Source organism: Sodalis sp. RH14, from assembly GCF_047324285.1.
Lineage (GTDB): Bacteria > Pseudomonadota > Gammaproteobacteria > Enterobacterales > Enterobacteriaceae > Acerihabitans.
The window spans coordinates 4427098-4888470 of the sequence record NZ_CP178739.1; the positions used below are offsets into that span (position 1 = coordinate 4427098).

Here is a 461373-nt window from a genome sequence, read left to right on the forward strand (position 1 = left end):
CCGCCTGGGCACCGGCGTCATCACCCTGCCGATGGAGCTGGCGCTGCGGGTGGCGGAAGATACCGCGGTGCTGGATCTCCTGGCGGACGGACGCCTGGAGATCGGCCTGGGCTCCGGCGGCACGCCGTCTTCTTTTCCGCCGTTCGGCCTGCAAAGCAGCGAGCGCGGCGCCGCTTTCGGCGCCAACCTGGCCATCCTGCTGGCGGCCTGGCGCGGGGAGGAGATCGGCGCCGGCGGCAACCGGCTGTATCCGGCCGCCCCGCACCTGGCGGGAAGGGTATGGCAGGCGACGTTTTCGGTTGACGGCGGCGCCCGCGCCGGCGCCGCCGGCGACGGCCTGATGCTCTCGCGCACCCAGCCCCGTCCCGAACATACGCCCGACATGCCGCTGGATGCCATCCAGAATCCCATTATCGACGCTTATCTGGACGCCTTGCCCGACGGCGTCGCGCCGCGCATCCTTGGTTCCCGCACCGCGTTTGCCGCCGACGACGGCGACCTGGCGCGCCGGTTGGCGGAAAAAGGGCTGCGCCGCCAGGCGGAAAACGCCCGCGCCGCCGGACAGTCCCCTCGGGGCGATCGCCTGGATGATCTTATCGCCGCCTTTGACGTCCATCTCGGCACCCCCGATCGGGTATTGGCGACGCTGCGGCAGGATACCGCCCTGGCGCGGGTGACCGATTTGGCTTTCCAGGTCCACTCCATCGACCCGCCCCATGCTGACATTTTGCGCTCGCTGGAGCTTATCGCCCAGGAGGTGGCGCCCGGACTGGGCTGGACACCCTCGGCGCAACGCAGCGCCGAGGCGCCGGATTACCGCACCCCCACATGTTCTTCACAGGAGAGGCTATGACCGATACCCTGGCAAACGAGGATATACTCGACCACCTGGCGGAGATTGCGCCGGATTCCCCCCTGGCGGCGGCGCGTATTACCCGCGACGCGGCGACCCGTCATATTCAGGGCAGTTACCAGGCGCTGTTCACCGCCGGCGACGGCATTGATTTTTCCCTGCCGGAGCGGCTGGAGGTCGCGCGGCAGGTCGCGTTATGGCATGGCGACAGCCGCCTGGCCGACTTTTATGCGCTCCGGCAGGCCGCGCCGGCCGCCGGCAGCGCCAGGCTTGAGGCGGCGCTGGTCCATGCCCAGTTGCTCAGCCATCGTCCCGCCGCCGCCGCCGCGGAACATCTGGCGGATTTGCGGCGGGCGGGGTGGTCCCTTGACGCCATCGTGACCTTGTCGCAGCTGGTCGCGTTTGTCAGTTTCCAAAGCCGTCTGCTGCGCGGCTACCGGCTGATAAACCAGCGGCCGGTGGATACGCCGTCGGATCAGGCGGCGCCGGCGGGACGCTGGCGTACCGGGGGCACCACCCGCGGCGGGCGTACCGCTCCCCTGGCGTTTACCCAGCGGGAGCTGGGCTGGGAGCCCTGGCTCGCCGCCAAAAAATTAACCGAATTCACCCCGCAGCAGCAAAGTGTGCTGGTGAACAACGGCCATGCCGACTCCGACTATTTCCGGCTGCTGGGGCGCAACCTGCCGGTGCTTGAACAGCGAACGCTGACCGACAAAGGTATTTTTTATACTTCCGGCGGCCTGGCGCGTAAAGAGCGGGAGCTGGCCGCGGCGGTGGCCAGCAAAGTCAATGGCTGCATCTATTGCGCCTCGGTACACGCCCGCAAGGCCGGGCAGCTGTCCAAGCAGCCGGACGACATACAGCGGCTGCTGGACACGCCGCCGGGTTCGGTGCTCAGCAGCGGCCAGTCGCCGCGCTGGCAGGCAATAATTGATTTCGCCGCCGCCCTGTCCGCCACCCCGGCCGTGGCGGGGGAGCAACAGCTGGCGCGGCTGCGCGAATTGGGATTAAGCGATTTGGCGCTGCTGGATCTGGTGCAGGCCACCGCGTTTTTCGCCTGGGCCAACCGGCTGATGCTGACGCTGGGGGAACCCTTCGACGAATAACCGCGGTAAGCACAACCGCCCGAGCACTGGGGCGCGGGCGGTCCGGAGAGCCGCCGGTGCGGCGCAGGCCGCGCTGCCGGCTAGAGCTGCAGCGCTTGGCGCACCGCGGCGAGCCCCGGCTGACCCTGGCGTGTGGTAACGCCGTCCAGCCAGCGTTCCAGCAGTTCCGGATGTTGCTTAAGCTCCGCCGCGGCCGCCTCATTGGCGGTCTGCTTATCATCCAGCACCCGTTTGATTATCCGGTTTTCTAAGTCGACGTTAAACGTCAATTGAGTAAACAGCCGGCCGGTATTGGGGCATTGGGCGGCAAAATCCTTACGCGTGACGGTATTCACGGTGGCGCTGCCGTAATTCGGCCCGAAATAACGATCGCCCCCGCTCAGATAGGTCAGCTTATAGTGGGTATTCATGGCATGCGGCTCCCAGCCGAGGAACACTATCCACTGCTGCTTGCCCACCGCGCGCCCGACCTGGGCCAGCATGCCGCTTTCGCTTGATTCCACCAGCGTCCAGCCGGTCAGGTTGAAATCATGCTTATCCAGCATGTTCTTAATGTTCTGGTTGGCGGGCGCGCCGGGGGCAATACCATAAATTTTATGATCGAACCGGTCGGCATATTTTTCCAGGTCGGCAAAATCCTTTACCCCGGCCTGCGCCACATAGTCCGGTACCGCCAGGGTAAATTTAGCGCTGCCCAGGTTGGCGCCCACCACCTTGACCGCGCCGTCGCGGGTGTATTTTTCAATCACCGGCTGCTGCGCCGGCATCCAGTTGCCGAGGAACACGTCCAGTTGCCCGGTCTTCAAGCCCTGGTAAGCCAGGGCCACCGAGAGATTCTGCACCTGCTGGCGATAGCCCAGGCCCTGCAGCAGGACCCCGGCGACCGCGTTGGTGGCGGCGATATCGGACCAGCCGGGATCGGACATATTCACCGTTTGACAATCGGCCTCCCCGGCGGCGCGGGTTGGGATCGGCAGGCCCATCGCAAGCGATAGCCCCAAGGCAACAACAGCGGCGTGCACGCGCATAATCTTCCTCACAGGTAACAGTATCAGAGCGTTGAAGGCGGGCGCGGATAGCGCGCCAGCGCCTCCTGCTCGTCCAGGGATTGGTGGTTACGGATAAACCGGTGGCTGGCGTCCTGCCAGGGCTGATAATCCCAGTCGGGCGCGCCGTCCCGCCCCAGCGCCCCGGTCAGGAACAGCCTGGCGCGCTGGCTGCTTAAGATCCGCTGGTTCAAATCGGGAAGGTTCCAGCGCGCCTGCGCTTCCTGCTGAAACTGCCGCAGCTGCGGCGCAAACGCCGGCGATAACGCCAGATTGGCCAGTTCCAGGGGATCCTGGCGCAAATTGTAGAGCTGATCGGGTTCCCCCAGGGCGGCGATGAATTTCCACGGTCCGCGCCGGATCATCACCATCGGTGCCAGCGCGCCCTCCGCCAGATATTCGCCGTAAACCCCGTCCGGTCCCGCTTCGCCGCGCAGATGCGGCGCCAGGCTGCGGCCGTCCAGGGGCGCGGCCTGCTCCTCTTCCGTCAGCGGCCGGCCATGGGCCAGCTCGCGCAATGTCGGAAGCAGGTCGGCCAGCGACACGTTCTGCTCAACGCGCCGGGGCGCAAAGCGGCCGGGGGCGTGGATGATCATCGGCACGCGCGACGCGCCTTCAAAAAAACTCATTTTGTACCACAGGCCGCGCTCGCCGAGCATTTCGCCATGATCGGAGATAAGGATGATAATGGTGTCGTCGGCCAGGCCGGTGGCATCCAGGGTGTCGCGCACCTCGCCGAAGCGATCGTCGACATAGGCCAGGGCGCCGTAATAGGCATGGCGCGCCCGGCGGATGTGGTCATCATCCAGCAGCCCGTCGGTCAGCTGGTACATGGCGCGCAGCCGCTGCGAATGCGCGTCCGGCGGCGCGTCCCCCGCCGCCACCCTGGGCAGGTCGATATCCTGGGGGCGATAGCGATCCAGATAACGGCGCGGGATGGCGAAGGGATCGTGGGGATGCGTGAGTGACATCATCAGCAGGAAGGGCCGGCCGTCGTCCCGCCTGGCCAGATCAAACAGCTTTTGCCGGGTGTGGAACAGGGCCTCGTCGTCAAAATCCAGCTGGTTGGTGCGGATACATTCTCCCGCGTCCAGTACCGAACTCATATTGTGATACCAGTCCAGCCGGCGTTCAGGATGACGCCAGTCCGGCGTCCAGCCGAAATCCGCTGGGTAGATATCGGTGGTCAGCCGTTCGTCAAACCCGTGCAACTGATCCGGCCCGCAAAAATGCATTTTGCCGGCCAGGTAGGTGCGATAGCCTTCCTGCCGCAGATAATGGCAGAATGTCGGACTCTCGGCGCGAAATTCCGCCGCATTATCGTATACGCCGTTACGGGAAATTAACTGGCCGGTCATCAGCGACGCGCGCGATGGCGCGCATAATGGACTATTGCAATACGCGGAGGTAAATACCACGCCTTCGCGCGCCAGTCTGTCTATATTCGGGGTTTTGCTGACATTATTTCCATAAGCGGAAAGCGCGCCGGCGGCAAGCTGATCGGCCATAAGAATAACAATATTCGGTTTTTTGCTAAGCATAGTTAAATTTCGCTTTAAATAAATTTACAGCTCAATGTTATTTTTATCGCACAAATATATTTTGCTGTGAACCGGTTAATTTCTTATCGGTCTATAAGGGGACGTTATGGCAAACAATTTCCGGCTGCCGCCGTTACAGGCGCTGACTGTTTTTGAAGCGGCGGCGCGTCATCTTAATTTTACCGCCGCCTCGAAGGAATTAGGTTCGTCACAGCCGGCGGTGAGCCAGCGCATCAATTTATTGGAAAATCAATTAGGCGCCACGCTGTTCGAACGGCGCCACCGCGGCGTGGCCCTGACCGACACCGGGGAGCAGCTTTACCAGATCGTACGCGCCAGCCTGCAGGAGATCAGTCAGCAAATAGAAAAAATACAGCTGAAAAAACAACGGGATGTGCTGCGCATCGATACGGATATGGGTTTTGCCAGCTACTGGCTGCTGCCGCGCCTGGACCAGTTGCAACAGCTGATCCCCAATGTCGATGTGCAGATATCCACCTCGCCCAACGAGTTCTCCCTGCGCGACAGCAGCGCCCATCTGGGCATCTCGTTTGGCGACGGCCAGATCCCCGGCTGCCACAGCGATATGCTGTTTCCCGAACTGGTGGTGCCGGTATGCAGCCCACTGTTTTTCCAGCAGTTCGGCAGGCCGGCTGCGGCCCGGGACCTGCTGGCGCTGGCGCTGCTCAACCTGCCCGATACCCTGCCCCGGCGCTGGCTGAGCTGGCAGGATTGGTTTCGCGGCCAGGGCGTGGAGCCGGACGACGGCGTGACCTCCCTGACCTTCAACGCCTATTCGCTGGTCATCCAGGCGGCGCTGAAAAGCCAGGGCGTGGCGCTGGGCTGGAAGCCGCTGGTGGATCAATTCCTGGATAGCGGCGAACTGATCGTCTGCGGGCCGCAATTAAAAACCGGGCGCGGTTATTATTTAATTCAGCCGGAGCGGGGAAATAATCGCCTGCTTTACCAGAAAGTTAAAAAATGGTTAATCCGTGAATCGTTCAGTTTTAAACAGCATGAGGAAAATAACGCCCATTACGGTCAATTGGTTTAAACCATTTAGTTATAACTCAGACGATAATATTTTATTGCGCCGTTCTTTTTTCTTATAGCCTGTGCTTATGGTTGGGACATGGCAAAAAATAAAATCTGATGAATGAAACGCTGATAAAAATTGACGGGCTGTATAAAATATTCGGCGACGGCGACCGGCATGCCCTGTCGCGTTTGCAACAGGGCATGGACCCTGCCGACATATTTACCCAATTTGGCTGCTCGGTGGCGTTAAACAATATTTCGCTGGATATTTATCGCGGCGAGATCTTTGTCATCGTCGGCTTATCCGGCTCCGGCAAATCCACCCTTCTGCGTACCCTCAATCGCCTGATAACACCCAGCGCCGGCGAGGTGTTTTTCAGCGGACAACCGCTATCGGGGCTATCGGCAACCGCGCTTATCCAGCTGCGCCGGCATGAAATGGGCATGGTGTTCCAGTCTTTCGCCCTGCTGCCGAGACGCAGCGTATTGGATAACGCCGCCTTCGGGCTGGAGCTGGCCGGTGTCGGCACGGCGCAGCGCCATAAGCAGGCGCTGGCGGTATTGGCGCAGGTGGGGCTGGCGCAGGTGGCGGGACAACTGCCGCATCAGCTGTCCGGCGGCATGCAGCAGCGGGTCGGCCTGGCGCGCGCGCTGGTGGTCAATCCCACGCTGCTGTTGATGGACGAGGCGTTTTCCGCGCTCGATCCCATCAACCGCCGCGAAATGCAGGAACTGCTGCTGCGCCTGCAGGCCGGCCAGCGGCGAACGGTCATTTTTGTCACTCACGATATCGAGGAGGCGCTGCGTATCGGCAGCCGCATTGCCATTATGCAGCAGGGCCGGGTCATCCAGATCGGCACCGCCGAGCAAATCGTCAATGCGCCGGCAAACGCCTACGTGCGCCGTTTTTTCTCCGGCGTCGATACATCGCGTTTCGTCCTGGCCGAAGATTATGCCGGCGCGTTCAGCGGCCAGTCACCCGCGCACCGGGAGTCCCGCCCATGACCGGAACGGTTGATTTCAGCGCGCAGATCGACGCGGGCGTGCGTTACCTGCTGGAACACTGCGGCGGATTTTTTGACGCGGTGGCCAAGGTGATCGACACGGTTGCCGGCGCCCTTGAGCTGGGCCTGGGCTGGCTTTCGCCCTGGGGGTTGGCCGTGATTGCGGTGGGATTGAGCCTGTGGCGCGTCGGCAAGGGGTTCGCCGTGTTCAGCGCCCTGGCGATGCTGTATATCATTTATAGCGGCTACAGCGAACATGCCGTGGTCACGCTTGCGCTCACCCTGGCGTCAACGTTATTCAGCCTGCTCGCCGGCATTCCCCTGGGGATTATGATAGCCCGGCGGCACCGGGCGGGCCAGCTTGTCAGGCCGATGCTGGACTTTATGCAAACCATGCCCGCCTTCGTCTACCTGATCCCCGCCACGATCCTGTTTGGCCTCGGCCGTCCGCCGGGCATTTTCGCCACCGTACTGTTCGCCATGCCGCCGGTGGTCCGCTTAACCGATTTGGGCATCCGTCAGGTGGACAAAAGCCTGGTGGAAGCCGGCCTGGCGTTTGGCTGCACCCGCCGGCAGCTATTATGGAAGGTACAGTTGCCCAATGCGCTGCCGGCCATTATGGCCGGGGTAAACCAAACCATCATGATGGCGATGTCGATGGTGATTATCGCCTCCATGGTCGGCGCCGGCGGTCTTGGCAACGATATATTGACCAGCATCCAGCAGCTGGACATCGGCCAGGGGCTGCAAAGCGGCATGGCGGTGGTGCTGATGGCCATGCTGTTGGACCGGCTCTCGGCGAGCCTGGTGCGGGAGCCTGGAGTTAAATAATAAGCATATTATTAATCATGGTTACTATTAGCTAAATAACGATATGCTTTTTTTACTTAATCAACGTTGGGCAAATTGACAATGTTTTATGGTGGTTATGCCCAGGCTGTGCGGCGAGTAAAGGGTTATTATGCTGTGATAGGTAATATCTATATCAAAAAAAACACTTTGTTTATTTTGTCATGATAATGCAAAGTAAGCGGCGTACGGGCACAGGCAAAAACGGATTGTCCGGTTAATTTAAGATAAGTTAACTTTAAGGCGGCTGTATTCGGATAAGTTTTGCTACTGCCGTATTGTCGCGACAATTGTTATACAAATGATAAATATTATCTTGACAAGTGTTATTTACAGCGAGGCAATAACGGCACGGACAATGACTCCTTGCCGCGCGCGGTGCTGGCCCGGGTAAAATGTATTATACCAATTTCGATCTGGCTGGCTGCCACGCGGGGCATCAGAGACGAGCAGTACTGATGCTGGCCAGGCTCTTTTTGACCGCGGATTTGACTTAAGCAGCGCTCATCACCGGCCGGAAGGTAGCTTGATACGGCCATTGGTTTAAACCCTTAAATAAAAAAAGGGTTTTGTGATGGCTCTCAACTTTTAAATCTGTATGACAAGTTAAGGTAGCGTACCGCGCGGCATAGCGCTCTATGATAGGTAGATTCCTACTTTAATGAAAAGTTCACAATCTTCGTGACGATTTTGCTGCTACTATCCTGCAAAATCGGTCCACAGGGTGATATTTAAATTAGCATTGCGCGTTCTCTTAGCTTTTATTTTTAAATTATAAATGCTGGTTAGCTCAGGACATCAGCCATCAAAAGGTTGAGTCCTTTTTATAAACTCGAGAGTATTTGGTAAGGAAAAACAGGAATGAAGAAGATAGCATTGGCCGTTTTAGCGACATTGATTGCCCCAGCTCTGCACGCCGCGGAAATTTATAACAAAGACGGCAACAAGCTGGATCTGTACGGCAGCGTGCGCGCCCGCCACTATTTTAGTGACAATAAGACCATTGACGGCGACCAAAGTTACATGCGTTTTGGCTTCAAAGGCCAGACCCAGATTAACGACACCTTGACCGGTTACGGCCAATGGGAATACAATGTTCAGGCCAACCATACTGAAGGCGGCACCGACGCGCTGACCGGCACCAAAACCCGTTTGGGCTTTGCCGGCTTGAAACTGAAAGACTACGGCTCAATCGACTACGGCCGCAACTGGGGCATCGCTTATGATGTCGCGGCGATAACCGATACCGCGCCAATCTTCGATGACCTGACCTACAGCGCCGCCGACGTGTTTATGGGCGGCCGTACCACCGGCGTGGCCACTTATCGCAACAACAACTTCTTCGGCCTGGTCGACGGTCTGAAATTTGGCTTGCAATACCAGGGCGCCAACGACGAAAATTCCGGTAACGCCCGTGCCGCCAACAAATCCAACGGCGACGGTTACGGCGCATCGGCGTCTTATACCTTTGATTTCGGCCTGTCGGTACTCGGCACTTATGCCTCGTCCAACCGCACCCAGCCGCAAAACAGCCTGGCTCTCGGTAACGGCGACAAAGCCGACGTCTGGGCGGGCGGCTTGAAATATGACAATTCCGGCGTCTATGCCGCCGCGTTGTACGGCGAAACGCATAACTACACCCCGATCACCGGCGGCTACGCCAATAAAACCAAGAACTTCGAAGCCATCGCTTCTTATCTGTTCGATTTTGGCCTGAAACCGATGTTCGGTTACTTCCAGTCCAAGGCCAGCGATGTTGAAGGCATCGGCGATGTCGATCTGGTGAAATACTATGACGCGTCCCTGACCTATTTCTTCAACAAGAATATCAATGCGTATGTTGATTATAAAATCAACCGTCTCAGCGAAGACAATAAGCTGGGCATCGCCGACGATGACCAGGTCGGCCTGGGCTTGACCTATCAGTTCTAAGGTTTATCAAACGCAAAAAAAAGCGGCCCTGCGGCCGCTTTTTTTATGCTGTTTTTTTACGTTGAGCTTATTTATACAGCTCGGCGCTGCCGCGCAGGGTGTCATTACCGCCGGCGCCGATAATACGATACGAGGTGGCGTTGGCGGCATCGGCCTTGGCGGCCAGCTGGGATTCCAGATCGGACAGGTTACTGGTGGTGGATGACGATACCACGCCGATGGAATGTTCGCCGGCGGGACGGCTGGTGACTTCCTGGGCGGCGAAGGCGCCGGCGGAAACGGTGCTGAATACGATGGCTGCGATGGCAAGTGTCAGGTTTTTCATAATGTCTGTTCTCATGGTATGAAGCATTAATGGACTGGACGTTAATTTGTTAACGTTCGATAAGTAAATAATAGACATCTTGGCGCTGCAGATCAAGTAATATTTTATCAATCATTAACTAATTACCTAAAGTACTGTAAAGACCGGTGAATATGTTGGCATCGCCGTGTCTGTTTGTTTCCCCGGTCAGGAAACGTCATCCTTGACGCGGCCAGCCGCCTAAATAAATCACGGCGGTCCTTTACAGCGAACCGGGCGGGGGTTAAAGTTAATCAAACGTTTGACTTATTTTATTGGAGCCACCATGCCCCCTTCTCCGGCCCCCACCGCGCGCGGCGAACAGGCGAAAGCCCAGCTGATCGCCGCCGGCATTACCTTATTTGGCGAAAAAGGCCCGCAAACCGCCACCACGCGCGAAATCGCCCAGTTGTCCGGGCAAAATATCGCGGCGATTTTTTATTATTTCGGCTCCAAGGAAGGGCTGTACCTGGCGGTCGCGCAATGGATTGCGGATTTTATCGCCCAGTCCCTGCATTCACAGGCGCAACAAATTGATGCGCTGCTGGCGCAGCCGGAGGTGGATGCCGGGCAGTGCCGGCGTTATCTGCATGAGTCCCTGCTGACCATGACCGGGCTGCTGGCCCGCAGCGAAACGCTGAATCTGAGTAAAATCATCTCGCGGGAGCAGCTCTCCCCCACTGGGGCCTACGCCATTATCCACCAGCAGGCGATTGCGCCGATGCATCAGCGCATCACCCGGCTGGTGGCGGGTTTTACCGGCTGCGATCCGCTGTCGGTCGCCACCATCGTCCACACGCATGCCCTGCTGGGCGAAGTGCTGGCGTTCCGGCTGGCGCGGGAAACCATCCTGCTGCGCACCGGATGGAGCGACCTGGGCCCGGCGCAGGTTACCCAGATCAACCAGGTGCTGACACAGCATATCGATTGGTTCCTTCATGGATTGCGGGCCGAACAGGCCGGCCACACAGGCAAAAAATCATGAATAAAAAAAGTATCACCGCGGCCGTCATCGTTATCGCGCTGCTGGGCGCGGCGATCTATGGCGTCATGTACTACCACCGCCAGCAAAACCGGCCGTTGACCCTTTACGGCAATGTGGATATCCGCACCGTTAACCTTGGTTTCCGCGTCGGCGGCCGTCTGGCTCAGTTGGCGGTGGATGAAGGCGATGTGGTGCATCCCGGCCAGGTGCTGGCGAAACTGGACGATGCGCCGTATCGCAACGCCCTCGCGCAGGCCCAGGCCAATGTGGACAGCGCCAGGGCCAAACTGGATTTATCCCGCTCCGGGTATCGCAACGAAGAAATCGCCCAAGTGCGCTCGCAGATGGCGCAGTTGCAGGCCGCCTTCAATTATGCCGACAGTTTTTACCATCGCCAGCAGGGCGCCTGGGCCAAACGGGCCATTTCCGCCGACCAGCTGGAGGACGCGCTGACCGCCAGCAACCAGGCCAAGGCCAACCTGCAGGCGGCCAGGGATAAGCTGCAACAGTACCTGGCCGGCAACCGGCCGCAGGAGATCGCCTCCGCCGAAGCGGATCTCGCCCAGGCGCAGGCGGCGCGTGACCAGGCCGCCCTGGATGCAACCGATACCATGCTGGCGGCGCCCTCGGGCGGCACTATCCTGACCCGGGCGCAGGAGGTCGGCAGCATGCTTGGCGCCGGCGACACCGTATTTACCCTTTCCCTGACGCGGCCGGTGTGGGTGCGCGCCTATATCGATGAACGCAACCTCAACCAGGCGGTGCCCGGCACCCGGATTATCATTCGCGCCGACGGCCTGCCGGACAAGGCCTATCACGGTAAAATCGGCTTTGTCTCGCCGACGGCGGAGTTCACGCCTAAAAACGTGGAAACGCCGGAACTGCGCACCGATTTGGTGTATCGCCTGCGGATTATCGTCACCGATGCCGACGACCGGCTGCGCCAGGGCATGCCGGTGACCCTGGATTTCGCCGACGGCCAGGAGCCAACCGCGGCACAGCCCGCCGGCGGGAATGTTTATGCCCGCTAACCAGATTGTGCTGGATGCGCTGGAGAAACGCTTTGCGTCCCTGGCGAAACCGGCGGTGGCCAGCCTTACCATCACCCTGCAAAGCGGCGGGGTCACCGGGCTGGTCGGCCCGGACGGCGCGGGCAAGACCACGCTGCTGCGCATGCTGGCCGGCCTGCTGACGCCAAGCCAGGGCACCCTGCGCGTGGCCGGATTGGATCCGGTGGGCGACGACGCCGGCCTGCACGCCATCCTTGGCTATATGCCGCAGAAGTTCGGGCTGTATGAAGACCTGACGGTGATGGAAAACCTGACGCTGTACGCCAGCCTGCGCGGCATTACCGGCGAACAGCGCCGGCACACCTTCGAGCGCCTGCTGGCTTTTACCGCGCTGGCGCCCTTTACCACCCGGCTGGCGGGCAAGCTGTCGGGGGGAATGAAACAAAAACTCGGCCTGGCATGCACGCTGATAGGCCAGCCCAAGGTGCTGTTGCTCGACGAGCCGGGGGTCGGGGTGGATCCCATTTCCCGCCGCGAGCTGTGGCGCATGGTGCATGAACTGGCCGACGACGGCATGCTGATCCTGTGGAGCACCTCATACCTGGACGAAGCGGAACAGTGCCGCGAGGTGCTGCTGATGAACCAAGGGGAACTGATCTATAGCGGCGCGCCCAAAGCGTTGACGGCGACCATGGCGGGCCGCACGTGGCTGGCCCATGACGCCGCCGGCACCAACCGCCAGCTGCTGCGGCGCGCGCTGCGGCTGGAACAAATAGGCGACGGCGTCATCCAGGGCAAAGCCGTGCGCCTGATCCTGAAAAAAGACGCCGACCGGTCGGGCCTGGGCCGGGCGCTCGGCTTGTCCGATGCGGATATCGAGGAAACGGCGCCGCGTTTCGAGGATGCCTTTATCGATCTGCTGGGCGGCGGCCCGGCCACCCAACAGGCGCTGGCGGATATTATGCCGCAGGTAACCGGCGACCGGCATGAAACGGTGATCGAGGCCCGGGGGCTAACCAAGAGGTTCGGTGATTTTGCCGCGACCGATAACGTGGATTTCACGGTGACCCGGGGGGAAATTTTCGGCCTGCTGGGCCCGAACGGCGCCGGTAAATCCACCACTTTTAAAATGATGTGCGGCCTGCTGATCCCCACCGCGGGCCAGGCGCTGGTGCTGGGAATGGACTTGAAGACCAGCTCCGGCAAAGCCCGCCAGCGCCTGGGATATATGGCGCAAAAATTTTCGCTCTACGGTAATCTGACGGTGGCGCAGAACCTGCGGTTTTTCTCGGGCGTCTATGGATTGCACGGTAAGCGCCAGCGCCAGAAAATCGCGCAGATGAGCGAGGCGTTCGATTTCGGCCCCATTTTCAACCAGACGCCCGACGCGCTGCCGCTGGGATTTAAGCAACGCCTCGCCCTGGCATGCTCGCTGATGCACGAGCCGGATATCCTGTTCCTTGATGAGCCCACCTCCGGCGTCGACCCCCTCACCCGGCGTGAGTTCTGGCTGCATATCAACGGCATGGTGGAAAAAGGCGTCACCGTGATGGTGACCACCCATTTTATGGACGAGGCGGAATATTGCGACAGGATCGGCCTGGTGTATCACGGCAAGCTGATTGCCAGCGGCACCCCGGACGAGCTGAAACTGCAAACGGCAGACCAGGAGACGCCGAATCCCACCATGGAACAGGCGTTTATCACGCTGGTGCAGAACGTTGACAAGGACGGCGGCAATGACGCGGCATAACGCTACGCGGTTCTCCTGGCGGCGGCTGCTCGCCCTGTGCGACAAGGAAACGCGCCAGATCCTGCGCGATCCCAGCAGCGGCCTGATCGCCTTTGTCATTCCCCTGATGCTGCTGTTTATCTTCGGCTACGGCATCAACCTGGATTCCAGCCGCCTGCACGTGGGCATCCTGATGGAACAGCAGAGCGAGGATGCCCGCGACCTGGCCATGGCTTTTGCCGGCTCCCCCTATATCGCCCCGACCATCAGCGATAACCGCCGCGCGCTGGTGGCGCTGATGCAGGCGGGAAAAATCCGCGGGCTGATCGTGATCCCGGTTGATTTCGACATCAATATGGACCGGACCGGCAACAGCGCGCCCATCCAGGTGATTACCGACGGCAGCGAACCCAATACCGCCAATTTCGTGCAGGGGTATGCCCAGGGCATCTGGCAAATATGGCAGCAGCAGCGCGCCGAGGATCGGGGCCGCGCCTTTCATCAGCTGATCGACGCCAAGGTGCGCTATTGGTTCAATCCGGCGGCGGTCAGCCGGCATTTTATCATTCCCGGCGCCATCACCATTATCATGACGGTGATCGGGGCCATCCTGACCTCCCTGGTGATAGCGCGCGAGTGGGAGCGCGGCACCATGGAGGCGCTGCTCTCCACCCAGGTGACGCGAAGCGAACTGCTGCTGTCCAAGCTGCTGCCCTATTACGTGCTGGGAATGGTGGCGATGGCGCTGTGCATGGCGGTGGCGGTGTTTGTCATGGACGTGCCGTTCCGCGGTTCGCTGGCGGTGCTGTTCGGCATCAGCAGCCTGTTTCTTGCCAGCACCCTGGGGATGGGGCTGCTGATTTCCACCCTGACGCGCAACCAGTTCAACGCCGCGATGGTGGCGCTAAACGCGGCGTTCCTGCCCGCCGTGATGTTGTCGGGTTTTATTTTCCAGATAGACAGCATGCCCGCCGTGGTGCGCGCGGTGACCTATATCATCCCGGCGCGCTATTTTGTCAGCACGCTGCAAAGCCTGTTCCTGGCGGGTAATGTCGCCGGGATTTTAGTCGTGAATACCTTGTTCCTGGTGGCGTCCGCCGTGGGATTTATCGGCCTGACGGCCTGGAAAACCAAACGCAGGCTGGATTGAGGAAGGGTTATGTTCTATCGCTTATGGACGCTTATCGTCAAAGAACTGCAGTCGCTGCTGCGCGAGCCGCAAACGCGGGCGATCCTGATCATGCCGGTTATTCTGCAGGTGCTGCTGTTCCCGTTTGCCGCCACGCTTGAGGTGACCCATGCCACCATCGCCGTTTACAGCGAGGACAGCGGCCAGGCCTCGGTGGAGCTGACCCAGCGCTTCGCCAAGGCCAAAGCCTTTACCGCGGTGGTATGGCTGCGCAGCCCGCAGCAGATCCAAAGCACCCTGGATAACCAGCGCGCCCTGCTGGTGGTGCGTTTCCCGGCGCAATTCTCACGCGACCTGGCCGCCGGCATTCCAGCGCCGCTGCAGTTGCTGCTGGACGGGCGCAACTCCAACAGCGCGCAGATAGCGGCCAACTATATCCAGCAGATTATCCGCGATTACCAACTGGAGCTGACGGCGCGGCAGGTTAAACCCAATAACAGCGAACTGGTGATACGCAACTGGTATAACCCCAACCTGGATTATAAATGGTTTGTGGTGCCGTCATTGATTGCCCTGATCACCACCATCGGCGTACTGATCGTCACCTCGCTGTCGGTGGCGCGCGAGCGGGAGCAAGGGACCCTGGATCAACTGCTGGTTTCGCCGCTGACCACCTGGCAGATTTTTGTCGGCAAAGCGGTGCCGGCGCTGGTGGTGGCCAGTATCCAGGCGTCCATCGTGCTGATTATCGGCATTTTGGGGTACCGCATTCCCTTTGCCGGCTCGCTGCTGCTGTTTTACGGCACCATGCTGATCTACGGCCTGTCGCTGGTGGGGTTCGGCCTGCTGATCTCCTCGCTTTGCTCGACGCAGCAGCAGGCGTTTATCGGCGTGTTTGTGTTTATCATGCCGGCCATCCTGCTGTCGGGTTATGTCGCGCCGGTGGAGAATATGCCGTCGTGGCTGCAAACGCTGACCTGGGTAAACCCGGTGCGGCATTTTACCGATATCATTAAAGAGATTTACCTCAAGGATGCGGATTTCGCCATTATCTGGCACAGCCTGTGGCCGTTGCTGGCGATCACCGCCACCACCGGCAGCGCGGCCTACTGGATGTTCCGCCGCAAGATTGCCTGAGCGGAGCGGTAACCGGCGGCCGACGTCACCTGCGTCAGTCCTCTTCCCCAAGCAGCACAATCTTGCCGGCAAAATGGCGGTCTTCCAGACGCCGGTGCGCCCCGGCCCCGGCGCTTAAAGGGAAGGTCTCCACGGCCGGCGGCGCGATCCATCCCCGCCGCCAGGCGGAAAACAGGGCGCGGGCGCGGCTTGCGCGCTGCGCGCCGTCGCCAAGATAGGTCCAGAGATCGCCGCCGATCACCCCTTTCGACGCCATCATCAGGCTGGAAGGCGCTAAGGCGGGCGCCGCGCCGCCCGACATGCCGAATAACACCACCCTGCCGCCGGGATGCAACGCCGCAAGACTGTTCGGGAGCGTACTGCCCACGGAATCAAACACATACTTCACGCCGCCCCCCGTCGCCTCACGAACACGCTCCGCCCAGTTATCGTCATAACCGTAAGCGGCGAGGGCGCCGTTAGCCAGGCAGATACGCTGTTTATCCCGCGTCGAGGCCACGGCGTAGACCCTGGCGCCGCGCGCCTTCATCAATCGCGTCAAATGTTGCCCCACCCCGCCGGCGGCCGCCAGCACCAGCACCCGATCGTTTTCCGCCACCCTGACGCTGTCATTGATAAGGTATTGCGCCGTAAGGCCCTGCAACAATATGGCCGCCGCCGCCACATCACCGATGTCGTCGGGCAGTTTCAAGGCGCGGTCGACCGGCACGTTTACCCGGGTGGCATGGGCAAACGGCACGTCGGCAAAACCCACCCGCTGCCCGAGATGCCAGCCGGTCACCTCCGCGCCGACCGCCGTCACATAACCGACGCCCTCATACCCGCCGATATGAGGTGCGCGATCCGCCAGGGGATAGTCCCCGCGCCGGCGATAAATATCGGCAAAATTAAGTCCGGCCGCCGCCATCTTGACCTGCACGGCGCCCGCGGGCACCGCGGGGGTGGGGTGATCACCGTAAAACAACACTTCCGGCCCGCCAAACCGATTAAACATTAATGCCCGCATTCGCTTTCCTCCATGCAACACCCAGGGTAATGACCAGGAGTATTCCATGGCGGTTATATGCTATAAATAGCGATAAAATAGTTTAATAAAACACCGTGGGTTTTTAATGGACCGTTTAACCAGCATGGCGGTATTTATCCAGGTCGTGGAAAAAGGCAGCTTTGTCTTGGCCGCCGCCGAGATGAACATCTCCCCCACCATGGTCGGCAAACATATACGTTTCCTGGAAAGCCGATTGCAGGCCAGGCTGCTGGCCAGGACTACCCGTCAGCAGGGCGTAACGGAAATCGGCAGGCTGTTTTATGAACGCTGCCGCCGCCTGCTGGCGGACGCGGAGCAGGCCGAGGCGCTGACGCATCATTTATTAACCGAACCCGCCGGGAAACTGCGCATCAGCGCGCCGGTCGTCTTTGGCAATCATGTCTTGACCCCGCTGCTGACCGGGTTCATGCAGTCACACCAGGAAATAACGATTGAAGTGGTATTATCGGACCGTAAAGTGGATTTGATAGACGAGCATTTCGACGCCGTTTTCCGTATCGGCGATATCGGCAGTGATGGCGTGATTGCCCGTCGGCTGCCGGATTATACCCTGGTGCTGGCGGCCTCCCCGGATTATCTGGCCCGTTATGGCGCCCCAGCGCGTCCCGCCGACCTGAGCGGACATAACTGTTTTGGCTTCAGCCAATGGCAGGGCAATAGCCGCTGGCGGCTGACCGGCCCTGGCGGGGAGGACAGCGTGGAGGTTCACCCAAGGTTGCGCATCGACTCAGGTGAAAGCGTGCGGCAGGCGGCCCTGGCAGGCTTTGGCATCGCGATGCACGCCGAGATATTGTTGGGCAACGATATCGCCGCCGGCCGGCTGGTCCAGGTGCTGCCGGACTGGCGGGCCATCCCGCGGCCCATGCATGTGATTTCCTTGCCGGACCGCCAGCAACCACTGAAACTCGAACTGTTTATTGCCTCCCTGGTGGCCGCGCTCTGGGGGCGCACGCCGGCGAATCCGGCGGCTGCCGGCATGGAGAGCCGGCCCGGCTATCCCTAGAGCCGCCATCGGCGGCCCCTGGCCCTTATTTGCCCGTGCCGGCGGCGGATTCCACCTTCGGGCGGCCGCTGCCGCCGCCGTTATCATAGCCGGAAATGGTTTTGCCCTGCGTTTCGCGCCCGAAGCTGACCAGAATACTGATCAGAATAGCCACGGTGCCCGCCACCATGGCCATGGCCAGGCCGTAGTTATTGCCGTGCGCTTCGGCGATACGGGACTGCAGCGTGGCGTTCACCGAGGCAATCAGGTTGCCCAGCTGGTACACAAAGCCCGGCAGCACCGCCCGCGAATTGGCGGGCACCAGCTCCGTCAGGTAGGTAGGCACCACGCCCCAGGCGCCCTGCACCATAAACTGCATCAGAAACGCGCCCAGGCCTATCAGCACCGACCCGCTGGCGAACGCCCACAGCGGCAGCACCGGCAGGGCCAGCAGGGAGGCGATGATCATCGCTTTTTTACGCCCTATTTTTTCCGACAGGGAGCCGAAACAGATGCCGCCCAGCATGGCGGCGATATTGTAGCCGATGGCGATGATGCTGACGGTATGGGGAGCAAAGCCGTGCTGCACTTTCAGAAAGGTGGGATAAAGATCCTGGGTGCCGTGGCTGAAAAAGTTAAAGCAGGCCATCAGCACCACCATATAGAGGCAGAGCTTCCAATGGGCGCGGATAATGGGCAGCAGCGCCACGCTCTCCTTGCGTTCCCTGGCCGCCAGCCATACCGGCGATTCCGGCACCTTGAAGTAAATATAGGGCAGCAACAGCACCGGCAGCGCCCCGATCAGGAACATGCCGCGCCAGCCGACGCTCTCGAAAAACAGGCCGAAAATAATCGCCGCCAGCAGGTAACCGGCGGGATATCCCGCCTGGAAGATGCCCGACATCAGGCCGCGGGACCTGTCGGGGATGGTTTCCATCGCCAGTGACGAGGCCACGCCCCAGATGCCCCCCATCGCCACGCCGTATACCACCCGGAAGGCAATAAAAAGCGCCAGCGTCGGCGACCAGGCCGACAGCAATTCAAACAGCGAGAACATCAGCACGTTGATCATGAGAATCGGCCGGCGGCCATACTTCTCGGCCAGGCGGCCAAACAGCAACGCCCCCAACGGACGCACCGCCAGGGTCAGCATAATCGAGATGGAAACGCTGGCGATATCGGTTTTAAACCACGCGGCCAGATCGCTTAGCACAAATACCAGGATAAAAAAGTCGAAGGCGTCCAGCATCCAGCAGGCAAAACAGGCGAATGCCACGTTGCGCTGTGTAGGGGTCCAGTTAAACATAAGTTAGTGTCCTATCTTTGAATCGGTCACCTTTACGGTGGCACCGGAAAAAATAAGCCAGGCCTGGGTATGCCGCCGGGGGGTTCCCCGCTACCCGGATGAGAACAGAGCGGAATAATATGTTTTTAAATTGTTAACTATTTGTTTATAGCACGTAATACTCTTACTTTTATTGTGGATTTGTATCATTTATCAAGATTATGTAAACAGTCATTGCCTCGGGCGCCCCGCGCCATTCTCCATTGGCGCCTGCCCGCCGGCGGCCGCATTTTGTCCACCGTCCCGCCCCTTATTCAGCGTTATACTGCCGGTATGGCTTATTTCCGGCGCACGCTTGGCATGGCGCGGCCGGCCCGGTGATGGTAAAGAAACATGGTAAGGATTGACGATTTGGCGTTGTTTGTCCGCTCGGCGGCGCTCGGCAGCTTTTCGAACGCGGCGCGGGAGGCGGATCTGTTGCCGGCCCAGGTCAGCGCGGCGATCAAGCGCCTGGAGCGGGAGCTGAACATCCGTTTGTTTGCCCGTTCCACCCGCAGCCTGCGCCTGACGGCCGAAGGGGAGCAGTATCTGCCTTATGCCCGCGCAGCGCTGCGCAGCCTGCGCGAGGGGCAGGACCTGCTGCATCAGGAGCCGGCCGGCCTGCACGGTATGCTGCAAATCGCCGCCCCGTCCGATTTGGGACGTAACGTGCTGCTGCCCTGGATCACCCAATTTCGTCATGATCATCCCAACCTGCAGGTGCGGCTTTATTTATCCGATCAGGTGACCGATATCTTCAAGGATCCGGTGGATGTGGCCTTCCGCTACGGCATTATGGATGACGCCAGCTACGTCGCCCTGCCGCTCGCGGCGGAAAACCGGCGGGTGGTGGTGGCGTCGCCGGCGTATCTGGCGCGCCGCGGCCGGCCTTCGACCCCGGCCGATCTGGCCGGACATGATTGCCTGACGTTTGTGCTGCACGGCCGTGTGTATGATAAGTGGCGTTTTTATCCGCACGGCCAGCCGCAGGCGGTGGGCGTAAGCGGCACCCTGACCAGCGACGACGCGGAAGTGGTGCGCCGCCTGGCCATTGCCGGCGAGGGGATCGCCTATAAGTCCTGGCTGGAGGTATGCCATGACGTGCGCGCGGGCAGGCTTGAGGTGGTGCTGAAAGGCTATGGCGGCGATCGCGTGCCGTTGCATCTTATCTGCCCGCACCGTCGGCAATTTTCGCCGGCGGTACGCCAGCTGTACGAGCGGCTGAAGCTCGGATGCGGGGAACTGCAGCGGGAGTACGCCGCCCTGCTTGACGGCGCGGCGCCGGAAAATCCGGCCGCGGCCGATCCCAAAGGCCGGGAAGACGCAGCGGACGTAGCCCCGTGCCGGGACAGCTCAGCCTAGCAGGCGCGCGGCGGCGATCAGCGCCTGTCCCAGCGCCAGTCCGCCGTCGCCGGCCGGCAGCCGGGAGGGAACCAGTACCCGCAGGCCCTGCAGTTCCCGCACCAGCAGTTCGCGAAACAGCCGGTTATGCAGCACGCCGCCGGACAGGACCACCGTGTCGATGCCATGGCGCGCCGCCGCCTGCCGGGCCAGCGCGGCGAATCCCCGCGCCAGGGCCAGGTGGAAGCCATAGGCCCGTTCGGCCGGGCCGGCGCGCCAGGCCAGCCATTGACGCCAGAAGGTCGCCATATCCAGCCGGTTATCCAGCAAGGGTAGCGATACGGGCAAAGTCACCGCCGGCTCCCCTCCCTGCCCGGCGCCGCGCCACGCCAGCGCCTCCAGCCGGCAGGCCGCCTCCCCTTCCCAGCTGGTTTCGCCGGCACACACCCCGAGAGCCGCGGCCACCGCGTCAAATAACCGGCCGGTGGAAGACGCCGGCGGCGCGTTGATCCCGCGCGCCACCGCCCTGGCCAGCAGCTCGCCCGCGCCCGCGGGAATATGCCCGGCTTCCGGCAGGCCGCGCCAGTCGGGCACAAAGCGCAGCCACTGCGCCAGCAGGTTGCGCCAGGGCTGGCGCGCCGCCAGATCGCCGCCGGGCAGGGCGACGGCGGGCAGGCCGCCCAGCCACCGGGATTCGCGGTAGTCCACGAGAAGGCATTCTCCCCCCCACAGGGCGCCGCCCTCATGCCCGCTGTCCGCCAGGCCGTCCCCGCGCCTGTCGTCATCCGGCGGTATGTCTTGCGCCGGGTTGCCGTGCCGCCGCGCGCCGCCGTAGCCCAGCCCGTCCATGGCCAGGCCGATTACCGGCCCGCCGTCGAGCGGCCAGCCGTGTTCACCCAGGCAGGCCGCCAGATGGGCGTGATGATGCAGGATGGTTAGGCAGGGTAAGCCGCGTTCGGTCGCCAGCGCCGCGCCCCAGCGCCGGCTGAGGTAGCCGGGATGGGCGTCCACCGCCACCGCCCGCGGCGTAAAATCCCAGATGGCGTGAAACAGCGCCAGCGCCTGCTGCCGCTGGCGCTGGATGCCTTCATCCGCCAGATCGCCCAGATGCTGGCTGAGCACCGCCTGTCCGTCGCGCAGCAGGCAGAAGGTGTTTTTTAAATCCGCCCCCATGGCCAGTATGGCCGGCGCCCGGGAAAATCCGGGAGGCAGCGCGATGGCGTCGGGCACATAGCCGCGGGAACGGCGCAGCATCTCCACCCCCCCGGCGCTGAGGCGCACCAGGGAATCATCGGCGCGCTGGACGATATCGCGATCGTGTAATAGCCAGGCGTCGGCGATGGCGGCCAGCTCATCCAGCGCCTGGCGGTTATCCAGCGCCGGCGGCCGGCCGTTAAGATTGCCGGAGGTCATGACCAGCGGCCGTCCGGCGCGACGCAGCAACAGATGTTGCAGCGGACTGGCCGGCAGCATCACGCCGATTTCATGCAAGCCGGGCGCAATATCGGCGCACAGCGCCAGCGGCGCCTGCGCGTCTATCGCACCGGGCGCCGGGGCGCCGCCGTCACCGGACGCCCGATCGGCCGGCGCGCCGGCAGCGGAGGCGGCAAGCCCGGGGGCAACGTCCGCGCCGTAGGCGACCGCCGTCGCACAGGGCGGCAACGGCACCAGCACAATGGGCGCGGCGGCGGATTGCAGCAACGCCACCAGCGCCGGGTCGGCATGCCCGAGGCAGCGGCGCAGCCAGTCGCTGTCCGGCATCATTACCGCCAGCGGTTTGGACGGCCGCCGTTTACGCGCGCGCAGCCGCGCCACCGCCGCCGGGTTGGTGGCGTCGCAGGCCAGGTGAAAACCGCCCAAGCCTTTCACCGCCACGATTTCCCCGGCCAGCAGCCTGCGCGCCGCCTCGGTAATGGCGTCATCGGCAGCCGCCAGCCGCCCGCCGTGGCGGTCCGCCAGCCAGGCCTGCGGCCCGCAGGCGGGACAGGCGTTCGGCTGGGCATGAAAACGCCGGTCGGCGGGGTTGTGGTATTCAGCCAGGCAATCAGGGCATTGGGGAAACGCAGCCATGGCGGTATTGGGCCGATCGTAGGGCATGCGGCGGATCAGGGTAAAACGCGGCCCGCAGTGGGTGCAGTTGATAAAAGGATAGCCGAAACGGCGATTGGCGGGATCAAACAGCTCGGCCAGGCAGTCGCCGCAGGTGGCCGCGTCCGGCACTACCTGGGTTTTCATCGCGCCGCCGCGGCTTTCGATAATGGTAAACGACGACGGCGGGCGCGCCCACTGCCAGGGCAGGATATCGATTTCGTCGATGGTCGCAAGCGTAGGGCAGTCCCGGCGCAGCTGGGCGATAAACCGCCCGGCATCGTGGCCCCACAGGCGCACCTCGACGCCGTCGGCGTTATTGCCGACGTCGCCGGTCAATCCCAGGCGGTGGGCCACCTGCCAGACCGTGGGCCGAAACCCCACCCCCTGGACCTTGCCGGTGATGCGTAACAATACGCCGTTGTGCGCCATCGTCTTCTCCGCTAGCAAATCCTCGGCAGGGGTTCGTCATGGGGCAGATCGAGCAAACGGCTAACGCCGTACAGCCCGCGCAGCCGGACCTGTTTATCCCCGGTCACCTCGCCGATGACCGCGGCGTCGCGTCCCAGCGGGTGCGCGCGCAGCGCCCGCAGCACCTGCTGCTCCGCCGCCGCGTCCACTATCAGCACCAGCTTGCCTTCATTGGCGAAATTCAGCGGCTCCAGCCCCAGCAGTTCGCATAGTCCGCGCACCGTGGTTTTTACCGGCAGCGCCGCCTCGTTAATGCTCATGCCGCACAGGCTGCCGCGGGCGAACTCATGCAGGATGGCGGTCACGCCGCCGCGCGTGGCGTCGCGCAGGGTACGCACGCCGCCGATATCGCGCAGGGCGGCGATAAGCGGCGCCAGCACCGCGCAGTCGCTGACCAGATCCGCCTCCATGCCGAGGTGCTCGCGCAGGTTAAGGATCGTGGCGCCGTGATCCCCCAGCGTACCGCTGACCAGGATGCGATCGCCGGCGCGGATACGGGACGCGCCCCAGTCGATGCCGGTCGGGATCACGCCCAGCCCGGCGGTATTGATAAACAATTTATCCACCGCGCCGCGCGGCACCACTTTGGTGTCGCCGGTCACAATCTGGATGCCGGCGTCGCGGGCGGTGGCGGCCATCGACCGCACCACCCGTTCCAGGATCTCCAGCGGCAGTCCTTCCTCAAGGATAAAACCGCAGGAAAGCCAGCGCGGGGTGGCGCCGCTGACCGCCAGATCGTTGGCGGTGCCGCACACCGCCAGCTTGCCGATATCGCCGCCGGGGAAAAACAGCGGGTCGACCACATAGCTGTCGGTGGTAAAGGCCAGCCGGTCGCCCAGGGCGGTCATTTCGCTCAGCTGCAAGCGGGCCTGGTCTTCCCCGGTGCACAGCAGCGGGTTGTCGAAGGCGCTGAGGAATACTCCGCTTATCAGCGCCTGCATGGCGCCGCCGCCGTTGCCGTGCGCCAGCGTAATCTGTTTGTTCATGCCTCACTCCGACGATATTGATACCAGGCGGCGCAAGCCCCCTCCGATGAAACCATCAGCGCGCCGAAGGCGTTTTCCGGCGTGCAGACGCCGCCGAACAGCGGGCAGTCCGCCGGCTTGCAGCGCCCGGTCAGCACCGCGCCGCAGCGGGCGCGCGGGTCATCCGCCACGGGTTGCTGGGCGGGATGGAACCGCAGCTCCGCGTCAAACGCCATCCAGTCCGGACGCAGGCTGACGCGGGAATCGTCGATAACCCCCAGGCCGCGCCATTCGCTGGCGCCCGCGGTGATGAACACCTCGTCCATGGCGCGCTGCGCCAGGCCGTTACCCTGCCCCGGCACCACGCGCCGGTATTGGTTTTCCACCGTGCAGCGCCCCGCGGCGTACTGTTCGATCAGCATCAGCAGGCCCTGCAGGATGTCCCCCGGTTCGAAGCCGGTGACCACCACCGGCTTATGGCAAACATCGCTGATATAAGCAAAAGGCTGTTCGCCTATCACCATGCTGACATGGCCGGGGGCGATAAAACCGTCGATGCGCACATCCGGCTGCGCCAGCAGGCTTTTCAGCGTCGGCATCAGGGTGATGTGCTGGCAGAACAGGAAAAAGTTCTCCACGCCGTCGGCGCGCGCCTGCTGCAGGGTGACGGCGCTGGCGGGCATGGTGGTTTCAAACCCGATGCCGAAAAACACCACCTGCCGGTCGGGGTTCGCCCGGGCAATGGCCAGCGCGTCAAGAGGCGACCAGACCATACGCACGTCGGCGCCCCGCTGGCGGGCGGTCAGCAGCGACCCGTTGCGGCCGGGCACGCGCATGGCGTCGCCGAAGGTGCAAAAAATCACCCCGGGCCGCTGGGCGATTTCCAGGCAGGCGTCGATGCGCCCCGCCGGCAGCACACAAACCGGACAGCCCGGACCGTGAATAAATTCCAGCGACGGCGGCAGTAATTTATCGAGACCAAATTTAAAAATGGCATGGGTATGGCCGCCGCACACTTCCATGATCTGCAGGGGGCGCGCCGGCGTATAGCCGGTAAAAGGCATGCGCTCGGCGATGCGGGTGACCAGGCCGCGCACCAGCTCCGGCTGGCGGTATTCGTCAACGAACCGCATCGGGCTCACCTCCGCGCAGGAAATAACCGACGTCGGGCTCCACCTCGCCCATGGCCTGAAGCGCCTCCAGGGTTTCCCGCGCCTCATGCTCGTCGAGCAGGCTCATGGCAAACCCGACATGCACCAGGATCCATTGACCCGGCAACGCGGCCATGGCGGCCTCGTCGGCGCAAACCAGCCGCACGTTAACCCGGCGTCTAACACCGCACACATCGACCCAGGCGTTGCCCGGGCTGTCGTTATCCAGCGCCATCACCTGGCCGGGAATGCCTATGCACATGACTGTGCCTCCGCGTCCGCCGCTGTCCGGCCGCCGGCCAGCTGATCCGTCAGCCAGCCCAGCCAGGCGTCCATGCCCGCGCCGGTGGTGGCCGACACCATCAGCACCGCAATCGCCGGATTCACCCGGCGGGCATTGGCGATACAGATATCGACGTCAAACGTCACCCAGGGCAGCAAATCGGTTTTATTGAGGATCATTAGCCCGGCGGCGGCGAACATATGGGGATATTTCAGCGGCTTGTCCTCTCCTTCGGTGACCGACAGCACCACCACTTTCAACCGCTCGCCCAGATCAAAACCGGCCGGGCACACCAGGTTGCCGACGTTTTCGATAAACAGCAGGCTGCTCTCCGGCGGCGCCAGCCGTTGGGCGGCGTCATGGATCATTTGCGCGTCGAGATGACAGCCTTTGCCGGTATTGACCTGAATGGCCGGGACGCCGGTGGCGCGGATGCGGTCGGCGTCATTGGTGGTTTGCTGATCGCCTTCGATCACCGCGCAGCTGACCCGGTCCCGCAGCCGCAGCAGCGTTTCGGTCAGCAGGGTGGTCTTACCCGATCCGGGGCTGGAAACCAGGTTCAGCGCCAGGATATTCATCGCCTGGAAATGCGCCCGGTTGCGTGCCGCCAGCCGGTTGTTTTTATCCAGCACGTCAATCTCGATTTCCACCATGCGGCGCTGGCTAAGGCCTGTCGCATGGGTACCCGCCGGGCCCTGGCCGTAATCAAGATCCCCCTGGGGGCCTGACTGCGGAATAAACGCCGAACCGCCGGTATCCCCGGCGGGATAAGCGGCACGTCCGGCGCCGCTGCCGGCATTTCCGTCGCGATCCATAACGCGCCCGGCGGCCGGCGGCGGCATGTGCCCCGGCGCCACGCTGTAGTAATGATTATGCACGTCGCCGTGATAGTGATGATGGATTATCGTCGCAGGCGCGGCGGCGGTCAGGCTGATGCGGCGCGGCGAAGCGGCGTGGGCGGCGTCATGATGGCTGTGGCCATGGTCATGGTCATGATGAGGGTGATCGTGATCGGCATGGCTATGGTCATGATGAGCGTGGTCGTGATCGGCATGGCTGTGGTGATGATGAGAGTGGCGATCATCATCACCCTCGATATGACGTTCGCCTTCGGCACAACCGCAGGTACTGCACATGGCAAGTCTCCTAACATCGTGAATAGGCCCAGTATAACGTTACGCCACTTCCAGTCGTTTGATCTGGATGTGGTCATGGGCGTCTGTTTGCAGCTGATGCCCGCCGCACAGCGGACAGACCAGCAGCGGCGCGTCGGGCAGCATGACGTGGCGCAGGCAGCGCCCGCACCAGGCCTCGGCCGGCTGCTGCTCGAGATGCAGCACGCATCCCTCGGCCGCGGTGCCCCGGCACACCATATCGAAACAAAAATGCAGGGATTCCGCCTCCACGCAGGAGAAGGCGCCGATGGACAGCCAAACGCCGGTTACGCGCCGCGCGCCGTTTAACCGCGCCTGCTGCTCCAGGATTTCCAGCGTGTTCTGCGCCAGTGTTAATTCATGCATTAATGGCTCCGCTTAAGGTCGGGTGAGCGCCCGGTCAAGACTTCGCGCGCGACGCTGGCCGCGGCCAGGCCGGGGCGGCGGTCCCGCGGGCGTTTCCGGACGCGGGGACCGTGGCAGTGCTTATCATGCGCATGCAAGGGGGATGCCAGGTCTGGCGCGCCGGCACGAATAATTTAAACTTAAAAATCAAAGGACTGACGCCAGCCCCGGCGGCGCTGTTCCCTTCACGGCCCCCGGCGCCGGCACGTCGTCACTTATGACGACACTCCCGCGGCCGCCGGGGTCGACACTTATGACGATATTACCCTCGCCCGCGCCTTTTTTCCTTGATCACCCTCCCACCGATGCCCGCGCCACGGGCCTTGCCGGCTATAACCCTACTGCTGGCATGGAATATGCTTTAGTCGCGGGCATCGATTAAGCATGCAGCCTGACTGTCATCCGTTTCTCCTGGAGGAGAGGGTTATGAACCGCTTTGTTATCGCGGAACCACAGCTTTGCATTGGCTGTAACACCTGTATGGCCGCTTGTACCCAGGTGCATAAGGCCGTGGGGTTGCAGTCGCACCCCCGGCTTTACGTAACCCGTACCGGCGAGCATACCGCGCCGTTGCTGTGCCGCCATTGTGAAGACGCGCCCTGCGCCCGCGTCTGCCCCGTCAACGCCATAACCCATGGTCCTGACGCCATCGAGCTCAATGAAAGCCTGTGCATCGGCTGCAAACTGTGCGGACTGGCCTGTCCCTTCGGCGCCATCACGCCCTCAGGCAGTACGCCGGTGAATATCCCCACGTTGTTCGAGAATTTTATTCCCTCGCGGCAACTGGCCGATGTGCCGGAAAGCCCGCAGAACATGAATCCGTTCCTGGCCTGGAACGCCGGTGTCCGGAGCGTGGCGGTGAAATGCGACCTGTGTGACTTCCATCCCGACGGCCCGCAGTGCGTCAAGGTCTGCCCGACCGACGCACTGGTGCTGGTGGATGACGGCGCGGTGGAACAGGCCAGCCGGCGCAGGCGCAACTATGCGGCGCGCTGGCTGTCGTCGGATCTGGATTTTCTTTCCCCCCCTACACCGGAGCAGGAATAAACATGGGCCCCTTTCAATTACTCAGCGGTTCGCTCGGGTTGTACGTTATCGGCGGCATCCTGTCGCTGTTGCTGGCGCGCCGGGAAGCGCTGGCGATATGGGTCGCCGGTCTGACGGCAATGGCCGGCGGGGTGCTGGGCGGACTTGCCGCCGTCCCGGTATTGCTGAGCGGCGAGACGCTGACCTGGGCCGCCGCCGGCCCCTTTCCCTTTGCCGCCTTCAGCGTGCGCCTGGACGGGCTGGCGGCCTTTATGCTGCTGGTGATTTCGCTGCTGGTGACGGTGTGCGCCCTCTACTCCATCGCTTATGTGCGCGAATATATCGGCCGCGGCGCGGCGGCGATGGGCTTCTTTATGAACCTGTTTATCGCCTCGATGGCCACGCTTGTGGTGATGGACAACGCCTTCTGGTTCATCATCTTCTTCGAAATGATGTCGCTGGCGTCCTGGTTCCTGGTGATTGCCGATCAGGACGAAGAATCCGTTAACGCCGGGCTGCTGTACTTCTTTATCGCCCACGCCGGGTCGGTACTGATCATGGTGTCGTTCTTCCTGATGTGGCGCCAGAGCGGCAGCCTGGAGTTTGCGTCGTTCCGCGGGCTGTCGCTGTCGCCCGCCGGCGCCTCGGCGGTGTTCCTGCTGGCGTTTTTCGGTTTCGGCGCCAAGGCCGGCATGCTGCCGCTGCACAGCTGGCTGCCGCGCGCGCATCCCGCCGCGCCGTCGCACGCCTCGGCGCTGATGTCCGGCGTCATGGTGAAAATCGGCATTTTCGGCATTATCAAGGTCGGCATCGACCTGCTGGGCGCCAGCCAGCTGTGGTGGGGCATCCTGGTATTGGCCTTCGGCGCGGTGTCCTCGGTGCTCGGGGTGCTGTACGCGCTGGCGGAGCATGATATCAAGCGCCTGCTGGCGTGGCATACGGTGGAAAACATCGGCATCATCCTGATGGGGGTGGGCGTCGGCATGGTGGGCATTGCCGCCCATCATCCGGTGCTGGCCGCGCTCGGGCTGCTCGGCGCGCTGTATCATTTGCTTAACCACGCGGTCTTCAAAGGACTGCTGTTCCTCGGCGCCGGCGCCATTATCTGGCGCGTGCACAGCCGCGATATGGAAAAAATGGGGGGCCTTGGCCGCCTGATGCCCCTTACCGCGATGGCGTTTCTTATCGGCTGTATGGCCATCTCCGCGCTGCCGCCGCTCAACGGTTTTGTCAGCGAGTGGTACACCTATCAATCCCTGTTCACCATGAGCCATGACGGCGGTTTTATCATGCGCCTGAGCGGTCCCGTGGCGATGGTGATGCTGGCCATTACCGGCGCGCTGGCGGCGATGTGCTTTGTCAAGGTCTACGGCATCAGCTTTTGCGGCGCGGCCAGGAGCGATAAAGCCGCCCAGGCCCGCGAGGTACCCTGGCAGATGACCACGGCCATGCTGCTGCTGGCGCTGTCGTGCGTACTGCTTGGCGCCGGCGCGTCCCTGGTGGCCCCGGTGCTGGCGAACGTCGCCGCCGGGCTGAGCCATACCCATGATTTTACCGTGGTCCAGGGGACGCTGCTGGTGCCGCAGCAGGCCGGCCAGGCCATGATGTCGCCGCTGATGATGTTTATCCTGCTGCTGGCCCTGCCGCTGATCCCGCTGGCGATTTACCTGCTGCGCAAAGGCGCCCAGCCGGGCTATCGCCGCGGCGGCGATCCCTGGGCCTGCGGTTATGCCTGGGAACCGCTGATGGCCATGTCGGCCGGCAGCTTTACCCAGCCGCTGCGCGTGATGTTCGCCACCCTTTACGGGCTCAGGCGCCGGCTCGACCCGTCGCCCCGGCTTAAACAGGCGCTGGAGTACGCCACGCTCGGCGCGGGCCGTGTCGAACCCTTCTGGGATGAGGATATCATCAACCCCTTGGTACGTATCACCCAGCGCCTGGGCGCGCGGGTCCAGGTCTTGCAGGGCGGGGATTTCCGCATTTACTGCCTGTACGTGGTCGCCGCGCTGGTCATCCTGCTGCTTGTCACCGCCCTCTGAGGAGAGAGACCATGTTGATACAACCGTTGCCGTCGCTGACCATGGGGCTGTTCGCCCTGGTCCAGGCGCTGCTGCTGCTGGCGTTGACGCCGCTGCTGACCGGCCTGTCACGGCAAATCCGCGCCCGTATGCATTCCCGGCGCGGACCCGGGCTGTGGCAGGATTACCGCGATATCGCCAAGCTGCTCAAACGCCAGGACGTGGCGCCGGAGCAGGCGGGGCCGGTATTTCGCGTCATGCCCTATGTGCTGCTGGGCAGTATGCTGCTGGTGTCCATGACCCTGCCGGTGCTGACCCGCTTTTCACCGTTCGGCGCGGCGGGGGATCTGATCGCCCTGCTGTATCTGTTCGCGCTGTTCCGGTTCTTCTTTTCGCTGTCGGGGCTGGATACCGGCAGCACCTTCGCCGGCATCGGCGCCAGCCGCGAGCTGACGCTGGGCGTGCTGGTGGAGCCTACCCTGATCCTGGCGCTGCTGGTGGTGGCGCTGATTACCGGCTCCACCAATATCGGCGCCATCAGCGCCACGCTTTCCGCCGGCTGGATTTCCCCCACCGCCACTTTCCTGGCCCTGCTGGCCTGCGGCTTCGCCACCTTTATCGAGATGGGCAAGATTCCGTTCGACGTGGCGGAGGCGGAACAGGAACTGCAGGAAGGGCCGCTGACCGAGTATAGCGGTTCCGGCCTGGCGCTGGTGAAGTGGGGCATCGGCCTGAAACAGGTGGTGATGGCCGAACTGTTCCTGGCGGTATTTATTCCCCTCGGCAAGGTCACGGAACTGACCGCGCCGTCGCTGCTCTGGGCGCTGGTCGCCACGGTTATCAAGCTTGTCGTGGTGTTTACCCTCGCTTCCCTATTGGAAAACAGCCTGGCGCGCGGGCGCTTTTTATTGATTCCGCGCGTGACCTGGCTGGGGTTCGGCGTCGCCGCGCTGTCCTTTGTTTTTTACCTCACCGGACTTTAAGGAGCCAGGAAATTTATTATGGAGAATATAGCCCTTGCGACTGTTCTGGTCCCATTTGCCGGCGCGCTGCTGACCGCCTGCCTGCCCCAACGCCTGGCGAAATGGCTCTGCACCCTGTTTGCGCTGCTGGCGACGCTCGGCACGCTTTGGCTGGCGCAGGCGTTTTTCAGCGGCGGCAAGCTCGACGCCACCTATACCCTGCTGTCGTATGGCGACACGGCGCTGATAGGCGTCACCGTTGATCGCATCAGCACCCTGATCCTGTTCGCGGTGGTGTTTCTCGGCCTGCTGGTGAGTCTGTATTCCACCGGTTACCTTACCAACGGCAACCGTGAGCATCCCCATGAGGGCACCAATCGTTATTATGCCTTCCTGCTGGTGTTTATCGGCGCCATGGCGGGGCTGGTGCTGTCGTCCACCCTACTCGGCCAGCTGCTGTTTTTTGAAATCACCGGCGGCTGCTCCTGGGGATTGATCGGCTACTACCAGACGCCGAAAGCCCAGCGTTCCGCCATGAAAGCCCTGCTGATAACCCACTTCGCCTCCATCGGCCTGTACCTGGCGGCGGCGACGCTGTTTATCACCACCGGCACCTTCGCCCTCAGCGCCCTGGGCCAGCTGCACGGCACCCCCGCGCTGGTGGTGTTCGGCGGCATCCTGTTCGCCGCCTGGGGCAAGTCCGCCCAGTTGCCGCTGCAAGCCTGGCTGCCGGACGCCATGGAGGCGCCGACCCCGGTCAGCGCCTATCTGCACGCCGCGTCCATGGTCAAGGTCGGGGTGTATATCTTCGCCCGCGCCATCCTGTCCGCCGGCGACGTACCGCATATCATCGGCTGGGTCGGCATGGTAATGGCGGTGGCGACCATGATCTACGGCTTTATGATGTACCTGCCGCAAAAGGATATGAAACGGCTGCTGGCCTGGTCCACCATCACCCAGCTGGCGTATATCTTTTTCGCCCTGTCGCTGGCGATCTTCGGGTCGAAGGAGGCCTTCAACGGCGGCATCGCCTACATCTTTAACCACGCCTTCGCCAAGAGCCTGTTCTTCCTGGTGGCCGGCGCCTTCAGCTACAGCTGCGGCACCCGCATGCTGCCCAGGCTTAAGGGCGTCATCGGCAAGATGCCGCTGCTGGGCATCGGTTTTTGCGTGGCGGCGCTGGCCATTACCGGCGTGCCGCCGTTCAACGGCTTTTTCAGCAAGTTCCCGATTTTCGCCGCCGGCTTCGCCCTGTCAAGCCAGTACTGGGTGCTGACGCCTCTGATGATCCTGGTGTTGATTGAGTCTGTCGCCAGCTTCGCCTGGCTGCTTTTTTGGTTCGGACGGGTGGTTCCCGGCAAGCCCAGCGAGGCGGTGGCGCAGGCCGCGCCGCTGCCGCTGGCCATGCGCGCGGTGCTGGTGGTTCTGATCGTGATGTCGCTGTGCTCCAGCTTTATTGCCGTCGCCTGGCTTGGATAAGGAACAAATTTATGACCGGATCTCTGATAGTCAATAACCTCGCGGGCCTGATGATGCTCACCTCGCTGTTGGTCATCGGCGCCAAACGCCCCATGGTCTCCTGCTGTTTGTATGCCCTGCAATCGCTGGTGCTGGTGCTGATTTTCTTCACCCTGGCGCAAACGCTCCAGGCCCACCAGCTGATGCTCTGGTCCCTGAGCGCGCTGATCACCAAGGTGGTGCTGGTGCCGCTGATCATGGCCAGGGCATTTAGCAAACTGTCCGATCCCGGGGCGGATGGCGGCATTATCAGCCCGACCCTGCTGATGCTGGCGGCGGCGATTATCGTGCTGCTGTGCTGGTTTGTCGTCGCGCCGGTAAACCTGCCGATGGTGGCAGCGCTGAAACCGGCGCTGGCGGTGTCGCTGGGCCATTTCCTGCTCGGGCTGCTGTGTATCGTCACCCAGCGCAATATCCTCAAGCAGGTATTCGGATACTGCCTGATGGAAAACGGCTCGCACCTGACGCTGGCGCTGCTGGCCAACCGGGCGCCGGAGCTGGTGGAAATCGGTATTGCCACCGACGCTATCTTCGCCGTGCTTATCATGGCGTTCATGGCACGCAAAATCTACCGTACGCTCAACACGCTGAACGTTAATCAACTGACGGCGCTGAAGGGGTAATGAGATGAGCAATACCGCTATGTTATTGATATTACTGGTTACACCACTGGCGATATCGCTGCTGGCCTTTGCCTGCCGGTTCGCCGGCGGCGCGGCGCGCGGCCTGGTCACCGCCCTGCACACCCTGGGCATCATCGCCTTGCTGGCGGAAGCGCTGTGGGTGGTAGGCCAGGTCATGGCGCAAGGAGCGCTGCTGGCCGCGCACCGCTGGCTGTATATCGACAGCCTGGGCGCGCTGTTCCTGGCCATCCTCGGCATTATCGGTTTCATCACCGGCCTGTACTCCATGGGTTACATGCGCCATGAAGTCGACACCGGTGAAATTTCCGTCACCACCTTGTGTCACTACTACGGCTTTTTTCATCTGTTTTTATTCACCATGCTGCTGGTGGTGAGCAGCAACAACCTGATCCTGATGTGGGCGGCGGTGGAAGCCACCACCCTCAGTTCGGCGTTCCTGGTGGGCCTTTACGGCCAGCGCTCCTCGCTGGAGGCGGCCTGGAAATACATCATTATCTGTACCGTCGGCGTCGCATTCGGCCTGTACGGCACCATTCTGGTCTACGCCAACGCCGCCAGCGTCCTGCCCGATCCGGGCCAGGCGATTTTCTGGACCGAAGTGCTCAAACACACCAGCCTGCTGGATCCGACGCTGATGCACCTGGCGTTTGTGTTCGTGCTGATTGGTTTCGGCACCAAGACCGGCCTGTTTCCGATGCACGCCTGGCTGCCCGACGCCCACAGCGAAGCGCCCAGCCCCACCAGCGCCCTGCTGTCGGCGGTGCTGCTCAACTGCGCCCTGCTGGTTATCCTGCGCTATTACATCATTATCAGCGCCGCCATCGGCCCGGTGTTCCCCAGCCGCCTGTTGATCGTATTCGGCATGCTGTCTGTGGCGGTAGCCGCGTTTTTCATTCTGGTGCAGCGCGATATCAAACGGCTGCTGGCCTATTCCAGCGTGGAGAACATGGGACTTATCGTGGTGGCGATTGGCATCGGCGGCCCCCTGGGCGTGCTGGCGGCGCTGCTGCATACCCTCAACCACAGCCTGACGAAGACCTTATTATTCTGCGGGTCCGGCAATGTGCTGCTGAAATACGGCACCCGCGATATGGGCGCGGTAAAAGGCATGATGCGCGTCGCGCCCTTTACCGCCGTTATGATGGCGGCGGGCGCGCTGGCGCTGGGCGGCATGCCGCCGTTTAACATTTTCCTCAGCGAATTTATGACGGTGGCGGCGGGACTTGCCGGCGGCCATCTTATTCTTACCCTGGTGCTGTTGCTGCTGCTGACCGTGGTGCTCGGCGGGCTGGTGCGCATGATTGCCATGACCGTGTTCGGCGACCGGCCGGAGGCGACGAGCAAAGGCGAACTGGGCTGGCTGACCACGCTGCCGATGGCCGTGCTGCTGGTGCTGATGCTGGTGATGGGCACCTGTATTCCCCGGCCGGTGATCGGGCTGTTGGAAAACGCCGCCACCATCGTGCTTAACCACGATGTGGCATCGTTCAGCTGGCCCTGGGCCGCGCTGGATACCGGGACGGCAACGCCCATTCATTCCCCGTCAGGAGAAGTAAAGTGACAGACATCATTTCCGACAAACTCGGCCTGGGTTACCTGGCGCAGGTAAACGAAAAATTCCCCGCGGCGGTCCTGGCCCACGAATGGCAAACGGCCAATCAGTTAACCATCACGGTGAAGGTTAACGCCCTGCCGGAGGTGGTGGAGTTTCTCTACTACAACCAGGGCGGCTGGCTGTCGGTGCTGTTCGGCAACGATGAGCGTACCCTGTGCGGCGATTTTGCCGTCTATTATGTGCTGTCGATGGAACAGGGCGAGAAGTGCTGGATCATCGTCAAGGCGCTGGTGAGCGCCACGACCCTTGAATTCCCGTCGGTGACGCCGCGCGTCCCGGCGGCGGTGTGGGGCGAACGCGAAATCCGCGATATGTACGGCCTGATCCCGGTGGGCCTGCCGGACGAACGGCGCCTGGTGCTGCCCGACGATTGGCCGGAGGATCTCTATCCGCTGCGCAAGGACAGCATGGACTATCGCCAGCGCCCGACGCCGACCACTGAGACCGAAACCTATCCCTTCGAGAACGACGCCGCCGGCGAGACCCGGGTGGTGCCCATCGGCCCGCTGCATATCACCTCCGACGAACCGGGCCACTTCCGGCTGTTTGTCGACGGCGAGCAGATTGTCGACGCCGACTACCGGCTATTCTACGTCCATCGCGGCATGGAAAAGCTGGCGGAAACCCGCATGGGGTATAATGAGGTCACCTTCCTGTCGGACCGGGTGTGCGGCATCTGCGGTTTTACCCACAGCGTGGCCTATACCAACTCGGTGGAAAACGCGCTGGGCATCGTGGTGCCGCCGCGCGCCCACGCCATCCGCAGCATCCTGCTGGAAGTGGAACGCCTGCACAGCCATCTGCTGAATATCGGCCTGTCCAGCCACTTTGTCGGTTTTGACACCGGCTTTATGCAGTTCTTCCGCGTGCGCGAAAAAGCCATGACCATGGCGGAACTGCTGACCGGCGCCCGCAAGACCTACGGCATGAACCTGATCGGCGGCATCCGGCGCGATATCCTCAAGGAGCAGCGGCTGAAAACGCTGCTGCTGGTGGCCGAAATGCGCGCCGACTTCGTCCAGTTGGTGGATATGCTGCTCAGCACGCCGAACATGGCGCAGCGCACCCAGGGCATCGGCCGGCTGGACCCGAAAATCGCCCGCGATTTCAGCCCGGTGGGGCCGATGATCCGCGCCAGCGGCTTTAAGCGCGACCTGCGCTTCGATCACCCCTACGCCAACTACGCCAACCTGCCGAAAACGCTGTTTACCCTTGACGGCTGCGACGTCTATTCCCGCGTCATGGTACGGGTAAAAGAGGTGCTGGACTCGCTGGCGATGATTGAATACGGACTGGACAACCTGCCCGGCGGCCCGCTGCTCACCGAGGGCTTTACGTATCAGCCGCATAAATTCGCGCTCGGCTTTTCCGAGGCGCCGCGCGGCGAAGATGTGCACTGGAGCATGCTCGGCGATAACCAGAAGCTGTTCCGCTGGCGCTGCCGCGCCGCCACCTACGCCAACTGGCCGGTGCTGCGGTATATGCTGCGCGGCAACAATATCTCCGATGCGCCGCTGATCATCGGCAGCCTCGATCCCTGCTATTCCTGCACCGATCGCGTGACGCTGGTGGATATCAACAAGCGCAGGGCGAAAACCGTGCCTTATCAGGAGCTGGAACGCTATGGCATTGAACGCACCCATTCGCCGCTTAAGTAGAGGGTTGAACGATGTTCAAACTGTTTAAAACCATCCTGAAAGCCGGCGAGCCAACGGTAAAATACCCGTTCAAGCCCCTTGAGGTGATGCCGGGATTTCGCGGCAAGCCGCAGTATGACCCCACGCAGTGTATTGCCTGCGCCGCCTGTACCAGCGTCTGCCCGGCCAACGCCCTGACCATGGAAACGGACCTGGCGTCGGGCGAGCGGCGCTGGCAGCTGTTTCTCGGCCGCTGCATTTTCTGCGGCCGCTGCGAGGAAGTCTGTCCGACACGCGCCATCGTGCTGTCGGAGGAGTTTGAAATGGCGGTGACGCAAAAGGCGGATTTGTATGTGAACGCCACCTTTACCCTGCAGAAATGCCGGGTATGCCATCAACCCTTTACCGCCAAAAAATCCATCGATTATACCCTGGCGCTGCTGGCGCATTCCGGCCTGGACGCAGCCGCGCTGGACGCGCTGCGCCCGCAGTTCGAAACCTGCCCGGACTGTAAGCGTCACCAGAACCTGCAAAGCAACCGCGATCTGCGCCTGCCGCACGACGCGGGGAGAGAAAGCCAATGAGCCAGCAAGACATCCCGCTGCAACACCATGTCAGCATCCCCGTGGCGCCCGACCCGCATACCCTGGCGCTCAAAAAAACGCTGCTGCAGAATATCAAGCGCTCGGCCTATGTCTACCGGGTGGACTGCGGCGGCTGCAACGGGTGTGAAATCGAGATCTTCGCCGCCATTACCCCGTTGTTCGACGCCGAACGCTTCGGCATCAAGGTGGTGGCCTCGCCACGCCACGCGGATATCCTGCTGTTTACCGGCGCGGTAACCCGGGCGATGCGGGTGCCGGCGCTGCGCGCCTATGCCGCGGCGCCGGATCCGAAAATCTGCATTTCCTACGGCGCCTGCGGCTGCGGCGGCGGCATTTTCCACGATCTTTACTGCGTCTGGAGCGGCAGCGAAAGCATCGTGCCCATCGATGTCTGGATCCCCGGCTGCCCGCCCACGCCCGCCGCCACCATCTACGGTTTTGCCGTGGCGCTCGGCCTGCTGGAACAAAAGCTGAAAGGCGAATCGCACCTGGAGCAGCCGGACGAAAAAGCGGCGCTGCTGCTGCCGGATGTGCCGCTGCATACCCGGGTGCTGGTCGAGCGCGATGCGCGGCGCATGGCGGGCTATCGCGCGGGACGCGAAATCAGCGACACCCTGCTGTCGCTGCTGCCCGGCGCCACGCCCGCGGTCTTGGCGCAGCGGGTGGACGACTGGCTGCGGCAAGCCGACGATCCGCGTTTGCAGGATATCGTCGCGCAGCTGATGCTGACCCTGAACAGCGAGGCCCATCATGGCTGAGGTCTATTTCTGGTCGCTGCGCCAAAAGTTTCTGGACAGCGACGACGACATGCCCGCCCAGGCCAAACAGGTGATGTATTACTCTCTGGCCATCGGCCACCATGTGGGGGTCATTGACTGCCTGAACAAGGAATTCATCTGCCCGCTGGAACAATACGAGCAGTGGATCGCCCTGCTGCCGGAAGGCGAGGCGCGGCGCAAAATGCACGGCCTGCTGACCTTTGGCGAAATCGTCATCGACAGCACCCATACCGACCTGCTGGCCAATGCCTTTGCGCCGCTGCGCGCAAACCAGCCCGCGCCCTTCGGGACATGGAGCGCCCGGTTGATCGGCCTGCTGGCTGAAATCGCCGCCGAGCCGGCCATTTACCTGATTGTGCGGAGAGTATTATGACCGTTGACGACCACGCTGGCGACGGCAAGATGGTGCCGGCCGGCCGCGGCCACGCCGATGACGTGTCCGACAGCGTCGTGCTGACCGTCGGCAACAGCATGATGGGCGACGACGGCGCCGGGCCGTGGCTTGCGGAGCTGATGGCGCGCGCGCCGGTGGCCGGCTGGACCGTGGTCAACGGCGGATCCGCGCCGGAAAACGTGGTCCACCGGGTGCGCGCCCTGCGCCCCAAACGGGTAGTGGTGGTGGATGCCGCCGATATGTCGCTGAAGCCCGGGGAGCTGCGGCTGGTGGACCCCGCCATCATCGCCGACATGTTTATCATGAGTACCCATAATCTTCCGCTGAGCTTTGTGATCGATCAATTAAAGGAAGATGTGGAAGAGGTATGGTTTATCGGTATCCAGCCCGATGTGGTGGCATTTTATTTCCCCATGACCGCGCCGGTCAGGGAGGCGGTCGAAACCCTGTATGCGCAATTGGCGCACTGGCGGGGCGACGGCGGTTTCACCTGGCTGGCGCCCGCCGGGCAGGATGACTGAGGACGGCGCATGCCGCCCCGTCACGTGTTATCGACACCTGGTCCGGTCGACACTTTTGTCGACCGGTTCGCCAGCGGATCTGACGATATGGGCGCCGGCCGGCCCATCATCAGCCGGCGGTCAAAAAATGCCGGATTTTATTCTTTGTTTTTCATAGCCTTAAAAAAACAGCACGGCGCGTGCAAACTGGCATAAACCATGCTTTATATAGGGATATAATCTCGCCCATGCCACCGGGCCGAGAACCACGACAGATGGAACCGCGAGGAGAAATGAATGAACCGGTTCGTTATTGCCGATCCACAAAAATGCATTGGCTGCTTCACTTGTGAAGTCGCCTGCGTCATGGCGCACAACGGCGACCACCCCGGCGCGCTCAATCACGACAATTTTTTGCCGCGCCTGAAAGTGATGAAAGAGTGGAATATCAGCACTCCGGTGCTGTGCCGGCAGTGCGAGGACGCCCCGTGCGCCAATGCCTGCCCGAACGGCGCCATTATCCACGCCGAGGATTCCATCCAGGTATTGCAGGAAAAATGCATCGGCTGCAAAACCTGCGCCGTCGCCTGTCCCTATGGCGCCATGGACATCGTCACGCGCCATGTGTATGACGATCGTAATCCATTAGCCGGCCATAGCATCAAGGCGGAAGCGCAGAAATGCGATCTGTGCATAGGCCATGCCGGGGGCCAGGCCTGCGTGAATGTGTGTCCCACCGACGCGCTGGTGTTGATGACCCACGAAACCGTCGAAATGATGAAACTGAAAAAACGGCAGCGGGCCGCGTTGGAAGGCTTCAGCGCCGTCCTGTCATGACCGCTTCTTTTATTAACCGCTGGAAGATAGGTAAAAAATCCTCCACAAGGGGTATGGCATAATGCATAAAGCACTCACCGTATGTCCGTACTGCGGCTCCGGCTGCAAGATCAACCTGTTGGTTGAAAACGGTAATGTCGTCGGCGCGGAAGCGGCGGACGGCGTCACCAACCAGGGCCAGTTATGCCTTAAGGGGTATTATGGCTGGGATTTCCTCAATGACACCCGCTTGCTGACCCCCCGCTTGCGCAGCCCGATGATCCGCCGCGAAAAAGGCGGCAACCTGGAGGAGGTGTCCTGGGACGAGGCGATCGAATATACCAGTTCCCGCCTGCGCGACATCAAGCAGAAATATGGCGCCAAGGCCATTATGCAGACCGGCTCCTCACGCGGCACCGGCAATGAAACCAATTACGTGATGCAAAAATTCGCCCGCGCGGTCATCGGCAACAACAACGTCGACTGCTGCGCCCGTGTCTGCCACGGCCCCTCGGTTTCCGGCCTGCAGGTGACGCTGGGCAACGGCGCCATGAGCAACTCCATTTGCGAAATCGAAGACACCAAGTGCCTGCTGGTATTCGGCTATAACGCGGCTGACTCGCACCCTATCGTGGCGCGGCGCATCCTGAAGGCCAAGCAGAAAGGCGCCAAGGTGATCGTCTGCGATCCCCGGCGTATCGAAACCGCGCGTCTGGCCGACCTGTGGCTGCCGCTGAAAAACGGCTCCAATATGGCGCTGGTGAACGCATTCGCCCACGTATTGATCAACGAAGGGCTGTATGACGCCGATTACGTCGCGCGCCATACCGAAGGGTTCGACGAATACCGCGCTATCGTGGCCAAATATACGCCGGAATATGCCGAGGAAATTACCGGCCTGCCGGCGCAGCAAATCAGGGAAGCCATGCGCATGTACGCCGCCGCGCCCACCGCCACCATTTTATGGGGCATGGGCGTGACCCAATGGGGCCAGGCGGTGGATGTGGTGAAAGGGCTTTCCGGCCTGGCGCTGCTGACCGGCAATCTGGGCAAGCCGAACGTCGGCGTCGGCCCGGTGCGCGGGCAGAATAATGTGCAGGGCGCCTGCGATATGGGCGCGCTGCCGAATATGTTCCCCGGCTACCAGCCGGTGACCGATCCGGCGGCGCGGGAAAAATTCGCCCGCGCCTGGGGTGTGGAAACGCTTGATCCGGAGCCGGGTTTTACCCTGACCGACGTGCCGCATAAGATCCTAAGCGGCGAAATCAGGGCCAACTATGTGATGGGTGAGGATCCGTTGCAGACCGAGCCGGATCTGTCGGTGATGCGTCAGGCGTTCAAACAGCTGGACCTGCTGATCGTGCAGGATATCTTTATGACCAAGACGGCGTCGGAAGCCGACGTGATTCTGCCCGCCACGTCCTGGGGCGAGCATGAGGGGGTCTATACCGCGGCGGATCGGGGTTTCCAGCATTTTGAAAAAGCCATCGAGCCGAAGTTTAACGTTAAGCCGGACTGGGAAATCATCAGCCTGCTGGCCACCGCGTTGGGCTATCCGATGCATTACAACAACACCAAGGAAATCTGGGACGAGCTGCGCGGCCTGTGTCCGCTGTATGTGGGCGCCACCTATGAGAAGCTGGCCGGGTACGGGTATATTCCCTGGCCGTGCACCGAGGAAAGCAGTCCGGGCACGCCGTGGCTGTATGCGGGCAATAAGTTTGACCGTCCGGGCGGCAAGGGACTGTTGTTCGCCGCCGAGTGGCGCGCGCCGATGGATCTGGTGGACGGCGATTTCCCGCTGGTGCTCTGTACCGTGCGCGAAGTGGGGCATTATTCCTGCCGTTCGATGACCGGCAACTGTACCGCGCTGGCCACCCTGGCCGACGAACCGGGTTATGTGCAGATTAACCCGCAGGACGCCGAACGGCTGGGTATCCGCGATCAGCAGCTGGTGTGGGTGACCTCGCGCCGCGGCAAGGTGATTACCCGGGCCTCGGTAAGCGAGCGCATCAACCTCGGGGCGGTGTACATGACCTATCAGTGGTGGATTGGCGCCTGTAACGAGCTGACGATCGATCATCTCGATCCTATCTCGAAAACGCCGGAATATAAGTACTGCGCGGTGAAACTGGAGGCCATCGCCGATCAGCGCTGGGCGGAAAGTTACGTACAGACGGAATATAGCCAGCTGAAGGCGCGGCTGCGCAATGCGGTGGATGACGCGATTATTCCCGCCTGATAGCAGTGTTAAACCGGTGTCGGCTTAGCCTGTATGCTAGGCTGGCACCGGTTTTTTTATGTTGGGTCGGTGACGATTTCGCGTTTATGTTGGGTCGGTGACGGGTTCGCGTTTATGTTGGATCGGTGACGGGTTCGCGTTTATGTGGGATCGGTGACGGGTTCGCGTTTATGTGGGATCGGAGACGGTTTCGCTTGCCGTGCGTTCGGTGGTTATATGGAATGCCGGGCGCCGGCAAGCGACAAAGAGGCCGTACCGCGACGGCCTCCTTGACCTCCGCGCGCCCGGCAGGTCGCGCGTCGCTGCGCGATGCCTTCCGCCGCCCATGCCCCCGTTATGCACCGGCCCGGTTAGCGCTCCCGGCGCCACCGGGCCTTTCGCCGCTCCCGGCGGCTCATGCCGGGGTCACAGGCAACGTCAGCGCGCTCTATGCCGGGACCTATGTCGCGGTCAGTGAGGTTTTATTGGGAACAATATAGTCGCTGTTGTTTATTGGGCGCCGGCATGCAATTGAGATGCGGCTAATTACAATGGCAGGCAATGGCACAGCGAAGTATCAGGTCATACCGGAAAGTATCAATCTTCAATCCTCAATCTTCAGCATCCAACATCCAACACCATCAGCATCAGCATTCGACATTAGCATTTAGCATTTAGCATTTAGCATTTAGCCAGTAGAATTCGGCCATAGACCGTAAGTCCCCGATCATTTGCCCGGAAAGTGCATGCGCCTGAAATCTGGCAAAAACGCATCATCCAACAGACGTTGGTGTTGACCTTGTTGCCGGCATAGAGTGCGCCGGCGGCGCGTAGCACGGCTGGATGAGCCGCCGGGAGCGGCGAAAGCTAAGGGCCGCGCCGGGAGCGCGTCCCGTGCGGTCCAAAAGCCGGGATGCGTGATGCCGGGCACCGCGCAGCGGCGCACGATCTGCCGGGTGCCGGCAAGCGACAAGGAGGTTCGGGCGCAGCGAACCTCCTTGTCGCTTGCCGGCACCCGGCATTCCATATAACCACCGAACGCAAGGCAAGCGAAACCGTCTCCGATCCCACATAAACGCGAAACCGTCTCCAACCTAACCCTCACCGGCTTCCCCTAAAACCAACCTGTGCCGGCAGATATTCACCCGATAGCCAATAATCGCATTATCAACAACAGCCAGGCGCAAACCAGCTTTTTACCCTCCCGGCATGGCGAATCCGGCAACGAGGCGGGCTACCATTCCTGAGGTGAAATCCCGAGGCGCTGCATGCGCGACAGCAGCGTGGTGCGCTTAACGCCCAGCTTGAAGGCCGCGCCGCGCGGCCCGGCCACGATGCCGTTGGCCTCGCGCAGCGCCTGGATAATCCGCACCCGCTCCGCCTCGTCGTTTTCCGGCGGGGCGGTATCGGGCCTTGGCCTGGGCGCCGCATGGGTCGCGGGCGCGTCGGCCACCGGCGCGGCGCGCTGCAGTTCATCGAGGCGCAGGTTCAACGTATTGCCGCGCGTGAGGATCACCGCCCGCTCAATCACATTCTCCAGCTCGCGCACGTTGCCCGGCCACGGATACTGACTGAGCTGGCGCAGGGTCTCGCCGGGAATGCTGTCGATGGCGCGGTTCATGCGCCGGGAGATTTTCTGGGTGAAAAACTTGGCCAGCAGCGGAATATCCTCCGGCCTGTCGCGCAGCGGCGGGATGGTGATGGGAAAGACGTTCAGCCGGTAGTACAGGTCGCTGCGGTATTCCCGATCCGCCACCATTTGCTTCAGATCGCGGTTAGTGGCGGCAATCAGCCGCGCGTTCACCGGAATCACTTTACTGCCGCCGAGCCGTTCGATTTCACGCTCCTGCAATACCCGCAGCAGCTTGGGCTGCAGTTCCAGCGGCATGTCCCCCACTTCGTCGAGAAACAGCGTACCGCCTTCAGCCAGCTCAAAACGCCCCTGGCGGGTCGTAATGGCGCCGGTAAAGGCGCCCTTTTCGTGACCGAACAAATCGCTTTCCATCAGGCCGGACGGCACGGCGGCGCAGTTCATTTTCACCATGCGTTTGCCGCTGCGCGCGCTGTGGTTGTGAATGGCGCGGGCAATCAGCTCCTTGCCGGTGCCGGTTTCGCCTAAAATCAGCACCGTGCTGTCGCTGTCCGCCACCATTTCCACCTGCTCCAGCAGCGCGCTCATCGCCGCGCTTTGCCAGATAATTTCACCGAAGCTGCCGCTGTCGTGCATCTGCTCGTTGAGCCAGATGTTTTCATGTTCCAGGTTATCCTTTAACCGGGAAATCTCATCATAGGAACGGGCATTGTCCACCGCGATGGCGATACGGGCGCTGACCTGACTGAGCAGGCGCAGGTTGTCCTCGCTAAACGTGTCGCTGCTGCACAGCGCCAGTTTCAGGATGCCCAGCGGCTTGTGCCCGAACACCAGCGGCAGCAGGCATAAGGTCTGCAGCCCGTCATCCAGCATGGCCGCCAAATGGGGATCTTCGTCGCCAAGCTGCGGCGCGTCGCGCAAATCCACCAGCAGCGGCCGGCACTCCGTCAACACCCGCGCCGCCAGGCGGCTGCCCGCCATGGGCACGCGCTTTTGCTCGCGGCGCATCGGCGTGCCCGCCGTATAGCGGGTCAGGTAAACATTAAGCGAGGCGTTGTCGCCGCCGCCCTCGCACAGCGCCAGGCTGATATAGTCGATGCCGAAAAACCGGTGTATCTCCTTTGATACTTCCGCGGCCAGCGCATCCATATCCAGGCAGGAAAGGACCGAATTGGTGACATCCACCAGGATGCGGTGATGATCGCGCTCATGGCGCAACTGGTCGTTTTCCTGGCGCAGGGTTTCATGGACGCCAAGATTTTCCAGCGCCAGCGCCAGCAGCTGCGCCAGGCGGCGCAAAAAAGCCCGTTCGTCCCGGCTGTAATGGTAGCCGTCGGCGCGGGTAAATATCACCTCGCCAAACTGCCTGCGGGGAGAGGCGACCGGCAACGCGCACCGGCTAAGGGGTTCCGCCAGTTCGTCGTCGGGAAGCGGCGCCGGCGCGGCGCGCGCGCCGTTCTTATCGCAAATCAGATGGCGTTTGGGCAGCGAAAGCATCAGGTCAATACACTGACAGGGGATCGGCAGCGGCAACAGCGCGGCCAGCAGGGATTCGGCGTCGCGCTGGAAAAAAAGCCGTTGCGAGAGCTCGATGATCGCATCCTGCCATAACCCGCTATGTTCAGTATCATTCGACGTCTTGAGCATCAGGATAGTTTCGCAATATTCACATTTATTCCTTCGCTGTATTTTAAAGGAGAGTGGAGGGAAAAAATATTCACGCGGGTCATTAATTTGATCTGATGCGGCATTTCATTTTGCGGCCGCGCCGTAACGGGCAAAAACGGCGCAATCGATATATATTTAATTATATTACGATTTATATTTCTCACGGCGGATAATTATTTTGCACCGTGATGAAAATAATTCTCTTTTACATTTTTCCTTGCCGCTCAATGCCCTAGATTTACCCTACCCCGCCCCCGGCATCTTATCATTAATCAACACTGGTATGGGAAATGCATTAATCCTCGCGTCTCACGCTTTTTATCTCTGTAAGCACATGTTCTGAAGGTAAATAACAAGCAGTTATTGCAAAAATAACCGGGAGTCATTATGAATAGCGAAAATTATTTTGATCTGCGCCTGCCTGCGGAAATGGCCAAAATGGCCGAGCAGGCGGGGGTATACAAGACCATGAAAAAACCGGAGATGACCTTTTTCCTGGCCATGACCGCCGGCATGTTCATCTCCATTGCCTTTGCTTTTTATATTACCGTGACCGCCGGTCCCGGCCCCGCCGGCGGCCTGACCAAACTGGTGGGCGGGCTGTGTTTTTCGCTGGGCCTGATCCTGGTGGTGGTGTGCGGCGCCGATCTGTTTACCTCAACGGTACTGACGGTGGTGGCCAAGGCCAGCGGCAAAATCACCTGGCGGCAATTGACCCTGAACTGGATAAACGTTTATATCGGCAACCCGGCGGGGGCGCTGTTTTTCGTGGCGCTGATCTGGTTTGCCGGCCAGTATATGGCGGGCAACGGCGGCTGGGGCCTGAACGTGCTGCAAACCGCCGATCACAAGATGCACCATACCTTTATCGAGGCGGTCTGCCTGGGGATCCTGGCCAACCTGATGGTCTGCCTGGCGGTGTGGCTGAGCTATTCGGGCCATTCGCTCAGCGATAAAATCTTCGCCATGCTGCTGCCCATCGGTATGTTTGTCGCCAGCGGTTTTGAGCACAGCATCGCCAATATGTTCCTGATTCCCCTGGCTATTCTTATCCGTGATTTTGCCCCGCCCGACTTCTGGCAGGCCATCCACGCCTCGCCGGATCAGTACGCCTCGCTGACGGTGGGCCAGTTTATCGTCGATAATCTGATACCGGTGACCCTCGGCAATATTATCGGCGGCGGCCTGCTGGTGGGATTAACCTATTGGGTGATTTACCTGCGCCCGGGCAATGCCCACAGCTAAGCTGCCGGCGCAACCTAACCGGCGGCGGGAAGACGCACAACCCGCGTCGGTTTCTCACCGTCACGGGTGACGAATCGCCGCCGCCGACGGCACTTTTGACGAACAAAAAATCGACAGCCGCCGCCCGTGCCGGCCACCATCAAGCAGCCCCCGCGATCAGGCCAGGTCTTTGGAGATGGCGTACATGCCTTTGATGCCGTTGCCGAAGCGCGCCAGCGCTGCGCGATGATTCGCCAATTCGCTGTAGGGCAGGTAACGCACTTTCATATCGGCCACGCGGCTGAAGGCCGGACGGCGCAGCTGGGCCTGCACCTCCGTCTCACGGTTGTCCGGCGCCACCAGGAACAGCCCTTCGCTGGCCTGGGTATCGCCGCTCAGGGCCAGATCCAGCATGCGCACGATGCCGGAGTAGATCGAGGTGGTATGCTCCACCTCAAACGCCGCCATCACCCGATCGCGCTGCGCGTTCAGCCATAGCACGTCAATCAGCCGGATGGCGTCGGCGGCGGGCGAGGCGACAATATCCGCCGGCAACTGCTCCAGGCAGCCGGACCCGAGCACGCCGTTGCCATAAGGACGCCGGCGATCGTTGGACGCAATCCACACGCTGTAGCCCAGGGCCAGGCCCAGATCGCGCAGCCAGCCCTGGATCTCGGTATGGGTGCGCTCGTTTTCGCCCGCCAGCTGCTGCGCCTTGGCCGCGCCGGCGCCGTCGGCACGCACCTGCGCCAGATCCGCTTCCCAGATCCGGCGCCCCTCGCGGTCATCGGCGCGGGGCGGAACCGGGTAACGCCCGCTGCCCAGATCGAACAATAATCCCGCTATCGCGCCAAAATCGTTCGACAGCAACGGGCGCCAGGTCTCGTTCAGCGCGATAATGCCGCGCCGCATGGCCAGGTACTCCTGCCATTTGCCCAGTTTAACGTTGGCGCCGGTGAGGGCATTGTAGCCTTTGACGATAGCGGTATTGCACGGCGGCATCAGCGTTGGATGGAGAAAATAAAGCAAATTGGCCACCGCCGGCCCCAATCCCTTAATCGCCAGGCGATCGATGTGGTGGATGGCGCTGATAATCGGGTCGGCGCCGGTGCAGCCGGCACAGGTAAACAGCAAATGGCCGAAGGCGCGCTGATGGTCCGCGTTTTCATAAATATCGGGAATACGCAGCTTGGGTTTCCATAAAAAGGCGTGATCGGCGCCCTTGAATATCTGCCGCTGTTCCGCAATCGAATGGACGATGGTTTCCAATGACGAGCCGCGATACTGATTGCCGAAGACCCCGCGCTCGATTTCATCCACCACCTGCGTGATGCCCCGGCGGATCGACCGGAAATTCTTGATGCGCTGATCCCATAAAAACCAGCTTTGATAGGTGCCGGCCGGATCGTTGCGCCACCGCTCGATTAACAGACCCACCGCGTCTTCATTCATCGCTTTCCCACCCTGACATACCCGCCGGCATCATTACCGGAAAACGAAAGCGCAACCGGCCTCTTTTTCAGCGCCGCGCCGCTTTCTGGTTATCGTCATGGCAAAGCGGGGCGCGCGATTTATTTTAGCCGCCGGGCGCCGGGGGTTATTGTCGTGGATCATCAATTGAGGGACGAAAACCGGCGCGGCGGTAAACGGCGGGCAAGGAGGCGCTCCTTTTTGGCATCGCCTATCGCCGCCTGGCGGCTTAGCAATGGCCCGCGCGCGACGGCCAGGCATGGCATCGCGCGCGTAAGGGGAGTGAAGCCTAAGCGGCCTGCAGGCGAAGGCTATCCACCTTGCGCTGGCGCACAAACAGCAGCATCACCACGATACCGGCCACCGCCAGGATACTGGCGAGGATAAACGCCGAATGGTAGCCGCCGCCGTACTGGATCAAAAAGCCGGTGATGCCGGGGGACAGGATACCGGCCAAATTGGCCAGCAGGTGGACAAACCCGCCGGCGGAACCGATGCGCTGCGCCGGCACGATATCCTGCAACAGCGACCAGCACGCCTGCGGCGTCATATAGGCGAAAACGCTGGCGACGGTTATCAGGGTGACCGCCGCCCCTAAGCTGGACGCATAGGCGGTCATCAGCACGCACAGCGCGGCGATGGCCAGGCCGCATACGATAACCAGCTTGCGCGACAGCAGGAAGTTGCCGGTTTTGCGGAACAAGGCGTCGCAGACGAGCCCGCCGCCGATAAAGCCGACCGTCGCGCCGAGCCAGGGCAGGATGCCGACAATACTCATGCTCTTGATATCCAGATGCTGGAAATCCGTCAGGTAGCTGGGCAGCCATGACAGGAAAAAGAACTGGATATAGTTAAAACAAAAGAACGCCGCCGCCACGCCCAAAACCGGCATCGACAGCACAAAAAAGAACACGCCGTGTTTCTGCGCGCCGGCGGCCGCAGCCGCGGGTTTGGCCGGGCGATCGGCGGTGATCAGCGCCACCTCCTGCGGGGAGACGCGGCGGTGCTGCTCCGGACGGTCGCGAAAAAACACCAGCCACAGCGCCAGCCAGACAAAGCCCAGGCAGGCAATCACCACAAAAGAGACGCGCCAGCCGAAGTTAAGCCCCACCAGGCCGACAATCGGCGCGGCGACGGCCGCGCCCAGCGGCTGGCCGGCGTTGGTAAAGCCCACCGCCCTACCCACTTCCCGGCGCGGAAACCAATTGGAAATGGATTTATTGGTGGTGGTGCCCATCGGTCCTTCGCCGATGCCGAACAGGATGCGCACGATAAGCAGATGGCCAAAACCGGTGGCCAGGGCTGTGGCGCCGCAAAAGAACGACCAGAAGCCGGCGGCCCAGGCATACACTCTGCGCGGGCCGAACCTGTCCGCCCCCCAGCCGCCGATAAAGCAGAACAGGCAATAGCCGACAAAAAAGAAGCTGAATAAAATGCCCATCTGCGCATCGCCGATATGCAAATCCTGTTTAATCAGCGGCGCCATCACCGAGAGCGCCGCGCGATCGAGATAGTTGAGCATGCCGGCGGCGAACAGCAGCAACGCCACGATAAAACGATAGTTATGCTTAAACATCAGGCTTTCTCCCGGGTCAGGCTGCTATGGGCAACGCGGTAGCGTGCGAGAAGGTCTTCATCCGGGGCGAATCCCAGCCCCGGGGTGGTGGGCAGCCGCAGGCGCGGCTGGAAATCCAGTTCGGCATATAAGGGTTCGGGCCACTGCAAATAGGGCACCTCGAGCGCGATATCCTCCGGCAACGTGGCCACCAGATGCGCCGTGGCCAATAGCGCCGCGCCATAATAGAAGCAATGCGGCACCACTTTTACCCCGTAATGGCGCGCCAGCCGGTAAACGTCAAGGGCGGCGCTGATGCCGCCGATTTTGGCCACGCTCGGCTGGGCGACGCTGACGGCCCCCGCCGCGAAATGCTGTAGAAATCCCTGCACGCCCTGGGCATTTTCGCCGGCGGCGATGGGCGTGCCGCAGGCCCGCACCCGGGCCAGTCCGGCCAGATCGTCCGGCGGCCAGACCGGTTCCTCCAGCCAGGCCAGGCCCAGTTCATTGAGGGCCTGCGCCCGCCGGCAGGCTTCGTCCACCGGCCACGGGCAGTTTACGTCCACCATCAGCTGCGCGTCGTCCGGCAAGGCGTCGCGCGCCGCCGCGATGGCGGCATACTCGGTTTCATGCAGCTTGATGGCGCGAAAGCCGGCGCGGTAGGCGCGCAGGGCATGGGCGGCCACCTGCGACGGGTCGTTGTCATAGCTTACCAGGCTGGCGTACACGCCAATTTCCCCGCGTGCGGCGCCCAATAGCTGCCACAACGGTTTACCGGCCTGTTTGGCGCACAGATCCCATAAGGCGATATCCATCGCCGACAGCGCGAACTGGACCGGCCCGCTGCGGCCAAAGGCATGAAAAGCCCGCTGCGCGTGATCCATCAGTTGTCCTAAGCCCGCGGTCGTGCCGTCGAAGGACCGGCCGAGGAAAAATCGTCCCACCGGGCCGTCCAGCGCGGCGTAGGTCACGGGATTGGACAAATGACCAAACCCCTCGCCCCATCCCTGCAGACCGTCGTCCGTGGTCACACGCACCAATAATGTTTCCATGCGGGTCAGCTCGCGCGAGGCGGCATTATAGGCGTCATCCCCGCCGCCGCCCGTCTGGTCGCTGCTTCTGCCGGACGTGAACGGCATCGCCACGCGCATCACTTCAATCGCGGTAATCTTCATAACCTGTGCCTCTACGCGGTCGGTTTATTTGCCGGATATCGGCGTTAAGTTATTGGGATATAAGTCATTATAGTTAGCGGTTTTTGCGCCAACATTGGAAAACGGCACAGTGTTGCGCGTGGGGAAATGAAATTATTTGTGCAAATGAATAAGATGGTGAGAGGCCGGTCACGAAATTTCAGTGCGGGATGCGCGGCGTGCCGGCGCGGGCGCGCCGGCGGCAATAAGCCCCGGGGGGGCGATTATTTATCGTTGCCCGAGGCTATCTGGGCGTTCTTGTTATCGCGTTCGGCCCGGCTGTCTTTGGCCGCCGCCCGGGCCTTTTCGGCCATGGCGTCCGTCTGCTCATCGGTCAATTCTTCTTCCGCCTCGAAAAGCTTACCCAGCCCCTGGCTGATGGTCACATCCTCGGGTTTCTGTCCTTCGCCGGCATTGGATTCGCCGGTTTTTACCGCATCGGTTTTAGGGTCGGTCATGGCGTTGTGCTCCATTCAAGAGATAAAAAGGTCTATACCGCTAAGCATAGACCTTTAATGGCATTACCGACCCATTCTATTACGCCGATAGACAGACACGGCGTGCTAATCGATGCGCGGCAGCCAGGCCGCGCCGCGAACCCCGCTGGAATCACCATGACGGGCTTTGCGCACCGGCGTATCGCACTCGCCGCCGAATACCCATTGCGGCAATAGCGCCGGCAGCGTGGTATACAGCCGATCCACGTTGCTCATGCCGCCCCCCAGCACAATCACCCGCGGGTCCAGGGTATTAATCACGCCGGCCAGCGCCTTGGCCAGGCGGCGCTCATACTGCTGCAGCGCCAGTTCGGCGTCGCCGTCGCCGTCCCCGGCGCGCCGGGCGATTTCCGCGCCGCTCAGGGTCGCCCCGGCGGCGCGCCGGTAGGCGGTGGCAAAACCGGTGCCGGAGATAAAGGTTTCATTACAGCCGGTTTTGCCGCAGTAACAGGGCACCTCGCGCTGGTATACCAATTCGGTCGCGTCGGGCCAGGGCAGCGGATTATGGCCCCACTCGCCGGCGATGCCGTTATGGCCGGCATATACCCGGCCGTTGACCGCCAGGCCCCCGCCGCAGCCGGTGCCGATGATCACCGCGAACACCATTTCCTCGCCGGCGCCGGCGCCGTCGGTGGCCTCGGATATCGCCAGGCAGTTGGCGTCGTTGGCAACCGTAATGGGACGCCCCAGCAGCGCGCCCAAATCCTCCTTGAACGGCCGGCCGTTAAGCCATACCGAATTGGCGTTCTTGACCTTGCCGGTCAGCCGGGACAGGCTGCCGGGAATGCCGATGCCGATGGAGCCCTGTTCGCCCACCGCCCGCTCCGCCCCCAGGATCAGATCGCGGATGGTGGCAAGCGTCGCCGCATAATCGTCGCGCGGCGTCGGCACCCGGTAACGGTACAGTTCGCCGCCCGCCGGATCCAGCGCGATAACCTCGGTCTTGGTGCCGCCTAAATCAATGCCAATATACATACGGATACCTTTGTTATGCCGATGTCTGTCACGGGTTGCGCTGCTTTAGCCGCTTGCCGAGCCAGGCAAACAGGCCGCGGCACACCACGATGACGATGATAATGCCGCCCCAGGTGGCGGTGATCATAAACGGATCCAGCCGCAGCAGGTTCAGGCCGCTGGAGATAAGCTGCAGGATAATCACCGCCAGCACCACGCCGGATACCCGGCCGAAACCGCCGAACGGACTGACTTTGCCCAGGAACGCCGCCAGCACCGCCACCAGCAGGTACGAATCCGCATAGCTGGCCTTGACCGAGTTCAGCTGGCCTATCATCACCAGCGCGGTCAGGGCGGCGAAACACGACGACAGCACATACTGGATCACCGTCACCTTGACGGTATTGACGTTGGAAAAGCGCGCGGCCACCGGATTGGAACCCATCATGTACAGGTTAAAACCAAACCGGGTCTTATTGAGGATCACCGAGGCGACGATGGCGGCGGCGGCAAACAGATACAGCGAGTTGGGCACGCCGAAACTCTGGCCATTGCCGATATTCACCAGCGCCGGCGGAAATCCGGTAATGGTATACCCCTTGGTAAAGACCACATTCAGGCCGGAAATCAAGGTCATGGTGCCCAGGGTCACCAGGATGTCCGGAATTTTCAGCAGGGCTATCAGCAAACCATTGACTACGCCCACCAGAATGCAGGCCAGCAGCCCCAGGAAAATGGCCAGCGCCACCATCTCGCCCGAGGCCAGCTTCATGCCGTTAACCGACACGGATTGCAAAAACAGGGCGATGACGATGCCGTTCAGGTTGGTGGTGGCGATAATCGACAGGTTAATGCCGCCGGACAACATGGAAATCATCATGCCCAGCGACAGGAAACCGACGATGGGCAGTTGATACGCCATGGAGCTGAAGTTCTGCAGGCTGAGGAATTTGTCGCCGTTCAAGGCATACATCACCATAAAGACCGCCGCCAGCACCACATACAGCGAGGCGTTTTCTTTCAGCGCCGGCGGCAGGCCCGCCGCCGCGCCCGGTAGTGTATTACTGTTGCCGACCGCTTTCATGATGGCTCCTTAAGTTCAACCAAAACCCGCACCCGCGAACGCCGTTGCTTGATGACCTGCAGCGCGTTAGCCGCTACGCTTACCAGGATCACCAGGCCGGTGAATACGTTGTAATAATAGGGAGAGACTTTCAGCAGGGTCAGGCTATTGCTGAGAATGGCGAACAACAGTACCCCGAGCAGCGTGCCCGGCACGGTGCCGCGCCCGCCGGTGACCGATGCCCCGCCCAATACCACGGCGGCGATGACCTGCAGTTCCGACCCGACGATGGAATTGGGGATCACCGTTTGCACAATCGACACCTGGACGATACTGGCAAAACCGGAAATGGCCCCCACCAGGGTATAGATAAACAAGGTGGTTTTTTTCAGGTTGAATCCCACCCGTTCGGCGGAGAGCGCATTGCCGCCCACCGCGTACAGGCTGCGCCCCAGGATGGTATGGCGCAGGAAAAAATGCAGGACAATCGCCAGCAAGAACCACAGGCAGGTGACAAAGCTGATGCCGTAAAGCGAGCCGTTGGCGGCATGCAGCGGGAAAATCTTTAATTCCGCCAGCCCAAGGAACGACGGCGGAATATCGTAAATCAGGTCGCCCTGGGTCACGACATACAATAAGCCGTAGAACAGGCTGTTGGTGGCGATGGTGACGATAATGGCGGTAATCTTGAAATAATAAATTATGACGCCGTTTAATAAGCCCATGGCCGCGCCGATTATCATGCTGCACAAAATCGCCAGGTAAATATTGTCCAGATTGGCCTGCAAAAACCAATACACCACGGCGTACTGCGCCACCTGGGCGATGGCGGTAAACGACACGTCGAAACCGCCGGAGAGCAGTACCAGCAGCACCCCGAGGGCGAAGATCCCCAGCACCGTATAGGATTTAAGCAGGCTGGCGATATTGTCCAATGACAGGAAGGCCGGATTGTTCAGGGCGATGGCGATGGAAAATACGATAATCAGTATTAACAGCACTGCTTCACGCGCTTTAAAAAGTTTAACAAAAGCCATAATAAGACCACCTCTTGATATCAGGCACTTTCCATCTCCTGCTGCAACGCCTCGTTGTCGACGGCATCGGTCGCGTATTCCTTACCGAAACGCCCCCGGGTCATCATGATGATGCGATCGCAATTCGCCAGCAGCTCCGGCAGTTCGTCGGAAATAAACACGATGCCCATACCCGCCGCCGCTTTTTCTTTCACCGTCTGGTAGATATAACTTTTAGCGCCGACGTCGATGCCCACCGTCGGGCTGTCGAGGATAAAGATGCGCGGATTGGTCGCCAGCCATTTGGCCAGCACCACTTTTTGCTGATTGCCGCCCGACAGCATGCGGATCTCTTTATCCATGCCGCCGTATTTCACCTGCATGCCCTGGAGCAATCCCCTTACCGCGGCGCGCATTTTGCGGCTGTTAATCAGTTTCAGCGGATTAAGGTAATCCTTCAGCGAGCAGATGGCGGTATTGGCAGCAATGCTTTGCTCCATGATAAGCCCCTGCGCGAGCCGGTCCTCCGGCACATAGGCAATGCCGTTGGCCACGGCGGCGCTGATGCCGCCGATGCGCACCGGACGGTTATCAATCAGTATTTGCCCCTCCTGGGCCGGCTCCACGCCGAACAGCGCCAGCGCCAGCTCGGTGCGCCCCGCGCCCAGCAGGCCGGCGATACCCAGCACCTCGCCCTGGTGTAAATCGAAACTGATATCCTGGAAACTGTTTTTCTTGCTGAGCCCGCGCACGCTCAGCAGCACGTTCTGCGTGGCATGGGAGACGCGCGGCGGATAGGTCAGTTCATACCCCAGCATCAGCTCTTCAATCCGCGCGGTGGTCAGCGCGTGGGCGGCGACGGTATCGATCAGCCGCCCGTCGCGCATGACGGTAATGCGATCGCAGATTTCCAGCAGTTCGTTCAGCTTATGGCTGATAAAAATAAACGAGATGCCCCGGGAACGCAGGCGGTTAAGAAGGGTAAACAGATGTTTGATTTCGGTGCGCGTCAGGGCGGTGGTCGGCTCATCAAGGATAATCAGCCGCGAGTCGTTGATCAGCGCCCGGGCGATGGCCACCAATTGCTGTTTGGCAATGGGCAAATCCTCCACCAGGGCATCCAGGTCCAGGCTGACGCCCAACTGCCCGATAATGGCCTTCACCTGCTCCTGATAGGCGCTGGAAAACACCCAGGGTTTCTGGTCGTTGATCATCTGGCTGATGTAGATATTTTCCATTACCGTCAGGTTGGGAAATAACGACAGATCCTGGTAGATAATGCCGATACCCTGTTTTACCGCCTCGATGGCGGAATATTTTTCGATGCGCCGGCCGTTGATGCGCAGCAAACCGCGATCGTAGGCCAGGACCCCGGCGACAATCTTCATCAGGGTCGACTTACCGCAGCCGTTCTCCCCCACTAAACCGTGAATTTCCCCGACGTTAATGTCAAAACTGACATCATTGAGGGCGGTGACCCCGTCAAATGTCTTGGTAACATGTTCAACGGCAAGAAATTCCATGTCGTATTCCTCAGGCGTAACGGCGTGGTTCCCGGTCAGGGGCGCCACGCCTGGAGTGGTTATGATTAGAAATCGTACTGGCTGTAGTTTTCCTTGGTGACCGTCAGCGGCTTATCAAAAATGATATTTTTGCCGTCGACAACCGGCTTGCCGATGCCGGGGATTTCCAGGCCGTTCTTGATTTGATCGCGTTTGCCGTCAAGGATCATCTTGGCGATATAGGTCATGGAATAGGCGGCATCGCCCGGGCTCCAGAGCACGGAGGTGGTAATGGAACCGTCCTTGAGGAACGAGGCGCTTTCCTTGGGCGAAGTGGTGCCCATCACGGTCAGCTTGCCTACCAGCCCCTTTTCGCGCAGCGCCTGGGCGGCACCCGGCGCGCCCTGGCTGCCGAAGGAGATCACGCCTTTTAAATCCGGATAGGTCGACAGCAGTTCCAGCGTTTTCTGGCGCGAGGCGTTACGGTCCTCGCTGACCGGGAAACGGTCGGCAATAAGCTTCAGGTTCGGGTATTTTTCCTTGGCCTCCTTGATGGCGGCGTCCGCCCAGATATTATGGGCCGGCACGGTAAGCGAGCCGACAAAAATGGCATATTCCCCGCCGTCTTTAGCGTGCTGGGCAAATTGATCCATCATATATTTGCCGAATTTTTCATTTTCAATCATTTCCACATCGTAATCGGCATTGGGCTGATTCACCGATTCATGGGTAATCACCACGATGCCCTTTTCATGGGCGCGGGCAAATACCGGCTCGCAGGAGCTGGCGTTGTTCGGCACCACCAGCAGCGCATTAACGCCCTGGCTTATCGAATCCTCGATAATACGCACCTGCTGCGCCTCATCCGGCGACGCGGGCGCCTGCTGATAGACCTTGACATCAAAATCCTTACCGGCTTTTTTCAGCCCTTTTTCATAATCGTTAAACCAGGCGGAGCGTAATTTCGGGATGCCCACCATGGTTAATTCCTTGTCGGCGGCGCCGCTGATGCTGGGCAACAGGCTGACGGACGCGCCCAACAGCATGCAGAGCGCCATTGCATTGATCTTTTTCATGGTTTTTCCTTATCGCTGACTAAGCTTTATCAGGCGGGATAACGGCTTTCGGGTTGCGGGATAGCGCCGGCATTGCCTAATTCGATCACCGCGCCCTGAAACCGTTCTTCGGTATCAAGATAATAAAAAACATCGTCACCTATATTGCCGCTTTGCACCACCTGGTAGCCGCGCGCCGCATAACGCGCAATCGCCTGGTCGCAATCCTGGAAATACAGCTTCATGTGGTGCAGGCCGTAGCCGTGCTTTTCAATATATTCGTCATAGATGCTATAACCGCTGACCGGCTGCATTAATTCCATTTGAATTCCATTAACCCAGCACACGGCTATTTTATAAATATGCTCCGCCGGTTTGCCGCGATAGAGGGAATGGCGAATATTGTGCGGACCATAGGTATACACATCCCAGGGGCCGATATCGCATACTTGATAATAATGCGCCATGGCGTCATCCAGGTTTTCCACCAGATGCGCTATTTGAATAATGTCACCGTCTTTCATCGTGGAACCTTTTTGAATAAGGGTAAGGGTCTCAGGCAAATTTTTGCGGCAAGCCTTCCAGATTGGTATGGCGTGTTTTCATCTCGTCGAGGGAAATACCGGTTTTTTCAATCAACAGCATGGTAATGATATCGACAAACAGAAACAGCGATTGCTCCAGCAGCGAGGACATCGGCTGGATTGACGGCACTTCCTGGTCGCCGCCGAAAATCTGTCCCGGCACGCGCACGGTCAGATCGGCATAGCCGCCGTGTTCGTTTTCCGGATGGGCGGTAAGCAGCGCCACCCGGGCGCCGGCCTCCTTGGCCAGCTTTATCACGTTCAGCTCGACATTGGTGACCGCGCAATGGCCGATCAGCAAGTCGCCCGCGCCAAGACAGGGCGTGGTGGTGTCGTAGACCACATAGCTGTCGAACCCCATGTGTTTCAGGCGCATGGCGAACGCGCGCACCGAGAGTTGCATTCGCCCCATGGCATAGAGTTGAATGGTCTTTGCTTTACAAATTTCATCCATCAATTGGCTTATTTCAGCTTCATCCACGGCCAGCAGGGTGGCTTTGTTTTCCGCTATCACCTGTTCTACCAGGCCTTTGTAGGTATACATCGGCAATTCCTCACTTTTATCATCGTCGGCGGGAGGCACAATATAATTTACATGTTAGCTGATATGTAAAATTAATTAGCCAACATATGCATACAACATACGATAAATTTTTGGCATATCTATCGATATTGATCACATTTTTTACGCCGAAATGTTAAATATTATGATGAAATGTGCAGTTAAGTGATAAGGATCACATTACTATTGCGCGATATTCCGTTACCTGCCTGTTGACATCCTGTCCCCCAGCAGGAGCGCTATGACGCCGGCAGCAAACCGCGACCTGGCGCGGCGCGCTTCGCATCCGCGCCGGCTACGGCATTGGCGGCGACATAAAGATTGAACAAAAATGCCGCCCGGCCGGGGCGGCGAAAAAAACCGGAAAAAAATCTCGATTTAGCGCGCTGCTCGTGGGTTTATTTATCGCTGAAACAGGATAATCGGCCGCTAAACATAGGCGCTATCGCCGTATTTATCAGCCGAATAACCCGCTTGATTTTACAACTTTTATCATTTATGGTGTTTTGCAACATTACGCGACGCATGTTGTACAGTAGCTGTAATAATCCAGCGGTCCTCACTCATTTCTTTTGGATAATTAATTTCAGCATGGGCAAAAGAATCATCATGGCGAAAAGAGGTAAACTGGATAGCGTTTTTTTGAATATCGAACAGCGCATTCGCGACAATATTTACCAGGAAGGCCAGCGTCTGCCGTCGGAATCGGTATTATGCGATGAATTCTCGGTATCGCGCCCCACCGTCTCCAAGGCGCTGTCCAAACTGCGGGAACTGGGGCTTATCAGCAGCACCCAGGGGTCCGGCCATTATGTCTGCGCGCGGCAGCAGCCGGCGGCGGCGGCGCAGGGAGAACTGACCCTCGGCATCCTCTCGCCGCGCATGGAAGCCAATGAAAGCGGCTTCCTGTTCGAGCAGATCTTTAAGTCCATTGCATCGCTCTCCCAGCAGTTCAATTTCTCCCTGGTCTGGAACGGCATCGTCACCATGGGCATCGACGCCAGTAAGCAGAAAATAATCCAGACCATTGAAAACATCATCGATCGCTACATTAAAAATAATGTTCACGGGATATTTTTTATACCGATAGAGTTCCATCCCTTCGCCGATGAAATTAACCAGATGATCCTGCAAAAACTTTCTTTGTTCAATATCAGAGTCATCCTGGTTGACAGCGATTTCAAAGCCTATCCTAATAAGTGCGCCTACGATCTGGTGGGCATTGATAATATTGCCGCCGGTTTTGAAGTCACCCGCCATTTATTAAAAAACGCGACCCGTCGCGTTGATTTTTTATGTGAAAACTATTCGGCGCATACCGTTTCAATGCGCATCATGGGCTATAAGCTGGCGCTGCTGGACGCCGGCATCCAAGCGCAGGAAGGCTGGGTGCACAAGGGTCTGGCGGGGGATAAGGACTTTATTAACGGCGTTCTCGACGGCGGCGCCACGAATATTGTCTGCGCCAATGATTTTACCGCCATGAAATTATTATCCACCTGCGGCCAGATAGGCCGCCAGGTTAATGTCGTCGGCTTTGACGATAATGAATACTCCGCCCTGCTCGGTATTCCGCTGACCACCTATAAACAGCCCTTTGGCGATATTGCCAGGAACGCCATATTCCTAATGCTTAACCGGCTGCAGTTTCCCCAGGACGCGCCGCGCCATCTGCAGCTGCGCGGCGAGATGATCATCCGCTCGTCCTGCGGCACGCGCCGCGACCCCGCTTGAGATACATTTCTTCATAGTTCCACGGGCCGTGCGCCGGGCATGGCCGCCATCCCACGCTAGACTTGAGATAGAGCCATTCCGTAGAACCTACTCCGAAGGAGCAATGACATGGAAAATACGACCTCGCAGGTTTCCGCCCCCGACGCCGCCGAACTGGCGCTGATCGACCGCTACTGGCGGGCGGCGAATTACCTGTCGGTGGGCCAGATCTACCTGATGGATAACCCCCTGCTGCGCCGGCCGCTGTTGCCGGACCATATCAAGCCGCGCCTGCTCGGCCACTGGGGCACCACTCCCGGCCTTAATTTCATCTATGCACACCTGAACCGGGTTATCCGCGCCCGCGACCTGGATATGATTTATATCTGCGGGCCGGGGCACGGCGGCCCCGGCATGGTGGCCAATACCTGGCTGGAAGGCACCTACAGCGAGATTTATCCGGATATTTCCGACGATGCCGAAGGCATGCGCAAACTGTTTCGCCAGTTTTCCTTTCCCGGCGGCATTCCGAGCCATGCGGCGGCGGAAACGCCGGGTTCCATTAACGAAGGCGGCGAGCTGGGCTATGCCCTGGTCCATGCCTACGGCGCCGTGTTCGATAATCCCGATCTGATCGCCGCCTGCGTTATCGGCGACGGCGAGGCCGAAACCGGGCCGATGGCCGCCAGCTGGCATTCCAATAAATTTATCAACCCCGCCCGCGACGGCGCGGTGCTGCCTATCCTGCATCTTAATGGCTATAAAATCGCCAATCCTACCCTGCTCGGGCGCAGCAGCGATGACGATTTGCGTCAGCTGTTCCAGGGCTACGGCTACCGGCCGATTTTCGTCGCAGGCCATGAGCCGGCCAAAATGCATCCGCTGATGGCCGCCGCGTTCGACCAGGCGTTCGATGAGATCCGCGCCATCCAAAACGACGCGCTCACCGGCAACGCCGCGCCGCAATCGCTCCCCCGCTGGCCGATGATTATCCTGCGCAGCCCCAAGGGCTGGACCGGGCCGAGAGAGGTGGACGGCAAAAAGGTCGAGGGCTTCTGGCGCGCCCATCAGGTGCCGGTGGCGGGCTGTCGCGAGGACGAGGGCCACCGGCAGATCCTGGAACACTGGCTGCGCAGCTATAACCCGGACGATTTGTTCGACGGCAACGGCCGTTTGCTGCCGGAACTGCGCAAACTGGCGCCGGAGGGCGGCAGGCGCATGGGCGCCAATCCCAATGCCAACGGCGGTCTGCTGCGTAAGGCGCTGAAGGCGCCGGCAATCCAGGATTATGCGGTGGCCAGCAAGAAACGGGGGGATATCCAGGCCGAAGCCACCAAAATATTCGGCGAGTACCTGCGCGATATCTTCCGGCTCAATGCGGATAATGCCAACTTTCGCCTGTTCGGCCCCGACGAAACCGCCTCCAATCGTTTAAGCAGCGTGTTCGAGGCCACTAACCGGGTCTGGATGGAGGAAACCAAAGCTTACGACGAGCAGCTGTCCCAGGACGGTCGGGTGATGGAGGTGCTGAGCGAGCATCTGTGCCAGGGCTGGCTGGAAGGCTACCTGCTCACCGGCCGCCACGGGCTGTTTTCCTGTTATGAAGCCTTTATCCATATTGTCGATTCCATGTTCAATCAGCATGCCAAATGGCTCAAGGTGTCGCGCGCCCTGCCCTGGCGCAAGCCCGTTTCCTCGCTCAATTACCTGCTGTCCTCGCACGTCTGGCGCCAGGATCATAACGGCTATAGCCATCAGGATCCGGGTTTTGTCGATCTGGTCGCCAATAAAAAGGCTGATATCGTGCGCATCTATTTCCCGCCGGACGCCAATACGCTGCTGTGGGTCGGCGATCATTGCCTGAAAACCTACGATCGCATTAATGTGATCGTGGCCGGCAAGCAGCCCGCGCCGCAGTGGCTGTCTATGGACGAGGCGGTGACACACTGCGAGGCCGGTCTGGGCATCTGGGACTGGGCCGGCAACGAGGACGGCACCACCGCCCCCGATGTGGTGATGGCCTGCGCCGGCGACGTGCCCACCATGGAAACGCTGGCCGCCGTCGAGCTGTTGCGCCGGCACGTGCCGGAGCTGCGCATCCGGGTCGTCAACGTGGTGGATCTGCTGGCGCTGGAGTCCGAGACACAGCATCCGCACGGCCACAGCGATGAATTTTTCGATAGGCTTTTTACCCCCGACCGGCCGGTGATTTTTGCCTATCACGGTTATCCGTTCCTGATCCACCGCCTCACCTATAAGCGGAAAAATCACGCCAATATCCACGTGCACGGCTTTATGGAGGAAGGCACCACCACCACGCCGTTCGATATGACCGTGCTGAATAAACTTGATCGTTTCCATCTGGCCATGGCGGCGATCAAACGCATTCCCGGACTGAAGGATTCCGCCAAGGCCGCCGCCGCCATCGATTTTTTCAAGGCCAGGCTGGATGAACATTATCATTATGTGCGCGAGCACGGCGACGATCTGCCCGACGTCAAGGAGTGGAAGTGGCAAAAAATCAGCTAAGGCTCCCGTCGGGAGGATGCTGGGCGCGAGACGCGGTTAAAAGGAGTCATATCTTTTAGCGAACAATCACCCTACATCAAGGTGATATGAGATTTCCCACACAGACATATTCGGTGACATGGACGTTGACCGCCAGGTGTCGGCAGATACCCACCCAGGCGCCTGAATAAAGGTCGATTGTCTGTTTTAATTATCCTTTTACCCCCTTATTTATTATTGCCGCAATTGTATGGGTCGCCGTCATACAGGGTACAAGAAAATAATTTAAAAAAATCCACAGCCGCTCAAAGCAGACACTCTCCGCTGAGGAGAAAAAATATTTTCTCCGTATCCCGGCGAGATTACGAACGTATTTTCCCCTCTATAGATGCGGATATCGCCTTAATAGCAATAGAAATCAGAATAATAATAGCCACCCTGCGCCGTCCGGCAAGCCAGCGCCTCCAAAACTGTTTTTGGAGGCGCAATGACCACCTTAACCCTGTCATCATTTAACCCGCACTATTACGACACAACGGTCATTACAGGGAATCAGCAGTTTTTACCAAGGTGCTTTCTCTTTCTGTCTGTGCCGGTAACACGTTTTCCCTGATGCCCACTAAGAACTGCGGCCGCCGCCATGGCTGTGTTGACCGCCTTTCTTGCCTGCTTCCGAGGCTTTTTCAGGATCGTTCTTAAAGTTGCCGCCACTCTGCTGACCGCCTTTTTTACCCGCGTCGGACGCTTTCTGTTTATCTTCGGCGAAGTTGCCGGAACCGCCACGATGTTCAGCCATGTTAACCTCCAATTGCAGATGATATCATCAAGCCGTTAGATATTACCCATCTTATTAATACTACTCATTTAACGGGCTTGAACTGTTTATTGATGACTATTTATTACACGTGACTCATCATCAATGGAATTAATGTTAGGCAAGGTTCTCTAAAAGAGCAAATACGGCATTTAGGTGAAAATGACCCTCATAATGAATTTCAACATACTGAAAAAGATGTATTTTTTGCATTTATGTTTTATGGGATTATTTATTAACATAATAGAAATGGTGATTTTTATTAATTAAATCAACAACAAATTACCACTCAAAAATTTATAAAAATATTTATACACACCTGATAAAAATAATAAACGAGGCGGTATAACATATTGATTTTTTGGTCGGTATATCCGTTCTACGCCGTAATAAGCATTATTACCGGAAATATAACAAGGTACGCAAAGGAACATTCCCGCCGCTAAGGGACAATCCCATGCGCAATTAACCGCAGCCGCCGTCCCGCCCGCCATGGTATGCGCGGCCGACCCGCGCGGCTCAGGCCGACGGTCCCTGCCCCACCGAATGGCGGATGCGCAGCTCGGTGGAGAATTCACTTGGGCAGGGCGCGTCCGGGAGGGCACCGATGCGCTGCAACAGCAGGGTGGCGGCGGCGCGGCCCATGGCATTTCCCGGCTGGCGTACCGTGGTAAGTGCGGGACTGAGCAGCCGCGCCGCGGGGATATCATCAAAGCCGGTGACGCTGATGTGTTCCGGCACGGCGATACCACGCTCACGGCAACGGCGTATAAAGCCTATGGCTATCAGATCGTTGGCGCACAGCACCGCCGTAGGGCGCTCCGTCGCCGGCAGATTGATAATCGTATCCGCCGCCCGGCTGCCGGACGCCTCGGTATAGTCGCCGCTTAATACCGGCACCGAGTCCGGCATAATATCGGCGGCGGCAAATGCCTCGCGAAATCCGGCCAGGCGCTGTTCGCTGGTCCACAATCCGCGCGGCCCGCCGAGGACGGCCAGCCGCCGATGCCCGCGCCCCAGGACATATTGCGCCATGGCGCGCGCGCCCAGCAGGTTTTGCGCACTGATAAAAGGCGCGTCGATCCCCGGCAGGCATTCATCGACAAATACCACCGCGCCTTGCTGCGCCAGCCTCATCAGCGAGGGGCTGGGCAGACCGGTGCCGGACAGGTAGATCACCCCGTTCAGGCGCTGGGTACGCAACACCTGTGCGTAATACTCCTCGCGCTGCGTATCAGCCCAGGTCATGCACAGCACCAGCAGGCAATCAAGGTGGTCAAGCACGCCCTGGATGCCTTCGGCCACGTCGGCGAAAAACGCATTGCCCAGATCCGGCACGATAAAACCAATGGAGGAAATACGCTGGTGTTTCAGGCTGCGCGCGGCGTTGTTGGGTTCAAAATTCAGCTCGGCAATGCAGCGCAGCACGTGCGCGCGCGTATCCGCGGCCACCGGCCGCGCGCTGTTGTTAAGCACCGCGCTGACGGTACCGATGGAAACATTGGCTAAACGCGCCACGTCGCGAATCGTAGGCCGTACCGGCCTGCCAGGCTTTACGCTATCATCGGTCATCAGGCGTCCTGTGCGGGATTAAACTAACGGCGCCAGTAGCGCCGCGACCAGCGCCTGGCGGTCGACGAGGAGCGCCACGGCGTAACCAGATATTCCAGCAGGATAACCAGCAGAAAGCTCAAGACCCCCAGCAAGGCCAGAAAACCGATGGCGGAAAACGTGCCGGCGGTATTAAGCCTTGAGTTAGCCTGCAGCAGATAAGCGCCCAGGCCGCCGCTGGTGGACGCGGTCCACTCGCCGATAACCGCCCCGGTGACGCTGAAGGTGGCGGACAGCTTCAGGGCGGAAAACAGCGGCGTATAGGTGGCCGGCAGCTTAACGTAGCGGAAGATGCTCAGGCGGGAACCGCCCATGGACCGTACCAGATTAAGCATATCCTTATCCACGGAGTTCAGCCCGTCGAGCACGTTGACCACCACCGGAAAAAATACCACCAGCGCCACAATCACCAGTTTCGGCGCCAGGCCGAAGCCCAGCCAGATCGTCAGCGCGGCGGAAATCGCGATAACCGGCACCGCCTGGCTGGCGATCAAAATTGGATACAGCACGCTTTTCACGCCGGGGATCGCATCCATCAGCACGGCAAAGACGAATCCGGCGCCGGCGCCCAGGACAAACCCCAGCAAAAAGGTGGTGAAGGTGGCCTGGAACCCGATCCAGAGCACCGACCAGTCCGATAAGGCGTGCTGCCAGGTGAGCTGCGGCGAGGGCAGGACATACGCGGGAATCTGATAATAACGCACCGCCGTGTCCCAGACCGCCAGCACCAGCAGCAGTGCCACGAGCGGGCCGCCCAGCGGCAATAACAGCTTACGGATGTTGATCATGGATAAGCGCTTCCTGTGCCGGTTGTTCAGTGTAAATCAGATCCAGGATGTGTCGTTTCAACTGGGTGAATGCGGGGCTGGTAAGGCAGGACAGCGGACGCGGACGCGGGATATCCACGCTGAAAATCTGCTGGACACGGCCGGGACGGGGCGTCATCACCACGACCCGGTCCGCCATAAAAATCGCCTCGTCGATATCATGGGTAACAAACACCACGGTGCGGTGCTGCTCCGCCCAGACCGTCAGCAGCCATTGCTGCATCGCCAGGCGGGTCTGGGAATCCAGCGCGCCGAACGGCTCGTCGAGCAGCATCACGTCATGCCGCATCGCCAGGGTGCGCATCAGCGCCACCCGCTGGCGCATGCCGCCGGACAACGCCGCCGGATAGTGATTGATGAATTCGCCCAGGCCATAGCGCTCCGCCAGGGCCACCCCCGCCGCGCGCTGGTCCCGCGTCGCGCCTCCTTTAAGGATGGCGCCCAAGACGATATTGTCGATAACCGTCATCCAGGGCAGCAGCAGGTCTTTTTGCAGCATATAGCCGACATGGCCGCTGCGGCCGGTAACATCGTCGCCGTCTATCAGGATCTTACCGCTGTCAGGTGTCAGTACGCCGGACACCAGATTGAACAACGTGCTTTTACCGCAGCCGGACGGGCCGACCACGCAGACAAACTCGCCCGCGCGTACGTCCAGATCGGTGGGCGCCAGGGCGGTCATCGCGCCGAAGCGCCGCGTAACCTGTTGAATCGATAACTTGGGAACTGTCATGACGTTGCCTCTGGGCTATCCCTTCGCGGATAGCGCACTATAGAATCTGTTCGGTTTCCGTTACAAAACCTCGCATCGCTCACGGCCGAACCAGACCACGTCCTCGACCTTGACCGCTACGTCGCCGCGCCGGGCAAAGGGTTCCACAGCCCAGGCTCCCCACATGGGCGTGTCGTTGCCGGCATCGATAAAACCCAGGGTATAGGCGGCGCCGGCCGTCAGGGAATGGCCAATATTACCCAGCAAATCCAGCAGGATAAATCCTTCCCGCGTCAGGCGTTGGTGACTCAGGCCGAACAGCTCTGCGGCCGGCATGCCGGGCCGGCATAACGCCAGGGTATCGCGGTGGATATGTTCCAGCGCCCGCAGCGCGTCCACCGCCTCGGGATAATCGCCCACGACGCGACAGCGGGTGCAGTCGCCCCAGAAGCCCTCGGCGGTAATGGGATGCACATCCACCATCAGTACGTCGCGCGCTGCCGCGGCCTGCGCGCCCGGTCCCTGGGTCGGGAAACAGACCTTGGCGTTCTCGCCCAGGCCGACGTTGGTAATGGTCCAGATGCCCGCCGCGCCCTGATCGCGCAGATAGGCATGTATGGTTTCCTCCACGGCGGACTCCGATACGCCCGGCCGGACCGCGGCCAGGCCCGCCTGGGCGGCCGCTTTCGCCAAAAGTTGCGCCTGGCGCAGCCCGGCCGGGGCCTCAAGGGCGATATCCGGCCCGGGACGATAGGTCCAGAGGGGTTTCATCGGCGGTGGCGATAAAGGCATGATAGCGGCATCCTGTTAGCAAACATGACCGGCATGGAAATATGGCGGCGTCGGGGGAACATGGCAATATCCGGGCGTGGATCCCCGGTGCACTGATTATAGCCTCCCGTGTTCATCATCAATACACCGGCGGGAGAATGATCAATGTTTAGCGATTCAATCCATATTGAAACGGTTCAATCTTTATATGTCAATATCGTTTTATAAATAAATTTATGCTTGATATAACATGATAAAAATGACAATTTTATTAATTGAAACGGTTCAACTTCTCTTAAATGCTGCGCTAAAAAGGGGCGAGCCGCACAAAAATGATCCATGCCTGTGGAGGGTAATAACATGAGTCGGAAACAGATATTATTAGTGGGAGAGACATGGGTGTCGTCAGCGACCCATTTCAAGGGATTTGATCAGTTCGGCAGCGTCACCTTTCATTCGGGCGCCAAGGCGATCATCGCGGCGCTGGCCGGTACGGAATTTGCCCTGACCCATATGCCGGCGCACGTGGCGGTGGAGGAATTCCCTTTTACCGGGCAAGAGCTTAGCCGTTATGACGCCATCCTGCTGTCGGATATCGGCGCCAACTCGCTGCTGCTGCATCCGGATGTCTGGCTGCACGGTAAAACGGTGGCCAATCGTCTTGACGTACTGCGCGACTGGACTGCCGCCGGCGGTGCCCTGGCCATGTTCGGCGGCTACCTGAGCTTCCAGGGCATCGACGGCAAGGCGCGCTGGCACCGCACCGCCGTGGAGCAGGCGCTGCCGGTGGAATGCCTGCCTTATGACGACCGCATCGAGGTGCCGCAGGGGTTCCGTCCGGTTATCGACCCGCGAAAGCAGGGACATGCGCTATTTAACAATATTACCGGCGATTGGCCGCTGCTGCTGGGCGCCAACGAGGTGGTGCCCAAGGACGGCAGCGATGTGTTGGCGCGCCTGCCGGATGAGCTGGGCGGACACCCGCTGCTGGTGACCGGTGCCCACGGGCGCGGGCGCACGCTGGTCTGGACCTCGGATATCAGCCCCCATTGGCTGCCGCAGAATTTTATCGACTGGCCCGGTTATAAACAGCTGTTGCTCAACATGCTGGGCTGGCTGACCACCCGTTAATCCGCCGATTAGCAGGGATCCTCGTTACCGACATTATCCTCCGGAGGCCGCCATGGCGCCTAAACCGAATGAAGCCTTAGTCACCGTAGCCTGCTTGCAAATGGAGCCGGTTTTTGGCGAGACCGTGCGCAACGTCAACACCTCCATCGCCATGATCGAACAGGCGGCGGCGCGGGGGGCGAATCTGATGGTGTTGCCCGAGCTGTGCAATACCGGCTATGTGTTCGCCACCCGCGACGAAGCCTTCGCGCTGGGAGAAGCGCTGCCAGACGGCCCTTCCTGCCGCGCCTGGATCGACTGCGCCCGCAGGCTGGGGGTGTATATTGTCGCCGGCATCACCGAGCGCGAGGGCGAACTGCTGTATAACGCCGCCGCTATCATCGGGCCGGAAGGGTTTATTGGCCGCTATCGCAAAGTGCATCTGTGGGGGGATGAAGCTATTTATTTCGCGCCGGGCAACCTGGGTTTCCCGGTATTCAAAACCCGCATCGGCACCTTGGGGTGCCATATCTGTTATGACTGCTGGTTTCCGGAAAGCTTCCGCCTGGCGGCATTGCAGGGTGCCGAGATTGTCTGCGTCCCCACCAATTGGGTGCCGATCCCGGGCCAGGATCCCAACCGCGAGGCCATGGCCAATATCATCTGCATGGCGGCGGCGCATACCAATTCGGTATTTGTAGCGGCGGCGGATCGGGTAGGCGTGGAACGCCATCAGCCTTTTATCGGCCAGAGCCTGATTGTCGGCTATACCGGCTGGCCGGTGGCGGGACCGGCCAGTGCCACGGATACCGATATCATCATGGCGACCATTAACCTGGCCGATGCCAAACGTCATCGCAACTGGAACGCCTTTAACCAGGTGCTGCGCGACCGCCGCACCGATGTGTATGATCAGATGCTCGGAACGTCCCATCAACCGGGCAATTTTTAGCCGCGGCGGCGGGTCATATCAAAGTCCTATGGCCCGCCTCCTGCGCCGGCAGATAAATGTGATATAACTCTCTTTCGGGCTTCTCAAGCTATGCTAACGTCAATTAGTCATTATTTAGGATTAATCTAGCTATCAATGAGAAGATTCCAAATAAAAATTTAATCAATTAGTCCTAATTAAGGATTATATGTCGCGCTGGGCGGTCACGCTGCCTCGTTGCGCTAACCCCACCCGCTACCGGAGTGAGCTATGAACGGAACAGATTATGTGGTCATGGCGCTGTATGCGCTGATGATTGTGGCGATCACGCTTTGGGCCATGCGCAAAGTGGGCAGCACCAAGGACTTTTTTGCCGCCGGCGGTAAAATGCCCTGGTGGCTTTCCGGCATTTCACATCATATGTCGGGTTATAGCGCGGCGGTGTTCGTGGCTTACGCCGCGGTGGCCTACAGCTATGGCATCACCATTTATTTCTGGTGGGCGCTGCCCATTTCCATTGCGGTGTTTATCGGCTCGTTTATTTTCGCCCCGCGCTGGGCGCGGCTGCGCATCCATATGCATATCGAATCGCCGATGGAATATCTCGCCACGCGCTACAATGTGCCGACGCAACAGCTGCTGGCCTGGAGCGGCGTGCTGCTGAAAACCTTTGATGTCGGCGCCAAGTGGGCGGCCATCGCCATTATCATTAATGTCTTCACCGGGCTCGCGCCGGTATACGGCATCGCGATATCCGGCGCATTATGCCTGTTTTATACCGTGATGGGCGGGTTATGGGCCGATGCCTGCAACGACTTCGGCCAGTTTATCGTGCAGTTTATCGCGGCCATCGTGATGGTGGTGGCGGTGGCGGCCCATCTGGGCGGCGCGCACGAACTGCTCACCGTCTGGAACCAATTGCCGCCGGCCCATACCGATATTATCCGCGAGCCCTACACGCTCGGCTTTATGCTGGCCTATTTTGTCATCTATACCCTCAGCTACAACGGCGGCACCTGGAACCTGGCGCAGCGGTTTATCGCCTCGCCCCGCGGGCGGGACGCGCACAAGGCCGCCCTGCTGTCCTCGGTGTTGTACCTGGTATGGCCGCTGGTGCTGTTTTATCCCATGTGGGCGGCGCCGGTACTGTTCCCCCATATCGCCGATCCGACGCAATCCTACTCCATCATGGCGATGCAGCTCTTACCCAACGGCCTGATAGGTCTGGTGCTGGTGGCGATGTTTACCCATACCCTGTCGATGACCTCATCGGACTCCAACGCCATTACCGCCGTGGTCACGCGCGATATCCTGCCGGTTTTGTTTCCGCGCCGGTTCGGCAACGGCCAATCTTCCCTGGTGGTGGCGCGGGTAACCGTGGTGCTGTTTATCCTGACCACCCTGCTTATCGCGGTTAACGCCAGCCGGTTCGGCGGCGTGCTGACCCTGCTTATCGTCTGGTTCGGCGGCCTGGTCGGCCCCATCTCGATCCCCATGCTGCTCGGCCTGCTGCCCTGGTTCAGAAAATGCGGCCCGACGGCGGCCATTGCCTCATGGGCGGCCGGGGTGGCGGCATTTTTCGCGGTAAAATTCGTCGTGCCGGGCATGAGCACCACGCAAATCGTCGCCATCCCGGTCTTCACCTCGTTGATTGTCTATACGCTGGCGGGGATGTTGCGGCGTAGTCCGGTCAGCCCGCAGGTGGACATTCTGCTGGCCGCGTTAAACCAGGATCAGGGCACGGCGCAGGCTGCCGAACCCATCCACAACCTGCGTAAACCCGAATCCGGCCAAAACTAAGGAGCTTGGTATGTCATTGCCGCTACTGAACCGTCGGTGCGAGAATTTATCCGTCCAGGTGTTTGCCGATCGCCGGCAAATGGGACGCCACGCCGGCGAGGCCGCCGCCGCCTGCCTGCGTAACCGCCTGAGCGCCCAGGATAACGTCAGGATTATTTTTGCCGCCGCCCCTTCGCAAAATGAGTTCCTGGCCACCCTGGCGGCGGCCGGGGATATAGACTGGTCGCGGGTGACGGCGTTTCATATGGATGAATATATCGGCCTGCCCGCCGATTCACCGCAGCGCTTTAGCCACTATCTTAAGCGGCATCTGTTCGATATCGTCCGCCCCGGGCAAGTCCATCTGATCCCGACGGGCGACGCAGGCCGTGTGTGCCGCGAATATGCCGCGCTGATTAGCCGCGCGCCGGTGGATATGGTTTGCCTGGGGGTGGGAGAAAACGGCCATCTGGCGTTTAACGATCCGCCGGTGGCGGATTTTCACGATCCCGCCATCATGAAAGTGGTGGCGCTGGACCCGGTCTGCCGCCAGCAGCAGGTCAACGACGGCTGCTTCGGCGAGATAAACGCGGTTCCCACCCACGCGCTGACCCTGACCATTCCCACCCTGATGGCGGCATCGCGCCTGTTTTGCATGGTGCCGGGCAGCAGCAAACGCGCGGCGGTGCGCGCCATGCTGGCGTTGCCGGTAACCACCGCCTGCCCCGCCACCGTTCTGCGTACCCACCCCGCTTGTTCACTGTTTACCGACGTAGACGCGTATGGAGAGCTAACGCATGGATAAGGTTTGTATCCGCGGCAGGGATTACCGGGAGTTAACCAGCATCGAGATCCACGCCGCCGGCGGACTGATCCGTGAAATACGGCCGCTGCCGCAGGATGATAGCCTGCCCATCCTGGCGCCCGGTTTGGTGGATTTGCAGGTCAACGGTTATGCGGGGGTTGATTTTAACCGTTGCCCGATTGATGAACAGGCGGTACTGGAGGTCACCCGTGAATTATGGCGACAGGGCGTCACCACCTTCCTGCCCACGGTCATCACCAACGGCGATGAACAGATCGCCGGGATGGCGGCGGCGATTGCCAATGCCCGCCGGCGCTTTGCCCCGGTCGGGCAAAGCGTGGCCGGAATCCATCTGGAAGGGCCGTTTCTTTCTCCCGAGGACGGACCACGCGGCGCGCATGACAAACGTTTTGTCAAAGCACCGGACTGGACGCTGTTTCAACGCTTCCAGCGCGCGGCGCAGGGCGATATACGCCTGCTGACCCTGTCGCCCGAATGGCCGCAGGCCCCGGCATTTATCCGCCGCTGCGCGCAAGCCGGGGTGGTGGTCGCCTTAGGTCATACCGCCGCCGACGCGTTACAGATAGACGCGGCGGTCGAGGCCGGCGCCACGCTGTCCACCCATTTGGGCAACGGGGCGCATTTGCTGCTGCCGCGCCACCCCAACTATATCTGGGAGCAACTGGCGCAGGACCGGCTGTGGTGCGCCATGATTGGCGACGGCGAACATTTGCCGGCGTCGGTCATGAAGGTTTTTATGCGCGTCAAAGGTGAACGCGGCATCCTGGTGAGCGACGCCACCAGCCTGGCCGGCATGCCGCCCGGACGCTACCGGCTGCATATCGGCGGCGAGGTGATCCTGAGCGACACGGGGCGCCTGGCGATGGCCGATAACCCGCGGTTGCTGGCGGGATCGGCGCGCTCATTACTGTACGGGGTGAATAATCTGCTCCGCCTGGGCCTGGCCACGCGCCGCGAGGCGTGGGAGATGGCGTCGGTACGTCCCTCGGCGCTGCTTAACCTGCCGACGCGGCATGGTCTGGCGGTTGGCGCCCCGCTGGACGCAGTGGCGCTTGACGAAGACCGGCGCGGCGGATTGTCCGTGCTGGCCGTTTATCAGCGGGGAGAATGCGTCTGGCGGGATGAATAGGTTTTTCCGGGCATCAATGGTTATGCCATAATGCCCGCTGATATTCAGCCGGAGGTTAGGGTAAGCCAGCCTATGAAAGAGCCAGGAAAAGGACCCGCGCTGCTGCGCCAGTACAATGAAAAGCATGTCCTGTCTTTCTTGCGGCAACAGCGCGTCAGTTCGCGCCTGGATATTGCCCGCGCGCTGTCGTTAAGCAAAAATACCATTTCGCTGATCGTGGATGATTTTATCGCCCGGGGCTACGTTGCCGAACTGGGCGTGGCCCAATCCAACACCATCGGCCGCCCCAAAATCCATATTGCGCTGCTGCCGGATAAAATGAAGGCGGCGGGCATTATGGTCGAGCGCCAGCAATTGCACTGGGCGGTCTATGACTATTTTTCCGAGGTCATCGAGCAGCAAACGCTGGCTATCGATACCGTCGCCCCCGGCCCGGTATTGGCGGAAATCACGCGCGTCGTCCAATGGATGCACCGGCGTTATCCCGAACTTATCGGCATCGGCGTGGGCTTTCCCGGTATTATCGATCCGCTTGCCGGCGTGATGCACGTATCGTCGCATCTGGGCTGGCAACAGGTCGACCTCCTGGCGACCCTGGGCGAAACCGTGCCGATACCGGTCGGCGTGATGAATATCGTCAAGGCGGCGGCGCTGGTATCGCGCCAGCAAGGCACCCGGCAGCCGGGAGCCGAACCCGGTTTTTACCTGCGGATCGCCGAGGGCATCGGCGGCGCGCTGCTGACCGAACAGGGCGTTTATTATGGCGGCAGCTGGACCGCGGGCGAAGTCGGGCACCTGAACGTCGCCGCCGACGGGCCGCTTTGCACCTGCGGACAACGCGGCTGCCTGGAATCGTTAATCGCACTCAGGGCCATCAATGCGCAGCTGGATCAGCTGCAGCCGGGGCTGCAGTGGGCCAATCGCGCGGCGGCGCCGCAGATAGTGGAACAGGTTATCGGCCGGGCGGGCGAATTGCTCGGCAAGGCGCTCAGCCAGATCATCCATCTGGTCAACCCGCGCACCCTGCTTATCGACTGCGCCTATAATGCCTCGTCGCTGTTTACCGAACAGGTATTGGCCACGGCGCGCCGTACCACCCTCTCTTTTGCCTACGGCCATACGCAAATCCGCTTTCTCTCCCATAGCTATGACCCGGCCCAGGGACTGGCGCTGGCCATGATCCAACGCTTCGAGCGCATTAATTTGTAGCGGCGGTACGCGCCGCCGCAAAGCAACACCGGATTAACCGCCGGTGCGGCAAGGCAACGGGTTTAATGTTCATTGTTAATTGGTATAGCTTCAGTTATTTAAGATGCGGCAGTCAATATAATGGGGATGTATCAATTTTGTGATAGACCGGTACTTTAATAATCCCCAAAAATAATTAGCATATACTATTTATCAAATAAATAGCTGATGCGTTTTTACCGCTACGAAAAGGTAGAATTTTCGATGAGAGGAATATCCTCGTCCCTTGGTTTTATTTCCGGTGTCGTTAAACATCGGGATATCGAAGAATATAATAAAACCATCGCCGGACGGTCATTACTTGCCAAGGGGCCATTATTTGAAAATACGATGCCGTGGAAAATACACAATCCACGAAGAGAGCTGCCAGCCCTTATCCCTATCCGTAAAAACGGCAGGCCGGCCACAGCCAGAGCGGAAAACGATTCTCAAGTCAATCGCCCCCCCGTCAAAAGGCATAGGATTGAAGGCAATACCTTCTCTGGCGGACTGGTGGCGATTAACAATCGCCAACCGCCAGATTCAGGCGCTCCGCCTCGCTATTGTCCTGCCGATAGCGCTCTGCCCGCAGGGCGTACCCTCCCTATAAATCCGCTGCAAACAAAAAACCAGGAGGATATCTGGCCGGTTAAGCAGGAATTAGGAACGATAAAAGAAAAATTAGCCAAGGAGATTTTACGCAATGGCCAATTACGCAGACTGATTCAGCTAGCAGATGAGGCGCAGGCACACAGACAAGAACATCATCTGCACGCCAGTGAGATTACGTCAGCACATTCCGCCACGCCTCATCAATGCCAGATATGCGCGCTTTGGGCTACCTACCATCAATTACTGACCGCAATGGAAACCGCAAAGGCGCAATCGGGCGTGCTTAACCTAGATCAGGACGGCCAACGCCAAAATAGCGACACCGTTCTTTTAACACTCGCATCCGTACTGCATCACCTCATCAGAGAAGACAGCGATAAACTGCTCGACGTTATCCGTTCCCTTGCCGGGGTTCGCATTGCGGGCCTACCTGACTCGCAGGAAACGGCAAACAAAACTGCAACCCGCCCCAGTCCGGATGTTGCAGCGCATCTCTATGAGGTCCTCACCATTAGCCCGTCATATCTGGAAAAAACATGGCAGATAAAAGACCATATCATTAAGCTGCTCGAAGAATTAAATAAGACGCTGGCGCAAAATACCGGTCTTCGCCGGCTAATGGGGAAGTCCCCGTTGACCGCCCACGCTGATGGCCACGTGCATACATTCACTCTCCAGGATGCCGATATGCAACATCCCGACAAATGCAATATTTGCGTGTTCTGGACGCATTACAATAATTTTTTCCAAGGATTGAAGCGCAATCCACAGCCTTGCACTTCCGCGACAGAATATCATGACCGCCATCGCGATTTAAACTCTGGGGTTTTTAAATTAACCCATACCCTGTTATCAATGCTGAAAAAGGATAATGATACCCTGCTCGACAGTCTGGCGCATCATGCGATAACCGCCGACAACCCAGGTGACCCGCCCATGAAAAACATTTCATGGGAGGACATTACAGCAGCCTTAACTATCGACCCGAAAGTGGTGATGGCCGGAAGCGACATGCCGCGCATTAACCCTGCTTTAGGCAAAATGCTGAATATAGAATCACAGATAAACCGTATAAAATCCGAATTCGCCGATATGCTGTCGCTCGATTTCCGGCTGCGCCAGCAGTTGGCGCAACATTCAGGTCCTGGAACACCCGCCATGCATTTTCATGTCAACGCATCAGAGACAATAGACTACAACACCGCTCATCAATGCTATTTTTGCCGGCTTTGCACGCTTTACAACCGTGAACTGTACCCTCCATCCCGGCCGGACACGCGGTTACATGCGCATAGCAGCGGAAATCCCCCCACCGGTCTCGACAATCATTGGCGGATTTTCAGCTTAACGCACTTACTGCTGACGCATCTGAAAAACGATACCCAGACCCTGCAAGACAGCCTGCCTTATTATCGAGATATAAAGGCTTAACGTCCTTATGCCCTGCGCCAGCAAACACGCGCGCTTTTGACGTCACCTCAGCGCACCAGTCCCAGGCGTTCGGCGAAATCATCGACCGGCATCGGTTTGCCGAACAGAAAACCCTGCGCTTCCAGGCAGCCTTTTTTCTTCAGGCGTTCGCATTGTTCAAGCGTTTCCACGCCCTCGGCGATCACCTCCAGCTTAAAGCTGCTGCCCAGGTACAGGATAGCGCGGACGATGGCGGCGTCGGGGGGAGAATCCACCATGGCGCGCACAAAGGTTTGGTCCACCTTCAGGCGGGTCACCGGGTAATGTTTCAGCATGCTCAGAGAAGCATAGCCGGTGCCGTAGTCGTCAAAAGCGATGCCGACGCCGTACGCGCGCAGTTCCCTTAGCGGCTTCAGCATATGTTCATCGTGGCGCAGGATGATATTTTCCGTAATTTCCAATTCCAGCGCCTGCGGGGGTAAGCCGGTTTCCTGCAGGATGGCGCGTACCTGTTGCGCCAGCGTGCCGGTCCTGAACTGGGCGCTGAACAGATTCACGCCCATGCGAAACTCGGTTACGCCCCGATCGCGCCAGGCCGCCGCCTGGCGGCAGGCGGTCCTGATCACCCATTCTCCGACGCGCTCGGCCCAGGGACCGGACTCCAGCGCCGGAATAAATACCGCCGGACCCAGCAACCCCTTCTCCGGATGGCGCCAGCGCAGCAGGGCTTCCGCGCCGACGATGGCGTTATCGGCCAGCCTCACCTGCGGCTGGTAAAACAGTTCGAATTCATCCCGATCGTATGCCCTGCCCAGTTCCCCCTGGTAAGAGCGCTTGGCCTGTGATAATTCACGCAGCTCCCGGGTAAAAAAACGGCGGCAGTGGCGGCCGTCGGCCTTGGCCTGGTAAAGCGCCAAATCGGCGCTGGTCAGCAGTTCCTGGATGGTCAGACCGTGGACGGGATACAGCACAATGCCGACGCTGGCGCCGATATTGACCGGCTGGCCGTCGATGGTGACAATCTTGTTGATTTCATCAATGATATGATCGGCGATTTCCGCCGCCCTCTTGGCATCGGACAGTCCGGGAAGCAACAGGGCGAATTCGTCGCCGCCCATACGCGCGACCACGTCGCCCGAGCGCACGCAGTTTTGCAGCTTGAAACCCACGTCCACCAGCACCGCGTCCCCGCCCGCATGGCCCAGGTTATCGTTAACGTCCTTAAAGCCGTCCAGGTCCACCAGCATGATGATGGCGGCGTCCTCGTCCCTAAGGGTTTGCTCAAGACATAAGCCCAGCAGGGTACGGTTGGCCAGCCCGGTAAGGTGATCCATATGCGCCAGTTGGAACAAGCGCTCTTCGTTGCGGCGCCGTTCGGTGATATCGCGCAGGATGGCGCCAAAGGTGATGCGATCGTGGTCCACCCACGAAGACGCGGACAGTTCCACCGGGATCCAGACGCCGTCGGCGGAGCGCACTTTCAGTTCCAGGGTGCTGCCGCGCTGTGTGCCGTCGCCGGCGCCGGCCAGGCGCTGCAGACGGCCGACCAGGCCGTCCGGCACCAGCACGCTGACGTTGCATCCGATAATCTGTTCGCTGCTATACCCCAACAGTTTGCCCGCCGCCGCGTTCCAAAAGGTGATGATGCCTTTATCGTCGGCGCAGACAATGGCGTCGGGGGACGTATGGGCAATATTTTCGAAACGAAACTGGCTGGCGTTGCGCGCGCGTTCCAGACGGCGCATTTCCAGCCGGTCCATAACCAGCGCGGCCAGGTCGTGCATATTTTGCCTATCGCCCGCGCTCAGCCCCGGCCGGGGCACGCGGTCGATAATACACAGCGTGCCGAGGGCGACCCCATCCTGATTGCGTAACGGAATACCGGCGTAAAAACGGATAAAAGGCTCCCCGGTCACCAGAGGATTATCCCGGAACTGCGGATCCTTATGGGTATCCGGAATCACCATGATATCGTGCCGGCGAATGACGTGGGCGCAAAACGAGATATCGCGCGGCGTTTCGCAGGAGGCGATGCCGATACTGGCGGCAAACAGCTGGCGTTCGGCTTCGATCAGCGAAATGAGCACAACAGGCACTTTAAAAATATTGGCGGTAAGGTGTACTAACCGGTTAAAGCCTATTTCCGATAATGTGGAATGGATGCCATATTCTTCCAGCACGGCAAGACGCTTTTCCTCTTCCCTATCCGACGGCGAATCATTCATGTGTGCCTCTGCGAATCACGTCAAAAATAATAATTAAAAAATAAATTATTTCATGCATCAGGGTTATATCGGCATGATGAAGGCAACGCTTGAGTCATTGTCGCGTAAGCGTTGTGACGGCTCGCTCCGATTCGTCAGATACCACACCATTTCGCGCCTGTTTTTCTTGTTAAGTATAGACAGCGCCGGCGGAATGCGGCGCAAATGACTCAATGCCGCGGTATTAGACGGCTTCACGAAAAACACCCCGAAATGAAGAAAATCATGCCAGCCCGCTAGGAACCGCCAATATGTCATGCTAGGTTTAATTTGCTATCTAATGATAAGAAATTTTGTTGTTTACTCTCAATCATTCACAACGCGGCCGGAGGACCATGGCAAAAAAAGATCCCTACGCCCCGCGCGAATGGCTGCCGCATGAGAAGCCCGCGCTTCCCGGTTCGCCCTCGACCCCGCTGCACCCCGTGCCAAAACGCATTGCGTACGGCATCGTCGGCGTGCTGGTTTCAATTACCGGCGGGCTGGGCAATGCGTTGGTGACGGCCAACCTGAGCAACCTGCAAGGCACTTTTGGCGCTTACTCCAACGAGATTGCCTGGCTGCCGGCGGTTTATCTGATGACCAATGTGTCGATAAACCTGCTCTTGGTGAAATTTCGCCAGCAGTATGGCCTGCGGGTATTTACCGAAGCCTTTTTGGTGCTGTATGTCTTAGTGGCGTTTTTTCACCTGTTTGTGAACGATCTTAATTCCGCCATCATGGTGCGCGCCGCGCACGGCATGGTGGGCGCGGCGCTGAGTTCGCTGTCGATTTACTACCAAATTCAGGCTTTTCCGGCCAGGCACCGCCTGAAGGGCCTGACCATCGGCATCGGGGCGTCGCAGGTGGCGATTCCGCTGGCGCGGCTGTTCTCCTCGGAACTGCTGGCCCTTAATGAATGGCGTGGCCTTTATCTGTTCGAGCTGGGGCTGGCCCTGCTGTCGCTCGGCGGCGTGCTGTTGCTTAAGCTGCCGCCCAGCGATCGCATCAAGGTGTTTGAGAAAAAAGACTTTCTGACGTTTATACTGCTGGCGCCCGGCATGGGGCTTATCTGCGCGGTGCTTTCCCTTGGCCGCATCGACTGGTGGTTATCCGCGCCCTGGATTGGCGTTTCGCTGGCGCTGGCCGTAGCGCTGATTACCGGCGCCATCCTGGTGGAACGCAACCGCCGCAATCCGTTGCTGAATATCCGCTGGCTCAGCAGCGGCAGTATCGTGCGCCTTGGGCTTATCATGTTGCTGATCCGTATCGTGCTGGCCGAGCAAAACACCGGCGCCATCGGCTACCTGCAGCAAATCGGCCTGCTCAACGATCAGATGCGCGGTTTGTCCCTGGCGATCCTGGCGGGTATTGTGGCCGGCATCGTCATCAGCGCCCTGACGATTAATCCCAAAAATCTCAGCCGCCCTATTATTATCGCTCTCGTGTTGATGACCTTCGCCTCGCTGATGGACGCGCAGTCCAACAGCCTGACGCGACCGGATAATCTGTATATCAGCCAGTTTTTGCTCGGTTTCAGCAGCGCCTTTTTCCTGGCCCCGGCGCTGCTGGCCGGCATCGGCGGCGTGGTGGCCGAGCCGCGCAACCTGGTGAGCTTTTCAGTGCTGTTCGGCATGAGCCAGAACCTGGGCGGGCTGCTGGGATCAGCACTGCTCGGCACATTCCAGGTCATACGCGAAAAGTTTCATTCCAGCCAGATAGCAGAGCAGCTAAGCCTGCAAAATCCCCTGGTGGCCGAGCGGGTCGGCAGCTATAGCGCCGCCTATGGCGGCGTGCTTAACGACAGCGATTTGTTAAGCGCGCAGGGACTGGCGCAATTACAGGCCGTCGCCACCCGGGAAGCCAATACGCTGGCCTATAACGATGTGTATATGCTGACCGCGGCCATTGCGCTGGCAACGCTGGTCTGGATTTTATGGCGACTGTTCCGGCTGCGGATGCAGGCCCGGCGCCAGGTTAACCATTAATGGAGCAACAATGAGTCAGCAACCCGACGGCCCGGCCACGGCGCCGGAAAAGGAAAAAAGCAGCTATGCCCGTATCCTGACCACCCTGGTGGCGGTGGCGATCGCCATTGTCGGCGTGCTGGTCATCCTCTACGCCTGGCAGTTGCCGCCGTTTACCCGCCAGGTGCAGACCACGGACAATGCGTATGTTCGCGGCCAGGTTACCGTCATCAGCCCGCAGCTCAGCGGCTATATCACCCAGGTCGCGGTACAGGATTTTGCCTGGGTGCGCAAAGGCGATCTCCTGATGACCATTGACGAGCGCATTTACCGGCAACGGGTGCATCAGGCCATGGCGCAGCGGGATATGAAACGGGCCGCGCTGGCCAATAATATTCAGCAACGGCGCAGCAGCGAGGCGGCGATTGCGCGCAACCAGGCGGCGGTGGTCAACGCCCAGGCGCAGGCGGAAAAAGCGCGCCTGGATTTAAAGCGCGTCGAGGACCTGATGTCCGACGGCTCGTTATCCGTGCGCGAGCGCGACGCCTCGCGCGCCAGCTACAGCCAGGCCAGGGCGGATATCGCCCAGGCCACGGCGGCGCTGGAGATGTCCCGGCAGGATTTGCAGACGGTCATCGTCAACCGCGCGTCGCTGGAGGCCGATGTCGCCAGCTCGCAGGCGGCGCTGGAACTGGCGCAGATTGATTTGGCCAATACCCGCATTGTCGCGCCGCGCGATGGGCAATTGGGCCAGATCTCGGTCAGGCAGGGCGCGTATGTCAGCGCCGGCACCCACCTGACGTCGCTGGTGCCCGAGCAGATGTGGGTGATCGCCAATATGAAGGAAACGCAAATGGCCGCCATCCGGCTGGGACAACCGGTCAGTATCCGGGTGGATGCGCTGGACTACGCCAGCCTTAGCGGCGAGGTGGAAAATATTTCGCCCGCCGCCGGGTCGGAATTCAGCGCCATTACGGCGGATAACGCCACCGGCAACTTTGTCAAAATCGCCCAGCGCATCCCGGTGCGGATAAAAATCCACGATGATGGCCCTCTTTACCGGCGGTTGCGTCCCGGCATGTCGGTGGAAGTCAGCATCAATACCCTGAATGCCGAAAACCAGCAAGGCGAGGTACGCTGATGCCGGCGAAGCCCCTCCTGCTGCGTTTATCCGCGCCCGGCCTGCTCCTGCTGCTGTGCGCCTGCCACCCTGGGCGCGAGCCGGCGGCGCAGTCCAGCCTGCTTATCCCGGCGCAGTGGCGCGAAAAGGTGGGCCCGGCGGCGCCGGTGGAGGCGCGCTGGTGGCGGGAATTTAACGATCCGGTATTAAGCCGGCTGGTTGAACAGGCTCTGCGCAATAATACCGATATCCTCACCGCCCGCGCCCGGGTTGACGAATATCGCGCCCGGCTGCGCGCGGCCAACGGAGATCGCCTGCCGTCGCTGGACGCCGGCGTCGACGGCACCCGCGCCCGGGTGCTGTCGTCAGCCACCGGCCTGCCGGTCTATAGCACGGTCTACCAGGGCACGCTGCAGGCGGGTTATGACGTGGATCTCTGGGGACGGCGGTCCGCTACCGCCGCCGCCGCGCGCGCAAGCCTGGAAGCGCAGCAGGCCGCGGCGGCGGCGGCCATGCTGACGGTGGCCTCGTCCGTCGCCTCGGGATATCTGACGCTGTACGCGCTGGACCGGCAATTGGCGTTAACCCGCGCCACTCTGGAGTCACGGCGCAATTCGCTGAAACTGGCGCGCAGGCAGTTTGAAACCGGCTATTCATCGCGGCTGGAATACGTGCAGGCGCAGGCGGAATACCAGGCCGCCAGCGCCCAGATACCGCAGCTGTCGCATCAGATAACGGAACAGGAAAACGCGCTAAGCATTCTCTTGGGCGCTAATCCCGGCGCCATCCCGCGCGGCGACGATGCCGGCCGGCTGCGCCCCCTGCCCTTGCCCACCCTGCTGCCCTCGGAGCTGATGCGACGGCGTCCCGATATCATCCAGGCCGAACGGCAGCTGATTGCCGCCGACGCGACGCTAAGCTCCGCCCGCGCCGCTTTGCTGCCCTCGCTTAACCTGACCGCCTCCGGCACCCTGCAGGACAATGCCCTGGAAAAGCTTATCGATAATCCTTTCCGGCTGTGGAGCATCGGCGGCAGCGTACTGGCGCCGCTGCTCAACCGCGAGGCCCTGAACGCCCAGGTGGATATCAGCGCCGCCACCCGCAACCAGGCCCTCTACAATTACGAAAAAGTGGTGCGATCGGCGTTCAGCGAAGTGAACAATAGTCTGGACGCCATCACGCGGCTAGAGGAACAGCTGACGGAAACCCGGCGGCAGGAGGACGTGGTAAGCGAGGCGTTGCGCATCGCCCATAATCGCTACCGCAACGGCTACGCGTCTTACCTGGAAGAACTGGATGCCCAGCGTACCCTGTTCGCTACCCAGGTCAGCGTAATACAGTTGCGCAACAACGTGCTGCTGGCGCAAATTGATCTTTACCGTTCCCTTGGGGGCGGCTGGCGGGTGGACGGCGATAACCTGGAGCCGCGCTAGGGCAGAAGTGAATGCGGTTCGCCGCCTGAGGGAAGACTCGCGGCGCGCGCGGCGTTGGCCCATCGCTTTGGGCCAACGCCTAACTGATTAATCAGAAATAATAAATCAGCGCCACCGCCAGCACATCGTCGGTATTGATACCGCTGTTTTTGGTGAAGTCGTTATTTTTCAGTAAATTGACTTTGTAGATAACGTCCGTGGACATGCGTTTATTGAAGAAATAAGCGCCGCCGACGGCCAGGTATTTCAGCGTATCCTGATTACCATAGCCTTCGATATCCTTACTGCGGGTTTGCAAATAACTGACGATCGGCGCCAGGCCGTTGGTGAATTGATATTGCGCCAACAGTTCCACCACCTGGGCCCGGTTGGCAAAACCATACACGCTGTGGCTGCTGCTGCCGAACGGCGTCGCGTTATAGGTTTCGGTATAGGTGGCCGCCAGGTAGATCTGGTGGGCGTCATATTTCAGGGCACCGCGATAGGCGTCGGCTTTATCGCCATGGCCGTAGGCCAGGTTATTTTGTCCCTCGGTTCGATCGGACGTGGCAAACGTAGCGCCGGCGCTGATACCCGCGCCAAAGTCATAAATCAGCGCCGCGCCGTAGCCTTCGCCGTTCTGGCGCAGGGCATCGCGGCCGTTATTGGTTTCGGTGGCGCTGCCGTTCTTGCCCTGGTACTGGGCGGTGAGCTTCAGGCCGTCGATCAGGACGTTATTGCGATAGGTCAGCAGGTTGCTGGTACGTTTAAACATAAAATTGTCAATGCCGTAAGCGTCGCCGCCAAATTCGGGGATCACATCGGTCCAGGCGCCCAGATCGTACAGTACCCCGAAGTTACGCCCGTAATCCACCGACCCGTACTGCTGGGTGCGCAGGCCGGCGAACCCGAGGCGGGTGACGCTGGTGCTGGTGCTGCTTTCCGCCTGGTTGGCGTTGACCTGGTATTCCCACTGGCCGTAACCCGTCAGGGACGAATTAATCTCGGTCTGGCCGCGAAAACCAAAACGGAAATAGGTTTGATCGCCATCGATGCCCGGATTATCGCTAAACATATGCAGCGTATCGACCTTGCCATACAGATCGAGCTTGTTGCCGTCTTTATTGACAATCTCGGCCGCGTTGCCGTTGCCGGCAATAAAAACCAACGGTAAAACCCACCACAGAACAGAAGATTTCATTTTATTCCAACCCTCAATTAATTAATTTAAAATAAAATTCAAATAGTGAATTGCTGTGTTACGTCCATATTTATCCCTTGGCCGGTGCGGCCAATTATTGTTTATGGCTTTTCTTTTTCAGCGTTTAAACGGCATGCTCCTGCGGTACGGCTTTTTCCGGCGCACCTTTATGGCGGTTAAGGTAGCCGATGTTGTTATTGCCCCACAGCGATTCGTATTTCATGCCGGTCAGCGTCTCCACGGTGGCCCGTGCCTCCGGCGTGATCTGCTGCGGCAGCGGATGATTGGCCGCGCGCATTTTCTGCGTTTCCAGCTGCAGGATGCGGTGGGTTTTCAGGTTCAGCTTAAAGCGCAGGGAAATAATGAAACCCGCGGTCAGCACCAGCACCGTGCCGATGCACAGGATGGCCAGGATGGCGTGGCTTACCTGCGGCAACTGCACTTTCTGCCCGGAAACGAACCCCGACAGCTGCAGGAACACCCCCACCAGCATTACCGCCCCGGCCTGGGACGCCTTGCGCGTCAGCGTCATGATGCCGGCGAAGATGCCCTCGCGCCGCTGGGCGGTGATCGCCTCGTCCACATCGGCGATATAGGTGTAGATATTCCAGGGCACATAGTTGATGCCGCCCCGGCCAAGGCCGGCCACGGCCGATACCAGCAGCAGCAGCGAGAACGTGTCGCTCAGGCCGGCGTAGTACAGCACGCCGTAGGAGAGCGCGCTCAGGCCGAACAGGGTGACCACCAGCCGGTAGGACGGCGCCGGTCCGAAGCGGATGCACAGCGGGATCATGCCGATCACCGCCACGAACTGCAGGATCGCCATCACCCCCATCAGGTTGGAGGCCACGGTGGCGCTTTGCATCAGCACGAACACCACATAATAGGTAAACACCGCGTTGAACACGTCCTGGGCGATGTAGCCGCCGAGGTACAGGCCCAGATGCTGGCGAAAGATGCGCACGCGCAGCGTGGAGGACAGTTCGATATGCAGGCGCCGCAGGCTTTGTCCCAGGGTCAGCTGCTGTTTTTCACGCTCAAGCTTTAATACCGCCTCCGATTTCAGCGCCGCCGGCCGCTCCCAGGTAAACAGGTAGACCAGGGTCAGCACCAGCGCGCAGATCACCGCGAACACCACGCTGGCGTAGAAAAAGGAAATGGCGTTGTCCTTGCCGAAATGCGACAGCAGGATGCCGGGCAAAAAGGCGGCCAGGATGGCGGACAGCTGCGCCAGGGCGATACGCGCGCCGGAGAACTTGGATTTTTGTTTAAAATCGTCGGTCATTTCCGGCACCAGGGTTTCGTAGGGCACCAGGATCATGGTGTAGACCACGTCGAACAACAGATAGGTCAGCAGGTAATAACCGTAGCCCATGCCGCCGACCCACATCAGGCAATAGCTGAACACGCAGGGAATGCCGAGCAGGATAAAGAACTTGCGGCGGCCGAAGCGCTTGCCCAGCCAGGTGCCGCCGAAATTATCGGTCAGGTAGCCCATCAGCGGGCTGACCACGGCGTCCAGCACCCGGGCGCAGGCAAAGATAAAGGTGGCCTCGATGGGCGAGAGGCCGCAAAACGTGGTGTAGAAATAAAGCAGCCAGGCGGCGGTCAGGGCGGTGGTGCCCGCGCCCAGGAAATCGCCGGAGCCATAAGCCAGGTATTGCGGTAAACCTATGGAACGTATTTTCATTGCTGTGATGTCCAGGGTTGTATCTGGTTAGACAAAGGTTGAAGAACACTTGAATCTGCCGGTTATAACGCGGTTCAAGATAGAACCAACCAACAATGAAAACCTTTCTGCGGTTGCCAGAACGTTGCGTCCAGTGGCAGAAAAACGAAGAGAATAACGATCGAGGTCAAAGATATAAAAAAATAGTTTATTTTTAATAAAACATCATTTTATTTAACGGCAATGGAAATAACGGCGGCGCGGCGCCCTTTATTCCGCGGGCATCCAGGCCGCCGGGTTCCTGCCCGCCGCCTGGATGTGGCGGCGAACCGCCGCCGCCCTGCCCGTCAGTTCCCCGTGGACTTAACGTCGTCCCGCCAGCGGTCCAGATAGGCCATGACCGCCCGCAGGGCTTCGTTTCGCACCGCGTTATTGATGCGGCCGTCTTGGACATAGCCGAACTTCAGGCAAGCGAAGCCAATTTCAACGGCGAGGGTCGCAACGTCGGGCGACGCCGGCAATGCCGGCAGTTCGCCCAAGCGCGCGGCCGTGTCGCGCAACAAGCGTCCGATTGATGCGTTCTTGACGGCATGGGCGGCACGGTCGGTATCGCTAAAAGAACCATTCAGCAACAGCACACTCGCCACCGGATGGGCGTTGTAATACTCCACGCAAATATCTATCACTCTGCGCACCCACGCGCTAAGCGTACGGGCGCGGGCGGCGTCCGAATCCGCGATGGCGTCGGCAAGGCGGCGCATATGGATCTGCGAGATATGCGCGAACAGTGCGTACTTATCAGGAAAGAAGGGATAGATGCTGGCCCTAGGTACTTCCGCCAGGGCAGCAAGGGCGGGGATCGAGGTTTTTTCCGGGCCCAGTTGCTCGAGCATGCGCTCCGCCGCCTCGATGACCCGGGTCATGCGTTCCAGCGACCGTTCCTGCACGGGACGGCGCGTTCGTTTTTCCTTGGGGGGACTTGCATCAAAATCAGACATATGTTAGATTTACAAAAAGTGACAGATGTTGGATATTAGCAGATTTCACTAAGGATGACCACGCCCTACGTCAAACCGGTACGTATGCGGGCAAAACGCTTTCTTGAACATCCAGACGGGAGAGGCCATGACAGCCGTAAACGGGGAGATCTATATCCATGTCGAGGAACAGGGCAAAAGCGACCCGACGCTTATCTTCCTGCATTATTGGGGCGGGTCGTCCCGAACCTGGCGCCACGTCATCGCCGCCCTGGCAAACGCCTGGCGCACCCTCGCCGTCGATTTGCGCGGTTGGGGTTTGTCGGATGCGCCGCGGGAGGATTATGCGCTGGCCGATTTCGCCGATGACGTTGAACGGGTGATCAGGGCGCGTGGTTTGTCGGATTTCGTGCTGGTTGGGCACTCCATGGGCGGTAAGATCGCTCAATTGATCGCGTCGCGCCAGCCGGAGGGACTGGCCGGGCTGGTGCTGGTCGCTCCTTCGCCGCCCACGCCGCTCGGGTTGCCGCCCGAGATGCTCGTCGGCATGGAGGCGGCGTACGCGTCCGCGGCCTCGGTTGCCGCCACCATCAACCAGGTGCTTACGGCAAAGCCTCTCACCGAAGGCCAGCGGCGGCAGGTTATCGAAGACAGTCTGCGCGGCGGCGCGGCGGCAAAAATCGCCTGGCCGCGCCACTCCAGCCAAGAGGACATTTCGGCCGCGGTAAGCGCGATTACGGTGCCGGTCCTGGTCATTGCGGGTGAATGCGATCGGGTCGACAGCGTCTCCACGCTCGAGACGGAACTGCTACCGCGTATCCCCCAGGCCAGGATGCGCGTGCTGGCGGGCACCGGACATCTATCCCCCCTGGAATCGCCCGGGGAAATCGCCGCATTGATCAGAACCTTTATTTCAGCATTGCCCAAAAACGCCATCTCGGCGCGCGTCAGACAAGCGTCACAACCCTAACCACCTGCAAAGTAAGGACCTCATAATATGTACAAGACCATTCTTATTACCGGCGCCGGCTCCGGTTTCGGCGAAGCGGCCGCCATCGGCTTGGCGCGCAACGGCCACCAGGTTATCGCCACCGTGCAATGCTCGCCGCAGGTAACGCCGTTGCGCGAAAAAGCCAAGGCTCTGGGCCTAGCCAATCTGCGGGTGGAAAAGCTTGATCTCCTCGACGCGCATGACATGGCCTACGCCCAAAGCTTCGACATCGACGTGCTTTGGAATAATGCAGGCATGGGCGAGGGCGGTCCGGTTTTCGAAATTCCGCTCGATCTCGTTCGCCATAACTACGAGGTCAACGTTTTTCTTCCGCTCGCGCTGACGCAAAGCTTCGTCAAAAAGTGGATCAGGCAGAATAAGCACGCAAAGGTTGTCTTCACCTCATCGATGAGCGGGCTGTTCTCACCCGCCAATTGGGGCGTTTACGCTTCGACCAAGCATGCGCTGGAATCCATTGCCGAGGCGATGCAGCAGGAATTGGCCGCGCACGGCATCAAAGTCCAGACCATCAATCCAGGCGCCTATTATACCGGTTTTAACGAGACCATGGCCGATACGGCCTTCCGCTGGCTCGACGACACGAACAATATTACCCGGCGAGCCGACCTGCGCGCGCAGTTCGACGAGGCGCTGGCATCGCCATTTGGCCATCTCGATGCGCGGGAAATGATTGATCGCATGATTGAAATCGTCCCCGCCGACAACGGAAAATTCCGTAACGTGGTGCCCCAGGCGGTGGAGGATATGCTGAAAGCTCAACAACTGGCGGCCTGGGACAATCAGATCTGAAAAAACCCCAAGGCGGCGCTTCGGTCGCGCCACCTTCCCCGCCGGCTTGCAGGGAACCGGGCGTTATCAGGCGCCGACGGCGGCGGCCGGTTCCAGCGTGGCCTCAGCCTGGCTGGCGGTATCCGTATAGTCCGGCATCTTGTCGTTATACATATCCAGCAGCTTAAGGGTGACGCCGTTGGTCCAGCCAAAACCGTCCTGCAGCGGATACTCGCCGCCCCCGCCTCCGCCGAGGCCGCTGCCTTCCACCACGTATTTCTCCACCAGCTTATGCTGATTGTTGAACAGCCGCTGCACGTTGCCCAGGAAACGGGTGGCAATATCTTCCGCCAGCTCGTCCAGACCATAATTGCGCAACCCCTCCACCGCGACCCATTGCAGCGGCGCCCAGCCGTTCGGCGCGTCCCATTGCTGGCCGGAAACATTGGTGGTGGTAATCAGCCCGCCCTGTTTGAGCAACTGATCGCGTATCGTCTGGGCGGTGCGGGTGGCGCGCTCCAGCGGCGCTACCTTGTTATACAAGGGGAAAACCATGGCGGCGGTCAGCTGATCGCGCAGCTTATCCTGGCGCCAGTCGAAGTCGGCGTAATACCCGCCCTCCTCGTTCCACAGGTGCAGGTTAATCGCCTGCTTACGGCGCTCCGCCCGCTGGCTGTAATAGCTGGCGGCATCATGGTTGCCGCTCAGCAGGCTGGCCTTGGCGAGCGTCTGCTCCAGATGGAAGAGCAGCGCGTTCAGATCCACCGGCAGGATGGACGTCGTGCGGATAGACGACAGCGCCAGCGGATCATCGAACCAGCGCGAGCTGAAATCCCACCCCGATGCCGCCCCAGCCCGCAGGTCCCGGTATACCTCCCCCGCCGGGCGATCCGTCGCCTCGCTGGCGGTCACGATATCGTCCATATAGGACTCGGTGCGCGGCGTATCCAGATCATCCCAATAACGGTTAAGCAGCGCGCCGTCTTTCATGCGCACCACCCGTTCGGCGGCGGCGCCGTTCTCCAGCGCGTCGCCTCCCTCCATCCAGTACTGGTATTCTTTTTTCAGCTGCGGCAAATAGTTTTGATAGATGCCGTCCCCTTCCCTGCTCGCCAGCAAATCCACCATCAGGGCAAAAAACGGCGGCTGCGAGCGGCTCAGGTAATAACTGCGGTTACCGTTGGGAATGCGCCCATAGGTATCGATTTCATGGGAGAAATTATCGGTCATATCCACCACCAGCTCCCACTTATCGCATTCGGCCAGGCCGAGCATGGTAAAATAACTGTCCCAATAATAGACTTCGCGAAAGCGTCCGCCCGGCACGACGTAGTCCTTCGGCAGCGGCAGCAGAGAATCATAGGGCCTCACGGTGGAGGTATTGCGGGTCAGCACCGGCCACAGGGTGGTGATATGCTCGCGCAGGGTTTGCCCGTTAGGCGGCACATATTTCACCCGGTCGGTGGGGAATATAAAATTTTTCTCGACAAACGTCCGCAACTTGAAGTTCTTGCGCCGCTTTTTCGCCTGATAATCGGACAATATGGCCGCCGGGGTACGGCGCGGCACCGCATCGGCAAAGGTCTTCTGATCGGAAAATAATTTTGCCGTCTGCACATCGATGTACAACTGCCCCAATAAGGCATCCGGTCCCTGGCGTACGTTGATATTATATTTATTTTTTTTTGCCAGCGCCGTTGAAAAAACCCGGCCTGACGCGGTACCCAGCGACATGCCCATGGTTAGAAATCTTCTCCAGGCCCACCTGAAAGAGCGTGTAATCATAGGTTAACTCTCCATTTTTATACGCCATCCGGCTAAACTGGCCACGGTCAGCCTTAGCATAACCCGTAGCTGATTTATAACTATAGCCACTCACGCCATAAGCTGGGGCCGGGGAGGCAAATTAGCCGGTGAAATTAGCTGGTTAGCCCGTTTCACGGCCATATTCGGAATTATCGTAACGCCCAGGCGTCCACCGCCGCGTGAACCGGCCGCCGCGCGCGCGCGGGAACACCCCCTCCCCGCCAATAACAGGATAATTACATTCGCTCCCGGCATTTAGCATTAATAACAAAGCCAATATATTTCCAGGTAAAAAATATTTCATTATTCCTGATGCTTTTTTTAACTCATCATTAATGTGAAGTGAAGCATTTAATAATACTTGTCGTCCACGACCACAGGTGAAAATATTAACTTACCCTCCGCTATAACAAAGGTTATTTATTATGGCTAATAGAATGATCCTTAATCAAACCTCTTATTTCGGTAAAGGCGCCATCACCCATATCATTGACGAAGCGCGCACCCGCGGCTACCACAAAGCCCTGGTGGTTACCGACAAAGATCTCATCCGCTTTGAAGTGGCCACCCGCGTAACCGATCTCCTTAAACATGCCGGACTGCCCTTCCAGATTTATGATGAGGTGGTGGCGAACCCCACCATAGAGATAGTCCATAAAGGCGTTGCCGCTTTTAAGGCCGCCGGGGCGGATTATCTGATAGCCATTGGCGGCGGGTCGCCGCAGGATACCTGCAAGGCCATCGGCATTATCATCAATAATCCCGAATTTGCCGATGTCCGCAGCCTGGAAGGCGTCGCGGCCACCAAAAAACCCTGTGTGCCGATCCTGGCGGTGCCCACCACCGCCGGCACCGCTGCCGAGGTCACCATCAATTATGTTATCACCGATCGGGAAAACCGGCGCAAATTTGTCTGTGTTGATCCGCATGATATTCCGCTGGTGGCGATTATCGACCCCGATATGATGGCCAGCATGCCCGCCAGCCTGAAAGCCGCCACCGGCATTGACGCCCTGACCCATGCCATAGAAGGCTATACCACCCTCGCGGCGTGGGAACTCACCGATATGTTCCATCTCAAGGCCATAGAAATCATTGCGCGGTCCCTGCGTGATTCCGTACAAGGCAACGCGCGTGGCGTAGAGGATATGGCGCTGGGTCAATATGTCGCCGGCATGGGATTTTCCAATGTCGGCCTTGGGCTGGTGCATGGCATGGCACATCCGCTGGGCGCGTTTTATGATACGCCGCATGGGGTGGCGAACGCGGTACTGCTGCCCACCATCATGGCCTATAACGCGGCGCACACCGGGGAAAAATTCCGCCATATCGCCGTGGCGATGGGCGTTGAAGCAGCGAAGACCATGGATATCGCCCAGGCGCGCGCCGCCGCCATCAATGCGGTCAAACAGCTGTGTCATGATGTGGGCATTCCCGCGTCGCTGCGGGATCTGGGCGTGAAAAAAGAAGATATCGCGCAACTGGCCAAAGCGGCCTTCGCGGATGTTTGCACCGGCGGCAATCCCCGCGCCGCCTCGATTGCCGATATTGAACAACTGTATCAAGCGATTTTCTAACCGCGCCTGAAACCGCCGCCCACCAACACCGGGCTCAATGCAGACGTGTTCAAGGGAGACCGTGCCGATGGGGTCGAATCGGGCGTGCTTTTCCGCCCGACCGAGGCCCCATGGCACGGTATGCCCGCCAACGCCGAACTCAACGCAGACGTGTTCAAGGGAGAGCGTGCCGATGGGGTCGAATCGGGCGTGCTTTTCCCGCCCGACCGAGGCCCCATGGCACGGTATGCCCGCCAACACTCATCTCAAAGCAGCCGTGTTCAAGGGAGAGCGTGCCAATGGGGTCGAATCGGGCGTGCTTTTCCCGCCCGACCGAGCGCCCCATGGCGCGGTATGCCCGCCAACACCCATCTCAAAGCAAACATGTTCAAGGGAGAGCGTGCCGATGGGGTCGAATCGGGCGTGCTTTTCCGCCCGACCGAGGCCCCATGGCGCGGTATGCCCGCCAACGCCGAACTCAACGCAGACGTGTTCAAGGGAGAGCGTGCCGATGGGGTCGAATCGGGCGTGCTTTTCCCGCCCGACCGAGCGCCCCATGGCACGGTATGCCCGCCAACACCGAACTCAATGCAGACGTGTTAAAGGGAGACCGTGCCAATGGGGTTGAATCGGGCGTGCTTTTCCCGCCCGACCGAGGCCCCATGGCGCGGTATGCCCGCCAACGCCGAACTCAACGCAGACGTGTTCAAGGGAGAGCGTGCCGATGGGGTCGAATCGGGCGTGCTTTTCCCGCCCGACCGAGCGCCCCATGGCACGGTATGCCCGCCAACGCCGAACTCAACGCAGACGTGTTCAAGGGAGAGCGTGCCGATGGGGTCGAATCGGGCGTGCTTTTCCCGCCCGACCGAGCGCCCCATGGCGCGGTAGGCCCGCCAACACCGAACTCAATGCAGACGTGTTAAAGGGAGACCGTGCCAATGGGGTCGAATCGGGCGTGGTTTTCCCGCCCGACCGAGGCCCCATGGCGCGGTATGCCCGCCAACACTGAATTCAACGCAGACGTGTTAAAGGGAGACCGTGCCAATGGGGTCGAATCGGGCGTGGTTTTCCCGCCCGACCGAGGCCCCATGGCACGGTATACCCGCCAACACCCATCTAAAAGCAGACGTGTGCAAGGGAAAATACGGCAGGCTAGATCCGCTGCGCGTGATCAGAATGGATCCGGTATTCCATATCGCTCACCCGCTGCCAAACGTCGGCCGGGATATACACCGGCATATTCTCGCAGCCCATGGCGCTAAACAGGGCATCCGTCTCGGATCCGGTAAACATATCGCTGACCGGCTCTTCAGGCTGGGTGACAAACAGACGCTTTAAACGATCGACAATCATCTCGATTCTCCTGGCTGTGGACAAGAAGCCTGACCTTCCTGGGCCGGTTAACCCTGAAACGCTACCCTACCGACTGTATATGACACTTGTACTGTTATAACCATAAATCACCACCGCGTGAAAGCACTTTTTCACCTAATCTTATACCCCATAAGGCAATACCGCTCCCCCAGACGCCGCCGCTCGCGCCTCTGCGGATAAACCCGCTCGCCGCGCGCGAATGTAACACATCCCATTTGATGAAGGAGGATATAGGAAAAGTGATCAAAGCATAATAAATAATCGTCAAAAAAAAACCATACTCCTATTACATCCACGCCCTTAACAATGTATTATAACGATAATTATTTTATAGTGATTTAATTACCCATCACCCTGATGTGATTCGGTATCCTTCCCCGCCAGAAATAGAGTTACTTCACCTGTAAAATAGAAGCACCATATCAATTATTAAGCAAATTTAATTATTTATATCAATATATATTGCAACAGGATTAATTATGATAAAACACCCCATTCTGCTATTAGCGGCGTTATTTTTATTGACCGGCTGCTCGTACGGAAAATATAGCTTTGATAAAGACACCCGCGCTAAAGCCGATATGCGTTTTATCGGCATCCCGGCGCTGGCCGGAGCGGTCGGCACCAGCTTTCCCATCGGCGACGGCTACAGCCTCACCGCCAGGCATGTGGCCAAAATCATGATGATGGACGTGGTGGCCTACCATGAGGTCTGTGACATCGCCCTGATCCGCGCCGGCAAGGGCCGGGTGGATTTTCGCCCGGCGGTGGCCGGTGAAAATGTACGCATGTACGGTTATTCGGCGCTGAGCACGCTGCCGGTATCATCGCGCGGCATTGCCTCCTACCAGGATCATTACGACGGCTGTCCCGCCTTCGCCTCCACCTCCGGCGTGGTCCAGGGCATGAGCGGCGGGCCGGTATACGGCGATGACGACGCGGTGGTGGGCGTGGTGATAGCCTATAATAAACGCCTGGGCGTATCGGTGTTTATCCCCTGGCAGTCCATCGACACCTGGGTGGAAGAAAAGCGCGCGACACACCGCACGGCATAATCGCCCCGGCGTGGCGCGTTTGATTTGCTCGTATCCCCGCGCCGTTGTAGCATTGTCGGCGTTCTCCTTGCCGAGCCATATCATGCCCAAGCCTAAAAACCCCCGCCCCGTCACCGCGCGCTCCACCCACGGCGTAACCCTCTTTGATGTGGCTAAACTCGCCGGCGTGGCGCCAATTACCGTCTCCCGCGTGATGAACCAGCCCAATCAGGTCAAGGACGCCACCCGGCTCAAGGTACTGCGGGTGATCGAAGAAACCGGCTACGTACGCAACCAGATCGCTGGTTCGCTGGCGTCCAATCGCACGCGCCTGGTGGCGGTGGTCGTGCCCATGCTCACCAACCCGATATTCGCCGACACCTTCCAGGCCATCGCCGCCAGGCTGGCGCAGGCAAATTACCAGGTATTGCTGGGCATTTCCGGCTATCAGGCCGCCCAGGAGCAGGAACTGCTGGAAGTGGTGCTCAGCCGCCGCCCCGACGGCATTATCCTCACCGGCACCATCCATACCGAGGTCAGCCGCAAACGCCTGCGCGCCACCGGCATCCCGGTGGTGGAAACCTGGGACATGACCGACGATCCCATTGATATGCTGGTGGGGTTTTCCCATGAGACCATAGGCCAGCGTGAAGCGCAGCACCTGCTGGCGCAGGGCTACCGCGATTTTGCCCTGATTGAGGTAGACGACCCGCGCGGCATGCGGCGCAGCAACAGTTTTATCCGCCAGCTGGCCCAGCAGGGCATCGCCCCGCTCGACCGCCAGACGTTCCACGGTTTGCCCACTCTGGAACAGGGGCGGCAAGGCCTGGTAAACCTACTGCATCTGCTGCAACGCCCGGCGGCGGCCCAGGCCGCATCCGCCGGGATACGACGGCCGCTTATCCTGGTGTGCACCTCGGATACCCTGGCGCACGGCGTCTTGACCGAGGCCGCCAGCCGGGGGATCGCCATACCCGGCCACATCGCGGTCATGGGGTTCGGCGATATGAATTTTGCCGCCCATACCTTTCCGGCGCTGTCGACGGTTAAAATCGACGGCGCGTATATCGGCCAGCGCGCGGCGGCGGCCTTGCTCGAGCGGTTAAAAGACCCCAACGGCGCACCGCCCGTGGCCATGGATGTCGGTTTTACGCTGGTGGATCGGGATAGCACCGGTCCGCTGATTGACGCGCGATAACGCGGCCCGCGCCGTCAGTCGACGATAAACAGGGTGGCGCCCCGGTCGGTATAGGACCGGTGCGCTTCCGCATTATCCGCCACCTGGTAACTGCTGCCCGGCGTCAGCGTAAAAATACGCCCGTCCGCCAGTTCGGTATGCAACTCGCCGGTGAGGCATAACAGGATATGCCCTTTGACACACCAGTGATCGGCCAGGTAACCGGCGGAATATTCCACCATACGCACGCGGATATCGCCGAAATGACAGGTACGCCAGAGGGCTTCCCCGCGCGCGCCGGCATGGCGCGTGGGGTCCACGCGCGACCAATCCGTGGTGCCGAAGGGAATCTCTTTTATCTGCATGTCGTCAAGCCCCGGGCCTGGATAAGCGTTTTCAGGCGGATTTCGCCCGCGGCCCGCCCCGGATGGGCGGGCTGTCGTTACGCTACCAGTGTTTCGATATAGCCGGCAATGGCTTTATCCCGGCAGTTGGCAAAGAAATATTCCTTGAATTTGGCCCCGGCGACGGCGCCCTTCAGCAAATCCTGATCGAGATCGGCCAGGATGGACAGCAAATCGCGATAGCTCACCGCTTTCACCGCATCCAGGATCTTTTTATTCCGCTGTTCCGGCACCACGCGCTCCTTGGGATACCCCTGGCCGCCGGCGGTTTCAAACAGCTTTTCGAAAATATACTGCAGGTTCAGCTCCGCGCCCCAGCCGAATCCCTTGGCAAACGGCAGGGAGATGGCATTGCCGTCGTTTATCTGGGCAAACATATAGCCGTCGGCGGGATCGATGGCCAGGCCGCAAATCACGCCCGGGAAGGAATTGCAGGCCAGCATGGCGCCGGCGCCGGTTCCGCAGCCCGTCACGACATAATCCGCCGCGCCGGAGTTCAGCAATATCGCGGCCAGGATGCCGTTCTGAACGTAGGTCAGCGTCGCCTTATCGTCGGCGGAATACATGCCGTAGTTAAACACCTGGTGACCCAACGGCTCGACCACCTTGGTCAGGGTGGCGGCGATAAGCTCATTTTTAGCAGCCTGGCTGTTTTCGTTAATCAGTGCGATTTTCATAAAAGCGTTATCCGTAGTCAGTGAAAAGGATGAGGCGAGAATGCGTTGATGTCCTGCGGTCTTCGCTTGGCGGCCAGCCTGGCGACCTGACCGCCTGGCGTTATGATAAAGAAACCGGCATCACTATTCAATAAAATGAAATGCCGTTTTATTTTAGATTATGCCATCCCGGCGCTGGCAAAAACCGCGTTGCCGTCACGTAAAGCGCCGGTTACCGCGCGGCGCCCGGCCCGGCACAAATTAGCTTATGAGGTAATTATAATTTAATTAATGAAAATAATTACAATACCCTCCCATTGGCAACAACCGCGACCGCCGATTTTGGGTTCTTTATCCCCTTTAATGACAATACTTCCCCAGCGCTCACTGAATTTAAAAAATTATTTTTATATCATCCCTTTTCTATTAAATGCCATGTATCAATGAATTATCCGGGTATTGCCAAGAGAACTATCTTTGTTTATAAGTCATAAGTAACCAGGATGCTCTATTACAAGGAAAATTTATGTTTCGATATATAGATTGTGGACTATCAAATGTCTGGCTAACTAACGGTTATAAGCATAAAGATACTGGAACAAGAACATCTACCGCCATTCAGGATGGGGCGGATTTGCATCGTTTAATCGCCCTGGAGTTAATTAACCGCCGCGGTCCCCTGGTGTCGTCTGAAATGCGTTTCCTGCGTCATGAGATGAATTTATCCCGCCAGTCGCTCGGCCATGAACTGGGCGTGGAAATAGCCTTTATTACCCAGTGGGAACGCAACGATCGCCGCCTGCCCCGCGACGCCGATGTCAATCTGCGCATCCTGTATGCCACCAACCGGTTAACGGATCGCGACACGACGCTCTCGGTCCATTTGCTTGCCGATGACGACTACCCGCCTTCGCCGGTGCCGATGGTATTTACCTGGGCGGATAGCGGCTGGCGGCTTGATCCCCCTGCGGCGCGGCCCTGAGGACGCGCGACCTTTCTTGCCGCCGCCGGCGCGGCGCGCAACGACGGGGAGCTACCGCCTCTGCCGGCACGGGCCGGGTTTTCCGCGCCTTTAGCGTGGTTGTGATCCAGCGCACGCTTTATCCCCTGTTAACGGGCCGACATCACCTTGCTGCCGCCGCCGCGCGTGATTATCGTCACATTTACGCACAACACTTTATGAACTCCCTCACATTTTTCCCATTTATCCTGGCGCACGGGCCGGCAGCGACATTATGCCGGTAGGTTTTATCCCGCCAGGCGTTTAGCCTCTTCACGTCGGGGCAATATCAACGCCCCGGATGCGCCAGGGCATACAGCCGGGCCGGATTCATCATCATGCGGAGGCAAAAGGGATGGGCATCGGCGCTCTCGTCAAGCCAGCGATCGGTTTTTTCCGCGCAGCGCTCCGCGGCGGCGACGGCATCATCCAGCTCGGCGCGCAGCGCGCGGCTGCAGCCGTATTGATGGATAAACCAGTGCAGCTCGATCAGTTGCCGGACGTGGCCGAACAGGCGCGAATACCAGTCCGCCCGTTCCCAGGCCGCCGCCAGGTCACGTGTCCAGGCGGCCGGCAAAGCGGCTTCCTGCAAAAGCGCCTGTGCCATATGCCGCAGATGACGGGCCAGGAACTCCGCCTGCTGCCGTTCAAGACGGCTAAGCTCCCGCTGCGCCAGGCCCGCGGCGTTATCGTCAGCCGGAAACAGCGGCTGGAAAGACTGGCTCCAGTTGGCGCCGCGGGCGTCGGAGTGGATCAGCCGCAGCGCGTCATCCATATCCTGCGGGATCTGGCTGTGGCGATGCATTATCCGCCCCAGCAGATAAGGCGCCTTGCACATCCAGTCATAGCTGGTAAAAAACAGCTGCCGCAGTTTCTGGCGCTGGAGGCTGTCCGGCGGGCGCACCCCGCGGGTCTCGAGCCAGTCGTCGAACAACGTGGCCGCGGCGACCGGCGGCGCGCCGCTTATCATGCGCGCCAGGCCATAAAGATTGCTTTCATTGACCGAGTCCAGGAGCGAGCCGTTGTTGACCCATTCCCAGCTGATACGCACGCTAACGGCCTCCAGCCGCTCGCCAACCACCGCTTGCACCCACCCCAGCCGGCCCTGGATTTCATCAATCAGCAGGCAGGGCAGCAGGGTCCAGCCGTAATCAATGCCCCACAAATCAATATCAAGCCATATTTTGCGCTGTTCAAAAGCGCCGATGGCCGGATTATTGGCAAAGCCGGGGCGATAGTCCACCGCCGTGGCCTTCAGCGAAGCGCGCACATCGGGCGGCAGCCGCGCCAGCGTTTGCTGCAACTGCCGGCGGGGCCAGCTGTCATCGGTGTAATCACGCAGCACCAGTTTTTTATTTTGCCGCCGCAGCTGCAGGTGAAGGGATTGCAGCGGCGCGTGCCACTGCGTTTCATTAAACGCCGGCGTTTGCAGGCTGAGGATCAGTCCGTCAAACAGCGGCAGTTGCGCAAGCGACGCGCTGACCACGTCGGTATAAAAATAATACAGGAATTTTTCCCCCTGGCCGGCGTCGTCCGCCAGGGACAGTTCGGGAAATTTATGCTCGATGCGGCCGTCCTGCGGAAAGGCCTCGCCCTGCAGCCACACCGTCAGCCGCCTCGCCCGGCAATAGGCGCTCACGCGCCGCAGGTAGAGCAACGCGCCTTCCCATTCATGCTGCAGATTGGCTTTATCCGCGCCCTGGTAATGGGCCGGGGGCGGGGCCAGCAGCGCCAGGATATTTTGCTGGTGAATCACCAGGCCGGTGAAGCGGTATTTTTCCATCACCGCCGCCATTTCCAGGAAATGCGGCCAGTGCCAGATAAGCGGGGAGTTAATTTCCAGCAGACGTTGCGGCACGGTATTTTCCCTAATCAAGCGGCGCGAAGACAGCAAGGCCGGTCCAGCGGGTATAAAGCATCCGCTTTAGCCTGTCAACAGGCCGGACTTCCAGCGTTGAATCACCAGAAGACAAGACCTCATGTACTGTAATACCAGGAATACGGGAGAACGATAACATGAAAAAATATGCATTGGTCGGCACCGGCGGCCGGGCTGGGCTTTATCTGCAGGCTATCGCCGGGGAATACCGCACCCGGGGCGCGTTTGTCGCCTTTTGCGATACCAACCGCACGCGAATGGAATACGCCAACCGGTTAATCGGCGCGGCGGGCCACGACGGCGTGCCGATGTATACCGCGCTGGAGTTTGATCGCATGATAACCGAAACCCGGCCGGATACCGTCATCGTCACCTCTATCGATCGCACCCACCATCGTTATATCGTGCGCGCCATGGAATTGGGGTGCGATGTTATCAGCGAAAAACCGATGACCATCGACGAGGAAAAATGCCAGGCGATTATCGACGCCATTAACCGTACCGGCAAGAGCCTGCGCGTGACCTTTAACTACCGCTATGCCCCGCATCACAGCAAAATCCGCGAACTGCTTGCCGGCGGCGCTATCGGCGAGGTGTTTTCGGTGCATTTCGAGTGGCTGCTGAATACCCGGCACGGCGCCGATTATTTCCGCCGCTGGCACCGTGATAAGCGCAACAGCGGCGGCTTGCTGGTGCATAAATCCACCCACCATTTCGACCTGGTCAACTTTTGGCTGAACAGCGAGCCGGAAACGGTGTATGCCCAGGGAGACCTGCGTTTTTACGGCAAGGATAACGCCGAAAGCCGGGGGGTGGCGCAATTTTATTCCCGCGCCTTCGGCAGCGAGGCGGCGGCCGAAGATCCCTTCGCCCTGCACATGGATCAAAGCGAACCGCTGCGCGAGCTTTACCTCAACGCCGAACATGAGGACGGTTATTATCGCGACAAAAGCGTTTTCGACGACGGCATCAGTATCGAGGATGTCATGGGCGTGATGGTGCGCTATAAAAACAAGGCCATCATGACCTATTCCCTGAACGCCTACCTGCCGTGGGAAGGACTGAACGTGGTGTTCAACGGCAGCCGGGGCCGGCTGGAGATGAAACTGGTGGAAACGTCTTATGTGAACAGCGGCGGCGAAAAAGAGCTGGAAGGCGCTATCGAGAGCTGCTCTATACGGGTATTTCCCTTGTTCGCCGCGCCCTATGACGCTACGGTGGATTTCCTGGCCGGCGGCCACGGCGGCGGCGATAAGGTTATGCTGGCGGATGTGTTCGGCGCGCCGGCGCCGGACCCGCTGAAACGCGCGGCCAGCTACCGCGACGGCGCCATGTCCATCCTGACCGGCATTGCCGCCAACCGCTCGCTGCGCACTGAACTGCCGGTACACATTCGCGATCTGGCGGTAAAACTGTAGCCCGGCCGGACCCTGCCGTTTATCGGCCGCAACGATAAAGCCTGAATGGCGTTTTTACCGTTGCGGCAATAAAACCGTCATATTCCCTCTCTATACTCCAGCGAAGATAAAGTCCCAAAGAGGATAATACTATGTACGCCCGCCTGTCCTTAGCGCAGGGGCGAACTTCCGGTCGACGGTCAGCGCCGGAAGGTTTGTCCCGCGCCCTATTTTCCCCCAAGCGCCATTGCCGTAGCATCCCCGCCGCCAGCCGCCGCGCGCCGGCCGTTTGCCTGACGTTTCGCCCGGGGGCCCGACATGCGCAACCTCGGCGCTAACGACGGCACGCCAATCGTCATCAGCGGACTCAGCCATCAGTTTGGCGGCAAGCGCGTATTAGAGGATATCCATCTGCATGTGCCCGCGGGCACGACCCTGGCCCTGCTCGGACCCTCGGGATGCGGTAAAAGCACTCTGCTGAAATTACTGGCCGGCCTGCTGCAGCCCGCGCGCGGCGAGATCCATTTCGGCCCGCGGCTGATGGCGAGCCATAGCGTCTGTATTCTTCCCGAACAACGCGATATCGGCATGGTGTTTCAGGACTATGCCCTGTGGCCGCATATGAGCGTGGCGCAAAATGTCGCTTTCCCGCTGCGCATGCGCCGGGTGGCCCGCGCCGAACGCCGGCTGCGGGTCGACAACGCGCTGGAGCGGGTCGGCCTGGCCGCCTTCGCCGGACGCAAGCCGTCGGAGCTGTCCGGCGGCCAGCAGCAGCGGGTGGCCCTGGCCCGGGCCATCGTGGCCGAGCCCCGGGTCCTGCTGTTCGACGAACCGCTATCGAATCTCGACCGCGAACTGCGCGAAACGTTATGCGGCGAAATGGCCCGCCTGCTCCGGCAGCTCAGCATTACCGCCGTTTACGTCACCCACGATCGCGGTGAAGCGCAACAGCTTGCCCAGCATATCGCGCATATGGCGCAGGGGCGCATCGTCAATTATCACGCCACTTGAACCGGGGAAAACACATGCAGCAGACCACCCACCGTTTATTAAGCCGTATCAGCACAGGAGCTTTATCCATCATGATTGCCGCCGCCACCCTTATGGCCGCCGACGCCCGGGCGCTGACCCTCTATACCGCCGGTCCCGGCTCCCTGGCCAAAAAGCTGGCGGCCGGCTATGAGCGGCAATCGGGGACCAAGGTCGATGTTTTTCAGGCCACCACCGGTAAAGTCATGGCCCGCCTGGAGGCCGAACAGGCCAACCCGCGCGCCGATGTCCTGATTTCCGCTTCATGGGATACCGCGGAAGAACTGCAACAACGGGGATGGCTGCTGGCCTACGGCAGCCCGAACGCCGCCAGCGTGCCGGCGCAGTTTAAAACCGGCTATTATGTGGCGCAGGGCATCTCCGCCCTCGGTATCGTCTGGAACAGCGCCAGCGGTACGCCGGAGCCGCATGACTGGCAGGACCTGGCGCAGCCGGCATTCAGGGATAAGGTGACCACCCCCGATCCGGCGCTGTCCGGCGCCTCGCTGGATTTGCTGATGGGCCTGCAAAATGCCCTGGGCGAGAAAGCCTGGACATTGTTCGGACAGTTAAAGGACAACGGAATGATTATCGCCGGGCCCAATGCCCAGGCGCTGACGCCGGTACTGCAGGGCGCCAGGGCGGCGGTGTTCGGCGCGGTGGACTATGTCGCCTATAACAGCGTGCAGGAAGGCGAGTCGGTGAAAGTGATTTTCCCCTCCAGCGGCACGGTGATCGCCCCGCGTCCGATGATGATCCTGAAAACCAGCACGCAGCCCGATCAGGCCAGGGCTTTTATCGATTATGCGCTCTCCCCGGAGGGGCAACAGCTGGTGGCAGAAGCCTGGCTGATGCCCGCGCGCAGCGATATCAGCGCCAAACGCCCGCTGTTCAGCGATTTGCGGCTGCTGCCGGCGCAGGGCGCCCAGCCCGCCACGCGTGACAAGGTGCTCGACCGGTTCGCCAAACTGTTCGGCCAGCGCTAGGCTTTGCGATGCGCGCTTTTTTCCTGCCGCTGCTGACCCTGGCGGCATTACTGGTGCTGGTGGCGCTGCCGGCGCTGTTTGTGCTGCTGCAGGCCATTTTTCCCCAGCTGGCCGCCGGCTCGCTGGCGCATGCGTTTGGCGCGGTCCCGGCCCTGTGGCGGGACCCGCAGGTGCCCGCGCTGCTCGGCGGCACGCTGCAAACCGGCCTGGGCGTGGCGCTGGCCTGCGCCCTGCTGGGCATTCCCCTGGGCGCGCTGCGCGGGTTGTTTGCCGTGCCGCTGGCGCGGGTCTGGGATGTGCTGATCCTGGTGCCGTTCCTGACGCCGCCCTATATCGCCGGCTTATCCTGGATGCTGGCGTTGCAGCGGCGCGGTTACCTTGAGCAACTGACCGGCCTGCAATTAGATCGGCTCCTGTTCAGCCGCGCCGGCATGGTGCTGGTCATGACGCTGACGATTTTCCCGGTGGTCTATTTTGCGGTGTCGCGCGCCATGGCCGCGGGCGGCCACCGTCTGGCGGACGTGGCGCGGGTACACGGCGCGGGGCCGTGGCGGGCGTTTTGCCTGGTCACCCTGCCGCTGGCGCTGCCGGCCATTTTCGCCGGCCTGCTGCTGGCGTTTACCCTGGCCATCGAGGAATACGGCGTGCCCGCCGCCCTGGGCATGCGCGCCGGTGCGCCGGTGCTGACCGTCGGCATCGAGCGGCGCCTGGCGGACTGGCCCATTGATTTAACCTCGGCATCGCTGCTTTCGTTATTACTGGTGGCGCTGGCGCTGGCGGCGTACAGCATCCAGCGCACCCTGTCCGGCGGCCGTGACGTGGCCATCACCGGCGGAAAACCGGCGGCTATCGCCTCGCGGCCGCTCGGCGTATGGCGCTGGCCGGTGGTGGTGCTGTTCGGCCTGATCGCCGGCCTGGCGGTGGCGGCCCCGGTGGCCGCCATGCTGGCCACCGCGTTTTCCGCCACGGTATCCGGCGGACTGACGCCGGCCAACCTGACGCTGCGCCATTTCGGCAATCTCTTCGCGCAGCACGGCGAGGCGGCCGACGCACTGGCCACCAGCCTGGGCCTGGCGCTCGGCACCGCGCTGTTTACCGGTCTGGTGGGATTGATGGTGGCCTGGCTTATCAACAGCACCCGAGGCCGCGCCACGGCCTGTATCGACGCGCTGTCGCTGCTGCCGGCCGCGCTGCCGGGCGTGGTGGTGGGCGTCGGCCTGATCCTGGCCTGGAACCGGCGTTTCTGGCCGGTAACGCCTTATGATAGTTGGGTTATCCTGCTGCTGGCCTACAGTTGCCTGCTGTTGCCTTACCCGGTGCGCTATACGGGAGCCGCGCTGCGCCAGCTCGGATCCAGCCTGGAGCCGGCGGCCAGGGTGCACGGCGCCAGCGCCGCGCGGGCATTGCGCTATATCGTGCTGCCGCTGGTATTTCCCGCGCTGCTGGCCGCGATGCTGATGGTATTTGCCGTCGCGTCCAGGGAACTGGTGACCTCGTTGTTGCTGGCGCCGCCCGGGGTGCAAACGGTATCGGTATTTATCTGGCGCCAGTTCGAGCAAGGTTCGGTAGGCGACGGCATGGCCATGGCCAGTATCGCCATGCTGTTAAGCATGGTGGTCATGCTGACGGCGCTGGCGCTGTTACAGCGTCCGCGCCGCTAGGCCTGCGTGGGGCAACGTCCCGCCCGCCGCCGCGCGGGAACATGCAGGGGTGAAAGCGGGGCTTACTTTTCCTGGCTGCTTTCCAGGCCGAAGCGTTCCGCCAGCTCACGGCGCAGGTTATCGGACTGGCGGCCGAAGATAGCCTGCACCTCCTGGCCGATAACCACGACGCCGAGCGCGCCCAGATGCTGGATCTGGCCGGTATTGACCTTGCCCAGATCCTTGACCTTAACCCGCAGCCGAGTAATACAGGCATCGACATCCACAATGTTTTCCTGCTCGCCCAAGGCGCTAATCAAAGAGGCAATATCCGGATCACGCGGGGCAACGTTATGCTGGTGCGTCAATTTTTCTTTAAAAACACGCATAAACTCTTTGATATTGACCATTCTGGTATCCTTATAAAAGATATCGACAGGCACAAGGCGGACGTGAATCCGTAACCCGCCGCACATACCCGGAAAAACCACTGCTGCACCGGCATATCCTACCGCGATGCCGGGTTGGCGCAAAGCGTGATTCATATCCCATTCCTCTTTTATCGCCACCGGCTTGGAAAAATGTGATCCCCATACGTTTTCCGCCGTCTGGCGCCGGCTGCCGGGCCCTGCCGCGCCGCGCGCATCTCGCCCGCAGGCGTTATTTTCAGCCGCCGTTATTTTTTTACGCCTATACTTTTCAGAAGGTTAAACGAGCAGGTAACCTGGCTATCTTCTTTATCTATCGGCTTTCGAGGTAACGGAAATGGATAACGACCACTTACCCGACGACTATCGCAGCAGGCATTATCCGGTCAAGGAAAATATGCGCTTCCAGCTTTTCGCCTGGAGAATGCAGAATCTCGGCTTTGTGCTGCTGTTTATTTTTATTGCCGCGGCCTGCCTGGGACTGTTTTCCCAAGGCGTACTCAGCAATGCATCCGCGCAATCAGCCGGGGGCAATATGATCCTTGAATATGACCGCTTCGCCCGTAACAGCACGGAGACTCATTTTATAATCCGCATAAAAATCAATAAAGAAAACCAGCTTACCGCCGTCCTGCGCGGCGATATCCTCGATAATTACGATATCGAGTTTATCCAACCCACCCCCGATGTGTCGATTATCAACGATAACGCCCTGACATTAACCCAGCCGATCGCCAAAAAAGACGGCTGGCACAGTATTTACGTCACCCTAAAACCAAATAAAATGGGCTACTTCACCAATACCATCGCACTTTCCGATAATGAAAAAATAACGTTTAACCAATTAGTTTATCCTTAGGGAGAACATCATGGATATGGTATTAAGAGCGGCCTTTATTTACCTGATCCTGATCGTGGTCTTTCGCATATCGGGCAGACGCACGTTGCTTGAAATGAACAGTTTCGATTTTATTTTGCTGCTGATTATCAGCGAAGCCTGCCAACAGGCGATCCTGGGCGAGGATTTTTCGGTGATCGGCGCCACGATTTCCATCGTTACCCTGATAAGCCTTGATTTGGTGCTTTCCTGGCTGAAGGATAAATACCATATTGTCTGGCTGGCCGCCGACGGGCCGCCGCTGCTGCTGGTGGATGACGGCAAGGTGCTGGAGCTGCGCCTCAAGCGGACCAAGATTTCCCATGACGATCTGCTGACCAGCGCGCGCAAATCGGACGGCATCCTGGACCTGGACCAGATTCGTTATGCCATTTTGGAGCAAAACGGCAAAATCACCATTATTCCGAAAAAAGAGTCATAAATCCGTGGCCGCCGGCTAATATCCCTCTCCCGCCGCGTTTATCTCACCCCGCCGTGACTCACGGCGGCATAGCCACGTATAAATATTATTTTTATAATTTTATTATATTTAAATAAAATTAACTTTTTATCAATCAGTCATGCTAAATCATTTTCATCATAGCGTATTGACAGCCGGCGAATATATATTGTTATATAACTTCTGGCAACCGTATTCTCGTCCTCATATCGCTGCCTGTTTAATATTTTAAATTATTTCTGATGTTATTTTGTCATTTAATAACATCCGTGATCGCCGGGGGAAACGTTTTATGGATAAAAACGCAATATCGCATGCAATATTAAGAGAGTATAAAAGCAAGCCTATTAAATGGTTTGTTATTTATTCAGCGAAGTTTTCATTATGGGCCTGCTGGTTAGGCTTATGCGTTTACGGCATTGTGTCCGTGGACCGCTGGCCCATCCGGCTGCTCCTGCAATTGCTGCTGGGGATGGGATTTGCCCATGGCGTGGAATTGCAGCATCAGGCGCTGCACCATACCGGTTTCCGCTCCAGAAAAGCCAATCATGGCGCCGGATTTCTGCTGGGATTGCCGATGCTGGTCTCATATTCAGCCTATCGCGACAGTCATCTGTTTCATCACCGGGCGCTCGGCCGGGCGGATGACGAGGAATTTTTTAAACACGATCTACGCTCCCCGCCGCGGCTGTGGGATAGGATTAGCATTTTTTTTATGTTAAATCATTTTTATTCACAATTAATGAAGTTTATCCACGCCGTAAAAAGACGTCCCTTTCCGGTAAAAATCGCGACCAGTAACCCCCACATCCTGCGCAACGAATATCTTCTGATGGGCGGGATTTTTTTTACCGCCGCCGGCGCATCGCTGGCGGCCGGCAGTGATATTTTTATCCAGTGCTGGCTGCTTCCTCTGCTGTTTTTCGCCGCCCCCATCCATAGCTTAATAGAATTACCCGAACATTACGGCTGCGATAAGTCCAGCGTGCGGGTTTGCGACAATACCCGCACCATCCAGGCCCATCCGCTGATCAGCTGGTATACCAACGGCAATAATTATCACGTTGAACACCACCGCTTCCCCTCATTACCCATGGAACAACTGGCGCGGGTGCACCGGCAAATTAAGGGGGACCTGCGTTATTACAGCGATTCCTACCCGGCGTTTTACCGGCATATCATCAGGCAGGCCTGGCCACGCCCGCGTCGCCGATAAGCCGTATACGCGCGGCGATGTCGCCGGCGCCCATAAAGCCCAGTCGTAAATAAATAGGAATTTATATTGCTGCATATTTTGAACCAAATTCCTATAGTTTGGCGTGGGTTCATCTCATCCGCTAATAAAGACGACTTTCCATCGTTAAAAAAACACGTTAATCTAAAAGAAAATTAAGATGGCCGGCCATGACTTATCCCCACGCTGAAAAACGCGGTCACCGCCGTAGTGGCCGGGCCATCTTGAACCGTTATGGCGCGGTGATATAACCCATGCGGGGATTTTTTTCGCGGCCATCCGTTAATTAACCCAATTCATTAATTACAATAACTAATAAATCGTTAGCTTACATATAAAGAAAAAACAGTGAATAGACCTTTTAAGGCCATATCTTCCGCGGACGACTGGCAAAAACAATTATCCGAGGTTATTTCGGATCCTGATGAATTATTATCATTACTGGGGCTAAGCGATAATCCCCGTCTGCGGCAAGGCCGGCCGGCGCGCCGTCTTTTCCCGCTGCGGGTGCCACGCGGTTTTGTCAACCGCATGGAAAAGGGTAATGAACACGACCCCTTGCTGCGGCAGGTTATCACCGCGGCGGACGAATTTATCGTCACGCCGGGCTATGTCGCCGACCCGCTCGGCGAGCATGACTGCGTGATGCCGGGGCTGTTGCATAAATACCGCAACCGGGCGCTGTTGCTGGTGAAAGGCGGCTGCGCCATCAACTGCCGGTATTGCTTTCGCCGCCATTTCCCCTACCCGGAAAACAGCGGTAACAAGGCTAACTGGCGTAACGCCTTAGCCTATATCCGGGCGCATCCGCAGATCGATGAAATTATCTTTTCCGGCGGCGATCCGCTGATGGCCAGGGATCATGAACTGGCCTGGCTGGCCGACGAACTCCAGGCCATTCCCCATATCCGGCGCCTGCGCATCCACAGCAGGCTGGCGGTGGTGATACCGGCGCGCATTACGGAGCAATTATGCCGGATGCTGGCCGCTTCGCGGCTGCAGGCGATTATGGTGACGCATATCAACCATGCCAATGAGATCGACGCCGACGTTGACGGCGCCATGGGCAGGCTGCGCAACGCCGGGGTGACACTGCTTAACCAGAGCGTCCTGCTGCGCGGCGTCAATGACAGCGCCGATATCCTGGCGGCGTTAAGCAACCGGCTGTTTAACGCCGGTATCCTGCCCTACTATCTTTTTGCGCTGGATAAGGTCGCGGGCGCGGCGCATTTTATGGTGGGCGACGACGAAGCCAGGCGCATTGTCAGTACGCTATCCACCAAGGTTTCCGGCTATCTGGTGCCCCGGCTGACGCGCGAAATCAGCGGAATGCCCAGCAAGATACCGCTGTCTCTCACGCCGCCGTCCTGAACAGACGCGCGCATGGGGATGTTATCAATCCGCCCTGCGGCGGCGCGTATTAGCTATTGTGGTCGAACGTGGCCCGCGCGCGCTCCACTTCGGGCAGGTACTCCACCGTCCATTGGTGCAGCGCCTGGAAAGGCTGTTTTAGCGTATGACCCAGGGGCGTGATTTGATACTCCACCGCGATGGGCGAGGCGGTAATAACGCGCCGCGCCACGATGCCGTTGCGCTCCAGACGCCGCAAACTCTGGGTCAGCGCCTTTTGCGTAATACCATCAAGACGGCGTTTGATAACGTTGAAACGCAACGGCCCGGCGCACAGGGCGGCCAGAATCAGCACCGACCACTTATCCGCAATCTGGTCGAGCAGCATGCGGCTTGGGCAATGCGCCGCGGAAAAAACCGGACAGTGCTCTCCCGGCACGGCGCTGTCGCCGGCATAGCGGATGGCGGTGTCTTCAACTTCCGACATGGTGGTTTCCTTTTGGCTACCTGGTAGCGTCAAAGTGCCTGATTGACTCGCAGTATACATAATATACCATCAAAAGCTTCACGTTAACCGGAGATGATCTGTATGCGCGCACCGCAAGTCGATATCCTGTTCCAGCCTTTGCGAATAAAATCGCTGGTATTGAAAAACCGTATCGTCATGGCCCCCATGACCCGCTCGTTTTCACCTGACGGAGTGCCGGGGGATAACGTAGCCGCCTACTACCGCCGCCGCGCCGAAGCCGAAGTGGGGCTGATCCTGTCGGAAGGTACGGCAATCGACCGGCCGGCGGCCAGGAACGATCCGAACGTGCCGTTTTTCCATGGCCAGGACGCGCTGGCCGGCTGGCAACGGGTAATCGATGAAGTCCACGCCGCCGGCGGTAAAATGGGACCGCAGCTGTGGCATGTGGGCGCGGTGGCCAGTTTCCAGACCGAATGGGTGCCCGATGTGCCGGTGGAGAGTCCTTCAGGCCTGGCGGCGCCGGATATGCCCCGCGGCGAGATCATGAGCGACGAGGCCATTGCCGATACCCTTGCCGCCTATGCCCGGGCGGCTGCCGATGCCAAGCGGCTGGGTTTCGATACTTTTGAGATCCACGGCGCCCATGGCTATCTCATCGATCAGTTCTTCTGGTCCGGCACCAACCGGCGTACGGATCGTTTCGGCGGTGCCACCATTAAAGAGCGCGCCCGTTTTGCCGCCGAGGTATTAAAGGAAATGCGCGCGGCGGTCGGGCCTGAATATCCGATTATCCTGCGCGTCAGCCAGTGGAAACAGCAGGATTATGCCGCCAGGCTGGCGACCACCCCGGACGCGATGGCCGATTGGCTGGTACCGCTGGTGGAAGCGGGCGCCGACGTGCTGCACTGCTCGCAACGGCGTTTCTGGCAACCTGAATTCCCGGAGCAGGATGGGGAAAACGGGCTTAACTTCGCCGGCTGGGCGAAAAAATTGACCGGCGCCGCCACCATCAGCGTGGGTTCCGTGGGTTTGTCCGGGGATTTTATCGGCAGCTTTAGCGGGGAAAACGCCAGCCCGGTCGGATTGGATAATCTCATCGGGCGGCTGGAGCGCAATGAGTTTGACCTGATAGCGGTCGGGCGTGCGTTGATAAGCGACCCGCACTGGGCGGCCAAGGTGCGCGCCGGCGATACGGGGAATATGGCGGATTTCACCCCCGCGGCGTTGGGCGAATTATTTTAGCGGGCGGCCCCGCGGTTGCGCGGGGACCGACCAGTTGTTTCCGGTCCCCGCCCGGCAAAGATGCCTGCGCTATGCCTTTATTGTTGTCGTTTATAACACCCGCGCCGCATTAATACCCCGGCATATCGGGTAGAACATTTCTGTATTTTATCCAGGGAATTTAATCTGATAAATGCCGCCCATTTTTACCGCCGCACAAGCCCTATAATATGCGGCTGTTCCCGCCAACCTTTTGATATTAATCGCAACAATAAACTTTTATATAAAATATCGCCATGGCCGCCGCTCATGGTTTGTCTAATTCGCAACGGTATACTAGGCTTATTATTATCAGCCGACTAAGTTAACATCGCTGATTATACCTATAATCCTAACAACGTGATGGTGAGCCCGATGAATATCAAGACTCTTGAAGACCTCTTTATCCATGCCCTTTCAGATGTATACAGCGCTGAAAAGCAAATCACCCGCGCTTTGCCGAAAATGGCCCGGGCCGCTACCGATCCTCAGCTGATTGATGGCTTTAAGCTTCATCTGGAACAAACGCATGGGCAAATCGAGCGTATTGATAAACTGGTGGAAGTCACACCGAATATCAAGATTAAGCGTATGAAATGCATGGCAATGGAAGGATTAGTGGAAGAAGGCCAGGAAATTATCGACGAGGTTGAAAAAGGCCCGGTACGTGATGCAGGTCTTATTGCCGCGGCGCAAAAAGTTGAACATTATGAAATCGCCACCTACGGCACGTTAGCCACCCTGGCGGGGCTGCTGGGGTATACCGAGGCTAAAACCCTGCTGGCCGAAACGCTGCAGGAAGAAAAAGATACCGACATCAAATTATCCAAGCTGGCCAGTGTTAAAGTAAATACGGATGCCGGTAAAAAATAACCCATATCAGCATGTTAACAAGGTAAGTATTTTTATAATACATTTCACCCTGTATGGTCATAGCATTAATAGGCTCGTTTAAGGTTGAGTAAATATCATCAGCGCAAAAACCCGGTATTTATTGCCGGGTTTTTTGCATTTTAACCAACATAAAGAGCGTATTTTACGGCGCGACGCCTGGAATATTCCGGCCCGGTTGTCCCGATGAGTGGCGAAAACAATTCTTCGGGACCCGATGCGCCGCGCCGTAAGCGCAGTATGGGTTACGCCGGCAATAATTGCCCGTGCCTAAGGCCGTTATCGTGCCGGATAAGCCATTATTTTTTAGCTTCCGTATGCGGCGCCTGCGAACGCGCCAGGAATTGCCGGGTGGTTTCCGGCAGATGTTCCAGCAGCCAGGCGGCCATCGCTTTCTCCTGTTCCAGGATCTGCGTGAAAATACGTTGCCCTTCGGTATCGCCCACCGCCTGTGCCGCGGCGATAAGCGCGGTATAGGAGGCAATTTCAAAATTTTCGAAGGTATAGCCGCTAATGCCGCCTTTGATCACTTCATCGCTGGCAAACATGCCGCCCATCGCCTGGCCCATGGCCGCCACTTTGCCCGCCATATCCTTAAATGTCGAACTGGATGAATCATAACGTTTAATAACGCTTTCCACCAGACGCTGCTGCTCGATGGTTTCATCAATATGCTGTTTAATGCGGGCCTCCAGCGCCGGGTAGTGCTCAAGACGCCCCGCCATGCGTTTCAGCATGCTTTCGGCCTGTTCTTCCATGGCATGGGCATCACGCAGCCAGTCCAGATAATTGTCATGTAAATCGGCCATTTTTCACCTCTCAATCAATAACGGCATTGCGGAAATAAGAAAATTATCGGTTATCGAATAGCCTTTTCAGTTTAGCTTCCCTTATGAAACGCGCCAGTGACATGGCTATAAATTGAGCGAAGCGCGCAAACCCCGCGCACGTCTTGCCTTCGCTCCGCGGCATGCGCGCGCAAGGTCGCTAAGAAAGGACTCTGCACGGTTTTGGCGATCCCTGCCGCCCTGAAATAATCCTGAACGTGCGTGATCAGCCTGAAAAGGCGCCAGGCGCCCCGCCATGCCGCACGCGCGCCCGTATTTGGTGCAAGGCGCCGCCGCCGGCGCGGGAAAAGCCGGGCAAACGCCGCCGGGCCGCGACGCCGCAACTGGCACGGGGATTGCTTTGAACCATTCTGTCCCGCCGGCCATTGTTAATCCTCATAAATTCAGGAGTGAATTGCATGCAACGACGTAAATTACTGAAAGCCTTCGCCCTCTCCGCCACGGTTATCGGCATGGGGATCAGCTGGGGGGCGCTGGCTGCCGACACGATTAAAGTCGGCGTGATGCATTCCTTATCCGGCACCATGGCTATCTCGGAAACGCCGTTAAAAGACGTGGCGCTGATGACCATTGACGAAATCAATGCCCAGGGTGGGGTGCTGGGTAAAAAGCTGGAGCCGGTCGTGGTTGATCCGGCGTCGAACTGGCCCTTGTTCGCGGAAAAGGCCCGGCAGTTGCTGACCCAGGACAAGGTGGCGGTGGTGTTCGGCTGCTGGACCTCGGTCTCGCGCAAATCGGTGTTGCCGGTATTTGAGGAGCTGAACGGCTTGCTGTTTTACCCGGTGCAATATGAAGGCGAGGAAATGTCGCCCAACGTGTTTTATACCGGCGCGGCCCCCAACCAACAGGCTATCCCGGCGGTGGAATACCTGATGAGCGATGACGGCGGCGGCGCCAAGCGCTTCTTCCTGCTCGGCACCGATTATGTTTATCCGCGTACGACCAATAAAATTCTGCGGGCCTTCCTGCATTCTAAGGGCGTGGCGGATAAAGATATCGAGGAAGTCTATACCCCGTTCGGATATAGCGATTACCAGACCATCGTGGCCAATATCAAGAAATTCTCCGCCGGCGGTAAAACCGCGGTGATTTCCACCATCAACGGCGATTCCAACGTTCCTTTTTATAAAGAGCTGGCCAACCAGGGCATCAAGGCGACCGATGTGCCGGTAATAGCCTTTTCGGTGGGCGAGGAGGAACTGCGCGGCATCGACACCAAACCGCTGGTCGGCAACCTGGCGGCCTGGAACTATTTCCAGTCGGTGGATAATCCCACCAATAAGAAATTCGTCGCGCAATGGAAAGCCTACGCCAAGTCCCACCATCTGCCCAACGCCGATACCGTGGTCACCAACGACCCGATGGAAGCCACCTATGTCGGCATCCATATGTGGGCGCAGGCGGTGGAGAAGGCCAAGTCCACCGATGTGGATAAGGTGCGCGCGGCGATGGCCGGGCAAACCTTCGCCGCCCCGTCCGGCTTTACCCTGACCATGGATCAGACCAATCACCATCTGCATAAACCGGTGATGATTGGCGAGATCGAGTCCGACGGCCAGTTTAACGTGGTATGGCAAACCGAAGGGCCGGTGCGCGCGCAGCCCTGGAGTCCCTTTATCGCCGGCAACGATAAAAAACCCGATCATCCGGTCAAAAGCACCCAGTAAAAGGGCTTACGGATAGGGCGGGCCAGGTGTAAACACGGAAACCGGGGCCGGGCCGCGCTCTACTCTTCGCGCCCGCCCTACCCGCTTCAAACGCCTGAGGCGGCAGAGGCGCCCTCTGTTTTTGACGCAGCACGGGACGAAAAATATGCGCTATCTATCATTATTATTGCGAAGGTTCGGCCTCGGCGTGGCCTTATGCCTATGTCTGCCGGCCTTGGCTCTGGCCGGCCCCGCCGCCGATTTTGCGGCGGCCAGCCGCGCCGATCAGGCGAAATTACTCCAGGCGTGGTCAAGCGCGCCGGATGCCGCCCGTCTGCCGCTGCTGCAGGCATTGCGCCAGGAGACCATGGTGATCGACGCCGCCGGCAAACCCTTTATCCAGCAGGGCACCACGCTGACGCCGATGGAAGGCGACGCCGCGCCCACCGGCGGCGTCAAGAAAGTCTGGCTGAATAACCGCCTGCGCAACCTTATCGCCACCGCCTTGTCCGTTCACCAGTTGGTCAGCGACGATGCCCGCATACGGCTACAGGCCGCCACTGCGCTCCAGCGCGAAGCGCAGGCCGACCAGTTGCCGCTGCTGCAGGCCCGTTTACCGCTGGAAAAAGACCCGCGGGTGCATGACGCGCTGCAGATTGCCCTGGCCAATCTGCAACTGGCCGATCCCCGGCCCGAGGTGCGGCTGCAGGCGGTCACGCTGCTCGGCGAATCGGGCGATCCCGATGTCCAGGTACGTCTGCAGGCGCTGACGCAGGAGAGCGCCGAACCCGAGGCCCAAGTACGCGCGGCGGCGCTGAAAAGCCTCAAGCAGGTTCAGCGCCGGCTGATGATAGGCGACCTGCTCGGACAGGCTTTTACCGGCTTGTCCCTGGGCTCGATACTGCTGCTGGCGGCGCTGGGCCTGGCCATTACCTACGGCCTGCTGGGGGTGATTAACATGGCGCACGGCGAGATGCTGATGCTGGGCGCCTACGCCACTTATCTGGTGCAGCAGCTTATGGAGCACTACGCGCCGGGACTGCTGCCGCTCTACCCGCTGGCGGCCCTGCCGGCGGCCTTCGCCGTTACCGGCGTTATCGGCATGCTGCTTGAACGCACCGTAATCCGTCATTTATACGGTCGCCCGCTGGAAACGCTGCTGGCGACCTGGGGCATCAGCCTGGTGCTGATCCAGGGGGTGCGCATGCTGTTCGGCGCGCAAAACGTCAGCGTCGCCAACCCCGGCTGGCTCTCCGGCGGCATCCAGCTGCTGCCTAACCTGGTGCTGCCCTACAACCGCCTGGCGGTCATCTTGTTCGTGCTGTGCGTGCTGGCGCTGTGCTGGCTGCTGCTGAATACAACCCGGCTGGGCATGCATATCCGCGCGGTAACCCAGAACCGGGCCATGGCCGCCTGCTGCGGCGTGCCGACCGGCCGGGTGGATATGCTGGCCTTCGGCCTGGGTTCCGGCATTGCCGGCCTGGGCGGCGTGGCGTTGTCCCAGCTTGGCAACGTCGGCCCCGAGCTGGGCCAGGGATATATTATCGATTCGTTCCTGGTGGTGGTGCTGGGCGGGGTCGGCCAGTTGGCGGGCACCGTGGCGGCGGCGTTCGGGCTGGGCATCGTCAACAAAATCCTCGAACCCGAAATCGGCGCCGTGCTGGGCAAGATCCTGATCCTGGCGCTTATCGTGCTGTTTATCCAAAAACGTCCCCAGGGACTGTTCGCCGTCAAAGGCAGGGTCATTGACTGATGAGCCAACCCTTAACCCTCACCGGCCTGCAAAAGGCGCCCCGCACCGCCATGATCCTGGGCGCGCTGGTTTTTATCGCGCTGGTTATCCTGCCGCTGCTGGCCCTGCTGCCCGCGGCGCATCCGCTGAATATCTCCACCTATACCCTGACCCTGGTGGGCAAAATCCTGTGCTACGCCGTGGTGGCCATCGCGCTGGATCTGGTCTGGGGTTATGCCGGGCTGCTGTCCCTCGGGCATGGGCTGTTTTTTGCCCTCGGCGGTTACGCCATGGGCATGTACCTGATGCGCCAGGCCGCGGGAGACGGCCTGCCGGCGTTTATGTCCTTTTTATCGTGGAGCGAGCTGCCCTGGTTCTGGGCCGGCACCCAGCACTTTGCCTGGGCGTTGTGCCTGATTATGCTGGCCCCCGGCCTGCTGGCGTTGGTGTTCGGCTACTTTTCCTTTCGCTCCAAAATCAAAGGGGTCTATTTTTCCATTATGACCCAGGCGCTGACCTATGCCGCGATGCTGCTGTTTTTTCGCAACGAAACCGGCTTCGGCGGCAATAACGGTTTTACCGGTTTTACCACCTTATTGGGATTCCAGGTAACCGCCACCACCACCCGGGTGGGCCTGTTCCTGGTCACCGTGCTGCTACTGGCGGCGAGCCTGCTGCTGGGATTCGCCCTGGCGCGCAGTAAATTCGGCCGGGTGCTGACGGCGGTGCGCGATGCGGAAAACCGGCTGATATTCTGCGGCTACGACCCGAAGGGGTTCAAGCTGTTCGTCTGGACGCTGTCGGCGGTGCTGTGCGGCCTGGCGGGCGCCCTGTACGTGCCGCAGGTGGGTATCATCAACCCGGGTGAAATGTCGCCAACCAACTCCATCGAGGCGGCCATATGGGTGGCGCTGGGCGGCCGCGGCACGCTGGTGGGGCCGCTGCTCGGCGCCGGCATCGTCAACGGCGCCAAGAGCTGGTTTACCATGGCCATGCCGGAGTACTGGCAATTGTTCCTGGGGCTGATGTTTATCCTGGTGACGCTGCTGTTGCCGCAGGGCGTTATCGGCCTGCTGCGCAAAAGGCGGCCCGAATGAACGCGCCGGACGACCTGCTGACGCAGGCCTATCCCGCCGATATCCATCGCCTGCGGCGCGATCCGGTGTTGACGCTGGACAATATCAACGTCAGCTTCGACGGTTTCCGCGCCCTTACCGACCTGTCGCTGCAGATAGGCGTGGGCGAATTGCGCTGCATTATCGGCCCCAACGGCGCGGGCAAAACCACCCTGATGGATGTGATTACCGGTAAAACCCGTCCGCAGAGCGGCAGCGCCATTTACGATCAGCATATCGACCTGGCGCGGCTTAGCCCGGTGCAAATCGCCCAGGCCGGCATCGGCCGTAAATTCCAGAAGCCGACGGTATTCGAGGCGCTGACGGTATTTGAAAACCTGGAGCTGGCGCTGAAAACCGATAAATCGGTTTGGGCCTGCCTGCGCCATAAGCTGAGCGATGAACAGCGCGATCGCATCGACGCCATGCTCGCCACGCTGCGTCTCGCACCGCTGCGCCGGCGCCCGGCGGGCCTGCTGTCCCACGGCCAAAAACAGTTTCTTGAAATCGGCATGCTCTTGGTGCAAGACCCGCACCTGCTGCTGCTTGACGAGCCGGCCGCCGGCATGACCGATGCTGAAACCGCCTATACCGCCGAGCTGTTCCGCTCGCTTGCCGGTAAACATTCGCTCATGGTGGTGGAGCATGATATGGGTTTTGTGGAAACCATCGCCGATCATGTCACCGTGCTGCACCAGGGGCAGGTGCTGGCCGAGGGGTCGCTGCGCGAAGTGCAGGCCAACGAGCAGGTGATTGAAGTCTACCTGGGGCGGTGAGCTGATGAGCGTGATGATGCGCGGGAGGATATCGCGCATCGGCGCCGGTTATCAGGCCAGGGTTACTCATACGCAGGGGAACATAATGCTACAGGTGGAAGAGTTAAATCAGTTTTACGGCGGCAGCCATATCCTGCGCGGCCTGTCGTTCGAGGCGCAAATCGGTCAGGTAACCTGCCTGCTCGGGCGCAACGGCGTCGGCAAGACGACCCTGCTCAAATGCCTGATGGGCCTGCTGCCGGCCAAAACCGGCCGCATTCGCTGGCAGGGAGAGCTTATCAACCAGCGCCGCCCCCACCAGCGTGTGCAGGCCGGTATTGCCTATGTGCCGCAGGGACGGGAAATATTTCCGCGCATGACGGTGGAGGAAAATATCCTGCTCGGCCTGTCGCGTTTTTCCGGCGCGCGCGCCAAAGCGCCGCCGGCCTCGGTCTACGAGCTGTTCCCGGTGCTGGCGCAGATGAAAAACCGGCGCGGCGGCGATTTGTCCGGCGGCCAGCAGCAGCAGTTGGCGATTGCGCGCGCGCTGGCCTGCCAGCCGCAGTTGCTGATCCTCGACGAACCTACCGAAGGCATCCAGCCGTCGGTGATCAAGGAGATCGGCGTGGTGATCAAAACCCTTGCGGCGCGCGGCGATATGGCGATCCTGCTGGTGGAGCAGTTTTATGATTTCGCCGCCGCCCTGGCGGACAGCTACCTGGTGATGTCGCGTGGGCAGATCGTGCAGCGTGGCCTGGGCGCGGATATGGAAACCGACGGGGTGCGCGGTCTGGTGACTATCTGAGGCTAAACCTGCCGATATCCTTTGCCTGGCGGTAAAAATGTTCCACACTGTGGTTTTCCCCGATACCCGGAATGCCCTATGCAGCGATTAACCATTTCCCTCGACGACCGGCTGGCGGCCGAGCTGGACGAACTGATGCGGCTGCGCGGCTACAGCAGCCGCTCGGAGGCGTTCCGCGATATGCTGCGGCGCGACCTGGGCCAGCAGGCGGCCACCGCCAACCCCGGGGCGGCCTTTATCGCGGTGCTCAGTTACGTTTACGATCACCATGAGCGGCAACTGGCCACCCGCCTGACCGAACTGCAGCACGATCATCACGAACTGACCGTATCCACCATGCATGCCCATCTCAGCCACGACGAGTGCGTGGAGACCGCCATCCTGCGCGGGCCGCTGGGGGTATTAACCGATTTTGCCCAATCGGTGATCGCCCAGACCGGGGTGCGCCACGGCAGCATTAACCTGATCCCGCTGGACGCCGCCGCCACGCAAAACGCCGCAATGATCCCGGCCGATGCCGTGACAACCGCCGATCACCGTCATGCAAGCGGCCATGATCATGATAAAGATCACCGGCATCCCCATAAACACGTTTAGGACAGCCTTCCGGTTTAGGGTAGGGAACCGTGGCGGGCGCTTAGCGGCCGGCGGGAAAGTTGACGGTTAATTGTGCTCGATCAATGAACCCGGTATGATTTTTTATGGAAAAGTATGAACGGCGGAGGCATACTGATTTCCACGAAAGTTTTGCCCCCCGGCCGCCCTGTTCGCTATGCGCGCGGCCTGAACACAGGGTTATCCGATGCATATTCCCGATGGTTATCTCAGCCCGTCCACCTGCGCCGTTGCCTTCCTGATCGCCGCCCCTTTCTGGTGGGTGGCGCAAAAACGCGTGCAACGCCTGCTGCATACCCGCCTGGTGCCATTGCTGGCGGTGGTATCGGCGTTTTGTTTTGTCATCATGATGTTTAACCTGCCGCTGCCGGGCGGCACCACCGGGCACGCGGTGGGCATGGCGGTGGCGGCCATCGTGCTGGGTCCGTGGGCGGCGGTACTGGCCGTCTCGATGGCGTTGTTTATCCAGGCGGTATTTTTCGGCGACGGCGGTATTACCGCGCTCGGCGCCAATTGCCTGAATATGGCCATCGTCGGTCCGCTGGCGGCCTACGGCCTTTACCGCCTGATTGCCGCCGGGTCGGCCATTACCGCCCGGCGGCGGGTGGTGGCGGCCACGGTGGCCGGCTACTGCGCCATTAATATCGCCGCGCTGCTGGCGGCGGTGGAGTTCGGCATCCAGCCCCTTCTGTTTACCGACGCCGCCGGAGCGCCGCTGTATGCGCCCTATCCGCTGTCGGTGGCGGTGCCGGCCATGCTGCTGGGTCACCTGACCTTTGCCGGTCTGGCGGAGGCCGTGGTGACCGGCGGTATTGTCGCTTATCTGCAAAAAGCCAACCCCGACCTGCTGCGCGCCACCGCCGGCGGCGCGTGCGTGCCCGCGCGCCTTTCCGGCTGGCGGCCGGTGCGCGCGCTGTGGCTGGGCATGGCGGTGGTGATGATCATCAGCCCGCTCGGCCTGCTGGCCGCCGGCACCGCCTGGGGGGAATGGGGCGCCGCCGACTTCCAGGATGCCGGCGCCAGGGCCGAAATCACCCGCGCCTCGGGCAATATCGCCCCGCCGCAGGGCGCGCCGGCCGGCATGCAGCGCCTGGAGGCGCTCTGGTCAGCGCCGATGCCGGACTATGCCCCGGCATTTATGCAAAACGCCCGCGTCGGGTATGTGCTGTCGGCCATTATGGGCAGCGGGCTTATCCTGCTGGCGTTTTATCTGCTGGCGCGCCTGACGCGCGCCGCGGCCTGGCGGCCGTCCTCGGGTCACCGTTAAACGGTGCGCGAACCCTCCTTCAGCCACCGGCGCGCGCCGGGAAGCCGGCATTTTATCGCGCGCCTGCTGGCGGGCCTGCTGGCGGCCATGGCGCATGCCGATGACGCCCAGACAATGGCCGACCGGCCGGGCTGGCTGCAAAGGCTGGACCCGCGCGTGAAGCTGATGGGCCTTGGCGCGCTGATTATCACCGCCGTCGCCGTGCATTCGCTGCTGGCCCTGGCCGGCCTGCTGCTGGCGGCGACGATCATGGCGCGGCTTTCGGCGCTATCGCTGGCCAGGCTGCTGCGCCAGGTATGGCTCGGCGTTTTGCTGTTTACCGGCGTGCTGGCGCTGCCGGCGCTGTTTATGGTACCCGGCGCGCCGCTCTTCGCCCTGCCCTTCACGTCGCTTACCGTCACCGCGCAAGGGCTGCGCGTGGCCCTGCTGCTGATCGGCAGGGCCGAAACGTCGGCCACCCTGGCGCTGCTGCTGGTATTGACCACCCCCTGGCCCCGCCTGCTCAAGGCCTTGCGATCGCTGCGGGTGCCAAAAGTGGCGGTGATGATCCTCGGCATGACCCATCGCTATATTTTTGTGCTGCTCAGCGGCGCGGTCGCCCTGTTTGAAGCGCGCGCCAGCCGGATGGTCGGCCCCCTGCCCGCCGGCGAGCGCCGCCGGCTGGCGGTCAATGCGGCCGGCAGCCTGCTGGAGCGCTCGTTGTATCTCAGCCAGGAGGTTCATCTGGCCATGCTGTCGCGCGGCTTTCGCGGTGAAATCAGGCTAATGGACGATTTGTGTCTGCAAAAACAGGACTGGCGCGCGGTGCCGGTGTTTATGCTGCTGGCGCTGGCCGGATTTAGCTGCCAGTGGCTGCGGCTACCCTGAATGACGCCCCGGGAACAGGAGCAATACGCATGAACCAGGCCCCATCGTTAACCACGCCGCCGGTCTATGATTTACAGCAGGTCAGCTATGCCTACCAGTCGCTGCCCGCGCTACGGGAGATCACGCTTCAGGTCCGGGCGGGCCAGCGTATCGCCCTGCTCGGCGCCAACGGCTCGGGCAAGTCCACCCTGCTGCGCCTGCTGGACGGGCTTTATTTCCCCAACGCGGGCAGCGTGCGCGCGTTCGGCCGGGCGCTCGATGAACCCGCCCTGCGCGGGGACGAGGAGGCTTACGCCTTCAGGCGCCGGGTGGGACTGGTGTTCCAGAATTCCGATGTGCAATTGTTTAACCCGACGGTCTATGACGAGCTGGCCTTCGGCCCGTTGCAACTGGGGTGGGATAAACCGCGCATCGCCGGGCGTATCGACGCCATGCTGGAGCAATTCGGCATCACGCATCTGCGCCACCGTTCGCCCCATCGGTTGTCCGGCGGCGAAAAAAAACGCGTCGCCCTGGCGTCGGTATTGATTATCGAACCCGAGGTGTTATTGCTCGACGAACCCTGCAGCGGCCTGGACCCGGCAAGCCAGGGCAATATGGTGCAATTCCTGCGCGAGAGCCGCGGGCGTACGCTTATCACCGCCACCCACGATCTGGCCATTGTCCCGGACATCGCCGATCGGTGTTTTGTGCTGCGCGAAGGGCGTCTTGCGGCCCAGGGGCCGACCGCGGACATTTTAGCCGACCGGCAACTGCTGCGGGAATGTCATTTGCTCCGTCACCGCCAGGAGGATGATCACCTTCACCGGTTATAACCCGCATAATGCCGCATAAAATAACGATCAGACGTTATTTTGCGCTGTCGTGTTAAAAAATAACCTGTTATGCTGTATAAAACAACAGTAATAAGAGTTCAGTCAGTGTATAAGCGTCTGTCCGCCACCCGCAGGGAGTTCGACCCCGCCGAGGCCTATCAGTATCCCGAACATTTGCGTCAGTATATCGACGGCCTGCCCGCCGCGCCCGGCGTGTATGTCTTTCATAGCGACAGCGACGTGATGCCGCTGTATATCGGCAAAAGCGTCAATATCCGCAGCCGGGTCATGTCGCATCTGCGCACCGCCGAAGAAGCGCGCATGCTGCGGCAATCGCGGCGCATCAGCTACCACCTCACCGCCGGGGAAATCGGCGCCCTGCTGCTTGAGGCCCAGATGATCAAGGCGCTCCAGCCGCTGCACAATAAACGGCTGCGGCGCAGTCGCCAGCTGTGCTCGATTCACCTGGCGCGCGGCATGCCCGTCATCGTCTCGGCCAAAGAGATCGATTTTGCCCGCACGCCGGATTTGTACGGCCTGTTTTCCAGCCGCCGCGCCGCCCAGCAAACCCTGCTGGATATCGGCGACAGCGAATTATTATGTTACAGCCTGCTCGGCCTGGAAAAACTCAGCCACGGACGCGCCTGCTTCCGGTTCCATCTCGGGCGCTGCGCGGGCGCCTGCTGCGGTAAAGAAAGCCCGGAGGAACACCAGCTGCGCCTGATGGACGCGCTGCAGCAGATGCGCATCGTGGCATGGCCTTACGCCGGCGCTATCGGCCTGGTGGAACACAGCGGCGATCGGCGGCAAATCCACGTGGTCAACAATTGGTTCTATCTCGGTTCGGTGGCAAGCCTTGGCGAAGCGGCGAGCCTGAGCACCGTGGCGCAGGGGTTCGACCGCGACGGCTATAAAATTCTCAGCGGGCCGATATTAAGCGGCCGCCATGAGATTATCGAACTGGGCTAAGGGATAAACCAGGCCGTGTTCCAACGCCGGTGCAGCGCCTGGCAAGCCCAACCGGCGAACCCGCCGATGGCGGATGCGCCGCACAGATCCCTAAACATGCCGGGCGCCGGTTCCAGCCCGGAGGCATAGAACGTGACCATGCCGAGGAACCAGGCCAGCGTGTTATCGACGATACGGGTCGCGCGCAGGCTTACGATAAGTATGGCCACCCAAAATACCACCAGCGGCAACGCCAGCGGCTCCAGAGCCGGCGACAACGCCGGCAGTATTATCTGGGTAACGGCCCCCAGCCCAATTCCCAGCCACAGGCAGATCATGGCGCACAGCCCGGCGCGCCAGGACGTCGGGCGCGTGAACCAGGTGATAAGGCCCGCGAACATCACCCAGACCTCCAGCGCAAGCGTCGCGCTGCCCCAGGCGGCCAGGGACGCGCTCGAGGCGGCGATGACGGTGTAAAGAATAAACTGCCCGGGGGTTTGACGTTGGACAGGTTGCGTGCGGCGGGTGTTCACGGCCGGTCTCCTTACGCGCGATGACTCTTGCTTTCAAGATAGGCGCTGGGGGAGAGGCGGTCGATGTCGTAAAATCTATAGTATCTTTGCCTGCGTCGCCGGGCCGGTATGGCGGCAGGCGAAAGCGGCTATCTCAGGCGGGCGCTTGTCTGCCTGCAACGGCAGACGGCCCTGAAAAGGGCCGTCTGGGATAAAGAGGGCGGGCGGCGCATCGGCAACACCGGATGAGGCCCCCGGGGCATGCGTCACGCTTAATACAGGCTATATTTAGCCGCCTGTGCGTGGATATTGCCTTGTTCTTTCAAAAATTTGTTAATTTTACGTATAATTTTCATTGCTGATTCCTCACATTGATCCGACATTAATGTGATGTTCATCACACTTTTCGCAGTTTAGCAAAATGAGCCGCCGTGTCAATTTTTTGTGAAGCTTATCACGCTTTTTTTAACGTCTCCGCAACCATCAGCGCCGGCGGCGCGATACGCTCCACCGGCGCCGAGAGAATGATCGACGTTTTGGTGGCGCCGAATTGGCTTACCCGCTCGATAAAGGCTTCCATCGCCGCCATATCCCCGACCGCGCCGCGGACAATCACACAGGCTTCGCCGGTTACCCGGTAGCATTGCAGGATTTCGGGGATCTGCGTCAGCATTTTCAGCGTATTTTGCCAGTGGTTATGGTTAAGGCGCAGCTCGACGATAAAGGTGATCGGCAAGCCGAGTTTTTCCAGGTTGACGTGGGCGTGGTAGCCGGTAATGACTTTTTTGGTCTCGAGCTTCGCCACCCGCTCCGCCACCGCCGGCGGCGAGAGATTAACCCGGCGCGCCAGTTCGGCATAGGTTAGCCTGCCGTTTTCCACCAGCGCCTGCAGTATCAGTTCATCATATTTATCCATAGCTTTCCCCGTTGCGCCCGCTGTTGAATCGAAGGTGTTATACGGCTATTTTCGTTGTTTAACTGGAGGATTACGACAAAAAGAATATATTAACAGCCATAAAAAAAGGTTTACTAATCATCCGAACGTTTAGGCTTAAAAGGCAGCTACATGCAATTACGCGATTCAAACGGACTGAAGCTGGTCCTGGCGCTGTTTACACTCTACATCATATGGGGTTCGACCTATTTTGTTATCCGCGTCGGGGTGGACAGCTGGCCGCCGCTGTTGATGGCCGGCGTACGGTTTTTAACGGCCGGCATTATCCTGTTCACCGTGCTGCGCCTGAAAGGCGAGTCCCTGCCCTCGCCGCGCCAGGCGCTGAACGCGGGCATGATCGGCATCCTGCTGCTGGCGATTGGCAATGGCCTGGTGACGGTGGCCGAACATAGGCAGGTGCCGTCCGGCATTACCGCGGTGATTGTCGCCACGGTACCGCTGTTCGCCGCCTGTTTCGGCAGTATCTGGGGACTGCGCGCCACGCGCCTGGAGTGGTTCGGCATTGTTCTCGGCCTGGCCGGCATTATTTTACTCAATACCGGCGGTAACCTGACCGGCAACCCGCTCGGCGCCCTGCTGGTGATCGTGGCCTCCGTCAGTTGGGCGTTCGGCTCCATCTGGAGCTCAAGGCTTGATCTGCCCAAGGGCATGATGGTCGGGGCGGTGGAAATGATCGTGGCGGGTGCGGTGCTGCTTGTCGCCAGCCTGCTTACCGGCGAGCGCCTGACGCGGATGCCGGATACCGCGGGGCTGCTGGCCATCGGCTATCTGATCGTGTTTGGCTCGATTATCGCCATCAACGCCTATATGTTCCTGCTCTCCCACGCCCGTCCGGCACTGGCCACCAGCTATGCCTATGTCAATCCGGTGGTGGCGGTGCTGCTCGGCATGGGGTTTGCCGGCGAGCGCCTTAATCCCATCGAGTGGCTGGCATTGGGCATCATTATCCTGGCGGTGGTGATCGTCATGGTCGGCAAAACCTTCAGCGGTTCCGGCAAAGCCGGCGCGGCCGGCGCCGTTAAATCGCCCGCCGGAGCGGCCCGCTCCTCCGATGGATAAAGACGGGCGGTTTTATCCCATGACGATGTCTTACGCCAAAGCCGGCGAAAATAGGGAAAGCATGCCCAAGCGCCATAAAAAAACTCCCGCCGGCTAAAACCCTCTCCAGGTCTTAGCCGCGGGAGCGTGTTACGCCGACGGCATCAGGCGGTTTGGAAGAAACTCACCGCCCGGCGCAGCTCCTGGCCCTGTTCGGTCAGCGAACGGGCGGCGGCGGCGGCCTCCTCCACCAGCGCCGCATTTTGCTGCGTAACCTGGTCCATCTGGGCCACCGCCTGTCCCACTTCCTGGATGCCCATATGCTGTTCGTTACTGGCGGTGGCGATTTCGTGGATGATGGCGGCCACCTTGTCCACCGAGTCGACGATTTCGGTCATCGCCTTGCTGGCGTTATCCGCCCGTTCAGATCCGGCGCTGATTTTGTCCACAGTGCCCTCGATCAACGATTTGATTTCCTTGGCCGCGTCGGCGCTCTTCTGCGCCAGCGTGCGTACTTCGCTTGCCACCACGGCGAAGCCCTTGCCCTGGGTGCCGGCCCGCGCCGCCTCGACGGCGGCGTTAAGCGCCAGCAGGTTGGTCTGGAAAGCAATGCCCTCGATAACGGCAATGATATTGACGATTTTTTTCGAGCTTTGGGAAATATCGCGCATATGCGTCAGCATTTCCGCCACGATTTTACCGCCCTGGGTGGCGGTGCGCGAGGTAGCGACCGCCAGTTCGCTGGCTTCCTTGGCGTTATCGGCGTTGTGGTGTACGGTCTGCGTGAGTTGCTGCATATTGGCCGAGGTCTGGATTAACGACGCCGCCTGCTCTTCGGTGCGCTGCGACAGGTCGGTATTGCCCTGGGCGATTTGACCGGAGGCCACCGAAATGGATTCGCTGCCGCTGATGATGCCGCTGATGGTATCGCGCAACTGTTGGCTCATGGCGTTGAGCGCGGCCAGCAGGCTGCTGCTGTCCTTGGCGCTCAGCTTGATGCCGGTGGTCAGGTTGCCGGCGGCGATTTTACGCATAATCGACGTGGCATAGGCCGGCTCGCCGCCCAGCTGGCGCCACAGATTACGGGAAATCACCGTGGCCAGCAGTCCGGAGATCAGCAGGGCGAACAGCGACAGGCCCATCAGGCTGTATTTGGCGATATCATAGCCCCGGGCCGCCTGTCTCGCCGCCTCCTGGCTACCGCCCACTTCCCGGTCGACCATGGTGGCCAGGTCGGCCATCAGCTGGGTGCGGTATTTGCGCGAGGTATCGCCGCTGATGCGGATGGCTCCGGTGACATCATTTTCCGACATGGCCGCGATCATCTTATCGTTCGCCAGGCTGAACTGATTGAAGTTGGCCATGATCTGACTGAATAACGGCGTGGAGCTTAAGGGCGTATTCAGCGCCAGGTAGGCATTCTGGGCGCGGAGGAAGTTCGCCACCGCCTGCATCAGTTCCAGCCGGTGTGACTCCCGATCCTGGTCCGTCGGAGAAGAAATATATTGTACCTGCTGCAAACGCAGTTCGGCTAGCGTACCGCGCATCTCCAGGGTATAGCGCACCCCGGGCAGCCAGTTATTGCGATAGGCGTCGATATGGTCATTATTGGCGCTGAGCTGGTAGAGGGACACGCCGCCCAGGCAAAGCATCAACGCGATAATAATAGCGAAGCCGCTGAATAGCTGCACCATAAAGGGTAAATGGAGTAATTTTTTCATGACCTTAGCCATCTAAAAAGAGAAGTAAGGGTTTATCGGCACGCAGAGGACGATAATGAGACTGCGCAGCGGGTTTAGTTGCGTTTCGTGATCAACCTGTCATTTTTGAACGCAAAGCTATCGTACCAATTCGCCCCGGCCTTTCACCCCAGGGGATATTCGCCGGACAGGACAATGCGGGGTAAGGGTATGCGCCCGCGGCGGCTTCGATTACAATCAGTGAACATCGTTAAACACGCACCAGCGGCCCGCCCTTATGGATGATAAGTTAATCGAGTTACTGAAGACCTATTGCAACGAGCGCAACCAGAGCGGCGGAGCCTTGTACCAGCGGCTGGAAAAAGGTTTCAGGGAACTGGTGGCCGGCGGCCTGATCAAAGGCGGCTATACCATCCCCAGCGAACGCGAGCTGTCGGAATACCTGGCGGTATCCAGGGTGACGGTGCGGCGGGCGTTAAGCCAGCTGGCCCAAGACGGGGTGATTATCCAGCGGCGCGGCGCCCGCAGCCAGGTTGCCGGCCGGCTGGAAAAACCCTTATCGTCGTTAACCAGCTTCAGCGAGGACATGCTGTCGCGCGGCCATCAGCCGGGAGCCATCTGGCTGGAGCGCGAGTTGATCCAGTCCTCGCCGTCGGAAACCATTGCGCTGAATCTCTCTCCCGGCGCGCTGGTCTACCGCCTTAAACGGCTGCGCACCGTGGACGGACGGCCGATGGCGGTGGAAATCGCCGTCATCCCCCAGGGTTTCCTGCCGTCGCTCGACGGGCTTGGCGACTCGCTGTACGCGGTGTTGCAACGCAGCGGCCATATGCCGAAACGGGCGTTGCAACGAATGCGCGCGGAACCGTTATCGGCCGAAAATGCGCTGCTGTTGGAGCTGCCGCCGCAAAGCGCGGCGCTGCATGTGGAACGCCACTGTTATCTTGAGGACGGACGCCCGATTGAATATACCCATACCTGGTATCGGGGCGACAGTTATGATTTTGTGGTGGAACTGCAGCGCGACGGCCTGTACTGACGGGCGGCAGATGCCGGGAACAGCCGGCGGGCATTAACCGGCGCCGCGCCGCGCCCAGCCGGCGGCGCCCATAAGCCCCGCGTCCGCGCCCAGCGCGGCGCCTGATACCGCGACCCGTCCCAGCGGCGGCAACGCGTCCTGCGCCTGGCGGATCCTGTCCAGCATGCCCGCCGCCAGCCCGACGCTGCCGCCAATCACCACCTCATCAATATCCAGCAGCATATGCGTATTGGCGATGGCCTCGGCCACCGCCGCCGCCGCGTTGTCGATGATATCGTTTGCCCGCGCGCTCGTGGCAGCCAGCGCAAACAGCGCGCGACTGTCGATGGCCCGCCCGAACAGCGCCCCGGCCTGGCGCGCCAGCGCGGTGCCCGAGGCAACGGATTCCAGGCAACCGTAACGGCCGCATCCGCACGGCCCCCCGCGGCCGGGCATCACATCGGCCGGCGGGCGGCTCACCGTGGCATGGCCGAGATGTCCGGCCAATCCGTGCCCGCCGGTGCGCAGTTCGCCGTCAAGCACCAGGCCGCCGCCGACGCCGGTGGACAACGTCATAAACAGCAGGTTGCGCACCCGTCCCTGCCGGACGCTATACTCGCCCCAGGCGGCGGCCTGGGCATCGTTCATCAACACTACCGGACAGGAATACAGTTGGCGCAGCGCCGCTTCCAGCGGGAATCCGCGCCAAAAGGGGATGGTGTCCAGATTGACCGAATAAACCCGCCCGGCGCGCACGAAACCGGTGGCGGCTACCGCGATCATGCCGGGCGTGACGCCAAACGCGGTCACCTCGCGCAGGGCGGTGATAAACCCGGCCTCGTCAAAACGCATCGGCGTTTGCCGCCGTTCCACGCAGCGCCCCTGCTCCACCCTGGCGGCGGAGATTTTGGTGCCGCCGATATCCAGCGCGATAGTCGCCATAATCAGCTCCGGGTTGCGGCCTGTGCCAGCGCCTCGATAAACCATTGGGTAATATGCTCAACGCGCGTAACGGCCGAGCCGACGGTTACGGCGAACGCGCCCTGCGCCAGGGCGGCGGCGGCATGATCCTGCGTGCGGATGCGCCCTTCCGCCATCACGTTATAACCCCGCGCCGCCAGGGCGGCAATCAGTGCCAAATCGGGGCGCGCCATCGGCTGATCGGCGGTGCCGGCCGTATAGCCGGACAGCGTGGTGCCAATCAGATCGCAGCCCAGACCTGCCGCCGCCACGCCGTCCGCCAGGCAGGCGCAATCCGCCATGATAAGGCGTTGACACGCCCGCGCCGCCCGGTAGAGTTCCGCCACCGGCACGGGCCTGACCCGGTCGGTGGCGTCAAAGGCGATAATCGACGCGCCCGCCCGCGCCAGATCCTCCACATCCGCTATAAAAGGTGTGATACGCACCGGTGAATCGATTAAATCACGTTTTACGATGCCTATCACCGGGATGGTCAACGCGGCGGCCACCCGACGCACATTCTCCACGCCCTCGATCCTTACCGCGGCCGCGCCGGCCGACTGCGCGCTTTGCGCCATGGCGACGATAATCTCCGGCCGGTCCATCGGTCCGCCGGTCACCGGCTGGCAGGATACCACCAGGCGGTGCTTAAGTTCATTCAGGGTCATCTGCGTCGTTTTCCTTAAAAAATAACCTCGGCACCGCCAGCTAACCACAACAATACCAAATATGTAAACTGGTATTTTATTTTATCGAGCAACGCACAAAAAAGGTGCTTAAAGCTATTCAAATGCACAATAATTGTGCTAATAGTTATGCGTAGCGTGAGATTAACAGCCTGATACTCAGGAATAAAATCGCAACAGTTTCGTTAAGTTAATAATATAGAACCCTTTTAAGCATCTGGCTCTAATCTGGACTTAAACTGGCATGCTTATTGTATTGCTTATCCTATAAAAACCAATAGCGACAGCGGCGGACCGCGGCCCCGAAGCCACCCGGCCGGGCCGCCGCCCAACAAAAAACCAAGAGGCCAGTCAATGAAAGACGGAACACTGAAAGTCGCCGTGGTGGGCGCGGGATTTATGGGCACCATGCATGCCAGGGTGTTCAGCCAGCTCTACGGCGTGGAAGTGATCGCCATCGCCGATCCGGATCCGGCGCGCTGCGAGGCGGTAAAGGCGTTTATTCCCGGCATCCAATGTTTTAGCGATTATCAGGACATGCTGACGCTTGAGGGATTGGATATCGTCAGCATCTGCACCAAGGATGATTTCCATCTGGCGCCGGCCCTGGCCGCCGCCCGGGCCGGCAAGCATATCTTCCTGGAAAAACCCATCGCCGCCGCCCTGGCCGACGGCGAGGCGATTGTCGGCGCGGCCCATGCCGCCGGCGTCAAGCTCGGCATCGGCTTTTTGCTGCGTTTCGACCCGCGCTATTCACGGGCGCGGGACATCATTGAAGCCGGCGAGGCGGGAGAGATCAGCCATATCGCGGCGCGGCGCAATAGCCCGGCCATTGAGGGACCGGCGCGCTACGGCGGCAGCCTGCCGCTGCCGCTGCATGTCACCGTGCACGACGTGGATATGGTCCTCTGGCTGTTGCACCGCACCAAACCGGTGAGCGTTTACGCCCAGACCACCAATAAGCGCCTCGGGCATTTGGGGACCGAGGACGCGGTTTTCGCCATTATCCGCTTTGCCGACGGCGCGGTGGTCAATCTGGAAAGCGCCTGGGCGCTGCCGGCGGGTTCACGGACCCTGCTGGACGCCAAGATGGAAATATTGACCACCGCCGGCCTGTTTGAAATCGAGTGCGGCGAGTCCGGCCTTTATCATGCATCCGAAACCGCCAACCGCTATATCGATACCCAGCACTGGCCGCTGAGCCAGGGCGAAATCAAAGGCGACCTGCGCGAGGAACTGATGGCCTTTATCAGCGATATCCGCAGCAACCGTACCACGGTCGCCACGGGAGAAGAGGCTAACGAGGCGTTACGGATTACGCTTGCGATCATGGCATCCGCCCGTACCGGTCAGGTCGTCGCCGTCTGATCGCCTCATTTATCCACTGAATAAGGATTTACGCATGAAAACGACGCTCTCCCGGTTTACCGCGCTCGTCTGCGCCTGGCTGTTCTGCGCCGGCGGCGCCCACGCGCAGGATACCCTGCGCGTATTGCTGGAAGGCCATAGCACCAGCGACTCCATCAAGGCCATGCTGCCGGAATTTGAAAAGGCGACCGGCATCAAGGTACAGGCGGAAATCGTCCCCTACGCCGATCTGACGTCCAAGGCGCTGCTGGCCTTTTCCTCCAAAAGCGGCCGCTATGACGTCGTCATGGACGACTGGGTGCATGGGGTGGGCTACGCCTCGGCGGGTTACATCGCCCCGCTCGACCCGCTGATGAAAGCCGACGCGGGTTTTGATCGCGCGGACTTCGTCAAAAGCTATGCCGATACGCTGCGCTATAAAGACCGTTATTACGGCGTGCCGGTGTACGGCGAAAGCACGTTTCTGATGTACCGCAAGGACCTGTTCGCCCAATACGGCATCGCGGTGCCCACCACCTTTGACCAGCTGCTGGCGGCGGCCAAAACCCTCAAGGAAAAAAGCGGCGGCCACATGGCCGGCATCACGCTGCGCGGCGGCCAGGGCATCCATAACACCTTCTCCTGGGCGGCATTCCTGTGGGGCTATGGCGGGCAATGGATCAAGGACGGCAAATCCGCCGTCGACAGTCCCGAAGCCATCGAGGCCACCAAGGCCTACGTTAATATCCTGAAGAATTACGGCCCCATCGGCGCGGCCAATTTCGGCTGGCAGGAAAACCGCCTGGTGTTCCAGCAGGGCAAAGCGGGCATGATTATCGATTCCACGGTCAACGGCGGCTATAACGAGGACGCCCGGGAATCGACGGTGGTCGGCAAGGTCGGCTACGCCCCGGTTCCGGCGCAGCCGGGCAGTCATCCCGGCGGCAGCTCGGCGCTGCAGGTGCATGGCCTGTACCTGGCCAGCGCCAGCAAGCACCAGCAGGCGGCATGGCAATTCATCAGTTGGGCCACCAACAAGCAAACGCAGATGAAATCGGTGGAGCTTAATCCCAACGCGGGCGTCAGCTCCCTGAGCGCCATTAACAGCGAGGCCTTCGTGCGTAAGTACGGCGCGTTTAAGGACGGCATGCTGGCGGCGCTGAAAAACGGCAATCCCAACTACCTGCCCACGGTGCCGCAGGCCACCATTCTGATCAATAACACCGGCATCGCGCTGTCCCAGGCCCTGGCCGGCACCCTGTCCGCCGAGGACGCCATGGCGGCGGCAAACCGCCAGAACGATAAAGCCCTCGCGCGGTGAAACCGGGACCGGAGTCAACATGAAAGCAACGTTTACACGTTGGGCGTTTACGGTGCCGCTGCTGGCGGCACTGATGGCGGTGTCGGTCTACACGCTGGGCTATTCGCTGTACCTGGCGCTGCACGATATCGACATGATGGCGCCGCCGCCGTTTGGGTTTGTCGGGCTGGCCAATTTTATCGACGTGCTGCAGCAGCCGCGCCTGTGGTTTTCGCTGTGGCATACGCTGGTGTACGTGGCGGCGGCAACGCTTATCGAGCTGGCGCTGGGATGCGCCGTCGCCCTGTTTATCAGCCGCGATTTTCCCGGCCGCAAACTGACGCGGGCGCTGCTGCTGCTGCCGATGATCGTCACGCCCATCGTCGGCGGCCTTATCTGGCGCATTTTTTACGATCCCAACGCCGGCTTGTTTAATTACCTGGCCGGCCTGCTGGGCATCGCCCCCGTCGACTGGCTCGGCAATCCGTCCTATGCCATGGCGTCGCTTATCGTCGCCGACGTCTGGCAATGGACGCCGTTTATCATCCTGCTGGTATCGGCCGGCCTGGACTCGTTGCCGCAAGAGCCGCTGGAGGCGGCGGAACTGGACGGCGCGCGCGGCTGGCGCCTGCTGGCCTATATCAAACTGCCGATGCTCAAGCCGATTATCCTCATCGCCCTGTTCCTGCGCATGATTGACGCCTTTAAGTCGTTCGATCTGATTTATGTCATGACGCGCGGCGGGCCGGCGCTGGCCACCGAAACCACCAACATGTTCGCCTACCTGACCGGCTTTCAGGATTTTCGCATCAGCGAAGCGGTGGTGATCGCCATCATCAACACGCTGCTGGTTATCCTGGTGCTCTCCATGGCAAGCAACCGGATTATGAAAGATGCCTGATTCTCTGAAACGCACCGGCCGCTGGGCGGGGTTTTATGCCCTGTTACTGCTTATCCTGGCATTTTTCCTGCTGCCGATTTTCTGGCTGGTGTCGATGTCGTTCAAAACCTATATCGACGCGTTCGCCATGCCGCCCAGGCTGTTTTTTACGCCCATCCTGGACAACTACGCCACCGTACTCGGTAACAGCGATTTTATCCGCGCCTTCTTTAACAGCGTGGTGATCTCCCTGGCCGCCACCCTGCTGTGCCTGCTGCTGGGGGCCTTGTTCTCCTACGGGCTGGTGTTTTTTGTCATCAAGAAGGCGCGCGCCAAGCAATTTATCATGAGCCTGCGTTTTGCCCCGGTGATCATGCTGGTGCTGCCGGCCTACTACCTGGTGACGTCCCTCGGCCTGACCGACAGCTACCTGGTGCTGATTGCGGTCTATACCCTCGCCAACGTGCCCTTCACCATCCTGATGATCACCACGTTTTTCGAGGATATTCCGCCGGAATTACGCGAGGCGGCGCTGGTGGACGGGGCCAGCGAATGGCAGGTCTTCGCCCGGATCATTCTTCCCCTGGCCCGTACCGGGCTGGCCGCGTCCGGGGTGCTGACGCTGTTTTTTATCTGGAATGAGTTCCAGATCGTGCTCACCCTGTCCGGCGAATCCACCCAGACCCTGCCGGTGGCCATCACCTCGTTCCTCACCTTCCAGGGCACCGAATGGGGGCCGCTCACCGCCGCCGGCACGCTGGTTATGCTGCCGATGCTGGTGCTGGGACTGCTGGTGCAAAAACATCTGGTCCGGGGTTTAACCATGGGCGGCGTGAAATAACGCCCGACCACCCTACAACAGGAGAGCCGGACGATGGCTGCCATACGCTTACGCAATGTCTTTAAAAGTTATCACAACACCCAGGTCATCAACGGGGTCAACCTGGATATCGAGCATGGGGAGTTCTGTGTGTTTGTCGGCCCCTCGGGCTGCGGCAAATCCACCTTGCTGCGCATGATAGCCGGGCTGGAAACCATCAGTTCGGGAGATATTATTATCGGCGACCGGGTAGTCAACCGCCTGCCGGCTTCGGAGCGCGGCGTGGCCATGGTGTTCCAGAGCTATGCCCTGTACCCCCATATGTCCATTTTCGACAATATGGCCTTCAGCCTGAAGCTGGCCAAGGTCGACAAGCGGGAGATAGCGCGGCGGGTGCACGACGCCGCCGGCATCCTTCAGCTTGACCCGCTGCTCGACCGCCTGCCGAAGGCCCTGTCCGGCGGCCAGCGCCAGCGCGTGGCCATTGGCCGCGCCATCGTGCGCGACCCGGAGGTCTTTTTATTCGACGAGCCGTTATCCAACCTGGACGCGTCGCTGCGCGTCGCCACCCGGGTCCAGATTGCCAAACTGCATCATGAGCTGGGCAACAGCATGATTTATGTCACCCATGATCAGGTGGAGGCCATGACGCTGGCTGATAAAATCGTGTTGCTCAACAGCGGCGCCGCCATGCTCAGCCAGGGTTCCATTGCCCAGGTCGGCCATCCGCTGGCGCTGTATCACCACCCGGTCAATCGCTTTGTCGCCGGTTTTATCGGGTCGCCCCAAATGAATTTCCTGGCGGCGAGGTTAACCGGCGCCGGTGCCGACCGGGCGACGGTCACCCTGGACGGAACCGACGCCGTCGAGCTTTGCGTCGACGCCAGGCTCGCCGACGGCGACGACGTCTGTGTGGGCATCCGTCCCGAGCACCTGCGGCTGTGCGCGCCGCAGGACCGGCAGCTGTCGGGGCGTATCCAGCACATTGAACATCTGGGCGAAGCGGCTTATTTATACATTGCACTGCCGGACCGCGAGCCGGTGATACTCCGGCACGGGGAAGACCGGCGCCTGGCATTGGGCGATACGGTGGATCTCGCCATCCCCGCCGACAAGGCGCACCTGTTTGACGGCGCGGGCAACGCTTTCCGGCGCACCGTGGATATTTAGCCTGCGGCGGCGTGGGCGGCGGCGCGGCGGCGGCGACCCCCGCGCCCATCCGTTACCGTTGCCCGTAACACGTCCACGTTAGAGCAATGATTACAGAGATTATTCACTGAATTTGTCATAATATTGCCAATTTTCTTCTGCAGGCGGGCTATGATAATATCAGTAGCCATTTAGAAACCGAAAGAATAATCTTATGACCTATCTGTACCTGTTAATAGCAATAATTTCTGAAGTCATAGCCACAAGTTCGTTAAAAGCCTCCGCGGGTTTTACCAAAATGTACCCTTCCATTATCGTTATTGTCGGGTATTGTATTTCTTTTATATTGCTTTCCCAAGTACTCAAAACCATGCCCGTGGGCGTCGCTTATGCGGCATGGGCAAGCTTAGGCATTGTATTTGTTGCCGTTTCAGGTTATTTCTTTTTTGACCAAAAGCTCGATATCTATGCCATACTCGGTATGTTCATGATCATTGGTGGTGTTTTGGTCATGAATGTTATTTCTAAAACCACTAATCATTAATTAGCTTATAATATCATTCTTTTTATTATGGGGAATATAATCAAGCATGCCTGGCAGCCATCATGATTGTGGAAAATGAAATATCGCATAGTTATAATATTAAGCTTCGTCCATTAGAACGGGAAGATCTGCATTTCGTTCATCAGCTGGATAATAATGAAACTGTCATGCGTTATTGGTTCGAGGAACCTTACGAGGCTTTTGTCGAACTTAACGACCTTTATGACAAGCATATCCATGACCAAAGCGAACGGCGGTTTATCATCGATAAGGAAGGTGTGGGCATCGGCCTGGTGGAACTGGTTGAAATCAATCATATCCATCGCCGCGCCGAGTTCCAGATCCTGGTCGACCCGGCCCATCAGGGGCACGGCTATGCCAGCATTGCCGCGCAGCTGGCCATGAACTATGGATTTATGGTGCTTAACCTGCATAAGCTGTATCTGATTGTCGATCAGGAAAACGAGAAGGCCATCCATATCTACGGCAAGCTGGGTTTCAAGGTCGAAGGCGTATTGCTGAAAGAATATTTTGTCAACGGCGAATACCGCAACACCATCCGGATGTGTATTTTCCAGAACGAATATCTGGCGAGTAAGAAAAGATAACAGGATGCTACCCGGCTGGCGCCGCCCGCGCCATGGGGAGCCGCCTGTCGCGGCAAGCGAACCCAAAATGCGGCGCCTGGCGCGAAGGGCGCTTAAAAGACATTATCCGCAATGGGCTTATGCATATAGAGGCTCAGGGGATCATCCGGGTAAGCGCCAAAACGGCCGACGCGGCTGAAGCCCTGTTTTTCATACAGCGCCACGGCATCCATCTGGTAAATGCCCGTTTCCAGATACAGGTCGCGAAATCCCTGGCCGCGCGCCCAACCCTCCAGCCGCGTCAGTAATGCCGAGGCAATACCGCAGCCGCGAAAAGCCGGATCGACATACAGGCGTTTGATCTCCGGCAGCTTATCCTCGCCCACAAACAGGCAGACGCAGCCGGCGGCCCGCATGCCCGCCCGCGCCAGCCAAACCCGCACCCCGGCTGCGCGCAGCGCGCCGATCGGCAGGCCATGATTGCTTTGCGCCGGGTACAGCGGTATTAAATACGCGTCGAGCGCGGCGACCAGGCGGGCAAACTCCGGGTCGCTGGCCTCAACCGGCATGATGCGCACGTCCATACCCTTCCTTGCGGTGACTTTTATATATTTATATTATAAAATTCCCTGGTATTGAACACCTCAGAACTGCAGTTAACGTAAAAATCATCCACCAAAGACATCGCGTTATCCAGATAAACTGAAATATCGCAACCGTAGTTAATTTTGCTTTTTTGCAGGGTATTGGTCGGCAGGGTCTTATTGATACAGGTGATCGCCGCCTTACAGCCGCATTTATCGGCGATAATCACCCGTTCCGGCGTAATAAGGTTTACATTCCAGCCCGCCTTGATCACCGTGGTCCGGATATCAACATCCTGGCCGGACACCGCCGCCACATCGCGCATGATGTCGACCTGCTCAAGAATAAAGGCCTTGACTGAATCGGCATCTAAAATAACCTTCTGATAAGGTTCAAGAATTTTACTCAGCACCCCTTTAACCATCAACGTGATTTCAGTATCTTTATTGAACTGGAAATAGGACCCGTAACCGTCGGTAAAGACCAGTTCCTGCCGCTTATCAAAAAAAATCGGCGCCAGGTCAATTAATTTATCATGGATCTGCGCATCAAGCTTCAACGCCGCGCCCTGATCCGAGCGGTGATGGTTAGACCAAAGCTTAACGGCATCAGCGATTCTGTTATTGGCTACATAAGACATGGCATAATAATTAGTCTTTAGGAATTTATTAACTTCAATCAACTTTTTGAATAACACATCCGATTGGATAAAACTCAGATTGAATTCGCGCGCTAATGTCGCCTGCGTCAGAAAAGGATTGCGCAGCATCAAATAGACCGCGTCCAGCAGCAGATCGTCGCCAAAGTCAAACTGGCGGATAAATCTTAAGGCGCTGTGGGGGAACGTATTCATCTCATCTCAAGTCCCATGGCATGTTGCCGTTGTTCGGTAGCCACAACAGGGCAACGGTTATCCTTCCGATTAACTCGTTCCAAAGGGTTTGCGTTTAAGGAGTATCGGCAGCGGGGCGTGAATATTTAGCAAAAAAACGTGAAAAGAGTGCGCAGGGTTGACAGCAGAGGTCGTAATGGGGAAACGTGGCCAGGGGGGCGGGCGGGTTTCCCCCGCCCGACCGGGGCCCCGCGACGTGGCAGGCCCGCTAACACCTTACTTGCTTAAGGCCGGCTTAAGCCACCACCATCGTGGTCTTGGTATTCACCAGTTCAAACAGCACCACCGTCCGCGACGGACAGGTATAGGCATGGCCGAAACCAAAGCTATGCTCATTGATATCATCCGGCTGAAAGGTATCAAATATATGCCGCCAGCCGTACCCGTGCGCCACCTCCGGCAGGGTAAAGACCAGATTCTCGTGGGAGGCGCTGAACAACAACAGCACGGTACTCTGCGATCCCACCCGCAGCAGCCCGGTAGGCTGCGCGCGACCGTCCAGCAGCATGCCGATGCTCTTCAGATTGGCGTCGCCCCAGGCCTCCTCCGACATTTCCTCGCCGTTGGGCTGCACCCAGGTCACATCCTTAATATTGAGCTTCTCATTGAGCTTGCCGCTGAGAAAACGCCCGCGATGCAAAATCGGAAAACGGTTGCGCAGGGCAATCAGCCGGTAAGTAAATAAAATCAGCGATTCGCCCTTATCGTTGATCTCCCAGTTTACCCAGCTGATATCGCTATCCTGGCAATAGCCATTGTTATTACCCTGTTGGGTACGGGCAAACTCATCTCCCGCCAGCAGCATCGGCGTACCCTGCGAGAACATCAGCGTCGCCAGCATATTGCGCATCTGGCGCAGCCGCAGCTCGTTAATCGCCGGGTCGTCGGTGGGGCCTTCGACGCCATAGTTGGCTGAAATATTATCACTGTGGCCGTCGCGGTTATCCTCGCCGTTGGCGTCGTTATGCTTATGCTCGTAGGACACCAAATCGTTAAGCGTAAAACCATCGTGGGCGGTGATAAAGTTCACCGACGCATGGGGTTTACGGCCGCGATGATTGAAGATATCGGCGGATCCGGCCAAACGGGTGGTAAAGTCCGCCAGTTGCCCTTCGTCGCCGCGCCAGAATTTACGTACCGAATCGCGATATCTGTCGTTCCATTCCGACCAGCCCGGCGGAAAACCACCCACCTGGTAGCCGCCCGGGCCGCAGTCCCAGGGTTCGGCAATCAGCTTGCACTGGCTCAGGATGGGGTCCTGGCGGCAGGTGTCCAGAAAGCCGCAACCTTCGTCAAAGCCGTACGCCTCGCGCCCAAGGATAGTCGCCAAATCGAAACGGAAGCCATCCACCTGCATCTCGGTGGCCCAGTAGCGCAAGGAATCCGTCACCATCTGCAGTACCCGCGGGTGGCTCAGGTTAATGGTGTTGCCGGTGCCGGTATCGTTAATGTAATAACGTTTCTCCTCGGGGAACAGGCGATAGTAGCTGGCATTATCGATACCTTTGAGCGACAGCGTGGGCCCAAGCTCGTTGCCTTCGGCGGTGTGGTTGTACACCACATCCAGGATCACCTCGATACCCGCGGCGTGCAGCGTGGCGATCATCTGTTTAAATTCATTGACCGTCGAGGTGGCCATATATTGCGGATGGGGCGCAAAAAAGCATAGGGTATTGTAGCCCCAGAAATTATGCAGCCCGTTTTCCTGCAAATGACGATCGTCGGCGAAGGCGTGGATCGGCATCAGTTCAATGGCGGTCACGCCGAGTGATTTAATGTAATCGACAATCTGCGGCGTGCTCAGGCCGGAGAAGGTGCCGCGCTGATGCTCCGGCACCGCCGGGTGGCGCATGGTATAGCCGCGCACATGGGTTTCATAAATGAGCGTTTTTTCCCAGGGGATGAAACTTTTGCCGTTGGCCGGCCAGGAAAACGCCGGGTCGATCACCCGGCATTTCGGCATAAAAGGCGCGCTGTCGCGCTCATCCAGGCTCAGATCCTTATCTTCCGCCTCGAAGTCGTAGGAAAACAGCGCGTCATCCCACTTCAGCTCGCCCCAGATCTGTTTGGCATAGGGATCGAGCAGCAGTTTGGCGGGGTTGAAACGATGTCCTTCCTCGGGGGCATAAGGACCGTGCACCCTATAGCCATACAGCAGGCCGGGACGCGCGTCGGGCAGGTAGCCATGCCAGACCTCGTCGGTATATTCCGGCAGCTCTATCCGGTCATACTCCTCCCCCTCCTCGGTGAACAGGCACAGCTCCACCTTGGTGGCGTGGGCGGAGAAAATGGCGAAATTGACGCCCAGTCCGTCCCAGGTTGCTCCCAGCGGTACCGGCATGCCTTCCCTGACGCGCGTTTTGCGATCCGCGTCCAGGCGGCTGATAATGTCATGATCGCTATTGGGATGGGCAATGCGCACCCCTTTATTATCAATGGTCACCACCACCTGATTATCCACTTTGCTCGCCATGGTGGTGGTAGTGGTCGGAATAACAATTTCGTTAACCTTCTTCGACGATCCCTTAGCCATCAAACTCGTCTCCTGCGCATAATTTTTAGTATATCCAGTCACAATGCCGACCGCCGCCCGCAAGGTCTGCCAGCATGCGATGGACAGTCAGATAATCAATATAGTTCCTGCCGGTGAAGGCATGAGGTAAACGGCACGACGGCCGGGGAAATTGGAGTGGTAAGACACGCCTTATTGGAGTGTAGTACCGGTTCGCGGTTATGCCAGAAGCGCACGGCAATGTTTCAGCCCGGCCATCCGCGCCGGTAACCACCGGATGACGGCGCCATGATGTGATATCCTTTTATCCACAGCGTAACGGCATTTGTTTACGACTCAGGCAATAGGACCCTATGATGAATATCAATAAAGATACCCTGTTATGCATGTCTCTGGCCGCCCGCCCCGGCAATTTCGGCACGCGTTTTCATAATTATCTCTATGAAAAGCTCGGTCTGAACTATATCTATAAAGCCTTTACCACCCGCGATCTTGCCGCCGCCATCGGCGGCGTCAGGGCGCTGGGCATCCGCGGCTGCGCGGTGTCGATGCCGTTTAAAGAGGACTGCATCCCCTACCTGGACGAGCTTGACTCCTCGGCGCGCGCCATCGAGTCGGTGAATACTATCGTTAACACCGACGGCTATCTGAAAGCCTATAACACCGACTTCATCGCCATTGAGCGCCTGCTGGCAAAGCATCAGGTCAGCCCGGACAGCGCCTTTGCCCTGCGCGGCAGCGGCGGCATGGCGAAAGCCGTGGCCGGCGCGCTGCATAATGCCGGGTTCCGCCAGGGGGTGATTATCGCCCGCAATGAAAAAACCGGCCGTCATCTGGCGGAACTCTACGGCTACCGCTGGCAGGCCGATGAAACCGGGCTGGACGCCGCGCTGCTGATCAACGTCACGCCGGTGGGCATGGCGGGCGGCGCCGGGGCCGAAGAGCTGTCCTTCAGCGAGCCGTATATCGCCCGGGCCGGGCGGGTGTTCGACGTGGTGGCGCTGCCGGCGGAAACTCCGCTGATTCAATATGCGCGCCTGCATGACAAAGCCGTGATTACCGGCGCCGAGGTGATTGCCATCCAGGCGCTGGAACAGTTTGTGCTGTATACCGGCGTGCGTCCCGACGACGCGTTGGTGGAACGCGCGGCCGCCTACGCCCGCGGCTAACGTGGTGCAACCCATGCACCACTATCGTTCGCGCTGAACGGCGGGGAAAGACGGTCAGCGCGGATCCTTTGCAACACATTGATTATTCAAGAGCTCATCGCTGTTTCTCTGTTGGCATATTACTTGCTTATTAATTAGTTAATTAATTAATAAGCTTTATCAAGCCAACCGGAGAGTATCAGAATGACCGTCGACGAAGTAATAGCGCGTTTCGAGCAGGAGCGCGAAAAAATATGGTTCGAGCAGCCGGACGAAGTGCGGGATCTGGGCAAGGGTATTGTGCCGCGCGGTACCGGCGCGCGCGGGCAATACCTGAGCACCATTATTTTCGCCGAGGGGGAAGCGCGCACCATGGCCGACGAAATGCTGTGGGGCCTGATCCGCGTGGCGGAGGATACCGACGCCGATTTGGCGACGCTGCAAGCCATCATTAAGGAAATCATCGGCTATAAAGCTGACTTTTTTGATTTTGTCAGCCTGCCCCACGCGGCCGCCATGATCCATCTGTATGTGGATACCGCCTGCCAATGCACCACCCTGCATGACCTGTGCCGGTTGTCGCATGCGGCGCTGTCCTACGCCAACCGCCTGCATATGTGGGTTGATTTTATTCTGCCATGGGGCCTTGGCGACGGCTTCCGCCGGGTTAAACCGGCCTGATCCCCCTTATCTTATTTCCTTTTACGCTATCATCAGGTGCCAGAATGAAACTCAGAATGAACGTTGCGGACGAACCTATTTGCATTATCGAGGTATGGGAAGATAAAGTGCCCAACCTTGTTAAAGAACTGCGGGCCAAATTGCCGATGAAAAGCGTCTTGCAGCACGGCAAGCTTATCGGCGATATGGTGTTTTTCACCATGCCCATCGTCGCCCCGTGGGAAAATAAATTCAAAACCGAAGAAGTGGGCAAAATGCGCCGGGAAAAATACGGCAAGGTTACCGGGTCGGTGTGTTTTTACAGCCCGCGCCAGCAATTTTGCGTCGTGTACGGCGATGATACCGCCGAAGAGCCTTTGCCTATTTCGTATATCGGCGAAGTTATCGAAGGCGACCTGCAGTTGCGCGTCACCGGCCTGGAAACCTGGTTTGACCAGGGCCGGGTGGTGGAACTGGAGATTATTGAGTAAGCAGTTCGCGTATCGCTTGCTCGATAACGGCGGTTTCCGCGGCAAAACGTCCGGGCGCGCCGGCGCAGTGGCCGTAGTCGGACGTAAGCGGCCGCCATTTCCCCTGTTTAAGCCATGAAAACTCCTTAAACGCCTCCTCCTGGGTGAAATACTGGTCGGTATTGCACGGCATCACAATGGTCCTGGCGGTAACCGCCGCCAGCGCCGCCTGAAGGCTGCCGCCATATCCCGGCGCCCGTCCCGCGTCGGCATCCTGCCAGGTGCGCAGCATGCACAGCAAGTCGTTGGCATCCCACGCCTGATGATCGCGCTCCCAGTCCCGCAACAAATCCTCGCGCGTGGCGAAGTGGAGCCGCTGATACAGCGCGTCGCGGTAAAAGGCCGCGCTATAGGCCCACCCGGCATAGACCCGGCCGAACGCCGCCAGCCCGGCCAGCGGCGGGGAGGCATAATGGCCGTCATTGAACGCCGGGTCCGCGCGCAGCGCCGCCTTCACCCCTTCCAGAAACACATGATTCAGCGGCCAGCAGCGCGCGCTGCCGCAAATGGGCAGTAGCGCCCGAACCGCCGCCGGATAGGCCGCGGCCCAGTGCCAGGCCTGCATCGCCCCCATCGACCAGCCGCATACCAGCGCCAGTTGCTCAATACCCAGATACTCGGTAATCAGCCGGTGCTGCGCCCGCACGTTATCCCCTACCGTCACCGCCGGAAACAGCGGTCCGCCCTGGCGCGGGGAGTTGCTGGGCGAGGTGGAAATGCCGTTGCCGAACATATTGACGGCGATAATGCAATGGCGCGCCGGGTCCAATGCCCGCCCCGCGCCGATAATCGCGCGGTAGGATCGGTGCGTGCCGGTGTACCACGACGGCAACAGCACGGCATTGTCGCGCCGCCGGTTAAGCCGGCCGTGGATTTCATAGGTCAATGTGGCGTCATAAAGCGTTGCGCCGCCTTCCAGCGCAAACGCGCCCAGGTCGCAGACGTGGTAATCCGGCATGATGCCTCCCTCCGGCGTAGCCGGTATGATAGATGTTAATTAATCAGCTAGTTAACTTGTTGCTGATTTCCCGCCTGTGGTAGTATTCACCTAATAAAACTGATTATCCCCATGCTGCAATAACGCCATTCAAAGAATTGGGCTGCCCGGACGCAATGTATGAAAACCAATGACATAAAAGAAAAAGTCGCGGCTAAAAATGGTAAGAATTTGCAAAACGATGTCGCTCATGCCCTGCAGGACTCCGCGCTGGAATTGTTTGCCAAACAAAATTACTCCTCGGTCCGCATCAAGGATATCGCCGAAGCGACCGGGCTTAATTCCGCATTGATTTATTATTATTTTGGCTCCAAGGAAAACCTATTTCTTAAGGTCATCGAATCCACGGTGGAAAAGGCCTTCGAGCAATTTGATTCCATCAAAATGAATGCGGATAATCCCAAGGACGTACTGTTCCTGTGGATCCAAATCCACATTTTGCAATTCTACCTGCTGCAGAAATTAGCCAAGATTAGCCTTGATTACGCCGGCACCAACGGTCGTACGCCCGATATCGACAAAGCCGTGAAGAAATTTTATGAAAAAGAGTCGGTGATCCTGAAAAACACCATTAAGGACGGCATCGCCGCCGGCGTTTTCCGCGAGGTCAATCCGGTGGATATGGCGATGTTTATCTCCACCTTTCTCGATGGGGTGTTATTTCGCACCGTCATGTTTCCTACATTCAAATATAAACACGCCATTAACTGTATGCGGGACTTTGTCTTCGAGCATCTGGACGTCAAGACGAAATAAATCCGGCGCGCCGCCGGCCACGCGGCGGCGCGGGGATAATCGGGTTATTAAAGAACGCCGGCGGCGCCGGACCTCAGTGCGCGAACAGCTGGCCGATATCCTTGAACGCCTTGAACTCCAGGGCGTTCTGGCAGGGGTCTAGCAAAAACATCGTCGCCTGCTCGCCGATTTGCCCTTTGAAACGAATATAGGGTTCAATCACAAAGGCGGTGCCGTGGGCGGTCAGCCTGGCCGCCAGCGCTTCCCAGTCGTCCCAGGCCAGTACCACGCCAAAATGCGGCACCGGCACATCGTGGCCGTCCACCGGATTGGTATGCGCGTGCTCCTGGCTCGGGGTTTTCGGGTGCTCGTGGATAACCAGTTGGTGGCCGAAAAAGTTAAAATCCACCCACTGCTCGCTGCTGCGTCCTTCTGCAAGGCCAAAAATTTCACCATAAAAATGGCGCGCGGCGTTCAGGTCGTAAACAGGAATTGCCAGGTGAAAAGGTGCAACGGACATAGCTTGACTCCTCTGATGGTATTAAAGATCGATCACTAAACGTGTAGAGCGCGCCCGTGAGCAGCACAGCATGATTTTGTTGTTCGCGTCCTTCTGCGCGGCGCTGAGGTACTCATCCCGGTGATCCGGTATGCCCGCCTTGACCCCGGCCAGACAGGTGCCGCAAACCCCCAGTCCGCACGATACTTCCACCGCCACCCCCGCCTGGTTAAGCGCCTCGGCAATACTCAGATCGGCGGGTATCGGGATAACCGCGCCGGTGCTGAAAATCTCGACGTCAAACGTGGTCTCTCCGCGCACCTCCGGCGGGGTAAAAGACTCATAAAAACACGCCTCGGCGGGAATTTCCGCCGCGGCGCATTGATCGCGCACGCTTTGCATAAACGGCAGCGAGCCGCAGAAGTACAGACTGAACCGGCCGTGCCGCCGTTGCCAGTCGCGGATCACCACCGCCAGGGACTGCTGATAATCCGCGTCGGCAGGGGCTGCGCCGTCCCGGCAATGGGGGACGATATGCCGCGCAAGCCGCGTATAATCCGGCTGTTCCATAAAGGCGCCGAGGGTGTCGGGCCTGCCGTAATAGTGCAACCCGAACTCCCGCCCCTGCGCCCTAAGCGTCAGCGCCATCGCCAGCAGCGGTGTAATGCCGATACCGCCCGCCAGCAGCAGCGCCGGCTCCCGCCGCTCCGCCAGCGGGAAATCATTGCGCGGCGCGGATATCCAAAGGCTATCCCCCCGCTGCAGGCTATCGCGGATATAGCTGCCGCCGCCACGGGAGCGGCGGGCGGCCAGGATCGCCAGCCGGTAGCTATCGCGCCGCGCCGGATCGCCGCATAACGAGTACTGCCGCAGCAGTCCGTCCGCCAGGCGCAGCTGGATATGCGCCCCGGCGGAAAACGGCGGCAGCGGCGCGCCGTCGGAACGGGCCAGGGTGAGAAACACCACCCCGTCGCCCCGGTGGCTTTTCGCCACCACCATGACCTCAAAAAAATGCTGTGATACGTTCATAAATCGCCGCCCTGCCGGCATCGCGACGGTGGAACGCATCCGCCGCCGCGTGGTTTAACGGTATCGCGTAACGGGCAATACAGGCCCCGCCTCAGAATATCGTGCTGTATTGATCGATTTCCCACTGGCTGACGTGCAGATGGTAGTTGTTCCATTCCTGGGTTTTATATTTCACGAACTCATCGCGCAGCGCGGTGCCGAGCGTGGCTTCGATAAAGGGATCGGCGGCGAACGCCTCCACCGCTTCCTGCAGGTTTTGCGGCAGGAAATCGATGCCGCGGGCGCGGCGCTCCTGTTCGCTGATGGCATACAGGTTGTCCTCGTTCGGCTCGCGCGGGTCGATTTTTTCGCGGATGCCTTCCAGGCCCGCCGCCAGCGCCAGGGTGGCCGCCAGATAAGGATTGACCGCGCCGTCCGCGTTGCGCGATTCGCAGCGGCCGCCGCCGGCGGGCACCCGTACCGAGTTGGTGCGGTTGTTGGATCCATAGGAGTTAAACACCGGCGCCCAGGAGAAATAGTTCATCGCGCCCTGGCGCACCAGGCGTTTATAGCTGTTGACGGTGGGGGCGAACGCCGCGCACAACGCCCGGCCGTGCTTGAGCAGGCCGCCGATAAAATAATAGCCGGTATCGGACAGGCCCAGGCCGCGCGGGTCGTCTTTGCTGGCAAAGATATTGGCGCCGCTGCCGATATCGTATAACGACATATTGAAATGGGCGCCGGTGCCGGTTTTATTGGCAAAGGGCTTGGGCATCATGGTCGCCACCAGGCCCAATTCCTTGGCGTAATGTTTGGCCATAAAGCGGAAAAAGATAAACCGGTCGCAGCTGGTCAGCGCATCGGCATAGTTGAAATCAAATTCGTATTGCGAATTTCCGTCCTCGTGATCCAGGGAATAGAGGTCCCAGCCCAGATCGTTGATGGTGGTGGAGACCTTATCCAGCCAGGCGAACTGATCGACAAAGCCGCGCAGGTCGTAACAGGGCTTATTCAGCTTATTGTCTTTTTCCGGCACCGACAGTCCGCCGTCCTCGCCGCGTTTGAGCAGATAGATTTCGCATTCGATGCCCAGGTTAAAACCAAATCCCATTTCTTTCGCCTGCGCCAGCACGTTTTTCAGCGCCACGCGGGTATTAAGGGCGTAGGGTTCGCCCTTAAAGGCGTTGTCCGCCGGCATCCAGGCGATTTTCGGCTCCCAGGGCAGCTGGATGATATGATCCAAATCCGGTATCGAGGTCAGCTCATCCTCATTGGGCAATTGGCCCAGTCCGTCCAGCGCATAGCCGGTGTAGCGCTCCGATCCGGCCGCCATCTGGCTGAAATGGCCGATGGGCACCACCTTGCCTTTGGGCACGCCGTGGATATCCACATAGGCGCCCATGCAATATTCCACCCCTTTCTGCTTTAACTGCTGGGCAATTTCCGCTATCTGCTGCTGACTTTTTTTCATAATAGGCTCTGCTCTGTAGGTAAATATCGCGTATCGGATCAGGTGTGCTCGACGATCGCATGGGGAATATAAGGGGCCTCGAGCGCCGCGATTTCATCAGGCGTCAGGGTCATTTCCGTGGCGCCGGCCGCGTCCTCAAGGTGGTGGAAAGACGTGGCGCCGATAATGGGCGCCGCCACCTCGGGTTTGGTAAACAGCCATGCCAGCGCCACCTGGGCCTGGGGTACGCCGCGCGCGGCGGCCACCTGGGTGACCGCTTCAATCACCGCCCGGTCGGCCTGTTCGGTGGCCGAGTATAAAAAGCCGGCATACGCATCGTTGGCGCCGCGTCCGGTGGCGGCCGCCTGCTGCCATGGCCGGGTCAGGCGTCCGCGCGCCAGCGGGCTCCACGGCGTTACCCCGATGCCCTGCGCCCGGCACAGCCCCATCATTTCCCGCTCTTCCTCGCGATAGAGCAGGTTGAGATGGTTCTGCATGGCGATAAACGGCGTCCAGCCGTTTTCCCGCGCCACGTGCAGCGCCGTGCAAAATTGCCAGGCATACATGGAGGACGCGCCCAGATAACGCACCTTGCCCATCTTCACCAGGTCGTGCAGCGCCTCCAGCGTCTCCTCCAGCGGGGTGTCATAATCCCAACGGTGGATCTGGTAGAGATCGATATAATCCGTTCCCAGGCGTTTCAGGCTGGCATCGATTTCGGTCATGATGCATTTGCGCGACAGTCCTTTACTGTTCGGTCCCTGGCGCATGGGGTTGAACACCTTGCTGGTGATCACCACATCCTCGCGCCGGGCGAGATCCCGCAGCGCGCGGCCGAGGATTTCCTCGCTGTCTCCTTTGGCATAGGCGTTGGCGGTGTCGAAAAAATTAATCCCCAGCTCCAGCGCCTTTTGGATAAACGGCCTGCTTTGCCGCTCATCCAGCGTCCAGGCGTAACCGCTTTTTTCCGGGCGGGCATAGGTCATGCAGCCCAGGCACAGTGCGGAGACCTCAAGCCCCGACCGGCCGAGTTTTACCATTTTCATGCAACGTCCTTTCGTTATCGTGCGGCGCCACGCGCCGTCCGCCCTAGATGCGGGTGCGGATATAATTGGCCAGATGCCAGACCGTGGTTTCCAAATGTCCCAGTCGTCCCGGCCGCGCCAGCGAAGACAGGCTGCCGCGCTGCTGGGCGGCGTTGATGGCCAGATCCTCATCGATAATCGACAGGCTGGACGCCTTCATGGCGGCGGCGGTGTCGGCAAAACCGGGTTGGCTGCTTGACGCTTTCGACACCAGCACCAGGCGGTGCCAAACGGTCATATGCTTATTGATGGGCAGCAGCTGGCTGATGCTCAGCCGGTCGGGATTGAGGCCGATAAGGCAGCTGGGGTAGATCAGCATCAGGTCGATTTGCCGCATATCCTGCTCGCTGAACCCCGGCAGCGGGATCAGTCCCTCGGTCAGCACCTCCGAGAGTTCGCCATTCTTGCGCAGCGGCTGGTGGCACAAGGTCCAGCCGGGACCGTCCTCACCGATATAACTCAGGCGTCCGGGAAAGCTGTCTTCCAGGGTGGTGCGGTGAACAGCGGAATGGTGGTAGCACTCCATAAAAGTTTCCACCGCCATTTTCCAGTTGAACGGACAGTCGTAATCCAGGGTATAAGCGGTATCCAGCTCCGCCACCTGGTACTTGTCGAACATGGCGTTGAGCGGCTTGAGCCGTTGCGCTATCGATTCCACCTGATCCGAGAAGGTGATAAAAATCAGGCCGTGGAAAATCTCGTGCCTGATCCGCGGCAGCTTGCATTGCTTACGGTCGAATTCCGCCGCCTGGTTCATATAAGGCGCGCCGATCAGGTTGCCGGTCAGATCATAAGTCCAGTTATGGAACGGGCACACCAGGGCCTTGGCGTTGCCGCTGCCCGAGACGATAGGCGCCCAGCGGTGCAGGCAGACGGCGGACATCACGTTTATCCCTTCCGCGTCGCGCGTCACCACCAGCGGTTCGTTAACGATATCCAGGGTAAAATAATCTCCGGCATGGGGTATTTGCGATATATGGCCGGCAAAAATCCAATCCCCCCGATATATTTTTTCCATTTCATGGGAAAAGAACGCATCGCTATTATAGGCTTCCGGCGGCAGCGTCGATGATAAGGCGGCATCATCGGAACGCTGCTGTTTAATTTTTTCCACGATAGTGGCGCTGTCGTCAATTGCGCAGTCAATCCGCCGTGAATAGTCAGGCATGATTTATCCCCTCGATTAACAAATATTGTGGGTAAGAGGTTATACGGGATAGTCTTTAATGAATATCCACCGTGACCTTACCCAGCGCTTTTTCCAATAGCGGAATCACCTCACGCCCGAATTTCTCCAAAGATTGCCTGGCGGCCTCGATCGGCATATCGCCAAATTGGAAAAAACAGTTATAGTGCGAAGGATTAATATCCGTTACTTCGTTAATAATCCGCTCGGCGACATAATGCGCGTCGCCAATAATCAAATTATCACGCACCACCGATGCGTCCGGTTCATCGGGGAATTTAGGCGCGGTGATAAACGCGCCCTGGGTCTCCAGCGTCTTACCGTGCAGGGCGCTTATCATCCTGGCGACGAATAATGCGCGTTCCGCCGCGTCCAGCGCCGCTTTTTTACTGTCGGTGACGTGGATATACTGCTGCACCGCCAGCGGCGTGGACGCCATCAGGCCGGCCTCGCGCCATTGCCGCCTGGCGTCCAGGGCCATCTCCTTCAGGCGCGGCGAACCGCGCCAGCCGGCGGTGATAAACGCGGTGGCGCCCCAGCGTGTAAACCGCTGCAACAACGCCGGATTGGTGGTGGTGATAAACAGCGGCGGCAGCGGCTGCTGGAGAGGCGTCAGTAAAAAGTCCGTTTCCACCCGCTCGCCGTTATGGGATAAGGATGCCGCCTTGCCGCCGGTCAGCGCCGTCTCGATAAATTGCCAGTTATCCAGCAGGACGCGATTGCGCTGTTCAACATCAATATTGTAGCGTTCGAATTCATAGGCCTGGTAGCCGCTGCCGATGCCCAGCACCAGCCGCCCTTCGGTCAGGCGATCCACCAGGGCGATTTCCTGCGCCAGGCGCATCGGCTGGTATAACGGCAGGACGATAACCGCGGTGCCGAGCTTGATGCGCCGGCTATATCCCGCCATATGGGCCGCCATTAATAACGGCGAGACGCTGATGGAATAATTGGTAAAATGATGTTCGGCAAACCAGGCGGTTTCAAAACCCATTTCTTCGGCCAGCGCCACCATCACGCGCGTATCTTTAATCACCCCTTGTATTCCCTGGGGATTATCCTGGTAAGACATTAAATTAAACAGGCCTAATTTCATCACAATCCCCTGAAGATAATATCAACCGATGTCAACGCTATTTATGATCATGCCGGCGCACCCTGGCCCTTGCGGAAATATTTTTCAATCCGCCCCTGGAGCCAGCTCAGCACGGTGGTGGCGATCAGGTACCAAATACAGGCCACGATCAATAGCGGAATATTTTCAAACGTCCGCGAATAAATCGACTGCGCTGAATACAATAAATCCGATAATGAAATCACGCTCACCAGCGACGTGGTTTTCAGCATGCCGATCACCTGGTTGCCGGTGGGCGGAATAATAAAAGGTATCGCCTGGGGCAGAATAACCCGCCGCAGCCATTGCGCTTTATTCATGCCCAGGGCGCGGGCCGCTTCCTGCTGGCCGTTATCCACCGAGGACATGCCCGCGCGGATAATCTCCGCCATATACGCCGCTTCATTCAGCCCCAGCCCCAGGATGGCGGCGGTATAGGGGGTAATGATATCGTTCATGCTGCCCTGGTAGAGGGTAAACACATGAGGTATCCCGATATAGGCCTCTGGATACAGCGCCGCCAGGTTGTACCAGAAAATCAACTGCACCAGCACCGGCGTGCCGCGGAAAAACCAGATATAACCGGAGCTGAAGTGCGCCAGCAATGGGTTGGCGGACAGGCGCAGGGTAGCTATCACCACGCTCAGCACAATCGCCAGCAGCATAATCGTCAACGTCAGCCACAGGGTGACCCCTAAGCCTGTCAGGATGGTCGGCGAAAACAGATAATGTCCGACGGTCGGCCAGCCGAAGTTCTCATTCATTACCATCGAATGCACCAGCATGATCAGCAGCAGCGTGCAGACGGCCACTGAAATCCAGCGCCCCGGATAGCGGGTCGGCACCACGGTCAGGGCGTCGTGGGGAAAGGCCGGCGCGTCATGGCCCTTATCGCGCGGGTGTTGCCCCACGGCCTGATATTGCTGGTTATCTGTCATGTTATCTCTCATTCATGCTCGCTGACTTCTGTTAACACAGGCAGGATACGGCGCCGGCAACGGTATTAATTAATCAGTTAATTAATAATATGCACCTGCATTCTGATACTGTCAATAAAAAAACCGACGCAATTTAATTTTTTAATTAAAATTAAATCAATATAAAACAATTCGTTAGTGAAAATCATTTGCCGGCAAGATGTTTAGCCAGGAAAGCACGCGTCCGGGAGTGCTGTGGGCGCTGAAACATTTCCGCCGGCGGGCTTTTTTCGATGATCGCCCCGTTATCCATAAACGCCACGCTATCCCCGACTTCGCGGGCAAAGGCCATTTCGTGGGTCACCACCACCATGGTCATGCCCTCCTCGGCCAGGCCGCGCATGACATCCAGCACTTCGCCGACCAGCTCCGGATCCAGGGCGCTGGTCGGTTCGTCGAACAACATCAGCGCGGGTTTCATCGCCAATGCCCGTGCGATGGCGACGCGCTGCTGCTGGCCGCCGGAAAGCTGCGCGGGATAAGCATTCAGCCGATGCGACAATCCCACCCGCGCAAGCAGGCTCCTGCCCTGCTCCAGCGCCTCGGCGCGCGGCACTTTACGCACCCGCATCGGCGCTTCGATCACATTTTCCAGCGCGGTCATATGGCCGAACAGGTTAAAGCGCTGGAACACCATGCCGATGCCGGCGCGCTTGCGGGCGATTTCCGCCTCTTTCAGTTCATAGAGCTTATCGCCCACCCGGCGATAGCCCATCAATTCCCCGCCGACGTACAGCGCGCCGCCGTCAATTTTTTCCAGGTGATTGATACAGCGCAGAAAGGTCGATTTGCCGGAACCGGAAGGTCCGATCAGGCAGACCACTTCCCCCTGCCGTATTTGCAGATCCACGCCCTTGAGGATCTCCTGGCCGTGAAATCGTTTTACCACCTGATAAGCGGCCACCGCCGGCGTATCGTGTTCTGACATCGTTACCGCCTCTCTATCTCGTCATATACCAGGTACACAGCCCGCCGCCGTCCACCACCAGCATCTGGCCGGTGGTATAGGCGGCGCCGGGGGACAGCAGGTACCCCACCGCCGCGGCCACCTCCTCCGGCAAGCCGGCGCGCCGCAGCGGCAGGCGCGCCACCTCGGCGGCCAGCTGCGGTTCACGCCGTTGCCAGTCGCCGGCCGCGGATCGTATCGGCCCGGGACTGACGCCATTGACCCGGATGCCATAGTCCGCCCATTCCACGGCCATCTGCCGGGTCAGATTGACCACCGCCGCCTTGCTCGGGCCGAAGGCCCCGGCGCCGGGATAGCAGCGATGGGCCGACGCCCCGGCAATATTCACGATGCCGCCCCCGCCCCGGGCGCGCATGATCTTCGCCACTTCGGTGCCCACCACAAAACACCCGGTCAGGTTGATATTCACCACCTGCAGCCAGGCGTCATCGTCCAGGCTGAGCAACTCGCCGGCGGCGGTGGCGCCGGCGTTATTCACCAGCATATCGATCCCGCCGAACTCGGCGGCGATCGCGGCCACCTGAGAACCAACCGCGCCGCGATCGGTGATGTCGCCATAATAGGCGCGCGCCTGGCGCCCGGTTTGGCGGATCTCCGCCACCAGCCGATCGGCTGAATCCCGATCCCGCCTGAGCAGCAATGCAATATTGGCGCCAGATCGGGCGAGCGCCAGGGAAACGGCGCGGCCGATGCCTTTGGATCCGCCGGTTACCAGGGCGGTTGGCGCGGGTTTGATATCAGGTATCATGACAACTCCGTGGTGATGGCCGGGGAAGCGACGCCCGCGGCCGGTAAAACATCATCCCCGCCTCCCGACGCCGGACCGGCGGCCAGGGTCCGCCCGCAGATATAGCCCCAGGTCAGGTTAGGTCCAAGCGTGGTGCCGGCGCCGACGCCGCGGGTGCCGATGGGATTGGCCATGGCCACGCCGGCGCAGAACAGCCCGGGGATCACATGGCCGTCAAGGTGGATCACGCGGCCGAACTCATCGGTGCGCGGGCCGCCTTTGGTGGCGGTGAAGCTGCGGTTAAACGGCACGGCGATAAACGGCGCCCGCTGGATAGGCAGCAGGCCGCCGTGAAAACGCCGATCGCCCCGCCCATGGCCCGCGGCCAGATGCCGCTGGAAATCCTCATCCACGCCGCGGGCGCAAAAATCGTTAAAACGCGCAACGGTTTCCTCCAGGGATGCCCGCGGCAAACCAAGCTGGTCCGCCAGGGCGCCGATGCTGCCGGCCCTGCGCATCCATCCCCGGCTGCGCAGGGCGCAGGCCAGCAAAAACGGCGCGCGCCACAGCAGGCGGGCATCGGCAATCAGCCAGGCGGGAAGATGCCGCGGTAATCCACCCTGCCCATTGCGCGCATCCAGCGCTTCGCCGAGGTTAAAGGCAAACTCGTTGGTAAAACGCCGGCCCTCCCGGTTAACCAGGATGGCGTTGGGTTCGTATTGAAAAAACACCGACAGGCCATAGGGACGCCCTTCGTAGCGGGTCGGCAGCGATCCGCTCATATTCGCCTGATCCATGTGCGCCAGCCGCGCGCCCACGGCCTGGGCCATGCGGTGGCCGTCGCCCTCGTTGGTGCGCGGGCTGGAAATGGCGTCAAACGGCCCGGGAAAATGCGCCGCGCGCCGCAGCGCATCCCATTCAAAACCGCCGCTGGCCAGCACCACGCCGCGCCGGGCCGTAATCCGGGTCAGACGGCCGTCGCGGCTGAACCAGGCGCCCGTGACCGCCCCCGCGGCGTCGGTGATGAGATCAACGACCCTGGCCGACATTTCGATCCGGCAGCCATGGGCCAGGCAGCCGGCCAGCAGCCCGGTAATCAGCGCCGCGCCCTTGGTGCGGGTGCGGGTGATGGCGCGCCATAGCAGCCGTGGCGCCAGCTTGAGCGCTACCCTGACCGGATGATGATAGATATCCTCGCCGATGACTTCCTGGTAGGTATAGACCTGAGGCAGGGGGGAACGCCTGACCGGACAGCGTCTTTTGCCCAGCACCCCGGCCCGCAGCGGATCGGGCGTCAGCATACGGCCGAAGGCCTTGGCGCCGGCGCAGTCCATCAGCGGATCGGCCTCCGGCGTCAGGCTGAAACGCAATGGCGTATGGGTTTCCAGAAAACGCAGCATCTCGGGCGCGGAACGCGCAAATTGTGCCCACAGCCGGTCTTCGCCGGCGCGCCAACCCGCGGGCGCGGCGGCGCGCAGGTATTCCAGCGCCTGCGCGGGGCTATCCTCGACCCCGCGGGCCAGGGCGTGATGATTGGCGGGCACCCATACCGCGCCGCCCGACATGGCCGAGGTGCCGCCCAGGACAGCGGCTTTTTCCACGATCAGCACCGCCAGTCCCGCCGCCGCCGCGCTCAGCGCCGCGCTTAACGCGGCGCTGCCCGACCCCACCACCAGCACATCGCACCGCAGCTGGCTGTCGGCAATCGGGACAGGGGCTGTCCCGGTCTGTTTATCCGCCCGCATCATCGGTTGCGCGCTTATTGCATCGGGCGGGTGGTGAACAGATTAATACCCGGCTGTTCCAGCATCACGGGTTCCAAATCCCATTTTTTCATGATGCGGGCGTATTCGCCGTTGGACCACAGTACCTTCAGCGCGCCAAGCAGGGCCTGGGCCAGTTGCTGGTTATCGGGCTTGACCACGATGCCAAGATAATATTTCGGCATCAGCGGCATGGTCACGGTGCGAATCGGCCGGGGCGCCACTTTTTTGATTTCGGCGGCGGCGGCGGCGTCGTTGAGCACAAAATCGATACGTCCCGCGTACAGCGCCAGCAGCACGGCGTCCGCCGACGGCAGGGTGGTCACCTTAATGGCCGGTTTATTATTCTTCGTGCAGTTAGGTGAAAAAATTTCGCTGATGGCATGTTCAAAATCGGTGCCTGACTGCACGCCGACCTTCAGGCCGCACAGCGATAACGGATCGTTGACGATGCTTTTATTACTGGCCAGGGTATAAACTTCATTGGTGGCATAGGCATAGTTCACGAACGTCACCTGCTTTTCACGCTCCAGGCTGTCGGAAATGCATTCCATCGCCATATCGTAACGTCCGCTTTTCACGCCGGGGATCAGGCCGGCGAAATCGATGGAGACCGGATTGATGCCCACCCCCAGCACTTTGCCGATGGCGTTCCACAGATCCGGCTCAAACCCCACCATGGTTTTATTATCATCGGCGAACACCTCGCACGGCGGGTAATGGGCATCGGTCACCAGATTGATAACGCCCTGGGTTTTGATCTTGTCCGGCAATAGCGCGTGCAGGGCGTTGTCCATGGCGATCGGCGCCGGGTCCTCGGCGCTCGCCGCGCCGCACAGAGTCAGGCCGGCGCACAACAACACAGCGTGGAGCAGGGATGGTGTCATTCTCATGCTTGCAATACTCCCGAAAGGTCTTTATCTGGTTTACCCGATGATCTGGGCGTAAACACCGGCAGACACGTCATGACGCCTGCGGCGATGGCCGGCCGTGGTAGCGTACCGATAAAGGGGAAGTAGCAACTAGCGTGCCATCAGTTAACTAATCAATTAATTAACTGATTAATGACTCAATCCCGCCGTGCGAATCGATCCGCCCGCCGGGATCATGCTGGAAAAATGACCTATGAAAGTGCAGATGTTGCAATTTTTCATCATAGTAGTGCGCGTCCACCGGCGATTGATGGCATGACCAAACGCCGGTATAGCATGATGAATCCACCGTGGAGGGGATCGGGTTAATTGAACATTTTCTGCAAATAGCGGGTTAACGAGGCGCGGGAAGAAAAACCATGGGGGATGCCGTAATGGCTGTCGGGCTTGCCGTCCGGATCGGAAGGAAAGACTTGATAGTTGTCGCTGGAGCGTACCGGCGACGTCGGGGCGGCAAACAGGCTGCTTTTATCGCGCAGCGAAGGATGAACGACCAGGGCGGTTCGGCCCAGTTTAGCCTCCCGATTCACATAGACATAGTGGTGACCTTTACGGTAACCGTAACATTGTCGGGTGATATAATCTCTTTCGAATCCGGAGTTTTCCAGTTCGCGAGCGACTTCATCGGGTCTTAAATACATTATTTGTCCTCTCTTCAGTCACAGTGAAGTGATCCCAGCTAATGTAATCAGTTAAGCGTCCGGTCAGTAGACGCAGCGCGTGATTTCGGATTAATCCAAAAACCGGCTCCGGCCGGGTTCCGGCAACGCGCCAGACCGCGCCAAGCCGCCCGTCGCGCTTGTTCCGGCCCCGCCGACGCCTGTCCCGACGACGGCAGGCGGCCTTACCGCCGCGGCAGGAATGGCGTGGATAGTCTACAGTTAAACTATCATTAGCCAAAAGGGAGAAACAAATGTTTACGAAAGCTGAAAAAAATGATCTGCAAAGAGATATTAAAGACGATGTTTCTCTGTTAGCCGATACACTGGATGAATTGCTTAGTACGTCTGAAAAAACCACCAAAGAACAGCTGGACGCGCTGCGCAGTAAAGCTAAAGACGTCTTGAAAGACGCGCGCGCGCGCGCCGGCGGCACCAGCCGTATCGGACAGTACGCCCGCGACACCGCGGTCCAGACCAAAAATTACGTGGTCGAGAAACCGTGGCAGAGCCTTGGCATCACTACCGCGGTCGGTATCGTGCTCGGCGTGTTGCTCTCGCGCCGTTAAGGCCGATGGGCAATAAGAGACGCGGGGGTGATGCAGGACCTCCTACCTGGTAACCGTGCCGGGTGATTTTCAAGACATCACTATTTTCTTGCACCGCCAGCCGTATCCTTTGCAGTACCGCAGCCCGCGCTCCCCAAGGAGCGCGGGCTTTTTTGTCGCCTGTTCCCCCGACCTCAGTGAAAAATTGTCGCATCATCCCATATATTGTGTGGTTGATAAAAATAATATCTACATATAGTATTAGTTTCAGGCAAGCCACCCTACCGGCTAGCACCGCCTGGGCGATATTACCACTATAATGTTAACGCGTAAGGGGAATGCGAATCATGACTATTACTATTTACACTAAACCGGATTGCGTCCAATGTCACGCCACCTGCCGCGCGCTGGACAGAAAAGGCATCAGCTATCGGTTAGTGGATCTGGTGGCAGACGGCCAGGCGCTGGCCCATGTGAAATCGTTGGGGTATCAGCAGGTTCCGGTGGTGCAGACGCCCAGCGAGCACTGGAGCGGCTTCAGGCCGGATAAAATCAACCTGCTTGCCGCCACCGCCCTGGCGTCGTGAGCCATCATGTTATCTGCGCAACCGCTGCTGGTGTACTTTTCCAGCAGCTCGGAAAATACGCATCGGTTTGTCGGCAAGTTAACGCTGCCGGCGCTGCGCATTCCCCTGGCGACCAGCCAGAAACTGCAGGTGGACCGGCCCTATATTCTGATAGTGCCGAGCTATGGCGGCGGCAGCCAGCACGGCGCCGTGCCGCCCCAGGCCGTCCGCTTTCTTAACGATGCAACTAACCGTTCCTGGCTCCGCGGCGTCATCGGTGCCGGTAACCGTAACTTTGGCGCAGCCTTCTGTCTGGCGGGCGATATTATCGCCAGGAAATGCCAGGTGCCGTTCCTTGATCGCATTGAGCTATTGGGTACGGCGGAAGACGTGGCGCGGGTACGTATGGGAGTAACCACATTTTGGCAACAGCAGAACTGAACATCACTCAACCCGGTCCGGCGCTGGCGGATTATCATGCCCTGAACGCCATGCTCAATCTCTATGACGAGCACGGCAATATTCAGTTCGATAAGGACCGGCAGGCCGTCGAGCGCTATTTCGAGCAGCACGTGGTGCCCAACACCCGGCGGTTTCCCTCCCTGGCCGCCCGGCTGCGCTATCTGGTGGATGAGGGTTACTACGAGGCGCAGGTACTGGCCCCCTACTCCCAGGACACCCTGGAGGCCTTGTTCCGGCAGGCCGACGCGCGCCAGTTCCGTTTCCAGACGTTTATGGGCGCGCTGAAATTCTATACCAGCTATACCCTGAAATCATTTGACGGCAAACAGTATCTGGAGCGCTTCGAGGACCGGGTATGCATGGTGGCGCTGACGCTTGCCGCCGGCGACGGCGCCCTGGCGTCCAGGCTGGTGGATGAAATGCTGTCGGGACGTTTCCAGCCCGCGACCCCCACCTTTCTCAACTGCGGCAAACAGCAACGCGGGGAGTATGTCTCCTGTTTCCTGCTGCGCATCGAGGATAATATGGAATCCATCGGCCGCTCGGTCAACGCGGCGCTGCAGTTGTCCAAACGCGGCGGCGGCGTAGCCTTTATGCTCACCAACCTGCGCGAGGCCGGGGCGCCGATCAAGCGTATCGAAAACCAGTCGTCCGGCGTTATTCCGGTGATGAAAATGCTGGAGGACGCCTTTTCCTACGCCAACCAGCTTGGCGCGCGCCAGGGCGCCGGCGCCGTCTACCTGCATGCCCATCATCCGGACATCATGCGTTTCCTCGACACCAAACGGGAAAACGCCGATGAAAAAATCCGTATCAAAACCCTGTCGCTGGGCGTGGTCATTCCGGATGTCACCTTCGAGCTGGCGCGCGACAATAAGCCGATGTACCTGTTCTCGCCCTACGACGTCGAGCGGATTTACGGCCAGCCTTTTTCGCAACTCAGCATCAGTGAAAAATACCATGAGATGGCGGCCGACCCCCGCATCCGCAAGACCAGCATCGACGCCCGGCAGTTTTTCCAGACGCTGGCGGAAATCCAGTTTGAGTCGGGTTATCCCTATATGGTGTTCGAGGATACGGTAAACCGCGCCAATCCCATCAAAGGCCGCATCAATATGAGCAATCTGTGCTCGGAGATCCTGCAGGTCAACAGCGCGACTGAATATAACGAGGATCTCAGCTACCGGCAGGTCGGCCATGATATCTCCTGCAACCTGGGCTCGCTGAATATCGCCCGCGCCATGGACGAACCGGATCTGGGCAATACGGTGGAAACCGCCGTGCGAGCCCTGACCGCCGTATCCGACATGAGCCGGATAAATTCTGTGCCCTCCATCGTCAAAGGCAACGACGCCTCCCATGCCATCGGCCTTGGGCAAATGAACCTGCACGGCTTTCTGGCGCGCGAGCATATTTACTACGGCTCGGAGGAAGGCGTGGATTTTACCGATATGTACTTTTACGCCGTCACCTACCATGCGGTGCGGGCGTCAAACCGCCTGGCCATCGAACGGGGTGTGACCTTCGCGGGTTTTGCCGACTCCCGTTATGCCAGCGGAGACTACTTTACGCCCTATGTCGAACGGCAATGGCGGCCTAAAACCGAACGGGTGCGGGCGCTGTTCGCCCGGGCCGGCATCGCCCTGCCCACCCGCGAGGATTGGCTGGCGCTGCGCGCGTCGGTGATGGCGCATGGACTCTACAACCAGAACCTGCAGGCGGTGCCGCCGACCGGCTCCATTTCCTATATCAATCATTCCACATCCAGCATCCATCCGATTGTCTCGCGCATCGAGATCCGCAAAGAGGGTAAAACCGGCCGGGTCTATTATCCGGCGCCCTTTATGGACAACGATAACCTGCACTATTACCAGGACGCATATGAAATCGGGCCGGAAAAAATCATCGATACCTACGCCGCCGCCACGCGCCATGTCGATCAGGGCCTGTCGCTGACGCTGTTTTTCCGGGATACCGCCACTACCCGCGATATCAACAAGGCGCAAATCTACGCCTGGAAAAAAGGCATCAAGACGCTGTACTACATCCGTATCCGCCAGTTGGCGCTGGAAGGCACTGAAGTCGCCGGCTGCGTCTCGTGCGCGCTGTAACGGTAAAGGAGACTATCACCATGACCACCGCTCAACCGATCTCCCGCGTCCAGGCGGTAAACTGGAACCGGATTGAAGACGATAAGGATCTGGAGGTGTGGAACCGCCTGACCGCGAATTTCTGGCTGCCGGAAAAATTACCGCTGTCCAATGATATCCCCTCGTGGTCGACATTATCCGCGCAGGAACAGGAACTGACCATCCGGGTATTTACCGGGCTGACATTGCTGGATACAGTGCAAAATACCGTCGGCGCGCCGGCATTAATGGCCGATGCGGTAACGCCGCACGAGGAAGCGGTATTCTCCAATATCAGCTTTATGGAGGCGGTGCATGCGCGCTCCTACAGTTCGATATTTTCCACGCTGTGCGCCATGCCGGAGGTGGATGCGGCATACCGCTGGAGCGAGCAGAACGAAGCCTTGCAAAATAAAGCGGCCATTATTCTGCGTCATTACCGCCATGACGATCCGCTGACGAAAAAAGTCGCCAGCGTCTTTCTGGAGTCCTTTCTATTTTATTCCGGTTTTTACCTGCCGATGTATTATTCCAGCCGGGCAAAACTCACTAATACCGCCGACCTGATCCGGTTAATTATCCGTGATGAAGCGGTGCACGGTTATTATATCGGCTATAAATTCCAGCGTGCGCTGGAACGGGCCACGCCCGAGCGGCGCGAGCAGATCAAGACCTTTACCTACGACCTGCTGCAGGACCTGTATGAGAACGAACTGCTTTACAGCGCGCAGCTGTATGACGGGGTCGGCTGGACAGCGGACGTTACGGCATTTTTGCATTACAATGCCAATAAAGCCTTGATGAACCTGGGTTATGAAGCATTATTCCCGGCATCGATGACCAACGTCAATCCGGAAATCCTATCCGCGCTGTCGCCCAACGCCGACGAAAACCACGATTTTTTCTCCGGTTCCGGGTCGTCTTATGTGATGGGCCGCGCGGTCAATACCGAGGACGAGGACTGGGCCTTTTAATCTCCCCGGCGCGCAGGAGCTATTTTTCCGCGCCCGGTAAGAGACTATTTCCGCTGATAACGGCTTACCCATGCCGTTATTTATTATAAATTCCGCCATCCCGATTTAATTGTTTCCCTCCCATGGGAGGGAATTATATATCCAGGGTTCATCCCCGCGGTTCCCTGCGTATCACCTGCCCCACACGACCTATCGTCTTTTCTGCCGTAAAATTATTCACTCTTAGCCCTTGACGCATGAAATTCACGCCAAAACCGTGCCTGTGCATTAAAAAAATTCGCAAGACTGTTTATTTCCCTAAGCCCTTGTCACGTTTAGCCGAAATGGCTGAAACGATAGCGGCTCAAGGACGGGATATTCAACTGGATAAGGCCTTGGGGGTTGTCTCAAATGCTCAGTATGTTAGGGTATACAGCGTTTTTATATTGGCAGGACCCTTAAATATATTAGAAAACCATACGGGAACTTGATAATTGCATGGCTGTTAAACTTGAAGTAAAAAACCTCTATAAAATATTCGGCGAACATCCCGAACGGGCATTTAAGCTGATTCAGGCAGGGCACGATAAGGATACCCTATTCGCCAAGACCGGTCTGACGGTGGGCGTAAAAGATGCCAGTCTGGCCATTGAAGAAGGCGAGATATTCGTCATCATGGGATTATCCGGTTCCGGTAAATCCACCATGGTACGCCTTCTCAATCGTCTGATAGAACCGACCCGCGGCGAGGTGCTGATCGACGGCGTCGATATCGCCCGGATATCCGACAACGCCCTGCGCGAGGTGCGGCGTAAAAAAATCAGCATGGTGTTCCAGTCCTTTGCGCTGATGCCGCATCTGAACGTGCTGGACAATACCGCGTTCGGCATGATGCTGGCCGGCATACCGGCGCAGGAACGCCACGCCAAGGCGCTGGAAGCCTTGACGCAGGTGGGGCTGGATAAGCATGCGTTGTCCTGGCCCGACGAGCTGTCGGGCGGCATGCGCCAACGCGTCGGCCTGGCGCGGGCGCTGGCGAACGACCCCGATATCCTGCTGATGGATGAGGCTTTTTCGGCGCTCGACCCGTTAATCCGCGCCGAAATGCAGGACGAATTGGTGAAGCTGCAATCCCGCCATCAGCGCACCATCGTATTTATCTCCCATGATCTCGACGAAGCGATGCGCATCGGCGACCGCATCGCCATCATGCAGGGCGGCGTGGTGGTGCAGGTGGGCACGCCGGATGAAATTCTCAACAATCCGGCCAACGACTATGTGCGCACGTTCTTTCGCGGCGTAGACGTCAGCCATGTTTTCAGCGCCAAGGATATCGCGCGCCGTCGTCCGGTAACGCTTATCCGCAAGACGCCGGGGTTCGGCCCCCGCTCCGCCCTTAAGCTGCTGCAGGATGAAGACCGCGATTTCGGTTATGTCCTGGAGCGCGGCCAGAAATTTATCGGCGTGGTGTCCATCGATTCGCTGAAAGCCGCCCTTGCGGCCAATCTTCCCCTGGAACAGGCGCTGCTCGAGAGCCCCGTGCCCGTGCCGGGAGATATGCCGCTCAGCGAGCTCATCTCCACCGTCGCCCAGGCGCCTTGCGCCGTACCGGTGGTCGGCGAGGAGAATCAATATATCGGCATTATTTCCAAGGGCATGTTGCTACAGGCATTAGACAAAGAAGGGGCGACCAATGAGTAAGCCAACCACCGATCCATGGGGCGGCGCGCAGGCCGCGCCCGCAGCCGACGCCAGCCAGGCCCAGTCCGCCGCGCCGCAGTCCGCCGATCCCTGGGGCGGGGCCGCCGCGCAGCAGCATGACGCCGTCGCGCAGACCGCCCCCGCCAACGGAGCGGGCAGCGCCGCCGACGCCTGGGGCAATACCGCCACGCCTCCCGCCGACGGCGCCGGGGCGCACACCGCCCAGCAGGGCGCCGACTGGCTCAACAGCGGGCCGGCTCCCGCGCCTGAGCATTTTAATCTGCTGGATCCGTTTCACACTACCCTGATCCCGCTCGATACCTGGGTCACCCACGGCATCGATTGGGTGGTGCTGCATTTCCGGCCGTTGTTCCAGGGTATCCGCGTGCCGGTGGATATCATCCTCGGCGGCTTCCAGCATCTGCTGCTGGGCATGCCCGCCCCGGTGGCCATCCTGGTGTTCGCCCTGCTGGCCTGGCAGATGTCGAGCCTGGGCATGGGCATCGCCACCCTGGTCTCGCTGGCGATTATCGGCGCCATCGGCGCCTGGGCGCAGGCCATGGTCACGCTGGCGCTGGTGCTCACCTCGCTGTTTTTCTGCGTGGTGATAGGCCTGCCGCTGGGCATTTGGCTGGCGCGCAGCGATGGCGCGGCCAAAATCATCCGCCCATTGCTGGACGCCATGCAGACCACGCCGGCGTTCGTCTACCTGGTGCCCATCGTCATGCTGTTCGGCATCGGCAATGTGCCGGGGGTGGTGGTGACCATTATCTTCGCCCTGCCGCCGGTGGTGCGCCTGACCATCCTGGGTATCAAACAGGTGCCGGAAGACCTGATAGAAGCCGCCGAATCGTTCGGCGCCAGCCCCGGCCAGTTGCTGTTCAAAGTGCAGTTGCCGCTGGCGATGCCGACCATCATGGCCGGGATTAACCAGACGCTGATGCTGGCGCTCTCGATGGTGGTCATCGCCTCGATGATTGCCGTCGGCGGCCTGGGCCAGATGGTCCTGCGCGGCATCGGTCGCCTGGATATGGGGCTTGCCACCATCGGCGGGGTCGGCATCGTGATACTGGCCATAATCCTCGATCGTCTGACGCAATCCCTGGGACGCGACAGCCGCAGCCGCGGCAACCGCCGCTGGTACGCCGCCGGTCCCCTGGGCCTGTTCACCCGCCCGTTTGCCAAAAAAGCCTGACCCTTTGCCGGGCGCGGGCTCCCCGCCCCCGGCGTCTGAAAGTTAAAATACATGATGAAAATCAACGAGAAGGATATTCCATGCATCACACCGGAATCTGGGCGCTAGCGCTCACCGCGGCGCTTGTCGCGCCACTCTCTTTTGCCGCCGATCTGCCGGGCAAGGGCGTGCAGGTGCAGCCCCTGCAAAGCACGATATCCGAAGAGACGTTCCAAACGCTGCTGGTCAACAAAGCGCTGGAAAAGCTGGGCTACGATGTCAAATCGAGCCGTGAGGTGGATTATAACGTCGCCTATACTTCCATCGCCTCCGGCGACGCTACCTTTATGGCGGTTAACTGGGATCCCCTGCACGCGGACCAGTATCAGGCGGCCGGCGGCGACGCCAGGTTCTATCGCCAGGGCAACTATGTCGAGGGCGCGGCCCAGGGCTACCTGATCGACAAAAAGACCGCCGATCAATACCATATCAAAACCATCGATCAGCTTAAGGATCCCAAGCTGGCTAAACTGTTCGACGCCAACGGCGACGGCAAGGCCGATTTGACCGGCTGCACCCCAGGCTGGGGCTGCGAGGCGGTGATCAACCACCAGATCCAGGCCTACGGCCTGGCCGATACCGTGGAGCACAACCAGGGCAACTACGCGGCCATCATTGCCGACACCATGGCGCGCTTCAAGGAAGGCAAGCCGATCCTGTATTATACCTGGACGCCCTATTGGGTCAGCGACGTGCTGGTTCCGGGCCGGGACGTGGTATGGCTACAGGTGCCGTTCTCTTCCCTGCCCGGCAAGCAGAAGGACATCAGTACCAAACTGCCTAACGGCGCCGACTATGGCTTCCCGGTAAACACCATGCGTATCGTCGCCAATAAAGAGTGGGCCAAGGCCAATCCCGCGGCGGCGAAACTGTTCGCCATCATGCGTCTGCCCATTAGCGATGTGAACGCGCAGAACCTGCGTATGCATGAGGGCCAGGCCTCGGAGGCGGATATCGAACGCCACGCCAACGGCTGGATTGCCGCGCACCAGGCGCTATTCGACGGCTGGATAAGCGCCGCCACGGCCGCCGCCGCTAAATGATACGGCGTCTTCGCGCCCGTTTATGGCGCGAAAACAGGTCACGTTAACCGACGGGGGGCATTCGCCCCTCGTTTTTTTGGCGCTTATGGGGAATAATAGCCCCCCGATTGGTAAACAGACTCACCAATGAAAACAAAAACAGATCACCCAAGTTTAAGTCCGGCGCTGATTATTATCATGGCTATCGCCACCGGATTGTCGGTCGCGAGTAATTATTACGCGCAACCCCTGCTGGACACCATTGCCCAGTCGTATCACCTGTCGGTGAACCAGGCCGGGTTTATCGTCACCGCCGCCCAGCTGGGTTATGCCTGCGGCCTGATGTTTATCGTGCCGCTGGGGGATAAGTTCGAACGGCGCGGCATGATAGTGGTCATGACGCTGCTGGCCGCCGCCGGTATGCTGGTCACCGCCTCGGCCGGCAGCCTGTGGCTGATGATAGCCGGCACGGCGCTGACCGGTCTATTCTCGGTGGTGGCGCAGATCCTGGTGCCGCTGGCGGCGACGCTTGCCGATCCGGCGAAGCGGGGCAAAGTGGTCGGTATGATCATGACCGGTCTGCTGCTGGGTATCCTGCTGGCGCGTACCGTCGCCGGCGCCCTGGCAAGCTTCGGCGGCTGGCGCACCGTGTACTGGTTCGCCAGCGCCCTGATGGTGGTCATGGCGCTGATACTGTGGTTCGCCCTGCCGCGTTATAAACAGTATTCCGATCTGAATTACCCGCAGCTGCTGGCCTCCATCCTGCGCATGTATGTCACCACGCCGGTGCTGCGCACCCGCGCGCTGATCGGCTGCGTGACCTTTGCCAGCTTCAGCAACCTGTGGACTTCCATGGCGTTCCTGCTGGCCGCGCCGCCGTTTTTTTACTCCGAGGCTAAAATCGGCCTGTTCGGCCTGGCGGGCGCCGCCGGCGCCCTGGCCGCATCCAGGGCCGGGCATCTGGCCGACCGGGGCAAGGCAAAAATCACCACCCGCTATGGCCTGCTGCTGCTCCTGGTCTCCTGGGCCTTTATCTGGTACGGCCAGCATCAGGTGATGGCGCTTATCGCCGGCATCGTCGTGCTGGATCTGGCGGTGCAGGGCGTGCATATCACCAACCAGAGCGTCATTTACCGCCGCATGCCGCAAGCGCGTAACCGTCTCACCTCCGGCTATATGACCAGCTATTTTATCGGCGGCGCCCTGGGCTCGCTGATTTCCGCCTCGGCCTACCAGATGGCCGGCTGGACCGGCGTATGCGTCGCCGGCGGGGCGCTGGGCGTGCTCAACCTGCTGTTATGGTGGCGTGGCCAGCATCATGAGGATAGCGGCGTAGCGGCCGCCTGAGGGCGTCGCACGGCGGGATGACTGTCGCGGCGTTCCGGCGGGCGATAGTCGCCGGAAGTGTCGCCATGGGAGATACGCACATGGACGCAAGCCAGGATCACCTGCCGGCGGCCCCAGGGACGCCGGCCACCTTTCGCGAGGGCATCAAGGACAGCCTGCCCATCGTCATCGGCTACCTGCCGGTGGCGTTCGCTTTTGGCCTGAACGCGGTGAAGCTGGGCTTTACGCCGCTCGAAAGCCTCTTCATTTCCTGCGTTATCTATGCCGGCGCCAGCCAGTTCGTGATAACCACCCTGCTCAGCGCCGGGATATCGCTGTGGGTCGCGGCGTTGACCGTCATGGCCATGGATGTGCGCCATCTGCTGTACGGCCCGGCGCTGCGTCACCGTATTCCCGGCGCCCTGTCGCGGCGCGCCACGGCGCTATGGGCCTTCGGCCTGACCGATGAGGTGTTTGCCGCGGCCATCGCCAAACTGATTAAGGATAACCGCCGCTGGTCGGAACGCTGGATGATAAGCGTCGCGGTCTGTTCGTGGCTATCCTGGGTCGTCGGCACCGCCGTCGGCGCGCTGTCGGGCAACGGCCCGCTGAACGACTATCCGGCGGTTGAGGCCGCGCTGTCCTTCATGCTGCCGGCGCTGTTCCTCAGTTTCCTGTTGGCGTCATTTCAGCGCCGGCAAAGCCTGGTATTGGCCGCGGCGCTGGCCGGCGCGCTGGCCGGGCTGCTGCTGCTGTCGATTCCGATGGCGATCCTGGCCGGCATCGGCGGCGGGTGCCTGGGTGCCTTGCTGGGCCCGGCGCGCGCCGCCAGGGAGGAATAATAAATGCATACCAGCGTGATTATCATCGGTTTGGTGGTCGGCGCGGCGAATTATCTGTTCCGTTACCTGCCCCTGCGTTTTGGCGGCGGGCGTAAATCAGCCGGCCCCGCCGGCGCCTGGGCCGGACGTCTTTTGGACGGCATAGGTTTGGCCTCCATATGCGCGCTACTGGTGGTCTCCAGTGTGCCGGAGGTGCTGCGCGCGCCGGCGAAACTACTGCCTACCCTGGCGGGTTTCGCGGTATTGGCGGCCTGTTTTTACCGCACCCGCAGCATCGTCATCGCCACCCTGGCCGGGGCGCTGTGCTTTGGCTTGGTATATAAATTAGTCATGCCCTAATCTATAGCTCTCTAAACTTTTCAGGACGACAATATTTACTTGAGTGATTACATTAGTTATTATATCCATAGAAACTAATGAGGCATAAATCATCATGGACAGTTCCTTCACCCCCATTGAGCAAATGTTGGCGCAACGCGCTAAGCAGCGTCCCGAGTTTCCCTACCAGGAAATCCTGCTGACCCGGCTATGCATGCATATGCAGAGTAAATTGCTGGAAAACAGAAACCGCATGCTGAAAGCCCAGGGCATCAATGAAACGTTGTTTATGGCCCTGCTGACCCTGGAGTCCCAGGAAAATCACAGTATCCAGCCCTCTGAACTCAGTTCCGCCCTGGGATCGTCGCGCACCAACGCCACCCGCATCGCGGATGAGCTGGAAAAACGGGGCTGGATTGTGCGTAAAGAGAGTGAGAACGATCGCCGCTGCCTGCATTTGCAACTGACCGACGCCGGCGAAAACTTTCTTAATAATCTCTTGCCGCCGCAGCATAAGTGCCTGGTAACGCTCTGGTCTACCCTCAATACCGACGAGCAGAAGCAGCTTGAAACGCTCACGCGCAAGCTGCTGACCAAACTGGACGAATTAATTGTCGAAGACGAAAAAGCCTGACCTGCGCGCGCGATTATGGCTCACTTCCCTGTGAGCCTCCCTGCGCGTCAATGAGTGCGGCGTTTTTGTCCCTGCGCGCTACGCGTTATTCTGTTTGCCCGGCAAACCCGCCGCACACTCAAGCGTGGTTTTGCCGCCACCACTCCGCCAGCAGTATGCCGGTAGCCACCGACACGTTCAGGCTTTCCACCCGCCCGGTACCGCCGATGGAAATCGCCAGATCCGCCTGTTCCACGATGGCGTCGGACAACCCTGCCCGCTCCTGGCCTATCACCAGCACCATCTTCGCCGGCATATTGACCCGGCCAAGCGACGCGCCTTTGTGGCTCGAGGTGGTGACGATGGTATAACCCGCCTGGCGGAAACGGTCCAAATCGCCGAATAAATCATCGGTATGTATGGCGCTGATATGCTCCGCGCCACCTTCGGCGGTACGTACCGCGGCGCCGGACTCCAGCGCCGCGCTGTCGCAGGTCATGACGCCTTTCACGCCAAAATGCGCGCAGCTGCGCAACATTGCGCCGAGGTTATGGGGATTGGAGACATCCTCAAGCGCCAGCACGCAATCTTTGTCCAGGGCTTTATCAAGATAGGTAACGGCATCCAGGCCGATGCGCTTTTTAATCAGGAAACAGACGCCGCCGTGATGATCGGTGCCGGATGCCAGCGCCAGCTCGTCCTCTTCCACCACATGGTAGGCTTTGCGATTGGCGGCCATCCAGCGCAGGGCGTCGCGAAAGCGCGGCGTAACGGATTGCACGAACCAGGCGCGCACGATGGAATCGGGACGGCTTTTGAATAAGGCCTGGCAGGCATTTTCGCCGTAAACCCGGGTTTCTTCCGCCCGCTGGCGCCGCAGCTGTTCGGGGTCGATCAGGCTTTTACCGCTGATGCCGCCGTGATCGGCCACCGCGGGGGTCTCATCGTTTTGGTACAGGGTCTTCCAGGGGGAGTCCGGCGCGGTGGACGGTCTGTCCCTGCGGGGCGCGTCGCCGCGACGGGCATCACCGCGGGGCGCGTCACCACGACGGGCGTCACCCCGGGGCGCGTCGCCGCGACGGGCATCACCGCGGGGCGCGTCGCCGCGGCGGGCATCACCGCGGGGCGCGTCACCACGGCGGGCATCACCGCGGGGTGCGTCGCCGCGGCGGGCATCGCCCCGGGGCGCATCGCGGCCCGGCTGGGGTGGACGAGAAGGACGACGAGGCTGCTCTTCTTCTTCTTTGCGCACGTACATAACACGGACCTTGCCGTTTTTACCCTTTAATGAATCGCTCATTTGTCTCTCCACCCATATGCTGGGCGCGAAGATTACCTGATCTTGTCTTTTTTAGCTACCGGGTAGAGGTAAAAGCCAGCAACTATCGAAGCCATCGGATAAATCATTTTGTACCTTCACATTTCTTTCACCATACTTCAGAACATCATTTCGATAAAGCGTGGATCTCATCGCCCGGCCGCCCTGTCGCCGGTTTAACCTCCACCCATAAGAGGCAATTGTATGAATACAGTATGTGCATCCTGTCTGGCCACCAACCGGCTGCCGGAACAGAAGGTCAACGACGGCGCGAAATGCGGCCGTTGCGGCGAGGCGCTGCTGGACGGCAAAGTGGTGCATGCCACCACCGACTCCCTCGATAAGCTGCTGCAAGACGATCTGCCGGTGGTGGTCGACTTCTGGGCGCCCTGGTGCGGCCCCTGCGTCGGCTTCGCGCCGATTTTCGAGGCGGTTGCCGCGGAGCGCCGCGGCTCGGTACGTTTCCTGAAGGTGAATACCGAAGCGGAGCCCCAGTTAAGCACCCGTTTCGGCATCCGCAGCATTCCCACCATCATGGTGTTCAGGCACGGTAAAATGGTGGATTCGCTGCACGGCGCTATGCCCAAAGGGCCGTTTGAAGAGTGGCTGGACGAAGGCCTGTCCATTCCGAGCCCGTCTTAAGCGGCCGCCGCCGGGCCACCCGCACATGCTGTGGCGGCGGGTGGCCCGGCGCGCCGCGACACTGCGTTTCCCGACAGCTCCGTCGGTAAATAGTTGTCCGCTTTCCCCGCCCGCTCCGGTAAACTCTCTCTTTTCTTGCGGGCTTCCCATGACAAACAACGCCGTGCTGGCGCTACGCCAATATCGTCTCGATCGCGCCACCCGGCCGTACCGCGCGCGCGGTTGCCGGGTCGTGCGCTGCGAACACTGCCTGCTGCCGCAGCCCGTTTGCCTGTGCGATCGCATTATCCCCATGACGTCGGTCAGCCGTTTCTGCCTGATCATGTTTGACTCCGAGCCCCTGAAACCCAGCAATACCGGACGCCTGATCGCCGATATCTTGCCGGATACCCAGGCTTTTCTCTGGTCGCGCACCGAGCCGGATACGGCACTGCTATCGGCTATTGCCGACCCCGCCCGCCAGCCTTATGTGGTATTCCCGGCGCACAACGTCGCCCCGGACCGGCGCGTGGTGCCGCAAATCGATGCCTGCGGCAAGCCGCCGTTGTTTATTCTGCTTGACGGCACCTGGTCCGAGGCCGGCAAGATGTTTCGCAAAAGCCCCTATTTGGCGGATTTTCCGATATTATCCCTTAACCTGGCTACCGTCTCCGCCTATCGTCTGCGGGAAGCGCACGGCGAAGGCCACCACTGCACCGCCGAGGTGGCCGCCACCCTGCTGCGCCAGACGGGGGACGCGGCGGCGGCGGATCGCCTGGGCGCGCATTTTGCGCTGTTTCGCAGCCGCTACCTATTGGGTAAATCGCACCATAACACCGCGCAAATATCTTCCGCCATCACAACACCCCGGCCTTAATGCGCTTACACTTGTCGGATGCGGCTGGATAGGAGACCACCGATGAGTCAACGAGGTTTGGAAGCGCTGCTAAGACCAAAATCCATCGCCGTGCTGGGGGCGTCCGACAAACCGGGCCGGGCCGGGAACCTGATGATGCGTAATCTGCTGAACGGCGGGTTCGGCGGCCCGATATTGCCGGTAACGCCGCGATATCCCGCGGTTTGCGGCGTTTTAAGCTATCCGGACGTGGCGAGCCTGCCCCTGGCGCCGGACCTGGCGATCCTGTGCACCCGCGCCAGCCGCAATCCCGGTTTGCTCGACGACCTCGGCAGGCTGGGTTGCAAAACGGCGATTATTCTCTCCGCGCCACCGGCCCAGTTTACCGAGCTGAAAGCCTGCGCCGCCCGTCACGGCATGCGTCTGCTCGGGCCGAACAGCCTGGGGGTACTGGCGCCGTGGCAAGGATTGAACGCCAGTTTTTCCCCGGTGCCCATCCATAAAGGCAAGCTGGCGTTTATCTCCCAGTCCGCCGCGGTATCCAATACCGTGCTGGACTGGGCGCAGCAGCGCGAAATCGGGTTTTCCTATTTTATCGCGCTCGGCGACAGTATCGATATCGATGTGGACGATGTGCTTGATTTCCTGGCGCGCGACGGCAAAACCAGCGCCATTTTACTGCACCTGGAGCACCTCAGCGACGCCAGGCGTTTTCTGTCGGCCGCCCGGGGCGCCGCGCGCAACAAGCCTATACTGGTCATCAAAAGCGGGCGCAGCCCGCAGGCGCAGCGCCTGTTGAACTATCCCCAGGGAAGGGATGCCGCCTACGACGCCGCAATCCAGCGTGCCGGGCTGCTGCGGGTGCGCGATACCCACGAATTATTTTCAGCGGTGGAAACCCTAAGCCATATGCGCCCGTTGCGCGGTGAACGGCTGATGATCGTCAGCAACGGCATTGCCCCGGCCGCCCTGGCGCTGGATGAGCTGCTCAGCCGTCATGGCAAGCTGGCGACGTTGAGCACCGCGACCCGTCAGGCCCTGCAGGCGGTATTGCCGGAGGGCCTGCCCGCCGCCAACCCGCTTGATTTGGCGGACGACGCCACTCCGGCCCGCTATCGCGCCGCCCTGACGGCGCTGCTTGACAGCACCGACTACGACGCGCTGCTGATTATCCACGCGCCCAGCGCCGCCGCCCCCAGCAGCGAGACGGCGCAGCAGGTTATCGAGCTGGCCAAGCTTCACCCCCGCGGCCGGCAGGTCACCCTGCTGACCAACTGGAGCGGCGAATTTTCCTCCCGGGAGGCCAGACGCCTGTTCACGGAGGCGGGGCTACCCACCTATCGCACCCCTGAAGGCGTGGTCACCGCTTTTATGCATATGGCGGAATACCGGCGCAATCAAAAGCAATTGATGGAAACACCGGCCCTGCCGGTCGGCCTGACGGTGGATACCGCCCAGGCGCACGCCCTGATCCGCCAGGCGCTGGAACAGGGCATTACCCGGCTGGCGACCCACGAGGTGCGCCCCATTATCGAGGCTTATGGCTTAACCACCCTGCCCACCTGGATCGCCGGCGACACCGCCGAGGCCGTCGCCGTTGCCGACCGTATTGGTTACCCTGTGGCGCTGAAGCTGCGCTCGCCGGACATCCCCCATAAATCCGAGGTCCAGGGCGTGATGCTGTCGCTGCGCAATGCGCAGGAAGTGGCCCAGGCGGCCAACGCCATGGCGGAACGCGTGGCGCAAACCTTTCCTCAGGCGCGCATCGAGGGCATGTTGGTACAAAGCATGGCCAGCCGGGCCGGCACCCAGGAACTGCGCATCCTGGTCGAACAGGATCCGGTGTTCGGCCCGCTAATCCTGCTGGGTGAAAGCGGGCATGAATGGCGACAGGCCGACCAAACGGCGGTAGCCCTGCCGCCGCTTAATATGACGCTGGCGCAGAATATGGTGCGCCAGGGCCTGAAAAAAGGCGCTATCCGCACCCATAGTCCGCTCTATTCGCTGGATATTGTCGCGTTAAGCCGCCTGTTGGTGCAGGTCTCCAACCTGCTGCTCGACTGCCCGGAAATCGTCCATCTGGATATCCATCCGCTGCTGGCCTGCGGCGGCGATATGACGGTGCTGGATGTCAGCCTTGAACTGGCCGAACGCCCGGGCGACCCCGAGGCACGCCTGGCGATCCGTCCTTATCCGCAGGCGCTGGAATCGGTGGTCACGCTGAAAAACGGCGAGCAATGCCTGTTCAGGCCCATCCTGCCCGAAGACGAACCGCTGCTAAAGCAGTTTATCGGCGCGGTCACGCCGGAAGATCTTTATTATCGTTACTTCAGTGAGATCACAGAATTTACCCATGAAGATTTGGCTTATATGACCCAAATCGACTACGATCGAGAAATGGCGTTTGTCGCGATCAGACAAAACGACGCGGGAAACACCATTATCGGCGTCACGCGCGTTTTTTCCGACCCGGACAATACCGAGGCCGAGTTTTCGGTACTGGTCAGGTCCGATCTCAAAAAAATGGGCTTAGGCCGCCTGCTGCTGCAAAAAATGATTGCCTACGCCCGCGATCACGGGCTCAGACGCTTGAACGCCATCACCATGCCCAGCAACCACGGCATGATTTCACTGGCAAAAAAACTGGGATTTACCGTCGATCTGCAGTTGGAAGACGGCATTGTCGCGCTATCGCTGTCGCTTGCGGGCGAAACCCGGCAACCACCCCCGGTCTAACATCAAGCGCGCATCAACCTGCGGCGAAACATAGCCACAATGGAGAAAAGTAATGTTATTATGGCCGATTCCACACATTTGTGTTTTTGCATATGGTCATTCCACCATACGATGACAAGAGAAGAAGCGCACTGTGATGTTGTCAAACTTTAGACGTACCAAACACCAACAACACCTTGCACAACTGCCCAAAATTCCCCAGACGGTTGCTGACGTACAAACGCTGTACAGTCCTGAAGATTTCCGTATCGCCTTGCTTAACGCCATTGCGGGTGCCAAGAAGCGTATTTATCTGGTGGCGCTGTATCTTGAGCAGGATGAAGGTGGCGAGGCTGTGCTCTCGGCCCTCTACCAGGCCCGCGAGCTGCGGCCGGAGCTTGAGATCTGTGTGCTGGTCGACTGGCATCGCGCGCAGCGTGGGCGCATAGGCGCGGCGGCGGTAAACACCAACGCCGACTGGTATTGCCGCATGGCGCAGGATCATCCCGGCACGTCGGTACCGGTGTACGGCGTACCGGTCAATACCCGCGAAGCCCTGGGCGTATTGCATCTCAAAGGCTTCATTATCGACGATACCGTTATTTACAGCGGCGCCAGCCTGAACGATGTCTACCTGCATCAGTTGGATAAATACCGCTACGATCGTTATCAACTGATCCACAACCCTCAGCTTGCCGAGTGCATGCTGGGTTATATTAAGCGGCACCTGCTGACGGCGCCCGCGGTCAACCGGCTGGATAATCCCGCTCGTCCCAAAAGTATTGAAATCAAAAACGATACGCGCATGTTCCGCCAGTCTTTGCGCGATGCCGATTATGCCTGCAACGGCTCGGCCGGCGATGGCGAACTGACCATCACGCCCCTGGTGGGATTAGGCAAGCAAAGTCCGCTGAATAAAACCATTCATCACCTGATGTCGTGCGCCGACAGTAAACTGACCCTGTGCACCCCCTATTTTAATATGCCGGCGCTGCTGGTGCGCAATATCATTTCTCTGCTGCGCCAGAACAGGCAGGTGGAAATCATCGTCGGCGATAAAACGGCCAATGATTTTTATATTCCCGAAGATCAGCCGTTTAAGATTATCGGCGCCTTGCCTTATTTATATGAAATCAACCTGCGCCGTTTTCTCGGAAGGTTGCAGCGTTATGTGGACAATGGGCAACTGGTGGTCAGGTTATGGAAAGACGGCGATAATACCTATCACCTCAAAGGCATGTGGGTTGACGACGAATGGCAGTTATTGACCGGCAATAACCTTAATCCCCGCGCCTGGCGCCTGGATCTGGAAAACGCGCTGTTAATCCACGACCCGAAGGGCGAACTGCGTGCGCAGCGCGAGCATGAACTCGAACTTATCCGTACCCATACCATAGTGGTCACGCACTATACCGAGTTGCAAGGTATCGGCGACTATCCGGTCAAAGTACGCAAGCTGATCCGCCGGCTGCGGCGTATCCGTATCGATCGCCTTATCAGCCGTATTTTATAGATTCGCCCTTGGGCACACAGGAATGTCATTCCGGCATCATCGCGGTTTTCCACCGGCGGCCTCCTTGAAAGGACCCGCCGGAGACAAACCGGCGCCGTCGGTTCAGGGATGCCGTAGTGTCCGCCAGGCCCACGGTTTGAACCAGCGGAACGCAACCATGTCAAAAAGCCCCAGGCAGCCATTTCATCACGTCAGTCATCTCGCTTGTCGCACGGTTATTATTCTTCCGCTGATTTTTTGCAGCGCCTGCGCCCATATGGCGCAGGACAACTGGACAGGGCGCGATAAAACAGCGCATTTTATCTCTTCCGCCACACTGGCCTATGCGGGTAGCGCGGTGGCGGAACACCAAAATGCCTCCCCGGCCCGCAGCCGCAATATCGGGTTTGCCTTCGCCCTTTCGCTGGGCGCGCTGAAGGAAACGTTCGACAGCCGCGCCGCCGGCAGCGGCTGGAGCTGGAAGGACTTCGCCTGGGATGTGGCGGGGGCTTCGGCGGGTTATAGTCTGTATTATCTCAATAAATGATTAACTAAAATAACTGTATACTCAATAACCGAGGATATTGCCGTATGCTAACAGGCCAAGACGTTGCATCTGGACCTGTTCCCAGCAATTTTCGTCTGCGCGGAGCGCAAATTAAGACTTCTATTATGATAAGTTCATATTTGGATTAATCCGCAGGGAGGCATAGATGTCGCGACATGAAACGCCAGACAATTTACCTGGCGAAAATCATGATAAAATACGTGTCCGGTTGGCCAAGATCACGGATATCGATACTATTTTTGCTATTCGCTTAAGCGTAAGAGAGAACCAGATCTCACGCGCTCGGCTTACGGAAATGGGAATTACTGCTGTTGCCATCAGGGACGCGATTCTTGCCTCCCCCTGCGTCTGGATTGCCGAGATAGGGCAAATTCCTGCTGGTTTTTCTATGGCCTGCACCGCTGAAGCAAGCGTATTTGCCCTGTTCATACGCCCTGAATTTGAAGGGCTTGGACTAGGCCGCGTTCTGCTGGCCAACGCCGAATCCTATCTTTTCAAGCACCATCAAAAAATATGGCTGGTAACAGACGGCAACAGCCGCGCCAGCGGTTTTTATCGCCAGCTCGGGTGGCACCCTAAGGAATACTTAGCGGATGGTGATATTCGATTTGAGAAGTCAGTTTAATGTCTATTATACATTCAAATTACCTCGCCACGGTAAACTAAGCGCTTTCCAGATCATCGTGGGCCGTCGCCTGCGGCTCCGTTCCACCGGCGTTGCCGGGGGTCCTACTCTCTTACTCCAGTAGCGAACCGCCAGGGTCACGCACATGAAAAAGCCCTCTGTTTTCACAGAGGGCTTCGTCAATTGGATGCCTGGCAGTTGATGCCTGACTGCGTCAGGCACCCTGCGGGCCGTCGCCTGCGGCTCCGTTCCACCGGCGTTGCCGGGGGTCCTACTCTCTTACTCGAGTAGCGAACCGCCAGGGTTACGCATATGAAAAAGCCCTCTGTTTTCACAGAGGGCTTCGTCAATTGGATGCCTGGCAGTTCCCTACTCTCGCATGGGGAGACCCCACACTACCATCGGCGCTACGGCGTTTCACTGCTGAGTTCGGCATGGGGTCAGGTGGGACCACCGCGCTAGTGCCGCCAGGCAAATTCGTTACCGTCCGCCGCATATCCTTCTATGCCACGTCCGTTTATCCGGAACAATCGCTGAAAATTCTCTCGCCACCCCTGGGGGCAACGCTCTCTTCGCGTCAAACACTTTAGGTGTTGTAAGGTTAAGCCTCACGGGTCATTAGTATCGGTTAGCTCAACGCATCGCTGCGCTTACACACCCGACCTATCAACGTCATCGTCTTTAACGTCCCTTCAGGTGGCTTAAAGCCACAGGGAAGACTCATCTCGAGGCAAGTTTCCCGCTTAGATGCTTTCAGCGGTTATCTCTTCCGCACGTAGCTACCGGGCAATGCCATTGGCATGACAACCCGAACACCAGTGGTGCGTCCACTCCGGTCCTCTCGTACTAGGAGCAGCCCCTCTCAATCTTCCAACGCCCACGGCAGATAGGGACCGAACTGTCTCACGACGTTCTAAACCCAGCTCGCGTACCACTTTAAATGGCGAACAGCCATACCCTTGGGACCTACTTCAGCCCCAGGATGTGATGAGCCGACATCGAGGTGCCAAACACCGCCGTCGATATGAACTCTTGGGCGGTATCAGCCTGTTATCCCCGGAGTACCTTTTATCCGTTGAGCGATGGCCCTTCCATTCAGAACCACCGGATCACTAAGACCTGCTTTCGCACCTGCTCGAGCCGTCACTCTCGCAGTCAAGCTAGCTTATGCCTTTGCACTAACCTCACGATGTCCGACCGTGATTAGCTAACCTTCGTGCTCCTCCGTTACTCTTTAGGAGGAGACCGCCCCAGTCAAACTACCCACCAGACACTGTCCTCGACCCAGATTATGGGCCGGAGTTAGAACATCAAACATTAAAGGGTGGTATTTCAAGGTTGGCTCCATGCAGACTGGCGTCCACACTTCAAAGCCTCCCACCTATCCTACACATCAAGGCTCAATGTTCAGTGTCAAGCTATAGTAAAGGTTCACGGGGTCTTTCCGTCTTGCCGCGGGTACACTGCATCTTCACAGCGAGTTCAATTTCACTGAGTCTCGGGTGGAGACAGCCTGGCCATCATTACGCCATTCGTGCAGGTCGGAACTTACCCGACAAGGAATTTCGCTACCTTAGGACCGTTATAGTTACGGCCGCCGTTTACCGGGGCTTCGATCAAGAGCTTCTCCTTGCGGATAACCCCATCAATTAACCTTCCGGCACCGGGCAGGCGTCACACCGTATACGTCCACTTTCGTGTTTGCACAGTGCTGTGTTTTTAATAAACAGTTGCAGCCAGCTGGTATCTGCGACTGGCTTCAGCTCGGGGAGCAAGTCCCTCCACCTAATGCCAGCGTGCCTTCTCCCGAAGTTACGGCACCATTTTGCCTAGTTCCTTCACCCGAGTTCTCTCAAGCGCCTTGGTATTCTCTACCTGACCACCTGTGTCGGTTTGGGGTACGATTCGATGTGACCTGGAGCTTAGAGGCTTTTCCTGGAAGCGTAGCATCAATTCCTTCACCACCGTAGTGGCTCGTTATCACGCCTCAGTGTTGAATAAAAAAGCGGATTTACCTGCCTTTTCCACCTTCACGCTTAAACCGGGACAACCGTCGCCCGGCGAACCTAGCTTTCTCCGTCCCCCCTTCGCAGTCACACCCAGTACAGGAATATTAACCTGTTTCCCATCGACTACGCCTTTCGGCCTCGCCTTAGGGGTCGACTCACCCTGCCCCGATTAACGTTGGACAGGAACCCTTGGTCTTCCGGCGAGCGGGCTTTTCACCCGCTTTATCGTTACTTATGTCAGCATTCGCACTTCTGATACCTCCAGCAGCCCTCACAGGCCACCTTCGCAGGCTTACAGAACGCTCCCCTACCCAACAATACCCGAAGGTATCGCTGCCGCAGCTTCGGTGCATGGTTTAGCCCCGTTACATCTTCCGCGCAGGCCGACTCGACCAGTGAGCTATTACGCTTTCTTTAAATGATGGCTGCTTCTAAGCCAACATCCTGGCTGTCTATGCCTTCCCACATCGTTTCCCACTTAACCATGACTTTGGGACCTTAGCTGGCGGTCTGGGTTGTTTCCCTCTTCACGACGGACGTTAGCACCCGCCGTGTGTCTCCCGTGGTAACATTCTTCGGTATTCGCAGTTTGCATCGGGTTGGTAATCCGGGGTGGACCCCTAGCCGAAACAGTGCTCTACCCCCGAAGATGAATTCACGAGGCGCTACCTAAATAGCTTTCGGGGAGAACCAGCTATCTCCCGGTTTGATTGGCCTTTCACCCCCAGCCACAAGTCATCCGCTAATTTTTCAACATTAGTCGGTTCGGTCCTCCAGTTAGTGTTACCCAACCTTCAACCTGCCCATGGCTAGATCACCGGGTTTCGGGTCTATACCCTGCAACTTAACGCCCAGTTAAGACTCGGTTTCCCTACGGCTCCCCTATTCGGTTAACCTTGCTACAGAATATAAGTCGCTGACCCATTATACAAAAGGTACGCAGTCACCCTGATAAATCAAGGCTCCCACTGCTTGTACGTACACGGTTTCAGGTTCTATTTCACTCCCCTCGCCGGGGTTCTTTTCGCCTTTCCCTCACGGTACTGGTTCACTATCGGTCAGTCAGGAGTATTTAGCCTTGGAGGATGGTCCCCCCATCTTCAGACAGGATATCACGTGTCCCGCCCTACTCATCGAGCTCACAGCACTTGCACCTTCGGATACGGGGCTATCACCCTGTGTTGCCGGACTTTCCAGACCGTTCTCCTGATGCAAACGCTGATGGTGACTCTGGGCTGTTCCCCGTTCGCTCGCCGCTACTAGGGGAATCTCGGTTGATTTCTTTTCCTCGGGGTACTGAGATGTTTCAGTTCCCCCGGTTCGCCTCAATACGCTATGGATTCACGTAATGATAGTGCAACGAATTGCACTGGGTTTCCCCATTCGGACATCGCCGGCTGATAGCGCTTCATATCAGCTCACCGGCGCATTTCGCGGATTAGCACGTCCTTCATCGCCTCTGACTGCCTAGGCATCCACCGTGTACGCTTATTCACTTAACCTCACAACCCTAAAGTGTCTGTGTTGCGACTGGCTGCACACTGCCATGGCATCGTTGCGCGGTGCTCGCCATGCTCATGGACATTGAGTCCACTCCGCTGGCTGCGCGCCGTGCGCCTTGCCCTGACACTGTTCGCACAGTCTCACCCTGGTGAGAGTAAACCCTCTCCTGGGCTACAGAGATTGCCATCGACACGGCAATCATTAGGTTTGCTTGCTTTGAGAGAATCGCATACTGATTTTGCTCAGCATGTTTTTTTCAAATTTTCAGCTTGTTCCGGATTGTTAAAGAGCATGTATTTCGCAGCATACTCATAAGAGTGTGCTCTGAAATAGACAGCGGGATATGGCGTCCCCTAGGGGGTTCGAACCCCTGTTACCGCCGTGAAAGGGCAGTGTCCTAGGCCACTAGACGAAGGGGACACGGAAAATGCTTGCAACGCGCCGCGTTGCTTTTCCGTGTAAGGCGAAACTTTCATTAATGAAAGTAAGCGACCTCTTTCTAGTCGAACAACGCATCGCGTTGCTCTCCTATCATCGGACGATGCCTTGCACGTGCGAAGCCGAGCTTCACGTGTAAACCATACGAGCTGTTTGCTCATTACAGTTATCAGACAATCTGTGTGGACACTTCACATTACGTATCTTTCGGTAAGGAGGTGATCCAACCGCAGGTTCCCCTACGGTTACCTTGTTACGACTTCACCCCAGTCATGAATCACAAAGTGGTAAGCGCCCTCCCGAAGGTTAAGCTACCTACTTCTTTTGCAACCCACTCCCATGGTGTGACGGGCGGTGTGTACAAGGCCCGGGAACGTATTCACCGTGGCATTCTGATCCACGATTACTAGCGATTCCGACTTCATGGAGTCGAGTTGCAGACTCCAATCCGGACTACGACGCACTTTGTGAGGTCCGCTTACTCTCGCGAGTTCGCTTCTCTTTGTATGCGCCATTGTAGCACGTGTGTAGCCCTACTCGTAAGGGCCATGATGACTTGACGTCATCCCCACCTTCCTCCGGTTTGTCACCGGCAGTCTCCTTTGAGTTCCCACCATTACGTGCTGGCAACAAAGGATAAGGGTTGCGCTCGTTGCGGGACTTAACCCAACATTTCACAACACGAGCTGACGACAGCCATGCAGCACCTGTCTCAGAGTTCCCGAAGGCACAACCTCATCTCTGAAGTCTTCTCTGGATGTCAAGAGTAGGTAAGGTTCTTCGCGTTGCATCGAATTAAACCACATGCTCCACCGCTTGTGCGGGCCCCCGTCAATTCATTTGAGTTTTAACCTTGCGGCCGTACTCCCCAGGCGGTCGATTTAACGCGTTAGCTCCGAAAGCCACGGCTCAAGGCCACAACCTTCAAATCGACATCGTTTACAGCGTGGACTACCAGGGTATCTAATCCTGTTTGCTCCCCACGCTTTCGTACCTGAGCGTCAGTCTTCGTCCAGGGGGCCGCCTTCGCCACCGGTATTCCTCCAGATCTCTACGCATTTCACCGCTACACCTGGAATTCTACCCCCCTCTACGAGACTCTAGCCTGCCAGTTTCAAATGCAGTTCCCGGGTTAAGCCCGGGGATTTCACATCTGACTTAACAGACCGCCTGCGTACGCTTTACGCCCAGTAATTCCGATTAACGCTCGCACCCTCCGTATTACCGCGGCTGCTGGCACGGAGTTAGCCGGTGCTTCTTCTGCGGGTAACGTCAATCGACAAGGTTATTAACCTTATCGCCTTCCTCCCCGCTGAAAGTGCTTTACAACCCGAAGGCCTTCTTCACACACGCGGCATGGCTGCATCAGGCTTGCGCCCATTGTGCAATATTCCCCACTGCTGCCTCCCGTAGGAGTCTGGACCGTGTCTCAGTTCCAGTGTGGCTGGTCATCCTCTCAGACCAGCTAGGGATCGTCGCCTAGGTGAGCCATTACCTCACCTACTAGCTAATCCCATCTGGGTTCATCCGATGGCGTGAGGCCCGAAGGTCCCCCACTTTGGTCTTGCGACGTTATGCGGTATTAGCTACCGTTTCCAGTAGTTATCCCCCACCATCAGGCAGATCCCCAGACATTACTCACCCGTCCGCCGCTCGCCGGCAAAGTAGCAAGCTACTTCCCGCTGCCGCTCGACTTGCATGTGTTAGGCCTGCCGCCAGCGTTCAATCTGAGCCATGATCAAACTCTTCAATTAAAAGCTTGATGCTCAAAGATTGTCATACTGTTAATCTTATGAATTAACTGTTTGTTCACTCTTCAAGACTTGGTATTTTTGTGTTTCGATACGGTCTTGTGAGTGCCCACACAGATTGTCTGATAAATTGTTAAAGAGCAGTGCGCCGCTGTAATCAGTCTGGCGCGAGGTGGCGTATATTACGCTTTCCTCTTTCAGTGTCAAGCCCGTTCGGCCTGTCTTCTGACTCGTTTCCGGTAGACTGTGATACTGCTCACGTTACCGGTCGATGGAGGCGCATTATAGGGGGGTACGGAAAAATGGCAAGTAAAAAAAACGTCATTTTAACCGACCGGTTAAAATCTAACCGTTATGCACCTTTTGCATGCTGTTTAATGGCAGCCGGTAGTTGCGCAAGACTGTCTATCACCCAATCCGCCAGGGCCTGGGCCTTTTCGTCCAGCGGCTTGCCGCTGCGCACCAGCACTTTGGCGCCGACGCCCGCGGCTTGCCCCGCCAGCATGTCTTCGGCCTTATCACCTACTATATAGGAGGCCGCCATATCGATATTCAGGAACTGCTGCGCATCGAGCAGCATGCCGGGTTTGGGTTTGCGGCAGTCGCAATCCTGGCGGTATTCCCCTTCCACGCCGTCGGGATGATGCGGGCAGAAATAGATGCCGTCCAATTCCACGTCGCGATCGGCCAGCGACCAATCCATCCACTCGGTTAGGCGCATAAACTGATCTTCGGTAAATTTACCCCGTGCAATACCGGACTGGTTCGTCACCACCACCAGGGCGAATCCCATGGTTTTCAATTCCCGCATGGCATCGATAACACCGTCGATAAATTGAAATTCATCGATCTCATGTACATAACCGTGATCGACATTAATGGTACCATCGCGGTCTAAAAATATAGCTGGGACAGGCTGTGTCACTGATTGGCTCCTGACAACATAAACGGCGCCCAGTATCGCATGTTTTATCGGGCGAAGAGAAACGGAGAAAATGAAACCCAGTTGACTTAGCCGTCTAGACGCCCTAACATCCACGCACGCTGATATCTGCGGATATCGTAAAGGTGCCATTTATTCTCGCAACAGGTAACCAGTAACCCTAAAAAAGCATGATCACACTCTCTCATATTACCAAGCAATATTCGCAGGGCGCCCTGACTATTAATGCCCTGTCGGATGTTTCCCTGCACGTTGCGCCAGGTCAGATTTATGGCGTTATCGGCGCTTCCGGCGCCGGTAAAAGCACGCTTATCCGTTGCGTAAATTTATTGGAACGTCCCACCAGGGGTACGGTGCTGGTCGATGGTAAAGATCTTACCAACCTGCCTGAGCGTCAGCTTATTGCCGCCCGCCGGCAAATCGGCATGATATTTCAGCATTTTAATTTGCTGTCCTCGCGCACCGTGTCCGGCAATATCGCCCTGCCGCTGGAATTGGATAAATTATCCAGGCGCGATATCACCGCGCGGGTCAATGAGCTGCTGACCCTGGTCGGGCTTGAGGATAAGGCCGACGCCTATCCGGCCAACCTGTCCGGCGGCCAGAAACAGCGGGTCGCCATTGCCCGGGCGCTGGCCAGCAACCCCAAGGTGCTGCTGTGCGATGAAGCCACCAGCGCCCTGGATCCGGCCACCACCCGTTCTATTTTGGCTTTGCTGAAGGATATCAATCGCCGCCTCGGCCTGACCATTTTGTTAATTACGCATGAAATGGACGTGGTGAAGCGCATCTGCGATCAGGTGGCGGTAATAAGCCAGGGTGAATTGATCGAACAGGACACCGTGAGCGAAATGTTTTCGCATCCCAAAACGCCGCTGGCCCAGCAATTCATCAAGTCCACCCTGCATCTGGATATACCGGACGACTATCGCGAGCGCATGACCGACGCGCCGTCGGCGGGTAAAATCCCCATTCTGCAGCTGGAGTTTACCGGCCAGTCGGTGGATGCGCCGTTATTATCCGAGGCCGCCCGGCGTTTTAACGTCAACAATAATATAATCAGCGCGCAGATGGATTATGCCGGTGGGGTTAAGTTCGGCATTATGCTGACGGAAATGGCCGGGGATGAACAAAATTCCCGTGACGCCATCGCCTTTTTGCAGCAGCAGCACGTTAAAGTAGAGGTACTGGGTTATGTCTGAAGCCATGGTGGCGTTATTCGCCAAGGGAATCTGGGAAACACTGATGATGACATTTGTCTCCGGTTTCCTGGGGTTCGTCGTGGGACTGCCCATCGGCGTATTGCTGTATATCAGCCGGCCCGGGCAGATTATCGAAAACGGCAAGGTCTATCGCACAACCTCGGCGCTGGTGAATATCTTTCGCTCCATTCCTTTTATTATCCTGCTGGTGTGGATGATCCCCTTTACCCGCATGATTGTCGGCACGTCAATCGGCCTGCAGGCGGCGATTGTCCCATTGACCGTCGGCGCCGCTCCGTTTATCGCCCGCATGGTGGAGAACGCCCTGCTGGAGATCCCGGCCGGCCTGATTGAAGCCTCGCGCGCCATGGGCGCCACGCCGCTGCAGATTATCCGCAAGGTTCTGTTGCCGGAAGCGCTGCCTGGCCTGGTGAACGCCGCCACCATCACGCTTATCACCCTGGTGGGCTATTCCGCCATGGGGGGGGCGGTGGGCGCCGGCGGCCTGGGTCAAATCGGTATCCAGTACGGGTATATCGGTTATAACGCGACCATCATGAATATTGTCTTGGCGTTATTAGTTATCCTGGTGTTTTTAATACAAATCGGCGGCGATAGAATCGTCAAAGCCGTTACCCATAAATAGTCAATAATGAAACTGCCATTCCGGCGTTTCATTGCGGCAACTTTATCCACAAGAGGAAAGGGATATGTTTTCTAAAATAAAAACTCTGGCTACCGTCAGCGCGTTGATCGGTTCCCTGGCATTGGCAGGCTGCGGGCAGGAAGAAAAAGATCCAAACCATATCAAGGTCGGCGTGATTGTCGGCGCGGAACAGCAGGTTGCCGAAGTGGCGCAAAAAGTGGCGAAGGAAAAATATGGTCTGGATGTCGAGCTGGTCACCTTCAACGATTACGTGCTGCCTAACGAAGCGCTGAGCAAAGGCGATATCGACGCCAATGCCTTCCAGCACAAACCTTATCTTGATCAGCAAATCAAGGATCGCGGTTATAAGCTAACGCCCGTGGGCAATACCTTTGTGTATCCGATTGCCGGTTATTCAAAACAAATCAAATCCCTGGATGAACTGAAGCCAGGCTCACAGGTAGCCCTGCCCAATGACCCGACCAATCTGGGCCGTTCCTTGCTGCTGCTGCAGAAAGTGGGCCTGATCACCCTTAAGGACGGCGTCGGCCTGCAGCCAACCGCGCTGGATGTGGTCGGCAACCCGAAAAACCTGAAACTGGTTGAACTGGAAGCGCCGCAATTGCCGCGCTCCCTGGACGATCAGCAAATTGCCCTGGCGATTATCAACACCACCTATGCCAGCCAGATTGGCTTGACCCCGGCGAAAGACGGCCTGTTCGTGGAAGATAAGGAATCTCCCTACGTCAATCTGATCGTGGCCCGCGAAGATAATAAAAATGCCGAAAATGTAAAAAAATTCGTGCAGGCATATGAATCCGATGAAGTTAACGATGCCGCCAATAAAGTCTTCAATGGCGGCGCCGTTAAGGGCTGGTAATCTTTATACATTAATAACGTGCGTTTTTGACCAGACGGGCTACGGCCCGTCTTGTTATTTATGCCGTAGATTGATTCAATAGCGCCGTTGAAATAAAAATAATCAGAGGAAAATGTATGCGTGCTTTACCTGGATGTATTTTGGTGCTCTCGTTGACGGGGTGTGCATGGGTCCATACGCCCCCATCGTCCACGACGACCCAGGCCGCACCCGTCTCTCCGTTCAAGAGCGCGCCGCCCGCCCACAAGGCCCCCGCGCGCCCGCAGCCGGCCAAACTGTATAAATCCGCCGAAGAGCTGGTCGGTAAACCGTTCCGCGATCTGGGCGAAGTGTATGGCTCCACCTGCCAGGTGAGCTTGCAGGATCCACCGCCAAGCCTGCCCGCGGCGCGCAAGGAAATGCAGATGCGCGCGGCGTATATGAAGGGCAACGCGGTATTGCTGCACCAGTGTGAAACGGTGCGGGCGGTGGCGGGATGCTATCAGCAGGCCGTTTGCCAGGGCACGGCGTTGAAAGTTTCGCAATGAGCGCATACGCCCTGCGGCAAATCGGCGTAATCCATTCGCCCTATAAAGAAAAATTTGCCGTTCCCCGCCAGCCGGGACTGGTGCCGGACGGTACCGGCGAACTGCGGCTGCTGGCGCCCTATAACCAGCCGGACGCCGTGCGCGGGCTGGAGGCGTTCAGCCATATCTGGCTGCTGTTTATCTTTCACCAAACGATGGAACAGGGCTGGCATCCTACGGTGCGCCCCCCGCGCTTGGGCGGCAATAGCCGTATCGGCGTGTTTGCCACTCGTTCAACGTTTCGCCCCAACCCCATAGGTATGTCCCTGGTGGCGCTGCGCGGTATCCGCCTTCAGGGCGCGGAAGTGATACTGGAACTGGGCAGCCTGGATTTGGTGGACGGCACGCCGGTGGTGGACATCAAACCCTATCTGCCCTATGCCGAAAGCATCCCCGGGGCGCGGGCCGGTTTCGCCCTGCATCCTCCCGCGGCTTCGATGGCGGTAACCTTTACCACAGCGGCGGAGCATCGTCTGGCCGCGCTGGCGGGCCGTTATCCCCACTTGCGCCGGTTCCTCACCGATGTGCTGGCGCAGGATCCGCGCCCAGCCTATCGCCGGGATCGCGACGGCGAGCGCACCTACGCGGCGCTGTTGCTGACCTTTAATGTCAGCTGGCGTGTCTTGGGCGAGGTGACCGAAGTGCTGTCGATCGAGGATTATCCCGGCGCCGCGGCAGGCGAGAGCCGGTAATCAGCGGCCGTCGCCGGCGAACGCATACCGGCCGCGGACAGGTTTTTGCGATTTTTCCATTTGCTCTCTTTTGGCCGCCCGCCTGCACTGGTAAACTGATTCACTTTTGATACTTTGCTGCCGATAAGCAGCCTGTGGCATTAAGCCGTTCTTGTGGAACCCAACTATCATGCGTACTACTCAATATCTGCTCTCCACCCTTAAGGAGACCCCCGCCGACGCCGAGGTTATCAGCCATCAGCTGATGCTACGCGCCGGGATGATCCGCAAGCTGGCATCCGGCCTGTATACCTGGCTGCCCACCGGCCTGCGGGTACTGCGAAAAGTCGAAGCCATCGTGCGTGAAGAGATGAACAACGCCGGCGCCATTGAGGTTTCCATGCCGGTGGTGCAACCGGCGGATCTATGGCAGGAGAGCGGACGCTGGGAACAGTACGGGCCGGAATTGCTGCGTTTTGTCGATCGCGGGGATCGTCCGTTCGTGCTCGGCCCCACCCATGAGGAAGTGATTACCGATCTGGTGCGCAATGAAATCAGTTCGTACAAACAGCTGCCGCTGAATTTTTTCCAGATCCAGACCAAATTCCGCGACGAAGTACGCCCGCGTTTTGGCGTGATGCGCGCGCGCGAATTTTTGATGAAGGACGCCTACTCGTTCCATACCAGCCAGGAATCCCTGCAGGCGACTTACGACGCCATGTACCAAGCCTACAGCGCCATTTTCAATCGTATCGGCCTGAACTTCCGCGCCGTACAGGCGGATACCGGTTCCATCGGCGGCAACGCCTCCCATGAGTTCCAGGTGCTGGCCGACAGCGGCGAGGACGATATTGTTTTCGCCAGCGGTTCGGACTACGCCGCCAATATCGAACTGGCCGAAGCGGTTGCCCCGTCCCATCCGCGCGCGCAGCCGGCTGAAGAGCTGCGCCTGGTGGACACGCCCAACGCCAAGACCATTAATGAACTGGTGGAACAATTCAACCTGCCGGTGAGCAAAACCGTCAAGACGCTGATCGTTCACGGCGATAACGAGGCGGGCCACGCGCTGGTCGCACTGCTGATACGCGGCGATCATCAGCTTAATGAAATCAAGGCGGAGAAACTGCCGCAGGTGGCAAGCCCTCTTGAGTTCGCCAGCGAAGAAGAAATTCGCGCGGCCGTCGGCGCCGGCCCCGGTTCTCTCGGGCCGGTCAACCTGCCGATTCCGCTGGTGATTGACCGCAGCGTGGCGGCGATGAGCGATTTCAGCGCCGGCGCCAATACCGACGGCAAGCATTATTTCGGCATTAACTGGGAACGGGATCTGCCGCTGGCGGAAACCGCCGATCTGCGCAAAGTCGTGGAAGGCGATGCCAGCCCGGACGGCAAGGGCACGCTGCAGATTAAGCGCGGCATTGAAGTCGGCCATATTTTTCAACTGGGCGCCAAATATTCCCAGGCGATGAATGCCACCGTTCAGGGCGAGGACGGCCGTAACCAAACCTTGACCATGGGCTGCTACGGTATCGGCATTTCCCGGGTGGTCGCGGCGGCGATTGAGCAAAACCACGATGAGCGCGGCATCCTCTGGCCAGAAGCCATTGCTCCGTTCCAGGTCGCCATCCTGCCGATGAACATGCATAAATCCTTCCGGGTCAAGGATGCGGCGGAAGGCATCTATAACGCGTTGCGCGCCAAAGGCATCGACGTATTGCTCGACGATCGCAAGGAGCGCCCGGGCGTCATGTTCGCCGATATGGAGCTGATTGGCATACCGCACACCATTGTTATCGGCGACCGCAATCTCGACAGCGAAGAGATTGAATATAAACACCGCCGGATTGGCGAAAAGCAGATGATGAAAATCAGCGCTATCGTCGACTATCTGGTGGCTGAAATCAGCAACGCCGGCCGTTAAGCCGGTAATCCGCCCACTATCCGGCCGGCAATATGCCGGCCGTTTTTTCCGATCGCCGGATTAAACCCGCCATCTGTTAATCATTGTGAATGAGATTGATCAATATCCAGCTTTTTTGCAGGATGCCCGGGTCACCATAGATAAAGTTGCGGCTGTTCGATTTTACCGGTCTAATATCCAGATGATCCTTGGCGCCAAGCTTAATGGTTTCGGTATATTTATTAACTTCGGTGGCAATAAAAAAAGCGATCTCTCCCTGGTCGGAAAATATTTCGCTTGGAATATTCCTTTGCAACATCACCAGCCTTTCCCTGTTTTCCAGCAGTGTGATGACCACCCTTGGCGTTGACGGCAAAGGGGACATTGTCGAACCGTTATTTTCACCATCATCGGGCCCGCCGGGGCGGTCAACGATTAACGTCTCATTCATTTGCAAAGCGAGCCGCCCTACTTGTTCCACCAACAGGGAATGCCCTAATCCGATATCATCGCGCGTATCGGTACGCCTTCCGCCTGTTTCGCTAAAATGAACATAGTGCGCGGGCTGAATGGGATCAAGCCTGGGTTCGTCGGTGGTCATATCGATTTGCAGGCTGAAATCAGACCTTAACCAGGAATTTAGATAAAAATGAAAATGCGAGAAATCAAATCCCATGCTTAAAATATCCTGATCTCTGACGCCCGCCATAATGGGAAAGAAAGCAGATTTTTCCTTGAAAAAATTAGCCAGTAAAAGTGGCCATAATGTCTTGCGATGGCATTCACTACCCAGGCGGATGAGATATTCTCTCAAATGATCTTTATCGTCCGTTAAAGAGATATAAATATTGCTCTTGCTCAGCAGATTCCTGGAAACAACGATCGAGGGGAGCTGCCGGAAGGTGTCCAGCGACGGCAGGACATCCCGCCAATGCAGCGGATGGCGTAAATCTTGTCCGTCCACGACGAGAGTCCCCGCCGGCATCTCCTTATATTCCCGCGACAAAATATAGGCATCCAGGGCGTTGCTCATAGTCCGGCTGCCATAAAAAATGGTCAGCATGGCGGCGATAAGCGTTTCCTCATCCCCGGTGGGGTTTGCCAGCAAGCTGGCCTGATAAAGGGATTCCGCCGTCATCAGGCCGGGATAATAAGCCATCAGCGTTTGCGCGCCGATTTCTTTCCTGAGAAAATGCAGCACATCAATTACCACCATGCCGAAGGGAATGTTTTCACTAACCGCCCTGCTGTGGCGCTGGAATGGCAAATTTCCAATGAGGCTAAGAGCGTCCTCGATGAAATCATGGATACGCCGGTGCCAGCGCTCGTTATCCCGCCGCCGTTCAATACCGCAGCCACGCTGCGGCTTAAACATAACTCCCGTCCCCCGATTACGCGATTTACTGTCGGTAATCACCCCGCGATAACTTTCTACCGTGGCACCCAGCCTGTCGGCCATAATCTGCGCGGAAGAGCGCCGTCCCCCTAACGCGCCAAAGCACGAGATCAGCTCGATATGGCTAATAGGCTGATCCGGGTGCAGCGAGCGATGTAACCCAAGAATAATATTTGATAGTTCAACGGCGTCGTAATGATTGATGGAAGCCAGGGCGCCATGGGCCTTTATTTCCATTTGCAGGCTATTTAGCCCGTTGCGAACGTAGTCAATACGACCATCAGGCCCTAATAATGCTGAAATCCGGTTTTTTTCTAAATTACCCTCTCCGACCACAACCTTAAAGGATTTTTGATCATTAATCCTTCTGCCGTTAGTGATATCCCCTATCTCTTGCGAAGAAACTATCCTCTGATCACTCCTCAGCATATTATTGATATAATCATTGTTAAGTCCCGCAAAACGATCGTCCCCCAAGCTGACCATCATATGAAAATCTTTATCATCGGTATAAAAAACCAACAACTTTCCGGCAGCCACATTGGCAAGCTGAGCGTTATTGTCAATATACTTATCTATAACCATAAATTTATTGAGCTTTATTATTGATATCCTATTACCATCCATTTTTCCGATCATTAGCCTTGCCAAACGTTCCAGCGCATCGGCTTGCTGAGGTACGAGATGTTTAGCGGCAATTAAAATTTCCAGTGCAAAACGGATGCTGGTTTTTTCGTTGGAACTTTTAGCGCTAAGTTCTTTGGCAATATCCATGATACTTTTGCTTGTCGGGCTTGAGTGCGGAAAATCCCCTTTTTCAACCATAAAGCTTTTACATTGGTTATAAGTAACTAACACATCGTCCTTGAAATGTCCCAATTGCTCAGTAATCAAAATGCATTTTTCATCACTGAGTTCCGCATCCAGCAGGCTATTATTCATCCCGGTAAACCTGCCGTTACCCACGCTGAGCATCAGATGTGAGATTGAACTGTCTTGAAGATTAGTAAAACGAACCAGTTTTCCCGGTTCAATACGCAGCATGTCGCTATAAGTCCTGATCTGAAAGGGATGTGGTATAATCTCAAGCATCGCTTCTGGGGAGTTTTTTTTATATGCTGCCAATAAATTATCCTTCTGATTAAGCGTGAGCTGTCCGGCTTTTTGCATAACCGATATAATAAATTCATAACTGTTTTTAGACGTTTGATCTTTGATAATGGATTTACGTATTTTTTTTTGCAGCAATAACTGTTGTTCCACGCCATCATAATGCGATAAAAAAGTTGAAAACGTTATCGGCGTAGCCGGCTGCAGCAATTCACTGAAACCCGGCGGCGACAATAATAATTGTTCATTGTCGCGGCTAATCATAAAACTTTCCTGATAATCTTGAGCCAGTTGTTCCGTAGCGAAGTCTTTATAAGTGATCAAAGCGGCGGAACCGGAATTTTTAAAGCTCAGGGTCCATTTATCCTCAGTTAAAATCGCTACATCTTCGATGTTAGGCAGTTTTATAAACCGTAAATTTTCAGCATTAGGCTCAAGTAGATAATCTATATTTTTATATTTAGCGGCCAACAAGTAATGGCGAATAACTTCACTATTTATAATTGGGTCGAAAATAAATAGTGCGCGATAACGGACATTATAAAATCCATGATTAATGGCAAAGCGTTCCACTCCTTTTAATGCTTGTTTTAAATTCCCTTCAAATTTGAATCGATTGCAATAACGACGAAACTTTAAGGCTAAATTATCATCATAACTGAAAATTTCCTTGTCTAACGTCGATGTTGATACCACATTATAATCCTCAACATACAAGGTGGCGGACCTGCCATTCTTTAATATCAGTTGCTGGTTATTCATTATGAAGGCGTCGCCGCCAACTTCTTGCCACTGCGAGGCGGAAAGAGAGTGATCCAATTTTTGCAGTCCAAAGCCGGCAAATCTGTCGTTACCTAGACTAAGCAATAATAGCGTCAATTTATTGGTTAAATTATCCACTACCGCAACTTTATAGCCAGGGGGAATGAAACGCAATGACTCCCTTTCGCGTAAAATTATTTTTGGACTAGAACTCTCATCCCAAAAATAAAGTTCATTGGCAAATTGATAGGTTTCATCATCTATCCGGCGACATAGCTGAAACACTTGCAGCATCGCCTTAATGTTGTTATTTCCCAGGATATTTGAACGACCTTTTTCCTCATTTACCAGCGCTTTAACCAACATGACCATACGATCGCGTGTTTCCCCTTTGGTAAAAGTCTCGGCCACCTGTGTGGCGGTGGTGGCGGACTTTAACAATTCACCGATCCTGCCCGCCTGCTCGTGCAGTAATGCGTATCCCTGGCTACCATAGGATTTTATCACGCCATAGATATCCGCCGCGCCGGTTATGCCGGTAACCACTATGCTTAACAAGGCTGATTCCCAGCCCTTCTGGCGCCTTTGCGCGTCCTGTTCGCGGGCGGCGCTTTGCAGTTGCAGAACACTACCGGCACCCGCCAGCATATCGCCCAGTATCATGGCGGCGCAGCCCGCAGGTGAACCGCCGCTGAAAAACAGCGCCAGCAGAGAAATGGCATTGCTTGCAGCCAGTAAACGCCGTTGTGTCACGTCATCAGGGCCGGCGTCGTTTGGATTGGTTGAAACCAGAGCATTATAACCAATATGCTCGTCCAGTTTTTCCATATCCAAATGTCTTAAACGTTCCCAAATATTGACCTGATTGATCAACACGATAGTGGATTCTAAAATACAGGCAGGCTTATTCAACCTTGGTGTCAGACTGGTTGATTCTAGCCATGCTTTATGTTGAATCGAGAGGTGCCCGGCGATAAAGTGCTTTAATGCGGTGGATGCGTCGTCAGGAGTCCAAAGATAAATTCTGCCCGTTGCCAGGGAGATAAATAACCCGCCTGTTGGCTCGGCGATAGCGACAATGCCCGGAACAGTGAACCGGCCTTCAGGGGTAGCCACACTGATCAGCCGCTCGGCTATCAGTCCATCCATCCAGCGATCAATCATATTTCGTAAATCACGATCCGCGTCGCTGGCCATAAATGGGAACAACGCCGCGACCAACCGGTTTTTAGCCATAGTAATATAAGCGGCGCTGATATCCGTACTAGCACCAAAGTATTCAAGCAACCGTTCTAGCTCAGCCGTCAGGGTGATGGCGTCACCATTAATAATAAATTCCAGATAGGAAAGAAAATTTTCCTTATCAGATCCCAAAATGGTAGTTTTAATAATGATATAATCATTATCTTCTTTTGCATGATTACCTATATTTAATATGGCGTTAGAGAATTCCTTCAGCAACAGCTGCCGGACACTATAGATCCCTTCTTTTATATGCGTTGTCGGCTGCATGCCTTTGCGGTCGTGTTTCATAAAAAGAATAAGCAGGGAGGTTTTTCTGGAAAGTTGATGCGCCGTCAGGGACATGCCATATTTTCTCTGTACCAGGTCACTTAACATCATATCAACAAAATTCAGGGTCACGTTATCACGTGCCGCCGGAAACTCTTGGGAAACACCGAATGTATGCAGCCATTGATTACGTTCCAGCATCATGTGGTGTCGGGACATGTTATTTCGGTTGGGATTCGGGTTAACAGGCGCCAAATCGGGTAGATAAGGATAATGTCCATCTGCTGTCGGTTTATCCATGGCCGCGTTCATCTGAGAATATGTATTTATTTTTTCACGCAACGTCCGCCAATACGCCATGTGCTCTTCCTGGCTTGCACAAGCGGGTGATTGAGCTTCATCAGTTATTTGCCTTCTGCCACGTAAGATTTTATCGCTTATCTGCTCTGCTTTTTTTTTATTTTGCCTTGCGATATTCTTTCCGCGGGAACCACGGAGCGGGTAATAATGGCGGGGTATGGCGATCCATCCCGGGCTGGCTGCGCCTTTAGCGGGACGATAGCCGCGCTATCGTCCCATCCTGAATATATTTTTGATGGCATAAGAGAGAAACCGGGCAGTCTGATCGAGGCGAACGCCTCAAGCAGCGCCGCGGTAAATCGAATCTTTTGCCGGGATAGCGGATGAACGCGTTCAGCGGCATCTCTGACTGCGCAAAGTACTCCTCTCGCCTCCCGTTGTTCCTCAGGCGGTAATTCCTCCAGCCATTTATTGCCGGAGATAGCCTCACTGCCATAGCGCAAATAGTACAGCAACGTATCATTGATTACTGGATGCGAAGCCTTTAATATATCTTTATTGCCATAAAATTTATTTTCATCATTCTTAAACTGACGTATTGTGACGCCCTCCCCATGTTGTTCTCTATTTGAAACGTTGGTTAGACTATGCGCTCCCCAGGTGACTTGCGGCGAATTATTTATTTTCGTTTTATTATTAAAGAAAGAAATAATAGAAAAAAGTTGAGTTGCATTCGCTATTAGCATAGATATTATATCCTTTTTTATTCACGGTGATCAGGTTGATGATTGGAAGAGGCTATAATCAATGGCGAACATTATCTTTTGCGGCGGCTAAGCGTCAACCGCGGATCAGGTTAATCAATATTTAATCATTACGCTGCGCCGGTGCCGGGGGGATATTAAATAGCGTTTATTACGCGGGCCATTCGCCATGAACCGCGCAACTTCTTCTGGGGATGCATCGTCGACGCCGCTGTGCGGCTCGGGCTTATCGGCGCAGCCAAAGTCCTTAGCCAGCCGCGTTTTTCCAGGTCGCCAGGGTAATTTCCAGCTGAGTTTGCTGATCCGACAGCCACATCAATCCGTCCTGCAGTGTTGCCTGCAAAGACATATTACGCGCCGCCAGCGCGGCCAGCTGCGCCATTTGCGCATCGTCGACAAAATAAACGCTCAGGTTGTCGTGCTGGGATAACATTGGCTCGACCTGTCGCCACCAAATCCGCGCCGCGCGCTCGTTATAGGCATAGAGCACCACATTGCGCGCCAGGTGGCAGGCTTTACGCAGCCGTTTTTCCTCCGGCAGCCCCAGCTCAATCCACCACTCCGGTTCACCGTGATCGTTGCGCAGCCATAATGCAGGCTCATCTTCGGCGCTGAGGCCGCGGGTAAACTCCAGGCGATCGTCGGCATGATAAATCCATGCCAGCAGCCGCAGCATCATGCGCTGCGGTGTTTCCGAGGGATGCTGGGCCAGTACCAGATTAACATCGGAAAAATAATTCCGGTCCATATCGGCGATGTTGACCGCCGCTTTATGTACAGTCGCTTTTAACGCCATGGTGATTCCGTAAGATATGCTTTGCCCGGCAGTGTACCTGACATCGCCCGTCGGCCGCCAGAAAAGCGGTAAATGCATAGTGTCGGCTCTATTAATTCCTAAACCATTTATTCCAGGGATAGGGGCGCTCTGTGCTATAGTCTGATAAGGAAATACTGTTGAAAGATGTAGGCGGGATGAGCGGCGGATGAAAATCGCACTTCATCCTCCCTCAGGGAACAGGCGGTATTTACCGCCGTAACAAGTAGGTGAGCTATTATGTCAACGAATGAAGAATATCAACCCATTAATTGTGATGATTACGATAATCTTGAGCTCGCCTGTCAGCGCCACTGGGTCCTCACTCTGACGCTTAAGAATGGAGATACCGTTGCCGGCACGGCGCGCGATATGATCTCAAGAAAACATGTCGAGTATCTGGTTATCGATGACGCTGGCGGCAGCCATGAAATACGGCTGGACCATATTGCCAGTTTCACCCATCCTGAACTCGGTACAGTGGTGGTTAGCGAATAACCCCCTCGCCCCTTCCTTCCTGACGGGCAGTAGGATTGCTACCCGTTAGCGTAACTCTATCGTATCCATTCCACATTCAGGCCTGTTTCCTCCTCCCCGGCCTGTCCTTCGTGAGTAATAAAGATGCCGGGTGCGGTTATCAGCTGCTCATTGTAATACACCAGAGGTGTGCGCTCGCGCTGCCAGGGCGCGATACCCAGCTCCTGCCATAATTTTTTTACCGATCGTCCATGGCGCCGGCCCAGGATATGCAGGGTACCGGTCGCCGAAAACCGCACGCTTACCCGCTCGTCCATCCGCGGCCGGCGCACCGCCCCGCCGCCGGAACCCAGGCGCAGCAGACCGAGATCCTCCGGCAGCGGCAGCGGTTGTCCGGTGTCCTCCCATAATAGCACCCGCCCCCTGAGCGGGGGCCACAGCGGCAGGATAAACAAGCGTTGGCGAAACCGCCTGATCTGCCGGTCACCCAGCCGCATCATGGGCTCGGCGTCCTGGCGGCTTAACGCAACCTCCTGCCAGATCCTGGCCAGTTGTTCCTGCGCGGGCATGGCCATGCCAAACGACGCCAGCCAGCGGCGCAATACGGCCGCGCGCCGGATAGCGCTCATGCCCATCATCGGCGCCAGTTCGAGTGAGCCGTCATCGCGGGTTAATTGTTGCAGCGTCTCGGCGAGCAGCTCGTCGAGCAGGGTTTCCTGTTCGGCGCAAAGCGTAGCGCTGCGCGCCGCCGCCCGGCTGAAATGGGGCCAGCGCTTCTTAAGCAGAGGGAGAATGCGCAGGCGCAGAAAATTACGATCGAAGCGTTGATCCTGGTTACTCTCATCCTCAATCCAGCGTAAGCGCCGGCTTTCGGCATAGTCGCGCAGCTGCGCCCGGCTGATATCGAGTAAAGGACGCAGCAGCTCGTGCCCGTGGAAAGGCGACGCGGCGGCCATGGCCGACAATCCGGCCGGTCCGCTGCCGCGTTTTAGCGCCAGCAGCAGCGTTTCGCTTTGGTCGTCCTGATGCTGGGCGGTCAGCAATGTCTCTCCAGGCAGCAGCGCCTGGGCCAGCGCCTGGTAACGCGCGGAGCGCGCCGCCGCTTCAATACCGCCGTCGGCGGGATCCACGCTCACCCTGACCTGCTGGAACGGAATCGCCAGATGGCGGCACAGCGCCTGGCAATGCTGCGCCCAATCATCGGCATGGGCGCTCAAGCCATGATGAACATAGACCGCGCGCGGGGCGAGATCGGGCAGTTGCCGCCCGCGCAGGCATGCCAGCGCATCCAACAGCACCGTGGAGTCCAGTCCGCCGCTCAGGGCCACCAGCACCGTTCTGCGCCGCTCAAGCCTGGCGGCGATATGGCGGCGAAGCACCTCCCCGTCATCAGGCTTCATAGAGTTCCAGGGGCAGATCGTCGGGATCGGCGAAAAAGGTAAAGCGCCTGCCGGTCAGGGGATCGATGCGGATCGGCTCGCAGTCGACGCCGTCGATATGAAGCGCGCTGACGGCCGCGGCGACGTCCGCCACGCTGAACGCCAGGTGGCGCAAACCGCGGGCCTCCGGGCGGCTGACCCTGGCCGGCGCGTTGGGAAAACTGAACAGCTCGATAATATAGTCGCCATTGAGCGCCAAATCGCCTTTCCAGGAATCGCGTTCGGCGCGATATACCTCGCTTAACAACGTGAACCCCAGGATGTCGCAATAAAATTGCTTACTGCGCGGGTAATCCGACGCGATGATGGCGATATGGTGCACCTGCTGTAGTTTTAGCATCGGCATAGTCCTTTTTATTCCGTTAATGCGCGTTGCCCGGGTTTGCCGCCCGGCGTTCAAAGGCAATTTACCACACTCTCTCCGCCCTCGCCCGCCTGTCATGCGCGCGGCAAGATGCATAAAACGCTCACGCCCGGAGTAATGCCTGGAATTATCCATTTCATTGATTTAGCATCTGATTAAATTATATACACCTTCCATTAAATTGATGCATAGCAACAGGTAACGCCATGAGCAGTTCCTCCCACATCCTTATTAATCGTCCAGCCGACCCCAGCCGGTTCGCTACCGGTCAAGTGGCGGGTATTAGCCCTTGCGAGGCGGTTACCGGAACATTTGCGCATTTGAAAGCGCCGCGTATCAGTCATCCGGTCAATATCATGGGCAGGCCCTCAGCCGCCGGTTTCCCACGCTCCCCGATTGCGGCGCGGCGCAGGCTGGCGCTGGCGACAGGGCTCGGCGCCGCGGAGAAATTGGGCGACGACGAAGGCGTAAATTATTTTGCCGTCATGCTGGATAATGAAAAAGACGATGATGATACGCCCAGGGAAAATAAGGATTACAAGGCCGTACTGGCGCTGGAAAAAGGGATTATAAAATTGTTAGCCAATTTTATAAAGAAACACAGCGGATGCAGTTCCCGCAAAGCCAGCAGCGAGGCCAAAGCGCTTTTTAATACGTCCAGTAAAGATGTATTGAACAATCTGGATTGGAATACCGTTGAAGACAGTTTTCGTTTTCGCGGTACTCACTTTAACAGTACATTAATACCCGCGGGGCAAATAAAACTGGGTGATCAGGATATTTTTGCCGCGGGCTATGCTAACAAGGGGATCAGCAGTAAATCCAATGAGGAAACCACCCATGCAACGAATATGTGGATCTCGACGTTTTACGCGGGAGATGATAACCGGGATCCGCTTTTTTCCGGCATCCGCCACGGCGTACTGAGCCCCTTCGGCCTGAAAGCGGGCAGCGCGGAACGTCAACAAGGCGCGTTGAATCGGGCCAGGGAAGTGGCCGCCGCCGCGTTGTTCCTGCATCCGGAAAAACTGGCCGCGGCGTTGGCGGGCCAGACGGTAGTATTGCCGCTTACGTCGACGAGCCTGCTGACACCGGTGGATATCGGGCCGTCAACGGAGGAATCACAATTCAGGGATCAGATGGAAGCCTGGGAGAAACTGGGCGCCGGCCCGGTAGAAATACCTATCAGGAACGAGAAAGGCGAAATGGTGCGGGTCACCCTGCGCCTTAACATCGCCGCCTTTAATTTCGGGGTCAATGAGCTGGCGTTGAAACGGTTGCATCTGGGACATCGCACAGCCGACGCCTATAATCGCTCCGCCCTGGTCAAGCTGCTCGGCAAGGATCTTTCCCCCGGCTCGGCGCACGGAGGCTGGGTGGGGGAATATCTCGCTTCCCGGCCGGATAATGCCGACAGGGTTTCTTCGCTTGCCAGCGAACTGAAACAAATTTGGGCCAAGAAGACGTACCGTGCCGATAAAGGCGAGCCGTACAAGGCGGCCGTGCGGGTGGCGTTATTATCCCATGAAATAGGCATTACCCCCTGCTGGAACTGCAAGAGCGGAAAAGACCGCACCGGTATAATGGATGCGGTCATTAAGCATCAGGCCGTAAGTCAATACCTGCGTAAAACCGGTGCAGACAATGTATTGCCTGATGCAGAGAACAAAGCGCTGATGCAGAAAGTGATGCTCAACAGCGGAAATTTGCAAATCCAGCAGCATAACACCGGCGTTCCCGGCAACAAATGTATGAAGAACAATAAAATACTTAATTTTTTATTCGGCAAATTATCATTGCGCCGCAGCATTGGCGACAAAAAAATAGCCGACCAGGCAGAAGGCTTTTCTAAATACGTATAGGAGAGAGTATGGAAACCTTTTTGCAGGGTATATACGACCGTTATAATATTATCCCCCATGAAGAAAACACATTATATATTAATGAAGATGTGGTTATTTATTTTGATGAAACAGATAAGGATATCTTCTTGCTTTGTCCTTGTTTTCCCGTGCCGGCGCAGCAGACGCAATTGCTAGAGCTGTTAGCGCTAAATGGCAAAAGCGATATGAGCTTCTGCGCCGCCGATAATCTGATCCTGGCCAGATTAACCCTAAGGCAGCACGATGATTTCGACGACATGATGGAGAGATTCAGTGTATATATTGCGGAAATCGCGTGCGCCATTGAACGCGTTGATCAGGGCCCATGGTATCAGGCCGCCGGCCGCTTTGCCTGAAAATGGGCTGACACGACCGCCGCCTTTGCCGGCCCGGGGAATGGCCGCACCGGTTCGCCGCCGGCCGGCCCGGATGCCGCATGCTTATCACCGCGGCCTCAGGCCGGGCTATCGGTTTTCAGCACCCGCACCAGGTAACGACCGTCCTCGGTCAACTGGGCGCCGTGGATATCGGTTTCAAATCCCGGATAATGTATCCCGATGGTGCACAGCATAATCAGGAAATCCAGCACGCCGCGGCTTTGCTCGGTGATCATTTCACCCGGCATCACCACCGGCACTCCCGGCGGATACGGCAACAGCATATTGGCGGAAATACGTCCCAGCAGGTCAGGCAACTCCACCGTCTCCACATTGCCCCGCACCTGTTGCTGGAAAGCGGCATGGGGCGTCATTTTCATCTCGGGCAGCACGTCGAAGGCGCTTAACATCAGATGCGGCAGCCGGTGTTGCCGGATCAAGCGGTGAATGCCCTGGGCCAGATCCTGGATACGCATATTGCGATAGAAATCGGGATCCTCGGCGAACAGATCCGGCAGCATATTCCTCACCCGCAAATTCAGATCATAGGACCGTTTAAATTCCGTCAGCCCGCGCAGCAGGCTCATGGCCTTGGTTTTATCAATGCCGATGCTGAACAGGAACAGCAGGTTGTAGGGGCCGGTTTTTTCCACCACCACGCCGCGCTCGTCGAGGAATTTGGCCACCAGCGCCGCCGGTATGCCTTCCTCGGCCATGTTGCCGAACTCATCCATGCCTGGCGTCAGAATGGTGACCTTGATCGGGTCGAGATACATATGGTCGGCGTCGGCATGGTTAAAACCGTGCCAGGGCGCGCCCGGCTCGATGGGCCAGCACACCGCCTCCTCGATAATCTCCGGTTGCCAGATATCGAAAAACCAGCCCTCGGACTCCTCACGCAGACGCTGCACCTCTTTGCGAAAATGCAGCGCCCGCTCGATGGAGCGCAGGATCAGCCGCCGCCCGGGCTTGCCGCGCACCATGGCCGCCGCGGTCTCAATCGACGCCACGATGCCGTAATTCGGCGACGTCGTGGTATGCATCATATAGGCTTCGTTAAAGGTGCGTTCGTCATAATCACCTTTAATATGAATCAACGAGGCCTGGGAAAACGCTGCCAGCAGTTTATGAGTGGACTGGGTTTCAAAAATCACCTTGCCGGGAATACGGTCGCCGCTCATGCCGCTTTTGCCGCGGTAAATCGGATGGAAATTGGTATAAGGCACCCAGGCGGAGTCAAAATGGATCGAGGCCACCTCCAGGGTTTCTTTAATATACTGTGTATTATACAGCAAGCCGTCATAGGTTGAATTGGTGATCACCGCATGCACGGGCCAGGAGGCGTGGGGGGTTTGCGCTACTTTCAGCGCAATGCTTTCCCGGCTGAACTCACGTTTGGGAATGCCGCCCAGGATCCCGTAGGCATTGCGGATAGGACACAGGTAGATCGGCACAATGTCGCTCATCATCAGCAAATGCGTCAGCGACTTGTGGCAGTTGCGATCGATAAGCACCGTGCTGCCCGACGGCGCGGCATACATCCCCACCATTTTATTGGCGGTGGATGTACCGTTGGTCACCATATAGCTTTGCTCCGCGCCGAAGATGCGGGCGATAAACTCTTCCGCCTCCAGGTGCGGGCCGGAGTGATCGAGCAGCGATCCCAGTTCGGTTACCGAGATCGAGACATCCGCCTTCAGGGTGTTGGCGCCGAAAAAATCATAAAACAGGCTGCCCACCGGGCTTTTTTGATAGGCGGTGCCGGCCATGTGTCCGGGGGTGCAAAAAGTATATTTACCCTCCTTCACGTAGTTGAACAGCGCCTTGGTAAAGGGGGGAATAATGGCGTCGATATATTCGTCGGTATACTGACGGATGCGCACGCTGATATCGTCGGCCACGCCCAGGCCGTACTCAAAAAAGTACAGCACCATACGCATTTCGTTCAGGCTGACGTCCAGTGACGAATGGGTGTTGATAAACGCGTAGAGCGGCAGGTATTCGTTCAGTTCATTGATCTCGATGCAGAGATCCATACTGTACTGATCCCAGTCGAAAATCACGCCGCAGATGCGCGGATTCTGCTCGATAAGCTTGACCAGATCGCCGCTCGAGGTGGGATAGACTAATTGAAAACCCTGCGTTTTCAACGCCTCGTCCAGCTCACGGATGGGTTCATTTTTATAAAATACCCGCTCCGGACTTAGTATTGCAATGATGTTCATTCAGCCGGTCCTTTTAGCCTGGGTCTATTTTACCTGAAGATGTCGCTTAAAAAGTTCCCTTGAAAACTTCCCTGGCAATACTACGCCGCCCAATAAGCATAGATGACTTCGTCACGGCCATGGCCGCAAACGCCGGCGGTTGCGCGCGGCCCATGAAAAAACACCCCGCGAGCGCACGCTGGCGGGGTGTTTGGCCGTGATCGACCGCGCGGTGCCGGCAGCGCATGCCGGCGCGGCCGGGTGGGTATCAGCAGTAGCCGTAATTCATCAGCCGCTGATAACGGCGGTTCAGCAGCTCTTCTTCGCTCATTCTGTCCAGCTCGTCCAGGTCGGAGAGCAACTGCGCTTTTAATGACGCCGCAATAGCCAGCACATCGCGATGCGCGCCGCCCAGCGGCTCGGGAACTATGCTGTCGATAAGCTCCAGTTCCTTCAGACGCGGCGCGACGATGCCCATCGCCTCGGCGGCAATCGGCGCCTTGTCGGCGCTTTTCCACAGGATGGACGCGCAGCCTTCCGGTGAAATCACCGAGTAGGTGCTGTACTGCAGCATATTGACCTTATCGCCCACGCCGATGGCGAGTGCGCCGCCGGAGCCGCCCTCGCCGATAACGGTGCAGACCACCGGTACCCGCAGCCCCGGCATTTCGCGCAGGTTGTGGGCAATGGCCTCGGACTGGCCACGCTCCTCGGCGCCGACGCCCGGATAGGCGCCTGGGGTATCGATAAAGGTCAGCAGCGGCAGGTTAAAACGATCGGCCATTTCCATCAGCCGCAGGGCCTTGCGATAGCCTTCCGGCGCGGGCATGCCGAAGTTGCGGCGGATTTTTTCTTTGGTTTCCCGGCCCTTTTGATGGCCGATGATCATCACCGGCCGGCCGTCGAGGCGGGCCATGCCGCCGACAATCGCTTTATCGTCGGCATAGGCGCGATCGCCCGCCAGCTCATCAAAGTCGGTGAAAATATGCTGGACGTAATCCAGCGTATAAGGCCTGCGGGGATGACGGGCCAGCTGGGCTATTTGCCAGGCCCCCAGATCGGAGAAAATTTTACGGGTCAGCTCTACGCTTTTTTCACGCAGCCGCTGCACCTCTTCATCCAGATTAATATCTAATTTTTCGTCTTGACGGCTGACTGCGGTCAGCGAGTCAATTTTCGCTTCCAGCTCTGCAATCGGCTGTTCAAAATCAAGAAAATTCAGACTCATAGTATTCCTATATTAGTCAAATTCCAGTTCTACCTGTTCGTTGCCTACCAGGGTACGCAAATCATTCAGCAACCGGTCGGTCGGCGTGACACGCCATGTCGCGCCAAATCGCAACCTGGCGCGAGCATCTTCGCGTTGATAATAAAGATGCACTGGAATCGTCCCGGATCGGTGTGGTTCCAACGATTGGCGGAGACGGTTTAAAAGCTGGTCATCAATTTGCCTGTCAGTCAGCGAGATAGCAAGACCCCGGGCATATTTTTCACGTGCTTCGCTGATATCCATCAGTTCACGGGCGGTCATTTTAAGACCCCCGTTGAAGTCATCAAAGCTGACCTGTCCAGATGCGATCAGGATACGGTCTTTTTCCAGCAAATGCTGGTATTTTTCCAACGCATCCGTGAACAACATCACGTCGAGGCGACCGGACCTGTCGTCGAGGGTCAAGACCCCGATGCGATTACCCCGTTTGGTCACCATAATGCGGGCGGAAAGCACCAGGCCCACCGCGGTAATCATCTTGCCGCGATCGGTGGGATGCATGTCCTTCAGGCGCAGGCCGCCGGCATAACGCTCGATTTCGCGCAGATAACGCGTAATGGGATGGCCGGTCAGGTACAGCCCCAGGGTTTCGCGCTCGCCGTCCAGCACCACATGTTCCGGCCAGGGCGGCACGGTGCTATAGGATGCCTCCACCGCCTCTGGCGCGTCGGCCAGCACGCCGAACATATCGCCCTGGCCGATGGCTTCCGCCTTGGCGTGCTGGTCCGCCGCCTTAAGCGCATCGTTAAGGGAATTCATTAACGCGGCGCGGTGCGGCCCAAGGCGGTCGAACGCCCCGGACATAATCAGTTTTTCCAGCATGCGGCGATTAAGCTTTTTGATATCGGTGCGGGCGCAAAGATCAAACAGCTCTTTAAAATGGCCGTCCTGGTTGCGGGCATCGATAATCGCTTCGATCGGGCCCTCGCCCACGCCTTTGATAGCCCCGATGCCGTAAACGATTTCGCCTTCGTCATTGACATGGAAATGATACTGCCCGCTGTTGATATCCGGCGGCAAGACCTTCAGGCCCATGCGCCAGCACTCGTCCACCAGGCCGACCACTTTTTCGGTATTGTCCATATCGGCGGTCATCACCGCCGCCATGAACTCGGCCGGATAGTGCGCCTTCAGCCACAGGGTCTGATACGAGACCAGGGCATACGCGGCGGAGTGGGATTTATTAAACCCATAACCGGCGAATTTCTCCACAAGATCGAAGATTTTCATCGACAGTTCGCCGTCGATACCGTTTTTTTCCGCCCCTTCCTTGAAGATGGAACGCTGCTTTTCCATCTCCTCGAGTTTCTTTTTGCCCATGGCGCGGCGCAACATATCCGCGCCGCCCAGGGTATAGCCCGAAAGCACCTGGGCTATCTGCATCACCTGTTCCTGGTAGAGGATAATGCCGTAGGTCGGCTCCAGTACCGTGCTCAGGGATTCATGCTGCCATTGGATATCCGGATATGAAATAGCCTCGCGCCCGTGTTTACGGTCGATAAAGTTATCCACCATGCCGGATTGCAGCGGACCGGGACGGAACAGCGCCACCAGGGCGATCATATCTTCGAAGCAGTCGGGCTGCAGGCGCTTGATCAGATCCTTCATGCCGCGGGATTCCAGCTGGAATACCGCGGTGGTTTCCGAACGCTGCAGCATATCGAAGCTTTTTTTATCCTCGAGCGGGATCGCCGCGATATCCACCGGCGCCAGGCCGTGCCTGGCGCGGCGGGCGTTAATCATCTCCAGCGCCCAGTTGATGATGGTCAGGGTACGCAGCCCCAGGAAGTCGAACTTCACCAGCCCGGTATATTCCACATCGTTTTTATCAAATTGCGTGACCGGGTGATTGCCCTCGGCGTCGCAATAGAGCGGGGCGAAGTCGGTTATCCGGGTGGGGGCGATAACCACCCCGCCCGCATGTTTGCCGGCGTTGCGGGTGACGCCTTCGAGCTTGCGCGCCATGTCGATAAGCGCCCGGACTTCTTCATCGGCGTCGTAGATCGCCTGCAGCTGCGGCTCGGCGGCAAAGGCCTTTTCCAGCGTCATGCCCGGGTCGGGCGGCACCAGCTTGGAGATGCGATCGACAAAACCATAAGGATGGCCCAGTACCCGGCCGACGTCACGGATCACCGCCTTCGCCGCCATGGTACCAAAGGTGATGATCTGCGATACCGCCTCGCGGCCGTAGGTCTCGGCCACGTGGTCGATAACCAGGTCGCGCTTCTCCATGCAGAAATCCACGTCGAAGTCGGGCATCGAGACGCGTTCCGGGTTGAGGAACCGTTCAAACAGCAGATCGAACGCCAGCGGATCGAGATCGGTGATTTTTAATGAGTAGGCCACCAGCGAACCCGCGCCCGACCCGCGCCCAGGCCCCACCGGCACGCCGTTATCCTTCGACCACTGAATAAATTCCATCACGATCAGAAAGTAGCCGGGAAATCCCATCTGGTTGATCACCTTCAGCTCGATTTCCAGGCGTTCGTCATAAGGCGCACGCTTGACGCTGCGTTCCTGCTCGTCCGGGAACAGGAAGGCCAGCCGTTCCTCCAGCCCCTCGCGGGAGCGGGCCACCAGGAAATCCTCGGTGGTCATGTCGCCGGTGGGGAACTGCGGCAGGAAATATTCCCCCAGCCGGATGGTGACGTTGCAGCGCTTGGCAATCTCAACGCTGTTTTGCAGCGCTTCCGGCAAATCGGCGAACAGCTCGCACATTTGTTCTTCGCTGCGCATAAACTGCTGCGGGCTGTAATTGCGCGGCCGTTTCGGATCGTCCAGGGTAAAGCCGTCATGGATCGCCACGCGGATTTCGTGGGCGTCAAAATCGCCTTCGCCGATAAAACGCACATCGTTGGTGGCCACCACCGGCAGCCCGCGCTCGATGGCGATGGCGACCGCGGCATGCAGGTAGCTTTCTTCATCCGCGCGGCCGGTACGGGTCAGTTCAAGATAATAACGATCGGGAAAATACCGTTGATAAAATGCCAGGCATTGGTCAACCTGCGGCATATTGCCGCGCATCAGGAACTTGCCGACGTCGCCTTTGCGACCGCCGGAGAGCAGCAGCAGCCCTTCGTTATGCTTTATCAGCCAGTCCCGATCGATTATCGGACCCGCCGCGCCGTAGCCGCGCTGGTAGGCCTCGGAAATCAGCAGCGTGAGGTGTTGATAACCGACGTTATCGGCCGCCAGAATGGTCAGTTCCGCCATTTCCTCGCCGAGCATATCGCTCTGCACCAGGACATCCGCCCCGACGATAGGCTTGATCCCGGCCCCGTGCGCGCTGCCGTAGAATTTCACCAGGCCGCACAGGTTCATGAAATCGGTAATGGCCAGGGCGGGCATATTCAGCGCCGCCGTTTTTTTAACCAGCGGGCCGATTTTAGCCAACCCGTCGATCATCGAGTAGTCGCTATGAACGCGAAGGTGAATAAAACGTGGTTCGGCCATTATCCTGCTACCAAAAGTTGATTTTTTGTGGTGAAGACCCGAAATCCACCGGGATACCGGCCTTTTAGACCAGCCCCAGTACCCGTTTTACCGGCGCGAAGCTGCGGCGATGATGCACCGTGGCGCCCAGCAGCGCCAGTTTTTCCAAATGGAACGCCGTCGGATAGCCTTTATGCTGCGCAAAACCATATTCGGGAAACTCCAGATCCAGCACCGCCATCTCCCGGTCCCGCGACACTTTTGCCACGATGGAGGCCGCGCTGATTTCCGCCACCCGGCTATCGCCTTTGACCACCGCCAGCGACGGCATGGACAACAGCGGGCAGCGATTGCCGTCTATTAAAACAAAGTCCGGCGGGATATGCAGCCCCTGGACCGCGCGCTGCATCGCCAGCAAGGTGGCATGGAAGATATTCAACCGGTCGATTTCCTCGGCTTCGGCGCGTCCCAGGCACCAGGCCAGGGCCTTATCGGTGATTTCGTCATACAGCGATTCGCGGCGTTTGGCGCTGAGTTTTTTGGAATCCGCCAGGCCGGCTATCGGCCGCCGGGGATCGAGGATCACCGCCGCGGTCACCACCGCGCCGACCAGCGGCCCGCGGCCGACTTCGTCAACGCCTGCGATACAGGCGGCCTGCGGATAAACAAACAATTCCATCATGATAGCTACCGTGAACGCGCAGGCTGCGCGATGAGTTGCAGCACCGCCTGGGCGGCCTGCTCGTCGGCGTTACAGCGAATTTGCTGGTGCAAATCGCGAAAAGTCTCTTTAAGCACCTGGCTATCGACACTCTTTTTTAACAAGGGCGCCAGCGCCGAGGCCAATTTTTCCGGCACGCAGTCTTCCTGCAGCAGTTCCTGCACCAGCTCGCGCCCGGCCAGCAGGTTGGGCAGCGAGACATAGGGCGTCTTCACCAGGCGCCGCGCCAGCCAGTAGGTGAAAGGTTTCATGCGGTAGCCCACCACCATGGGGCATTTGGCCAGCATGCATTCAAGGGCGGCGGTGCCGGAGGCCAGCAGGGCCGCGTCGCTGGCCACCATCGCCTCGCGCGCCTGCCCGTCGAGCAGGCGCACCTGAAGATCCGGCGCTACCCGCGCTTTAATGGCGTCGAACTGCGCGCGGCGGCGGGCATTGACCAGCGGCACCAGGATATCGAGTCCGGGATATTGGGTGCTAAGCAACTGGGCGGCATGGAGGAAATCGGCGCTGAGCATCTCGACTTCCGCGCCGCGGCTGCCGGGCAGCAGGGCCAGGCAGCGGGCATCCTGGGCAATGCCCAAATGTTGCCGGGCGGCCGCTTTATCCGGATCGAGGGGCATGGCGTCGGCCAGGGTGTGGCCGATAAACTGGCAGGGAACGTTATACCGGTCGTAAAAGGCTTTCTCAAACGGCAGGAATGCCAGTACGTTGTCGGTGGCCCTGCCGATTTTAAATACGCGCTTCTGGCGCCAGGCCCATACCGACGGACTCACGTAATGAATGGTGCGGATACCGCGCCGCTTGAGCCGGCCTTCGAGGGTGATATTAAAATCCGGCGCGTCGATGCCGACAAACACCGCCGGGCGCAGCGCGGTGAAACGCCGGGTCAGGTCGCGACGGATGTGCAGCAGCCGCGGCAGCCGCCCTATCACCTCGACGATGCCCATCACCGCCAGCTCTTCCATCTCGTACCACGCTTCGCAGCCTTCGGCCTGCATACGCGGGCCGGCGACGCCGACAAAACGGGCGTCGGGCAGATGCCGGCGCAGCGCGCGGATCAAGCCGGCGCCAAGGACATCCCCCGATGCTTCGCCGGCTACCAAGCCGATTACCACCGCGCAAGCCTGCATGTTCAGCGGATAATACCCCGTTGCGAACGGGCCAGGAAATCGGTAAAGGCGGAAATCACCGGATGCTGGACCGCCATGGCGTCGAGTTCGGGTTTTACTTCATCCAGGGTCTTGCCGCTGCGATAGATAAGCTTATACGCGGCGCGAATGGCGTGTTGGGCTTCCTTATCGAAACCGCGGCGCTTAAGCCCTTCGATATTAATGCCGAACGGCGTGGCGTGATTGCCCTGGGCGATGACAAACGGCGGCACGTCCTGGGCCACGCCCGAGCAGCCGCCGACCATAACATGGGCGCCGATGCTGCAAAACTGATGCACAGCGGTCAGGCCGCCGATAATGGCGTAATCGCCCACCGAGACATGGCCGCCCAGGGTGGCGTTATTGGCCAGGATACAGCGATCGCCGATAACGCAATCGTGAGCGATATGGGTATTGATCATCAGTAGATTATCGCTGCCGATGCGGGTCACTTCCCCGCCCTGGGCGGTGCCGCGATGCACGGTCACGCTTTCGCGGATGCTGTTGCGATCGCCGATTTCAACACGGGTGGGTTCGCCGGCGTACTTCAGATCCTGGTTCACTTCGCCGATGGAGGCGAACTGGTAGATCAGGTTATCTTCACCGATCTTGGTAATGCCGTTGATGACGATATGGGATTTCAGCACCGTGCGCGCGCCAATCTCGACCTGCGGGCCGATAAAGCAAAACGGCCCGATCTGTACACCGGCATGAATGATGGCGCCGTCTTCAACTATGGCACTGGGATGGATAAAGGCGGATTGATCAATCACGTTTTCAGGACTCCCGACGACGGGCGCACATCATTGACGCTTCGCAAGCGATCTCGCCGTCCACCTTGGCAACCCCCTGGAAACGAGCAACTCCGCGGCGCTCTTTAATGAATTCGACTTCAAGGATCATTTGGTCGCCTGGTTGCACCGGGCGTTTAAAGCGCGCGTGATCCACCGCTGCAAAATAGTATAGCTCACCCGGCTCCAGCTTACCGACGCTCTTAAAAGCCAGGATACCCGTTGCCTGCGCCATCGCTTCCAGGATTAGCACACCGGGGAAGATGGGTTTGCCGGGGAAATGTCCCTGAAAAAACGGCTCGTTAAAAGAAACATTTTTCACCGCACGCAGGAATTTCCCTTTTTCAAAATCCAGCACCCGGTCCACCAGCAAAAAAGGGAAACGGTGCGGCAATAGTTCTAATATCTCTTCTATCTGCAGAGTATGAGCATGAGTGTCATTAGTCAAAATACTCTTCCTGTCTGAAAAAACGATGGCATTAACAACACGGCCTGCAACAATCCCACACAGGACAATTTAGCAGGCCGCAAATAAAAAATGTCTTGCCAGGCTTTAAGTGCCTGAACGCGCATAATTATCACTATCTGGCGAAGGCGATTAGTTTTTTGCCAGGTTTCGCTCGATAGCTTTCAACCGCTTGCTGATCTCGTTGATATTCATTACTAACGCTGCGGTCTTGCGCCACACTTTATTGGGTTGCAGCGGAATACCCGAGGAGTATACGCCAGGTTCAGTGATAGGTCTCATCACCATTCCCATGCCGGTGATGGTCACTTTGTCGCATATTTCCATATGGCCGTTGATGACGCTGGCGCCGCCAATCATGCAATAGCGGCCTATTCGCAGGCTGCCGGCCATAATAACGCCGCCCGCAACCGCGGTATTGTCGCCAATTATGACGTTATGTGCAATCTGGCACTGGTTATCAATGATGACGCCATTGCCGATAATAGTGTTATCCAGCGCGCCGCGATCGATGGTGGTGCAGGCGCCAATTTCAACCCGATCGCCAATTTCAACCGTGCCCAGTTGGGGAATCTTAATCCAGTTGCCGCGATCGTTGGCATAACCGAAACCATCGGCGCCGATAACGGTGCCCGACTGGATCAGGCATTTTTCGCCGATGCGCACTTCATGATAAACGGTGACGTTGGCCCACAGCTGGGTGCCCGCGCCGATGACCGTATTTTTACCGATAAAGCAGCCCGGACCGATAACCACGTTATCGCCCAGGATCACGCCGGATTCAATGACCGCGTTGGCCCCGACGGCCACCTGGCTGCCAAGCTGCGCGTCGGCTGCAATGACCGCGCTGGGGGCGATATCCTGTGCGGCGGCGGGCGTGGTATTTAGCAATTGCGCCATATGCGCATAGGTCAGGTAGGGATTTTTAACCACCAGCGCGGCGCTGTGGCAAAAGGGCAGGTCGGCTTCGGTAAGAACGATCGCGCCGGCCTGGCAGGAAGCAAGTTTTTCACGAAAACGGCTATCAGCCAGAAACGTAATCTGGTCCGCCTTGGCGGAGCCCATGGAAGCAATGCCGGTGATGACAAGAGAGCCATCACCGTGCAATTGTGCATCCAACTGCTGCGCTAAATCAGCAAGTCGAATTGATGGCATGACTTATTTAACCTGTTTTAACACATCAGCCGTAATGTCATTGGCAGAACCGGCATACGCCACGGCGTTGGCATCGATAACGATGTCATAACCTTGTTTGCTGGCGACGGCTTTCACCGCATCCTGAATACGGCTCAGGATTTTATTGCGTTCTTCACCCTGACGGCGACGATTGTCCTGTTCAAAGGCCTGCGCCTTGCCGGAGAAGTCTTCACGTTGCGCCATGACTTCCTTCTCCAGACGGCTGCGATCGGCGGCTTTCATGGTAGAGCCGTCACGTTGCAGGCGCTGCATTTTGGTCTGCAGATCACGTTCCTGCGCTTGCAGGTCGGTTGCCCGGCCCTTGAACTCATTTTCGAGTTGTTTAGCGACAACAGCGCGCTGAGGAGACTGCTGAAAGATATTGGCAATATTGACAACAGCAATTTTATCAGCAGCTTGCACGCTGGCTGAGGCAGCCAATGCTAATCCGAGGCCCGCGGCATACAACCACTTTTTCACTATAAACTCCTTAACACTACATTTAAGTTTGAAAACATTTCAACGCGGCAGGAACAAACACCCAAACCGGCGGCATGGCCGCCGGTCATGTCATTCAGGCTCCGTTCGCTGCCTTGCATGGTGCCTGCGCTGTGAATCGACGCAATGTTACCACGTTTTACCGATATTAAACTGGAACTGCTCCGCCTTATCGCCATCGTACTTCTTGACCGGCTGGGCATAAGAGAATACCAACGGCCCGAGCGGAGACATCCACTGCAGGGCAAAACCGCTGGAAATGCGGATATTACCCGGATTACTGTAGTCAGGTACGTTGTACTGCCGGGTCTGCGCGGTGTTTTCCCACGCGGTGTCCCAGACGGTGCCGCTGTCCACGAACAGCGAGGTACGTACCGAGTTGGCGTATTTCGGGCTGATAAACGGCGTCGGCACGATAAGCTCGGCGCTCAACAGCGCCATGGCGTTGCCGCCCACCGCATCGCTGGATTTATCCAGCGGGCAATCGCCAAGCGACGACTCGCCGCCGCCGCACTTATAATACGCCGCTTTCGGCCCGATGGTATTGGACCGGAAACCACGCACGGTGCTGGAACCGCCGGCGTAGAAGTTATCGTAGAACGGCATTTCCTTGCTGCCGATGCCATCGGCGTAACCCGCGCGCCCACGGCCCATCAGCACCCAGCTGCCGGAGTCGGTCAGCGGCACATAGCTGGTGGTATCGAAAGTCACCTTGTAGTATTCGTTATCCGAACCCGGCACGGTGACCTTGCCGGTCAGGCTGGCGCTGGTACCCGATGTAGGGAAATAGCCCCGATCCAGGTTGCTGTAATTCCAGCCGGTGGTCAGGAAGAAATCATTGGCGCTGAAATCAGCGTCGTTGTCTTTCTTCTCGCCCGCCACGACCTTGGGTTGGAAACCGGTGGATTCCAGGTAACGCCACATGGCAATCTGCGGATACATATTCGACAGATCGTTATGGACATAATCCACGCCCAGGCGCAGCGCACTGGTTTCACTGATCGGGAAACCGAGCGTGGTGCCTAAGCCATAGCTCCTGTTGGTGTAATCCGACAGGTCGGCGTTATCGGCGTCGAAGTTATTGTAGAAAATGCGCCCGCCGAGGCTGACGCCGTCCACCGTAAAGTACGGGTCGGTCAGCGAAAGTTCGGCATAGGTCTGGTAATCGTTCTTGGTGCCGCTGAAACCAACGGAATTACCGGTGCCCAGCCAGTTGTCCTGCTGGATGCCGAACTGGAAGCTGACGCCGCTCTCGGTGCCGAAGCCCACGCCGAAGTTGATGCTGCCGGTGTTGCGCTCCTTCACCTTGTACGTCACGTCCACCATATCATCGGTGCCGGGAACACGCTGCGTGTCCACGTCAACCGTTTCAAAGTAGCCCAGGCGGTTCAGGCGCTCCTTGCCCTGATCCACCAGGTTGCTGCCAAGCCAGGCGCCTTCCATCTGGCGCATTTCGCGCCGCAACACCACGTCTTTGGTGATATCGTTGCCTTCGAACTTCACGTGCCTGACGTAAAAACGGTTGCCCGCGTCCACATTGACATGGAGTTTGACGGTTTTGTCGGCGTCGTTGATTTCCGGTTGCGTCACCACGCGCGGATAGGCATAACCATAACGGCCCAGCAGCTGCTTGATGTCGTTTTCCATCTTGGTGACTTTCGCGCCGCTGTACAGCTCGCCCGGCTTAACGCGCGACAGGGCGTCGATCTCGGCGGAGTGGCCGGCCAGGTTGCCGTTGACCACGGTGCCCGACAGGGTGTACTGCGCGCCTTCGGTGATATTCAGGGTGATATAGATACCCTTTTTGTCCGGCGTCAGGCTCACCTGGGTCGAGTCGATATTAAAGCGGGCATAGCCCCGGTCAAGGTAGAAGCTGCGCAGGGTCTCGAGATCGCCCGCCAGTTTCTGCTTCTGGTATTTACGATCGCCGACCACGTTCCACCACGGCACTTCATCGCGCAGCTGGAAGCGCGAAACCAGTTCGTCGGTGGTGAAGGCATGATTGCCGACAATGTTGATTTGCTGGATCTTGGCGGAAACGCCCTCGGTAAAGACCAGTTTTAAATCTACCCGGTTACGCGGCAGCGGCGTGACCACGGCTTTCACCGACGCGCTGTATTTACCGACGCTGTAGTAGAAATCCTCCAGCCCTTTCTCGATGTTGGAAATCGTGGTGCGGTCCAACGCCTCGCCGACGCGCACGCCGGAAGCCTCGAGATTCTGCTTGAGCATATCCTCCTTCACCGCCTTGTTGCCGGAGAAGGTGATACTGGCAATAGTGGGACGTTCCTTGACCTGAACGAGCAGTGTGTCTCCATCACGCAGCACCCGGACATCCTCGAAGTTCCCGGTGGCAAATAAGGCGCGGATAGTATTGCCGATATCTTCATCACTGGCCGTGTCTCCGACACGTACCGGCATACTGAGTAACGCCGCACCGACGGCGACCCGTTGCAGTCCTTCGAAATGAATGTCCTTCACTACGAACCCGTCTGCACCGTATACGGTGGCGCTGCTAAGAAGCAGCGACGCTATGAGCAACTTTTTCATCGCCATCGTGGTTATGCGTTCTTCCTAACATAATCCCCGGCGCTAGAGCCGGGAGAAATCATTGAAAAGAGCAAGGCCCATTAACAGCACCAGCAAAATCGAGCCGATACGATAACTGAAATCCTGCACTCGTTCGGAAACCGGCCCCCCCTTAAGCTTTTCTATCGCCAGGAAGAGCAAGTGACCACCATCTAACACCGGTAACGGGAACAGGTTGATGATACCCAGGTTGACGCTGATAAGCGCCAGGAACATCAGGTAGTAGATCAAACCATATTCCGCTGACATCCCCGCGCCTTGGGCTATTGATATCGGCCCGCTCAGGTTGTTCAGCTTAACATCTCCCGTGACCAGTTTGCCTAGCATACTGACCGTCAATTTCATCAGTTGCCAGGTTTTTTCGCCAGCCTGATAAAACGCGGGAAACAGGCCGTACTGGCGTATCGTTTTGTATTCCTCGGGCAGGGGCGTCACTTTCGGCACCACGCCCGCGAAGCCTTCCACTTCGCCTTTACCTACCGACTTCTCGTCGGGCACCAACGTCACCGGCAGGCTTTCACCCTGTCGGTCGATTTCCAGGGCCAGCGGCTTGCCGGGATTATCCCGCACCCGCATGACGAAATTCTGCCAGCGGCCGATAGGCTGACCATCGACTTTAACGATCCTGTCGCCCGCTTGCAAACCGGCTTTTGCCGCCGCCGATGCATTTTGCACCTCGGCGAGCACCGGTTCTATCTGCGGACCCCGGGGAATAATCCCCAACGCGATGATAGGATCCTGCTTATCCGGTTCAAAATCCCACCCGCGCAGATCGAGTATCTTCCGTTCGATATGGGAAGACCCGAAAGGCGCCACCCCGACGCTGGTCTGGCCGTCGCCAATCTTGCCGATAAGCTCCAGCCGCACCGAATCCCAGTCAGGCGTTTCGATACCGTCAACCGACTTTAGTTCCATGCCGGGCGAAATATCGGCCTGCGCGACGATAGAATTGGGGGTAACCTCACCGATTACCGGACGAAAACTCGGCACGCCGATCAAAAATACCAGCCAGTAGGCAAACACCGCAAAAATAAAGTTGGCGATGGGGCCGGCGCTGATAATGGCGGCGCGCTGCCAAACCTTCTTGTGGTTAAACGCTTCATGCCGGCGTTCGGGGGCGACGGTATCCACCCGTTCGTCCAGCATTTTCACATAGCCCCCCAAGGGGATGGCCGCGATAACATACTCGGTGCCGCGCTTATCCCGATGACGCCACAGCGCGCGGCCGAATCCGATGGAGAATCGCTCCACCGTAACACCGCACCGGCGGGCCACCCAGAAGTGACCGAACTCGTGCACGGTGATCAATATACCCAACGCAACGATAAATGCGGCGAGACTCCAGAGAAAGTGCAACATGATAACTCCTGGCCCCTCGATTAAATAGCTCTAAAAATCAGCAGCATTAAACAGGCGAAAACCGGCACCGCGGCGGTCAGGCTATCGATGCGGTCCAAGATGCCGCCGTGCCCCGGAATCAGGTGCCCGCTGTCCTTGATACCGGCCTCGCGTTTAAACATGCTTTCCGTTAAATCGCCCAGCACCGACGCCAGGGCGGCAATCACCGAGCACAGCAGCAGGCTGAGCGGCAGCGCGTCCAGCGGGGCGTATTTGCCGAACAGCCAGGAAATGACGGCCGAGGTCACCAGCCCGCCCGCCAGGCCTTCCCAGGTCTTGCCGGGAGAGACCTTCGGCGCCAGCTTATGCTTGCCCAGCGCGCGCCCGAAAATATAGGCGCCCGAGTCGGCCCCCCACACCAGCAGCATCACATACAGCAGCCACCAGGCGCCGGTAAAATGATTCACCGCGTAGTGGTACTGGCGCAGGGTGAGCATGCCCCAAAAAAAAGGCATGATGGTCAGGACGCCGAACACGAGCCGCAGCGCGCATGAATGGCGCCAGAACGCGGCGGAGCGCGGATAGAACAGCACCAGCACCAAGGCCGCGGCCCACCACGCCAGAGAGGCTCCCAGCGCGTATTTCACCATGGTGGCGGTGACGAACGGATGGTAATCCGGAATAGTGAACATCATTAACGCCAGCAGCAGCCCGCACAGAATAGCCAGCCAGATGCGCTGGCTTCGGGTCGCCAGGCCGGCAAGCTGCCCCCATTCCCACGCCGCCAGCATGCAGACAACGAGCGTAACCAGCGCAAACCCCAGCGGGGGCAGTAAAAAGATCGCGGCGATAACAACAGGTATCAGAATAAAGGCAGTGATCAAGCGAGACTTCAGCAAAAATCCCCCCTAGGACGCGTTGGCATCATTAGGCGTAGTTCCTCCGAAGCGCCGCTCACGTTGAGCAAAAGCATTCAGCGCACCTTCAAAAACGTCTTCGTCAAAATCCGGCCACAGCACATCGGTAAAATAGAGTTCGGCATAGGCTATCTGCCATAATAAAAAATTACTGATGCGATGTTCTCCGCCGGTGCGAATTACCAAATCCACCGGCGCGAGTTCATTGAGGCAGACATGCCGGCACAGGGCGTCCTCATCTATCTGGTCGGGACGCAATATCCCTTCCTGCACTTCTTCGGCCAGTCGCTTCACGCCCTGAATAATATCCCAACGGCCGCCATAATTCGCGGCAATATTGAGGGTTAAGCCAGTGTTATTTTGCGTCAGGGCCTCTGAGCGGCGGATTCGCTCCTGCAAACGCAGGCCGAAACGGCTAGTATCGCCGATAATACGTAAACGAACGTTATGTTTATGCAGGCTTTTTACTTCGCTGTCCAATGCCCTGACGAATAATTCCATCAATGCGGACACCTCCTGCGTCGGCCGGTTCCAATTTTCGCTGCTGAAGGCATAGAGCGTCAGAGCATCAAAATGATGGCTGACGGCAAAACTGACCGCGCGACGGACTGACTTCACCCCCGCTTTATGCCCGAAGATGCGTAATCTTCCCCGGCTTTTCGCCCAACGTCCGTTGCCATCCATGATGATGGCCACGTGACGGGGAGTGGATGATGACAGAATAGTAGCCTCGTGCTGATTTTCGGACGACATAACGCTTACGTATTTCCTCAATAAGAATACAACCGTCTTTCCGGAACAGTAGGCCCCGAATGCGCAAAAAAGCCGTGTACTCACACGGCTCACTCCGGATTTCTTATGGCCAGCCATCATCCTGGAGACAATTGGCGCTGACTATATCATTTCAGCAGCGGCGGAACAAATCAGGCCGCGACCGACGCAACGACCCGCGCCGGCTGATTTTACTGCATAAAAGCGGCCATTTCGCGCTCCGCCACGCTTCTGGCCTCGGCGTCAATCGCCACGACGTCGTCCACGCTCTCCGGTTCCGGCAATACCATCCGTTCAAGCGTAGCGCGCACCAGGGGGGCGATGGCGGTAAAGCGCACCCGCCCCTGCAAAAACGCCGCCACGGCTATTTCGTTGGCGGCATTCAGCGTCGTGGTGGCCGCCTGGCCGCGTTCGCAGGCGTCTATCGCCAATTGCAGGCACGGGTAGCGCGCTTCATCGGCCCGCTCGAAGGTCAGCCCGCCGATGCGGTAGAAATCGAGCGCCTCGACCCCGGCCGCCACCCGCTCGGGATAGGCCATCGCGTGGGCGATGGGGGTGCGCATATCCGGCGAACCCAACTGCGCCAGCACGCTGCCGTCGCGATAACGCACCATGGAATGAATCACCGACTGCGGATGCACAATCACTTCCATTTGCGCCGCCGAGGCGTTGAATAACCACCGCGCCTCGATATACTCCAGTCCTTTGTTCATCATCGTCGCCGAATCAACGGAGATTTTGCGCCCCATCGACCAATTGGGGTGGGCGCAGGCCTGATCCGGCGTCATGGCGTCCAGTTCAGACAGGGCCGTGGTGCGAAACGGGCCGCCGGAACCGGTGAGGATGATGCTCGACACGCCATGCGCCTCCAGGGAAGCGTACCCTAACTGACGCTGAAATGGTTCGGGTAAACTCTGAAAAATCGCATTATGTTCGCTGTCCACCGGTAATAGTTGCGCTTTGCTCTGGCGAACCTCGTTTATAAACAGCCTGCCGCAGGTCACCAGCGCCTCTTTATTGGCCAGCAGCACGGATTTACCGGCGCGGATTGCCGCCAGGGTCGACGGCAGCCCCGCGGCGCCCACGATGGCGGCCATCACCAGATCGACCCCGTCGAGAGCCGCCAGTTCGCAGGCGGCCCGCGGCCCCGCCATGACCTCGGTGGCGCTCCCCGCCTCATGCAGGAGGCGTTTGAGCTCACGCGCCGACGCCTCGTCGGCCATACAGGCATACGCGGGACGAAAAGCCAGGCATTGTCGGGCCATGACGGCGCTGTTTCGTCCGGCCACCAGGGCGCGCACGGCGAACTTTTCCGGATTTTGCTGAACAACGGCCAGTGTGCTGGTTCCAACCGAACCAGTGGAGCCGAGAATCGTCAAATTTCTCATGAGGTACTCTGGACAACCGCGTGTTAAAAATAAAGAAGGCACAGTAGTCTGGAACGTTGCGCAACATTTGTCTATGACGTTGCCGACAAAAAAAACCGCGGCGGACAAACAATATAATTGATTGGCCGCCGCGGCGTGTTTGACGGGCCGGCGCGCTGCCGGCCCCTGCAGGCCGGCATGACGTCAGCGTAGCGCCGTTAGCTTAGATTTCCATTAACTCGGCTTCTTTGTCGGCCAGGGCGCTGTCGACCTTCTTGATAAAGGCATCGGTCAGCTTCTGGATATCATCCTGCGAACGGCGATCCTCGTCTTCGCTGATTTCTTTATCCTTGAGCATGGCTTTGACTTTATCGTTGGCGTCGCGGCGCACGTTGCGCACCGATACCCTGCCCTGCTCGGCCTCGGCGCGCACGATCTTGATCAGATCACGGCGGCGTTCCTCGGTCAGCGGCGGCAGCGGAACGCGGATCACGGTGCCGGCGGACGAGGGATTCAGGCCCAGGTCGGAGGCCATGATGGCTTTTTCCACCGCGGCGCTCAGGGAGCGATCGAATACGGTAATGGCCAAAGTGCGTGAATCTTCGGCCACCACGTTCGCCAGCTGGCGCAGCGGCGTGGACGTACCGTAATATTCGATCTGAATACCATCAAGCAGGCTCGGAGACGCTCGGCCGGTACGGATTTTGCCGATGTGGTTTTTGAATGCTTCTACGCATTTTTCCATGCGTTGTTCTGCATCTTTGCGGATTTCATTAATCACGTTGCGAACCCTTGGAAACTGGTTATCCGGGCGGGCTTAAGCTTACGTCAAGCCCGTGATAGTCTGACCAGCCGCAGCCAGTCGTGTCTATTATTGCCGTAAGATCGGCATGATACTGTAACCTGGCGAACAAATGCTACTTGGTAATGAGCGTGCCTTCCTTCTCGCCCATCACCACCCGCCGCAGCGCGCCGGGTTTGTTCATATTGAATACCCTGATGGGAATATTATGATCCCGCGCCAGGGTAAACGCCGCCAAATCCATTACTTTCAGCTCCTGCTCCAGGACGTCCTGGTAGCTGAGCTGTTCATACAGTGTAGCATCAGGGTTTTTCACCGGATCGGCGGAAAATACGCCGTCCACCTTGGTGGCTTTCAGCACCACGTCGGCTTCGATCTCAATGCCGCGCAGGCAGGCGGCGGAGTCGGTGGTGAAGAAAGGATTGCCGGTACCGGCGGAGAAGATGACCACGCGGTTGTTGCGCAGCAGGCTGATGGCCTCGGCCCAGCTGTAGTTATCGCACACGCCGTTAAGCGGAATGGCCGACATCAGCCTGGCGTTGACATAGGCGCGATGCAGCGCGTCGCGCATCGCCAGCCCGTTCATTACCGTCGCCAGCATGCCCATATGATCGCCGACCACGCGATTCATCCCCGCCTGGGCCAGTCCCGCGCCGCGAAACAGATTGCCGCCGCCTATCACCACGCCGACCTGGATGCCCAGCTCGACCAGCTCCTTCACTTCCTGGGCCATGCGATCCAGGACGCTAGCGTCGATACCAAAACCTTCTGCGCCTTGCAGGGCTTCACCGCTCAATTTAAGCAGGATACGCTGGTATACGGGTTTTGCATTGGTTGCCATTTGTTCTGTTCCTAAGCAGCGATAACGAGATGGGCGGATCCGACTGCTGGACCGCGCGTTGCAGTTTTTATGCGGCAAAAGTCCCCTGACTTTATTTCAGCTCATAAAAAGGAACCGCCTGATGGCGGTTCCGGAGTTCTAATTTAAGACTGTTTGCTCATGGCGGCAACTTCGGCGGCGAAGTCGACTTCCGCTTTTTCGATGCCTTCACCCACTTCAAAACGGATGAAGTCGGCAACAGTGGCTTTATGCTCTTCGAGCAACTGGCCCACGGTCTTGCTCGGATCCATCACGAAATGCTGGCCGGTCAGGGAGATTTCGCCGGTAAACTTACGCATACGGCCTTCAACCATTTTCTCGGCGATTTCACGCGGCTTGCCGGACTGCATGGCGATATCCAGCTGGATCTGGTGCTCACGGGCCACCACGTCCGCCGGTACGTCTTCGGCATGGACATATTCAGGCTTGCTGGCGGCGATATGCATGGCAATATGCTTGACCAGTTCTTCGTCGGCGCCGGTAGCGGCCACCATAACGCCGATACGCGCGCCGTGCAGGTAAGAACCCAGCACGTCGCCCGCCAATGCGGCTACGCGGCGGATATTGATGTTTTCGCCGATCTTGGCAACCATCGCGGCGCGCTGATCTTCAAATTTGGCTTTCAGCGTCTCGATATCCGTGATGCGTTCGGCCAGGGCCGCGCTGATCACTTCGTCGCCGAAGGCTTTGAATCCGCCGTCTTTGGCCACGAAATCGGTTTCACAGTTCAGCTCGACGATAACGCCGTATTTGCCGTCGGCGGCGATTTTAGTCAGGATGATGCCTTCGGCGGCAACGCGGCCCGCTTTCTTGGCGGCCTTGGCCTGACCGGATTTACGCATATTGTCGATAGCCAGCTCGATATCGCCTTGAGCTTCAACCAGCGCTTTTTTACATTCCATCATGCCTGCGCCAGTGCGTTCACGCAGTTCTTTCACCAGGGCGGCGGTAATATCAGCCATTATTTTTTCCTCGTTATCCCATGAGGGGGATAGGTAAAAAAGAGGGCCTGAAGCCAGGCCCTCTAACCAACATAGTTAAAACTTGGTTAATAAGGGCTCAATGAAGAGCATGCCTTATTACTCAGTTTCTACAAAGCTTTCTTCGGCCTGTTCAACCAGGTCCTGAGAGCGGCCTTCGCGAACGGCGGTGGCAACGGCGGTCAGGTACAGGTTGATGGCGCGGATGGCGTCATCGTTACCCGGAATGATGAAGTCCACGCCGTCCGGATCGGAGTTGGTATCAACGATAGAGAACACCGGGATGCCCAGGTTGTTCGCTTCTTTGATAGCGATGTGCTCGTGCTCGGCATCGATAACAAACAGCGCGTCAGGCAGGCCGCCCATATCCTTGATCCCGCCCAGGCTGTTTTCCAGCTTGGCCAGTTCGCGAGTGCGCATCAGCGCCTCTTTTTTGGTCAGCTTTTCGAACGTGCCGTCCTGGGACTGGGTTTCCAGATCCTTCAAACGCTTGATGGACTGACGAACCGTTTTCCAGTTGGTCAACATCCCGCCTAACCAGCGATGATTCACGAAGAACTGATCGCAGCTGTTGGCAGCTTCTTTTACCGCTTCACTTGCCGCGCGCTTGGTGCCGACAAACAGAATTTTACCCTTGCGGGAGGCAATTTTGTTCAATTCGGCCAGGGCGTCGTTGAACATCGGTACCGTCTGCTCAAGGTTGATGATGTGTACTTTATTACGCGCACCGAAGATGAAAGGCTTCATTTTCGGATTCCAGTAACGGGTCTGGTGACCGAAATGTACACCCGCTTTGAGCATGTCACGCATGGAAACAGTAGCCATGATTAAACCTCTTGTTAAAGTTTGGGGTTATGCCTCCACGTGTCCCATACGACCGACCCCGCCTTACTGGCCAAGGCACCCCGGCGCATGTGCCGACACGTGTGTGTAATTACACAATTGAGTTTAGTTGATCTGAACGGCGCATAGGACCAAAATACTCTACGCCGATCGTCGGCGCGCTTTATACCATAATCCGCGCCCGGACTCCACTCTTTGTTCAGTCACGGCACCGGCACCAAATGATAATTTGGCAGTCTTATGGCTGGACTGGTAACATTATCCTCTACTTAAGCTTAATCATAATTTGTCGACTTTCACGCCGACTGTGGATCTATTCATGGCCATTCCAATTAAAAATTCCGATGATATCGCCAAAATGCGCGTTGCCGGCCGGCTTGCCGCTGAAGTGCTGGAAATAATCGAGCCCTATGTTGTCCCGGGCGTCAGCACCGGCGAGCTCGATCGCCTGTGCCATGAGCATATCACCGTTCATCAGCACGCCATTTCCGCCAGCCTCGGCTATCACGGTTACCCGAAGTCCGTCTGCATTTCGGTTAACGAAGTCGTGTGCCACGGCATTCCCTCGGATGAAAAAATACTTAAGGACGGCGATATCATCAATATCGACGTGACGGTCATTAAAGATGGCTTCCACGGCGACACATCGAAAATGTTTATCGTCGGCAAGCCGACCATCCTCGGCGAGCGCCTGTGCCGCATCACCAAGGAGAGCCTGTACCTGGCCATCAATATGGTGAAGCCCGGCATTCGCCTGCGCACGCTGGGCAAGGCCATCCAGCAGTTTGTCGAGGCGGAAAATTTTTCCGTGGTGCGCGAATATTGCGGGCACGGCATCGGCGAGGGTTTTCACGAAGAGCCGCAGGTCCTGCACTACGATGCCGATGACGGCGGCGTGATACTGCAGCCGGGCATGGCGTTTACCATCGAACCCATGGTCAACGCCGGCGACTACCGCATCCGCACCATGAAGGACGGCTGGACGGTAAAGACCAAGGATCGCAGCTTGTCGGCGCAATACGAACATACTATTGTGGTCACCGACAGCGGTTGTGAAATCATGACCCTGCGCAGCGACGATACGCTGCCGACGGTCATTACGCACGCGGCCTGATTGTTAACCGCGCGGCGCCCGCCCGCCGGCGGCGTCCCGCGCGCCATGTCTTCTCCTCCCGCGGGTAGTCCGGGGCCGATGTGCCCCGCCCCGGACCTACCGGCTTTACCATGGGTCTCCTATGCCGGATAAAATCCTGCTGTACGCCGACAAGCCCGCCGCCACCGCCGTCCTGCCGGCCAAGCCCGCCTCGCCGCTGACCTGGCCGGACGACGCCTTGAACCGCACTTTTCTCAAAAGCCGGCTGGATGATTTCCAGACCTGGCTGGCCGAGGCGTTTAACGCCGGGGTGTCGGCGGAGACGCTGATCGACGCGCGGGCGCTGTATATCGATCAGCTGCTGCGCCAGCTGTGGCGGTTGTACGGCTTCGGCGCGGCGCCGGAAACGGCGCTGGTGGCGGTAGGCGGCTATGGCCGCGCGGAGCTGCATCCCTTATCGGATATCGACGTGCTGGTGCTGAGCCAGGATCCGCTTTCGGCCACGCAGGCCCATGCCGTCAGCGAGTTGCTGACGCTGCTATGGGATTTAAAACTGGAAGTCGGCCATAGCGTGCGCACCCTGGAGCAATGCCTGCAGGAAGGGCTGGCGGACCTGACCGTCGCCACCAATTTGATCGAGTCGCGGCTGATCTGCGGCGATGTGGCGTTATTCCTGAAATTGCAAAAGAGCATCTTCAGCGAGGAATTCTGGCCTTCCCGTGAATTTTTCCCGGCCAAGCTGGCGGAGCAGGAAGAGCGGCACCAGCGCTACCACGGCACCAGCTATAACCTGGAGCCGGATATCAAAAGCAGCCCGGGCGGCCTGCGGGATATCCATACCCTGCTTTGGGTGGCCCATCGCCATTTCGGCGCCACGTCGCTGGATGAAATGGTCGGCTTCGGTTTTCTTACCCAGGCCGAGCGCGATGAACTTATCGAATGCCAGAGTTTTCTCTGGCGCATCCGTTTCGCGCTGCACCTGGTGCTGAACCGGTACGATAACCGGCTGCTGTTCGACCGCCAGCAAAGCGTGGCGCAAATCCTGCACTACGGCGGCGAGGGCAATCTGCCGGTCGAACGGATGATGAAGGATTTTTTCCGCGTCACCCGCCGCATCGGCGAGCTGAACCAGATGCTGCTGCAGCTGTTCGACGAGGCCATCCTGGCCCTGGGGCCGGACGATAAACCCCAGCCGCTGGACGCCGACTTCCAGCTGCGCGGCAGCCTTATCGACCTGCGCGACGAAACGCTGTTCGCGCGCGAGCCGGAAGCCATACTGCGCATGTTCTACCAGATGGTGGTGCACCAGAAGATCACCGGCATCTATTCCGCCACGCTGCGCCAGCTGCGCTACGCCCGCCGTCATCTGGCCGAACCCTTGTGCAACAACCCCAAGGCGCGGCAGTTGTTCCTGGCCATCCTGCGCCATCCCGGCGCGGTGCGGCACGCCTTGCTGCCCATGCACCGTCATAGCGTGCTTTGGGCTTATATGCCGCAGTGGAGCAATATCGTCGGGCAGATGCAGTTCGACCTGTTCCATGCCTATACGGTGGATGAGCACACCATCCGCGTCTTGATGAAGCTTGAAAGTTTCGCCGACGAAAAAGTGCGTCCGCAGCATCCGTTATGCGTCGAGCTGTTCCCGCGCCTGGCGCACCAGCATCTGCTGCTGCTGGCGGCGCTGTTCCATGATATCGCCAAGGGGCGCGGCGGCGATCATTCCCAGTTGGGGGCGAAAGACGCGCTGGAATTTGCCGAGCTGCACGGCCTGCACGCCCGCGAAGCCCAACTGGTCTCCTGGCTGGTGCGTTATCATCTGGTCATGTCGGTCACGGCGCAACGGCGGGATATCCAGGATCCGGACGTACTGCGGGAATTCGCCGCCGAGGTGCAAACCGAAAACCGGCTGCATTACCTGCTGTGCCTGACGGTGGCGGATATCTGCGCCACCAATGAAACCCTCTGGAACAGCTGGAAGCAGAGCCTGCTGCGCGAGCTGTTTTTCGCCACCGAAAAACTCCTGCGCCGCGGTATGCAAAGCGCGCCGGATATGCGCGCCCGGATCCGCCACCACCGGATGCAGGCGCTGTCGCTGCTGCGGATGGAGAACATCGACGAAGAAGCGTTGCACGCCATTTGGAGCCGTTGCCGCGCGGATTATTTTCTGCGCCACTCGCCGAATCAGCTGGCGTGGCACGCCCGCCATCTGCTGCGCCACCGGTCCAATGAGCCGCTGGTGCTGATAAGCCCGCAGGCCACCCGCGGCGGCACCGAAATTTTCATCTGGAACCAGGACCGTCCCTATTTGTTCGCCGCCGTGACCGGCGAGCTGGACCGGCGCAACCTGAGCGTGCATGACGCGCAGATCTTTACCAACCGCGACGGCATGGCCATGGATACCTTTGTGGTATTGGAGCCGGACGGCAGCCCCCTGGCGCCGGATCGCCATCAGGTTATCGGCCAGGCGCTGCTGCAAACGCTGCAGCCGGGCAAGTATCAGCATCCGCGCGTGCGCCGTCCCTCGCCGAAGCTGCGGCATTTTAATGTCGCCACCTCGGTGGTGTTCCTGCCGACCCATTCCGACAGGCGCAGCTATCTGGAACTGACGGCATTGGATCAGCCGGGCCTGCTGGCCCGCGTCAGCGAGGTGTTCGTCGATATGGGCGTGTCGCTGCACGGCGCCAGGATTTCCACCATCGGCGAACGGGTTGAGGACTTATTTATCCTGGCGGGCAGCGATCGGCGCGCATTAAGTCCGGAAATACAGCAGGAACTGGAACGGCGCTTGACAGAGGCGCTCAATCCAAACGATAAAATATGATACAACGGGTGCGTGCGCGGACGGCAGGTCCGCTGCGCCCATTTATCCATTTGACAAGAGACGGGACTGAGACAGGATGCAGCAATTACAACAGATCATTGAAAACGCCTTCGAGCGCCGCGCGGACATTACGCCGGCCACGGCCGACAGCGTCACCATCGACGCCGTCCAGCGCGTTATCAGCCAATTGGACAGCGGCGCGCTGCGCGTGGCGGAAAAAATCAACGGCGAATGGATCACTCATCAATGGCTGAAAAAAGCGGTATTGCTGTCTTTTCGCATCAGCGATAACCAGGTTATGGAAGGGGCGGAAACGCGCTACTTCGATAAAGTGCCGATGAAATTCGCCCAATACGACGCCGCCCGTTTCCAGCGCGAAGGTTTTCGCGTCGTGCCCCCCGCCAGCGTGCGCCAGGGCGCGTTTATCGCCCGCAATACCGTGCTGATGCCTTCGTATGTGAATATCGGCGCCTACGTGGATGAAGGCACCATGGTGGATACCTGGGCGACGGTGGGGTCGTGCGCGCAGATTGGCAAGAACGTTCATCTCTCGGGTGGCGTCGGTATCGGCGGCGTGCTGGAGCCGCTACAGGCCAATCCCACTATTATCGAGGATAACTGTTTTATCGGCGCCCGTTCGGAAGTGGTGGAAGGCGTGATAGTCGAGGAGGGTTCGGTGATCTCCATGGGCGTGTTTATCGGCCAAAGCACCAAGATTTATGACCGTGAGACCGGCGAGGTGCACTATGGTCGCGTGCCGGCCGGTTCGGTGGTGGTTTCCGGCAATTTGCCCTCAAAGGACGGGAGTTATAGTTTGTATTGCGCGGTTATCGTCAAGAAAGTCGACGCCAAGACCCGCGGCAAGGTCGGTATCAATGAGCTGTTGCGTACGATAGACTAATATCTTTAGTGGCGAAAGCGTTAACCGCCCGGATATCTGGCTGCAATCTTAGCCGTTAATCACATTTTATGGCGCCCGCGGGCGTCATAATCATCCCGGAACCCCGGCATTACATACCAGAGGTAGCGCTATGTACGATAATCTTAAAAGCCTTGGCGTTAATCATCCGGACGATATCGACAGATACAGCCTGCGTCAGGAAGCCAATAACGATATTTTGAAAATTTATTTTCGGCGGGATAAAGGCGAATTTTTTGCCAAGAGCGTTAAATTTAAATATCCGCGCCAGCGTAAAACCGTGGTTTCCGATAACGTCGCCGAGGGCTATCGCGAAATTAACGAAATCAGCCCTAACCTGCGTTATGTGATTGACGAGCTGGATCAGCTTTGTCTGCGCGATCAGACCGAGGTGGATTTGAAACATAAGATTTTGGAAGATCTGCGCCATCTGGACAGCGTGGTGTCCAATAAGATCGCCGAGATCGAGGCCGATCTGGAAAAGCTGACCCGCAATAAGCCATAATCCCGCCGGCACGTCCGCCCTTCAACACGTTTGTGTTGAGTTCGGCGTTGGCGGGCCTAGCATGCCATGGGGCGCTCGGTCGGGCGGGAAAACCACGCCCGATTCGACCCCATTGGCACGCTCTCCCTTGAACACGACTGCGTTGAGATCGGCGTTGGCGGACATACCGCGCCATGGGGCCTCGGTCGGGCGGGAACACCACGCCCGATTCGACCCCATTGGCACGCTCTCCCTTGAACATGTCTGCTTTGAGATGGGCGTTGGCGGGCATACCGTGCCATGGGGCGCTCGGTCGGGCGGGAAAAGCACGCCCGATTCGACCCCATTGGCACGCTCTCCCTTGAACACGACTGCGTTGAGATCGGCGTTGGCGGACATACCGCGCCATGGGGCCTCGGTCGGGCGGGAACACCACGCCCGATTCGACCCCATTGGCACGCTCTCCCTTGAACACGACTGCGTTGAGTTCGGCGTTGGGGGGGATATCGCGCCGGGGCTTGTCGTTAACTTTTGATCAGTTCGGCCCATTTTTTGACCCAGGGGCCGGAGATCACCTCCGGTTCAGGGTGCGCCAGCGCATCGATTTCCAACAGCTCACCCACCCTGACCGCGCCCTGCTCCTGCAACAGCGCGTCAAAGGTATGCCCGGCGCCGCAGAAATTGTCATAGCTGCTGTCGCCCAGGGCAATCAGGCCATACCGCAGCTCCGGCTGGTAGCCGACATGATCCTTTACCGCCTGGAACAGCGGCGCGATGGAGTCCGGGAAATTGCCCTGCCCGGTGGTGGAGGTCACGATCAGCACATGATGTTGCCGATAATATTGCCAGGACTCCAGCGTGCCCTCGTCAAATAATTTTACCTCGTGGCCCGCCTCGGCCAGGAGGGTTTCCGCTTCTTCGGCGACCAATAAGGCATTACCGTAGACTGTCCCGACAAAAATACCCACTTGGGCCATGCTTTGACTCCCTTTCATTCCGTCAGCGTAGAAGATGCCATATCCTGACCCGATGCCCGGGGAAACTCAACCCTTTCATAGTCAGGGATAATACCGGTCCAGCCGAACCGTACCATCAGATCCTGCCAGGTCTGGTCCCAGCCGGCGTTGATTTTTAACGGTTTCCCGGTGACAGGATGGGTTAACTCCAGGCAACTGGCGTGCAGCATTAACCGCGCGCAGTCAAAGGTGCGGGCAAATCCGCGATTCTGGCGTAAATCACCGTGGGTGGAATCGCCGATCAAGGGATGGTGCAAATGGGACATATGGCGGCGCAGCTGATGTTTGCGCCCGGTTTGCGGTAGCAGTTCCATCAGGCTGTAGCGGGACGTGGGGTAGCGGCCGATAGCCACCGGCATTTCCACCTGCGCCAGCGTCCGGTAATGGCTTATCGCCTGCTGCGGCGCCTTGCCCGGCTGGGCGAATTTGTCGGCTATCTTGTCCAGTTCCTGGGTCAGGGCATAATCGATCACGCCTTCGCCTTCCATATAACCGCGCGCCACCGCATGGTAGGTTTTTCTGATCCCGTGCTGTTCGAACTGTTCGGATAAGCTGCGCGCCACGTCACTGGACAGCGCCAGCAACAGCACGCCGGACGTGGGGCGGTCCAGGCGATGGACGGTAAAGACATGCTGTCCCAGCATGTCGCGCACCGTTTGCATCACCACTATTTTTTCCTTGCGGTCCAGCCAGCTGCGGTGTACCAACCACCCTGCCGGCTTATTGACCGCCACGATATATTCGTCCTGGTAACAGATCTCAATCATGCTGAATTTTCGGCGCCTGCGTAGGGGGATCCTGGGGGGAATCGATATTAAGTAAGTCGTCCAGCCGCTGTAACTGGGTAAGCAATCCGGCGGCGTGCGCAAACGCTTCCTCAAAATAGGGCGTGATGGCGAAGCGCCGCGGTAGTGCCGCCTGCTGATCGAGCAAGGCGTGCATACGCGGCAGCAGGATCCACTGCAGCCACTCTTCGGGGCGCATGGTATCGATACAAAACGGCTCCCGGCTTTCAAACGCCTCGCGCGCCGGCGGCTGCGGCTGCCACATTGACAATGAACGCATCGCCTGCTCAACGGCAAACAGCCGCTGGCGAACCTGTTGGTGGAAATCCATCGTATGCTCCCCGTAAAGGACTGCTGCGCCTGATCTGACAAAGCGGCAAAGCATAGCACTTAACTTTGTCCGGTACTAATTATGACATATAAAGTTAGCCTGATAATTACAGCTGCTGGCACCGGCGACCGCGACCGTCTGTAACAATGCGTGGAATAGCCCGAACGCTAAGCGAGGAGATAATCCTGAAAGGCGATACCAGGCGCCATTCAGGATTTTTAAGCATCTTACCCCTCTTAACTTGCGCCCAGCGGGCACGGTTTGATTACCTGCATCCGCTTTTAACCGTCTCGGCTTTGCCCGTATCGCAACCCTATCCTTCTCTATCGGGCTACATATTCATTTGGCAATATTATTGTCAAAATCCAGCTTCATTACATTTTTTGTGCAAAAAATCAATCATTTGCGTATCACCCGTCAGACTGGCGATATACAGAGCCGTTTTCCCGGTTAATTGTGTCGAATCAATTAAAGAGTGATCTTGTTTAACGTAGTTTTCAACCTGATCGAACCGTCCACTTTCCACTGCCAGGAAAAAAGCCGTTTTCAAAGGTAAAGCAGTTTCATCGGTATTGGACTTAATCTTCTCGAACAATTTAACAACGATACTACCCAAATCATTACTAGCAGCCATCATTAACGCATTTACGCCTGATGCATCTTCTAAATTGAAATTGATTTTTTTCTCATTTAACAAAAGTTCTATTATCTCGGTTGCTCCCACTTCAATTGCATATAATAACGATGTTTTGCCGGTATCTGTTTGCATATTCAAATTTAGCTTACCGCTATCAATAAACATCTTGAAAATTTTAATGTCATTCGCTTCGATCGCTATGAATTGAGCTGGAAATGAAGGTCTTTCGGCGCCCAAACTTATCATTTCATTCACATCAAAATTGTTTTTTAAAAGAAATTCAATTATATCGTAACGTTTTTGGGTTAGAGCCATCAAAATACCCATTGGAACTCCATCTTGATCTTTTGAATAAAAATCCGGTTTGTAATCAACAATCAACTTCACTAAATCTAAATCGTCCATATAAATTGAATTTACCAAAGCATCCCACCCATCTCTATCCTTAAAATGAACAGAGGCATTATTCTCAAGTAAAATTTTAGCCATGTCATAATATTTAGCTGCAATGGCAATTAATAAAGCGGTTTTTCCATTTAGATCGGCATGATTGATATTAGCGCCATGGCTGAGTAATAATTTAACCATTTCTAAATTATTGCTGGCGACCGCGAAGGTCAACGGAGCATTTCCCTTCATGTTGACATGCTCGACGTCCGCGCTCGCGCTATGTTCCAGTAAAAGTTTAGCCATGTTTATATCTTCGTTCTTTATAGCTATAAACAGCGCAGTTTCCCCATTATGCTTCTGAGGCATGAGTTTGGCGCCATATTTCAGTAAAACCTGCGCCACTTCGAGGCGCTTCTTATTAACGGACGCAATTAAGGCTTGATCGAGGGCAAGAACTTCATTACCTTGATCGAGATTATTTGCCAATAAAAATTCAATTATCTCAACAGAGATATTATTTTCCAGAGCGTAAAACAAGGTTGTCTTACCATGAAGATCTTTGTAATTTATGTTATAAGTTTTCTTATTATTAGTTATTAATTTCTTAACCATCTCGGTATCATTATATGTCAAGGCATACATCACGAATTTGTTCATTGACTCGGCATAATCTTTTTCATTAAAAAAATTATTATTTATACAAAATAATAAAGCCTTGTAACGTTTTTCGTTATCAATATTATTGGAAAAATCCTTAATATCTATTAACCATTCGGTGTCAAAAAAATAAGAAACTTTTTCCGTTAATGTATTATCAATAGCGAAATACAAAAGTTCAGAACTTTGCTTGCCACTTATTTTATTTTGTTGTAATAATTCAAGAGTAACAAGGCTACGAATATCTGAATTTTTATCTAAAAACCAAAATATATTGGCCGCTGACATTAAACTGAAGTCGGGAGTGCTAATTTCATTTTTTAATGTAGCTTGTCCAGAATCCACAAGCGCCGTGGCCAAGGCAATATAAATACCTTCAGCATTCGGCAACAAGTGATATTGGCCGGCTATATCACCTTCCTCTACAATCGCCCAATCATTTATTTTAAGGGAAATAACCTCTGGGCTGCCAAAGATGGCGCGATATCCTTCTACAGTCAAATAACATTGAGTACCGTCGATAACATGGTTAGCTTTTTTATTACTAATATTTACAAGCTGCTCATAAATACAATCACCATATTTTTTTATTAGCGCGGGCATCTGACAGTTATTATTAATCTCTATCAATAAACGTGGAAATAGTTCACTGATTTCTTCTTTCATATGCACGCCATGGAAAGGATCGCTGTCAGAGCTTGCCAAATTCCAGTTATGTTCTTTGTTTAGCATCAATTTATAAGCATTGACATAATGTATTTCCATAGCTACGGATATAGATTGGTGATTATTACTCACAAACCAGGAAATCACATCATTCGCTATCGTGTTTTTTTCATTTTCAAGTTTTTCAACCAACCCTGCACTTTTGATTAGATTAATTTTATGGCACGTCTGTTGGATTCTAATCAGTGAACCGGAAACACAATATTCAAGATCGCTGAGCGTATTTCTAACTTCATCTACTATCGTCTCGCATATTGGTTTCTTAAGGGATTTTAATTGCAGAAGCCAATTACTAAGCTCATGATATATATTATATTTAATCGAGGGATGCATCTCACTTGGGTCTGCCAATTTTTGAATGAATATATTTATAGACTTGCTTAAATGCTTATCAAATCCCATTATATCAATTATATCATCGAAATCATTCTTCACTTGAAGAATATATTTTGTTAAAAACATTTTTTCAAAAGACTCAATTTCCCCATGGACCTCTTTTGTATAAATAATTCTTATTTCTTTCTTGAGCAAATGATTATTATTTTTACCTTCTTCCATCAGTGAAGAAAGGGTATGATTTAAATTTTGTTGTACATTATTTATGGGCATAATCAGTTCTCATTATTATAAGATGAGCGAATCAGGTTGCCAGCGTACTGTTTTTTCTAGAAAAAACACAATTATAATAGCGGGCTTTATAAACAAAACATTCACTTGTTGATGTTTGGTTGATGCCGGCGGGTAAATTCAAATAAATAGATATCTAATAGATTTAATTATATTTAATTTCTTTTAACCGGCAGGAAAATCCAGGGGGCAACGCACGGCAAAATACTTTGCGTAATAGGCGGCGCGCCATCGAGTAGGCGGCGGGATTGCTCCTACCGTCCTCTCACGGCACCGTACTCACGGTTCCGTATACGGCGCTTCATTTACAGCGCTGGAACTCACTATACAACTCCAGCAGTGTTCACAGTCCTAAGCGCTCGAACACTTTCTTCGCTAACGCGTGGTTCATATGACTGGCCCCCGCGTTCTACCAGAGACCCCGTCGGATCGTCGCCGATATTCACGCCCTTTCTTCACCTAGGCCTATTTTCATCAGCATCCTTGCCCGCTTGCTCGTCCTTTTCAAGTGCCGCCACAGCAGTAACGCAGTTTACGGCGAACCCAGCCATCCATTTCGTCCAGTATCCCTTTGACTTTGGTCAGCCGGCAGTAACTTATCCACCTTCGTAGCACCGGCGCAAGCCCGCCGATCACCGTTTTCAGCGCTTTTGAACAGTCGCCTGTCGTCAGGCTGCGGATTTTACCCTTCAGCCTTGCCACGCTGCTCGCGGCTATCTTCAGTTTTACCCGTTTGTGCCACGTCAGGCTATATCCCTGGAACTTGCGCTCTCAGGGCCCGGCCATCGCGCTTTTGTTTGGAATTACCGACAGATGGAGATGCTTTTACAGGTACCGGCTTATCGAGTTCATCGCCTTTTCCCCGCTTTGCGACTGCTCACGTATTATTACAGTCATCTGCGTAACGGCGGAACCGGTGCCCCTGCGCTCCAGCTCAAGGTCAAGGCCGGTCAATCGCAGGTTGCAGAGTAACGGCGATAACGGACTGCGCTGCGACATTCCCTCCCGTCGCTTTGTCGCCACCTTACCATTGACCAGGTCCGCTTCCAGGTACCGCCTGATGGGCTTGAGCAATCTGGCATCTTTGATTTTGCGGCTTCGTCTCGACATCATGATATTGTGGTTAACCCGGTCAAAGAATTTTTCCAGATCCCTATCCACCACGCAGCGCCGACCACTTCGCACTTAGGCCTGTGCTTGACGCACTGCCTGCCATGCGTTGAGTCCCGGCCTAAAGCCGTAGCTAAACTCGGAAAACGTAGGCTCATAGTAAGGGGTAAGGTGCTATTGGATGGCCTGCTGGATCAATCGGTCCACGGCCGTGGGGATACCCAGGACTCTGACTACGCCATTAGGTTTGGGGAGCTCGACCCGACGTATCGCCCGCGGTATAAAGCTACCGTCCAGCGGGGCCGCTTTGACCGTCGGCCAAAGCCGTTTCAGCCAGTCTTTGAGTTCCCCGAGGCCCAGGGTATTTACACCCGGCGCGCATTTGTTCTCAATCACCCGCTGACGGGCCAGCACCCGGTTGCTGCGGGTTATCACCGCTTCGATTGACAACGGTTGTTCCGCTTTCGTTTGCTCAGGTTGCGCCGTGCGCATTTCAGCATCCGCGTCAGGCTCTTGCAAATACTATGCGCTTCCTCCTGTCCGGGCCGCGGCATTCTGCGCTTGTGCCTCATCAATACGCATCGAAATAACCTGTCCTGATCACGGTTGTAAATGTTCAGCCCTTCACCATGCCGGTTTTGCACCGCTACTACGGGCCTCGGCTGACTTCTGTACGTTCATTCCGTCGCCTCTCAGCGCTCGGTAGTACCATGGCAAACGTATAGCTCTCCCCGGATGATGCGCGTGACCGCCCTGCTTATACCTCTCCACTGTATGTCACAGCGTTCTGTGCAAGTATTGGGGCTTTGATGATATTTGCCTCCTTATCCCGCTGTCTCGCCTAAACCGATCCCTGTTCGTTAGGCCAGCATGTTGCCTTCAGCTGCCTTCAGATCCCACCTCGCGGTGGGCACCCTTGCCGTTCAGCTAGCACGTCCCCCTCGCCGGGTGTGCAGAGGGCTTTCACCGCCAAGTCGCCCCTTAACCACCACGGTCAAGGGACAGCGCCTGTCAAGACGCTACGCGCCATGCCCGGCGCGCCAAAGAAAAGGGGGTACTGTATCGCTACAGTACCCCCGGTTCGTTTATAGCAATCCCGCTATTGTTGTGCTCCCTGCCTTCATCCATGATAAGCGTTATATTCACGATAACTTGGCAACACTCCTTGTCGGCAATCTCCATCCGTGAAAGCCGCCTACGTTCTCCAACGTATTTCCTGCAGGCATTCCCGCCCCGCCGGTACTCCCTGACCCGCGCACATTCTCCATCCTGGAGGTGTCCCGCTCATCATCCTGAATCGTCCGGGCCTCTTCATGAAGCCATCCCTGTTGCAGCCCGTCCTGGGCCCTTCCCTAATAGGCTGGCCCAATACCAACGGCGTTTGCCGCGTCCTGAACCGAATGGTAAGATCGCTTAATCGAACCGCTTATACAAGACGATCACTGTTAATAGCGAACATTGTTTACCACCGCACTGTTAATTCTGCTAATTAATTTATTGATTAATAGCGCTTAATTCCGCTTTCCCGTGATTGAAAAAACCTGAATTAATAGCTTTATCTTACATGAAATGTAAGAGATCTCTCACATGCATTGTTGCAAAACCCGCTCGGTTTTTCATGTAACACAGGGATCGAGGCGGGATAAAAAGTCCTGCAGCGTCGGCGCCAGCACCGTATTTTTTTTCCGGCCGACTTCTTCGAGCAGGACTTCGCCGGTCAGGTTGGATAAAGACACCAGGCTGAGCTCGGAGTCGGTGGTGGCGATAAATACGCTGGGAGGGAGCTTAAGCCGCTTTTGCATCAGCAGGTGGCCGATGAGGTTTTCCTGGATGCGCACCCCGTCCGCCGCGCTCCAGACTTGCAGCAGCTCCAGGGGTTGGCCCTGGAAAGAGGCGGCCATATCGCCGGCAAGCTGGGTGCAATAAAAATCCCAGGCCGCCGGACGCAGCTGCATGTCCATCGCCCGCTCGACGCCGGCGAGGGTCAACGCCTCTTCCGGCTGGCGCGGTTGCCAGACTACCCGGCCGTCGTCCTCGCTTACCACGCAGGGAGAAGGAACGCCATACAGCGCCTGGCTGGCGGGCCCATGGCCGGTGAGAGACTGCCAGTGGCGCAGATAACGGCGGGTGAAATCCTGTAATGACTGTGACACTTGGTAATCCATATTCTCTCTCATCTTACGACTCTCTACGTTACACTAAGCGCATTGCACTACGGAACATGCCGGATACTCTATTATGTCCTTGAATGAAGAACGCCACACCCTGGATCATTTGACGCTGGGTAAACCCACCGCCTATCGCGACCGGTACGACGCCACGCTGCTGCAGGCGGTGCCGCGCGCGCTCAATCGCGAGCCGCTGGGCATCGACGCGCGGGCGCTGCCGTTTCACGGCGCCGATATCTGGACGCTTTATGAACTGTCATGGCTCAACGATAAGGGCCTGCCCCAGGTCGCAATGGGTGAAGTCATCCTGAACGCGCAAAGCCTTAACCTGATTGAATCCAAAAGCTTTAAGCTCTATCTTAACAGTTTCAATCAAACCCGGTTTGCCGACTGGGCCACGGTGCGGGAAATATTAACCCGCGATCTCGCCCGGTGCGCCGTGGGCGAAGTGGGCGTTACGCTGTTCAGGCTCGGCGAGCTGACAAATCAGCCGGTTGCCGATTTTACCGGCGAGTGCATCGACGAGCAGGACATCGCCATCGATGACTACGCCTTCAACGCCGATTGGCTGAAGAATGCCGCCGCGGGCGCCCAGCCGGTCAGCGAAACCCTGGTCAGCCACGTGCTGAAATCCAACTGCCTGATTACCCACCAGCCCGACTGGGGGTCCGTCCAAATCAGCTACCGGGGCCCGCGTATCGATCGCGAAGCCCTGCTGCGTTATCTGGTATCGTTTCGCCAGCATAATGAATTTCACGAGCAATGCGTGGAGCGGATTTATACCGATCTGATGCGTTTTTGCCGGCCGGAGCGCTTAGCGGTGTACGCGCGCTATACCCGGCGCGGCGGCCTGGACATCAATCCCTGGCGGAGCAATACGGATTTTGTCCCGTCAAAAAGCCGCCTGGCGCGGCAATAATGCGCGCAAGCGCGCAACTCAGAGGCATTTTGGCGCGGACCGTTGGTAAAACCGCGCCGATATTATTATGGTTAACCTGACTAGAAAACAGCGAACGCGCCGCCATCGTGCGCTCCGGCGGCCGCGTCTACTGTCTGTTTGCATTTTGTGCCGAGTCGCACACAAGGAGTTATATTGATTACGCATATCAGCCCCCTTGGCTCAATGGATTTACTGTCACAACTCGAAGTCGATATGCTCAAGCGTACCGCCAGCAGCGATCTTTACCGCTTATTCCGCAACTGTTCGCTGGCGGTGCTCAATTCCGGCAGCCAGACCGACAGCAGCAAGGAATTGCTGGCCCGCTATCAGGATTTCGATATCAACGTGCTGCGCCGCGAGCGCGGCGTCAAGCTCGAGCTGGTCAACCCGCCCGAGGAAGCCTTTGTCGACGGCCGGATTATCCGCTCGCTGCAGGCGAACCTGTTCGCGGTGCTGCGCGATATCCTGTTCGTCAACGGCCAGATTGTCAGCGCCGGCCATCATCAGCACCTGGACATGGCCAACTCCGTCCATATCACCAACCTGGTGTTTTCCATCATGCGCAACGCCCGCGGCCTGCACGTGGGCGAGGCGCCGAACATGATCGTCTGCTGGGGCGGGCATTCCATCAATGAAACCGAATATCTTTATGCGCGCAATGTCGGCAGCCAACTGGGCCTGCGCGAGCTGAATATCTGCACCGGCTGCGGTCCGGGCGCCATGGAGGCGCCCATGAAAGGCGCGGCCGTGGGCCATGCCCAGCAGCGCTACAAGGAAGGGCGGTTTATCGGCATGACCGAACCCTCTATTATCGCCGCCGAGCCGCCTAACCCGCTGGTCAACGAGCTGATTATCATGCCGGATATCGAAAAACGCCTCGAAGCCTTCGTGCGTATCGGCCATGGGATCATTATCTTCCCCGGCGGCGTGGGCACTGCCGAAGAGCTGCTTTACCTGCTCGGCATCATGATGAACCCGGAGAATAAACACCAGGTGCTGCCGCTGATCCTGACCGGTCCCGGCATCAGCGCCGATTATTTCCGGGTCCTGGACGAGTTTATTGTCAGCACCCTGGGCGAGCAGGCCCGCCGGTATTACACCATCATTATCGACGATGCCGCCGAAGTGGCCCGGCGCATGAAAAAAGCGATGCCGGAAGTGAAGGAAAACCGTCGCAACACCGGCGACGCCTACAGCTTTAACTGGTCGCTGCGCATCGCGCCGGACCTGCAGCATCCGTTCGACCCGACCCATGAAAATATGGCCAACCTGAACCTGCATCGCGACCAGCCGGCCGAACAGCTGGCCTCCGCGCTGCGCCGGGCCTTTTCGGGCATCGTGTCCGGCAACGTCAAGGAAACCGGCATCCGCCTGATTGAGCAGTACGGTCCCTATAAGCTGCATGGCGACCCGGCCATCATGAAACGCATGGACGCCCTGTTGCAGGGTTTTGTCGCCCAGCACCGGATGAAGCTGCCCGGCAGCGCTTATATCCCCTGCTACGAGATTTGTATTTAATCCCGCGCCTCGCGGCCCGGCAGGGCGGCACCACGGCTTACCGGCCCGGCTTGCCGCCGCGCCGGTAAATGATCAGGACGGTATGCCATGTCGGTTCACTTATTGATTGTCGATGCGTTAAACCTGATACGCCGCATCCACGCGGTGCAGGGAGAGTCCTGCGCGGCCTCCTGCCTGCATGCGCTGCAGCAGTTAATCCTGCACAGCGCGCCGACTCACGCGGTGGCGGTATTCGACGATGAGGAACGTCATGAGAGCTGGCGGCACCAGCGGTTGCCAGGCTATAAGGGCGGCCGCTCGCCGATGCCTGAGGATTTGCGGCTCCTGCTGCCGGACATCAAACTGTCTTTTGCCCGAACGGGCGTATCCAGCTGGCAGGCGGCGGGCTATGAAGCGGATGATATTGCCGCGACGCTGGCATGCAAAGTGGCCGCGGCGGGCCACCGCGTGACGCTGGTTTCCACCGACAAGGGATATTGCCAACTGCTGTCGCCGTCGATTCAAATCCGTGATTATTTCCAGAAACGCTGGCTGGATATGCCGTTCGTCACCCATACCTTTGGCGTACAGCCGCGGCAGCTGACCGATTACTGGGGCCTGGCCGGCATCAGCGGCAGCAAAATCCCGGGCGTCACCGGCATCGGTCCCAAAACCGCCGCCCTGCTAATCGGCCAGGCCGGATCCTTAGCCGCGCTGTATCAGCAATTGGATCAACTGGGCGGCAAGTGGCGCGCCAGGCTCGAACAGCAGCGGGAAATAGCCTTTACCTGCCAACAGGTGGCGACGCTTGATACCGGCATCCATCTGGATGGCAATCTGCAGCAATTAAGATTGGGTACAAGGCCGTTATAACCGACGCCGCCTGGGTTTAATCCACCACCCTCGCCTGCGTTGGGAAGACCGGGGCCGGCCTGACGACGCCATGGTGAGCGAGAATAATGATTAACTTGACCCCGGGCTTCAGCGTTCGTCCCGCCGTCCCGGCACCGCGCTCCAGAACCGGCGGATATGCACCGTCACCTCTTCGCGATCGTGGTAAAGCTGCTTGGCGTGGACCTCGGAATGAATATCATTTTCCTTCAGGGCCGCGCGCAGCAGCGCCAGGTTCTGGCTCACTTCCTCGTAGCGCTTTTTCATCGGCAGCTTAAGATTGATGATAGCCTCGCGGCACCACCCCTTGACCAGCCAATCGGCGGCCAACTGCGCCACCCGCGCCGGTTTTTCCACCATATCGCAGACCAGCCAGTACACATTATTGCGCGGCGGCTCGAACCTGAATCCATCCTCGCGGTGGTGGATGACCTGCCCGGTCGCCATCAGGCTCTCCGCCATGTCGCCGTTATCCACCGCATGCACCATCATGCTGCGCTGGACCAGCTGATAGGTCCAGCCGCCGGGGCAGGCGCCCAGATCCACCGCGTACATGCCGCTGCCCAGCCGTTCATCCCATTCATCACGTGGAATAAAAACATGAAATGCCTCTTCCAGCTTCAGCGTGGAACGGCTCGGCGCCTCGGACGGGAATTTCAGGCGCGGGATGCCCATATAAAACGGCGAGTTGTTATTGCTATAGGAATACCCGACATAACAGCAGCCCGGGGCAATAAAAAACACGTGGATCACCGGACGGAACGGCTCTTCCCGCACGGCCAGTATTTTCTGCGCGCGCAGGACCCCGCGCAGCGGCACGGTAAATTTGCGGCAGAACTTCATCAGTTCCTTGCTTTCATTGGTATCCGGCACTTCCACCCGCAAATCGCCGGCGCCCTTCACCGCGCCGGTCAGCATGCCGACTATCGGCGTGATGCGGTCGTCCACCGGCAAATCGCGCAGCAGTTCCCCGGTGAGCAGCATTTGCCGGGCAAAGATCAACTCGCGAAACGGCAGCTCGCGGATCAGCCGGTCTGCTTCTTCATGCTGATAGCATTCAAAGATCACGTAGCCGCTGTTGTCCTTAACCCGCGCAAAACCATAGATTTCCAGGGCGCCGGCTTTTTCGGTAATCTCCGAGGCGCACTCTTTTTCAAATCCGGGTCGGCAATATAAAATAACTTTATTCACGGCGATCGGCCTTTTTCTTCAGACGCAGCGCGCCAATTAACATTAACGTCCAACCCGCCACAAAGCAGGCCCCGCCTATCGGCGTAACATAAACCCACAGACGCAGATGCGACAGCGACAGGCAATAGAGGCTGCCGCTAAACAGGACAATACCGATGGCCAGCAGCGCACCGCTCCAGTAAAACCACACACTGGCGTTACGCTGCATGGCAACCCCCAGCGCCATCACGGCCAGGGTGTGAAATCCTTGATACTCCAGGCCGGTTTTCAGCCAGGCCAATTCCAGCTCGCCCAGCGTCTGGCTAAGGATATGGGCGCCGAAAGCGCCAAGGGCGACATAGATTAGACCACTGACGGCGGCAAATACCAACATAGCGCGACTACGCATCGTATTAATCCTGATTAGGGTGTTATTTTTGTGATATTTATTCGGATTCAACCGTATGACCGTTATTATAACGGAAACGGAATTTTTCCTGTTCGCTCGCCGCGCGCCCGATGATCCATTGGCGAAAGGCGGCTATTTTACCCACTTCCGCCTGGCTGTCATGACAAACCAGATAAAAAGCGTTTTTACTGACCAATACGTCGTTAAACGGACAGGTCAGCCTGCCCGCCTCGATTTCCGTCTGCGCCATGACATTATTGGCCAGCGCCACCCCCTGACCATGGATGGCGGCCTGCAGTACCATGGCGCTGTGACTGAAAATCGGCCCCTGCTGCACGTTAAGATGAGTGAGCCCCAACTGACGGGTATAGGCCTGCCAGTCCCGGCGCGACGCATCATGCAGCAGGGTATGATAGGCTAAATCCCCGGGCGTTTTCAGCGGGTGCGCCCCACTCAGCAGGGCGGGCGCACAGACCGGCAGCAAATATTCGGCATACAGTTTTTCCACCCGCAGCCCGGGCCAGTTGCCGCGGCCGTAAAAGATGCCGACGTCTACGTCATCGGCCAGTTTGTCCTCTTCGCGATCCACCGCCTGGATCAGGACATCAATCCCCGGCCAGGCGCTATTGAAGCTGGATAAACGCGGCACCAGCCACTGAATGGCGAAACTGGGCAACAGGCTGACCGTTAACGCGCCTTTGGCGCTGCGCGATTGCAGCCGGCGCGTGGCGTCGATGAGCGCCGAGAAAATTTCCTTGATATCCAGGTAGTAGCTTTGTCCTTCCTCGGTGAGCAACAGCGATCGGTTACGGCGGCGAAACAGCTTCAACCCAAGGAAATCTTCCAGGGACTTGATCTGGTGACTGACGGCCGCCTGGGTGACGAACAGCTCCTCGGCCGCTTTGGTAAAGCTTAAATGACGGGCGGCGGCATCAAATACCCGCAAGGCATTTAGCGGCGGTAAGCGTTTAGACATGGGCGAGACGCTTTTCTGCGCCGGTGGCAAGTAAGATGGGCACGAAGAATTGACCTATTAGTTTTTTTTATCCGAGACATTATAATTTGTCCGTTGTGGATGCACCAGCAAATACCTATAGTATCGCTCTACCACGCGGGCCGGAACGAAAGGTAAGTCTGGATTTTGCCATTCAGGCGAGCTTTTGGCCTGCGGTGTGGTGTTGTGTTTGCCCTTTTTGGTCTGTCTTTCGGGCCTGTGGTATTTACGGTAACCGGTCTTATCGTGCCAGGTGACTATTTTTTATTCTTTTCAGCCTTACTGAACATTTTTCTGTCTGTCCAATACGTGAAATATGTAGCACCGCCTGAGGCGGTGCTTTTTTATGCCTGATAACCGGCAATCATGAAGTGCGGCAGGGTTTGGTATTGTCCGGCTTGGCAAAAACGGGCGCTTATTGCGCCTTCATCATTTCTTTGACATCGGAACTGTTGATTTGCTGCTCGGTGCCGTTGGCGTCTTGATAACCGATCATGCCGGTTTCATCATCAACCTTTGGTTTGCCGGACGTCACGATGGTGCGCCCGTCGTTGGTGTGCATAACATAGTTGCTTGAACATGCGCTTAGCGTCAGGGCAAACAAAAAAGCGGATAGCATTGCGGCTGTTTTCTTCATCGTTATCTCCTTGCAATCTCATTTTAAAAATAAAAAATCACCACTTAATTCTGTTATTAAGCTTCCAGGCAGGCAGGTATTTTGCTTACCTGATAATAATCAGCATAACAAGCATTGTTCATTTTTCCATAAAACCGGATTAAATCCTGTCACTTATCCCCTCCAGACGGCGATAATAGGATAAGTCTGTAGTTCTGCTTTGCCGAAACAAGGTGTATGAGGTAACCATGACCGAATTTGATTTTGCCGCCTTCCGCCGTCATTTCCCCGCGCTGGATAATGACGCGGTGTATCTGGACAGCGCCGCCACCGCCCTGAAGCCCGACGCGGTCATTGATGCCACCGACGCCTTTTATCGCCATGGCACCGGCAATGTCCATCGCAGCCAGTATCCCGGCGCCGTTTCGCTTACCGCCCGTTATGAGCAGGCGCGCCTCAAGGCCGCCGCCTGGATCGGCGCTCCGGCCGCCGGCATTATCTGGACCCGGGGCGCCACCGAGGCGATTAACCTGGTGGCGCAAAGTTATGCCCGGCCGCGCCTGCGGGCGGGTGACGAAATCCTGGTCAGCGAGGCCGAGCATCACGCCAATCTCATCCCCTGGCTGATGGTGGCGCAGCAGACCGGCGCGCGGGTGGTTCGATGGCCCCTGGGACGCGATTGGCTGCCGGACCCGGCGCAACTCGCCGGGCTGCTGAACGGCAAAACCCGTATCCTGGCCGTGACACAGATGTCGAACGTCACCGGCGCCTGCCCGGATCTGGCGGGCATCACCGCCCTGGTCCGCCGCTACCCGCAGGCGGCGATCGTGCTTGACGGCGCGCAGGGTGCGGTGCACCGTCCCCCCGACGTGCGGGACGCCGATATCGATTTCTACGTTTTTTCCGGCCATAAACTGTATGGCCCGACCGGCATCGGCGTGCTGTATGGCAAAACGGCGCTGCTGGAGGACATGCCGCCCTGGCAAGGGGGCGGCAAGATGCTGACCGCGGCGGGTTTTGACGGTTTTATTCCGCAGGCGGCGCCGCTGCGTTTTGAAGCGGGCACGCCCAATATCGCCGGCGTGCTTGGACTGGGCGCCGCGCTCGACTGGCTGCGCACGCAGGATCTGGCGGCCGCGGAGGAATACAGCGCCGGGCTGGCCGGCCTCGCCGCGCAACGTCTGTCCGCCCTGCCGGGTTTTCGCGCGTTCCGCGCACCGGGTTCCAGTGTGTTATCCTTTGTGTTGGCCGGTCTTCACCATCAGGATATCGCCATGATCCTGGCGCAGGACGGCATTGCCTTGCGCGCCGGGCAGCATTGCGCCCAGCCGCTGATGGCGGCGCTGGGCGTATCCGGCACCCTGCGCGCCTCTTTTGCGCCCTATAATACCCGCCATGACGTCGACCGGCTGGTCGCGTCGGTGGAAAAAGCCGTCTCCCTGCTGAGGGATTGATTCTGATGGGGATAACGTCATGACAGAACATCAAGCGGGCAGCCATCCTTTCGGCGGCGAGATCGCTATGCGGGAATTGACGCAACGCTTTGCCGGCTGCCGGACCTGGGAAGATCGCCTGCGGCAGATTATCCTGCTGGCCAAGGCGCTGCCGCCGCTGCCGGATACGCTGAAAACGCCGGCAACGATACTGACGGGCTGCGAAAACCGCGTCTGGCTCGGCCATCAGCGGCTGCGCGACGGTACGCTGCATTTTTATGCCGACAGCGACGGGCGCATCGTCAAGGGTCTGCTGGCCGTGGTGCTGGCCGGCAGCGAAGGCCAAACGCCGGAACAACTGTCCCACCGGGATCCCCTGGCGCCGTTTGACGACCTGGGGCTGCGCGCCGAGCTGAGCGTCAGCCGCGCCGGCGGGCTGGCGGCTATCGCCGGGCGGATCAACGCCATTGCCGAGAGCTATATTAAACGCTGACGCCCCGCGCCGCCCGGGCCAGCATTTTTTTTAGCGCATGGGATACGGCGATAAACCCGAAGCTGGCGGTGACCATGGTCGCCGCGCCAAAGCCGGAGGCGCAATCCATGCGCTTGGGCCCAACGGCGGTGGCAGGCGACGCGCACACCGAGCCGTCCGGCTGCGGATAGACCAGATGCTCGGTGGAGTAAACGCAGTCTATGCCCAATTTGCCTTTACTGTTTTTTACCACGTTGAAATCATGCTTGAGCCGCTCGCGCAGTTTTGCCGCCAGCGGATCCTGGATGGTTTTCGCCAGATCGGCCACCGCGATGCGGGTGGGATCGATTTGCCCGCCCGCCCCGCCCACGGTGACCACCGGGATTTTATAACGACGGCAGTATGAGAGCAGCGCCGCTTTCGGCCGCACGCTGTCAATAGCATCGATAACATAGTCGAAGCCGCGATCGAGCAGGGCCGCGACGTTGTCGGCGGTAATAAAATCATCCACGCAGGTCACCACGCATTCCGGATTGATCGAGGCGATGCGCGCGGCCATGACCTCGGTTTTCGGCTGTCCCACCTGCTCGCGCAGCGCATGGATCTGGCGGTTGGTATTGGTGACGCACACATCATCCATATCGATAAGCGTAATGGCGCCGACGCCGGTGCGCGCCAACGCCTCCGCCGCCCATGAGCCCACGCCGCCGATGCCTATCACGCAGACATGGGCGCGGAAAAACACGTCCAGCGCCTGCCGGCCATACAGGCGGGCGGTGCCGCCGAACCGCTGCAGATACGCGTCTGACTGGTACGCGTGTGAAGGGTGCCCGTTCATCTTGCTAACCTTATTGGCGGTGCCAATAGCATCTAATTATCGTAGGTAACCTGTACCTGGCCGGTGCTGGCCTGGGTTGTCAGGCCCTGGCTCTCGCCCGTGAATAACGGGGCGCTGTCCTGCGACCCTTTCAATACCCATACCCGGCCGTAGTGGTTGTAATAACCCGCCGCGTGGCCGGCCTCGGCGCCGATGCCCTGGTAGATATCAAAATGCTGTCCTTTTATGGCGCCGCCCACATCCAGGGCCACCATCAGGCGCATCTCATATTTACCGGTAAATTTGCCGGCGTTGTCCAGCAGGGGTACCTCCGCCAGCAGCGTGGTGCCGGCCGGGATCAGCGAGCGATCCGACGCCACCGAGGCCTTGGCCACCAGCGGCACGGCGCTGGCGCCTTTTACCGGCGCGAAGGGAACCGGCCTGAAGAACACATAGGACGGATTCTCTTCCAGCAGTTGCCGCACCTCGGTCTCGCTGTGGCGCGAGGCCCACTGGCGAATCGCCTGCATCGACATATCCTCGCGCGCCACTTCGCCGCGATCGATCAATATCTTACCGATGCTGCGGTAGGCGTGTCCGTTTTTACCGCCATAGCCAAAAAAGGTGAGCGGCCGGCCGTCGCCGTAATCCACATAGCCGCTGCCCTGCACTTCCATCATAAAATTATCCATCAGCGAATTACTGTAGGCGATGGCCAGATTACGGCCGTCAAGCGCGCCCGCGTAGATGGCGGCGCGGTCGGGCAGGCGGTTCCTGCCCTTGGGCGGCATGCGGTACAGCGGATACTGAAATTCGCCCTGGGGCGTATAGCGGGCCTGAATCACCGGCGTGTAATAGCCGGTGAACTGTACATTGCCGTAATTATCCACCCCTTCCATCTGGTAGGCCTTGACGCCGAACTGGCTGAGCTGGCGGGTATCCGCGCCCGCCATGGCCCAGCGCTTGACGGCGTCGAAATTGGCGCTGTTGCGGCTATACAGGCCCGCGGCGGCGTATTGCGTTTCAGCCACCTGATCGGCGTAGTCCTTGGCATTAACCGGTCGCCCCTTGGCATTGGGTTCATTGACCAGCCCGAACGGCTGGGTAAGAAGACCATCTTTATACTGTTGTCCACGATCGGTGGGGCGCGACGAACAGCCGGCCAGAATGGCGAAAATCAGGCCAATGAAAAGATAGTGTGCCCATTGTTTGTTCATAACGTTCTCATGCCGGTTCCATTTGCCTATGTATCAACGGCGAACGATAGCAAAGGCGGTTCAATAGATAAATGCATTATTGCAAAAACAACCGTCTGTTTTGCTTATAAAACAGGCAAAAAAGCGCCTCTTTAAACAAAAATCATTATAGCAGGCGATTAATCGCAAAAAGGGGTTGCATCAAAGGCTGTCCGGAGTATAGTGCGCTTCCACGGACGCGGGGTGGAGCAGCCTGGTAGCTCGTCGGGCTCATAACCCGAAGGTCGTCGGTTCAAATCCGGCCCCCGCAACCAATTAAGCAGTAAAAGTCATACGTTAAGAAAAGAATTAAAAAAAAGAGTAAAAGAAGCAAGCATCTGACTGCTCACAGATGTAGTATATCGGACGCGGGGTGGAGCAGCCTGGTAGCTCGTCGGGCTCATAACCCGAAGGTCGTCGGTTCAAATCCGGCCCCCGCAACCACTTCTTGAAAAATGACAGGCTAAAGCGCTTAACCCACTCTAAGGTGGGTTTTTTGTTGTCTGCATTACGCAAAACGCGCCGCCTCACCGGCCCGAGATCACCCCACCCGCCGCAAAATACGCCTTGATGCCCGCCAGGATGGCGTGCGCCACCTGCTGCTGGAAATGCGTGGTGCGCAGGCGCCGCTCCTCTTCCACATTGCTGATAAACGCGGTCTCCACCAGGATGGAGGGAATATCTGGCGCCTTGAGCACCGCAAAACCTGCCTGATCCACGCTGCGTTTATGCAGGTGCGCGATTTTCCCCAGATGATGCAACACCGCCTTGCCGAATTTCAGGCTGTCGTTGATGGTGGCGGTCTGCACCAAATCAAACAAGGTATGATCCAGATAGCGGTCGCCGCTTTTGCCTACCCCGCCGATATCGTCCGCGGCGTTCTGGGTTTGCGCCAGGAAACGCGCGGCGGCGCTGGTGGCCCCTTTGGTGGACAGCGCAAACACCGACGCGCCGCGTGCCGCGCGGTTGGTAAACGCGTCGGCATGAATGGAGACGAACAGATCCGCGCGCTGTTTGCGCGCTTTCGCCACCCTGACCTTCAGCGGAATAAAGACATCCTCATTGCGCGTCATATAGACTTTCATATTGGGCTCACGGTCAATCAAGGCGCGCAGGTGGCGGGCAATCTTGAGCACCACATCCTTTTCGCGGGTGCGGAACTTGCCGATGGCGCCAGGATCCTCACCGCCATGGCCGGGGTCGAGCATGATGACAACCGGCCGGTCGCGCCCGGCTTTGCCGGCGCGCGGCGCCTGGGATTCGGGCGGCAGGCTGCGCGCCAGATCGCCCTGATTGTAGTCCTCCAGCAGCGCCAGCAGCGGATCGTCTTGCAGCGCGGAACGGCTGCCGGCCCGGGGATAGAGATCCATGATGAGACGATGTTTGAACCCGGCCACCGGCGGCAGGGCCAGGAAGCGCGCCTGGACCGGCTGCTTCAGTTCGATCACCATCCTGGCGGTGCGATCGTCAAACTGGCCGGCCCGTATCCGGCTGATGTAGGGGTCCGCTTCCCTGACCAATTGACCGGCGCCCTTCAGCACCGAATTAAGCTGGGCATCCTGGATATCCACCACCAGCCGATCGGGATTGCCAAGGACAAACTGGCGATAGCGCAAGGGGGACTGGGATTCAAGCGTAATGCGGGTATAACTGGCCGCGGGCCAGATGCGCACGGCCACCACCAGCGGCGCCGCCATTCCGATGCGACTGAGCGTTAACAGCCAGGTGGCGGCGGTTGCCTGCAGCAGCCGCCTGCGCCCCTTATTATGATGTGAATCCGGCATATCGCCCCAGGATAAAAGCTAATATAATGAAAAAGCAGTCATTTTTTCGAATGGCAAAAACTTTAGCGAATCCGCCGGTATCTGTCATCCTTAAAAGGCTCTATGCTTAGTGCTTCGGGGTTTATTTTCGATTCTTTACAAACAAGAATGGGGAAAAATGCTGCTTGCCAATACCCTATTTATAGAATAAAAATACACAAAATCAGAATAATCATTCACAGAGGATTTGCCGTGAAGGAACGTAGTACTGAACTGGTCCAAGGCTTTCGTCACTCAGTTCCCTATATCAATGCCCATCGGGGCAAGACGTTTGTCGTCATGTTAGGCGGCGAAGCCATCGAACATGAAAACTTCGCCAACATCGTTAATGATATCGGCCTCCTTCACAGCCTGGGCATCCGCCTGGTGCTGGTCTATGGCGCACGGCCGCAAATCGACGCCAATCTGTCGGTGCACCACCTGGAACCTATTTACCACAAGCATACCCGCGTCACCGACGCGCCGACCCTTGAACTGGTCAAGCAGGCGGCCGGCCTGCTGCAGCTGGATATTACCGCGCGGCTGTCCATGAGCCTGAACAATACGCCGCTGCAGGGGGCGCATATTAATGTGGTCAGCGGCAATTTTATCATTGCCCAGCCGCTCGGGGTGGACGACGGGGTGGACTACTGCCACAGCGGCCGCATCCGCCGTATCGACGACGAGGCGATACATCGCCAGCTGGACAGCGGCGCTATCGTGCTGCTCGGGCCGGTGGCGGTATCGGTAACCGGCGAGAGCTTTAACCTGACCTCGGAAGAAGTGGCCACCCAGCTGGCTATCAAACTGAAAGCGGAAAAGATTATCGGCTTTTGTTCTTCGCAAGGGGTGTGTGACGATAAGGGCGAGATAATATCCGAACTGTTTCCCAATGAGGCCCAGCTGCGTATCGACGCGCTGGAAAAAAAAGGCGATTACCATTCCGGCACGGTGCGCTTTTTGCGCGGCGCGGTGAAAGCCTGCCGCAGCGGCGTGCGCCGTTGCCATCTGATCAGCTATCAGGATGACGGCGCGCTGGTGCAGGAACTGTTCTCCCGCGAAGGCATAGGCACCCAGATCGTGATGGAAAGCGCGGAACAGGTGCGGCGCGCGACCATTAACGATATCGGCGGCATCCTGGAATTGATACGCCCGCTGGAGCAGCAGGGCATCCTGGTGCGCCGGTCCCGCGAACAGCTGGAAATGGAAATCGATAAATTCACTATTATCGAACGGGACAACCTGACCATTGCCTGCGCCGCCCTTTACCCCTTTCCGGAAGAACAGCTGGGGGAGATGGCCTGCGTGGCCGTGCATCCCGATTACCGCAGTTCGTCGCGCGGCGAAATGCTGTTGCAGCGCATTACGCAGCAGGCGCGCCAGATGGGGCTGAAAAAGCTGTTTGTGCTGACGACGCGCAGCATTCACTGGTTCCAGGAGCGCGGTTTTACCCCGGCGGAAGTGGAAGTGCTGCCGCAGCAGAAGCAGGCGCTGTATAACTACCATCGCCGTTCAAAAATCCTGGTGGCGGACCTCACCGGCCAGTAACCGGGCTGCGCCGGCGAGCATTCCCGGGACGCCCGCCGGCTACCGCGTGCGCCGGCAAGCCTGCCGGCGGCCTACCCCTTTAACAGCAATTCCCGCAGGCCGCTGCGCCGCTCGGTCGGCGTGGCGATGGCCTGGCTTATCACCTCGTCGTTGGCATAGACCGACAGCCGCTCGCGGGCGCGGGTAATGGCCGTATAGACCAGCTCGCGGGTTAGCACCGGCAGAAACTGGTTGGGCAGCACCAGCGCCGTATGGATAAACTCCGACCCCTGGGATTTATGCACCGTCATGGCAAAAGCGGTTTCATGATCGGGCAGACGGCTTAGCGGCACCGCCTTGATGGTGCCGTCAGGCAGCGGGAAGCAGACCCGCAGCGCCGACTGCGCATCCGGCAGCATAATACCGATATCGCCGTTATACAGTCCAAGGGACGGCGCATTGCGGGTGATCATCAGCGGCCGTCCCGCATACCCCCTGCCGGCGGCATCCGCCTGGCGCTTAATCAACCCCGCCTGGGCCAGCGCCTGTTCAATCCGCGCGTTAAGGCCGGCGACGCCGAAGGGCCCTTCGCGCAGCGCGCACAGCAGGCGGTAGCGGTCAAATGCCGCTAACACCGCGCCCGCCCCGGCGCCGTCCCGCACCAGCCGCAGGTAATCACGATAGCCCGCCACGCACCCGTCGAGCAGGCGCAGATAGTCTTCGCCGTCGCGCACCGGCGCGTAGGCCACGTCCTCATCACGCCCGGCTTTCAGCAACGCCAGCGCCCCCCGGCCATCGCCGTTGTTAACGGTATTGGCCAGACGGCCGATGCCGGATCCCGCGTCAAAGCGGTAGCTTTTACGCAGCAGGCACAGGCTGTCCCCCGTCTGGTGTCCCGCCACGGGCGTGCCCGCCGGCACCTCGCAGCCGGTAAGCCGCCGCAGCTGCGCATTACGCCCGGGACTATAGCCGTTCTCCGCCAGAAAGCAGATGTCGCCCAGCACCGCCCCCGCTTCCACCGACGCCAGTTGGCAACGATCGCCTAAAAAAACCACCCGCGCCTGCGGCGGCAGCGCGGCGATCAGGCTGGCCATCATCGGCAGATCGACCATCGAGGCTTCGTCGACAATCAGGATATCCACATGCAGCGGATTATCCTGATGGTAACGCATGCGCTGGCTGTTGGGCTGCGCGCCCAGCAGCCGGTGCAGCGTCACGGCTTCCGCGGGGAACAGCCGCCGCTGCCGTTCGTCAAGGCCGAGCGCCGCCAGCGCCGCGCCAAGGGACTCGCTCAGGCGCGCCGCCGCTTTCCCGGTGGGCGCCGCCAGCTGGATACGCAGACGGGCATCGCCGCCCAGCACCACCATGGCGGCCAGCATTTTCGCCACCGTCGAGGTTTTACCGGTGCCCGGGCCGCCGGAAATCAGCGCCACCGGATGGGTGATAGCCACCGCCGCCGCCACTTTTTGCCAGTCCACCGCATCGGCGCCGGCCGGGAAAAACCGGTCCAGCACCCGCCTGATAAGCGCTTCATCCCCAGCGGGCATGGGCCGGATGGCGTTAAAAAAATGCGCGACCCGCCGTTCATTTTGCCACATGCGCTGCAAATACAACCGGCCCTGATCTAATACCAGGGGGGTGGGCCTGGAACCGTCGCTGACCGCCGGCGACGCGTTCAGCAAACGCGGCCACTCGTCCGGCGAGGGCTTGCCGGCAAGGCGCCAGGCATGCTCGGCCAGCTGCGGATGCCGGCCGTTGAACAGGCCGCCGGGCTGCAATAGCGTCAACGGCAGGCAAACATGTCCGGCGCCGGCGTCGGCGCTCAGGCAGGCGCAAGCCAGCAGCAGCGCCGGCTCATCCGCGCTCGCCAGCATGCGGGCAAACTGGATATCCAGCGGCCGCCAAAGCCGCAGTAATTGCGCCTGCTCGATCACAATGTCCATTAAATCGCCTTATCCTCGCTGGTGACCGCCGCGCCCTGGCTGAATAATGTATCCAGGCCGTCAATCAGGGCCGGTTCAGGGCGGCAGTAAAATATGCCGTTGCCGGGATTATCGGCCGCGACGCCGCGCAGGAACAGATAAAAGACTCCGCCAAAATGGCGGCGATAATCATAATCCGCCAGGCGATGGCGCAGGTAACGGTGCAACGCCAGGGTATACAGCTGGTATTGCAGATCGTAGCGATGCTCCGCCATGGCCTGCGCCATCGCCTCGGGCGTATAGGCGGCATCGTCTTCGCCCAGCCAGTTGGATTTGTAGTCCAGCAGGTAATAACGGTCCTGCCAGCAGAACACCAGGTCGATAAACCCCTTCAGCATTCCCCGCACCTGGGGAAAATCCAGCGGCGGGCAGCGCGCAGACAACGGATCGTAGCGTTTGCACAGCGTATCCAGCGCGCCGGCGGTCACCGTGGCGTCTATCGGCAGATAGAACTGCAGCTCCGCCTGTTTCCGCCCCGGCGCCAGCCGGGAGAGCGTAATGCCGGAGGCGCCGAGCGGCGCGTTTAATACCCGGTCCATCCACTGCCCGATAACCGGCCGCCAGATGTCGCTGATGCCGTTTTGCGCCAGTTGCCCACTGAGCCAATCCTTATCAAGCGGCCGGGTAAAATCGAGCGATTCAAACAGGGCGTGCAGGAAGGTGCCGGGGGAGGCGCCGCGCGCAAAGGTATGGGGCGACAGCTCGGGTTCGGCATCCTGACGGCGTTCGCCCACCGCGTCGACGTCCAGCCGGGGCAGCAGTTCCATCAGCCCCGGTCCGCCGCCGTGCTGTTGCAGGCCGGAATAACTGGTGACGCGCCAATTGTCCTGCGCGCGCGGCTGAAAGCGCCGGGCGGCGAGGCTATGCCGCGCCGTCACGGCCGGTTGCCAGGGGCGCCCCTGCGGCTGGGTAATCACGTCCAGGACGATATCCGCTGCGCACAGCTGCTCAAGCCGCGCCCGCAGGACGGCGCCGTCGCCGGGCTCGCCCTGCTGTATCAGGTAGCCCAACGCGCTTTGATGCACATCGGTATCGCCGTTTTTGGCACGGGAGCCGCGAAACAGCGGCGCGATACCGATGCAACATTGATAAATGGAACGGGTCAGCGCCACGTACAGCAGGCGCAGGTCTTCCGCCAACCGCTCTTCCTCCGCGAGCGCGAGGCTCTCCTCGGAGGCCGCCAGATCCAGCCAGGCCTGGAAATCACTGCGGTCATGGAACAAGGGGCGCTTTTGCAGACGAAAATCGGCGACAAACGGCAGGAATACCAGGGGAAATTCCAATCCCTTGGACTTATGCACCGTGGTGATCCGCACCAGATGGCGGTCGCTTTCCAGCCTCAGCTGCTGGTTATCGGCCTGGGTGTTGGGCTGTTCAATCTGCAACGCCAGCCAGCGCACCAGCGCGTGTTCGTTATCCAGCTGCGCCGAGGCTTCCTGCAGCAGTTCGGCCAGATGCAGCAGATCGGTCAGCCTGCGTTCGCCATTGACGCTGGCCAGCAGGTTCTCCGCTATCTGATGGGCGATCATCACCTGGCGCAGCATCGGCAGCACGCCGCGTTGCCGCCACAGCTGGCGATACCCGGCGAACTCATCCACCAGCGCGTCCCAGGCCTGGCCGTTGTGGTTGACGGCATCGATATCCTGGGCGTCTAGCCCCATCAGGCTGGTGGCCAGGGCGCAGCGCAGGGCGTTATCCTGGCCCGGGATCAGGATTGCCTGCAACAACCACAGCAGCTCGCGCGCCTCCGGCGTTTCATAAACGCTGTCACGATTGGACAGGTAAACCGCGGGGATCGACAATGCGCTTAACGCGTCGCGCACCAGGGCGGCTTCATTACGGTTACGCACCAGCACCGTCATATCCGAGGCCTGCAGCGCCTCGCGTCCCTTGCGGCCGTTAAGCCAGGCGCGCCCGTCCCGGCCGGCGGTCAGCAGGTCGCTGATGGCGGCGGCGCACTGGCGCGCCATTAAATGTTGGTACTCACTTACACCGGTTCCGTCCCCCGCCAGCAGCCAGACCCGCAGCGCCGGCTGCGGCGCCTGGTCGACCATCAGCGACAGCGCGTCGTTTTCCGGGGCGGCGGCGACCGGCAAAAAGGGAATTTGCTGAAAAATAAAGGGGTTTGCGAGCGATTGGAACAGGCGGTTCACCGCGCCGATCATGGGCGGCGAGGAGCGCCAGTTGGTGCCGAGAGTATAGTGGGCGCTAACTTCGCTGCGGGCGCGCATATAGGTAAAAATATCCGCGCCGCGAAAAGCATAAATCGCCTGTTTGGGATCGCCAATCAATACCAGCCCACAGGCCGGCTGCCCGCCATAGATGCGGCGGAAAATCCGGTATTGCTGGGGGTCGGTATCCTGGAATTCGTCAATCATCGCCACCGGATAGCGCGCGCGCACCGACTGCGCCAGGGCGTCGCCACCCTCGCCCCGCAGCGCCTCGTCAAAACGGCTGAGCAAATCGTCAAAGCCCAGTTCACCGCGCCGGCGCTTTTCGAGTTGCAGCGCGAGGCGCATTTCATCCAGCGCCAGCACAAAAATCAGCTCGCGCAGCGTCAACGCCTCCTGGAAAAACCGGTCGATTTCGTCGAACAGGGCATGCTCGGGCGGGCTGCCCTTGGTGGTTTTGGCGCGCAGTACCGATTGGCGGAAGCGTTCAAGCTCTTTTGGCACCGCATAATCATCGGTTGGCGCGGCGGCCCAGGCTGACATTTTATCCAGCCATACAGGCAGGTTCTTGCTGCTGTATGAGCGCTTATCGACGCCTGAGTCGCCCACCAGGGCCGGCAACAGCCCGGCGGATTGGCGCCATGACCGCTTAAGGGCGTCGATGCGGGCGATAATGCGCTCATGCCGCGCCAGGATGGACTCGGTTTTATCCGGCGGATTGCGCACCACCGGCGCCTCGCCCTGCATATAAGGCAGCAATTCAGCCAACAGTTTTTCCGGACCGTCCCATTCCTGGTGTATGGCCTGGGCGATGGCGTAAGGCAGCGGGTAGCAATGGCGGCGCCAAAAGTCGGCGCAGACCTGGCGTCTGAGCGCCGATTCGTCTTCCACCAGGGTTTGCTGGAACAACATACCCGACTCAACGGTATTCTGGCCGAGCATGCGCTGGCAAAAGCCATGAATGGTATAAATCGCCGCTTCATCCATCTGCCGTTCGGCCGCCAGCAGTAAACGGGCGGCATGCTCCGTATCGGCGACCTGGGCCAGCAGTTCCTGAAACAGGTCGTCCTTGCCGGGTTCACTCAGGGAATGACCCCGCACGCAGGCCAGCCGCAGGCGGTGGATATTCTCCCGGATGCGTCCCCGCAGTTCCTCGGTGGCCGCCTCGGTAAAGGTCACCACCAGGATTTCTTCCACGCTGAGCGGGCGCTGATAAGCCGCCTGCTGGCCCAGCCCCAGCAGCAGGCGGAGATAAAGTGCCGCCAGCGTGTAGGTTTTCCCGGTACCCGCCGACGCCTCGATAAGGCTTGCGCCCTGCAACGGCAACGTCAGCGGATTAAGTATCTGCGCGGTCAAGGATGCTGTTTTCCTCTATTGATGAGCAAGCACGGGTAACGTCCTTTGCAGCGCCGAGGCGTTGGGATAAAGCTGCCAGCCCGCGGGCGCGGCATATTCCGCCGGAGCGTGGCCGTCGCCGCTGCCGCCAATCTGGGATAATAGCGCCAGCCCGGTCGGCGCAATCACCGCCTGATGGAAAAAATCAGCCAGCTGCGCGAGCGTCATCTGCCGCAGCGCCGCCACTACTTTAGCACGGGTATCGAAAGACAGGTTATCGCGCTCGATATCATCGGTATATTGTCCCACTTCTTCGGCCAGCGTCTGCGGCTGCTGTAGCAATTGGCTGATAATGCCTTGCTTATACTGCTCGAAATCCGCGGGCGCCATAGCGCGCAGCCGCCGTTCCGCCTCGGGGAAAAACGCCTGGTAACGCTGGTAAAGGTATGCGGGCTGGCGGGTGCCGCTTTGCAGCACAAAACCGATCCCGCCCTGGTCGCCGACAAATACTGGCACCATAAAAATCGCATATCCCAACTGTTCCTGGGTGCGCAGCTGCTGGTAGAACCAGGACTCCACGATTTGCGCCAGCATATAGCTATTAGCCATGCCCTGTATCCGGTCATAGCCGGCGGGGACATACGCCGCGGACAGCGCCGCATCAGAACTGCCGCCCTGTTTTTGCATCACGGCCAGCTGCGGCCGGGTAATCTGCACTTTGTCGGCGCGCCGCCACTGCGTGCCCGTCCAACCTATCTGTTTCTTCAGCTGTGCCGACAGTTCGGTGGCCTGCTGCGGCGTCATATTGCCCACCACCAGCATATCCAGCGCGGTGGGCTTGAACAGGGTTTCGCGGTAATCAATCACATCCTGTACCGTCATGCCGTCAATCAGGGCGCGCCGCTCATCCCGTTCCACATACGGCAGGGCCGACAACACTTTGACCGGGATCATCGCCTGCGCGTACGGCTTCTCTTTTTCCGTGCCGTCCAGCTGCTGGCGATACCAGCTTTTGGCCTGTAACAGCTGATCAACCGTCGGCGTAAAGGTGGCGTAACGCTCCACCAGGCTTAATACCAGTTGCGACAGGCGCTGGGTATACCCCGAGGCTTTAATGGTCAACCCGTCGTTTTCATAGGTGGAAAAGCTGATGCCGCCCACATAGGCCTGATTGCTGAGCTCGGCCAGATCCTGGCTGGCGATATAGTCGTTCAGGGAATAAAGCACCTGATTGCGGGCGGAAGCCATGACGGCGGGATTACGGAAATTGAGGGTGATATCCGCCCGCGGCACGTCGGCGAAATACCGGCTGGGCATATAACGCAGCCGCAGTCCCGGTTCGTCGATCAGCAGTTGCGGATAGGCCGGCGCCGCGGTGGCTTTGATTAATGAAAAATCGCTGGCGATATAGGGATTGAGCGCCGGCAGCGACAGCTGGATATGAGGCTGGGTCTGGCGCCATAACGTCAGCCGTTGCGCCGGGATTTTATCTACCTGGTAAGGCGCGTTGACAAAATAAGCGCTTTTGTTATGCGGCTCGTCCGGACTGATAAACCAGATGCGGGCCTTGTCCGGCGTCATGCCGTCCAGGCGCGCGGCGATGGCCTTGGGATCGTAGCGGTCCGCCACATAGGCGGAATCGAGCACGTGCTGTACCGGCACCCGCAGCATGGAGTCCACCAGCCATTCGATATAATCCATATTGCGGGTAATCACCGGGTAGCGGAAATCCTGTTCCAGCACATGGGCGATCTCATCGAAATATTGCCTCTGTATCCCTTGTTCGCGCAGGGTCTTCAGGTAACTGAAGATTGCCGCCACCACTTCATCCCGTTGCCTGAGCCCTTTATCGCTCAGGGACGTGGCGATGGCGAACACCCCGCCGTTGCGATCGACCATGGGATCGGCGCCCGCGTCTATGGCATCCGCCAGTCCCTGTTTCTGCAACCAGTCAGCCAGGGTGTTCGGACTGCGGTTGCCAATCAGGTAACTGATATAAGTATCGGTTTTACTGCGAAAAGCCTGGCTGTTATTGGTGATGGGAAACTCGATGCGCAGCATTTTCTGCGGCTGCACCGGCTGGTAGTGGATCAGGACGCCGGTTTGCTTTTTTGTCACCGCCGGTGCGGTAATCTTGGGCACCGTGGCGTGGCGGTTGGCCACGCGTCCGTAGGTGGCGGCCGCGATCCGCGCCAATTCGGGCAACGGCTGGTTGCCGTAGATCACCGCCACCATCAGGTTGGCGGAGTAATAACGATGATAAAACGCCTTCAGCGCCTGGTGCAGGTTGCTGCCCGGCTTATCGCGCAGGGTGTCGAGGTTGCCGCCGGAAAAACGCGAGCCGGGATGGGCGGGATTCATGGTTTCGGCGCGGATTTGCGCCATGCGTAAGCCGTCATTGGCGCGGGCCATGGTGAGTTCGGCATCGACCGCATGACGTTCTTTGTCGGCGTTGCCGGGATCGAGCAACGGCTCGGCGATGGCGTCCGCCAGGCGATCGATGGCTGGCTCCAGGGCGTTATTTTCCACCTCGAGGTAAAATGCGGTGCGGTAGGAGGCGGTGCTGGCGTTATGATCGCCGCCGTGCTTTTTCAGGAATTCCGCCAGGTTTTCCGGCTGTGGGTATTTTTTCGACCCCATCAGGATCATATGTTCAAGATAGTGGGCCAGGCCCAACTGGTCATCCGGGTTCTCAAGCGATCCCACCGGCACCGCGATGGCGGACAGCGACTTCACCGCCTGCTTATCGCTGACCAGCAATACCGTCATGCCGTTGGCCAGCCTGACGGCCTGGTACTGGCGTATGTCCTTGCTGCTCTTGCGGATGGTCTCCTTTATCGGCTGCCAGCCGGCGACATCCGCTACGGCAGGCGCAATGCCCAAACAACACAACACAGCACAACTGAACAATCCCACAACCAATCTACGCATTCCACTCTCCAACAACCCTGAAGGGCCGGCCATGGCCTCTTCGCTTATTTCGCGATGTATTTACCGGCTATCGCCGGTGTTGTTAGCTTAACGTGCTTTTTTTCCCCCGTCGTGCCTTTTCGGCTTCCGCCAGATTGAGGCTGAACGGCGCCAGCAGGTAAGTTTGCGCCGCCTGGATAATCGCCTCGACATGCGGCGCGTTGAGTTGCCGCATCAGCCGCTGCAGGTAGGGGTCTTGTCCCTCGCCGGGCGTGTAGCCGTCCCCTTGCCAGGCCTGCATCAGCTTATCGCGCGCCTGGAGCTGGCAGGATTCCCCCCAATCAATGGCGCCCGTACCGTGGTCGTAGCTTTGTGCCAGCCATGCGCCGCCGGCGCGGTGTAATAATAGCAGCGGCGTGCTCATGCCCTGGCCATACCCCGTCACCAGCGTCAGTAAAAACGCTTTCGCCTGCTCCGGCGCCAACGCGGCAAAACGCCACTGGCCCTTAGTGCCGTACATGCGGCTCTCCCCGCCGCCGCCCATGGCGCACCATGCCAGATGCTCCAGCCACAGCGCCATGCCGTCTTTCATCGATAAAACGCCCGGACGCCAGCGCAGCAAGCCGTCGCTCTGCGTCTGGGGCAGCCAGCCGCTCAGTTCGGCGTCGCCCAGCATCAGGCTTATCTCGATGCTTTGCGCCCCATCACGGCGTTGTTCGCGCACCGTTTCAGCCAGCAGGGCCATTTCATCGCGCTGTTTGGCCCAATACAGTTCGCCGAATGCGCCGTAGGGCAGGTATCCGGCCGCCCTGAAGGTACGGTAAAGCCGGTCGGGATCTTCCCCGGCGATAAGCGTATTAAGCAGTTGGTCGTTAAGCTGGTAGCGGTCCAGGCCTTCGACGACAAACGGCTCGTCGGCGGACAGCTCGGTTTCTTCCAGGCGGAAATAGACGCCCAGGCGCTGCTGGAAATAGGCGCGCACCGGGTGGCCGTAAAACCGTTTCAGCACATCAAACGCCAGCAGGGTAACCGGCTGCGGGTCCAGCGGACGGGTAAACTCGGGATGGGGCTTGCCGCCCGCGCTGGCGGCGGGCAGCCACTCCGCGGCAAAACTTTGCTGTTCGGTATCCTTGATAAAATTCTCGGCGGCAAACGGCATGCGGCTGTGCCACTGGCACAGATGCGCGCTGACCCGGGCGGCGCTGGTGTCCACATCCACCGCCTCATCCCCCGGCAGGTAAAAACTCTGCGCGACATACTCGATCAATTCGCTGACCAGCACCGACGGATAGCGTTGACTGTTATCCTGGATCGAACGGCCGATAAAACTGATGTAAAAACGCTGCTGGGCCGACAGCAATGCTTCCAGGAACAGGTAGCGGTCATCGTCGCGGCGGCTGCGGTCGCCCCGTCTCGCCTGGCCGGCCATTAAATCGAACCCCAGCGGCGGCAGCGAACGCGGATAGACGCCGTCGTTCATGCCCAGCAGGCACACAACCTTGAAAGGGATGGATCGCATGGGCATCAGCGTGCAAAAATTAATCGTGCCCGCCAGGAAGCGCTGGCTGACGCGCTGCTGATCCAGCCGGGCGGATAATTCGTCGCGCAGCAGCGTGATCGACAAGGGTTCGTCATAGGCAGCCTGCAGGCCGAATTGCAGGATCTCCTGCCATTGGGTTTCCAGCAGGGCCAGCGCGGCTTCGGTCTCGCTGTCCGGCAGGAAAAAGTCCGCCGCCAGTTCCCGGCAACAGGGCAGCCATCCGGCCAGGTCGCGCGGTTCCCGCAGGATGTCCCGCCAGCGCCTGAGCTGCGCCAGCAATTCCGCCAGATGGCCCACCAGTTCCGCAATCAGCCCGCTTGATTCGTCGTAAGGCAGAATACCTCGCCAGTCCCCGCTATGGCTGTCCATGGCGTACCCCAGCAGCATGCGCGTCAGCCCGAATTGCCAGGTATGCTGGCCGGTGGCGGGCAGCATCAGCTCGCGGATATTATCGTCGTCCAGGCCCCAGCGGATGCCCGACTCGGCGACCCATTGCCGCAGCAACTTCTGCCCGTCCTCGTTAATCGAAAAACGCGCCGCCACCGCCGGCACCTCAAGCAGCGCCAGCACCTGTTCGGCGGCGAAGCGGCTTTGCGGCAGCTCCAGCAAGGACAAAAACGCCGGCAGCGCCGGATGGATATGGCGCGCGCGCCGGTCGGAAATGGCAAACGGCAGATAGCGCCCGCTGCCGGCATGACCGAATACCGCCTGGATCGCGGGCGTATAACGATCGATATCCGCCACCATGACGATAATGTCGCGGGGCGACAGGCTGGGATCGTCGCCGATCATCGCCAGCAGCCGATCGTGCAGCACTTCCACCTCGCGCTGCGGACTGTGGCAGACATGCAGGCTGAGGGAACGATCGGAGGGCTGCAGCAGCCGTTTTGTCCGGCTGTTCTCCAGCGTCTCGCGGGTCATGCCGACCACGGCATGATCTTCCAGTTCCAGTATGTCGCGCTGCAGGGTGGATAGCAGGCCGTCGTCCGGCGGGTCGACAAAGGCGTCCACTTCCTGGACGCCCTCCAGCTGGGCCAGCAGATACAGGTTATCGCGGCCCAGTTTACCCCAGGAAGCCAGCAGAGGATTGCCGACCTGCTGTTCTCCCGCGTCGTTGAACAGCGCCCCGGCTTCCGCCGGCCGGCGGAAAAGGCCCTGTTCCCGTGGCTCCTGGTAATGGGTGCGTTTGCGGTTTTGCAACTTGGCCAGGAAGGCGTAATCGCGGATATCGCCCCAATAATAGCGGCAAGGGTTGGTGAAAAGCAGATGAATGTCGATATGGCGCCCCAACGCCTGCAACGCCTGTAAATAGGTGGGGGGCAAGGCGGAAATGCCGCAGATAAATACGCGTTCGGGCAGGCCCGGCGGACATTCGGCCGCCTCTTCCAGCGTCTGGATAAACCGCGCGTAGAGGTTGGCGCGATGCCAGGGAGATTGCCCGGCCCGGTCGGTGAACGCCACCAGTTCCCGCCACAGGGGGGCTTGCCAGGACTGGGCATCGCCCAGGTCCGGCACCGGCTCTGCGCGCTGCCAGCGCTCCAGCCAGTCCGGCCTGAAGACCAGGTATTGATCGAAAAGATCCGCGATACGGGCGGCAAACTGGAAACATTTACGCCGGTCGCCGTCATCCTTAAGGTACTGGCAGATCACCTCGAACCCGGGCTGCTGGCACAGCTTTGGCAGCAATGCCATCAGTTTCCAGGTCATGGCATCCTTGGAGAACGCGCTCTCCTGCGGGATATCCGGCAATACGCGGGTGAACATTTGCCAGATAAAGCTTGCCGGCAAGGGAAATTCGATATTGGCGGCAATGCCGAACCGCGCCGCCAGCGCCATCTGCATCCATTGGGCCATGCCGGAGCTTTGCACCAGGATCACCTCCGGCTGGAACGGATCGCGCAGCGGACGCCCCTCGATCAGCGCGGCGGCCAGCGCTTTAAGCAAATCCAGCTGGTTTGAATGGTACACCGTAAACATGCCGCCCCCTTTCGCCTGAACCAACGGGTGTTACTCATGCCGACACTCTAGCGGTATTCGCGCTGAAAACAAGCGTTGATCACCCGCCATCGACGGTATCACCCCCACGTCGCTTCGCATCCACGGGCAAACAAAACCATTCGCACAGCGTTGCCCGTTGCCCGCGCGCGGTTGCGACCCCGGCACTGACCCGCGTACAGCCGCCGGCCAGCGGCTGTACGACGATATCGAGCCGCCAACCGGCGGGCAGGTCCATGCTGTCAGCCAGCCTGTCCCGCAGGCTTGGCAGGCGATATCCTTCCAACGCCTGGTGGCTGAGCGTCAACGCCTGGCGGTACTGGCGCACATCTTCCTGCCGGTTCGCCAGCCGCTGCAGATAGTGCAGCATAAACAGCGCCACCAGCGAAAACAACAGTACCGCCATTAATGCTTCCGGCATGCCGTGCCCCCGCTGATGATAGCTTTTCATTACACCTCGCAAAGGATTCAGCCCGGGTGGTAGTCCAGCCAGCCCGCGGGCAGCGGCGTCAGACGCCATGATGTTGCGCCGTCCCCCAACTGCCCCACAGGGCGCATCGCCACCACGCGGTACAGATACACCGGTTCGGCTACACCATCGCCGTGGCCGCGCAGTATCCATCTGCCGCGCGCCCCCGCCAGCAGGCAGGCCTGGAAATTTCCGCCCGGCGGCCGCAGGCATTGCCCGTCCTCCCCCCGCCAGCACTGGCCGGTTCCCCACGACAGCGCGGATTCGGCCTGATGAAAAGCGCTCAGGTAATGCTGTTCATCGGCAATTAACGCCAGGGAAGCATCCATAAAACGCTGCCACGCCGCCAGAGCCGCCATGCCGGTAAACAATACGGCCAGCAGCGCCGCCAGGGAACCGCCGCCCCGCTGCGATTGAGTATTCATCCATTACGCCCGACAACGATCCGGCTGGTCCGATACCCGCCGCCGGGACGATCGCTTTGCACGCCATGCAGCGTGATCCGCCATGCATGGGCCGCCACCGGTTCAAACCTGAGCCTTGTTATCCGCACCTGCCGGGGATCGTGCATATTGGCCCAGCCCGCCTCGTCGCAATGCCTGACGCCCCGCTGGGTTTCCAAAGCGCCGCGATGCAAACGGTAGCCGAAGGTATCGTTGACGACGCGGCCTCCCGCCGTTCTGGCCCCGGTCGGATAAAAGGCGTAACTGACGATCAGGCAGGAATTTTTACGCTCGCCGCGTCGCTGCCCCAGCACGACGCCGGACCGTGCGCAGGGCGGCCGGCAATGACCGGCGCGGCGCAAATCTTTTTCCATGGCCAGCAGGCTGTAATCAATCTGCCGAACCAGCCTGGCCTGTTGCATGCCGCCGTGGCTGAGGCGATGCAATAGCGGCAACAGCCGCAGGCCGGCCAGCAGCAGCAGGGACACCACCGCCAGGGCGCCCAGGGTTTCCGCCAGGCCCGCCCCCCGCTGCGCCCGGTTTAGCACGGCCCGATCCCCGCCCAGCGGCCGTGCTCGCTGCACACCCTGACCCGCCCCTTGCCAGACAGGATAACCCTGATCCTGCCCGCCGGGTTGCTGAGCGTCAGGTGGGCCGGCGTGGCGGTATTGCGCAGTCCCGCCAGGGTAAGGTAGCCGGGCGTGGAAATTTCCAGCCGGATACTCCCGGCGGACGCCTGCCGCCGCAAGGTCATTGCCGGCGCCGGCATAGGGCGCGCCTGCGCGTCCCCACGCGCCTCCAGCGACCAGTCCAGGCCGGTTCGCACCCTGATGCGATAATGATGATTGCCCCAGGCGGCCCGGCACTGTAAACGCTGCATGAAATCCACTATCTGGCGCGCCGCGTGTTCGAGCTGGGATTTATGCTGGTAATGCCGCCAGACAAACGTGCCCGACAGCGCCAGCATCGCCGTCAAGGCCAGCACCAGCATCATTTCAATCAGGGTATAGCCCCGCTGTGACAGGTTGGGAATTTTCATGCACCGCAGGATAGCGGCTATCCATCCCGCCGCGCTACCGGGTAAGACGCAAAGTGCGACGGGCTGTCGCATGGATTTAGGGGAGAGGTGCAAACAGACAAAATATTGCGGGGAGCATAACAAAACTATGGCGCCCCACGGCGCGGCAGGCCCGTTAACCTCCCTTGCAAAGCAGACGTGTTAACGGGCGCGCAATATCAGATTGCCACAGGCGCCTTGATTGGCGGATACGGGTCGTAACCCTGGATATCAAAATCCTCAAAACGGTAGTCGAACAGCGACGCGGGCTTACGCTTGATCACCAGGCGCGGCAGTTCACGCGGCGCGCGCGTCAGCTGCAGGTCGGCCTGCTCCAGATGATTGCTGTACAGATGGGTATCGCCGCCGGTCCAGACAAAATCCCCCACCCGCAGGTCGCACTGCTGCGCCACCATATGCACCAGCAGCGCGTAGCTGGCGATATTAAACGGCAGGCCGAGGAAAATATCGCATGAGCGCTGGTAAAGCTGGCAGGACAGCGTACCGTCCGCGACATAAAACTGGAACAAGGCATGGCAAGGCGCCAGCGCCATCTGATCCAGCTCGCCCACATTCCAGGCGGAAACGATAATGCGCCGTGAGTCGGGGTCCTGGCGCAACTGCTCGATCACCCGGCTCAGCTGATCGATCCGGCGGCCGTCCGCCGCGCCCCAGGCGCGCCATTGCTTACCGTACACCGGGCCGAGATTGCCGTCCTTATCCGCCCACTCGTCCCAAATGGACACATTGTGCTCGTGCAGATAATCCACCTGGGTATCGCCGTTGAGAAACCACAGCAGCTCATAAATGATCGAGCGCAGGTGGCAGCGTTTGGTGGTGACCAGCGGAAAACCCTGCTGCAGGTTAAAGCGCATCTGATGGCCGAAAATCGATAAGGTGCCGGTGCCGGTGCGATCGGCTTTCGGCGTGCCTTGATGCCGAACCAGGCGCATCAGTTCCAAATACTGTTTCATGTGACCTCAGGACAGTTGTTGCTGGGGGCGGCGGCGGTAGGCCCAGATAAACATAATCAGACCGGCGATAATCATCGGCAACGACAGGATTTGCCCCATGCTGATGGCATCGTCGAATAATCCGAGCTGCGCGTCGGGCTGGCGGAAAAACTCCACGATAATGCGAAACGCGCCGTACCCCATCAGAAACAGGCCGGAGACGCTGCCCAGCGGGCGCGGCTTGCGGATAAACACATTCAGGATGATAAACAGCACCACGCCTTCAAGCAGCAGCTCATAAATTTGCGAGGGATGGCGGGGCAATACGCCATACTGGTTAAACAGCGCCTGCCATTGCGGATGCGAAGGCAGCAGGGCCAGATCCTCGGCGCGCGAGCTGGGAAACAGCATCGCCCACGGGGTATCCGTCGTTACGCGCCCCCAAAGTTCGCCGTTGATAAAATTGCCCAGCCGGCCGGCGCCCAGGCCGAAGGGGATCATCGGGGCGATAAAATCCGCCACCTGGAAGAAATGGCGTTTGGTGCGGTGGGCAAACCACAGCATCACGATAATAACGCCCATCAGGCCGCCATGGAACGACATGCCGCCGTCCCATACCTTAAACAGATAAAGCGGATTCTCGAGGAACTGCGGCAGGTTATAGAACAGCACATAGCCGATGCGTCCGCCCAGGAACACGCCCAGGAACCCGGCATACAGCAGGTTCTCCACTTCATCCTTGGTCCAGCCGCTGCCGGGCCGGTTGGCGCGGCGCACCGCCAGCCACATGGCAAAGACGAAACCGACCAGGTACATCAGGCCGTACCAATGGAGCGACACCGGTCCCACGGAAAAAATCACCGGGTCAAACTGCGGGAAGGCCAGATAATTCATTGTCATTCATCACCACGATTTAAGTCATTTTCACCGCGTCGGTGCGACGGGGCGGCAGGCCGTTCGGTCACGAAAAAGCGTCGCGTCGCCGTGCGCCTGGTTCGTCCGATGGCGGCATATCATAGCATAGCGGCCTAATGTTCGCGGCGGGGCGACGGAAAATTTACGCGTTTTTAATATCGGGTTGCGCCGCCGGCCGTCCTACCTGCCGCCGCGGATAAGACCGCCCAGCCCGCGGCGCTCCAGAAACGCCGCCACCTGATGACGCACATCGATGGCATTTTGCGCGGTGAGCACCCGTTCCACCAGGGTAACGGCGTCGCCGAGCTCCACATTACGCAGCAGGTATTTGATGCGGGCGACGCTGCGTCCATTCATGCTGAGGGTACGATAACCCATGCCGGCCAGCAGCAGCGCGCCCATGGGGTCGCCGGCCATTTCGCCGCACAGGCTGCAATCGAGCCCCAGCAGGCGGCACTCGGCGACGATTTTCACCAATACCTGCAGCATGGCCGGATGCAGGCTGTCGTACATGGCCGCCACCCGGGTATTGTTGCGATCCACCGCCAGCAGGTACTGGGTCAGGTCATTACTGCCCACCGAGACAAAATCCACCCGGTTGATCAACAGCGGCAGCATAAACACCATGGCGGGCACTTCAATCATCACCCCGATGCGCAGCGGCGGCAGCGCGTACCCCAGCATGTCCTCCACCTCGCGCCCGGCGCGGTCGATGAGGCGCCGCGCCTCGTCGATTTCGTCGACGCTTGTGATCATCGGCAGCAGGATACTGAGATTACCGGTAGCCGCGTTGGCCCGCAGCATGGCGCGCACCTGGATGAGGAAAATTTCCGGTTGATCGAGCGTGATGCGGATACCGCGCCAGCCCAGGCAGGGATTTTCCTCATTAAGCGGCGCCATATAGGGCAGTTGCTTATCCGAGCCGACATCCAGCGTGCGCAGCGTCACCGGCTTGGCCGGGAACAGCTGCAACATGCCCTGGTATTGCGCGACCTGTTCATCCTCGGACGGAAATCCGCTTTGCAGCATAAACGGAATTTCGGTGCGGTAGAGGCCGACGCCGTCCACGCGATTGCCCAGACGCTGTTCATGTCCGGCGCTCAGGCCGGCGTTAAGCATCACCTGGATGCGCTCGCCGCTTTTCATGGTCGCCGGCTGTTCCACATCGTCTTCCGCCAGGCGGCTGAGCTGTTTTTCCTCGCTGATTAAACGCTGGTACTCTTGCACCAGCACCGGTTCGGGATCCACCAGCAGCTCGCCGCGATAACCGTCCACCACCAACAGCCGCTGGTTTAGCAGCGCCGGCTGGATATCGGCGCCCATAACGGTTGGGATGCCCATGGCCCGCACCAGGATGGCGGCATGAGAATTGGCGGCGCCGTCCCTGACCACCACGCCCACCATTTTGTCCTGCGGCATCTCGGCCAGCAGTGTGGCGCTCAGCTCATCGGCCACCAGGATAAAACGCGACGGCCAGGGCGTCTCGCCCTGGATGTTATCGCCCAGATGAAACAGCAGGCGTTGCCCGAGGGCGCGTAAATCGCCGGCGCGCTCGCGCATATAGCTGTCGTTCAACTGCGCGAACTGCTCGGCGAACAGCTCGATAACTTGTTTTACCGCCCATTCGGCCATGGCGCCGGCATCGATTCGCGCAAACAGCTCACGCTTTAAGCGCGCGTCGTTAAGCAAATGGGAGTAAAGATCGAAAATCGCCGCGCTGTCTTTTTGCGCATTGGCGGTGAAACGCTTGCTAAAACGGCGGAACTCCGCCGCCGCTTCGCCGAGGGCGAGCGTCAGGCGCTCGCGCTCGCGCGCGCTGTCCAGCGACGAGGCTTGAAAAACCTGATCGAGCGAAGGCTGGCTGTTGTCCACCCACCCCTGGGCTATCGCCACGCCGGGGGCGGCGGCCAGCGCGCGGATGCGCGTCTGGCGGTATTGGCCGAACAGCGCGTTGAGCTGGGATTGCGACAAAATACCGGCCATTTGCGTGGCCAGCGTCACCATAAAGGATTCTTCGCTTTCGTCGAACTGCCGATGTTCGCGCTGCTGCACCACCAATACGCCCAGCAGTTGGCGGCGGTGGATAATCGGCACGCCGAGGAAGGAGCGGAAACGCTCTTCTTTTACCGCCGGAATGTACTGGAAGCTGGGATGGTTATGGGCATCGGCCAGGTTGATGGGCTCCGCCAGGCGGCCCACCAGCCCGACGATCCCCTGGTCGAAAGCCAGCGTGATGGTGCGCCCGCGCGGTTTTTGCAAACCACGCGTGGCCATCAGGTAGTAGCAGCGGCGATCGTTATCGGCCAGATAAACCGAACAGACTTCGGTATCCATCGCCAGACAGGTCTCATTGACCAGAATTTCCAGCGTATCCGACAGGCGCGGCGCGGCGGCGACCTTTTCAACGATTTCCCGCAAGCGCGTGAGCATATTCTGCGTGGCTTAACCCCTCTTCCGTCTGTAGCCTGGGAGAGTCCGTTGCACAGCGCTTTCCTGCAACGGCATGACAATAGTAGAAAACTCTTTCATTACCCGGCGGTAAACGTCCCGCTTAAAAGAAACCACCTGGCGCACCGGGTACCAGAAACTGACCCAGCGCCAGCCGTCGAACTCAGGGGTGCCCCCGCGCTGCATATTGATATCGGCGTCCGGGCACATGAGCTGCAGCAGGAACCATTTTTGCTTCTGGCCGATACAAACCGGCTTGGTGTCCCAGCGTACCAGACGCTTCGGCAGCTTGTAACGCAACCAGTTACGGGTGGAGGCCAGTATGCGCACATCCTTACGGCTCAGCCCGACCTCTTCGTACAGTTCACGGTACATGGCCTGTTCCGCGGTTTCGCCGGGATTAATGCCGCCCTGGGGAAACTGCCATGAGTGCTGCCCATATCTCCTGGCCCATACCACCTGCCCATCACGATTACAGATCACAATACCAACATTCGGGCGGTAGCCATCATCATCGATCACCGGACTACCTCGATTACATAAAATGCAAGATAGCCTGATTGTTTCACACTCGCTCAATACGGTAAACCACTGCTTTTAAGGAATGTCCGACTTCCTGGACGTCGAATGGCGTCCGGATGCGGCATGGTTATCAACAGCCGGGGATAACTGCCGGTGCTTTTATTCACTTTTTCTGTGGATAGGTATGTGCAGAACACTGGGTTAAAGAGGGAAAACTTTTCGCCGCGCGCCGGCTTTGCAAAACGCGCCGCGGGAAAACACAATGATTTTCAATCGCCTGTTGCCGGATCCCGCCGTGGGAACGATCGTGCGGGATCCCCCTGTCCACCGGTTGCGCGCGATGAGGTTAAAAAACAGACGATGATGATTTTATCCACAAATTATGCTGTAAAGCGCGGCGATATATGTACAAACCTGTAAAAAACAGGGGCGTCAAGGCTGTAAATAGTGACAGTAGTGCCAGTTTATTAGGTTTATCCCATACTTCTGTGGATAACATGGTGTAAGATCCTGTTCATTGTCGCCCGCTTCAGGTGTACAACCTCGGGCGCGCCGGCGGCAAAACGCGATCGGCGCTTAAAAAAGAGTGTGAAATCATGCTATTATTTATGGCTGATGATTAAATGCCGATCCTGGGTCGGACGGCCCCGGCGGCCGATTAGTTTTTATACAGCACGCGGATAACTGTTTATGACCCTTCCCCTCATCGCCACACCGATCCTCCCGCCGGGGGACGAAATAGAGCTATTGGCGCGCGCCAGCGCCCTGGCGGGCTATAATCTGGGTGAACTGGCGGCGCACGCGGGCCTGGTGCTGCCGGCCAACCTGAAACGTGATAAAGGCTGGATCGGCGTCTTGCTGGAACGTTACCTGGGCGCCAGCGCGGGCAGTAAACCCGAGCAGGATTTTGCCGCCATCGGGGTGGAACTGAAAACCATACCGGTCGACAGCCGCGGCCGCCCCCTGGAAACCACCTTTGTCTGTGTCGCGCCGCTGACCGGCAACAGCGGCGTCACCTGGGCGTCCAGCCATGTCAGGTATAAGCTGGCCAGGGTACTGTGGATACCGGTGGAAGGCGAACGCGCGATCCCGCTCACCCGGCGCCGTATCGGCACGCCGCTGCTGTGGAGTCCCAGCGCCGAGGAAGAATCGCTGTTGCAAAATGACTGGGAGGAATTAATGGATTTAATCGTACTCGGGCGCGTGGAACATATCACCGCGCGCCACGGCGAGGTGCTGCAGTTGAGGCCCAAGGCCGCCAATAGCCGGGCGCTGACCAGGGCCATCGGCGAATTCGGCCAGCCGATCATGACGTTACCGCGCGGGTTTTACCTGAAAAAGACCTTCACCGGGCCAATGCTGGCACGGCATTTCCTGATGTAAATGCATTTTACCTTGCCTGCTGCCCTTTGGACCTGTTTATAATATTCGTTTAAGCTTCGTTTACATTTAGGTAATGGATCACAATGTTTGATTGGATCGTGGATCCCGATGCGTGGCTGGCGCTGGGAACACTGACTGTTCTGGAAATCGTCCTTGGTATTGATAATATCATTTTTCTCTCCCTGGTCGTCGCCAAGCTGCCCGCGAGGCAGCAAGCCAAAGCCCGCCGTCTGGGCCTGTTCGGCGCCATGGTCATGCGGCTTTGCCTGCTGGCGTCCATTTCGTGGGTGATTCGCCTTACCTACCCGTTGTTTACCGTTTTCGCGACCGAGGTATCGATCCGCGACCTGATATTACTGCTGGGAGGATTGTTCCTTATCTGGAAATCCTGCCGGGAGATCCACCAGGCGCTGGAAGGGGGCGAAGCCGATCAAAGCACCAATGTCAGTTCGTTTCTCGGCGCCATCACGCAAATCATGCTGCTGGATATTATCTTCAGCCTGGATTCGGTGATCACCGCCGTCGGCCTGTCCAATCACCTGTTTATCATGATGGCGGCGGTGGTGATCGCGGTGGGCGTGATGATGTTCGCCGCGCGGCCGATAGGAGAGTTCGTCGCCCGCCATCCCTCGGTCAAGATGCTGGCGCTGGCGTTCCTGATTTTAATCGGCTTTACCCTGATCCTCGAAAGCGTTGATATTCATGTACCTAAAGGCTACATTTATTTTGCGATGTTTTTCTCTATGGGCGTCGAGGCGCTGAACCTTCTCAGGAATAAGAAAGTCAGCCACGCCCGTCGTAATTGATCCAATGCTTAACATGGACATAACATGAATAAAAAAGTGGCAATCGTATCGGCGGTGTTATTCACCGTCATGCTATCGGGCTGCGCCAGTGATTATGTGATGGCGACCAAGGACGGCCGGATGATTTTGACCCAGGGCAAACCTAAACTGGATAAGTCCACCGGCCTGATTCGCTATACCGACGAGCAGGGCAATGATATGCAGATTAACGGTAATGAGGTATCGCAGATGATCGCGCGCTGAGCGTTCGGCGCCCTTGTCGGTTAAACATCCCCGCCCGCCCATTTTGCGCTTTTCCCCGCGCCCTGGCTTGGTTATAGTCTGATCGGGCGGCGCCTGTTGACGCCTGATCTTTTCAGACATTAAGGAACAAGCCTCAATGCATTATCACCGTATTCCCCATAGTTCACTAGAAGTCAGCGTTCTGGGATTGGGCACCATGACCTTTGGCGAGCAAAATACGCAGGCCGATGCCCATGCGCAGCTGGATCATGCCGTTGCCGCCGGGGTGAATCTGATCGACACGGCTGAAATGTATCCGGTGCCGCCGCGCCCCGAAACCCAGGGACTGACCGAAACCTATATCGGCAATTGGCTTAAGCAACGGGGCGGACGGGAAAAAATCATCCTGGCCAGCAAGGTCGCCGGCCCCACGCGCGGCAATGACGCCGGCATCCGGCCCCAGCAGATACTGGATCGCAAGAATATCCGCATGGCGCTGGACGCCAGCCTGCAGCGGCTGGGCACCGATTATCTCGATCTCTACCAGGTGCACTGGCCGCAGCGCGCCACTAACTGCTTCGGCAAACTGAATTACCAGTACACCGACGAAAAACTGGCGGTAACCATACTCGAAACGCTGGAAGCGCTGGCCGAGCAGGTACGGGCGGGGAAAATCCGCTATCTCGGCATCTCCAACGAGACACCCTGGGGCGCCATGCGTTATCTGCAGTTGGCGGAAAAGCACGATCTGCCGCGCATCGTCACGGTGCAGAATCCCTACAGCCTGTTGAACCGCAGTTTTGAAGTGGGCATGGCGGAAATCAGCCAGTTTGAAGGGCTGGAGCTGCTGGCCTATTCCAGCCTGGCCTTCGGCACGCTGACCGGTAAATACCTCAATGGCGCCAAACCGGCGGGCGCGCGCAATACGCTGTTCAGCCGCTTTACCCGCTACAGCGCGCCCCATACCCAGCAGGCGATTGCCGAATATGTGGCGCTGGCGCAGCGCTACGGCATTGACCCCGCGCAGATGGCGCTGGCGTTTGTGCGCCGGCAACCGTTTGTGGCGTCTACCCTGCTGGGCGCCACTTCCCTGGAACAGTTACAGACCAATCTCGATAGCCTGGAACTGACGTTAAACGACGAGATTATCGCCGAACTGGAATACATCCATCAGCGCTTTACCATCCCGGCGCCTTAACCCGCACGGAGCGGCGCTATCGGTCGCTCCGCGTGTCGCCACGGCTTCAGCCGGCGGTTTTGCCGGCGCGGGTGGTCAGCCACAGCAAGGCAATCGCCAGCGCGAATACGACGCCGAAGCCCACCCCGATAATCACGGCCGGCACGCCAAGCCTGACCACCAGCGAATACAGCCCCAGCATCAGCAGCATGGCGATATTCTCGCCGAAATTCTGCACCGCGATGGCATTGCCCGCGCCTACGCTCTCCTTGCCGCGCTGTTGCAGCAGCGCATTTAACGGCACGATAAAAAAGCCGCCCAGGATACCGATCAGCGCCAGCAGCAGATACGACGGCAACAAATGATGTTGCAGGCAAAGCGCCACCACCACCACGCCCATCAGGATGCCCGCCGGCATGCAGCGCCGTACCGTCTCAAGCGTGACCAGCCTGGCCGCGGCGCCGGCGCCGAACACGATGCCCACCGCCACCATGGCGTTGAGGGTGGTCGGCGTGGCGTTATCGTTAATGCCCAGCGCCACCGGCACCCAGAGCACCAGCAGGAAACGCAGGGTCACCCCGGCGCCCCAGAACAGGCTGGTGCCGATCAGGGAAAAGCGGGTGTAGCCGTCGCGCCAGAGCAGGCGGCAGGCGGTGCCGAAATGGCCCGCCATGCGCGCCGGATGCCAGGAGCTGTCCTTGCGCGCCGCGGGCAGGCGCGGGATAAACAGATTGGCCGCCACCGCCACGCCATAGGTCAGGGAGCAGACCGCCAGCGCCGTGATCAGATGCCAGTCGGCCAGTACCCCGCCGGCCACGGAACCGGTCAGGATGGCGGCAATGGTCGAGGCTTCGATCAGGCCGTTGGCCTTGACCAATTGCCCGCCCTGGGTCAATTCGCCCAGAATGCCGTATTTGGCCGGCGAGTAAGCCGCCGCGCCAATCCCCACCAGGCAATAACCGATAAACGGATTAAAACCGAAACAGATAAGCAGCGCGCCGGCAAGCTTCAGGGAATTAGCCGCCATCATCACCCGGCCCTTGGCGAAATTGTCGGCGAACTGGCCGACAAAGGGTGCCAGCACGATATAGGCGGCGACAAACAACATTTGCAGCACCGGCTGGCTCCACGCCGGATATTGCTGTTCCTTGATCAATGCAATGGTGGCGAACAGCAGCGCATTATCGCCAAACGCGGAAAAAAACTGCGCGGACATGACCGCCAGCATCGGTCGGGATAATACGCCCGCCGGAGTGGTTACAGATGGGTTCATCCCTGTGGCTCCGTGGCTTCCGCCATTTTTTTCAAGGCTACATAATCGGGCTTGCCGCTGCCGAGCAACGGCAGCGCGTCGAGGTGGCGGATATCCCGCGGCACGTAGATTTCGGCAATACCGTCCTGCCGGGCCTGCTGGAACAGCTTCTCCCGCGTCAGCGCGGCATCGGTGGTAAACAGCACCAGGCCCTCGCCCTTGGCTTTATCGTTTTTGGCGGATGCGCCGTGCCGTGCGTCCGGCGATACCTTCAGGGCCAGTTGCTCGACGCTTTCCAGGGACACCATTTCGCCGGCCAGCTTGGCAAAGCGTTTTACCCGGCCCTGGATGGCGCAAAATCCCTGGGCGTCCAGGGTGACGATATCGCCGGTGTCGTACCAGCCCTCTTCGCGCACCCCCTGTTCGTTGTCGGCCGCCGGCGTTTCCAGGATGCCGGGATGTTCCACCCGCAGGTAGCCGCGCATGATATTGGGCCCGCGCAGCTGCAGCCGCCCGCCTTGTTCAATGCCCGGCACCGCGATGATCCGCGCCTGCATGCCCGGCAGGATCTGGCCGACGGTATGAGGCTTCGCCGCCAGCGGAACATTGATCGCCACCACCGGCGCGCATTCCGTGACGCCATACCCCTCCAGAATGCGGATGCCGAACTTTTCCTGCCACAGCAAGCGGGTGTTTTCGGACAATTTTTCCGCCCCGGCGACCACATAACGCACCCGGGCGAAATCATACTGGTGTGCCAGACGGCCGTACTGCGCCAGGAAGGTGGAGGTGCCGAACAGCACGGTACAGTTCTGGTCGTAAACCAGCTCGGGAATAATGCGATAATGCAGCGGGCTCGGATAAAGCAGCACCCGCGCCCCGGTGAGCAGCGGGGTCAGCAAACCGACGGTGAGGCCGAACGCATGGAACAGCGGCAGCGCCGACATAAATTTGTCACGCGGGGTAAAATCGGCCACCGTGCGGATTTGCTCGATATTGGCCAGGATGCCGTCATGGGAATGGACCACGCCTTTCGGCGTGCCTTCCGAACCGGAGGTAAACAGCACCAGCGCGCTGTCGCCGGGCTGTTGCGCCACCTCGGCCCGGTCCGGGAACAGTAAATGCCCAAGGATCCACAGCTTATCCCGCAGCGTCACCTGATCTTTCAGATCCTCCAGATAGACCCAGCGCGCCCCGGTTACCTGTTCCGGCAGGCCGGCCAGCTTGGCTTTGTCCAGGAACTGGCGGGAAGTGACGATAGTATTGATGGTGGCGGCTTTAAGCGCGTTGTTGATGCCGCTGGCGCCGGAGGTATAGTTCAGCAACGCGGGAATGCGTCCGCGCAGACCGGCGCCGAGGATAACGGCGGCGGTAATGGTGGCGTTGGGCAGCAGCAGGCCGACATGCTCGCCGCGGGCGGTAAAACGTTCGAGAATCCGGCTGACGCCGAAGATTTTTTTCAATAATCCGCGATAACTGTCCGGACTGAAGGCGATATCCTCGATGCAGGGCTTGCCGACGCCATAGCGCCGGGCCGCCGCCAGCAGCGCCTGATACAACGTCTGCCGGGGCCGGGAGGCCATGCGCGCCTCCATCATGATGCGATGCAGGTTCTCGCCGGCCAGCCGGCGGCGATCGCGCGCCCTGGGCGCCGCGGGCATCGGCAGTGACACCGGGGCCTGCAGATGAAGGGTGATTTTGGGAAACCAGTGGCGCTTGATGATGCCGCCCATGCGGCTGAACGGCGTCAGTTCCGGCCCATCCAGCCAGACCGGCACCACCGTTGCGCCCGAACGGGACGCAACGAACGCCGCCCCATCGTAGATTTTCATCAGCGACCCGGTGACCGAAATGCGCCCCTCGGGGAAGACCACGATCGGCCGGCCGCTGCCGACATACTTGATAAGCTGCTTAATGCTGAGCGGCTTGGTGGGGTCGAGCGGCAGGATATCCACATAACGTTTTACCACGCGCATATACCATACGTCGGTAATCGTGGAATAAATGGCGAATACCGGTTTTACCGGCAAAAACAGCGCCAGCAGAATACCGTCCATAAACGAGACATGATTTGGGGTAATCATGATCTTCGGCTGCTGCAATACCCGCGTATCGCCAACCAGTTCCACCCGATAAAGCAGCCGGAACAGCCGGCGCAACACAGAAAAAAGCATACCATCTCCTTATTGGTTTGCGGACCTGAAATCCGCCAGCGGCCGCTTTTGCCTGCCTTCGGCGCTAAAATTATCGCTATCCAGCCAGGCCCGCAACGCCCGGCCGACGGCCGGCCATTCGCTGTCGATAATGGAATACCAACAGGTATCGCGATTGTGTCCTTTGGCCACCACCGCCTGGCGGAAGGTGCCCTCGTATTGAAACCCCAGCCGGCGGGCCGCCTGGTTGGAAGGCTGGTTCAGGCTATGGCATTTCCATTCGCAGCGCCGGTAACCCAGGGTGTCAAAGCTATAGCTTAGCAGCAGGCTGATGGCTTCGGTGCCGCAGGGCGATCGTTTCATCAGCGGCGACCAGTTAACCCAGCCGATTTCCAGCACGCCGTTGGCCGGGTCGATGCGCATCAGCGCCACCGAGCCCGCCGCCAGCCCGGTAGCCTGGTCGATGACCGCGTAAAACAGCGGATCGCCGCTGGCCGCATTGGCGGCGATCAGGGCATCGCACGCGGCGAGGGTCGCCGGCCGGCGGCGGGAAAAGTAGGTCCAGTCGCGTTCGTCGGCGATACTGTGCCAGGCGCTGAACAGCGCCGGGCTATGGGTTAACGCCAGCGGCTCCAGGCGGCAAAAACGCCCGGCCAGGGTAATTTTTTGCGGCAGCGGACGGGACTGCCAGTCCGCAAGCCGGGCGCCGATAGGCTGGCCGTATTCATTTACCAACGTTGCCTGTTGCATAATGTGGTCCTTTTGCCTGGTAACCGGTGAAGAGAAAAAAAAGCGGCGCACAAAAGGTATTACAACCTAAAAGCGGTCATACATAAAGTCCGGGATAACAATAGCGTGCGGCGGGAACTGAAAAGCGCGGGCAAAAAAAAACCTACGCATCCGCGTAGGTTGGTGCAACTGAAATGGTTTCAACATACAGAGTATGCTGATTTCTCACCAATCAATACCTCTGGGAGTACCTACTCTATAGTCCGTCACCCGATTACACTACCGCATAATCGCAAGATTACCGCTCGAAATGAAACCAACTGTAAAATTTACCCCATCATTGATTCCATTCGGCCAGGTTATCGCCCGGACCGTCTAAAACAATGCGGTCGCGGCTGGTCACGGCCGGCGGCGGCGACGGCGTTCAGCCTTACCGCCTGCGCACTTCCACCAAGCAACCCATGGCGTTGGGGCCCTGGGTCAGCGGCGAGGTGCCGATATCCAGCGTCAGCGCATTGGGATTGCCGGACTGTTCAATACCGGCCTCATCGCCCTGCCGCCCCGGCGAAAACCAGGAGCCGGTGGCCATGAGGATAACGCCGGGCGCCACCCCGTCATTATGCCTGGCGCCCGCCAGGATCCGGCCGCGCTGGTTATACACCTCCACTATTTCGCCGTCCTGGATGCCGCGGCGGCGGGCATCGTCGGGATGAATATGGAGCGTCTCCTTGCCGGCGGTTTTATTTCCCTGGGCCAGGGGCGCGGGATCAAGCTGGCTATGCAGCCGATCTTTAGGCTGCAGGCTAATCAAATGCAGCGGATAGGTTGCGGCCAGCGCGCTGCCCAGCCATTCCGCCGGCGGCTGCCATTGCGGATGCGGGGCGAAATCGGCATAACCAAAACCGGCGATGGCGGCGCTGAACAGCTCGATGCGCCCGCTCGGCGTTTTCAGCGGATGCGCGAGCGGGTCGCGGCGAAAATCCCCCAGCAGGATAAAATCCTGCGCGGGCGCGGGCACCTTGATATGGCCTTCCCGCCAGAACTGCGCGAACGCCGGCCACGCATGGCCGGCGCGGGCGTGGGATTCGGCGCTTTGGCGGTAGAGATGCTCTATCCAGTCCTGTTCGTCCCGTCCGCCGGTAAATGCCGCGCGATAGCCCAGGCGATCGGCCAGATCGGCGAAGATATCCATATCGTTACGCGCCTGGTGCCGCGGCTCCACGGCCTTATGCATCGCCAGCACGTAACTGTCGCGCGAAGACCCGCCGATATCGTTGCGCTCAAGGGAGGTGGTCGCCGGCAGGACGATATCGGCAAGCTTCGCCGCCGGCGTCCACCAGATATCCTGCACCACCACGGTATCGGGTTTGCTCCAGCCCGCCAGCAGGCGGTTAAGCTGCTGGTGGTGATGGAAGGGATTGCCGCCCGCCCAGTGGATCATATGGATATCCGGATAGCGCCGGTCCTCGCCCTGAAAGGTGTAATGTCCGCCGGGATTGAGCAGCATATCGGCGATGCGCGCCACGGGAATGGTCAGGCCGGCGGCGGCGTTCGGCCCCAGCGGCAGGGTCGGCGCCTGGGCGTCCAGGCGCGGATTGCCCACGCCGTTCATCGAACCGTGGCCGAAGGCAAAACCGCCCCCCGGCAGGCCAACCTGCCCCAGCATGGCGGACAGGGCAATCACCATCCAATAGGGTTGTTCGCCCCGGTGCGCCCGCTGGACGGCGTAAGAACAGGTCATAAAACTGCGCACGCCGATAAGCTGGCGCGCCAGGCGTGCAATGCGCGCCTCGGGTATGCCGGTAATGGCGCTGGCCCAGGCCGGCGTTTTGCCGATGCCGTCATCCTGCCCGCGCAGATAGCCGGCCAGCTGTTGATATCCGACGCAATAGCGGGCCAGAAAGGCGTCATCCTGCGCGCCGAGGCGCTGGATTTCATAGGCCAGCGCCAGCATCAGCGCCACGTCGGTGTTCGGCCGGATGGGGATCCACTCCGCCTGGAGGAACGCCGGGCAATCATCACGAGTCGGACTGATATTGATAACCGGCGTGCCTTTAGCCGCCAGTTGCTTAAGCCAGGGTTTCAGCGTGTGCTCGGCCGCGCCGCCCGACGAAACCTGGGCATTCTTCAGCGCCAGGCCGCCAAAGGCGATAAACAGCTGGCAGTGCGCAATCACGCTGGGCCAGGCGGTGACGCGCCCGGTTAACGGACTGAAGGTGCCGATGACATGCGGCAGGAAAAACTGCGCGGCGCCCCAGCTGTAGTTGCCCGCCTGGTCTACCGCCCCGCCGCCGGCAAAATAAAAGCGCCTGACCAGCGAGCGGGCATGATGGACCCGGCCGGCGGAAGACCAGCCGTAGGAGCCGGTAAAAATGCCGGACGCGCCGTAGCGATCGCGCACCCGCCGGTTCTCATCGGCAATCAGGTCCAGCGCCACATCCCAGCTGACATTGACAAAGGCTTCCCGGCCGCGCAGCGCGCCGTCGCTGCGCTCCCTTTTTTGCAGCCAGGAGCGGCGCACCGCCGGCTGGCGGATCCGCTGGTCCGAGTATAGCATCGGCGCAATGGAGTCCAGCAGCGGCGACGGGTCCGGATCGCCGGCGAAGGGCTCGCAGCCGATTAACCTGCCGTCCTCAACCACTGCGGTAAACGCCCCCCAATGGGCCAGATGGGGGAAACGTGAAATAGCCATGCTATTGGTGTCTTGTTCAGGAATTGAAACATAAAACTAACATTAATCGCCCCCCCGCCACAAAGCAGAAAATCAGTCGCGGCGATAATTTTCATTTATCCCGCAGCGATCACCAAAGCTGTGCGCCAACGCCTTGCATCGGCGGGCTTTTTCCGTAAAACTTAATAATGTAAACGATTACCCTATTGAGAGCTTGTAAGCGATATGGCCACCATAAAGGATGTAGCTAAACTGGCGGGTGTATCAGTCGCCACAGTCTCGCGCGTTATCAATAATTCACCGAAGGCCAGCGACAATTCCCGCCAGGCGGTGCTTGGCGCCATGGAAGAGCTGCAATATCATCCCAACGCCAATGCCCGGGCGCTGGCGCAGCAATCCACCGAAACGGTGGGGCTTATCGTCTCGGACGTATCCGATCCGTTTTTCGGCGCCATGGTCAAGGCGGTGGAGCAGGTAGCCTATCGCACCGGTAACTTTCTGCTGATTGGCAACGGCTACCATATCCTGGAGCAGGAACGGCAGGCCATCGAGCAGTTGATCCGCCACCGCTGCGCCGCGCTGGTGGTTCATGCGCAGATGATCCCCGAAGAGGAGCTTAACGCCCTGATGGCGCATATTCCGGGCATGGTGCTGATTAACCGTATTCTGCCGGCCTATGCCAGCCGCTGCGTGGCCCTCGACGACCGTTATGGCGCCTGGCTGGCCACCCGCCACCTGATTCAGCAGGGCCACCGGCGCATTGCGTTTATCTGTTCAAGCCATCCCATTTCCGACAGCACCGATCGATTGCAGGGCTATCTGGATGCGCTGAGGGATCATGATATCGAGGTGGATGAGAAGCTTATCGCCTACGGCGAACCCGACGAGGTGGGCGGCGAGCAGGCCATTACCAGCCTGCTGGGGCGCGGGCGTAATTTTACCGCCATCGCCTGTTACAACGATTCCATGGCCGCCGGCGCGCTGGCGGTCCTCAGCGATAACGGTATCGACGTGCCGGAGCAAATCTCGCTGGTCGGCTTCGACGATGTGCTGATTTCGCGTTACCTGCGACCGCGCCTGACCACTATCCGCTATCCGGTGGTGGCGATGGCCACCCAGGCGGCGCAGCTGGCGCTGGCGCTGGCGAATGGGGATCCGCTGCCGGAGGTGACCAATACCTTCAGCCCGACCCTGGTAAGGCGTCACTCGGTCGCGCCGCCGCCTTAAGCGGCGACCGCGAATTTACCGCGCGTCCGCGCGCAGCTGATAGAGATGCACCGGCATATCGGGATATTCGATCCCGTCGCCGATATAGTCCCAGCCGTGGCGTTCATAATAGCCGGTAAAGGTGGCGTACAAATACAGGGAACCGAAACCGGCCCGGCGGCTGAAATCCTGCACAAACGCCTGCAGCTGCCGTCCCAGGCCCCGCCCCCGGTATGCTTCATCGACATACAGCGCCGCCAGCCAGGGGGTGAGGTCCTGGCGGCTCAACAGATCGCTGCGCCACAGGCCCACGGTGCCCACCGGGCGGCCGTCGTCAAGGGCGATAAAGGTGATCGGCAGGCCGTCCCGGCGCATGCCATTGTCGACGATGGCGGCATAGAACCCCCGGCCGGCGCCGTGGCCGAAAGCGCGCCATAGCCAGTCGGTCACCTGTTCTTTATGCCGGGCATGGTCCGCCAGCGGGGCAATCACCACCGGCATCAGACCAGTTTTCCCTGGAAAATGGGCACCGATTCAAACAAAAAGCCGTCGAATTCCGGCGCATCGGCATCGGAAATTTCCATCAGGGTGTTTTTGACGCTTTCCATATGCTGCCACATGCACTGGTAGGAGGCCATCACGTCGCGCCGGCGCAGGGCCACCAGAATATTCTGATGATCCGCCAGCCAGCGCAGCCGCAGGGAACGCGTATCTATATGGCTGTAGAGCTGCTGCCACAACGCGCTGGATTCCTGCCGCAGCCAGATGGATTTTACCGTTTCCAGCAGCATCTGGTTTTGCGTGGCGCCGGCAATCAGCTCGTGAAACAGCTTATCGTTATTCTCGCTGCGCTCGTTGGTAATGATATCGCGCTGCTCCTGCTCCAGCGTCCGGCGCAGGTTTTCAATGTCCATTTTGGTGGCCATTTTGGCGGCGAACGCGGCGATATTGCTCTCCAGAAGCTGGCGGGCCTGCAGCAGTTCAAACGGCCCCACCTCGCTTTCAAGGTAATGGGTTCCCTCGGTGTCCCCGCCCGGAATGCGTATCACATATACGCCGGAACCCTGGCGGATATCCACCACCCCCTCCAGCTCCAGCATCAGGAGGGCCTCGCGGATAATGGTGCGGCTGACGCCGTAGGTTTCCGCAATATTACGCTCCGGGGGCAAACGCGTACCGATCGGGTAATGACCTGACTGGATCTTCTGCCGCAGATCCCGGCCAATTTCCTGATACTGTTTTTTTTCCTGCAACATCACACCTTCTTCCCCTCGCCCGTTAACGCGTAGCCTGAAACACGATATGCCCGCGACAGGACGGCAGGCTTGCTTCCTGCCGTTTGCCGGCGCGCGGGCTAGTGTAACAAACCCAGGGCCTGATCGAGTACTTTCGCGCCGTTTAAAGTGCCATAGGCCACCGAATCGATTACCGCGATGGGGATCTGGTATTCATCGGTCAGCTTTTTGTTTTCCACAAGCTTAAAGCGCACCTGCGGCCCCAGCAACACGACCAGGATATCGTTGCCGAACGTTTGCAGCTCATCGCGCAGGTTTTGTTCGGGGATGGCGTAAATCTTGTATTCCAGGGAGCGGCTGGCCGCTTCCTTTTCCATTTTGGTCACCACCAGCGAGGTGGACATGCCCGCGGAACAGGCCAGGACGATACGTTTCATAGGTATTCCTCTTATTTATCTTCGTCATCGAGCGTTAACGCCAGGGTGCGGGTAGCGCTTAAGCGGGCGAACCAGGCGGCGGATTTTTTCGGCTGCCGGCGCAACTGTTGCTGCAGGTCGATTTCAATCAGACCATAGCGGTTTTTAAACGCGTTCATCGGCGAAACATTATCGGTAAACGCCCAGAGCATATAACCCAGGCAGCGCGCGCCCTCCTCCCGGGCTTTTAACGCCCAGTACAGATGTTCGGCGATAAAGTCGATGCGGTAATCATCCTGGATCACGCCGGCGGGGTCTTTAAAGCGTTCCTCATGTTCAACGCCCATGCCGTTTTCGGCGATAAACCAGGGCATATCCGGATAATCGCGGTTCATCCGCTGCGCCATGTCATAGACAATCCGGGGATGGATTTCCCAGCCGCGCGAGGGATTCATCCGCCGTCCCGGCAGCTCGAACGGCTCATAATAATATGCCGGATGGAACGGGGTATTGTCATTCCACTGGCGGCTGGGGGCCTTGACCCGATGGGGATAATAAAGATTAATCCCCACCTCATGCACCGGATAACGGCGGATAATGTCCAGTTCCTGCGCGTCGTAATGCCACTCGACCCCATGGCGGCGCAGCAGCTCCATTAACTCCGGTGGATAGACGCCCAGCAGCAACGGATCGAGAAATACCCGGTTATAAAACAGATCGTAGAGATGCGCCGCCCGCTGGTCATGGGGAGCGCTGGAACGGGCATAAGTCACCTCCGGATTAAGGATAACCCCGAGCGATCCGCCGCCGCGCCGGTAGCCTTGTTCTTCAAACAACTGTACCAGCCGGGCGGTGGCGAGGATTTTATGATGGTTCCACTGCATCCATTTATGGGTATTCTGTTCATAGGGATAACGCAGGGCATCCAGGTAAACCCGGGTCTGCACCACAATCGGCTCGTTAAAGGAAAACCAGCGCTTCACCTTGCCGGCATAACGCGCGAACACTTTTTCCGCGTAGCGGACAAACAGTTCCACCACCCGCTTCGACTGCCAGCCGCCATGGCGTTCCAGCAGGCAGGCCGGCAGCTCGTAATGCTCCAGGCAGATCATCGGCTCAATACCCTGCCTGATCATCTCATCAAGAAAATTATCGATATAGGCCGCATAATCCTCATCGACAATCACCTGCTCGTGATCCACCAGGAAACGCGACCAGTTGATCGAGGTGCGGTAATGCGTCAGCCCGGCCTGCTTCATCAGCGCCACGTCTTCGGCGTAGCGATGGATAAAATCGGTGGCCACCGCCGGGCCATAGCCGTTATGCCAGACGTGGCGGTCCTGCTGGTACCACAGGTCGAGATAAGAATCCTGGCCCGGCTTCTTGCCGCTCCAGCCCTCGGTTTGCCAGGCGGACGCCGCGGCGCCCAGGATAAAATCCGCCGGGATGGCGATGCTAACCTTGCTCATGTCCGTCCTCACGATGACTTAAGGGTTTGCGCGCGGGATGCTTCGCTCATTTCCGCCGCCAGCTGCGCCTGGTCCGCGCGGCGCGACGCCACCTGGACAAAAGGCAGATAGATCAGGAACGACACCACGATGCAGCACAACTGCGTAATCACCGCGCCCATCGATCCGGCGGTGGACAGCCAGGCGTTAATCAGCGGCGGCGTGGTCCAGGGCACCATCACCACCGCCTTGTCGGCAAAACCCAGGCTGGTGGCGAAATAGCCGATGGTGCCGGTGACCAGCGGCGTAATAATAAAAGGAATGGCCAGGATCGGATTAAGCATGATCGGCATGCCGAAGATCACCGGTTCATTAATATTAAACACCGAGGGACCAAGGGATAATTTAGCGATTTCTTTCATCTCCTTGCGCTTGGATGTAAACAATACCGCCATTAATAATCCGATGGTCAGGCCGGAACCGCCGATGCTCATATACACATCCCAAAACGGCATGGTAATGATATTGGGAATATCCTTGCCCTGTTCAAACGCGGTCATATTGACGGTAATGGCGCCGAGCAATAAAGGTTCGCGAATCGGCTTAATCATTTGGTTGCCGTGAATGCCGATGACCCAGAACATCTGGGCGACGAACATCAGCACCAGGATGCCCGGCAGGCTTTGCACCACCGATTCCAGCGGCTGCTGTACCACCTTATATACCGCATCGTACAGATACATGCCGGTCACGCGCTGGAAGACGAACCCAAAGGTCGCCAGCAGCAGCACGGTAATAATGGCCGGGATCAGGGCGGTAAAAGACGCGGACACATTGGGCGGCACGGTATCCGGCATCTTAATGCGGAATTTATCCACCTTTTCCAGGCGCGAATAAACCTCCACCGATAAAATCGCCATAAACATGCCGAGGAACAGGCTCTTGGTATCCGAAAACTGCCGCGCCAGCACGTCCTTGACCACCATCATCTGGTCGCCGACCATTAACTGCAGCGTGGTCGGCGTGACGGCGATAAAACAAATTACCGCCAGCAGCCCGGGAAATAAGGTGCGTGACCCATTAAGCCGGCCCAGCTCAATACCGATTAGGAATACCGCGCCGATGGTTAAAAAATTCAGGGTGGCGTAGTTAATACTGCTCATAATAGGCTTAAGCGTCGCCAGCGGCGCGAAGAAACTAAAACTGGCGAGGCCGTTAACCGGATCGAGCACCATATTGGAGATCAACACCGAAAACGCGCCGACAATGATGACCGGCATTAAGGTAATAAATGCCGCCTTGATCGCCATAATATAGCGAAAGCTATTAAATTTAGTGGCAAACGATCCCAGAGAATCGATCATACGATCCTTAAATGACATGACACCACCTCATCATCAGTGAGTTAAGCCTATTGATATGCACGTTTGCCGGTAGCCGGCAGGTTTTATTGTGGGTTTGGCATACCAAAAACTAGCGTAACTGAATTTATTTTCTGTGATCATGCTCTCACAAGCCAACATTGGAATTCCAATATGATGAAATTACCAAATTTGGTATACCAATAGAGGTGGCGAATGGAAGATTTTGAACAAACTGTGATGGAATTGCTGATTAACGCCGGCGAAGCCCGTTCCGAGAGCATGAGCGCCATCCAGTCGGCGCGGGAACGCAACTGGGACGAGGCGCGGGAGAGGATGGACGCGGCGCGCCAGGCCTCGCGCCGCGCCCACGCCATCCAGACGCGGCTTATCGGGCTGGATGAGGGGACGGGCAAGGTGCCGGTCAATTTAATCATGGTCCACGCGCAGGATCATTTGATGACCGCCATGCTGTGCCAGGATCTGGCGCAGGAATTTATCCTGATGCGCCGCGAGCTGGCGGACCTGGCCGCGCGCTGATCCGCACGGGCCTTAAGCCGCGCCGGCGGCGAATGGCCGGCGCGGCCTGAAGCCCGCGGCCATGTCGGTGCAGAACGGTGTTTTAATTTTTAACACTCTTTTAGCGGCCAACCGTTGGCTTCGCCGCGGGGGGAGGATATGATGCGAATCACCACTTTCTTTTAACATATAAACTACCATGTCGTTTCATTCTCCTAAAGAAGTCGCAGCAATCGCTGTGCAAACGGGCGCCACCAAAAGCCGCGCGCCGCTCCCCTATTTACTGGTGCTCGGCTGTCTGGCCGGTGCGTATATCGCGATAGGTTTTATGCTGGATATCCATGTGACCGCCAGCCTGCCCGCCGACTGGGGGTCGTTCGGCGTCTTTTTAGGGGCGGCGGTGTTCCCGGTGGGGCTGGTGCTGACGCTTATCGCCGGAGGAGAACTCCTGACCGGCAATATGATGACGCTGCCTATTGCCTGGCTGGCGCGGCAAATCTCTTTTATGTCGCTGATACGCAACTGGTTCTGGATTACCGTCGCCAACTTTGCCGGCAGCATTTTGATTGCGTGGTTTTTCGGCCACGTGCTCGGCCTGACCGAAGGCGCGTTCCTGGCCAAAACCGCGGCCACCGCCCAGGCAAAGATTTCCGCCGATTTCCTGCACGCCTTTATTTCCGGCATCGGCTGCAACTGGCTGGTGAGCCTGGCGGTATGGCTGGCATACAGCGGCAAGGATGTGGCCAGTAAGATCCTGGGTATCTGGTTCCCGATCATGGCGTTTGTCGATCTCGGCTTCCAGCACGTGGTGGCCAATATGTTCGTGATTCCGGCGGCGATTTTTGCCGGGCAGGCGACCTGGGCGCAGTACTGGGGCAACTTCCCCGGCGTGTTCCTGGGCAACGCCGCCGGCGGCGCCATCTTTGTCGCGCTGGTCTATTATATTGCCTATCGCCCCATGGCGGCCGACACCGCGGCCGCGGCGCCGTTGCCGGCGGCCGGGCGCAGCAAAGCCTGAGTTCCCGGGTACCGCCGCACCGCCGGCGAAGACCCCGCCGTTTTGGGTTACAAGCGTTCCAGCGCCAGCAGCTCATCCAGCGTCTGGCGGCGGCGGATCAGGCGCGGGCGGCCCTGCGTGAACAAGACTTCGGGCAGCAGCGGGCGGGTATTGTAATTGGATGACATTGAGGCGCCGTAGGCGCCGGTATCATGGAACACCAGGTAATCGCCCACCCGGGCGGCGGGCAATGGCCGCGGCTCGATGCCGCCGCCGGCCAACTGGGTAAACACATCCCCCGATTCGCACAGCGGGCCGCCCACCACCGTCGCTATTTCCGCCCGGCCGTCCGGCTCGCCGCCGTCGGCCGGGATCAGCGAAATATGGTGATAGCTGCCGTACATCGCCGGGCGCATCAGATCGTTGAAACCGGCGTCCACCAGCACGAAATGGCGACTGCCCATCTCCTTGACCGCCTGCACCTGCGCCACCAGCGCGCCGGATTCCGCCACCAGGAAACGCCCCGGCTCGATTTCCAGCGTCACCGGATGGCCCAGATGGTCGCTGATTTCACGGCGCGCGGCATCCCACAGGCCAAAGTAATGCCCGGTGTTGATCGCCTCCTCGCCAAACCGGTACGGCACCGACAGCCCGCCGCCGGCGGAAATGGCGTGGACATCCTGGCCGGAGGCGATAACTTCCCGCACCATCGCCGCGCAGACCTGGCGCAAATGGTCATAATCCACGCCGGATCCGATATGCATATGCAGGCCGACGAGCTTTAAGCCGTAGCGCCGGATTTGCGCGATGGCCAGCGGCAGGTCGGCATACCAGATCCCGTGCTTGCTGTTTTCGCCGCCGGTATTGGTTTTCTGGCTATGGCCGTGGCCGAAGCCGGGGTTAATGCGCAGCCATACCGCATGCCCGGGCGAATGCCGCCCCAGTTGTTCCAGCATATCCACCGAACCGGCGTTGACCGGGATGGCGAGCTCCACCACCCGTTGCAGGGTCGGGCGGTCAAAGACATCGGCGGTGAACACCATATCAGCCGGCTGTTGTCCCGGGCGGTAGCCCGCCGCCAGCGCCCGCTCGATTTCACCCAGGGACACGGCATCGACCTTTACCCCCTGCTCGCGCATCAGGCTCAGGATATGGATGTTGGAGCAGGCCTTCTGGGCAAAACGAATCACGTCGAACTGCCGCAGCTGGCGGATGCGCTCGTTAATCACTTCGGCTTCATAGGCCCACACCGGGCCGCCGTATTGCCGGGCCAGTTGCCGCAAATTGACCGCGTTAAGCGCGCTTTGGGTGTGAAAAAGGTTATGTGGCATGGGGTTCCCGTCGGTGTTACCGCTTTGAGCCTATTTTTATCTATTACTGGCTATCGATAAAATATCTATTTTAGCGTCAGCTATTCACCTATGATATTGGTTTAGGGGCTGGGAGCGGTATTATGGCGGCAATTTCATTGCGACATATCGATATCTTTCACGCGGTGATGACCACCGGCAATCTTACCGAGGCGGCGGCGCTGCTCCATACCTCGCAGCCCACGGTCAGCCGGGAGCTGGCGCGCTTCGAGCATTTGCTGCGCATGACGCTGTTCGAGCGGATTAAAGGCCGGCTGAAACCCACCGGCGAAGGGTTGCGCCTATTTGAAGAGGTGCAGCGCTCCTATTACGGGCTGGATCGCATTGTCAGCGCCGCCCAGGCCATTCGCGAGTTCCGCCAGGCGCAGCTGTCGGTGGCCTGCTTGCCGGTGTTTTCCCAATCGCTGCTGCCGCTGGTATGCCGGGATTTTTTCGACCGTCATCCGGCGGTCAGCCTGAGCGTGGTGCCGCAGGAGTCGCCGCTGCTGGAGGAATGGCTCTCCGCCCAGCGCCACGATATCGGCCTGACGGAAAATACCTTTACCCCCGCGGGCACCGGGCGCGAGACCCTGATGACCCTTAACGAGGTGTGCGTGCTGCCCGCCGGCCACCCGTTGACCCGGCGGGAGCGCCTGACCCCGCGGGATTTTCACCATCTGCCGTATATCAGCCTGTCGGCCACCGACAGCTACCGCCAGCTGCTGGATCGGCTGTTCAGCCAGGAAGGCGTGGAGCGCGGCATGGTGGTGGAGACCCATAGCGCCGCGTCGGTGTGCGCGATGGTACGCGCCGGGGTCGGCATTTCCATTGTCAATCCGCTGACCGCGCTGGATTACGCTGCCGGCGGCGTGGTATTACGCCCCTTCAGTCACCAGGTGCCGTTCACGGTCAGCCTGATCCGGCCGCTGCACCGTCCGGCATCGGCCCTGGTCAGCCATTTTATCGATTACCTGCATACCTTTGCCGCCGCCGTTCCCGCCCGGCTGGACGCCGCGCTGGCGCAGTCGTGATCCCGTCCCAGAGCATCCGCCGGGGGGGCCGGCGGCCACGTTATGCGGCCACCGGCCGGCCGGGAGAACGAGAGAAGGTCAGCAGGCACACCAGCAGCCCGCACAGCGCCATCGCCGCCGCGGCCAGCGGCACCGCAGTCAGTCCCAGGCCGGTGGCGATCACCTTGCCGCCGGCCCAGGCGCCAAACGCATTGCCGATATTGAACGCGGAGATATTCAGCGTCGATACCAGGTTGGGCGCATCGTCGCCGTGCGCCACCACGTTAATCTGCAGCGCCGGGATGGTGCTGAAGGTGGCCAGCGCCCAAAAGAACAGGGTGATTTCCGCCGGCAGCAGCGCGCGACTGGTCCAGTAAAACATCACCGAGAACACCGCGATCAGGGCAAAACTCAGTATCAGGCTGAAGGAGACCCGCCAGTCGGCCAGACGGCCGCCAATCAGGTTGCCCAGCGTTAAACCCGCACCGATTAAAAACAGCGTCCAGCTGACCCCCCGATCGCTGACTCCGGTCACCTGCAGCAACAGCGGCGCAATATAGCTGAACAGCGTAAACATGGCGGCGGCGAAACACACCGTCATCAGCAGCGACAGTAGCAGGCGGCCATTGCGCAGCGCGGCGAATTCCCGGGCCAGGTCGGCGGGCGCCGCATCGCGCTGCGGCGGCAGGCTGGCCAGCAGGGCGACAAATCCCACGATGCCCAGGAGCGAGACGCCCCAGAACGTCGCGCGCCAGCCGTACAGCTGCCCAAGCCAGGTGCCGGCGGGCACCCCCAGCACATTGGCAAGGGTCAAACCGGTAAACATCAGCGCCACCGCCGACGCCCGCCGGTGCGGCGGCACCAGCCCGGCGGCCACCACCGCGCCGATGCCAAAAAAGGCGCCGTGGCTCAGCGCCGTGATCACCCTGGCCAGCATCAGCAGACCGTAATCGTAGGACCAGGCGCACAGGGCATTGCCGATAATAAATATCACCATCAGCAGCGCCAGGCAGGTTTTGCGCGGCAGCCGGGCGGTCAGAATCGCCATGATGGGCGCACCCGCCGCCACGCCGATGGCGTAACCGCTGATAAGCCAGCCGGCGTCCGGCAGCGATACCGCCAGGCTTTCCGCCACTTGCGGCAACAGGCCCATAATGACGAATTCAGTCGTCCCGATGGCGAACGCGCTCAGCGCCAGGGCCAGAAGAGCAACAGGCATAACAGACTCCTATACATCATCCCGCCCGCGGGCCGGAAAGGTTATGTAGCGATAATGAGGACGGTACGGTAGGGAAAAGAGGGGGGCGGCCAAGGGAGCCGCAATGCGATTGCCGGGCTAATCGTTATAATATTGTTAAAATAACACGCGCCGCGGCCGGCGCCAATACCGCTGCGTGCTCAGTAGAGCGAGACCCGCTGAAAATCGCCATCCGCCCGCACGTTCATGCCGAACCCGCAGTCGCCCGAGACGGTCTCCAGGTGCGCCGCATTAGCCGTAAAGGTCATGTTGACCTGACAGGACGACCCGTCCGCCTGCGCGTCCTGGCGATAAACGCCATGGCCGCCGTCAAGTGATTGCACCACCGAAAACTCGCCCATATTCGGGCCGTAGTACATCCCCATCACCGGCATATAAAAGCCGTTAAAGCTGATTTTCCACGCCTCGCCCTCGGGCTGTACCGAAACGGTGCTCCATACCCCTTTACCGGCGTAGCGCCAGTAGGTGCCCATCGGGGTGGCGGCCAGTGCCGGGCGCAGGCGGTCAAGCACCGGCTGGATCAGCGCCAGGTTGGTGCGGGTTTTGTCGTCATCCGGCGCCAGGGAAAGCCAGGCCGCGGCCTTTAACGGCTCGCCGGCGTGGATCAGTGCCAGCGCCACGTTGTTATAGGCGGTCGCGATGGCCGCGGCGGGCAAACGGCAAAATTCACTCCAGGCGGCCTGGGCGGTAAACTCATCCGCCGCGCGCGCCATATGGCCCTGCTGATAAGCCGTATTGCCCGCCTGGGCATAGTCGTCAAGGCGCGCGCAATCGGTTTTGATCTGCTCGTCTTTTGGCGTCGCATAGCTCAACGCGCTATACAATCCCAGGGCGAACGCCCCGGTTTTCAATATCCTGTCCATCCCCTGCCCATATCGCTGCCGCCCCGTATCTCCCGCGATAATGAAGCGCCGGCGGCGATAAGTAAAGATGAAGCCGGCAAGGTGAATCCCGCCGGGCGAAAAAAACGGCCGCCGGTCAGCCGTTGCCGTCCAGTAAATCCGCATAGGCGTCGGTTACCAGCATGATTTTACCGATATGGGTGCTCCCTTCCATCAGCGCATGGGCCTCGGCGGCCTGGCGCAACGGAAAAGCCCGTTCGATCAGCGGCCGGATCTTACCCGCCGCCAGCAGCGGCCAGACCTGCTGCTGCAAGTCGGCGGCGATGGCGGCCTTGTCCGCCACCGGACGCGGCCGCAGCGTCGAGCCGGTATGGATCAGGCGCTTGGCCAGCATCTTCATCAGATTGAGCTCTTTTGCCGGGCCATCCTGTACGCCGATTTGCACGATGCGCCCGTCCATCGCCGCCGCCGCATAGTTACGCGCCACATAGTCGCCGGCAATCAGATCGACAATCACATCCGCGCCATGCCCGCCGGTCAGCCGTTCCGTCTGTGCGACAAAATCCTCGGTACGGTAGTTAATGGCATGATCGGCGCCCAGCTTGCGCGCCGCCGCGCATTTCTCTTCGGAGCCGACGGTGGTCAGCACCGTGGCGCCAAAGGCCTTCGCCAGCATAATGGCGACGGTGCCGATACCGGAGGTGCCGCCGTGCACCAGCAGGATCTCCCCTGCTTTGAGCTTACCGCGCTGGAAAACGTTAACCCAGACGGTGAAAAAGGTCTCCGGCAGCGCCGCGGCCTCCAGCAGCGACAGGCCCTGCGGCACCGGCAGCGCGTTGCTTTCATGCACCACGCAATATTCGGCGTAACCGCCGCCGGCCACCAGGCCGCACACCTCGTCGCCGACGGCAAAACGCCCGGCGCCGTCGCCCAGCGCCGCCACGACCCCCGCGAACTCAAGCCCCGGCAGCTCGGAGGCGCCCGCGGGCGGCGGATAACTGCCTTTACGCTGCAACACGTCGGGACGGTTAACGCCCGCCGCGGCAACCTTGACCAGCAGGTAGCCGGGACCGGGACGGGGTACCGGCAGCTCGGCCGCAATCAGTTGTTCGGGGCCGCCGGGCTGTTTAATCCTGACGGCTTGCATGGTGGCGGGAACGGTGGATAAAGTCATAGCTAGCGTCCTGTAACAAAGTCTTCAATCCCGGGTCGGGATAAAGAATTAACGATCCGATGCAAGATAGCCTAGCCTATTTTGCGCCGCGGCTCAGCTATCCGCCGTGCTATGTTCGCGTAATCGCGTTTCAAGTCGTGCGATTAACTGCCCCAGTTCGCGCATATCGTCACCGTCCAGCACCGGGCCGGGTTGCCGCACCGCCGCGCTGCGGATCACCCCCCGGCGGCGCAATGTTTCCTTGCGCAGCGCCAGGCCGATGCCGTACTGGAATTCGTGGCGCAGCAGCGGCAGATAGACATCAAATACATCCTCGGCCTGCTCGGCCTTGCCTGCCTGGAACAGCGCGCAGACCCGCACCAGCATTTCCGGATAGGCGAATCCGGTCATCGCCCCGTCCGCGCCGCGCCGCATTTCCTGCGGTAAAAACAGACCGCCGTTGCCGGCCAGGATACTGATGCGCCGCAGGCCGCGCGCCGCGCTTTGTCCCCGTACCTGGCTCAGCTTGCGCAGTCCCGGCAAATCTTCATGTTTCAGCATCACCAACTGCGGCAGCGCCTCAATCAAGCGAAGGATCACCGCCACCGACGTATGCACGCCGGTGGACTGGGGAAAATCCTGCAGGCAGATGGGCACATCGCCCCCCAGCAATCCCGCCACCGTCAAATAATATTGGCTTATTTGATCGTCGGTTTTAAGATTGGCCACCGGCGCCAGCATCACGCCGGCGGCGCCCAGCTCCATGGCGGTATGGCTTAGCCGCTGTACGTGACGGTGGGACGCGTGGCTGACGCCGACCACCACCGGCACCCGCCCATTGACACGCGTCAGCACCCGGCGCATAAACAGCAGCGATTCGTCGTCCGTCAGCTTGGGCGCCTCCCCCATCATGCCGAGAATGGTGATACCGCTGACGCCCTGCTGCAAATAAAAATCGGTCAGGCGATCGGCGCTGTCCAAATCCAGCCCGCCGTCATCGGTAAAGGGGGTGGCTGAAATGATATAGACGCCGCGCGCCTGTTCATTGAGTTTATCGGTCATATCTACCCTACCTTGCTGAATAAAATGTGTCTCGTCCGCCAGGACGCGGCGGCGGAGGGCGGTCCCTCAGGCACGCGGGTCCTGGTGAAATACCATGGCGTCCCCCGGCTGGAACCCCCAGTCGACGATGTGACCGGGCGTACGCTCAAGGGTTGGGATATCCGGCGGCGCATAGGCGATAATGGTTTGTCCCAGCGAGGCGATAAACAGCTTCCAGTGCATGCCGCAAAAGGTCGCCGCCTGAATTTCGCCCCGGTGGCGCACCGCCGCCCGGCGGCCCGGGTCGCCCACCAGCAGATGTTCCGGGCGGATGCCAAGTCGGGCGCCGCCGTCCTGTTGGATAAAATTACATTCCCCCAGAAATCCGGCGACAAAAGGACTGCCCGGCCGGCGGTACAAGGTTTCCGGCGCGCCGGACTCCACAATGCCGCCGTTTTCCATGATCACGATGGTATCGGAGAGATTCATCGCCTCCTCCTGATCGTGGGTGACAAACACCACGGTCAGGCCCAGTTCCCGGTGCAGTTGTTTAATCTGCAGCTGTATGGTCTGGCGCAGGTTTTTATCCAGCGCCCCCAGCGGCTCATCCATCAGCAGGATATCCGGATTGAATACCAGCGCCCGCGCCAGCGCGGTGCGCTGCTGCTGGCCGCCGGACAGTTCCCCCGGCATGCGCGCGCGGTACTCGTCAAGGCTGACCAGCGCCAGGGCCTCCGCCACCTTGCGTTCTATATCCGCTTTGGCCATGCGCCGCATGCGCAGCGGAAAGGCGACATTTTCAAACACCGACATATGCGGAAACAGCGCGTAGTTCTGGAATACCATGCCGATATTGCGATCGGCAATCGGCGTGCTGCTGACATTTTTTCCGGCGATGTGCACGCTGCCGCGATCCGGCATTTCAAACCCGGCGATAATTTTCAGTAAGGTGGTCTTGCCGGAGCCTGAGGCGCCCAGTAAGGTGCAAAACTCGCCGCGCCGCACCGCAAGGTCCACGTTCGGCAGGGCAATGACGCCACCGTAGGTTTTGCGGATCCCCCTGAGTGCGACGTCTTTACCTTGTAGCTGTTGCATGCTTTTCTCCATGGCGACCGAACAGGCTGTGGGCGATTAAAATCAGCGCGGTGGCGGCGATCAGCACGCAGGACGCGGAAATGACCGTCGGGTCGAAGTCAAATGACAAGCCCTCATACATCAGTTTTGGCAGCGTGCGGTTGCGCAGGGTTGTCAGGAACAGCGCCATCACCACATCGTCGAACGAGGTAATAAACGCAAACACCGCCCCGCCGATGATGCCCGGCAGCAGGGCCGGCAGCATCACCCGCCGGAACATCCGCGGCCAACTCGCGCCCAGGCTGAGCGCCGCCAGCTCCAGGTTGGGATCAAAGCTTTGCAGCGCCGCGCGCAGGGTAATATAGACATAGGGGGTGGCCAGCACCGTATGGCCGATAACCAGCGCCACCGAGTTACTGATCAAGCCGCGCGGACCACACAGATAATACAGCGCCACGGCGGTGATAATCGCCGGCACCGACATCGGGATGATAAACAACGTTTCCAGCAAGCCTTTACGGCCCGGGCGCATCTTATAGACGCCCAGCGCGGCGGCGGCCCCCAGCGCCATCGAGGCGGCGGTGACCATCGCGCCGACCTTGACGCTTTGCCATAGCGCGGCCATCCATTTGGGATCCTGGAAGAAATTGCGATACCAGCGGACGCCGTATTCCGGCGGCGGAAAGGTCGGAAAGCTGCCGGTGCCGAAGCTCATCGGGATCACCACCAGGATCGGCAACAGCAGGAACGCCGCGCACAATACGCCCGCCAGCGCGCCGATACGTCCGCCGCCCGTCCGCCGGGCGCTGCTCATCTGGCTGCCCTTGCCCGCCTGGCCGCTCATGAGTTTATCCAGTCCGAACAGGCGATTGAACAGCCACAGCGCGAACAGCGTGGTCACCAGCAATACTCCCGCCAGCGCGGCGGCGATGCCCCAGTTCAGCTCATCGCTGATATTGTGCGAGATAAGCTCGGCAATCATGCGCTGCGCCGGGCCGCCCATCAGCGAAGGCGTGATGTAGTACCCCACCGCGTTCATAAACACGATAATGGCTCCCGCCACCATGCCGGGGCGCGTCAGCGGCAAAATCACCCGGGTGAATATGCCGATAGAATCGGCGCCCATGCCTTGGGCCGCCAGGATAAGCGAGTTATCCAGCGCCCGGAACGAAGCGTACAGCGGTAATACCACGAACGGCATCAGTACATGGGTCATGCCGATCAGCACACCGGTAAAGTTATAGAGAAAGGCGATCGGATGATCGATAAGGCTGGTGGTGATAAGCAGCGTATTCAGCGGCCCGTTTTGCTGCAACAGCGCGATCCAGGCCGATGTGCGCACCAGCGCGCTGGACCAGAATGGCAGCAGCACGGCAAAAAACAGCAGTTTCGACAGCGCCGGCCTGACCGATGCCATCAGGTAAGCCAGCGGATAACTCATGATCACGCAGCTGCCGGTCACCACGGTGGCGATGACAAAGGTGTTTTGCAGCACGATGCGGTAGATCGGCACCTGCAGCAGGCGCAGATAATTATCCGCCGACAGCGCGCCCTGGCTGTACAAGCCCTGTTTAAGCAGGCCCAGAATCGGCCAGATAAAAAACAGCGCCAGGAAAACCAGCAGCGGCAGGGCCAGCAGGCACAGGCGGGAAAAACGCCGCGTCTCCTTGTCCCGGCCTGCCGCGCTCAGTGTTATGGTCGACATAGATTCTCCATGGGGCCGAACTTGCGCAGACCGCCGCCAGCCTGGGGCTGACTGCGGTTTTGACGATAAGCGTCGGCCGCGTTGATCCATGATAGGAATGATGTTTTCACTTTGCCTCCGCAGCTTGCACGCAACCTTGACCGCGCCGGCGCATGCTTGCCGGGGAAGGCCTCGTCCGGCATTCTTTTTGCATACTTCTGGTATACCAAGAGTAACGCTGAAATCTTATGCAAGAAGCAGACCCGAAATGCAGCGTCGGAAAAATTTCATTCTTCCCCGGCCCCGTCGGCGCGCGCAGAGCGAACATCGCCCCGCATATCATGGCGGTACGGGTATTTCTAAGCTGCATAGATATCGGTACAGACGGGGCCTGCGCCAGCCGGCGGCGTTCGTTTATGGGGCATCAGGCCCCAGGCGGGTGCAACGGGGCAAAGGATAAGGCCTTTATCGCCGCCCAGAAACCTTAATGGCACCACATTATTCAAGGGGATGACATGTCAGAAAAATTTATTGCCCGGCGTATGAAACGCGTACGCCCCTCGCCAACCGGGGCCATAGCCGATACCGTGCGCGCCATGGAGGAAGCGGGCCTTGATGTAATAAACCTGGGCCTGGGCGAGCTGGATTTCGCCACGCCGCCGGCCATCGGCCAAGCCGGGATCGATGCCATAGTGCGCGGCGACACCAAATATACCGCCGTGGCCGGCACATTGGCGCTGAGGCAGGCGATCGCCGATAAGTTCCAACGAGATAACGGGCTATCCTACCGGCCGGCGGAGATCATCGCCGGCACCGGCGCCAAGCAGCTTATTTTCAACGCCTTTATGGCCACCCTGTCGCCGGGAGATGAAGTGATTATTCCGGCGCCCTATTGGGTCTCCTATCCGGATATGGTGGCGCTGGCCGAGGGCGAGACGCGAATAGTGGCCTGTAGCGAAGCGTCGGGCTGGAAGCTACAGCCCGAGGATCTGAGGGCGGCCATTACCCCGCGCACCCGCTGGCTGGTGCTCAACTCCCCCAACAACCCCACCGGGGCGGTCTATTGCCATCAGGAACTGGCGGCGCTGGCCGCCGTGCTGGTCGATGCGCCGCAGGTACTGGTGCTATCTGATGATATCTACGAACGCCTGCGCCACCAGGACGAGCCGTTTGCCACGCTGGCGGCGGTTGAGCCGCGCCTGCGGGATCGGACGCTGACGGTTAACGGGTTATCAAAAGGGTTCTCCATGACCGGCTGGCGGCTGGGCTATGCAGGCGGGCCGGGCTGGCTGATTACCGCCATGCAGGTGTTGCAATCGCAGAGCACCTCCAATCCCAGTTCGGTATCCCAGGCGGCGGCGCTGACCGCGCTGACCGCGCCCGACGATTTTACCGCCGGCTGGCTGGCCCGGCTTGCGGCGCGGCGGGCGATAGTCATGGCGATGATTGACCAGGTGGAGGGACTCAGCGCCCAAACTCCCCCCGGCGCCTTCTATGTCTTTGCCTGCTGCTGCGGACTGCTGGGTAAACGCGCGCCCGACGGCGCTTTGCTGGCAACCGATGGCGACGTGGCCGACTATCTGGCGCGCAGCGCCCGGGTGGCGACGCTGCAAGGCGCGGCATTCGGCATGTCGCCCTATATCCGCATCGCCTATGCCCTCGACGACCAACGCCTGTCTGAAGCCTGCGAACGCATTAAACAGGCCTGCGCCCGGCTGCGCTAACTGATAAACAACTGGCGCGGGAACTGGGTTAACCGCTCATAGCCGCTGTCGGTAATCGCGATGGTTTCGGACATGCCGAAACCACGCGCCAGTACATAGGTATGAAACGTCATGCCCGGGACAAAATGCCAGGCGCAGCCCGGCGCCGCTTCCAGCGGCTCGCCGCCGCTCGGCGCCAGCAGCAGGCCGACCGAATAGAAGGTTTTATTGGTGTAGGTCTCGCGCAGTCCCGCCGCCAGCACGCCCTCGCGATAGACCGCGTCCGGCACGGTGGCCGCCACGCCGGGCCGCACTTCCGCCAGCGCCGCATCCTGTATGGCAATCAACTGCTCCACCGTGCGGCGGTCCTCATCGCTGGCCTGGCCGACGCGGATCGGGCGCATAAAGCGCGCATGGTAATGCCGTACGTTGGGCGTGGTTTCAATCTGTACGATATCGCCGTGCGCCAGCACCCGATCGCTGTAACCGCCGTGCAAATGGTAAGCACGCTCCCCCGACGACATGACCCCCGGCCCCGGCAAATCACTGCCGGCGCGGATCATGGCGCTACAGATTTCCGCCGCCATGTCCCGTTCACTGACGCCGGGCCTGGCCGCCCCGATCGCCGCCGCCATGCCGGCCTCGGCCGCCCGCGCCGCCCTGCGTTGATAGCTGATTTCCGCCGGGGACTTAATAAAGCGCATCTCCGTAACCAATTGGCTTTCATCGAGCATCAGCGCATCCGGCAGACCGGCCCGGAGGCCGTTAAACCGCGCCACCGACAGCGGCCATGCCCCCATTTCCACCGCCAGCCGGGGCGAACTGCCGAGCCGCGAGCGGATCGCCTGCACCGCGACGGCGGTTTTATCGTCGCTGTCGCTCCACATCTCCCGATCGGGGAACAGGCAGGTGCTGTCGAGATAATATGCTTCCACGTCACGGCAAATCACCGTCGGATCGCCGTTCGCCGGAATAATGGCAAACTGGAACGACGAGTAGGCGCGGGTAAAGAATCCCGTCAGCCAGGTTACGCTTTCCGGCATAAACGCCAGCAGGGCATCATAGCCTTTTGCCACCAGTTGTTGCCGCACCCGCGCCAGGCGTTGGTCATATTCCGCTTTTTCAAACCAGTAATTGGTTTCCACCATCATTGATACCCTATTTGTGAATTACTGTTGCATGGCGGTGTTGTAGGCTTCACCCGCCGCCAGGGAATGGGCCGCCCACCAGTCGATATTCATAAACAACGCGTTGGCCAGGCGTTCAGGCGTCGAGGGCAGCCGCCCCAAGCGCGATTTATCAATCAGCGGGATTGACTTAGGCGTTACCGGACCGTAGGCCACATATTGACTGAAACGCGCCTGCACCTCCGGGCGAATGATGTAGTTGAGGAATTTAACCGCCTGCGCCTTGTTGGGCGCGTCTTTGACAATCATAAAATAGCCTACCTGGGCCACCGATTGATCCCAGGCCATGGCAATCGGCAGACCGTCGTCAATGCCGGCCTGGAAACGGCCGTTCCAGCCCAGCGCCATGACCACTTCGCCGCTGCCCAGCGCCTGTACCGGCTGCGCGCCCGATGACCACCACATGGCGACATAGGGCTTGATCTGGCGGATCTTATTCAACGCGCGCTCCATGCCGGCGGGCGTATCAAGGGTTTTATACACATCGGCGGGCGCGACGCCGTCGGCCAGCAGCGCCGCTTCCAGCACGGTGTCCGGCTTATCCGGCAGCGTGCGCTTACCGGGGAATTTCTTCACGTCCCAGAAGTCGGAGAACGTTTTCGGTCCGCCGTTGGGAAAAGCCTTGGTCGAATAGCCGATTACCGTGGAAAAGATTTCCGACGGTACGCCGTAGTCGTTGCGGGCCTGGGGCAGCACATTGCTTTCATCGACCATATCCGGCGTGATTTTTTCAAACAGGCCGCTTTTCGCCCCCTGCATCAGGCTGGCGCCGCCGGCGGTCACCACGTCCCACTCGACTTTATGGGTATCCACCATCGCCTTGATACGCGCGATAACCGGATTGGTATCCTCGATAACCTCAATGCCGGTTTCCTGGGTAAAAGGTTTCATCCAGGCCGCGCGAATGCCATCCTGGTATGCGCCGCCCCAACTGGCAAACGTCATTTCATCGGCTGCGGCGGCGTTTAACGGCAGCGCCGACGCGGCAACGACAGTAACGGCGGCAAACGCGCCGAGCAGTTTTATGCGCAATCTTGTCATCACTTCTCTCCCTTCATCACTGGAAACATCGTTCCCGGCACGAAACCCTGCCCCGCGCCGGGCGATAAGCCGTTAGCTTGCGATAAACGCCGCAAAGCGGGTCAGCATGGATTTGGCCGCCGCGGCTTCGTCGGCGGTAGCGATAAGATGCCCGATATCCGCCCCGTCGCGCTCCATGGTGGCGCGGTTTTGCTCAAACCACAGCGGCGCCTGCCGCAGCGTAATTTCCGGATGGCCCTGGATACCCCAGATTGGCTGATCTTTATAACGCCAAATTTGGTTGGGGCATTGATCGCTGGCCGCGAGGATGGTCATGTCGGGATGGGTGGCGCGCACTTCATCGTTGTGCCAGACAAACATATACACCTGCGGCACGATGCCGGAGGCGATGGCATCGCCGGCGGCCGCGGGTGTCGCCTGCAGCCATTTATTGCCGATTTCGCACGTGGGGCACCGGAACACCTGATCCCGCCCGCACAACGCCGAGGCGAGGATCTGGCTACCGAAACAGATCCCCAGCATGGGGATGCCCAGGCCGGCGGCTTGCGTGATCAGCTGGTGTTCACGGTGGATAAAGGGAATATCTTCATAAGCGCCGTGCGGACTGCCTGAAAGAAAAATGCCGTCATAACCGGTCAGGTCGGCCGGAAACTGGTTCTGATAAGCCCAGTGGCGGTCAACCTCCAGCCCCCATGACTCAAAACGATCGTCCAGGCGGGCGATCGTCTGTTGCGATTGACCGTTGTGAAGATACAGCAGACGCTTGCGACCCATTGGGCCCTCCTGATATTCGTTAACGGACCGCTGTCGGCGGCCGGTAGTTAGCGCGAACCGCCGCCGGTGACCGACTGGAATATGGCGTTGCGCGCGCCCTCGATATGCCGCACCATCGCCTGCGCCGCCCGCTCGCCGTCGCCCGCCTCAATGGCGTCGACGATCGCCAGGTGCTCGTTGCGCCCCGGTTCAAAACGCGAGGGCACGGTCTCTTTGCCAAACATCCGGGTGCGGGTGCGCAGCTCGCCTATCAGGCGCAGCAAGAGCTTATTGCCGCTGGTCTCGGCGATACTGAGATGCAGGAAGTCGTCGACTTCCCAATGATGGCCGGCCGTAACCTGATCGGGACCGGCCATCGCCATCAGCCGCTGGCGGATGGCGCCCAGCTTCGCCGCCGACATCTTGCCGGCGGCGCTGCGGGCGGCGTCGGCTTCCAGCAGCATGCGCACCGACATGATTTCTAAAATTTCGCTTAATTCCACGCCGTTAACCAGCAGCGTCCGCCCCGATCGGCGCAGATAATGGCTGCCTTCCAACCGGCCGAGCGCCTCGCGCACGGGCGTACGCGACAGGCCCAGCTGTTCCGCCAGCCGGCGTTCGTTTACCACGTCGCCATTGGCCAGGGCGCCGGCCTGGATCATGCGCAGCACGGCGTCAAAGGCATTTTGCGTTAACGATTGATCGTGCGGTGGGGTTAATTCCGTTGCTTTCATTATTGCCTCCGTACTGCATGATTTTTACCCTGCCCTCTTTTTGTATTCTATTTGTATACCATTTGTCTACCGCAACATCCGCCGCTTAAATGCCCTGAACGTCTGATAACAGGCGGCGAATTGCAGTAAAATAAGCAAATCTTATTTCTTGACCGACTGCGGGCGCGTCCGGCGCCGGGCGAACGTATACCGCCAAGGCCCGTAGCAGGCATTGCGCGGGCTGAGCAGGGGCAGAAGAAAGAGCGGCGGGGCGGCAAGCGAAATAGTAATGCAGTCATTTTTGATCTGGCTGGCGCGCAGAGATAGGTTATCCGTATGGCGGTGTTTTTCCCGCGCCCGCGCCCTGGGGCAACATAAGGTTGCCGCATGAAACCAATAACATATCCTAACTAATAATTAGCTATATAAATTATATACATGAGCGAGATAACGCCCATGCACTGCCGGTTAAATTTTTTGATCCTTATTTATCAGCCAGCTAATCGCTTTTTAGGCCGCTGTCCCGCTTCGGCGTCTTTTCAAACCGCCTGATTTATTTATACTGGACACATAAACAGTATTAATGGATTTATCAGCATGAAGATTATCACGACATTTTTTGCGCCCGCCGACCTGTTGCCGGTGCTGTCCCTGCCGCTGTTCGCCGACCGGTGCCGGGCGGGTTTTCCCTCGCCGGCCCAGGATTATGTCGAAAAGACCCTCGACCTGAACGAATACTGTATCCGCCATCCCAGCGCCACCTATTTTGTCCGCGCCAGCGGCGATTCCATGACCGACGCGGGTATCGGCGACGGCGATCTGCTGGTGGTGGACCGGGCGGAAAAAGCCGGCCACGGCGATATCGTCATTGCCGCCGTCGACGGCGAATTTACCGTCAAACGGCTCTGCCTGCGGCCGCGCCTGGCGCTGCAGCCGATGAATCCGGCGTTCCCCGAACTGTTTCCCGACCCCGACACGCTGGAAATCTTCGGCGTGGTGCTGTTCGCCGTTCACGACACCCGCAATTGATCATGTTTGCCCTGGCCGACGTCAACAGCTTCTACGCCTCATGCGAAGGCCTGTTCCGTCCGGATCTGCGCGGCGTGCCGATCGTGGTGCTGAGCAATAACGACGGCTGCGTGATTGCCCGATCGGCGGAGGCGAAAAAACTCGGGGTGAAAATGGGCCTGCCCTATTTTCAACTGGAAGCGTTATTGCGCCGGCAGCGCATCGCCGTGTTTTCCTCGAACTACGCCCTGTACGCCGATATGTCGGCGCGGGTGATGGCGACGCTTGAAGCCCTGGCGCCCCGTACCGAGGTGTACTCCATCGACGAAGCCTGGATGGATGTCGCCGGCATAAATGCCAGCGTGCCCTACGATCGGTTCGGCCGGCAGGTGCGCGCGGCGGTGCGGGAGGTGACCGGATTGACGGTGGGGGTAGGCATTGCCCGCACCAAAACCCTGGCCAAACTGTGCAATCATGCGGCCAAGCGGTGGCCGGCCACCGGCGGCGTGGTGGCGCTTGACGATCCGATCCGGCTGCGCAGGCTGATGGCGTTGACGCCGGTTGAGGATGTGTGGGGCGTTGGGCGGCGTATCGGCAAAAAACTCACCGCCATGGGCATGCAAACCACGCTGCAGCTGGCCGACGCCAATATCCATTTTATCCGCAAAACCTTCGGCGTGGTGCTGGAGCGCACGGTACGGGAGCTGCGCGGCGAATCCTGCCTCAGTCTGGAGCAGCAGCCGCCGGCCAAGCAGCAGATCGTCTGCAGCCGCTCGTTTGGCGGCCGGGTCACCGATCTTGCCGCCATGCGCCAGGCGGTCTGCCGCTACGCCGGGCGCGCGGCGGAAAAACTGCGCCAGGAAAAACAGTATTGCCGCCAGATAGCGGTATTTATCCGCTCATCCCCCTACGCCATCAATGAGCCTTATTATGCCAACGGCGCCAGCGAAACGCTGCTCACCGCCACCCAGGATACCCGGGATATTATGGCGGCCGCCGTGCGCGGCCTGGAGCGCATCTGGCGCGACGGCCCCCGTTACGCCAAGGCGGGGGTAATGCTGAATGATTTTTCTCCCACCCGCCAGGCCCAGTTCCAGCTGTTTGACGACCATCCTCCCCGTCCGTCCAGCCGTGAGCTGATGGCGGTGCTCGACCGCATCAACCAGACCGGTATCGGCCATATCGGGTTTGCGGGCCAGGGCATCGCCCCCGCCTGGGCGATGAAGCGCGAGATGCTATCGCCGGCTTATACCACGCGCTGGGGGCAATTGCCCGTCGCCAGGATAATCTGAAGACGCGGGGTTAAAAAAGCCGCGCGGGCAAGGCCGGCACAGCCGGCAACGCGCTTTATTGACGGTAATATATTGCCACCCATCCGGATTGACGGTACAAATAAAGCCGCTATGGCAAGCGCGGGGGCCGTATCAGCTCCCGGCAACACAATTTACCTATTAAAATAAGATAATAAGGACACACCTCACATGTTAGCCAAGATTACCCGCCTGTTCCCGCTGTGGGCTGTTTTGCTGTCCATCGCCGCCTACTATTCCCCGACCACCTTTACCCGCATCGGGCCCTATGTGAGCATCCTGCTGATGCTGATTATGTTCGCCATGGGCGTCACGCTCCGGGTGGCTGATTTTAAACGCGTCCTCTCCCGCCCGGCGCCGGTTATCGCCGCCACCTTCCTGCACTACCTGGTGATGCCGCTGGCCGCCTGGATACTGGCCAAGCTGTTCCAGATGCCGCCCGATCTGTCGGCGGGCATGATCCTGGTGGGCAGCGTCGCCAGCGGCACGGCCTCCAATGTGATGATTTACCTGGCGAAAGGCGATGTGGCGCTGTCGGTGACCATTTCCGCCGTGTCCACCCTGGTGGGGGTTTTCGCCACGCCGCTGCTGACCCGGCTGTATGTGGATGCGCAGATCAAGGTCGATGTGGCGGGCATGCTGCTGAGCATTTTGCAGATTGTGGTTATCCCGATCTTTGCCGGCCTGGTTATCCATCATTTGTTTACCCGCGCCGTTAAGCGCGTGGAGCCTTGGCTGCCGGCGTTCTCAATGATCTGCATCCTGGCGATTATCAGCGCGGTGGTGGGCGGCAGCCAGGGATTTATCGGCTCGGTGGGGCTGGTGGTGATCGCGGCGGTGATCCTGCATAACGGCATCGGCCTGCTGAGCGGCTACTGGGGCGGAAAACTGTTCGGCTTTGACGAAACCACCTGCCGCACGCTGGCCATGGAGGTCGGCATGCAAAACTCCGGTCTGGCGGCCACCCTGGGCAAGATTTATTTCTCCCCCCTGGCCGCGCTGCCCGGCGCGCTGTTCTCGGTATGGCACAACCTGTCCGGTTCGGTGCTGGCCGGCTACTGGTCCGGCCGTCCGATCAAGAACGGGAAGCCAAAATAACGGCGCTACGCTATCAATGACGCCATGCCGTCCGGCGCAGAGGTTGCGCCGGCGGTTAACGTATCAGAAAGCTTAACGGAATACGTCCGCGCGGCTCGCCCATTTGATAAATAAAACCGCGGTGATTCCACCGTCGCCTATCGCCGGATTTACGCGTTGATGTGGTCATGGCCGCCTCTGGCGCCGTTGACGGCGGCGCCTGTCGTTTTCCCCATTTTCTCATCCGCCCGCTATGCTTAAGCCAAGTTAATCGATAAAGCCATCCGGTGACCGGCTGATAATGAGCGGCGCGTTACAGTTGTTTACTAAAATAGATAGCCGGTTAAACACAATTTGGGTGTTAAATCTCACCGCCTCTCAGCTCGCCGCTCTATTTGCCATACAGGATTACTGAAGATGACGCTTAGATTGAATGCCTTTAGTTCAATTAAACCCAATGTAAAATGGGCAACGGTGTTCTGGTTATTAAACGCTGTGTTACTGACGGCGGTAAGTTTCCGCTATTGGCAATGGATTACCATTCCGGCGGGGGATTACCGTTCGGTTATCTATTTGCTTACCGCCCAATACGCCCTGTTCGGCACCATTTGCCTGCTGGGCCTGGCGCTGAATTGCCTGTTGTGCCTGTTGCCCGGCCGGCTGTTCCGGGGCATCGGCATCCTGCTGGGGTTCTGCGCCGTTGCGGTGCTGGTTGTCGATACCCTGGTGTTCGCCCAATACCGCTTTCACCTTAACGGCGTCGTGCTCGAAATGCTGTTCGAGGGGCGCGACGTGGTCGACCTCTCCTGGTACACCTGGCTGGTGGGCGCGGGCATGGGGCTGGCGCTGCTGGCGCTGCAACTGCTGTTTAACCGCCTGGCGCGCGCCGTACGCCGTCTAAGCACGCTCAGGACGCCCGGCTACAGCCTGATGGCGCTCAGTATCCTGGTCAGCCAGGGTATGCACGCCTGGGATGACGCCAACTATAGAACCCAGATTCCAAGCTATACCCACGATTTCCCGCTTTATTATCCGCTGACGGCCAAGTCCAGGCTGGTCGCCTGGGGACTGGTGGATCCCTCCCTGGCATTGAATAAAGAGAACAATCTACAGGCCGCGCCGGAAGGGACATTGCATTACCCCCTGCACCCTATCGCCTATGCCAAGCCGGCCCAGCAGCCCAATGTGCTGTTTATCCTGATCGACGCCTGGCGCTACGACGACGCCAATGACCGGGTGACCCCCAACGTCAGCCGGTTCGCGCAGCAGGCGCTGCGTTTCCATCAGCATCGCAGCGGCGGCAACTCTACCGAGCCGGGCATATTCAGTTTGTTCTACAGCCTGCCGGATACCTACTGGCTGGCGGTGCGTAACAGCGGCCAGCGCCCGGTGCTGATGCAAACCCTGGCCGACGAGGGATATCAATTTTCCATTCACGGGTCGGCGGATCTCAACCATCCGCCGTTTGACCGCACGGTATTTTCCCATATTCCCGATTTGACCATCAGCAACAGCGAACCGTCTCCCGCCCGGCGCGACCGGCAGATCACCGATGCCTTTAAGCAGTTTATCGATAAGCGGGACGCTAAAAAGCCGTTTTTCGGTTTTCTGTTTTATGACGCGGCCCACGGCTACGACCTGCCGCCCGACGCGGCGACGCCGTTCAAGCCCTATTGGGAACGCGTGGATCACATTAAGCTCAACAACGATTTTGACCCGACCGAATACCATAACCGCTACCGGGACGCGCTGTATTATGACGATAGCCTGATAGGCGAGGTGTTGGCCAAACTGGCGCAGGCGGGGCTGGACAACAATACCCTGGTGGTGATTACCTCCGATCACGGCGAAGAGTTTAACGATCATAAAAAGAACTACTGGGGTCACGGCAGCAACTTTAGCGACGTGCAAATCCATGTGCCGATGTTTATGAAGCTGCCGGGCGGCGAAAGCGGCGATATCAACCGGCGCACCAGCCATTTCGATGTGGTGCCGACGCTGATGCAAACCATTGCGGGCGTCACGACCCCGGTGGGCGACTACAGCGTGGGACGCAATTTATTGCAGCCCGACGCGCCGCGTTCCGACGATATCATTGTCGGCAGTTATTACAATTACGCGGTGGTGTCCCCCGATCAGATTGACGTCGTCTACCCGGGCGGGATCTTCGAGACCTTTACGCCGGACCTGCAGCCCAGCAAGCAGCATCTGCTGCAGGGCGAGCGCCTGCGTAATATTATCGGGCTGATGTCGCGGTTTAATAAATAAAACGCCACCGCCCGGCGGCGGTCTTGTTCAGACTGCTGACAAGCGTGCACATGAGCTAGCGGTGGGTATGATGGGTAGGCTCAGTAAAGCGTAGCGCACCAGGGATGGCGCGCACGACGTTGCCATCAAACTCAACAAGACCGCCGCCGGGCGGTCTTGTTTCGATCAAATGAAATCGCAGGCATGATGACGGGAGGACGAGGACGCCCCTCAGAAGTTAAACGCGCCGCCGATATACGGGCCGTCGGCCAGGATATTGTCGCGGTCGCCGTCCTTGCCGTCCATCGCCATATAGCGGTAACCGACGCTGACGGTTACCAGCGGGATGGCGGTCAACCTGACGCCGGCATTGGCTTCGGTATAGTTTTCCACGCCGCTGGAAAGGGAATCCGGCGAGTAGTAATAATCGCCATACAGGCTGAACAGGCTGCCCACCGGCAACTGCAGGCCTCCGCCCACGGCAATGGCATAACCTTCATCGCCGTCTTTTGGCCCCACATACAGTCCCTTGCCGCCCACGGTGCCCATAAACGGGCCGAGGGGAATATTGTAACCGAGGCCGAGACCGGCGACATCGCCGTTGTCATCGTTATGCGCCCAATTGCCGCTGACGGCAATGCCCGGCGTAGTGGTCCCGAAACCAACGCCTACGTTGGTATAATGTTCGCCGACTTCACCGGTTACGCTTACGGCATTGGCGGATGCGGCGGCCAGTAACAGGCTGGCGGCGGCGCCAGCAATAAAAAACGTCTTCATTGTTTTCTTCCTGAATCATCAAAATGGTCGGGAAACATTCCACCGCAGGAAGTTTAACGCAAAGAGTTGAAAGTGTAATGAGGTTAATTATATAAATTTCAGATACAAGCATTCACCCTGATTGGCGCGCCCCGCCGCCGGCGCATTATTTACCACAATGCTCCTTCACGTCTTTCGTGCCATTGCCGACCGCCCTGATGGCGGCGGAGAGTTTTTGTTTGGTGATTCCTAAGGTTTGCGTCCAGTACTCCACTTCCCACGGTTCCCGCAGGCTGATAAAATTTTTATCTTTCGGCTCTTGAAGATGAATTTGTTCACTCATTTCGTCGTGTCCCTGCTGATGGGAATAGCCCCATACCAGTTATAAGTTTATATAACTGAATAGCAACAGGGATTATTTAACTTTTGGGGCTGGATCATGACCCTGACCGAATAAAGCCGTTTATCTGCAAAACGTGAAAAGGATCGCAGTAACTTTTATTGTCTGCGGGAAATGTCGCCGCCCGGTAAATTACTAAATTAATCATCGCGCAGAGGATCGGCACCCGGAATCATTCCCGCCGCCCTGCGCGATATCTTGTCTTTCACTGGTCAATATCGGTCGATAAAGCAATGTCTTTTTGCGCTTCCAGCGCGGCCAGCCGCTGCGTCAGCGTCGCGTGGAGATGATCATAAGCCTGGCTGCCCAGCGTCAGCCGCCGGGGAGCGGGGCTGCGCTCCACGCTGGCCATGATTTCCCGGACCATCTTTACCGGGTCCCCCAGGATCGGGAAAGCCTCAGCGGCCAGCGCGCGACGCATATCCCCCGCCGGGGTGGCGTCATACTCCGCCATCGGCGGCGGGGTGATCAGCGCGCCGCCGAAGCCTGTTTTCGCCGGTCCCGGTTCCACCAGGGTAAACTCGATATTGAACGGCGCCACTTCCTGGGCCACCGCCTCGACGAATCCCTCGATACCCCATTTAGTGGCATGATACAGGCTGAAATTGGGATAGGCGGTTTGGCCGCCCTCCGAGGATATCTGCAGGATCCGCCCGCCGCCCTGGCGGCGCAGGTGCGGCAAGGCGACGCGGATAAGCTGGATCGAGCCGATGAGATTGGTATCGATCTGATGACGGATCTGCTCATCGCTCGCCTCCTCGCCCGCGCCGAACACCGCATAACCGGCATTGCCCACCACGATGTCGATACGGCCCCAATGCGCGACGGCCTGATCGAAAACACGATGCACCTGCTGCGTATCGGTAACGTCCAACGACGCCACCCACAGCCGGTCGCCATACCGCGCCAGCAGATCGTCAAGCGCGCCGGTCTTGCGCAAGGTTGCCGCGACGCGATCGCCGCGCGCCAGGAGTTTTTCCGTCAGTTCCCGGCCAAGTCCCGAGGACGTGCCGGTAATAAACCACGTTCTAGACATACGCTGTCTCCTTATTGTTAAGGCGCCGCTATGATGGCGCGTTAACTGAGTATAAGGCCCGCAGATCCATGCTACTATCCGTACAATATCGCATGAAGAAGTGAAATAAACCCAGCAATGAAAAAACCAGATTTAGCGGATTTAACCGCTTTCGCCGCGATAGTCGCCCATCGCAGCTTTCGCAAGGCGGCGGACGAGCTAGGCCTGTCCCCCTCCACCCTCAGCCATATGATGCGGGTGCTGGAGCAGAATATGGGGGTGCGGCTGCTGCACCGGACCACCCGCAGCGTGGCGCCCACCGAGGCCGGCGAGCGGCTGGTGTCCCGTCTGCGCCCGTTGCTCAGGGATCTGGATTCGGCGCTGGAGGATGTCAACGAATTCCGCGACCGGCCCAGCGGCATATTACGCATTAACGCCAGCGAGCCGGCGGCCCGGCAACTGCTGGCGCGGGTGGTGCCGGCGTTTCTGGCGCGCTACCCGGAAATGTCCCTCGATCTGGTGACGGAGAACCGGCTGGTGGATATCGTCGCCGGCGGTTTTGACGCCGGCGTTCGCCTGGGCGAGGCGCTGCCGCAGGATATGATTGCCGTGCGTTTCGGCGGCGAGGTACGTTTTGTGACGGTGGCCGCTCCCGCCTATCTGGCGGGCCGCAGGCCGCCGCAGACGCCGGACGACTTGAAAGGACATGAATGCATCCGCCTGCGCCTGCCCAGCGGCAAGATTTTCCGCTGGGAATTTGCCCGCAACGGCCAGGAAATCGCCCTCGACGTGCCCGGCGCCCTGACCCTGGACCACCTGGGCCTGATGGCGGAATCCGCCGCCGCCGGACTGGGCATCGCTTACTTACCCGCGCCGGTGGCCCAGCCCTATATCGACCAGGGTAAACTTATCCGGGTGCTTGAGGAGTGGTGCCCGCCGATACCCGGGTTATTTTTATATTATCCCGGCAATCGCCATGTGCCGTTGGGGCTGAGGGCATTTATTGCCGTATTGAAAGAAGTTGATTAGTTTATTCGTAGATATTATTTTTTCAAATAAATTAATATCTGGCATTAATTAAATTCAATAGCACCGCGCATTGCAATGCTATTACCTGTTCGCGTAAACTGCGCAGCGCATTACTTATTGCGCACTATGCTTCGGCACTTATGCCATCAATATAATGCTCACTCCCATCGACATCATTATCCATTAGGTTTCTACTATATGCCTTTAAATGTTACACTCGCCTCGGCACCGCAAAATCAGCCATCCCTAACCGCCGGCCCTGGCAGCACCGCGCACGACCACCATCTTGCCGGTGACCTTTTAATTGCATTGTTAAAAAAAACCGGCTACGCCGCAACGCCGCTTCCCGCAGAAATAGGGGATGTGACTATAGATAGCAATAATATCGATTTTTTTAATGAGATTTTCGTTAAAACGTATACCGCTACCCGTGATAAAAAAAACGTTCAGGACATCCGATTCGACAACGCATTTACCCTTTCGCTGCTCGACTGCGATGGCGGATTGGTAATAGCCTATGGCGAGAAAGTCTTTGAGCTGTCTAATATTACTATCGAATTATTAACGAATTTAATCATAAGCGATTACCATGATCATCCCGCCGCGTACGATAATACGCTGCTGGCGGATTTTATCCTGATGCAGACAGCGCTGGACGATAATACCGATAAACCCGATGTCCATAAAAAAATCGATATCCTGCATAATATATACCACGACATTCCCCAGCCCTGTTTTATTGCCGCCGCGTATATGATGGCGCACAGATCCATCAGTCCTTTCGACTTTTCCGTACCGGCGTCGATCCTGGCGCAGCTCAGGCAAGGCGGGCAGTTCGACATCGGCTTATGCATGCTGGACGGTAACGATATCAGCCAGGAGCGCCATGGCGTCGATTTTACCCTCACGCGCCATGATAATCAGAAAACCAGCCTGCAGGCGAATGTCCGCCCCCGGGATTTATTTAACCACGCGGCGGAGATACGGCATTTTCTTGCCGCCAATTTAGGCGACCACTGTATTTTTCTGACCAGCAGCTACAGCGTCGGCCACTTTTGCTATTATGATATTAAAAATGATATTGTTTATTCCGGTGGGACAAAGGCGCTTTCCGCGGTAGCCTCCGGAATACATTTTCTCGAGTATATGGCAACAAAATATAATAAAGATAATGAAAAGCAGCAAATCACTTTGTTTTGCACGAATAATAGCGCGGTTGAAGTAGCGAAAATCATCGACAGCTTCTGATCAACCCCGCGTCATCAGCACCGCCAATACGCCGTCAGCATCTGGCCGGCGCTGATCCTTAAGCAGCTCAGCCGATGCATTTAACTCATATTTAATCCCGGTTTATTTATTAGAGCTTCCATTATTTTCCTCACATACTGAGCCATGTCAAATCACCCCAGACACCCGCGGTGAGCTGCTCACAATATGCATTAAGGATCATTTTATGGTTGCCGTTTCACCCCGCTTTACGGGGGCTATTGTCCGGGGCGCGCCGGGCGATACGCTTTCTTCGCCGCCGGGCATTGCCCCGGCTGACCCGATGCTTAACGCCGAAGGTATTTCGGTCACCTACCGTACCCGTCGTGGGATAATAGAAGCGCTGAAACAGGTCAGCCTGCGCATCGGCACGGGCGAGTTCGTCACGCTGCTGGGGCCGTCCGGCTGCGGAAAATCGACGCTGCTGAAAATTGCCGCCGGCCTGCTGCGTCCCTCCGCGGGGCAAATTACCATTGCCGGCAAGCCGTCCCACGGCCCTAACCGCAATATCGGCGTGGCATTTCAGAAACCCACCCTGATGCCCTGGAAAACCGTGCTGGAAAATATCCTCATGCCGGCGCATACGCTTAAGCTGGATTTAACCCGGGCGCATGCCCGCGCCCTGGAACTGCTCGCGCTGGTGGGACTGAGCGAATTCAGCCACAACTACCCTAATGAACTGTCCGGGGGCATGCAGCAGAGAGTCGGGCTGGCGCGCATGCTGCTGGGGGATCCCAAACTGTTATTGATGGATGAGCCCTTCGCGGCGCTGGATGCCATGACCCGGGAAACCCTGACCCTGGAACTGCAGCGCGTCTGGCTGCAAGACCGGAAATCCGTGCTGTTTATTACCCATAGCATCCCGGAGGCGGTGTTCCTGTCGGACCGGGTCCTGGTCATGTCCGCCCGCCCGGGAACCCTTATCGAGGACTACCGGATAACCCTGCCGCGGCCCCGATCGCCTGAGACCCTTTCCTCGCCCCCGTTCAGCGAGGCATGCCGGCACCTGCGCCGGCATTTTATGGAGCACGCGCAATGAACCGGATCCTATCGGTGATTTATCCGCTGATAACGCTTACGGTATTGTTGCTGGCATGGCAACTGGCCGTCAGCCTGCTGAATATTCCGGAATATATTTTACCCGCCCCCACCGCGGTGTGGACCACCCTGCTGGATCTGTTCCGCCAGGGCGTTATCTGGAAGCATATCGGCTATACCCTGTCGGCCACGCTTATCGGGTATGCGCTGGGCAGCGGCTTTGCCCTGATCGCCGGCGCCGCGCTGGCGGAATCCGCCACCTTCGAAAAATTCGTTTACCCGCTGCTGGTGGCTATCCAATCCACGCCTAAAGTGGCCCTGGCGCCGCTGATCCTGGTCTGGTTTGGTTTCGGCATCGCCTCAAAGGTGGTGCTGGTGGTGCTGTTATGCTTTTTCCCGCTGTTTATCAATACTCTGGTGGGATTTAAGCGGGTAGATGCCGACCTGATTGACGCCTGCCGGGCCTTTTCCGCCTCCCGCTGGTATATCTTCCGCCACGTTAAGCTGCCGTCGGTGGCCGGGGATATTTTTGCCGGTCTGCAGATAGGCATTGCGCTGGCGCTGATTGGCGCCGTGGTGGGCGAACTGGTGTCGTCGGAAGCCGGGCTCGGTTACATGATTGGCGCCGCCGCGGCGAATTTAAACGTCAGCACGATGTTTGCCGGCGTATTCCTGCTGGCGGTGATAGGGCTTATCGGGGCGCAAAGCGTGCGCTGGCTGCACCGGCGCCTGGTTTTTTGGGAAACACCCCGGGCCGATGATACCCGCACGGTGCGCTAACCCCAGGTTTGATGACATTAACGAGGCTCGCTATTTCATGACACAACGTGGTTATTTATTCAGCACTTTTTTTTGCCTGGCGCTAAGTGCGGCGGCCCAGGCTGAAGAACAGATTATCGTGGGATTGAATATTCCCCAAACCGTGGTCGACGGCAGTATTTATAGCGCCGCCGATAAGCTGGGTTACTTCCGCGCGGAAAACCTGGCGGTGAAAACCATTGTTTTCCAGGGCGCCGGCGCCCTGCTGCCGCAGGTTAACAGCAAAAAAATCGATATCGGCTTTCCGATGCCGGAGCCGGTGCTGGCGTCCTATGCCCCCGGCAAACAACCCTTGCCGGTACAGTTTTTCTATAACGCCCGGCCTTCCGGCGGCATGGAGCTGGCGGTATTGGACAGTTCGCCCATCAAGACCCTGGCCGACCTGAAAGGGAAAAAAATCGGCGTCGGCGCCCTGACCTGGGCTTCGATTCCGCAAACCCGCGCCGTGCTGGCCAACCAGGGACTGAATCCGGATAAAGACGTGCAGATCGTGGCCACCGGCGCGCTCGGCGCCGGCTTCCTGGCGTTAAAGGAAGGCCGCGTCGACGCGCTGAACTTTAACCAGAGCTGGCACGACATGCTGGAGCAAAGCGGCACTAAAATCCGCCGGTTGTCCTATCCGGCCGAATTTTCCGCGATGGTGGGCAATGGCTTTATCGCCCATAACGATACCCTGCGCGATCGCCGCGCCATGCTGGTGGGTTTTGGCCGCGCCATCACCAAGGCCACACTGGCGTGTGAGGCCAATCCCGGCTTCTGCGTCCAGACATTCTGGCAGGCGCAGCCGGAATTAAAACCGGGAGCCGAGGTCTACCAGGCCAAGCTGAAAGACGCGGTATTCCTGTTGGAACGCCGGTTAAAACGCACCCTTTACACACCTGAGGGTCAGCCGGTGGTGCCGGGACGATACGATATCGACGCCATTGCCCGCTATGTCGCCTTGATGCATGACGCCGGTGAGTTGGACGTGGCCAGCGTACCGCTGGATAAGATTTTCACCAACGCGCTGGTCGGCGATATTAATCATTTCGATAAACAGGCCGTACAGCAACAGGCCCGCGTGGCCAAAATGGAGGAGAATTGATGATGCCGCTGACACTGACCGTTACCCCGGCCATCGCCTTGGTGGATGAACCGCGCCGCATCCGTCTCCATGGCCTGCGCCCCGGCGCCACGGTTGAGATTGAAGCCACATCCCGCACCGGCGATGGCGCGGCCTGGCGCAGTTACGCGCAATTTATCGCGGCGGATGACGGCACGGTGGATTTGCAGCGTGATGCGCCGGTTGCCGGTGATTACCGGGGCGTAGACGGCCAGGGATTACTGTGGTCGCAGCGGCAGGTTTCCCCGCCGACCGGCGCCGCCGGTCATCCGGCGGTTATCGCGCCGGTCACCGTGCATCTGCGCGCAACGGGACGCTCCGCCGGGGTGGATGCCGCACCTGTCCATGCCGATGCGCAAATGGTGCAACAGTTTAGCGCCGATAACGTCGCCTATCGGCCGATTGAAGAGCAGGGCCTGGTGGGCGCGCTCTATACGCCGGGCACGCCGGGGCCGCATCCGGTGGTTATCTACCTCAACGGATCCGGCGGCGGCATCAATCATCAGCGCGCCGCGTTATGGGCTTCCCGCGGCTATGCGGCGCTGGCATTGGGGTACTTCGGCGCGCCGGGCCTGCCGTCGCATATCTCCGCCACGCCGCTGGAATATTTCGCCGACGCCCTGGCCTGGGTACACGAGCGGCTGCGGCCGCGCAAGGGTTTTGTCGCGGTCAGCGGGCAGTCGCGCGGCGGGGAATTATCCCTGCTGCTGGCCGCCACCTTTCCCGAAAGGGTGTCCGCCGTGATCGCCTATGTTCCCAGTTCGGTAACGCACGGCGTACTGGCGGCGGGACGCCCGGGTGAAAGCCGCTTCGCGCCCTGCTGGGTTTACCAGGGCAAGCCGCTGCCGATTGTCTGGCATGGAAACGACGCGCAGGCATGCTGGCGCGAAATCGACAACGCCCCGCAGCCGCGGCGCCAGGCGGCGGCGTTTGTCCACGCCCAGCGGAATACCGCCGCGGTGGAAGCCGCGCGCATCCGGGTGGAAAATATGCGCTGCCCGGTGCTGTTGATTTCCGGCGGCGACGATGGATTCTGGCCGTCCACCGACTACTGCCGCCATGTGACCAGGACGCTTAACGATCACGCCTATCCTTACCCCGTTCAGCACCTGGATTATCCCGACGCCGGCCACGCCATCGCCACGCCGTATGTGCCGGCCACGGTTATCGATAAGCCCCATGCGGTATCGGGCATTATCATGGCCGCCGGCGGCACGCCCGCCGCCAATGCCCACGCCTCGGCGGATTCGTGGCGCCACAGCCTGGCGTTTATGGCAAAACTGACGCAAAGCCGCTGATCAACTCGCCGCCTTGCGCGGCGGTTACCCTTTCCAGCGCGACGCGCGGATAAGCGCGCAAAAGTCGCCGGGCATAAAACCCGGTTCCTTATCGGCAATCACATCGGCTTTAACATTGCCGAAGGTGGTGTCCGGCTTATGCTTAATGCCGTCATAAAACGCCTGGATAATGTCTTCTTTAAACGCCGGCGTGCGCGGATGCTCGGCCACCACCTGTTCCCGCACGTCTTCCGGGTAGGACGCATAGTTAATGCCCAGTACATCCATCTCCACGCCGGCGGTGACCAGGGCGATTTCCGGCGCCATAAACTCCGGCACCCCCGGCGTGGTATGCAGGGCGATGGCGGTCCAGACCTTATCGATATCCGCCTGGCCGACACCGTACCGGCGCAGGAAATCGCGCGCCGCATCGGCGCCGTCCACCTCAAAACGCTTATCGCAGCTGCAGTGTTCCCGGGTCAGCCCCATGTCGTGGAACAGGCAGCCGATATACAATAATTCTTGATCGACGCGAAGGCCGCGCTGCCGCCCGGCCAGCGCCCCCCAATAATAGGTGCGGCTGGAATGATGAAACAGCAGATCGGATTCGGTGTCGCGCACCAGCTCCGTTGCTTCGCGCGCCATTTTGCTGTCGGGCACGCTGATACCGTTGATGCTGAAAGCCATGGTGATTACCTCCGGTTAATTGACCTGACCAGGGTAATGGCTCATGCTCGGTGTCTTCAATCACCGCATTACGACGATTTGAGACAAAACGCTGACCGGCGCCATGCAATAACCCATTGAGGTACGGAATAGGATATGCGTAAAGAAATAGTCTGCCTCGCGCTGCCCGGCGCGCAGCTGCTGGATATTTCCGGGCCGCTGGACGTGTTTGCCGAGGCGAACGCCATCCTGGGGCGGGTGGTTTACCGTATGCGGGTCATGGGGCTGGATCAGCAGATCATTACCTCATCCTCGGGGGTAAAAATCGTCCCCGACCTGTCGTTGCGGGAGACGCTTACCGGGCCGCTGGATAGCTTTCTGGTGGCGGGCGCGCCGGCGGCGGCGGGCGTTAATCTGGATGCGCACAGCCTGGCGGCGCTGGCGGCCTGCTGCCGGCAAAGCCAGCGTTATGGCTCGGTATGCACCGGCGCGCTGGTGCTGGCGGCTACCGGATTAATGGATGGCTTCCGGGTCACCACCCATTGGGCGGTATGCGGGGAACTGGCGCGCCGCTACCCCGGCGTGCGGGTCAATGGCGATGAAATCTATATCTGTGACGGCCCGCTGCGCACGGCGGCGGGCGTAACGTCCGGTCTGGATCTGGCGCTGCGGATGGTGGAAGAGGATCTGGGCCGCGAGGTGGCGCTGGCGATCGCCGCCAACCTGGTGATGTTTTTCACCCGCCCGGTCGGCCAAGGGCATTTCAGCCGCAGCGGCCGCGCCTCGCTGGCCGGCAGATCGTCCTTGCAGGATATGCAGCGCTGGGCCGTCGCCCATCTCGATGAGGTGAAAAGTGTGAAAACCCTGGCCAATCATATGCAGCTCAGTACCCGGCATTTTACGCGTCTCTTCCAGGAGGCGCTGGGAGTGGCGCCGGCGCGCTGGCTGGAGCAGGAGCGGGTGGCCAAAGCGCGCGACCTGCTTGAATCCAGCCGTCTGGCGCCGAAGGAAATCGCCGCCGCCTGCGGTTTTTCCAGCGTGGATATTCTGCGACGCGCCTTTTTACGGCGGCTGAAAACCACGCCCACGCAATATCGCCGCTATTATATCGGCCTTGATTGAGCGCAAGGGCAAACCCGCCTGCGCGCGGCCACATCAACGTCGCTACCGCCTAATCAACACGCCTGGCAAGTCCTCCGGGGCAATCTCCTACAAAATTTCAAAGAATAGCGTTCAATCTCTGTACTGATTAAGCGCTTTATCAAAGACACCGGTGATTTATTATACCCACACTCTTTTTATCAGGTGAAACTCAACGGCGGGCGCATGAACAATATCAATTCAACATCCTCTTCCTCCGATACCGCCATAAATGATGTCGCCGCCGCTCGGCAAGCCGGGCCGTTCAATCCGGCATTCGGCTTAAGCGTAACCAATGTCCCGCGGCCCTTTACCGCAATGCGCAGCCCCATACTCCGCCACCAGGAAGGCCCCCCGGCAAAAATCCATAAACCAAACTTCGCCGATGGCGATAATACCCCCGGCAAGGGAAACCCAGGTTTCGCCTGTCGTTCATATGAATGTTTAAAACAAGAACTACATAAAAAATATTATGATATAAGCGTTTTGCTGCCGCATGAAAAACACCTTTATCTGCCGATTTTGCTCGACGGCGATAGCGGGACGATAGAACTGCTCAAAAATACCAACCTTATCGATGATAGTGATAACCCTGCTTTAAACTTTCACGCGGCATCCGGCAGGCTGTCCATCACCACTGTCACAGATAAAGATGATAATGAATTTAACGATATCCCGTTAAAACTGATGGACCAAATAAATATGCATTACCCTATATTAGGTAATAATTTCTATGCATCTTATTATTGTGAGCCAAATAAAAAGAAAAAAATGTATAAACTGATATTCCCTAAGAAAAATTTTACGGGGGAAAATTTTTATCTGACGTTGGAATGCGCAAATACGGTATTTAATGCCGCATCGATCAATAAAAAATTTTATATTTCATTGGTTATAATGCATTTAAGTAACTATCTAAAGCACGCCGGCTTGCCTGAGCTTAATCATGATGTTATTGACAAATTATTGCAGGGATATCCGTCATTGGCCAATAGCGGCAAGGGGATTTTGCAATGCTTAGCGGCCTATTACTGAAGGCTCCTTGCCCTACCCTCGCCCACCAATGCGCCATGGCGCGTTTTTATCATGTAAAAGCAGGCCGGATGATGTCCGGCGCCGGCACGTTTTCATCCAGGCGACGATCGCCAGGCTTGGGGGAAGCGCTAATCATGGGCAGTCCGCATCACTGACGGGGCTATTCGCGCTTAAGCCGGTTACTGTTGACCAGCCACAGCGTTACCACCAGGATTAATATGGCGGCCGAATAATACAGCGTATCCTGCGGATCTTTATGATCGACGATAATCAGGCGGATAATCGCCGTGATGCCGATATAGACAAAGTAGCGCAGCGGAAAGTGATACCCGGACTGGAAATACTTCACAATCAGGGCGATAAACTCAAAATACAGAAAATAAATGACGATGCCTTCAATCATCTGGTAGTAAGACGCCAGTTCGCCGTTTACCAGCAACACCCTGGCCAGAAGAACGGTTTCCTTACCCATAAAAACGATCAGGATCGCCGCCAGGAACAGCAGGCCGATATTCAGGATCATTTGCAGCACGGTCGCTATACGCATACCGGTAATCATACCCATACCTCGTCGTGATAGTTTCCTTACGGAAAGACCGGTAAGCATAGCATGATTTTTGTGATGAACATCACATTAAACCAGCGCATCCGGGTACTTGCCTTCAGGCGGGTAAAGGAAGAGCAAGGGCTTTGGCGGCGCGGCGAAACGCGGTATGCGGCGTAGGGAGGGGAAACCCACTGCGTGGTAAAGCGGTGGCGCAAACCCCGCCCTGATAGACGGGGTGCGGATCAGGTCGTGCTGCCGATTCAGTTTTTTAACTGGTAGGTCAGCGTAATGTCAGCCTTTAGGACCTTGGACACCGGGCAGTTTTCTTTTGCCTGCTGGATAATGGCGTCAAATTCCTGTTTATCGATCCCTGGCACTACCACGCTGCTGTCCAGGGCGATTTTAGTGATGCCGTAGCCGCCGCCCACCTTATCAAGGGAAACATCGGCTTTGGTATCAATACTCTGCGCAGTGTATCCCTTCTCGCCCAGCATCAAGGATAGCGCCATGGAAAAACAGGCCGAGTGGGCGGCGCCGATAAGCTCTTCGGGATTGGTGCCGGGTTTACCTTCAAAGCGGGTATTGAAGCCATAGGGTTGCTGGCTTAAGGCGCCGCTTTCCGTGGAGATGGTGCCCTTACCCTGCTTGATATCGCCTTCCCAATGTGCCTGTCCGTGTTTATGAATAGTCATCTGCATCCTCCTGTTTGTTACCCATAGGCTTTTAGTATAGCTACTCTTGCCGGAGGTGGGGAAATCCCAGGCCAATGCGGCCGGGTAAGCGACGTGACAGTCATCCGGTTTATTTTTTCGCTCTTTTGTGAAAGCGGCTATTCTATTTCCGCCATGCGGCAGGCGAAAATATATGTTCTGCTTCTTTATTAACAAAATAGCGGTAATTATTTCCCAACGTTCATTTGCAATCGGTAAGCCGAGGCATTACCCGTCAAGATTGAGTCATCATCATCTATTGGACAGTTGCACTATTTTTTTCAGGCATCCGCATATCAGCACGGGCAAAAGACAAAATTTGGGCTTAACGCCATCACGCAAAGCACAGGGTGGCATGAGCGAATCCCCATAATTCCCACAACAACCGCCCTACCGCCGCCGCACCACTCTGCATCGATATTTTTACTGTCCATTCTCTCATTCCGCGGAAAATAACCTAAAGAAGCGGAAAAATTTGCCGATAGCTAGGCAGGACATTTATCTCAGGTATTACACAGTTTGATTTGTGACATTTATATGGGAAACAGAAATGACAAGTTTAATAAGTAAAATAAATAGCATTAAAGTGTCACATAAACTTTTTTTAGGCTTCGGTATTGTCTTATTGCTGGTCGTGATTGCATCAGGCCTCAGCGTCCAACGGTTCAAGGAAATTCGCGATATTTATGAAAAGACCAATCTGGTATATAATATAAATATTGATGTTTTCCAGGTTAAAGTCAACCGCGTTAAATACCTTTACTCGTCCGACGACGCGGTGCGTAAAGTCATGGCCGGCTTTATCGATGACGCCGCCGCGCTCACCCACCAAGCCCAGGCACTGTCATGGGATAAAGAATCGATGGCAAGCCTGGATAGCATTGCCCGCTATCTGGGAGATTTTAATAAATCTCTGGAAAACATGAGTGTTTTTTCCAAAAAAATGGTCGCTATCCGCGCCCAACTGGACGAACTCCATAACCAGGACGCCATAGGCCCCTTTAAAACCGCCTTGCTAAACCAGACGTTTGGCACCGATATGGATAATCAACTCAATGATTTTGTATTGGCCTATATTTTAATTAAAGACAATTCCTTTAATTTGCAATTAAAAGGCACCGATGAGGCATTAGCCTTGCTGCAAAAGAATTATGCGGATGCAGAGAAAAAATATAACGATTTGGCGGTCAGCCTCGCACCGGAAAAGAAGCCTGACCTGGATGCTTTTTGGAGCTACTTTGGCAAATATAAGGATATAAGCCAGAACTACTATGCCGATTATAAGGATTTGAATGCTGCGGAAAACGGCGTAAAACTTGCCGGCGATAAGAGCAGCGCCGCGGTCAAAGTCATTATTAATATCGTGAAAGAAAAAAATGACGCGCTGGCGTATGGTTCTTCAAGCATTACCATTATCATCGGCCTGATTGCGGTGGTCTTCGGTATTCTCGTCTCATGGTATATCACCCGGCAGATTACCCGGCCGGTGCTGAAAAATCTCGCGGTTGCCGAGCGCATTGCCGACGGCGATCTCACCGCGTCGATAACGCCTGAAAGTCATGATGAACTGGGCCAGCTTACCGCCGCCATGGCGCGCATGAACGCCAAACTGCGCACCATCATTTCCGATGTGCGCGACAGCGTCGGCACCGTGGCCTCGTCGGCGGCCAAAATCGCCACGGGCAATACCGACCTGTCTTCCCGCACCGAGCAACAGGCCGCCGCCGTGGTCGAGACCGCCGCCAGCATGGAAGAGCTTACCTCAACGGTGAAAAACAACGCCGACAACGCCAGACATGCCAGCCAGATCGCCGGCGAAGCCACCCACAATGCCCATCAAGGCGGCGAAGTGATGAAAAATGTCGTCAGGACCATGGACGACATCTCCCTGAGTTCGAAAAAAATCACGGATATTACCGCCGTCATCAACAGCATCGCTTTCCAGACCAATATCCTGGCGCTTAACGCGGCGGTGGAAGCGGCGCGCGCCGGCGAGCAGGGCCGTGGGTTCGCGGTGGTGGCCAGCGAAGTACGCAATTTGTCGCAACGCAGTTCGCAGGCGGCGAAAGAGATCGCCACCTTAATAGGCGAGTCCGTCTCGCGCATTGACGTGGGCACCAAACTGGTGGCCCAGGCCGGCGATACCATGGAGCAAATCGTCGCCTCGGTTTCGCGCGTCAACGACATCATGGGCGAGATTTCCTCGGCCTCGGAGGAGCAAAGCCACGGCATCGAACAAATCGCCCGGGCGATCAGCGAGCTGGATACCACGACCCAGCAGAACGCCGCGCTGGTCACCGAGTCCTCCCTTGCCGCCAACACGCTGGAAGACCAGTCGGCGGTGCTGGAGGAACTGGTTGCCAGCTTCCGTTTATAGCGGCCGCCTTGCGGGTTAACCCTGCGCGGTGGGACGCACGATAATCTCGCCCACATCCACATCGGCGGGCTGTTCAATGGCAAAGGCGATGGCGCGCGCTATCGCCTCAGGCGCAATGCCGAACGTGTTCATGGACTCTTCGATCCGGGCCTTGACGGCCGGATCGGTGATGGTCTGCGCAAAGTCGGTACGCGTCATACCGGGAGAGATGACCGTGACCCGCAGCGTTTCCCCCGCCTCTTGCCGCAGCCCTTCGGAGATGGCGCGCACCGCCATTTTCGTGCCGGCATAGACCGCCATGGTCGGTACGATACGATGCGCGGCGGTGGACGCGGTGTGGACAAAATGGCCGAAACCCTGGGCGCGGAACACCGGCAGCGCGGCGGCAATACCATACAACACGCCCTTGATATTAATATCGATCATCGCCTCCCAGTCGTCTACCTTCAGTTCGTCGAGAGGTGAAATCGGGCCCACGCCGGCGTTGCCGATCAAAACATCCAGCTTGCCATACCGTTCGCACGCCAGGTCGACAATACGCGCCACATCGTCGCGCCGGGTGACATCGGTTTGCAAACAGGCCGCGTCGCCCCCCTCGGTTCGTATACGGGTTGCCAGCGCCGCCAGCCGCTCCGGCCTGCGCGCGCCCAGCACCACTTTAGCGCCGCGCGACGCCAGCAGCAGCGCGGTCGCCGCGCCGATACCGCTGCCCGCGCCGGTAATAATCACCACTTTACCGTTGATTTGCGACATGAATACGCCTCCACCTAATTCGCCATCAAAATCGGCGCGGCCTTGCCGGGCCACGCCGGGGACAGATGGCATCATGGCGCCCGCCGGCCGATTAATCTATAATCAATTCTCCGCTATTTATCATCGATCGTACGGAATGTTATGGACCCGTTGTCGGATGTGTTTTCCCTGTTGAAAGCTAAAAGCCTGTTGTCGGCGCGCATTGAGGTGCACGGTCCCTGGGCGATGCGTTTCTCCGGCCTGAGCCATATCAAATTCGCCGGCGTGTTGGAAGGATCATTCTGGCTGTGGAGTGAAGACGGCATGCCGCCCGTGCATATCATGACCGGTGATTTTTATTTGCTGACGCGCGGCCAGGACTATTGCACCGGCAGCGATCCCACGCTGGCGCCGGTTGATGGCCGGGAGGCCCTGGCGAAAAACCTTGGCGCAGACGGTATTGCGCGTTATGGCGACAGCGGCGAGAAGGTGAGCGCGGCGGGCGGACGTTTTATTTTTGCGCACGACTCCGGCACCCTGTTATTGAAGCTACTGCCGCCGGTGGTTCATGTGCCGGCGGCGTCAGCCAGCGCCGCGCCACTGCGCGCGGTGCTGGAACTGCTGCGCATCGAGACCGAAGCCTCACGCCCGGGGGCCGCGGTGGTGGCCACCAATCTCGCCAATATGGTGCTCATCCAGATCCTGCGGGCGCACCTGGGGTCGGGTATGCAAGCGCCCGGCTGGCTGGGCGCCCTGGCCGATCCGCAGATCGGCGCGGCGCTGGGCCTGATGCACGCCGATATCGCCCGCCGCTGGACCGTGGGGGAACTGGCGGCCAGGGTCGCGATGTCGCGCACCACGTTCTCGCAGCATTTCAGGCGGCTGGTCGGGGTGCCGCCGCTGCAATATCTTATCGAGTGGCGCATGGCGGTGGCGGGCGACGCCCTGCGGGCCGGCAAAAGTCTGGCGGCGGTGGCGGACAGCGTCGGTTACGGTTCCGATACGGCATTTAGTGCGGCGTTTACGCGCACCACCGGCCAAAGGCCGGGGCGTTACCGGGCGCAAAGGTAGTCAGTTATTACTGAAAAAGATATCGCCCGATTCGGCTTTGAGAATTTTGCCGGTGTCATTGGTGATCAGAAGGTAATTGCCGCTGGCATAGGTCCAATGGCTATTCTCTACCGGGGCGGGCAAATGGCGCTTTTGCCATTCGACAATTTCATACTGCTTGGTGAGGTATTTAGCCGGTACCGTATCGCCGATTTGATGCTCTTTATCATCGATAATGATTTTATTGAGCTCGTAGGACGGGGGCGCGGCGGGCTGGGGCTGCGTAAGCTCCGGTTGGGGTTGCGTAAGCTGCGGCTGCGCCGAATCCGGTTGCGCGGGTGCCGGCGCCTGTTCAGGCTGCGCCGGCTCCTGCTGCGGTTGTACCTGTTCCTGCTGCGGCGCAACGGCATCCTGCTCGCCTTCCGCCCGTACGGGGGAAACCAGGCTGAGGCTGCCGGCCAGTAATCCCGCCGTAAAGAGTAAAACTTGAGTCCTGCTGCGCATCATATCTCCCGCTGTAAATGCTGTTTTATCAAAATACTTACACTACAGACAATACGGAAGGTAGTGTTGTTCCGTACATGGGTGGCACGCAGCAAAATTTAATCGCCCCATGGCAATACCCAAATCCGGGGTAAAGCGGCGGGGAGTAGAGTAAAATGGAATGCGCCACGGTAGATTATTATTCACAATAGTCTTGGTAATCAGATCGCCCCGGGCCCAAAGAGGGATAGGCCGCGCATGACCATGAGCCACGCCCATATTATAACCAAACTTATGCGCCTGTAGGTCAGTATTGCAACCCATTTGCTCAGCAGCAAACATGTCAAAAGAATGGGGAACGGTGTTTATCCAGGCGTTAATATAGAATTGCAGGATGTTATGAATAAAATCAAAGGACTTTTGAAATTAGTCGCCATTTTTATCATCATTAAGGTCATCTTTTTTTTTAGCGCTGAATTTAGTAAAAACCAGGCCATGTCGGCGAATACAGCGCCCCGGCCAATCCCTGCGACAGCACCGATTGTTTCTTCTGCTCACGCGGTGGTGCCAAAAGATGGATTCCGTCGCTATGTGGCCGGCTATGGCGTAAGCGTGGAGTTGCCTGAAAAATGGTTTATTCTTGCACACAGCCAGGTAAAAGACATCGCGGACATTGGCAGTAAAGCGATGAATAGCCAGGATAAAAGTAAACAAACGCCCCTGGCCGCCAATTCCAGCGCCGATCAAAAACAGAATCAGGCGGTATTCAGAGTTTCCTTCAGCGATAATCTGTTAACCGAAAGCGAGATACAAACAGCGACGGCGGCGGAAATAAAGGAGGCTTGCGACGCGCTTAATAACGGCCTGAATCCTGGCTTAGAAAAGATGGGCACTCACCTAGTGAGAAAACCCTACTGTTCAGTGGGCAAAATAGCCGGTAAGACGGCGTTTATTGCGGACTATCAGCGCAGCGGCGCCTATGGCCCCGATCCGTGGAGAGTGCTGATTTATCAAATTCCGCTGAGTGCAAAAACGGCGATGATAACCGTATCCTACCAACTTGTTTCCGACGCGGCAAAAAACCAGATTGAGGAGATATTGAGCTCTCTGTTGTTTGAGTAACAGCTAACCTGGGTGAAAATATTTGCGCGTGGGTTTTTTTAACCCGTGCCGGCGCAAATATTTTCGCCGCTGATTCGTCTACCTCTGTATCTGAACAATGTGGAGTAGACAACATGAGAGATCGTAAGTTAAAGATATTGGTTATGGCCGTTGTGGCTATCCTCGCGGTTACCACGCTGGTCATGCTGCTGTGGAACGCGCTGCTGCCGGTAATATTCGGCGTAAAGAGCATTGGCTTTTTCCAGGCGCTGGGGCTGCTTATCCTCTGCAAAATCCTGTTTGGTGGTTTTGGCGGCCGGGGCATGTTCGGCCGCCGGGGCCAGGAAATGCGTGCGCGCTGGATGGCGATGAGCCCCGAGGAACGCGAGGCGTTTATTAAACAGCGCGGCATGGGCCACCGGCAGGGTCCCTGGCATGGCCACTGCCATCCTAGGGATCGAGGCAATGAACCGCGCGCCGACGAAAACGGCCAGGCATAATGACTAACGCCGCGGACCGGCGCCACGATCTGCTGGCCGCGCTGCGCGGCTGCCAGCAGCGGCTGCGGGCGTTTATTGCCGGGCGCACCGTTAATGTCGCCGATGCGGAAGATGTGTTCCAGGAGATAAGCTATCAGCTGATCAAGGCCGATAGCTATCTTCATCCCATCGAGCAGGTCGCCGCCTGGCTGTATCGCGCCGCGCGCAATGAGCTTATCGACCGGTCGCGTAAAAAGCGCGAATTATTGCTATCCGACGATGTGGACCAGGAATGGCCCGCCGGCGAGGAACTGGGCGAGCTGCTGTTTAATGCGCAAAGCGGCGCCGAGGACACCTATCTGCGCGAGCTGGTATGGCAGGAGTTGGCGCTGGCGCTGGCGGATATGCCGCCCCAGCAGCGCGAGGCGTTTGAAAAGACCGAACTTCAGGGCTACTCCTTTAAGCAGCTGGCCGATGAGACCGGGATCGCCGTCGAAACCCTGCTGTCGCGCAAACACCAGGCGGTGCTGTTCCTGCGCCTGCGCCTGCAGGTGCTTTATGAAGCGGTAACCGGTGCCTGAGCAGGCTGAAAATAGCCTGCCGTTATGGTCTCTCCGGCGCCCGGACCTCAAGGCGTTGTCCCTCTCTGCCGCGGCTCGAGGTATACTCAGTACATATACATACGCTGATAAGGTCCATTCGCCAATGCCATCCGACCGTCGTTCCCGTAAGCGCCTTGCCATGCGGCAAGCCATCTCCAATGCCGCCACGCACCTCTTCATGGAACGGGGCTTCGATCGGGTGACGGTGGATGAGATCGCCGCGGCCGCCGACGTCGGGAGGATGACCGTGTTCAATCACTTTCCCCGCAAGGAGGACATGTTCTTCGATCGCGACGAGGAGGGCCGTGAACTCTTGCGCGACGCTTTGCGGCGCCGCGATCCCCAAGTCTCTCCCATCGAGGCGCTGCGCCTGCTCGCGCACCGGCTGGTGGCGGAACAAAGCCCCTATGTCGAATTTTCCGCCGGGAGCGAACGCTTCATGGCGACCATCGAGGGCAGCGAAACCCTTAAGGCCCGGGCGCGCGGAATACGCGACGAGATAGCGCAGGTGGTGACGCAAGCGCTATGCGCATGCGTGGGGCGGGACCCCGCCGATCCCGCCGCCCATCTGGCGGCCGGCCTGCTCCTGGCCACCTGGACCGTGGCCTTCATCCAGGCTCACCGGGTCTTTCGCCACCATCGGGACGCAGAGGAAGCGCAGGCCGCCTTTCTCGCTCTTATCGATCGGGGAACCCTCGGCCTGAACGCCGCCATGGCGGGCACGCCTTACGCCTGAGCGAACGGCTGCTCCCTGCCCGCTACATTCACCGGTGGCCCATCATATAATAACCTCCCGTCGGTCCGCCGGCTGCGGGGGCCGCTGCCCCAATAGCCCCTCCGCGCTGTCGGCCGCCAAAAATGGACGTGATTAAAAATTTTACTGGACTTAATTTTATGATGATCATAAAATTTTACCAGACATAAAAATATGCCACAATAATAGAGACACGACCATCCGGGAGCGGACAAGTGAACATCAACGGTAAAGCGGAAGGGTTGCGTGAGCAAAAAAAACGCATCACACGCCAGCAGCTATCAAACACCGCGACGGAACTCTTTATTAAACATGGTTTTGATAATGTCACTATTACGGATATTGCCATCGCTGCAAACGTTTCTAAGATGACGGTATTCAACTACTTCCCGCGCAAAGAGGCACTTTATTTCGATCGCATTGACGAGATCCATCAATTATTACAAGGCGCTATCGACCGCCATCACGCGCTTTCGCCGGTGGCGGCATTACGGACCCTGGCCGCTGAACTGGTCGAACAGGAACATCCGTTAGTCAGGATGGATGAGGGTGTTGCCGACTTTTGGAGGGTGGTCGCGGAAAGCCCATCACTGCGCGTTTATGCGCTTGAGCAGTTTGAAATACTGGTACTGACGCTGAGCAATATCCTGTCCTCGCGCATCAACGCGCAAAATAATGATCCTGCGGCCAGCCTTATCGCCGTCATCGTGCTGAATACCTGGCGTATCGCATTCCAGGAAGCGCTGAGCCACCAAACCACTTTATCAATCAAAGATAGGCGGCAGGTATTCCTTGATCTTCTTGAGCGCGGCTTTCATGCCGCCGAAGCGGCCGCACAGGGAACGCCCTATGTGTAAACCGTGGGGAACGGCGCTTGCCAGCCTGATGTTGCAGCCATGGTGAAGAAAACGCTGAGCGTTATTTTTATTACCATTTGGCTTGACGCTATTGGCATCGGCATCATATTTCCTATTCTTCCGCGCCTTCTCGAAGATGTCATGCATACGGCGGACATCTCGCCTTACATCGGTATTATGGCGGCGCTTTATGCGCTTATGCAGTTTATTTTCGCCCCCTTTCTCGGCGCATTAAGCGATAATTTCGGCAGGCGCCGGATATTGCTGATTTCTCTTTCCGGCGCGGTGGTCAACTACTTGATAATGGCTTTCTCCACCCAGCTTTGGATGCTGCTGGCCGGGCGGGCGATAGCCGGCCTCACTAGCGCGAATATAGCGGTCGCCATGGCCTGGCTGACTGATATAACCCCGCAACACAAACGCGCCCGGCGTTTTGGGTTATTTAATGCCATGTTTGGCGCTGGCTTCATCATCGGGCCGGTTCTTGGCGGGTGGCTCGGCGACTACGGATTACGGCTCCCCTTCCTCGTTGCCGCCGGACTGAACACCGGTAACTTTCTGCTGGCGTTAACCGTCCTGAAAGAGTCCCGCACCCCGGCAAACCGGAAAATGAATTTGTCTGAATTTAACCCGCTCAAGCCGTTGCGCTGGTTATCCGCCTCGAAAGGGCTTTTGATTGTCACGCTGGTTTTCTTTTTCTTAAGCGCTACCGGCGAGGTTTATGGAACCTGTTGGGCGCTGTGGGGGCAGGATATGTTTCACTGGAATGGGTTGTGGATTGGCCTGTCCCTGGGCACGTTCGGAGTATGCCAGACACTGGCGCAGGCATTTTTGCCCGGCCCTGCCAGCCGGCTGCTTGGCGAACGCGGCACTATCCTGGCCGGCATTGCCTGCTCATGCCTGGCATTGATTATCCTGTCCATAAGCAACCAGAGTTGGATGGTGTTCGCGATTATGCCGCTTGTGGCCCTTGGCGGCATCGGCACGCCAGCCCTCCAGGCATTGGCTACCCATCAGGTTAACGCTGACCAACAAGGACAGCTTCAGGGCATATTGGCCTCGGCTGTCAGCCTGGCATCTATTGTGGCTCCGCTGATTTTCTCGACCTTATACTTTCTGGTCCGGACATGGTGGCCCGGCGCCATCTGGATTTCAGTCATTATCATTTATGCGTTCGCGGTACCTTTGATATATCGCTGCGCCCGCACATAACGTAAGCGTGTGGCCAGCGACCGACACTGCAAAATATCGCCTTATTCCTTTAGGCGAGCTTGCTCCCAATAGAAGATATCTATAAATAAAAACAATATATTAGTAACTTTTCAAAATAAGAACCGATCAGCTTAACGATGAGATTTACTCACACTTTCCTCGAAAGTGTTCGCATAAGTACCCCCGCCTTTGCCAAACTACCTCGATACCCCAACAACCGGAGAGGGAATTCTGATGGGTGTGCCGCAAACTAAATCGGAACTTCTGTTAGCCATCGACAAAAACTACAATAAATTATCAGGTTACCTCGCATCCATTCCGCCAGAATTAGCATCGGATCCATCCATGGAAGGGCATGCAAAAGGCTCTGTTATGAGTGTTTGCAATCTTGTCGCTTACTTAGTTGGCTGGAATAGATTAGTTATCAAATGGATAACGCGTGACGAAGCAGGACAGCCCGTCGATTTCCCGGAAAAAGGTTACCAGTGGAACCAGCTTGGTCTTCTCGCCCAAAAGTTTTATCACGACTATGGCGATGTGGATTTAGACTCGCTAAAAAACCAACTGCAGGAAGCTAAAAACGAAATCGTTGAATCTATCAATAAGCGATCCGACGATGATCTGTATGGAAAAGCGTGGTATGGCAAATGGACAATGGGAAGAATGATTTCTCTTAATACGTCTTCACCCTACGCCAACGCCTGCGGCAGGTTAAGAAAATGGGCAAAGGAAAATAACCTTAAGCTGTGAGGGAAGCTGGCGGAAAAATTGACTGCGAAAAAGCAACAGTCCCAGGTTTGGCAGCCCCCCTCAGCCATAGCGTTTAAAAACATCGGCGACGGCAAATCAGTTCTTATAGGGGCGTTATTGCGTAAGCGTACGTCCAGTCGCCGTCTGATTTAACAGAAGTCGTTAGATAACCTGGGTGCTCCTCTGTTAAATTGATCTGCGCCCCAGATCCTGGACTTCAAAATCAATCTGGTGGAACAGGCGCTCCAGCCCAGCGTATCTATTGCCAAACTGGCGTAGGAGCATGGGATCAACGACAATTTGCTATTCAACTGGCGCAGACCTGCGCTGGATACAGGCGATGCTGGGCCATGCCGCGTCAAATCGACTCAAATCTACACGCAGGTAAGCATCAAGGCGCTGTCGGCGGTGCATGCGTCAACGCGATAGGCCAGACGTTGACGACGATATCGGGTTGTTGCTCGACTTGATGGCAGAAGATGCCCCCACGGGGGTTGACGTTAATAAACCATCAAAGATACTAACAGATAGTAATAGATATTATTCTGTATCGGAGGCAACCATGACAACCAGTATCGCGCTAAGTCCTCACTTCGAAGAGTTTATCCGCGCACAAATCGACAGTGGCCGTTATAACGTAAGCGTCAACTCAGTGACGTATTGACGCTTATTCGGCAGGTATGACAAGGTTCCACGGCAGCAGATCTTTAATCTTATTGATGGGATGATCCGCGATTGTCGCCAGTACATGGCGCAGATAGGCTTCCGGTTCGACACCGTTCAGTTTGCAACTGCCGATCAGCGTGTACATCAACGCCGCCCGGTCGCCGCCGCTGTCCGACCCCGTGAAGAGATAATTTTCCCGGCCCAGGCTCACCACCCGCAGCGCGTTTTCCGCGATATTGTTATCGATCTCCGCCCAGCCATCGCCGGCGTAGTAACACAACGCCGGCCAGTGGTTCATCAGATAGTTGAACGCCTTTGCCGTATCGGCCTGTCGCGGCAATGTGGTGAGTTTTTCCCTGATCCAGCTCTCCAGGCCCATCAGTAACGGCTGGGTTCGCGCTTCGCGCACCTGTTGTCGTTCTTCGGCCGGGCGCCCCCGGATGTCGGCTTCGATAGCATACAGTTCACCGATCCTCTGCAGGGCTTCGGTGGTGGTCGGCGACGGATGGCGAACATGGATATCATGGATTTTACGCCGGGCGTGGGCCATGCAGCCGACCTCGCGGATAGGGCCTTCTTCGTATGGCGGGTTGAAGCCCGCGTACGCATCCGCCTGCAACAGTCCGCTGAACCCGGCCAGATGCGTTGGCGGATGAATCCCCTTGCGGTCCGGGCTGTAGGTGAACCACACCGCGGGTGGAAGTCGCGAACCGGCATTGCGGTCGTCACGCACATAGACCCACAGCCGGCCGGTTTTCGGCTTGCCTTTGCCCGATTGCAGCACGTCCACCGGCGTGTCGTCGACGTGCACTTTACCCGTGTTCATCACATAGTCGCATACCGCGTCGGCCAGCGGCGCCAGCAGGTTGCTGCACAGGCCCACCCAGCCGGCCATGGTGGCCCGGCTCAGTGTGACGCCCTGACGGGCGAAGATTTCCGACAGGCGATACAGCGGCGAGTGCTCGGCGTATTTCGCCGTCATCACGCGCGCCAGCAGGCCCGGACCGGCGATGCCACGTTCGATGGGGTGCGACGGCGCCGGCGCCTGGACGATGACATCGCAGCGGGCGCAGGCTTTCTTTTTACGCCGGGTTTTTATCACCTTGAACGCGCTTTTAATCAGCTCAAGCTGTTCGCTGACATCCTCGCCCAGCGGCTTAAGATCGCCGCCGCAGGCGGGACAGGCCGGCTCGTGCGGCTCCAGGCAGCACTCTTCACGCGGCAGGTGTGACGGTAAAGGCCGACGTACCGGTGAGGGGCGTGAGGCCGGCAGCATAGCCGGGCAATCGACGGGCGCATGCTGGACCTTATCTTCCGTCAGCAGCTCTTCCAGGCGATGCTCCAGTTGGACTATCTGTCGCCCGGCCTTTTCCGAGCTGCGGCCGAAGTACAGGCGCCGCAGTTTCGCCAGTTGCGCCAGCAGGCGGTCGATTTCTGCTTTGCGTGCGTTAAGGTCATTGTGCAGGGATGCGATAGTCGCCTGTTGTTGCGCGACCAGCGTTTGTTGTTGCAGTACCAGCGCTTGCAGCGCGGGCATATCAGTGGGCAAGGCATGATTTTTTCGTTTCATGCCAGGATGTTAAGGGAAGCTATCGGGTTATTACAATATCGCCAGGTTAAACGAAGTACGTTCCGGTTGTTTCCAATTAGGAGTAGTTACTATGGCTAAGCGCGATTGTAAGTCAGAACTTGGCACAACTGAAGTAAAACCATCACAACCTCGTTATTATACAGTAGGTTATGCACCTAATGGCGGAACGCGCCAGACCAGCCCGCAGTTGAAGATAAGCGGGCGGTGGCTTGATGAACTGGGCTTTAACACTGGGCAAACGGTAGTGGTAACGTCTGAGCAGGGATGCTTGACCATCAAAACTGAGCTTAACGTCTAGAACTAATGTTATCATCCCGGCATAAGGCCGGGATTTGACTATCTGATTTTTTGTATGTCTTTATAATAACAACAAAACAATATAATTCCGATTGGAAAACCTGTTAGGCCAATTTTGCAAATGATTTTTATCTCTTCTTTTCCAAAAGGAAATGGCTTATCAAATTCCCACATTAACCATCCTTTCAGTAAGTAAGCAAAGACACCACTTACAATAAAAATAAAAACCATTGAAAAACACATATATATCAATAAAAATAAACAAAATTTTAATTTATTTCGTTTCATCTTTAATTCCAGATACACTTTGGTTCAAGCGTTCTCCCACAACTTCAGATACAAACGAATCAGTAATATTTGCACTAATTGAAGGTAAAGGATTCATTGGCGCAGGCTTCGTTATTGTCCAGATCCCAATCGGCACCCATTCGTATTGTTTCGAGACTGGATTAAGTACCTTATCCATGGGGACTTTGAATACGTTTCCTGCAGCATAGCCCACTGAAGCCCCTGATTTACTCAGTAATGCCCCCATAAAAGGATCGTCCCCTTTTATTTCCGCCGAATAAAAGCCGCCTGCCGCATTCCAGGTGACGGTAGGGTTATATCCTTTACCCGCCGTGATTGCACCAATGACTCCAGCGTTGATCACATCGGTAAGTTTGACATCGCCTGTCGCCCCTGCTTGTATCGCCGCATTAGCCGCGCCCGATATTCCAGCAGCGATTAATTGCTCTTTTCCACTTGGCCCTTGAATAATGGATTTTGCACCCATCATAATGACTGGCCAAGACGTAGGGTCACTGACCACAGACAGCACTCTATCACCGGTAGTGATATTATCTTTAAGGAATTTAAGATCATTTTTATTTAGATAATTAACTAATGCGGCGGCTTCGGGCTGCTTTAATTTCTCATCTAGCCGAAATTGCGAAGGATGAGCATCATTGGCAACATTTGTTTCAGCCTGAATAAGCTCTTCCAATGTCACACAGGCCACGCCGCCACCGCTGCATGCATCAGCAAGTTCTTTCGCATTCTTGTTGCTGATATCAATGTATTTCTCAAGTAAGGGAGTGACGTCTTCACCCGTCTCTTTCAGGTCGGCTAGCTCTTTATCCAGTTGCCGTGCTTCTTTTGCACTCAGGAAGTTATTCTCCACCTTAGTCGGATGACCCATGCGTTTTCTTAGCGCTAAGCTTGGACTTAATCCAGATTCCCACGCCAAGCGTCGTACCGGCTACAGTAGCTTGCTTTAGAGAGGTCAAAAAGCCATCCCCAAGATAGAACATGAAATGGCCAATCTTGAAATAAACAATAATAGATGCCAAAAGCCTAGCTACGAATACTAATATAATGAATAAAAATATATTACAAATAACTAACACGCTGAGTTTTTTGAGGTCAGTTATTCCCATCATTCTCGTCCGCATTATCTAAATACTCTTTTACAGCTCCGCCAAGCATCTCGCTAGAGAAAGACCCGCCTATAGCCCCAGTTAGATGTGCTGTATTTTCTTTAATCAAGCCAGAAAATTTATCAGTCATACCTTTTGAGACTTTATTTCCTATAACAGTACCGGCCCCAGCCCCAATCATAGCATTGGTCGGATCTTCACCTTTAGCTGCACTACCAATAGCTGCACCGCCTATATTTATTCCCACGCTGGGTAAAATAGCTTTTCCTGTGGTCGCCGCTGCGGTAACCCCGGCCATTACCACATCAACATAGCTAAAAGGATCGCCTCCGCTGAGTTGGACGCCTGTATTAACACCAACACCGATCGCAGCATTGGTTACCATCCCCGTTTTGATCGATTGGCCCAGCGGCCCCAATCCAAACATTAGCGCGGGGTCACCCATACTCGCATTCGAAGTATGGTAACCCCAGGTGTTCATAATGGTGTGGGCTTTCTGCTGCGCTTCGCTGTTGGGCGCTGACTTAAGATAATCTTGCCCCGTCAATAAGCCGGTCACCAGCTCTCTGGTTACCGCATCTCCATGTTGAGTCTGCATATCGGCCGCGTAAAGCCTGATATAGCTTTTCAGTTCATTACGTTCATCGGCCGTCATCGCTGCCGGATCTTTCTTGAACTGGCTGACCAACGCATCACTGCGTTTATCGGCATTTTCCAGCGCTAAATACTCCTTCGCCGTTTGCAGCGTCTTATCACCGTTGATGATTTTTTCCGCTAAGTCGTCCCGTTTTGTCGCGGAACGGGTGCTCAGGAAATTATTCTCCTCGACTATTTTTCCAAAATTTCAATTATTGGATCCTGAAGAACCGCTATCTTCAAGTCTAACTTTTATCCAGATGCCGATACCGAGAATTGAACCCGCTGTGATGCCTCTTTTTAGTGAAAGTAATGCTGCTTCTTTCCAACTGAAGGAAAAATAACCATGCTTGAAATAAACTAAAATTGAGGCAACAAAGCTCCCAATCATACAAAGACCGACAAAGACTAAAACACACCGACAAATAAGAGAGATAAGTAAATGTAATTTATTTGTTGTCATTTTTAAGCCCAACTTTGTCTAAATCATCCTTTACGCTACTGCTGATGATCTCGTTTGTTGTAGCCCCCCCGACATTACCTATTAATCCTGCGGTTCCCTCTTTTACTGCTGTCGATAATCCTGTAGTAATGAATTTATCAGCTTTATTACCTAAAACAGTGCCTAGCCCAGCACCAATCATAGCATTGGTCGGATCTTCACCTTTGGCTGCACTACCAATAGCTGCACCGCCTATATTTATTCCCACGCTGGGTAAAATAGCTTTTCCTGTGGTCGCCGCTGCGGTAACCCCAGCAATTACCACATCAACATAGCTGAAAGGAACGCCTCCGCTGAGTTGGACGCCTGTATTAACACCAACACCGATCGCAGCATTGGTTACCATCCCCGTTTTGATCGATTGGCCCAGCGGCCCCAATCCGAACATTAGCGCGGGGTCACCCATACTCGCATTCGAAGTATGGTAACCCCAGGTGTTCATAATGGTGTGGGCTTTCTGCTGCGCTTCGCTGTTGGGCGCTGACTTAAGATAATCTTGCCCCGTCAATAAGCCGGTCACCAGCTCTCTGGTTACCGCATCTCCATGTTGAGTCTGCATATCGGCCGCGTAAAGCCTGATATAGCTTTTCAGTTCATTACGTTCATCGGCCGTCATCGCTGCCGGATCTTTCTTGAACTGGCTGACCAACGCATCACTGCGTTTATCGGCATTTTCCAGCGCTAAATACTCCTTCGCCGTTTGCAGCGTTTTATCACCCTCAATGATTTTTTCTGCCAACTCGTCTCGTTTTGTTGCTGAAGGCGTGCTTAAGAAATTATTCTCCACAACAACTTCAGCTGACATGCATCCCTGCATAGTTGGTGACTTTCCCTTGTCAGTTCAGTGACTTACAACCTACTTTTTCTACTGCATCTCTCCCCAGAGACCCGCAGCCCCCGACGCGCGTTTTTCGCCCCGTGGCGCGGTTTTGCCTTAACAGAGTATCAACGTGTTTCTCTACGGCGAGTATATGGGCGATGGGTTTTTACTCCGAGGCGTTGAGGCGGGTCACAGCTTGTCTGTGGCCCGGCGAACCGTCTGCCGGGCGTGGGCTGGCGAAGCCCGCAAGCGACGCACTGCGGCGCTCTGGACCACGGAAGGTTAAGGGAGCGCCGGGCCTGCATGACCGCGCCGGACTGGGCTGGGTGGCGCAAGCTGGCGAGCCGGGAAGGAGCAACGCAGTGCGACCCGGCGTAGCCAGGCGAAGCCGGGCGGGCATAAAGCCTTTAAGCGGAGGCCGGCAGGCCGTCAACCCCATAAGGTGTTGATGTTGATGTTGGTGTTGATGTTGCTGAGGATCGGCGCTGATTGTGACGCCGCCAGGGATGGCGGCCACACCGCCGTGGCTTAAGTGATAACGGAAGATAGGAGCAGAGGGCAAACCGGTCACGGCGCCGCCCAGGAGTAGTTACTATGGCTAAGCGCGATTGTAAGTCAGAACCTGCCACAACCCAAGTGGTTAAAAAAGAAGGATATCAACCCCGCCACTACACCATCGGTTATGCCCCCAACGGTGGACGTAAGAAACCCAGCCCACAGCTAACCATAAAGGGCCGATGGCTGGAAGCGCTGGGATTTAACACCGGCCAGTCGGTAACGGTGACCACTGAACAGGGATGTCTGACGATCAAGACTAAGTTGGGCGTTTAAGATAATCATAGAAAAATCCCGGCCATAAGCCGGGATAAGGTCACATAGGTATGGCTATATCAAAACGAACCTTAGTCGGATGACTCATGCGTTTTCTTAGCGCTAAGCTTGGACTTAATCCAGATTCCCACACCAAGCGTCGTACCGGCTACAGTAGCTTGTTTTAGAGAGGTCAAAAAGCCATCCCCAAGATAGAACATGAAATGGCCAATCTTGAAATAAACAATAATAGATGCCAAAAGCCTAGCTACGAATACTAATAGAATGAATAAAAATATATTACAAATAACTAACACGCTGAGTTTTTTGAGGTCAGTTATTCCCATCATTCTCGTCCGCATTATCTAAATACTCTTTTACAGCTCCGCCAAGCATCTCGCTAGAGAAAGACCCGCCTATAGCCCCAGTTAGATGTGCTGTATTTTCTTTAATCAAGCCAGAAAATTTATCAGTCATACCTTTTGAGACTTTATTTCCTATAACAGTACCGGCCCCAGCCCCAATCATAGCATTGGTCGGATCTTCACCTTTAGCTGCACTACTAATAGCAGCACCGCCTATATTTATTCCCACGCTGGGTAAAATAGCTTTTCCTTTGGTCGCCGCTGCGGTAACCCCAGCCATTACCACATCAACATAGCTAAAAGGATCGCCTCCGCTGAGTTGGACGCCTGTATTAACACTAACACCGATCGCAACATTGGTTACCATCCCCATTTTGATCGATTGGCCCAGCGGCCCCAATCCAAACATCAGCGCGGGATCGCCCATGCTCGCATTCGAAGTATGGTAGCCCCACGTCTTCATAAGGGTGTGCGCTTTCTGCTGCGCTTCGCTGTTGGGGGCTGACTTGAGATAATCTTGCCCCGTCAACAAGCCGGTCACCAACTCTCGAGTCACCGCATCGCCGTGTTGCGTCTGCATATCGGCCGCGTAAAGCCTGATATAGCTTTTCAGTTCATTACGTTCATCGGCCGTCATCGCTGCCGGACCTTTCTTGAACTGGCTGACCAACGCATCACTGCGTTTATCGGCATTTTCCAGCGCTAAATACTCCTTCGCCGTTTGCAGCGTTTTATCACCCTCAATGATTTTTTCCGCTAATTCTTCTCGTTTTGTTGCTGAAGGCGTGCTTAAGAAGTTATTCTCCACCGCGTTTTTGCCAGCCTGCGCCCCCGCAGTCGCACCTGATATGCTGCCGCTACTGACTCCCGCCGCGATCCCCGACGCCAGCGTCGACAGCGCGCCCAGGTTCTCCTTTTGTTGCGATGTCAATTTATCGCTGTCCGCCGTGCCGTATAATGCCAGTGCTATCGCCGGCGCGGCCATTTCGCCGCTTGCCGCACCGGTCGCTCCCGCTACGGCGTTGGCGCCGCTTAGCTAGGTTATTACCCCGCCCAGGATGGCATGCGCCACCACGTTATTCCGCTTCTCCTCATCGCTCAGATTGTAAGTCAGAACTCGGCACAATTGAAGTAAAACCGTCACAACCTCGTTATTATACAGCAGGTTATGCACCTAATGGCGGCTCACGACAGACCAGCCCGCAGTTGAAGATAAGTGGGCGGTGGCTTGATGAACTGGGCTTTAACACTGGGCAAACGGTGGTGGTGACGTCTGAGCAGAGATGCTTGATCACCAAAACAGAACTTAATGTATTAGCCCCCTGATGATCCATACACTTTGACCCGCCTAAAATAAGAGGTAGGCTTGGAACTATGTTCAAGACTGGTCAAAGCGAAATCATGGGTACTGTTCTTACTGAGCCAGAGCGACGCCGTCGTCGCACTCCGCAGGAGAAGATCGCCATCGTTCAGGAGACCTTCCAGCCAGGAAGCTCCGTTTCTCTTGTCGCTCGTCGTCATAATGTGAATGCTAATCAAGTCTTTAAATGGCGTAAGCAATACCAGGATGGCAGCCTGACGGCGGTCTCTGCCGGCGAAGAAGTTGTGCCGGCTTCTGAGTTAAACAGTGCCATGAAACAGATCCGTGAACTCCAGCGTCTCCTGGGTAAGAAAACCATGGAAAATGAGATCCTTAAGGAGGCGGTAGAATACGGCAAAGCAAAAAAATGGATTGCGCACGGACCCTTATTGCCCGGGGACGACGAGTAAAACCAGTGAGTGAAGCTCTGGGTGTGTCGCGTGCGCAGCTCTCGCTTTATCGTTATCGGCAGGCTGACTGGCAGGACGGTCGCATGCAGCGGCATCAAGATGACGCCGAATTACTGGAACACATCCGTGCCGAAGTTGCCGACCTTCCGAGTTATGGCTATCGACGCATCTGGGCTAATCTGCGCCGCCGTTCGGAGCAGGAAGGTCTGCCGAGGGTGAACGCAAAACGGGTATGGCGCGTGATGCGTGACAACGGCTTGTTGTTAGAGTCGAAACCCCGTCCCACACCGGATACCCGTCGTCACACAGGCCGGGTGGCGGTGGCCGAAAGCAATCGGCGCTGGAGTTCGGATGGCTTCGAGTTCCGCTGCGATAACGGCGAAAAGCTGCGGGTCACCTTCGCCATCGACTGTGGCGACAGGGAAGCCTTGGACTGGGCGGCCAGCACCGGCGGTTATGACAGCGATACGGTACAGGACGTTATGCTACGCTCAGTTGAACGCCGGTTCGGGCAAAACCTGCCGACAGCGCCCCTCGAATGGCTGACGGATAACGGTTCGGCCTATCGTGCCGATGAAACCCGGAGCTTCGCTAAAATGCTGGGCCTGGAGCCCCGAACGACCGCGATCAGAAGTCCACAAAGTAATGGTGTAGCAGAAAGCTTCGTTAAGACGATGAAGCGTGATTATATCGGCATGATGCCAAAACCGGACAGCCAGACGGCAGTGTTAAACCTGTCGTTAGCGTTCGAACATTACAACGAATATCACCCGCACAGCGCTTTAGGATATCGCTCACCAAGAGAATATCGGCGCAGGGGGAAACCATCAACCTAAGCGGGAATAGGTGCATGGATATATGGGGTCAAAACCACTTAACGTGTAGGACTAACGTTATAATCCCGGCACAAGGCCGGGATTTAATAGCAAGAAAGAGATCGGCTAAAAACCTTTTACTTTAAAGAGGCGAAAAAGAACTAGGCCTATTCCAGTTATCCCTCCACCTGCACCACCCACTTTCACCCCTCTTATAACTTCAGAATGAATTATTTCAAAATAACCATTAACAAAATAATTAATCATCACCAACGAAAAATAAGATATCTCGGCAATCAATATACCCGCTAGAAGCGATGTCATGAGAATGTAAGCATTAGGAACAAATGACCTCAATATTTAATCTCCGCCTTCCTGCTTAGCTATAATTTTTTGTATTCCATCTCCAGTCATTTCTGAAGTGATAGAGGCGCCTGCGTTACCAAAAGCACTAGGAATTTTACTCGGTAACATTTCTTTCGATATGCCAAGCTGCCCCTTAACTTTATTATATTTTAATAGCTCAGGGCGAAATTTTGGATCCCAGCCGCCAGTGACTGCTTTACCCACAGCATTCGTTCCTTTAGCGATAACCTTACCAAATCCATAACCTACAGCCCCACCGGCACCACCCGTTATTGCCCCAGTCAACGGATCATCACCCTTAATGGTATTAGTTAAAGCACCGCCTGCTGCATTCCAACCAAAGGTTCCAGCCAGCCCGCTTCCCATACTGGCTACATTCACCCACCCAGCCACTGCGGCGTTCACTGGATTTATGTCTTTATCGTCATCGTCCAGATATTGAACTCCGGCATTAGCCGCCGCGCCAAGCCCCCCCCATAGCCTGGGCCGCACCCGGTAACATTGCAACGCCAGCAGCATTAGCGATACCGGCGGATACTTTGGCATTGCCTTTCGCGATATCTCCGGCCAGTTGGGCTTTCTCCTCTCTATCCGTGTCTGGTATCTCACCCAGCCAGAACCCCAGTCCGGAACCCGCTGCCGCACCGCCCAGAGAGTTATTCTCCACAACATCTCTTTTTCAATCGTCATTCATCAGATTTTGTACATTTTGAATTTCTTAGCTTAGCCTCAATCCAAATTCCTATACTAAGGACTAATCCTACTGAAATTCCTTTTTTTGCTGCTGAAATAAACTGACTCAACCAATCAAAGTAAAAGGGGATGTCACTTATTATAAAAAAATAAGCAGCAACAGCCAGACTCACAAAAAAAATAGCTGTGAAAATGATTAAAGACCAATAAACAATCAAAAATATCAACAAAGTTAAACTTACTTGTTCAAATCTCATCATTTCATATCTACTTCATCTATTTGTTCTTTAACCCCATCACTCACTACTTCAGATATCACAGACCCTACTACCGCTCCACCTTTATCAGAAGTTGCTTTGCCAACAGCCTGACCTATAGAAGTCGAAGTAACTTGACCTGCTTTACCCCCAATCACTGAACCCAACCCAGCCCCGACTATTGACCCAACCGGATTTTCTCCTTTAGCAGCACTACCTATAGCAGCTCCGCCCATGTTGATTACAGCAGAGGCCCCCATTCCCTTTCCTGTTGTTGCTGCTGCGGTTACACCCGCCATCACCGCATCAACATAACTAAAGGGGTCGCTCCCACTAAATTGAACGGCAGTATTAGCACCAACACCGATCGCTGCATTGGTTAACATCCCCATTTTGATCGATTGGCCCAGCGGCCCCAATCCAAACATCAGCGCGGGATCGCCCATGCTCGCATTCGAAGTATGGTAACCCCAGGTGTTCATAATGGTGTGGGCTTTCTGCTGCGCTTCGCTGTTGGGCGCTGACTTAAGATAATCTTGCCCCGTCAATAAGCCGGTCACCAGCTCTCTGGTTACCGCATCTCCATGTTGAGTCTGCATATCGGCCGCGTAAAGCCTGATATAGCTTTTCAGTTCATTACGTTCATCGGCCGTCATCGCTGCCGGATCTTTCTTGAACTGGCTGACCAACGCATCACTGCGTTTATCGGCATTTTCCAGCGCTAAATACTCCTTCGCCGTTTGCAGCGTTTTATCACCCTCAATGATTTTTTCTGCCAACTCGTCTCGTTTTGTTGCTGAAGGCGTGCTTAAGAAATTATTCTCCACCGCGTTCTTCCCCGCCTGTGCACCCGCTACCGCATTGGCCGAACTGTCGCCCGCCAGGCCGCCAGCTAAGCCCGCAGCCAGTGTACTTAATACGCTGATGGTCTGCTTTTCTTCTTCGCTCAAGTCTTCGCGTTCGATATCTGGATAGAGATGCTGGGCAATATATTCGCCTATCACGCCCCCAGATGCCCCCGCTAAAGCACTGTTGCCATTCACCTGCGCCACCAGCGCGCCTAAGGCCGCATGCGCCATCAAGTTGGCTGTCGTATTCACTTCAGCCGTGCCCGCGTCAGTAGTCATATGGTGAATCCCTTGCGCCACATAGGGTGCGCCTGCGCCGACCAGCGCCTCCGCCATAGCTCCACCCGCCAAACCCTGCACTGCAGCAGTCGCCGCCTGGATCGCACGCTGGCAATAGCCACCGGTACCGAAGCCCGACTCCGTTAATGCCTCGTTATAGGCCGTCTGATATATCCGTTGTCTGATATCCTCATCCGACGGCGCTTCGCCTTGGTAATCCTTCCGCCACTGCGCTTCTGCCGCAATACGATCTTCGGGGTTCATGTTCTGTAGCTTTTCGTTCGCCGCCTGGGTAGCCATAATTTGCCCCTGAGTGCGCGCCACATCCGCCGCCTGGCTGCCTATTTCGCCAATCAGCCGCGCTTCCCTCAACCGCCGTTGCTCCTTCTCTTTATCGAAGATAGGACTAAGCGTTTGATGGGCGTTTGCAACATCGCGACTTAGGTCCGCCACATCCTGCCGGCCTTCCGGATTACGAAGAGTAATAGCACCTTCAGACACCGCCGATTGCGTGATAGAGCGACTGTTATCGTTGCTGTTGTTCCCCATCGGCATGGCGTTCGCCATATTGCCGGCAAACTGCCCGCCGATATTTCCGCCGTTGCCAAAATTCGCGCTCTGGTGCGTCACCTGAAAATCGGCCTGGTTCTCGATATTGCTAAAGCCCAGGGTGCCGGTAGTCAATGAATTATTGCCCGCTTCGGCGGTCGAACCAATCACCGCGCCGGTGAGCTGAGTATGTTCCCCCACCGTGATATCAAAACCACCCTTACCGGCGAAAACCCCCGTTTGCTCCTGCACCGAGCGGTAGCTGCTGTGTATCTTATCCCGGCTCAGATTAATATTTGCCGAACCACTCATCGAACCAAAACTGAAGCTGCCGCCCGCGCTAGAATTCTGCTGTTTGCAATCATAACTTTCTTGGTCCTGCACGCTGTTCAATGCCAGATTGCGGCCGACGTTCATCGTCACCGTCTCACCGCTTAGCTGCGCTCCGGCAAGGGTGGTATCACGCAGGCTGCTGATATTCAGCAAATTACCGCTAGTCGCCGTCATTACGCTATGCGTTATCTTATTGCCTTCCTCATTGCCGCTCCCCTTATTGATACTGGCCGACACATTTATGCCCCAGCCGCCCTGGCCAACACCAATACCTATACCGACGCTGCCTCCCTTGCTCTCATTTTTACCCTCCATGCGCAGCGTATTTTTAGCCGACTGAAGATTGATATCTCGCGCCGCATCGATGAAGATATCTTTCCCGGCCTGAAACCGGCCACCCCGCACGGTGATATCGCTGCCTGTGGAGCGGATGGATAAGTTTCTGGCCGCTATCAGTTGGCTTCCCTGGCTCTGTGTCCAACTAACGGTCTTCTCCGATTTAGAGGACTGGCTACCATAGGACAGACTAACGCCGATAGCATTTTTGTCATTGGCGTTTGTCGCCGCCAGAGCACCGCTTTGCGCGGCCTGCACACTGCTCAGCGCCGCCTTGATGCCCTGCAATGCCGCCAGGCGGTTATCGTTTTCCTTGCTGGCTTCAGCGGTATTGGTAGCCGCTGAATTTACCGCGCTGCCCACCGCGCCGGATAACGCCAATGTCAATCCACTCCATTTCTGCTGGAATTTTTGGGTCTGTGTGCTCTGGTTTTCAGCCGACATGATAGCAATGCTATTACCGGTCAGGTTGATATTTTTGCCCGCTAGCAACTCGGAGCCCCGCACCAGGATAGCATCGCCTGCATCCATTGTGACGCTGCCATGTGTAGCTCCCAGTATGCTGCCTGTATGGCTGATATTTAGCGCGCTATTAGCGTTATTAGTGATGCGGTTGCCAAAACGATAGCCGATGACACCGTTGTCGGAAAGACCGGATGTCTTGCTCTGACTCTCCGCGCCGGCCTGAAAGTGGTTTTGCGCAGCCTCAACCATTATATTTTTTTTTGCCATCAATATCATATTCTGGTCGGCTACCGCGTTACTGCCTGCTATTTTGATATCGCCGCCACTCAATAAGATGATTTCCTGACCACTTAGCAGGCTACCACGGGACACGCTACTTCTCTCATCCCCTTGATACGCGGATTGGCTACCACTAATAAGCCGGTTACAATTGCTGTTGCCATCTTGTTTTGCATAAAGTTTATCTTGGCTGCCATACACGACGATGTCCCCCGCCGCTTTAATCGCTAATATGCCAGTCTCGCTTTGTACCTCATATCCTGTTAAAGCGCTATGCCCATACCCGGAAGTAACATGCGCCCCGGCCTGCAACTGGCTAGCCCGCACAGTGATATCGCCGCCGGTGGCGTGTATATTAAGATTCGCGCCCGCGGTCAAGTGACTGCCGCGGTTTTTTGATTGGCTGATGAATTGCTCAGATTTGCGGGACTGTTTACCGTATGAGAGACTTACGCCGCCAACATCAATTTCATTGACATCACTGGGCTGTAACATGCCGCGCTGCGCAGTCATCTGTTTACTCAGCGAGGCCTTTATATCCCGACGCGTGGTCGGCCCGCGATGGCTTTCTTTGACGGCTATAACACTACCGGAGACGGCCGACTTCACCATACTACCTATCATGCCGAAGGGGCTAGCACTCAGTCCGCTCCGCTTTAGCTCAAACTTATGAGTTTGAGTACTCTGATTTGCCACCGGGAGAATATCAACATCCTTACCGGCCAGATTGATTGCGTTACCCGCCAGTACATCCGAGCCTTGCACCCTAAGGGTATTGCCCGCGTAAAGGGTTACGTCGCCCTGTCTAGCGCCCACCGTGCTGCCAGTATGGCTGATAGCATCCAGGGTATCGGCGGTTTTCGTACGGAGATTATCGTTGCTAAAGCCGATACCGCCGGTACTGCAAAAACCTGATTTCTGGCTCTGGCTCGCCGCGCTGGCCTGATATCGATTTTCCGTAGCGTCCACCATAATGTCGTTGCCCGCCAGCAGTGAGATAGCCTCGCTGGCAACAGTATTACTGCCTAACACATTAATATTCTGAGCACTGTGCAGAACAACCTTTTGGCCGCTCAGCAAACTGCCCTTGGATGTGCTGCTGCGCTTTTCAATTTGGTAAACACTTCTTTTGCTGCTGACATAACCTTTACTGCTGCTGCTGCCCTGTTGCTTGAAATGCCGTTTGTCCCGGCTGGCTATGACTGAGATGTTACCTGCCGCTTGCATCTCTATCGCTCCTGTTTCACTTTGCATTTCACTACCCTGCAGCGTGATATCGCCCTGCCCGGCAACGATAAGTGTACCTTGCCGATCGTTAAAGACGCTGCCCAAAGAAATATCACTCTCCATATCAATTTGGCGCTGGCTTCGCCCGCGGCCTTCTTGCCGACGTTCGCTATCGCTTTCGCTCAACTGTTGGCGCGCTTCCTTAATGATTGCCTGTTGCGCACTCAAGGCGATACCGCCTGAAATACTGTCAACCGTGGCTCCTTGCGAGACAAAATTCTTTCCGGACAGAATCATAACGCCGTGATTACCTTCCAGTGTGCTGATGTGCAAAGCATCTGCCCGGCGGCTATTTCTTACCGCCGAAGTGCGGCCACCCGCTTGCAGGTGAGTATTATTAGTGGTGGTATCGGCCAATAATGCGATATTCCCTCCAGCCCGCGCATAAAGCTTGCCACCGGCGGAGGCTTGGCTGCCTTGCAAAGTTGTATCATGAAGGGACTGTAAAATAAGGTTATTTCCCGCCGACAGGTGGCTGCCCAGCGCTTGCTGCCATTCCCCGTGGACCCGGGCCATCCGCGGCCCGCTTACCGTCATTGCTGCGCTTATGCTCTTATTCAATGGGTTAGCTATTATGCTCCGGCCTTCACCACCGCCTCGGTTGCCCAAGGAGCCGGAGATCATACTCAAATCCTTATCGGTGCGACTACGGGCCATGGTTATGCTTAGGCTATTGTCGGCACTGAGGCTGATATTTTCCTCAGCGCTGAGCCTGGCGCCCTGCAAACTGATATCGCCGCCGCTTATGCTGATATTACGGGCGTTCATACTGGCCTGACGCAGTGCGTCCCGCAGATTGGTGTTTAATGCGACACTGTCAGCATGTAAACGTATGCTGTCGGCATGGATGCCGCCGCCAGTATTGTTAAAGAGACGGCTGTCAATATTCAGCGCTCTATCTGCATAAAGGTTACCGATATTGTTGATGGTTTTCATGGACAATCGCAGATTACCACCAGCAATCAAGGCGCCATGCCCCGTTAATCCGGCTTGGTTCCGGGGGCTTATCAATGCGCATACCGCCTGTGTACAGCCGGCGACGTCGCCCGTGTTGCTCTTCAGCGAAAGGATCTGATTATGCAAAGCAGCGTGAAGTGTCGGCGTTAACGCCATAGGGGGCGTGAGATATGAATCTGTCGTGACTCCGGAAACATGTTCTTTGGTAATCAAGGCTAGCTCGTTGGAATCGAAGGCGCTGTCGATAGCCGGCAGTAGTACAATAGCGGACTGCCATGCTCTGGGTGCACCATCGACCGCCGACGGATGAGTTACCCACTGCGCGCTGTCAAATCCCTCCGTATTCGGCCCAGTTACCAGCGCGTTGATTTGCGCTGGGTTGACCATGATATTCTCAAGGCGTGCGCCTTTAAGGGTGACATTGCCCCCGCCGTTAATTATCCCGTCGACGGTAGACAATGCGGTAGTCTCATCACGATTGAACGTGGGATACCAGTGTTTAGCGTCTCTGTCGTAGTGATCGACGATGTATTCCCTGCGCCGTTCATTTATTGAATAGGCCCGGTTAGTAATATTGGCGCCACCACTTGTGAGGTGGCCCCTGGCGCTAATGATACTGGCATCATTCATTAGCTGCCCGGCAACGCGCAGATCCATATTGCCACCTGACAATATGCTGGCGCCATTGCCAGCGGATACCAGTTTATCCCTGGTCACGGTTCCGTTCACCGTGCGCTCCCGCAAGTTACTGTAATCGGTCACAAACGGTATATCGGCAATCGCTATATGGCGTTCGGGACTCCATAGCTCAACCTGGCCCCGGTCATGTTCACGCCAAAACATATTGTGATAACGTGTAGGAGTAGATGTTTCCGGCAGTTTTAATATTCCTGACCCATAGAAGCCAATCTGACGCGGCCCCCGCATTTCATAAAACGTCATGTTGTGGCTACCATCGGCATTCGGATCCAATGTCAGATAATGAGTCCACAGGTTCACCAGTTCTCCCCGATGGTTCTGCACACGCACTTCCACTCTTTGGGCAGCGGTGTCTATATTCAGCAATGTGCCATAGGGGTGAATGCCCGCAGCGTGCTCATCACGAAACGTCAGCCTTTGGGTCGTTGGCGCTACGGTATTAACGTCGGTATTCTCCTTAGAACCATACGAACGCCAATATAAATTATAACGATGCCAATTATAGTCGTTTTGCTCAGCATTCCGTGCAATATCCAACCCTTCGCGCAGGTTATCCAGGCGTTTGGCCTCTATCGTGATGTCTCCTCCGGCTTCGATATGACTGGCGCGATTTTCAATGACATTACCGCTCGTCAGATACATTGCCCCCCCACTGTGAATCAGGGCGCCGCCCATATTGCTTAGCCGCTCCCTCGTTTGCAGGTTGAGATGCTCAGTGGCGGCGATACAGCCGCCACTGCCTTTATTCTCAATAAGTTTGCTGCGGACGGTAAGCGATTTACTTGTTAAAGATGCGTTATTATTCAGAGTATCGAGATTGAGATTGAGCGTGATTGCTTCGATGCGCCCTTGATTGGACATTACGCCAGTGCTTACCTGCAACTTATTGGCCACCAGCCGGGCTAAATTATTAAAATGCGCGCTGTTGAGAGTCAGGTCGCCAGGCAATAGCCAATCCGCCACATTGTTTAATAACCCAGACACCGTTAGGTTAACAGCGCTGTTGCTGCTTAGCGTATCCCCATTCCGTTGGATAAAATCCTGTCGCATATTTAGCGTTAACGGCCGCTGGCTTAGCAACGTGCCGCCCTGGTTATCCAATAAACCGGTGTCGATCGCAAGGGTCCCACCGCTTTGGATATTGCCGCTTTGGTTAAACAGCGCCAGGTTTGACGCATCATCGCTCTGTACAGTAAGTGGGCCATGGCTTAAAATATGCCCGTGCCGATTGTCTAGCTTGTCTTGTAATATCAAGGTTAAGGCACCCGCGCTTTCTAACCGGCCCGCGGTATTGTCCAGCTCGCGCGCGTGGGTACATGTACGCGACTTGCCAAACACTATGCCGCCGTCGCGATTGGTCAATTGCCTGGTATGCACGTCCAATTTATCTTGGCTCGTTATAACGCCCTGATTGTTTTGCAACAGGTCAGTCAATATTCGCAGTGCCTGATTGGTACATAGTTTGCCTTGCGTATTTATGAACTCTCGGGACTTCAGTTTCACCGCGCCTTGGCTGGCAATATTGCCGTTGCGGTTATCCAAGGTGTCGCCAAACCGCATGGATAGATTATCAAACGCCCTAATTCTGCCATGTGAGTTAGCGAGATTACTCGTGTATATTGTGCTGTTCCCACCGCCGGAAAGGTTTCCGCCCTGGTTATCCAGTAAACCGGCGTCGATCGCAAGGGTCCCACCGCTTTGGATATTGCCGCTTTGGTTAAACAGCGCCAGGTTTGACGCATCATCGCTCTGTACAGTAAGTGGGCCATGGCTTAAAATATGCCCGTGCCGATTGTCTAGCTTGTCTTGTAATATCAAGGTTAAGGCACCCGCGCTTTCTAACCGGCCCGCGGTATTGTCCAGCTCGCGCGCGTGGGTACATGTACGCGACTTGCCAAACACTATGCCGCCGTCGCGATTGGTCAATTGCCTGGTATGCACGTCCAATATATCTTGGCTCGTTATAACGCCCTGATTGTTTTGCAACAGGTCAGTCAATATTCGCAGTGCCTGATTGGTACATAGTTTGCCTTGCGTATTTATGAACTCTCGGGACTTCAGTTTCATCGCGCCTTGGCTGGCAATATTGCCGTTGCGGTTATCCAAGGTGTCGCCAAACCGCATAGTTAGATTATTAAACGCCCAAATTTTGCCATGTGAGTTAGCGAGATTACTCGTGTATATTGTACTGTTCCCACCGCCGGAAAGGTTTCCGCCCTGGTTATCCAATTTTCCGGTGAGTCCTATTTCAAGCGTCCGCGCTCCTTTCATGAGTCCGTGGTCACGATTGAGCAACTGGTCCGTAAATAGAGATAATGTACCCTCACACAATACTTTGCCGGCGTCATTATTCATCAGACTGCGCTCGCCGGGAAGCAATATCAAATCTTGCTGAGCCGTCAGGACGCCGCCTTGATTATAGATATTGCGTTTACTCTCCAAACCTAACCTAGCGCCAGATTTCATCTCCCCCTGGCGGTTATTTATCTCATACTGCGAACTGATTTCCAGATTTAACTGGCTTTGTACCGTCCCTTCTTGATTGTTTAACGATTGTGTGGTGACTGCCAGGGCCTTGCCGCTTTGAATGTTTCCGTTCTGGTTAAATAGGGACAGACCAGACGCATCAACACGCTCTATTGTAAGAGAGCCATGAGTCACGAGATGCCCGTGCCTATTGTCTAACTTTTCCAGTAATGTCAGGATAGAGGAACCCGCGCTTTCTATCCGACCCGCGGTATTGTCGAGCTCGCGCGCGTTCACCACGGTAAATAACTTGCTAAACACTATGCCGCCGTCACGATTGATCAAATGCTTGGTATGCACGCCCACTGTATCCTGGCTATTGATAACACCCTGATCGTTCTGTAACAGGCCAGCCGAAATTCGAAGAGGCCGATTGGCACAAAGTTTGCCTTGTGTATTTAAGATATCTCTGGACTTTATATTTATCGATCCTTTACTGACAATGTCACCGCGGCGGTTATTTATCCCAGACCTTGACTTGATAGCCAGATCTGACTGGCTTTGCACCCTCCCCTCCGTATTATTTAAATAATGAGCGGCGACGGCGAGTGCCCCGCCGCTTGAGATATTGCCGCCCGAGTTAAATAGCGATTGAAGAGAAATATTGCCGCCATTGATATCAAGCGCGCCCGTGGATGAGATGTATCCCTGCCGGTTGTTTAATAGATCAACCAATAGCAGGGTTAACGAACTGTCACTTTTTACCTGTCCCGCGGTATTGTCCAGCTCACGTGCATGCACATCCATGCTCGTCGCGCCCTTCAGCATACCGCCGTTGCGGTTGTACAATCGCACGGCTTGTAGCGTCAATGCATCCTGGCTACTGATGACACTTCGAGAGTGTTGCCCTTGTTTACTCTCTATCCGCGGTGGCTGATTGGCTTCTGGCGCGCTTGGAATATTGAGGATAGTTTCGGCATGTAGACGCTGAGCCCGCCGGCTGAGAATTTCACCATCGCGATTATCCAAAACGCGGGTAAACTGCATGACCAACATGCCTGATGACTGAATACTTCCTAAAGAATTGATTAAACCAAGCGCGCGCACATTACCGTTGCCATCGCTCACGACATTACCGTCCTGATTTTCCCATGTCCCTGCGAGGTCTATTTCAAGCTCCCGATGGCTATGCACCATGCCGCGCTCGCGGTTGGTTAAATGTCCCCCTTGCAGTGATAATGCGCCTTCACTTGATATCTTGCCTGCGTCATTATCAAACAAGCTCTTCATACCGCCTTGCCAGATCAAATCTTGTTTTGCCTCTAACACGCCGGCTTGATTAGAGACATTCCCTTTACTTTTCAACGTCAGGTTTGCGCCTGATAACATCTTGCCGTGGCGGTTATTTATCCTCTCTCCAGCGGTAATGGCCAGATTGGATAAGCTTTGCAGCGTGCCCGCTTGGTTATTCAACGTAACAGTATTCAGTTCCAAGCTGCCCGTACTGCTCAAAACCCCCATTTGGTTTGAATGCAGATGGTTCACATGCCAGCGTTGCGCTGTATCGCTCAGTACTACAAAACGTCCACGCAGGTTATTCAGGTCGGCGGCATGCAATCCGATCTGCCGTGCTTCAATAACCCCATCAGTGTTATCCAGTCCACCCGAAAGGGTCATATAGCTTTTACCCTGGCCTTCCTGCAACCAAACGCCCTCCTGGTTTAACAGACCATCGGCGAAAATCTGCCAACGTCCAGCCCGGATGCGGGCGTGTCGGGTATCAATGTCGCCGGCGCTCTCCACTATTAACTCCCCACTTTCCACATGCGCCTGTTTCAGGACAACGCCTTCCGTTGCTGTTAATTTGGCCCAGTCGGCCTTCAAACGGCTTTGTTTTAAATTCACTCGAGGGCTTGTGATATCGACTCTATTCAGGCTCATTAAACTACCGCTGGCGTTTACCACCGACTGACTTCTAAGTGTTAAATCCGCCATGCGATGCAGTGTGCCGCTCGCATCACTGCCCGCTAACAGTCGCCCGCTGCTCTGAATGGCTTTTTCAGCGCATAATGAGACATCGCCCGCCGCCGCCAGCGTGCCGGATTGCTTAATCTTCCCCTGCCGGCTTACCAGGATAAGCTCTCCGCCACTGTAGAGTTTGCCGGAATGTTCAACACTACCCCTGGCTGTCAGGGTAATATCCCCTGTGGCTACTGTGGTAGGTTCCGTTAATCCAGACTGCAAGAACAATTTGCCCTCGCTGCTCACCGTTAGCGTCTTCTCAGCCACCAAGTGCCCGCCCTGGTTACGTACGCCTACCCCGGATTCTGTGCCGATCATCCTGATATGGCCACTATACATCCCTCCCATTCGCCCCATATCGATAGCAAACTCAGCAGGCTTATCCTTTCCACCAGGCAATGTGCCTATTATTCTGCCCTTTGCATTGATTTGGTTGCGCCCGGCGGCGATTGAAATGCTTTTTTTGGCCCAGATTCCTGCGTTTACCTGCACCGCTTGCGCCATGATATCGACATATTGGGTATCGTGGCGCGCGTTCCTGTTGAGACCACTGCCTTCAATCCGGATTAGCCCACGTTCCACATGATAGCCAGCAACAGTACCATCCGCATTAAGCTGTGGTTTACCGGTGGTGAGCGTCATACGCCCGGCATTTATGGTTCCGCAGCCGTCGCATAGTATGCCGGATGGGTTGGCGACGATGACTTGCGCCTGACCGCCTGCCACTTCGAGATAACCCCGCAATTGGCTGGGATCGCTGCTGTTCACTTGATTAATAATGACACTTGCGGGTGCGACATTGGGATCGAATCTGCTATTTCCCGGAATATCACCTGCTAATTGGGTCGATGTCATCACTGCAGAGTTATTGAGGATGGCTCCTTCTTGGCCGACATCGAACTGCTGAAAATGATTGTGTGAAACTCCCGCCTGGTTGGGAGCATTGATATTGACTTGTGGTAACCCATTATGCGTTATTACCACCTCTGGGCGCTGTTCGGGTGCAAAGTGGCCATCGGCGATAATTCCGCCGGCAGACACGTAGCAGGGAAACAATGCCAGACCGATACGCCACACGACACAACGCAGCGTTATCCATATGCGCTGCATGCCAGTACCGCGGCGTTGCCCTGGCCTAGCGCCGCAGCTGCGGGCCAGCTCCGAGACTACCCTTAACTCACCCCGTGATCGGCTGAAAATAATGCAATAGCACTGTTTATTCATAACTGACTTCCCTGTTTAAAAAATATCCATTTTAAAAACACCAACAGAGTGGTACTAACATTGACCTTTATAGTTCTACATTGATGCTAAAACCGCTGGTGAGGCCGGAGGTATGGAACTTATCCGGCTTAACCAGCGGGACGCCGGCAAAAAAATCAAAACTAAGACACTTCCACAATGCGCCCCGCAGACCTAAGGCGCCGCCAGCCAGTTGATGTTCTGCCAAATAGCGGGTGCCGAGACCATCCGCACGACCATAATCCAACGCCCAATGGAGTTTTTGACCACGCGACCATGGATTTCAAGTCAACTTATTGCGCCAGGTAATGCCTTTGTCGCCGGATATTTTTTTTCCCCTGCAAATCCACGGATGGTGTAGCGCCAGACAATCCTGTTTCGTCAATCGCTGGTAACGTCCCGATCACCAGGTATAATCTTTGATATCGGCATTAGCGTTGTACACATCGGTAAAATTCTCCAACGCTTGTTCGATATCGCGCAGGTTAAGGATATCTCCTGTAACTGACGGCATGGCATTCCATAATCTGGCGCGGTAAGACACGGCCCGACAAACTGGATTTTAGCAATGCGTATGGGCTGAAGCGTTAGCGCCAATATCCCTTGAGTAATATCTTAATTCTGCGCCATAACGCGCGTGGTCACATGCCCATGATCTATTTTGTATTTTGTCGATAGCCAGCCGGCTGCCCTTTGCTCCCAAGCAAGGTCCTTTCGCTTTTTTGGCAGCGTCAAGCGCCCATTGAAAATGTCTGGCGGTATCCCCTTCTAATTTGATGGTGTTGATAGTGAAACAAGGAGATTCATTAGCTGGGTAATCAGGCAATAAAACATTTGCGCGGGTGAGCCGAATGTCTCTTTTCGGAAACAAATGCTGCTGAAAAACCCGTTCCCACTCCAAGTGCCGAGTTTGCTCCTGAGCGTCAAACGAAGCAGAAATGTCCTTTGTCGGGAATGCGTGTATACTGGCTAACGCAAGCGCTGAATGTTGAACAACCAAGAAGAAAACGCCAGATCTAAAGGCGTGGATCAGAAAGTTATATTGGATACAATTCATCCCTGTACACCTCAATCAATTCCAATAAGCATAAGACACGCCTTCCGGTGCGGATTATTCGGTAGAAAATTTACGATTCCCTTTTAATGGCTTTTTTAAGGGTGTGTTTTCCTACGCCGCGTGATTACGGTTTAATCCGCAGTTTATCAACTCACTATTGCAGTTTCCGGGAGCAGACACCCTTGCTCGTTCCCGGCAGTTAACCTGCGAATATTGTCTGCAAGCGCATCAAGGCCATCGTTGTAGGACAATGCTTAGATTATAACGGTGAGAATAAATAGCGTTATAAATTACAATCATTTGTACTATCATGCTTATAAAAAATATACACATATCTTAAGTAAATACAGTGTGATTACAATAACGCCAGTTTAAACAGAATGCGTTTTAGTTTAGAAAAGGGATAATAATACATTATTATGCTGCTGCATTTAAAAATAGCGATTATGATAATGTTAGTATTGTTTAACCATGCGACTGGAGAATAGGCAGCATGTGTTCGCAAACTACGCCTTTAGGTTATTCATCAATGCTTTTCATGGGCGCGTGCAAGCGAACATTTCATCAATTCGGACGGTTCAGTCTATGCGACCAAGACGATTTATCATATTCCTCTATAGACTTCGACCGTGTCGTGCCGGAATTTAAGACCCATCCTTCACGCTGGAACAACCATATCCATTTGAACAGGTGCTTGTCATTCCCGTTATGGCGGTGAGCGACGTCGACGCTGATGCGTCGTGCTGTCGGGCAAGCTAAACCAGCGTTAGCTATAGCCCTGATCGTTTCATCATTCGCGTGTGACCCGGTTCGCCGTTTTTGACAATCTATACAAGGGTGCAAACAAAGCCTGGAGAGTAAGAGGAGAAGCGAGATGCAGATATATTTTTTGGAGCGGGTGAAGGGAATCGAACCCTCGTATGCAGCTTGGGAAGCTGCCGTTCTACCATTGAACTACACCCGCACGGCCGCGCTCGGGGAAAGCGCGAGAGGCATTATAACCTTATGCCGGTGCCTGGCAAGCGGTGCGGCGATTAACTGCGTGAGTTTTAAGCGGTTATCCCTTAATAAAAAACGGCGCCCCGGGATGTTGGCGCGCAACCAACATTCAAGGCGCCGTTTAGCTGCTGCCTGCGGGGCGTTAAGCCCGCCGGCCCAGGTCATTGACCGGCTGGGGTACCGGCCCGTTATTTCTGCGGGCGCAGCGCCGGGAACAGGATCACGTCGCGGATGGTGTGGCTGTTGGTAAACAGCATCATCATACGGTCGATACCCACGCCCAGTCCCGCCGTCGGCGGCATGCCGTGTTCGAGGGCGATAACGTAGTCCTCGTCGTAGAACATGGCTTCGTCGTCGCCGGCATCCTTGGCGCTGGCCTGTTCGGCAAAACGCGCCGCCTGGTCTTCGGCGTCGTTCAGCTCCGAGAAGCCGTTGCCGATTTCGCGGCCGCCGATAAAGAACTCAAACCGGTCGGTGAAGAACGGGTTTTCATCGTTACGGCGCGCCAGCGGCGAGACCTCGGCCGGGTATTCGGTGATAAAGGTCGGCTGGATCAGGTGGCTTTCGGCGGTTTCTTCAAAAATCTCGGTCTGGATACGGCCCAGGCCCCAGCTTTTTTCGATCTTGATGCCGAGCGACGCGGCGATGGCGCTGGCCTGCTCCAAATCGTCCAGATGGGCGGCAACGGTTTCCGGGCGGTAATGGCAGATGGCTTCGCGCATGGTCATCTGGGTAAAGGGTTTGCCGAAATCAAAGGTCTGGTCGCCGTACTGTATTACGCTTGTGCCCAATACCCGCTCGGTCAGGGTGCGGAACAGTTCTTCCACCAGCACGATGAGATCGCGGTAATCCGCATAGGCCATATAGAGTTCCATCATGGTGAACTCGGGATTATGGCGCGGCGAGATGCCTTCGTTGCGGAAGTTGCGGTTGATCTCGAACACCCGTTCAAACCCGCCGACCACCAGGCGCTTGAGGTACAGTTCAGGCGCGATGCGCAGGAACATATCGATATCCAGCGCATTATGGTGGGTAATAAACGGCCGGGCGGCGGCGCCGCCGGGAATGCTTTGCATCATCGGCGTTTCCACTTCCATAAAGCCTTTATCCACCATAAAGCGGCGGATTTCCGCCATGATCTGCGAGCGCACTTTAAAGGTGTGGCGGGAGTCGTCGTTGGCGATCAGGTCCAGGTAGCGCTGGCGATAGCGGCTTTCCTGATCCACCAGGCCGTGGAATTTATCCGGCAGCGGGCGCAGGGCCTTGGTCAGCAGGCGCAGTTCTGTGCAGTGGATCGACAGTTCGCCGGTCTTGGTCTTGAAGACTTTGCCGCGCGCGCCGAGAATATCGCCCAGGTCCCATTTTTTGAACTGGTCGTTATACAGGCCTTCGGGGAGTTCGTCGCGGGCGACGTACAGCTGGATGGTGCCGCCGACGTCCTGCAGGGTCACAAAAGACGCCTTGCCCATGATACGGCGGGTCATCATGCGCCCGGCGATGCTGACCTCGAGCCCCAGTTCCTGTAGTTGTTCGTTGCTGTGTTCGTCATAGGCGGCATGCAGCGTATCGGACGTGGCGTCGCGGCGAAAATCGTTGGGAAAAGCATTGCCCTGCGCCCGCAGCAGCGCCAGTTTTTCACGGCGCGCCGCGAGTTCGTTATTGACATCCGTCGCCTGCGGGGCACCGCCCTGTGATTGTGATTCAGACATCTTGGTTCCTCATAGCCCGGCTTTAAGGCTTGCTTCGATAAATTTATCCAGATCGCCATCCAGTACCGCCTGCGTATTGCGTGTTTCCACGCCGGTGCGCAAATCCTTGATACGGGAATCGTCCAGGACGTAAGAGCGGATCTGGCTACCCCAGCCGATATCGGACTTGGTGTCTTCCAGCGCCTGCTTTTCGGCATTTTTCTTCTGCAGTTCAAACTCGTACAGCTTGGCCTTTAACTGCTTCATCGCCTGTTCTTTATTTTTATGCTGCGAGCGGTCGTTCTGGCACTGGGTGACGATATTGGTCGGCAAATGGGTAATACGCACCGCGGACTCGGTGCGGTTTACATGCTGGCCGCCGGCGCCGGAGGCGCGGTAGACGTCGATGCGCAGGTCCGCCGGATTGATTTCGATATCGATATCGTCATCCACTTCCGGGTAGGCAAAGGCGGAGCTGAACGAGGTATGGCGGCGGCCGCCGGAGTCGAACGGGCTTTTGCGCACCAGGCGGTGCACGCCGGTTTCGGTGCGCAGCCAGCCGAAGGCGTATTCGCCGATGACCTTGATGGTGACCGATTTAATGCCGGCCACTTCGCCATCGGATTGTTCGATAATTTCGGTTTTAAAGCCGCGGGCCTCGGCCCAGCGCAGGTACATGCGCAGCAGCATGCTGGCCCAGTCCTGGGCTTCGGTGCCGCCGGATCCGGCCTGGATATCCAGGTAGCAGTTGGCGCTGTCGTATTCGCCCGAGAACATGCGGCGGAACTCCAGCTGGGCCAGTTTGGCCTCCAGCTGATCGAGCTCGGCGATAGTGTCGTTAAGGGTTTCCTCGTCGTCTTCCTCCACCGCCAGTTCCAGCAGGCCGGACACGTCGTCCAGTCCGCGGGTCATCTGATCGATGGTGTCGACGATGGCTTCAAGGGAGGCGCGTTCCTTGCCTAAGGCCTGGGCGCGCTCGGGGTCGTTCCAGACATCGGGCTGTTCCAGGTCGGCGTTGACTTCTTCCAGGCGTTCGCGCTTGAGATCGTAGTCAAAGATACCCCCTGAGAACTTCCGTCCGTTCAGACAGGTCCTGGATGCGGTTTTTTACCGGATTAATTTCAAACATGAGTTCAGTTAGCTCGTAAAGAAAAGATAGGCATATAAGCCCGGTATTCTAACGGATCCGCACCCCGGTGTGTAGCATATTGCGCTTACAGCGGCCAGAGATGCTGGATTAATAATTGCACCGTGCGGTTGCCGCGATATTCGTTCACGTCCAGCTTGTAGGCGAGTTCCACCAGACGCACGCTGTTGTCGGGCCAGAGGGTGTTATCGACATTAAAGGCAATGCCGTCCAGCAGCGGGCCGCCGGCCACCGGCTCGACCATCAGCTTCAGGTGCTTGTCTCCCACCAGCTTTTGTTGCAGCACGCGGAATTTGCCGTCGAACAGCGGTTCCGGAAAAGCCTGGCCCCAGGGGCCGCCGTCGCGCAGGATTTCGGCGGTGGCCAGGGACAGTTCGCCGCCGCCCAGTTCGCCGTCGGACCAGATAATGCCGTCAAGCAGCGCCGGATCCAGCCATTCGTTGACCAGTTCGGCAAAACGCAGGCGAAAAGGCTCAAACTGCGAGGCGTCCAGGGACAGGCCGGCCGCCATGGCATGGCCGCCGAATTTCATGATCATGCCGGGATGCAGCGTATCGAGTCTTTCGAGCAGGTCGCGCATATGCAGGCCCGCCACCGAGCGGCCCGAGCCTTTCAGGATGCCGTCGCCCGCCGGGGCGAAGGCGATGACCGGGCGGTGGAAACGCTCCTTGATGCGCGAGGCCAGGATGCCCACCACGCCCTGGTGCCATTCGGCGTGATAGATAGCCAGGCCATAGGGCATTTCGTTTTGGTTCAGTTCCATCTGGCCGCACAGCGCCAGCGCCTCCACTTCCATGCCCTGCTCGATTTCGCGCCGGGTCTGGTTAAGGGCGTCCAGTTCCCCGGCAAGCCCGCGCGCCTGCGCCAGGTCGTCGGTCAGCAGCAGCGCCACGCCCACCGACATATCGTCCAGCCGGCCGGCGGCGTTGAGCCGCGGCCCGAGGGCAAAACCCAGATCGCCGGCGCTGAGCCTGGCGGTATCGCGGTTGGCGACCTCCGCCAGCGCCCGGATACCGGGACGGCAGCGGCCGGCGCGGATGCGGCTGATGCCCTGGTGCACGAGAATGCGATTATTGGCGTCCAGCGGCACCACGTCGGCAACGGTGCCCAGCGCCACCAGATCCAGCAGTTCGGCAAGCTTGGGCACCGGGATATTTTTTTGCGCAAACCAGCCGCTGTCGTTGAGCCGGGCGCGCAGCGCCAGCATCAGGTAAAACGCCACGCCGACCCCGGCCAGGGATTTAGAGGGGAAAGCGCAGCCGGCCAGGTTGGGATTAACGATGGCGTCGGCGTCCGGCAGGGTGTCCCCGGGCAGGTGGTGGTCGGTCACCAGCACCGGGATGCCGTGTTGATGGGCCAGATCGACCCCCGCATGCGACGAGATGCCGTTATCCACCGTAATGATAACCTCGGCGCGGCGCGCCAGCGCCTGCACCACCACCTCGGGGCTAAGGCCGTAGCCGTCCTCGAACCGGTTCGGCACCAGGAAATCCACATGGCCGGCGCCCATCTGCCGCAGCGCCATCACCATCAGCGCGGTGCTGGTGGCGCCGTCGGCGTCAAAATCGCCCACCACCATCAGGCGGCGTTCGTCAGCCAGGGCGCGTACCAGCAGATCCACCGCGCTTTCGATACCGTCCAGTTGCCCATATGCCAGCAGCCCCTTGACGCCGCGCTCCAGCTCGCCGGCGCCTTTGACGCCGCGCTGCGCATAAAGACGGCGCAGCAAAGGATGGATATCCAGTGCACGCAGTCCTTCGGCGCTTGCCTGCGGGCGGCGGCGCAGTTCGGTTTTGATTTTCACCGCCGTCAGCCGCCCGCCTGCTGCTGATCGAGCATCGCCGCCATTTCCTTCGGGCTTTGATAGCCCGGCACCATGGCGCCGTTGTCCAGCAGCACCGCCGGCGTGCCCTGGATGCCGTATTGCACGCCCAGCTGGTAATGTTTGCTGATATCGGTATTGCAGGCGGCGGCGGGCACCGGGTCGCCGTTCATGGCTTTATCAAAGGCGGCATTGGGGTTGGCGCTGCACCACACCGAGACCATGTCTTTTTCCGCCTGGGAATTGAGCCCCTGGCGCGGGAACGCCAGGTAGCGCACGGTAATGCCCAGCCCGTTGTAGTCTTTCATCTGCTCGTGCATCTTGTGGCAATAGCCGCAGGTGATATCGGTAAAGACGGTAATGACATGTTTTTGCTGCGGCGCTTTATAGACGATCATCTGGTTTTGCAGCGCGTCCAGCCGTTTGCCCAGCAGCTGGTTGGTCACATTGACCGGCTGGCTGCCGCCGACGTCGTACATCGGACCCTGGATGACGTGTTTGCCGTCGTCGGAGACATACAGCACGCCGCTTTCGGTCAGCACGGTTTTCAGCCCCGCCACCGGCGCGGGCTGGATTTCCGCTTGATGCACCCCCAGGCGCGCCAGGGAGTGCGTAATGGCGGCGTCATCGGCGCAGGCCAGGCGGGAAAGCGACAGCGCCGCAAAAGAAAGCAATACCAGGCTCGGTTTCATTGTCAGTCCTTATCTCTTGATCCTAAATGGGTCTTGTTGGTTTATGCCACGCAGGTGGTGATCAATACGTTAATCCCCGTCAGGCCCGGGGATGATGCTGCTGATGAATCAGTTTAAGACGTTCGGTTGCGACATGCGTGTAAATCTGGGTGGTGGACAGGTCGCTGTGGCCCAGCAGCAGTTGCACCACGCGCAGGTCCGCGCCGTGGTTAAGCAGATGCGTAGCGAACGCATGGCGCAAAACATGGGGGGAGAGCCGCTCGCTGTCGATACCCGCCAGGATCGCATAATGCTTGATGCGATGCCAGAAGGTCTGCCGGGTCATTTGCCGGCTGCGGTTGCTGGGGAACAAGACGTCGGCGCTCTGGCCGTTCATCAGCCAGGGACGGCCGTGCTCCAGGTAATATTCCACCCAGTATACCGCCTCCTCGCCCAGGGGCACCAGCCGCTCCTTGTCCCCTTTGCCGGTAACCCGCACCACGCCCTGGCGCAGGCTGACATCGCTCATGGTCAGGCCCACCAGCTCCGAAACGCGCAGGCCGGTGGCGTAAAGCACCTCCAGCATCGCCTTGTCGCGCACTTCGATGGGCTGGTCCAGCACCGGCGCGTTGAGCAGCGCGCCGACCTGGTCCTCGCTGAGCCCCTTGGGCAGGCGCTGCGGCAGCTTCGGCGCCGCCAGCGCGGCGCTGGGGTCGTCGTCACGCGCTTTTTCACGGTACAGGTACTGGAAAAAGCGCCGCATGGCGCTCAGCAGGCGGGCGGAGCTGGTGGCCTTATAGCCGTGCTCCAGGCGGTCGGCCAGGAACGCTTGCAAATCCGCCGCGCCGGCGGTTTGCAGGTCCGTCTGGCGGGCGGCCAGCCAATCGGCCAGGGCCTGCAAATCGAGACGGTAGGCCGACAGGGTGTTTTCGGCCAGGTTGCGCTCCAGCCACAGGGCATCGAGAAACTGCTCGATCCAGGGGTTGTTCGATCCTGGGTTATTCTGCTGCTGCATCTGGGCCCCCGGTGTTTTTCATGCCTGCATTATGCCTGATTACGCGGTGAATCTGGTACACTTGATGACATAGATTGAAGGTCAAGAGTATGAGTAAAGATGAAAGTCGGTTTATTTTATGGCTCCAGTACCTGCTATACCGAAATGGCGGCGGAGAAAATCCGCGATATCCTGGGTCCGGATCTGGTCGACCTGCATAATATCAAAGAGGTGCCGCCAAGCCGCATGGCAGAGTATAACGTGCTGATCCTCGGCATCCCCACCTGGGATTTCGGCGAAATCCAGGAAGACTGGGACGCCGCCTGGTCGCAGTTGTCCGATCTGGACCTGTCGGGCAAGATTATCGCCCTGTACGGCATGGGCGATCAGCTCGGCTACGGCGAGTGGTTTCTGGACGCGCTGGGTTATCTGCATGATGTGCTGGCGCCGCGGGGCGCCACCTTTATCGGTTTCTGGCCCACCGCCGGTTATGAATTCACCAGTCCAAAGGCATTGGCCGCCGACGGCGAGCATTTTGTCGGCCTGGCGCTGGATGAGGTGAATCAGTACGATTTAAGCGAGGAACGCCTGCAGCTGTGGTGCGAGCAGATCCTGAACGAAATGGCGGCGCTGCTTTAGCCTTCAGCATTGCGCCAAGGCCGGTCCGGCGTTAATCCAGCGTTTCCTGTGAGCCATGATGCAGCAGCGCCTGGCGCAGGCTGCGCCACTCGCGCTGGCCCATGCAGTCCGCGGCCAGCCACAGGCGGCGCTTTTTTTTGCCCCCCACCTGGCGCAGGCGCAGCAACACCCCGCCTTTAAGCAGCCAGGGTTTGCCCACAACCGACCATTCCTGCTGATGCCAGCGGATATGCCGGTCGCTTTGCAGCACCAGCTCTCCCCGGCAGGCCATGATATTCCTCTGGCTGCGGATGCATTCAAACACCACAAGCGTTATCAGCGTAACCCAGACCAGGCCGTAATTTTCCGGCCACGGCGACAGCAGGATCACTAGGGTCAGGATCCCATGAACCGCCAGCGAAAAAATCTGCGTGCGCCAGGAGACCCGTATGTCACATCGCCAGAGGGCCACGGGCTTTATTTCGCTGTTGTATCATGGTTATCATTTTTTTTAATCCGCTGTCCTGGGGTTCGCCATGATTCATCAGCCAATTGAAAAGATCGGGATCGTCGCATTCCAGCAGGCGGACGAACAAGGCTTTGTCATCGTCGCTAAGGGTGTCATAGTCGTATTCAAAAAACGGCATTATGGAGATATCCAGCTCGCGCATGCCGCGGCGGCAGGCCCAGTGGATGCGCGCTTTATTGACGATATCCATTTGTATCTTTTACCTCATTTCCATCCGGCCAGGGCATAGTTTAACCCGTTTCGCGGGTCGGCATTACATAAAACGACACATTTCGACATGTTCCGGCAATTTTTACCGGCACGCATCGCACATTTCGGCACAGCGCCGATGAAATAACCACTTGCAAAGCCTCTTGACTCTTTTACCATTAGGCTATTGTTTTGTCTTACAGGATAGGAGTGTTGCATGACACCTAAAGTTCCTTTTCCGCCGCGTTTACCTTCTCCCTCCAGCCATTTGCCCCTGACGCTGATGTCGCTTGAGGAATGGGCGCTGGTCGGGCTGACCGGGCCGGATACCCTTAAGTACCTGCAGGGCCAGGTCACCACCGATGTGGAGGCTATGGCGCGCGATCGGCATATCCTGGGCGCGCATTGCGATGCAAAAGGTAAAATGTACAGCAATATGCGTATATTCCATCGCGGCGCGGGCATGGCCTATATCGAGCGGCGCAGCGTGCGCGACGCCCAGCTTGCGGAACTGAAAAAATACGCGGTATTTTCCAAGGTCGCCATGACGGCGGACGACGACGCGCTGCTGCTGGGCGTCGCCGGGTTTCAGGCGCGCGCGGCCCTGGCCGGCCTGTTTGCCGCCCTGCCCGACGCCGAACATCAGGTGGTGGAGGACGGTGAAACGTCGATCCTGCATTTCAGCCTGCCCGCGGAGCGTTTTTTACTGGTCACCACCCCCGGCGTCCTGGAGCAACTGCTGCACAAGCTTGAGGGCCAGGCACAGTTGACCGACAGCCGTCAGTGGCTGGCGTTGAATATCGAAGCCGGGTTGCCGGTCATCGACAGCGTCAACAGCGCGCAGTTTATTCCCCAGGCGGTCAACCTGCAGTCGCTCGGCGGCATCAGCTTTACCAAGGGCTGCTATGCCGGGCAGGAGATGGTGGCGCGCGCCAAATACCGGGGCGCCAATAAACGGGCGCTGTACTGGCTGGCCGGTAAAGCCGGCCGCGTGCCGGCGGCGGGAGAAGACCTTGAGCTGCAAATGGGCGATAACTGGCGCCGCACCGGCACGGTACTGGCCGCCCTGCAACTGGAGGACGGCAGCGTCTGGGTACAGGCGGTGCTGAATAACGATCTGGCGGCGGATAGCCGGCTGCGGGTCAAGGACGACGCCGCCGGCGCGCTGGCGATCCAGCCCCTGCCTTATGAAATCGAGTAAAGCAAACCGGCGCCTTTAAGCGGGGAGTGACTGACGCGCCCGGCGGCATAGGCATGGCGCCGGGTGTCGTGTGACTTTGACGGCGTTATCCCTGTTATCCGCGGCCGCCGGGCGGCATTAAATATACAAATAAATCGCCAGGAAATGGCATACGCTGCCGCCCAGCACAAACCCATGCCAGATGGCGTGATTGAACGGGATACGGTTGCAGGCGTAAAAAATGACCCCCACCGTGTAGACCAGACCGCCCACCGCCAGCAGCGTCAGACCGCCCACCGGCAGGCGCTGCGCCAGCTGATAAATCACCACCAGCGATAGCCAGCCCATGGTCAGGTAGGTGATAAGCGATATCACCTCAAAACGATGGGCAAACGCCAGTTTGAACACGACGCCCAGCAGCGCCATGCTCCAGATCACCACCATCAGGCCCTTGGCCAGCGGCGACGCCAGCCCCACCAGCAGGAACGGAGTGTAGGTACCCGCGATCAGCAGGTAAATGGCGCAGTGGTCCATCTTTTTCAGCCAGCGCTTGGCCGGCGGATGGGGAATGGCGTGGTAGAGCGTAGAGGCCAGAAACAGCAGAATCATGCTGCCGCCGTACAAACTGTAGCTGGTGATGGCCGTCACGTCGGCGCCGACATGACCGGCCTGCACCAGCAATAGCACCAGGCCGACGATACCGAAGATCAGGCCGATGCCGTGACTGATGCTGTTGGCGATCTCTTCCGCCGGTGAATATCCCTGAGCTAATAGTTTATTAGCCATACGTAATACATCCTCAATCTTAACTCATTATCATTTTCGCCAACCGCACCAAGCTTAGCTGAGAACCATTCCAGTGTACACGCGTAAGCTGAAAAAATGTTAACGCGCCCTGACGGCGGCGGCGGCGGCGCGCTTCGCACCGTATCGTCCCGGCGGCGATGGGAAACGGCGTGCAGAGAGCGTTCGAAATTGCCGCCGGTTTGGCCTACAATGTGGCGCTTTACGCTAGCGTGGTTAAAAATTGATATGTCTGAACTAACGCCTGAACTCGCCTTCGGCGAACTGACCGAAGTGATCGCTTTTTTAATGGAAATCGACAAGCTTAAAAGCATTCAGCGCCGCACCAAGGTCCTTGGCACCCAGCGTCAGGAAAATACCGCCGAGCACAGCTGGCATTTTGCCGTCGCGGCGATGGCGCTCGCGCCCTATGCGGACGATAACGTCGATATCAACCGGGTGATCCAGATGGCGCTGGTGCACGATATCGTGGAAATCGACGCCGGCGACGTACTGGTTTACGATTTGGTCGGGCGGGCGGCGGTGCATGCCCAGGAAGAAGCGGCCGCCGAACGGCTGTTCGGCCTGCTGCCGGCGCCGCAACGCGGGCATTTCCATCAGCTGTGGCTGGAGTACGAGGCGGGCGAAACGCCCAACGCGCAGTTTGCCCTGATGCTGGACCGGCTGATGCCGGTGCTGATGAACCTGCATAACCGCGGCCAAAGCTGGGTGGAAAACGGCATCCGGCTTGAGCAGGTGCTGACGCGCAACGCCTTTATCGGCGACGTTTACCCTGCCCTTTGGGAACATCTGAAACGCCATCTTGACGCCGCCCATCAGAACGGCTGGCTGAAGTAGCCCGGCCGGACGCCGCCGGCGCGCGCTGGCGCGCCATATCGGTATGCCGGGTCAGGGCGGGACGCGCGCTTCCGCGCGCGGCACGCGGTTCCCCGCCGTCCGCCGCCGGGGAAGGCACCAGGCATTCGCCCCCGCCGCCAATCAGGTGCTTTAGTCCCATCTCTTCCAGCGCGGCGCGGATCAGCGCGGCATTGGCCGGATCGTGGTAACGCAGCAGCGCTTTATGCAAGCGGCGCTGGCGATCGCCGCGCGGCACCACCACCTCTTCGCTCTTATAGTCCACCTTGGCCAGCGGATTCTTGCCGGTGTAATACATGGTGGTGGCGCTGGCCAGCGGCGACGGATAAAAATTCTGCACCTGGTCGAGCCGAAAACGGTTTTTCTTCAGCCATAACGCCAGGTTGACCATATCCACATCGCGCGTGCCCGGATGCGCCGAGATAAAATAGGGAATAAGGTACTGTTTTTTCCCCGCCTCGGCGGAGTAGCGATCGAACAATGCCTTAAAGCGGTGGTAGCTGCCCATGCCCGGCTTCATCATCTTCGCTAAGGGCCCGGCCTCGGTATGCTCGGGCGCAATCTTCAGGTAGCCGCCCACATGGTGCAGCGCCAGTTCCTTGATATAGCGCGGATCCTCCACCGCCAGGTCGTAACGCACGCCGGAGGCAATCAGCACCTTTTTGATGCCTTTGACCGCCCGCGCCCGCCGGTAGAGCGAGATGGTCGGCTCATGATCGGTATCCATATGCGGGCAGATTTCCGGATAGACGCAGGAGGCGCGGCGGCAGGTCTGTTCCGCCCGGGGCGATTTACAGCGCAGCATATACATATTGGCGGTCGGCCCGCCCAGATCGGAAATCACGCCGGTAAACGCCGGCACCGTATCGCGAATGGCCTCGATCTCGCGCACGATGGACGCTTGCGAGCGGCTTTGGATAATACGGCCTTCATGTTCGGTAATCGAACAAAACGAGCAGCCGCCGAAGCAGCCGCGCATGATATTGATGGACGAGTGAATCATCTCATACGCCGGGATGGCCGCCTTGCCGTAGGACGGATGCGGCACGCGCTGGAACGGCAGGGCGAAAACCTGGTCCATCTCCGGGGTGGTCAGGGGAATGGCCGGCGGATTGATCCAGACATAACGATCGCCGTGTTTTTGCATCAGCGCCCGCGCGCAGCCGGGGTTGGTTTCGTGATGCAGGATGCGCGAGGCATGGGCATACATCACCTTATCGCCTTTGACTTTTTCGAACGAAGGCAGCAGCACGTAGGTTTTTTCCCACGGCTTGGGTTTGGCAGCGCGCACCGTTACCGATCCGGCCTGCGGAGCCGGCGCCGCGCCGTCGGCACAGGGCAGGTCGTCGCCATAGGGATTAAGGATCGGTTCGATGCGCCCAGGCTGGTCCAGGCGGGTGGAATCCACCCCGCTCCAGCCGGGCAGCGGCTCCCGGCGCATAATGGCGGTATTGCGCACATCGTTGATGGCGCCGATCGCCTCCCCCGCCGCCAGCCGATGGGCCAGCTCCACCAGCGGCCGCTCGCCGTTGCCGTAGATCAGCATATCGGCTTTCGAATCCACCAGCACCGAGCGGCGCACGGTATCGGACCAATAATCGTAATGGGCGATGCGCCGCAGGCTGGCCTCAATGCCGCCGAGGATCACCGGCACCTCTTTGTAAGCTTCCTTGCAGCGCTGGCTGTAGGCCATGGTGGCGCGGTCCGGACGCTTGCCGCCGACGTTGCCGGGAGTGTAGGCGTCGTCATGGCGCAGCTTGCGGTCGGCGGTATAGCGGTTGATCATCGAATCCATATTGCCGGCGGTGACGCCAAAAAACAGGTTCGGCCGCCCCAGGCGCATAAAGTCGTCCTTGCTGGTCCAGTCCGGCTGGGCAATGATGCCGACGCGAAACCCCTGTGATTCCAGCATGCGGCCGATAATCGCCATGCCGAAGCTGGGATGATCGACATAGGCGTCGCCGCTGATTATCACCACATCGCAGCTGTCCCACCCCAATTGATCCATTTCTGCGCGCGACATCGGCAAAAACGGCGCGATGCCGTAACATTCCGCCCAATAAGGAGGATAGGAAAACAGGCCGCGTTCGGGTTGGATCAGGCTGGTGGACGCCATACAAGCACTCTTTATCTGGTTAATTCGCCGGGCGGCGATTATACGCGTACCCGGCGAAATAAGCAGGGATCTTTATCAGTAGTGCGGGCTTTTCCCGATAAAAGCAGCCAAAGCCAGGTTATGACCATTGCGGAAACGGATCGCCATACCAGAACCACATCTCAGGTCCCTGCGCCATTTCCCGATCGGTCAGCAGACAGGCGTCAAAACCTGCCCTTAAACCCGCCTCATCCATGCCGATTCCGATCAGCACCAGTTCCTGACGGGCATCGCCGACCCCGTCAACCCAGTTGTCGTGAATAAATGCCAGCGTATCGGGATCGCCGGGCCATCGATCGCGGGGTATGGCGGCCCACCAGCAGCCAGCCGGAGCATGCCTGCTGACGCCGCCGGCCTGGGACCATGAACCGGCATGCGCCGGACGGGTGGCCAGCCAGAAAAAACCCTTGGAACGCATCACCCCGGGCCAATCCTTCGCAATCCAGGCGTAGAAGCGCTCTGGATGAAACGGCCGGCGGGCGCGATAGACAAAATGGGTAATGCCGTACTCTTCGGTCTCCGGCGTATGCTCGCCGCGCAGCTCCTTCAGCCAGCCCGGCGCCTGCGCCGCCTGGTCAAAATCAAACAATCCGGTGTTCAGGACGCTATCCAGCGCCACCCGGCCGAATTCAGCCGCTTCGATTTTTGCCCTTGGGTTCAGGCCGCGCAGGATAGCCAACAGGCGCAGGCGTTCGTCTTCGCCGATCAGATCGATTTTGTTCAGCACCAGCACATCGCAGAATTCGATCTGTTCGATCAGGAGATCCACCACCGTGCGCGGGTCCTCCACGCCCAGGGATTCGCCCCGGGATGACAGGCTGTCGCGCGAACCGTAATCGCGCAGGAAGTTGAACGCATCCACCACGGTGACCATGGTATCCAGGCGGGCGACGTGCGACAGGCTCAGGCCGTCGTCATCGGTAAAGGTAAAGGTCTCGGCCACCGGCAGGGGTTCGGAAATACCGGTGGATTCGATGACCAATTGGTCGAATTTGCCCTCTTTCGCCAGCCGGCCGACTTCCAGCAGCAAATCTTCCCGCAGGGTGCAGCAAATGCAGCCGTTGCTCATCTCCACCAGCCTTTCATCCGTTCTGGACAATTCCGCGCCGCCGTCGCGCACCAGTGCCGCATCAATATTCACATCCGACATATCATTGACGATCACCGCCACGCGGCGGCCTTGCCGATTGTTAAGGATGTGGTTAAGCAAGGTGGTTTTACCCGCGCCAAGGAACCCCGAAAGCACGGTTACCGGCAGGGGAACCGATGCACGCCCTTCCCCCATCCGGGTTATGCCGGGCATCTTATCTGTCGCACGCATGTTTCACTCCATCAGTATTGTGGTCGGTAAAAGGGCGGAGAAGTCCGTGTTTATTGGTTATGTTATAACATAACATAACCAATAAAGACTAGAGCTTTCCCGCGTCTTTTGCCTGCGGGACACACAGAAGGAATGGATAAGGTGAAGGCCGTTATTTTTGCCGGGCGGCCTGTTCGGTAAACGCGCGGAAAATGGCCAGCGTTTCCTCGCTGACATGATGCTCCAGCCCTTCGGCATCCAGGCGCGCCGTCTCCGGACTGACGCCCAGCGCCAGCAGGAACGACTCGACCACCTGGTGCCTTTCCCGGCTGCGCGCCGCCAGCGCCTCACCCTCGGGGGTAAGGAAAACGCCGCGATAGGGTAATTGCCGGATTAGCCCCGCCGCGGCCAGCCTTTTCAGCATTTTCGCCACCGTGGGCTGCGATACGCCCAGCCGCGCGGCCAATTCCACCTGGCGGACTTCGCCGAAATCACGGATAAGATCGTCGATCAGCTCCACATAATCGTCCATCAGCTCGGCACGGTGGGCTGCCCTGACCTGAAGGAAACCCTGCGCATGTTCCTGCACATCCACAAGTTGCGTGCTACGGACGGGCATATCCGCTTTTTCAGGGGTGGTCATAGTCCTTCCTCTTGATGTACGGCTGCATAAGGCCATCACCGGCGATGGCGAGGTAAAGCATAGCATTGTTACCAAAGGCGTTGATAAACAAAATAGGCATGCACGGCGCGGCGGTGACGACAAACAGATTAAGTTTGCCTTTGCTATACAGTATAGCTCATGCTATATATGAACATTAAAGCATCACTTGTTAATTATATGCATACAAATGTAATGACGCCCCGGCCGTGCGGACATCGGTAAAAGATGACGACGCTGTACTCCGACCCTGCCAGGGCCAGCCTGATGACCGGAAGCGTTTATGGAGATCGCCGACATGCCGTTATTGCCGTTAAAGAGACGTTTTTCCGCCCTGGCGCCATGGGGCCTGCTGTTTGGCATGGCGTTATCGCTTGCCGGCACCCCCGCCATGGCGGAGAAAAAATTCAAGGTGATAACCACCTTTACCATTATCCAGGATATGGCGCGCAACGTGGCCGGCGACGCGGCGGTAGTGGAATCCATCACCAAGCCCGGCGCGGAAATCCATGATTACCAGCCTACCCCGCGCGATATCGTCAAGACCCAGTCGGCGGACCTGATTTTGTGGAACGGCCTGAACCTGGAACGCTGGTTTGCCCGTTTTTTCGATAATATCCATGACGTGCCCTCGGCCGTAGTCACCGAGGGCATCGAGCCGCTGCCTATCCGTGAAGGCCCCTATAACGGCAATCCCAACCCCCATGCCTGGATGTCGTCCGCCAATGCGCTGATCTATGTGGAAAACATCCGCAAGGCGCTGGTGCAATACGACCCGGCCAACGCCGACGCCTACAACCGCAACGCCAAAGCCTATGCGGAGAAAATCGCCGCCACCGACGCCCCGCTGCGCGCCCGGCTGGCCAATATTCCCGCATCCCGGCGCGTGCTGGTGACCAGCGAAGGCGCCTTCAGCTACCTGGCGCGGGATTACGCCCTGCGCGAAGCCTATCTTTGGCCGATCAACGCCGAGGAGCAGGGCACGCCCCAGCAGGTGCGCCGGGTGATCGATCTGGTGCGGGAGCAGCAGGTCCCGGTGGTGTTCAGCGAAAGCACCATCTCGGATAAACCCGCCCGGCAGGTCGCCAAGGAAACCGGCGCGCGCTACGGCGGCGTGCTGTATGTCGATTCGCTGTCGGCGGCCGGCGGGCCGGTGCCCGACTACCTCAGCCTGCTTAACGTGACGGTGGATACCATCGCCAGGGGGTTCGGCCAATGAACAACACCGGCTATCAGCCCGATCTCCGGGTGGACGACGTGACGGTCACCTACAATAACGGCCATACCGCCATCAGCAACGCCAGTTTCCGGCTTACCGGCGGCACCATCTGCGCGCTGGTCGGCATCAACGGCAGCGGCAAATCGACATTGTTCAAAAGCATTATGGGCATGGTGCGCCCTTCCTCCGGCAAGGTTACCCTGGATAACCTGCCGGTGGCGAAGGCGCTGCGTAAAAACCTGATTGCCTATGTGCCGCAAACCGAGGAAGTGGACTGGAATTTCCCGGTGCTGGTGGCGGATGTCGTGATGATGGGGCGTTATGGCAAAATGTCTTTCCTGCGCATCCCTTCCGCCGAGGATAAGGCCCAGGTGGACCGGGCGCTGGCGCGGGTCGGCATGAGCGCATTCCGCCAGCGCCAGATTGGCGAACTGTCCGGCGGCCAGCGCAAACGGGTGTTCCTGGCGCGGGCGCTGGCGCAGCAGGGACGGGTCATGCTCCTTGACGAGCCGTTTACCGGTATTGATGTGCAGACCGAAGATGCCATTATCGCGCTGCTGCAATCGCTGCGCGCCGAAGGCCATCTGATCCTGGTCTCTACCCATAACCTGGCCAGCGTGCCGGAATTTTGCGACCGGGTGGTGATGATCAACCGCACGGTACTGGCCGCCGGCCCTACCGCCGCCGCCTTTACCCAGGAAAACCTGGAGCGGGTATTCGGCGGCAGGCTGCGCCAGTTTGATATCGCGGCGGCCGGGGCGCCGCGGGCCGGACTGCGCGCGGTCGACGCCGATAAGCGGGTGTCGTGATGATGGCGCTCTTGCTACAGCCGTTTCAGTACGATTATATGCTCAAGGCCATTTGGGTAAGCGGCATTGTCGGCGGGGTCTGCGCCTTTCTTTCGGCCTACCTGATGCTCAAGGGCTGGTCGCTGATGGGGGATGCGCTGTCCCACTCGGTGGTGCCGGGCGTGGCGGGCGCGTATGCGCTGGGTTTGCCCATCGCCGCCGGCGCGTTCCTGACCGGTATGCTGGCGGCGCTGGTGATGACGCTGGTGCGCCATTATACCCGGCTGCGCGAGGACGCCATTATCGGTTTTGTCTTCACCACTTTTTTCGCCGTCGGGCTACTGATCGTTTCGCTAAATCCCACGTCGGTCAACGTGCAATCGATCATCTTCGGCAATATCCTCGGGATAGCCGACGCGGATGTCCTGCAGGTTCAGGTGATAAGCGGCGTGTCTTTTATCGTGCTGTGTGTGATCTGGAAGGATCTGCTGGCGGCGTTTTTTGACGAGGGCCATGCCGTCTCCATCGGCCTGTCGCCGCTGCGCCTGAAAATTATTTTTTTCACGCTGTTGAGCGCCTGTACCGTGGCCGCGCTGCAAACGGTCGGCGCCATCCTGGTCATAGCCATGGTGATAACGCCCGGCGCCACGGCGTACCTGCTGACCGATCGCTTCCCGCGCCTTATCATAATCGCCGTGATCATCGGCACCCTGACCAGCGCCTGCGGCGCCTGGCTGAGCTATTTCCTTAACGGCGCCACCGGCGGGGTTATCGTTACCCTGCAAACCCTGGTTTTCCTGCTGGCGTTTTTGCTGGCGCCGAAACACGGGCTGCTGGCCGCCAAGATGCGTGGCCGGGCGCGGGCTAAAGATAGACGGAGCGCCGGATGATGGCATGGTTGGATTACCTGCTCGCCTATGTCGCCGAACCACTGGGCTTTCCGTTTATGCAACGGGCGATTATCGCCGCCATCGCCACCGGCGTGGTGTGCGCCATCTTGTCGTGCTTCCTGGTGCTCAAAGGCTGGTCGCTGATGGGGGACGCCATTTCCCACGCGGTGCTGCCGGGCATTATCCTGGCCTATATCGCCGGACTGCCGATCGTGGCCGGCGCCTTTGGATCGGGTATCGTATGCGCCCTGGGCACCGGTTATATCAAAGACCACTGCCGGGTGAAGGAGGACACGGTCATGGGCATTGTCTTCTCGGGCATGTTCGCCCTCGGCCTGGTGCTGTTTTCACGTATCGATACCGACCAGCACCTTAGCCATATCCTGTTCGGCAATGTGCTGGGCATTACGCCCGCGGAGCTGTGGCAGGTCGTGTTGATAGCCGGCGCGGTATCCCTGGTCATCCTGGTTAAACGCCGGGATCTGATGCTGTATTGTTTTGATCCGGCCCAGGCGCGGGTGCTGGGCCTGTCGGTAAAGACGCTGCATTATGGCCTGTTATGCCTGCTGGCGCTGACCATTGTCGCCGCCCTGCAGGCGGTGGGCGTGATACTGGTGATCGCCATGCTGATTTCACCCGGCATTACCGCCTCCCTGCTCGCCCGCCGGTTCGACGGGATGCTGCTGGCGGCGGTGCTGGTCTCGGTGTTCTCCTGCGTTACCGGCACGCTGATAAGTTTTTATATCGACGGCGCCACCGGGCCCTGTATCGTTATCGTCCAGGCCGTGCTGTTTGTGGCGGCGCAGATCTATCGCATCGCCCGGCGCAAAAATCACGCGGCCACCGCCTGAGCGCATCCGCCGGGCGCGGCGACGCTATCATGGTGCTGGCGCCGGGCGATACTTGCCAATCGCCTTCCCTTTTGTTGGTGCAAAATCCAGCCAGCAAATATCGCCGCGTCCAGGAATAAACATCAGTAATCCAGCTCCCCAGCGATGGGCGCCGCCAGATCGTCGGCATGGGCGGTATACGCGGTAAGTCCCATTAACAGGTCGGATTCCCGGAACCGTTTTTTATGGGCTTTTTGAGTGACTAATCCTTGCTCGCTCATCTCGATATCCACCGTATCCCCCGCTTCGAAATGCGGGATGGTTTTAAGGTTACCGGATAAACGCAGCGCAATGCTATTGCCCCATTTTTGTAAAACCGCCTGGGTATGCATAACAACCTTATAGGTAAAGGTATCGACAATGAGTAGACATGCAGCATGCGCGATGTCAACACCGTGGGTGTCCGCCATACCCGGCACAGGGTGCCTTGTGCCGGGTATCGGGCGTGATGACTGAAAAATCAGATCCCCGGGCATCACCGGCGTCTCGCCAAGGCCATCTCTGACCTGGACGCCGCGGCCTAGGGCGTCTGGCACCAGTTACGCTGCTTGACGATGCCGCCGTCGGGGGAGGTAAAGCCGATGCAGCCTAAGATACTGTCATAGAGTTTTTCATGGAATACCGGGGTCTTGGCCGCCGCGAGGGCGCGCAGCCGGCTAAACGCCGCCTGGTGATCGCTCCCGCGCAGGAAGCCGTCCGAGGCCCAGACCATAATGGGGATGGTGCGTTGTTCAATCGGCGCATGATCGCGCGGCGTGCCGTGGAAATGCATATTTTCCGCGATGGATTCCCCATGATCGGAGGCGTAGAACACGATGGCGTTACGATCGCGCAGCTGATCGAAGACCTGTTTCAGGAAATAGTCGGTGTACAGCAGGCTGTTGTCATAGGAATTGACCAGTTCCTCGGTGGAGCAGGCATCGTCGATGCCCTGGCATTCCGGCTGGTAACGGGCGAACTGGCGCGGATAACGCTCCGTATACATATAATGGGAACCCTTGGTATGCAGCACGATCAGGTGCTTGCCGTCGGGATGGCGCGCCAGGGAATCGTGCAGTTCGTCCACCAGCGCCATATCGTCCACCGGCTCGCCCGCGTTGCGTTTTTCCGCCTGGATGGTTTCGCGCAGGGCATAGTCGTCGGCCATCACCTTATTATAGAACCAGGCCTCGCTCTGCATGGAAAACAGCTCGGAGCTAAAGCCCTGTTTTTTTAATACGGAAAAGACGTTCATCTCTTTCAGGGTGCGCTGCGGCGCTTCCGACGCGCCGCCCTCGCGCACAAACATGCAGCGCAGGGAGAGCTTGGTGGACGTATCGCAGGAGTAGCCCTGCAGCAGCGCCAGGTTCTTTTCCTTGTCCAGGTTGGGCGTATTATCGCGCTGGTAGCCGTAGGCGCCCATATGGTCGCGGCGCGCGCTCTCGCCGATGATAAACACCACATACAGATCCTTGACATCCTTCGGCGCCACATACGTAAAATGCTGCGCCGGATCGTACAGCTTGCGGCTGTCCTCCGCCTGGCTATAGGAGCTGTAGATCAGCATGCCGAGCGCCGACAGCCAGTTTGACGGCGAGTAGGAGCCGGCGACCACGCCGCCGTAGCTGGCCATGGTGCGGTTATTCTCGCGATCGTGCTGGTCCTGTACCTGGCCCATCAGCTTCAGCGGCAGCCAGCAGCACAGGGCGGCGGTAACGATCAGCAGCCCTTTTTTGGAAATATGCCTGACGTTGCTGCGCCTGAGCGCCGCTTCGGGCATCGGCGCCAGCCAAATCAGCGCCAGGGGGATCAGGCTGACCAGGATAACCCAGATAAAGAAGTGGTAACCCACCGATTCCTTTGACAGGTCCACATCGGTGGTCATCACGGCGGCCAGGATGCCGTAGCCGATATCCACGTTGTACAGCACCATGTAATAACTGGCGGCCACCGAACTGACCACCACCAGGGTGACCAGTACGCGATAGAGTGTCTTGCCCAGCAGCGAGAGCAGCATGGTCAACAAAAACACCAGTGAAAACAATGCCAGCACTTCGATAGCCACCGACAAGGCATTATTATATTGCAGTTGCTGGTAGCGGCGGATCAGAATGGGTATGTTAAGAATAATCCCGATATAAAAAGCGATAAACAGGGAAATTTTCAGTTGGGATAGTTGCAGAAGCTTTCTCATTAATTCTATTTTTCTCAGTATAAATGACTGCGGATAAGCACATCCCGTACTTAATCACACTCCGCCGGGCCATCTTTAATGTCTTCGTAATATCAGACGAGGGATAATCCTTATCGGACCTCCGTATAGCTCAGGTGGTTCATTTAGTCAGGCGAATATCAGACGATATGATGTAACAACACGTGTTGTCGGCCGCAGCAGGCGGGGTAAAACAGCGGTAATGGGCGTCAGCGCAGGGGCGATCGCCGTCCGCCCGGCGCCGGGTGGGCTGGGCTTTCCAGGAAAGGCGTAGGATGCGGCCAAGCCCGCTCCCCCGCCCGTCCCGGTGCGATACCGGCGCGTCGAGCGGGGACAGCGCCGGTCAGCGCCTATTGATAATCGTCGATCGGCACGCAGGAGCAGAATAAATTGCGATCGCCGTACACATCATCCAGGCGTTTTACGCTCGGCCAGTATTTATTGCCGAAGCCCGCGGGAAACGCCGCGGTTTCCCGGCTGTAGGGATGGGACCACTCGCCCGTCAGCTCGCGCTCGATATGGGGCGCGTTGACCAGCGGATTGTCCGCCAGCGGCCATTCGCCGCTGCCCACCCGGTCGATTTCACCGCGGATGGCCAGCATCGCGTCGATAAAGCGATCCAGTTCCACCTGGCTTTCGGATTCGGTGGGCTCGACCATCAGCGTTCCCGCCACCGGGAAAGACATGGTGGGGGCGTGGAAACCGTAATCGATCAGGCGCTTGGCGATATCCATCTCGCTGATGCCGGTCGCTTCCTTCAGCGGCCGGATGTCCAGGATGCATTCATGGGCAACGCGGCCGTCGCGCCCGGTATACAGCACCGGAAACGCGGACTGCAACCGGCTGGCGATATAGTTGGCGTTCAGGATCGCCACCTGGCTGGCCTGCTTGAGTCCCTGGGCCCCCATCATGCGGATATACATCCAGCTGATCGGCAGGATCGAGGCGCTGCCGAACGGGGCGGCGGATACCGCGCCCTGGCGCGTCAGCACGCCGTCGATATGTACTACGGCATGCCCCGGCACAAACGGCGCCAGATGCGCTTTCACGCCGATGGGGCCCATGCCCGGGCCGCCGCCGCCGTGGGGAATGCAGAAGGTTTTATGCAGGTTCAGGTGCGAAACGTCGGCGCCGATAAAGCCCGGCGAGGTGATGCCGACCTGCGCGTTCATATTGGCGCCGTCCAGATACACCTGGCCGCCGAACTGGTGCACGATTTGGCAGACTTCGCGGATGGTCTCTTCGTATACGCCGTGGGTCGACGGGTAGGTCACCATGATGCATGACAACTGATCGCCGGCCTGTTCGGCTTTCCGGCGCAAATCGTGTAAATCGATATTGCCGTTTTTATCGCAGGCCACCACGGTGACCGACATGCCGGCCATCTGGGCGGACGCCGGGTTGGTGCCGTGGGCGGAGCTGGGGATCAGGCAGATACGGCGGTTGCCCTCGTTGCGGCTCTCATGATAGCGGCGTATGGCCAGCATGCCGGCGTATTCTCCCTGCGCGCCCGAATTGGGCTGCATGCACAGCGCGTCATAGCCGGTAAGCTGCACCAGCCAGCGGGAGAGTTGAGCGATCATCTGCTGGTAGCCGGCCGCCTGCCCGACGGGACAAAACGGATGCAGCTCGGCGAACTCCGGCCAGGTGATGGGGATCATCTCGGCGGCGGCGTTCAGCTTCATGGTGCAGGAGCCGAGCGGGATCATCGACTGGTTAAGCGCCAGATCCTTGCGTTCCAGCTGATGCATATAACGCATCATGTCCGTTTCGCTGTGGTAACGGTTAAACACCGGATGCGTCAGGATGGGCGTGGCGCGCAGCAGATCCGCCGGGATGACCTCCCCGACCGCGCGATCAAGGGCGTCGATATCCAGCACGGCGTCGCCGCCGGTCACCACGCCGTACAGCGCGGCAAGATCGTCGCGGCCGGTGGTTTCATCAAGCGTTATCCCCACCGCCCCGTCCAGGTCGGCGCGCAGGTTAATGCCGCGGGCCAGCGCGCGGCTTATCACCGCGTCTTTATCCGCCACATTGACGGTGAGGGTATCGAACCACCGGGCATGGCGCAGCGTCAGTCCCGCCGCCGTCAGGCCGGAAGCCAGGATGGCGGTCAGGCGATGGATGCGCGCGGCGATGCGTTTCAATCCTTCCGGACCGTGGTAGACCGCGTACAGGCCGGCGATATTGGCCAGCAGTACCTGCGAGGTGCAGATATTGGAGTTGGCCTTTTCGCGGCGGATATGCTGCTCGCGGGTTTGCATCGCCATGCGCAGGGCGGTACTGCCGGCCGCGTCGCGGGACACGCCGATAATACGTCCCGGCATGGAGCGCTTGACGTCGTCACGGGCGGCGAAAAATGCCGCGTGCGGGCCGCCGTAGCCCATGGGCACGCCGAAACGCTGGGAAGAGCCGAACACCACGTCGGCCCCCTGCGCGCCCGGCGCCGCCAGCAGCACCAGCGCCATCATATCGGCCGCCACGCAGCTGATGATGTGACGGGTTTTCAGTTCGGCCAGCAGCGCGCGGTAATCATGCAGTTCGCCGGTGGTGCCCGTCTGTTGCAGCAGCACGCCGAAGACGCCCTGCTGTTCCAGCGCGCGCGGGGCCGGGCCGGTGATCACCTCGAAACCGAAGGTCTCGGCGCGGGTGCGCACCACGTCCAGCGTTTGCGGATGGACATCGTCGGCGACAAAAAACACATTGGCCTGTTTGAGCTTGCTGGCGCGCTTGGCCAGCGCCATGGCTTCCGCCGCCGCCGTGGCTTCATCCAGCAGCGAGGCGGAGGCGATATCCAGCCCGGTCAGGTCGAGGGTCAGTTGCTGGAAATTCAGTAAGGCTTCCAGGCGCCCCTGGGCGACCTCCGGCTGGTAAGGCGTATAGGCGGTGTACCAGCCCGGGTTTTCCAGCATGTTGCGCAGGATCACCGGCGGGGTGACCACCGCGCTGTAGCCCATGCCGATATAGGTTTTAAACCGCTGGTTAAGACTCGCCATGGCCCTGAGCTCCGCCAGCGCCTGGGATTCCGTGGCCGCATCGCCGACCGCCGGAGGCGCCGGCAGCTGGATGTCGGCCGGGACGATGTGGCCAATCAACGCGTCGAGCGTCGCGGCGCCGATAGCCGACAGCATATGCGCCTGCTGCTGCGCGCTGGGGCCGATATGACGCTTGATAAAAGCGTCATGGTGTTCAAGCTGGCTGAGAGTCTGGGTCATAAACAACAATTCCTGCATCGGGCATGGGACGGGGAAAGGCAACGTGCTCGGCAGGGACAGGGGCCGGTATTCCAACGCCCTGTCCCGCCTGTTGGCCTCCGGACGGCTAATTAACCGTGCGGGACCGGGTCTCGGTGGCGGTTATTCGTCTTCGTCGAGCGTGGCCTCATAGGCCTCGGCGTCAAGCAATCCGGCGACCTCGCTTTCGTCGTCGGCCTTGATCTGGAACAACCAGCCCTCGGTGTAGGGCGCGCTGTTCACCAGTTCCGGCGACGCTTCCAGCTCTTCGTTCACCGCCACGATCTCGCCGCCGATGGGCGCATAGATATCCGAGGCGGCTTTCACTGATTCGGCTACCGCGCAATCGTCGCTGGCGGCGAAGGATGTGCCGACGTCCGGCAGGTCGAGAAACACCATATCGCCCAGCAGTTCCTGGGCATGTTCGGTAATGCCGACGGTATACACGCCGTTACCTTCGTTGCGCACCCATTCGTGGGAGGGGGTATATTTTAGTTCTTGCGGCACATTGCTCATTGCCTTCCTCACTCTTGCAAAGTTAATTATTGAACGACCGGTTTACCGGCGCGTACAAAACCAGGTTTGGTCACCTTAACCGGCATTTCGCGGTTACGGATTAATACAATGGCGTGCTCGCCGATACCGGCGGGCACGCGGGCCATGGCAATGCTGAAACCCAGGGTGGGCGAGAACGAACCGCTGGTTATCACGCCCGTTTTCATATTACCGTCGGCGTCGGTAAAGTGTACCGTCAGGTCGTTGCGCAGCACACCTTTTTCCGTCATCACCAGGCCGACCAGTTGGTCGGTGCCGGCGCGGCGCTGGGCTTCAAGCGCCTCGCGGCCGATAAAATCCCGATCCTCGGGCTGCCAGGCGATGGTCCAGCCCATGTTGGCCGCCAGCGGAGAAATACGCTCATCCATTTCCTGGCCGTACAGGTTCATGCCGGCTTCCAGGCGCAGCGTATCGCGCGCGCCCAGGCCGCAGGGTTTGACGCCCGCCGCCAGCAGTTTGCGCCAGAAGGACTCCGCCTCGGTTTTCGGCAGCGCAATTTCAAATCCCGCCTCGCCGGTATACCCGGTGGTGGCGATAAATAAATCCTCCGACTGCACGCCGAAGAACGGTTTCATCCCGGCCACCGCCGCCTGCTGCCCGGGGGTAAACAGCGTGCGCGCTTTCTCCTGCGCCCGCGGGCCCTGTACGGCAATCAGCGCCAGGTCGTCGCGTACCCGTACCGACACACCGTAGGGGGCCGCGTGGTCGGTCACCCAGGTGACGTCTTTGTCGCGGGTGGCGGAATTCACCACCAGGCGAAAATAAGTCTCTTCGAGGAAATAGACGATCAGATCGTCGATAACGCCGCCTGAGGCGTTCAGCATGCCGCTATAGAGCGCCTTGCCGGGCACGGTGAGCTTGGCCACGTCGTTCGCCAGCAGGTAGCGCAGGTATTCGCGGGTGCGCGGACCCGTTAAATCGATAATGGTCATATGGGACACATCAAACATGCCCGCGTCGCGGCGCACCTGGTGATGCTCCTCCAGCTGGGAGCCATAGTGCAGCGGCATCATCCAGCCATGGAAGTCCACCATTTTCGCGCCGCACGCTATGTGCTGTTCATACAACGATGTCAGCTGGGCCATCTCGTCCTCTTTGTCGTCAAATCAGGAGCTGTAAAATTGAATTTTACGCCGCGACGCCCACAGCGAATCCGGCGGCGCAAACGATACCTTTTGCCAGAAGTTACCACTGAATCCCGGGGGAAACCATAAATTAAATTATCCTGCGGCCAGGGCGGCGCAGGCGGAGGGAATAGGCATGAATCAGCATGTTATGTTGGCAAAGTGGCGAATACGGCGCACAAACAATAAATGCCGGCCGTCAAAAGCAAAATATGATAACAAAAAACCCTGACTTTGGTCAGGGGCAAAGACTTTATTCCCGATATCGGATTAGAAAATATAATGCAAAATAGCGGGTTAAATTAGTTTATTTCAGTCAAACCGCGCCCGGTTCCAGCCATGCGGGCAGATCGTTTAACCCCATGGCCTGGCGGATGAGCCGGGGTTTGACCCCGGGTACCGTATCGGCCAGGCGCAGTCCCGCGTCGCGCACCCATTTTTTCAGCGGGTTATTGCCGTCGAACAACTGGCGGAACCCCTGCATGCCGGCCAGCATCACGGCGGCGCTATGCTTGCGACGGCGCTCATAGCGCCGCAGGTAGGGATGATGGCCGATATCCTTGCCGGCCTGCTGCAGCCGGCGCAGCTCCGACAGCAGTTCCGCCACGTCCATAAAACCGAGATTTACCCCCTGCCCGGCCAGCGGATGGACCGTATGCGCCGCGTCGCCCACCAGCACCAGGCGGTGGGCGGCGAAATCCCGCGCATAGCGGGCGGTCAGGGGAAAGGTTAACCGTTCGCTTTGCAATTCGCATAACCCCAGCGCCAGGTTGAAGTGCGCAGCCAGCTGCGCGTTAAATCCGGCCGGCGCCTGTTCTTGGAGCGACTGCGCCATCTCGGGCGGCAGGGACCAGACGATGGAGCAAAGATGCGGATCGCTCAGCGGCAGGAACGCCAGGATGCCGTCGCCGTGAAAGGCCTGGCGCGCAATGCCGCCGTGCGGATGTTCGGTACGCACGGTGGCCACTAGTGCGTGATGCTGGTAATCCCAGAAAGTCAGCGGAATATCGGCGTAGCGGCGCAGCCAGGAGTTGGCGCCGTCCGCGCCCACCACCAGCCGGGCGGTCAGCATGCCGCCGTCGTCGAGGGTGATAAACGCTTCGTTCTCGCCCCAGGCAATCTGGCGCGGCGCGCGCGGGCACAGCAGCGTCACGTCGGACAGCTGCCCGGCCCGGCGCCACAGCGCCTGGTGGATAACCGGGTTCTCGACGATATGGCCCAGATGGGCGTAGCCCAGCTGTTTACCGTCAAAGGCGATATTGCCGAAGCCGTCGTTGTCCCAGACCTGCATGCCCTGGTAGGGATTGGCGCGCAGCGCGACGATATCGTCCCAGACCTGCAGGTGTTCCAGCAGGCGCTGGCTGGCGGCGTTGATGGCCGATACCCGCAGCGCGGGGTTATCGGCCGGCGGCACCGGCTCCGGCGCCTGTTGTTCCAGCACGGCCACGCGCATGCCGCTGCCCTGGAGTCCACAGGCCAGCGCCAGGCCGACCATGCCGCCGCCGTTGATGACCACGTCAAATGCTTGCATAACTGTAATATCCTTTTAAAGACCGGGAACCAGCGTAAGGGTGCTAACGCGCCACCCAGCCCAGGGTTTGCCGCGCCAGCGCGGCGCGCAGCCCCGGCGAAGCGGCCATGGCGGCAAGACCCAGGTTACGCGCCACCACCAGCGGCGGATGCCGGTTGGCAAACAAATGTATCAGGCCGTCGGTAATGCCGACCGTGCGGTCCTTATCGGGCAGGCGGCGCTGCTGATAGCGCTGCAGGGTGGCGTAGGCGCCAGGGTCCTCGCCCCGCGCCAGGGCCTCGGCCAGGGTTTCCGCCAGGGTCATCACGTCACGCAAGCCCAGGTTGAACCCCTGGCCGGCAATAGGATGCAGGGTTTGCGCCGCGTTGCCCACCAGCGCCAGCCGATGGCTTACCTGGCGCGTGGCGGTGCGCAGCTGCAGCGGGTAACACTGCCGCTGCCCGCAGGCGGTAATACGCCCGAGCCGCCAGCCGAAGGCGGCTTGCAGCGCGTCGATAAACCGGCTTTCGCTCCAGCCGGTGATTTCCTGGCGCATGGACTGCGGCAGGCACCACACCAGCGCGCTGCGCCCCTGCGACATGGGCAGCATGGCCAGCGGCCCATGTTCGGTAAAACGCTCATAAGCCCGGCCCTGATGCGCCTCAGCGGTGGTGACATTGGCGATAATCGCCAGTTGCCCATAGTCCTCCTGGCGCCACTGCATATGGCAATGGCGCGCCGCCTGCGAGTGCGAACCGTCCGCCGCCACCAGCAGCGAGCCGGTCAGCTCCGTCCCGTTGTCAAGCCGCGCCAGAATATCGTCCTGGCGGCGGGTAATATCCGTAAGCGTCGCGGGGCAGTGCAGCCTTACCCCCGGCGCCTGGCGCAGCAGGGCAAATAAACGCTGCCCGGCGTCGTGCAGCTCCACCACATAACCCAGCGCGGGTACGCGGTAATCGCGCGCGGACAGCGAGACTTTACCCGGATAGCCGCTATCGCTGACCTCGACACGGGTGATGGGCGTGGCGCAGGACATCAGCGAAGGCCAGACACCGATGGCGGTTAATTGCTGGCTGGTGCCCTGGGCCAGGGCGATGGCGCGGGCGTCATAACCGGGATGGCGCCGGCTTTCCGGCGCGGCCGCTTCCACCAAATCGATCTCCAGCCGCCCGCCGGTCAGGCGGGACAAGGCCAGCGCCAGGGTGGCGCCGGCCATGCCGCCGCCGATAATGATCACCGACATAGGCTAGCGCGCCGCCGCCATCAGCGCTTCGATGGCATCCGGGTCCTTGACCACCGATGCGGTGAGGTTGTCGTTGCCCTGTTCGGTGATAACGATATTGTCCTCGATGCGGATGCCGATGCCGCGATATTGCGGCGGCACATCCGCGTCCGCGGCGATATAAATGCCCGGCTCGATGGTCAGCACCATGCCCGGCTCCAGGGTCCTGCCCCGCTCCGGGGTGCCGTAGTCGCCGACGTCGTGCACATCCAGCCCCAGCCAATGGCTTAAGCCGTGCATAAAGAACTGCCGATGGGCCTGGGCGGCGATAAGCCCGTCCACGTCGCCCTTCATTACGCCCAGCGCCACCAGCCCGGAGACCATAACCCGCACCGCCTGTTCATTGACTTCGCGGATACTGGTGCCCGGCCGGTACAACGCCAGGGATTTCTCCAGCATCGCCAGCACTATGTCGTACACCGCCCGCTGCTCGGGGCTGAACTTGCCGTTCACCGGGAAGGTGCGGGTGATATCGCCGGCATACCCCTGGTATTCACAGCCGGCGTCGATAAGCACCAGATCGCCGTCGCGCATCTGCGCCTCGTTTTCGGTGTAGTGCAGAATACAGCCGTTTTCGCCGCTGCCGACGATGGTATTGTAGGAAGGATAGCGGGCGCCGTGCCGGTTGAATTCATGCAGGATTTCGCCTTCCAGCTGGTATTCATACTGCCCCGGACGACAGGCCCGCATGGCGCGGGTATGCCCGAGCGCGGTGATTTCGCCGGCGCGGCGCATGACCGCCAGCTCCTCCGCCGATTTAACCAGCCTGAAATCGTGCACCCAGGGGCGCCAGTCGGTAAGTGTGGCGGGCGCGCGCAAATGCTGACGGTAGCCGCGGCGCAGGGTATCGAGGGCGTTAAACACCAGGGTATCGGCAAAGGCGTATTGTCCCTGGGCGTGATAGACCACATCCAGTCCGTTCAGCAGCAGGTGCAACTGATGATTGATTTCGTCCCACGGCAAGGCCCGGTCCACGGCAAGTCTGGCCGGGGCGGCCTCCTGGCCCAGGCGGCGGCCGAACCAGGTCTCGGCGCCGGGATCGCGCACCCGGTTGAACAGCACGCTGTGCGAATGGGTCGCGTCGCTTTTGATAAGCACCAGCGCCGCCTCCGGTTCGTTGAACCCGGTGAAATACCAGAAGTCGCTATTCTGGCGATAGGGATATTCACTGTCGGCGCTGCGCGTCGCCTCCGGCGCCGCAAAAATGACGGCGGCGCTGGCCGGAGCCATGTTGGCCAACAATGCCTGCCGGCGGCGTAAAAATTCTTGTGATGTCATCACTCTCTCCTGCCTTGCCATACTCTCAACAATTCAACGGGCGGTGCTGCCGGTTGCGGCGATCAGTGCAGCGTCGGCTTTGGCTTTTCCAGCGGGCCGGCGTGCTCCGAGCGGGTAAATCCATTATGGCAAAGAATGGCGGCCATACGCACGTATTCAACGACTTCCTCCAGCGACTGCGCCAGCTCTTCCTGATCTTCATCTTCGTCATAGCCGAGCTGGCCGATATTGCGCAGATCGTCGATGGCTTCCTTTAGCTCGCCCTTGATTTTATCCAGATGCGGCTGCATCACGCCCAGCCCCAGCAGGAAATGATTTACCCAGCCGGCCAGCGCGTCCACGCGCTCGAATACCGTGGCGCGGTCGTCGTCGGGCAGCAGCAGCTGAAACATAAACTCCTCGTCGTCCAGGGTTTGCGCGGTGGCTTCGTGCAGCTGGCGCAGCGGGTCGGCCAGGGTCTGGGAAAAGGCCATGCCCTCGTTGGTCAGCTCGTGCACCAGCGTCTGCCAACTGTGATCCTTGTTGCCGCCGCACAGCATGCCGCTTATCAAACCATGCATTTCCGCCGGCGTCAGCGCCACGGCCTGTTGGTTAAGCAGTTGGGTCAGGTTATCGTAGTCGGGAAAGGTATTTTGTATAGACATGCGCTTTCATCGTCGTTGGCAGGATAAGTTCGTGTTATGCTACCACCAAGGTCCGTAGCTATACCAGAAAGGGCGTGTATCTTCTGTTTTATATGGATTCTTCTGTTTGATATAGCGCATGGATATAGAGTATAGTTGCGCCCGCCCTGTGCTCCCGCAATGGTGAAACGGGAGTGGCCTGGCGTCGGCGCGGTAACAAAGCAGGAAGGTGGTATGTCCGCACAACCGGTAGATATTCAAATTTTTGGCCGCACGTTAAGGGTAAATTGCCCGCCGGAACAACAAGAAGCGTTGAACCAGGCGGCGGAAGATCTTAATCAGCGGTTGCAAGATCTCAAAGTTCGCACTAGAGTCACCAATACAGAACAGCTTGTTTTTATCGCGGCACTGAACGTATGCCACGAACTGGCGCAGGAAAGAGTTAAAACCCGTGATTACGCCGCCAACATGGAACAGCGGATCCGGTTACTGCAGCAGACGATTGAGCAGGCACTGGTAGAACAGGGCCGTATCTCCGAGCGACCAGGCACGCAGTTCGAGTAACGATAGCCGCCGGGAAAATCCCGCGGAACAGGAATACAAAATTTCTCTGAGGTGTTCGCCAGCGGGCCCGTCCCCTGAGCCGATAATTTTTACCACAAGAATGTGGCGATCTGTAACTGGTGCGCAAGCTCGGTTCGTCCGAGAAGCCTTAAGGTTATAACGCTGCGTTCACCTTGAACCATGGGTTCAAGGGTTACAGCCTGCGGCGGCATCTCGGAGATCCCTTTATAGCGTAGCGTCGGCTTGCATCAGCAGCGGACGCGCGCGTCAGCGGCGCGGCTTGGTACGGCTCTCGGCACGGCGTATCAGGCTTCCCCCCCCCTGCCACACTCTATTCCCCGACAGCGTTTTTTCAGACCCGATTTCTTTATCCGCGTACGTTATGACATCCCCCCGGACCGTCTTTATGACATACTTTATTACCTTCTTTTTCCGGTATAGCGCGTAATCAGCCATGATCCAGTCGCCCGAAACGTCCCTGCAGCGGCAAAGCCTCCGCAACCATATCCGCCGGCAACGCCGCCGGCTCACCCCGGCCGAACAGGCCGCTGCGGCCGCGGCGCTGGTCAAAACCCTGCTGGCCGACCCGCGGGTTACCGCGGCCCGCAGCCTGGCGCTGTTTTTATCGTTTGACGGCGAGCTGGATACCCGGCCGCTTATTGAGGCGCTTTGGCAACGCGACCAGCGCGTCTATTTGCCGGTGCTGCACCCTTTCAGCCCGGGCCACCTGTTGTTCCTGCGCTACAGGCCCGATACGCCGCTGGTGCTGAACCGCCTGCATATCAGCGAGCCGCGGCTGGACGTGACCCAGCTCTTGCCGGCGCGGCATCTCGATATCCTGTTTACCCCGCTGGTGGCCTTTGATGCCCGGGGCCAGCGCCTGGGCATGGGCGGCGGCTTTTACGATCGCACCCTGCGGCACTGGCGGCGCGGCGCCGGCTTCTACCCCATCGGGCTGGCCCACGATTGCCAGCAGGTGGACGCCATACCGGCGGAGCCCTGGGATATCCCGTTGCCGGAAATTGTTACCCCGTCGCGGCACTGGCGCTGGTAAACCGCCGGGGACGGATGGCAGCCCTTGGCCCGGTGGTGTACCCGGCGTGCGCGGTAAGCTGGCGGTACCCATAAAAAAACCCCGGCTTGCTAAGCCGGGGCTGGGGTCGACCACGTCAGGCGCGCAGCTATCAGTACAGCAGGCGGGCGCGGATAGTGCCGGGTATCGCCTTCAGCAGCTGCAGGGCGGTATTTTCGGTATCGGTTTCCACATCAATGACCACATAACCGATTTCGGGCGTGGTTTGCAGATACTGGGCGGCGATATTGATGCTTTGCTCGGCAAAAATCTGGTTGATGCGGGTCAGGATCCCGGGACGGTTTTCATGGATATGCAGTAAACGGCTGACGTTATCGCCATGTTCCGGCAGCGAGACTTCCGGGAAATTGACCGCCGACAGGGTCGAACCGTTATCGGAGTATTTGGCCAGTTTGCCCGCCACTTCCACGCCGATATTTTCCTGCGCTTCCTCGGTGGATCCGCCGATATGCGGCGTCAGGATCACATTATCGAATTCACACAGCGGCGAGTTGAACGGATCGCTGTTGGTGGCGGGCTCTTCCGGGAACACGTCCACGGCGGCGCCGGCGATATGTTTACTGGCCAGGGCGTCGCACAGGGCCGGGATATCCACCACCGTACCGCGCGAGGCGTTGATAAACAGCGACCCCGGCTTCATATGGCCGAATTCTTCCTTGCCCATCATATTGCGGGTGGACTGGGTATCCGGCACATGCAGGGAGACCACGTCGCACATACCCAGCAGCTCAGGCAGCGAATCCACCTGGCGCGCGTTGCCCAGGGACAGTTTGCTCTCGATATCGTAATAGAACACCTGCATCCCCAGGCCTTCCGCCAGGATGCTCAGCTGGGTGCCGATATGGCCGTAACCGATGATGCCCAGTTTCTTGCCGCGCGCTTCATAGCTGCCGCTCGCCTGCTTGTTCCACTGGCCGCGGTGCGCCTTGGCGTTGGCCTCCGGGACGCCGCGTATCATCAGCAGCATTTCGCCGAGCACCAATTCCGCCACGGAGCGGGTATTGGAAAAAGGCGCATTGAATACCGGCACGCCTTTTTTCAGCGCGGCTTTCAGATCGACCTGATTGGTGCCGATACAAAAGCAGCCGACGGCAACGAGTTTTTCCGCCGCGGCAAAGATGTCTTCCGTCAGGTGGGTACGGGATCGGATGCCGATAAAGTGCGCGTCGCGCACGGAGGCTTTCAGTGCCGCGGAATCCAGCGCGCCCTTATGGTATTCAATATTGGTATAACCGGCGCGTTTCAGGTTATCCACCGCGCTGGGGTGAACACCTTCGACCAACAGAAACTTAATCTTATCTTTTTCCAGCGATACTTTTGCCATTTCCCGACCCTTTTTGAGACTTCAGATGCGACTGCAACACACAGCACCCGGACAAAATAACAAAAATTACCGTGGCGGCAACAGGGCCGTTTATCCTTAAGACAGCATAAGACGCAGCCATAAGCGATTGCTATGGATAAATCCTCTGGTCTGGTGGAGAAGCGTCATATATATAGCAGGCCGATGGCATAAATGTGACATTTATCACTGAATTTCGCCTGCGGCGATAAAAGATGCTATGTAAACAAAATTAACATCCGCCGCCGCCGGCGTGGCAAGCCGGCGGCGGCGCCGGGCGGCGGTAAAACCGGCCCGTTACTCGATAACCTGAACGCCCCCGGCGGTGCCGATCAGCGCCACATCCGCGCCGCGCCGGGCAAACAGGCCCACGGTCACCACGCCGGGCAGGCTGTTGATTTTGTCTTCCAGGGCCACCGCGTCCAGGATGCGCAGGTTGCGCACGTCCAGGATAATATTGCCGTTATCGGTTACCACGCCCTGGCGGTACTCCGGCAATCCGCCCAGTTTCACCAGCTCGCGCGCCACATAGGCGCGCGCCATCGGGATCACTTCCACCGGCAGGGGAAAATTGCCCAGGACGTCCACCCGTTTGGATCCATCGACGATACAGATAAATTTACGCGCGACCGCCGCGATGATTTTTTCGCGCGTCAGGGCCGCCCCGCCGCCTTTGATCATCTGCATCTGGCCGTTGATTTCATCGGCGCCGTCGACATAGATGTCCAGCACGTCGACGCTGTTGAGATCCAGCAGCGGGATACCGAGGCTCTTCAGCTTGGCCGAAGACGCGTCCGAACTGGAGACCGCCCCTTCGATTTGATTCCTGATGCTGCCCAGGGCATCGATAAAATGCGCGGCGGTGGACCCGGTGCCGACGCCGACGATCGTGCCCGGTTTCACATACTTCAATGCCGACCAGCCCACCGCCTTTTTCAGTTCATCCTGCGTCATAAATAATTAAGCCCTTGGCTACGGAAAGTGGGCGGTATTATAAAACAATATCATCGCCGATGGCGTGAATTCCGCCACAACCCGCCGCATCCCGGATGCCCGCGCCTGACACGGCTGAAATTTTGCGTCCGCAACCGGGTCAATCTATGGCATAGTGAAAACCGGTGACCAAAAAGTACCTATTGATGCACAGAGATATCGACGCAGGGGATAAAGAATGAAACGCCCGGACTATCGGACGCTGCAGGCGCTTGACGCCGTGATACGGGAACGGGGTTTTGAACGCGCCGCGCAAAAATTATGTATCACCCAATCCGCGGTATCGCAGCGCATAAAACAACTGGAAAACCTGTTCGGCCAGCCGCTGCTGGTGCGTACCATTCCCCCACGGCCCACCGAACAAGGGCAAAAGCTGCTGGCCTTGCTGCATCAGGTGGAATTGCTGGAGGACGAATGGCTGGGCACCGATAACGGCAGCGACACGCCGCTGCTGCTGTCGCTGGCGGTGAATGCCGACAGCCTGGCGACCTGGCTGCTGCCGGCGCTGAAACCGGTGCTGACCGATTCGCCTATCCGCCTTAATTTACAGGTGGAAGATGAAACGCGTACCCAGGAAAGGCTAAGGCGCGGCGAAGTGGTGGGCGCGGTCAGTATCCAGCCCCAGCCGCTGCCGAGCTGCCTGGTGGATCAACTGGGCGCCCTGGATTATCTGTTCGTGGCATCCCAGCCTTTTGCCGATCGTTATTTCCCCCACGGCGTGACGCGCAGCGCGCTGCTGAAAGCGCCGGCGGTGGCGTTTGACCATCTGGACGATATGCACCAGGCGTTTTTGCAGCAGAACTTTGACCTGCCGCCGGGCAGCGTGCCCTGCCATATCGTCAACTCATCGGAAGCCTTCGTGCAGCTGGCGCGCCAGGGCACGACCTGCTGCATGATCCCGCATCTGCAAATCGAACGGGAGCTGGCGACGGGCGAACTGATAGACCTGACGCCGGGCCTATACCAGCGCCGCATGCTGTTCTGGCATCGGTTTGCGCCGGAAAGCCGCATGATGCGCAAAGTGACCGACGCCCTGCTCTCCCATGGCCGGCAGGTCTTGCGCCAGGCCTGAGGGCCGCACAGCGCCGGCGCGCCCCCAAGTGGGACGCATCGGCCACACCCGCCGCCTAGGGCTGGCGTTGCAGCTCGAACACGACATCCACCTGATCGTCAAAATGGATCGCCTGCTGGACATAGGTCTGGGCCGCATCGGTCTGCGACATGGCCTCGTTGGTCTTAAACATCCGCGCCACCGGCACCGGCTGGTAGTTCGCCACATGGTAACGAATGCTGAAAATCGGCCCCAGGGTGGCTTTAAAGCCTTCCGCCAGCGAACGGGCCTGGGAAGTGGCGTTTTCAATCGCCTTGTTGCGCGCCCGATCGCGGTAGGCGTCCGGATTAGCCACGCCCAGCTCGACGGAGCGGATTTCATTCAGGCCGGATTTCAGCGCGCCGTCCAGCAGTTCATTGAGCTTGTCAAGCTGGCGCAGCGTGACCTGCACCTGGCGCACGGCGCGATAGCCTTTCAGCACCGATTCCCCGGTCTTTAAAAAATCATATTCCGGCTGAGTGCGCAGGTTCGCGGCGTCGATATCTTTATTTTCGATGCCGTTTTTATTAAGAAAATCAAAATATTGCGCCACGCGCGCGTCCACCTGTTTTTTAGCGTCGGCGGCGTCTTTCGAGGAAATCGACACTTCGATGGTCAGGGTGGCGATATCCGGCGTCGCCTCGACGCTTGACGTGCCGGAGGTGATCACATGCGGCCCGGCGGGAAGCTCGGCGGCCAGCGCCTGGGTCGTAAACGATCCTAATCCCAACAGGGTGGTTAACAGCAATGCTTTGACCTTCATGACGTCTCCTGTGCGGCAAAATGCGCTGAATATAAATGAAAATACCGCCTATGATTGCGCATTTTCATCTAAAAACAACGCCCTTTGCGCTTATTTACCGTTACGTGATTATCGGCACCCAGCATAATCGTTGCCGTTGCGTTAAAATATAGGATAAGTTCTCAATCTCATGCAGCGCCACGCCCCGGGCACTACGCCGGTTGCGCGGTAAACATCTGCCAGGCCTGGCGCGCCAGTTGCAGCGCCACCAGCCACATCACCACGCCGACGAATAACTGGATCCCGCGCTGCACCCGGCCGCGGTTAAGCCAGGGGGCCAGACGCGCCGACAGCATGGCCAGGCCGTAGAACCATACCAGGGACGCGCCGATGGTGCCGCCGGCGAACCAGCGCCGCGCCGCCGGCTCCAGTTGCCCGCCGATACTGCCCAGCACCACCAGCGTATCCAGGTAAACGTGGGGATTGAGCCAGGTCACCGCCAGCATGGTAAGGATAATGCGCCGCCGCGACGGGCGGAAGACCTCGCCCGGGACACCGGCGCGGTCATCCCCTTCCCCGCGCCAGGCGTTTTTCAGCGCGCAAAAGCCATACACCGCCAAAAACGCCACCCCCGCCAGGGTCACGCCCTGCAACAATATGGGCGACTGCGACAGCAGCGCGCTGCTGCCAAAAACGCCGGCGATAATCAGCGCCATATCGCTTAACAGGCACAAAGTGGCGATCAGCAAATGATATTGCCGCCGTATGCCCTGGTTCATCACCAGGATATTCTGCGGCCCAAGGGGCACAATGGTCGCCATGCCCAACGCAAAACCCTGCATAAAAATAACCCACACGTCGCTCACCGCCTGCTGCCAATAAAAAGTAGCGCTAGTGTAATCAGAAGCGGATATCAGTTGAAATGGAATAAATTAATCTTGCATTAGCATTGCTTATAATCTGATCACCTGTGCGTCAGCGGGCAAGGCTGACCGCCGGCATGGCGTGACAACCCGCCGCGCCGGCGGGTTTAGCGGCAAGGCCTCTCAGGAGGGTTGCCGCGGCGCAGCCGGGGCCGCTGGCGAATGGCCGCCCTCGGCCGCCGCCTCGGATTTGGGCTTGGGCGCGCGATACATATGCACATCCATTTGCGGATAGGGAATGCCGATCTGGTGCTCGTCAAGGGCGCGTTTAAAGCTTTCCAGCAGGTCGAAGGTGGCGTTTTGCAGCGCATCCCGCGGTACCCAGGCGCGGACCATAAAATCGAGCGACGAGGCCCCCAGGGCGTTGAGGCGCACGGTAATACCCTTATCTTTCAGCACGCGGCTGTCGGCGGCGATAATATCGGTCAGCAGGCTTTTCACCTGTTCGATATCGGCGTCGTAGCTCACGCTGATAATCAAATCGATCAGCCGGTTGGGTTCCCGCGAGAAGTTGGTGATATTGCCGGACAGGATCTTGCTGTTGGGCACCACGATCATTTTGCCGTCGAAGGTGCGCAGCGTGGTGGAAAAGATCTGCACCACCAGCACGGTGCCGGCGGTGCCGGCGAAATCGACATACTCCCCGGCGCGGAAATGGCGGAAGGTCACCAGCAGCACACCGGCGGCGAAATTGGACAGCGAGCCTTGCAGCGCCAGGCCTACCGCCAGGCCGGCGGCGCCGATAACCGCAATCACCGACGCGGTCTGCACGCCGATGCGCCCCAGGGCCGCGATAATGGTGAAAATGATGATGCCGTAACGGACAATGGCGGAGAGAAAGTCCGCCACGGTAATATCGATGTGGCGCGTTCTCATCAGTTTGTTGAGGGTGCGCGAAATGACGCCCGCAACCAGCATCCCGACGATCAGAATGATAATGGCGGCGACGATGTTCACCGCGTAATGGATTAATAATTGCTGGTTATTGACCAGCCAGCTGCCGGCGTCATTGATTTTATCGACTACGTTTAGATCTTCCATTTAGGTCATCCCACTCTGGTGTATTGCAAAAAAAAACCTGCCGGCGCTGACGTGCCGGCAACAACGGAGCCTTTTAAGCGTAACCAATAATCGGATGACTGCCAACGTCAGGTGGAAAAACGGCCGAAAATAATGCGCCTTATCATAACGTTAAAGGCCTCCACGCGGGAGGCCTTTAGAGAAGGGCAATGACGGCGGAAAAATTACAGCACGTCTATCGCATTCAATTCCTGAAACGCCAGTTCCAGGCGGGTAGCCATGGAGACCTGTCCGGCACGCAGCCAGGCACGCGGATCGTAGAATTTCTTGTTCGGTTTGTCGTCGCCTTCCGGGCTGCCCAGCTGGGTTTCCAGGTAGCCGGCATTCTTGTGGTAATACTTCAGGATACCTTCCCAGGTTGCCCATTGGGTATCGGTATCGATGTTCATTTTCACGACGCCGTAGCTCACCGCTTCTTTAATTTCTTCCGGAGTCGAGCCCGAGCCGCCGTGGAACACCAGGTTCAGGGAGTTAGCCGGCAGGCCGAATTTTTCCGAAACGAATTTCTGCGAGTTATCCAGAATTTTCGGGGTCAGCTTAACGTTGCCCGGTTTGTAAACACCATGCACATTGCCGAAGGCGGCGGCGATGGTGAAACGCGGGCTGATGGCGTTGAGCTTTTCATACGCGTAGGCCACGTCTTCCGGCTGGGTATACAGCGCGGAGTTATCCAGATGGCTGTTGTCCACGCCGTCTTCTTCACCACCGGTGCAGCCCAGTTCGATTTCCAGCGTCATATCCAGCTTGGCCATGCGGGCCAGGTACTTGCCGCTGATTTCAATGTTTTCTTCCAGGGGCTCTTCGGACAGATCGATCATATGCGAGGAGAACAGCGGTTTGCCGGTGGCGGCGTAATGTTTTTCACCCGCGTCCAACAGGCCGTCAAGCCAGGGCAGCAGTTTTTTGGCGCAATGGTCGGTATGCAGGATAACCGGCACGCCGTAATGCTCCGCCATATGATGGACATGCAGCGCGCCGGCGATAGCACCGAGAACCGCGGCAGTCTGGCCTTCGACCTTCAGGCCTTTACCGGCGATAAAAGCCGCGCCGCCGTTGGAGAACTGAACGATAATCGGCGCGCGTACCTTCGCGGCGGCTTCCAGCGCGGCGTTAATGGAATCCGTGCCTACGCAGTTAACGGCGGGCAGGGCAAAGTGGTTTTCCTTCGCCACGGCAAATACTTTTTGTACGTCGTCACCGGTGATGACGCCTGGTTTTACAAAATCAAAAATCTTAGACATATTGCTTTGTCCTGTTCTGTAGGCCATTGATGGAGGGAATCAAATACCGTTGCCCTAGCCTGCATTCGCAACGATGTTTGCGGGCGCCGTGATGCCGCGCCCGGCTCGCTAATGCGTTATTGTTTTGCGCGCTCTTCAAGCATAACCACGGCCGGCAGTTTTTTGCCTTCCACGAACTCAAGGAACGCGCCGCCGCCGGTGGAAATATAAGAAATTTTGTCCGCGATGCCAAACAGATCGATGGCGGCCAGGGTGTCGCCGCCGCCGGCGATGGAAAACGCGTCGCTGTCGGCAATGGCGTTGGCCACGATTTCGGTGCCTTTGCGAAAGTTAGGGAACTCGAACACGCCCACCGGGCCGTTCCACAAAATGGTCTTGGCTTTTTTCAGGATATCGGCCAGCTGCTGCGCGGACACATCGCCCAAATCCAGCACCTGCTCGTTGTCTTTGATCTCGCTGGCGGATTTCAGGGTGGCCGGCGCGGTTTCCGAGAATTCGGTGGCGACGCGGACATCGGTCGGGACCGGGATCTGGCAGGTCTGCAGCAGGCGCTTCGCTTCAGGAATCAAATCGGCTTCGTACAGGGATTTGCCCACGTTGTGGCCCTGGGCGGCGATAAAGGTATTGGCGATGCCGCCGCCGACAATCAGCTGATCGGCAATTTTGGACAGGGAGTCCAGCACGGTCAGTTTCGTCGACACCTTGGATCCGCCGACAATGGCCACCATCGGGCGCGCCGGGTTGCCAAGAGCCTTGCCCAGCGCTTCAAGTTCATTGGACAGCAGCGGGCCGGCGCAGGCGATAGGCGCGAATTTTCCCACGCCATGGGTGGAGGCCTGGGCGCGGTGCGCGGTGCCGAAGGCGTCCATGACATAGATATCGCACAGCGCGGCGTATTTTTTCGCCAGGGTTTCGTCGTCTTTCTTTTCGCCTTTATTAAAGCGGACGTTTTCCAGCACCACCAGCTCGCCCGGCTTGATTTCCAGGCCGTCCAGATAATCCTTGGCCAGGCGTACCGGCGCGGACATATGTTCCTTCAGGTAATTCACTACCGGCAGCAAAGAAAACTCTTCGTTGTATTCGCCTTCGGTCGGACGACCAAGATGGGACGTCACCATGACGCTCGCGCCTTGTTTCAGGGCGGCTTCAATGGTGGGCAGGGACGCGCGGATGCGCGCGTCGGACGTGACTTTCCCGTCTTTAACCGGAACGTTCAGATCAGAACGGATAAGCACGCGTTTACCAGCCAGATCCAGATCGGTCATCTTAATTACAGCCATGGTGAACCCTCTTGTTGATTCTTGGAAAATTGCCTGAACGGCGGGAGGCGCATCGTCGCCCGCCGGCCGAGAAGCCGCTTACGGTCTGCGCCTGGCGGGAGAACCTCTCCATTGGCGCAGCCGTGTGTCTGTTTATTGTCTGCCCTTGTTTCATCACCGTTATTTTTTAACATACCGGCCTGGGGGAAACGTTGCGTCTCGTGCTCACGCGCCCCGTGGCGTGCCGCCGTCCGTCAGGACGGGCGAGGATAACGTTGAAATGCGGTCATGATTGTAGAGCATGTTATACAGTCAACTATACCACGAAATGCGTCCCATGCCGCTTTTTGCGATAATTCCGCGCCGGCCGGCGGCGGTCAAAATGAGCGCGCGGCCAGGAGCCACGCGGGTGATCACTGCCTGGGGCCCCGTGGTTGGCGGAGGCGGCGCTGATGAATAAAACCGCCGGCGCCACCGTCAACTGAAACGCTTCAGCTAGAATAATCAAAATTAGATAGCAGCGGAATAATTTTGCCAAATATGTGACGCAGATCCGTTTCCGCCGGTTAAAACGGTGTTTTTTTGTGCATTTGTCGGGGAAAAATTCAGATATTGACGATAAGGCACATACACGTAATAATCGTTCGCACAGTTGCCCGCATGGCGCTGTCGTAGGCGTTACCGTCATCCAACGCGTCCTTTGCCGAGAGGATCCCAGCAGGGAGTGTCTCGGGGTCACTAAAGGCGCTTTAACATGACATCATCCCCTTTTTTCGCATTCGTCCGCCTGTCTCGTACCGCTGTCTTGCCGGGGCATTCCCCCGCGATTACCCTGGCTCTGGCCTTTCCGGCGTTACTTGCCGTCACCGCCCCTTATTTCGCCCGATCGCCCGCGGTGCGTCATGATTTTATATTTGTTCCGGACAGTCGTGCTCAGTCCCTGGCCGCGCGGGCAACCCGCCATCACGCGGGGATGCGTTTGCGCCCCGGCCGTTCTCCGCCTCGCCATTTGCAGGGTGAGTCGGGAGGCGGTCAGACCATAAGCATACGATCACAATACAATACAGGAGCGACGAATGATGAAAATGACCGGCAACACTATCCTTATCACCGGCGGCACCAGCGGCATCGGCCGTGGGCTGGCCGATGCCTTCCACGACCTGGGCAATAAGGTCGTCGTCACGGGGCGCCGGCAGGCCCTGCTTGATGAAATCACGGCGGGCAGGCCCGGCATGGTCGGGATGTCCCTCGATCTTAACGATCCGGCCTCCTTGTCCCGCCTCGCCGGCGACGTGCGCGCGCGCTTTCCTGAGCTCAACGTGCTTATCGCCAACGCCGGTATCTCGCGGGCGGAGGACATGACCGCGGCCGGCTGGGATGTTTCCGACGCCCGGGACATCGTGGAAACCAATATCATGGGCGTGCTGCGCGTTACCGCCGCGTTTCTGCCGGTGCTGCAAGGGCGGCCGGACGCGGTCATCATGGCCACCAGTTCCAACCTAGCCTTCGTACCCCGCGCCGATTTCCCGACGTATTGCGCCAGCAAGGCCTTCCTGCACTCCTGGTTACAATCGCTGCGCCATCAGTTGCGCCATATTCCCATCGATGTGCTGGAACTGGCGCCGCCCTACGTACAGACCGGGCTCACGGGCGATCGGCAGGCTCGCGACCCGCGCGCGGTTCCGCTCGCGGCTTATGTAGCGGAGGTCATGCAATTGCTGGCCTCGGGAGATCACCCCCGGGGCGAAGTGCTGGTCGAGCGCGACAGGGCCCGGCGCTGGGCCGAGCGGGAGGGTCGCTACGACGCCACCTTTGCCGCCATGAACCCGGGCTGAGGCCAGCGGGATAGCGGCGTGCCGGCGGGGGCTTAGCGCGCCCGCCGGCGCGCCAATAAAAAAGGCACCCGCAGGTGCCTTTAAGCGTCGTGACGAGGAGGCCAGCAGGCTACGCCAGCAGCGTGCGCGCCTTGTCCAGCACGTTTTCGGCGGTGAAGCCGAACAGGGTAAACAGCTCCTCCGCCGGCGCGGATTCGCCAAAGCTGGTCATGCCGACAATGGCGCCGTTCAGGCCCACATACTTGTACCAGTAATCGGCAATACCGGCCTCGATGGCCAGCCGCGCGCCCACCGCCTTCGGCAGCACCGCCTCGCGGTACGCCGCATCCTGCAGATCGAATACCTCCGGCGACGGCAGCGACACCACCCGCACCCGGCGGCCTTCGGCGCTGAGCGTTTCCCACGCCGACACGGCCAGCGACACTTCCGAACCGGTGGCGATAATCAGCAGCTCAGGCGTGCCGTCGCATTGTTTAAGCACATAACCGCCGCGGGCGATATCGGCCAGCTGCTGCGCGCTGCGCGGCTGCTGCGCCAGGTTTTGGCGCGAGAACACCAGGGTGCTCGGACCGGTGGCATGCTCCACCGCCTGCTGCCAGGCCACGGCGGATTCCACCTGATCGCACGGGCGCCAGGTGCGCATGTTCGGCGTCAGCCGCAGGCTCGCCAACTGCTCCACCGGCTGATGCGTCGGGCCATCTTCCCCCAGGCCGATGGAGTCATGGGTATACACGTAGATGGAGCGGATTTTCATCAGCGCCGCCATGCGCACCGCGTTGCGGGCATACTCCACGAACATCAGGAAGGTGGCGGTGTAGGGCACGAAGCCGCCGTGCACCGCGAGACCGTTGGCGATCGCCGTCATGCCGAACTCGCGTACGCCGTAGTGAATATAATTACCCGCCTTATCGTCGCCCAGGGAGACGGATTTCGCCCAGAGCGTCAGGTTGCTCGGCGCCAGGTCGGCGGAACCGCCCAGCAGTTCCGGCAGATCCGGGCCAAAGGCGTCCAGGGCGTTCTGCGAGGCTTTACGGCTGGCGATATTGGCCGGGTTAGCCTGCAGTTTTTCGATATACGCCCGGCTTTTCGCCTGCCAATCGGCGGGCAGGCGGCCTTCGGTGCGGCGGATGAACTCCGCCGCCAGCGCCGGGAACGCGCTGCGGTAGGCGGCGAACTTATCGTTCCAGGCGGCTTCTTTGGCCGCGCCGGCTTCTTTGGCATCCCATTGGGCGTAGATGTCCTGCGGGATCTCGAACGCCGGATAGTTCCAGCCCAGTTGCACGCGCGTGGCGGCCACTTCCGCCTCGCCCAGCGGCGCGCCGTGCGCTTCATGGGAGCCGGCCTTGTTCGGCGAGCCAAAACCAATCACCGTCTTGCACATCAGCAGCGACGGCCGGTCGGTTACCGCACGCGCCTCATCAATCGCCGCTTTCAACGCCGCGCTGTCGTGGCCGTCGACGCCGCGCACCACATGCCAGCCATAGGCTTCGAAACGCGAGGCGGTGTCGTCGCTGAACCAGCCTTCCACATGCCCGTCGATGGAAATGCCGTTGTCGTCGTAGAACGCCGTCAGCTTGCCGAGCTTCATGGTGCCGGCCAGCGAGCAGACCTCGTGGGAGATGCCTTCCATCATGCAGCCGTCGCCCATAAACACATAGGTATGGTGGTCGACGATATCATGGCCCGGACGGTTAAACTGCGCCGCCAGGGTGCGCTCGGCTATCGCCATGCCCACCGCGTTGGCGATGCCTTGTCCCAGCGGCCCGGTGGTGGTCTCCACGCCGGCGGTATAACCGTATTCCGGGTGGCCCGGGGTCTTGGAATGCAGCTGGCGGAAGTTCTTCAGCTCCTCGATGGGCAGGTTATAGCCGGTCAGGTGCAGCAGGCTGTAAAGCAGCATGGAGCCGTGACCGTTGGAGAGGATAAAGCGGTCGCGGTCGGCCCATTTGGGATTGGCGGGATTATGGTTGAGGTAGTCGCGCCACAGCACTTCGGCGATATCCGCCATGCCCATCGGGGCGCCGGGGTGGCCGGATTTGGCTTTTTGCACCGCGTCCATGCTTAACGCGCGGATGGCGTTAGCCAGCTCTTTTCGGGATGTCATGAATTACTCCGTTTCGGATTGAATAGTGTCTCGTTGCCCAAGCCATCATAAAATCAATCACTTAACTTCAGAGACTGTGAAAATATCGATAAATGTACCCTAAAAAGGTCATAATTGTATATGCAGGAATGCGCGATAAATAGGGGATAATCCCCTGATCGTACGGCACGACGATGCGATGGAAAAAACACCATCATTCATGCCGTAAAATCTGTTAACAGACTCACAATTTTTCTTAATATCTTATGGGAAAACAAAATAATGACCCTCTCTGTACTGCCCTGGGCCGGCTTAAGCATTATCGCCATCACGCTGCTGAGCGGTTGTGAAAATCTCGACCAGAATACCCTGATGCAATCGGGCGGCCAGGCGTTTGTGGCGGCCACCCTGAGCGATAGCCAGGTCAAGGCGCTGAGCGCCGAATCCTGCGCGCAAATGGACCAGAAGGCGCAAATCGCCCCCGCCGGCAGCCCCTACGCCCAGCGCCTGGCGACCGTTGCCGCCGCGCTGGGGGATAATATCGCCGGCACCCCGGCCGATTATAAGGTTTACCTGACCAAGGGCGTCAACGCCTGGGCCATGGCCAATGGCTGCATCCGCGTCTACAGCGGCCTGATGGATCTGATGACGGATAATGAAGTCGAGGCGGTGGTCGGCCATGAAATGGGCCACGTCGCGCTCGGGCACAGCCGCAAGGCCATGCAGCTGGCCTATGCCACCACCGCGGCGCGCACCGCCGCGGCCTCTGTGGGCGGGGTCACGGCGGCGTTATCGCAATCGCAGCTGGGCGAGCTTGGGCAGGCGTTGATCGGCGCGCAGTTTTCCCAGCGCCAGGAAAGCGAAGCGGACGACTATTCCTTTGATTTGCTGAAAAAACGTCATATCGACCCGCAGGGGCTGGTGACCAGCTTTGAAAAGCTGGCCAGCATGGAAAAGGGGCAAGGCGGCAGTATGTTTGATTCCCATCCGACGTCGCAGGCGCGGGCGCAGCATATCCGCGATCGCATCGCGGCGGGCAAATAAAGGGCGGGATGGCCGCCCGGTCCGGCGCACCCCGGTGAGGGCGCGCCCGTCAGCGCGGATTTACCGCGGTTTTTTGGCCGCCTGGATATAGAGCATTTCCAGCGCCAGCGTGGCCGCCGCCAGGGCGGTGATTTGCGAATGATCGTAGGCCGGCGCCACTTCCACCAGATCCATGCCGACGATATTCAGGGGCTGCAGGCCGCGCAGCAGCTTCAGCGCCCGATCGGTGCTCAGGCCGCCGATCACCGGCGTGCCGGTGCCGGGCGCGAACGCCGGATCCAGGCAGTCGATATCAAAGGTCAGGTAAACCGGCAAATCGCCGACAATCTGCATGACCTGGGCCAGGATATCGTCGACGCTGCGATCGTTGACCTGCCCCGCGTCCAGCACCGTAAAGCCGTTATCGCGATCGTATTCGGTACGGATGCCGATCTGCACCGACCGGGTGGGATCGATCAGGCCTTCGTTGGGCGCATGGTAGAACATGGTGCCGTGATCGAACTTGCTGCCGTTGCTGTAGGTATCGGTATGGGCGTCGAAATGCACCAGCGCCATTTTGCCGAAATGCTTATGATGCGCGCGCAGCAAAGGCAGCGTGACGTAATGATCGCCGCCAAACGAGAGCAGGCGTTTGCCCGCCGCCAGTAAACGCTCCGCGTGCTGCTGGAGCTTATCGCTCAGATCCTGCGCATCGCCGAAATCAAACACCACGTCGCCGCAGTCGACCACCTTTAAACGCTGGCGCACGTCGAAGTCCCACGGCCAGCGGCAGCCTTCCCAGGCCAGGTTGGTGGAAACCTGGCGGATCGCCGCCGGGCCGTGACGGCCGCCGGAGCGGCCCGAGGTGGCCATATCGAAGGGAATGCCGGTAATCACCCAATCGGCATCGGCGTCATAGGGGTTGAATTCCAACGGCAAACGCAAAAAGCCAAAGGCATTGGAAACCAGGGAATTATCGTATTGATGGCCCAGGGTGCTCATAGTCCGTCCTTTCTTATTCATCTTCCAGGTAAGTGTAGCCATACAGGCCGGCCTCGAACTCTTCGAGGAACTCCGCCTGCAGCGCGCCGTCCAGATCGGTCTCTTTCACCTGATCGCGGAAACGGGTCAACAGTACCGCCGGATCCAACTGCACATACTGCAGCATATCGGCTACCGAATCGCCTTCATCGGACTCATTAAGCTCCACGCTGCCGTCTTTAAACACAAAGACGTCCACCGCGGCGGTGTCGCCGAATAGGTTATGCATATTGCCGAGGATTTCCTGATAGGCGCCGACCATGAAAAAGCCCAGCAGCGGCGGGTTATCCACATCGTACGGCGGCATCGGCATGGTGGTGGCGATGCCGTCGCCATCGATATAGTGATCGATGGTGCCGTCGGAGTCGCAGGTAATATCCAGCAGCACGGCGCGGCCTTCAGGCGGTTTATCCAGCCCCTCCAGCGGCAGCACCGGGAACAGCTGATCGATGCCCCAGGCGTCCGGCATCGACTGGAACAGCGAGAAGTTAACGTACAGCTTGTCGGCCATGCGCTCCTGCAGTTCATCGATAATCGGCCGGTGCGCGCGGTTGCTCGGATCGAGCTGCGTCTGGATCATGCGGCAAATATTCAGATAGAGCTGCTCGGCCCAGGCGCGCTGGCTCAAATCCAGCATGCCGTGGGTATATTGGGTATGGACGTCGTGCAGGTCCATCTGGCTGTCGTGCAGCCATTCGCGCAGCGAGCGGCGGTTTTGCGGTTCCTGCATTTCCTGCCAGGTCTGCCACATGCTTTCCAGCGGGCGCGGCGCGTCCTCGGCGGGCGGCAGCGGTTCGCTGAACTCGTTGCGCTCCACGCCGATAACGTTCGACACCAGCACCGTATGGTGGGCGGTGACGGCGCGGCCGGACTCGGTAATCACCGTCGGATGCGGCAGGTCATATTCGTTGCAGGCATCGCCGATACCCCAAATCACATTGTTGGCGTATTCGTTCAGGCCGTAGTTGGCCGAACAATCGGACTGAGAACGGGTGCCTTCGTAATCGACCCCCAGGCCGCCGCCGACATCAAAGCATTCGATATTCACGCCCAGGCGGTGCAGTTCCACATAAAAGCGCGCCGATTCCCGTACGCCGGAGGCGATATCGCGGATATTGGACAATTGGGAACCCAAATGGAAATGCAGCAGTTGCAGGCTGTCGAGCCGTCCTTTGCTGCGCAGCAGTTCCACCAGTTGCAGCACCTGGACCGCCGCCAGTCCGAATTTGGATTTTTCGCCGCCGCTGGACTGCCACTTGCCCGAGCCCTGCGAGGCGAGACGGGCGCGCACGCCCAGGCGGGGCACCACGTTCAGGCGCTCGGCTTCTTCCAGCACCAGCTTGATTTCGGTAAGTTTTTCAATGACCAGGTAAACCTTATGGCCCAGCTTTTCGCCGATCAGCGCCAGGCGGATATATTCGCGGTCTTTATAGCCATTGCAGACAATCACGGTTCGCGTCATGCCGGCATGCGCCAGCACCGCCATCAGTTCCGCCTTGGAGCCGGCTTCCAGCCCCAGCGGCTCGCCGGAATTCACCAGGGATTCAATCACCCGGCGATGTTGGTTAACCTTGATGGGATAAACCAGGAAATAGTCGCCCCGATAGCCAAAGGATTCGCGGGCGCGCTTAAACGCCCCGTTAATGGAACGCAGGCGGTGTTGCAGGATCTGCGGAAAGCAGAACAGGGCCGGCAGCCGCTGCCCGTCATTCTGCCGTTCCTTCACCAGCTCAGCCAGGTCGACCCGCGCCTCGGGGAAATCGGGATCGGGGCAAACGCTGATATGGCCAAGCTCATTGACATCAAAATAATTATTGCCCCAATACGCGACATTGTAGGTACTCATCATTTTGCTGGCATCGCTGTCATTCATGGCTACCTCCTGCATGGAACGCAAGTTTTCATGGGGTGCGGACCGGTGGGACCCTTGGTGCTTATGATCATCAGACATGACGTAACTCTCTCCCGGGGTTCCAGTTGGCGTTCCCGTTCATCAATGTTGGAGCGTGGACACCACCGTCGGTGGCATAGTTGTTGTGCGTAAACCCGCAGCCCGCCAACGGCAATAAGCGCCGCCGGACGCAATCGGCATCCGGTACATCAGTACAGTAATTGTAAAACACCTTGATGAACTCCGTGAGACGGGGTGGTGGATCGCCCAAAAAATAGGGTCCGCATGAAAGACCGCATGGCCCGGGTCCGGTAATGAGCAACCGTCAACCGGCCCTGGAATCCTGGGAAGCGCCCGCATGTCGGCGGCCTGGCGGGCAACATCGGCCATAACAGAGCGGAAATGCTGGAAAAACAGGGTGCGCCGGACAAGCCGGGCGAGCGGAAGCGTGGTCGGGGTTGACCGGAAAATAACGGATCATTAACTGTGCCACCTCCCGCAAATGCCGGCCATCGGCGGCTTACGCCGTGCCGGGACAGATAAAAAGTTACCGGATGTAAATGAAAGACATTCACCTTACCGTTGCTTATGCGCGCGAATTTATACAGCCTGCCCCGCGAAAAAGCAAAATTTAAATCAGCACCGGGCGCGATTATCGCACGATCGGGCGCCGCCGCGGCCTGCGCGGAGGCGCCAGGGCGAAAAAATCGCTGGTAATTCGCCAAGCGGGTGTCCTAGAATAGCCATCCAGAAGTTAATCCATCTAAACTGGATAGCTTACTTATACTATTACTTACTGTGAGTACTTACTGCTAACGACGTTATCCGCGGGACGTTGCAGGACGCGTAACGCCATCATCGGAAAATCGCTTTTCCCTTATGGCTGAATCCCAGCGCTACGCAGTCATTCCTAACCCGTATGTTAAGGTAAAGAGACCGATGGCTAAACACCTATTTACGTCCGAATCCGTTTCAGAAGGACATCCTGATAAAATCGCGGATCAGATTTCCGATGCCGTGCTTGACGCGATCCTAGCCCAGGATCCCAAGGCGCGCGTGGCCTGCGAAACATTTGTCAAAACCGGTATGGTGCTGGTTGGCGGTGAAATCACCACCAGCGCATGGGTGGATATAGAAGAACTGACGCGCAGCACCATTCGCGATATCGGCTATATCAATTCGGATATGGGTTTCGACGCCAATTCCTGCGCCGTCCTCAGCGCCATCGGCAAGCAATCGCCCGATATCAACCAGGGCGTGGATCGCAGCGACCCGCTCGAACAGGGCGCCGGCGACCAGGGGCTGATGTTCGGTTACGCCACCAACGAAACCGAAGTACTGATGCCAGCGCCGATCACTTACGCCCATCGCCTGGTGGCGCGCCAGTCCCAGGTGCGCAAAAGCGGCACCCTGCCCTGGCTGCGTCCGGATGCCAAAAGCCAGATCACCTTTGCGTATGACAACGATAAAATCGTCGGCATCGACGCGGTCGTGCTCTCTACCCAGCATTCAGAAGACGTCTCCCTGCGCGATTTGCAGGAAGCGGTCATGGAAGAGATCATCAAGCCGGTCCTGCCCGCCGAATGGCTGTCGTCCAGCACCAAATATTTTATCAACCCCACCGGCCGGTTTGTTATCGGCGGCCCCATGGGCGACTGCGGCCTGACCGGGCGTAAAATCATCGTCGACACCTACGGCGGTATGGCCCGCCACGGCGGCGGCGCGTTTTCGGGCAAAGATCCCTCCAAGGTCGACCGTTCCGCGGCCTACGCCGCCCGCTACGTGGCAAAAAATATCGTCGCCGCCGGCCTGGCCGATCGCTGTGAAATCCAGGTTTCCTACGCCATCGGCGTGGCGGAACCCACGTCCATCAGCATCGAAACCTTCGGCACCGGCAAAGTCTCCATCGAAAAACTGACCCAGCTGGTACGCGAGTTCTTCGACCTGCGTCCGCACGGCCTTATCACCATGCTGGATCTACTGCAGCCGATTTATCGCGAAACGGCGGCCTATGGTCACTTCGGCCGCGAGCATTTCCCCTGGGAAAAAACCGATAAGGCCGCGCTGCTGCGCGATGCCGCCGGTTTATAAGCGGGATAAGATAAGTCGTACCGCCGGAGATTTCTTCGACTACACTACTTAACGGTGATCTGATGATCGCCGTTTTTTTTTAGCCTTTCTGAAAGCGATTACAGAACAATAAAATCAATTTTATCATCAAGTTAATTGGGATTAAATTTTCGATTTTTTTTTGCTACCGCTTCATTTTCAGCTATATGTTATATATCAACCGGACCGACGCGAAAGTTGTTTCTAAAACATCATTTTAGATTGATAAGCGGCATGGCCCTGGCTTTTAGTGCTGTTAATTCAGGATAAGTCTGTGTAAACGATTACATAGTTGTGATCTGGCGCACACTATATCCGCATACGTTTATTTAACATTCATAATTAATAATTGTGTAGTTTTAGGGAGGTACTATGAGTACTGCCAATGTGAGTACTGCCAAACCCCGGTCAGGCAGATCTCATGCCCGCATCACCTTTTTCGTCTGCTTTATGGCGGCGCTTGCCGGACTGCTGTTCGGCCTGGATATCGGCGTTATTGCCGGGGCATTGCCGTTCCTGTCCGATGAGCTGCAAATTACCGCGCATCAGCAGGAATGGGTGGTCAGTTCCATGATGTTCGGCGCCGCGGTCGGCGCGGTAGGTTCGGGCTGGCTGTCAGCCAAGCTCGGGCGTAAATACAGTTTGCTGATCGGCGCGTTATTATTCGTCATCGGCTCGTTATGCTCGGCGTTTTCCCCCAATGTCGAACTGCTGGTGGTTGCCAGGATCATCCTGGGGCTGGCCGTCGGCGTCGCTTCTTATACCGCCCCTTTATATCTGTCGGAAATCGCGCCGGAAAAAATTCGCGGCAGCATGATTTCCATGTACCAGCTGATGATCACCATCGGCATCCTGGCGGCTTACCTGTCGGATACCGCGTTCAGCTATAGCGGTTCCTGGCGCTGGATGCTGGGCATCATCACCATCCCGGCGGTTTTGTTGTTTATCGGCGTATTGTTCCTGCCCGGCAGCCCGCGCTGGCTGGCGGCGAAAGGCCGCTACATCGAGGCGCAGAAGGTGCTGAACATGCTGCGCGACACGTCCGAGCAGGCCAAGAAAGAGCTGGAAGAGATTCGCGAAAGCCTGAAGGTAAAACAAAGCGGCTGGGCGCTGTTTACCAATAACGGCAATTTCCGCCGTGTGGTGTATCTCGGCATTCTGCTGCAGGTGATGCAGCAGTTCACCGGGATGAACGTCATCATGTACTACGCGCCGAAGATCTTCGGCATCGCCGGTTTCTCCAGCACCACGGATCAAATGTGGGGCACGGTGATAGTCGGCCTGGTCAACGTTCTGGCCACCTTTATCGCCATCGGCCTGGTTGACCGCTGGGGCCGCAAGCCGACCCTCAAGCTGGGCTTCCTGGTGATGGCGGTGGGTATGGGCGTATTGGGCGCGTTGCTGCATATCGGCGTTGAAACCGACTTCCGCAAATACTTCGCCATCATTATGCTGATGATGTTTATCGTGGGTTTTGCGATGAGCGCCGGTCCGCTGATTTGGGTACTGTGTTCCGAAATCCAGCCGCTGAAGGGCCGGGATTTTGGTATCACCGTTTCCACGGCCACCAACTGGATCGCCAATATGATCGTCGGCGCCACCTTCCTGACCATGCTTGATGTACTGGGGAACGCCAATACGTTCTGGGTTTACGGCGGGCTGAACGTGCTGTTTATTCTCCTGACATTCTGGCTGATTCCGGAAACCAAGAATATTTCGCTGGAACATATCGAGCGCAACCTGATGACCGGCAAACGCCTGCGCGAAATCGGCGATAAATAATCGTCGATCCGTCCAGCCGGTGAACGAGCCGGCCGGCGGCGGCGGAGCGGCGCAAGCCGCCCCGGCGCCGGCGGCAATCCGCCATACCTCCGCGCCGTGCCCGGCTTTCCCGCGGCATGGCGCCAGCGTCCATCCCGGCTAAACCCAGCCCTTCCCACCCTATTGCGTCGCTTGCATCTGTTAACCGCGCCGGTTAATCTTGCCGTTATGAAACCGAACCGCATCCCCATCGCCCTTCACCAGGCCGTTATGTCATGTCTGCGTGCCAAGCTGCGCCAGGCAGGGGACTATTTCAACACCACCTTCCCGGAGCCGCTGTTGAATTACCAGCAGCGCGGCACCTCGGCGGGCACCGCGTGGCTGGATAAATGGGAAATCCGGCTCAACCCGGTATTGCTGCTGGCCAACCAGGACAGCTTTATCGACGAGGTGATTCCCCACGAGCTCGCCCATCTGCTGGTGTTTCGCCAGTTCGGCCGCGTGGCGCCCCACGGCAGCGAGTGGCGCTGGATGATGGCAAGCGTGCTGCATACCGAGCCCCGCCGCACCCACGGTTTCGACCTGGCGACGGTGCGCACCAATACCTACCGCTACCAGTGCGGATGCCAGCGCCACGAACTGACGGTGCGCCGCCATAACCGCATCGTACGCGGCGAGTCGGTGTACCGCTGCCGCCAATGCGGCGCTGTGCTGCGCTTTGCCGGCGATAACGATGCCGAAAACGTGATGGAATAACAGCGGCGCCGGGCTCAGCCGGCGCTAAAGAACCCCTCCAGCTCGCGGGCCACCGCTTCAGGCTGCTCTTCCGGCAGGAAATGCCCGCAGTGGGGCACCACCACCCCTTGCACATTATCGGCAAAGGCCCGCAGGGGGGCGGCCATATCGATGATGGACCCCTGATCGGCGCTCAGCGCCAGTACCGGCATCGCCAGCCCGCCGTTCCCGCTCAGGCGCCGGTTCTGCGCCGCGGACAGCGCCGCCTCCCGGTAATAGGCCAGGCCGGCGCGCAGCCCGCCGTCTTGCTTAAAGGCGCGCAGGTACTCATCGATATCCGCCTCGGTAAAAGACTGTGGATTGGCGGTCTTGCGCCGCAAGAACCAGTCCAGGTATTCCCGCTCGCGTCCGGCAATCAAAACTTCCGGCAGGTCCGCAATGGCGTGAAAGGCAAAATGCCAGGTGCGCCAGGCCCGGTCCGGCGCCGTGGGCAGCGCGTCGGGCAGGGTGATGCCCGGGATGCCGGCATCAAGCAGCGCCAGACGCCGCACCTCGTCGCCAAACATCAGCGCGTAGGGATAAGCCACCCAGGCGCCGATATCGTGGCCGGCCAGGAAATAGCGCCGGATACCCAGCTGGCGCAGCAAGCCGTGCACAGCGTTCGCCAGGCTTTCAGTGTCATAGCCGGCCTGCGGGCGATCCGAATCCCCCTGCCCCGGCAGGTCCGGGACAATCACGCGATAGCCCCGCGCCAGCAGCGGCATGACTTTTCGCCAGGCGTACCCGCTTTCGGGAAACCCCGCCAACAGCACCGCCACGGGGCGCGGATCGGCGGCGGACGTTTCCGCGCGCGTCTTCACCGCGTCGCCGCTCGTGCCCTCGGGCAATGCTGTATCGCTCGTATCCCCACCGGCGCTATGGCCGTTATCGACATAGTGGATCCTTACCCCCGCCACGGTGGCGAAGCGATGGACAAATCCGGCCAGATCCGCGTCCGGGCGCGACGCGGCGACGGCGGCCGTTATCCTGAAGCCAGGTTTCAGGGACGGTGATGGTATAGAGCCAGTCATAACATCTTCCTATAGGGTTGCAGGCAGGCTCCCAATATAGGAAACGATCATTTCCAAATCAAGCGATATCGATTGGCAGCGGCGCGGAAAACCGCGCCGGCAGGATTTTTTTTGCCGCTTCGATTTGCCTGCAACCCCGGGATTGGTTAACCTGCGTTTTTCCTTTTAATGAATCCGAAGATGCAACACAGAATTGTTTGGTTCCTTTGTTTTTCCCTGTTGCCGATCGCCGGCGGCGTCCTGGCGCAAAACATCAATAACTTCAGCCAGGCGAAAGCGGCGGCGGTAAAAATCAACCAGGATGCGCCGGGTTCCTTTTATTGCGGCTGCAAAATCGACTGGCAGGGAAAAAAGGGCACCCCGGATCTGGCATCATGCGGTTACCAGGTGCGCAAAAGCGCCCTGCGCGCCAACCGGATCGAATGGGAACACGTGGTGCCGGCCTGGGAATTCGGCCACCAGCACAGGTGCTGGCAGGAAGGCGGGCGCAAAAACTGCGCCAAAGATGCTGACTATCGGCAAATGGAAAACGACCTGCACAACCTGCAGCCGGCGATCGGCGAAGTCAACGGCGATCGGGGCAATTTCCAGTACAGCCAATGGCGCGGCGGCGAGGGACAGTACGGCCAGTGCGCCATGAAAATCGATTTCAAGAATAAACAGGCCGAACCGCCGGCGCGTGCGCGCGGCGCCATTGCGCGCACCTATTTTTATATGCGCGACCGTTATCATCTGAATATCTCGCGCCAGCAAACCCAGCTGTTCGAGGTCTGGGATCGGCAATATCCCGTCACCGCCTGGGAATGCGAACGCAACCGGCGCATCGAAAAGGTACAGGGCAACGCCAATCCCTATATTCAGCGGGCTTGCCAGTCGTAACACTGCTGCCTACTATGTGATGACGCGCGCCGCGCACCAACCAGGACGAAAACGATACCAGCATGCGAATACCGCGTATTTACCATCCCGGGCCGCTCCCGGCCAAGGGCACCGTGGCGCTCGATGAAGACGCCGCGCACCACCTGACGCGCGTACTGCGCATGTCCGAAGGACAATTACTGCATCTGTTCGACGGCAGCAATCATATCTTCGAAGCGGAGATTGCCGCGGCGGGCAAGAAAAACGTCACGGCCACCATCATCGCCTCTCGTCCGGCCAATTTCGAGTCGCCGTTGCAACTGCATTTAGGACAAGTCATGTCCCGGGGCGAGAAGATGGAATTTACCATCCAAAAATCCATCGAACTCGGCGTCAATGTGATTACGCCATTGTTTTCCGAGCGCTGCGGGGTCAAGCTGGATGACGACCGCATGGCGAAAAAAATCCAGCAATGGCGGAAAATCGCCATCGGCGCCTGCGAGCAGTGCGGCCGTAACAGTCTGCCGCTGATCCGGGAAGCCATGGACCTGGAGGCGTGGTGCGCCGAGCGGGATGAAGGATTAAAACTCAACCTGCACCCGCGCGCCGCGCACAGTATTAATACGCTGCCGCTGCCGGTCGATAAGGTACGGCTGCTGATTGGCCCGGAGGGCGGCCTGTCCCCGGAAGAAATAGCCATGACCTCACGCCATGGATTTACCGAAATCCAGCTGGGGCCCCGTGTTTTGCGCACAGAAACCACAGCGCTCACCGTCATTACCGCACTGCAGGTGCGTTTCGGCGATCTGGGGTAAAGGAGAAACAAATGTTAAAGCTCGGCATCGTGATGGATCCCATATCCTCCATCAATATCAAGAAAGACACCAGTTTCGCCATGCTGCTCGAAGCGCAACGCCGCGGCTGGCAGATCCATTACATGGAAATGAGCTCGCTGTACCTGCGCGGCGGCGAGGCGCGCGCCACCACGCGCCTGCTGGCGGTAAAACAGGATTATGACCAATGGTATAGTTTCCACGGCGAGCAGGATATCGAGCTTGGCGATCTCGACGTGATCCTGATGCGTAAAGATCCGCCGTTCGATACCGAATTCATTTACGCCACTTATATACTTGAACGGGCGGAAGATAAAGGCGCGCTTATCGTCAACAAACCGCGCAGCCTGCGCGATTGCAACGAAAAGCTGTTCACCGCCTGGTTCGCCCACCATACGCCGGATACCCTGGTCAGCCGCCGCGACGATCATATCCGCGCGTTCTGGCAGGAACACGGCGACATCATCCTCAAACCGCTGGACGGCATGGGCGGCACCTCGATATTCCGGGTAAAAAAAGAAGACCCCAACCTGTCGGTCATCATTGAAACCCTGACCGGCTACGGCCAGCACTTTTGCATGGCGCAAAACTTCCTGCCGGAAATCAAGGACGGCGACAAGCGGGTGCTGGTCGTGGACGGCGAACCGGTGCCCTATTGCCTGGCGCGCATTCCCAAAACGGGTGAAACGCGCGGCAACCTGGCTGCCGGCGGACGCGGCGAGGCGCGGCCGTTGACGGAAAGCGATTGGAAAATCGCCCGTGACGTCGGCCCGATCCTGAAAGAAAAGGGGCTGATTTTTGTCGGCCTGGATATTATCGGCGATAAGCTGACGGAGATTAACGTCACCAGTCCGACCTGCGTGCGCGAAATCGAAGCCGCGTTCCCGATTTCCATTACCGGTATGCTGATGGACGCCATCGAAAAACGCCTGGGCAAAAACTGATTTTATGCCGGCTGCGGGCGGATTTCGCTTGCGGCCAGTGACTTATCCCTGATTTAGCCGCATACTGCTGTTCGACTATTTATTAAACTACTCACCCTAAAAAGACAGAATGAATTTACAGCATCACTTTCTTATCGCCATGCCCTCTTTGCAAGACCCTATGTTCAAACGCGCGGTGATCTATATCTGCGAGCATAACGACGACGGGGCCATGGGACTCGTCATTAATAAACCCGTCGAGCAGTTCACCGTCGAGAGCGTGCTGCACAAACTCAAGATCATGCCGGCCGAGCGCGATCCGGCGATCCGCCTGGATAAACCGGTGTTTGCCGGCGGCCCGCTGGCGGACGATCGCGGGTTTATCCTGCATACCCCCTGCGAGGGATTCGGCTCCAGCATCGGCATCTCCGCTGAAACCATGATTACCACGTCCAAGGATGTGCTGGAAACCCTCGGCACCGCGCAGCAGCCGCAGGATGTGTTGGTGGCGCTGGGCTACGCCGGCTGGGACAAGGGGCAGTTGGAGCAGGAATTATTGGAAAACGCCTGGCTGACCATCCCGGCCGACAGCGATATCCTGTTTCGCACGCCCATCGCGTCGCGCTGGCGCGATGCGGCCAGGAAGCTGGGTATCGATATTCATAATATCGCCAACGAAGCGGGCCACGCCTGATGACCAACCGGACCATGATGGCTTTTGATTTCGGCACCAAAAGCATTGGTGTTGCCATTGGCCAGGAAGTCACCTGCACCGCCCGTCCCCTGGCGGCGTTTAAGGCCCAGGATGGCGTTCCCGACTGGCTGGCGGTGGAAAAACTCCTGCGCGAATGGCAGCCGGACGTGATTGTGGTGGGACTGCCGCTGAATATGGACGGCACCGAGCAGCCGCTGACGCTTAAGGCGCGTAAGTTCGCCAACCGGTTGCATGGCCGTTTTGGTTTTGAGGTGGTGCTGCACGATGAGCGCCTGAGTACCGTGGAAGCACGCGCCGACCTGTTCGAGCGCGGCGGCTACCGCGCGTTGAACAAGGGCCGGGTCGACGCCGGATCGGCGGTGGTGATCCTGGAAAGCTGGTTTGAACAGCTGCTGGCCGTGCGCCACCCCCATGCCAGGTAAGGGATTTCCGGTAATGCCTGCCGGGTAATCCGGTCAGCAACGTCGCTCACTCCAGATAAAAAACCGGCCGCAGCTCACGGCTTACCGGGCTGTTGTCCGCATTGGCCGGCATCACGTCGGTCATTTGGCGCCACCAGCGCTGGCACACCCCGGTGGCGGCCACTTCGTTCCACCGCTGCTCGGACTCCATTTCCACATACGCAAACAGCAAATGGCGCTCCTCGTCCATGAAAATGCTGTAGTGGTGGGCGCCGTGGGCTTTAAGGGTGTATTCCAATTCCGGCCAGATCGGGTTATGACGCCGCCGGTACTCCTCGTGGGCGTCGGGATTGACCTGCATGACAAAGGCCTTTCTGATCATAATCAATGCTCTTATCAATAATGAGGGTGAACCGGCGCGGGCGCGGCACGCCGAATACCGGGCGCGTGAACATCCGCCGCGCCGGTACCGGCGCCTTACTCTACATCCAGCGCCGACGCCATCGGCGTCACGCCGAAACGCTGCCCCAGGGCAATCAGCTCGTCGCGGCTGATGGTCTGCTTTTTGCCGCCCATGGCGCGCACCTTGACCATGATTTCGGCCGATTTTTCCGCGGTGTCAATCAGGCCAAAGGCGTCGTCCAGGGTCGGCCCGGTGGCAAAAATACCGTGGAACGGCCACAGTACCAGCGAATGGGAGCGCATCTGCGCCGAGGTGGCGTTGCCGATGCCGTCGGTGCCGGGCACCATCCAGGGCACGATGCCCACGCCGTCAGGGAACACCACCAGGCATTCGGTGCTGCCTTCCCACAGTTCGCGGGTAAAATGCGCGCTGTCCAGTTTCAGCACAAAACTCAGGGCAATCAGGTTGGTGGCGTGGCAGTGCATAATCACCCGGCCGCTGCCCTGCGTCACTTCCTGGCGCACCACGTGCGACTGGAAATGGGACGCCAGTTCCGACGTCGGCAGGCCGCCGGCGGTCAGGCCCCACAGAATGCTGTAGCCGTTGCCCGCGGCGTTTACCTGCAACAGCACCAGGTTATCCGACGGCGATAGCTGGACATTGCGAAAAAACTTACCTGAACCGGTGACCAGAAAATAGGTATTGGCCAGCTCCGGCACCGGCTCGGTCAGCGTTTCGGTGCGCGGCCGGGGCGTGAATTCCCCACGGTACGGCGCCACGTCTTCGGGGGTCAGGCGCAGGCTAACGTTGCCGCCATTACGTTCATCCCAGCCTTTAAGCCACATGTCGGTGGTGGCTTTGACCATTCCCTGTACAAACCAGGAAGTCAGTATTGTTTGCATAGCGTCTTATCCTTTGCGTGTTGTTAACGTTGCGCGTTCATATTCACGCACCGTCTGCAGCCAATCGCCGCCTACCGGCACATTGTGCAATTGGCAATATTTGTCCCATACCGCCTGCCAGGGCAGCGATTTTTGTTCTTCCAGCAGCGCCAGGCGCGCCGTATAGTCTCCCTGCTGCTCAAGTTGGCGCAGTTCTCCGGTCGGCTCCAGCAGCGCCCGCAGCAGCGCTTTTTTCATATTGCGGGTGCCGATGACCCACGCGGCGATGCGGTTGATGGAGGCATCGAAGAAATCCAGGCCGATATGTACGCGGTTAAACAGTTTCTGGCGCACGATTTCCGTGGCGATGGCCTGGGTTTCGTCGTCCAGCAGCACCACATGATCGCTATCCCAGCGTACCGGGCGGCTCACGTGCAGCAGCAGGCGCGGCACAAACAGAATGGCGCTGGAAATCTTATCGGAAATCACCTCGGTGGGATGAAAATGCCCGGCATCGAGGCACAGGGCGGTACCGCGGCTGGTGGCATACCCCAGATAAAATTCACTGGAGCCGACGGTATAGCTTTCCGCGCCGATGCCGAACAATTTACTTTCCACCGCGTCGATATGGTGATTGCGGTCCAGCTTTTCCGCCATCACGGCATCCAGCGCCTCCAGCAGCCGCTGACGGGGCGCCAGGCGATCGATGGTCAGGTCCTTCATGCCGTCCGGGATCCAGATATTCATCACCGACGGCGTGCCCAGTTCACGGCCGAAATAGGCCGAGACGCGGCGGCTGGCCTGGCAATGTTCAATCCAGAACTGGCGGATGCCGTCGTCCGCGTGGGACAGGGTAAATCCGTCGGCGCTCAGCGGATGGGAAAAACAGGTGGGGTTGAAATCCAGTCCCAGATGATGCTCCCGCGCCCAGCTGACCCAGCGGGAAAAATGCTTCGGCTCGATTTCATTGCGCTCCACCTTGCCTTCGGCCTCCAGATAGATGGCGTGCAGGTTCAGGCGTTTTGGTCCCGGGATCAGGCTGAACGCCTGCTCCAGGTCGGCGCGCAGCTCCTGAGCGTTATGCGCTTTGCCGGGATAGTTGCCGGTGGCCTGGATGCCGCCGGTGAGCGCGCCGCCCGTGTTTTCAAATCCGGCCACGTCATCGCCCTGCCAGCAATGCATGGATACCGGCAGGGTATCGAGTAATTCGAGCGCGCCCTCCACATTAACATTGATATCCGCAAACCGCTGTTTGGCCAGGAGCCAGGCTTGTTCAATGGATTGACTCATAATAAAATTTCCTCTTTCAGGTGGCAGAGCGCCAAAAAACGTTGCCAGTGCGTGGCGAAATCGGGATCGGGATTAGGGGTGTAATGGCGTAATGGGAAATTGGCTTCCACCACGCCGCGCCAGTGGGCGACGTCGGCCACCTCCCCCAGCGCCATCAGCTGGCAACCAATATTGCCCAGCGTCGAGGCCTCCACCGGCCCGGCGGTCACCGGTATCCGGCAATTGTCGGCGCAAAGCTGGTTAAGCAAAGGGTTCAGGCTGCCGCCGCCGACGATATGCAGCCGGCTTAGCGGGACGCCGCGAAGCCGGCCCAGTTCAAGCAGTACCTGGCGGTATAACAGGGCCAGGCTGTCGAAAATACAGCGCGCAAGCGCGGCTGCATCCTCCGGCGCCGGCTGTTGCTGTTCCCGGCAGGCCTGGCGAATGGCCTCCACCATTGACGGGGGATTAACAAATCGTTCATCGTTGGGATTAATAAGGCTCCGGCAGGCCGGCCGGGCCGCGGCGGCGGCCAGCAAAGCCTCCAGGTCCGTTATCGCCAGCTCGCTGCACACCCGCTGCAACAGCCATAATCCCATAATGTTTTTCAGAACCCGGTAGCGCCCGTTGACGCCGCCTTCGTTGGTGATATTCATCGCCAGCGCACGGTCGTCGTTAAAGGGACGATCGCTGTCGATACCCATCAGCGACCAGGTACCGGAGCTGAGATAAGCGCAGTTATCGCCATGCAGCGGGGCCGCCACCACGGCGCTGGCGGTATCATGGGACGCCACGGCGATAACCGGCACCGCCTGGCCGCCCGGGCTGATCCAGTGTCCCGGCGTATTGCCGGGCTGCGTGGGCGTGCCCAGCCAACGCCGGGGAATCGCGAGGTAATCGAGCAGGGACGGATCCCAGTCCCCGGTGGCAAGGTTAAGCAATTGGGTCGTGCTGGCGTTGGTGTATTCCCAGTTCAGCGCGCCGGTAAGGCGAAAGTAAAAATAATCCGGGATCATCAAAAGATGCGCCACCTGATCGAGGCCGGCGGGGTGCTGTTGGCGCCAGGCTTTCAGTTGGTACAGGGTGTTGAAGGACAAGAACTGAATGCCGGTGAGCCGGTAAATATGCTCACGCCCCAGTTCATCCAGCACCGCGGGCATAATGCCGTCGGTGCGGTGATCGCGATACGATACCGGGCAGCTTGCCCGTTCGCCCTGCGCGTTCAGCAGCACGTAATCCACCCCCCAGGTATCGATACCGATACTGTCGATAACGGTGCCGGCGCTATCCAACGCGGCCAGGCCAAACAGGATTTCCCGTTCCAACTGGTCCAGGTCCCAGCAATCGTGCCCGTCGACTGAAATAAAGGTATTGGGGAAGCGGTGAATTTGCTTAAGCGTGACGTTTTGCGTGGCTGAATGCCATTGAGCCAGCATGACCCGTCCACTGGACGCACCGAGGTCGACAGCTACGCTATTTCGTACGGCCATAGTGAATATTCCTCTTTCATTCTATGACCGGCAGTGTATTCACAATAATGACGGGCCACCTTCCGGTGAATGCCAACATGGAAGTGCCGGTGGCAGAATAGTAAAGATGAACGTGAAACCGATCACAAAAATAGCATTACCTCAATAACGCAATATTTACGCGGGCAATGAAGGGCATTATTCCCCAGCGCCTGTGATCTCAGCCGCAATTTTGAATATTCACCCGGCCAATCTTTAAAAAATAACCTGAATGTCAGCGATGGCGGTCATTTATTCAAGGTGAAGCCATGGCCAGTCGCCATACTATAAGCACCGAATAACGGTGAGGTGCTGAAGATGACGCTACTTTGCGGTGATGATTTTTTTATTTCCAAAGACGCGACGGTCACCATTGAGCCGCGCGTGCCCCAGGCCGCCTTCCCTGAGCATTATCACGATTTTTGGGAAATAGTGCTGGTGGAGAAAGGCTCGGGTATCCACGTGTTTAACGATCAGCCCTATGTGTTGAATAGCGGCACCGTCTGTTTTATCCGCGCGGACGATCATCATTTATTTGAGAATGTCGATGAGCTGATAATGACCAATGTGCTTTATCGTTCACCGCAGGGTTTCCGGTTTTTAACCGACATCAGCCGTTTCCTGCCGGCCCAGAACCTGCCGGACAGCCAGGTTAACTGGCAGATTAACCATGCGGGCATGCAACAGGCCAAACAGTTTATCCAAACGCTTGCCGAGCTGACGACGGATACGTCGCCCGAAGGCATCGCGGCCAGCGAAGGGCAATTTTTGCAGCTCTTGATTATGCTGCGCCATGGCTGTTTCCAAAGCCAGGGCGAGGGCGATCGCGAGCGGCGCCTGCGCGACCTGCTGCGCTGGCTGCAGCATAATTTCTGCAACGACATCGATTGGATGGCGCTGGCCGAGCAGTTTTCACTGCCGCTGCGCACGCTGCATCGCCAGTTAAAACAGCAGACCGGCATGACGCCGCAGCGTTATCTTAACCGGCTGCGTTTGCTGGAAGCGCGCAAGCGCCTGCTGGAGAGCGACAAAACCATTACCGAAATAGCCCACGCCTGCGGTTTCAGCGACAGCAATCATTTTTCCACCCAGTTCCGGCGCGAATTTTCCCACTCGCCCAAAATGTTGCGTAACGGTGAACACTGAACGCCGGTAGCCGGCGGAAAAATATGACAATTGTCGCCAGTCTCAAGTTTTTAGGTAACCCGTTATGCCATGATCCCTCTCTTGCCCAGGCGTTGAGGGGGTCTGATGGTGTCTAACCTGAAGCTGAGTACCACCGACTATTTCCTGTCGGACAAAAATGCGATTACGGTGGCGGATCGTCATCCGCAGCCGATATTCCCCACGCATTACCATGATTTTGACGAGTTGGTGATTGTCTGGCGCGGCAATGGCCTGCATATCCTCAATGATGTGCCCTATGCCATTACCTGCGGCGATCTGTTTTACGTCAATGCCCGCGATCGCCATAGTTATGAGTCGGTCAATGAGCTGGAACTGGATAATATACTGTATTGCCGCGGCAGGCTGACCCTATCCACGGATTGGAACGCCTTGCTGCCGGGCGAGGAAGCGACGCAGGAACAACGCTACTGGCGGCTTAGCACCCCCGGCATGTCAGTATTGCGCCGCGAGGTGGACGCGCTGGCGCGGGAATGCATGAAAACCGATCCGCTGTCCGTCCTGCTGAGCGAAGCATTATTCCTGCAGGTGGCGCTGCTGTTGAAGCGGTTCCGCCACGCCCCCGACAGTCCGTTGCTTTCCGACGCCGAACAGCTGGACTTGCTGCTGATGGCGCTGCGGGTCAGCATCGAACAGCCTTTCAGGCTGGACGACTTTTGCCACCGGCACCAGCTTAACGCCCGTAGCCTGAAGACGGTGTTCAAGCAGCAGACCGGCATCGGGGTGAATCAGTATTTACGGCAATTAAGACTGTGCAAAGCCATGGATTTGCTGCGCCATGGACAACAGACCATCGGCGAGGTGGCGTCACGCTGTGGTTTCGACGACAGCAATTATTTTTCCGTGGTGTTCAATCAGTCTTTTGGCGTCTCGCCACGGGAATATCGCCAGCGGTTCCAGAAAAACCAGGACGGCAAAAAGCCTTTTAGCGCGGTAAACCCACCCTCTATTGCTTTGAAGTGAAGTACCACACCGCCAGCGCGATCAAAATAAAAATCCAGGTGACTTTTCTCATTTTTTTTCCGTGATTTGCCGTAGTTTGGCGCTTATTTCAGGCCATACCTGTCATGCGCGCTGGTTTTTGGCGATTTTATACTACCACCCCGCTTTTGCAATGGTTATACCCGCGCCGCCCTAAGCCCATCACATATTTTACTGGTAGAGATATTTGCCCGAGGTCATGCGCCGGTAGCTTTGTTCAAACGTCTGCATGCCCTGTGCGTTGCCGGTCTGCAGCAAGCCCGGCAGCAAATGGGTTTTGCCGTCGCGAATAAGATTGCGCACGGCGGGCGTGGCAATCATCAGCTCGAACAGCCCCATGCGCCCGCCCCGCTCCCGGGGAACCAGCTTTTGCGCCATGATGCCAAGCAGGCCGGCGGCCAATAGGCCACGGGCAAAGGCGCGCTCATTGGCGGGAAAGACATCCAGGAGCCGGTCCACCGCCTGGGCGGCGTGGCGGGCATGCAGCGTCGCCAGAACCAGATGACCGGTTTCGGCGGCGCGCAGGGCCAGCCGGATATCCGCCTCGTCGCGCAGTTCCCCCAGCAGGATCACATCCGGGTCTGCGCGCATGGCGGCCCGCAGCCCGGCATTGAAATCCTGGCAATGGCCGCCGATCTCCCGCTGTTGGATCAGGCTGCGCCCGGCGGCATGGATATACTCGATGGGATCTTCCAGGGTAATAATATGGACCTGACGCTGCAGGTTAACATAGTCCACCATGGCCGCCAGGGAGCTTGATTTGCCGCTGCCGGTGGCGCCGGTGACCAGCAGCAGCCCCTGCGGCTGCTTTAGCAGCCCCTTGACCACGGGTGGGATGCCCAGCTCCGCCAGCGACGGGCTTTGCGTCGGTATCAGGCGAAAGGTGGCCGACGTCCCGGTGCGCTGGCGAAAAAAGTGGCAGCGCAGCCGCTGGCGGCTGGAGAGCGTGGCCGCGCAGTCGGCCTGCCCATCGCGCGCCAGCTGCCCGCGTCCGCGTTCATCCAGCAAGCGGTCGCCGCAGGCGATGACCCAGTCTTCCCGTACCGGCGGCAGCTGGTCCAGACAACACAAACCGCCGTCGATACGCACGATCGGCGCCTGGCCGGGACAAAGGTGCAGATCGGACGCATTATGCTTTACACTAAGGGCCACCAGTTCATCAATATCCATATGACCTCCTGAAACCATGAGTACTATCGAGCAGAATCTACAGCAGGTAACAGAACGAATCTCGGCGACCGCGCGTCAGTGCGGCCGCGATCCGCAAGAAATTACCCTGCTCGCCGTAAGTAAAACCAAACCTGTGACGGCTATCGAAGAAGCCATCCGGGCGGGGCAAACCGCCTTTGGCGAAAATTATGTCCAGGAAGGCCTGGAGAAAATCAGCTACTTCCGGCAAAAAGCCGTTACCCCGCCGTTGAGCTGGCACTTTATCGGTCCGCTACAGTCGAATAAAAGCCGGCTGGTGGCGGAGCATTTTGACTGGCTGCATACCCTGGATCGCCTGCAGCTGGCGCAACGCCTGAACAACCAGCGTCCCCCGGCGCTGGCGCCGCTCAATGTGCTGATTCAAATCAACATCAGCGGTGAAGAGAGCAAGTCGGGCATTGCGCCGCATCTCATGGCGGATCTGGCCGCCCAGGTGGCGGAGCTGCCCAGGCTGAGGCTGCGAGGCCTGATGGCCATTCCCGCCCCGCAGGCGGATTATCAGCGCCAGTTGGCGGTTTTCCAGCAAATGGCGGCGCTATTTGCGGATTTGCGCCGCAGCCATCCCGGCGCCGATACGCTGTCGCTGGGAATGACCGACGATATGCCCGCGGCCATCGTCGCCGGCAGTACCCTGGTGCGTATCGGCACCGCGATTTTCGGCGCCAGGGACTATCGCGCACCGATGGCATAACCCATTACCATGAGGAATAGCATGCAACAGCGTAAAATTACCTTTATCGGCGCGGGCAACATGGCCCAGGCCATTATCGCCGGCCTGGTCGCCACCGGTTACCCGGCGGGTTTGATCACCGTCTGCGCGCCGTCGCAGGCCAATCGCCAACGGCTTGCCGCGCGCCTGGGGGTGAATGAAAGCGCCGATAACCTGGCGGGCGCCAGGCAGGCGGAGGTGGTGGTGCTGGCGGTGAAACCCCAGCTGATGGCCGAGGTTTGCGCGCAGCTGCGCCAGGGAATGGATTTTTCCGGCAAACTGGTGCTTTCCATCGCGGCCGGTGTTAACGTTAGCCGGTTTTACGCCCTGCTCGGCGAGACGGTGGCCATTGTGCGCATCATGCCCAATACGCCGGCATTGGTCGGTAAGGGCATGAGCGGCCTTTATGCGCCGGACCAGGTCGGCCGGGCGGATCGCGATTTCACCGCCGATCTGATGGGCGCGGTGGGCAAGGTGTGCTGGGTGGACGAGGAAAGCGGTATAAACGGCGTCATTGCCGCGGCGGGCAGCGCGCCGGCCTATTTTTTCCTGTTGATGGAAGCCATGCAGCAAGAGGCGGTAAGGATGGGCTTTGACCAGGAAACGGCCGGCCTGCTGGTAAGACAGGCCGCCGCCGGCGCCGCCGCCCTGGCCGATGCCAACAGCGCGACCCCGTTTGCCACGCTCCGGCAGAATGTCACGTCCAAAGGAGGCACCACCGCCGCCGCATTACAGGTATTCGAACAACATCAGCTGGCGCAAACCGTAGCCGAGGCCATGCAGGCCGCGGTGGCGCGCGCTGAAGAAATGGAAAAATTATTCTGATTTTTTGCCGTAATCGTGCATTTTAACGCTATTAAGGATATCACCCTCTTATGCTGACGCTGACGTTTCTGGTCAAGACGCTATTTGATTTTTATATCATGGTGCTGCTGCTGCGCATCTGGATGCAGTGGACCCGTTGCGACTTTTATAATCCGTTTTCACAATTTATCGTTAAAATCACCCAGCCGGTCATCAAACCCCTGCGCCGGGTTATTCCCTCCATCGGCCCCATCGATACGGCGTCGCTGCTGCTGGCGTTTATCCTGGCCACGCTGAAGTTTCCGCTGGAAATGCTGATCCAGCTCGGCGGCGTGACGCCCGACCCGCTGTATTTGCTGGTGGGGCTGTTGACGCTGGTAAAATCAGCCGGCCAGCTGATTTTCTGGGTTATCATCATCCGCTCGCTGATGAGCTGGATAAGCCAGGGGCGCAGCCCGATGGATCAGGTGCTCTACCAGCTTAGCGAACCGCTGATGGCGCCGGTACGCCGCATTATTCCCGCCATGGGCGGCATCGATTTCTCCGCCATGGTGGTGATCCTGATCCTGTATTTATTCAACTATATGGGCATGGACCTGTTTCCGACGCTCTGGTACCGGCTGTGATCTGCGCCTGGCTGGACGCGGGCGACGTGGTATTGCGACTTTATATCCAGCCGAAAGCCAGCGGCGATCGGATAGTCGGCCCGCACGGCGACGAGATCAAGGTCGCGATCACCGCGCCGCCGGTGGACGGCCAGGCCAATGAACATCTTACCCGTTTCATCGCCAAACAGTTCGGCGTGGCCAAGAGCCGGGTTATGATTGAAAAAGGCGAACTGGGCCGTCATAAACAGCTGCGGATAACCGAGCCGCCCCGCCTGCCCGCGCTTATCGCGCAACTGCTGGCGGACGACGCCGCCGGCGCCTGAGGCGTGTACCGGCATCCCCGGCGCCGGGCTTGCCCCGCCTGGCACGAATGACCCCTTTTGTGGACAGATGATATGCAAAAAGTAGTACTGGCCACCGGCAACGCCGGCAAAGTGGCCGAACTGGCGGAATTACTGGCGGATTTCGGCCTGGACGTGGCGGCGCAAACCGCCCTGGGCGTCGACTCCGCCGAGGAGACAGGCCTGACCTTTATCGAAAACGCCATCCTCAAGGCGCGCCATGCGGCGGCGGCCACCGGCCTGCCGGCCATCGCCGATGATTCGGGCCTGGCGGTGGACAGCCTCGGCGGCGCGCCGGGCATTTACTCCGCCCGCTACGCCGGCGCGGCGGCATCCGATCGGCAGAACCTGGAAAAACTGCTCGATGCCCTGAAGGACGTGCCGGACAACGAACGCGGCGCCTGTTTTCACTGCGTGCTGGTATATCTGCGCCATGCGCTTGATCCCACGCCCCTGGTGTGCCACGGCATCTGGCGCGGCGTCATCAGCCGCGCGCCGTCGGGCGCCGGCGGTTTCGGCTATGACCCGGTATTTTACCTGCCGGATGAAAAGCGCACCGCCGCCGAGATGACCCGCGGGGAAAAACAGCGCGTGTCCCATCGCGGCCAGGCGCTGGCGCAGTTGCTGGGCGCCCTGCGTGATGCTTAGTTTGCCGCCGCTGAGCCTGTACATCCATATTCCGTGGTGCGTACAGAAATGCCCCTATTGCGATTTCAATTCCCATGCGTTGAAAGGCGAAGTGCCGCATGAAGAGTACGTCGGCCATCTGCTGGCGGATCTGGATCAGGACGCCGACTATACCGGCGGCCGGGAAATCGGCACTATTTTTATCGGCGGCGGCACGCCCAGCCTGCTGAGCGCGCGGGCTATGCAGCTGTTGCTCGACGGCGTGCGCGCGCGGCTGCCGGTGAGCCCCGCGGCGGAAATCACCATGGAGGCCAACCCCGGCACCGTGGAGGCCGACCGCTTTCACGGCTACCAGCAGGCGGGGGTTAACCGTATCTCCATCGGCGTGCAAAGTTTCCAGCCGGAAAAACTGGTGCGCCTCGGGCGCATCCACGATGCGCAGGAAGCCCGGCGCGCGGCGCAGCTGGCCGCCGGCCTGGGGCTGCGCAGCTTTAACCTGGACCTGATGCACGGCCTGCCCGATCAAACGCTGGCGCAGGCGCTGGACGACCTGCGCCAGGCTGTGGAACTCGAACCGCCCCACTTGTCCTGGTATCAGTTGACCATCGAGCCGAATACGCTGTTCGGCTCGCGTCCGCCGGTTTTGCCCGACGACGACGCGCTCTGGGATATCTACCAGCAGGGAAATGCGCTGCTGTTCGCCGCGGGCTACCGGCAATATGAAACCTCGGCCTATGCCAAACCCGGTTTCCAGTGCCGCCACAACCTCAACTACTGGCGTTTTGGCGATTACCTGGGGATCGGCTGCGGCGCCCACGGCAAATTAACCCAGGCCGACGGCCGCGTGCTGCGCACGGTGAAAGTGCGTCATCCGCGCGGCTATATGCAGGGTAAATATCTGGACAAGCGCTATGCGGTGGCGCCGGCGGATTTGCCGTTTGAATTTTTCATGAACCGTTTTCGCCTGCTGGAGCCGACGCCGCGCGCAGAGTACGCCGCCTTTACCGGGCTGGATGAAAGCACGGCGCGCGAAGCGCTGAATCACGCGCTGGCCGGGGGCTATATTACCGAAAGCCCGTCAGCGTGGCAGGTGACGGAAAAAGGCAAGCTGTTCCTGAACCCGCTGCTTGAGCTGTTTATGGAATGACGGGGTCCGCCCCGCGCCAATAATTCAGGCGCCTCCGGCCGCGGGAAGAGCGTCCCGGCGGGGCGGTGTCGCCGGGCGCACGGTGGGCAGCCTCTACGCCGGCGTTGACAGGCCGGCTGCGGTTGCAACCGTCCGCCGGGCGCGTTATTGCGGCAGGGATTTCAGCAGATCGCTGCGCTGGCGCTCCAGATGGGTCACCCGCTGGCAGACCTGATCGCCGAATTGCTTGAATTCCTGTTCCTGGTTGCTCCACTCCGCCTGAATGGCTTTTTGCAAGCCGCCCAGATTGCCCATCACCGACTGCAGCGGGCTGTTGCCGGTGGCGGCGTTCATCGTCTGCTTAACGCCCATCTCGTTGAGGCTGTCCTGCACCACGCCGCCCATGCTTTGCTGCACGATGCGCTGGCCGTCCTGCTGCACCTGATCAATGGCCTGATGATGGAAGGCCAGTCCTTCGCTGCGATGCTCCAGAATGCGGTTCATCTGCTGCTTCAGCTGTTTATCAAGCGTGGTCAGCCGGTTACGCACGTTGCTGTCGCTGCCCAACTGCTGCACGATAACCCTGTCCAGCGCCACGCGGCCTTTCTCCAGATGAGCCTGGGCGCCGTTGTCAATCCAGGGCAGCTGTTGACGTATCTCCGCCTGGTAATCCACCGCCTGCTGGCGCGCCCGCGCATCCAACGCCACCTGCTGGCCGTTACGCACCACGTCGCCGTTGCGGCTGATGGTCACGTTGCCGCTGGCGCCCACCACCTGCACGGTCTGCGCGGTGATAAAGATATCGTCCTGCGGTTTTACCTGGCACTGATAATCCGCCTGCGCCTGCCAGGCGGTTAACATCAAGATACCCAGAACTGCTTTGCGCAACATACGTTCTCCTGAAAATAAAGGTCAAACATCAGACACTTTTTTCGAACATTAAATCCCAAACCCCGTGGCCTAATCGCTGGCCCCGCTGCTCAAACTTAGTTAACGGCCGGAATTCGGGACGCGGGACGTAGTCCCCTTGTTCGGAAAGATTATGGAAATGCGCCACGTCGCTCATCACCGCCAGCATATGCTCGGCGTAGGGCTGCCAGTCGGTGGCCATATGGAACACGCCGCCGGCCCGCAGCTTGCGCCGCACCAGCTCGGCAAACGGCGTCTGCACGATGCGCCGTTTATTATGACGGGCCTTATGCCAGGGATCGGGAAAGTAGAGTTGCACCAGGGCCAGGCTCTCGTCCGGGATCATATGCTCCAGGACTTCAATGGCGTCGTGACACATCACCCGCAGGTTGCTGATGCCCGCTTCGCGCGCGCTCAGCAGGCAGGCGCCGACGCCGGGCAGATGCACCTCGATACCCAGAAAATCCTGTTCCGGATGCGCCGCCGCCATCTCCACCAGCGACGCGCCCATGCCGAAGCCAATCTCCAGGGTGAGCGGCGCCTCGCGCCCGAACAGGGACGCCGGCGCGATCGGCTCGGGCCGGTATTCGACGCCCATGGCCGGCAACAGCGTATCGATTGCCAGCTGCTGGCCTTTGGTCAGGCGGCCCTGGCGGCGCACAAAACTGCGGATGCGGCGCAGCGGCCGTCCCTGGTCGTCAAATTCATGGGAGATAACGTCATTGCTCATAGTAGTTTCGTTTTAGGCAAATTGATTGGCAATCGCGCATTATGCAAAGATAGCGTTGATTAGCAAGTGGCCGGTACCGGAAAGTTCCTGTTTACAGTATGGCAACTCTGTGCTGGAATCGCTGCCTGATATTTCGAGCCAAGACCTGCCGGAGAGTAATACCCCACCGATGAGACAAGCGCAACTGTTCGCGCAACAAGTGCTGGAATGGTACCGGCGCTTCGGGCGCAAAACACTTCCCTGGCAGCAGGACAAGACGCCGTACAAGGTCTGGCTGTCGGAGATCATGTTGCAACAAACCCAGGTCGCCACGGTTATCCCTTATTTCCAGCGCTTCATGGCTAAATTTCCGACGGTCGGGTCGCTGGCGGCGGCGCCGCAGGATGAAGTGCTGCATCTGTGGACCGGGCTGGGCTATTACGCCCGCGGGCGTAATCTGCACAAAGCGGCCCAGCTGATTGCCGACCGGCACGGCGGCGTCTTCCCCACCGCTTTTGCAGACATCACCGCCCTGCCCGGTATCGGCCGTTCTACCGCCGGCGCGATATTATCACTGGCGCTTGGCCAGCATTATCCTATTCTTGATGGCAATGTGAAGCGTGTTCTGGCGCGTTATTTTGCCGTCGGCGGCTGGCCCGGCAAAAAAGAGGTCGAGCAGCGGCTGTGGAGCCTGAGCGCGGAAGTGACCCCCGCCGAGGGCGTCGGGCAGTTCAACCAGGCCATGATGGACCTGGGCGCGCTGGTGTGCACGCGCACGCGGCCGAAATGCGAGCTGTGCCCCCTTAATACCGGCTGCGAGGCCTATGCCGCCCACAGCTGGGCGCTCTATCCGGGCAAGAAGCCGCGCCAGGCGTTGCCGCAAAAAACCGCCTGGTTCCTGATGCTAAAGTCCGGCCAGCGGATTTGGCTGGAACAGCGCCCGGGCGCCGGCCTGTGGGGCGGATTATTCTGCTTCCCGCAGTTTACGCAACGCGGGGAACTGGCGGCCTGGCTGCAAAGCCGCGGCCTGGATATCGATCAGGGCGAGCAGTTGACGGCGTTTCGCCATACCTTCAGCCATTTCCACCTGGATATCGTCCCGGTGTTGTTAAATACGGACGGCGCGCAGCGCTGCATGGATGAAGGCGCCGGACTCTGGTATAACTTAGCGCAACCGCCATCGGTGGGACTGGCCGCGCCGGTCGAGCGCCTGTTGCTGCAAGCGGGTAAATTACCCGCAGGCGCGCCGCAGCCACCGGTCTTGGGCCATCCCGCCAACAAAGAGGAACAATAATGAGCAGAACCATCTACTGTACTTTTCTCAAGCGAGAGGCCGAAGGCCAGGATTTCCAGTTTTATCCGGGCGAGCTTGGCAAACGCATCTTTGACAATATCTCCAAGGAAGCCTGGGCGCAGTGGCAGACCCGGCAGACCATGCTGATTAACGAAAAAAAACTCAGCATGATGAACGTCGCCGACCGTAAAATACTGGAACAGGAGATGATTAAGTTTCTGTTTGAAGGCCAGGATGTGCATGTCGAAGGGTACACGCCGCCTAAACCATAATGATAGATGAGCGCTCGCAGGCCCATTATGCCTTTCTTGTCCTGACACGGCCCGTAAGATGAAGAAAATTGTAGCATTGCTGGTGATTGCGCCCCTGTTGTTCTCGTGTTCCAGTCATAAAACCGAAGACAACGAGGCCTATGTTAAAGATACCAATGGTTTTGATATTCTTATGGGGCAGTTCGCCAATAATATTGAGAATATTTGGGGCATCAACGAGGTCCTGATTGCCGGACCGAAGGATTACGTTAAATACACCGATCAATACCAGACCCGCAGCCATATTAATTTTGACGCCGGGACCATTACCATCGAGACCATTGCCGGCGATCCGGCGTCGCATTTGCGCCAGGCGATTATCAGCACGTTGCTGATGGGCGACAACCCCGGTTCCATCGATCTCTATTCCGACGTCAATGATATCCAGATCAGTAAGCAGCCCTTCCTGTACGGCCAGGTGGTGGATAACAACGGCGATCCCATCCGCTGGGAATGGCGCGCCGCCCACTTTGCCGATTACCTGCTGCAAACCCGGCTGCAGCAGCGCACGTCCGGCCTGCATCAAATCTGGTCGGTGACTATCCAACTGGTGGCTAACCACCTGGATAAACGCGCCCATAAATATCTGCCGATGGTGCGTAACGCCTCACAGAAATATGGCGTGGATCAGTCGTTGATCCTGGCGATTATGCAAACCGAATCCAGTTTTAACCCCTACGCGGTCAGTCATTCGGATGCGCTGGGCCTGATGCAGGTCGTCCAGCACAGCGCCGGACGCGACGTGTTCAAAATGAAGGGCAAATGGGGCCAGCCAAGCCGTAGCTACCTGTTCGATCCGGAAAACAACATTGATACCGGCACCGCCTATCTGGCGCTGCTGCAGTCCAGCTACCTGGCGGGGATTGTCAATCCCACCTCCCGGCGCTATGCGGTGATTACCGCCTATAACGGCGGCGCGGGCAGCGTGCTGCGGGTTTTCTCCAGCGACAAGAACCGCGCGTTCTCGGTCATCAACAACCTGGATCCGGATGAGGTTTACCAGAAACTGTCCACCCAGCATCCGTCCGCGGAGTCACGGCGGTATTTGTATAAGGTGAGCAGTTTACAGAAACACTACCGCTAAGTGATAAACCCCTCCGCGGCCCGATAACGCGGCCGCCGGGGGGCTAGTTGCCGATAACGTGGCCGTACAGGCGCTGTAGGCCATCCTCTCCCCGCACCGCGTAAACCCCCTGCAGTTCCGGCGAAAAGCCCGGCAGCAGGTTTAACCCCTCCTCCAGCGCCAGGAAATAGCGCTGCGCCGCGCCGCCCCACACTTCGCCGGGCACCACGCACAGCACGCCCGGCGGATACGGCAGCGCCCCTTCTGCGGCAATACGTCCTTCCGCCTTGCTCACCGGCACCAGTTCCACATCGCCGCGCACAAAGGCCATGTTGGCTTCCTGGGGATTCATCGCCACCTGGGGCAGGTAGTCATGGCGGAACATTTCCCGCTGCAGCTGCTTCACATCGAAGCTGACATACAAATCGTGCATTTCCTGGCACAGGCGGCGCAGGGTATATCCCTGGTAGCGGTCGGGATATTTTTCGCAGATGCTGGGCAATACGTCGCCCAGCGGCGCATCCTGTTCGATATAGCGCTCGAATTGCGCCAAGGCCGCCGTCAGCCGGCGCATTTTCGGCGCGTCTTCCGCCGGCGTCAGCAGGAACAGGATCGAATTGAGATCGCATTTTTCCGGCACGATATTATTTTCGCGCAGATAGGTGGCAAGGATGGTGGCCGGTATCCCAAACGCCGAATAATTCCCGCTCACCCGGTCGATGCCGGGCGTGGTCAACAGCAGTTTGCAGGGATCGACAAAGTACTGGTTTTGGGTGTAACCGCTAAAGGCATGCCAGGACTCTCCCGGCACAAAATTAAAGAACCGCACGTCATGGGCCATGGCGTCGGTGTCGTGATCCTGCCAGCGCTTGCCGCCGACGCGATCGGGGATAAAGGGCTTGATAAGGCGGCACTGCGCCAGCATGTTCTTGCGTGTATCGATGCCAAGCTTAACGCAGTCCAGCCACAGGCGCCTGCCGGCGGCCCCTTCGTGCATTTTGGCATTGATTTCCAGCGCGGCGAACAGCGGGTAAAACGGACTGGTGGACGCATGAAGCATAAACGCGTTGTTGAAACGCTTATGGTTGCAAAAGCGTTTCTGCCCTTTGATATGCGCGTCTTTTTTATGGATTTGCGACGTTTGCGAAAAGCCGGCCTGCTGTTTATGCACCGACTGGGTAACAAAGATCCCGGGGTCATGTTCATTGAGATCAAGCAGCAGCGGTGAACACTGCTCCATCATCGGGATAAACTGCTCGTAGCCGACCCAGGCGGAATCAAACAGAATGTAATCGCACAGATGGCCGATTTTATCCACCACCTGGCGGGCGTTGTAGATGGTGCCGTCATAGGTGCCAAGCTGGATGACCGCCAGGCGGAACGGACGCTGCTGCGCGGCGCGCCAGGGAGCGATTTCCTCCACCTGGCGGCGCAGGTAACGCTCGTCAAAGCAATGGGCGTCGATACCGCCGATCAGTCCGAACGGGTTGCGCGCGGTTTCCAGATAGACCGGCGTCGCCCCCGCCTGTATCAGGGCGCCGTGATGAACCGATTTATGGTTATTGCGATCAAACAGCACCAGATCGCCGCGGGTCAGCAACGCGTTAGTGACGACCTTATTGGCCGACGAGGTGCCGTTCAGCACAAAATAGGTTTTATCCGCATTAAACACTTTGGCGGCAAATTTTTGCGCTTCCTTCGCCGAGCCTTCATGGATCAGGAGATCGCCCAATTTAACATCGGCATTGCACATATCGGCGCGAAACATATTCTCGCCGAAAAATTCATAAAATTGGCGCCCGGCGGGATGTTTGCGGAAAAACTGGCCGCCCTGGTGGCCCGGGCACGCAAAGGTGCTGTTGCCCATGGCGACATATTGCGTCAGGGTATCAAAAAACGGCGGCAGCACGCCCTGCTGGTAGCGCGCGGCGGCGGCTTCCAGTAGCGGCCCGTGGTCTTCCGCGCCGCTCAGGATAAGCAGGCCGGTCTGCGGCGGCAAGGCGACATCAGCGGCGTGCTCCCCGCTCTCCACGGCGATAAAAGCCGGAATCGACAGCCCGGTATTGCGCAAAATGCTGAGTACGCCCGCGCGCGCGTCCGCCACGGAAACGACCAGGGCCGCGACATCGGTAAAATCGGTGCTATCCAGCGGCACGATATCCCGCGCGGTAGACAAACGATCGGCAAAGGCCGCACTGGCCGCTATTTTTAATAATTTCATGTCACCAATCCCAAAGGTTAAGGATGAGTGTATGTGCCTGAGAGCACGCGATGGGAGAACAACGTATCTTCCCGCATAAGATGTCTTCGCTGTTTCCGCTTGTGAAAACAGCGCGTTATCGGAAACACTGGTATTAACAGCAGCCGATAAGCATCAGTAAAAGCAGAGCCAATCTCTGTTTTTACGACTGCTTAACAGGAAGCCGGGATATACCCTCACCGCATGGTGAGCAGGGGTGTACTTCGGAGGTGAAGATCGTTTGGGCAAATATCGGATAACACCAGGCATAGATGCCCGACGCTATAACGCAGCAGCATGGAATGTATCATACCGGCGGCTCCCAAAGACCTTGCAGCAGTGATAAGAGAAATTTGCGCAATAATTGCATTTTTTTACGCCGGGTTCAAGCAAAAATATTGCCAATAAGCAAAAGCAAATTTGATATTAACCATATGATAAACAATAAATTTATATTATTCAGTTAAATTATGACATATCTTATTTCTCCACCGCCTTAAAGTCATCGCGTTATATGCCCATAACCCGGGCTCCAGCGAAGAGGAATGCGTGGATAAAGTCTTCCTGTACCTGGCCTGCTTACCTGCCTCATCCGCCATCCCATAAGAAATACCGCGTCCCCCAGGCCCGTCAGCGCCGGCCAGGATGGCGTGATTGACACTAAACAGCGCTTCAACTTTTTCCATTCGCCAACCAGGCATGATCATAATGATCAATAAAATATGTTTATCGCCACGTATCAATACCGGTGCCATAATCAGAAATAGCCTTAGCGTATTTTCGCTATAGAAAATAATGAAATAATCGCATCCGGAAAAAGGACGCTATCCCGTATTACCCTGGTTTTTTACGCCGCCAACCCGGATACGCCTGCGGGCGGCGCAACGCTGACTGCGTGAAAACTCGCCGATCGAGCGGATAAAGATGATAAAGCCGTTGACGTCATCCCGGCGATACGGTTTAATGCGCCCCGTTGCCCGGATAGCTCAGTCGGTAGAGCAGGGGATTGAAAATCCCCGTGTCCTTGGTTCGATTCCGAGTCCGGGCACCATGATTTAAAGAAACCAGCCTAACGGCTGGTTTTTTACTTTCCACCATTCAGTATTCCGGAACCCTGTTTACTTCCTCGATAAATTTTATCCCGTCTACGGTGCGTATCCAGCGCGGCGCGCGCAGTTCATCGGCGAAATACACCACCAAATCAAACAGCAGCCCGGCCAGAAACGGCTCCATCTCCGGCGATAATTTACGCTCCGCCAACAACCGCGCCAGCGCCTGGCCGTATCCGCAGAGCAGATCGGCATCGGGCTCAAAGCGAGGCGAGGTTATGGGCAGGTCATCCACGGTCAGGCTTGCCATCAGATGAGGCGGAATGGCATCGTCCAACGTGGGCCGCAGCTGCGCCAGGCAACGGTCAAGCCGTGCGCTGAGCGCCTGGCGCTGCGCCGGGTCGTCGTTTTGCAGCAAAGCGTCGGCAAGGTTCTCACAATGGCCTGCCAGAACGGTGAAATCAGTGGTTGAATCGAACGGGATGGAAAGTAACGCGTGAGCATGCGTGGGGATCGTAGCCATAAGGCTGCCTCCAGTGAGTGACGAAGTACTCCCACCACCAGAGGTTCCAATCTCAGGGTGGTGGACTGAACAGGGTTGGAACTACCGGCCTCACTGACACCGGCGCACCTTGCGGTGCCCCCGCCCAGCCCACCATAATTTTGGTATAACTAAGCGCGCGACATAAAAAAAGACGCGATGGCGTCTTGTCGCCAATGAGGTTTATCGGGGTTCCAATCCCGGCGCCTGATTTTGCAGGCGCAGCTAAAAGATACCGTTAACGGTGATTAACCGCAAGTGATTTTCAGGCAAAGGAATGGTCGTTATAAATCCATTTAAACATTTTTTATCAAATAGTTACCTAATAAATATTCAAGCTGCACTATGCTCCGTATCTCGGCCCCGTTATCTCGGCAGTGGGTTGCCGATATCGGCATGGCCGTTTTAAATTGTTTATAGGGATCATTGGTGAATATCAATTAGGGCGAGAAATAAGTTTGTCATGACATTGAGGTCAACTTCTTTCATCGACAGCTTATGGCGGCGGCTAGAACATGGACAACACTGAGCTCTTTCTGCTAACTGAAGAAAAAACATTATCAGGGATAAGCATTCAGTGCGTGTATCCGTTGGCAGGTGACTGCGAAATGATCCTGCAACAGGCGCTGCTCATCACTCCTGTCGCTGGAAAGAAACCGGTAAGCGGCTGTTGTCGCTGCACGATCCTGGCAGGAAAAACGAAGGCTGTTGCCCATTCCGCACCAGAATTTTTGCCTCAAAGATTTAAAGCGACTGGCATGGCGGCGATCGCTAAACACCGAAGAATTCATTTCTTCATCTAGACATGAGTGCGAAACGTGTTCCTGATTAACCACTGTTCAGCCATCCCTGTAAATAACTTTATCCCATTATCCTTATGATTATATTAGTATAATTTTGGGTAGTTGCAAGACTGGGCACACGCTTACCCAGCAGATGCAACAACCGGCAAAATCACTGTCTTCCCCTTGTGTATAGGGCATATTATCGGAATGTTGTATATATTGTAGATATCAGATATATAGTTAAACTATCACAAGGAGTCAGATCATGATCACACGAGAAAAAGGCTCTACTTTCAAAGTCATGGCAATCCCCGCAGACAATATCTCGTACTTTAAAACTGATGACGGACATGCTGACATGACTATTACAGTGCCGGACTTCTATGATGACCAGGAAGATCAGACAGAGCTGTACTATGTACTGAAACGCCCTCCCGCCATTGATGACATAACCTTTAAAATTGCGCTTGATGCCGCTTTCCGTGCCGTAACCGGGATGAGCCAACGTCCCAAGACCTCACAGACAGCAATTGCTTCAGTAAAGGTTAAGACCGGAGGCGGGCAAAGGAGCGCAGGGACAACCAACACAGAACGTCTCGAGAAACTTAAAAAGATCATCCTGAATGACAGTGAGTGGCTACCTGCTCAGGAAGTTTCACGCCGAGGGGGGGCCAGTGCCGATGTGAAAAACCCCAGCGGGTTACCAAATCGCTGGAAGCGGGCCGGAAAGATTTTTGCCATAACATCGGAAGGTAGGGACCTGTATCCGGCTTATGCGCTGGATATCGGTGGACAACCCCTGCCACTGATGAAAAAGATCATAGAACTGTTCGGGGAAACAAAAACACCATGGTCTCTGGCCGTTTGGTTTGGCACCCCCAATAGCTGGCTGGGTAATAAAAAACCCAAAGACTTCCTGACCTCAGCGCCGGAGCAGGTATTGGAAGCCGCATTACGGGCTAAGGAGGGGCCAGTCCATGGTTAAAAAAATCAAAATCCCCGGAAAAACCGATGTCCTTTCGGCCATGCTAATAACCTGGTCGATGAAATGGCTCTGGTTCTTGTCCCCAGACATTTCACATAGATAAAACAAAACTACGTGTGAATAACAATATCATGACGATTTAGAGAGGCTTTAACGGAATATTCACCGCCGTCAGATTGCAGACCACATCAGGGCTTTTGCGGCCAAACTTGGAAGAACCTACCAGCGGAATCCGCTGCTGCGCGGCGTTGTGCATTGCCTGGCTGACGCCGCGCAAAACCCGACTTACGGCGTAACGCTAACCGTCAAAACGAGCGACTAACCCGCGCCCACACCCGCGGCGTACGATCCACGTCGCTTTGTGCATCGGCATTACCCAGCTTCCATGCCGCGACCGCCATCAAATGCCAGTTGCCGGCAGACAATGTCGAGCCCACGCCCGTAGCGGAAAGGCTGCGGTGATTTTCACCGTCAACCCACGTGTCTTTGTTCAGCCGCACTTCGCCATGGTCGACGAAGGTGAACAGTTGCGCGATCTCGGTCAGGGCGTAACGCAGTTCGACGTTGGCCACATAACCTTGGTCGCCCTGTGCTTCGCCTTCTGGATAAGCCCGTACGCCATACGCGCCGCCGAGGCTGATTTTTTCAGAGGAGTCAAGGTTGCCGCCGGCCCATTGGCCTTGGAGCTGACCATAAAGACTGATCCGATCCGTCAGGCGCTGCAGGCGCACGACGCTGGGATTGATCTTCTGGAAGGTGCCGCGAGTCTTGGCAGTTTGATCGTCCAGCACTTTGTCTTGCTGGTTATCCAGCGTCAGGTTGCCTTGGCTCCAGGCCAACGAGAACGCATTCGAACCGCCACCCAAAAAATTGTCGCGGGCGGTGCCGTTGAGGCTGGCGGTCACGACATGCGAGTGTTTGTTGCTTTTGTAGTCGTAAAGATCGATGTCATCTTTTAAGCGTTTGTCATCGAATTGCAGTTGCGCAGTCAGGCTGAAATCCCGGGTGCGAATCAATGGCTGCTGCACAAACACGCTGGCAATCTTCGCGTTGCCAGAGGCATCAAGATGGTCGAAATTCTTGGCCAGCTGATAATTCATGTCCGAGTAAGCGACGCCGATTTGGGTCGCCCACGGACCGATCGGCAACTGATACGCCGCCCGGTAGTAACGCTGATCTTCATCAGAGCCCATGATCCGCATGCTGGCCTGATCGCCAATGCCCAACGGGCTGGCGAGGTTCAGCGTGCTGCCTAGGCGATATTCACCGGTGAAGCGGTTGCCATAGTTATCCAGATCCACTTGGCCCGACACCATCGGCGCCGAGCGGGCATCCACCACCAGGTCGCTGGCGCCCACGGCTGTGCCGGGTTTCAGCGTGGACCGGACTTCGACGCCGGGGGTTTCCTGAAGCAGCAACAGACTGCGCTCCAGGGTGCCGGCGCGCACCGCGCCCCCGTTTTTCAGCGCGCGGAGCGGTGCCGCCAACGTGCCGTCGCTGATGCGCGACGCGTTATTGAGCGTCACTTCGCCAAAATGGCCTTCGAGCACGGCAATGGTGACGATGCCATTTTCCACGTCCTGGGCCGGCAAATAAGCCCGCGCCAACGGGTAACCTTTGTGTCGGTAAAACAGGGTGATACGCCCGGCAGCTGCCTGCAACTCACCAAAGCTGACCGTGCGATTTCGCAGGTCGGCCAACAATGGCAGCAGATCGGCGCTGCCGATTGCCTGATTGCCGGTCAACTTGAATTGCGCGACCTGCATTGTCGGCCCGCTGGTCGTCGGGTTGGTGTCCGGCTTGTCGGGAAGGTTCAGATCCAGCGTCTGGCGCGGCGGTAACGCCGGCGGTTTCGTTTGGATCTCACGGATCGATTGACCCGCGTCCGGCGCAATTTCAGCCTTGGCCGCACCCGCAGTTAACGTCAGGAGAGCCAGGGCAATGGGAGTAAGGCGGATACGCATGAATCAAAGTCCTTCTGGAAGGCGCAAGCCTTGCTCAATTACGCTATAGAGGTTGTCGGACGGCAGTTGCACCGCCAGAGGCGTGGTGGGGGTCGGCAATTTACGCAGAGGCTTGGTGGTCGCCGCCGCTACGTTTTCGGGGGCGCTGAGCAATTGGAGTAGCACCTCCAGAGACGTAGGGGGTGACGGCAATTCGTGCAGCGGCGTGGTGGGCACCGCCGCTACGTTTTCGGGGGGGCTGGGTAATGGGTTTAGCGGCGTTACACCGATATTGAACACACCGTCAGTGAACGCGATGGCGTAATTGCTGTTGTTCAGCGTGCCTTGTTCAATCCTGTATTGACCGACGGTTTCGCCCGCACTGCGCGTCAGATTGCCGTTGAGGTGGTCACCGTTAACCAGATTGCCATTGGTGGTCCACGTCAGTGCCGGATCGCTGGCGTTGACGATTTTGCCAAGGTTGTTGGCGGTCACGGCCAGGGCGCGGGGATCGACGGTCCATTGGCCATCGGATGTTTGGGTCACGGTGTAGTTGCCATTGGCGAGGACCCCCTGCACGCTCAACACATAGGTGCCGACGTGGGTGGTGTCGCTAATGCCTGTGCTGCTCAAGCCGCTCAGTACCGATGCACTTTGGCCGTTGACCAGGCCGCTGGCGCTTAGGGTCGGCTGGACATGAGGCGCGCCGTACGTTGAGCTGCCACTGTTGACCGCCACGGTGATGTTTCTGGGATTGACTGTCCAGTTGCCATTGCTGCGCTGATCGATCACGTAATTACCGTTGCTCAGCGTACCGACCACATGCAGCACATTGCTGCCTGCGTTATCGGCGCTGGTGATGGCGAAATCGTTGCTCAGACCCAGTCCGCTTTCGAGATCACCGTTGACCAGGCCCGTGACGCTGATGCCCGGTTTATCCGCGGTGACATCGCCGTACGTTGAGCTGCCGCTGTTGGCCGCCACGGTGATGTGTCTGGCATTGACTGTCCAGTTGCCATTGATGCGTTGATCGATCACGTAGTTACCGTTGCTCAGCGTACCGACCACATGCAGCACATTGCTGCCTGCGTTATCGGCGCTGGTGATGGCGAAATCGTTGCTCAGACCCAGTCCGCTATCAAGATCACCGTTGACCAGGCCCGTGACCCCGATGCCCGGTTTATCCGGGGTGACATCGCCGTACGTTGAGCTGCCGCTGTTGGCCGCCACGGTGATGTGTCTGGCATTGACGATCACGTTTCCGGTGTTCGCGAGTGCGACCAGGTAACCACCCAAACCGCTTAACGTATTTTGGATTTCCTGGATGGCGTAACTGCCCACATTCGCGGTAGCCGCCGTTCCCATCGAAGACATCGCTAACGTGCCGGCCACCACGTTAGCCAAGGTATCGGCGGCGAATGCTCCAGCGACACCGGCACTCACGCCAGAGGTGGTATACGCGGAGCTGACGTCTGCCTGGTCGCCGTAGGTCTTGCTGACGTTTGCCACGGTGTAGGTGACCGTCGGTTGATAGCGGAACACGTACCGGTTGCCGATTACGGCGCTTGCTGGAAGGGTATTTATGTTGGCATTCCAGATAGCCGTATTGTTGCTGTTTAGCCCGGCAAACGTATCGGTGGTTGGGGTATTGGAATAAATCACCCAGTGGTGTCCGGCGACGGCCGAGGCGGTAACGGCGTTACTGCCGGCGTTGTTGATAAAGGCCCCCGGGGTGGACAACACCACATCTGACCCGCTGACATGCCCGCCCTGTGCGATGGTCAAATCACCTGCGACGCTCAGGGTGCTGCTGCCGACAGCGCTCAGGGATTGGTCAACAATGAAACTCCCGGCCTGGGTGAGTTGCACATCATCGGTGGCGTTCAGGCCACCGCCATCGAGGGTAAACAGCTTGTTGGCGCTGTCTACGCCGCCGCTGGCCGCGTTCAAATCCGTCAGCAGCGAGGACAGTGAGTTTTCATCGCCAATGAGTACCAGCGTGTTAGCCGTCAGATTGATGTTACTGGTCGTATCCGTAACACCCTGAGTGAAGGTATTAGCCAGATTGCCGCCGCTTTGCGCGTAGGTGAACACATTCGTGTTCGCCAAGGCGCCGGGCGCGAGCAGACTGTAATAGTAACCATCGGCGCCGATGGACGAGGTACCGGCCACCGCGCCGTTAATCACGGTGGCGACTTGGCCAGCCGCATCGCTGTTTTGAGCAAAGCCGGAAATGGCTTGCGGTGTGCCGTGCGGATAGTGGGACGTCAAATAGGGGTAAAGACCGCTGGCGGTGGCCCAAACGGTATTATCGAAATCAGAAGGTAATACGCCCTGTAATTGTGCGGTGGTTAACCCGGTGACACCGGAAGCGACACCGCCGCCAATCCCAACAGCATTGCCGCTGGTCACGCTATTCCAGTAAACGTGGGTAACCGTACCAGCGGCTTGATTGTAGCCAATGGCGCCGCCAACGTTAATGCCCGCCGTCCCCCGCACTTGGCCGGTGGAATAACTGGAGGAAACAGCACTGTCGTTATAGCCTGCGACCCCGCCCACAATATTATCAGCTTGGACATTGCCGAAATTGTAGCTATTTGTGAGCGAACTGGACGTATCGTTAAGGCCAACAACACCGCCGACAAAACTGTCGCCCGATATGTTGCCCGTATTGTAGCTGTTGGAAATCGTACCCTGGTAGCTGTTGCCGGCTACCCCGCCAACACGCGTGTTGCCCGATACGGTCCCGGTGCTATAGCTGTTGGTGATGGTGGCGCTTTCGTTAGCGCCCACTACCCCGCCAACGTAGTCACCCGTACCGCCATTGACGTTGCTGGAACTGTGACTGTTTGTCACCAGGGCACTGCCGTTATAGCCGGTTATTCCGCCTGTCCAGCGGGTGCCCGTCACAGTGCCCATGCTGTAGCTGTTTGCAATCGTCGAGCGATATCCATTCAAGCCGGCGATTCCCCCGATCATAATGCCGGAGGATGACGTTGACACCGTGCCGCTGAAATAGCTGTTTAATATAGAGGAGAAACTATCGTTCATCGAGACGATACCGCCGACGTAAGATCCGCCGCTGATAGCGCCATTCACTAAACCCAGGTCCCGGACCGTTGACCCCTGATTGTAGCCAAACAGCCCCGTGTAATTTGCGTACGGAGCCGTGATGGTCAAGTTCGATAGCGTATGGCCCAAGCCTTCGAAGGTGCCGGAGAAGGGTGAATCATCATCATCAGCATAGCTCCCCACAATGGCGTTCGTATAGGTGACGCCACTCGCGTCCTGATTACGCGCCATGGCGTAATGGCCGGCTAATCCGCCCGCCGCAGTTTGGTTTGTAATTGCGCTGGACGAAGCTGGATCCCCGTCGATTCCGTCGATGTCGGCCATGCTGTAAACCAGCGTGTAAGCCGAACCGTTGATGTTCAACCGCTGCCCGCTGCCTTGCGGTGCCGTGAAACTGGCCGAGACGCCATCGGCGAAACTGAGATCGCCGCTGCCGCTGCTGGCGCCGTTCCTGTTGTTATTCGTCACCAGTACCAAGCCGCCTGCACCGGTGACGGAGACGTTGGCATTGATGGCAATGGAGTGGAACGAGTCCAGCGTTAGGGTATTTGGCGAACTCCAGCTCAAGGCGGAATTAACGGAAATATCACCGGGGCCGGTTGCCGTGGAGGCCGCAGATCCACCGGTCGTGGAGGCGGTGGTGCCGGTGGTTTGCAGGGTGACGTCGGTGTTCAAGAGCGCGGCGTTGATTGTGGCCGCTGAAACGTCATCAACGATCAGGTCTTCAGGATCCACCAGCCAATCACCCGTTTTGCCTTTCGTCGCCGAGGTGCTCACCTGGATGCCAGTGAAGTCAACGCTGTGGCCGGAGGTTTCTACAGACCCGCCGTCACCGCTGTGCGTACCGCCCCTGGCCGAAAAATTGCCCCTGGCCACGGTCGTTCCGTCGGACCAAACGACAATGTCGCCGCCTTTTCCCGTGGTCCCGGCGTCAGCCTTGAGGCTGCTGCCGGCATCCACGCTGGTACCTTGTGCGTGAGCCAGGGTGCCTTTGCCTTGAGCTTCGCCGCCGATCTTGATGCCGCCGCCACCGCTGGCGCCCGAGGCATTCAGGGTGGCGGACGCGAGCGCAATGTTCTGGCCGGTGATTTGAATCGCGCCGCCCGTGCCTTGGGTTGCCGAGACATCTAAGGTGCCGGCGATGTGCGCCAGGCCGCTGTCACCGCCGCCGAGGGAGATCTTGCCGTTCTTGTTCTGCAAGCCCCGCGCTTCAATCACACCAGTGTTGTTGACCACCGTCCTGAGCAGCGCATTGCTGGCCGCCGCGGTCATAATGACCTGGCCACCGTCGGCTTGAATCAACTGGCGGTTTTCCGCCAACGCATTCTTGGCCGCTTCATCGACCTGGACATTAAGCAAGCCATCGCCAGCGAAGTCCAACGTCACCGCCTTGCCGGCGGCCAATGCTACGGTACCCAGTTTCGCAACAATCACGCCCTGGTTGCTGACGGTGCCGCCGAGTAACGCCACGGCACCACCGTCGGCTGCGGTAATGGTGCCCTGGTTGACGACGCTGGCGTTGCCGCCATCACCCTTTAGCGCGTATTTGCCGTTGGCGAAATCCCGGTTCGAGAGAGTGAGTGTCGAAGCCACCAACCCGCCGACACTGACGGAGGCACCCTGACCAAACAGCACGCCATTGGGGTTGATCAAGAACACCCGGCCATTAGCGTTAAGTTGGCCCATGATCTTCGAACCGTCAGCACCGATCACCCGATTCAGGGCGATCGAATCAGCGCCGGGCTGAACAAAGGTCACTTTGTTGTCTTTGCCAATATCAAAACTCTGCCAATCCATCGCCATTTTTTGGCTGGACTGGTTGATCGTCAGTTGATGATTGGCCGCCGTGCCAATCTGGCCGCTGCCGAGAACGACATGACCGCCAGTGGGCAAATCTGCGGCCATGCTGACAACAGGCATGCAGAAAATACTGCATGAGATCAGGGCAATGGCAAACGGTAGCGGCTTGAGCGCTCCGTTACATGGGGTTGAATGATCATCGACCTGAATCGCACCGACTTCACTGCGTTTGCCACGGCGAGTGGCAAGCTCACTGACGACCACAAAGGCATTACAGCTGTGGTTCCAGATCACGCTGAAGATGCGATTCATAGGTACTCCTTGCTTAAGCGGGTAGAAATGCATGCTGACTAAGCTGTATTAGCGCCAGAGGGCGCGCTATCGTTGACGCACATTGGAAGGGCAGACGCCGGTTGCGCCTGCATCACAACCAACGGCAGGGATGGGGAGAATCTTTATCAATAAAAACGTTTAATTACGTGGATAAGATTATTTTTGCGAGTTGCGTCGAAGAAGGAGAAATCAGGCGGCCAAAACCCCTTGCAAATTGAACCGTTCGGGGATGCCGGGCGTTAACCCGCCAATTTTCTCTGTCGGCAACCTAAATACCGATGGCGCAACCGTTGCCGGCTGACTTGCGGTATAACTACACAGCCGGACCGCGCTACACCACCTGGTGCAGAGGGTCCGAGTGGTGGTGGAAAATCCGCCATTGCTCTTCTTCCCGGCGAAACAGAACCGTGACGCGCCGGCATCTTACCGTCGCATCTCTCATGTTGATTACGCGTTCCCGCAAAATGACATAGCCGAGCATCCCGTCGTTAACGGCTGCGATGGGTTCCTCCTGATAGTCGGGCTGCCATCCCCGGTAGTTGGCGGCTGCACGGATTATCGCCGCGCAGACCGCATCGTACCCCGTGTAGAGGCCGCCGTAGGCACCCATCATGGTGACGTCCGGCGCACGGGACCACAGTTGTTGATAGGGCGTATGCTCGCCGACAAGAAGACGTCCGACGGCGGCATGCAGCTCTCCCAGGATGTCCTCCCATGATGGTGGCTTCATGGCAGTAGTCCGATGGTCTTGCGAACGAACGGCTCGACTGCGGCGCGCCAAGCCTTGGGATTGTCGAAGTGCAGTACATGTCCTGCGTCCGGCACCAATACAAACTCACCTGCCGGGAGCACATCCGCCATGCGGCGTGAACCCTCGGCGGGGAAATAACTGTGCTCCCCCGCGACCACCAGCGCCGGGCAGTGAACCTGGCTCAGCTCGGAGGTATGATCGCGGTTATTCCAGTGTGCCCTGCAGGCAAGAACATTGCGCGTACCCGCAAGGGGCCAATAACCATCCCGCCGCTCAGCGAACACCTCGACAAAATAGTCTCCTTCAGCCGGGTGCACTCGTTCGGAATGCGCGCCGATCATGTATTGACCAAAATAGTCCCCGCCGAAATAGGCGTGGATAGCGGCAATACTGTCGAATGGGACCGGCCACTCATCCAGCCATGCCTGCCAGCGTGCCTGGACATCGGGCACCACGGCGGCCATATCGCCGATAACCACGGACCGGACCAGTTCAGGATGCTTGCCCGCGAGTTGCCACGCGGTGAGCGCGCCCATGGAATGACCGATGACCACGGCAGGCGCGAGGCCATACGCATTAATCACCGCGGCGGCGTCCTCGACATGCGCGTTGCGGTCGTAGGGCCCTTCGGGCGCGTCGCTTAAGCCGTGGCCGCGGGCATCGTATCCGATCACTTTTCCATGTTCGGTCAGCCACTGCGCCGTTGTTGACCAGGTCGTTGCCCGGCCCATCATGCCGTGGATAAGGAGAATCCCTCCGCCCTGCCCGCCGAAGTCGATTGCGGCCAGTTGAGTGCCGGCAAATCCGGCAATGTTGCTGCGCTTCCAGCTCATAGGCTTATCCTCTTTTTCCGGTGTTGATCATCAGCGATGTGGGGCCATGGAATCCCAGGTTCGTATTCCAGACGGGTTCGGTTTGCTGACTCACGTCGAAGGAAGGGTAGCGCGTGAGCAGTAGAGAAAGCGCGATTTGCGTCTGTTGGCGCACCAGCGTCGCGCCGATGCAGGCATGCGGGCCGGTGCCAAAGGAAAGATGCCGGTTGGGGGTGCGGCGTAAATCAAGGGTTTCAGGGTGATCAAAAACCGCCGGATCCCGGTTCGCGGAACCGACATAGGGCAGCACCAGTTGCCCCTCCTCGATGCGGTAACCCTTGTAGGTGAATGTCGTGGCCGCCCTGCGGCCAATGTACTGCACGGGCGTACCGTATCGAAGGAACTCCTCTATCGCCAGCGGCAATTGTTCCAGATCCGCCGCCAGCGCGCGCCGTTGGGCCGGATGCTGGTGCAGCGCCCAGACGGCATTGCCAATCAGATACCTTGTGGGCTCCAGCCCTGCGAACATCAGCAGCATGCACTGCGCGGTCGCTGATTCGATATCGAACTGGAATCCCTTGCCGCTATCGCTCATTAAACGGTTAAGTATCAGATCGTCGCGGCGGGATGTTATCGCGTCACCAGCAAGCGCGCGTAAATAACGCCCGAATGCGTGGAGACTTTTCTGGCCGCGTTGTACCTCTTCCACACTCAGATCGCTTGCGCCAAACAGGTACGCGATATCATCGGACCAACTCGCCAGTTGCTCATGATCACCGTCAGCCCCGCCCAGCAGCCGCGTGATCACTATTGCGGGTAACGGACGGGCAAAATCGGCAATCAGATCGACACGGTCCCGCTCCCGCCATGCCGCCATGAGATCCCCGGCAACATTGCGGATAACGCTGGACAAGGAACCTTTGCTGAGCAACGTTGGACACGACCAGTCCAGCCGTTGTCGACGCTGCGCATGGTCATGTCCATCAAAGAAGGCTAACCACTTGCTGAGAACGGGAATCATGTCGGCAAACTGTGCTCGATCTTCGTCGGGCAACGCCAATAACGGCAAGGCGGACCGATCATTGGTCAGTCTCGGATCCGTTAACAGCGCCTTGACGTCAGCGTAGCTGAACAGCAGCCACGATCCGCCATACATCGTCGAATAGTGAATGGGCTCTTCCCGCCGAATTTTGTCGTAGTACGGATAGGGGTCCGCCAACAGCTGTGGGTTACTTAATGAGAAGTCTTTTATTTTGAATGGGTCAGTAGCACCTGAGCGATGTAATTCCATTATTAGCACCTCGTAAATAAGGCATAGACTCCTGCGAACCGTAAAGCGGCACTCCGGCGAAAATATGTTAAAAAATAGCGCCAAGGAACTTATTACATTCACTACAGATTACGTCTTCTGATTAAATTAACTCTTGTGCTAATAAAGCAAGAACACGCATGGGCCAAAATCGCCCTTATAAACCTGACTTAAATGACAAGGCCCTTCGATTTAGCTAATGGATGATAATACTTATTAACCTATTTTAATTTCGTTAGAATATTTTTATTATATATGAATTTATATATTAAATTTCTTTAAGTTTATTTATAATAAATAAAAAAGCTTCCCAACCCTCAATATCAAGACTGAAATATTCAGAATTCATTTATCTGTAAATAATATGTATACCTCTAGACAATTACCAATGAAAAAATAAGGTAATGCGATCCTCTTCAAATTTTATAAACTATTCTCTTTTAAACATAGCGTTAGCCAAGTCCCTGCTGCATTACCGGTTCGGTATGCAACCTAGAAGCCCCTCGACACAGCAGACTGAGCCGTTGGCCTCCAGAACGATCCGCTCAAACGCCGGTTTGCGAGAGCGGTGAGCATGGATAACAGTCTGCGCTAGAGGCCCGCTTATCGCATCGGTTAGCTTATCACCGTGATTTCTTCGGTGATGATTCTCTCGACCGAAGTCAGATCAATGAAATTCTCATGATCAGGATCTACTTTATGCAGGAAATTTTCTGAAGAGAAAAGGCCATTCAGCTCGGCCATTGTATTAAACCAGGCCTCTACCACCGCATCATAGCGCGGCTCAGGATAATTAGGCGCTGGCACAGGATAAGACACGACAAATTTCCGGATGTATTTCGCTTCAGGAATGGCCAGCAGCAGAGGTGCGTGCACCTCGCGGCGGTAGTCCATGAAGTCCTGGTGGCTCATGCCGGCCCGACGTCTGAACAGCAGAATAATTTTTATCATCTCATTTTACCTTTTGACAGATTAAGCACGAATTGCCTGACAGATGATAGGTAAGGCGACTGGGATGATCTATGCTTAAAAATCCCTATTACTTTGTTGATCGTCCAGATGAAGAGTGACCCTCTCTCCGATATTTTATCACTGCTAAAGCCTGACACTTGGGTGGCAGGCGGTCTGCATTTAGGTGGTGACTGGTCTGTCAGTTTTGACGCGCATAGCGGCATCAAATGTTATGCCATCGTATCCGGTACCGCATGGTTAGCCATAGAAGGCGACGAAGCCCCGTTACTGCTGGAGGCCGGGGATTGCGTTCTGTTACCCAACGGCAGACGCTTTGTCTTGGCACGGGATCTGGCCTTTCCCCCGCTGGCGTTTAGCGCTATGCCGACAGAGGAGTGGGTGGGTGGCATTGCGACGGTCAATGGCGGTGGCGATACGATGATGCTGGCGGGGCATTTTGCCTTCACCGGCAGCCATATCGATTTGCTGCTTGGTACCATGCCCGCGATTATTCGTCTGCGGGACGACAGCGATAAGGTCGGCCTGCGGTGGGCGCTGGAAAGACTGCGGCTGGAATTAAGTGCAATCCAGCCGGGCGGGGTTCTGGTGGCAAAGCATCTGGCCCACCTGATGTTAATACAGGCGTTGAGAATTTACCTCTCCACAGAAGCGGGCCGTGGCGTAGGGTGGTTATTCGCGCTGGCCGACCCCCAGTTGGCGGCGTCGATAAATGCGATTCATGCTCATCCGGGCGCACGCTGGACACTGCCGGCCCTGGCGAAAATAGCCGGTATGTCGCGGTCTAAATTTGCGCAGACGTTCAGGGCGAAGACCGGCCACTCGCCCATTATGTATCTGACCCGCTGGCGGATGCTGATTGCCTGCCGGCGTTTGACCCAGGGCGTCGACCCGGTCGCTGTCATTGCCCGGTCATTAGGCTATGAGTCAGAAAGCGCATTCAGTACCGCATTCCGGCGTTCAACCGGCTATTCACCTCGCAACTACGCCAGACAACAATATCAGGCTGTACAAGCGTGACAAAGGGGGATGATGACAGGCCACGCCGCTTGCCCGGACCAGGACACAACACCTCAGTCAGGACAACCCGTATCGCCTGTCGCACGGTGAGCACGGGATTGTCCGGGACATATCCGCGGACGGCATGCCCGTGCGTCCGGCGCGCGCGTCAACCCGTTGCCGCCTGGTGGGGATTAATGCGCGCCGGCAATGGATAACGGATTACCACCGCCGTTTTGCCCCTTGCGCTGATAGCCGGGCTTCACCTGGTCACACTTTGATATATCGGCCTGGGAATGAGCCGGTTAGGCCATCTTCCAGACTGTAAACCGTTTCGCCCCGTAACAGGGTCCGGACAATCCGGGCGCCGATTGTCCGGCCGACATAAGCGCTGATTTTATTCCTGTACTCAAGCTCCTCCGCTTTAAGGGTATAGGGCGAGTTCGGCTTGATAAAGGCAAAGTCGGCATCCTTACCAATCGCAATGCTGCCTTTGGTATGCAAAGCAAAGCGGTCGGCAGGATTGGTGGCGATGAGTCTGGCAAATTGCGTCAATGGCATCCCCCGTTTTTGTACGCTTTCATCAAAAAAAATATCAACGTCATTTTGTACTCCGGCAATGCCGCCCCAGGCGTCAAACGCGTTGTTTCTGTTTTTCAGTTTTGCCGGACAAGGTGAATGATCAGAAGTGATAAAGTTTATATTGCCGGCCAGCACATGCCGCCATAAGCCATCCTGTGCCCTTTGGTCGCGAATAGGCGGCGAGCATTTTGCCAACGGGCCGATATCGTCCAACTCATCAGTCACAAAATACAAATATTGATTACAGGTTTCGCAAGTAATATTAACCCCTTCCCCGCGCGCTTTCACCACCTCGTCCACGGCTTCAGGACTTGATACATGGCAAAAATTAATGGGACAACCGGTCATCTTCGCAAACAAAACCGCACGCCGGATGGCTTCAACTTCCGCGAAAACCGGACGCGTGGCCACATAGGATGTTAACGATCCCTCGCCTTTTTTATAGGCAATTTTCGCTAGACGGTCTGTAATGGCGGCGTTCTCAGCATGAATCATCAAAACCTTGCCGGTTTTGGCTATTTGCCGCATGCCTTCATAAAGGGAATAATCATCAACATTCAGAAAATCACCTTTAATGGAAGGATCGCCGCACGTTGCCATAAAGCATTTATATCCAACCACTCCAGAGTCGCTCTGCTCTTGGATTCCATTATTCTCTAAATTATAAGGAACCAAGCCACCATGAGACGCGACATCAATGACTAATTTCCCTTCTCCGGCAGCATATTTAATTTCCAGTGTTTTTTTATCGACGGTGGCCGGCAATTGGTTCAGCGGCATTTCGATGATCGTGGTAACACCGCCTTTGGCGCAGGCCCTGGTTCCGGTAACATACCCTTCCCAGTCGTTGCGAATGCCGCCCCCCGGTTCATTTATATGAACGTGCGCATCCACCATTCCCGGGCTTACCACCAGACCCTTTGCGTCAATCACGTGTTCAGCCCCTTTTAATGCCGAGCCGATGGCGGCAATTTTACCGTTTTTAATGGCGATGTCGGCAGGCACTTCGCCCTGTTCTAAAATAACTAAGCCATTAGCAATGATCACATCGTAATCACGCACTGCTGCCTGACGGGCAGGCAAGGCGGCGCGACTCTTTACCTCACCGGCGGTTACGGAATTGGGTGCTGTTCCCAACACCCCTATTGCCGCTATACCGGTAATTTCTTTTAAGAGATTTCTTCTATTTTCGGAAAACAAAGCGTCATTTTCCTGATTTTTTTCTTTCGCCTCCGTGCGCTTTCCTAACTTCGCTTTCATCCTTTATTTCCTTATTTTCCATTTTCATAAAAAATAGCGTCATTAACCCTATTGCGCTATCTGGCTTTTATTGAGCAGCAGCCATAATGATGTTATTTCTTGTAATAGTGATAAGCGTTCAGAACGGCCAGGCTACTCAGTAGGTTCTATTAATCTGATAGGACTCAGTCAGCATAGCGGCAGTGTCGCCATAAACCAAAATATTAAGCCAGGCACGCGGGAATTGTGTTTTTAAACTATTCGACGCGATCGACGCCCGGTAAACAGGGCCGGGCTAAACGGAAGTGTTCATTTTTTTGCCCCTCCGCCGGGTAAACATTCTCCCGTACTTCTCACGGCATGGGTATAGCGTTAAGATTCTGTTTCACGCAATGGATGAGAGATGGATGATGAAGCTCCCCGACCTGAACCTGCTGGTCGCACTGGACGCCCTGCTGGAGGAAGGCAGCGTGGTGGGCGCCGCCCGGCGCATGAACCTGAGCCCGCCGGCGATGAGCCGTACCCTGGGCCGCATCCGGGAAACGCTGGGCGACCCGGTGTTCGTGCAGGCCGGCCGCAAACTGGTGCCGACCCCGAGGGCGCTGGCCATGCGCGAGCAGGTCAGGGCGGCGGTCGAGCAGGCGACACAGGTGCTGACGCCCAGCGCCGAGGTCGACCTGACAACCTTGGCGCGACGTTTCAACGTGCGCGCCACCGACGAGTTCGTCAGTATCCACTTGGGCCGTTTATTGGATGCGATGGCCACGAGTATGCCGCGCGCCATGCTGCGCTTCGCCCCGGAGGAAGACGATGTGGACGACGAGGCGCTGCGCAGCGGCCGCATCGATCTATTCATCAGCGGCTCGCGCAAGCTCGGGCCGGAGATCCGTGTGCAGTCGCTGTTCACCACCACCTATGTTGGTGTTGCCCGCGAGAATCATCCGATCTTCGATAACGACATGACGTTGCAGCAGTTCACCCGCTGGGAGCATATCAACGTTTCCCGGCGTGGGAAATCCGATGGTCCCATCGACGCTGTAATCGAGGCGCAGGACCTGCGCCGGCATGTCGCCCTGGTGGTGTCCTCACCCTACACCGCCTTATTCGCTTTGCAGGAATCCGACCTGCTGCTGCTGCTGCCCGCGCATCTCGCACACAGCGCCTTCGCCGCCGGGCTACACATCCGCCTCTTCGACCTGCCGGTCCCCCTGAAGACGGTGCTTCTCACCCAGGCATGGCATCCGCGTCTGCAGAGCGACCCTGCGCATCAGTGGTTGCGGCGCACTATCCGGCTCTTGTGCCGGGAGGATGCGTCGCCTGCCGCCAAGCCGGGAAAGGTATAGCGCGCTGGCGGCGATCGGTGCGTTGAACGCACTCGTTGATTCACTCAAAGTCACTTTCCGTAAGCAATACCGGACCCTAAAGTAATGCAAATCGTTGCTTTAGCTTTAGGAAATGTTCATCGTGCCTTCTGCGACATTACCACCGGCATCGTCTGTCGCCCCCCTTCCCATCATCACCCGGCTGTGCGGCTGGCTGGCCCGGATTGATCTGACCACTCCGCGCGCCACCTACGTCATGCGATCGACGCTTGCCGCCTGGCTGGCGCTGATAGTGGCCTATCTGCTCGAACTGCAGGCGCCGTATTCGGCCGCTTCCACCGTGCTGCTGGTCATCAATCCGATCCAGGGCGCGGTTATCGGCAAAGGCACCTGGCGCGTGCTCGGTACGCTGGCCGGCATGTTGGCCGCCATCGTGCTGATGAGTGCCTTCGGGCAGATGCCGTGGCTGTTTCTGCTGGGCTTTGGCCTGTGGCTGGGGCTGAGCGTGGCGGCAATGACGCTGCTGCGCCACTTTCGCGCGTACGGCGTCGTGGTTGCCGGCTACACCGTGGGTCTGGCGGCCTATGGCGCCCTTGAGCATCCGCTGCTGACGTTTGCTAATGTGATCAGCCGCGGTTCTTCGGTGATGGTGGGAGTGGTCTGCCTGGGGCTGGTATCGATGCTGTTCAGCGCCCGTGGCGTGCGCGGCAGACTCGACGCCCAGTTGCGGCGGCTGGCGGCGGCCATCGCCGATACCCTGGCGACGCAGCTTGGGGCGATCGGCAGCGGGAGCGACGCCGGCGCCGCCCAGGCCGCCTCGGCGAGACAACGCCTGATTGCCGAGGTCTATGGCGTGGACGACCTGCTGGCGCAGGGCAAGGCGGAATCGGCCGACCTGGCGCAGCGCGCCGTGACCGTGCGGCATGCGATGACGTCATTGTTCGCCGCGCTGGTCGGCGGCGTGCCGCCCCTGCCGGCGGACAGCGCCGGCGAGCGGACGCTGCGCGCCTTGCAACCGGCGCTGGAGCAGGCATGGCGCGAAGCGGGGCGCGCCGTGGCAGGCGGACCGCAGGGGGTGGAACCGGCGATACAAACGCTGCGCCGGGTACGCACGCACCTGGGCGCCACGCTTGCCGCGGCTTCAATCGCGGCGCCGGCCGGACAGGTGGCGCACCTTATCACCGGCGACCGGCTGGTGGAGCAGATCGACGACTATCTCGCGGCGCTGGAGGGCATCGCCACATTACATCACCCACGCCCACGTGGCCCGCAATCGCCGATTCCTTTCCACCGCGATACCACCGCGGCGATGGAGAACGGATGTCGTGCCATGCTGACCCTGGTGCTGGGCGGCGGGTTCTGGATCCTTACCGGATGGCCGCATGGCAGTATGATGCTGGCGGGGCTGGCGGCCAGCTGCGCGCTGCTGGCGACGGCCCCTAATCCCGCGGCCGGCGCGGTCGAATTCATCAAGGGCACCGTCGTGGCCGTGCCGGTGGCGTTCCTTTGCGCGTTCATCGTGCTGCCCTGCATCGATGGGCTGCCGCTGCTGCTGGTGGTATTGGCCCTGTTCTGGCTGCCGGGCATCTACGCGACGACGATTCCCCGCCACGGGCTGGCCGGCGTGGCCTATCTGGTCGGATTCAATACGCTGGCGGCCGCGGCCAATCCTATGCACTATGACCTTGCGTTGTTTCTAAACGGGTCGGTGGCGTGGATACTGGCAACGTTTTTCACGCTGCTGAGCTTTCGCCTGCTGCTGCCGCGCAATCTTGCCCGTGACCATGACCGGCTGCGCCGCCGTATCCGCGACGACGCGCTGGCCGTACTGCGCGGCACACGGGCGGATCGCCGCAATTGGCAATGGTATCAGCAGCACCGCATGGCGCAGCTCGGCACCGTATTCAAAACCCAGCCCGCCGCGCTGGATCACGCCATCGGCGAAGCGCTGGCCAGCCTGCATCTGGGCCGCGAGCTGCTGCGCTTGCGCGCATGGCTGCGGCTTGCGCCGACCCTGTCCCCATTGCGCCCGCCGGTCGCGGTCGCGCTGCAGCGGATGGCCCGCCGCGCTGATACTCCGGTCCTGGCCGCCCGGCATGCGCGCCGCGCCGCGCGGACCCTGATGTGGATGGGGGCCGGCGAACCGACCTTGACGGCGGACCGGCAGCGCCTGGCCGCGGCGTTTACCGATGTGGCGGCGCTGCTTGAGGGCCATGCCGCCTATTTCGCTACACTGCCGCGGAGCCGTGCCCATGTTCAGTGAAGTCGCCATCGCCGGCATCTACCTGCCGCCCTTTTTCATCTACGCCTGCATCGCGGTGCCGCTGTTCCTGGGCCTGCGCTCCCTGCTGGCACGCTGCGGCCTGCTGCGCCGGGTCTGGCATCCGGCGCTGTTTGAGTTCGCTATTTCCCTTTGTCTGGTTTCCATACTGATTCTTTATGTCTAACACTATGTCTACTGCCGCATTACTCGTAAAACCCGCCGCGAAAGCGGCCCTGACGCTGGCGGCGATCGTCGCGGCGGTGTTGCTGGTCGCCGCGCTTTGGCGCGCCTACGTGCTCGCACCCTGGACCCGCGACGGTCGCGTGAGCGCACAGGTGGTACGTATCGCCCCCGAAGTGTCCGGCACTGTCGCCGCCGTCGCCGTCGCCGATGACCAGTATGTGAAACGCGGCGACGTGCTGTATCGCATCGACCCCGAGCGTTTCCGGCTCGCCGTCGCGCAGGCCGAGGCGCAGCTGGCGGCGGCGACCGCAACGTCGCGCCAGAAGGCCCAGGATGCCAAACGGCGTCAGGGCATGGACGATCTGGTGCCCGGCGAGGACATCCAGCGGGCAAACCAGGCCGTTGCCATCGCCCAGGCGGAACAGCGCCACGCGCAGGTGGCCTTGGACGTGGCGCGATTAGACCTTGAGCGCGCAGCCCTGTACGCCCCGGTCGATGGCTACGTGACGCACCTGCGGCTGCGCCGGGGCGATTATGCCGTGGCCGGACAGCCGAACATCGCGTTGCTGGATGCGCACAGCTTCTGGATCACCGGCTATTTCGAGGAAACCAAGCTTTACGGCATCCATCCCGGCGCGCCGGCGCAGGTCCGGCTGATGGGATACGACGACCTGATCCAGGCGCATGTGTCCAGCATCGGACGCGGCATCACCGATACTAACGAGAAGGCCGACACCCAGGGTTTGCCAAGCGTCGAACCGAGTTTCAGCTGGGTTCGCCTGGCCCAGCGTATCCCGGTACGCGTCGAGATTGACCACGTGCCGCCGGGTATCGTCCTGGTAGCCGGCATGACCTGCAGTATTGACGTCGGCCAGCCGGGACACGCCCCGATTCACCAAGGGCGTTTGACGACGCTGTTGCATCGCTGGATGTAAGGAATGATTATGCGCACAGACATGCATCCCCGCGGATTCACCTTTCCGGTTCCCGTATGGGTACTGCTCCTGGCCACCGGCCTGTCGGGCTGCGCCACCGTCGGCCCCGACTATCATCCGCCGCGGATCGCGGTGCCGACACACTGGAGCGAGGCGCCGGGCGCCGTCGCAGCCGCCGACCAGGCGCGTTTGCAGACCTGGTGGCGCACATTTAACGATCCCATGCTCGATCGGCTGGTGGACAGGACGCTGGCCAACAACCAGGATCTGGGTATTGCCCAGGCACGATTGCAGCAAGCGCGCGCCGAGCGTATATCGCTCGCCGCCGGCCTGGGGCCAACCGTGTCGGCCGGCGGCTCTGGCGAAGCCTTGCGCTCCAGCAAGAGGCTGGACGATGGGACGCTGGGCGGCCAATCCGGTACCTGGCACGCCGGCTTCGATGCGAGCTGGGAACTGGACCTGTTCGGCGGCACCCGGCGCGCGGTGGAGTCCGCCGATGCGAACATCGATGCATTAGCCCATGACCAACACGCGTTGCAGGTGAGTTTACTCTCGGAGCTGGCGGCCGACTATGCCGGGCTGCGCAGCGCGCAGGCGCGCCTGGTCATCGCCCACGACAACATCCGCACCCTGCATGAGGGCGAGCACCTGGCCGAGCGGGCAATGCGGCAGGGCCTGGGAACCGCCACGGACGTTATGCAGGCACGCGCCGAGCGCGAGTCCGCCGAGGCGCAACCGCCTCTGCTGGAGGCAGACATCGCCCGCCTGAGCCATGCCATCGGCGTACTGGCCGGAGGCTTCCCCGGCGAATGGCGGGCCACGCTGGCCAAGCCTGCGCCCAGCCTGCCCATGGTACCGGCTTTGCCGCTGGCGTTACCCTCGGACGTTATCCGCCGGCGCCCCGACCTGCTGGCGGATGAACGCCGCCTGGCCGCTGCCACGGCGCAGATTGGCGTTGCCGAAGCAGCGCGTTTCCCGCATTTCAGCATTCCGTTAAGCATCGGTACCTCCGCCAGCCTGTTGCATGACCTGTTTTCCGGCGCCAGCCTGGCGTGGTCGGCCGGGGCGCAGGCAAGCCAGACGCTCTATGACGGTGGCCGCGCGCGGGCCGGCGTCACGGCGGCACAGGCCGGAATGCAGGCGGCGGGGCTGGCCTATGAGCGCGATGTGCGCCTTGCCCTGCGTGATGTAGAAGATGCCCTGACCGGGTTAAATAGCGAACGACTGCGCCAGGCGTCGCTGGCAGCGGCGGTTGGCGACAGCCAACGGGCGCTGGAGGGGGCGACCCGGCTTTATCGCCAAGGCTTGAGTGGCTATCTGCCGGTGCTTACCGCCCAGCGCGCGGCCAATCAAGCCCGCGACGCCCTGGCATTGAGCCAGGGGGACGAAGTGCGCAGCGCTATCGCGCTTTACAAGGCACTGGGCGCAGGGTGGCAGCGCCAAGCCATGGCCCTGGACAGCCCCGGCGCCGGCCAGCCCAACGCCGCTGCCGATGAATGAATGCACGGCTTTCAGGGTGTGACGCCAACCCGATAAGAAGACGACCGGGCGAGCCAGCAGAACGGCCCTGACCTTATTCCAGACAAGAAACGGCACGCCCCTGTTAATACCCGGTATGAAATCGCGTTAACCGCCATGACTCATTCATCGCCCACGCGGGAACAAGGGAAATTACCGATGACTTATGATGACATTATTTCAGATTTACTTAACTGGCTAGAGTCCCATATCGATCAGCAGTTATCCCTTGATGCCATTGCGGCGAAAGCAGGCTATTCTAAATGGCACCTGCAACGCATATTCCTGAAAATAACCGGCAGTAAGCTGGGTACCTATGTACGGGAGCGAAGGTTATCCAAAGCCGCATTGGCACTCTACCACAGCAGCCGATCCATTTTAGATATCGCGCTGGAATATGGCTTTGATTCGCAACAAAGCTTCAGCCGCGCATTTAAAAAACAATTTTTAATTACGCCCGATCAGTACCGCAAGATGGCGGATTGGGATACTGTCGGCCTCAGACCCCCGATACAGTTACACCCTTTTCATGTACCGCAACCAGCGTTAGTGATGCTGCCCCGCTTGGCATTAGTCCGTCTGCCCGCCAGCGTGTATCGCCCGGTAGATAACGATGGTTATCAGAGCAATACCTTAGCAAGCGATCTGCGAGGATGCGCACGGGACATCAATGCGGATGGAACGTCGATGCTGTATGGATTACATCATCTTTATCTGGCAAGAAAGCATAAACAACAAACTTACTATAGCATTGCCGCCGGTCAAATTGACGAAACAGAACGTCAGGCGATATTTATAGAAACGGGAATCTATGCGCGTTTTACCTATAATGGCCCATCGGATATGTTACCTTCATTTATTATGAAGATTTATGAAAACCACTTACCCGCGCTGGGATTCATCCGCCGGCAAGGTTACGATATAACACGTTTCCATGCCCTCGAAAGGACCGTTGCCGCCGCTTCGTTACTGCAATGTGATTATTTTATTCCCTGGAAGGAAAAATGATACCCTTGGGGATATGCAATACTGTTGATGCCATTGAGGTTATCTGGCGTGAAGCGGGTCCGTTCGCGGGCCTTCTATACCGCCCCGCGTGCACGCGGATTCCCGGCGACCGCAGCGATGTCATGCTCTCGAAAGCGTCAGCGTGCTGCTTTGGCGGTCTGCAGATCGGACTGGCCATGCTCTTGACGGACGGTCAGGGCCGGAGCTCAGCCTTACAGATGTTAAAAGCCCCAACTCGGAGAGTCGGGGCTTTTAAGGTACAACGCACTTAAAATTTAACATTCATCAACTTTATAACGACTTACTGCTATGGGTACTGCGTTTATAGATGTACATGTGTATCACAGAATATATGAGCCACCTATATTGTACGATGTCCTCCCATCTGTTGCCTGAAAGGTAATTGTTCACTTAGCCCTATGCGTATCACTTTAGCTAAGCCTGTACAGTACATCCCCCTCGCGATATAGACTTTGTGTTACGTGGCTTTACTTCTGTCGCGATATACCTACTTTAATACCGTTTTACACCCATCGCGAACAATATAATAACTATAAAGCCTTAACTCATCGCGTTTTCATGACGATATTAACATGCGATGGCAGAGATTGACTACCTGGCCTTAAAGCATCGCCGTTCGAGTTTATTGAAGCCACTCTCACCGGCATAATGTTACTCTGTACTTCGTGGCCTTTATCGCATTATTTACTTACTTTTTACTTACTCTTTACTTACGCTTACTACTTAACTCTTACAACCTATACCGCTTAATTTAATCCACTACATACTACGCCGGCTCGATATAATCTTTACTGCTCAATGCACCGGCGTTGGATATAAATCTAATACATCTCACGGTAATGTCAATACTGTTTTTACAACCATGATTTTATTATCTGCAAATCAAACAAACCCGCGTCGGCTCCGCTTATCCAGCTCCTTTTTCTGCTACTGTGCGGCAGGGATTGAGCGTTAGCCTATTGTGCTCAGTACCCGGTATGGATCGGCCGCGCCCTGATTTAGCCCTGGCGGCCGCGATAAAACCGTGCTGCCGGCGTTTATTGAAATTTACCGCCAGGGTGGTAACCTTTTGCCTGGGAGCTCATGCCGGCGAGAGTGATTGATGAATATCGATAATGCTAACGATTATGCTCGTTTATCCCGCGATGAACGAACGGACGCCCGCGAGGATCAAAGCAGCGTATCCGCTGGCCCGGACGATGCCTTTGCCACCATGGCGACGGATGCCGTTACCTCGGAAAAAATCAACCGGCTTATCGATCGCATCGCGCTGCCCTGCCGCGATCTTAGCCTTGGCCAGCGGCTGGAAAGGCTATCCGAACAGTTTTTAGCCACGCCCTATCAAGCCAATACCCTGGTGGGCTCATTAACCGAAAAAGAGCGGCTGGTGGCCGACTTTCGCGGCGTAGACTGCTTTACCCTGCTGGACTATGTCTGCGCGTTGGCCACATCCCGCAGTGAGCATGACTTTTTCCAGCGCCTGGCGGCAATACGCTATCAGGCGGGCAACATTGATTTTCTGGCCAGAAACCATTTTTTTAGCGACTGGTGCGCTAGGGAACCGGCCAATGCCGTGGATATTACCGCGACACTTAGCCAGCAGGCGATCGGCGTCACCAAATACCTCAACCGCAAGGGCGTTGATGAGGTGTATATTCCGGGGTTGGCTATCGTGGAGCGCAGGATCAGCTATATTCCCACGGAAAAAATCGACGCTGCCGTGCTGGCTGGGCTTTATTCCGGCGATCTGATCGGCATCTATGCACCCTCGCCGGGGCTGGACGTTTCGCACGTGGGCTTTTTGATCAAAAACGCCGACGGGGTTTATTTGCGTAACGCGTCATCGCTTAGCCACAATATGAAGGTGGTGGATTCCCCGTTGGCGGCCTATTTGCAAAACAAACCGGGCATCGTCGTACTGCGCCTCCACTGATATCGGACGAGGCCAAGGCCGTCTTTATTTGCCTGGCGGGTTTAAGCCCATTATGGTGAATAAACCCGCCGGTCCAGGAGTCCAGCCATCAGAGTCACGGTCATAACGGGTCGTCATCGTTACTCCCGCGCCTGGCGTCGCCCGCTTAGGCGATCGCGTCTATAGCGAGTCGGGAAAAACCCTATCCATGGCCGCAAACCGGGATTTGTCCGTCAAAAGCCCCCGGCTGTTCATTGCCCATCGATTGAGTTGGAAACGACACCCTGGCCGGAGAGGCTATGGCCAGTCATTGTTTATACCGCCGGGATATTCTGTATTCAGATGGCGTTCTGCGCAGAAAATTGCGGACCATTAATGACAGAATCCCGCAGAATAAGATCTGAGGTAAATTGATTTTGCTCGGACAAATATCCGCCATCAAGCATCGAAATAATCTGATTAATCACTTCGTTGACCATATCGCTGACGGGATCTTTCACGCTGGATAACGCCGGAATCAGAAACGGCGCGATCGGGATATTATCAAAACCGATCACCGAGACATCGGCAGGCACAGCTATACCGGCGTCGTTGAGTTTTTTCATGGCACCAATCGCCATTTCGTCGTTACTGGCAAGAATGGCGCTGAACGGCTGATTCCCGGCGAGAAGAGTATCAACCGCGGCCGCGCCGCTGGCCGACGACCATTTACCCTTTACGATCAGCGCTTCCTGCACCGGTAAAGCACAGGCGGTCAATGCCTCTTTATAACCGGAAAAGCGTTCAATGGCCGTGGGGGAATCCATAGAACCGGTAATAAATGCAATGTCATGGTGACCACGTTCAATGAGCGCTTTGGTGGCGTTAAAGCTCGATCCTTTATGATCACAATAAATACAGTGGCTCAGATGCTTCCTCAATTTTCGATTCACCACCATTACCGGTATTTTATATTTATCGATGATAGCGTCCATTTTGTCGATGGATAAAAAACGCGGATAAATAATGATGCCATCGCAACCTAAATCATGTAGAAATTCTATGGCCTCCAGCTCCTCGGCGACGCTGTTTTTCCCATCCACCAGAATCAGCTTGCGTCCATTCGCATCCAGTTTTTTGGCCGCCTGAGAAATGAGCTCACTAAAGTAATTACCGTTATACAACGTATTGGTGACCACCAGCCCGATACACTTGGATTTGCTGGTGGCCAGATTACGCGCCAGCAAGTTCGGACGATATCCCGTGTCTTCGATGGCCTTGAACACCTGATCCTTCGTTTCCTGGCTGACATAGCCTTTCCCCGAAAGAACGCGTGAAACCGTGGCTTTTGAGACGCCGGCTCTGGACGCCACTTCCTGCATTGTCGACATCAGGCATACCTAAACGGAAAATGATACGCCATTCTACACATTTTGTGAGTTTTCCGGAGATTTCGACCGGCAATGTCTCCCCATAGGGATCGGCATCACAAAATTGAAACAGAGTTAAAATTAACTATTGAATTATAAAATAGATAAACTCACTATTGTGTGAAACCGGTTACTTATCGTTTCGGCAAGAAAGTAAAAAGATGACGATAACGCAGGCTCATAGGCAACGAAAAACTTATAATTACATGAAAAATAGAGACTTATTGTTGATGCCTGCCTATTTTACAGCACTATCGCCGTCCATTGCCGACGCCATGGACATACCCATCGCCCGCGCCGTTTTGCAACGTGCTGTAAATATTGATTAAAGAAATTGAAAAAAGAGGATTGTTAGATGAGTGCATCATTATTTCCCGACGGTTTCTTATGGGGCGGCGCGATTGCCGCCAACCAGGCCGAAGGCGGGTGTTTTGAAGGTGGAAAGGGTCTGGCGACAATCGATATGATCCCGCACGGCGAACATCGTTTGGCGGTTAAACTCGGTCAGGAAAAGCGTTTCACGCTGCAAGACGATGAGTTCTACCCGAACCATCAGGCAATTGATTTTTATCATCGTTATAAAGAAGACATCGCGCTGATGGCGGAAATGGGTTTCACCGTGTTCAGAACCTCCATCGCCTGGAGCCGTCTTTATCCGAACGGTGACGAACTGACGCCGAATGCCGAAGGTATCGCGTTCTATCGCGACGTATTTGCCGAATGTAAAAAAAACGGCATCGAACCTTTGGTGACGCTGAGCCACTTCGACGTGCCGATGAATCTGGTGATTGAATACGGTTCTTGGCGCAACCGCAAAATGGTCGATTTTTTCACCCGCTATGCACGAACCTGTTTTGAAGCCTTTGACGGTCTGGTGAAATACTGGCTGACTTTCAACGAGATCAATATCCTGCTGCACAGCCCATTCTCCGGTGCCGGTTTGGTATTCGAAGCGGGTGAAAATCAGGAGCAGGTAAAATATCAGGCGGTACATCACGAACTGATCGCCAGCGCGCTGGCGACAAAAATTGCCCACGAAGTCAACCCGGAGAACCAGGTCGGCTGCATGCTGGCGGGCGGTAATTTCTACCCGAGAACCTGCAAACCGGCAGATGTCTGGGCGGCGCTGCAAAAAGACCGCGAAAATCTGTTCTTTATCGACGTGCAGGCGCGCGGTGCTTATCCGTCCTACACCAAACGCATTTTTGCCGAGAAGGGCATTACCCTCGACAAAGCGCCGGGGGATGACGAGATCCTGAAAAATACCGTCGATTTCGTCTCCTTTAGTTATTACGCTTCACGCTGCGCCTCGGCGGACATGAGCGAGAATAACAGCAGTGCGGTCAATGTCGTCAACTCGCTGAGAAATCCGCATCTTGACGTCAGCGAATGGGGCTGGGGCATCGACCCGTTGGGCCTGCGTATCACGATGAATATGATGTATGACCGCTACCAGAAACCGTTATTCCTGGTGGAAAACGGCCTCGGCGCAAAAGACGAAATTAACGCACAGGGTGAAATCGTTGACGATTACCGCATCAACTACCTGCGTGAGCACATCAAAGCGATGGGCGAAGCCATCGCCGACGGAATCCCGGTGATCGGCTACACCTCGTGGGGCTGCATCGATCTGGTTTCCGCCTCCACCGGTGAAATGAGCAAACGCTACGGTTTCGTCTATGTCGATCGCGACGACCATGGCAACGGTACCCTGGCAAGAAAGAGAAAAAAATCATTTTACTGGTATAAAAAGGTTATTGCGAGCAAGGGGGCAGATTTGGATTGACCGCCAATATAAACCTTAAACCCACATCAGGTCTGGGTAAGTAACATTATATTCATTCGAAGCGGTGAATGTTGACTTTAGCCCGCCCTCATGAATAGAAAAATAATAGGTTGCACAACTATCATAGCGACCAAGAAATACGTGGGCGGCTGCCTGATGGGTTATTACAACCCCATGAAGCCACACCGCGATATCATGGGTATGCACCGGTATCAGCTGTAAATATGGCTGATTTACTGTCCGGATATTGTGGCCCGCAAGCCGACCAGGTTCAGTAATCTGTATAGAACCGGGTACCTACTTAAGAGGACTTTATTTATGTCTAAAAATTATGCGGCATCAGCACAAGCGATAGTCGATGCCCTCGGCGGGGCAAATAACATTACCGCCGTCACCCACTGTATGACGCGCTTACGTTTTGTTATTAATGATGATTCAGCGCTGGATACAGAAAAACTGAAATCCATCAGCGGCGTGCTGGGGGTAGTAAGAAACAACAACCAGTGCCAGGTGATCATCGGCAATACGGTTTCGCAGGCTTATGCCGAAGTCATTAAGCTGTTGCCGGAAAATGCCGTTGCGCAACGCCCCTTACCGGGGAAAAATAAAATTACCCTAAGAAGCATCGGTGCGGGCATTCTGGATGCATTGATCGGCACCATGTCACCGCTGATTCCGGCCATTATCGGCGGTTCTATGGTGAAATTACTCGCTATGGTTTTCACTATGACCGGAGCACTTTCCAGCACCTCGGCGACACTCATTATTCTTAATGCGATTGGCGACGGCGCCTTCTTTTTCCTGCCGGTGATGGTTGCGGCATCCGCAGCGGTAAAATTTAAAACGAATATGTCGCTGGCGATTGCGATTGCCGGTGTATTGGTCCATCCCGGCTTTATTGATCTCATGGCAAAAGCCGCACAAGGCCAGCACGTCGAATTTATGGGAATTTCCGTCACGGCGGTAAAATATTCCTACACGGTGGTCCCGGCGCTGGTGATGACCTGGCTGCTTTCCTATATTGAACGCTGGGTTGATAAAATCACCCCGGCAGTGACCAAAAACTTCCTCAAACCGATGTTGATCGTATTGATCGCAGCCCCGATCGCCATCGTATTGATTGGCCCGTTAGGGATCTGGATCGGTACCGCCATTTCCGCCCTGGTCTACACCATTCATAGCTATCTTGGCTGGTTGTCCGTGGCGATTATGGGCGGGATTTGGCCACTGCTGGTCATGACCGGTATGCATCGGGTGTTCACGCCGACCATTATCCAGACCATTGCCACAACCGGGACCGAAGGCATGGTTATGCCGTCGGAAATCGGCGCAAACCTGTCGCTCGGCGGCTCATCTTTGGCGGTGGCATGGCGCACTAAAAACTCCGAGCTACGTCAGACAGCCCTTGCCGCAGCGGCTTCCGCGATTGTGGCCGGAATTTCGGAACCGGCACTGTATGGCGTGGCAATACGTCTGAAACGCCCGCTTATCGCGTCGATAATCAGTGGTTTTGTGTGCGGCGGCGTGGCGGGCG

At 58.3% G+C, this 461373-nt stretch carries 394 protein-coding genes, 5 tRNA genes, 3 rRNA genes, 1 other RNA gene and 4 pseudogenes (2 of these 407 cut by a window edge); 199 read left to right on the plus strand and 208 right to left on the minus strand.

Annotated features, from left to right (window positions below):
- Both ACL2XQ_RS20205 and ACL2XQ_RS20210 read left to right on the plus strand, forming a co-directional pair.
- Positions 1-853: the 3' portion of a putative FMN-dependent luciferase-like monooxygenase gene (locus ACL2XQ_RS20205; RefSeq protein WP_413740537.1), read on the plus strand. 212 nt of this gene lie to the left of the window's left edge; the window shows 853 of its 1065 coding nt (coding positions 213-1065); its start codon lies off the left edge, out of view; its stop codon occupies positions 851-853.
- Positions 850-1959 (plus strand): alkylhydroperoxidase domain protein, encoded by a 1110-nt coding sequence (locus ACL2XQ_RS20210; protein WP_410013895.1) that lies wholly within the window; start codon positions 850-852, stop codon positions 1957-1959. Before ACL2XQ_RS20205 ends, ACL2XQ_RS20210 begins: the two co-directional genes overlap by 4 nt.
- An 80-nt stretch (positions 1960-2039) precedes the next feature.
- Here the strand turns inward: ACL2XQ_RS20210 and choX are convergent, their stop codons facing one another.
- Together choX and betC are read right to left on the minus strand one after the other, a co-directional pair.
- Positions 2040-2987 (minus strand): choline ABC transporter substrate-binding protein, encoded by a 948-nt coding sequence (gene choX, locus ACL2XQ_RS20215; protein ID WP_413739624.1) that lies wholly within the window; start codon positions 2985-2987, stop codon positions 2040-2042.
- Positions 2988-3010: 23 nt separating this feature from the next.
- Positions 3011-4546, minus strand: a complete 1536-nt coding sequence (gene betC, locus ACL2XQ_RS20220) for a choline-sulfatase (RefSeq protein WP_413739625.1) — start codon at positions 4544-4546, stop codon at positions 3011-3013.
- Between the two features lie 106 nt (positions 4547-4652).
- Between betC and ACL2XQ_RS20225 the strand changes: the two genes are divergently transcribed.
- The 4 genes from ACL2XQ_RS20225 to ACL2XQ_RS20240 all read left to right on the plus strand — a co-directional run bounded on the left by ACL2XQ_RS20225 (position 4653) and on the right by ACL2XQ_RS20240 (position 9369).
- The gene (locus ACL2XQ_RS20225; protein ID WP_413727813.1) at positions 4653-5600 is read left to right on the plus strand and encodes a choline sulfate utilization transcriptional regulator; all 948 of its coding nucleotides are present in this window, start codon (positions 4653-4655) and stop codon (positions 5598-5600) included.
- A gap of 98 nt (positions 5601-5698) precedes the next feature.
- Positions 5699-6589 (plus strand): glycine betaine/L-proline ABC transporter ATP-binding protein, encoded by an 891-nt coding sequence (locus ACL2XQ_RS20230; RefSeq protein ID WP_410013891.1) that lies wholly within the window; start codon positions 5699-5701, stop codon positions 6587-6589.
- Positions 6586-7419 (plus strand): ABC transporter permease, encoded by an 834-nt coding sequence (locus ACL2XQ_RS20235; protein WP_410013890.1) that lies wholly within the window; start codon positions 6586-6588, stop codon positions 7417-7419. The genes ACL2XQ_RS20230 and ACL2XQ_RS20235 overlap by 4 nt, the downstream gene beginning before the upstream one ends.
- 879 nt (positions 7420-8298) lie before the next feature.
- Positions 8299-9369 (plus strand): porin, encoded by a 1071-nt coding sequence (locus ACL2XQ_RS20240; protein WP_410013889.1) that lies wholly within the window; start codon positions 8299-8301, stop codon positions 9367-9369.
- 67 nt (positions 9370-9436) lie between these two features.
- Here the strand turns inward: ACL2XQ_RS20240 and bhsA are convergent, their stop codons facing one another.
- A complete protein-coding gene (gene bhsA, locus ACL2XQ_RS20245) occupies positions 9437-9694 on the minus strand; it encodes a multiple stress resistance protein BhsA (protein ID WP_410013888.1) in 258 nt (85 codons plus the stop codon).
- A 304-nt stretch (positions 9695-9998) separates the two neighbouring features.
- On the opposite strand from bhsA, the gene cecR reads away from it, so the two are divergent.
- The 5 genes from cecR to ACL2XQ_RS20270 are packed head-to-tail and all read left to right on the plus strand — an operon-like array spanning position 9999 to position 15705.
- Complete coding sequence (cecR, locus tag ACL2XQ_RS20250) at positions 9999-10697, plus strand: transcriptional regulator CecR (protein ID WP_410013887.1); 699 nt, start codon at positions 9999-10001, stop codon at positions 10695-10697.
- A complete protein-coding gene (gene hlyD, locus ACL2XQ_RS20255) occupies positions 10694-11728 on the plus strand; it encodes a secretion protein HlyD (RefSeq protein WP_410013886.1) in 1035 nt (344 codons plus the stop codon). The genes cecR and hlyD overlap by 4 nt, the downstream gene beginning before the upstream one ends.
- On the plus strand, positions 11718-13460 hold the full coding sequence (locus tag ACL2XQ_RS20260; protein ID WP_413721248.1) for an ATP-binding cassette domain-containing protein: 1743 nt from the start codon (positions 11718-11720) through the stop codon (positions 13458-13460). The genes hlyD and ACL2XQ_RS20260 overlap by 11 nt, the downstream gene beginning before the upstream one ends.
- Positions 13447-14589 carry an ABC transporter permease gene (locus tag ACL2XQ_RS20265; RefSeq protein WP_413739626.1) on the plus strand — a complete coding sequence of 381 codons (1143 nt, stop codon included), beginning with the start codon at positions 13447-13449 and terminating at the stop codon, positions 14587-14589. Before ACL2XQ_RS20260 ends, ACL2XQ_RS20265 begins: the two co-directional genes overlap by 14 nt.
- Before the next feature lie 9 nt (positions 14590-14598).
- Entirely contained in the window at positions 14599-15705 is a 1107-nt protein-coding gene (locus tag ACL2XQ_RS20270) for an ABC transporter permease (RefSeq protein ID WP_410013883.1), read from the plus strand.
- 34 nt (positions 15706-15739) lie between these two features.
- Here ACL2XQ_RS20270 and ACL2XQ_RS20275 read toward each other — a convergent pair whose 3' ends face one another.
- A complete protein-coding gene (locus ACL2XQ_RS20275) occupies positions 15740-16699 on the minus strand; it encodes a quinone oxidoreductase family protein (protein ID WP_413721250.1) in 960 nt (319 codons plus the stop codon).
- A gap of 118 nt (positions 16700-16817) precedes the next feature.
- Here ACL2XQ_RS20275 and ACL2XQ_RS20280 point away from each other — a divergent pair, with 118 nt between their 5' ends.
- Positions 16818-17756, plus strand: coding sequence for a LysR family transcriptional regulator (locus ACL2XQ_RS20280; RefSeq protein WP_413721251.1), 939 nt, complete (start codon positions 16818-16820; stop codon positions 17754-17756).
- Between the two features lie 25 nt (positions 17757-17781).
- Here the strand turns inward: ACL2XQ_RS20280 and ACL2XQ_RS20285 are convergent, their stop codons facing one another.
- On the minus strand, positions 17782-19041 hold the full coding sequence (locus ACL2XQ_RS20285) for an MFS transporter (RefSeq protein WP_413721252.1): 1260 nt from the start codon (positions 19039-19041) through the stop codon (positions 17782-17784).
- A gap of 372 nt (positions 19042-19413) precedes the next feature.
- On the opposite strand from ACL2XQ_RS20285, the gene ACL2XQ_RS20290 reads away from it, so the two are divergent.
- Entirely contained in the window at positions 19414-20421 is a 1008-nt protein-coding gene (locus tag ACL2XQ_RS20290; protein WP_413721253.1) for a LysR family transcriptional regulator, read from the plus strand.
- Here ACL2XQ_RS20290 and ACL2XQ_RS20295 read toward each other — a convergent pair.
- From ACL2XQ_RS20295 to hypA, 6 genes are read right to left on the minus strand one after another with little or no spacing between them, the layout of a single operon-like run.
- Positions 20413-22920: a carbamoyltransferase HypF gene (locus ACL2XQ_RS20295; RefSeq protein WP_413739627.1), complete on the minus strand. Its 2508-nt coding sequence runs from the start codon at positions 22918-22920 to the stop codon at positions 20413-20415. The genes ACL2XQ_RS20290 and ACL2XQ_RS20295 overlap by 9 nt on opposite strands.
- An 11-nt stretch (positions 22921-22931) precedes the next feature.
- Positions 22932-23945 carry a hydrogenase expression/formation protein HypE gene (gene hypE, locus ACL2XQ_RS20300; RefSeq protein WP_410013877.1) on the minus strand — a complete coding sequence of 338 codons (1014 nt, stop codon included), beginning with the start codon at positions 23943-23945 and terminating at the stop codon, positions 22932-22934.
- Positions 23942-25057: a hydrogenase formation protein HypD gene (gene hypD, locus ACL2XQ_RS20305; protein WP_410013876.1), complete on the minus strand. Its 1116-nt coding sequence runs from the start codon at positions 25055-25057 to the stop codon at positions 23942-23944. Before hypD ends, hypE begins: the two co-directional genes overlap by 4 nt.
- A complete protein-coding gene (gene hypC, locus ACL2XQ_RS20310; protein ID WP_413721256.1) occupies positions 25044-25337 on the minus strand; it encodes a HypC/HybG/HupF family hydrogenase formation chaperone in 294 nt (97 codons plus the stop codon). The genes hypD and hypC overlap by 14 nt, the downstream gene beginning before the upstream one ends.
- Complete coding sequence (hypB, locus tag ACL2XQ_RS20315; protein WP_413739628.1) at positions 25328-26494, minus strand: hydrogenase nickel incorporation protein HypB; 1167 nt, start codon at positions 26492-26494, stop codon at positions 25328-25330. Before hypB ends, hypC begins: the two co-directional genes overlap by 10 nt.
- Positions 26495-26533: 39 nt before the next feature.
- Positions 26534-26878, minus strand: a complete 345-nt coding sequence (hypA, locus tag ACL2XQ_RS20320) for a hydrogenase maturation nickel metallochaperone HypA (RefSeq protein ID WP_410013873.1) — start codon at positions 26876-26878, stop codon at positions 26534-26536.
- A 292-nt stretch (positions 26879-27170) separates the two neighbouring features.
- Between hypA and ACL2XQ_RS20325 the strand changes: the two genes are divergently transcribed.
- The 14 genes from ACL2XQ_RS20325 to fdhF all read left to right on the plus strand — a co-directional run bounded on the left by ACL2XQ_RS20325 (position 27171) and on the right by fdhF (position 41673).
- Entirely contained in the window at positions 27171-27299 is a 129-nt protein-coding gene (locus tag ACL2XQ_RS20325; RefSeq protein ID WP_410013872.1) for a hypothetical protein, read from the plus strand.
- A gap of 44 nt (positions 27300-27343) precedes the next feature.
- Positions 27344-27964, plus strand: a complete 621-nt coding sequence (locus ACL2XQ_RS20330; RefSeq protein ID WP_410013871.1) for a 4Fe-4S dicluster domain-containing protein — start codon at positions 27344-27346, stop codon at positions 27962-27964.
- 2 nt (positions 27965-27966) lie between these two features.
- Positions 27967-29982: a hydrogenase 4 subunit B gene (hyfB, locus tag ACL2XQ_RS20335; RefSeq protein ID WP_410013870.1), complete on the plus strand. Its 2016-nt coding sequence runs from the start codon at positions 27967-27969 to the stop codon at positions 29980-29982.
- Positions 29983-29993: 11 nt separating this feature from the next.
- Positions 29994-30944 carry a respiratory chain complex I subunit 1 family protein gene (locus ACL2XQ_RS20340; protein WP_413739629.1) on the plus strand — a complete coding sequence of 317 codons (951 nt, stop codon included), beginning with the start codon at positions 29994-29996 and terminating at the stop codon, positions 30942-30944.
- An 18-nt stretch (positions 30945-30962) separates the two neighbouring features.
- Complete coding sequence (locus ACL2XQ_RS20345; protein ID WP_413721259.1) at positions 30963-32402, plus strand: hydrogenase 4 subunit D; 1440 nt, start codon at positions 30963-30965, stop codon at positions 32400-32402.
- 11 nt (positions 32403-32413) lie between these two features.
- Positions 32414-33064 (plus strand): hydrogenase 4 membrane subunit, encoded by a 651-nt coding sequence (hyfE, locus tag ACL2XQ_RS20350; protein ID WP_413721260.1) that lies wholly within the window; start codon positions 32414-32416, stop codon positions 33062-33064.
- A gap of 4 nt (positions 33065-33068) precedes the next feature.
- Positions 33069-34646, plus strand: a complete 1578-nt coding sequence (locus ACL2XQ_RS20355; RefSeq protein WP_410013866.1) for a hydrogenase 4 subunit F — start codon at positions 33069-33071, stop codon at positions 34644-34646.
- Positions 34643-36358, plus strand: coding sequence for an NADH-quinone oxidoreductase subunit C (locus ACL2XQ_RS20360; RefSeq protein ID WP_410013865.1), 1716 nt, complete (start codon positions 34643-34645; stop codon positions 36356-36358). The genes ACL2XQ_RS20355 and ACL2XQ_RS20360 overlap by 4 nt, the downstream gene beginning before the upstream one ends.
- Before the next feature lie 11 nt (positions 36359-36369).
- Positions 36370-36921, plus strand: a complete 552-nt coding sequence (gene hyfH, locus ACL2XQ_RS20365) for a hydrogenase 4 subunit H (protein WP_413721261.1) — start codon at positions 36370-36372, stop codon at positions 36919-36921.
- Positions 36918-37700 (plus strand): NADH-quinone oxidoreductase subunit B family protein, encoded by a 783-nt coding sequence (locus ACL2XQ_RS20370; RefSeq protein ID WP_413721262.1) that lies wholly within the window; start codon positions 36918-36920, stop codon positions 37698-37700. Before hyfH ends, ACL2XQ_RS20370 begins: the two co-directional genes overlap by 4 nt.
- Positions 37693-38094, plus strand: coding sequence for a formate hydrogenlyase maturation HycH family protein (locus tag ACL2XQ_RS20375; RefSeq protein ID WP_413721263.1), 402 nt, complete (start codon positions 37693-37695; stop codon positions 38092-38094). Before ACL2XQ_RS20370 ends, ACL2XQ_RS20375 begins: the two co-directional genes overlap by 8 nt.
- A 98-nt stretch (positions 38095-38192) precedes the next feature.
- Complete coding sequence (gene hycI, locus ACL2XQ_RS20380) at positions 38193-38636, plus strand: hydrogenase maturation peptidase HycI (protein WP_413723488.1); 444 nt, start codon at positions 38193-38195, stop codon at positions 38634-38636.
- Positions 38637-38912: 276 nt separating this feature from the next.
- Positions 38913-39452 carry a 4Fe-4S dicluster domain-containing protein gene (locus ACL2XQ_RS20385; protein ID WP_413727804.1) on the plus strand — a complete coding sequence of 180 codons (540 nt, stop codon included), beginning with the start codon at positions 38913-38915 and terminating at the stop codon, positions 39450-39452.
- Positions 39453-39513: 61 nt separating this feature from the next.
- The gene (fdhF, locus tag ACL2XQ_RS20390; RefSeq protein ID WP_410013860.1) at positions 39514-41673 is read left to right on the plus strand and encodes a formate dehydrogenase subunit alpha; all 2160 of its coding nucleotides are present in this window, start codon (positions 39514-39516) and stop codon (positions 41671-41673) included.
- Positions 41674-42886: 1213 nt separating this feature from the next.
- Here the strand turns inward: fdhF and ACL2XQ_RS20395 are convergent.
- Positions 42887-44890 (minus strand): sigma 54-interacting transcriptional regulator, encoded by a 2004-nt coding sequence (locus ACL2XQ_RS20395; protein ID WP_413727803.1) that lies wholly within the window; start codon positions 44888-44890, stop codon positions 42887-42889.
- 408 nt (positions 44891-45298) lie between these two features.
- Here ACL2XQ_RS20395 and focA point away from each other — a divergent pair, with 408 nt between their 5' ends.
- A complete protein-coding gene (gene focA, locus ACL2XQ_RS20400) occupies positions 45299-46156 on the plus strand; it encodes a formate transporter FocA (protein ID WP_413739630.1) in 858 nt (285 codons plus the stop codon).
- Between the two features lie 156 nt (positions 46157-46312).
- Here the strand turns inward: focA and ACL2XQ_RS20405 are convergent, their stop codons facing one another.
- From ACL2XQ_RS20405 to ACL2XQ_RS20455, 11 genes are all read right to left on the minus strand, one after another.
- Positions 46313-47587: a type II restriction endonuclease gene (locus tag ACL2XQ_RS20405; RefSeq protein WP_410013857.1), complete on the minus strand. Its 1275-nt coding sequence runs from the start codon at positions 47585-47587 to the stop codon at positions 46313-46315.
- A gap of 307 nt (positions 47588-47894) precedes the next feature.
- Entirely contained in the window at positions 47895-49181 is a 1287-nt protein-coding gene (locus tag ACL2XQ_RS20410; protein WP_410013854.1) for an MFS transporter, read from the minus strand.
- Complete coding sequence (locus ACL2XQ_RS20415; protein ID WP_413721265.1) at positions 49181-50335, minus strand: mandelate racemase/muconate lactonizing enzyme family protein; 1155 nt, start codon at positions 50333-50335, stop codon at positions 49181-49183. Before ACL2XQ_RS20415 ends, ACL2XQ_RS20410 begins: the two co-directional genes overlap by 1 nt.
- Before the next feature lie 242 nt (positions 50336-50577).
- Entirely contained in the window at positions 50578-50811 is a 234-nt protein-coding gene (locus tag ACL2XQ_RS20420; RefSeq protein ID WP_410013852.1) for a hypothetical protein, read from the minus strand.
- A gap of 105 nt (positions 50812-50916) precedes the next feature.
- Positions 50917-51825 carry a fructokinase gene (gene mak / locus ACL2XQ_RS20425; protein ID WP_410013851.1) on the minus strand — a complete coding sequence of 303 codons (909 nt, stop codon included), beginning with the start codon at positions 51823-51825 and terminating at the stop codon, positions 50917-50919.
- Positions 51826-51853: 28 nt separating this feature from the next.
- Positions 51854-52888: an ABC transporter permease gene (locus ACL2XQ_RS20430; protein ID WP_413721266.1), complete on the minus strand. Its 1035-nt coding sequence runs from the start codon at positions 52886-52888 to the stop codon at positions 51854-51856.
- Complete coding sequence (locus tag ACL2XQ_RS20435; RefSeq protein WP_413721267.1) at positions 52885-53904, minus strand: ABC transporter permease; 1020 nt, start codon at positions 53902-53904, stop codon at positions 52885-52887. The genes ACL2XQ_RS20430 and ACL2XQ_RS20435 overlap by 4 nt, the downstream gene beginning before the upstream one ends.
- A gap of 20 nt (positions 53905-53924) precedes the next feature.
- Positions 53925-55406, minus strand: a complete 1482-nt coding sequence (locus tag ACL2XQ_RS20440; RefSeq protein ID WP_410013848.1) for a sugar ABC transporter ATP-binding protein — start codon at positions 55404-55406, stop codon at positions 53925-53927.
- A 65-nt stretch (positions 55407-55471) separates the two neighbouring features.
- Positions 55472-56461 carry an autoinducer 2 ABC transporter substrate-binding protein gene (locus ACL2XQ_RS20445; RefSeq protein WP_410013847.1) on the minus strand — a complete coding sequence of 330 codons (990 nt, stop codon included), beginning with the start codon at positions 56459-56461 and terminating at the stop codon, positions 55472-55474.
- A 29-nt stretch (positions 56462-56490) separates the two neighbouring features.
- Positions 56491-56964, minus strand: coding sequence for a VOC family protein (locus tag ACL2XQ_RS20450; RefSeq protein ID WP_410013846.1), 474 nt, complete (start codon positions 56962-56964; stop codon positions 56491-56493).
- 31 nt (positions 56965-56995) lie between these two features.
- Positions 56996-57568, minus strand: coding sequence for a sugar isomerase (locus ACL2XQ_RS20455; protein ID WP_410013845.1), 573 nt, complete (start codon positions 57566-57568; stop codon positions 56996-56998).
- Positions 57569-58195: 627 nt separating this feature from the next.
- Here ACL2XQ_RS20455 and ACL2XQ_RS20460 point away from each other — a divergent pair.
- Both ACL2XQ_RS20460 and ACL2XQ_RS20465 read left to right on the plus strand, forming a co-directional pair.
- Positions 58196-59320 carry a GntR family transcriptional regulator gene (locus ACL2XQ_RS20460; protein WP_410013844.1) on the plus strand — a complete coding sequence of 375 codons (1125 nt, stop codon included), beginning with the start codon at positions 58196-58198 and terminating at the stop codon, positions 59318-59320.
- Positions 59321-59428: 108 nt separating this feature from the next.
- On the plus strand, positions 59429-61828 hold the full coding sequence (locus tag ACL2XQ_RS20465) for a phosphoketolase (RefSeq protein WP_413721268.1): 2400 nt from the start codon (positions 59429-59431) through the stop codon (positions 61826-61828).
- A gap of 598 nt (positions 61829-62426) precedes the next feature.
- Here the strand turns inward: ACL2XQ_RS20465 and ACL2XQ_RS20470 are convergent.
- The 5 genes from ACL2XQ_RS20470 to ACL2XQ_RS20490 all read right to left on the minus strand — a co-directional run bounded on the left by ACL2XQ_RS20470 (position 62427) and on the right by ACL2XQ_RS20490 (position 66563).
- Complete coding sequence (locus ACL2XQ_RS20470; RefSeq protein WP_410013842.1) at positions 62427-62603, minus strand: general stress protein; 177 nt, start codon at positions 62601-62603, stop codon at positions 62427-62429.
- Positions 62604-63140: 537 nt separating this feature from the next.
- Positions 63141-64193, minus strand: coding sequence for a LacI family DNA-binding transcriptional regulator (locus tag ACL2XQ_RS20475; RefSeq protein WP_413721269.1), 1053 nt, complete (start codon positions 64191-64193; stop codon positions 63141-63143).
- Between the two features lie 23 nt (positions 64194-64216).
- On the minus strand, positions 64217-65020 hold the full coding sequence (locus ACL2XQ_RS20480) for an ABC transporter permease (RefSeq protein ID WP_410013840.1): 804 nt from the start codon (positions 65018-65020) through the stop codon (positions 64217-64219).
- A complete protein-coding gene (locus tag ACL2XQ_RS20485) occupies positions 65004-65792 on the minus strand; it encodes an ABC transporter ATP-binding protein (protein ID WP_413721270.1) in 789 nt (262 codons plus the stop codon). The genes ACL2XQ_RS20480 and ACL2XQ_RS20485 overlap by 17 nt, the downstream gene beginning before the upstream one ends.
- Positions 65793-65852: 60 nt before the next feature.
- Positions 65853-66563 carry a M24 family metallopeptidase gene (locus ACL2XQ_RS20490; protein ID WP_410013838.1) on the minus strand — a complete coding sequence of 237 codons (711 nt, stop codon included), beginning with the start codon at positions 66561-66563 and terminating at the stop codon, positions 65853-65855.
- A 339-nt stretch (positions 66564-66902) separates the two neighbouring features.
- Between ACL2XQ_RS20490 and ACL2XQ_RS20495 the strand changes: the two genes are divergently transcribed.
- From ACL2XQ_RS20495 to ACL2XQ_RS20525, 7 genes are all read left to right on the plus strand, one after another.
- The gene (locus ACL2XQ_RS20495) at positions 66903-67673 is read left to right on the plus strand and encodes a glutamine amidotransferase (protein ID WP_410013837.1); all 771 of its coding nucleotides are present in this window, start codon (positions 66903-66905) and stop codon (positions 67671-67673) included.
- Positions 67674-67725: 52 nt separating this feature from the next.
- Positions 67726-68604 carry a nitrilase family protein gene (locus tag ACL2XQ_RS20500; RefSeq protein ID WP_410013836.1) on the plus strand — a complete coding sequence of 293 codons (879 nt, stop codon included), beginning with the start codon at positions 67726-67728 and terminating at the stop codon, positions 68602-68604.
- 249 nt (positions 68605-68853) lie between these two features.
- The gene (locus tag ACL2XQ_RS20505; protein ID WP_410013835.1) at positions 68854-70383 is read left to right on the plus strand and encodes a sodium:solute symporter family protein; all 1530 of its coding nucleotides are present in this window, start codon (positions 68854-68856) and stop codon (positions 70381-70383) included.
- Positions 70384-70393: 10 nt separating this feature from the next.
- The gene (locus ACL2XQ_RS20510; RefSeq protein ID WP_413739631.1) at positions 70394-71167 is read left to right on the plus strand and encodes a glucosamine-6-phosphate deaminase; all 774 of its coding nucleotides are present in this window, start codon (positions 70394-70396) and stop codon (positions 71165-71167) included.
- Positions 71160-72317 carry an N-acetylglucosamine-6-phosphate deacetylase gene (locus ACL2XQ_RS20515; protein WP_410013833.1) on the plus strand — a complete coding sequence of 386 codons (1158 nt, stop codon included), beginning with the start codon at positions 71160-71162 and terminating at the stop codon, positions 72315-72317. Before ACL2XQ_RS20510 ends, ACL2XQ_RS20515 begins: the two co-directional genes overlap by 8 nt.
- A gap of 72 nt (positions 72318-72389) precedes the next feature.
- On the plus strand, positions 72390-73526 hold the full coding sequence (locus ACL2XQ_RS20520) for an ROK family protein (RefSeq protein WP_410013832.1): 1137 nt from the start codon (positions 72390-72392) through the stop codon (positions 73524-73526).
- Between the two features lie 207 nt (positions 73527-73733).
- The gene (locus ACL2XQ_RS20525; RefSeq protein WP_413732084.1) at positions 73734-75587 is read left to right on the plus strand and encodes a hypothetical protein; all 1854 of its coding nucleotides are present in this window, start codon (positions 73734-73736) and stop codon (positions 75585-75587) included.
- Between the two features lie 47 nt (positions 75588-75634).
- On the opposite strand, the gene ACL2XQ_RS20530 is transcribed toward ACL2XQ_RS20525, so the two are convergent.
- Complete coding sequence (locus ACL2XQ_RS20530; RefSeq protein WP_413739632.1) at positions 75635-77791, minus strand: putative bifunctional diguanylate cyclase/phosphodiesterase; 2157 nt, start codon at positions 77789-77791, stop codon at positions 75635-75637.
- 374 nt (positions 77792-78165) lie between these two features.
- On the opposite strand from ACL2XQ_RS20530, the gene ACL2XQ_RS20535 reads away from it, so the two are divergent.
- Genes ACL2XQ_RS20535 through ACL2XQ_RS20545 form a run of 3 tightly spaced genes read left to right on the plus strand, consistent with a single transcriptional unit; the run spans position 78166 to position 82329 of the window.
- Positions 78166-79797, plus strand: a complete 1632-nt coding sequence (locus ACL2XQ_RS20535; RefSeq protein WP_410013829.1) for an MFS transporter — start codon at positions 78166-78168, stop codon at positions 79795-79797.
- Positions 79798-79807: 10 nt separating this feature from the next.
- Entirely contained in the window at positions 79808-80917 is a 1110-nt protein-coding gene (locus ACL2XQ_RS20540; RefSeq protein ID WP_410013828.1) for an HlyD family secretion protein, read from the plus strand.
- Positions 80917-82329, plus strand: a complete 1413-nt coding sequence (locus tag ACL2XQ_RS20545) for an efflux transporter outer membrane subunit (RefSeq protein WP_410013827.1) — start codon at positions 80917-80919, stop codon at positions 82327-82329. The genes ACL2XQ_RS20540 and ACL2XQ_RS20545 overlap by 1 nt, the downstream gene beginning before the upstream one ends.
- A 91-nt stretch (positions 82330-82420) precedes the next feature.
- Here the strand turns inward: ACL2XQ_RS20545 and ompC are convergent, their stop codons facing one another.
- The 3 genes from ompC to ACL2XQ_RS20560 form a co-directional block, all read right to left on the minus strand.
- Positions 82421-83509 carry a porin OmpC gene (ompC, locus tag ACL2XQ_RS20550; protein ID WP_410013826.1) on the minus strand — a complete coding sequence of 363 codons (1089 nt, stop codon included), beginning with the start codon at positions 83507-83509 and terminating at the stop codon, positions 82421-82423.
- 124 nt (positions 83510-83633) lie between these two features.
- Positions 83634-85199: an MFS transporter gene (locus ACL2XQ_RS20555; protein WP_410013825.1), complete on the minus strand. Its 1566-nt coding sequence runs from the start codon at positions 85197-85199 to the stop codon at positions 83634-83636.
- A gap of 326 nt (positions 85200-85525) precedes the next feature.
- Positions 85526-86176 carry a TetR/AcrR family transcriptional regulator gene (locus tag ACL2XQ_RS20560; RefSeq protein ID WP_413721275.1) on the minus strand — a complete coding sequence of 217 codons (651 nt, stop codon included), beginning with the start codon at positions 86174-86176 and terminating at the stop codon, positions 85526-85528.
- Between the two features lie 127 nt (positions 86177-86303).
- On the opposite strand from ACL2XQ_RS20560, the gene ACL2XQ_RS20565 reads away from it, so the two are divergent.
- Together ACL2XQ_RS20565 and ACL2XQ_RS20570 are read left to right on the plus strand one after the other, a co-directional pair.
- Positions 86304-87125 carry an alpha/beta fold hydrolase gene (locus tag ACL2XQ_RS20565; RefSeq protein WP_413739633.1) on the plus strand — a complete coding sequence of 274 codons (822 nt, stop codon included), beginning with the start codon at positions 86304-86306 and terminating at the stop codon, positions 87123-87125.
- A gap of 27 nt (positions 87126-87152) precedes the next feature.
- Complete coding sequence (locus ACL2XQ_RS20570) at positions 87153-87956, plus strand: SDR family oxidoreductase (protein WP_413732079.1); 804 nt, start codon at positions 87153-87155, stop codon at positions 87954-87956.
- A 66-nt stretch (positions 87957-88022) separates the two neighbouring features.
- Here the strand turns inward: ACL2XQ_RS20570 and treA are convergent, their stop codons facing one another.
- Positions 88023-89675 (minus strand): alpha,alpha-trehalase TreA, encoded by a 1653-nt coding sequence (gene treA / locus ACL2XQ_RS20575; protein WP_410013824.1) that lies wholly within the window; start codon positions 89673-89675, stop codon positions 88023-88025.
- 491 nt (positions 89676-90166) lie between these two features.
- On the opposite strand from treA, the gene fucO reads away from it, so the two are divergent.
- A complete protein-coding gene (gene fucO, locus ACL2XQ_RS20580; RefSeq protein ID WP_413721278.1) occupies positions 90167-91318 on the plus strand; it encodes a lactaldehyde reductase in 1152 nt (383 codons plus the stop codon).
- 1131 nt (positions 91319-92449) lie between these two features.
- On the opposite strand, the gene ACL2XQ_RS20585 is transcribed toward fucO, so the two are convergent.
- Positions 92450-92650, minus strand: a complete 201-nt coding sequence (locus ACL2XQ_RS20585; protein ID WP_410013822.1) for a hypothetical protein — start codon at positions 92648-92650, stop codon at positions 92450-92452.
- Between the two features lie 500 nt (positions 92651-93150).
- Here ACL2XQ_RS20585 and ACL2XQ_RS20590 point away from each other — a divergent pair, with 500 nt between their 5' ends.
- Positions 93151-93726, plus strand: coding sequence for a serine protease (locus tag ACL2XQ_RS20590; protein WP_410013821.1), 576 nt, complete (start codon positions 93151-93153; stop codon positions 93724-93726).
- 82 nt (positions 93727-93808) lie between these two features.
- Complete coding sequence (locus ACL2XQ_RS20595) at positions 93809-94903, plus strand: LacI family DNA-binding transcriptional regulator (protein WP_410013820.1); 1095 nt, start codon at positions 93809-93811, stop codon at positions 94901-94903.
- Between the two features lie 14 nt (positions 94904-94917).
- On the opposite strand, the gene ACL2XQ_RS20600 is transcribed toward ACL2XQ_RS20595, so the two are convergent.
- Together ACL2XQ_RS20600 and ACL2XQ_RS20605 are read right to left on the minus strand one after the other, a co-directional pair.
- Positions 94918-95247: a DHCW motif cupin fold protein gene (locus tag ACL2XQ_RS20600; RefSeq protein ID WP_410013819.1), complete on the minus strand. Its 330-nt coding sequence runs from the start codon at positions 95245-95247 to the stop codon at positions 94918-94920.
- A 77-nt stretch (positions 95248-95324) separates the two neighbouring features.
- Complete coding sequence (locus ACL2XQ_RS20605) at positions 95325-95963, minus strand: RpiB/LacA/LacB family sugar-phosphate isomerase (RefSeq protein WP_410013818.1); 639 nt, start codon at positions 95961-95963, stop codon at positions 95325-95327.
- A gap of 613 nt (positions 95964-96576) precedes the next feature.
- Here ACL2XQ_RS20605 and ACL2XQ_RS20610 point away from each other — a divergent pair.
- Positions 96577-96924, plus strand: a complete 348-nt coding sequence (locus ACL2XQ_RS20610) for a helix-turn-helix domain-containing protein (RefSeq protein WP_413721282.1) — start codon at positions 96577-96579, stop codon at positions 96922-96924.
- Between the two features lie 307 nt (positions 96925-97231).
- Here ACL2XQ_RS20610 and ACL2XQ_RS20615 read toward each other — a convergent pair whose 3' ends face one another.
- On the minus strand, positions 97232-98800 hold the full coding sequence (locus ACL2XQ_RS20615; protein WP_413721283.1) for a hypothetical protein: 1569 nt from the start codon (positions 98798-98800) through the stop codon (positions 97232-97234).
- Between the two features lie 158 nt (positions 98801-98958).
- Here ACL2XQ_RS20615 and ACL2XQ_RS20620 point away from each other — a divergent pair, with 158 nt between their 5' ends.
- The 4 genes from ACL2XQ_RS20620 (at position 98959) to ACL2XQ_RS20635 (ending at position 103894) form a co-directional block, all read left to right on the plus strand.
- Positions 98959-100239, plus strand: a complete 1281-nt coding sequence (locus ACL2XQ_RS20620; protein ID WP_413727787.1) for a Gfo/Idh/MocA family protein — start codon at positions 98959-98961, stop codon at positions 100237-100239.
- 297 nt (positions 100240-100536) lie between these two features.
- Positions 100537-101229 carry an ABC transporter ATP-binding protein gene (locus ACL2XQ_RS20625; RefSeq protein WP_413721285.1) on the plus strand — a complete coding sequence of 231 codons (693 nt, stop codon included), beginning with the start codon at positions 100537-100539 and terminating at the stop codon, positions 101227-101229.
- Between the two features lie 71 nt (positions 101230-101300).
- The gene (locus tag ACL2XQ_RS20630) at positions 101301-102233 is read left to right on the plus strand and encodes an ABC transporter substrate-binding protein (RefSeq protein ID WP_410016741.1); all 933 of its coding nucleotides are present in this window, start codon (positions 101301-101303) and stop codon (positions 102231-102233) included.
- Positions 102234-102241: 8 nt separating this feature from the next.
- Positions 102242-103894, plus strand: coding sequence for an ABC transporter permease (locus tag ACL2XQ_RS20635; protein ID WP_413727786.1), 1653 nt, complete (start codon positions 102242-102244; stop codon positions 103892-103894).
- Positions 103895-103956: 62 nt separating this feature from the next.
- Here ACL2XQ_RS20635 and ACL2XQ_RS20640 read toward each other — a convergent pair whose 3' ends face one another.
- Positions 103957-104283, minus strand: coding sequence for a glucose PTS transporter subunit EIIB (locus tag ACL2XQ_RS20640; RefSeq protein ID WP_413721287.1), 327 nt, complete (start codon positions 104281-104283; stop codon positions 103957-103959).
- A gap of 355 nt (positions 104284-104638) precedes the next feature.
- On the opposite strand from ACL2XQ_RS20640, the gene ACL2XQ_RS20645 reads away from it, so the two are divergent.
- The 4 genes from ACL2XQ_RS20645 to epmB all read left to right on the plus strand — a co-directional run bounded on the left by ACL2XQ_RS20645 (position 104639) and on the right by epmB (position 108243).
- Entirely contained in the window at positions 104639-105160 is a 522-nt protein-coding gene (locus tag ACL2XQ_RS20645) for a hypothetical protein (protein WP_410013811.1), read from the plus strand.
- A 10-nt stretch (positions 105161-105170) separates the two neighbouring features.
- Positions 105171-105620, plus strand: coding sequence for a DUF421 domain-containing protein (locus ACL2XQ_RS20650; RefSeq protein WP_410013810.1), 450 nt, complete (start codon positions 105171-105173; stop codon positions 105618-105620).
- 445 nt (positions 105621-106065) lie between these two features.
- Positions 106066-106854, plus strand: coding sequence for a fatty acid desaturase family protein (locus ACL2XQ_RS20655; protein ID WP_410013809.1), 789 nt, complete (start codon positions 106066-106068; stop codon positions 106852-106854).
- A gap of 366 nt (positions 106855-107220) precedes the next feature.
- Positions 107221-108243, plus strand: coding sequence for an EF-P beta-lysylation protein EpmB (gene epmB, locus ACL2XQ_RS20660; protein ID WP_410013808.1), 1023 nt, complete (start codon positions 107221-107223; stop codon positions 108241-108243).
- Positions 108244-108292: 49 nt separating this feature from the next.
- On the opposite strand, the gene ACL2XQ_RS20665 is transcribed toward epmB, so the two are convergent.
- Positions 108293-108709: a winged helix-turn-helix transcriptional regulator gene (locus ACL2XQ_RS20665; protein ID WP_410013807.1), complete on the minus strand. Its 417-nt coding sequence runs from the start codon at positions 108707-108709 to the stop codon at positions 108293-108295.
- Positions 108710-108811: 102 nt separating this feature from the next.
- On the opposite strand from ACL2XQ_RS20665, the gene ACL2XQ_RS20670 reads away from it, so the two are divergent.
- Positions 108812-109933, plus strand: coding sequence for an NADH:flavin oxidoreductase (locus ACL2XQ_RS20670; RefSeq protein WP_413739634.1), 1122 nt, complete (start codon positions 108812-108814; stop codon positions 109931-109933).
- Between the two features lie 393 nt (positions 109934-110326).
- Positions 110327-110824: a ferritin-like domain-containing protein gene (locus ACL2XQ_RS20675; RefSeq protein WP_410013805.1), complete on the plus strand. Its 498-nt coding sequence runs from the start codon at positions 110327-110329 to the stop codon at positions 110822-110824.
- Between the two features lie 317 nt (positions 110825-111141).
- On the opposite strand, the gene ACL2XQ_RS20680 is transcribed toward ACL2XQ_RS20675, so the two are convergent.
- Positions 111142-111651 carry a ferritin-like domain-containing protein gene (locus tag ACL2XQ_RS20680; protein WP_410013804.1) on the minus strand — a complete coding sequence of 170 codons (510 nt, stop codon included), beginning with the start codon at positions 111649-111651 and terminating at the stop codon, positions 111142-111144.
- A gap of 437 nt (positions 111652-112088) precedes the next feature.
- On the opposite strand from ACL2XQ_RS20680, the gene urtA reads away from it, so the two are divergent.
- The 10 genes and pseudogenes from urtA (at position 112089) to cho (ending at position 122276) form a co-directional block, all read left to right on the plus strand.
- Positions 112089-113357: an urea ABC transporter substrate-binding protein gene (urtA, locus tag ACL2XQ_RS20685; RefSeq protein ID WP_413721289.1), complete on the plus strand. Its 1269-nt coding sequence runs from the start codon at positions 112089-112091 to the stop codon at positions 113355-113357.
- A 145-nt stretch (positions 113358-113502) separates the two neighbouring features.
- Complete coding sequence (gene urtB, locus ACL2XQ_RS20690) at positions 113503-115089, plus strand: urea ABC transporter permease subunit UrtB (protein WP_413732069.1); 1587 nt, start codon at positions 113503-113505, stop codon at positions 115087-115089.
- Positions 115089-116165: an urea ABC transporter permease subunit UrtC gene (gene urtC, locus ACL2XQ_RS20695; protein WP_410013801.1), complete on the plus strand. Its 1077-nt coding sequence runs from the start codon at positions 115089-115091 to the stop codon at positions 116163-116165. The genes urtB and urtC overlap by 1 nt, the downstream gene beginning before the upstream one ends.
- A complete protein-coding gene (gene urtD, locus ACL2XQ_RS20700) occupies positions 116162-116959 on the plus strand; it encodes an urea ABC transporter ATP-binding protein UrtD (RefSeq protein WP_410013800.1) in 798 nt (265 codons plus the stop codon). The genes urtC and urtD overlap by 4 nt, the downstream gene beginning before the upstream one ends.
- A gap of 85 nt (positions 116960-117044) precedes the next feature.
- Positions 117045-117743, plus strand: a complete 699-nt coding sequence (gene urtE / locus ACL2XQ_RS20705; protein WP_410016740.1) for an urea ABC transporter ATP-binding subunit UrtE — start codon at positions 117045-117047, stop codon at positions 117741-117743.
- Between the two features lie 78 nt (positions 117744-117821).
- Positions 117822-118220 (plus strand): annotated as a pseudogene (gene nikR, locus ACL2XQ_RS20710) (nickel-responsive transcriptional regulator NikR); the annotation flags it as partial.
- A gap of 325 nt (positions 118221-118545) precedes the next feature.
- On the plus strand, positions 118546-119625 hold the full coding sequence (cbiM, locus tag ACL2XQ_RS20715) for a cobalt transporter CbiM (RefSeq protein ID WP_413721291.1): 1080 nt from the start codon (positions 118546-118548) through the stop codon (positions 119623-119625).
- Between the two features lie 3 nt (positions 119626-119628).
- Entirely contained in the window at positions 119629-120492 is an 864-nt protein-coding gene (gene cbiQ, locus ACL2XQ_RS20720; RefSeq protein ID WP_413721292.1) for a cobalt ECF transporter T component CbiQ, read from the plus strand.
- Positions 120493-120521: 29 nt separating this feature from the next.
- A complete protein-coding gene (locus ACL2XQ_RS20725; RefSeq protein WP_413721293.1) occupies positions 120522-121307 on the plus strand; it encodes an energy-coupling factor ABC transporter ATP-binding protein in 786 nt (261 codons plus the stop codon).
- A gap of 105 nt (positions 121308-121412) precedes the next feature.
- Positions 121413-122276: an excinuclease Cho gene (gene cho, locus ACL2XQ_RS20730; RefSeq protein ID WP_413739635.1), complete on the plus strand. Its 864-nt coding sequence runs from the start codon at positions 121413-121415 to the stop codon at positions 122274-122276.
- On the opposite strand, the gene ACL2XQ_RS20735 is transcribed toward cho, so the two are convergent.
- On the minus strand, positions 122273-122788 hold the full coding sequence (locus tag ACL2XQ_RS20735) for a DUF1097 domain-containing protein (RefSeq protein WP_413727781.1): 516 nt from the start codon (positions 122786-122788) through the stop codon (positions 122273-122275). The two genes, cho and ACL2XQ_RS20735, sit on opposite strands and share 4 nt — an antisense overlap.
- Positions 122789-123221: 433 nt before the next feature.
- Positions 123222-123683: an Lrp/AsnC family transcriptional regulator gene (locus ACL2XQ_RS20740; RefSeq protein ID WP_413732067.1), complete on the minus strand. Its 462-nt coding sequence runs from the start codon at positions 123681-123683 to the stop codon at positions 123222-123224.
- A 150-nt stretch (positions 123684-123833) separates the two neighbouring features.
- Here ACL2XQ_RS20740 and yedA point away from each other — a divergent pair, with 150 nt between their 5' ends.
- Positions 123834-124781 (plus strand): drug/metabolite exporter YedA, encoded by a 948-nt coding sequence (gene yedA / locus ACL2XQ_RS20745; RefSeq protein WP_413739636.1) that lies wholly within the window; start codon positions 123834-123836, stop codon positions 124779-124781.
- A 143-nt stretch (positions 124782-124924) separates the two neighbouring features.
- Here yedA and ACL2XQ_RS20750 read toward each other — a convergent pair whose 3' ends face one another.
- The gene (locus ACL2XQ_RS20750; protein ID WP_413739637.1) at positions 124925-126481 is read right to left on the minus strand and encodes a methyl-accepting chemotaxis protein; all 1557 of its coding nucleotides are present in this window, start codon (positions 126479-126481) and stop codon (positions 124925-124927) included.
- A 256-nt stretch (positions 126482-126737) separates the two neighbouring features.
- Between ACL2XQ_RS20750 and ACL2XQ_RS20755 the strand changes: the two genes are divergently transcribed.
- The gene (locus ACL2XQ_RS20755; RefSeq protein ID WP_410013791.1) at positions 126738-127499 is read left to right on the plus strand and encodes a GntR family transcriptional regulator; all 762 of its coding nucleotides are present in this window, start codon (positions 126738-126740) and stop codon (positions 127497-127499) included.
- Positions 127500-127532: 33 nt separating this feature from the next.
- Here ACL2XQ_RS20755 and ACL2XQ_RS20760 read toward each other — a convergent pair whose 3' ends face one another.
- Both ACL2XQ_RS20760 and ACL2XQ_RS20765 read right to left on the minus strand, forming a co-directional pair.
- Positions 127533-128420, minus strand: coding sequence for an ROK family protein (locus ACL2XQ_RS20760; protein ID WP_413727778.1), 888 nt, complete (start codon positions 128418-128420; stop codon positions 127533-127535).
- 2 nt (positions 128421-128422) lie between these two features.
- A complete protein-coding gene (locus ACL2XQ_RS20765; RefSeq protein ID WP_413721298.1) occupies positions 128423-129106 on the minus strand; it encodes an N-acetylmannosamine-6-phosphate 2-epimerase in 684 nt (227 codons plus the stop codon).
- Positions 129107-129478: 372 nt separating this feature from the next.
- On the opposite strand from ACL2XQ_RS20765, the gene ACL2XQ_RS20770 reads away from it, so the two are divergent.
- From ACL2XQ_RS20770 to speG, 7 genes are all read left to right on the plus strand, one after another.
- Positions 129479-130492: a Gfo/Idh/MocA family protein gene (locus ACL2XQ_RS20770; protein WP_413739638.1), complete on the plus strand. Its 1014-nt coding sequence runs from the start codon at positions 129479-129481 to the stop codon at positions 130490-130492.
- Positions 130493-130526: 34 nt separating this feature from the next.
- The gene (locus ACL2XQ_RS20775; RefSeq protein ID WP_413721299.1) at positions 130527-131792 is read left to right on the plus strand and encodes an ABC transporter substrate-binding protein; all 1266 of its coding nucleotides are present in this window, start codon (positions 130527-130529) and stop codon (positions 131790-131792) included.
- A 19-nt stretch (positions 131793-131811) separates the two neighbouring features.
- Complete coding sequence (locus ACL2XQ_RS20780) at positions 131812-132672, plus strand: carbohydrate ABC transporter permease (RefSeq protein WP_410013786.1); 861 nt, start codon at positions 131812-131814, stop codon at positions 132670-132672.
- Complete coding sequence (locus ACL2XQ_RS20785; protein ID WP_410013785.1) at positions 132665-133492, plus strand: carbohydrate ABC transporter permease; 828 nt, start codon at positions 132665-132667, stop codon at positions 133490-133492. The genes ACL2XQ_RS20780 and ACL2XQ_RS20785 overlap by 8 nt, the downstream gene beginning before the upstream one ends.
- 33 nt (positions 133493-133525) lie before the next feature.
- On the plus strand, positions 133526-134641 hold the full coding sequence (locus ACL2XQ_RS20790) for an ABC transporter ATP-binding protein (RefSeq protein WP_410013784.1): 1116 nt from the start codon (positions 133526-133528) through the stop codon (positions 134639-134641).
- A gap of 193 nt (positions 134642-134834) precedes the next feature.
- Positions 134835-135164, plus strand: a complete 330-nt coding sequence (locus tag ACL2XQ_RS20795) for a DMT family transporter (protein WP_410013783.1) — start codon at positions 134835-134837, stop codon at positions 135162-135164.
- Between the two features lie 62 nt (positions 135165-135226).
- The gene (speG, locus tag ACL2XQ_RS20800; RefSeq protein ID WP_410013782.1) at positions 135227-135772 is read left to right on the plus strand and encodes a spermidine N1-acetyltransferase; all 546 of its coding nucleotides are present in this window, start codon (positions 135227-135229) and stop codon (positions 135770-135772) included.
- A gap of 92 nt (positions 135773-135864) precedes the next feature.
- On the opposite strand, the gene ACL2XQ_RS20805 is transcribed toward speG, so the two are convergent.
- From ACL2XQ_RS20805 to glgX, 3 genes are all read right to left on the minus strand, one after another.
- On the minus strand, positions 135865-136335 hold the full coding sequence (locus tag ACL2XQ_RS20805) for a GNAT family N-acetyltransferase (RefSeq protein WP_410013781.1): 471 nt from the start codon (positions 136333-136335) through the stop codon (positions 135865-135867).
- Positions 136336-136355: 20 nt separating this feature from the next.
- A complete protein-coding gene (locus ACL2XQ_RS20810; protein ID WP_410013780.1) occupies positions 136356-137189 on the minus strand; it encodes a hypothetical protein in 834 nt (277 codons plus the stop codon).
- Between the two features lie 274 nt (positions 137190-137463).
- Positions 137464-139761 carry a glycogen debranching protein GlgX gene (gene glgX, locus ACL2XQ_RS20815; protein ID WP_413739639.1) on the minus strand — a complete coding sequence of 766 codons (2298 nt, stop codon included), beginning with the start codon at positions 139759-139761 and terminating at the stop codon, positions 137464-137466.
- A gap of 332 nt (positions 139762-140093) precedes the next feature.
- Here glgX and ACL2XQ_RS20820 point away from each other — a divergent pair, with 332 nt between their 5' ends.
- From ACL2XQ_RS20820 to ACL2XQ_RS20830, 3 genes are all read left to right on the plus strand, one after another.
- A complete protein-coding gene (locus ACL2XQ_RS20820) occupies positions 140094-140909 on the plus strand; it encodes a shikimate 5-dehydrogenase (protein WP_410013778.1) in 816 nt (271 codons plus the stop codon).
- Positions 140910-141092: 183 nt separating this feature from the next.
- Positions 141093-141569 carry a hypothetical protein gene (locus tag ACL2XQ_RS20825; protein WP_410013777.1) on the plus strand — a complete coding sequence of 159 codons (477 nt, stop codon included), beginning with the start codon at positions 141093-141095 and terminating at the stop codon, positions 141567-141569.
- A gap of 44 nt (positions 141570-141613) precedes the next feature.
- Entirely contained in the window at positions 141614-142039 is a 426-nt protein-coding gene (locus ACL2XQ_RS20830) for a hypothetical protein (protein ID WP_162366696.1), read from the plus strand.
- On the opposite strand, the gene ACL2XQ_RS20835 is transcribed toward ACL2XQ_RS20830, so the two are convergent.
- On the minus strand, positions 142029-143036 hold the full coding sequence (locus ACL2XQ_RS20835) for an alpha/beta fold hydrolase (protein WP_413732062.1): 1008 nt from the start codon (positions 143034-143036) through the stop codon (positions 142029-142031). The genes ACL2XQ_RS20830 and ACL2XQ_RS20835 overlap by 11 nt on opposite strands.
- A 159-nt stretch (positions 143037-143195) precedes the next feature.
- On the opposite strand from ACL2XQ_RS20835, the gene ACL2XQ_RS20840 reads away from it, so the two are divergent.
- Positions 143196-143831 (plus strand): TetR/AcrR family transcriptional regulator, encoded by a 636-nt coding sequence (locus ACL2XQ_RS20840; RefSeq protein ID WP_410013775.1) that lies wholly within the window; start codon positions 143196-143198, stop codon positions 143829-143831.
- A gap of 73 nt (positions 143832-143904) precedes the next feature.
- Here the strand turns inward: ACL2XQ_RS20840 and ACL2XQ_RS20845 are convergent, their stop codons facing one another.
- The 12 genes from ACL2XQ_RS20845 to ACL2XQ_RS20900 all read right to left on the minus strand — a co-directional run bounded on the left by ACL2XQ_RS20845 (position 143905) and on the right by ACL2XQ_RS20900 (position 156159).
- A complete protein-coding gene (locus ACL2XQ_RS20845) occupies positions 143905-144330 on the minus strand; it encodes a VOC family protein (protein ID WP_410013774.1) in 426 nt (141 codons plus the stop codon).
- A gap of 21 nt (positions 144331-144351) precedes the next feature.
- Entirely contained in the window at positions 144352-145338 is a 987-nt protein-coding gene (locus tag ACL2XQ_RS20850; protein ID WP_413721307.1) for a PDR/VanB family oxidoreductase, read from the minus strand.
- 91 nt (positions 145339-145429) lie between these two features.
- Positions 145430-146788, minus strand: a complete 1359-nt coding sequence (gene glnT / locus ACL2XQ_RS20855; RefSeq protein WP_410013772.1) for a type III glutamate--ammonia ligase — start codon at positions 146786-146788, stop codon at positions 145430-145432.
- A 38-nt stretch (positions 146789-146826) separates the two neighbouring features.
- A complete protein-coding gene (locus ACL2XQ_RS20860; protein WP_410013771.1) occupies positions 146827-147813 on the minus strand; it encodes an aldo/keto reductase in 987 nt (328 codons plus the stop codon).
- 43 nt (positions 147814-147856) lie between these two features.
- Entirely contained in the window at positions 147857-149020 is a 1164-nt protein-coding gene (locus tag ACL2XQ_RS20865) for an aromatic ring-hydroxylating oxygenase subunit alpha (RefSeq protein WP_413721309.1), read from the minus strand.
- A 55-nt stretch (positions 149021-149075) separates the two neighbouring features.
- Positions 149076-150134 carry an LLM class flavin-dependent oxidoreductase gene (locus ACL2XQ_RS20870; protein ID WP_413721310.1) on the minus strand — a complete coding sequence of 353 codons (1059 nt, stop codon included), beginning with the start codon at positions 150132-150134 and terminating at the stop codon, positions 149076-149078.
- 47 nt (positions 150135-150181) lie between these two features.
- Entirely contained in the window at positions 150182-151090 is a 909-nt protein-coding gene (locus ACL2XQ_RS20875; RefSeq protein WP_413739640.1) for an amino acid ABC transporter permease, read from the minus strand.
- A 184-nt stretch (positions 151091-151274) separates the two neighbouring features.
- Complete coding sequence (locus ACL2XQ_RS20880) at positions 151275-152057, minus strand: amino acid ABC transporter ATP-binding protein (protein WP_410013767.1); 783 nt, start codon at positions 152055-152057, stop codon at positions 151275-151277.
- A gap of 13 nt (positions 152058-152070) precedes the next feature.
- A complete protein-coding gene (locus ACL2XQ_RS20885; protein ID WP_410013766.1) occupies positions 152071-152844 on the minus strand; it encodes an SDR family NAD(P)-dependent oxidoreductase in 774 nt (257 codons plus the stop codon).
- A complete protein-coding gene (locus ACL2XQ_RS20890) occupies positions 152841-154571 on the minus strand; it encodes an FAD-dependent oxidoreductase (RefSeq protein WP_413739641.1) in 1731 nt (576 codons plus the stop codon). The genes ACL2XQ_RS20885 and ACL2XQ_RS20890 overlap by 4 nt, the downstream gene beginning before the upstream one ends.
- Positions 154572-154582: 11 nt before the next feature.
- On the minus strand, positions 154583-155479 hold the full coding sequence (locus ACL2XQ_RS20895) for an ABC transporter substrate-binding protein (RefSeq protein WP_410013764.1): 897 nt from the start codon (positions 155477-155479) through the stop codon (positions 154583-154585).
- A gap of 344 nt (positions 155480-155823) precedes the next feature.
- Complete coding sequence (locus tag ACL2XQ_RS20900) at positions 155824-156159, minus strand: DUF2002 family protein (RefSeq protein WP_410013763.1); 336 nt, start codon at positions 156157-156159, stop codon at positions 155824-155826.
- Positions 156160-156431: 272 nt separating this feature from the next.
- Between ACL2XQ_RS20900 and ACL2XQ_RS20905 the strand changes: the two genes are divergently transcribed.
- From ACL2XQ_RS20905 to mprA, 12 genes are all read left to right on the plus strand, one after another.
- Entirely contained in the window at positions 156432-156746 is a 315-nt protein-coding gene (locus ACL2XQ_RS20905) for a YqjD family protein (protein ID WP_410013762.1), read from the plus strand.
- Between the two features lie 326 nt (positions 156747-157072).
- Complete coding sequence (nrdH, locus tag ACL2XQ_RS20910) at positions 157073-157312, plus strand: glutaredoxin-like protein NrdH (RefSeq protein ID WP_410013761.1); 240 nt, start codon at positions 157073-157075, stop codon at positions 157310-157312.
- Between the two features lie 6 nt (positions 157313-157318).
- Entirely contained in the window at positions 157319-157732 is a 414-nt protein-coding gene (gene nrdI, locus ACL2XQ_RS20915) for a class Ib ribonucleoside-diphosphate reductase assembly flavoprotein NrdI (RefSeq protein ID WP_410013760.1), read from the plus strand.
- Positions 157714-159864 carry a class 1b ribonucleoside-diphosphate reductase subunit alpha gene (gene nrdE, locus ACL2XQ_RS20920; protein ID WP_410013759.1) on the plus strand — a complete coding sequence of 717 codons (2151 nt, stop codon included), beginning with the start codon at positions 157714-157716 and terminating at the stop codon, positions 159862-159864. Before nrdI ends, nrdE begins: the two co-directional genes overlap by 19 nt.
- A 20-nt stretch (positions 159865-159884) precedes the next feature.
- Entirely contained in the window at positions 159885-160856 is a 972-nt protein-coding gene (nrdF, locus tag ACL2XQ_RS20925) for a class 1b ribonucleoside-diphosphate reductase subunit beta (RefSeq protein WP_410013758.1), read from the plus strand.
- A gap of 477 nt (positions 160857-161333) precedes the next feature.
- On the plus strand, positions 161334-162536 hold the full coding sequence (gene proV, locus ACL2XQ_RS20930) for a glycine betaine/L-proline ABC transporter ATP-binding protein ProV (RefSeq protein WP_410013757.1): 1203 nt from the start codon (positions 161334-161336) through the stop codon (positions 162534-162536).
- Positions 162529-163731, plus strand: a complete 1203-nt coding sequence (gene proW / locus ACL2XQ_RS20935; RefSeq protein WP_413739642.1) for a glycine betaine/L-proline ABC transporter permease ProW — start codon at positions 162529-162531, stop codon at positions 163729-163731. The genes proV and proW overlap by 8 nt, the downstream gene beginning before the upstream one ends.
- An 80-nt stretch (positions 163732-163811) precedes the next feature.
- Positions 163812-164813: a glycine betaine/L-proline ABC transporter substrate-binding protein ProX gene (proX, locus tag ACL2XQ_RS20940; RefSeq protein ID WP_410013755.1), complete on the plus strand. Its 1002-nt coding sequence runs from the start codon at positions 163812-163814 to the stop codon at positions 164811-164813.
- Between the two features lie 126 nt (positions 164814-164939).
- Positions 164940-166139: an MFS transporter gene (locus ACL2XQ_RS20945; RefSeq protein WP_413721316.1), complete on the plus strand. Its 1200-nt coding sequence runs from the start codon at positions 164940-164942 to the stop codon at positions 166137-166139.
- Positions 166140-166219: 80 nt separating this feature from the next.
- Complete coding sequence (locus tag ACL2XQ_RS20950) at positions 166220-166960, plus strand: AzlC family ABC transporter permease (protein WP_413723490.1); 741 nt, start codon at positions 166220-166222, stop codon at positions 166958-166960.
- Between the two features lie 3 nt (positions 166961-166963).
- Positions 166964-167299 (plus strand): L-valine transporter subunit YgaH, encoded by a 336-nt coding sequence (gene ygaH / locus ACL2XQ_RS20955; protein WP_410013753.1) that lies wholly within the window; start codon positions 166964-166966, stop codon positions 167297-167299.
- 94 nt (positions 167300-167393) lie between these two features.
- Positions 167394-167912, plus strand: a complete 519-nt coding sequence (gene mprA, locus ACL2XQ_RS20960; protein WP_413732051.1) for a transcriptional repressor MprA — start codon at positions 167394-167396, stop codon at positions 167910-167912.
- A gap of 118 nt (positions 167913-168030) precedes the next feature.
- Here the strand turns inward: mprA and ACL2XQ_RS20965 are convergent, their stop codons facing one another.
- The gene (locus tag ACL2XQ_RS20965) at positions 168031-169191 is read right to left on the minus strand and encodes a tRNA/rRNA methyltransferase (RefSeq protein ID WP_413739643.1); all 1161 of its coding nucleotides are present in this window, start codon (positions 169189-169191) and stop codon (positions 168031-168033) included.
- 222 nt (positions 169192-169413) lie between these two features.
- On the opposite strand from ACL2XQ_RS20965, the gene trxC reads away from it, so the two are divergent.
- The 6 genes from trxC to ACL2XQ_RS20995 all read left to right on the plus strand — a co-directional run bounded on the left by trxC (position 169414) and on the right by ACL2XQ_RS20995 (position 176086).
- Positions 169414-169851, plus strand: a complete 438-nt coding sequence (gene trxC / locus ACL2XQ_RS20970; protein ID WP_410013750.1) for a thioredoxin TrxC — start codon at positions 169414-169416, stop codon at positions 169849-169851.
- A gap of 148 nt (positions 169852-169999) precedes the next feature.
- A complete protein-coding gene (locus tag ACL2XQ_RS20975; RefSeq protein ID WP_410013749.1) occupies positions 170000-170707 on the plus strand; it encodes a tRNA-uridine aminocarboxypropyltransferase in 708 nt (235 codons plus the stop codon).
- 42 nt (positions 170708-170749) lie between these two features.
- Positions 170750-173422, plus strand: a complete 2673-nt coding sequence (locus ACL2XQ_RS20980) for a bifunctional acetate--CoA ligase family protein/GNAT family N-acetyltransferase (protein ID WP_410013748.1) — start codon at positions 170750-170752, stop codon at positions 173420-173422.
- A gap of 136 nt (positions 173423-173558) precedes the next feature.
- Positions 173559-174914, plus strand: a complete 1356-nt coding sequence (pssA, locus tag ACL2XQ_RS20985; protein WP_413739644.1) for a CDP-diacylglycerol--serine O-phosphatidyltransferase — start codon at positions 173559-173561, stop codon at positions 174912-174914.
- Between the two features lie 157 nt (positions 174915-175071).
- Positions 175072-175440, plus strand: coding sequence for a YfiM family lipoprotein (locus ACL2XQ_RS20990; protein ID WP_410013746.1), 369 nt, complete (start codon positions 175072-175074; stop codon positions 175438-175440).
- A 166-nt stretch (positions 175441-175606) separates the two neighbouring features.
- A complete protein-coding gene (locus tag ACL2XQ_RS20995) occupies positions 175607-176086 on the plus strand; it encodes an N-acetyltransferase family protein (protein ID WP_413721319.1) in 480 nt (159 codons plus the stop codon).
- Positions 176087-176442: 356 nt separating this feature from the next.
- On the opposite strand, the gene rrf is transcribed toward ACL2XQ_RS20995, so the two are convergent.
- The 5 genes from rrf to gmhB form a co-directional block, all read right to left on the minus strand.
- Positions 176443-176558 (minus strand): 5S ribosomal RNA (gene rrf, locus ACL2XQ_RS21000).
- 125 nt (positions 176559-176683) lie between these two features.
- Positions 176684-179597, minus strand: a 23S ribosomal RNA gene (locus ACL2XQ_RS21005).
- Positions 179598-179942: 345 nt separating this feature from the next.
- Positions 179943-180018: transfer RNA gene (locus ACL2XQ_RS21010), tRNA-Glu, on the minus strand.
- 229 nt (positions 180019-180247) lie between these two features.
- Positions 180248-181790 (minus strand): 16S ribosomal RNA (locus ACL2XQ_RS21015).
- The 16S, 23S and 5S rRNA genes sit together here with 1 tRNA gene alongside, the layout of an rRNA operon.
- A gap of 349 nt (positions 181791-182139) precedes the next feature.
- Entirely contained in the window at positions 182140-182712 is a 573-nt protein-coding gene (gmhB, locus tag ACL2XQ_RS21020) for a D-glycero-beta-D-manno-heptose 1,7-bisphosphate 7-phosphatase (protein ID WP_410013744.1), read from the minus strand.
- A 188-nt stretch (positions 182713-182900) separates the two neighbouring features.
- Here gmhB and metN point away from each other — a divergent pair, with 188 nt between their 5' ends.
- From metN to proS, 6 genes are all read left to right on the plus strand, one after another.
- Positions 182901-183932, plus strand: a complete 1032-nt coding sequence (gene metN, locus ACL2XQ_RS21025) for a methionine ABC transporter ATP-binding protein MetN (RefSeq protein ID WP_410013743.1) — start codon at positions 182901-182903, stop codon at positions 183930-183932.
- Positions 183925-184578, plus strand: coding sequence for a methionine ABC transporter permease MetI (locus tag ACL2XQ_RS21030; RefSeq protein ID WP_410013742.1), 654 nt, complete (start codon positions 183925-183927; stop codon positions 184576-184578). Before metN ends, ACL2XQ_RS21030 begins: the two co-directional genes overlap by 8 nt.
- Positions 184579-184642: 64 nt before the next feature.
- Complete coding sequence (locus tag ACL2XQ_RS21035; RefSeq protein ID WP_410013741.1) at positions 184643-185458, plus strand: MetQ/NlpA family lipoprotein; 816 nt, start codon at positions 184643-184645, stop codon at positions 185456-185458.
- Between the two features lie 116 nt (positions 185459-185574).
- Complete coding sequence (rcsF, locus tag ACL2XQ_RS21040) at positions 185575-185985, plus strand: Rcs stress response system protein RcsF (RefSeq protein WP_410013740.1); 411 nt, start codon at positions 185575-185577, stop codon at positions 185983-185985.
- On the plus strand, positions 185982-186716 hold the full coding sequence (gene tsaA / locus ACL2XQ_RS21045; protein WP_410013739.1) for a tRNA (N6-threonylcarbamoyladenosine(37)-N6)-methyltransferase TrmO: 735 nt from the start codon (positions 185982-185984) through the stop codon (positions 186714-186716). The genes rcsF and tsaA overlap by 4 nt, the downstream gene beginning before the upstream one ends.
- Positions 186717-186885: 169 nt before the next feature.
- A complete protein-coding gene (gene proS / locus ACL2XQ_RS21050; protein WP_413727761.1) occupies positions 186886-188613 on the plus strand; it encodes a proline--tRNA ligase in 1728 nt (575 codons plus the stop codon).
- 76 nt (positions 188614-188689) lie between these two features.
- Here the strand turns inward: proS and ACL2XQ_RS21055 are convergent, their stop codons facing one another.
- The 3 genes from ACL2XQ_RS21055 to ACL2XQ_RS21065 form a co-directional block, all read right to left on the minus strand.
- Positions 188690-193732 (minus strand): hypothetical protein, encoded by a 5043-nt coding sequence (locus tag ACL2XQ_RS21055; RefSeq protein WP_413739645.1) that lies wholly within the window; start codon positions 193730-193732, stop codon positions 188690-188692.
- Between the two features lie 77 nt (positions 193733-193809).
- Positions 193810-194418: a hypothetical protein gene (locus tag ACL2XQ_RS21060; protein ID WP_413739646.1), complete on the minus strand. Its 609-nt coding sequence runs from the start codon at positions 194416-194418 to the stop codon at positions 193810-193812.
- Positions 194419-194683: 265 nt separating this feature from the next.
- Positions 194684-195232, minus strand: a complete 549-nt coding sequence (locus ACL2XQ_RS21065) for a YaeQ family protein (protein ID WP_410013736.1) — start codon at positions 195230-195232, stop codon at positions 194684-194686.
- A 258-nt stretch (positions 195233-195490) separates the two neighbouring features.
- Here ACL2XQ_RS21065 and rof point away from each other — a divergent pair, with 258 nt between their 5' ends.
- Positions 195491-195748: a Rho-binding antiterminator gene (gene rof / locus ACL2XQ_RS21070; RefSeq protein WP_410013735.1), complete on the plus strand. Its 258-nt coding sequence runs from the start codon at positions 195491-195493 to the stop codon at positions 195746-195748.
- 56 nt (positions 195749-195804) lie between these two features.
- Here rof and tilS read toward each other — a convergent pair whose 3' ends face one another.
- Complete coding sequence (gene tilS, locus ACL2XQ_RS21075; RefSeq protein ID WP_413739647.1) at positions 195805-197127, minus strand: tRNA lysidine(34) synthetase TilS; 1323 nt, start codon at positions 197125-197127, stop codon at positions 195805-195807.
- Positions 197117-197506, minus strand: coding sequence for a VOC family protein (locus ACL2XQ_RS21080; RefSeq protein ID WP_413739648.1), 390 nt, complete (start codon positions 197504-197506; stop codon positions 197117-197119). The genes tilS and ACL2XQ_RS21080 overlap by 11 nt, the downstream gene beginning before the upstream one ends.
- A gap of 380 nt (positions 197507-197886) precedes the next feature.
- Here ACL2XQ_RS21080 and ACL2XQ_RS21085 point away from each other — a divergent pair, with 380 nt between their 5' ends.
- Entirely contained in the window at positions 197887-199392 is a 1506-nt protein-coding gene (locus ACL2XQ_RS21085) for an inositol phosphate phosphatase SopB (protein WP_413739649.1), read from the plus strand.
- Positions 199393-199400: 8 nt separating this feature from the next.
- Positions 199401-199769 (plus strand): hypothetical protein, encoded by a 369-nt coding sequence (locus tag ACL2XQ_RS21090; protein ID WP_413732038.1) that lies wholly within the window; start codon positions 199401-199403, stop codon positions 199767-199769.
- A gap of 98 nt (positions 199770-199867) precedes the next feature.
- Here the strand turns inward: ACL2XQ_RS21090 and ACL2XQ_RS21095 are convergent, their stop codons facing one another.
- The 18 genes from ACL2XQ_RS21095 to rpsB all read right to left on the minus strand — a co-directional run bounded on the left by ACL2XQ_RS21095 (position 199868) and on the right by rpsB (position 221965).
- The gene (locus ACL2XQ_RS21095; protein WP_410013730.1) at positions 199868-202015 is read right to left on the minus strand and encodes a lysine decarboxylase LdcC; all 2148 of its coding nucleotides are present in this window, start codon (positions 202013-202015) and stop codon (positions 199868-199870) included.
- Between the two features lie 247 nt (positions 202016-202262).
- Positions 202263-203222, minus strand: a complete 960-nt coding sequence (accA, locus tag ACL2XQ_RS21100) for an acetyl-CoA carboxylase carboxyl transferase subunit alpha (protein WP_410013729.1) — start codon at positions 203220-203222, stop codon at positions 202263-202265.
- A gap of 12 nt (positions 203223-203234) precedes the next feature.
- Positions 203235-206717: a DNA polymerase III subunit alpha gene (gene dnaE, locus ACL2XQ_RS21105; RefSeq protein WP_413727753.1), complete on the minus strand. Its 3483-nt coding sequence runs from the start codon at positions 206715-206717 to the stop codon at positions 203235-203237.
- Positions 206718-206781: 64 nt separating this feature from the next.
- Complete coding sequence (gene rnhB / locus ACL2XQ_RS21110) at positions 206782-207378, minus strand: ribonuclease HII (protein WP_410013727.1); 597 nt, start codon at positions 207376-207378, stop codon at positions 206782-206784.
- A gap of 5 nt (positions 207379-207383) precedes the next feature.
- Positions 207384-208547, minus strand: a complete 1164-nt coding sequence (gene lpxB / locus ACL2XQ_RS21115; RefSeq protein ID WP_413739650.1) for a lipid-A-disaccharide synthase — start codon at positions 208545-208547, stop codon at positions 207384-207386.
- A 2-nt stretch (positions 208548-208549) separates the two neighbouring features.
- A complete protein-coding gene (gene lpxA, locus ACL2XQ_RS21120; protein ID WP_410013725.1) occupies positions 208550-209338 on the minus strand; it encodes an acyl-ACP--UDP-N-acetylglucosamine O-acyltransferase in 789 nt (262 codons plus the stop codon).
- Positions 209339-209342: 4 nt separating this feature from the next.
- Positions 209343-209804 (minus strand): 3-hydroxyacyl-ACP dehydratase FabZ, encoded by a 462-nt coding sequence (gene fabZ, locus ACL2XQ_RS21125; RefSeq protein WP_331119968.1) that lies wholly within the window; start codon positions 209802-209804, stop codon positions 209343-209345.
- A gap of 150 nt (positions 209805-209954) precedes the next feature.
- On the minus strand, positions 209955-210977 hold the full coding sequence (gene lpxD, locus ACL2XQ_RS21130) for a UDP-3-O-(3-hydroxymyristoyl)glucosamine N-acyltransferase (RefSeq protein ID WP_410013724.1): 1023 nt from the start codon (positions 210975-210977) through the stop codon (positions 209955-209957).
- Between the two features lie 3 nt (positions 210978-210980).
- Positions 210981-211478 carry a molecular chaperone Skp gene (gene skp, locus ACL2XQ_RS21135; RefSeq protein WP_410013723.1) on the minus strand — a complete coding sequence of 166 codons (498 nt, stop codon included), beginning with the start codon at positions 211476-211478 and terminating at the stop codon, positions 210981-210983.
- 147 nt (positions 211479-211625) lie between these two features.
- The gene (gene bamA / locus ACL2XQ_RS21140) at positions 211626-214052 is read right to left on the minus strand and encodes an outer membrane protein assembly factor BamA (protein WP_410013722.1); all 2427 of its coding nucleotides are present in this window, start codon (positions 214050-214052) and stop codon (positions 211626-211628) included.
- A gap of 36 nt (positions 214053-214088) precedes the next feature.
- The gene (rseP, locus tag ACL2XQ_RS21145) at positions 214089-215444 is read right to left on the minus strand and encodes a sigma E protease regulator RseP (RefSeq protein WP_410013721.1); all 1356 of its coding nucleotides are present in this window, start codon (positions 215442-215444) and stop codon (positions 214089-214091) included.
- 20 nt (positions 215445-215464) lie between these two features.
- Positions 215465-216322: a phosphatidate cytidylyltransferase gene (gene cdsA / locus ACL2XQ_RS21150; RefSeq protein WP_410013720.1), complete on the minus strand. Its 858-nt coding sequence runs from the start codon at positions 216320-216322 to the stop codon at positions 215465-215467.
- 9 nt (positions 216323-216331) lie between these two features.
- Positions 216332-217093, minus strand: coding sequence for a (2E,6E)-farnesyl-diphosphate-specific ditrans,polycis-undecaprenyl-diphosphate synthase (ispU, locus tag ACL2XQ_RS21155; protein ID WP_410013719.1), 762 nt, complete (start codon positions 217091-217093; stop codon positions 216332-216334).
- 209 nt (positions 217094-217302) lie between these two features.
- Positions 217303-218499, minus strand: a complete 1197-nt coding sequence (gene ispC / locus ACL2XQ_RS21160) for a 1-deoxy-D-xylulose-5-phosphate reductoisomerase (RefSeq protein ID WP_410013718.1) — start codon at positions 218497-218499, stop codon at positions 217303-217305.
- 202 nt (positions 218500-218701) lie between these two features.
- Positions 218702-219259, minus strand: a complete 558-nt coding sequence (frr, locus tag ACL2XQ_RS21165; RefSeq protein ID WP_410013717.1) for a ribosome recycling factor — start codon at positions 219257-219259, stop codon at positions 218702-218704.
- 136 nt (positions 219260-219395) lie between these two features.
- Entirely contained in the window at positions 219396-220121 is a 726-nt protein-coding gene (pyrH, locus tag ACL2XQ_RS21170; protein ID WP_410013716.1) for a UMP kinase, read from the minus strand.
- A 143-nt stretch (positions 220122-220264) separates the two neighbouring features.
- The gene (tsf, locus tag ACL2XQ_RS21175) at positions 220265-221122 is read right to left on the minus strand and encodes a translation elongation factor Ts (protein WP_410013715.1); all 858 of its coding nucleotides are present in this window, start codon (positions 221120-221122) and stop codon (positions 220265-220267) included.
- A gap of 117 nt (positions 221123-221239) precedes the next feature.
- Positions 221240-221965 carry a 30S ribosomal protein S2 gene (gene rpsB, locus ACL2XQ_RS21180; RefSeq protein ID WP_410013714.1) on the minus strand — a complete coding sequence of 242 codons (726 nt, stop codon included), beginning with the start codon at positions 221963-221965 and terminating at the stop codon, positions 221240-221242.
- Positions 221966-222302: 337 nt separating this feature from the next.
- Between rpsB and map the strand changes: the two genes are divergently transcribed.
- The 4 genes from map to ACL2XQ_RS21200 all read left to right on the plus strand — a co-directional run bounded on the left by map (position 222303) and on the right by ACL2XQ_RS21200 (position 227321).
- A complete protein-coding gene (map, locus tag ACL2XQ_RS21185; RefSeq protein ID WP_410013713.1) occupies positions 222303-223097 on the plus strand; it encodes a type I methionyl aminopeptidase in 795 nt (264 codons plus the stop codon).
- A 121-nt stretch (positions 223098-223218) separates the two neighbouring features.
- The gene (glnD, locus tag ACL2XQ_RS21190; RefSeq protein WP_410013712.1) at positions 223219-225897 is read left to right on the plus strand and encodes a bifunctional uridylyltransferase/uridylyl-removing protein GlnD; all 2679 of its coding nucleotides are present in this window, start codon (positions 223219-223221) and stop codon (positions 225895-225897) included.
- A gap of 76 nt (positions 225898-225973) precedes the next feature.
- The gene (gene dapD / locus ACL2XQ_RS21195; protein WP_410013711.1) at positions 225974-226798 is read left to right on the plus strand and encodes a 2,3,4,5-tetrahydropyridine-2,6-dicarboxylate N-succinyltransferase; all 825 of its coding nucleotides are present in this window, start codon (positions 225974-225976) and stop codon (positions 226796-226798) included.
- Between the two features lie 130 nt (positions 226799-226928).
- Positions 226929-227321, plus strand: coding sequence for a DUF3461 family protein (locus ACL2XQ_RS21200; RefSeq protein ID WP_410013710.1), 393 nt, complete (start codon positions 226929-226931; stop codon positions 227319-227321).
- Positions 227322-227824: 503 nt separating this feature from the next.
- Here the strand turns inward: ACL2XQ_RS21200 and ACL2XQ_RS21205 are convergent.
- The 8 genes from ACL2XQ_RS21205 to syd all read right to left on the minus strand — a co-directional run bounded on the left by ACL2XQ_RS21205 (position 227825) and on the right by syd (position 235744).
- Positions 227825-228277, minus strand: coding sequence for a flavodoxin (locus ACL2XQ_RS21205; RefSeq protein WP_410013709.1), 453 nt, complete (start codon positions 228275-228277; stop codon positions 227825-227827).
- Between the two features lie 14 nt (positions 228278-228291).
- Entirely contained in the window at positions 228292-229083 is a 792-nt protein-coding gene (gene truC / locus ACL2XQ_RS21210) for a tRNA pseudouridine(65) synthase TruC (RefSeq protein WP_413739651.1), read from the minus strand.
- On the minus strand, positions 229076-229432 hold the full coding sequence (locus ACL2XQ_RS21215; RefSeq protein ID WP_413739652.1) for a YqcC family protein: 357 nt from the start codon (positions 229430-229432) through the stop codon (positions 229076-229078). The genes truC and ACL2XQ_RS21215 overlap by 8 nt, the downstream gene beginning before the upstream one ends.
- Before the next feature lie 358 nt (positions 229433-229790).
- The gene (locus ACL2XQ_RS21220; RefSeq protein WP_413739653.1) at positions 229791-232451 is read right to left on the minus strand and encodes an ankyrin repeat domain-containing protein; all 2661 of its coding nucleotides are present in this window, start codon (positions 232449-232451) and stop codon (positions 229791-229793) included.
- A gap of 522 nt (positions 232452-232973) precedes the next feature.
- The gene (locus ACL2XQ_RS21225) at positions 232974-233171 is read right to left on the minus strand and encodes a group II intron maturase-specific domain-containing protein (RefSeq protein ID WP_413739654.1); all 198 of its coding nucleotides are present in this window, start codon (positions 233169-233171) and stop codon (positions 232974-232976) included.
- Positions 233172-233294: 123 nt separating this feature from the next.
- Positions 233295-233654, minus strand: a complete 360-nt coding sequence (locus ACL2XQ_RS21230; protein ID WP_413739655.1) for a hypothetical protein — start codon at positions 233652-233654, stop codon at positions 233295-233297.
- 99 nt (positions 233655-233753) lie between these two features.
- Entirely contained in the window at positions 233754-234071 is a 318-nt protein-coding gene (locus tag ACL2XQ_RS21235; protein WP_413739656.1) for a hypothetical protein, read from the minus strand.
- A 1124-nt stretch (positions 234072-235195) separates the two neighbouring features.
- A complete protein-coding gene (gene syd / locus ACL2XQ_RS21240) occupies positions 235196-235744 on the minus strand; it encodes a SecY-interacting protein (RefSeq protein ID WP_410013703.1) in 549 nt (182 codons plus the stop codon).
- A gap of 73 nt (positions 235745-235817) precedes the next feature.
- On the opposite strand from syd, the gene queF reads away from it, so the two are divergent.
- The 3 genes from queF (at position 235818) to xni (ending at position 239057) form a co-directional block, all read left to right on the plus strand.
- Positions 235818-236666, plus strand: a complete 849-nt coding sequence (gene queF, locus ACL2XQ_RS21245) for an NADPH-dependent 7-cyano-7-deazaguanine reductase QueF (protein WP_410013702.1) — start codon at positions 235818-235820, stop codon at positions 236664-236666.
- 174 nt (positions 236667-236840) lie between these two features.
- Positions 236841-238205 (plus strand): nucleotide 5'-monophosphate nucleosidase PpnN, encoded by a 1365-nt coding sequence (gene ppnN / locus ACL2XQ_RS21250; protein ID WP_413739657.1) that lies wholly within the window; start codon positions 236841-236843, stop codon positions 238203-238205.
- Positions 238206-238292: 87 nt separating this feature from the next.
- Positions 238293-239057, plus strand: coding sequence for a flap endonuclease Xni (gene xni, locus ACL2XQ_RS21255; protein ID WP_413739658.1), 765 nt, complete (start codon positions 238293-238295; stop codon positions 239055-239057).
- 108 nt (positions 239058-239165) lie between these two features.
- Here xni and rlmM read toward each other — a convergent pair whose 3' ends face one another.
- From rlmM to ACL2XQ_RS21275, 4 genes are all read right to left on the minus strand, one after another.
- Complete coding sequence (gene rlmM, locus ACL2XQ_RS21260) at positions 239166-240266, minus strand: 23S rRNA (cytidine(2498)-2'-O)-methyltransferase RlmM (RefSeq protein WP_410013699.1); 1101 nt, start codon at positions 240264-240266, stop codon at positions 239166-239168.
- Entirely contained in the window at positions 240259-240654 is a 396-nt protein-coding gene (locus ACL2XQ_RS21265) for a DUF423 domain-containing protein (protein WP_410013698.1), read from the minus strand. The genes rlmM and ACL2XQ_RS21265 overlap by 8 nt, the downstream gene beginning before the upstream one ends.
- 37 nt (positions 240655-240691) lie before the next feature.
- Positions 240692-241630, minus strand: coding sequence for a transcriptional regulator GcvA (locus tag ACL2XQ_RS21270; protein WP_410013697.1), 939 nt, complete (start codon positions 241628-241630; stop codon positions 240692-240694).
- A gap of 433 nt (positions 241631-242063) precedes the next feature.
- Positions 242064-242285 (minus strand): YgdI/YgdR family lipoprotein, encoded by a 222-nt coding sequence (locus ACL2XQ_RS21275; RefSeq protein ID WP_410013696.1) that lies wholly within the window; start codon positions 242283-242285, stop codon positions 242064-242066.
- A 227-nt stretch (positions 242286-242512) separates the two neighbouring features.
- Between ACL2XQ_RS21275 and csdA the strand changes: the two genes are divergently transcribed.
- On the plus strand, positions 242513-243718 hold the full coding sequence (gene csdA, locus ACL2XQ_RS21280) for a cysteine desulfurase CsdA (RefSeq protein ID WP_413739659.1): 1206 nt from the start codon (positions 242513-242515) through the stop codon (positions 243716-243718).
- Positions 243719-243737: 19 nt separating this feature from the next.
- Positions 243738-244190 (plus strand): cysteine desulfurase sulfur acceptor subunit CsdE, encoded by a 453-nt coding sequence (gene csdE / locus ACL2XQ_RS21285; RefSeq protein WP_410013694.1) that lies wholly within the window; start codon positions 243738-243740, stop codon positions 244188-244190.
- On the opposite strand, the gene tcdA is transcribed toward csdE, so the two are convergent.
- Together tcdA and mltA are read right to left on the minus strand one after the other, a co-directional pair.
- On the minus strand, positions 244180-245007 hold the full coding sequence (gene tcdA, locus ACL2XQ_RS21290; protein WP_410013693.1) for a tRNA cyclic N6-threonylcarbamoyladenosine(37) synthase TcdA: 828 nt from the start codon (positions 245005-245007) through the stop codon (positions 244180-244182). The genes csdE and tcdA overlap by 11 nt on opposite strands.
- A gap of 32 nt (positions 245008-245039) precedes the next feature.
- A complete protein-coding gene (mltA, locus tag ACL2XQ_RS21295) occupies positions 245040-246203 on the minus strand; it encodes a murein transglycosylase A (protein ID WP_413727747.1) in 1164 nt (387 codons plus the stop codon).
- A gap of 216 nt (positions 246204-246419) precedes the next feature.
- Here mltA and ACL2XQ_RS21300 point away from each other — a divergent pair.
- Positions 246420-246496: transfer RNA gene (locus ACL2XQ_RS21300), tRNA-Met, on the plus strand.
- Positions 246497-246588: 92 nt separating this feature from the next.
- A tRNA-Met gene (locus ACL2XQ_RS21305) sits at positions 246589-246665 on the plus strand.
- Between the two features lie 83 nt (positions 246666-246748).
- Here the strand turns inward: ACL2XQ_RS21305 and amiC are convergent.
- A complete protein-coding gene (gene amiC / locus ACL2XQ_RS21310; RefSeq protein WP_410013691.1) occupies positions 246749-248005 on the minus strand; it encodes an N-acetylmuramoyl-L-alanine amidase AmiC in 1257 nt (418 codons plus the stop codon).
- Positions 248006-248236: 231 nt separating this feature from the next.
- Here amiC and argA point away from each other — a divergent pair, with 231 nt between their 5' ends.
- Positions 248237-249571, plus strand: coding sequence for an amino-acid N-acetyltransferase (argA, locus tag ACL2XQ_RS21315; protein WP_410013690.1), 1335 nt, complete (start codon positions 248237-248239; stop codon positions 249569-249571).
- A gap of 71 nt (positions 249572-249642) precedes the next feature.
- Here the strand turns inward: argA and recD are convergent, their stop codons facing one another.
- The 12 genes from recD to rppH form a co-directional block, all read right to left on the minus strand.
- On the minus strand, positions 249643-251493 hold the full coding sequence (gene recD / locus ACL2XQ_RS21320) for an exodeoxyribonuclease V subunit alpha (RefSeq protein ID WP_413739660.1): 1851 nt from the start codon (positions 251491-251493) through the stop codon (positions 249643-249645).
- Positions 251493-255059, minus strand: coding sequence for an exodeoxyribonuclease V subunit beta (recB, locus tag ACL2XQ_RS21325; RefSeq protein WP_413739661.1), 3567 nt, complete (start codon positions 255057-255059; stop codon positions 251493-251495). The genes recD and recB overlap by 1 nt, the downstream gene beginning before the upstream one ends.
- Positions 255060-255074: 15 nt before the next feature.
- On the minus strand, positions 255075-257969 hold the full coding sequence (gene ptrA, locus ACL2XQ_RS21330) for a pitrilysin (RefSeq protein ID WP_413727744.1): 2895 nt from the start codon (positions 257967-257969) through the stop codon (positions 255075-255077).
- An 82-nt stretch (positions 257970-258051) separates the two neighbouring features.
- Positions 258052-261465 carry an exodeoxyribonuclease V subunit gamma gene (gene recC / locus ACL2XQ_RS21335; protein ID WP_413739662.1) on the minus strand — a complete coding sequence of 1138 codons (3414 nt, stop codon included), beginning with the start codon at positions 261463-261465 and terminating at the stop codon, positions 258052-258054.
- Between the two features lie 79 nt (positions 261466-261544).
- Entirely contained in the window at positions 261545-261934 is a 390-nt protein-coding gene (locus ACL2XQ_RS21340) for a prepilin-type N-terminal cleavage/methylation domain-containing protein (RefSeq protein ID WP_413729522.1), read from the minus strand.
- Positions 261935-261951: 17 nt separating this feature from the next.
- Positions 261952-262377, minus strand: coding sequence for a DUF2509 family protein (locus ACL2XQ_RS21345; RefSeq protein WP_413739663.1), 426 nt, complete (start codon positions 262375-262377; stop codon positions 261952-261954).
- The gene (locus ACL2XQ_RS21350) at positions 262374-262943 is read right to left on the minus strand and encodes a prepilin peptidase-dependent protein (RefSeq protein WP_413739664.1); all 570 of its coding nucleotides are present in this window, start codon (positions 262941-262943) and stop codon (positions 262374-262376) included. Before ACL2XQ_RS21350 ends, ACL2XQ_RS21345 begins: the two co-directional genes overlap by 4 nt.
- A complete protein-coding gene (locus ACL2XQ_RS21355; RefSeq protein ID WP_413739665.1) occupies positions 262937-263434 on the minus strand; it encodes a prepilin-type N-terminal cleavage/methylation domain-containing protein in 498 nt (165 codons plus the stop codon). The genes ACL2XQ_RS21350 and ACL2XQ_RS21355 overlap by 7 nt, the downstream gene beginning before the upstream one ends.
- Before the next feature lie 197 nt (positions 263435-263631).
- Positions 263632-264426, minus strand: coding sequence for a thymidylate synthase (gene thyA / locus ACL2XQ_RS21360; protein WP_410013681.1), 795 nt, complete (start codon positions 264424-264426; stop codon positions 263632-263634).
- 6 nt (positions 264427-264432) lie between these two features.
- Positions 264433-265305 carry a prolipoprotein diacylglyceryl transferase gene (gene lgt, locus ACL2XQ_RS21365; protein WP_410013680.1) on the minus strand — a complete coding sequence of 291 codons (873 nt, stop codon included), beginning with the start codon at positions 265303-265305 and terminating at the stop codon, positions 264433-264435.
- A gap of 195 nt (positions 265306-265500) precedes the next feature.
- On the minus strand, positions 265501-267750 hold the full coding sequence (gene ptsP / locus ACL2XQ_RS21370; RefSeq protein WP_410013679.1) for a phosphoenolpyruvate--protein phosphotransferase: 2250 nt from the start codon (positions 267748-267750) through the stop codon (positions 265501-265503).
- Between the two features lie 12 nt (positions 267751-267762).
- On the minus strand, positions 267763-268290 hold the full coding sequence (gene rppH, locus ACL2XQ_RS21375) for an RNA pyrophosphohydrolase (protein ID WP_410013678.1): 528 nt from the start codon (positions 268288-268290) through the stop codon (positions 267763-267765).
- 690 nt (positions 268291-268980) lie between these two features.
- On the opposite strand from rppH, the gene mutH reads away from it, so the two are divergent.
- The 4 genes from mutH to ACL2XQ_RS21395 all read left to right on the plus strand — a co-directional run bounded on the left by mutH (position 268981) and on the right by ACL2XQ_RS21395 (position 271899).
- Positions 268981-269673: a DNA mismatch repair endonuclease MutH gene (mutH, locus tag ACL2XQ_RS21380; protein WP_413721345.1), complete on the plus strand. Its 693-nt coding sequence runs from the start codon at positions 268981-268983 to the stop codon at positions 269671-269673.
- 83 nt (positions 269674-269756) lie between these two features.
- Positions 269757-270479, plus strand: coding sequence for a TerC family protein (locus ACL2XQ_RS21385; RefSeq protein WP_410013676.1), 723 nt, complete (start codon positions 269757-269759; stop codon positions 270477-270479).
- A 24-nt stretch (positions 270480-270503) separates the two neighbouring features.
- Entirely contained in the window at positions 270504-270722 is a 219-nt protein-coding gene (locus tag ACL2XQ_RS21390) for a YgdI/YgdR family lipoprotein (protein ID WP_410013675.1), read from the plus strand.
- A gap of 136 nt (positions 270723-270858) precedes the next feature.
- Positions 270859-271899 carry an NADP(H)-dependent aldo-keto reductase gene (locus ACL2XQ_RS21395; RefSeq protein ID WP_413739667.1) on the plus strand — a complete coding sequence of 347 codons (1041 nt, stop codon included), beginning with the start codon at positions 270859-270861 and terminating at the stop codon, positions 271897-271899.
- Positions 271900-271945: 46 nt separating this feature from the next.
- Here the strand turns inward: ACL2XQ_RS21395 and lplT are convergent, their stop codons facing one another.
- The 4 genes from lplT to ACL2XQ_RS21415 all read right to left on the minus strand — a co-directional run bounded on the left by lplT (position 271946) and on the right by ACL2XQ_RS21415 (position 278704).
- Complete coding sequence (lplT, locus tag ACL2XQ_RS21400) at positions 271946-273151, minus strand: lysophospholipid transporter LplT (RefSeq protein WP_413739668.1); 1206 nt, start codon at positions 273149-273151, stop codon at positions 271946-271948.
- Positions 273148-275304, minus strand: a complete 2157-nt coding sequence (aas, locus tag ACL2XQ_RS21405) for a bifunctional acyl-ACP--phospholipid O-acyltransferase/long-chain-fatty-acid--ACP ligase (RefSeq protein WP_413721348.1) — start codon at positions 275302-275304, stop codon at positions 273148-273150. The genes lplT and aas overlap by 4 nt, the downstream gene beginning before the upstream one ends.
- Positions 275305-275313: 9 nt before the next feature.
- Entirely contained in the window at positions 275314-276033 is a 720-nt protein-coding gene (locus ACL2XQ_RS21410) for a GNAT family N-acetyltransferase (protein ID WP_413739669.1), read from the minus strand.
- A 409-nt stretch (positions 276034-276442) separates the two neighbouring features.
- Positions 276443-278704: a molybdopterin-dependent oxidoreductase gene (locus ACL2XQ_RS21415; protein ID WP_413739670.1), complete on the minus strand. Its 2262-nt coding sequence runs from the start codon at positions 278702-278704 to the stop codon at positions 276443-276445.
- Between the two features lie 204 nt (positions 278705-278908).
- Between ACL2XQ_RS21415 and galR the strand changes: the two genes are divergently transcribed.
- Positions 278909-279910 (plus strand): HTH-type transcriptional regulator GalR, encoded by a 1002-nt coding sequence (gene galR, locus ACL2XQ_RS21420; RefSeq protein ID WP_413739671.1) that lies wholly within the window; start codon positions 278909-278911, stop codon positions 279908-279910.
- Between the two features lie 15 nt (positions 279911-279925).
- Here the strand turns inward: galR and ACL2XQ_RS21425 are convergent, their stop codons facing one another.
- The 5 genes from ACL2XQ_RS21425 to ACL2XQ_RS21445 form a co-directional block, all read right to left on the minus strand.
- On the minus strand, positions 279926-280390 hold the full coding sequence (locus tag ACL2XQ_RS21425; RefSeq protein WP_413721350.1) for a GNAT family N-acetyltransferase: 465 nt from the start codon (positions 280388-280390) through the stop codon (positions 279926-279928).
- A complete protein-coding gene (locus tag ACL2XQ_RS21430) occupies positions 280390-281145 on the minus strand; it encodes a GntR family transcriptional regulator (protein ID WP_410013667.1) in 756 nt (251 codons plus the stop codon). Before ACL2XQ_RS21430 ends, ACL2XQ_RS21425 begins: the two co-directional genes overlap by 1 nt.
- Before the next feature lie 98 nt (positions 281146-281243).
- A complete protein-coding gene (locus ACL2XQ_RS21435) occupies positions 281244-281561 on the minus strand; it encodes a PTS sugar transporter subunit IIB (RefSeq protein WP_410013666.1) in 318 nt (105 codons plus the stop codon).
- 11 nt (positions 281562-281572) lie between these two features.
- Positions 281573-283009, minus strand: a complete 1437-nt coding sequence (locus ACL2XQ_RS21440) for a glycoside hydrolase family 1 protein (protein WP_413739672.1) — start codon at positions 283007-283009, stop codon at positions 281573-281575.
- An 8-nt stretch (positions 283010-283017) separates the two neighbouring features.
- On the minus strand, positions 283018-284370 hold the full coding sequence (locus ACL2XQ_RS21445) for a PTS sugar transporter subunit IIC (RefSeq protein ID WP_410013664.1): 1353 nt from the start codon (positions 284368-284370) through the stop codon (positions 283018-283020).
- 195 nt (positions 284371-284565) lie between these two features.
- On the opposite strand from ACL2XQ_RS21445, the gene ACL2XQ_RS21450 reads away from it, so the two are divergent.
- Positions 284566-284889 (plus strand): PTS lactose/cellobiose transporter subunit IIA, encoded by a 324-nt coding sequence (locus ACL2XQ_RS21450; RefSeq protein WP_413732017.1) that lies wholly within the window; start codon positions 284566-284568, stop codon positions 284887-284889.
- Positions 284890-285067: 178 nt separating this feature from the next.
- Entirely contained in the window at positions 285068-285886 is an 819-nt protein-coding gene (locus ACL2XQ_RS21455) for a formate/nitrite transporter family protein (protein WP_413739673.1), read from the plus strand.
- 47 nt (positions 285887-285933) lie between these two features.
- On the opposite strand, the gene lysA is transcribed toward ACL2XQ_RS21455, so the two are convergent.
- Entirely contained in the window at positions 285934-287196 is a 1263-nt protein-coding gene (gene lysA, locus ACL2XQ_RS21460; protein ID WP_413721355.1) for a diaminopimelate decarboxylase, read from the minus strand.
- A gap of 122 nt (positions 287197-287318) precedes the next feature.
- Between lysA and ACL2XQ_RS21465 the strand changes: the two genes are divergently transcribed.
- Positions 287319-288245 carry a LysR family transcriptional regulator gene (locus tag ACL2XQ_RS21465; RefSeq protein WP_413739674.1) on the plus strand — a complete coding sequence of 309 codons (927 nt, stop codon included), beginning with the start codon at positions 287319-287321 and terminating at the stop codon, positions 288243-288245.
- Positions 288246-288285: 40 nt separating this feature from the next.
- On the opposite strand, the gene ACL2XQ_RS21470 is transcribed toward ACL2XQ_RS21465, so the two are convergent.
- The 6 genes from ACL2XQ_RS21470 to ACL2XQ_RS21495 all read right to left on the minus strand — a co-directional run bounded on the left by ACL2XQ_RS21470 (position 288286) and on the right by ACL2XQ_RS21495 (position 295297).
- Positions 288286-289443 (minus strand): MFS transporter, encoded by a 1158-nt coding sequence (locus ACL2XQ_RS21470; protein WP_413739675.1) that lies wholly within the window; start codon positions 289441-289443, stop codon positions 288286-288288.
- Between the two features lie 179 nt (positions 289444-289622).
- The gene (locus ACL2XQ_RS21475; protein ID WP_413721358.1) at positions 289623-290345 is read right to left on the minus strand and encodes a tetratricopeptide repeat protein; all 723 of its coding nucleotides are present in this window, start codon (positions 290343-290345) and stop codon (positions 289623-289625) included.
- Between the two features lie 115 nt (positions 290346-290460).
- A complete protein-coding gene (locus ACL2XQ_RS21480; RefSeq protein WP_413721359.1) occupies positions 290461-291498 on the minus strand; it encodes an NAD(P)H-quinone oxidoreductase in 1038 nt (345 codons plus the stop codon).
- Between the two features lie 93 nt (positions 291499-291591).
- Positions 291592-292539: a dihydrodipicolinate synthase family protein gene (locus tag ACL2XQ_RS21485; RefSeq protein ID WP_413721360.1), complete on the minus strand. Its 948-nt coding sequence runs from the start codon at positions 292537-292539 to the stop codon at positions 291592-291594.
- Between the two features lie 66 nt (positions 292540-292605).
- Positions 292606-293613, minus strand: coding sequence for an ABC transporter ATP-binding protein (locus ACL2XQ_RS21490; RefSeq protein WP_413739676.1), 1008 nt, complete (start codon positions 293611-293613; stop codon positions 292606-292608).
- A complete protein-coding gene (locus ACL2XQ_RS21495; RefSeq protein ID WP_413721362.1) occupies positions 293594-295297 on the minus strand; it encodes an ABC transporter permease subunit in 1704 nt (567 codons plus the stop codon). Before ACL2XQ_RS21495 ends, ACL2XQ_RS21490 begins: the two co-directional genes overlap by 20 nt.
- Positions 295298-295791: 494 nt before the next feature.
- Between ACL2XQ_RS21495 and ACL2XQ_RS21500 the strand changes: the two genes are divergently transcribed.
- Entirely contained in the window at positions 295792-297000 is a 1209-nt protein-coding gene (locus tag ACL2XQ_RS21500; protein ID WP_413727734.1) for a pyridoxal phosphate-dependent aminotransferase, read from the plus strand.
- On the opposite strand, the gene ACL2XQ_RS21505 is transcribed toward ACL2XQ_RS21500, so the two are convergent.
- The 4 genes from ACL2XQ_RS21505 to ACL2XQ_RS21520 all read right to left on the minus strand — a co-directional run bounded on the left by ACL2XQ_RS21505 (position 296997) and on the right by ACL2XQ_RS21520 (position 300694).
- On the minus strand, positions 296997-298130 hold the full coding sequence (locus ACL2XQ_RS21505; RefSeq protein WP_413732010.1) for a M24 family metallopeptidase: 1134 nt from the start codon (positions 298128-298130) through the stop codon (positions 296997-296999). The two genes, ACL2XQ_RS21500 and ACL2XQ_RS21505, sit on opposite strands and share 4 nt — an antisense overlap.
- A gap of 18 nt (positions 298131-298148) precedes the next feature.
- Positions 298149-299207, minus strand: coding sequence for an ABC transporter substrate-binding protein (locus ACL2XQ_RS21510; protein WP_413721365.1), 1059 nt, complete (start codon positions 299205-299207; stop codon positions 298149-298151).
- A 72-nt stretch (positions 299208-299279) separates the two neighbouring features.
- A complete protein-coding gene (locus ACL2XQ_RS21515; protein ID WP_413739677.1) occupies positions 299280-299981 on the minus strand; it encodes a type 1 glutamine amidotransferase in 702 nt (233 codons plus the stop codon).
- Positions 299982-300028: 47 nt separating this feature from the next.
- Complete coding sequence (locus ACL2XQ_RS21520) at positions 300029-300694, minus strand: GntR family transcriptional regulator (protein WP_413721367.1); 666 nt, start codon at positions 300692-300694, stop codon at positions 300029-300031.
- A gap of 576 nt (positions 300695-301270) precedes the next feature.
- Here ACL2XQ_RS21520 and umuD point away from each other — a divergent pair.
- The 4 genes from umuD (at position 301271) to ACL2XQ_RS21540 (ending at position 306336) form a co-directional block, all read left to right on the plus strand.
- Positions 301271-301702, plus strand: coding sequence for a translesion error-prone DNA polymerase V autoproteolytic subunit (gene umuD, locus ACL2XQ_RS21525; protein WP_413721368.1), 432 nt, complete (start codon positions 301271-301273; stop codon positions 301700-301702).
- Positions 301703-301704: 2 nt separating this feature from the next.
- Positions 301705-302973, plus strand: coding sequence for a translesion error-prone DNA polymerase V subunit UmuC (umuC, locus tag ACL2XQ_RS21530; protein WP_413721369.1), 1269 nt, complete (start codon positions 301705-301707; stop codon positions 302971-302973).
- Positions 302974-303162: 189 nt separating this feature from the next.
- Entirely contained in the window at positions 303163-304089 is a 927-nt protein-coding gene (panS, locus tag ACL2XQ_RS21535; protein WP_413721370.1) for a ketopantoate/pantoate/pantothenate transporter PanS, read from the plus strand.
- A 396-nt stretch (positions 304090-304485) separates the two neighbouring features.
- A complete protein-coding gene (locus ACL2XQ_RS21540; protein ID WP_413721371.1) occupies positions 304486-306336 on the plus strand; it encodes a DUF3413 domain-containing protein in 1851 nt (616 codons plus the stop codon).
- 210 nt (positions 306337-306546) lie between these two features.
- On the opposite strand, the gene ACL2XQ_RS21545 is transcribed toward ACL2XQ_RS21540, so the two are convergent.
- From ACL2XQ_RS21545 to ACL2XQ_RS21555, 3 genes are all read right to left on the minus strand, one after another.
- The gene (locus tag ACL2XQ_RS21545; RefSeq protein WP_410013644.1) at positions 306547-307092 is read right to left on the minus strand and encodes a YfaZ family outer membrane protein; all 546 of its coding nucleotides are present in this window, start codon (positions 307090-307092) and stop codon (positions 306547-306549) included.
- Positions 307093-307237: 145 nt separating this feature from the next.
- Positions 307238-307414, minus strand: coding sequence for a DUF3606 domain-containing protein (locus ACL2XQ_RS21550; protein ID WP_410013643.1), 177 nt, complete (start codon positions 307412-307414; stop codon positions 307238-307240).
- A gap of 262 nt (positions 307415-307676) precedes the next feature.
- Positions 307677-308507: an SDR family oxidoreductase gene (locus ACL2XQ_RS21555; protein ID WP_413739678.1), complete on the minus strand. Its 831-nt coding sequence runs from the start codon at positions 308505-308507 to the stop codon at positions 307677-307679.
- A 117-nt stretch (positions 308508-308624) separates the two neighbouring features.
- Between ACL2XQ_RS21555 and ACL2XQ_RS21560 the strand changes: the two genes are divergently transcribed.
- The 6 genes from ACL2XQ_RS21560 to ACL2XQ_RS21585 all read left to right on the plus strand — a co-directional run bounded on the left by ACL2XQ_RS21560 (position 308625) and on the right by ACL2XQ_RS21585 (position 315038).
- Complete coding sequence (locus tag ACL2XQ_RS21560) at positions 308625-309515, plus strand: LysR family transcriptional regulator (RefSeq protein WP_413721373.1); 891 nt, start codon at positions 308625-308627, stop codon at positions 309513-309515.
- 117 nt (positions 309516-309632) lie between these two features.
- On the plus strand, positions 309633-310763 hold the full coding sequence (locus ACL2XQ_RS21565; protein ID WP_413739679.1) for a hypothetical protein: 1131 nt from the start codon (positions 309633-309635) through the stop codon (positions 310761-310763).
- Between the two features lie 205 nt (positions 310764-310968).
- A complete protein-coding gene (locus ACL2XQ_RS21570) occupies positions 310969-311820 on the plus strand; it encodes an ABC transporter ATP-binding protein (protein WP_413727728.1) in 852 nt (283 codons plus the stop codon).
- Positions 311817-312599, plus strand: coding sequence for an ABC transporter permease (locus ACL2XQ_RS21575; protein WP_410013638.1), 783 nt, complete (start codon positions 311817-311819; stop codon positions 312597-312599). The genes ACL2XQ_RS21570 and ACL2XQ_RS21575 overlap by 4 nt, the downstream gene beginning before the upstream one ends.
- Positions 312600-312636: 37 nt before the next feature.
- Entirely contained in the window at positions 312637-313722 is a 1086-nt protein-coding gene (locus ACL2XQ_RS21580; protein ID WP_413727727.1) for an ABC transporter substrate-binding protein, read from the plus strand.
- Entirely contained in the window at positions 313722-315038 is a 1317-nt protein-coding gene (locus ACL2XQ_RS21585) for an acyl-CoA thioester hydrolase/BAAT C-terminal domain-containing protein (RefSeq protein ID WP_413739680.1), read from the plus strand. Before ACL2XQ_RS21580 ends, ACL2XQ_RS21585 begins: the two co-directional genes overlap by 1 nt.
- Before the next feature lie 24 nt (positions 315039-315062).
- Here ACL2XQ_RS21585 and ACL2XQ_RS21590 read toward each other — a convergent pair whose 3' ends face one another.
- Complete coding sequence (locus ACL2XQ_RS21590) at positions 315063-315704, minus strand: HD domain-containing protein (protein WP_410013635.1); 642 nt, start codon at positions 315702-315704, stop codon at positions 315063-315065.
- A gap of 135 nt (positions 315705-315839) precedes the next feature.
- Between ACL2XQ_RS21590 and ACL2XQ_RS21595 the strand changes: the two genes are divergently transcribed.
- Together ACL2XQ_RS21595 and ACL2XQ_RS21600 are read left to right on the plus strand one after the other, a co-directional pair.
- Positions 315840-316805, plus strand: coding sequence for a GlxA family transcriptional regulator (locus ACL2XQ_RS21595; RefSeq protein ID WP_413739681.1), 966 nt, complete (start codon positions 315840-315842; stop codon positions 316803-316805).
- A gap of 204 nt (positions 316806-317009) precedes the next feature.
- Positions 317010-317858: a hypothetical protein gene (locus tag ACL2XQ_RS21600; protein ID WP_413739682.1), complete on the plus strand. Its 849-nt coding sequence runs from the start codon at positions 317010-317012 to the stop codon at positions 317856-317858.
- Between the two features lie 160 nt (positions 317859-318018).
- Here ACL2XQ_RS21600 and psiE read toward each other — a convergent pair whose 3' ends face one another.
- Positions 318019-318417, minus strand: coding sequence for a phosphate-starvation-inducible protein PsiE (gene psiE / locus ACL2XQ_RS21605; protein WP_410013632.1), 399 nt, complete (start codon positions 318415-318417; stop codon positions 318019-318021).
- 248 nt (positions 318418-318665) lie between these two features.
- Positions 318666-319097, minus strand: a complete 432-nt coding sequence (locus ACL2XQ_RS21610) for an OsmC family protein (RefSeq protein WP_410013631.1) — start codon at positions 319095-319097, stop codon at positions 318666-318668.
- Between the two features lie 568 nt (positions 319098-319665).
- Between ACL2XQ_RS21610 and ACL2XQ_RS21615 the strand changes: the two genes are divergently transcribed.
- Positions 319666-321492, plus strand: a complete 1827-nt coding sequence (locus ACL2XQ_RS21615) for a methyl-accepting chemotaxis protein (protein WP_413739683.1) — start codon at positions 319666-319668, stop codon at positions 321490-321492.
- A 15-nt stretch (positions 321493-321507) separates the two neighbouring features.
- Here the strand turns inward: ACL2XQ_RS21615 and ACL2XQ_RS21620 are convergent, their stop codons facing one another.
- Positions 321508-322245, minus strand: a complete 738-nt coding sequence (locus tag ACL2XQ_RS21620; RefSeq protein ID WP_410016736.1) for an SDR family oxidoreductase — start codon at positions 322243-322245, stop codon at positions 321508-321510.
- Between the two features lie 141 nt (positions 322246-322386).
- Between ACL2XQ_RS21620 and ACL2XQ_RS21625 the strand changes: the two genes are divergently transcribed.
- Positions 322387-323295, plus strand: coding sequence for a cupin domain-containing protein (locus ACL2XQ_RS21625; protein ID WP_413721382.1), 909 nt, complete (start codon positions 322387-322389; stop codon positions 323293-323295).
- On the opposite strand, the gene ACL2XQ_RS21630 is transcribed toward ACL2XQ_RS21625, so the two are convergent.
- Positions 323296-323781, minus strand: a complete 486-nt coding sequence (locus ACL2XQ_RS21630; RefSeq protein ID WP_413721383.1) for an RcnB family protein — start codon at positions 323779-323781, stop codon at positions 323296-323298. It lies immediately after the preceding gene.
- A 375-nt stretch (positions 323782-324156) separates the two neighbouring features.
- On the opposite strand from ACL2XQ_RS21630, the gene ACL2XQ_RS21635 reads away from it, so the two are divergent.
- The 9 genes and pseudogenes from ACL2XQ_RS21635 (at position 324157) to ACL2XQ_RS21675 (ending at position 330176) form a co-directional block, all read left to right on the plus strand.
- Entirely contained in the window at positions 324157-324879 is a 723-nt protein-coding gene (locus ACL2XQ_RS21635) for a hypothetical protein (RefSeq protein ID WP_413739684.1), read from the plus strand.
- A gap of 113 nt (positions 324880-324992) precedes the next feature.
- Positions 324993-325358, plus strand: coding sequence for a hypothetical protein (locus ACL2XQ_RS21640; RefSeq protein WP_413721385.1), 366 nt, complete (start codon positions 324993-324995; stop codon positions 325356-325358).
- A complete protein-coding gene (locus tag ACL2XQ_RS21645) occupies positions 325358-325918 on the plus strand; it encodes an RNA polymerase sigma factor (RefSeq protein WP_413721386.1) in 561 nt (186 codons plus the stop codon). Before ACL2XQ_RS21640 ends, ACL2XQ_RS21645 begins: the two co-directional genes overlap by 1 nt.
- A gap of 160 nt (positions 325919-326078) precedes the next feature.
- Entirely contained in the window at positions 326079-326675 is a 597-nt protein-coding gene (locus ACL2XQ_RS21650; RefSeq protein ID WP_413740538.1) for a TetR/AcrR family transcriptional regulator, read from the plus strand.
- 233 nt (positions 326676-326908) lie between these two features.
- Complete coding sequence (locus tag ACL2XQ_RS21655) at positions 326909-327550, plus strand: TetR/AcrR family transcriptional regulator (protein WP_413739685.1); 642 nt, start codon at positions 326909-326911, stop codon at positions 327548-327550.
- Positions 327551-327592: 42 nt separating this feature from the next.
- Complete coding sequence (locus ACL2XQ_RS21660) at positions 327593-328762, plus strand: TCR/Tet family MFS transporter (RefSeq protein ID WP_413740539.1); 1170 nt, start codon at positions 327593-327595, stop codon at positions 328760-328762.
- 234 nt (positions 328763-328996) lie between these two features.
- Positions 328997-329512 carry a ClbS/DfsB family four-helix bundle protein gene (locus ACL2XQ_RS21665; protein WP_413721390.1) on the plus strand — a complete coding sequence of 172 codons (516 nt, stop codon included), beginning with the start codon at positions 328997-328999 and terminating at the stop codon, positions 329510-329512.
- Between the two features lie 313 nt (positions 329513-329825).
- A pseudogene (locus ACL2XQ_RS21670) lies at positions 329826-329935 on the plus strand (recombinase XerC); the annotation flags it as partial.
- Between the two features lie 139 nt (positions 329936-330074).
- The gene (locus tag ACL2XQ_RS21675) at positions 330075-330176 is read left to right on the plus strand and encodes a type II toxin-antitoxin system ParD family antitoxin (RefSeq protein WP_413721391.1); all 102 of its coding nucleotides are present in this window, start codon (positions 330075-330077) and stop codon (positions 330174-330176) included.
- A gap of 3 nt (positions 330177-330179) precedes the next feature.
- Here the strand turns inward: ACL2XQ_RS21675 and tnpC are convergent, their stop codons facing one another.
- Positions 330180-331748, minus strand: coding sequence for an IS66 family transposase (gene tnpC / locus ACL2XQ_RS21680; protein ID WP_413721392.1), 1569 nt, complete (start codon positions 331746-331748; stop codon positions 330180-330182).
- Between the two features lie 91 nt (positions 331749-331839).
- Between tnpC and ACL2XQ_RS21685 the strand changes: the two genes are divergently transcribed.
- The gene (locus ACL2XQ_RS21685) at positions 331840-332067 is read left to right on the plus strand and encodes a SymE family type I addiction module toxin (protein ID WP_413721393.1); all 228 of its coding nucleotides are present in this window, start codon (positions 331840-331842) and stop codon (positions 332065-332067) included.
- A 38-nt stretch (positions 332068-332105) separates the two neighbouring features.
- Here ACL2XQ_RS21685 and ACL2XQ_RS21690 read toward each other — a convergent pair whose 3' ends face one another.
- From ACL2XQ_RS21690 to ACL2XQ_RS21700, 3 genes are all read right to left on the minus strand, one after another.
- Positions 332106-332354: a hypothetical protein gene (locus ACL2XQ_RS21690; protein ID WP_413721394.1), complete on the minus strand. Its 249-nt coding sequence runs from the start codon at positions 332352-332354 to the stop codon at positions 332106-332108.
- Positions 332341-333246 carry a hypothetical protein gene (locus ACL2XQ_RS21695; protein WP_413721395.1) on the minus strand — a complete coding sequence of 302 codons (906 nt, stop codon included), beginning with the start codon at positions 333244-333246 and terminating at the stop codon, positions 332341-332343. Before ACL2XQ_RS21695 ends, ACL2XQ_RS21690 begins: the two co-directional genes overlap by 14 nt.
- A gap of 224 nt (positions 333247-333470) precedes the next feature.
- Positions 333471-334139 (minus strand): adhesin, encoded by a 669-nt coding sequence (locus ACL2XQ_RS21700; protein WP_413723563.1) that lies wholly within the window; start codon positions 334137-334139, stop codon positions 333471-333473.
- A gap of 16 nt (positions 334140-334155) precedes the next feature.
- On the opposite strand from ACL2XQ_RS21700, the gene ACL2XQ_RS21705 reads away from it, so the two are divergent.
- On the plus strand, positions 334156-334464 hold the full coding sequence (locus tag ACL2XQ_RS21705; protein WP_413721397.1) for a hypothetical protein: 309 nt from the start codon (positions 334156-334158) through the stop codon (positions 334462-334464).
- Between the two features lie 105 nt (positions 334465-334569).
- On the opposite strand, the gene ACL2XQ_RS21710 is transcribed toward ACL2XQ_RS21705, so the two are convergent.
- Positions 334570-335427 (minus strand): hypothetical protein, encoded by an 858-nt coding sequence (locus ACL2XQ_RS21710; protein WP_413739686.1) that lies wholly within the window; start codon positions 335425-335427, stop codon positions 334570-334572.
- Between the two features lie 609 nt (positions 335428-336036).
- On the opposite strand from ACL2XQ_RS21710, the gene ACL2XQ_RS21715 reads away from it, so the two are divergent.
- A complete protein-coding gene (locus ACL2XQ_RS21715) occupies positions 336037-336273 on the plus strand; it encodes a SymE family type I addiction module toxin (protein ID WP_413727719.1) in 237 nt (78 codons plus the stop codon).
- Positions 336274-336585: 312 nt separating this feature from the next.
- Here ACL2XQ_RS21715 and ACL2XQ_RS21720 read toward each other — a convergent pair whose 3' ends face one another.
- Positions 336586-337602, minus strand: a complete 1017-nt coding sequence (locus ACL2XQ_RS21720) for a VENN motif pre-toxin domain-containing protein (RefSeq protein ID WP_413727718.1) — start codon at positions 337600-337602, stop codon at positions 336586-336588.
- Between ACL2XQ_RS21720 and ACL2XQ_RS21725 the strand changes: the two genes are divergently transcribed.
- A complete protein-coding gene (locus tag ACL2XQ_RS21725; protein ID WP_413739687.1) occupies positions 337575-337943 on the plus strand; it encodes a SymE family type I addiction module toxin in 369 nt (122 codons plus the stop codon). The genes ACL2XQ_RS21720 and ACL2XQ_RS21725 overlap by 28 nt on opposite strands.
- Before the next feature lie 75 nt (positions 337944-338018).
- Positions 338019-339202 (plus strand): annotated as a pseudogene (locus ACL2XQ_RS21730) (IS3 family transposase); the annotation flags it as partial.
- Between the two features lie 360 nt (positions 339203-339562).
- Here the strand turns inward: ACL2XQ_RS21730 and ACL2XQ_RS21735 are convergent.
- The 11 genes from ACL2XQ_RS21735 to xerD all read right to left on the minus strand — a co-directional run bounded on the left by ACL2XQ_RS21735 (position 339563) and on the right by xerD (position 360679).
- A complete protein-coding gene (locus tag ACL2XQ_RS21735) occupies positions 339563-340087 on the minus strand; it encodes an adhesin (RefSeq protein WP_413739688.1) in 525 nt (174 codons plus the stop codon).
- A gap of 167 nt (positions 340088-340254) precedes the next feature.
- Positions 340255-340521 carry a hypothetical protein gene (locus ACL2XQ_RS21740; RefSeq protein WP_413721401.1) on the minus strand — a complete coding sequence of 89 codons (267 nt, stop codon included), beginning with the start codon at positions 340519-340521 and terminating at the stop codon, positions 340255-340257.
- Positions 340518-352262, minus strand: coding sequence for a hemagglutinin repeat-containing protein (locus ACL2XQ_RS21745; RefSeq protein ID WP_413739689.1), 11745 nt, complete (start codon positions 352260-352262; stop codon positions 340518-340520). Before ACL2XQ_RS21745 ends, ACL2XQ_RS21740 begins: the two co-directional genes overlap by 4 nt.
- Positions 352263-352683: 421 nt before the next feature.
- Complete coding sequence (locus ACL2XQ_RS21750) at positions 352684-352794, minus strand: POTRA domain-containing protein (protein ID WP_413721403.1); 111 nt, start codon at positions 352792-352794, stop codon at positions 352684-352686.
- Between the two features lie 48 nt (positions 352795-352842).
- The gene (locus ACL2XQ_RS21755; RefSeq protein WP_413739690.1) at positions 352843-353337 is read right to left on the minus strand and encodes a hypothetical protein; all 495 of its coding nucleotides are present in this window, start codon (positions 353335-353337) and stop codon (positions 352843-352845) included.
- A gap of 890 nt (positions 353338-354227) precedes the next feature.
- A tRNA-Gly gene (locus tag ACL2XQ_RS21760) sits at positions 354228-354301 on the minus strand.
- A gap of 223 nt (positions 354302-354524) precedes the next feature.
- Positions 354525-356045, minus strand: coding sequence for a lysine--tRNA ligase (lysS, locus tag ACL2XQ_RS21765; protein ID WP_410013618.1), 1521 nt, complete (start codon positions 356043-356045; stop codon positions 354525-354527).
- Between the two features lie 9 nt (positions 356046-356054).
- Positions 356055-357153, minus strand: a protein-coding gene (prfB, locus tag ACL2XQ_RS21770; protein WP_410013617.1) for a peptide chain release factor 2 whose coding sequence is annotated in 2 segments (ribosomal slippage) — positions 356055-357077 and positions 357079-357153 — 1098 coding nt in all. Because the reading frame shifts where the segments join, the coding sequence is not laid out codon by codon here.
- 85 nt (positions 357154-357238) lie between these two features.
- Positions 357239-358975 carry a single-stranded-DNA-specific exonuclease RecJ gene (recJ, locus tag ACL2XQ_RS21775; protein ID WP_413739691.1) on the minus strand — a complete coding sequence of 579 codons (1737 nt, stop codon included), beginning with the start codon at positions 358973-358975 and terminating at the stop codon, positions 357239-357241.
- Positions 358976-358980: 5 nt separating this feature from the next.
- Entirely contained in the window at positions 358981-359685 is a 705-nt protein-coding gene (dsbC, locus tag ACL2XQ_RS21780) for a bifunctional protein-disulfide isomerase/oxidoreductase DsbC (protein WP_410013615.1), read from the minus strand.
- Between the two features lie 79 nt (positions 359686-359764).
- A complete protein-coding gene (gene xerD / locus ACL2XQ_RS21785) occupies positions 359765-360679 on the minus strand; it encodes a site-specific tyrosine recombinase XerD (protein ID WP_410013614.1) in 915 nt (304 codons plus the stop codon).
- A 99-nt stretch (positions 360680-360778) separates the two neighbouring features.
- Here xerD and fldB point away from each other — a divergent pair, with 99 nt between their 5' ends.
- Positions 360779-361297, plus strand: coding sequence for a flavodoxin FldB (gene fldB, locus ACL2XQ_RS21790; protein WP_413729491.1), 519 nt, complete (start codon positions 360779-360781; stop codon positions 361295-361297).
- Between the two features lie 31 nt (positions 361298-361328).
- Here fldB and ACL2XQ_RS21795 read toward each other — a convergent pair whose 3' ends face one another.
- Both ACL2XQ_RS21795 and sdhE read right to left on the minus strand, forming a co-directional pair.
- Positions 361329-361748 (minus strand): protein YgfX, encoded by a 420-nt coding sequence (locus tag ACL2XQ_RS21795; RefSeq protein ID WP_410013612.1) that lies wholly within the window; start codon positions 361746-361748, stop codon positions 361329-361331.
- Positions 361729-361995 (minus strand): FAD assembly factor SdhE, encoded by a 267-nt coding sequence (gene sdhE, locus ACL2XQ_RS21800; RefSeq protein WP_410013611.1) that lies wholly within the window; start codon positions 361993-361995, stop codon positions 361729-361731. Before sdhE ends, ACL2XQ_RS21795 begins: the two co-directional genes overlap by 20 nt.
- A 216-nt stretch (positions 361996-362211) precedes the next feature.
- On the opposite strand from sdhE, the gene ygfZ reads away from it, so the two are divergent.
- The gene (gene ygfZ, locus ACL2XQ_RS21805; protein ID WP_410013609.1) at positions 362212-363195 is read left to right on the plus strand and encodes a tRNA-modifying protein YgfZ; all 984 of its coding nucleotides are present in this window, start codon (positions 362212-362214) and stop codon (positions 363193-363195) included.
- A gap of 117 nt (positions 363196-363312) precedes the next feature.
- On the opposite strand, the gene trhA is transcribed toward ygfZ, so the two are convergent.
- Positions 363313-363960, minus strand: a complete 648-nt coding sequence (gene trhA / locus ACL2XQ_RS21810; protein WP_413739692.1) for a PAQR family membrane homeostasis protein TrhA — start codon at positions 363958-363960, stop codon at positions 363313-363315.
- A gap of 246 nt (positions 363961-364206) precedes the next feature.
- Between trhA and ACL2XQ_RS21815 the strand changes: the two genes are divergently transcribed.
- The gene (locus ACL2XQ_RS21815; protein ID WP_413731979.1) at positions 364207-364815 is read left to right on the plus strand and encodes an HD domain-containing protein; all 609 of its coding nucleotides are present in this window, start codon (positions 364207-364209) and stop codon (positions 364813-364815) included.
- On the opposite strand, the gene ACL2XQ_RS21820 is transcribed toward ACL2XQ_RS21815, so the two are convergent.
- From ACL2XQ_RS21820 to mntR, 3 genes are all read right to left on the minus strand, one after another.
- Positions 364733-366949, minus strand: coding sequence for a YgiQ family radical SAM protein (locus ACL2XQ_RS21820; protein WP_413739693.1), 2217 nt, complete (start codon positions 366947-366949; stop codon positions 364733-364735). The genes ACL2XQ_RS21815 and ACL2XQ_RS21820 overlap by 83 nt on opposite strands.
- Positions 366950-367067: 118 nt before the next feature.
- Positions 367068-368273, minus strand: coding sequence for a zinc metallochaperone GTPase ZigA (gene zigA, locus ACL2XQ_RS21825; RefSeq protein WP_413740540.1), 1206 nt, complete (start codon positions 368271-368273; stop codon positions 367068-367070).
- Between the two features lie 187 nt (positions 368274-368460).
- Positions 368461-368931: a manganese-binding transcriptional regulator MntR gene (gene mntR / locus ACL2XQ_RS21830; protein ID WP_413721412.1), complete on the minus strand. Its 471-nt coding sequence runs from the start codon at positions 368929-368931 to the stop codon at positions 368461-368463.
- Positions 368932-369247: 316 nt separating this feature from the next.
- Between mntR and ACL2XQ_RS21835 the strand changes: the two genes are divergently transcribed.
- The 4 genes from ACL2XQ_RS21835 to ACL2XQ_RS21850 are packed head-to-tail and all read left to right on the plus strand — an operon-like array spanning position 369248 to position 372697.
- Positions 369248-370168, plus strand: coding sequence for a metal ABC transporter substrate-binding protein (locus ACL2XQ_RS21835; protein WP_413728860.1), 921 nt, complete (start codon positions 369248-369250; stop codon positions 370166-370168).
- Positions 370165-370977 (plus strand): ATP-binding cassette domain-containing protein, encoded by an 813-nt coding sequence (locus ACL2XQ_RS21840; RefSeq protein ID WP_410013604.1) that lies wholly within the window; start codon positions 370165-370167, stop codon positions 370975-370977. Before ACL2XQ_RS21835 ends, ACL2XQ_RS21840 begins: the two co-directional genes overlap by 4 nt.
- Positions 370977-371846, plus strand: coding sequence for a metal ABC transporter permease (locus ACL2XQ_RS21845; RefSeq protein ID WP_410013603.1), 870 nt, complete (start codon positions 370977-370979; stop codon positions 371844-371846). Before ACL2XQ_RS21840 ends, ACL2XQ_RS21845 begins: the two co-directional genes overlap by 1 nt.
- Positions 371843-372697, plus strand: coding sequence for a metal ABC transporter permease (locus tag ACL2XQ_RS21850; protein ID WP_410013602.1), 855 nt, complete (start codon positions 371843-371845; stop codon positions 372695-372697). The genes ACL2XQ_RS21845 and ACL2XQ_RS21850 overlap by 4 nt, the downstream gene beginning before the upstream one ends.
- A gap of 122 nt (positions 372698-372819) precedes the next feature.
- On the opposite strand, the gene ACL2XQ_RS21855 is transcribed toward ACL2XQ_RS21850, so the two are convergent.
- The 9 genes from ACL2XQ_RS21855 to ACL2XQ_RS21895 form a co-directional block, all read right to left on the minus strand.
- Complete coding sequence (locus tag ACL2XQ_RS21855) at positions 372820-373146, minus strand: transcriptional regulator (RefSeq protein WP_413739694.1); 327 nt, start codon at positions 373144-373146, stop codon at positions 372820-372822.
- A 110-nt stretch (positions 373147-373256) separates the two neighbouring features.
- Complete coding sequence (gene eptB / locus ACL2XQ_RS21860) at positions 373257-374909, minus strand: kdo(2)-lipid A phosphoethanolamine 7''-transferase (protein ID WP_410013600.1); 1653 nt, start codon at positions 374907-374909, stop codon at positions 373257-373259.
- A 368-nt stretch (positions 374910-375277) separates the two neighbouring features.
- Positions 375278-378142, minus strand: a complete 2865-nt coding sequence (gene gcvP / locus ACL2XQ_RS21865) for an aminomethyl-transferring glycine dehydrogenase (protein ID WP_413739695.1) — start codon at positions 378140-378142, stop codon at positions 375278-375280.
- Positions 378143-378283: 141 nt separating this feature from the next.
- A complete protein-coding gene (gene gcvH, locus ACL2XQ_RS21870; protein WP_410013598.1) occupies positions 378284-378676 on the minus strand; it encodes a glycine cleavage system protein GcvH in 393 nt (130 codons plus the stop codon).
- 26 nt (positions 378677-378702) lie between these two features.
- Positions 378703-379800, minus strand: coding sequence for a glycine cleavage system aminomethyltransferase GcvT (gcvT, locus tag ACL2XQ_RS21875; RefSeq protein WP_413739696.1), 1098 nt, complete (start codon positions 379798-379800; stop codon positions 378703-378705).
- 355 nt (positions 379801-380155) lie between these two features.
- Complete coding sequence (gene ubiI, locus ACL2XQ_RS21880; protein ID WP_410013596.1) at positions 380156-381370, minus strand: FAD-dependent 2-octaprenylphenol hydroxylase; 1215 nt, start codon at positions 381368-381370, stop codon at positions 380156-380158.
- 43 nt (positions 381371-381413) lie between these two features.
- Complete coding sequence (gene ubiH, locus ACL2XQ_RS21885; RefSeq protein WP_413739697.1) at positions 381414-382592, minus strand: 2-octaprenyl-6-methoxyphenyl hydroxylase; 1179 nt, start codon at positions 382590-382592, stop codon at positions 381414-381416.
- Between the two features lie 3 nt (positions 382593-382595).
- The gene (gene pepP, locus ACL2XQ_RS21890) at positions 382596-383909 is read right to left on the minus strand and encodes a Xaa-Pro aminopeptidase (protein WP_410013594.1); all 1314 of its coding nucleotides are present in this window, start codon (positions 383907-383909) and stop codon (positions 382596-382598) included.
- Positions 383910-383971: 62 nt separating this feature from the next.
- Positions 383972-384553: a YecA family protein gene (locus tag ACL2XQ_RS21895; protein WP_413739698.1), complete on the minus strand. Its 582-nt coding sequence runs from the start codon at positions 384551-384553 to the stop codon at positions 383972-383974.
- A gap of 213 nt (positions 384554-384766) precedes the next feature.
- On the opposite strand from ACL2XQ_RS21895, the gene zapA reads away from it, so the two are divergent.
- The 3 genes from zapA to ACL2XQ_RS21910 all read left to right on the plus strand — a co-directional run bounded on the left by zapA (position 384767) and on the right by ACL2XQ_RS21910 (position 386150).
- Positions 384767-385096: a cell division protein ZapA gene (gene zapA / locus ACL2XQ_RS21900; protein WP_410013592.1), complete on the plus strand. Its 330-nt coding sequence runs from the start codon at positions 384767-384769 to the stop codon at positions 385094-385096.
- Positions 385097-385136: 40 nt separating this feature from the next.
- Positions 385137-385320: non-coding RNA, 6S RNA (ssrS, locus tag ACL2XQ_RS21905), on the plus strand.
- A 230-nt stretch (positions 385321-385550) separates the two neighbouring features.
- Positions 385551-386150 (plus strand): 5-formyltetrahydrofolate cyclo-ligase, encoded by a 600-nt coding sequence (locus ACL2XQ_RS21910; RefSeq protein WP_413739699.1) that lies wholly within the window; start codon positions 385551-385553, stop codon positions 386148-386150.
- 130 nt (positions 386151-386280) lie between these two features.
- Here the strand turns inward: ACL2XQ_RS21910 and serA are convergent, their stop codons facing one another.
- Together serA and rpiA are read right to left on the minus strand one after the other, a co-directional pair.
- On the minus strand, positions 386281-387513 hold the full coding sequence (gene serA, locus ACL2XQ_RS21915; protein WP_413721421.1) for a phosphoglycerate dehydrogenase: 1233 nt from the start codon (positions 387511-387513) through the stop codon (positions 386281-386283).
- A 315-nt stretch (positions 387514-387828) separates the two neighbouring features.
- Complete coding sequence (rpiA, locus tag ACL2XQ_RS21920; RefSeq protein ID WP_410013589.1) at positions 387829-388485, minus strand: ribose-5-phosphate isomerase RpiA; 657 nt, start codon at positions 388483-388485, stop codon at positions 387829-387831.
- Positions 388486-388702: 217 nt separating this feature from the next.
- On the opposite strand from rpiA, the gene ACL2XQ_RS21925 reads away from it, so the two are divergent.
- Positions 388703-389596 carry a LysR family transcriptional regulator ArgP gene (locus tag ACL2XQ_RS21925; protein ID WP_410013588.1) on the plus strand — a complete coding sequence of 298 codons (894 nt, stop codon included), beginning with the start codon at positions 388703-388705 and terminating at the stop codon, positions 389594-389596.
- Positions 389597-389651: 55 nt separating this feature from the next.
- Here ACL2XQ_RS21925 and ACL2XQ_RS21930 read toward each other — a convergent pair whose 3' ends face one another.
- The 5 genes from ACL2XQ_RS21930 to pgk all read right to left on the minus strand — a co-directional run bounded on the left by ACL2XQ_RS21930 (position 389652) and on the right by pgk (position 394880).
- Complete coding sequence (locus ACL2XQ_RS21930; protein WP_410013587.1) at positions 389652-390377, minus strand: oxidative stress defense protein; 726 nt, start codon at positions 390375-390377, stop codon at positions 389652-389654.
- A gap of 191 nt (positions 390378-390568) precedes the next feature.
- Entirely contained in the window at positions 390569-391198 is a 630-nt protein-coding gene (locus ACL2XQ_RS21935; protein ID WP_413740541.1) for a LysE family transporter, read from the minus strand.
- Positions 391199-391402: 204 nt separating this feature from the next.
- Positions 391403-392320, minus strand: coding sequence for a small-conductance mechanosensitive channel MscS (gene mscS / locus ACL2XQ_RS21940; protein ID WP_410013586.1), 918 nt, complete (start codon positions 392318-392320; stop codon positions 391403-391405).
- A 203-nt stretch (positions 392321-392523) separates the two neighbouring features.
- On the minus strand, positions 392524-393600 hold the full coding sequence (fbaA, locus tag ACL2XQ_RS21945; protein WP_413739700.1) for a class II fructose-bisphosphate aldolase: 1077 nt from the start codon (positions 393598-393600) through the stop codon (positions 392524-392526).
- A 116-nt stretch (positions 393601-393716) separates the two neighbouring features.
- On the minus strand, positions 393717-394880 hold the full coding sequence (pgk, locus tag ACL2XQ_RS21950; protein WP_410013584.1) for a phosphoglycerate kinase: 1164 nt from the start codon (positions 394878-394880) through the stop codon (positions 393717-393719).
- A 1055-nt stretch (positions 394881-395935) separates the two neighbouring features.
- Between pgk and ACL2XQ_RS21955 the strand changes: the two genes are divergently transcribed.
- Positions 395936-396694 carry an SDR family oxidoreductase gene (locus tag ACL2XQ_RS21955; RefSeq protein ID WP_410013583.1) on the plus strand — a complete coding sequence of 253 codons (759 nt, stop codon included), beginning with the start codon at positions 395936-395938 and terminating at the stop codon, positions 396692-396694.
- A 109-nt stretch (positions 396695-396803) separates the two neighbouring features.
- Here ACL2XQ_RS21955 and tkt read toward each other — a convergent pair whose 3' ends face one another.
- Positions 396804-398798 (minus strand): transketolase, encoded by a 1995-nt coding sequence (gene tkt / locus ACL2XQ_RS21960; RefSeq protein WP_413739701.1) that lies wholly within the window; start codon positions 398796-398798, stop codon positions 396804-396806.
- Between the two features lie 261 nt (positions 398799-399059).
- On the opposite strand from tkt, the gene ACL2XQ_RS21965 reads away from it, so the two are divergent.
- Positions 399060-399821, plus strand: a complete 762-nt coding sequence (locus ACL2XQ_RS21965; RefSeq protein ID WP_413739702.1) for a M48 family metallopeptidase — start codon at positions 399060-399062, stop codon at positions 399819-399821.
- A 60-nt stretch (positions 399822-399881) separates the two neighbouring features.
- Here ACL2XQ_RS21965 and speB read toward each other — a convergent pair whose 3' ends face one another.
- Together speB and speA are read right to left on the minus strand one after the other, a co-directional pair.
- A complete protein-coding gene (speB, locus tag ACL2XQ_RS21970; RefSeq protein ID WP_413729478.1) occupies positions 399882-400802 on the minus strand; it encodes an agmatinase in 921 nt (306 codons plus the stop codon).
- Between the two features lie 13 nt (positions 400803-400815).
- On the minus strand, positions 400816-402792 hold the full coding sequence (gene speA / locus ACL2XQ_RS21975; RefSeq protein ID WP_410013579.1) for a biosynthetic arginine decarboxylase: 1977 nt from the start codon (positions 402790-402792) through the stop codon (positions 400816-400818).
- Between the two features lie 879 nt (positions 402793-403671).
- Here speA and metK point away from each other — a divergent pair.
- The 3 genes from metK (at position 403672) to ACL2XQ_RS21990 (ending at position 407358) form a co-directional block, all read left to right on the plus strand.
- Positions 403672-404823: a methionine adenosyltransferase gene (metK, locus tag ACL2XQ_RS21980; RefSeq protein WP_410013578.1), complete on the plus strand. Its 1152-nt coding sequence runs from the start codon at positions 403672-403674 to the stop codon at positions 404821-404823.
- Positions 404824-405213: 390 nt separating this feature from the next.
- On the plus strand, positions 405214-406623 hold the full coding sequence (locus tag ACL2XQ_RS21985) for a sugar porter family MFS transporter (protein WP_410013577.1): 1410 nt from the start codon (positions 405214-405216) through the stop codon (positions 406621-406623).
- A gap of 207 nt (positions 406624-406830) precedes the next feature.
- The gene (locus tag ACL2XQ_RS21990; RefSeq protein WP_410013576.1) at positions 406831-407358 is read left to right on the plus strand and encodes a SprT family zinc-dependent metalloprotease; all 528 of its coding nucleotides are present in this window, start codon (positions 406831-406833) and stop codon (positions 407356-407358) included.
- A 14-nt stretch (positions 407359-407372) separates the two neighbouring features.
- Here the strand turns inward: ACL2XQ_RS21990 and ACL2XQ_RS21995 are convergent, their stop codons facing one another.
- Complete coding sequence (locus ACL2XQ_RS21995; protein WP_413739703.1) at positions 407373-408407, minus strand: alpha/beta fold hydrolase; 1035 nt, start codon at positions 408405-408407, stop codon at positions 407373-407375.
- 180 nt (positions 408408-408587) lie between these two features.
- On the opposite strand from ACL2XQ_RS21995, the gene endA reads away from it, so the two are divergent.
- The 5 genes from endA to ruvX all read left to right on the plus strand — a co-directional run bounded on the left by endA (position 408588) and on the right by ruvX (position 412158).
- The gene (gene endA, locus ACL2XQ_RS22000) at positions 408588-409286 is read left to right on the plus strand and encodes a deoxyribonuclease I (protein WP_410013574.1); all 699 of its coding nucleotides are present in this window, start codon (positions 408588-408590) and stop codon (positions 409284-409286) included.
- A gap of 62 nt (positions 409287-409348) precedes the next feature.
- The gene (gene rsmE / locus ACL2XQ_RS22005; protein WP_410013573.1) at positions 409349-410080 is read left to right on the plus strand and encodes a 16S rRNA (uracil(1498)-N(3))-methyltransferase; all 732 of its coding nucleotides are present in this window, start codon (positions 409349-409351) and stop codon (positions 410078-410080) included.
- An 11-nt stretch (positions 410081-410091) separates the two neighbouring features.
- Complete coding sequence (gene gshB / locus ACL2XQ_RS22010) at positions 410092-411042, plus strand: glutathione synthase (protein WP_410013572.1); 951 nt, start codon at positions 410092-410094, stop codon at positions 411040-411042.
- 109 nt (positions 411043-411151) lie between these two features.
- The gene (locus ACL2XQ_RS22015; protein ID WP_410013571.1) at positions 411152-411715 is read left to right on the plus strand and encodes a YqgE/AlgH family protein; all 564 of its coding nucleotides are present in this window, start codon (positions 411152-411154) and stop codon (positions 411713-411715) included.
- Positions 411715-412158, plus strand: a complete 444-nt coding sequence (ruvX, locus tag ACL2XQ_RS22020) for a Holliday junction resolvase RuvX (RefSeq protein ID WP_410013570.1) — start codon at positions 411715-411717, stop codon at positions 412156-412158. The genes ACL2XQ_RS22015 and ruvX overlap by 1 nt, the downstream gene beginning before the upstream one ends.
- A 46-nt stretch (positions 412159-412204) precedes the next feature.
- On the opposite strand, the gene rhaM is transcribed toward ruvX, so the two are convergent.
- The 4 genes from rhaM to rhaB all read right to left on the minus strand — a co-directional run bounded on the left by rhaM (position 412205) and on the right by rhaB (position 416180).
- Positions 412205-412519 (minus strand): L-rhamnose mutarotase, encoded by a 315-nt coding sequence (gene rhaM / locus ACL2XQ_RS22025; RefSeq protein WP_413727705.1) that lies wholly within the window; start codon positions 412517-412519, stop codon positions 412205-412207.
- Between the two features lie 95 nt (positions 412520-412614).
- Positions 412615-413442, minus strand: a complete 828-nt coding sequence (gene rhaD, locus ACL2XQ_RS22030; RefSeq protein WP_410013568.1) for a rhamnulose-1-phosphate aldolase — start codon at positions 413440-413442, stop codon at positions 412615-412617.
- Between the two features lie 6 nt (positions 413443-413448).
- Positions 413449-414711, minus strand: a complete 1263-nt coding sequence (locus tag ACL2XQ_RS22035) for an L-rhamnose isomerase (RefSeq protein WP_410013567.1) — start codon at positions 414709-414711, stop codon at positions 413449-413451.
- A complete protein-coding gene (rhaB, locus tag ACL2XQ_RS22040; protein ID WP_413727704.1) occupies positions 414708-416180 on the minus strand; it encodes a rhamnulokinase in 1473 nt (490 codons plus the stop codon). The genes ACL2XQ_RS22035 and rhaB overlap by 4 nt, the downstream gene beginning before the upstream one ends.
- A gap of 336 nt (positions 416181-416516) precedes the next feature.
- Here rhaB and rhaS point away from each other — a divergent pair, with 336 nt between their 5' ends.
- Positions 416517-417344: an HTH-type transcriptional activator RhaS gene (gene rhaS, locus ACL2XQ_RS22045; protein ID WP_410013565.1), complete on the plus strand. Its 828-nt coding sequence runs from the start codon at positions 416517-416519 to the stop codon at positions 417342-417344.
- Between the two features lie 105 nt (positions 417345-417449).
- Positions 417450-418346 carry an HTH-type transcriptional activator RhaR gene (rhaR, locus tag ACL2XQ_RS22050; protein ID WP_410013564.1) on the plus strand — a complete coding sequence of 299 codons (897 nt, stop codon included), beginning with the start codon at positions 417450-417452 and terminating at the stop codon, positions 418344-418346.
- Between the two features lie 189 nt (positions 418347-418535).
- Here the strand turns inward: rhaR and ACL2XQ_RS22055 are convergent, their stop codons facing one another.
- Positions 418536-419534, minus strand: a complete 999-nt coding sequence (locus ACL2XQ_RS22055; RefSeq protein ID WP_413739704.1) for a type IV pilus twitching motility protein PilT — start codon at positions 419532-419534, stop codon at positions 418536-418538.
- A 16-nt stretch (positions 419535-419550) separates the two neighbouring features.
- On the opposite strand from ACL2XQ_RS22055, the gene ACL2XQ_RS22060 reads away from it, so the two are divergent.
- From ACL2XQ_RS22060 to hemW, 6 genes are all read left to right on the plus strand, one after another.
- Positions 419551-420264 carry a YggS family pyridoxal phosphate-dependent enzyme gene (locus ACL2XQ_RS22060; protein ID WP_413721429.1) on the plus strand — a complete coding sequence of 238 codons (714 nt, stop codon included), beginning with the start codon at positions 419551-419553 and terminating at the stop codon, positions 420262-420264.
- A 21-nt stretch (positions 420265-420285) separates the two neighbouring features.
- On the plus strand, positions 420286-421107 hold the full coding sequence (gene proC, locus ACL2XQ_RS22065) for a pyrroline-5-carboxylate reductase (protein ID WP_410013561.1): 822 nt from the start codon (positions 420286-420288) through the stop codon (positions 421105-421107).
- A 50-nt stretch (positions 421108-421157) separates the two neighbouring features.
- Positions 421158-421712, plus strand: a complete 555-nt coding sequence (locus ACL2XQ_RS22070) for a YggT family protein (protein WP_410013560.1) — start codon at positions 421158-421160, stop codon at positions 421710-421712.
- Entirely contained in the window at positions 421709-422017 is a 309-nt protein-coding gene (gene yggU, locus ACL2XQ_RS22075; RefSeq protein WP_410013559.1) for a DUF167 family protein YggU, read from the plus strand. Before ACL2XQ_RS22070 ends, yggU begins: the two co-directional genes overlap by 4 nt.
- 72 nt (positions 422018-422089) lie before the next feature.
- Complete coding sequence (rdgB, locus tag ACL2XQ_RS22080) at positions 422090-422683, plus strand: RdgB/HAM1 family non-canonical purine NTP pyrophosphatase (RefSeq protein ID WP_413739706.1); 594 nt, start codon at positions 422090-422092, stop codon at positions 422681-422683.
- Positions 422676-423809, plus strand: coding sequence for a radical SAM family heme chaperone HemW (gene hemW / locus ACL2XQ_RS22085; RefSeq protein ID WP_413740542.1), 1134 nt, complete (start codon positions 422676-422678; stop codon positions 423807-423809). The genes rdgB and hemW overlap by 8 nt, the downstream gene beginning before the upstream one ends.
- A gap of 144 nt (positions 423810-423953) precedes the next feature.
- Here the strand turns inward: hemW and ACL2XQ_RS22090 are convergent, their stop codons facing one another.
- On the minus strand, positions 423954-424679 hold the full coding sequence (locus tag ACL2XQ_RS22090; protein WP_413739707.1) for a DUF2884 domain-containing protein: 726 nt from the start codon (positions 424677-424679) through the stop codon (positions 423954-423956).
- A gap of 28 nt (positions 424680-424707) precedes the next feature.
- Positions 424708-425427: a tRNA (guanosine(46)-N7)-methyltransferase TrmB gene (trmB, locus tag ACL2XQ_RS22095; protein ID WP_410013556.1), complete on the minus strand. Its 720-nt coding sequence runs from the start codon at positions 425425-425427 to the stop codon at positions 424708-424710.
- A gap of 169 nt (positions 425428-425596) precedes the next feature.
- Between trmB and mutY the strand changes: the two genes are divergently transcribed.
- Genes mutY through mltC form a run of 3 tightly spaced genes read left to right on the plus strand, consistent with a single transcriptional unit; the run spans position 425597 to position 428095 of the window.
- A complete protein-coding gene (gene mutY / locus ACL2XQ_RS22100) occupies positions 425597-426700 on the plus strand; it encodes an A/G-specific adenine glycosylase (RefSeq protein ID WP_413739708.1) in 1104 nt (367 codons plus the stop codon).
- Positions 426700-426972, plus strand: coding sequence for an oxidative damage protection protein (locus tag ACL2XQ_RS22105; RefSeq protein WP_162366945.1), 273 nt, complete (start codon positions 426700-426702; stop codon positions 426970-426972). The genes mutY and ACL2XQ_RS22105 overlap by 1 nt, the downstream gene beginning before the upstream one ends.
- Positions 426973-427030: 58 nt before the next feature.
- Positions 427031-428095, plus strand: a complete 1065-nt coding sequence (gene mltC, locus ACL2XQ_RS22110; protein WP_410013554.1) for a membrane-bound lytic murein transglycosylase MltC — start codon at positions 427031-427033, stop codon at positions 428093-428095.
- Between the two features lie 43 nt (positions 428096-428138).
- On the opposite strand, the gene ACL2XQ_RS22115 is transcribed toward mltC, so the two are convergent.
- On the minus strand, positions 428139-430295 hold the full coding sequence (locus ACL2XQ_RS22115) for an ornithine decarboxylase (RefSeq protein ID WP_413739709.1): 2157 nt from the start codon (positions 430293-430295) through the stop codon (positions 428139-428141).
- 473 nt (positions 430296-430768) lie between these two features.
- The gene (locus tag ACL2XQ_RS22120) at positions 430769-431068 is read right to left on the minus strand and encodes a hypothetical protein (protein ID WP_413739710.1); all 300 of its coding nucleotides are present in this window, start codon (positions 431066-431068) and stop codon (positions 430769-430771) included.
- Between the two features lie 220 nt (positions 431069-431288).
- Here ACL2XQ_RS22120 and ACL2XQ_RS22125 point away from each other — a divergent pair.
- Positions 431289-431364 (plus strand) — tRNA-Phe (locus tag ACL2XQ_RS22125).
- Between the two features lie 47 nt (positions 431365-431411).
- Here the strand turns inward: ACL2XQ_RS22125 and ACL2XQ_RS22130 are convergent.
- Together ACL2XQ_RS22130 and ACL2XQ_RS22135 are read right to left on the minus strand one after the other, a co-directional pair.
- Complete coding sequence (locus ACL2XQ_RS22130; RefSeq protein ID WP_413739711.1) at positions 431412-431885, minus strand: hypothetical protein; 474 nt, start codon at positions 431883-431885, stop codon at positions 431412-431414.
- A 578-nt stretch (positions 431886-432463) separates the two neighbouring features.
- Entirely contained in the window at positions 432464-432694 is a 231-nt protein-coding gene (locus ACL2XQ_RS22135) for a transposase DNA-binding-containing protein (RefSeq protein WP_413723495.1), read from the minus strand.
- Positions 432695-432953: 259 nt separating this feature from the next.
- Here ACL2XQ_RS22135 and ACL2XQ_RS22140 point away from each other — a divergent pair, with 259 nt between their 5' ends.
- Complete coding sequence (locus ACL2XQ_RS22140) at positions 432954-433673, plus strand: hypothetical protein (protein ID WP_413739712.1); 720 nt, start codon at positions 432954-432956, stop codon at positions 433671-433673.
- Between the two features lie 160 nt (positions 433674-433833).
- On the opposite strand, the pseudogene srlR reads toward ACL2XQ_RS22140, so the two are convergent.
- The 7 genes and pseudogenes from srlR to ACL2XQ_RS22175 form a co-directional block, all read right to left on the minus strand.
- Positions 433834-433941, minus strand: a pseudogene (srlR, locus tag ACL2XQ_RS22145) (glucitol operon DNA-binding transcriptional repressor SrlR); the annotation flags it as partial.
- 37 nt (positions 433942-433978) lie between these two features.
- A complete protein-coding gene (locus tag ACL2XQ_RS22150) occupies positions 433979-435637 on the minus strand; it encodes a ShlB/FhaC/HecB family hemolysin secretion/activation protein (RefSeq protein ID WP_413739713.1) in 1659 nt (552 codons plus the stop codon).
- A gap of 3 nt (positions 435638-435640) precedes the next feature.
- A complete protein-coding gene (locus ACL2XQ_RS22155) occupies positions 435641-440800 on the minus strand; it encodes an MBG domain-containing protein (RefSeq protein WP_413739714.1) in 5160 nt (1719 codons plus the stop codon).
- A 352-nt stretch (positions 440801-441152) separates the two neighbouring features.
- Positions 441153-441551, minus strand: a complete 399-nt coding sequence (locus ACL2XQ_RS22160; protein ID WP_413739715.1) for a nuclear transport factor 2 family protein — start codon at positions 441549-441551, stop codon at positions 441153-441155.
- Positions 441548-442405 carry an alpha/beta fold hydrolase gene (locus tag ACL2XQ_RS22165; protein ID WP_413721439.1) on the minus strand — a complete coding sequence of 286 codons (858 nt, stop codon included), beginning with the start codon at positions 442403-442405 and terminating at the stop codon, positions 441548-441550. Before ACL2XQ_RS22165 ends, ACL2XQ_RS22160 begins: the two co-directional genes overlap by 4 nt.
- Before the next feature lie 4 nt (positions 442406-442409).
- On the minus strand, positions 442410-443675 hold the full coding sequence (locus ACL2XQ_RS22170) for a cytochrome P450 (RefSeq protein ID WP_410013541.1): 1266 nt from the start codon (positions 443673-443675) through the stop codon (positions 442410-442412).
- A 633-nt stretch (positions 443676-444308) separates the two neighbouring features.
- Positions 444309-444644 (minus strand): EthD domain-containing protein, encoded by a 336-nt coding sequence (locus ACL2XQ_RS22175; RefSeq protein WP_410013540.1) that lies wholly within the window; start codon positions 444642-444644, stop codon positions 444309-444311.
- 108 nt (positions 444645-444752) lie between these two features.
- On the opposite strand from ACL2XQ_RS22175, the gene ACL2XQ_RS22180 reads away from it, so the two are divergent.
- Complete coding sequence (locus ACL2XQ_RS22180) at positions 444753-445682, plus strand: AraC family transcriptional regulator (protein WP_413739716.1); 930 nt, start codon at positions 444753-444755, stop codon at positions 445680-445682.
- 249 nt (positions 445683-445931) lie between these two features.
- Here ACL2XQ_RS22180 and allB read toward each other — a convergent pair whose 3' ends face one another.
- A complete protein-coding gene (gene allB / locus ACL2XQ_RS22185) occupies positions 445932-447503 on the minus strand; it encodes an allantoinase AllB (RefSeq protein WP_413739717.1) in 1572 nt (523 codons plus the stop codon).
- 386 nt (positions 447504-447889) lie between these two features.
- Between allB and ACL2XQ_RS22190 the strand changes: the two genes are divergently transcribed.
- From ACL2XQ_RS22190 to ACL2XQ_RS22220, 7 genes are all read left to right on the plus strand, one after another.
- Positions 447890-448825, plus strand: coding sequence for a LysR family transcriptional regulator (locus ACL2XQ_RS22190; RefSeq protein WP_410013537.1), 936 nt, complete (start codon positions 447890-447892; stop codon positions 448823-448825).
- A 121-nt stretch (positions 448826-448946) separates the two neighbouring features.
- Positions 448947-451067, plus strand: coding sequence for an FUSC family protein (locus ACL2XQ_RS22195; RefSeq protein ID WP_413739718.1), 2121 nt, complete (start codon positions 448947-448949; stop codon positions 451065-451067).
- Positions 451057-451251 (plus strand): DUF1656 domain-containing protein, encoded by a 195-nt coding sequence (locus tag ACL2XQ_RS22200; protein ID WP_410013535.1) that lies wholly within the window; start codon positions 451057-451059, stop codon positions 451249-451251. The genes ACL2XQ_RS22195 and ACL2XQ_RS22200 overlap by 11 nt, the downstream gene beginning before the upstream one ends.
- Positions 451244-452185 carry a biotin/lipoyl-binding protein gene (locus ACL2XQ_RS22205; RefSeq protein WP_410013534.1) on the plus strand — a complete coding sequence of 314 codons (942 nt, stop codon included), beginning with the start codon at positions 451244-451246 and terminating at the stop codon, positions 452183-452185. The genes ACL2XQ_RS22200 and ACL2XQ_RS22205 overlap by 8 nt, the downstream gene beginning before the upstream one ends.
- 9 nt (positions 452186-452194) lie before the next feature.
- Complete coding sequence (locus tag ACL2XQ_RS22210; protein WP_413739719.1) at positions 452195-453685, plus strand: efflux transporter outer membrane subunit; 1491 nt, start codon at positions 452195-452197, stop codon at positions 453683-453685.
- 177 nt (positions 453686-453862) lie between these two features.
- Entirely contained in the window at positions 453863-454711 is an 849-nt protein-coding gene (locus ACL2XQ_RS22215; RefSeq protein ID WP_413739720.1) for a helix-turn-helix domain-containing protein, read from the plus strand.
- 1123 nt (positions 454712-455834) lie between these two features.
- Positions 455835-456665, plus strand: coding sequence for an N-acetylmuramoyl-L-alanine amidase-like domain-containing protein (locus tag ACL2XQ_RS22220; protein ID WP_413739721.1), 831 nt, complete (start codon positions 455835-455837; stop codon positions 456663-456665).
- A 317-nt stretch (positions 456666-456982) separates the two neighbouring features.
- Here ACL2XQ_RS22220 and ACL2XQ_RS22225 read toward each other — a convergent pair whose 3' ends face one another.
- On the minus strand, positions 456983-458014 hold the full coding sequence (locus tag ACL2XQ_RS22225; RefSeq protein WP_413729432.1) for a LacI family DNA-binding transcriptional regulator: 1032 nt from the start codon (positions 458012-458014) through the stop codon (positions 456983-456985).
- 394 nt (positions 458015-458408) lie between these two features.
- Between ACL2XQ_RS22225 and ACL2XQ_RS22230 the strand changes: the two genes are divergently transcribed.
- Together ACL2XQ_RS22230 and ascF are read left to right on the plus strand one after the other, a co-directional pair.
- The gene (locus ACL2XQ_RS22230; protein WP_410013529.1) at positions 458409-459839 is read left to right on the plus strand and encodes a 6-phospho-beta-glucosidase; all 1431 of its coding nucleotides are present in this window, start codon (positions 458409-458411) and stop codon (positions 459837-459839) included.
- Between the two features lie 318 nt (positions 459840-460157).
- Positions 460158-461373, plus strand: partial view of a PTS cellobiose/arbutin/salicin transporter subunit IIBC gene (gene ascF, locus ACL2XQ_RS22235; protein ID WP_413739722.1) — the 5' portion only. The gene runs 239 nt beyond the window's last position; 1216 of the gene's 1455 nt are visible here — the first part of the coding sequence; it begins with the start codon at positions 460158-460160; its stop codon lies beyond the right edge, outside the window.

Coding starts and splice junctions, on each gene's coding strand:
- ACL2XQ_RS20470 (WP_410013842.1), bottom strand. CDS start 62,603: ATGGCTGAACATCGTGGCGGTTCCGGCAACTTCGCCGAAGATAAACAG.
- ACL2XQ_RS20595 (WP_410013820.1), top strand. CDS start 93,809: ATGCCCAAGCCTAAAAACCCCCGCCCCGTCACCGCGCGCTCCACCCAC.
- mntR (WP_413721412.1), bottom strand. CDS start 368,931: ATGACCACCCCTGAAAAAGCGGATATGCCCGTCCGTAGCACGCAACTT.
- mutH (WP_413721345.1), top strand. CDS start 268,981: ATGACCCTTCCCCTCATCGCCACACCGATCCTCCCGCCGGGGGACGAA.
- ACL2XQ_RS20750 (WP_413739637.1), bottom strand. CDS start 126,481: ATGAAAAAATTACTCCATTTACCCTTTATGGTGCAGCTATTCAGCGGC.
- ACL2XQ_RS21515 (WP_413739677.1), bottom strand. CDS start 299,981: ATGGGTCGCAAGCGTCTGCTGTATCTTCACAACGGTCAATCGCAACAG.
- lpxD (WP_410013724.1), bottom strand. CDS start 210,977: ATGCCATCAATTCGACTTGCTGATTTAGCGCAGCAGTTGGATGCACAA.
- ACL2XQ_RS21750 (WP_413721403.1), bottom strand. CDS start 352,794: ATGCCGTCAGTTACAGGAGATATCCTTAACCTGCGCGATATCGAACAA.
- ACL2XQ_RS21560 (WP_413721373.1), top strand. CDS start 308,625: ATGAAAAAACCAGATTTAGCGGATTTAACCGCTTTCGCCGCGATAGTC.
- nrdH (WP_410013761.1), top strand. CDS start 157,073: ATGACTATTACTATTTACACTAAACCGGATTGCGTCCAATGTCACGCC.
- ACL2XQ_RS22165 (WP_413721439.1), bottom strand. CDS start 442,405: ATGAGCTGGAAGCGCAGCAACATTGCCGGATTTGCCGGCACTCAACTG.
- urtE (WP_410016740.1), top strand. CDS start 117,045: ATGCTACAGGTGGAAGAGTTAAATCAGTTTTACGGCGGCAGCCATATC.
- ACL2XQ_RS20635 (WP_413727786.1), top strand. CDS start 102,242: ATGCGCGCTTTTTTCCTGCCGCTGCTGACCCTGGCGGCATTACTGGTG.
- eptB (WP_410013600.1), bottom strand. CDS start 374,909: ATGAGAAAGCTTCTGCAACTATCCCAACTGAAAATTTCCCTGTTTATC.
- ACL2XQ_RS22130 (WP_413739711.1), bottom strand. CDS start 431,885: ATGGCTACGATCCCCACGCATGCTCACGCGTTACTTTCCATCCCGTTC.
- endA (WP_410013574.1), top strand. CDS start 408,588: ATGCAACACAGAATTGTTTGGTTCCTTTGTTTTTCCCTGTTGCCGATC.
- glnT (WP_410013772.1), bottom strand. CDS start 146,788: ATGAAAAAAAGTCAGCAGCAGATAGCGGAAATTGCCCAGCAGTTAAAG.
- ACL2XQ_RS20445 (WP_410013847.1), bottom strand. CDS start 56,461: ATGAAAAAGATCAATGCAATGGCGCTCTGCATGCTGTTGGGCGCGTCC.
- ACL2XQ_RS20840 (WP_410013775.1), top strand. CDS start 143,196: ATGAAAACCAATGACATAAAAGAAAAAGTCGCGGCTAAAAATGGTAAG.
- ACL2XQ_RS20680 (WP_410013804.1), bottom strand. CDS start 111,651: ATGGCCGATTTACATGACAATTATCTGGACTGGCTGCGTGATGCCCAT.
- ACL2XQ_RS20810 (WP_410013780.1), bottom strand. CDS start 137,189: ATGAATACGTTCCCCCACAGCGCCTTAAGATTTATCCGCCAGTTTGAC.
- ACL2XQ_RS20645 (WP_410013811.1), top strand. CDS start 104,639: ATGGATAACGACCACTTACCCGACGACTATCGCAGCAGGCATTATCCG.
- ACL2XQ_RS20905 (WP_410013762.1), top strand. CDS start 156,432: ATGTTTACGAAAGCTGAAAAAAATGATCTGCAAAGAGATATTAAAGAC.
- pssA (WP_413739644.1), top strand. CDS start 173,559: ATGTTGTCAAACTTTAGACGTACCAAACACCAACAACACCTTGCACAA.
- ACL2XQ_RS21675 (WP_413721391.1), top strand. CDS start 330,075: ATGACAACCAGTATCGCGCTAAGTCCTCACTTCGAAGAGTTTATCCGC.
- pyrH (WP_410013716.1), bottom strand. CDS start 220,121: ATGGCAACCAATGCAAAACCCGTATACCAGCGTATCCTGCTTAAATTG.
- cecR (WP_410013887.1), top strand. CDS start 9,999: ATGCCCCCTTCTCCGGCCCCCACCGCGCGCGGCGAACAGGCGAAAGCC.
- ACL2XQ_RS22035 (WP_410013567.1), bottom strand. CDS start 414,711: ATGAGTCAATCCATTGAACAAGCCTGGCTCCTGGCCAAACAGCGGTTT.
- ACL2XQ_RS20870 (WP_413721310.1), bottom strand. CDS start 150,134: ATGAAATTAGGCCTGTTTAATTTAATGTCTTACCAGGATAATCCCCAG.
- ACL2XQ_RS20675 (WP_410013805.1), top strand. CDS start 110,327: ATGAATATCAAGACTCTTGAAGACCTCTTTATCCATGCCCTTTCAGAT.
- ACL2XQ_RS21510 (WP_413721365.1), bottom strand. CDS start 299,207: ATGACAAGATTGCGCATAAAACTGCTCGGCGCGTTTGCCGCCGTTACT.
- ACL2XQ_RS21270 (WP_410013697.1), bottom strand. CDS start 241,630: ATGTCTAAACGCTTACCGCCGCTAAATGCCTTGCGGGTATTTGATGCC.
- sdhE (WP_410013611.1), bottom strand. CDS start 361,995: ATGGATATCGTCAATAAAGCGCGCATCCACTGGGCCTGCCGCCGCGGC.
- syd (WP_410013703.1), bottom strand. CDS start 235,744: ATGGATTACCAAGTGTCACAGTCATTACAGGATTTCACCCGCCGTTAT.
- ruvX (WP_410013570.1), top strand. CDS start 411,715: ATGACCAACCGGACCATGATGGCTTTTGATTTCGGCACCAAAAGCATT.
- ACL2XQ_RS20875 (WP_413739640.1), bottom strand. CDS start 151,090: ATGACAGATAACCAGCAATATCAGGCCGTGGGGCAACACCCGCGCGAT.
- rseP (WP_410013721.1), bottom strand. CDS start 215,444: ATGTTGCACTTTCTCTGGAGTCTCGCCGCATTTATCGTTGCGTTGGGT.
- ACL2XQ_RS21395 (WP_413739667.1), top strand. CDS start 270,859: ATGCATTATCACCGTATTCCCCATAGTTCACTAGAAGTCAGCGTTCTG.
- fbaA (WP_413739700.1), bottom strand. CDS start 393,600: ATGTCTAAGATTTTTGATTTTGTAAAACCAGGCGTCATCACCGGTGAC.
- ACL2XQ_RS20535 (WP_410013829.1), top strand. CDS start 78,166: ATGGCAAAAAAAGATCCCTACGCCCCGCGCGAATGGCTGCCGCATGAG.
- panS (WP_413721370.1), top strand. CDS start 303,163: ATGTTAGCCAAGATTACCCGCCTGTTCCCGCTGTGGGCTGTTTTGCTG.
- ACL2XQ_RS21455 (WP_413739673.1), top strand. CDS start 285,068: ATGTCGTTTCATTCTCCTAAAGAAGTCGCAGCAATCGCTGTGCAAACG.
- hypB (WP_413739628.1), bottom strand. CDS start 26,494: ATGTGCAGTACCTGCGGTTGTGCCGAAGGCGAACGTCATATCGAGGGT.
- ACL2XQ_RS21470 (WP_413739675.1), bottom strand. CDS start 289,443: ATGCCTGTTGCTCTTCTGGCCCTGGCGCTGAGCGCGTTCGCCATCGGG.
- amiC (WP_410013691.1), bottom strand. CDS start 248,005: ATGCCGGATTCACATCATAATAAGGGGCGCAGGCGGCTGCTGCAGGCA.
- ACL2XQ_RS20775 (WP_413721299.1), top strand. CDS start 130,527: ATGAAAACGACGCTCTCCCGGTTTACCGCGCTCGTCTGCGCCTGGCTG.
- ACL2XQ_RS21665 (WP_413721390.1), top strand. CDS start 328,997: ATGGGTGTGCCGCAAACTAAATCGGAACTTCTGTTAGCCATCGACAAA.
- ACL2XQ_RS20325 (WP_410013872.1), top strand. CDS start 27,171: ATGACGATATTACCCTCGCCCGCGCCTTTTTTCCTTGATCACCCTCCC.
- pgk (WP_410013584.1), bottom strand. CDS start 394,880: ATGGCTGTAATTAAGATGACCGATCTGGATCTGGCTGGTAAACGCGTG.
- ACL2XQ_RS21355 (WP_413739665.1), bottom strand. CDS start 263,434: ATGAAAATTCCCAACCTGTCACAGCGGGGCTATACCCTGATTGAAATG.
- bamA (WP_410013722.1), bottom strand. CDS start 214,052: ATGGCGATGAAAAAGTTGCTCATAGCGTCGCTGCTTCTTAGCAGCGCC.
- rhaD (WP_410013568.1), bottom strand. CDS start 413,442: ATGCAAACAATACTGACTTCCTGGTTTGTACAGGGAATGGTCAAAGCC.
- ACL2XQ_RS20295 (WP_413739627.1), bottom strand. CDS start 22,920: ATGGCGCACAACGGCGTATTGTTACGCATCACCGGCAAGGTCCAGGGG.
- ACL2XQ_RS21200 (WP_410013710.1), top strand. CDS start 226,929: ATGTACGATAATCTTAAAAGCCTTGGCGTTAATCATCCGGACGATATC.
- ACL2XQ_RS21640 (WP_413721385.1), top strand. CDS start 324,993: ATGAGAGATCGTAAGTTAAAGATATTGGTTATGGCCGTTGTGGCTATC.
- ACL2XQ_RS20415 (WP_413721265.1), bottom strand. CDS start 50,335: ATGAAGATTACCGCGATTGAAGTGATGCGCGTGGCGATGCCGTTCACG.
- tsaA (WP_410013739.1), top strand. CDS start 185,982: ATGAGCGCATACGCCCTGCGGCAAATCGGCGTAATCCATTCGCCCTAT.
- mak (WP_410013851.1), bottom strand. CDS start 51,825: ATGTATATTGGCATTGATTTAGGCGGCACCAAGACCGAGGTTATCGCG.
- ACL2XQ_RS20395 (WP_413727803.1), bottom strand. CDS start 44,890: ATGCTCAAGACGTCGAATGATACTGAACATAGCGGGTTATGGCAGGAT.
- tkt (WP_413739701.1), bottom strand. CDS start 398,798: ATGACATCCCGAAAAGAGCTGGCTAACGCCATCCGCGCGTTAAGCATG.
- hlyD (WP_410013886.1), top strand. CDS start 10,694: ATGAATAAAAAAAGTATCACCGCGGCCGTCATCGTTATCGCGCTGCTG.
- proW (WP_413739642.1), top strand. CDS start 162,529: ATGAGTAAGCCAACCACCGATCCATGGGGCGGCGCGCAGGCCGCGCCC.
- ACL2XQ_RS22135 (WP_413723495.1), bottom strand. CDS start 432,694: ATGAATTCTTCGGTGTTTAGCGATCGCCGCCATGCCAGTCGCTTTAAA.
- ACL2XQ_RS21475 (WP_413721358.1), bottom strand. CDS start 290,345: ATGGACAGGATATTGAAAACCGGGGCGTTCGCCCTGGGATTGTATAGC.
- ACL2XQ_RS21205 (WP_410013709.1), bottom strand. CDS start 228,277: ATGGCCCAAGTGGGTATTTTTGTCGGGACAGTCTACGGTAATGCCTTA.
- ACL2XQ_RS20240 (WP_410013889.1), top strand. CDS start 8,299: ATGAAGAAGATAGCATTGGCCGTTTTAGCGACATTGATTGCCCCAGCT.
- ACL2XQ_RS20530 (WP_413739632.1), bottom strand. CDS start 77,791: ATGAATGATTCGCCGTCGGATAGGGAAGAGGAAAAGCGTCTTGCCGTG.
- ACL2XQ_RS22230 (WP_410013529.1), top strand. CDS start 458,409: ATGAGTGCATCATTATTTCCCGACGGTTTCTTATGGGGCGGCGCGATT.
- ACL2XQ_RS21340 (WP_413729522.1), bottom strand. CDS start 261,934: ATGAAAAGCTATCATCAGCGGGGGCACGGCATGCCGGAAGCATTAATG.
- ACL2XQ_RS21735 (WP_413739688.1), bottom strand. CDS start 340,087: ATGCTGCTGGCGTTGCAATGTTACCGGGTGCGGCCCAGGCTATGGGGG.
- ACL2XQ_RS21030 (WP_410013742.1), top strand. CDS start 183,925: ATGTCTGAAGCCATGGTGGCGTTATTCGCCAAGGGAATCTGGGAAACA.
- hyfE (WP_413721260.1), top strand. CDS start 32,414: ATGACCGGATCTCTGATAGTCAATAACCTCGCGGGCCTGATGATGCTC.
- ACL2XQ_RS21445 (WP_410013664.1), bottom strand. CDS start 284,370: ATGTCATTTAAGGATCGTATGATCGATTCTCTGGGATCGTTTGCCACT.
- rhaR (WP_410013564.1), top strand. CDS start 417,450: ATGGTGTCTAACCTGAAGCTGAGTACCACCGACTATTTCCTGTCGGAC.
- ACL2XQ_RS20755 (WP_410013791.1), top strand. CDS start 126,738: ATGGATGATAAGTTAATCGAGTTACTGAAGACCTATTGCAACGAGCGC.
- ACL2XQ_RS21955 (WP_410013583.1), top strand. CDS start 395,936: ATGATGAAAATGACCGGCAACACTATCCTTATCACCGGCGGCACCAGC.
- ACL2XQ_RS22140 (WP_413739712.1), top strand. CDS start 432,954: ATGATCACACGAGAAAAAGGCTCTACTTTCAAAGTCATGGCAATCCCC.
- rsmE (WP_410013573.1), top strand. CDS start 409,349: ATGCGAATACCGCGTATTTACCATCCCGGGCCGCTCCCGGCCAAGGGC.
- ACL2XQ_RS21390 (WP_410013675.1), top strand. CDS start 270,504: ATGAATAAAAAAGTGGCAATCGTATCGGCGGTGTTATTCACCGTCATG.
- ACL2XQ_RS21090 (WP_413732038.1), top strand. CDS start 199,401: ATGGAAACCTTTTTGCAGGGTATATACGACCGTTATAATATTATCCCC.
- ACL2XQ_RS21895 (WP_413739698.1), bottom strand. CDS start 384,553: ATGTCTATACAAAATACCTTTCCCGACTACGATAACCTGACCCAACTG.
- ptsP (WP_410013679.1), bottom strand. CDS start 267,750: ATGCTCACGCGCTTGCGGGAAATCGTTGAAAAGGTCGCCGCCGCGCCG.
- lysS (WP_410013618.1), bottom strand. CDS start 356,045: ATGTCTGAATCACAATCACAGGGCGGTGCCCCGCAGGCGACGGATGTC.
- proC (WP_410013561.1), top strand. CDS start 420,286: ATGCAACAGCGTAAAATTACCTTTATCGGCGCGGGCAACATGGCCCAG.
- ACL2XQ_RS21465 (WP_413739674.1), top strand. CDS start 287,319: ATGGCGGCAATTTCATTGCGACATATCGATATCTTTCACGCGGTGATG.
- ACL2XQ_RS20385 (WP_413727804.1), top strand. CDS start 38,913: ATGAACCGGTTCGTTATTGCCGATCCACAAAAATGCATTGGCTGCTTC.
- hyfB (WP_410013870.1), top strand. CDS start 27,967: ATGGGCCCCTTTCAATTACTCAGCGGTTCGCTCGGGTTGTACGTTATC.
- ACL2XQ_RS21715 (WP_413727719.1), top strand. CDS start 336,037: ATGGCTAAGCGCGATTGTAAGTCAGAACCTGCCACAACCCAAGTGGTT.
- ACL2XQ_RS20630 (WP_410016741.1), top strand. CDS start 101,301: ATGATTGCCGCCGCCACCCTTATGGCCGCCGACGCCCGGGCGCTGACC.
- ACL2XQ_RS20430 (WP_413721266.1), bottom strand. CDS start 52,888: ATGAAAGCGGTCGGCAACAGTAATACACTACCGGGCGCGGCGGCGGGC.
- fdhF (WP_410013860.1), top strand. CDS start 39,514: ATGCATAAAGCACTCACCGTATGTCCGTACTGCGGCTCCGGCTGCAAG.
- ACL2XQ_RS21910 (WP_413739699.1), top strand. CDS start 385,551: ATGATCCAGTCGCCCGAAACGTCCCTGCAGCGGCAAAGCCTCCGCAAC.
- ACL2XQ_RS21840 (WP_410013604.1), top strand. CDS start 370,165: ATGAACAACACCGGCTATCAGCCCGATCTCCGGGTGGACGACGTGACG.
- mutY (WP_413739708.1), top strand. CDS start 425,597: ATGAGACAAGCGCAACTGTTCGCGCAACAAGTGCTGGAATGGTACCGG.
- tsf (WP_410013715.1), bottom strand. CDS start 221,122: ATGGCTGATATTACCGCCGCCCTGGTGAAAGAACTGCGTGAACGCACT.
- ACL2XQ_RS21685 (WP_413721393.1), top strand. CDS start 331,840: ATGGCTAAGCGCGATTGTAAGTCAGAACTTGGCACAACTGAAGTAAAA.
- hemW (WP_413740542.1), top strand. CDS start 422,676: ATGCTTAGTTTGCCGCCGCTGAGCCTGTACATCCATATTCCGTGGTGC.
- tcdA (WP_410013693.1), bottom strand. CDS start 245,007: ATGAACGGGCACCCTTCACACGCGTACCAGTCAGACGCGTATCTGCAG.
- ACL2XQ_RS21495 (WP_413721362.1), bottom strand. CDS start 295,297: ATGTCGACCATAACACTGAGCGCGGCAGGCCGGGACAAGGAGACGCGG.
- ygfZ (WP_410013609.1), top strand. CDS start 362,212: ATGACACCTAAAGTTCCTTTTCCGCCGCGTTTACCTTCTCCCTCCAGC.
- ACL2XQ_RS20945 (WP_413721316.1), top strand. CDS start 164,940: ATGAAAACAAAAACAGATCACCCAAGTTTAAGTCCGGCGCTGATTATT.
- ACL2XQ_RS21035 (WP_410013741.1), top strand. CDS start 184,643: ATGTTTTCTAAAATAAAAACTCTGGCTACCGTCAGCGCGTTGATCGGT.
- ACL2XQ_RS21850 (WP_410013602.1), top strand. CDS start 371,843: ATGATGGCATGGTTGGATTACCTGCTCGCCTATGTCGCCGAACCACTG.
- ACL2XQ_RS21615 (WP_413739683.1), top strand. CDS start 319,666: ATGACAAGTTTAATAAGTAAAATAAATAGCATTAAAGTGTCACATAAA.
- ACL2XQ_RS20440 (WP_410013848.1), bottom strand. CDS start 55,406: ATGGAATTTCTTGCCGTTGAACATGTTACCAAGACATTTGACGGGGTC.
- ACL2XQ_RS20650 (WP_410013810.1), top strand. CDS start 105,171: ATGGATATGGTATTAAGAGCGGCCTTTATTTACCTGATCCTGATCGTG.
- lgt (WP_410013680.1), bottom strand. CDS start 265,305: ATGACAATGAATTATCTGGCCTTCCCGCAGTTTGACCCGGTGATTTTT.
- ACL2XQ_RS21630 (WP_413721383.1), bottom strand. CDS start 323,781: ATGATGCGCAGCAGGACTCAAGTTTTACTCTTTACGGCGGGATTACTG.
- ygaH (WP_410013753.1), top strand. CDS start 166,964: ATGCATACCAGCGTGATTATCATCGGTTTGGTGGTCGGCGCGGCGAAT.
- ACL2XQ_RS22105 (WP_162366945.1), top strand. CDS start 426,700: ATGAGCAGAACCATCTACTGTACTTTTCTCAAGCGAGAGGCCGAAGGC.
- urtD (WP_410013800.1), top strand. CDS start 116,162: ATGAACGCGCCGGACGACCTGCTGACGCAGGCCTATCCCGCCGATATC.
- ACL2XQ_RS21995 (WP_413739703.1), bottom strand. CDS start 408,407: ATGACTGGCTCTATACCATCACCGTCCCTGAAACCTGGCTTCAGGATA.
- ACL2XQ_RS21345 (WP_413739663.1), bottom strand. CDS start 262,377: ATGAATACTCAATCGCAGCGGGGCGGCGGTTCCCTGGCGGCGCTGCTG.
- trmB (WP_410013556.1), bottom strand. CDS start 425,427: ATGAGCAATGACGTTATCTCCCATGAATTTGACGACCAGGGACGGCCG.
- rof (WP_410013735.1), top strand. CDS start 195,491: ATGTCAACGAATGAAGAATATCAACCCATTAATTGTGATGATTACGAT.
- rhaS (WP_410013565.1), top strand. CDS start 416,517: ATGACGCTACTTTGCGGTGATGATTTTTTTATTTCCAAAGACGCGACG.
- ACL2XQ_RS21585 (WP_413739680.1), top strand. CDS start 313,722: ATGATGCCGCTGACACTGACCGTTACCCCGGCCATCGCCTTGGTGGAT.
- hypA (WP_410013873.1), bottom strand. CDS start 26,878: ATGCATGAATTAACACTGGCGCAGAACACGCTGGAAATCCTGGAGCAG.
- ACL2XQ_RS20895 (WP_410013764.1), bottom strand. CDS start 155,479: ATGAGAATGACACCATCCCTGCTCCACGCTGTGTTGTTGTGCGCCGGC.
- hypC (WP_413721256.1), bottom strand. CDS start 25,337: ATGTGCATAGGCATTCCCGGCCAGGTGATGGCGCTGGATAACGACAGC.
- ACL2XQ_RS21425 (WP_413721350.1), bottom strand. CDS start 280,390: ATGCCGGTGGTGATTGCCCCGCTGGCGGACCATGCCCGGCATAAAGAA.
- ACL2XQ_RS21855 (WP_413739694.1), bottom strand. CDS start 373,146: ATGGCGGACACCCACGGTGTTGACATCGCGCATGCTGCATGTCTACTC.
- queF (WP_410013702.1), top strand. CDS start 235,818: ATGTCCTTGAATGAAGAACGCCACACCCTGGATCATTTGACGCTGGGT.
- hypD (WP_410013876.1), bottom strand. CDS start 25,057: ATGCGGTTCGTTGACGAATACCGCCAGCCGGAGCTGGTGCGCGGCCTG.
- proV (WP_410013757.1), top strand. CDS start 161,334: ATGGCTGTTAAACTTGAAGTAAAAAACCTCTATAAAATATTCGGCGAA.
- ACL2XQ_RS21385 (WP_410013676.1), top strand. CDS start 269,757: ATGTTTGATTGGATCGTGGATCCCGATGCGTGGCTGGCGCTGGGAACA.
- ACL2XQ_RS21220 (WP_413739653.1), bottom strand. CDS start 232,451: ATGCCCATAAATAATGTACAACAAAATTTAAATCATACCCTTTCTTCA.
- ACL2XQ_RS21555 (WP_413739678.1), bottom strand. CDS start 308,507: ATGTCTAGAACGTGGTTTATTACCGGCACGTCCTCGGGACTTGGCCGG.
- speA (WP_410013579.1), bottom strand. CDS start 402,792: ATGTCTGATGATCATAAGCACCAAGGGTCCCACCGGTCCGCACCCCAT.
- ACL2XQ_RS21430 (WP_410013667.1), bottom strand. CDS start 281,145: ATGTTGCAGGAAAAAAAACAGTATCAGGAAATTGGCCGGGATCTGCGG.
- ACL2XQ_RS21410 (WP_413739669.1), bottom strand. CDS start 276,033: ATGCAACAGGCAACGTTGGTAAATGAATACGGCCAGCCTATCGGCGCC.
- ACL2XQ_RS22090 (WP_413739707.1), bottom strand. CDS start 424,679: ATGTTGCGCAAAGCAGTTCTGGGTATCTTGATGTTAACCGCCTGGCAG.
- ACL2XQ_RS21740 (WP_413721401.1), bottom strand. CDS start 340,521: ATGATGAGATTTGAACAAGTAAGTTTAACTTTGTTGATATTTTTGATT.
- ACL2XQ_RS20495 (WP_410013837.1), top strand. CDS start 66,903: ATGAGTCGGAAACAGATATTATTAGTGGGAGAGACATGGGTGTCGTCA.
- ACL2XQ_RS21500 (WP_413727734.1), top strand. CDS start 295,792: ATGTCAGAAAAATTTATTGCCCGGCGTATGAAACGCGTACGCCCCTCG.
- ACL2XQ_RS21580 (WP_413727727.1), top strand. CDS start 312,637: ATGACACAACGTGGTTATTTATTCAGCACTTTTTTTTGCCTGGCGCTA.
- ACL2XQ_RS21065 (WP_410013736.1), bottom strand. CDS start 195,232: ATGGCGTTAAAAGCGACTGTACATAAAGCGGCGGTCAACATCGCCGAT.
- yedA (WP_413739636.1), top strand. CDS start 123,834: ATGCAATTACGCGATTCAAACGGACTGAAGCTGGTCCTGGCGCTGTTT.
- ACL2XQ_RS21930 (WP_410013587.1), bottom strand. CDS start 390,377: ATGAAGGTCAAAGCATTGCTGTTAACCACCCTGTTGGGATTAGGATCG.
- hypE (WP_410013877.1), bottom strand. CDS start 23,945: ATGAACAAACAGATTACGCTGGCGCACGGCAACGGCGGCGGCGCCATG.
- ACL2XQ_RS22120 (WP_413739710.1), bottom strand. CDS start 431,068: ATGGCACCGGTATTGATACGTGGCGATAAACATATTTTATTGATCATT.
- ACL2XQ_RS21620 (WP_410016736.1), bottom strand. CDS start 322,245: ATGTCGCAAATCAACGGTAAAGTGGTGATTATTACCGGCGCGGGCAGC.
- lpxB (WP_413739650.1), bottom strand. CDS start 208,547: ATGCAGGCTTGCGCGGTGGTAATCGGCTTGGTAGCCGGCGAAGCATCG.
- ACL2XQ_RS20865 (WP_413721309.1), bottom strand. CDS start 149,020: ATGCCTGACTATTCACGGCGGATTGACTGCGCAATTGACGACAGCGCC.
- ACL2XQ_RS21550 (WP_410013643.1), bottom strand. CDS start 307,414: ATGAGTGAACAAATTCATCTTCAAGAGCCGAAAGATAAAAATTTTATC.
- ACL2XQ_RS20990 (WP_410013746.1), top strand. CDS start 175,072: ATGTCAAAAAGCCCCAGGCAGCCATTTCATCACGTCAGTCATCTCGCT.
- ACL2XQ_RS20485 (WP_413721270.1), bottom strand. CDS start 65,792: ATGACAGTTCCCAAGTTATCGATTCAACAGGTTACGCGGCGCTTCGGC.
- ACL2XQ_RS20880 (WP_410013767.1), bottom strand. CDS start 152,057: ATGTCAGAACACGATACGCCGGCGGTGGCCGCTTATCAGGTGGTAAAA.
- recC (WP_413739662.1), bottom strand. CDS start 261,465: ATGTTTACGGTGTACCATTCAAACCAGCTGGATTTGCTTAAAGCGCTG.
- ACL2XQ_RS21545 (WP_410013644.1), bottom strand. CDS start 307,092: ATGAAGACGTTTTTTATTGCTGGCGCCGCCGCCAGCCTGTTACTGGCC.
- trhA (WP_413739692.1), bottom strand. CDS start 363,960: ATGGCTAATAAACTATTAGCTCAGGGATATTCACCGGCGGAAGAGATC.
- ACL2XQ_RS22200 (WP_410013535.1), top strand. CDS start 451,057: ATGTTCAGTGAAGTCGCCATCGCCGGCATCTACCTGCCGCCCTTTTTC.
- rpiA (WP_410013589.1), bottom strand. CDS start 388,485: ATGACGCAGGATGAACTGAAAAAGGCGGTGGGCTGGTCGGCATTGAAG.
- ACL2XQ_RS21815 (WP_413731979.1), top strand. CDS start 364,207: ATGTCTGAACTAACGCCTGAACTCGCCTTCGGCGAACTGACCGAAGTG.
- ACL2XQ_RS20460 (WP_410013844.1), top strand. CDS start 58,196: ATGGCGAAAAGAGGTAAACTGGATAGCGTTTTTTTGAATATCGAACAG.
- fldB (WP_413729491.1), top strand. CDS start 360,779: ATGAAAGTCGGTTTATTTTATGGCTCCAGTACCTGCTATACCGAAATG.
- fucO (WP_413721278.1), top strand. CDS start 90,167: ATGGCTAATAGAATGATCCTTAATCAAACCTCTTATTTCGGTAAAGGC.
- ACL2XQ_RS20280 (WP_413721251.1), top strand. CDS start 16,818: ATGGACCGTTTAACCAGCATGGCGGTATTTATCCAGGTCGTGGAAAAA.
- tilS (WP_413739647.1), bottom strand. CDS start 197,127: ATGAAGCCTGATGACGGGGAGGTGCTTCGCCGCCATATCGCCGCCAGG.
- rhaB (WP_413727704.1), bottom strand. CDS start 416,180: ATGGCCGTACGAAATAGCGTAGCTGTCGACCTCGGTGCGTCCAGTGGA.
- ubiI (WP_410013596.1), bottom strand. CDS start 381,370: ATGCAAGCATTTGACGTGGTCATCAACGGCGGCGGCATGGTCGGCCTG.
- ACL2XQ_RS21745 (WP_413739689.1), bottom strand. CDS start 352,262: ATGAATAAACAGTGCTATTGCATTATTTTCAGCCGATCACGGGGTGAG.
- csdA (WP_413739659.1), top strand. CDS start 242,513: ATGACCGAATTTGATTTTGCCGCCTTCCGCCGTCATTTCCCCGCGCTG.
- ACL2XQ_RS21935 (WP_413740541.1), bottom strand. CDS start 391,198: ATGCAGGGTTTTGCGTTGGGCATGGCGACCATTGTGCCCCTTGGGCCG.
- ACL2XQ_RS21610 (WP_410013631.1), bottom strand. CDS start 319,097: ATGACTATTCATAAACACGGACAGGCACATTGGGAAGGCGATATCAAG.
- ACL2XQ_RS20850 (WP_413721307.1), bottom strand. CDS start 145,338: ATGAACGTATCACAGCATTTTTTTGAGGTCATGGTGGTGGCGAAAAGC.
- ACL2XQ_RS21440 (WP_413739672.1), bottom strand. CDS start 283,009: ATGAGCAAGGTTAGCATCGCCATCCCGGCGGATTTTATCCTGGGCGCC.
- ptrA (WP_413727744.1), bottom strand. CDS start 257,969: ATGCGTAGATTGGTTGTGGGATTGTTCAGTTGTGCTGTGTTGTGTTGT.
- ACL2XQ_RS20670 (WP_413739634.1), top strand. CDS start 108,812: ATGCGCGCACCGCAAGTCGATATCCTGTTCCAGCCTTTGCGAATAAAA.
- xerD (WP_410013614.1), bottom strand. CDS start 360,679: ATGCAGCAGCAGAATAACCCAGGATCGAACAACCCCTGGATCGAGCAG.
- trxC (WP_410013750.1), top strand. CDS start 169,414: ATGAATACAGTATGTGCATCCTGTCTGGCCACCAACCGGCTGCCGGAA.
- ACL2XQ_RS21690 (WP_413721394.1), bottom strand. CDS start 332,354: ATGAAACGAAATAAATTAAAATTTTGTTTATTTTTATTGATATATATG.
- hyfH (WP_413721261.1), top strand. CDS start 36,370: ATGTTCAAACTGTTTAAAACCATCCTGAAAGCCGGCGAGCCAACGGTA.
- ACL2XQ_RS21720 (WP_413727718.1), bottom strand. CDS start 337,602: ATGGCCGCGCCGGCGATAGCACTGGCATTATACGGCACGGCGGACAGC.
- umuC (WP_413721369.1), top strand. CDS start 301,705: ATGTTTGCCCTGGCCGACGTCAACAGCTTCTACGCCTCATGCGAAGGC.
- ACL2XQ_RS20260 (WP_413721248.1), top strand. CDS start 11,718: ATGCCCGCTAACCAGATTGTGCTGGATGCGCTGGAGAAACGCTTTGCG.
- ACL2XQ_RS22175 (WP_410013540.1), bottom strand. CDS start 444,644: ATGATAAAAATTATTCTGCTGTTCAGACGTCGGGCCGGCATGAGCCAC.
- ACL2XQ_RS20625 (WP_413721285.1), top strand. CDS start 100,537: ATGCGCAACCTCGGCGCTAACGACGGCACGCCAATCGTCATCAGCGGA.
- ACL2XQ_RS20500 (WP_410013836.1), top strand. CDS start 67,726: ATGGCGCCTAAACCGAATGAAGCCTTAGTCACCGTAGCCTGCTTGCAA.
- ACL2XQ_RS22055 (WP_413739704.1), bottom strand. CDS start 419,534: ATGGATATTGATGAACTGGTGGCCCTTAGTGTAAAGCATAATGCGTCC.
- ACL2XQ_RS21600 (WP_413739682.1), top strand. CDS start 317,010: ATGAACAATATCAATTCAACATCCTCTTCCTCCGATACCGCCATAAAT.
- lplT (WP_413739668.1), bottom strand. CDS start 273,151: ATGAACCCATCTGTAACCACTCCGGCGGGCGTATTATCCCGACCGATG.
- ACL2XQ_RS20410 (WP_410013854.1), bottom strand. CDS start 49,181: ATGTTTAAGCATAACTATCGTTTTATCGTGGCGTTGCTGCTGTTCGCC.
- ACL2XQ_RS20740 (WP_413732067.1), bottom strand. CDS start 123,683: ATGGATAAATATGATGAACTGATACTGCAGGCGCTGGTGGAAAACGGC.
- ACL2XQ_RS20465 (WP_413721268.1), top strand. CDS start 59,429: ATGGAAAATACGACCTCGCAGGTTTCCGCCCCCGACGCCGCCGAACTG.
- dnaE (WP_413727753.1), bottom strand. CDS start 206,717: ATGGCCGAACCACGTTTTATTCACCTTCGCGTTCATAGCGACTACTCG.
- galR (WP_413739671.1), top strand. CDS start 278,909: ATGGCCACCATAAAGGATGTAGCTAAACTGGCGGGTGTATCAGTCGCC.
- ACL2XQ_RS20725 (WP_413721293.1), top strand. CDS start 120,522: ATGAACCAGGCCCCATCGTTAACCACGCCGCCGGTCTATGATTTACAG.
- ACL2XQ_RS20760 (WP_413727778.1), bottom strand. CDS start 128,420: ATGGCGACTATCGCGCTGGATATCGGCGGCACCAAAATCTCCGCCGCC.
- mscS (WP_410013586.1), bottom strand. CDS start 392,320: ATGGAAGATCTAAACGTAGTCGATAAAATCAATGACGCCGGCAGCTGG.
- ACL2XQ_RS20885 (WP_410013766.1), bottom strand. CDS start 152,844: ATGATACCTGATATCAAACCCGCGCCAACCGCCCTGGTAACCGGCGGA.
- umuD (WP_413721368.1), top strand. CDS start 301,271: ATGAAGATTATCACGACATTTTTTGCGCCCGCCGACCTGTTGCCGGTG.
- ACL2XQ_RS22220 (WP_413739721.1), top strand. CDS start 455,835: ATGAATATCGATAATGCTAACGATTATGCTCGTTTATCCCGCGATGAA.
- nrdF (WP_410013758.1), top strand. CDS start 159,885: ATGACCACCGCTCAACCGATCTCCCGCGTCCAGGCGGTAAACTGGAAC.
- aas (WP_413721348.1), bottom strand. CDS start 275,304: ATGCTTTTTTCTGTGTTGCGCCGGCTGTTCCGGCTGCTTTATCGGGTG.
- xni (WP_413739658.1), top strand. CDS start 238,293: ATGTCGGTTCACTTATTGATTGTCGATGCGTTAAACCTGATACGCCGC.
- ACL2XQ_RS20890 (WP_413739641.1), bottom strand. CDS start 154,571: ATGATGCGGGCGGATAAACAGACCGGGACAGCCCCTGTCCCGATTGCC.
- ACL2XQ_RS21095 (WP_410013730.1), bottom strand. CDS start 202,015: ATGAACATCATTGCAATACTAAGTCCGGAGCGGGTATTTTATAAAAAT.
- ACL2XQ_RS21835 (WP_413728860.1), top strand. CDS start 369,248: ATGCCGTTATTGCCGTTAAAGAGACGTTTTTCCGCCCTGGCGCCATGG.
- ACL2XQ_RS20835 (WP_413732062.1), bottom strand. CDS start 143,036: ATGCCGGATTACCACGTCTGCGACCTGGGCGCGTTTGCGCTGGAAGGC.
- ACL2XQ_RS21235 (WP_413739656.1), bottom strand. CDS start 234,071: ATGCGCACGGCGCAACCTGAGCAAACGAAAGCGGAACAACCGTTGTCA.
- ACL2XQ_RS21540 (WP_413721371.1), top strand. CDS start 304,486: ATGACGCTTAGATTGAATGCCTTTAGTTCAATTAAACCCAATGTAAAA.
- ACL2XQ_RS22190 (WP_410013537.1), top strand. CDS start 447,890: ATGATGAAGCTCCCCGACCTGAACCTGCTGGTCGCACTGGACGCCCTG.
- glgX (WP_413739639.1), bottom strand. CDS start 139,761: ATGGCTAAGGGATCGTCGAAGAAGGTTAACGAAATTGTTATTCCGACC.
- ACL2XQ_RS21490 (WP_413739676.1), bottom strand. CDS start 293,613: ATGCAACAGCTACAAGGTAAAGACGTCGCACTCAGGGGGATCCGCAAA.
- ACL2XQ_RS20225 (WP_413727813.1), top strand. CDS start 4,653: ATGGCAAACAATTTCCGGCTGCCGCCGTTACAGGCGCTGACTGTTTTT.
- ACL2XQ_RS21965 (WP_413739702.1), top strand. CDS start 399,060: ATGACCCTCTCTGTACTGCCCTGGGCCGGCTTAAGCATTATCGCCATC.
- ispU (WP_410013719.1), bottom strand. CDS start 217,093: ATGTCGTCCGAAAATCAGCACGAGGCTACTATTCTGTCATCATCCACT.
- ACL2XQ_RS20285 (WP_413721252.1), bottom strand. CDS start 19,041: ATGTTTAACTGGACCCCTACACAGCGCAACGTGGCATTCGCCTGTTTT.
- ACL2XQ_RS20525 (WP_413732084.1), top strand. CDS start 73,734: ATGCGTTTTTACCGCTACGAAAAGGTAGAATTTTCGATGAGAGGAATA.
- mltA (WP_413727747.1), bottom strand. CDS start 246,203: ATGAACAAACAATGGGCACACTATCTTTTCATTGGCCTGATTTTCGCC.
- gcvT (WP_413739696.1), bottom strand. CDS start 379,800: ATGGCCCAGCTGACATCGTTGTATGAACAGCACATAGCGTGCGGCGCG.
- ACL2XQ_RS22015 (WP_410013571.1), top strand. CDS start 411,152: ATGAATTTACAGCATCACTTTCTTATCGCCATGCCCTCTTTGCAAGAC.
- proX (WP_410013755.1), top strand. CDS start 163,812: ATGCATCACACCGGAATCTGGGCGCTAGCGCTCACCGCGGCGCTTGTC.
- ACL2XQ_RS21450 (WP_413732017.1), top strand. CDS start 284,566: ATGGAAGATTTTGAACAAACTGTGATGGAATTGCTGATTAACGCCGGC.
- ACL2XQ_RS21215 (WP_413739652.1), bottom strand. CDS start 229,432: ATGGATTTCCACCAACAGGTTCGCCAGCGGCTGTTTGCCGTTGAGCAG.
- ACL2XQ_RS21085 (WP_413739649.1), top strand. CDS start 197,887: ATGGGCAGGCCCTCAGCCGCCGGTTTCCCACGCTCCCCGATTGCGGCG.
- ACL2XQ_RS22115 (WP_413739709.1), bottom strand. CDS start 430,295: ATGAAATTATTAAAAATAGCGGCCAGTGCGGCCTTTGCCGATCGTTTG.
- psiE (WP_410013632.1), bottom strand. CDS start 318,417: ATGATTACCGGTATGCGTATAGCGACCGTGCTGCAAATGATCCTGAAT.
- truC (WP_413739651.1), bottom strand. CDS start 229,083: ATGATTGAGATCTGTTACCAGGACGAATATATCGTGGCGGTCAATAAG.
- ACL2XQ_RS21700 (WP_413723563.1), bottom strand. CDS start 334,139: ATGACGGCCGATGAACGTAATGAACTGAAAAGCTATATCAGGCTTTAC.
- ACL2XQ_RS20505 (WP_410013835.1), top strand. CDS start 68,854: ATGAACGGAACAGATTATGTGGTCATGGCGCTGTATGCGCTGATGATT.
- ompC (WP_410013826.1), bottom strand. CDS start 83,509: ATGAAATCTTCTGTTCTGTGGTGGGTTTTACCGTTGGTTTTTATTGCC.
- ACL2XQ_RS20600 (WP_410013819.1), bottom strand. CDS start 95,247: ATGCAGATAAAAGAGATTCCCTTCGGCACCACGGATTGGTCGCGCGTG.
- ACL2XQ_RS20805 (WP_410013781.1), bottom strand. CDS start 136,335: ATGGACGTGCGCATCATGCCGGTTGAGGCCAGCGACCCGGAGTTTGCC.
- proS (WP_413727761.1), top strand. CDS start 186,886: ATGCGTACTACTCAATATCTGCTCTCCACCCTTAAGGAGACCCCCGCC.
- ACL2XQ_RS20585 (WP_410013822.1), bottom strand. CDS start 92,650: ATGATTGTCGATCGTTTAAAGCGTCTGTTTGTCACCCAGCCTGAAGAG.
- ACL2XQ_RS20860 (WP_410013771.1), bottom strand. CDS start 147,813: ATGAAAATGGTAAAACTCGGCCGGTCGGGGCTTGAGGTCTCCGCACTG.
- urtB (WP_413732069.1), top strand. CDS start 113,503: ATGCGCTATCTATCATTATTATTGCGAAGGTTCGGCCTCGGCGTGGCC.
- ACL2XQ_RS21845 (WP_410013603.1), top strand. CDS start 370,977: ATGATGGCGCTCTTGCTACAGCCGTTTCAGTACGATTATATGCTCAAG.
- ACL2XQ_RS21570 (WP_413727728.1), top strand. CDS start 310,969: ATGGTTGCCGTTTCACCCCGCTTTACGGGGGCTATTGTCCGGGGCGCG.
- ACL2XQ_RS21710 (WP_413739686.1), bottom strand. CDS start 335,427: ATGTCAGCTGAAGTTGTTGTGGAGAATAATTTCTTAAGCACGCCTTCA.
- ispC (WP_410013718.1), bottom strand. CDS start 218,499: ATGAGAAATTTGACGATTCTCGGCTCCACTGGTTCGGTTGGAACCAGC.
- ACL2XQ_RS20765 (WP_413721298.1), bottom strand. CDS start 129,106: ATGACCCTGAATGAACTTAAGCACCGCCTGGTGGTATCCTGCCAGCCG.
- ACL2XQ_RS21485 (WP_413721360.1), bottom strand. CDS start 292,539: ATGACCGATAAACTCAATGAACAGGCGCGCGGCGTCTATATCATTTCA.
- ACL2XQ_RS21480 (WP_413721359.1), bottom strand. CDS start 291,498: ATGACTTTATCCACCGTTCCCGCCACCATGCAAGCCGTCAGGATTAAA.
- ACL2XQ_RS22060 (WP_413721429.1), top strand. CDS start 419,551: ATGAGTACTATCGAGCAGAATCTACAGCAGGTAACAGAACGAATCTCG.
- urtA (WP_413721289.1), top strand. CDS start 112,089: ATGCAACGACGTAAATTACTGAAAGCCTTCGCCCTCTCCGCCACGGTT.
- ACL2XQ_RS21080 (WP_413739648.1), bottom strand. CDS start 197,506: ATGCTAAAACTACAGCAGGTGCACCATATCGCCATCATCGCGTCGGAT.
- ACL2XQ_RS20235 (WP_410013890.1), top strand. CDS start 6,586: ATGACCGGAACGGTTGATTTCAGCGCGCAGATCGACGCGGGCGTGCGT.
- ACL2XQ_RS21520 (WP_413721367.1), bottom strand. CDS start 300,694: ATGAAAGCAACGGAATTAACCCCACCGCACGATCAATCGTTAACGCAA.
- ACL2XQ_RS20780 (WP_410013786.1), top strand. CDS start 131,812: ATGAAAGCAACGTTTACACGTTGGGCGTTTACGGTGCCGCTGCTGGCG.
- mprA (WP_413732051.1), top strand. CDS start 167,394: ATGGACAGTTCCTTCACCCCCATTGAGCAAATGTTGGCGCAACGCGCT.
- ACL2XQ_RS20510 (WP_413739631.1), top strand. CDS start 70,394: ATGTCATTGCCGCTACTGAACCGTCGGTGCGAGAATTTATCCGTCCAG.
- thyA (WP_410013681.1), bottom strand. CDS start 264,426: ATGAAACAGTATTTGGAACTGATGCGCCTGGTTCGGCATCAAGGCACG.
- betC (WP_413739625.1), bottom strand. CDS start 4,546: ATGCTTAGCAAAAAACCGAATATTGTTATTCTTATGGCCGATCAGCTT.
- ACL2XQ_RS20345 (WP_413721259.1), top strand. CDS start 30,963: ATGGAGAATATAGCCCTTGCGACTGTTCTGGTCCCATTTGCCGGCGCG.
- ACL2XQ_RS20290 (WP_413721253.1), top strand. CDS start 19,414: ATGGTAAGGATTGACGATTTGGCGTTGTTTGTCCGCTCGGCGGCGCTC.
- ACL2XQ_RS21415 (WP_413739670.1), bottom strand. CDS start 278,704: ATGGCTATTTCACGTTTCCCCCATCTGGCCCATTGGGGGGCGTTTACC.
- ACL2XQ_RS21505 (WP_413732010.1), bottom strand. CDS start 298,130: ATGATGGTGGAAACCAATTACTGGTTTGAAAAAGCGGAATATGACCAA.
- ACL2XQ_RS20375 (WP_413721263.1), top strand. CDS start 37,693: ATGGCTGAGGTCTATTTCTGGTCGCTGCGCCAAAAGTTTCTGGACAGC.
- ACL2XQ_RS20405 (WP_410013857.1), bottom strand. CDS start 47,587: ATGAATGAAGACGCGGTGGGTCTGTTAATCGAGCGGTGGCGCAACGAT.
- ACL2XQ_RS20590 (WP_410013821.1), top strand. CDS start 93,151: ATGATAAAACACCCCATTCTGCTATTAGCGGCGTTATTTTTATTGACC.
- ACL2XQ_RS20825 (WP_410013777.1), top strand. CDS start 141,093: ATGACCGTCGACGAAGTAATAGCGCGTTTCGAGCAGGAGCGCGAAAAA.
- mltC (WP_410013554.1), top strand. CDS start 427,031: ATGAAGAAAATTGTAGCATTGCTGGTGATTGCGCCCCTGTTGTTCTCG.
- ACL2XQ_RS20785 (WP_410013785.1), top strand. CDS start 132,665: ATGCCTGATTCTCTGAAACGCACCGGCCGCTGGGCGGGGTTTTATGCC.
- ACL2XQ_RS22155 (WP_413739714.1), bottom strand. CDS start 440,800: ATGAATCGCATCTTCAGCGTGATCTGGAACCACAGCTGTAATGCCTTT.
- recD (WP_413739660.1), bottom strand. CDS start 251,493: ATGGACATTGTGATCGAGCAGGCGCAATTACTGCGGCTTTGGCGGCCG.
- ACL2XQ_RS20770 (WP_413739638.1), top strand. CDS start 129,479: ATGAAAGACGGAACACTGAAAGTCGCCGTGGTGGGCGCGGGATTTATG.
- ACL2XQ_RS21820 (WP_413739693.1), bottom strand. CDS start 366,949: ATGGCGTCCACCAGCCTGATCCAACCCGAACGCGGCCTGTTTTCCTAT.
- ACL2XQ_RS21265 (WP_410013698.1), bottom strand. CDS start 240,654: ATGCGTAGTCGCGCTATGTTGGTATTTGCCGCCGTCAGTGGTCTAATC.
- ACL2XQ_RS22180 (WP_413739716.1), top strand. CDS start 444,753: ATGAAGAGTGACCCTCTCTCCGATATTTTATCACTGCTAAAGCCTGAC.
- ACL2XQ_RS20230 (WP_410013891.1), top strand. CDS start 5,699: ATGAATGAAACGCTGATAAAAATTGACGGGCTGTATAAAATATTCGGC.
- rhaM (WP_413727705.1), bottom strand. CDS start 412,519: ATGATCAGAAAGGCCTTTGTCATGCAGGTCAATCCCGACGCCCACGAG.
- gcvH (WP_410013598.1), bottom strand. CDS start 378,676: ATGAGCAATGTGCCGCAAGAACTAAAATATACCCCCTCCCACGAATGG.
- ACL2XQ_RS20995 (WP_413721319.1), top strand. CDS start 175,607: ATGTCGCGACATGAAACGCCAGACAATTTACCTGGCGAAAATCATGAT.
- ACL2XQ_RS21625 (WP_413721382.1), top strand. CDS start 322,387: ATGGACCCGTTGTCGGATGTGTTTTCCCTGTTGAAAGCTAAAAGCCTG.
- ACL2XQ_RS20370 (WP_413721262.1), top strand. CDS start 36,918: ATGAGCCAGCAAGACATCCCGCTGCAACACCATGTCAGCATCCCCGTG.
- treA (WP_410013824.1), bottom strand. CDS start 89,675: ATGGGCATGTCGCTGGGTACCGCGTCAGGCCGGGTTTTTTCAACGGCG.
- tnpC (WP_413721392.1), bottom strand. CDS start 331,748: ATGAAACGAAAAAATCATGCCTTGCCCACTGATATGCCCGCGCTGCAA.
- ACL2XQ_RS20560 (WP_413721275.1), bottom strand. CDS start 86,176: ATGTCTGATTTTGATGCAAGTCCCCCCAAGGAAAAACGAACGCGCCGT.
- allB (WP_413739717.1), bottom strand. CDS start 447,503: ATGAAAGCGAAGTTAGGAAAGCGCACGGAGGCGAAAGAAAAAAATCAG.
- ACL2XQ_RS20330 (WP_410013871.1), top strand. CDS start 27,344: ATGAACCGCTTTGTTATCGCGGAACCACAGCTTTGCATTGGCTGTAAC.
- serA (WP_413721421.1), bottom strand. CDS start 387,513: ATGGCAAAAGTATCGCTGGAAAAAGATAAGATTAAGTTTCTGTTGGTC.
- ACL2XQ_RS20355 (WP_410013866.1), top strand. CDS start 33,069: ATGAGCAATACCGCTATGTTATTGATATTACTGGTTACACCACTGGCG.
- ACL2XQ_RS21635 (WP_413739684.1), top strand. CDS start 324,157: ATGAATAAAATCAAAGGACTTTTGAAATTAGTCGCCATTTTTATCATC.
- ACL2XQ_RS20830 (WP_162366696.1), top strand. CDS start 141,614: ATGAAACTCAGAATGAACGTTGCGGACGAACCTATTTGCATTATCGAG.
- ACL2XQ_RS21645 (WP_413721386.1), top strand. CDS start 325,358: ATGACTAACGCCGCGGACCGGCGCCACGATCTGCTGGCCGCGCTGCGC.
- rcsF (WP_410013740.1), top strand. CDS start 185,575: ATGCGTGCTTTACCTGGATGTATTTTGGTGCTCTCGTTGACGGGGTGT.
- ACL2XQ_RS20965 (WP_413739643.1), bottom strand. CDS start 169,191: ATGAGCGATTCATTAAAGGGTAAAAACGGCAAGGTCCGTGTTATGTAC.
- accA (WP_410013729.1), bottom strand. CDS start 203,222: ATGAGTCTGAATTTTCTTGATTTTGAACAGCCGATTGCAGAGCTGGAA.
- ACL2XQ_RS20975 (WP_410013749.1), top strand. CDS start 170,000: ATGACAAACAACGCCGTGCTGGCGCTACGCCAATATCGTCTCGATCGC.
- ACL2XQ_RS20480 (WP_410013840.1), bottom strand. CDS start 65,020: ATGATCAACATCCGTAAGCTGTTATTGCCGCTGGGCGGCCCGCTCGTG.
- ACL2XQ_RS20980 (WP_410013748.1), top strand. CDS start 170,750: ATGAGTCAACGAGGTTTGGAAGCGCTGCTAAGACCAAAATCCATCGCC.
- ACL2XQ_RS21590 (WP_410013635.1), bottom strand. CDS start 315,704: ATGGCTTTCAGCATCAACGGTATCAGCGTGCCCGACAGCAAAATGGCG.
- gshB (WP_410013572.1), top strand. CDS start 410,092: ATGTTAAAGCTCGGCATCGTGATGGATCCCATATCCTCCATCAATATC.
- ACL2XQ_RS21575 (WP_410013638.1), top strand. CDS start 311,817: ATGAACCGGATCCTATCGGTGATTTATCCGCTGATAACGCTTACGGTA.
- gcvP (WP_413739695.1), bottom strand. CDS start 378,142: ATGACCCAGACTCTCAGCCAGCTTGAACACCATGACGCTTTTATCAAG.
- ACL2XQ_RS20475 (WP_413721269.1), bottom strand. CDS start 64,193: ATGACCGATGATAGCGTAAAGCCTGGCAGGCCGGTACGGCCTACGATT.
- urtC (WP_410013801.1), top strand. CDS start 115,089: ATGAGCCAACCCTTAACCCTCACCGGCCTGCAAAAGGCGCCCCGCACC.
- rdgB (WP_413739706.1), top strand. CDS start 422,090: ATGCAAAAAGTAGTACTGGCCACCGGCAACGCCGGCAAAGTGGCCGAA.
- ACL2XQ_RS20540 (WP_410013828.1), top strand. CDS start 79,808: ATGAGTCAGCAACCCGACGGCCCGGCCACGGCGCCGGAAAAGGAAAAA.
- ACL2XQ_RS20210 (WP_410013895.1), top strand. CDS start 850: ATGACCGATACCCTGGCAAACGAGGATATACTCGACCACCTGGCGGAG.
- ACL2XQ_RS21595 (WP_413739681.1), top strand. CDS start 315,840: ATGCGTAAAGAAATAGTCTGCCTCGCGCTGCCCGGCGCGCAGCTGCTG.
- ACL2XQ_RS22160 (WP_413739715.1), bottom strand. CDS start 441,551: ATGAAGCCACCATCATGGGAGGACATCCTGGGAGAGCTGCATGCCGCC.
- ACL2XQ_RS20950 (WP_413723490.1), top strand. CDS start 166,220: ATGGACGCAAGCCAGGATCACCTGCCGGCGGCCCCAGGGACGCCGGCC.
- ACL2XQ_RS20605 (WP_410013818.1), bottom strand. CDS start 95,963: ATGAAAATCGCACTGATTAACGAAAACAGCCAGGCTGCTAAAAATGAG.
- ACL2XQ_RS20555 (WP_410013825.1), bottom strand. CDS start 85,199: ATGAAAATACGTTCCATAGGTTTACCGCAATACCTGGCTTATGGCTCC.
- focA (WP_413739630.1), top strand. CDS start 45,299: ATGAATAGCGAAAATTATTTTGATCTGCGCCTGCCTGCGGAAATGGCC.
- bhsA (WP_410013888.1), bottom strand. CDS start 9,694: ATGAAAAACCTGACACTTGCCATCGCAGCCATCGTATTCAGCACCGTT.
- ACL2XQ_RS21060 (WP_413739646.1), bottom strand. CDS start 194,418: ATGCTAATAGCGAATGCAACTCAACTTTTTTCTATTATTTCTTTCTTT.
- zapA (WP_410013592.1), top strand. CDS start 384,767: ATGTCCGCACAACCGGTAGATATTCAAATTTTTGGCCGCACGTTAAGG.
- speB (WP_413729478.1), bottom strand. CDS start 400,802: ATGAGCACCCTGGGCCATCAATACGATAATTCCCTGGTTTCCAATGCC.
- ACL2XQ_RS21695 (WP_413721395.1), bottom strand. CDS start 333,246: ATGGGTCATCCGACTAAGGTGGAGAATAACTTCCTGAGTGCAAAAGAA.
- ACL2XQ_RS22210 (WP_413739719.1), top strand. CDS start 452,195: ATGCGCACAGACATGCATCCCCGCGGATTCACCTTTCCGGTTCCCGTA.
- choX (WP_413739624.1), bottom strand. CDS start 2,987: ATGCGCGTGCACGCCGCTGTTGTTGCCTTGGGGCTATCGCTTGCGATG.
- metK (WP_410013578.1), top strand. CDS start 403,672: ATGGCTAAACACCTATTTACGTCCGAATCCGTTTCAGAAGGACATCCT.
- ACL2XQ_RS21725 (WP_413739687.1), top strand. CDS start 337,575: ATGCCAGTGCTATCGCCGGCGCGGCCATTTCGCCGCTTGCCGCACCGG.
- ACL2XQ_RS20545 (WP_410013827.1), top strand. CDS start 80,917: ATGCCGGCGAAGCCCCTCCTGCTGCGTTTATCCGCGCCCGGCCTGCTC.
- ACL2XQ_RS21055 (WP_413739645.1), bottom strand. CDS start 193,732: ATGGCGTATTGGCGGACGTTGCGTGAAAAAATAAATACATATTCTCAG.
- ACL2XQ_RS20270 (WP_410013883.1), top strand. CDS start 14,599: ATGTTCTATCGCTTATGGACGCTTATCGTCAAAGAACTGCAGTCGCTG.
- ACL2XQ_RS20620 (WP_413727787.1), top strand. CDS start 98,959: ATGAAAAAATATGCATTGGTCGGCACCGGCGGCCGGGCTGGGCTTTAT.
- ACL2XQ_RS21985 (WP_410013577.1), top strand. CDS start 405,214: ATGAGTACTGCCAATGTGAGTACTGCCAAACCCCGGTCAGGCAGATCT.
- ACL2XQ_RS20790 (WP_410013784.1), top strand. CDS start 133,526: ATGGCTGCCATACGCTTACGCAATGTCTTTAAAAGTTATCACAACACC.
- ACL2XQ_RS22205 (WP_410013534.1), top strand. CDS start 451,244: ATGTCTAACACTATGTCTACTGCCGCATTACTCGTAAAACCCGCCGCG.
- ACL2XQ_RS21925 (WP_410013588.1), top strand. CDS start 388,703: ATGAAACGCCCGGACTATCGGACGCTGCAGGCGCTTGACGCCGTGATA.
- dsbC (WP_410013615.1), bottom strand. CDS start 359,685: ATGAAACCGAGCCTGGTATTGCTTTCTTTTGCGGCGCTGTCGCTTTCC.
- ACL2XQ_RS20900 (WP_410013763.1), bottom strand. CDS start 156,159: ATGTATTTAAGACCCGATGAAGTCGCTCGCGAACTGGAAAACTCCGGA.
- ACL2XQ_RS20820 (WP_410013778.1), top strand. CDS start 140,094: ATGATGAATATCAATAAAGATACCCTGTTATGCATGTCTCTGGCCGCC.
- rpsB (WP_410013714.1), bottom strand. CDS start 221,965: ATGGCTACTGTTTCCATGCGTGACATGCTCAAAGCGGGTGTACATTTC.
- csdE (WP_410013694.1), top strand. CDS start 243,738: ATGACAGAACATCAAGCGGGCAGCCATCCTTTCGGCGGCGAGATCGCT.
- ACL2XQ_RS21755 (WP_413739690.1), bottom strand. CDS start 353,337: ATGAATTGTATCCAATATAACTTTCTGATCCACGCCTTTAGATCTGGC.
- ACL2XQ_RS22225 (WP_413729432.1), bottom strand. CDS start 458,014: ATGTCGACAATGCAGGAAGTGGCGTCCAGAGCCGGCGTCTCAAAAGCC.
- lysA (WP_413721355.1), bottom strand. CDS start 287,196: ATGCCACATAACCTTTTTCACACCCAAAGCGCGCTTAACGCGGTCAAT.
- metN (WP_410013743.1), top strand. CDS start 182,901: ATGATCACACTCTCTCATATTACCAAGCAATATTCGCAGGGCGCCCTG.
- zigA (WP_413740540.1), bottom strand. CDS start 368,273: ATGGGGGAAGGGCGTGCATCGGTTCCCCTGCCGGTAACCGTGCTTTCG.
- ACL2XQ_RS20515 (WP_410013833.1), top strand. CDS start 71,160: ATGGATAAGGTTTGTATCCGCGGCAGGGATTACCGGGAGTTAACCAGC.
- ACL2XQ_RS20420 (WP_410013852.1), bottom strand. CDS start 50,811: ATGACCGACCCTAAAACCGATGCGGTAAAAACCGGCGAATCCAATGCC.
- ACL2XQ_RS20490 (WP_410013838.1), bottom strand. CDS start 66,563: ATGCCTTTATCGCCACCGCCGATGAAACCCCTCTGGACCTATCGTCCC.
- ACL2XQ_RS20520 (WP_410013832.1), top strand. CDS start 72,390: ATGAAAGAGCCAGGAAAAGGACCCGCGCTGCTGCGCCAGTACAATGAA.
- ACL2XQ_RS20565 (WP_413739633.1), top strand. CDS start 86,304: ATGACAGCCGTAAACGGGGAGATCTATATCCATGTCGAGGAACAGGGC.
- map (WP_410013713.1), top strand. CDS start 222,303: ATGGCCATTCCAATTAAAAATTCCGATGATATCGCCAAAATGCGCGTT.
- ACL2XQ_RS20845 (WP_410013774.1), bottom strand. CDS start 144,330: ATGTCCGTTGCACCTTTTCACCTGGCAATTCCTGTTTACGACCTGAAC.
- ACL2XQ_RS22215 (WP_413739720.1), top strand. CDS start 453,863: ATGACTTATGATGACATTATTTCAGATTTACTTAACTGGCTAGAGTCC.
- nrdI (WP_410013760.1), top strand. CDS start 157,319: ATGTTATCTGCGCAACCGCTGCTGGTGTACTTTTCCAGCAGCTCGGAA.
- ACL2XQ_RS21990 (WP_410013576.1), top strand. CDS start 406,831: ATGAAACCGAACCGCATCCCCATCGCCCTTCACCAGGCCGTTATGTCA.
- ubiH (WP_413739697.1), bottom strand. CDS start 382,592: ATGTCGGTGATCATTATCGGCGGCGGCATGGCCGGCGCCACCCTGGCG.
- ACL2XQ_RS22070 (WP_410013560.1), top strand. CDS start 421,158: ATGCTGACGCTGACGTTTCTGGTCAAGACGCTATTTGATTTTTATATC.
- ACL2XQ_RS20435 (WP_413721267.1), bottom strand. CDS start 53,904: ATGGCTTTTGTTAAACTTTTTAAAGCGCGTGAAGCAGTGCTGTTAATA.
- glnD (WP_410013712.1), top strand. CDS start 223,219: ATGCCGGATAAAATCCTGCTGTACGCCGACAAGCCCGCCGCCACCGCC.
- ACL2XQ_RS20570 (WP_413732079.1), top strand. CDS start 87,153: ATGTACAAGACCATTCTTATTACCGGCGCCGGCTCCGGTTTCGGCGAA.
- ACL2XQ_RS20640 (WP_413721287.1), bottom strand. CDS start 104,283: ATGGTCAATATCAAAGAGTTTATGCGTGTTTTTAAAGAAAAATTGACG.
- ACL2XQ_RS21275 (WP_410013696.1), bottom strand. CDS start 242,285: ATGAAGAAAACAGCCGCAATGCTATCCGCTTTTTTGTTTGCCCTGACG.
- ACL2XQ_RS20275 (WP_413721250.1), bottom strand. CDS start 16,699: ATGTTTAATCGGTTTGGCGGGCCGGAAGTGTTGTTTTACGGTGATCAC.
- hycI (WP_413723488.1), top strand. CDS start 38,193: ATGATGGGCGACGACGGCGCCGGGCCGTGGCTTGCGGAGCTGATGGCG.
- ACL2XQ_RS21650 (WP_413740538.1), top strand. CDS start 326,079: ATGCGGCAAGCCATCTCCAATGCCGCCACGCACCTCTTCATGGAACGG.
- ACL2XQ_RS20665 (WP_410013807.1), bottom strand. CDS start 108,709: ATGTCGGAAGTTGAAGACACCGCCATCCGCTATGCCGGCGACAGCGCC.
- cbiM (WP_413721291.1), top strand. CDS start 118,546: ATGCATATTCCCGATGGTTATCTCAGCCCGTCCACCTGCGCCGTTGCC.
- ACL2XQ_RS22150 (WP_413739713.1), bottom strand. CDS start 435,637: ATGCGTATCCGCCTTACTCCCATTGCCCTGGCTCTCCTGACGTTAACT.
- ACL2XQ_RS20795 (WP_410013783.1), top strand. CDS start 134,835: ATGACCTATCTGTACCTGTTAATAGCAATAATTTCTGAAGTCATAGCC.
- ACL2XQ_RS20340 (WP_413739629.1), top strand. CDS start 29,994: ATGTTGATACAACCGTTGCCGTCGCTGACCATGGGGCTGTTCGCCCTG.
- ACL2XQ_RS20450 (WP_410013846.1), bottom strand. CDS start 56,964: ATGAAAGACGGTGACATTATTCAAATAGCGCATCTGGTGGAAAACCTG.
- speG (WP_410013782.1), top strand. CDS start 135,227: ATGATTGTGGAAAATGAAATATCGCATAGTTATAATATTAAGCTTCGT.
- dapD (WP_410013711.1), top strand. CDS start 225,974: ATGCAGCAATTACAACAGATCATTGAAAACGCCTTCGAGCGCCGCGCG.
- ACL2XQ_RS21435 (WP_410013666.1), bottom strand. CDS start 281,561: ATGAAACGTATCGTCCTGGCCTGTTCCGCGGGCATGTCCACCTCGCTG.
- pepP (WP_410013594.1), bottom strand. CDS start 383,909: ATGACATCACAAGAATTTTTACGCCGCCGGCAGGCATTGTTGGCCAAC.
- rnhB (WP_410013727.1), bottom strand. CDS start 207,378: ATGATGGAATTGTTTGTTTATCCGCAGGCCGCCTGTATCGCAGGCGTT.
- ACL2XQ_RS22170 (WP_410013541.1), bottom strand. CDS start 443,675: ATGGAATTACATCGCTCAGGTGCTACTGACCCATTCAAAATAAAAGAC.
- ACL2XQ_RS20455 (WP_410013845.1), bottom strand. CDS start 57,568: ATGTATACCTACAAAGGCCTGGTAGAACAGGTGATAGCGGAAAACAAA.
- ACL2XQ_RS20265 (WP_413739626.1), top strand. CDS start 13,447: ATGACGCGGCATAACGCTACGCGGTTCTCCTGGCGGCGGCTGCTCGCC.